The 461,373-nt window shown below is 42.2% G+C and carries 437 protein-coding genes, 1 tRNA gene, 4 pseudogenes, 3 riboswitches and 2 other annotated features (1 of these 447 running past the window's edge); of the genes and pseudogenes, 312 read left to right on the forward strand and 130 right to left on the reverse strand.

Annotated elements, in window-relative coordinates:
- The 6 genes in view from MKY93_RS00565 to MKY93_RS00590 are tightly spaced (at most 39 nt apart) and all read left to right on the forward strand, a layout consistent with a single transcriptional unit that may run on beyond the window.
- Positions 1 to 966, forward strand: partial view of a glycosyl hydrolase family 8 gene (locus MKY93_RS00565; RefSeq protein ID WP_340757826.1) — the 3' portion only. 108 nt of this gene lie to the left of the window's left edge; only the last 966 of its 1,074 coding nucleotides appear in the window; its start codon lies off the left edge, out of view; it ends in the stop codon at positions 964 to 966.
- Complete coding sequence (locus MKY93_RS00570; RefSeq protein ID WP_340757828.1) at positions 950 to 1,801, forward strand: diguanylate cyclase domain-containing protein; 852 nt, start codon at positions 950 to 952, stop codon at positions 1,799 to 1,801. Before MKY93_RS00565 ends, MKY93_RS00570 begins: the two co-directional genes overlap by 17 nt.
- The gene (locus MKY93_RS00575) at positions 1,776 to 3,503 is read left to right on the forward strand and encodes a DUF2334 domain-containing protein (RefSeq protein WP_340757830.1); all 1,728 of its coding nucleotides are present in this window, start codon (positions 1,776 to 1,778) and stop codon (positions 3,501 to 3,503) included. The genes MKY93_RS00570 and MKY93_RS00575 overlap by 26 nt, the downstream gene beginning before the upstream one ends.
- Positions 3,496 to 4,764, forward strand: a complete 1,269-nt coding sequence (locus tag MKY93_RS00580; protein WP_340757832.1) for a glycosyltransferase family 2 protein — start codon at positions 3,496 to 3,498, stop codon at positions 4,762 to 4,764. Before MKY93_RS00575 ends, MKY93_RS00580 begins: the two co-directional genes overlap by 8 nt.
- Positions 4,765 to 6,876, forward strand: a complete 2,112-nt coding sequence (locus MKY93_RS00585; RefSeq protein ID WP_340757834.1) for a cellulose biosynthesis cyclic di-GMP-binding regulatory protein BcsB — start codon at positions 4,765 to 4,767, stop codon at positions 6,874 to 6,876.
- Positions 6,877 to 6,915: 39 nt separating this feature from the next.
- Positions 6,916 to 9,960, forward strand: coding sequence for an ATP-binding protein (locus MKY93_RS00590; RefSeq protein ID WP_340757836.1), 3,045 nt, complete (start codon positions 6,916 to 6,918; stop codon positions 9,958 to 9,960).
- A 29-nt stretch (positions 9,961 to 9,989) separates the two neighbouring features.
- Here the strand turns inward: MKY93_RS00590 and MKY93_RS00595 are convergent, their stop codons facing one another.
- The 3 genes from MKY93_RS00595 to MKY93_RS00605 all read right to left on the reverse strand — a co-directional run bounded on the left by MKY93_RS00595 (position 9,990) and on the right by MKY93_RS00605 (position 14,645).
- Positions 9,990 to 11,123: a response regulator gene (locus tag MKY93_RS00595; protein WP_340757838.1), complete on the reverse strand. Its 1,134-nt coding sequence runs from the start codon at positions 11,121 to 11,123 to the stop codon at positions 9,990 to 9,992.
- A 485-nt stretch (positions 11,124 to 11,608) separates the two neighbouring features.
- On the reverse strand, positions 11,609 to 12,871 hold the full coding sequence (locus MKY93_RS00600) for a DUF5068 domain-containing protein (RefSeq protein WP_078817666.1): 1,263 nt from the start codon (positions 12,869 to 12,871) through the stop codon (positions 11,609 to 11,611).
- A 307-nt stretch (positions 12,872 to 13,178) separates the two neighbouring features.
- On the reverse strand, positions 13,179 to 14,645 hold the full coding sequence (locus MKY93_RS00605) for an MDR family MFS transporter (protein WP_340757841.1): 1,467 nt from the start codon (positions 14,643 to 14,645) through the stop codon (positions 13,179 to 13,181).
- 245 nt (positions 14,646 to 14,890) lie between these two features.
- Here MKY93_RS00605 and MKY93_RS00610 point away from each other — a divergent pair, with 245 nt between their 5' ends.
- Positions 14,891 to 15,493: an SAM-dependent methyltransferase gene (locus tag MKY93_RS00610; RefSeq protein ID WP_340757842.1), complete on the forward strand. Its 603-nt coding sequence runs from the start codon at positions 14,891 to 14,893 to the stop codon at positions 15,491 to 15,493.
- Positions 15,494 to 15,589: 96 nt separating this feature from the next.
- Here the strand turns inward: MKY93_RS00610 and MKY93_RS00615 are convergent, their stop codons facing one another.
- Positions 15,590 to 17,740, reverse strand: a complete 2,151-nt coding sequence (locus MKY93_RS00615) for a type IA DNA topoisomerase (protein WP_340757844.1) — start codon at positions 17,738 to 17,740, stop codon at positions 15,590 to 15,592.
- A gap of 216 nt (positions 17,741 to 17,956) precedes the next feature.
- Between MKY93_RS00615 and MKY93_RS00620 the strand changes: the two genes are divergently transcribed.
- Complete coding sequence (locus tag MKY93_RS00620; RefSeq protein WP_340757846.1) at positions 17,957 to 19,018, forward strand: flavin-containing monooxygenase; 1,062 nt, start codon at positions 17,957 to 17,959, stop codon at positions 19,016 to 19,018.
- A 306-nt stretch (positions 19,019 to 19,324) separates the two neighbouring features.
- Here MKY93_RS00620 and MKY93_RS00625 read toward each other — a convergent pair whose 3' ends face one another.
- The 5 genes from MKY93_RS00625 to MKY93_RS00645 form a co-directional block, all read right to left on the reverse strand.
- Positions 19,325 to 20,770, reverse strand: a complete 1,446-nt coding sequence (locus MKY93_RS00625) for a flavin monoamine oxidase family protein (protein ID WP_340760885.1) — start codon at positions 20,768 to 20,770, stop codon at positions 19,325 to 19,327.
- 276 nt (positions 20,771 to 21,046) lie between these two features.
- Complete coding sequence (locus MKY93_RS00630) at positions 21,047 to 21,634, reverse strand: LysE family transporter (protein ID WP_340757848.1); 588 nt, start codon at positions 21,632 to 21,634, stop codon at positions 21,047 to 21,049.
- 148 nt (positions 21,635 to 21,782) lie between these two features.
- Positions 21,783 to 22,688: a LysR family transcriptional regulator gene (locus MKY93_RS00635; RefSeq protein WP_340760886.1), complete on the reverse strand. Its 906-nt coding sequence runs from the start codon at positions 22,686 to 22,688 to the stop codon at positions 21,783 to 21,785.
- A gap of 539 nt (positions 22,689 to 23,227) precedes the next feature.
- Complete coding sequence (gene yiaA / locus MKY93_RS00640; protein ID WP_078817660.1) at positions 23,228 to 23,698, reverse strand: inner membrane protein YiaA; 471 nt, start codon at positions 23,696 to 23,698, stop codon at positions 23,228 to 23,230.
- Positions 23,699 to 23,963: 265 nt separating this feature from the next.
- Positions 23,964 to 24,545 carry a TetR/AcrR family transcriptional regulator gene (locus tag MKY93_RS00645; RefSeq protein WP_078817659.1) on the reverse strand — a complete coding sequence of 194 codons (582 nt, stop codon included), beginning with the start codon at positions 24,543 to 24,545 and terminating at the stop codon, positions 23,964 to 23,966.
- Between the two features lie 599 nt (positions 24,546 to 25,144).
- Between MKY93_RS00645 and MKY93_RS00650 the strand changes: the two genes are divergently transcribed.
- Together MKY93_RS00650 and MKY93_RS00655 are read left to right on the forward strand one after the other, a co-directional pair.
- The gene (locus MKY93_RS00650; protein WP_340757851.1) at positions 25,145 to 26,068 is read left to right on the forward strand and encodes a DsbA family protein; all 924 of its coding nucleotides are present in this window, start codon (positions 25,145 to 25,147) and stop codon (positions 26,066 to 26,068) included.
- A 16-nt stretch (positions 26,069 to 26,084) separates the two neighbouring features.
- On the forward strand, positions 26,085 to 26,393 hold the full coding sequence (locus tag MKY93_RS00655; RefSeq protein ID WP_221837640.1) for a monooxygenase: 309 nt from the start codon (positions 26,085 to 26,087) through the stop codon (positions 26,391 to 26,393).
- A 364-nt stretch (positions 26,394 to 26,757) separates the two neighbouring features.
- On the opposite strand, the gene MKY93_RS00660 is transcribed toward MKY93_RS00655, so the two are convergent.
- Positions 26,758 to 28,194 carry an S-layer homology domain-containing protein gene (locus MKY93_RS00660; RefSeq protein WP_340757855.1) on the reverse strand — a complete coding sequence of 479 codons (1,437 nt, stop codon included), beginning with the start codon at positions 28,192 to 28,194 and terminating at the stop codon, positions 26,758 to 26,760.
- 272 nt (positions 28,195 to 28,466) lie between these two features.
- Between MKY93_RS00660 and MKY93_RS00665 the strand changes: the two genes are divergently transcribed.
- From MKY93_RS00665 to MKY93_RS00705, 9 genes and pseudogenes are all read left to right on the forward strand, one after another.
- Positions 28,467 to 31,574: a hybrid sensor histidine kinase/response regulator gene (locus MKY93_RS00665; RefSeq protein ID WP_340757857.1), complete on the forward strand. Its 3,108-nt coding sequence runs from the start codon at positions 28,467 to 28,469 to the stop codon at positions 31,572 to 31,574.
- Between the two features lie 506 nt (positions 31,575 to 32,080).
- Positions 32,081 to 32,860: an ABC transporter ATP-binding protein gene (locus MKY93_RS00670; protein WP_445683471.1), complete on the forward strand. Its 780-nt coding sequence runs from the start codon at positions 32,081 to 32,083 to the stop codon at positions 32,858 to 32,860.
- Entirely contained in the window at positions 32,853 to 34,472 is a 1,620-nt protein-coding gene (locus MKY93_RS00675) for an ABC transporter permease subunit (protein WP_340760888.1), read from the forward strand. The genes MKY93_RS00670 and MKY93_RS00675 overlap by 8 nt, the downstream gene beginning before the upstream one ends.
- 14 nt (positions 34,473 to 34,486) lie before the next feature.
- On the forward strand, positions 34,487 to 35,479 hold the full coding sequence (locus tag MKY93_RS00680; protein ID WP_340757859.1) for an extracellular solute-binding protein: 993 nt from the start codon (positions 34,487 to 34,489) through the stop codon (positions 35,477 to 35,479).
- A gap of 19 nt (positions 35,480 to 35,498) precedes the next feature.
- Positions 35,499 to 36,593, forward strand: coding sequence for a 2-aminoethylphosphonate--pyruvate transaminase (gene phnW / locus MKY93_RS00685; protein WP_340757861.1), 1,095 nt, complete (start codon positions 35,499 to 35,501; stop codon positions 36,591 to 36,593).
- Positions 36,590 to 37,417, forward strand: coding sequence for a phosphonoacetaldehyde hydrolase (phnX, locus tag MKY93_RS00690; RefSeq protein ID WP_340757863.1), 828 nt, complete (start codon positions 36,590 to 36,592; stop codon positions 37,415 to 37,417). Before phnW ends, phnX begins: the two co-directional genes overlap by 4 nt.
- Before the next feature lie 804 nt (positions 37,418 to 38,221).
- Positions 38,222 to 38,554, forward strand: a complete 333-nt coding sequence (locus tag MKY93_RS00695) for a hypothetical protein (protein WP_340757866.1) — start codon at positions 38,222 to 38,224, stop codon at positions 38,552 to 38,554.
- A complete protein-coding gene (locus MKY93_RS00700; protein WP_340757868.1) occupies positions 38,538 to 39,176 on the forward strand; it encodes an O-methyltransferase in 639 nt (212 codons plus the stop codon). The genes MKY93_RS00695 and MKY93_RS00700 overlap by 17 nt, the downstream gene beginning before the upstream one ends.
- 155 nt (positions 39,177 to 39,331) lie before the next feature.
- Positions 39,332 to 39,638, forward strand: a pseudogene (locus MKY93_RS00705) (tRNA-binding protein).
- Positions 39,639 to 39,918: 280 nt separating this feature from the next.
- On the opposite strand, the gene madM reads toward MKY93_RS00705, so the two are convergent.
- Both madM and madL read right to left on the reverse strand, forming a co-directional pair.
- Entirely contained in the window at positions 39,919 to 40,683 is a 765-nt protein-coding gene (madM, locus tag MKY93_RS00710; RefSeq protein ID WP_078817653.1) for a malonate transporter subunit MadM, read from the reverse strand.
- A 1-nt stretch (position 40,684) separates the two neighbouring features.
- The gene (gene madL, locus MKY93_RS00715) at positions 40,685 to 41,095 is read right to left on the reverse strand and encodes a malonate transporter subunit MadL (RefSeq protein ID WP_078817652.1); all 411 of its coding nucleotides are present in this window, start codon (positions 41,093 to 41,095) and stop codon (positions 40,685 to 40,687) included.
- Positions 41,096 to 41,284: 189 nt separating this feature from the next.
- Between madL and MKY93_RS00720 the strand changes: the two genes are divergently transcribed.
- From MKY93_RS00720 to MKY93_RS00750, 7 genes are read left to right on the forward strand one after another with little or no spacing between them, the layout of a single operon-like run.
- A complete protein-coding gene (locus MKY93_RS00720; RefSeq protein ID WP_078817651.1) occupies positions 41,285 to 41,935 on the forward strand; it encodes a GntR family transcriptional regulator in 651 nt (216 codons plus the stop codon).
- Positions 41,936 to 41,944: 9 nt separating this feature from the next.
- Positions 41,945 to 42,871 carry an ACP S-malonyltransferase gene (locus MKY93_RS00725; protein ID WP_340757872.1) on the forward strand — a complete coding sequence of 309 codons (927 nt, stop codon included), beginning with the start codon at positions 41,945 to 41,947 and terminating at the stop codon, positions 42,869 to 42,871.
- 2 nt (positions 42,872 to 42,873) lie between these two features.
- The gene (mdcA, locus tag MKY93_RS00730) at positions 42,874 to 44,520 is read left to right on the forward strand and encodes a malonate decarboxylase subunit alpha (RefSeq protein ID WP_009766629.1); all 1,647 of its coding nucleotides are present in this window, start codon (positions 42,874 to 42,876) and stop codon (positions 44,518 to 44,520) included.
- Positions 44,521 to 44,533: 13 nt separating this feature from the next.
- Positions 44,534 to 45,403, forward strand: a complete 870-nt coding sequence (locus tag MKY93_RS00735; protein WP_078817650.1) for a triphosphoribosyl-dephospho-CoA synthase — start codon at positions 44,534 to 44,536, stop codon at positions 45,401 to 45,403.
- Positions 45,354 to 45,650 (forward strand): malonate decarboxylase subunit delta, encoded by a 297-nt coding sequence (locus MKY93_RS00740; RefSeq protein ID WP_078817649.1) that lies wholly within the window; start codon positions 45,354 to 45,356, stop codon positions 45,648 to 45,650. The genes MKY93_RS00735 and MKY93_RS00740 overlap by 50 nt, the downstream gene beginning before the upstream one ends.
- Positions 45,643 to 47,325, forward strand: a complete 1,683-nt coding sequence (locus MKY93_RS00745; RefSeq protein ID WP_340757879.1) for a biotin-independent malonate decarboxylase subunit beta — start codon at positions 45,643 to 45,645, stop codon at positions 47,323 to 47,325. The genes MKY93_RS00740 and MKY93_RS00745 overlap by 8 nt, the downstream gene beginning before the upstream one ends.
- Entirely contained in the window at positions 47,316 to 47,918 is a 603-nt protein-coding gene (locus MKY93_RS00750) for a malonate decarboxylase holo-ACP synthase (protein ID WP_340757881.1), read from the forward strand. Before MKY93_RS00745 ends, MKY93_RS00750 begins: the two co-directional genes overlap by 10 nt.
- 83 nt (positions 47,919 to 48,001) lie before the next feature.
- Here the strand turns inward: MKY93_RS00750 and MKY93_RS00755 are convergent, their stop codons facing one another.
- Positions 48,002 to 51,088 carry an efflux RND transporter permease subunit gene (locus MKY93_RS00755; protein ID WP_340757883.1) on the reverse strand — a complete coding sequence of 1,029 codons (3,087 nt, stop codon included), beginning with the start codon at positions 51,086 to 51,088 and terminating at the stop codon, positions 48,002 to 48,004.
- A gap of 100 nt (positions 51,089 to 51,188) precedes the next feature.
- On the opposite strand from MKY93_RS00755, the gene MKY93_RS00760 reads away from it, so the two are divergent.
- The 5 genes from MKY93_RS00760 to MKY93_RS00780 all read left to right on the forward strand — a co-directional run bounded on the left by MKY93_RS00760 (position 51,189) and on the right by MKY93_RS00780 (position 56,696).
- Positions 51,189 to 52,025 carry a TetR/AcrR family transcriptional regulator gene (locus tag MKY93_RS00760; RefSeq protein ID WP_340757885.1) on the forward strand — a complete coding sequence of 279 codons (837 nt, stop codon included), beginning with the start codon at positions 51,189 to 51,191 and terminating at the stop codon, positions 52,023 to 52,025.
- Between the two features lie 328 nt (positions 52,026 to 52,353).
- The gene (locus tag MKY93_RS00765) at positions 52,354 to 52,692 is read left to right on the forward strand and encodes a winged helix-turn-helix transcriptional regulator (RefSeq protein WP_009766622.1); all 339 of its coding nucleotides are present in this window, start codon (positions 52,354 to 52,356) and stop codon (positions 52,690 to 52,692) included.
- 151 nt (positions 52,693 to 52,843) lie between these two features.
- A complete protein-coding gene (locus MKY93_RS00770) occupies positions 52,844 to 53,488 on the forward strand; it encodes an FMN-dependent NADH-azoreductase (protein WP_040758692.1) in 645 nt (214 codons plus the stop codon).
- Positions 53,489 to 53,687: 199 nt separating this feature from the next.
- Positions 53,688 to 53,925: a binding site (T-box leader), on the forward strand.
- Positions 53,926 to 53,977: 52 nt separating this feature from the next.
- Positions 53,978 to 55,564, forward strand: a complete 1,587-nt coding sequence (locus tag MKY93_RS00775) for a 2-isopropylmalate synthase (protein ID WP_340757890.1) — start codon at positions 53,978 to 53,980, stop codon at positions 55,562 to 55,564.
- Positions 55,565 to 55,796: 232 nt separating this feature from the next.
- Positions 55,797 to 56,696, forward strand: coding sequence for a stalk domain-containing protein (locus MKY93_RS00780; RefSeq protein ID WP_340757892.1), 900 nt, complete (start codon positions 55,797 to 55,799; stop codon positions 56,694 to 56,696).
- A gap of 181 nt (positions 56,697 to 56,877) precedes the next feature.
- Here the strand turns inward: MKY93_RS00780 and MKY93_RS00785 are convergent, their stop codons facing one another.
- Entirely contained in the window at positions 56,878 to 58,242 is a 1,365-nt protein-coding gene (locus tag MKY93_RS00785) for a sigma-54 interaction domain-containing protein (protein WP_340757894.1), read from the reverse strand.
- Positions 58,243 to 58,490: 248 nt separating this feature from the next.
- Between MKY93_RS00785 and MKY93_RS00790 the strand changes: the two genes are divergently transcribed.
- The 6 genes from MKY93_RS00790 (at position 58,491) to MKY93_RS00815 (ending at position 65,212) form a co-directional block, all read left to right on the forward strand.
- On the forward strand, positions 58,491 to 59,525 hold the full coding sequence (locus MKY93_RS00790) for an NAD(P)/FAD-dependent oxidoreductase (protein ID WP_340757896.1): 1,035 nt from the start codon (positions 58,491 to 58,493) through the stop codon (positions 59,523 to 59,525).
- A 24-nt stretch (positions 59,526 to 59,549) separates the two neighbouring features.
- Complete coding sequence (locus MKY93_RS00795; protein WP_078817639.1) at positions 59,550 to 59,798, forward strand: ferredoxin; 249 nt, start codon at positions 59,550 to 59,552, stop codon at positions 59,796 to 59,798.
- Positions 59,799 to 59,841: 43 nt separating this feature from the next.
- On the forward strand, positions 59,842 to 60,936 hold the full coding sequence (locus tag MKY93_RS00800) for an aromatic ring-hydroxylating oxygenase subunit alpha (RefSeq protein ID WP_340757899.1): 1,095 nt from the start codon (positions 59,842 to 59,844) through the stop codon (positions 60,934 to 60,936).
- On the forward strand, positions 60,929 to 62,371 hold the full coding sequence (locus tag MKY93_RS00805; RefSeq protein WP_340757901.1) for an aldehyde dehydrogenase family protein: 1,443 nt from the start codon (positions 60,929 to 60,931) through the stop codon (positions 62,369 to 62,371). The genes MKY93_RS00800 and MKY93_RS00805 overlap by 8 nt, the downstream gene beginning before the upstream one ends.
- A 19-nt stretch (positions 62,372 to 62,390) precedes the next feature.
- Positions 62,391 to 63,473, forward strand: coding sequence for a tartrate dehydrogenase (locus tag MKY93_RS00810; protein ID WP_340757903.1), 1,083 nt, complete (start codon positions 62,391 to 62,393; stop codon positions 63,471 to 63,473).
- A 125-nt stretch (positions 63,474 to 63,598) separates the two neighbouring features.
- The gene (locus tag MKY93_RS00815; RefSeq protein WP_340757905.1) at positions 63,599 to 65,212 is read left to right on the forward strand and encodes a BCCT family transporter; all 1,614 of its coding nucleotides are present in this window, start codon (positions 63,599 to 63,601) and stop codon (positions 65,210 to 65,212) included.
- A 164-nt stretch (positions 65,213 to 65,376) separates the two neighbouring features.
- On the opposite strand, the gene yedF is transcribed toward MKY93_RS00815, so the two are convergent.
- From yedF to MKY93_RS00840, 5 genes are all read right to left on the reverse strand, one after another.
- Entirely contained in the window at positions 65,377 to 65,616 is a 240-nt protein-coding gene (gene yedF / locus MKY93_RS00820; protein ID WP_009766610.1) for a sulfurtransferase-like selenium metabolism protein YedF, read from the reverse strand.
- The gene (yedE, locus tag MKY93_RS00825; protein WP_340757907.1) at positions 65,606 to 66,814 is read right to left on the reverse strand and encodes a selenium metabolism membrane protein YedE/FdhT; all 1,209 of its coding nucleotides are present in this window, start codon (positions 66,812 to 66,814) and stop codon (positions 65,606 to 65,608) included. Before yedE ends, yedF begins: the two co-directional genes overlap by 11 nt.
- Positions 66,815 to 66,925: 111 nt before the next feature.
- Entirely contained in the window at positions 66,926 to 67,789 is an 864-nt protein-coding gene (locus MKY93_RS00830; protein WP_340757909.1) for a polysaccharide deacetylase family protein, read from the reverse strand.
- Positions 67,790 to 67,931: 142 nt separating this feature from the next.
- On the reverse strand, positions 67,932 to 68,804 hold the full coding sequence (locus MKY93_RS00835) for a DUF3298 and DUF4163 domain-containing protein (protein WP_340757911.1): 873 nt from the start codon (positions 68,802 to 68,804) through the stop codon (positions 67,932 to 67,934).
- Positions 68,801 to 69,298 (reverse strand): sigma-70 family RNA polymerase sigma factor, encoded by a 498-nt coding sequence (locus tag MKY93_RS00840; protein ID WP_340757913.1) that lies wholly within the window; start codon positions 69,296 to 69,298, stop codon positions 68,801 to 68,803. Before MKY93_RS00840 ends, MKY93_RS00835 begins: the two co-directional genes overlap by 4 nt.
- A gap of 212 nt (positions 69,299 to 69,510) precedes the next feature.
- On the opposite strand from MKY93_RS00840, the gene MKY93_RS00845 reads away from it, so the two are divergent.
- Entirely contained in the window at positions 69,511 to 70,404 is an 894-nt protein-coding gene (locus MKY93_RS00845) for a DMT family transporter (protein ID WP_340760889.1), read from the forward strand.
- Positions 70,405 to 70,467: 63 nt separating this feature from the next.
- On the opposite strand, the gene MKY93_RS00850 is transcribed toward MKY93_RS00845, so the two are convergent.
- The 3 genes from MKY93_RS00850 to MKY93_RS00860 form a co-directional block, all read right to left on the reverse strand.
- On the reverse strand, positions 70,468 to 71,070 hold the full coding sequence (locus MKY93_RS00850) for an alpha/beta hydrolase (RefSeq protein ID WP_221837688.1): 603 nt from the start codon (positions 71,068 to 71,070) through the stop codon (positions 70,468 to 70,470).
- A 73-nt stretch (positions 71,071 to 71,143) separates the two neighbouring features.
- Positions 71,144 to 72,082: a ring-cleaving dioxygenase gene (locus MKY93_RS00855; protein ID WP_340757916.1), complete on the reverse strand. Its 939-nt coding sequence runs from the start codon at positions 72,080 to 72,082 to the stop codon at positions 71,144 to 71,146.
- A gap of 64 nt (positions 72,083 to 72,146) precedes the next feature.
- Complete coding sequence (locus MKY93_RS00860) at positions 72,147 to 72,593, reverse strand: MarR family winged helix-turn-helix transcriptional regulator (protein ID WP_009766602.1); 447 nt, start codon at positions 72,591 to 72,593, stop codon at positions 72,147 to 72,149.
- Positions 72,594 to 72,806: 213 nt separating this feature from the next.
- Here MKY93_RS00860 and MKY93_RS00865 point away from each other — a divergent pair, with 213 nt between their 5' ends.
- A complete protein-coding gene (locus MKY93_RS00865) occupies positions 72,807 to 73,334 on the forward strand; it encodes a YceI family protein (protein WP_040758686.1) in 528 nt (175 codons plus the stop codon).
- A 313-nt stretch (positions 73,335 to 73,647) separates the two neighbouring features.
- Complete coding sequence (locus MKY93_RS00870; RefSeq protein WP_171805912.1) at positions 73,648 to 74,520, forward strand: YitT family protein; 873 nt, start codon at positions 73,648 to 73,650, stop codon at positions 74,518 to 74,520.
- 98 nt (positions 74,521 to 74,618) lie between these two features.
- On the opposite strand, the gene MKY93_RS00875 is transcribed toward MKY93_RS00870, so the two are convergent.
- From MKY93_RS00875 to MKY93_RS00885, 3 genes are all read right to left on the reverse strand, one after another.
- A complete protein-coding gene (locus tag MKY93_RS00875; protein WP_340757919.1) occupies positions 74,619 to 75,191 on the reverse strand; it encodes a nitroreductase family protein in 573 nt (190 codons plus the stop codon).
- A gap of 156 nt (positions 75,192 to 75,347) precedes the next feature.
- Positions 75,348 to 76,880 (reverse strand): AbgT family transporter, encoded by a 1,533-nt coding sequence (locus MKY93_RS00880; protein WP_009766598.1) that lies wholly within the window; start codon positions 76,878 to 76,880, stop codon positions 75,348 to 75,350.
- Positions 76,881 to 77,138: 258 nt separating this feature from the next.
- A complete protein-coding gene (locus MKY93_RS00885; protein ID WP_340757922.1) occupies positions 77,139 to 77,564 on the reverse strand; it encodes a hypothetical protein in 426 nt (141 codons plus the stop codon).
- A 151-nt stretch (positions 77,565 to 77,715) separates the two neighbouring features.
- Here MKY93_RS00885 and MKY93_RS00890 point away from each other — a divergent pair, with 151 nt between their 5' ends.
- The 4 genes from MKY93_RS00890 (at position 77,716) to proS (ending at position 83,012) form a co-directional block, all read left to right on the forward strand.
- Positions 77,716 to 78,990, forward strand: a complete 1,275-nt coding sequence (locus tag MKY93_RS00890; protein ID WP_340757924.1) for a sensor histidine kinase — start codon at positions 77,716 to 77,718, stop codon at positions 78,988 to 78,990.
- Entirely contained in the window at positions 78,987 to 79,874 is an 888-nt protein-coding gene (locus MKY93_RS00895) for a response regulator (RefSeq protein WP_009766590.1), read from the forward strand. The genes MKY93_RS00890 and MKY93_RS00895 overlap by 4 nt, the downstream gene beginning before the upstream one ends.
- 90 nt (positions 79,875 to 79,964) lie before the next feature.
- On the forward strand, positions 79,965 to 81,248 hold the full coding sequence (locus tag MKY93_RS00900; protein ID WP_009766589.1) for a cation:dicarboxylate symporter family transporter: 1,284 nt from the start codon (positions 79,965 to 79,967) through the stop codon (positions 81,246 to 81,248).
- 327 nt (positions 81,249 to 81,575) lie between these two features.
- Positions 81,576 to 83,012 (forward strand): proline--tRNA ligase, encoded by a 1,437-nt coding sequence (gene proS / locus MKY93_RS00905; protein WP_009766588.1) that lies wholly within the window; start codon positions 81,576 to 81,578, stop codon positions 83,010 to 83,012.
- Between the two features lie 292 nt (positions 83,013 to 83,304).
- On the opposite strand, the gene MKY93_RS00910 is transcribed toward proS, so the two are convergent.
- Positions 83,305 to 85,500 carry a DNA topoisomerase III gene (locus tag MKY93_RS00910; RefSeq protein ID WP_078817628.1) on the reverse strand — a complete coding sequence of 732 codons (2,196 nt, stop codon included), beginning with the start codon at positions 85,498 to 85,500 and terminating at the stop codon, positions 83,305 to 83,307.
- Positions 85,501 to 85,754: 254 nt separating this feature from the next.
- On the opposite strand from MKY93_RS00910, the gene MKY93_RS00915 reads away from it, so the two are divergent.
- Complete coding sequence (locus tag MKY93_RS00915; RefSeq protein WP_340757928.1) at positions 85,755 to 86,192, forward strand: GatB/YqeY domain-containing protein; 438 nt, start codon at positions 85,755 to 85,757, stop codon at positions 86,190 to 86,192.
- Positions 86,193 to 86,251: 59 nt separating this feature from the next.
- Here the strand turns inward: MKY93_RS00915 and MKY93_RS00920 are convergent, their stop codons facing one another.
- Positions 86,252 to 86,860, reverse strand: a complete 609-nt coding sequence (locus MKY93_RS00920) for a hypothetical protein (protein WP_009766585.1) — start codon at positions 86,858 to 86,860, stop codon at positions 86,252 to 86,254.
- A 261-nt stretch (positions 86,861 to 87,121) separates the two neighbouring features.
- On the opposite strand from MKY93_RS00920, the gene MKY93_RS00925 reads away from it, so the two are divergent.
- The 3 genes from MKY93_RS00925 to MKY93_RS00935 all read left to right on the forward strand — a co-directional run bounded on the left by MKY93_RS00925 (position 87,122) and on the right by MKY93_RS00935 (position 89,631).
- Complete coding sequence (locus tag MKY93_RS00925; RefSeq protein ID WP_040758683.1) at positions 87,122 to 87,688, forward strand: RNA polymerase sigma factor; 567 nt, start codon at positions 87,122 to 87,124, stop codon at positions 87,686 to 87,688.
- Entirely contained in the window at positions 87,666 to 89,279 is a 1,614-nt protein-coding gene (locus MKY93_RS00930; protein WP_009766583.1) for a DUF4179 domain-containing protein, read from the forward strand. The genes MKY93_RS00925 and MKY93_RS00930 overlap by 23 nt, the downstream gene beginning before the upstream one ends.
- 85 nt (positions 89,280 to 89,364) lie before the next feature.
- Complete coding sequence (locus MKY93_RS00935; protein WP_009766582.1) at positions 89,365 to 89,631, forward strand: hypothetical protein; 267 nt, start codon at positions 89,365 to 89,367, stop codon at positions 89,629 to 89,631.
- A gap of 308 nt (positions 89,632 to 89,939) precedes the next feature.
- Here the strand turns inward: MKY93_RS00935 and ccsB are convergent, their stop codons facing one another.
- Positions 89,940 to 91,112 (reverse strand): c-type cytochrome biogenesis protein CcsB, encoded by a 1,173-nt coding sequence (gene ccsB / locus MKY93_RS00940; protein WP_078817627.1) that lies wholly within the window; start codon positions 91,110 to 91,112, stop codon positions 89,940 to 89,942.
- A 169-nt stretch (positions 91,113 to 91,281) separates the two neighbouring features.
- Between ccsB and MKY93_RS00945 the strand changes: the two genes are divergently transcribed.
- The 6 genes from MKY93_RS00945 (at position 91,282) to MKY93_RS00970 (ending at position 99,015) form a co-directional block, all read left to right on the forward strand.
- Positions 91,282 to 92,580, forward strand: coding sequence for a sensor histidine kinase (locus MKY93_RS00945; RefSeq protein WP_078817626.1), 1,299 nt, complete (start codon positions 91,282 to 91,284; stop codon positions 92,578 to 92,580).
- Positions 92,561 to 93,292, forward strand: coding sequence for a LytR/AlgR family response regulator transcription factor (locus MKY93_RS00950; protein WP_078817625.1), 732 nt, complete (start codon positions 92,561 to 92,563; stop codon positions 93,290 to 93,292). Before MKY93_RS00945 ends, MKY93_RS00950 begins: the two co-directional genes overlap by 20 nt.
- A 293-nt stretch (positions 93,293 to 93,585) precedes the next feature.
- The gene (locus MKY93_RS00955; protein WP_245799492.1) at positions 93,586 to 94,815 is read left to right on the forward strand and encodes an acyl-CoA dehydrogenase family protein; all 1,230 of its coding nucleotides are present in this window, start codon (positions 93,586 to 93,588) and stop codon (positions 94,813 to 94,815) included.
- Between the two features lie 218 nt (positions 94,816 to 95,033).
- On the forward strand, positions 95,034 to 96,584 hold the full coding sequence (locus MKY93_RS00960) for a helix-turn-helix domain-containing protein (protein WP_340757929.1): 1,551 nt from the start codon (positions 95,034 to 95,036) through the stop codon (positions 96,582 to 96,584).
- 252 nt (positions 96,585 to 96,836) lie between these two features.
- Positions 96,837 to 97,496: a flavin reductase family protein gene (locus MKY93_RS00965; protein WP_009766575.1), complete on the forward strand. Its 660-nt coding sequence runs from the start codon at positions 96,837 to 96,839 to the stop codon at positions 97,494 to 97,496.
- A gap of 169 nt (positions 97,497 to 97,665) precedes the next feature.
- On the forward strand, positions 97,666 to 99,015 hold the full coding sequence (locus MKY93_RS00970) for a YjiH family protein (protein ID WP_009766574.1): 1,350 nt from the start codon (positions 97,666 to 97,668) through the stop codon (positions 99,013 to 99,015).
- A 168-nt stretch (positions 99,016 to 99,183) separates the two neighbouring features.
- On the opposite strand, the gene MKY93_RS00975 is transcribed toward MKY93_RS00970, so the two are convergent.
- The 3 genes from MKY93_RS00975 to MKY93_RS00985 all read right to left on the reverse strand — a co-directional run bounded on the left by MKY93_RS00975 (position 99,184) and on the right by MKY93_RS00985 (position 102,064).
- Positions 99,184 to 99,438, reverse strand: coding sequence for a KGG domain-containing protein (locus tag MKY93_RS00975; RefSeq protein WP_009766573.1), 255 nt, complete (start codon positions 99,436 to 99,438; stop codon positions 99,184 to 99,186).
- Between the two features lie 165 nt (positions 99,439 to 99,603).
- Positions 99,604 to 101,121 (reverse strand): ABC transporter permease/substrate-binding protein, encoded by a 1,518-nt coding sequence (locus tag MKY93_RS00980; protein ID WP_340757930.1) that lies wholly within the window; start codon positions 101,119 to 101,121, stop codon positions 99,604 to 99,606.
- Complete coding sequence (locus MKY93_RS00985; protein WP_340757931.1) at positions 101,114 to 102,064, reverse strand: ABC transporter ATP-binding protein; 951 nt, start codon at positions 102,062 to 102,064, stop codon at positions 101,114 to 101,116. The genes MKY93_RS00980 and MKY93_RS00985 overlap by 8 nt, the downstream gene beginning before the upstream one ends.
- A 171-nt stretch (positions 102,065 to 102,235) precedes the next feature.
- On the opposite strand from MKY93_RS00985, the gene MKY93_RS00990 reads away from it, so the two are divergent.
- The 8 genes from MKY93_RS00990 (at position 102,236) to MKY93_RS01025 (ending at position 108,982) form a co-directional block, all read left to right on the forward strand.
- A complete protein-coding gene (locus MKY93_RS00990; protein WP_009766570.1) occupies positions 102,236 to 103,267 on the forward strand; it encodes an ABC transporter permease in 1,032 nt (343 codons plus the stop codon).
- A 1-nt stretch (position 103,268) separates the two neighbouring features.
- Positions 103,269 to 103,946, forward strand: a complete 678-nt coding sequence (locus MKY93_RS00995; RefSeq protein WP_340757932.1) for an ABC transporter ATP-binding protein — start codon at positions 103,269 to 103,271, stop codon at positions 103,944 to 103,946.
- Positions 103,947 to 104,148: 202 nt separating this feature from the next.
- Positions 104,149 to 105,120, forward strand: coding sequence for a c-type cytochrome (locus MKY93_RS01000; protein ID WP_340757933.1), 972 nt, complete (start codon positions 104,149 to 104,151; stop codon positions 105,118 to 105,120).
- Positions 105,121 to 105,209: 89 nt separating this feature from the next.
- Complete coding sequence (locus MKY93_RS01005; RefSeq protein WP_078817622.1) at positions 105,210 to 105,839, forward strand: alpha/beta hydrolase; 630 nt, start codon at positions 105,210 to 105,212, stop codon at positions 105,837 to 105,839.
- 11 nt (positions 105,840 to 105,850) lie between these two features.
- On the forward strand, positions 105,851 to 106,738 hold the full coding sequence (locus tag MKY93_RS01010) for a hypothetical protein (RefSeq protein WP_221837713.1): 888 nt from the start codon (positions 105,851 to 105,853) through the stop codon (positions 106,736 to 106,738).
- Positions 106,731 to 107,291, forward strand: coding sequence for a hypothetical protein (locus tag MKY93_RS01015; protein WP_009766565.1), 561 nt, complete (start codon positions 106,731 to 106,733; stop codon positions 107,289 to 107,291). The genes MKY93_RS01010 and MKY93_RS01015 overlap by 8 nt, the downstream gene beginning before the upstream one ends.
- A 90-nt stretch (positions 107,292 to 107,381) precedes the next feature.
- On the forward strand, positions 107,382 to 107,951 hold the full coding sequence (locus MKY93_RS01020) for a sigma-70 family RNA polymerase sigma factor (protein WP_009766564.1): 570 nt from the start codon (positions 107,382 to 107,384) through the stop codon (positions 107,949 to 107,951).
- Entirely contained in the window at positions 107,948 to 108,982 is a 1,035-nt protein-coding gene (locus tag MKY93_RS01025) for a DUF4179 domain-containing protein (protein WP_009766563.1), read from the forward strand. The genes MKY93_RS01020 and MKY93_RS01025 overlap by 4 nt, the downstream gene beginning before the upstream one ends.
- Before the next feature lie 38 nt (positions 108,983 to 109,020).
- Here the strand turns inward: MKY93_RS01025 and MKY93_RS01030 are convergent, their stop codons facing one another.
- The 3 genes from MKY93_RS01030 to MKY93_RS01040 all read right to left on the reverse strand — a co-directional run bounded on the left by MKY93_RS01030 (position 109,021) and on the right by MKY93_RS01040 (position 110,673).
- A complete protein-coding gene (locus MKY93_RS01030) occupies positions 109,021 to 109,932 on the reverse strand; it encodes an EamA family transporter (RefSeq protein ID WP_009766562.1) in 912 nt (303 codons plus the stop codon).
- Between the two features lie 160 nt (positions 109,933 to 110,092).
- Positions 110,093 to 110,329, reverse strand: coding sequence for a hypothetical protein (locus tag MKY93_RS01035; protein WP_009766561.1), 237 nt, complete (start codon positions 110,327 to 110,329; stop codon positions 110,093 to 110,095).
- Positions 110,330 to 110,346: 17 nt separating this feature from the next.
- Positions 110,347 to 110,673, reverse strand: a complete 327-nt coding sequence (locus MKY93_RS01040; RefSeq protein WP_340757934.1) for a DUF3243 domain-containing protein — start codon at positions 110,671 to 110,673, stop codon at positions 110,347 to 110,349.
- A 136-nt stretch (positions 110,674 to 110,809) separates the two neighbouring features.
- Between MKY93_RS01040 and MKY93_RS01045 the strand changes: the two genes are divergently transcribed.
- On the forward strand, positions 110,810 to 111,283 hold the full coding sequence (locus MKY93_RS01045; protein ID WP_078817618.1) for a general stress protein: 474 nt from the start codon (positions 110,810 to 110,812) through the stop codon (positions 111,281 to 111,283).
- A 92-nt stretch (positions 111,284 to 111,375) separates the two neighbouring features.
- On the opposite strand, the gene MKY93_RS01050 is transcribed toward MKY93_RS01045, so the two are convergent.
- From MKY93_RS01050 to MKY93_RS01060, 3 genes are all read right to left on the reverse strand, one after another.
- A complete protein-coding gene (locus tag MKY93_RS01050) occupies positions 111,376 to 111,588 on the reverse strand; it encodes a CsbD family protein (protein WP_078817617.1) in 213 nt (70 codons plus the stop codon).
- Between the two features lie 64 nt (positions 111,589 to 111,652).
- On the reverse strand, positions 111,653 to 112,468 hold the full coding sequence (locus MKY93_RS01055) for a flagellin N-terminal helical domain-containing protein (RefSeq protein ID WP_009766557.1): 816 nt from the start codon (positions 112,466 to 112,468) through the stop codon (positions 111,653 to 111,655).
- Positions 112,469 to 112,656: 188 nt separating this feature from the next.
- Positions 112,657 to 112,779: a hypothetical protein gene (locus MKY93_RS01060; protein ID WP_281250657.1), complete on the reverse strand. Its 123-nt coding sequence runs from the start codon at positions 112,777 to 112,779 to the stop codon at positions 112,657 to 112,659.
- A gap of 165 nt (positions 112,780 to 112,944) precedes the next feature.
- Between MKY93_RS01060 and MKY93_RS01065 the strand changes: the two genes are divergently transcribed.
- Positions 112,945 to 114,144, forward strand: coding sequence for an MFS transporter (locus tag MKY93_RS01065; protein ID WP_340757935.1), 1,200 nt, complete (start codon positions 112,945 to 112,947; stop codon positions 114,142 to 114,144).
- Positions 114,145 to 114,197: 53 nt separating this feature from the next.
- On the opposite strand, the gene MKY93_RS01070 is transcribed toward MKY93_RS01065, so the two are convergent.
- The gene (locus tag MKY93_RS01070; protein ID WP_009766553.1) at positions 114,198 to 115,847 is read right to left on the reverse strand and encodes an SLC13 family permease; all 1,650 of its coding nucleotides are present in this window, start codon (positions 115,845 to 115,847) and stop codon (positions 114,198 to 114,200) included.
- A gap of 253 nt (positions 115,848 to 116,100) precedes the next feature.
- Between MKY93_RS01070 and MKY93_RS01075 the strand changes: the two genes are divergently transcribed.
- A complete protein-coding gene (locus tag MKY93_RS01075; RefSeq protein WP_340757936.1) occupies positions 116,101 to 117,180 on the forward strand; it encodes an AI-2E family transporter in 1,080 nt (359 codons plus the stop codon).
- Between the two features lie 128 nt (positions 117,181 to 117,308).
- Positions 117,309 to 117,587: a hypothetical protein gene (locus tag MKY93_RS01080; protein WP_040760340.1), complete on the forward strand. Its 279-nt coding sequence runs from the start codon at positions 117,309 to 117,311 to the stop codon at positions 117,585 to 117,587.
- A gap of 44 nt (positions 117,588 to 117,631) precedes the next feature.
- Here the strand turns inward: MKY93_RS01080 and MKY93_RS01085 are convergent, their stop codons facing one another.
- From MKY93_RS01085 to MKY93_RS01120, 8 genes are all read right to left on the reverse strand, one after another.
- A complete protein-coding gene (locus MKY93_RS01085; protein ID WP_340757937.1) occupies positions 117,632 to 118,339 on the reverse strand; it encodes a hypothetical protein in 708 nt (235 codons plus the stop codon).
- 102 nt (positions 118,340 to 118,441) lie between these two features.
- On the reverse strand, positions 118,442 to 119,197 hold the full coding sequence (locus MKY93_RS01090) for an IclR family transcriptional regulator (RefSeq protein WP_078817611.1): 756 nt from the start codon (positions 119,195 to 119,197) through the stop codon (positions 118,442 to 118,444).
- 52 nt (positions 119,198 to 119,249) lie between these two features.
- Complete coding sequence (locus MKY93_RS01095) at positions 119,250 to 120,518, reverse strand: M20 family metallopeptidase (protein ID WP_340757938.1); 1,269 nt, start codon at positions 120,516 to 120,518, stop codon at positions 119,250 to 119,252.
- Positions 120,518 to 121,465 carry a DUF1177 domain-containing protein gene (locus MKY93_RS01100; protein WP_009766543.1) on the reverse strand — a complete coding sequence of 316 codons (948 nt, stop codon included), beginning with the start codon at positions 121,463 to 121,465 and terminating at the stop codon, positions 120,518 to 120,520. Before MKY93_RS01100 ends, MKY93_RS01095 begins: the two co-directional genes overlap by 1 nt.
- 17 nt (positions 121,466 to 121,482) lie before the next feature.
- On the reverse strand, positions 121,483 to 122,451 hold the full coding sequence (locus MKY93_RS01105; RefSeq protein ID WP_009766542.1) for an ABC transporter ATP-binding protein: 969 nt from the start codon (positions 122,449 to 122,451) through the stop codon (positions 121,483 to 121,485).
- Positions 122,444 to 123,457 (reverse strand): ABC transporter ATP-binding protein, encoded by a 1,014-nt coding sequence (locus MKY93_RS01110; RefSeq protein WP_078817609.1) that lies wholly within the window; start codon positions 123,455 to 123,457, stop codon positions 122,444 to 122,446. Before MKY93_RS01110 ends, MKY93_RS01105 begins: the two co-directional genes overlap by 8 nt.
- 18 nt (positions 123,458 to 123,475) lie before the next feature.
- Positions 123,476 to 124,375: an ABC transporter permease gene (locus MKY93_RS01115; RefSeq protein ID WP_009766540.1), complete on the reverse strand. Its 900-nt coding sequence runs from the start codon at positions 124,373 to 124,375 to the stop codon at positions 123,476 to 123,478.
- Positions 124,375 to 125,340: an ABC transporter permease gene (locus tag MKY93_RS01120; RefSeq protein WP_340757939.1), complete on the reverse strand. Its 966-nt coding sequence runs from the start codon at positions 125,338 to 125,340 to the stop codon at positions 124,375 to 124,377. The genes MKY93_RS01115 and MKY93_RS01120 overlap by 1 nt, the downstream gene beginning before the upstream one ends.
- A 248-nt stretch (positions 125,341 to 125,588) precedes the next feature.
- Here MKY93_RS01120 and MKY93_RS01125 point away from each other — a divergent pair, with 248 nt between their 5' ends.
- The 9 genes from MKY93_RS01125 (at position 125,589) to MKY93_RS01165 (ending at position 135,607) form a co-directional block, all read left to right on the forward strand.
- Positions 125,589 to 127,196 (forward strand): ABC transporter substrate-binding protein, encoded by a 1,608-nt coding sequence (locus MKY93_RS01125; RefSeq protein ID WP_340757940.1) that lies wholly within the window; start codon positions 125,589 to 125,591, stop codon positions 127,194 to 127,196.
- Positions 127,197 to 127,274: 78 nt separating this feature from the next.
- The gene (locus tag MKY93_RS01130; protein WP_340757941.1) at positions 127,275 to 128,366 is read left to right on the forward strand and encodes an amidohydrolase family protein; all 1,092 of its coding nucleotides are present in this window, start codon (positions 127,275 to 127,277) and stop codon (positions 128,364 to 128,366) included.
- Positions 128,366 to 129,529 carry an amidohydrolase family protein gene (locus MKY93_RS01135; protein ID WP_340757942.1) on the forward strand — a complete coding sequence of 388 codons (1,164 nt, stop codon included), beginning with the start codon at positions 128,366 to 128,368 and terminating at the stop codon, positions 129,527 to 129,529. The genes MKY93_RS01130 and MKY93_RS01135 overlap by 1 nt, the downstream gene beginning before the upstream one ends.
- A complete protein-coding gene (locus tag MKY93_RS01140; RefSeq protein WP_040758662.1) occupies positions 129,526 to 130,191 on the forward strand; it encodes an AroM family protein in 666 nt (221 codons plus the stop codon). Before MKY93_RS01135 ends, MKY93_RS01140 begins: the two co-directional genes overlap by 4 nt.
- Before the next feature lie 42 nt (positions 130,192 to 130,233).
- Positions 130,234 to 131,148 carry an aminopeptidase gene (locus MKY93_RS01145; protein ID WP_246603045.1) on the forward strand — a complete coding sequence of 305 codons (915 nt, stop codon included), beginning with the start codon at positions 130,234 to 130,236 and terminating at the stop codon, positions 131,146 to 131,148.
- A gap of 483 nt (positions 131,149 to 131,631) precedes the next feature.
- Positions 131,632 to 132,450 carry an ABC transporter permease gene (locus tag MKY93_RS01150; RefSeq protein WP_009766533.1) on the forward strand — a complete coding sequence of 273 codons (819 nt, stop codon included), beginning with the start codon at positions 131,632 to 131,634 and terminating at the stop codon, positions 132,448 to 132,450.
- A 5-nt stretch (positions 132,451 to 132,455) separates the two neighbouring features.
- Positions 132,456 to 133,235 carry an ABC transporter ATP-binding protein gene (locus MKY93_RS01155; protein WP_340757943.1) on the forward strand — a complete coding sequence of 260 codons (780 nt, stop codon included), beginning with the start codon at positions 132,456 to 132,458 and terminating at the stop codon, positions 133,233 to 133,235.
- A gap of 32 nt (positions 133,236 to 133,267) precedes the next feature.
- Complete coding sequence (locus MKY93_RS01160; protein WP_009766531.1) at positions 133,268 to 134,338, forward strand: ABC transporter substrate-binding protein; 1,071 nt, start codon at positions 133,268 to 133,270, stop codon at positions 134,336 to 134,338.
- Between the two features lie 375 nt (positions 134,339 to 134,713).
- Entirely contained in the window at positions 134,714 to 135,607 is an 894-nt protein-coding gene (locus MKY93_RS01165) for a DMT family transporter (RefSeq protein ID WP_040758656.1), read from the forward strand.
- Between the two features lie 297 nt (positions 135,608 to 135,904).
- Here the strand turns inward: MKY93_RS01165 and MKY93_RS01170 are convergent, their stop codons facing one another.
- From MKY93_RS01170 to hutG, 4 genes are all read right to left on the reverse strand, one after another.
- Positions 135,905 to 136,852, reverse strand: coding sequence for a DMT family transporter (locus tag MKY93_RS01170; protein ID WP_009766529.1), 948 nt, complete (start codon positions 136,850 to 136,852; stop codon positions 135,905 to 135,907).
- A 4-nt stretch (positions 136,853 to 136,856) separates the two neighbouring features.
- On the reverse strand, positions 136,857 to 138,083 hold the full coding sequence (pepT, locus tag MKY93_RS01175; RefSeq protein ID WP_009766528.1) for a peptidase T: 1,227 nt from the start codon (positions 138,081 to 138,083) through the stop codon (positions 136,857 to 136,859).
- 111 nt (positions 138,084 to 138,194) lie between these two features.
- Positions 138,195 to 139,385 carry a sodium/glutamate symporter gene (gltS, locus tag MKY93_RS01180; RefSeq protein ID WP_009766527.1) on the reverse strand — a complete coding sequence of 397 codons (1,191 nt, stop codon included), beginning with the start codon at positions 139,383 to 139,385 and terminating at the stop codon, positions 138,195 to 138,197.
- Positions 139,382 to 140,341, reverse strand: coding sequence for a formimidoylglutamase (hutG, locus tag MKY93_RS01185; RefSeq protein ID WP_078817601.1), 960 nt, complete (start codon positions 140,339 to 140,341; stop codon positions 139,382 to 139,384). The genes gltS and hutG overlap by 4 nt, the downstream gene beginning before the upstream one ends.
- 218 nt (positions 140,342 to 140,559) lie before the next feature.
- Here hutG and MKY93_RS01190 point away from each other — a divergent pair, with 218 nt between their 5' ends.
- Positions 140,560 to 141,438, forward strand: a complete 879-nt coding sequence (locus MKY93_RS01190) for a DMT family transporter (protein ID WP_009766525.1) — start codon at positions 140,560 to 140,562, stop codon at positions 141,436 to 141,438.
- Between the two features lie 65 nt (positions 141,439 to 141,503).
- Here MKY93_RS01190 and MKY93_RS01195 read toward each other — a convergent pair whose 3' ends face one another.
- Positions 141,504 to 141,743 carry a DUF2187 family protein gene (locus MKY93_RS01195; protein WP_009766524.1) on the reverse strand — a complete coding sequence of 80 codons (240 nt, stop codon included), beginning with the start codon at positions 141,741 to 141,743 and terminating at the stop codon, positions 141,504 to 141,506.
- 193 nt (positions 141,744 to 141,936) lie between these two features.
- On the opposite strand from MKY93_RS01195, the gene MKY93_RS01200 reads away from it, so the two are divergent.
- From MKY93_RS01200 to MKY93_RS01230, 7 genes are all read left to right on the forward strand, one after another.
- Entirely contained in the window at positions 141,937 to 142,200 is a 264-nt protein-coding gene (locus tag MKY93_RS01200; RefSeq protein WP_009766523.1) for a metal-sensitive transcriptional regulator, read from the forward strand.
- A gap of 83 nt (positions 142,201 to 142,283) precedes the next feature.
- Positions 142,284 to 142,763, forward strand: a complete 480-nt coding sequence (locus tag MKY93_RS01205; RefSeq protein WP_009766522.1) for a DsrE/DsrF/DrsH-like family protein — start codon at positions 142,284 to 142,286, stop codon at positions 142,761 to 142,763.
- A gap of 47 nt (positions 142,764 to 142,810) precedes the next feature.
- On the forward strand, positions 142,811 to 143,386 hold the full coding sequence (locus MKY93_RS01210) for a sulfurtransferase TusA family protein (RefSeq protein WP_078817600.1): 576 nt from the start codon (positions 142,811 to 142,813) through the stop codon (positions 143,384 to 143,386).
- Entirely contained in the window at positions 143,386 to 144,507 is a 1,122-nt protein-coding gene (locus MKY93_RS01215; RefSeq protein WP_340757944.1) for an MBL fold metallo-hydrolase, read from the forward strand. The genes MKY93_RS01210 and MKY93_RS01215 overlap by 1 nt, the downstream gene beginning before the upstream one ends.
- Positions 144,508 to 144,930: 423 nt before the next feature.
- The gene (locus MKY93_RS01220; RefSeq protein ID WP_078817598.1) at positions 144,931 to 145,158 is read left to right on the forward strand and encodes a sulfurtransferase TusA family protein; all 228 of its coding nucleotides are present in this window, start codon (positions 144,931 to 144,933) and stop codon (positions 145,156 to 145,158) included.
- A gap of 60 nt (positions 145,159 to 145,218) precedes the next feature.
- On the forward strand, positions 145,219 to 145,995 hold the full coding sequence (locus MKY93_RS01225) for a sulfite exporter TauE/SafE family protein (RefSeq protein ID WP_009766518.1): 777 nt from the start codon (positions 145,219 to 145,221) through the stop codon (positions 145,993 to 145,995).
- Between the two features lie 96 nt (positions 145,996 to 146,091).
- Positions 146,092 to 146,198: riboswitch (SAM riboswitch) on the forward strand.
- A 236-nt stretch (positions 146,199 to 146,434) separates the two neighbouring features.
- A complete protein-coding gene (locus MKY93_RS01230; protein WP_340757945.1) occupies positions 146,435 to 147,727 on the forward strand; it encodes an O-acetylhomoserine aminocarboxypropyltransferase/cysteine synthase family protein in 1,293 nt (430 codons plus the stop codon).
- Between the two features lie 49 nt (positions 147,728 to 147,776).
- Here MKY93_RS01230 and MKY93_RS01235 read toward each other — a convergent pair whose 3' ends face one another.
- The 3 genes from MKY93_RS01235 to MKY93_RS01245 all read right to left on the reverse strand — a co-directional run bounded on the left by MKY93_RS01235 (position 147,777) and on the right by MKY93_RS01245 (position 151,151).
- A complete protein-coding gene (locus MKY93_RS01235; RefSeq protein WP_078817597.1) occupies positions 147,777 to 149,267 on the reverse strand; it encodes a glycine betaine uptake BCCT transporter in 1,491 nt (496 codons plus the stop codon).
- Between the two features lie 457 nt (positions 149,268 to 149,724).
- Complete coding sequence (locus tag MKY93_RS01240; protein ID WP_078817596.1) at positions 149,725 to 150,237, reverse strand: DUF1572 family protein; 513 nt, start codon at positions 150,235 to 150,237, stop codon at positions 149,725 to 149,727.
- A 107-nt stretch (positions 150,238 to 150,344) separates the two neighbouring features.
- Positions 150,345 to 151,151, reverse strand: coding sequence for an IclR family transcriptional regulator domain-containing protein (locus tag MKY93_RS01245; RefSeq protein WP_078817595.1), 807 nt, complete (start codon positions 151,149 to 151,151; stop codon positions 150,345 to 150,347).
- Positions 151,152 to 151,279: 128 nt separating this feature from the next.
- Here MKY93_RS01245 and MKY93_RS01250 point away from each other — a divergent pair, with 128 nt between their 5' ends.
- The 11 genes from MKY93_RS01250 to MKY93_RS01300 all read left to right on the forward strand — a co-directional run bounded on the left by MKY93_RS01250 (position 151,280) and on the right by MKY93_RS01300 (position 162,230).
- Positions 151,280 to 152,401, forward strand: coding sequence for a muconate/chloromuconate family cycloisomerase (locus MKY93_RS01250; protein ID WP_078817594.1), 1,122 nt, complete (start codon positions 151,280 to 151,282; stop codon positions 152,399 to 152,401).
- A gap of 3 nt (positions 152,402 to 152,404) precedes the next feature.
- Positions 152,405 to 152,872 carry a DUF3237 domain-containing protein gene (locus MKY93_RS01255; RefSeq protein ID WP_078817593.1) on the forward strand — a complete coding sequence of 156 codons (468 nt, stop codon included), beginning with the start codon at positions 152,405 to 152,407 and terminating at the stop codon, positions 152,870 to 152,872.
- A 21-nt stretch (positions 152,873 to 152,893) separates the two neighbouring features.
- The gene (locus MKY93_RS01260; protein WP_340757947.1) at positions 152,894 to 153,739 is read left to right on the forward strand and encodes an alpha/beta hydrolase; all 846 of its coding nucleotides are present in this window, start codon (positions 152,894 to 152,896) and stop codon (positions 153,737 to 153,739) included.
- Positions 153,736 to 154,425: a CoA transferase subunit A gene (locus MKY93_RS01265; RefSeq protein WP_078817591.1), complete on the forward strand. Its 690-nt coding sequence runs from the start codon at positions 153,736 to 153,738 to the stop codon at positions 154,423 to 154,425. Before MKY93_RS01260 ends, MKY93_RS01265 begins: the two co-directional genes overlap by 4 nt.
- The gene (locus MKY93_RS01270) at positions 154,416 to 155,075 is read left to right on the forward strand and encodes a 3-oxoacid CoA-transferase subunit B (protein ID WP_340760890.1); all 660 of its coding nucleotides are present in this window, start codon (positions 154,416 to 154,418) and stop codon (positions 155,073 to 155,075) included. Before MKY93_RS01265 ends, MKY93_RS01270 begins: the two co-directional genes overlap by 10 nt.
- The gene (locus tag MKY93_RS01275; protein ID WP_078817590.1) at positions 155,060 to 156,265 is read left to right on the forward strand and encodes an acetyl-CoA C-acyltransferase; all 1,206 of its coding nucleotides are present in this window, start codon (positions 155,060 to 155,062) and stop codon (positions 156,263 to 156,265) included. Before MKY93_RS01270 ends, MKY93_RS01275 begins: the two co-directional genes overlap by 16 nt.
- 501 nt (positions 156,266 to 156,766) lie before the next feature.
- Entirely contained in the window at positions 156,767 to 158,572 is a 1,806-nt protein-coding gene (locus tag MKY93_RS01280; RefSeq protein WP_340757950.1) for a XylR N-terminal domain-containing protein, read from the forward strand.
- 166 nt (positions 158,573 to 158,738) lie between these two features.
- Positions 158,739 to 160,310, forward strand: coding sequence for a 4-hydroxyphenylacetate 3-hydroxylase family protein (locus MKY93_RS01285; protein ID WP_340757952.1), 1,572 nt, complete (start codon positions 158,739 to 158,741; stop codon positions 160,308 to 160,310).
- Between the two features lie 17 nt (positions 160,311 to 160,327).
- On the forward strand, positions 160,328 to 161,113 hold the full coding sequence (locus MKY93_RS01290) for a dioxygenase family protein (protein WP_078817587.1): 786 nt from the start codon (positions 160,328 to 160,330) through the stop codon (positions 161,111 to 161,113).
- Between the two features lie 39 nt (positions 161,114 to 161,152).
- On the forward strand, positions 161,153 to 161,701 hold the full coding sequence (locus MKY93_RS01295; RefSeq protein ID WP_245799485.1) for an FAD synthetase family protein: 549 nt from the start codon (positions 161,153 to 161,155) through the stop codon (positions 161,699 to 161,701).
- 43 nt (positions 161,702 to 161,744) lie between these two features.
- Positions 161,745 to 162,230, forward strand: a complete 486-nt coding sequence (locus tag MKY93_RS01300; RefSeq protein WP_078817586.1) for a flavin reductase family protein — start codon at positions 161,745 to 161,747, stop codon at positions 162,228 to 162,230.
- 144 nt (positions 162,231 to 162,374) lie between these two features.
- Here MKY93_RS01300 and MKY93_RS01305 read toward each other — a convergent pair whose 3' ends face one another.
- Positions 162,375 to 162,860, reverse strand: a complete 486-nt coding sequence (locus MKY93_RS01305; protein ID WP_078817585.1) for a QueT transporter family protein — start codon at positions 162,858 to 162,860, stop codon at positions 162,375 to 162,377.
- Positions 162,861 to 163,017: 157 nt separating this feature from the next.
- Between MKY93_RS01305 and MKY93_RS01310 the strand changes: the two genes are divergently transcribed.
- On the forward strand, positions 163,018 to 163,200 hold the full coding sequence (locus MKY93_RS01310; protein WP_009766511.1) for a hypothetical protein: 183 nt from the start codon (positions 163,018 to 163,020) through the stop codon (positions 163,198 to 163,200).
- A 78-nt stretch (positions 163,201 to 163,278) separates the two neighbouring features.
- On the opposite strand, the gene MKY93_RS01315 is transcribed toward MKY93_RS01310, so the two are convergent.
- Both MKY93_RS01315 and MKY93_RS01320 read right to left on the reverse strand, forming a co-directional pair.
- Positions 163,279 to 163,740, reverse strand: a complete 462-nt coding sequence (locus MKY93_RS01315) for a GNAT family N-acetyltransferase (protein WP_340757962.1) — start codon at positions 163,738 to 163,740, stop codon at positions 163,279 to 163,281.
- A gap of 91 nt (positions 163,741 to 163,831) precedes the next feature.
- Positions 163,832 to 164,017 carry a hypothetical protein gene (locus MKY93_RS01320; protein ID WP_221837734.1) on the reverse strand — a complete coding sequence of 62 codons (186 nt, stop codon included), beginning with the start codon at positions 164,015 to 164,017 and terminating at the stop codon, positions 163,832 to 163,834.
- A gap of 213 nt (positions 164,018 to 164,230) precedes the next feature.
- Here MKY93_RS01320 and MKY93_RS01325 point away from each other — a divergent pair, with 213 nt between their 5' ends.
- From MKY93_RS01325 to MKY93_RS01375, 11 genes are all read left to right on the forward strand, one after another.
- A complete protein-coding gene (locus MKY93_RS01325; protein WP_078817583.1) occupies positions 164,231 to 164,920 on the forward strand; it encodes a response regulator transcription factor in 690 nt (229 codons plus the stop codon).
- Entirely contained in the window at positions 164,898 to 165,080 is a 183-nt protein-coding gene (locus tag MKY93_RS01330; protein WP_176132534.1) for a hypothetical protein, read from the forward strand. The genes MKY93_RS01325 and MKY93_RS01330 overlap by 23 nt, the downstream gene beginning before the upstream one ends.
- On the forward strand, positions 165,077 to 167,284 hold the full coding sequence (locus MKY93_RS01335) for a sensor histidine kinase (RefSeq protein WP_176132533.1): 2,208 nt from the start codon (positions 165,077 to 165,079) through the stop codon (positions 167,282 to 167,284). The genes MKY93_RS01330 and MKY93_RS01335 overlap by 4 nt, the downstream gene beginning before the upstream one ends.
- Before the next feature lie 155 nt (positions 167,285 to 167,439).
- Positions 167,440 to 167,790 (forward strand): hypothetical protein, encoded by a 351-nt coding sequence (locus MKY93_RS01340; protein WP_078817581.1) that lies wholly within the window; start codon positions 167,440 to 167,442, stop codon positions 167,788 to 167,790.
- Positions 167,791 to 167,859: 69 nt separating this feature from the next.
- Positions 167,860 to 168,321: a DinB family protein gene (locus MKY93_RS01345; protein WP_078817580.1), complete on the forward strand. Its 462-nt coding sequence runs from the start codon at positions 167,860 to 167,862 to the stop codon at positions 168,319 to 168,321.
- Positions 168,322 to 168,532: 211 nt separating this feature from the next.
- Entirely contained in the window at positions 168,533 to 168,883 is a 351-nt protein-coding gene (locus MKY93_RS01350; RefSeq protein WP_078817579.1) for a lmo0954 family membrane protein, read from the forward strand.
- A gap of 14 nt (positions 168,884 to 168,897) precedes the next feature.
- The gene (locus MKY93_RS01355) at positions 168,898 to 169,530 is read left to right on the forward strand and encodes a hypothetical protein (protein WP_078817578.1); all 633 of its coding nucleotides are present in this window, start codon (positions 168,898 to 168,900) and stop codon (positions 169,528 to 169,530) included.
- 50 nt (positions 169,531 to 169,580) lie between these two features.
- Positions 169,581 to 170,282: a cell wall-active antibiotics response protein LiaF gene (gene liaF, locus MKY93_RS01360; RefSeq protein ID WP_078817577.1), complete on the forward strand. Its 702-nt coding sequence runs from the start codon at positions 169,581 to 169,583 to the stop codon at positions 170,280 to 170,282.
- Entirely contained in the window at positions 170,279 to 171,325 is a 1,047-nt protein-coding gene (locus MKY93_RS01365; RefSeq protein ID WP_340757972.1) for a sensor histidine kinase, read from the forward strand. Before liaF ends, MKY93_RS01365 begins: the two co-directional genes overlap by 4 nt.
- Positions 171,300 to 171,932: a response regulator transcription factor gene (locus MKY93_RS01370; protein ID WP_078817575.1), complete on the forward strand. Its 633-nt coding sequence runs from the start codon at positions 171,300 to 171,302 to the stop codon at positions 171,930 to 171,932. Before MKY93_RS01365 ends, MKY93_RS01370 begins: the two co-directional genes overlap by 26 nt.
- A 277-nt stretch (positions 171,933 to 172,209) precedes the next feature.
- A complete protein-coding gene (locus MKY93_RS01375) occupies positions 172,210 to 173,040 on the forward strand; it encodes an undecaprenyl-diphosphate phosphatase (RefSeq protein ID WP_040758646.1) in 831 nt (276 codons plus the stop codon).
- A gap of 43 nt (positions 173,041 to 173,083) precedes the next feature.
- Here the strand turns inward: MKY93_RS01375 and MKY93_RS01380 are convergent, their stop codons facing one another.
- Positions 173,084 to 173,818, reverse strand: a complete 735-nt coding sequence (locus MKY93_RS01380; RefSeq protein WP_009766497.1) for an MBL fold metallo-hydrolase — start codon at positions 173,816 to 173,818, stop codon at positions 173,084 to 173,086.
- Between the two features lie 506 nt (positions 173,819 to 174,324).
- Here MKY93_RS01380 and MKY93_RS01385 point away from each other — a divergent pair.
- The 5 genes from MKY93_RS01385 to MKY93_RS01405 all read left to right on the forward strand — a co-directional run bounded on the left by MKY93_RS01385 (position 174,325) and on the right by MKY93_RS01405 (position 179,757).
- Entirely contained in the window at positions 174,325 to 175,521 is a 1,197-nt protein-coding gene (locus MKY93_RS01385; RefSeq protein ID WP_340757976.1) for a class I SAM-dependent rRNA methyltransferase, read from the forward strand.
- 96 nt (positions 175,522 to 175,617) lie between these two features.
- Complete coding sequence (locus MKY93_RS01390; protein WP_340757977.1) at positions 175,618 to 176,004, forward strand: hypothetical protein; 387 nt, start codon at positions 175,618 to 175,620, stop codon at positions 176,002 to 176,004.
- Positions 176,005 to 176,021: 17 nt separating this feature from the next.
- Positions 176,022 to 176,516 (forward strand): DUF1648 domain-containing protein, encoded by a 495-nt coding sequence (locus MKY93_RS01395; protein WP_176132532.1) that lies wholly within the window; start codon positions 176,022 to 176,024, stop codon positions 176,514 to 176,516.
- 59 nt (positions 176,517 to 176,575) lie between these two features.
- On the forward strand, positions 176,576 to 178,261 hold the full coding sequence (locus MKY93_RS01400; RefSeq protein WP_340757980.1) for a DUF2207 domain-containing protein: 1,686 nt from the start codon (positions 176,576 to 176,578) through the stop codon (positions 178,259 to 178,261).
- 83 nt (positions 178,262 to 178,344) lie between these two features.
- The gene (locus tag MKY93_RS01405; protein ID WP_340757982.1) at positions 178,345 to 179,757 is read left to right on the forward strand and encodes a cryptochrome/photolyase family protein; all 1,413 of its coding nucleotides are present in this window, start codon (positions 178,345 to 178,347) and stop codon (positions 179,755 to 179,757) included.
- Here MKY93_RS01405 and MKY93_RS01410 read toward each other — a convergent pair.
- Positions 179,754 to 180,635 (reverse strand): MerR family transcriptional regulator, encoded by an 882-nt coding sequence (locus tag MKY93_RS01410; protein ID WP_340757984.1) that lies wholly within the window; start codon positions 180,633 to 180,635, stop codon positions 179,754 to 179,756. The two genes, MKY93_RS01405 and MKY93_RS01410, sit on opposite strands and share 4 nt — an antisense overlap.
- A 125-nt stretch (positions 180,636 to 180,760) precedes the next feature.
- Between MKY93_RS01410 and MKY93_RS01415 the strand changes: the two genes are divergently transcribed.
- The 4 genes from MKY93_RS01415 to MKY93_RS01430 all read left to right on the forward strand — a co-directional run bounded on the left by MKY93_RS01415 (position 180,761) and on the right by MKY93_RS01430 (position 184,383).
- Positions 180,761 to 181,198 (forward strand): hypothetical protein, encoded by a 438-nt coding sequence (locus MKY93_RS01415; RefSeq protein WP_340757986.1) that lies wholly within the window; start codon positions 180,761 to 180,763, stop codon positions 181,196 to 181,198.
- 121 nt (positions 181,199 to 181,319) lie between these two features.
- Positions 181,320 to 182,612, forward strand: coding sequence for a globin-coupled sensor protein (locus MKY93_RS01420; protein WP_340757988.1), 1,293 nt, complete (start codon positions 181,320 to 181,322; stop codon positions 182,610 to 182,612).
- Positions 182,613 to 182,628: 16 nt separating this feature from the next.
- Positions 182,629 to 183,699, forward strand: a complete 1,071-nt coding sequence (locus MKY93_RS01425; RefSeq protein ID WP_340757991.1) for an ABC transporter permease — start codon at positions 182,629 to 182,631, stop codon at positions 183,697 to 183,699.
- Between the two features lie 3 nt (positions 183,700 to 183,702).
- Positions 183,703 to 184,383 (forward strand): ABC transporter ATP-binding protein, encoded by a 681-nt coding sequence (locus MKY93_RS01430; RefSeq protein ID WP_009766488.1) that lies wholly within the window; start codon positions 183,703 to 183,705, stop codon positions 184,381 to 184,383.
- Positions 184,384 to 184,452: 69 nt separating this feature from the next.
- Here MKY93_RS01430 and MKY93_RS01435 read toward each other — a convergent pair whose 3' ends face one another.
- The 8 genes from MKY93_RS01435 to MKY93_RS01470 all read right to left on the reverse strand — a co-directional run bounded on the left by MKY93_RS01435 (position 184,453) and on the right by MKY93_RS01470 (position 190,394).
- Positions 184,453 to 184,674, reverse strand: a complete 222-nt coding sequence (locus MKY93_RS01435; RefSeq protein WP_009766487.1) for a hypothetical protein — start codon at positions 184,672 to 184,674, stop codon at positions 184,453 to 184,455.
- Positions 184,675 to 184,700: 26 nt separating this feature from the next.
- On the reverse strand, positions 184,701 to 185,717 hold the full coding sequence (locus MKY93_RS01440) for a ThiF family adenylyltransferase (protein ID WP_340757994.1): 1,017 nt from the start codon (positions 185,715 to 185,717) through the stop codon (positions 184,701 to 184,703).
- Positions 185,714 to 186,487 (reverse strand): thiazole synthase, encoded by a 774-nt coding sequence (locus MKY93_RS01445; protein WP_340757996.1) that lies wholly within the window; start codon positions 186,485 to 186,487, stop codon positions 185,714 to 185,716. The genes MKY93_RS01440 and MKY93_RS01445 overlap by 4 nt, the downstream gene beginning before the upstream one ends.
- A complete protein-coding gene (thiS, locus tag MKY93_RS01450) occupies positions 186,484 to 186,690 on the reverse strand; it encodes a sulfur carrier protein ThiS (RefSeq protein WP_445683472.1) in 207 nt (68 codons plus the stop codon). Before thiS ends, MKY93_RS01445 begins: the two co-directional genes overlap by 4 nt.
- A 17-nt stretch (positions 186,691 to 186,707) precedes the next feature.
- Entirely contained in the window at positions 186,708 to 187,298 is a 591-nt protein-coding gene (locus MKY93_RS01455; RefSeq protein ID WP_340757998.1) for a thiamine phosphate synthase, read from the reverse strand.
- A gap of 79 nt (positions 187,299 to 187,377) precedes the next feature.
- Positions 187,378 to 187,486: riboswitch (TPP riboswitch) on the reverse strand.
- A gap of 93 nt (positions 187,487 to 187,579) precedes the next feature.
- Positions 187,580 to 188,278, reverse strand: coding sequence for a Crp/Fnr family transcriptional regulator (locus MKY93_RS01460; RefSeq protein ID WP_340758000.1), 699 nt, complete (start codon positions 188,276 to 188,278; stop codon positions 187,580 to 187,582).
- Positions 188,256 to 190,157 carry a heavy metal translocating P-type ATPase gene (locus tag MKY93_RS01465; protein ID WP_340758002.1) on the reverse strand — a complete coding sequence of 634 codons (1,902 nt, stop codon included), beginning with the start codon at positions 190,155 to 190,157 and terminating at the stop codon, positions 188,256 to 188,258. The genes MKY93_RS01460 and MKY93_RS01465 overlap by 23 nt, the downstream gene beginning before the upstream one ends.
- A gap of 15 nt (positions 190,158 to 190,172) precedes the next feature.
- Positions 190,173 to 190,394 carry a heavy-metal-associated domain-containing protein gene (locus tag MKY93_RS01470; RefSeq protein WP_221837770.1) on the reverse strand — a complete coding sequence of 74 codons (222 nt, stop codon included), beginning with the start codon at positions 190,392 to 190,394 and terminating at the stop codon, positions 190,173 to 190,175.
- A gap of 167 nt (positions 190,395 to 190,561) precedes the next feature.
- On the opposite strand from MKY93_RS01470, the gene MKY93_RS01475 reads away from it, so the two are divergent.
- The 5 genes from MKY93_RS01475 to MKY93_RS01495 all read left to right on the forward strand — a co-directional run bounded on the left by MKY93_RS01475 (position 190,562) and on the right by MKY93_RS01495 (position 194,924).
- Positions 190,562 to 191,242, forward strand: coding sequence for a phosphoribosylaminoimidazolesuccinocarboxamide synthase (locus MKY93_RS01475; protein ID WP_340758005.1), 681 nt, complete (start codon positions 190,562 to 190,564; stop codon positions 191,240 to 191,242).
- A gap of 623 nt (positions 191,243 to 191,865) precedes the next feature.
- Positions 191,866 to 192,390, forward strand: coding sequence for a diaminobutyrate acetyltransferase (gene ectA, locus MKY93_RS01480; RefSeq protein ID WP_009766478.1), 525 nt, complete (start codon positions 191,866 to 191,868; stop codon positions 192,388 to 192,390).
- 66 nt (positions 192,391 to 192,456) lie between these two features.
- A complete protein-coding gene (gene ectB, locus MKY93_RS01485; RefSeq protein ID WP_009766477.1) occupies positions 192,457 to 193,737 on the forward strand; it encodes a diaminobutyrate--2-oxoglutarate transaminase in 1,281 nt (426 codons plus the stop codon).
- 12 nt (positions 193,738 to 193,749) lie between these two features.
- The gene (locus MKY93_RS01490; protein WP_009766476.1) at positions 193,750 to 194,139 is read left to right on the forward strand and encodes an ectoine synthase; all 390 of its coding nucleotides are present in this window, start codon (positions 193,750 to 193,752) and stop codon (positions 194,137 to 194,139) included.
- Positions 194,140 to 194,336: 197 nt separating this feature from the next.
- Positions 194,337 to 194,924 (forward strand): superoxide dismutase family protein, encoded by a 588-nt coding sequence (locus MKY93_RS01495; RefSeq protein WP_245799484.1) that lies wholly within the window; start codon positions 194,337 to 194,339, stop codon positions 194,922 to 194,924.
- Between the two features lie 89 nt (positions 194,925 to 195,013).
- On the opposite strand, the gene MKY93_RS01500 is transcribed toward MKY93_RS01495, so the two are convergent.
- The 3 genes from MKY93_RS01500 to MKY93_RS01510 all read right to left on the reverse strand — a co-directional run bounded on the left by MKY93_RS01500 (position 195,014) and on the right by MKY93_RS01510 (position 196,954).
- A complete protein-coding gene (locus MKY93_RS01500) occupies positions 195,014 to 195,304 on the reverse strand; it encodes a DUF2653 family protein (RefSeq protein ID WP_009766474.1) in 291 nt (96 codons plus the stop codon).
- Complete coding sequence (locus MKY93_RS01505) at positions 195,289 to 195,729, reverse strand: hypothetical protein (protein ID WP_340758010.1); 441 nt, start codon at positions 195,727 to 195,729, stop codon at positions 195,289 to 195,291. The genes MKY93_RS01500 and MKY93_RS01505 overlap by 16 nt, the downstream gene beginning before the upstream one ends.
- A 97-nt stretch (positions 195,730 to 195,826) precedes the next feature.
- Entirely contained in the window at positions 195,827 to 196,954 is a 1,128-nt protein-coding gene (locus MKY93_RS01510) for a CAP domain-containing protein (RefSeq protein ID WP_340758012.1), read from the reverse strand.
- Positions 196,955 to 197,072: 118 nt separating this feature from the next.
- Between MKY93_RS01510 and MKY93_RS01515 the strand changes: the two genes are divergently transcribed.
- From MKY93_RS01515 to brnQ, 6 genes are all read left to right on the forward strand, one after another.
- Positions 197,073 to 197,198 (forward strand): hypothetical protein, encoded by a 126-nt coding sequence (locus tag MKY93_RS01515; protein ID WP_281250655.1) that lies wholly within the window; start codon positions 197,073 to 197,075, stop codon positions 197,196 to 197,198.
- A 31-nt stretch (positions 197,199 to 197,229) separates the two neighbouring features.
- Complete coding sequence (locus tag MKY93_RS01520; protein ID WP_078817558.1) at positions 197,230 to 197,691, forward strand: hypothetical protein; 462 nt, start codon at positions 197,230 to 197,232, stop codon at positions 197,689 to 197,691.
- Positions 197,692 to 197,712: 21 nt separating this feature from the next.
- Positions 197,713 to 197,886 (forward strand): hypothetical protein, encoded by a 174-nt coding sequence (locus MKY93_RS01525; RefSeq protein ID WP_340758016.1) that lies wholly within the window; start codon positions 197,713 to 197,715, stop codon positions 197,884 to 197,886.
- A 188-nt stretch (positions 197,887 to 198,074) separates the two neighbouring features.
- The gene (locus MKY93_RS01530; protein WP_078817557.1) at positions 198,075 to 198,281 is read left to right on the forward strand and encodes a helix-turn-helix transcriptional regulator; all 207 of its coding nucleotides are present in this window, start codon (positions 198,075 to 198,077) and stop codon (positions 198,279 to 198,281) included.
- On the forward strand, positions 198,278 to 198,667 hold the full coding sequence (locus MKY93_RS01535; RefSeq protein ID WP_009766467.1) for a hypothetical protein: 390 nt from the start codon (positions 198,278 to 198,280) through the stop codon (positions 198,665 to 198,667). The genes MKY93_RS01530 and MKY93_RS01535 overlap by 4 nt, the downstream gene beginning before the upstream one ends.
- 152 nt (positions 198,668 to 198,819) lie before the next feature.
- Positions 198,820 to 199,070: a binding site (T-box leader), on the forward strand.
- A 79-nt stretch (positions 199,071 to 199,149) separates the two neighbouring features.
- Positions 199,150 to 200,451 (forward strand): branched-chain amino acid transport system II carrier protein, encoded by a 1,302-nt coding sequence (gene brnQ, locus MKY93_RS01540; protein ID WP_340758020.1) that lies wholly within the window; start codon positions 199,150 to 199,152, stop codon positions 200,449 to 200,451.
- Between the two features lie 142 nt (positions 200,452 to 200,593).
- On the opposite strand, the gene MKY93_RS01545 is transcribed toward brnQ, so the two are convergent.
- From MKY93_RS01545 to MKY93_RS01565, 5 genes are all read right to left on the reverse strand, one after another.
- Complete coding sequence (locus MKY93_RS01545) at positions 200,594 to 201,499, reverse strand: PhzF family phenazine biosynthesis protein (RefSeq protein ID WP_340758022.1); 906 nt, start codon at positions 201,497 to 201,499, stop codon at positions 200,594 to 200,596.
- Between the two features lie 220 nt (positions 201,500 to 201,719).
- Entirely contained in the window at positions 201,720 to 203,867 is a 2,148-nt protein-coding gene (locus MKY93_RS01550; protein ID WP_340758024.1) for an MMPL family transporter, read from the reverse strand.
- Positions 203,868 to 204,033: 166 nt separating this feature from the next.
- Positions 204,034 to 204,234 (reverse strand): cold-shock protein, encoded by a 201-nt coding sequence (locus tag MKY93_RS01555; RefSeq protein ID WP_009766462.1) that lies wholly within the window; start codon positions 204,232 to 204,234, stop codon positions 204,034 to 204,036.
- A gap of 158 nt (positions 204,235 to 204,392) precedes the next feature.
- Positions 204,393 to 205,391 (reverse strand): inorganic phosphate transporter, encoded by a 999-nt coding sequence (locus MKY93_RS01560; protein ID WP_009766461.1) that lies wholly within the window; start codon positions 205,389 to 205,391, stop codon positions 204,393 to 204,395.
- Positions 205,392 to 205,404: 13 nt separating this feature from the next.
- Positions 205,405 to 206,025: a DUF47 domain-containing protein gene (locus MKY93_RS01565; protein WP_009766460.1), complete on the reverse strand. Its 621-nt coding sequence runs from the start codon at positions 206,023 to 206,025 to the stop codon at positions 205,405 to 205,407.
- A gap of 483 nt (positions 206,026 to 206,508) precedes the next feature.
- On the opposite strand from MKY93_RS01565, the gene MKY93_RS01570 reads away from it, so the two are divergent.
- Positions 206,509 to 207,207 (forward strand): ABC transporter ATP-binding protein, encoded by a 699-nt coding sequence (locus MKY93_RS01570; RefSeq protein ID WP_040759045.1) that lies wholly within the window; start codon positions 206,509 to 206,511, stop codon positions 207,205 to 207,207.
- The gene (locus MKY93_RS01575; protein ID WP_009766458.1) at positions 207,197 to 208,504 is read left to right on the forward strand and encodes an ABC transporter permease; all 1,308 of its coding nucleotides are present in this window, start codon (positions 207,197 to 207,199) and stop codon (positions 208,502 to 208,504) included. Before MKY93_RS01570 ends, MKY93_RS01575 begins: the two co-directional genes overlap by 11 nt.
- A gap of 239 nt (positions 208,505 to 208,743) precedes the next feature.
- On the opposite strand, the gene MKY93_RS01580 is transcribed toward MKY93_RS01575, so the two are convergent.
- Complete coding sequence (locus MKY93_RS01580; protein WP_340758049.1) at positions 208,744 to 209,967, reverse strand: dicarboxylate/amino acid:cation symporter; 1,224 nt, start codon at positions 209,965 to 209,967, stop codon at positions 208,744 to 208,746.
- 160 nt (positions 209,968 to 210,127) lie between these two features.
- Positions 210,128 to 211,375, reverse strand: coding sequence for a threonine synthase (locus MKY93_RS01585; RefSeq protein WP_340758050.1), 1,248 nt, complete (start codon positions 211,373 to 211,375; stop codon positions 210,128 to 210,130).
- Positions 211,376 to 211,858: 483 nt separating this feature from the next.
- On the opposite strand from MKY93_RS01585, the gene MKY93_RS01590 reads away from it, so the two are divergent.
- The 14 genes from MKY93_RS01590 to MKY93_RS01655 all read left to right on the forward strand — a co-directional run bounded on the left by MKY93_RS01590 (position 211,859) and on the right by MKY93_RS01655 (position 226,799).
- Complete coding sequence (locus MKY93_RS01590) at positions 211,859 to 213,274, forward strand: MBL fold metallo-hydrolase (protein ID WP_340758051.1); 1,416 nt, start codon at positions 211,859 to 211,861, stop codon at positions 213,272 to 213,274.
- Positions 213,275 to 213,369: 95 nt separating this feature from the next.
- Positions 213,370 to 214,572: a MalY/PatB family protein gene (locus MKY93_RS01595; protein ID WP_340758052.1), complete on the forward strand. Its 1,203-nt coding sequence runs from the start codon at positions 213,370 to 213,372 to the stop codon at positions 214,570 to 214,572.
- Complete coding sequence (locus MKY93_RS01600; RefSeq protein ID WP_078817550.1) at positions 214,572 to 215,966, forward strand: L-cystine transporter; 1,395 nt, start codon at positions 214,572 to 214,574, stop codon at positions 215,964 to 215,966. The genes MKY93_RS01595 and MKY93_RS01600 overlap by 1 nt, the downstream gene beginning before the upstream one ends.
- Positions 215,967 to 216,093: 127 nt before the next feature.
- The gene (locus MKY93_RS01605; RefSeq protein ID WP_340758053.1) at positions 216,094 to 216,987 is read left to right on the forward strand and encodes a LysR family transcriptional regulator; all 894 of its coding nucleotides are present in this window, start codon (positions 216,094 to 216,096) and stop codon (positions 216,985 to 216,987) included.
- Between the two features lie 350 nt (positions 216,988 to 217,337).
- Positions 217,338 to 218,114, forward strand: a complete 777-nt coding sequence (locus MKY93_RS01610) for a sulfite exporter TauE/SafE family protein (RefSeq protein ID WP_078817549.1) — start codon at positions 217,338 to 217,340, stop codon at positions 218,112 to 218,114.
- A gap of 580 nt (positions 218,115 to 218,694) precedes the next feature.
- Entirely contained in the window at positions 218,695 to 219,354 is a 660-nt protein-coding gene (locus tag MKY93_RS01615) for a hypothetical protein (protein ID WP_009766447.1), read from the forward strand.
- Positions 219,341 to 220,099, forward strand: a complete 759-nt coding sequence (locus MKY93_RS01620; protein WP_040758624.1) for a cytochrome c biogenesis CcdA family protein — start codon at positions 219,341 to 219,343, stop codon at positions 220,097 to 220,099. Before MKY93_RS01615 ends, MKY93_RS01620 begins: the two co-directional genes overlap by 14 nt.
- Positions 220,100 to 220,116: 17 nt before the next feature.
- A complete protein-coding gene (locus MKY93_RS01625; protein ID WP_009766445.1) occupies positions 220,117 to 220,686 on the forward strand; it encodes a peroxiredoxin family protein in 570 nt (189 codons plus the stop codon).
- A gap of 37 nt (positions 220,687 to 220,723) precedes the next feature.
- On the forward strand, positions 220,724 to 221,407 hold the full coding sequence (locus tag MKY93_RS01630; protein WP_009766444.1) for a response regulator transcription factor: 684 nt from the start codon (positions 220,724 to 220,726) through the stop codon (positions 221,405 to 221,407).
- Positions 221,400 to 222,482, forward strand: coding sequence for a sensor histidine kinase (locus MKY93_RS01635; protein ID WP_009766443.1), 1,083 nt, complete (start codon positions 221,400 to 221,402; stop codon positions 222,480 to 222,482). The genes MKY93_RS01630 and MKY93_RS01635 overlap by 8 nt, the downstream gene beginning before the upstream one ends.
- 334 nt (positions 222,483 to 222,816) lie before the next feature.
- The gene (locus MKY93_RS01640; RefSeq protein WP_009766442.1) at positions 222,817 to 224,034 is read left to right on the forward strand and encodes a multidrug effflux MFS transporter; all 1,218 of its coding nucleotides are present in this window, start codon (positions 222,817 to 222,819) and stop codon (positions 224,032 to 224,034) included.
- Positions 224,035 to 224,274: 240 nt separating this feature from the next.
- Positions 224,275 to 225,660 carry a class II fumarate hydratase gene (fumC, locus tag MKY93_RS01645; protein WP_340758054.1) on the forward strand — a complete coding sequence of 462 codons (1,386 nt, stop codon included), beginning with the start codon at positions 224,275 to 224,277 and terminating at the stop codon, positions 225,658 to 225,660.
- Positions 225,661 to 225,744: 84 nt separating this feature from the next.
- The gene (locus MKY93_RS01650; RefSeq protein WP_340758055.1) at positions 225,745 to 226,260 is read left to right on the forward strand and encodes a PCYCGC motif-containing (lipo)protein; all 516 of its coding nucleotides are present in this window, start codon (positions 225,745 to 225,747) and stop codon (positions 226,258 to 226,260) included.
- A 119-nt stretch (positions 226,261 to 226,379) separates the two neighbouring features.
- A complete protein-coding gene (locus MKY93_RS01655) occupies positions 226,380 to 226,799 on the forward strand; it encodes a hypothetical protein (protein WP_340758056.1) in 420 nt (139 codons plus the stop codon).
- 79 nt (positions 226,800 to 226,878) lie between these two features.
- On the opposite strand, the gene queC is transcribed toward MKY93_RS01655, so the two are convergent.
- Positions 226,879 to 227,532 carry a 7-cyano-7-deazaguanine synthase QueC gene (gene queC / locus MKY93_RS01660; RefSeq protein ID WP_340758057.1) on the reverse strand — a complete coding sequence of 218 codons (654 nt, stop codon included), beginning with the start codon at positions 227,530 to 227,532 and terminating at the stop codon, positions 226,879 to 226,881.
- Between the two features lie 161 nt (positions 227,533 to 227,693).
- Here queC and MKY93_RS01665 point away from each other — a divergent pair, with 161 nt between their 5' ends.
- Both MKY93_RS01665 and MKY93_RS01670 read left to right on the forward strand, forming a co-directional pair.
- Entirely contained in the window at positions 227,694 to 228,686 is a 993-nt protein-coding gene (locus tag MKY93_RS01665) for a GNAT family N-acetyltransferase (protein WP_340758058.1), read from the forward strand.
- Positions 228,683 to 229,360, forward strand: coding sequence for a Dph6-related ATP pyrophosphatase (locus tag MKY93_RS01670; protein ID WP_078817541.1), 678 nt, complete (start codon positions 228,683 to 228,685; stop codon positions 229,358 to 229,360). The genes MKY93_RS01665 and MKY93_RS01670 overlap by 4 nt, the downstream gene beginning before the upstream one ends.
- Positions 229,361 to 229,510: 150 nt before the next feature.
- Here MKY93_RS01670 and MKY93_RS01675 read toward each other — a convergent pair whose 3' ends face one another.
- Positions 229,511 to 230,296: an arylamine N-acetyltransferase family protein gene (locus tag MKY93_RS01675; RefSeq protein ID WP_221837171.1), complete on the reverse strand. Its 786-nt coding sequence runs from the start codon at positions 230,294 to 230,296 to the stop codon at positions 229,511 to 229,513.
- A gap of 290 nt (positions 230,297 to 230,586) precedes the next feature.
- Here MKY93_RS01675 and MKY93_RS01680 point away from each other — a divergent pair.
- The 3 genes and pseudogenes from MKY93_RS01680 to MKY93_RS01690 all read left to right on the forward strand — a co-directional run bounded on the left by MKY93_RS01680 (position 230,587) and on the right by MKY93_RS01690 (position 234,553).
- Positions 230,587 to 231,279: pseudogene (locus MKY93_RS01680) on the forward strand (acetate uptake transporter).
- Positions 231,280 to 231,453: 174 nt separating this feature from the next.
- Positions 231,454 to 232,902 (forward strand): bifunctional metallophosphatase/5'-nucleotidase, encoded by a 1,449-nt coding sequence (locus MKY93_RS01685; protein ID WP_340758059.1) that lies wholly within the window; start codon positions 231,454 to 231,456, stop codon positions 232,900 to 232,902.
- Between the two features lie 100 nt (positions 232,903 to 233,002).
- Entirely contained in the window at positions 233,003 to 234,553 is a 1,551-nt protein-coding gene (locus MKY93_RS01690; RefSeq protein WP_340758060.1) for an arylsulfotransferase family protein, read from the forward strand.
- A 110-nt stretch (positions 234,554 to 234,663) separates the two neighbouring features.
- On the opposite strand, the gene MKY93_RS01695 is transcribed toward MKY93_RS01690, so the two are convergent.
- From MKY93_RS01695 to MKY93_RS01710, 4 genes are all read right to left on the reverse strand, one after another.
- A complete protein-coding gene (locus MKY93_RS01695) occupies positions 234,664 to 236,715 on the reverse strand; it encodes a catalase (protein WP_040759037.1) in 2,052 nt (683 codons plus the stop codon).
- A 214-nt stretch (positions 236,716 to 236,929) separates the two neighbouring features.
- A complete protein-coding gene (locus MKY93_RS01700; RefSeq protein ID WP_078817537.1) occupies positions 236,930 to 237,715 on the reverse strand; it encodes a cytochrome c oxidase assembly protein in 786 nt (261 codons plus the stop codon).
- Positions 237,705 to 238,208 carry a DUF2243 domain-containing protein gene (locus MKY93_RS01705; protein ID WP_009766428.1) on the reverse strand — a complete coding sequence of 168 codons (504 nt, stop codon included), beginning with the start codon at positions 238,206 to 238,208 and terminating at the stop codon, positions 237,705 to 237,707. The genes MKY93_RS01700 and MKY93_RS01705 overlap by 11 nt, the downstream gene beginning before the upstream one ends.
- 420 nt (positions 238,209 to 238,628) lie before the next feature.
- Positions 238,629 to 239,759, reverse strand: coding sequence for a polysaccharide deacetylase family protein (locus MKY93_RS01710; protein WP_340758061.1), 1,131 nt, complete (start codon positions 239,757 to 239,759; stop codon positions 238,629 to 238,631).
- Between the two features lie 297 nt (positions 239,760 to 240,056).
- Between MKY93_RS01710 and MKY93_RS01715 the strand changes: the two genes are divergently transcribed.
- The 3 genes from MKY93_RS01715 to MKY93_RS01725 all read left to right on the forward strand — a co-directional run bounded on the left by MKY93_RS01715 (position 240,057) and on the right by MKY93_RS01725 (position 243,169).
- Positions 240,057 to 241,652: an acyl-CoA dehydrogenase family protein gene (locus MKY93_RS01715; RefSeq protein ID WP_340758062.1), complete on the forward strand. Its 1,596-nt coding sequence runs from the start codon at positions 240,057 to 240,059 to the stop codon at positions 241,650 to 241,652.
- 15 nt (positions 241,653 to 241,667) lie between these two features.
- Complete coding sequence (locus MKY93_RS01720) at positions 241,668 to 242,708, forward strand: class I adenylate-forming enzyme family protein (RefSeq protein WP_340758063.1); 1,041 nt, start codon at positions 241,668 to 241,670, stop codon at positions 242,706 to 242,708.
- 62 nt (positions 242,709 to 242,770) lie between these two features.
- Entirely contained in the window at positions 242,771 to 243,169 is a 399-nt protein-coding gene (locus tag MKY93_RS01725) for a class I adenylate-forming enzyme family protein (protein WP_340758064.1), read from the forward strand.
- A gap of 110 nt (positions 243,170 to 243,279) precedes the next feature.
- Here MKY93_RS01725 and MKY93_RS01730 read toward each other — a convergent pair whose 3' ends face one another.
- The 3 genes from MKY93_RS01730 to MKY93_RS01740 all read right to left on the reverse strand — a co-directional run bounded on the left by MKY93_RS01730 (position 243,280) and on the right by MKY93_RS01740 (position 245,860).
- Positions 243,280 to 243,840 carry a TetR/AcrR family transcriptional regulator gene (locus MKY93_RS01730; protein WP_340758065.1) on the reverse strand — a complete coding sequence of 187 codons (561 nt, stop codon included), beginning with the start codon at positions 243,838 to 243,840 and terminating at the stop codon, positions 243,280 to 243,282.
- 60 nt (positions 243,841 to 243,900) lie between these two features.
- Positions 243,901 to 244,323: a DUF1284 domain-containing protein gene (locus MKY93_RS01735; protein ID WP_078817534.1), complete on the reverse strand. Its 423-nt coding sequence runs from the start codon at positions 244,321 to 244,323 to the stop codon at positions 243,901 to 243,903.
- A gap of 403 nt (positions 244,324 to 244,726) precedes the next feature.
- Positions 244,727 to 245,860: a class II histone deacetylase gene (locus MKY93_RS01740; RefSeq protein WP_078817533.1), complete on the reverse strand. Its 1,134-nt coding sequence runs from the start codon at positions 245,858 to 245,860 to the stop codon at positions 244,727 to 244,729.
- Between the two features lie 167 nt (positions 245,861 to 246,027).
- Between MKY93_RS01740 and MKY93_RS01745 the strand changes: the two genes are divergently transcribed.
- Entirely contained in the window at positions 246,028 to 247,074 is a 1,047-nt protein-coding gene (locus MKY93_RS01745) for a helix-turn-helix domain-containing protein (protein WP_078817532.1), read from the forward strand.
- A 371-nt stretch (positions 247,075 to 247,445) separates the two neighbouring features.
- Positions 247,446 to 248,081 (forward strand): hypothetical protein, encoded by a 636-nt coding sequence (locus tag MKY93_RS01750; protein WP_078817531.1) that lies wholly within the window; start codon positions 247,446 to 247,448, stop codon positions 248,079 to 248,081.
- Positions 248,082 to 248,310: 229 nt separating this feature from the next.
- Here MKY93_RS01750 and MKY93_RS01755 read toward each other — a convergent pair whose 3' ends face one another.
- Positions 248,311 to 250,017 carry a sigma-54 interaction domain-containing protein gene (locus tag MKY93_RS01755; RefSeq protein ID WP_078817530.1) on the reverse strand — a complete coding sequence of 569 codons (1,707 nt, stop codon included), beginning with the start codon at positions 250,015 to 250,017 and terminating at the stop codon, positions 248,311 to 248,313.
- Positions 250,018 to 250,374: 357 nt separating this feature from the next.
- On the opposite strand from MKY93_RS01755, the gene hutU reads away from it, so the two are divergent.
- Genes hutU through hutH form a run of 6 tightly spaced genes read left to right on the forward strand, consistent with a single transcriptional unit; the run spans position 250,375 to position 258,994 of the window.
- Positions 250,375 to 252,099, forward strand: a complete 1,725-nt coding sequence (hutU, locus tag MKY93_RS01760; RefSeq protein WP_009766417.1) for a urocanate hydratase — start codon at positions 250,375 to 250,377, stop codon at positions 252,097 to 252,099.
- Between the two features lie 24 nt (positions 252,100 to 252,123).
- Positions 252,124 to 253,551, forward strand: coding sequence for a YjiH family protein (locus tag MKY93_RS01765; protein ID WP_340758066.1), 1,428 nt, complete (start codon positions 252,124 to 252,126; stop codon positions 253,549 to 253,551).
- A 51-nt stretch (positions 253,552 to 253,602) separates the two neighbouring features.
- Positions 253,603 to 254,865: an imidazolonepropionase gene (gene hutI, locus MKY93_RS01770; protein WP_340758067.1), complete on the forward strand. Its 1,263-nt coding sequence runs from the start codon at positions 253,603 to 253,605 to the stop codon at positions 254,863 to 254,865.
- 18 nt (positions 254,866 to 254,883) lie between these two features.
- A complete protein-coding gene (locus MKY93_RS01775; protein ID WP_221837249.1) occupies positions 254,884 to 256,047 on the forward strand; it encodes a M20/M25/M40 family metallo-hydrolase in 1,164 nt (387 codons plus the stop codon).
- Positions 256,048 to 256,104: 57 nt separating this feature from the next.
- Positions 256,105 to 257,451, forward strand: coding sequence for a Na+/H+ antiporter family protein (locus MKY93_RS01780; RefSeq protein ID WP_221837252.1), 1,347 nt, complete (start codon positions 256,105 to 256,107; stop codon positions 257,449 to 257,451).
- A gap of 37 nt (positions 257,452 to 257,488) precedes the next feature.
- Positions 257,489 to 258,994 (forward strand): histidine ammonia-lyase, encoded by a 1,506-nt coding sequence (gene hutH / locus MKY93_RS01785; RefSeq protein ID WP_040759027.1) that lies wholly within the window; start codon positions 257,489 to 257,491, stop codon positions 258,992 to 258,994.
- Positions 258,995 to 259,478: 484 nt separating this feature from the next.
- On the opposite strand, the gene MKY93_RS01790 is transcribed toward hutH, so the two are convergent.
- From MKY93_RS01790 to MKY93_RS01805, 4 genes are all read right to left on the reverse strand, one after another.
- Positions 259,479 to 260,729, reverse strand: a complete 1,251-nt coding sequence (locus tag MKY93_RS01790) for an Nramp family divalent metal transporter (protein WP_009766410.1) — start codon at positions 260,727 to 260,729, stop codon at positions 259,479 to 259,481.
- A gap of 49 nt (positions 260,730 to 260,778) precedes the next feature.
- Positions 260,779 to 261,414: a helix-turn-helix transcriptional regulator gene (locus tag MKY93_RS01795; RefSeq protein ID WP_009766409.1), complete on the reverse strand. Its 636-nt coding sequence runs from the start codon at positions 261,412 to 261,414 to the stop codon at positions 260,779 to 260,781.
- 120 nt (positions 261,415 to 261,534) lie between these two features.
- On the reverse strand, positions 261,535 to 262,488 hold the full coding sequence (locus MKY93_RS01800) for an agmatinase family protein (RefSeq protein ID WP_040758616.1): 954 nt from the start codon (positions 262,486 to 262,488) through the stop codon (positions 261,535 to 261,537).
- Between the two features lie 167 nt (positions 262,489 to 262,655).
- On the reverse strand, positions 262,656 to 263,522 hold the full coding sequence (locus MKY93_RS01805; protein ID WP_078817526.1) for a LysR family transcriptional regulator: 867 nt from the start codon (positions 263,520 to 263,522) through the stop codon (positions 262,656 to 262,658).
- A gap of 117 nt (positions 263,523 to 263,639) precedes the next feature.
- Here MKY93_RS01805 and MKY93_RS01810 point away from each other — a divergent pair, with 117 nt between their 5' ends.
- The 18 genes from MKY93_RS01810 to MKY93_RS01895 all read left to right on the forward strand — a co-directional run bounded on the left by MKY93_RS01810 (position 263,640) and on the right by MKY93_RS01895 (position 283,679).
- Entirely contained in the window at positions 263,640 to 264,863 is a 1,224-nt protein-coding gene (locus MKY93_RS01810; protein WP_445683500.1) for a trans-sulfuration enzyme family protein, read from the forward strand.
- Positions 264,856 to 265,611 (forward strand): L-2-amino-thiazoline-4-carboxylic acid hydrolase, encoded by a 756-nt coding sequence (locus MKY93_RS01815; protein WP_245799479.1) that lies wholly within the window; start codon positions 264,856 to 264,858, stop codon positions 265,609 to 265,611. The genes MKY93_RS01810 and MKY93_RS01815 overlap by 8 nt, the downstream gene beginning before the upstream one ends.
- Positions 265,608 to 266,837 carry a Zn-dependent hydrolase gene (locus tag MKY93_RS01820; protein ID WP_340758069.1) on the forward strand — a complete coding sequence of 410 codons (1,230 nt, stop codon included), beginning with the start codon at positions 265,608 to 265,610 and terminating at the stop codon, positions 266,835 to 266,837. The genes MKY93_RS01815 and MKY93_RS01820 overlap by 4 nt, the downstream gene beginning before the upstream one ends.
- Before the next feature lie 576 nt (positions 266,838 to 267,413).
- Complete coding sequence (gene pcaC / locus MKY93_RS01825; protein WP_009766391.1) at positions 267,414 to 267,803, forward strand: 4-carboxymuconolactone decarboxylase; 390 nt, start codon at positions 267,414 to 267,416, stop codon at positions 267,801 to 267,803.
- A gap of 137 nt (positions 267,804 to 267,940) precedes the next feature.
- Positions 267,941 to 269,686, forward strand: coding sequence for a methyl-accepting chemotaxis protein (locus tag MKY93_RS01830; protein ID WP_340758070.1), 1,746 nt, complete (start codon positions 267,941 to 267,943; stop codon positions 269,684 to 269,686).
- 539 nt (positions 269,687 to 270,225) lie between these two features.
- Positions 270,226 to 271,827: a BCCT family transporter gene (locus tag MKY93_RS01835; protein ID WP_040758597.1), complete on the forward strand. Its 1,602-nt coding sequence runs from the start codon at positions 270,226 to 270,228 to the stop codon at positions 271,825 to 271,827.
- 147 nt (positions 271,828 to 271,974) lie between these two features.
- Positions 271,975 to 272,661: a GntR family transcriptional regulator gene (locus MKY93_RS01840; RefSeq protein ID WP_245799478.1), complete on the forward strand. Its 687-nt coding sequence runs from the start codon at positions 271,975 to 271,977 to the stop codon at positions 272,659 to 272,661.
- Positions 272,662 to 272,674: 13 nt separating this feature from the next.
- Entirely contained in the window at positions 272,675 to 273,823 is a 1,149-nt protein-coding gene (locus MKY93_RS01845) for an LLM class flavin-dependent oxidoreductase (protein WP_340758071.1), read from the forward strand.
- 1 nt (position 273,824) lies between these two features.
- Positions 273,825 to 274,403, forward strand: coding sequence for an amino acid synthesis family protein (locus tag MKY93_RS01850; RefSeq protein ID WP_009766384.1), 579 nt, complete (start codon positions 273,825 to 273,827; stop codon positions 274,401 to 274,403).
- The gene (locus tag MKY93_RS01855) at positions 274,403 to 275,200 is read left to right on the forward strand and encodes an alpha/beta fold hydrolase (RefSeq protein ID WP_009766383.1); all 798 of its coding nucleotides are present in this window, start codon (positions 274,403 to 274,405) and stop codon (positions 275,198 to 275,200) included. Before MKY93_RS01850 ends, MKY93_RS01855 begins: the two co-directional genes overlap by 1 nt.
- A gap of 19 nt (positions 275,201 to 275,219) precedes the next feature.
- Entirely contained in the window at positions 275,220 to 276,701 is a 1,482-nt protein-coding gene (locus MKY93_RS01860; RefSeq protein WP_340758072.1) for an aldehyde dehydrogenase, read from the forward strand.
- Between the two features lie 46 nt (positions 276,702 to 276,747).
- On the forward strand, positions 276,748 to 277,077 hold the full coding sequence (locus tag MKY93_RS01865) for a hypothetical protein (RefSeq protein WP_009766381.1): 330 nt from the start codon (positions 276,748 to 276,750) through the stop codon (positions 277,075 to 277,077).
- The gene (locus tag MKY93_RS01870) at positions 277,078 to 278,526 is read left to right on the forward strand and encodes an aldehyde dehydrogenase family protein (protein WP_009766380.1); all 1,449 of its coding nucleotides are present in this window, start codon (positions 277,078 to 277,080) and stop codon (positions 278,524 to 278,526) included.
- Positions 278,527 to 278,536: 10 nt separating this feature from the next.
- A complete protein-coding gene (locus MKY93_RS01875) occupies positions 278,537 to 278,812 on the forward strand; it encodes a YciI family protein (RefSeq protein ID WP_009766379.1) in 276 nt (91 codons plus the stop codon).
- Between the two features lie 91 nt (positions 278,813 to 278,903).
- Positions 278,904 to 279,578 carry a cysteine hydrolase family protein gene (locus tag MKY93_RS01880; protein WP_078817520.1) on the forward strand — a complete coding sequence of 225 codons (675 nt, stop codon included), beginning with the start codon at positions 278,904 to 278,906 and terminating at the stop codon, positions 279,576 to 279,578.
- A gap of 164 nt (positions 279,579 to 279,742) precedes the next feature.
- Positions 279,743 to 281,194 (forward strand): cytosine permease, encoded by a 1,452-nt coding sequence (locus MKY93_RS01885; RefSeq protein ID WP_009766377.1) that lies wholly within the window; start codon positions 279,743 to 279,745, stop codon positions 281,192 to 281,194.
- A 39-nt stretch (positions 281,195 to 281,233) separates the two neighbouring features.
- Entirely contained in the window at positions 281,234 to 281,752 is a 519-nt protein-coding gene (locus MKY93_RS01890) for a flavin reductase family protein (RefSeq protein WP_009766376.1), read from the forward strand.
- Positions 281,753 to 282,080: 328 nt separating this feature from the next.
- Entirely contained in the window at positions 282,081 to 283,679 is a 1,599-nt protein-coding gene (locus MKY93_RS01895) for a BCCT family transporter (RefSeq protein WP_340758073.1), read from the forward strand.
- 184 nt (positions 283,680 to 283,863) lie between these two features.
- Here the strand turns inward: MKY93_RS01895 and MKY93_RS01900 are convergent, their stop codons facing one another.
- Together MKY93_RS01900 and MKY93_RS01905 are read right to left on the reverse strand one after the other, a co-directional pair.
- Entirely contained in the window at positions 283,864 to 285,192 is a 1,329-nt protein-coding gene (locus MKY93_RS01900) for a DUF4179 domain-containing protein (protein ID WP_340758074.1), read from the reverse strand.
- A complete protein-coding gene (locus MKY93_RS01905; protein ID WP_078817516.1) occupies positions 285,185 to 285,712 on the reverse strand; it encodes a sigma-70 family RNA polymerase sigma factor in 528 nt (175 codons plus the stop codon). Before MKY93_RS01905 ends, MKY93_RS01900 begins: the two co-directional genes overlap by 8 nt.
- A 273-nt stretch (positions 285,713 to 285,985) precedes the next feature.
- Here MKY93_RS01905 and MKY93_RS01910 point away from each other — a divergent pair, with 273 nt between their 5' ends.
- Positions 285,986 to 286,771, forward strand: a complete 786-nt coding sequence (locus tag MKY93_RS01910) for an SDR family oxidoreductase (protein WP_340758075.1) — start codon at positions 285,986 to 285,988, stop codon at positions 286,769 to 286,771.
- 92 nt (positions 286,772 to 286,863) lie between these two features.
- Positions 286,864 to 287,793 (forward strand): DMT family transporter, encoded by a 930-nt coding sequence (locus tag MKY93_RS01915; RefSeq protein ID WP_340758076.1) that lies wholly within the window; start codon positions 286,864 to 286,866, stop codon positions 287,791 to 287,793.
- Between the two features lie 156 nt (positions 287,794 to 287,949).
- On the opposite strand, the gene MKY93_RS01920 is transcribed toward MKY93_RS01915, so the two are convergent.
- Positions 287,950 to 288,108 carry a hypothetical protein gene (locus tag MKY93_RS01920; RefSeq protein ID WP_340758077.1) on the reverse strand — a complete coding sequence of 53 codons (159 nt, stop codon included), beginning with the start codon at positions 288,106 to 288,108 and terminating at the stop codon, positions 287,950 to 287,952.
- Positions 288,109 to 288,940: 832 nt separating this feature from the next.
- Between MKY93_RS01920 and MKY93_RS01925 the strand changes: the two genes are divergently transcribed.
- From MKY93_RS01925 to MKY93_RS01975, 11 genes are all read left to right on the forward strand, one after another.
- On the forward strand, positions 288,941 to 290,629 hold the full coding sequence (locus tag MKY93_RS01925; protein ID WP_340758078.1) for a sigma-54 interaction domain-containing protein: 1,689 nt from the start codon (positions 288,941 to 288,943) through the stop codon (positions 290,627 to 290,629).
- Positions 290,630 to 291,020: 391 nt separating this feature from the next.
- Positions 291,021 to 292,343: an MFS transporter gene (locus MKY93_RS01930; protein ID WP_221837935.1), complete on the forward strand. Its 1,323-nt coding sequence runs from the start codon at positions 291,021 to 291,023 to the stop codon at positions 292,341 to 292,343.
- On the forward strand, positions 292,344 to 293,735 hold the full coding sequence (locus MKY93_RS01935; RefSeq protein WP_221837933.1) for an amidase: 1,392 nt from the start codon (positions 292,344 to 292,346) through the stop codon (positions 293,733 to 293,735).
- Between the two features lie 1,136 nt (positions 293,736 to 294,871).
- On the forward strand, positions 294,872 to 295,936 hold the full coding sequence (locus tag MKY93_RS01940; RefSeq protein WP_078817493.1) for a sugar ABC transporter substrate-binding protein: 1,065 nt from the start codon (positions 294,872 to 294,874) through the stop codon (positions 295,934 to 295,936).
- A 63-nt stretch (positions 295,937 to 295,999) separates the two neighbouring features.
- Positions 296,000 to 297,487 (forward strand): sugar ABC transporter ATP-binding protein, encoded by a 1,488-nt coding sequence (locus MKY93_RS01945; protein ID WP_340758079.1) that lies wholly within the window; start codon positions 296,000 to 296,002, stop codon positions 297,485 to 297,487.
- Positions 297,488 to 297,491: 4 nt separating this feature from the next.
- Positions 297,492 to 298,496, forward strand: a complete 1,005-nt coding sequence (locus MKY93_RS01950; RefSeq protein WP_245799475.1) for an ABC transporter permease — start codon at positions 297,492 to 297,494, stop codon at positions 298,494 to 298,496.
- 16 nt (positions 298,497 to 298,512) lie between these two features.
- A complete protein-coding gene (mtnK, locus tag MKY93_RS01955; protein ID WP_221837929.1) occupies positions 298,513 to 299,727 on the forward strand; it encodes an S-methyl-5-thioribose kinase in 1,215 nt (404 codons plus the stop codon).
- A gap of 4 nt (positions 299,728 to 299,731) precedes the next feature.
- A complete protein-coding gene (gene mtnA / locus MKY93_RS01960; RefSeq protein ID WP_221837927.1) occupies positions 299,732 to 300,775 on the forward strand; it encodes an S-methyl-5-thioribose-1-phosphate isomerase in 1,044 nt (347 codons plus the stop codon).
- A gap of 34 nt (positions 300,776 to 300,809) precedes the next feature.
- Positions 300,810 to 301,601 carry a DeoR/GlpR family DNA-binding transcription regulator gene (locus MKY93_RS01965; RefSeq protein ID WP_078817489.1) on the forward strand — a complete coding sequence of 264 codons (792 nt, stop codon included), beginning with the start codon at positions 300,810 to 300,812 and terminating at the stop codon, positions 301,599 to 301,601.
- Between the two features lie 28 nt (positions 301,602 to 301,629).
- A complete protein-coding gene (locus tag MKY93_RS01970; RefSeq protein WP_078817488.1) occupies positions 301,630 to 302,274 on the forward strand; it encodes an L-fuculose-phosphate aldolase in 645 nt (214 codons plus the stop codon).
- Between the two features lie 566 nt (positions 302,275 to 302,840).
- Complete coding sequence (locus MKY93_RS01975; protein ID WP_078817487.1) at positions 302,841 to 303,329, forward strand: metallophosphoesterase family protein; 489 nt, start codon at positions 302,841 to 302,843, stop codon at positions 303,327 to 303,329.
- Positions 303,330 to 303,496: 167 nt separating this feature from the next.
- Here the strand turns inward: MKY93_RS01975 and MKY93_RS01980 are convergent, their stop codons facing one another.
- The 4 genes from MKY93_RS01980 to MKY93_RS01995 are packed head-to-tail and all read right to left on the reverse strand — an operon-like array spanning position 303,497 to position 305,254.
- Positions 303,497 to 303,760 carry an acyl-CoA thioesterase gene (locus MKY93_RS01980; RefSeq protein ID WP_340758080.1) on the reverse strand — a complete coding sequence of 88 codons (264 nt, stop codon included), beginning with the start codon at positions 303,758 to 303,760 and terminating at the stop codon, positions 303,497 to 303,499.
- Between the two features lie 12 nt (positions 303,761 to 303,772).
- Positions 303,773 to 303,949, reverse strand: coding sequence for an acyl-CoA thioesterase (locus tag MKY93_RS01985; RefSeq protein ID WP_340758081.1), 177 nt, complete (start codon positions 303,947 to 303,949; stop codon positions 303,773 to 303,775).
- Entirely contained in the window at positions 303,919 to 304,863 is a 945-nt protein-coding gene (locus MKY93_RS01990; protein ID WP_078817485.1) for an alpha/beta hydrolase, read from the reverse strand. Before MKY93_RS01990 ends, MKY93_RS01985 begins: the two co-directional genes overlap by 31 nt.
- Positions 304,864 to 304,888: 25 nt before the next feature.
- A complete protein-coding gene (locus MKY93_RS01995; RefSeq protein WP_217698588.1) occupies positions 304,889 to 305,254 on the reverse strand; it encodes a muconolactone Delta-isomerase family protein in 366 nt (121 codons plus the stop codon).
- Between the two features lie 222 nt (positions 305,255 to 305,476).
- Between MKY93_RS01995 and MKY93_RS02000 the strand changes: the two genes are divergently transcribed.
- The 5 genes from MKY93_RS02000 to MKY93_RS02020 all read left to right on the forward strand — a co-directional run bounded on the left by MKY93_RS02000 (position 305,477) and on the right by MKY93_RS02020 (position 312,392).
- Entirely contained in the window at positions 305,477 to 306,472 is a 996-nt protein-coding gene (locus tag MKY93_RS02000; RefSeq protein ID WP_078817484.1) for an NAD(P)H-dependent flavin oxidoreductase, read from the forward strand.
- A complete protein-coding gene (locus MKY93_RS02005) occupies positions 306,469 to 307,899 on the forward strand; it encodes a carotenoid oxygenase family protein (protein ID WP_221837924.1) in 1,431 nt (476 codons plus the stop codon). The genes MKY93_RS02000 and MKY93_RS02005 overlap by 4 nt, the downstream gene beginning before the upstream one ends.
- A gap of 47 nt (positions 307,900 to 307,946) precedes the next feature.
- Positions 307,947 to 309,680, forward strand: a complete 1,734-nt coding sequence (locus MKY93_RS02010) for a class I adenylate-forming enzyme family protein (protein ID WP_221837921.1) — start codon at positions 307,947 to 307,949, stop codon at positions 309,678 to 309,680.
- A 25-nt stretch (positions 309,681 to 309,705) separates the two neighbouring features.
- The gene (locus MKY93_RS02015) at positions 309,706 to 310,905 is read left to right on the forward strand and encodes an acetyl-CoA C-acyltransferase (protein ID WP_217698587.1); all 1,200 of its coding nucleotides are present in this window, start codon (positions 309,706 to 309,708) and stop codon (positions 310,903 to 310,905) included.
- Between the two features lie 77 nt (positions 310,906 to 310,982).
- Positions 310,983 to 312,392, forward strand: coding sequence for a sigma-54 interaction domain-containing protein (locus MKY93_RS02020; protein WP_078817480.1), 1,410 nt, complete (start codon positions 310,983 to 310,985; stop codon positions 312,390 to 312,392).
- Between the two features lie 327 nt (positions 312,393 to 312,719).
- Here MKY93_RS02020 and MKY93_RS02025 read toward each other — a convergent pair whose 3' ends face one another.
- Both MKY93_RS02025 and MKY93_RS02030 read right to left on the reverse strand, forming a co-directional pair.
- Complete coding sequence (locus MKY93_RS02025) at positions 312,720 to 313,619, reverse strand: hypothetical protein (RefSeq protein ID WP_139365974.1); 900 nt, start codon at positions 313,617 to 313,619, stop codon at positions 312,720 to 312,722.
- Positions 313,620 to 313,885: 266 nt separating this feature from the next.
- Positions 313,886 to 314,236, reverse strand: a complete 351-nt coding sequence (locus MKY93_RS02030) for a hypothetical protein (RefSeq protein ID WP_078817478.1) — start codon at positions 314,234 to 314,236, stop codon at positions 313,886 to 313,888.
- Between the two features lie 159 nt (positions 314,237 to 314,395).
- Between MKY93_RS02030 and MKY93_RS02035 the strand changes: the two genes are divergently transcribed.
- From MKY93_RS02035 to MKY93_RS02085, 11 genes are all read left to right on the forward strand, one after another.
- Entirely contained in the window at positions 314,396 to 315,169 is a 774-nt protein-coding gene (locus MKY93_RS02035) for a conserved phage C-terminal domain-containing protein (protein WP_340758082.1), read from the forward strand.
- Positions 315,166 to 316,446, forward strand: a complete 1,281-nt coding sequence (locus MKY93_RS02040) for a replicative DNA helicase (RefSeq protein WP_340758083.1) — start codon at positions 315,166 to 315,168, stop codon at positions 316,444 to 316,446. The genes MKY93_RS02035 and MKY93_RS02040 overlap by 4 nt, the downstream gene beginning before the upstream one ends.
- A complete protein-coding gene (locus MKY93_RS02045) occupies positions 316,443 to 316,619 on the forward strand; it encodes a hypothetical protein (protein ID WP_340758084.1) in 177 nt (58 codons plus the stop codon). Before MKY93_RS02040 ends, MKY93_RS02045 begins: the two co-directional genes overlap by 4 nt.
- On the forward strand, positions 316,606 to 316,908 hold the full coding sequence (locus MKY93_RS02050; RefSeq protein ID WP_340758085.1) for a hypothetical protein: 303 nt from the start codon (positions 316,606 to 316,608) through the stop codon (positions 316,906 to 316,908). Before MKY93_RS02045 ends, MKY93_RS02050 begins: the two co-directional genes overlap by 14 nt.
- A 114-nt stretch (positions 316,909 to 317,022) precedes the next feature.
- Positions 317,023 to 317,283 (forward strand): hypothetical protein, encoded by a 261-nt coding sequence (locus tag MKY93_RS02055; RefSeq protein ID WP_340758086.1) that lies wholly within the window; start codon positions 317,023 to 317,025, stop codon positions 317,281 to 317,283.
- Between the two features lie 402 nt (positions 317,284 to 317,685).
- Positions 317,686 to 317,832, forward strand: a complete 147-nt coding sequence (locus MKY93_RS02060; protein ID WP_340758087.1) for a hypothetical protein — start codon at positions 317,686 to 317,688, stop codon at positions 317,830 to 317,832.
- A gap of 705 nt (positions 317,833 to 318,537) precedes the next feature.
- The gene (locus MKY93_RS02065) at positions 318,538 to 319,137 is read left to right on the forward strand and encodes a recombinase family protein (RefSeq protein ID WP_445683473.1); all 600 of its coding nucleotides are present in this window, start codon (positions 318,538 to 318,540) and stop codon (positions 319,135 to 319,137) included.
- A gap of 117 nt (positions 319,138 to 319,254) precedes the next feature.
- Positions 319,255 to 320,370: a DNA cytosine methyltransferase gene (locus MKY93_RS02070; protein WP_340758089.1), complete on the forward strand. Its 1,116-nt coding sequence runs from the start codon at positions 319,255 to 319,257 to the stop codon at positions 320,368 to 320,370.
- Positions 320,371 to 320,385: 15 nt separating this feature from the next.
- A complete protein-coding gene (locus MKY93_RS02075) occupies positions 320,386 to 321,453 on the forward strand; it encodes a DNA cytosine methyltransferase (RefSeq protein ID WP_340758090.1) in 1,068 nt (355 codons plus the stop codon).
- A 104-nt stretch (positions 321,454 to 321,557) separates the two neighbouring features.
- Positions 321,558 to 323,231 carry an McrB family protein gene (locus MKY93_RS02080; protein ID WP_340758091.1) on the forward strand — a complete coding sequence of 558 codons (1,674 nt, stop codon included), beginning with the start codon at positions 321,558 to 321,560 and terminating at the stop codon, positions 323,229 to 323,231.
- Complete coding sequence (locus MKY93_RS02085) at positions 323,228 to 324,514, forward strand: McrC family protein (RefSeq protein WP_340758092.1); 1,287 nt, start codon at positions 323,228 to 323,230, stop codon at positions 324,512 to 324,514. Before MKY93_RS02080 ends, MKY93_RS02085 begins: the two co-directional genes overlap by 4 nt.
- 171 nt (positions 324,515 to 324,685) lie before the next feature.
- Here the strand turns inward: MKY93_RS02085 and MKY93_RS02090 are convergent, their stop codons facing one another.
- Complete coding sequence (locus tag MKY93_RS02090) at positions 324,686 to 325,012, reverse strand: hypothetical protein (protein WP_340758093.1); 327 nt, start codon at positions 325,010 to 325,012, stop codon at positions 324,686 to 324,688.
- A 364-nt stretch (positions 325,013 to 325,376) separates the two neighbouring features.
- Between MKY93_RS02090 and MKY93_RS02095 the strand changes: the two are divergent.
- Positions 325,377 to 326,672, forward strand: a pseudogene (locus MKY93_RS02095) (transposase).
- Between the two features lie 295 nt (positions 326,673 to 326,967).
- Here MKY93_RS02095 and MKY93_RS02100 read toward each other — a convergent pair.
- The gene (locus tag MKY93_RS02100; RefSeq protein ID WP_340758094.1) at positions 326,968 to 327,423 is read right to left on the reverse strand and encodes a staygreen family protein; all 456 of its coding nucleotides are present in this window, start codon (positions 327,421 to 327,423) and stop codon (positions 326,968 to 326,970) included.
- Positions 327,424 to 327,678: 255 nt separating this feature from the next.
- Complete coding sequence (locus MKY93_RS02105) at positions 327,679 to 328,293, reverse strand: TetR/AcrR family transcriptional regulator (protein ID WP_340758095.1); 615 nt, start codon at positions 328,291 to 328,293, stop codon at positions 327,679 to 327,681.
- 188 nt (positions 328,294 to 328,481) lie between these two features.
- On the opposite strand from MKY93_RS02105, the gene MKY93_RS02110 reads away from it, so the two are divergent.
- From MKY93_RS02110 to MKY93_RS02170, 13 genes are all read left to right on the forward strand, one after another.
- A complete protein-coding gene (locus MKY93_RS02110; protein WP_340758096.1) occupies positions 328,482 to 329,732 on the forward strand; it encodes a 3-isopropylmalate dehydratase large subunit in 1,251 nt (416 codons plus the stop codon).
- A 13-nt stretch (positions 329,733 to 329,745) separates the two neighbouring features.
- Complete coding sequence (locus tag MKY93_RS02115; RefSeq protein WP_340758097.1) at positions 329,746 to 330,255, forward strand: 3-isopropylmalate dehydratase; 510 nt, start codon at positions 329,746 to 329,748, stop codon at positions 330,253 to 330,255.
- Positions 330,256 to 330,323: 68 nt separating this feature from the next.
- Complete coding sequence (gene dctP, locus MKY93_RS02120) at positions 330,324 to 331,442, forward strand: TRAP transporter substrate-binding protein DctP (RefSeq protein ID WP_340758098.1); 1,119 nt, start codon at positions 330,324 to 330,326, stop codon at positions 331,440 to 331,442.
- A 46-nt stretch (positions 331,443 to 331,488) separates the two neighbouring features.
- Entirely contained in the window at positions 331,489 to 332,793 is a 1,305-nt protein-coding gene (locus MKY93_RS02125) for a TRAP transporter large permease (RefSeq protein ID WP_340758099.1), read from the forward strand.
- A gap of 73 nt (positions 332,794 to 332,866) precedes the next feature.
- A complete protein-coding gene (locus MKY93_RS02130; protein WP_340758100.1) occupies positions 332,867 to 333,430 on the forward strand; it encodes a TRAP transporter small permease in 564 nt (187 codons plus the stop codon).
- A gap of 18 nt (positions 333,431 to 333,448) precedes the next feature.
- Positions 333,449 to 334,342 carry an isocitrate lyase/PEP mutase family protein gene (locus MKY93_RS02135; RefSeq protein ID WP_340758101.1) on the forward strand — a complete coding sequence of 298 codons (894 nt, stop codon included), beginning with the start codon at positions 333,449 to 333,451 and terminating at the stop codon, positions 334,340 to 334,342.
- Between the two features lie 17 nt (positions 334,343 to 334,359).
- Positions 334,360 to 335,313: a phosphoglycerate dehydrogenase gene (locus tag MKY93_RS02140; protein ID WP_340758102.1), complete on the forward strand. Its 954-nt coding sequence runs from the start codon at positions 334,360 to 334,362 to the stop codon at positions 335,311 to 335,313.
- 34 nt (positions 335,314 to 335,347) lie between these two features.
- Entirely contained in the window at positions 335,348 to 336,079 is a 732-nt protein-coding gene (locus MKY93_RS02145; RefSeq protein ID WP_340758103.1) for an NADPH-dependent oxidoreductase, read from the forward strand.
- 95 nt (positions 336,080 to 336,174) lie between these two features.
- Complete coding sequence (locus tag MKY93_RS02150) at positions 336,175 to 337,383, forward strand: acyl-CoA dehydrogenase (RefSeq protein ID WP_340758104.1); 1,209 nt, start codon at positions 336,175 to 336,177, stop codon at positions 337,381 to 337,383.
- A gap of 15 nt (positions 337,384 to 337,398) precedes the next feature.
- Positions 337,399 to 338,169 (forward strand): SDR family oxidoreductase, encoded by a 771-nt coding sequence (locus tag MKY93_RS02155; RefSeq protein ID WP_340758105.1) that lies wholly within the window; start codon positions 337,399 to 337,401, stop codon positions 338,167 to 338,169.
- A gap of 81 nt (positions 338,170 to 338,250) precedes the next feature.
- On the forward strand, positions 338,251 to 339,309 hold the full coding sequence (locus MKY93_RS02160) for a phosphotransferase family protein (protein ID WP_340758106.1): 1,059 nt from the start codon (positions 338,251 to 338,253) through the stop codon (positions 339,307 to 339,309).
- 3 nt (positions 339,310 to 339,312) lie between these two features.
- Positions 339,313 to 340,038, forward strand: a complete 726-nt coding sequence (locus MKY93_RS02165; RefSeq protein ID WP_340758107.1) for a 2-phosphosulfolactate phosphatase — start codon at positions 339,313 to 339,315, stop codon at positions 340,036 to 340,038.
- A 27-nt stretch (positions 340,039 to 340,065) separates the two neighbouring features.
- Entirely contained in the window at positions 340,066 to 341,715 is a 1,650-nt protein-coding gene (locus MKY93_RS02170; RefSeq protein ID WP_340758108.1) for a long-chain-fatty-acid--CoA ligase, read from the forward strand.
- Positions 341,716 to 342,272: 557 nt separating this feature from the next.
- Here the strand turns inward: MKY93_RS02170 and MKY93_RS20385 are convergent.
- Positions 342,273 to 342,633, reverse strand: a pseudogene (locus MKY93_RS20385) (nucleoside triphosphate pyrophosphohydrolase).
- A 274-nt stretch (positions 342,634 to 342,907) separates the two neighbouring features.
- Here MKY93_RS20385 and MKY93_RS02180 point away from each other — a divergent pair.
- Positions 342,908 to 344,962, forward strand: coding sequence for a bifunctional diguanylate cyclase/phosphodiesterase (locus MKY93_RS02180; RefSeq protein ID WP_078817469.1), 2,055 nt, complete (start codon positions 342,908 to 342,910; stop codon positions 344,960 to 344,962).
- Between the two features lie 142 nt (positions 344,963 to 345,104).
- Positions 345,105 to 346,010 carry a chemotaxis protein gene (locus MKY93_RS02185; RefSeq protein ID WP_078817468.1) on the forward strand — a complete coding sequence of 302 codons (906 nt, stop codon included), beginning with the start codon at positions 345,105 to 345,107 and terminating at the stop codon, positions 346,008 to 346,010.
- A 41-nt stretch (positions 346,011 to 346,051) separates the two neighbouring features.
- Here MKY93_RS02185 and MKY93_RS02190 read toward each other — a convergent pair whose 3' ends face one another.
- The 4 genes from MKY93_RS02190 to MKY93_RS02205 form a co-directional block, all read right to left on the reverse strand.
- On the reverse strand, positions 346,052 to 346,447 hold the full coding sequence (locus MKY93_RS02190; protein WP_078817467.1) for a VOC family protein: 396 nt from the start codon (positions 346,445 to 346,447) through the stop codon (positions 346,052 to 346,054).
- A 183-nt stretch (positions 346,448 to 346,630) separates the two neighbouring features.
- Positions 346,631 to 347,386, reverse strand: coding sequence for an arylamine N-acetyltransferase family protein (locus MKY93_RS02195; protein ID WP_221837899.1), 756 nt, complete (start codon positions 347,384 to 347,386; stop codon positions 346,631 to 346,633).
- Between the two features lie 103 nt (positions 347,387 to 347,489).
- Positions 347,490 to 347,927 (reverse strand): DUF4181 domain-containing protein, encoded by a 438-nt coding sequence (locus MKY93_RS02200; RefSeq protein WP_221837896.1) that lies wholly within the window; start codon positions 347,925 to 347,927, stop codon positions 347,490 to 347,492.
- A 130-nt stretch (positions 347,928 to 348,057) separates the two neighbouring features.
- Positions 348,058 to 348,234: a hypothetical protein gene (locus MKY93_RS02205; RefSeq protein WP_176132523.1), complete on the reverse strand. Its 177-nt coding sequence runs from the start codon at positions 348,232 to 348,234 to the stop codon at positions 348,058 to 348,060.
- Positions 348,235 to 348,689: 455 nt separating this feature from the next.
- On the opposite strand from MKY93_RS02205, the gene MKY93_RS02210 reads away from it, so the two are divergent.
- The 5 genes from MKY93_RS02210 (at position 348,690) to MKY93_RS02230 (ending at position 355,468) form a co-directional block, all read left to right on the forward strand.
- Positions 348,690 to 349,832: a glycerate kinase gene (locus MKY93_RS02210; protein ID WP_340758110.1), complete on the forward strand. Its 1,143-nt coding sequence runs from the start codon at positions 348,690 to 348,692 to the stop codon at positions 349,830 to 349,832.
- A 103-nt stretch (positions 349,833 to 349,935) separates the two neighbouring features.
- On the forward strand, positions 349,936 to 351,363 hold the full coding sequence (locus tag MKY93_RS02215) for an alanine/glycine:cation symporter family protein (RefSeq protein ID WP_340758111.1): 1,428 nt from the start codon (positions 349,936 to 349,938) through the stop codon (positions 351,361 to 351,363).
- 118 nt (positions 351,364 to 351,481) lie between these two features.
- Positions 351,482 to 351,660: riboswitch (cobalamin riboswitch) on the forward strand.
- 144 nt (positions 351,661 to 351,804) lie between these two features.
- On the forward strand, positions 351,805 to 354,027 hold the full coding sequence (locus tag MKY93_RS02220; protein ID WP_340758112.1) for a ribonucleoside-diphosphate reductase subunit alpha: 2,223 nt from the start codon (positions 351,805 to 351,807) through the stop codon (positions 354,025 to 354,027).
- Positions 354,015 to 354,452, forward strand: a complete 438-nt coding sequence (locus MKY93_RS02225) for a flavodoxin (protein ID WP_139365972.1) — start codon at positions 354,015 to 354,017, stop codon at positions 354,450 to 354,452. The genes MKY93_RS02220 and MKY93_RS02225 overlap by 13 nt, the downstream gene beginning before the upstream one ends.
- Positions 354,431 to 355,468, forward strand: coding sequence for a ribonucleotide-diphosphate reductase subunit beta (locus MKY93_RS02230; RefSeq protein WP_078817460.1), 1,038 nt, complete (start codon positions 354,431 to 354,433; stop codon positions 355,466 to 355,468). The genes MKY93_RS02225 and MKY93_RS02230 overlap by 22 nt, the downstream gene beginning before the upstream one ends.
- Here MKY93_RS02230 and MKY93_RS02235 read toward each other — a convergent pair.
- A complete protein-coding gene (locus tag MKY93_RS02235) occupies positions 355,423 to 355,836 on the reverse strand; it encodes a hypothetical protein (protein ID WP_340758113.1) in 414 nt (137 codons plus the stop codon). The genes MKY93_RS02230 and MKY93_RS02235 overlap by 46 nt on opposite strands.
- Positions 355,776 to 357,296, reverse strand: coding sequence for a succinate CoA transferase (locus MKY93_RS02240; RefSeq protein WP_078817459.1), 1,521 nt, complete (start codon positions 357,294 to 357,296; stop codon positions 355,776 to 355,778). Before MKY93_RS02240 ends, MKY93_RS02235 begins: the two co-directional genes overlap by 61 nt.
- A gap of 396 nt (positions 357,297 to 357,692) precedes the next feature.
- Between MKY93_RS02240 and MKY93_RS02245 the strand changes: the two genes are divergently transcribed.
- The 14 genes from MKY93_RS02245 to MKY93_RS02310 all read left to right on the forward strand — a co-directional run bounded on the left by MKY93_RS02245 (position 357,693) and on the right by MKY93_RS02310 (position 374,267).
- Positions 357,693 to 358,793: an endospore germination permease gene (locus MKY93_RS02245; RefSeq protein WP_078817458.1), complete on the forward strand. Its 1,101-nt coding sequence runs from the start codon at positions 357,693 to 357,695 to the stop codon at positions 358,791 to 358,793.
- 20 nt (positions 358,794 to 358,813) lie between these two features.
- Positions 358,814 to 360,268: a spore germination protein gene (locus MKY93_RS02250; protein WP_078817457.1), complete on the forward strand. Its 1,455-nt coding sequence runs from the start codon at positions 358,814 to 358,816 to the stop codon at positions 360,266 to 360,268.
- A complete protein-coding gene (locus MKY93_RS02255; RefSeq protein ID WP_078817456.1) occupies positions 360,255 to 361,406 on the forward strand; it encodes a Ger(x)C family spore germination protein in 1,152 nt (383 codons plus the stop codon). The genes MKY93_RS02250 and MKY93_RS02255 overlap by 14 nt, the downstream gene beginning before the upstream one ends.
- Before the next feature lie 400 nt (positions 361,407 to 361,806).
- The gene (locus MKY93_RS02260; RefSeq protein WP_340758114.1) at positions 361,807 to 365,481 is read left to right on the forward strand and encodes a nitrate reductase subunit alpha; all 3,675 of its coding nucleotides are present in this window, start codon (positions 361,807 to 361,809) and stop codon (positions 365,479 to 365,481) included.
- Positions 365,471 to 367,081 carry a nitrate reductase subunit beta gene (narH, locus tag MKY93_RS02265; protein WP_340758115.1) on the forward strand — a complete coding sequence of 537 codons (1,611 nt, stop codon included), beginning with the start codon at positions 365,471 to 365,473 and terminating at the stop codon, positions 367,079 to 367,081. Before MKY93_RS02260 ends, narH begins: the two co-directional genes overlap by 11 nt.
- Complete coding sequence (gene narJ, locus MKY93_RS02270; protein WP_340758116.1) at positions 367,074 to 367,643, forward strand: nitrate reductase molybdenum cofactor assembly chaperone; 570 nt, start codon at positions 367,074 to 367,076, stop codon at positions 367,641 to 367,643. The genes narH and narJ overlap by 8 nt, the downstream gene beginning before the upstream one ends.
- A complete protein-coding gene (gene narI / locus MKY93_RS02275; RefSeq protein WP_340758117.1) occupies positions 367,636 to 368,331 on the forward strand; it encodes a respiratory nitrate reductase subunit gamma in 696 nt (231 codons plus the stop codon). Before narJ ends, narI begins: the two co-directional genes overlap by 8 nt.
- A gap of 30 nt (positions 368,332 to 368,361) precedes the next feature.
- Complete coding sequence (locus MKY93_RS02280) at positions 368,362 to 368,841, forward strand: GAF domain-containing protein (protein ID WP_340758118.1); 480 nt, start codon at positions 368,362 to 368,364, stop codon at positions 368,839 to 368,841.
- On the forward strand, positions 368,822 to 369,904 hold the full coding sequence (locus MKY93_RS02285) for a sensor histidine kinase (protein WP_340758119.1): 1,083 nt from the start codon (positions 368,822 to 368,824) through the stop codon (positions 369,902 to 369,904). The genes MKY93_RS02280 and MKY93_RS02285 overlap by 20 nt, the downstream gene beginning before the upstream one ends.
- Positions 369,885 to 370,535 (forward strand): response regulator transcription factor, encoded by a 651-nt coding sequence (locus tag MKY93_RS02290; protein ID WP_340758120.1) that lies wholly within the window; start codon positions 369,885 to 369,887, stop codon positions 370,533 to 370,535. Before MKY93_RS02285 ends, MKY93_RS02290 begins: the two co-directional genes overlap by 20 nt.
- Positions 370,536 to 370,551: 16 nt before the next feature.
- Positions 370,552 to 371,085: a hemerythrin domain-containing protein gene (locus tag MKY93_RS02295; RefSeq protein WP_340758121.1), complete on the forward strand. Its 534-nt coding sequence runs from the start codon at positions 370,552 to 370,554 to the stop codon at positions 371,083 to 371,085.
- A gap of 70 nt (positions 371,086 to 371,155) precedes the next feature.
- Positions 371,156 to 372,670 carry an MFS transporter gene (locus MKY93_RS02300; protein WP_340758122.1) on the forward strand — a complete coding sequence of 505 codons (1,515 nt, stop codon included), beginning with the start codon at positions 371,156 to 371,158 and terminating at the stop codon, positions 372,668 to 372,670.
- Positions 372,671 to 372,712: 42 nt separating this feature from the next.
- Complete coding sequence (locus MKY93_RS02305) at positions 372,713 to 373,732, forward strand: ThiF family adenylyltransferase (protein WP_340758123.1); 1,020 nt, start codon at positions 372,713 to 372,715, stop codon at positions 373,730 to 373,732.
- 13 nt (positions 373,733 to 373,745) lie between these two features.
- Positions 373,746 to 374,267: a MogA/MoaB family molybdenum cofactor biosynthesis protein gene (locus tag MKY93_RS02310; RefSeq protein ID WP_340758124.1), complete on the forward strand. Its 522-nt coding sequence runs from the start codon at positions 373,746 to 373,748 to the stop codon at positions 374,265 to 374,267.
- Between the two features lie 215 nt (positions 374,268 to 374,482).
- Here the strand turns inward: MKY93_RS02310 and moaC are convergent, their stop codons facing one another.
- The gene (gene moaC, locus MKY93_RS02315; RefSeq protein WP_340758125.1) at positions 374,483 to 374,974 is read right to left on the reverse strand and encodes a cyclic pyranopterin monophosphate synthase MoaC; all 492 of its coding nucleotides are present in this window, start codon (positions 374,972 to 374,974) and stop codon (positions 374,483 to 374,485) included.
- Positions 374,975 to 375,034: 60 nt separating this feature from the next.
- Here moaC and MKY93_RS02320 point away from each other — a divergent pair, with 60 nt between their 5' ends.
- The 7 genes from MKY93_RS02320 to MKY93_RS02350 are packed head-to-tail and all read left to right on the forward strand — an operon-like array spanning position 375,035 to position 379,997.
- Positions 375,035 to 376,291 (forward strand): molybdopterin molybdotransferase MoeA, encoded by a 1,257-nt coding sequence (locus MKY93_RS02320; protein ID WP_340758126.1) that lies wholly within the window; start codon positions 375,035 to 375,037, stop codon positions 376,289 to 376,291.
- Complete coding sequence (gene mobB / locus MKY93_RS02325) at positions 376,279 to 376,773, forward strand: molybdopterin-guanine dinucleotide biosynthesis protein B (protein WP_340758127.1); 495 nt, start codon at positions 376,279 to 376,281, stop codon at positions 376,771 to 376,773. Before MKY93_RS02320 ends, mobB begins: the two co-directional genes overlap by 13 nt.
- Positions 376,760 to 377,200: a molybdenum cofactor biosynthesis protein MoaE gene (locus MKY93_RS02330; protein ID WP_340758128.1), complete on the forward strand. Its 441-nt coding sequence runs from the start codon at positions 376,760 to 376,762 to the stop codon at positions 377,198 to 377,200. The genes mobB and MKY93_RS02330 overlap by 14 nt, the downstream gene beginning before the upstream one ends.
- Before the next feature lie 2 nt (positions 377,201 to 377,202).
- Entirely contained in the window at positions 377,203 to 377,436 is a 234-nt protein-coding gene (gene moaD, locus MKY93_RS02335) for a molybdopterin converting factor subunit 1 (RefSeq protein WP_340758129.1), read from the forward strand.
- Positions 377,433 to 378,005, forward strand: a complete 573-nt coding sequence (gene mobA, locus MKY93_RS02340; RefSeq protein WP_340758130.1) for a molybdenum cofactor guanylyltransferase — start codon at positions 377,433 to 377,435, stop codon at positions 378,003 to 378,005. Before moaD ends, mobA begins: the two co-directional genes overlap by 4 nt.
- Positions 378,002 to 379,021: a GTP 3',8-cyclase MoaA gene (gene moaA / locus MKY93_RS02345; RefSeq protein WP_340758131.1), complete on the forward strand. Its 1,020-nt coding sequence runs from the start codon at positions 378,002 to 378,004 to the stop codon at positions 379,019 to 379,021. Before mobA ends, moaA begins: the two co-directional genes overlap by 4 nt.
- 13 nt (positions 379,022 to 379,034) lie before the next feature.
- Complete coding sequence (locus MKY93_RS02350) at positions 379,035 to 379,997, forward strand: 2-hydroxyacid dehydrogenase (protein WP_340758132.1); 963 nt, start codon at positions 379,035 to 379,037, stop codon at positions 379,995 to 379,997.
- A gap of 50 nt (positions 379,998 to 380,047) precedes the next feature.
- On the opposite strand, the gene MKY93_RS02355 is transcribed toward MKY93_RS02350, so the two are convergent.
- Positions 380,048 to 380,932, reverse strand: coding sequence for a TetR/AcrR family transcriptional regulator (locus tag MKY93_RS02355; protein WP_078817441.1), 885 nt, complete (start codon positions 380,930 to 380,932; stop codon positions 380,048 to 380,050).
- A 175-nt stretch (positions 380,933 to 381,107) separates the two neighbouring features.
- On the opposite strand from MKY93_RS02355, the gene MKY93_RS02360 reads away from it, so the two are divergent.
- The 7 genes from MKY93_RS02360 to MKY93_RS02390 all read left to right on the forward strand — a co-directional run bounded on the left by MKY93_RS02360 (position 381,108) and on the right by MKY93_RS02390 (position 389,601).
- Positions 381,108 to 382,610, forward strand: coding sequence for an MDR family MFS transporter (locus MKY93_RS02360; protein ID WP_340758133.1), 1,503 nt, complete (start codon positions 381,108 to 381,110; stop codon positions 382,608 to 382,610).
- A gap of 70 nt (positions 382,611 to 382,680) precedes the next feature.
- Positions 382,681 to 384,540, forward strand: a complete 1,860-nt coding sequence (locus MKY93_RS02365) for a hypothetical protein (protein ID WP_340758134.1) — start codon at positions 382,681 to 382,683, stop codon at positions 384,538 to 384,540.
- A gap of 237 nt (positions 384,541 to 384,777) precedes the next feature.
- On the forward strand, positions 384,778 to 384,951 hold the full coding sequence (locus MKY93_RS02370) for a hypothetical protein (RefSeq protein ID WP_340758135.1): 174 nt from the start codon (positions 384,778 to 384,780) through the stop codon (positions 384,949 to 384,951).
- 220 nt (positions 384,952 to 385,171) lie between these two features.
- Positions 385,172 to 385,507: a hypothetical protein gene (locus MKY93_RS02375; RefSeq protein ID WP_340758136.1), complete on the forward strand. Its 336-nt coding sequence runs from the start codon at positions 385,172 to 385,174 to the stop codon at positions 385,505 to 385,507.
- A 232-nt stretch (positions 385,508 to 385,739) separates the two neighbouring features.
- On the forward strand, positions 385,740 to 387,215 hold the full coding sequence (locus tag MKY93_RS02380) for an aldehyde dehydrogenase family protein (RefSeq protein WP_078817436.1): 1,476 nt from the start codon (positions 385,740 to 385,742) through the stop codon (positions 387,213 to 387,215).
- Between the two features lie 24 nt (positions 387,216 to 387,239).
- The gene (locus MKY93_RS02385) at positions 387,240 to 388,382 is read left to right on the forward strand and encodes a saccharopine dehydrogenase family protein (RefSeq protein WP_009766312.1); all 1,143 of its coding nucleotides are present in this window, start codon (positions 387,240 to 387,242) and stop codon (positions 388,380 to 388,382) included.
- Between the two features lie 25 nt (positions 388,383 to 388,407).
- Positions 388,408 to 389,601: an acyl-CoA dehydrogenase family protein gene (locus MKY93_RS02390; protein ID WP_340758137.1), complete on the forward strand. Its 1,194-nt coding sequence runs from the start codon at positions 388,408 to 388,410 to the stop codon at positions 389,599 to 389,601.
- A 247-nt stretch (positions 389,602 to 389,848) separates the two neighbouring features.
- Here MKY93_RS02390 and MKY93_RS02395 read toward each other — a convergent pair whose 3' ends face one another.
- Positions 389,849 to 390,730: an SDR family oxidoreductase gene (locus tag MKY93_RS02395; protein WP_340758138.1), complete on the reverse strand. Its 882-nt coding sequence runs from the start codon at positions 390,728 to 390,730 to the stop codon at positions 389,849 to 389,851.
- A gap of 156 nt (positions 390,731 to 390,886) precedes the next feature.
- Between MKY93_RS02395 and MKY93_RS02400 the strand changes: the two genes are divergently transcribed.
- Positions 390,887 to 392,071 carry an aminotransferase class I/II-fold pyridoxal phosphate-dependent enzyme gene (locus MKY93_RS02400; RefSeq protein ID WP_221835199.1) on the forward strand — a complete coding sequence of 395 codons (1,185 nt, stop codon included), beginning with the start codon at positions 390,887 to 390,889 and terminating at the stop codon, positions 392,069 to 392,071.
- A gap of 275 nt (positions 392,072 to 392,346) precedes the next feature.
- Here the strand turns inward: MKY93_RS02400 and MKY93_RS02405 are convergent, their stop codons facing one another.
- The 3 genes from MKY93_RS02405 to MKY93_RS02415 all read right to left on the reverse strand — a co-directional run bounded on the left by MKY93_RS02405 (position 392,347) and on the right by MKY93_RS02415 (position 394,799).
- Entirely contained in the window at positions 392,347 to 393,072 is a 726-nt protein-coding gene (locus MKY93_RS02405) for a dihydropteridine reductase (RefSeq protein ID WP_078817433.1), read from the reverse strand.
- A gap of 1,052 nt (positions 393,073 to 394,124) precedes the next feature.
- Entirely contained in the window at positions 394,125 to 394,604 is a 480-nt protein-coding gene (locus tag MKY93_RS02410) for a hypothetical protein (RefSeq protein WP_078817431.1), read from the reverse strand.
- Positions 394,605 to 394,799, reverse strand: coding sequence for a helix-turn-helix transcriptional regulator (locus tag MKY93_RS02415; protein WP_078817430.1), 195 nt, complete (start codon positions 394,797 to 394,799; stop codon positions 394,605 to 394,607).
- Positions 394,800 to 395,183: 384 nt separating this feature from the next.
- On the opposite strand from MKY93_RS02415, the gene MKY93_RS02420 reads away from it, so the two are divergent.
- The 10 genes from MKY93_RS02420 to MKY93_RS02465 all read left to right on the forward strand — a co-directional run bounded on the left by MKY93_RS02420 (position 395,184) and on the right by MKY93_RS02465 (position 409,093).
- Entirely contained in the window at positions 395,184 to 395,678 is a 495-nt protein-coding gene (locus tag MKY93_RS02420) for an RNA polymerase sigma factor (RefSeq protein ID WP_078817429.1), read from the forward strand.
- The gene (locus tag MKY93_RS02425; RefSeq protein WP_078817428.1) at positions 395,675 to 396,220 is read left to right on the forward strand and encodes a zf-HC2 domain-containing protein; all 546 of its coding nucleotides are present in this window, start codon (positions 395,675 to 395,677) and stop codon (positions 396,218 to 396,220) included. The genes MKY93_RS02420 and MKY93_RS02425 overlap by 4 nt, the downstream gene beginning before the upstream one ends.
- A 2-nt stretch (positions 396,221 to 396,222) precedes the next feature.
- A complete protein-coding gene (locus tag MKY93_RS02430; protein ID WP_221835195.1) occupies positions 396,223 to 396,909 on the forward strand; it encodes a YfjL-like protein in 687 nt (228 codons plus the stop codon).
- A 901-nt stretch (positions 396,910 to 397,810) separates the two neighbouring features.
- The gene (locus MKY93_RS02435; protein WP_340758139.1) at positions 397,811 to 398,341 is read left to right on the forward strand and encodes a sigma-70 family RNA polymerase sigma factor; all 531 of its coding nucleotides are present in this window, start codon (positions 397,811 to 397,813) and stop codon (positions 398,339 to 398,341) included.
- Positions 398,334 to 398,969, forward strand: a complete 636-nt coding sequence (locus tag MKY93_RS02440; RefSeq protein ID WP_340758140.1) for a hypothetical protein — start codon at positions 398,334 to 398,336, stop codon at positions 398,967 to 398,969. Before MKY93_RS02435 ends, MKY93_RS02440 begins: the two co-directional genes overlap by 8 nt.
- Before the next feature lie 272 nt (positions 398,970 to 399,241).
- Positions 399,242 to 399,811: a TetR/AcrR family transcriptional regulator gene (locus tag MKY93_RS02445; RefSeq protein WP_078817424.1), complete on the forward strand. Its 570-nt coding sequence runs from the start codon at positions 399,242 to 399,244 to the stop codon at positions 399,809 to 399,811.
- Positions 399,812 to 399,887: 76 nt separating this feature from the next.
- Positions 399,888 to 402,098, forward strand: a complete 2,211-nt coding sequence (locus MKY93_RS02450; protein WP_340758141.1) for a YhgE/Pip domain-containing protein — start codon at positions 399,888 to 399,890, stop codon at positions 402,096 to 402,098.
- A 460-nt stretch (positions 402,099 to 402,558) separates the two neighbouring features.
- Positions 402,559 to 402,852 carry a hypothetical protein gene (locus tag MKY93_RS02455; RefSeq protein WP_221835193.1) on the forward strand — a complete coding sequence of 98 codons (294 nt, stop codon included), beginning with the start codon at positions 402,559 to 402,561 and terminating at the stop codon, positions 402,850 to 402,852.
- Between the two features lie 478 nt (positions 402,853 to 403,330).
- Positions 403,331 to 406,333: a DPP IV N-terminal domain-containing protein gene (locus tag MKY93_RS02460; RefSeq protein WP_340758142.1), complete on the forward strand. Its 3,003-nt coding sequence runs from the start codon at positions 403,331 to 403,333 to the stop codon at positions 406,331 to 406,333.
- A gap of 657 nt (positions 406,334 to 406,990) precedes the next feature.
- The gene (locus MKY93_RS02465) at positions 406,991 to 409,093 is read left to right on the forward strand and encodes a beta-propeller domain-containing protein (RefSeq protein WP_340758143.1); all 2,103 of its coding nucleotides are present in this window, start codon (positions 406,991 to 406,993) and stop codon (positions 409,091 to 409,093) included.
- A 122-nt stretch (positions 409,094 to 409,215) separates the two neighbouring features.
- On the opposite strand, the gene MKY93_RS02470 is transcribed toward MKY93_RS02465, so the two are convergent.
- A complete protein-coding gene (locus MKY93_RS02470) occupies positions 409,216 to 410,868 on the reverse strand; it encodes a sensor domain-containing protein (RefSeq protein WP_340758144.1) in 1,653 nt (550 codons plus the stop codon).
- 134 nt (positions 410,869 to 411,002) lie between these two features.
- Here MKY93_RS02470 and MKY93_RS02475 point away from each other — a divergent pair, with 134 nt between their 5' ends.
- From MKY93_RS02475 to MKY93_RS02485, 3 genes are all read left to right on the forward strand, one after another.
- A complete protein-coding gene (locus MKY93_RS02475; RefSeq protein ID WP_009766297.1) occupies positions 411,003 to 411,950 on the forward strand; it encodes a DMT family transporter in 948 nt (315 codons plus the stop codon).
- A gap of 81 nt (positions 411,951 to 412,031) precedes the next feature.
- Positions 412,032 to 413,750: an ABC transporter ATP-binding protein gene (locus MKY93_RS02480; protein WP_340758145.1), complete on the forward strand. Its 1,719-nt coding sequence runs from the start codon at positions 412,032 to 412,034 to the stop codon at positions 413,748 to 413,750.
- On the forward strand, positions 413,747 to 415,564 hold the full coding sequence (locus MKY93_RS02485) for an ABC transporter ATP-binding protein (RefSeq protein ID WP_009766295.1): 1,818 nt from the start codon (positions 413,747 to 413,749) through the stop codon (positions 415,562 to 415,564). Before MKY93_RS02480 ends, MKY93_RS02485 begins: the two co-directional genes overlap by 4 nt.
- Before the next feature lie 658 nt (positions 415,565 to 416,222).
- Here MKY93_RS02485 and MKY93_RS02490 read toward each other — a convergent pair.
- Together MKY93_RS02490 and MKY93_RS02495 are read right to left on the reverse strand one after the other, a co-directional pair.
- Positions 416,223 to 416,666 carry a YusW family protein gene (locus MKY93_RS02490; protein WP_340758146.1) on the reverse strand — a complete coding sequence of 148 codons (444 nt, stop codon included), beginning with the start codon at positions 416,664 to 416,666 and terminating at the stop codon, positions 416,223 to 416,225.
- Between the two features lie 124 nt (positions 416,667 to 416,790).
- On the reverse strand, positions 416,791 to 417,807 hold the full coding sequence (locus MKY93_RS02495; RefSeq protein WP_078817416.1) for a DUF2804 domain-containing protein: 1,017 nt from the start codon (positions 417,805 to 417,807) through the stop codon (positions 416,791 to 416,793).
- Between the two features lie 73 nt (positions 417,808 to 417,880).
- Between MKY93_RS02495 and MKY93_RS02500 the strand changes: the two genes are divergently transcribed.
- Positions 417,881 to 417,953 (forward strand) — tRNA-Ala (locus MKY93_RS02500).
- A gap of 137 nt (positions 417,954 to 418,090) precedes the next feature.
- Here the strand turns inward: MKY93_RS02500 and MKY93_RS02505 are convergent.
- Positions 418,091 to 419,263 (reverse strand): site-specific integrase, encoded by a 1,173-nt coding sequence (locus MKY93_RS02505; protein ID WP_340758147.1) that lies wholly within the window; start codon positions 419,261 to 419,263, stop codon positions 418,091 to 418,093.
- Between the two features lie 156 nt (positions 419,264 to 419,419).
- Positions 419,420 to 419,977: a helix-turn-helix domain-containing protein gene (locus tag MKY93_RS02510; RefSeq protein WP_340758148.1), complete on the reverse strand. Its 558-nt coding sequence runs from the start codon at positions 419,975 to 419,977 to the stop codon at positions 419,420 to 419,422.
- A gap of 133 nt (positions 419,978 to 420,110) precedes the next feature.
- Between MKY93_RS02510 and MKY93_RS02515 the strand changes: the two genes are divergently transcribed.
- The 26 genes from MKY93_RS02515 to MKY93_RS02635 all read left to right on the forward strand — a co-directional run bounded on the left by MKY93_RS02515 (position 420,111) and on the right by MKY93_RS02635 (position 437,973).
- The gene (locus tag MKY93_RS02515) at positions 420,111 to 420,374 is read left to right on the forward strand and encodes a helix-turn-helix domain-containing protein (RefSeq protein ID WP_340758149.1); all 264 of its coding nucleotides are present in this window, start codon (positions 420,111 to 420,113) and stop codon (positions 420,372 to 420,374) included.
- Positions 420,367 to 420,630, forward strand: a complete 264-nt coding sequence (locus MKY93_RS02520; protein ID WP_340758150.1) for a helix-turn-helix domain-containing protein — start codon at positions 420,367 to 420,369, stop codon at positions 420,628 to 420,630. The genes MKY93_RS02515 and MKY93_RS02520 overlap by 8 nt, the downstream gene beginning before the upstream one ends.
- 64 nt (positions 420,631 to 420,694) lie before the next feature.
- Positions 420,695 to 420,847, forward strand: coding sequence for a hypothetical protein (locus tag MKY93_RS02525; RefSeq protein ID WP_340758151.1), 153 nt, complete (start codon positions 420,695 to 420,697; stop codon positions 420,845 to 420,847).
- Between the two features lie 141 nt (positions 420,848 to 420,988).
- Positions 420,989 to 421,201 carry a hypothetical protein gene (locus MKY93_RS02530; protein ID WP_340758152.1) on the forward strand — a complete coding sequence of 71 codons (213 nt, stop codon included), beginning with the start codon at positions 420,989 to 420,991 and terminating at the stop codon, positions 421,199 to 421,201.
- The gene (locus MKY93_RS02535) at positions 421,201 to 421,563 is read left to right on the forward strand and encodes a hypothetical protein (protein WP_340758153.1); all 363 of its coding nucleotides are present in this window, start codon (positions 421,201 to 421,203) and stop codon (positions 421,561 to 421,563) included. Before MKY93_RS02530 ends, MKY93_RS02535 begins: the two co-directional genes overlap by 1 nt.
- A 222-nt stretch (positions 421,564 to 421,785) precedes the next feature.
- The gene (locus MKY93_RS02540; protein WP_340760892.1) at positions 421,786 to 422,616 is read left to right on the forward strand and encodes a bifunctional DNA primase/polymerase; all 831 of its coding nucleotides are present in this window, start codon (positions 421,786 to 421,788) and stop codon (positions 422,614 to 422,616) included.
- Positions 422,616 to 424,322 carry a DUF927 domain-containing protein gene (locus MKY93_RS02545; protein ID WP_340758154.1) on the forward strand — a complete coding sequence of 569 codons (1,707 nt, stop codon included), beginning with the start codon at positions 422,616 to 422,618 and terminating at the stop codon, positions 424,320 to 424,322. Before MKY93_RS02540 ends, MKY93_RS02545 begins: the two co-directional genes overlap by 1 nt.
- A 321-nt stretch (positions 424,323 to 424,643) precedes the next feature.
- The gene (locus MKY93_RS02550; protein ID WP_340758155.1) at positions 424,644 to 424,880 is read left to right on the forward strand and encodes a hypothetical protein; all 237 of its coding nucleotides are present in this window, start codon (positions 424,644 to 424,646) and stop codon (positions 424,878 to 424,880) included.
- Positions 424,877 to 425,203: a sigma factor-like helix-turn-helix DNA-binding protein gene (locus MKY93_RS02555; RefSeq protein ID WP_340758156.1), complete on the forward strand. Its 327-nt coding sequence runs from the start codon at positions 424,877 to 424,879 to the stop codon at positions 425,201 to 425,203. The genes MKY93_RS02550 and MKY93_RS02555 overlap by 4 nt, the downstream gene beginning before the upstream one ends.
- Entirely contained in the window at positions 425,204 to 425,563 is a 360-nt protein-coding gene (locus MKY93_RS02560; protein WP_340758157.1) for a hypothetical protein, read from the forward strand. It begins immediately after the preceding gene.
- A 28-nt stretch (positions 425,564 to 425,591) separates the two neighbouring features.
- Positions 425,592 to 426,284 carry a hypothetical protein gene (locus tag MKY93_RS02565; RefSeq protein ID WP_340758158.1) on the forward strand — a complete coding sequence of 231 codons (693 nt, stop codon included), beginning with the start codon at positions 425,592 to 425,594 and terminating at the stop codon, positions 426,282 to 426,284.
- A gap of 304 nt (positions 426,285 to 426,588) precedes the next feature.
- On the forward strand, positions 426,589 to 426,918 hold the full coding sequence (locus tag MKY93_RS02570; protein ID WP_340758159.1) for a hypothetical protein: 330 nt from the start codon (positions 426,589 to 426,591) through the stop codon (positions 426,916 to 426,918).
- 14 nt (positions 426,919 to 426,932) lie between these two features.
- Positions 426,933 to 427,547 carry a hypothetical protein gene (locus tag MKY93_RS02575; RefSeq protein WP_340758160.1) on the forward strand — a complete coding sequence of 205 codons (615 nt, stop codon included), beginning with the start codon at positions 426,933 to 426,935 and terminating at the stop codon, positions 427,545 to 427,547.
- A complete protein-coding gene (locus MKY93_RS02580) occupies positions 427,547 to 427,984 on the forward strand; it encodes a hypothetical protein (RefSeq protein WP_340758161.1) in 438 nt (145 codons plus the stop codon). Before MKY93_RS02575 ends, MKY93_RS02580 begins: the two co-directional genes overlap by 1 nt.
- A gap of 9 nt (positions 427,985 to 427,993) precedes the next feature.
- Positions 427,994 to 428,341: a phage tail assembly chaperone G gene (gene gpG, locus MKY93_RS02585; protein ID WP_340758162.1), complete on the forward strand. Its 348-nt coding sequence runs from the start codon at positions 427,994 to 427,996 to the stop codon at positions 428,339 to 428,341.
- Positions 428,342 to 428,354: 13 nt separating this feature from the next.
- On the forward strand, positions 428,355 to 428,444 hold the full coding sequence (locus MKY93_RS20390; protein ID WP_445683474.1) for a Com family DNA-binding transcriptional regulator: 90 nt from the start codon (positions 428,355 to 428,357) through the stop codon (positions 428,442 to 428,444).
- A 75-nt stretch (positions 428,445 to 428,519) separates the two neighbouring features.
- Positions 428,520 to 432,689: a peptidoglycan DD-metalloendopeptidase family protein gene (locus MKY93_RS02590; RefSeq protein WP_340758163.1), complete on the forward strand. Its 4,170-nt coding sequence runs from the start codon at positions 428,520 to 428,522 to the stop codon at positions 432,687 to 432,689.
- Positions 432,690 to 432,747: 58 nt separating this feature from the next.
- Entirely contained in the window at positions 432,748 to 432,948 is a 201-nt protein-coding gene (locus MKY93_RS02595; protein ID WP_340758164.1) for a helix-turn-helix transcriptional regulator, read from the forward strand.
- 26 nt (positions 432,949 to 432,974) lie between these two features.
- On the forward strand, positions 432,975 to 433,298 hold the full coding sequence (locus MKY93_RS02600) for a DUF771 domain-containing protein (RefSeq protein WP_340758165.1): 324 nt from the start codon (positions 432,975 to 432,977) through the stop codon (positions 433,296 to 433,298).
- A gap of 80 nt (positions 433,299 to 433,378) precedes the next feature.
- The gene (locus MKY93_RS02605; protein WP_340758166.1) at positions 433,379 to 433,537 is read left to right on the forward strand and encodes a hypothetical protein; all 159 of its coding nucleotides are present in this window, start codon (positions 433,379 to 433,381) and stop codon (positions 433,535 to 433,537) included.
- Entirely contained in the window at positions 433,534 to 433,803 is a 270-nt protein-coding gene (locus MKY93_RS02610) for a hypothetical protein (protein WP_340758167.1), read from the forward strand. The genes MKY93_RS02605 and MKY93_RS02610 overlap by 4 nt, the downstream gene beginning before the upstream one ends.
- A 689-nt stretch (positions 433,804 to 434,492) precedes the next feature.
- On the forward strand, positions 434,493 to 435,317 hold the full coding sequence (locus MKY93_RS02615) for a transporter substrate-binding domain-containing protein (protein ID WP_078817415.1): 825 nt from the start codon (positions 434,493 to 434,495) through the stop codon (positions 435,315 to 435,317).
- A gap of 1 nt (position 435,318) precedes the next feature.
- The gene (locus MKY93_RS02620) at positions 435,319 to 435,984 is read left to right on the forward strand and encodes an amino acid ABC transporter permease (RefSeq protein ID WP_340758168.1); all 666 of its coding nucleotides are present in this window, start codon (positions 435,319 to 435,321) and stop codon (positions 435,982 to 435,984) included.
- Positions 435,985 to 436,012: 28 nt separating this feature from the next.
- Entirely contained in the window at positions 436,013 to 436,741 is a 729-nt protein-coding gene (locus MKY93_RS02625; RefSeq protein WP_340758169.1) for an amino acid ABC transporter ATP-binding protein, read from the forward strand.
- A gap of 45 nt (positions 436,742 to 436,786) precedes the next feature.
- Positions 436,787 to 437,272 (forward strand): amidase domain-containing protein, encoded by a 486-nt coding sequence (locus tag MKY93_RS02630; RefSeq protein WP_078817412.1) that lies wholly within the window; start codon positions 436,787 to 436,789, stop codon positions 437,270 to 437,272.
- A gap of 107 nt (positions 437,273 to 437,379) precedes the next feature.
- On the forward strand, positions 437,380 to 437,973 hold the full coding sequence (locus MKY93_RS02635; RefSeq protein WP_340758170.1) for a nitroreductase family protein: 594 nt from the start codon (positions 437,380 to 437,382) through the stop codon (positions 437,971 to 437,973).
- 501 nt (positions 437,974 to 438,474) lie between these two features.
- Here the strand turns inward: MKY93_RS02635 and MKY93_RS02640 are convergent.
- Positions 438,475 to 439,857 carry a dipeptidase gene (locus MKY93_RS02640; RefSeq protein ID WP_340758171.1) on the reverse strand — a complete coding sequence of 461 codons (1,383 nt, stop codon included), beginning with the start codon at positions 439,855 to 439,857 and terminating at the stop codon, positions 438,475 to 438,477.
- A gap of 214 nt (positions 439,858 to 440,071) precedes the next feature.
- On the opposite strand from MKY93_RS02640, the gene MKY93_RS02645 reads away from it, so the two are divergent.
- Both MKY93_RS02645 and MKY93_RS02650 read left to right on the forward strand, forming a co-directional pair.
- A complete protein-coding gene (locus tag MKY93_RS02645; protein WP_340758172.1) occupies positions 440,072 to 441,358 on the forward strand; it encodes a hemolysin family protein in 1,287 nt (428 codons plus the stop codon).
- A gap of 111 nt (positions 441,359 to 441,469) precedes the next feature.
- Positions 441,470 to 442,015 (forward strand): RNA polymerase sigma factor, encoded by a 546-nt coding sequence (locus tag MKY93_RS02650; RefSeq protein ID WP_040758544.1) that lies wholly within the window; start codon positions 441,470 to 441,472, stop codon positions 442,013 to 442,015.
- Between the two features lie 173 nt (positions 442,016 to 442,188).
- On the opposite strand, the gene MKY93_RS02655 is transcribed toward MKY93_RS02650, so the two are convergent.
- Positions 442,189 to 442,377 carry an SE1832 family protein gene (locus MKY93_RS02655; protein WP_009766281.1) on the reverse strand — a complete coding sequence of 63 codons (189 nt, stop codon included), beginning with the start codon at positions 442,375 to 442,377 and terminating at the stop codon, positions 442,189 to 442,191.
- An 11-nt stretch (positions 442,378 to 442,388) separates the two neighbouring features.
- Positions 442,389 to 443,447 (reverse strand): CMP-N-acetylneuraminic acid synthetase, encoded by a 1,059-nt coding sequence (locus tag MKY93_RS02660; protein ID WP_009766280.1) that lies wholly within the window; start codon positions 443,445 to 443,447, stop codon positions 442,389 to 442,391.
- A 109-nt stretch (positions 443,448 to 443,556) separates the two neighbouring features.
- On the opposite strand from MKY93_RS02660, the gene MKY93_RS02665 reads away from it, so the two are divergent.
- The 5 genes from MKY93_RS02665 to MKY93_RS02685 all read left to right on the forward strand — a co-directional run bounded on the left by MKY93_RS02665 (position 443,557) and on the right by MKY93_RS02685 (position 449,208).
- Entirely contained in the window at positions 443,557 to 445,494 is a 1,938-nt protein-coding gene (locus MKY93_RS02665) for a cation:proton antiporter (protein WP_078817409.1), read from the forward strand.
- Positions 445,495 to 446,028: 534 nt separating this feature from the next.
- On the forward strand, positions 446,029 to 446,616 hold the full coding sequence (locus tag MKY93_RS02670; RefSeq protein ID WP_340758173.1) for a hypothetical protein: 588 nt from the start codon (positions 446,029 to 446,031) through the stop codon (positions 446,614 to 446,616).
- Between the two features lie 226 nt (positions 446,617 to 446,842).
- Entirely contained in the window at positions 446,843 to 447,334 is a 492-nt protein-coding gene (gene ybaK, locus MKY93_RS02675) for a Cys-tRNA(Pro) deacylase (protein ID WP_078817408.1), read from the forward strand.
- Positions 447,335 to 447,406: 72 nt separating this feature from the next.
- Positions 447,407 to 448,054: a YczE/YyaS/YitT family protein gene (locus MKY93_RS02680; RefSeq protein WP_040758537.1), complete on the forward strand. Its 648-nt coding sequence runs from the start codon at positions 447,407 to 447,409 to the stop codon at positions 448,052 to 448,054.
- A gap of 92 nt (positions 448,055 to 448,146) precedes the next feature.
- Positions 448,147 to 449,208 carry a hypothetical protein gene (locus tag MKY93_RS02685; RefSeq protein WP_340758174.1) on the forward strand — a complete coding sequence of 354 codons (1,062 nt, stop codon included), beginning with the start codon at positions 448,147 to 448,149 and terminating at the stop codon, positions 449,206 to 449,208.
- A gap of 208 nt (positions 449,209 to 449,416) precedes the next feature.
- Here the strand turns inward: MKY93_RS02685 and bshB2 are convergent, their stop codons facing one another.
- Both bshB2 and MKY93_RS02695 read right to left on the reverse strand, forming a co-directional pair.
- Positions 449,417 to 450,091: a bacillithiol biosynthesis deacetylase BshB2 gene (gene bshB2 / locus MKY93_RS02690; RefSeq protein WP_078817407.1), complete on the reverse strand. Its 675-nt coding sequence runs from the start codon at positions 450,089 to 450,091 to the stop codon at positions 449,417 to 449,419.
- Positions 450,092 to 450,104: 13 nt separating this feature from the next.
- On the reverse strand, positions 450,105 to 450,455 hold the full coding sequence (locus MKY93_RS02695; RefSeq protein ID WP_040758534.1) for a YojF family protein: 351 nt from the start codon (positions 450,453 to 450,455) through the stop codon (positions 450,105 to 450,107).
- An 849-nt stretch (positions 450,456 to 451,304) separates the two neighbouring features.
- Here MKY93_RS02695 and MKY93_RS02700 point away from each other — a divergent pair.
- From MKY93_RS02700 to MKY93_RS02720, 5 genes are all read left to right on the forward strand, one after another.
- The gene (locus tag MKY93_RS02700) at positions 451,305 to 452,060 is read left to right on the forward strand and encodes a DUF4230 domain-containing protein (protein WP_340758175.1); all 756 of its coding nucleotides are present in this window, start codon (positions 451,305 to 451,307) and stop codon (positions 452,058 to 452,060) included.
- Positions 452,060 to 452,758, forward strand: coding sequence for a uracil-DNA glycosylase (locus tag MKY93_RS02705; RefSeq protein ID WP_340758176.1), 699 nt, complete (start codon positions 452,060 to 452,062; stop codon positions 452,756 to 452,758). The genes MKY93_RS02700 and MKY93_RS02705 overlap by 1 nt, the downstream gene beginning before the upstream one ends.
- A 15-nt stretch (positions 452,759 to 452,773) precedes the next feature.
- Positions 452,774 to 452,950, forward strand: a complete 177-nt coding sequence (locus MKY93_RS02710; RefSeq protein ID WP_078817404.1) for a uracil-DNA glycosylase — start codon at positions 452,774 to 452,776, stop codon at positions 452,948 to 452,950.
- Positions 452,947 to 453,219 (forward strand): YwdI family protein, encoded by a 273-nt coding sequence (locus MKY93_RS02715; protein WP_340758177.1) that lies wholly within the window; start codon positions 452,947 to 452,949, stop codon positions 453,217 to 453,219. Before MKY93_RS02710 ends, MKY93_RS02715 begins: the two co-directional genes overlap by 4 nt.
- Positions 453,220 to 453,281: 62 nt before the next feature.
- The gene (locus tag MKY93_RS02720; protein ID WP_340758178.1) at positions 453,282 to 453,662 is read left to right on the forward strand and encodes a DUF423 domain-containing protein; all 381 of its coding nucleotides are present in this window, start codon (positions 453,282 to 453,284) and stop codon (positions 453,660 to 453,662) included.
- 66 nt (positions 453,663 to 453,728) lie between these two features.
- On the opposite strand, the gene gerQ is transcribed toward MKY93_RS02720, so the two are convergent.
- The 3 genes from gerQ to hemQ all read right to left on the reverse strand — a co-directional run bounded on the left by gerQ (position 453,729) and on the right by hemQ (position 455,527).
- Positions 453,729 to 454,076: a spore coat protein GerQ gene (gene gerQ, locus MKY93_RS02725; RefSeq protein ID WP_078817401.1), complete on the reverse strand. Its 348-nt coding sequence runs from the start codon at positions 454,074 to 454,076 to the stop codon at positions 453,729 to 453,731.
- A gap of 15 nt (positions 454,077 to 454,091) precedes the next feature.
- Positions 454,092 to 454,460 carry a cell wall hydrolase gene (locus MKY93_RS02730; protein ID WP_445683501.1) on the reverse strand — a complete coding sequence of 123 codons (369 nt, stop codon included), beginning with the start codon at positions 454,458 to 454,460 and terminating at the stop codon, positions 454,092 to 454,094.
- A gap of 314 nt (positions 454,461 to 454,774) precedes the next feature.
- Positions 454,775 to 455,527 (reverse strand): hydrogen peroxide-dependent heme synthase, encoded by a 753-nt coding sequence (gene hemQ / locus MKY93_RS02735; RefSeq protein WP_078817399.1) that lies wholly within the window; start codon positions 455,525 to 455,527, stop codon positions 454,775 to 454,777.
- 216 nt (positions 455,528 to 455,743) lie between these two features.
- Between hemQ and pta the strand changes: the two genes are divergently transcribed.
- Together pta and MKY93_RS02745 are read left to right on the forward strand one after the other, a co-directional pair.
- Positions 455,744 to 456,715 (forward strand): phosphate acetyltransferase, encoded by a 972-nt coding sequence (pta, locus tag MKY93_RS02740; protein WP_340758180.1) that lies wholly within the window; start codon positions 455,744 to 455,746, stop codon positions 456,713 to 456,715.
- A gap of 67 nt (positions 456,716 to 456,782) precedes the next feature.
- Positions 456,783 to 457,619 carry a lipoate--protein ligase family protein gene (locus MKY93_RS02745; RefSeq protein WP_340758181.1) on the forward strand — a complete coding sequence of 279 codons (837 nt, stop codon included), beginning with the start codon at positions 456,783 to 456,785 and terminating at the stop codon, positions 457,617 to 457,619.
- A 21-nt stretch (positions 457,620 to 457,640) separates the two neighbouring features.
- Here MKY93_RS02745 and MKY93_RS02750 read toward each other — a convergent pair whose 3' ends face one another.
- On the reverse strand, positions 457,641 to 458,279 hold the full coding sequence (locus tag MKY93_RS02750) for an RsfA family transcriptional regulator (protein ID WP_221835175.1): 639 nt from the start codon (positions 458,277 to 458,279) through the stop codon (positions 457,641 to 457,643).
- Positions 458,280 to 458,790: 511 nt separating this feature from the next.
- Between MKY93_RS02750 and MKY93_RS02755 the strand changes: the two genes are divergently transcribed.
- The 3 genes from MKY93_RS02755 to MKY93_RS02765 all read left to right on the forward strand — a co-directional run bounded on the left by MKY93_RS02755 (position 458,791) and on the right by MKY93_RS02765 (position 461,180).
- Complete coding sequence (locus MKY93_RS02755) at positions 458,791 to 458,949, forward strand: hypothetical protein (RefSeq protein WP_340758182.1); 159 nt, start codon at positions 458,791 to 458,793, stop codon at positions 458,947 to 458,949.
- 414 nt (positions 458,950 to 459,363) lie between these two features.
- Positions 459,364 to 460,656, forward strand: coding sequence for an HD domain-containing protein (locus MKY93_RS02760; RefSeq protein ID WP_340758183.1), 1,293 nt, complete (start codon positions 459,364 to 459,366; stop codon positions 460,654 to 460,656).
- 17 nt (positions 460,657 to 460,673) lie between these two features.
- Positions 460,674 to 461,180, forward strand: a complete 507-nt coding sequence (locus tag MKY93_RS02765; RefSeq protein WP_340758184.1) for a YwgA family protein — start codon at positions 460,674 to 460,676, stop codon at positions 461,178 to 461,180.
- The last annotated feature ends 193 nt before the right edge of the window (positions 461,181 to 461,373 follow it).

Here is a 461,373-nt window from a genome sequence, read left to right on the forward strand (position 1 = left end):
GCAGCTGAACAATTTATCCAAAAGTATTTAGTAAAAGAAGATGGGCGCATACAGACCGACTTACTGGATCAGAAGGATATCTATTTGTCAGAAACAGTTGGTCTTTGGATGGACTATTTGTTAGAGAAAAACGATAATACACAGTTCCGCGATACAGTAGATACACTTAAAAAGTACTTTTTAACGAAACACTATCTAGTTGCTTGGGAGTTGCGTGGTAATGAAAAAGCGCCAGCCAACGCGTTTATTGATGACTTACGAATAATGGCGGCATTGTACAGAGCGGGTGAGAAGTGGAATCATCCTGTTTATACGAAACTAGCTGAGAATATGGAAGCTTCTCTTCTTCGTTACCAGACTCGTAATGGGTGGTTTGTAGATCATATTGACTTGGAGAGTAAGTACCAAGGGGATACGATCACCCTCAGCTATATCATTCCAGATGGTTTTGAGCAGATGCAGTCATTGCCGGAAGAATGGAAGAGCCAAACAAAGCAATTGCTTGTTGGTGCTCCGGCAAGTTCTCGCGGTTTTTACCCAAAATCCTATAATACGCTGTCCGATAAATTCTCATTTGATACGGAAGTCAATTTAATTGACCAGTTTTACGTTGGCTATCATCGTGCCCAATGGAATGGGGATGTGGAGCCTCTTCTGAAATTTGCTAAATCAGCGTTCGCTAAGGAAGGAAAATTATATGGTCGATATAGTTTGAACAGTGGGGAGCCAGTCGTCGCATTCGAAGCAGCTGCTGTTTATGCACTTGCCATCCTTATGTGCTTGGAGTTGGGAGAGCATGATTTTGCAAGACAACTATATCATTCTATGAAAGAAATGCAGCAGTTGGATGAAGGATTGCCTTACTATGGGGGATACACCGATGTTTATTCCGAAGATACCCATACGTTTGACAACTTATTGGCACTACTTGCCGAAAGGAAAGGAATCGATGAAACCATTTTTTAATGTAGAAACGAAAACACTGATGTTCATTTCTTTATTAGTAATTTGCTTGCAAGGTGCAGTATTCGTTTTGATTCAACAACATACACAGGGTATATTGCTCGGGGTTCTGTTGTCATTGTTGACCGTGCTGACCTTATTGGCAGGGTCGCTGGTTGGGCTGCTTTGTAGTTTGGGCATTATATTTCTGGTCGGTTCGTTCTTGCTTTATCTTTCATTCAGTTCGACTGCCGCCTTGATTCTACCATTGCCGCTTTTACTGGTGTATGGATTTGTTTTATTGTTTGCAGTTCTGACGGCTGGAAAACTGCAGGAATCTATCGTCAATCAAGGCCGTTTGAACCGAAAGCTGCAAGAAGAGATCAATCAGTTGGTTGCCGTAGATGTGTCTACCGGCTTTGATAACAGGAACCGACTGATGTTGGAACTGGAGTTGGAAATGAAGCGAGTTCAACGTTACGGCGGTAGTTTTACCCTTGTGTTGATTCAAATGGAGTACTATAAAGATTTTCAAAAGCTGTATGGAGAGGAGGAGAGACTTCATCTTCTCTCGTCGATTGCCAATAAAGTGCGGCAAGCAGTCCGAATAACCGATCGTAAGTTTCGCTATTCCGCTGATCGACTCGCCCTTTTACTAACACAAACGGATGATACGTCAATTGAGGTAGTTTATGACAAATTGGCACAGTCGCTGAAAGATCATCAACTATTGAATCAAAAGTTTGTGACATTGGCATTCCGTACGGCCTATAGCGTTTACGGAAAACAAACGGAATTATTGGATTGCGAGGACTTCATTTCACAAATGGAAAGTGAGATGGTTGCGCGTGAATTATAAACTGTTAGTCCAAGTATTGATCCTATTCTCCGCGTACATTTTTCCCCCTTTCTATACAACAGCTGCAACTAGTGAGGAAGAAAAGAATGATATTGCGCTTATTTATATGACGGCGGATGGTGAACTCAACGAGCATGTCTATTTCATAGAAGCAACATTGGCGGGGTTCTCGGAAGCAATCGATCTATATTCAGTGAAAGACGTTATGCCCAATTCATTGCAGGCATATAACCACCTGGTTTTCGTAGGAGATGAGGAAGGAAGGTTGCCGGAAGTTGCTTTAAAGGAAATGGAGATGTTTCCTGGTCAACTTCTTGTTTTTGGATGGAACGCAGATCAATTGGAACGATTTTGGGAATGGGGCTTTTTGGGAGAGGACTCCATACGGAGCGTTGACGGACATTCATTGAAGGAGATTAAGTCCGTGGTCCATGCAATTCCTCCTGGGGATTGCGAAATTTTATCGGAGGGTAGAACAGTAGACAAAAACCTTCCGCTAATTATCAAAAGCGGAAATACAGCATACGTGGCTACGACTGCTTTTGGAACGGAAGAGAAACTTGCTCTTTCTCGCTCGCTATATGTGCTTTTGGATGTGCCAGCGTCTGTCCCGCACCCGGCATATATTCGTTTGGAAGATATTTCGCCATTTTCGGATCCCAAGCTTGTTCGGGAAACGGGGAATTATTTAGCCGACCGCAATATCCCGTTTTTTATGGCTGTTATTCCAGTATACGTCAACAGTGAGACGGGAGAACAAATGCCGCTTTCATCCAATAAAGAATTAGTGGAGGTTTTGCTTGACTTGCAGTCTAAGGGAGGGATGGTTATTGCGCATGGTTATACGCATTCTTACCGTTTTGATGAGACGGGAGAGGGATTTGAGTTTTGGGATGTGCAACTGAACCAGCCGATCACAACCGAAAAGACTGACGAGTTACCCACGCCTATTCTCTCACGTGATGCATTTTCATCCGACAGGGATTATCAGGAGTATCAAAGTGAATTACTGGAAGTTGAAACAAAGTATGTGCAACGTAAGCATACCAAGTCAATTGAAGATTTAACAGAATTAGGGCTCTATCCCATTGCGTTTGAAGCACCCCACTACACGATGAGCTCAAACGGATACGAAGTGACATCTGACTACTATTCATCTCTCTTTGGGCAGATTCAATTGAGCGACTTAAATTGGAGTGTTATGGATGCCCCTTTATTTATATCAAAACCCGCTATTTTATCGGGTATGACACTATATCCAGAAACGATAGGATACATCGACCCTGCACTTCCTGATCCATTTCAAGAAATGGAGAATTCGGTAACCAAACTGCAGGAGGTTCCGGGTTCTGTGATCGGTGGATTTTATCACCCATACTTGGGAGTGGAGTATCTGGCTGAGGTCATTCGGTTAATGGAATCGGTGCCCAATATGGAGTGGCTAGACTATTCCACTACGAATCAACACGTTACAAGTGAACGTGTGACTATTATACAAAATGCAAAAGGTATAGAAGTGCAATCAACGATTACGGAATTTGGTCAGTTGTTTGAAAATGTTAAAGAAAATCCGTTTCAATCCATGCTTTGGCTAATAGTTTTCATTGTGACAGGGTTTCTCACCGTCTTTTTTACCTATGTAGTGAATCTACGTTTTCGCTTGAAAAAACGTTTGTTTAAGGAGAGACCGAATAGTGGCTAATATATTATTTTACAGCGCACTCAGTTTGATTTGGCTCATGTTGCTGTACCACATGTTTTTAATGCAGGGGGGGTATCGGCATTTTAAGACGTACGAACGGGTGATTACCAAGTGGGAGAGAAAGATGGACCATTTACCGACCGTTAGCGTGTTCATACCCGCACATAATGAAGAAATGGTTATCAGCCAAACATTGAAAGCGATGGCACGCCTTCACTACCCAAAAGATAAGCTGGACATTATCGTAATTAATGACAATTCATCAGATCAAACGGGAGAAATTGCACAAGGGTTTGCTGAAAAACACCCTTTTATTCGAGTGATTGAAACATCTCCACCTAATCGTGGGATTGGAAAGTCCTCAGCGTTAAATGAAGCACTTGCCCAATCGGATGGAGAAATCATTGTCGTATATGATGCAGACAACACACCTGAACGAATGGCGGTTTGGCACTTGGTGATGGGGCTTCTTAACGATCCGCTTGCGGGCGCGATGGTCGGTAAGTTTCGCGTCAGTAATGCGGAACGCACATGGTTGACCCGCTTTATCAATATCGAGACAATCTGTTTTCAGTGGATGGCACAAGCAGGACGCTGGAATTGGTTCAAAGTTGCGACGATCCCGGGAACTAATTTTGCGATTCATAGGCATATCATGGAACAGCTTGGCGGCTGGGATGTGAAAGCTCTTGCCGAAGATACGGAATTAACAGTCCGAGTCTATGATCTAGGTTACTATATCAGGTTCTTTCCAGCAGCGATTACGTGGGAACAGGAACCCGAGACACTTGGCGTTTGGTGGAAACAACGAACGAGATGGGCACGTGGCAATCAATATGTAGTCATTAAGTTTCTGACTCAGTTTTTTAAATTGAAGCGAAAGCGGATTATCTTTGATTTGTTTTACTTCTTTTTTACCTATTTTCTATTTTTCTTTGGTGTAATCATCTCAAACATGCTTTTCGTTGTGAACTTATTTTATGATCTTCATTTGCAGATCGGCAATGTAGCATTGATTCTTTGGGGTTTAGCTTTCCTGTTGTTTGTGGCGGAAGTTGCGATTGCGCTAAGTATTGAACGAACAGAGATGACTCGCAAAAATTTTCTATATATTCTTCTCATGTATTTTACGTATTCACAAATGTGGATTCTCCTTGTCATGTATTCACTATTTTTAGAGATCAAACGAGTGTTATTAGGGCAAGAGGTAACTTGGTATAAAACGGAACGCTTTTCAGAAAAGAAAGTGGAGGGAAACTAAATGAGAAGCCTTTTCATAACAGCTTTTACATTATTGGGAATCATGGGATGGCAGACCGTAAGTGCGGATGCACAAACAACCAGACAGCTTCATGTAACGGAAATCGAGCTGGATACGAATAAAAACATATCAAATAACCAGCCAATCACCAATCAGCCTATTGAACTTAATGGCCCTGAACAGGAAACATCCTTCTATTACGAACTTCAGGAAGATCAAAAGAGGACTGACCAGGCACTTGTTTTGAATTTGAGCCATTCAGAGTTGCTGATTGCACCTTCCTCCGTCTCTGTGCGTATAGATGGGAAAACATTGCTTTCTAAATCGTTGACAGGTGAAAAAATGACAAAAAAACTCGTCATACCTTTAGAGGATGAGGCATTAAAAAAAGGTTTTCATGAAGTGACTGTTTCTTATTACGGAGTGGTTAAAGAAGGAATATGTGTAGAGCAGGGAACTACAGGAAACTGGATGACCATCCATATCGATTCATATTTTAAGCTAGAGCGAGAATTATTGGAGAAACGTTCATTAAAGAATTATCCCGATGCCTTTACTGGATCGGAAAAAAATCCAATTACCATTATCCTTCCTGAGAATGCCTCAACGGCTACTCTCAATAGTGGTTTGAAGGTAGGAGCTTTTTTATCTAAAGTAGGAAATGAAGATAAATCAGTTCGCATATTGAGAGAGTCTGAAGTCAGGAAAATAACGAATAATGTCTTGTTTTTAGGAAGTGAAGATGAATTTATAAGCTCCTTTATGAAGGATTTGTTCCAACAGACAAAGTTCCCGCTAACGGATGAAGCAACTATGTTTTCATTTGAGATCTTAACAGATGGAAAGCATGAAGTGAATGCACTTTTTGCGATCGCTAAGTCTCCAGAAGAACTGGAGAATAGAGTATCTGTTCTAACTGAACCTCGTTTAATAGAACAATTATCCGGCGAACAATTAGTATTATCTACAATCCCAACGTTACCAGTGGCACAGGATACGCAGATTGTCTCTTTAAAACATTTTGGTCTATCCAATATGACACTGGACAGTCTGAACCGGGAAAGTCAGCAATTTTTTTACCATCTGCCATATACGTTGGATAAAGAACAGTCACCGATATTGGAGTTACACTTAAAACATACGGCCCTTGCTCCTGATAAGAAGGAGGAGATAGCAACAGAGGAATTGCTTGAGGGAGATATTGAATTAATTGCATGGATCAACAAGGTGCCGCACTCCATTAATATTCAACAGTTAAAAGAGGAGCGCAATGGAGTATATACGGTCCAACTACCGATTGACCACAATACGCTTAAAGACAACCGGACAATCAGTCTACAATTCACTACGAGTGGTTTATTGACAAAGAATCCTTGTATCACGACGGATCAAAGTCGTTGGCTCTATATTGAAGAAGACAGTTTCTTCATACTTCCGAAGGCGGAGAAACAGAAAAAGCATTCAATAGCGGAATTTCCATTCCCATTCGTTGATCAAGGAGAAGATATATTAATTGTTTTACCTTCATCTGAGAGCGTTGATGACAATGAATTGCTGTATTTATACGAAAAACTTCACGTCAATGCACATTCCATGAATTGGCAGCTAGTGCTTGCGGATGAAGTTTCAGAAGATAGCCTAAAAAAACATCAGTTGCTTTTTATTGGAGGGCCAAATGTTCAACCGGCCCTTCAGAAACAGGTTTCGGAGTTGTTAGTATCACATGAAAAAGGGAAACCTGATTTGGCTTCTGCTGGCTTTTTACCTGAAACCGCCGAAACAGTCAATTGGATTCAACCAAGCGTATGGAGTGAAAAGAAACATACAATGATGGTTTGGGAAAATGTCGATGGAGGAGCGTCCATTGATCGGAAAGTAATTGAATTTCTAAGCACAACGGAAGAGTTTGCAACGATGGTCGTTAAGTCGGAAAATGGTAAAATGTATACCAATGCATCCACCATTCAATTAGAATCACCTAGCTCAGAAGTAAAGAGCGATCGGGTGGAAGAACAGTTATCCGGCGTGTGGATTGGAGGACTTGTGGCACTTCTGATTATTTCCTTATCGGGTATTATTTATATCATCCGAAAGAGGCGCCTCAATATATAAAGAGAGGAATTAGTCGAGATCATGTCGAAATAACTCTTTATGAAACCAAAAAAATTACTTTTATTCATTATAACACTCTTGCTGATTCTCACTTCTTTCCGATTGGTGTGGATCGAGTCGAATTATAGCGAAAATACACCGAAGGCAAAAAATGGAGTATTGGATTTGAGAGGGACTCCAGCCCTTTCTGAAGGAATGCTTCCATTGAACGGGGAATGGGAGTTTTACAAAGAGGAGTTTCTTGAGCCGGGCGAACATCCGGAAAATCAACCAATAGAAATTGAAGTTCCAGGTAACTGGAAGAATCACCTCTCAGATAATAACGACCCATTTGGCTATGGAACCTATCGCTTAATGATTCAATTAGATGCAGAGGAAGCTGACACTTATCGACTTTATACAAAAGATCTCGTGTCGGCTTCCCGTTTTTTTATAAACGGTAAAGAAGAAGCGACTCTTGGAAGAACCGCCATAAATAAGCAGGAGGAAGTACCGGATTACCGTCCGCGCACACTGCAGCTTAATGTTCACGTAGAAGAATTAGAAATTCTTATTCATGTCTCGAACTTTCACTCAATGCGTAAAGGAGGCATAATCCAGCCAATGGAGCTGGGGGAATGGTCAGCAACGGAGCAGTCTGTGTTTCAGGACTATGTTTGGCAAATCGTTATAGCGGCTATAGTTTTGTTGCACAGTATCTATTCTTTACTGACCTATCTTTTATTTTCCAGAAAGAAAGAAATGTTATTCTTAGCTCTGGCTCTTTTATCAATGGGTCTATCGATTACTATAGATGATGACAAGTTGCTGCTTTATTTTTTCCCGAACATCTCATTTGATTGGTGGAAAAAAATTATTTATCTTGCATACACAAGCAGTGCCTACTTTTCAGTACTTTTCATCAAGTCGTTAGTGAAGGCAGAAGGCAAACCATTTGGTAAGTGGGCAACCTATTACTTTCATTTTGTGAATACTCTATATATTCTTTTTGTCATTATTACATTGTTGCCTGTAGAAATATATATGTATATAGTTTACACATTTATCATGCTGATTCCGCTACCGCTACCTGTTCTAATTTATCGTTCAACACTGCCTAAGAAAGATGATTTTTTATACTTTATACTCGCAGTAGTCAGCATATTATCTAGTCTTATATGGGGTTCCTATAAAAGTCGAATTGCCCCTGATCTACCGTATTATCCGTTTGATATGCTAATTGGCATTTTGCTATTTGGTTTGTTTGGGTTTAAAAGATTTTTCATGGAAACCGAAAAAAGCCAAAGATTGACGATGTCTTTGCAGAAAGAGGTCCAGCAAAAAGACAACTTTTTGGCAAACACCTCTCATGAGCTGCGGAACCCCCTCCATGGAATATTGAATATTTCACAGACAATTTACGATAGTGGCAAGGGCACAATGACAAAAGACACGAAACGGAATCTGGAAACTCTTATGTCGGTGGGTCGTCGGATGTCCATGATCTTGAATGATTTGTTAGATAGAGAACAGTTGCAAGGAGAAAAAATTCGTCTAGATCAGCAGGCAATTCGTTTGGCGCCTGTTATAACCAATGTCTTTGATACGTTGAAGTTTATGAAGGAAGGAAAATCAATTACATTAGAACATACAATTAATGATAACTTTCCACTGGTGAGAGCAGATGAAAATCGCTTATTTCAAGTTCTTTTTAATTTAGTACACAATGCAATGAAATTTTCTGATCACGGCCGTATCAGGATTTCGGCGGAAGTATATCAAGAGATGGCAGTGATTCATGTCAAGGATGAGGGTATTGGTATAGACCAAGAAATCGCAAACACGATATTTTCACCTTACACACAGGACGAACGAGGCATTATGTTTACAGGTGGTGGAGGAATTGGACTTGGATTGAGCATTTGCCGTCAACTTATTGAGTTGCATGGAGGGACTATACAAGTAGAATCTGAAGAAGGAAGAGGTTCTACCTTCACCTTTACATTACCTATTGCTGCTGTACAAGATGATGGCGAAAGTATACCGCTGATTGAACTGGCTGAAGCGGAGTCGTCTGGCTATGCTGACTTTTTGGACAGAACATTGTACAGCACAGCCGAACGAATACTAGTTGTGGACGATGATCCGATGAACTTAACGATTATCAAGCGAATGCTCGTGGCGGAAGGATATGAGGTCGTTGCTTGTACGACTGGTAAAGAGGCTTTGTGGCAGTTGGATGCTGGCAATTGGGATCTCATCATATCGGATGTCATGATGCCGTATATGTCGGGCTACGAGTTGACGCGTAGTATACGAGAAAGGTTTTCAGTAGCAGAACTACCTATTTTATTATTAACCGCCCGAACACAGCTGATCGACATTCAGATGGGATTTGAAGCTGGCGCAAATGACTACGTCAGGAAACCGGTTGAAAAACTGGAACTGATGACGCGTGTACGAGCACTTACCACGTTGAACAATACAATAGCCGAACGAGTACAAATGGAAGCGGCCTGGCTACAAGCACAAATCCAGCCGCATTTCCTTTTCAATACACTCAATACGATAAGTGCATTAAGTGAAATTGACCCAGAGAAAATGATCAAGCTACTAGAAGAATTCGGAAACTATTTACAGGGGAGTTTCACGGCGCAAAATTTAGAGCAGACAGTTCCGTTAGAAAAAGAATTAGCACTCGTTGAATCTTATATTTTCATTGAACAGCAACGTTTTGGCGAACGTTTGAATGTTGAAATGAATATCGACTCAGTATATGGGGCGCAAGTTCCGCCGTTGTCGATTCAAACCTTGGTTGAAAACGCAATAGAACATGGCGTATTGAAACGTCCGGAAGGCGGTACCGTTCATATTGAAGTTATGGAAAATGGTGATTTCGTGGATATTGCCATTTCTGACAACGGGCTTGGAATGAAGGCAGAGGAGATAGAGGCTATCTTCGAGGATTCTAGTAATAAAAGACAAGGGGTCGGTCTACCAAATACGAATAAACGGTTGCGTCAGTTGGGCAATCAGGGCTTGGCCATCGAGAGTACTCCGCAAGTGGGCACTATTGTCCGATTTTCCATGCCTAAACAAAAATAGGGAGAAATTACTGCCGGTTTCCTCCCATTCTACAATTGATCACTAAAAAGAACTTGTTTATACAAAGCATCTGTGGAGTGGTTGGGCGAAATGCCCAGCTCCTCCATAACACGTGCTTTAAAATCATGATAGACTTTTATAGCTTCTGTTCGATTCCCGCTCTGTATATAGTGTTCTAGAAGCTTTTGCAAGACTTGCTCTGAGTATGGATCTAGCTGAAATAATCGTGTGAGATGGAATAGTTTGTTCTTTGCCTCTCCGATTAAGTCATAGTAATCAATAGTGCGTTCAATTAGCTGATACAACGACTGACGCATGTTCATGGAATGAATATGCGACCATTCGTAGCCTTCCTGCTCCATATAATCGCCTTTGTACTGATTTATAGCTTCTTCAAAAAGCTGAACATTATCGGGGGTTATTTCAGAATGCTTAATGAGCAAATGTTCGATATTGATTGCATCACACTGGAAATTTGAGAGGTCCAAACAATAACTTTGATTGGCAAAAGTGATGACTTTTGGATGTCCAATAGTTGCAAGTGTTTTTCGCAGATGAGAAAGGGCAGTATGCAATTGAATTTTAGCCTTGTCATATTCCGTATCCGGCCAGAGAATATCGATCAAAACATCTCGGTTGATAAATGTACGATGATGTGTGATAAAGAAAGCAAATAACTCTTTTACTTTAGCCGTTTTCCACTTCACCGGCTGGCCATTAGAATACACTGTAAACTCAGCGAAACATTGGATTTTCAACTCTTCATACGGAACCAGACCTGGCTGCTGAGCGGGTGTAGCCAGAAGATGCTGTCGTAAACGCAAAATGGTTTTTTGCAATCTTTCGTCCGTTAAAGGCTTTAAAATATAGTCAATCGAATTCAACTCAAACGCCTCTATCGCATAATCTCTATAAGCAGAAACGAAAACGATGCAAACAGATGGATGAACGGATAAAATATGCTCAGCTAAATCAATTCCGTTGATTCCTGGCATTTCAATGTCTAAAAATGCAACGTTAAATGAGAGCTGTTGCAGACCTTCCAGTATAAGAAGCGGGTTAGCGAATGTTTTAATGACCTCAAGATCTTCGAAAGTACGAAGCTTGTGCGAAAACAACTGCAATGCTAATGGTTCGTCATCGACTAGGATTGCCCGAATCATCCTTACTCCCCCTTTTAGGACATAACCAATGTATCCATTGTATTCTATTTCTTGTAAAATTTACAGAGCTGAAAAAGAAAGCTCGAAAATTTCATTTACTAATAAATAGTGCCGGTAATATTTATTAATGAGTAATCTTTTGAGAAACGGGATTTGTAGCAGTTCAAAATAAATTGTATGCTATGCGATAGTGATACTTATGAAACTGTGATTAAACAACAAAGTGACGATCTTCTACTAGTGTATGTAGAGGAAATGTATCTGTCATCTACAGTGCTCATCAAAAAAATTATCAATGTACAGATGGAAAGATGTTCTGTTCGTGAATGAAGTTTACAAGAGGAATTTAAAAGAGCCGTGAACCCAGTATATCGAAGCTCGTAGTATGGAAGAAAACTGGTCGACCATTAAACTAGTTTAAGACGATTAGAAGAAATAAAAAACGACATCCAATAGGTCAAAACCTATCGGACATCGCTTTTTTATTACTTCATAGGCAAGTCGAATGTGACCGACTTTTCTTTAAATAACCTTTTGGCATTGCTGTCAGATAACGGACCGAATTGAATCTTCAGTTCCTTCAATAAATCGAACTCGTCTTTACGGAAAAGGAAGACGGCCAAAATTTCTTCCTTTTCACCAGGCTGCAAGTCACCATAGAGAGTAGGTTCTAGCATACCTTCTGATAACATGGTACCTCGGTTTTGGTCTAAAATTAACCGTTTTTGAATCAATGATTTCGTGATGGCTTCTCCGCTATCGTTCTTCACTTGGAACTTTGCCGTTAATGCAACGAGCGGGCCATCGCCGAAATTGCGGAATCGCTCAGCATGAGCTGTTGTCGGCTTAATATTGGCAAATTGTATGCCGTCAAGTGTAATGGTAACTTTATCAATTTTCTGTGTTTCATTCATATCTTCCTTTGCGAAGAACAAGTCTTTATCTGCAATGGTGTCCGTTACCATTTTATCGGCGTAAAGATCAGAACTTTTCGATGCTTTTTCTGCTCCATCTTCGTTGAATGGAATTTTAAAAATGGCTTCCTTACCGATTCGCTTGTCAAAATCATCTTCCAGCAAGGGAATATCAACAGTGAACGTTGGGGCTACCAAGCGCTCATACTGATCCTTTGTCATGGTGTACGCTTGCATTCCAGTATATTTTCCAGGAGCGTATTGACGAACGGTATTATCTTCATTACCTTTTAGCCAATCATCCCGATCCACAAGGCTGCTTCGCATATATAAGTTTTCAGTACCATCATCGGAAAGCATCATCGTACTTGCATTGTAAAATACATCTTCATCCAAATTGTTTTCGAATCCTAGTTTATATGTAATAACATATCCTTCGTCTTCATCATCAAAATTATGCTTGGCCGATTCATTCATGTTCGTGACATGGGCAATTTGGTACTCTTCAATGGCGAGTGACACTTTTTCCGAATATGCGTGTTTCAGATTGGGATCGGTATTCGTGTAAACGATTTCTACGTCGCCGCCCGTCTCTTCTTCCAGATACGGATTTATGTTTTCTGCGGATTCGCTGTCACCGCGTTCATCAGATTCTTTGTTTTTTTCTGTTTCAGCTGTTTCGCTATCATTATTTTGATTGCCTTTTACTTCAGTTTCATTTTCAGGTAGTTCAGTAGCGGATACTTCGTCTTCTTTTTCTTGCGCTTTTCCACAAGCACCGAGGATGAGAACTGCCGCCAAGATGCTGCCGATTACACTTCGTTTCATATTCATATTATTGGGCCCCCTTCATTTACGAGTCATCTACCATATTATTGTAGCAGGTTATATATTGGTAAAAAGAAGCATTTTTAGAAATAGTCCTTAAGGTTTCATATAAAGGTAATTAATACAGGTAGTCCTAAAAAAGCGACAATAAAAAAACTCTCTTCACCTAGTGAACAGGCGAAAAGAGGGAGGAGATAGTATAAACGGTATCTATCATTGAAAATCAATCAGTTATTATAAGAAGTATCTTGTACATATTCAAACTCCTTTTGGGTTATTTAAATCCTTTCAAATCTCTAAATAACCAAAGTAGTCATGGTTTTGAAATCTCTTGATCCTCTCTTGGCGTCGCGCGATACACAATAAACGATAAAATCAGTGCTACGATCGACATCGCAAACGCAATAAAGTAGACCAATTCCACGCCCGCTACGAGTGCAAGATTCATTGTTGCAGGATCTTTCGGTGTTTTAGACTGCTGCAACACATGTAATTGGCGAGCATTCATTATACTAATGAAGACGGATACGCCAATCGCTCCTGCAACCGGCTGTAGTGTCGACATGACAGCTGTACCGTGTGGATAAAGCCGCTTCGGCAATTGATTCAGTCCATTCGTTTCGGCAGGCATCATAATGGCGGAAACCGATAGCATGATCAAGATATAGCCAACGACGACTATCCATACTGGGGTATCTACTGTCAATTGGCTCATCATGAACATCGTACCGCTCAATACCAGTGTCGCTGGAATCATCAGCACACGAGGACCAAATTTATCGAATAGAGAGCCCATGAATGGAGACATAATCCCATTTAAAATACTACCTGGCAAAAGCACCAATCCAGCCGTCGCAGCTGTAAGCGCAAGAGGACCCTGCATATAAATTGGCAAAATAATTTCTGACGCGAACATAGCCATGATGATAATTAAAAACATGAACACGGCATGTGTAAACATTGGGTAACGAAATACTCGCAAGTCCATTATCGGCTCTTTTAGCTTTAATTGCCTCCACGCAAAAAGGAAGATTCCGATGACTCCAATCCCGATGAATAGCCAAACACTTGGAGTTTGAAATCCATTCGCACTCTCTCCAACGGAACTAAATCCATATACTATTGAACCAAATCCGATAGTTGAAAGGATTAACGAAGTAAAATCAATTTTTGGCTTGGTTACTTCAGAGACATTAATTAAATATCTATACGCAAAGGCAATTGAAAATAATGCAAATGGAATGACAATGATGAACAAATAACGCCAGCCTAAATATTCAACAATCACGCCTGATAATGTAGGTCCAATTGCAGGCGCAAACATAATGACAAGTCCGATGAGCCCCATTATTTTTCCCCGGCGTTCTGGTGGGTAAATCAATAAAAATACATTGAAAATGATGGGCATTAATAGTCCTGTACCGACCGCTTGAATCAATCGTCCTGTTAATAGTACAGGGAAGTTAGGGGCACTTGCACAGATGATCGTGCCGATTGTAAATACTGTCATTGTTCCCAGAAACAATTGACGCGTTGTGAACCACTGCAAGAGCAGGGCAGAAATCGGGATGACAATCGCCATGACGAGCAGGAAGCCTGTCGCCATCCATTGCACTGTTGCCAACTTAATCGAAAACTCATCCATTAGTGTAATGAGCGCAATATTCAATAACGTTTCGTTCAAAATAGCAAAAAAAGCGCCAATAATTAGCGATAACATGAGCGGCAATACTTTCACATTTGGATTATCCGCTAAGTACTCATATTGTTTGTTTTCCATTACACAACCTCTTTCATTATTACTAAAGCATTATAATTATAATCGACTACCCGGTGAGTGCAAGTTTTACGGATCATTATACGTATATAGCAGAACCGTTTGTTCCAACTCAAGTGTTTTTTCAAGGATATTCTAATGAATGTCTGCTTGCATTATACATGAAAAGACCCTTTTTCTATGGTACGTTGGGATTACTACTTTTCAAATGAGTACTTGAGTGAAAATATGGAAGGAGAGAGCGAATAATGAACCATTGGAATACACGTTTTCAATCCGAGAATTACGTTTACGGCAAGGAACCAAATGTTTTTTTGAAGGAATTTCAAAAGAAAATAGAAGTTTCAGGTGATGCACTGACCATAGCAGAAGGAGAAGGGCGCAATGCTGTTTACTTAGCAGAGCAGGGAATGAACGTTACTACATGGGATTATGCCGAATCGGGTCTTATAAAAACCAGGAAACTTGCAGAAGAACGGGATGTCAAGATCTCGACAGAGCTGGTTGATTTAAACGAAGCAAGCTGGGAGAAAGACAAATGGGATGAAATCGTGTGCATTTTTGGTCATTTTCCGACAGAGCTTAGGCAAAAAACTCTTCAAAGTGTAAAAGAAGCCATAAAGCCAGGCGGTTATTTTCTGACGGAGGTTTATTCAAAATATCAGCTCCCTTATAAAAGTGGCGGACCACAAGATATCAATTTTTTATATAAACCCGAAGAATTTTTGGAACTCTTCGAGGAATGGCACATTGTTCACTTTTTCATGGGAGAGGTTTCGCGCCACGAAGGAGAGCTTCACAATGGATTATCCCATGTTATTCAATTTGTTGGTCAAAAACCGAAGGAGTAAAAGAATTACATCCAAGAAATATACTATGTGTAAGTCATTTCATTCTATCTGAATTCAATTGATATCCCCCACTTATATAAGTGGGGGATGAATCTGTTATTTTTCCTGCCTTATGTTAAAATCCAAACTCAACTTCCCATCTATTAATGCGAGCGCTGCATTAAATGTGCTACCATTTTGAGCGGTAAAACCTTTGATCACATTGGTTTTCCCTTTCGTACATAGCAGTTTCACTTGACTTGGGGTCAGTTTTTTCTTGAGAAATAAACCGGGGAATGTTTGCTTACAACCATTTTTATAATTACTGCAGCCATAGAAGCTTTTGCGAGCTACGATCGTTCCTTGTTTGCATGTTGGACAAGGGGCGATCTCTTGCGGCGTGTAAGAAGATCTCGATTTTTTAGTGGAAGCCGGCAGTGTCACCGTGACCGTTTGGTCTTCCAGTTGTTCCGGGACTTCATTCAACAGCTTTTGAATGAACTTGGCGATTGTATCTAAGAAATGTTGTGCCGATCCTTCACCCGTCCCAATTTTACGCAAATAACTTTCCCATTTCGCTGTCATGGAAGGACTGGCAAGTAAGTTTCCTTCAATTGCTTGGCAGAGTACGCGTCCTTTATCGGTTATCGATACTACGTTCTTCGAAACGCTGATATAGCCATGTTTCTTGATCGTTTCGATGATGTTACTTCGGGTCGCTTCCGTACCGAGTCCTTCTACTTCCTTCAAAATTTCCGTTTCCTCTTTATCCTCAATTAATTTTCCGCATGTTTTCATCATGGCAATTAACTGGCCCTCTGTGTAAGGTTTTGGTGGCTGTGTTTTGCCTTCCTTAATAGCAATCTCACTGGTAACCGGTTCGTTAAGTTGAAGCGGCGGTAAAGCTTTCTCTTCCTTTTTCTCTTCCTTTGAGGTGCCGAAAAGTGCCTTCCAGCCAAGGTCACGTTCTGTTTTCCCGACTGTGAAAAATGGCAATCCGTTAACATTCGTCGTTACTTTCGTTTCGGTATACAAATAATCCGTATGAAACATAGCGAGCGTCGTGCGAACCACTTCTTCATAGAGATTACGCTCAATTCCCGATAATTTAGCAAGAGCCGCTTCAGTAGGAATCTTTTTTGTCGGGATGATGGCGTAATGTTCCTGAACCTTTGAGCTGTCCACATAGCGTTTTTTAGGTGTCAGAGACGCCGTGAATGGATGGTGAATGAGCTGTTGATATGCATTGACTTGGTCGCGCAAATAGGCAAATTCATTCGGTGTAATATGCCGTGTATCGGTACGCGGATAGGAGACAAGTTTCTTTTCATACAGTGTCTGCATCGTTTTCAGTACATTGGCAGGGCTCGTCTTCCAACGTCGATTAGCCGTCGCCTGCAAAGTAGACAATGAATGAAGCTGTGGCGGCGGCATCCGTTTGTCTGTATTTATAACAGACGTGACAACACCAGGAGTATCTAGCTGAATTTGATGTTTCGCTAACAGTTCTTGCACAATTTCGCGCATTGGTTCTTTTACCTTTGCCTTGCCTTTATACTTGCCATGTTCAGACGTGAAAAGTGCTTCCACTTCAAAGAAGGGTTCTGATACAAACGTTTCGATTTCCTGTTGTCGCTGATAGATTAAGTATACCGTCGGGGACTGAACGCGGCCGATCGGAAAGACTTCTTGAATACCTTTTGCCTTTAATAAAAGTGTGTACAACCGAGAACCGTTCATACCGACAAGCCAGTCACTGATCTGTCGTGCTTTAGCCTCTTCATAGAGCAGCAAATCTTGCCGATTGTCCCGCAAGTTCGCAAAACCTTTTCGTACTTCATCTACTTCCAAGGAATTGATCCAAAGTCGCTTAATCGTTTGATTGCGTGCGCCAGTCATGTTGTAAATGGAATAAAAGATGTTGGATCCTTCACGGTCCACATCACAAGCATTAATGACGACGTCGGTCGCGCGCATCAATCTCTTCACCGCTTGAAATTGTTCATACTTTCCCTTCGCAATTTGAAATTCATAACGTTCCGGTAGTATCGGCAAACTCCCAAGCGTCCAGCGATTCCAGCGATTGTCGTACGCTTTTGGTTCTTTTAATTCGACGAGGTGCCCGATGCCCCATGTGATGATTGCGCCTTGCGGAAAAAGCTGACTTTGCGCTAGTTCGATATGTGTTTTTTGTCGACTTTTTACATTAAAGGCTTCTGCATAGGCTTTTGCCTGGGATGGTTTTTCGGCTAAAATGACTGGTTTCATAGAAACACCTCTTTCACGTATGAGATGAAACGTTAGTTCTTATAGTTGTATTATCGCATAAATGAGTCAGGTCATCTAATATTTGGCTAGAAGCTGAAATTAATATTTAAAGAAATAATCATAACTAATTGATTGCTAAAATAATATATAATAAACTTAGTTCAAATGATCGTTTGAATGAAAGGGGCTTGGAAAATAAAATTAGGGGTGGAATAAATGGAGCGTTATGACGTAATTATAGTTGGGGCAGGACAAGCGGGGATTGCTATGGGTTATTATTTGAAGCAAGAAGGGCTTTCCTTCTTATTGATAGATTCTAAAGAAAGAATTGGAGACACATGGAGACAAAGGTACGATTCATTAGTTTTATTTACTACAAGAAAATATAGCTCCTTACCAGAAATGCAAATGGACGGCCCACCGGAAGGATTTCCAACAAAAGACGAAATTGCAGATTACCTAGAGCAATACGTCAGTCGTTACGATTTGCCAGTGCATCTTAATACGAAAGTTACAACTATAAAAAAAGAGCGTGGAGTGTTTTATATAGAAACGAGTCGAGGAATTTTAGAAGCTAAACAAGTTGTAATTGCCTCAGGTGCATTCCAGAAACCTTTTGTTCCGCAAGTTGCAGTTAATAAGACGGGAGGACCATTCCAAATTCATTCTTCTCTTTATCGTTCGCCTAAGCAACTATTGAAAGGCTCAGTACTGGTTGTTGGTGGTGGTAATTCGGGAGCACAAATTGCGGTTGAGTTAGCCCATGAGAATCCTGTAACTTTGGCTGTAAGCCGTCCATTTAAATTTTTACCTCTTCACTTTTTAGGGAAAAGTATATTTTATTGGCTGGATCTAATAGGGTTATTGCATGCTGGTATCAATACCAAAAGAGGAAAGTGGTTCAGCAAACAACATGACCCTATCTTTGGAAGTGAATTAAAGGCTTTGATGAAAGAAGGACGAGTCTGCGTCAAGCCTAGGGTAGTCAAAGTGGAAGGCAATGAAGTCTCGTTTGAAGATCATAGTGTCCAAAACTTCGAAAATATCATATGGTCAACCGGGTTTATTCCATTTTATGATTGGATTCAAATAGATGGTGCTATCTCAGAAAATAGAAAACCTGTCCATAAAAGAGGTATAAGTCCGATAAGAGGTCTATATTTCATAGGATTACCTTGGCAACATCAACGCGGATCAGCGTTGATCTGTGGGGTTAGCCAAGATGCAAAGTACTTAGTTTCTCATATTGCAGAATTTGTGAAAGAGAATACACTCTAAAACGATACAGAATTCAATAAAACCAAGAAAATTTAAAGTACAGAATTAAAAATCTGACATAATAAGATGACAGGCTCCATAACGGCATCTCTTTAAAAATATAATGGAAACATTTGTTCTTTTATTATCGCATAGATTGGTGAGGTTTTCTAATTTGGATTAATACGGAAGAGAAAGTAGACACAAGTCAGATAATAATTCAGAGTGTTGGCTTTACATTTTCCATATCTGCAGTGAAATAATAATAGATTAAAAGACCGAGTGTATCAACACTCAGTCACGAGGATACTGATTTATCTGGGCTTTCTACAATGTCGTCAATTCATTGACTTCATTGACTTCCTTAGCTACCCGTATTCCCGATTCAATTGCCCCTTGTATCCAACCATGTTGAGTAGAGGCATGTTCACCGGCAAAGTGGACCCTTCCTTCCGGAGATGAGATATAGGGAGATAACTCTTTTATTTGTTCGGGTTTAAACATCGTAAAGGCCCCGCCAGAATACGGATTTCGTGTCCAACTAAAACTTGCACCTGTTACAAACTCATGATAGACCCGTTCACCATGAATTGCAGCTAAATTTTTCAGTGTATATTCCAAACGATCTTGGGAGTTCAAACTATCCCAAACGAGAGCATCATCCCCCCAGGTATAGCTGGCTAATATGATGCCAGATCCAGAAGTGCCAAGTCTTGTGCTCGGATATTGCGTGTAAGCAATGGGGAGATCCGTAACCGTTTGACCTCCAAATATCCCTTCTTTTTCCCAAAACCTATTTTTGAATTGAATCCCGCTTTTTGTTGAGCCTACGTAATGCAGTTCGCGTATGGCTTTCCATTTGTTTTCTGAAAAAGAGTTCCTTGGTTCAATCTCAACAAATTGTAGAACCGAAAAAGGAATGGTCACGATGGCCAGGTCACCGGTTATTTGAAATGGCCTTGAGATTTTTGTATGAGTAGCATCAATTGTAACTTGATTGTTGGATTGAGTGATTTTGGTTACTTTTAATCCGAACATGATGTCGTCTTTTAATTGTGGAACGAATGCTTTTGGAAGTTGATCATTTCCACCGGTAATCTCGAAAAATTTAATATTCGGGGTAAACAGAACCATGAATTCACGCAGTAGTTCAAGAAAAGAGAGTTCTGGGAATCCTTCTAACGAAAGAGTTACTTTTATCATTTCGATTGCGCCTGAAGTCAATCTAGTTCCAAATGGATTATGCCTTAAGTACGCATCCATCGAATATTTATCGAATTCCTGGATGATCCACGGCCAATACAACTGTGGGTTTTGATTTATTAAATCAATGACCGGTTTTATTGCGAATTGGATTAATTCGACAGCCGTTTTCCCTCTTTCATGTGGCGCAACTGGAAAGCCGAAAATTGCAGGATATTGTTCGTAAACCTTTAATCGGCTTTTAATGTTTTTTACAAATAGGATATCATCAGGAGTGCTGTTGATAAATGGATTAAGCGGGAGATTAAACTTTTTTATATATTCTAATGTCAGGAGGTGGGTGTTGGGAATTCTCATGGCACCTGCTTCAAAATACAATTCATCTGTAAAATCTGATTGTATTGTGTAGATACGTCCGCCAACCCGATCAGAAGCTTCAAGGATTGTGACACGATGTCCAGCTTCTTTAAGTAAAGAAGCTGCAACCAAACCAGCCATCCCTGCACCGATCAAAATGATTTTCTTAGGGTTTTGTGTTTTCTTTAGTCCCTCTTTAATAATTGAAATCATTTGCTGGGAAGGTATTTGCGGGAATACGTAATTGTATGTTTGCAAGACATTCCTCCTTCTCATCCAAAGTTTTACGTACAATGCTCTGCGATGGGACACTGCCATTTTATTTAAATAAAACTTCGGTGAACACATCTCTTTGTCGATATAGACTGAACACACTTTGTACAATAATTTGAAATACATTTAATAGCTCGGAGTGTTTGGTTGATAGGAGCTGTATAATAAATATGTAAAGATTGGCGGAGGTATGCTAGCTAGATGTTTTCCTGTACTTCACTGTAATAAAAGTCCAACTGCACATTGCAATAGTAATAACGCCAATATAATATTTATTACTCGGAAATATTTGAAATATGTCTTTTGGAATAATGCTCCAAAAAGTATCCAAGTCAAGGTAGCAATTGTACCTATTGTAGCAATGATTAAAACAAAAAATAAAAGCCACCCAAATGACGAGTAATATGGAACAACATATCCTGTTAGAGAAGTTATACCAAATAAGAATATTTTCACATTAACAATTTGCAAAACAAAACCAGTCAAAAATGAAGGTTTTTTCCCAGCAGTTTTATTGTCAGGCTTACTAATGGAAATTTGGTATGCTAGCCATAAAATATAAATAGCACCTGCATATTTAAGGACAAACATTATCGGGTTTATTAAGTTCTCCAATCCAAAGATAAATACTGCGCATATTGTTTGTACAAAAAGATAACCGATAAAGATGCCGATGAATAAAGGTTTCCCCCTTTTCCATCCATAGTTAGTCATCGTATTTAATGCTAGGATATTACCAGGTCCTGGCGTGAAGGCATTTATTAGAACGTAAATAACAAATGAAGATAATGCTTGAACTCCCATATCTTAATTCACTCTACTTTCCATTATTCTACTTATTTCTTTAATTGAATATAGTATAATGAAAAGTTTCGATATAATATAATACCAAAAATATATAGCTTGATATAGATAATAACTATACCAAGCTGAGAGTTAACTTCACTTTCAGTTATAAATCCTGCGCAATCTTTTGTAATGCATCCAAATATATTTCACCAAGCTTCGTTAGTGTGACATCTCTATGCTTTATTGTTCCAACCCGTATGACCTCATCTACATTAAGAGGAACTGCAATAATTTCATTACCATGAAGAAATTTAGGGAAAACTCCAGAAGAAATGGTATAACCATTAAGACCGATCATGAAATTAACGATAGCTGCTCTGTCGCTTACTTTGATGCTTTTCTTTACACTTCGTGTACTTAAAATTTCTTCCGAAAAGTAAAATGAATTATGTTCTCCTTGTTCAAAAGAAAGGCATGGATAATCATCTAATTCATCCAAATCAATAGATTCTTTGTCGGATAATGGATGATTTTCACTAATAAATACATGGGGTTTTGTAGTAAATAGTTCAGAAAAAGTTATATTTCTTTCTCTTAACAATTTTAATATTACGGATTCATTGTAATTACTTAAATAGATAATCCCTAACTCACTTCGTAAATTCTTTACATCTTCAATTATTTCATATGTCTTCGTTTCACGAAGTGTAAACTCATATTCAGAAGCCCCAAACTCCTTTACAAGTTCCACAAAAGCATTCGCTGAAAAAGTATAATGCTGTGTTGAAATACAAAAATGTTGCTTGGCTGGTTTCTCGCCCATATATTTTTCTTCAAGCATGCTATACTGCTGTAATACCTGCCTAGCATAACCAAGAATCTTGGCTCCTTCATTAGAAATCGTAACCCCTCTATTCGTTCTAATGAATATGGTGATTTTTATTTCTTTCTCTAATTCCTTAATTGCATTCGATAAACTCGGTTGGGAGATGAATAAACTTTTTGCTGCCTCATTCATAGATCCCTTACTTGCTACCTCCACTGCATACTTTAATTGTTGTAAAGTCAGACTGAACGCCACCTTTTTAAAGACCCGAATAAATTCATAATCAAACGTTCGGGTGTTCTTCTTATACATATCCATTGCCCGCCTAAGGAAATAATTCGTGACTCATTATTAGCAAGCATCTTTTTATTCTCTTCTATTCCGTTTGAAAAGTCTAACGTAAATATAGCCTTCGATCCTTACTAAACAAGGCTTTTCATAATGTCTTGGAAGTTATACTGTAGCTTTGATCCTTGTCATTCACATAATAAGATGACAGGTGTCATAACGGCACATCTTTCAATAAAAAGATACATTAGTTCTTATTATGTAGGAACCATGAATGAAATACCACTGTTTTTCCATTGCGATTTTTCGAGAAAGTATATTGGGTGGGGGAGAGGAAATGAAAGTGAATCGGGTATTAATGGTTAGTGGAATAGTGTCTAAATTATATGGGTGATTAGTGCCTTTTTAACAAGCATACCCCCATTCTAGATTTAGAATGAGGGTGAAATAGTATTGTTTAATCAGTCGAAATCATCAAATTAACGGTAAGTGACTCAGTCTATTTCTCTTGCTTTCTGTGAATCTCTAACGTTCTTCTGAACTGTTATCGCAGCAAATATACTAAGAACAAAAGCCATACCATAAAACCCTTTTTCGCTTAAAACAATACTTCCTGCATTGTATAAACCGATGGCCATTAATAAAATAGCTATAATAAGTGCAAACCAGCTAATACCATAATAAATATTCGTAACTGGTATACCTTCTTCTTTATCTCTTACTGCTTTCTGTAAAGATACAGATGAATAGAGTCCAAATATTAAAATTGCAAAATAATATCCTTTTTCGTTCAGTTCCATAACAGCATTATACAAACCTAAGAGGTAAGCTGATACTCCTATTAGTAGCGCTGCTAAAGAAGCTCCTTTGAAAGCTGAAGTGGGTTCCCCGTCTTTTCTTTCTACTTTCCTTTTCGGATCAATACTTTTTTCCTTATCAAATAAATTTTCATTATCCGTAGTCATTGAATGTTCCCCCTTCTCTTTAGACAATCATATCCAAACGAATATAAATCGGCAACTTTTTTTGTAATATTCCATCTCTTCTTTAAATTATGCGGTCAACGTCACAAGGGTTAATGAAGGCTGAAAGTATCAACTGCTTGATGACTTGATATCGCGCATATTTTATTTTGCAAATTGAATACATAGGGTTCAGGCGATATTAGTGTAAACGATAATCATTGCAATAACAGCTATTATTGCCTTTGCGATGAATTCCAAATTGTGTTCATTCTTTTGTTTCGTTAGTAGATCCAACATCAATTCTGGAAATTATATAAGGAATGGCGGGTTTAATAAACTCTTCCGGCTTTACCCCCACACTATTTCTTCTCCATTCTACAGAAGCCCCATAAAGCCCCCAGCTTAACATGACAGCAGTAATCTTTAGGGCCTGCATATCTCCGGTTAGACCTTGTTTTAGCAATACTTTATAAAAAATGATTTCAAGTTGTTCTCTAATAATACGGGCAATGGTATCTTCGTATCCGCGATGGCACCGATTGGATAATGACATTTGAAAATTTGTGACCGCCTTGAAAATATTAACTAGCATTTCTTCATTTAGTTCAATGTTTTGGTAGTGATTACAATCGAGGTTAATTAACAATACTTCCGATAATGCCTTATCCAATAAGTCATATATATCTTCAAAATGATAATAGAACGTGGCACGGTTAATCATAGCCTCGGCTGTAATATCCTTAACGGTAATATCCTTAAATTCCTTCTCACTTGAAAGTTCAATGAAAGAATCCATGATTAATTTGCGTGTGCGTAGAACTCGTGGATCCGTCTTCGATCCGGTCATTGTTATCCCTCCTACTTTTTAGACAATTTATTAAATGTGTTGTATAAACGACAAATCCAATGAATTATTGGTGTTGATTTAGATCATTAGGGCTTAGAATTTAAATGTAAGAAAAATATTATATCGTGCCCTTGAAGAATAAAGAAATATAAGATATTCAAATAAACCATATTAGGGGGGATGAATGCAATTGGCATTGTCACTTTGGAGCACGGTAGATGCAGAATAAATATAACAGAGCGATTACGGATACTATCAATTAGTTATATGTTGAACGGAACAATAGGAACGTCAAAATTGTAATTCATGGTTATACTCTTGGGGTGATAGCAGCTAGCTACTTGCGGTTAATTCTAACTGTATCAAAAGTTGCAACAGTAAGCACTCAACCGGAACTAAATCTTTTCACTGGCTTTTGAGGAAATGATCCCCTTTAAGCTAGCACCATTTCATGAAGAAACGGTTTAAATAATGTTAAATGAAGTTCTAACTTGGTCGGCTGCATAGAAAAAGATTAGAAAGTAAATACAGTGAATGGTTCACGCAAGGTCAAAGATTTTGTTGCCTTTTCTCAATTATTCAAAAGGGAGGAAAACGAATTGAAAAATAATATGATTTGTGATTTAGAAACAGGTGTATGTGGAGTGACTGGGGAAGAAGAAATAGAAGTGATTGATTTCAATCAAGTAAAAAAATCGGTTAATTTCTATTATGTCACGGACCCCATTTGTTCTCATTGTTGGGCCATTGAACCTGAGCTTCGTCGTTTTGTAGAGCAATACGGGGATTATTTTAACTTTCATACGGTTATGGGCGGTTTGCTGGAGAGATGGCATGACGGGCCGATCGATCCTGCAAACGGTATATATAAGCCTGCCGATGTTGCAGGGCACTGGAGAGAAGTTGGAGAACACCCAAGGATGCCAATTGACGGTACTTTAATGATTGATAATCCAGTCCAGTCCTCTTACCCGCCTTCTCGTGTATTCAAGATGATCCAAAAATACCATGATGATAAGTTAGCATATGAATATTTGCGACGTACGAGAGAAGCCCTTTTCTTATTCAACCAAAATATTTCAGATATTTCCGTGTTGATTGAAATTGTAAATAAACTTGGTCTAGATGGGGAAGCTATTGTTAATGAAGCTGAACAACCAATCGGACAAAAGTTATTAAACGAAGATTTTGGTCTGACTAGAAGCCTGGGTGCCAGAGGTTTTCCTACAATTATCATGGTCAATGAGGAAAATAAAGGTGTAAAAATTGTAGGTGGTCGTCCGTTTGAATCCTATGTTAACGGATTGAAACAAGTACTAAATACGGAAGAACTGGAACCTAAAAAACAGTCACCTCTTTCTAGTTTGCTTGGGAAGGAAAAACTTCTGCTTTCTAAAGAAATTGAAGCGATGTACGATGTTGAACGACCAGACGTTCACTCTTTTATTGAAAAAGAACTTTCGCCTGATCAATATCAAGCAAAGGAAATTCTAGGGGAATCCTATTTTACAACTACTAAATAAACAAAGGAGAGTAATTATGGCATACGTTTTACAAGTGGATTTTAAAATGAATGGCCCATTCGGGGATGAAATGGCGGAGGCCCTTACCGATTTAGCCAAAAGCATCAATGAAGAAGACGGGGTCATGTGGAAAATCTGGACGGAGAATCCGGAGATGAAAGAAGCCGGTGGAATTTACATGTTTGAAACAAGAGAAACTGCTGAAAAGTATTTAGATATGCACTCCAAACGATTAACTGGCTTTGGAGTTACGGACATCAACGCAAAAATATTTGCTGTTAATTCGAAATTAACTGAGGTTACTAAAGGGCCGATAAATAACTAGAAGTCTTTATGTAAAAATTTCGGAAGATGCTTATTAGACAAATGAAACCCTCAGTGAAACGTATATGTAGGTAGAACCGTCATAATAAAATCGACTTCCTTTTAGGCAGTCGATTTTATTACGTGCTACGAAAAAGTAGGGGGTTGTATTGTTACAAAAAATTGAATCGAATGATCACGTAAAGTAGTTCAGAGGTCCATTACAAATAAATATAAACCATATAATGTTTGTGGGAATAAAGCTGTGAATATTGTATTTGGCCGGTAGCTATCATTTGTACCAAAAAAGTTAACCGTCCATTCCTTTGATGAGGATTCTCTTTAATTTAATATCTGTTGGACTTGCTTACCGACTCTTTACTCCATTACATATCCGTAATGTACCCATCCGACCAGATCGAAACATTCCATATAGAACCGATTCTCTTAACATCTACCTGAAAGCCTGATTGATGGTAAAACTCTGTACGTATAGGCTTCTCATATTCAACCACAATCGTACCTTCCTTCTTACCAATCAGATGTGCAGTGAACAAGTTAGTGCTGGTATCTCTTTTGATTTCTACAATTTGCTCATAGCCTTTCGTAACAATATTGTGCTTCCCTATATCATATGCCGTCCCTTGCTCATACCTTGCAGAAAGTTTTTCTCTTAACGAATTCACTTCATAATAAAAATGTGTTTTCTTCAATTTCGCTTCAATTCCGTAACGTGTTTCTTTGCCGTCAGCGAAATGCACAGTGGCAATATACTGGCCGGGCTTGTCGATATCAAAGCAGATATTTACATAATCACACGATTTAAACGTTACATCATCAGTCAGCTTCTTTCCGTCCATCGTCGAAAGTGAAATAATTTGGACATCTTGCTTTTCGGGAATTTCAAGCTTTACTGCGGTCGGCAGAAAATCGTTCGTCTCTTTCATCGTCAATTTCAACTCGCCATTCTCTTTTTTTACATGTACATAATATTTTTTGTAATTCTCTGCTTCAAAGAAATGCTTGTCCGATACGGTGAATGTGCCTGAACCTTCTTTTTTCGGAATCAATTGAATTTTATCGTCTCGGTAACCTTTCTTCCCTTCTACGTAAATTATATCGAATAGCCCTGGGTTCACTTCTGTTTCTGTCGTAAAGAAACGATTCCAGCCAAAATCATCCGCTCCGAGCGTCACCATATTCGTCGGTTTCGCCTCTTCCGTCGCTTTCATCATTTTGGCTGCTTGTCCTCTCGTGATGGAGAGATTTGGACTAAATGTATTGGAAGCCGTTCCCGTCGTAATGCCGAGGTGGTAGATGATTAGAATATTCTTGTAATGCGACGAATTGCCATTCCAACCGATATCTTTGAAAGGATTCTCTCCGGACTGACGTGGCAAGTCAAACGCCTTGACCAAAATTGAAGCCATCTGTCCTCGCTTGATCGGATCATTCGGTCCGTAACGCCCGTCCGGATAACCATCAATAATACCTTCTTGCGCCATTGCGGCAATCGCCTTGTAATAGCCATTCACCGTTGAAACATCCTTAAATTCAGGATTTTTGACATTTTTCGTATCCAATTTGATCATCTTCGCAATGATTGCGGCCGCCTGTCCTCTCGTAATAGAATTCCCCGGCTTGAATGTGCCATCCGGATAGCCTCCGATTATATTGCGTTCCGCCAGATCATTGATTGCTTCTGCAAAGTGCTTTGTTGGCGGTACGTCTTCAAATAATTGTTTGCTTGCTGCGTTGCCGGATAATGGCAAGCTACATGCAAGCAACAATGCACCGAATATGGTGATAAATCTTTTCTTCATTTGGTTTCTTCCTTTCTATATTTATTTATGAATCTTTGATGATAGGTGAGCAACCTACAGACGTAGATAATCATAGAAGGTTTCAAAATATATTAATGTCCTCTAAAATAAGTTTTTGTGTGAGAAACACAACCCTACTACGTCGTGGTCTAGATTTGTATAGGGATTCCTCTATTTACATAATATGATACTGTGGTGTATTATCCGAGTAGTCCTAATATGAGCAAACGTCAAAAAAGGAGGGGGAGCGGAGGATTTCCGTGAATACATAAATGAAAAAAAGACATGTGATAATGATGATCGGTTTACTGCTTGTTTTATCAGGTTCTCGTATTCTATGGATGGATACATTTCGCAACCTCTCAGATACACAAATAAAAAATGGTCAATTGGATTTACGTGATTGGCATGCACAAGAGGGCGAAGTTTTGCTTCTTGACGGAGAGTGGGAGTTTTATCCATCACAATTGATGAAGGATCCGGAGCGGATGACGAATGCAAGTGATGGACCGAAGAAACTTGTTCAAGTCCCTGGTAGGTGGAATGAGGATTTTCAAGATGGGAAATCGACTCCATATGGATATGGCTCCTACCGCTTGCTTCTCTATGTGAATAAAAGTGAGGTGCTTAATTATAGTATATATGTGCCTAGCGTTCGCAGCTCTTCGCAAGTCTTCGTCAATGGACGGCTTTTGGCTGGATCGGGACAAATCGGAAAAACAAAAGACGAATACATAGCAAAAAATTTGCCATATTTATCAACCTTTACTGCAGATGAAAACGGTGTGATCGACATTGTCATTCAAGCAGCGAATTTCAAAGATGTTCGTCGCAGCGGCATTATCCGGTCAGTTAAATTTGGTTCCGAAGCAGCAATATCTAAAGAAAGAAATTTGTCCCTATCCTTGCAAGTGTTGGCTTCAGTCATATTCTTTCTACATTCTATCTATGCCCTTGTGCTATATTTCTTGGGAAATCGAGAGAAAAAACTACTCTATTTTTCTTTGCTCTTATTTTGCATAACGTTAATGAACTTAATAAGCAATGATGAAAAATTATTTCACTTATTATTTGACGTTGGATATGAGTGGGATTTCCGTCTGGCGAATATCCTCATTCCGGTCGCTGGTCTTGCGTTGGTTCAGTGCATGGATCATCGCAGTCTTCCATACTGGCGGCTGATGAACCCAGTGTACTCGGTTATTGCTATGGGAACAGCCATCGTTACGCTGTTTTTATCTTCGAGTCAAATTATAATGTTGTTTCCAGTTTATTATCTGTTGGCGGGATTTGCTGTTGCTGTCTCCCTGATAACTATTTTCAAGAAAATATATAGAAATTTCACAGGGAATGTTTTATTGTTACTTTCCTTACTAATAGTTGCCCACCATTTTGCTTGGATGATCTTTTGGAGAGAAACCGGCGTAAGTGTTGTTCATTATCCATTCGACTTGATTTTGTCAATTGGTTGTTTTACATCAATTTGGTTTAAGGATTATTTTACAATGCATGCAGAAACGGCGAAGCTCGCAGTTCAATTACAAAAAGTGAATGAGCATAAGGATCAATTTTTGACGAACACCTCTCATGAGTTTAAAAATCCTCTTCATGGGATCATTAATATGTCTCAATCTGTATTAATGAGAGAAAGGAATTTATTAAAGACTAAAAGTGTCCATGAGCTTGAAACAATTTTAACAGTCGGTCGGCGAATGTCATTATTATTAAATGATTTACTTGATTTAGCCAGCCTTAGAGAAGGCCATCCACGCCTCCATACAAAATCGATAGCGATTCAGCCAATCGTAAGTGGAGTGATAGATATGCTGCAATTTCTCGTTGAAGTTAAGCCAATTCACATTATCAATGAAATCTCAGAAGATTTTCCTTCGGTCATTGCAGACGAAAACCGGGTCATTCAAATCATCTACAACTTACTTCATAATGCGATCAAATACACAGATGAGGGCGAAATCTACATTCGATCGAAAGTAAAGGGTGAAAGGGCGCTTATTATGATATCTGACACCGGAATGGGGATAGATGAGGATTTTCTACGACACTTGTTCCGTCCCTATGAGCAAGCGGTCGACGCAGCAATGACGGAAGGGGGAATCGGACTAGGTTTAAATATAAGTAAACAGTTGGTTGAGCTTCATGGTGGACAGTTAGAAGTATCCTCAACGCCAGGAAAAGGATCAACTTTTACGTTTTCGCTGGAGTTGGACCCATTGGATCAATACAGCAAAACCGAAAACGCTTCATCAATGGAAGCCCAGCACGCCGTATTGTACGAAATGCCCTCTAATTATTTGAAGGAGACCTCGTTTGATTTGACGGATACTGAAATCTCAGCCGCAACATATCAAATGGCGTTAGTGGAGGGTAGGGCAGGGCGGTTGCCTATATTGATCGTGGACGATGACCCCATCAACCTACAGGTACTTCAATCGATTTTGTCAGTTGACCAATATGATGTCACAACTGCGACAAGCGGCAAAGAAGCTCTTGATCAATTAAACAAAAAGGAATACAACTTAGTTATTACGGATGTTATGATGCCGCGGATGTCCGGCTATGAGTTAACCAATATGATTCGTAAAAGGTTTTCACTCACAGAACTTCCAATCTTACTGCTTACAGCAAGGAGCGACTTGAAGGATATACAAGCAGGGTTTTTGGCGGGCGCGAACGACTATGTAACGAAACCTGTTGAAATGTTGGAATTACGAGCCAGAGTCCGGGCGCTTGCGGAGATAAAAGAAGTCGCACGCGAACAATTGCAATTAGAGGCTGCATGGTTACAATCTCAAATCCAACCTCACTTTTTATTCAACACATTAAATTCCGTTATCGCACTGAGTGAAATTGACTTGAATAAGATGAAAGAGTTGCTAATGGAACTAAGCGAATTCTTAAGAAGTAAATACCAATTCCAACACATAGATGAATTGATACCCATACAAGAGGAATTAAATATTGTACGATCATATCTGAATATCGAACAGGTACGTTTCGGAGATCGATTGAATGTTGTGTGGGAGATGGATGGATGTAAGGATCTTAAAATACCCTTCCTGTCAATCCAACCCTTAGTTGAAAATGCAGTCAGACACGGAGTTATGAAGCGTATCAGTGGGGGAACAATCACAATTTATTGCACACTCTATGAGGATTACGTTGAGATTTCAATTAAAGATGACGGCATTGGAATGGATGGAGCCCAGTTGCACAGCTTATTAGAAAGAAAGAAAGGCAGTCAGACAAGTATAGGTTTAATTAATACAAACCAACGTCTAACAAGACAGTTCGGCACAGGGCTTCAAATCAAAAGCACTCCAAATCAAGGAACAGTCGTATCCTTTCAGGTGAGAAGATAGTGTTCAAATGTTTTCGAGAATCACACCTTAGCCGATGATGTAAGGTGGTTCTAGACTATATAGGCAGTATCATTGCCTACAGACGAATAGATTGGCAAAGCACTTGCAGAAATACATGAATGAAAGGAAATCATTAGCGGCTTGTAAATTCTCCAGTTTTCGATTACTAAATATAAGTGAAAAGGGATAGAGGGGCAGGATGGATATCTGCTCTCTCTATCCTTTTATTTTCATAATTTCAAAATTGTAATGATAAACAGTTGAGGATTTAAATGTAATAACATAATTAGCATTTTTTATATAAGAACTATTAATAGATTTGAAAATCGATCGCTAACGAACATCACATGGCAAGAGCCATTATGGAACATGATAAAATAACTGGTTTTATTACAATTTGAGTTGACGGAATAGTTCGTCGTATTAAGAACGCACAAGTAAAATTTTCTATTGATTTACACACCCTTTACATAAATCATCATGGAAATTAACATTCGGTTGCTACAATGAAATTACTTTGGGAGGTGATCCGTTTGCTAGAAATGCAAAACATAGGCAAAAAATATGATCAAAAAGTAGTTTTAGAAAATATAGATCTTATAATTAAAACTGGAGAAATTGTCTCACTACTTGGACCAAGCGGCAGTGGAAAAACTACATTATTGAATATTATTTTGGGTTTGACTCAAATGGACCAAGGAAAAATCATTTTTAACGGAAAGGATATGAGCACGGTACCGATGAAGAAACGAGGCTTTAATATTGTCTTCCAGGACTATGCCCTTTTTCCTCATTTAAATGCCTATGAAAATATTATATACGGTTTAAAAAATAAGAAAGAACTGGTTACGAAGAAGGAGCTTCAGGAGTACATTGATTTTTTAGATTTGAATCCTCACTTGAATAAGAAGATAGGCGAGCTGTCGGGTGGTCAGAAGCAAAGAGTTGCTCTTGCCCGAACGTTAGTGACAAAGCCGGAAGTATTATTGTTGGATGAACCATTAAGTGCGTTAGATGGTGTGATTAAGGAATCCATAAAAGAACGAATTAAGTCTATTGCGAAGGAATTCGATCTAACCACAATTATTGTCACACATGATCCCGAAGAAGCATTAACCTTATCGGATAAAATTCTCATTATTAATCAAGGGAATATTTCGCAGTTTGGCACACCATTTGAAATAATTAACCGGCCAAGTAATGAATTTGTGAAGAATTTTATTCTGAAACAATTGGAGATTAAAAGGCAAAATATTTATAACTTGTTCAGTGAAAAGTATGCTTAAAGTAAAGCTGGAAATCCGTGCTATTTACACAATCATAGTATGCTTATTTGCAATTTTTCTCATCTTGCCTTTGGTCGTCCTATTTATCCGTTCCTTTGAAACGAGTCAAGGATTTACGATCTCAAATTACCATTCCATTCTAACCAACAATGACTTGATGGTATCCATTTGGAACAGCATAAAAATATCCAGCCTGACTGCTGTCATTACAACAATTTTAGCATTTTTGTTATCCTATACGATTAATTTTACGAGGGTTACTCGTCCTCTAAAGGGCGCTATTCAGATTGGAATCCTGATTCCGATGCTGCTCCCTACTATTACATATGGATTTGCGATTATGTATTCTTTTGGAAACCAAGGATTGCTGACAAAGCTCTTTGGTCGAAGTTTTTTTGAGATTTATGGATTTAACGGTTTGTTGATAGGTTATTGTCTGTATACATTACCGCCAGCATTTCTGCTGATTAATAACTCTTTTAAGTATATTGATAAGAAATTTATCATTGTTTCAAAGTTGATGGGCGATAGAGCACTGCGAAGTTTTATGAATACGATTATTCGTCCATTATGGGGAACTCTGGGGGGAGCATTTGTGCTTTCTTTCATCTTGAGTTTTACAGACTTCGGCATACCGGCTTCTATAGGAGGGTCTTATTCTGTTGTAGCAACGCAACTGTACCAAGTGATGCTTGGTTCTATTCCAGATTTCAATAATGGAGCAGCAATTGCCGTATTCATGCTAATTCCGGCAGTGTTTGCAGTATTCCTATTACAATACCTTGAAAAGTTCAATTTTCATTATGACAAACTTAGTGAGGTTGAGTTGCTTCGAAACAGAGGCAGGGACGTCGTATTAGGAATTCTTTCAACCAGTGTTTTACTAAGCATGTTCGCCATCTTTGCCATCATGTTCGTCGCACCATTGGTCAATAGTTATCCTTATGATCTAACTTTTACGTTTAAGCATTTCATAGATGTCTTCCAATCTAGTGATTTAGTGAATGTGTATAAAAACTCGGTAATTTTTGCGCTCCTAACCGCATTATTCGGCACATTAACCGCTTTTTGCGCAGCACTCTTAAATGTGCGCACACCTATTAAAGGAAAAGCGGCATTAGATATATTTTCAATGATTACAAACACCGTGCCGGGTATGGTTTTAGGGATTTCCTATTTACTTCTTTTTAATAATAGCAGTTTAAAAGGGACATTTGCCATTATCGTCTTATGTACTATTATTCACTACTTTACCACGCCGTATTTAATGGCAAAGAATTCACTTTCTAAAATGAATTTGTCATGGGAAATGACTGGAGAATTATTGGGAGATAGCTGGTTTAAAACAATTCGCCGAGTGGTTATTCCAAACTCATTTTCCACTGTATTGGAGATGTTTAGCTACTATTTCATGAATGCAATGGTAACAATAAGCGGCATTATTTTCTTAGTGACGGCTACAACTTCGGTAGTTGCAAGCAAAATTAAGGAATTGCAGCACTTCGCTAAGTTTAATGAAGTTTTTGTTTTATCTATACTCATCTTTTTTACAAATCTATTCGTTAAGTTACTTTGTGATTATTTTCAGAAAAGGCGACTTAAACACAATTAAAGTGAGGGGGAAATATGTTGAGGAAGGGACATCTCTTAACGTTAGTAATAATCAGTTCAATCTTGTTATTAGTCGGATGCATTGCAAAAGGCGCAACTTCGGACGGATCTGAAAAAGTTGTTATTTTGACAAATGGCGATGAAGAAGCCGTAACGTCTATGGAAGTAGCATTAAAAAATGCAGGATACGAAGGGCAATATGTATTCCAATCTTTAGGTACGTCTGAATTAGGAGGAAAGCTGATAGCTGAGGGGAAGCAGATAGAAGCCGATATTATCACGATGAGTTCTTACTTTATCGACAGTGCTCAAGATAAACATACGATGTTCGCAGATTTGACATTTGCCACGAATGCTTTAGAAACGTATCCATCGTACTATACGCCCGTGCTGGCAAATAAAGGTTCTATTTTTGTGAATACGCAAGTTCTTAAGGACAAAGGTTTACCTGCGCCATCTTCTATTGAAGATTTGACGAAACCAGAATTCAAAGGCCTTGTTTCCATTCCTAATATAATGGATTCCTCAACGGGCTGGCTATTAGTACAAGCGATTATTTCTCAATACGGTGAAGAGGAAGGAAAAACAATTCTTCAAGATTTAATTGCAAATGTGGGTCCGCATCTTGAAAGTTCTGGCTCGGGGCCTATAAAGAAAGTAATAGCTGGAGAGGTGGCAGCAGGTTTTGGTCTCCGTCACCAAGCAGTCATCGCAAATGAACAAGGCGCACCAATTGATTTCATTGACCCTACTGAGGGGAATTTCACACTTACCGAATCAATTGCAGTTGTAGAAAAAGACGATGCACGGACAGAACTTTCGATGAAAATGGCAGAAGTCATTATTAATGATGGCAGAGAAGGGATATTACAAGACTATCCAGTGGCTCTTTATGATGGTGAAGTGATTAGTGACGATCATCAGCCTGCCCATACAAAGAAGTTTGGAGACACATTGACGGTTGAACTATTGAAGCAACACCAAGACTATTTTAATTCTGCAAAATAAAGATAGGGGAGTAATAGATATGAACCATTACAAGCTTTTAACGCCTGGCCCACTGACAACATCAAGTACGGTAAAAGAGGAAATGCTTTTTGACCGTTGTACTTGGGATCATGATTATAAAGCAATCACACAAAAAATAAGACGTCAGCTTCTTGACCTGGCACATGCCAATGAGGAAGAGTATACCGTTGTCCTTATGCAGGGAAGCGGCACATTCGCAGTGGAATCCGTCATGAATACAGCTATGTCGAATTCGGATAAGGCATTAATTATCACAAATGGCGCATATGGAGAAAGAATTGTAAAAATGGCCAAATACATAGGCCTGAACTACACGGAGTATTGTGTACCTTATAACGAGCACCCAGATGAAAATGAAATCAGCCGAATTTTACAAAATGACCAAATTATCACACATATAGTGATGGTACATTGTGAAACGACTACGGGTATTTTGAACCCAATAGAAATGGTTTCGAACCTATCAAAAAAGTTTGGCAAAACGGTAATTGTAGATGCCATGAGTAGCTTTGGCGGTATGGAAATAGATCTGCCGTCACTTGGAATTGACTATTTAATAAGCAGTGCTAATAAATGTATTCAAGGAGTGCCAGGATTCGGCTTTGTCATTGCTAAACTGGACAAATTATTGGCATGTGAAGAAAATTCCCGGAGTTTATCTTTAGATTTATATGATCAATGGAAAGAAATGCACGAAGACGGAAAATGGCGTTACACTTCACCGACACATGTTGTAGCTGCATTCTCTAAAGCGATTGATGAACTGATAGAGGAGGGTGGGATCAGCGCTAGACAGCAACGCTATGAGACTAATAATCAACTGCTAAGAGTGGAACTGGAAAAAGCGGGTATTCACGCCTATATTACAGCAGAAAAACAATCACCGATCATTACTACATTTTTATTCCCAAATGATCAGTTCAGTTTTAACGAATTTTATTCATATATGAAAGAAAGAGGATTTGTTATTTATCCAGGCAAACTGACAGAGGTAGATACATTCCGAATTGGAAATATCGGTGAAATTTATGAAGAAGATATTGCCGCACTATGCATGATTATAGAAGAATATATGGGAGTGTTGTCAAATTGAGAAAGGTAGAAGGAATCATCTTCGATTGGGCTGGAACAACGGTGGACTTTGGTTGTTTTGCACCCGTAAATGTATTTATAGATATTTTTAAAAATGCGGGCATTGAAGTAACAATGGCTGAAGCAAGAGAACCAATGGGGATGCTGAAAATTGACCATATCCGCGCCATGCTGTCCATGCCTCGGATTTCCGCATTGTGGAGAGAAAAATACGGAAGATCATTTAATGAACAAGACGTAGAGCGTTTATATGGCGAATTTGAATCCGCACTCATGTCATCCTTAATTGAGTATACAGACCCTCTTCCAGAGGTATTGGAAACTGTAGAAGTATTGAGGAGTCAAGGTTTGAAAATTGGTTCGACAACAGGATACACCGAAACGATGATGGAGGTAGTAGTCCCGAATGCTTTAAAAAAAGGATATAAGCCAGACTTTTATATTACACCAGACGGAACAAACTCATTAGGAAGACCGTATCCTTATATGATTTACAGAAACATGGAAGCATTAAAATTGTCAGCATCATGGAAAGTGGTAAAAGTCGGGGACACAGTTTCAGATATACGTGAAGCAGTAAATGCGGGTGTTTGGTCGGTAGGTGTCGTTATTGGCAGCTCAGAAATGGGACTCAGTTTAGATGAATACCATGCACTTTCCGAAGTAGAACAGGCCGAGGTCATCACGAAAACGCAAGAAATATTTCTCCGTAATGGTGCGGACTTCACAATTAATTCAATGAGTGAACTGCCTCTATTAATTGAGAAAATCGATCTTCTCATTTCGGAAGATAAGTTGCCTTCTAAATGGCTGTCAATGAAGTAATTATACAATCCTCAAAGTGGATATAGGTTGTAAAAAAACAATTGTGTTTAGTTAAACTCTCATGTTTCATGGGGTAAAACAAAAAATGATTAGTAATAAGAGAGCAGGCCGTTAAACGGTTTAGCTCTTTTATTGATCTGATGATTATGTGTCTCTTACTTGGCAGAGTTGGCGAGAACGCTTCGTCTTGGTTTCCTCAATTCAACTAAATGTCCAACTTCCCATGTATGAACTTACGGAGCAATGCAAGTCACGTGGGGCTATTTAACTATTCTTCAAATGGTCAAGCGGCTATACTTAGTGGAGCGGTGACGTTTCGGGAGAACGATTAAAACAGTTCAATGTTGTATGATTCAAAAAGAGATTTTCAATAAACGGAAAAATCACGCTACAGTTTTATACAATAAATTTCGAAGTACAATACAGATAGTGGATGAAAGTATTTTAGATGCCCCAAAAAGGATAGAGAAGCAGGAGCGATATCTGCTTTCCTATCCTTTTATTATGCTAAATAATAAATCTTGAAAATATGGAGATAAAGTGTGGACTACTAAATTAGACTGGAAAGGGGTGACGGGTGATAGCTACTTTTCGAGTGTTTAAAAATTGAATTGATTTGTCAGCATACAAGGTCTTGAAATAGTACAATTCTCGCTAGTCGCTGTGCGTATAACAGAGTGGATTTAGTGTCAGCATTACCTAAGCATTGTAAGCAGTGATTGAAGAACAGATCGTTGTATACAAATGTATACAAATAGTGGTATTATAGATTGTATACAGTTGCATACAGTGGAGGGGTTACTAATGAGAGAAGAACACACAAGAAGAGAAGGGCGTCATCACGGTAGACGCCATGGTAGGGAAGAGGGGACGCGCGGTCCCAAAACATTTCGTCGTGGAAGGGCTCTTACTTTTTTAGAGCGCATGCATCTGAAGCGTGCAACGATCAAACAGCAACTTGAGCAGCCTGAGTTTCATTCCATTCATCCTGTTTTAGTCGGAGAACTAAAAGCTATTGATATGGTCATTAATGAGTTTGTTCAACTCTTTGAAATCAATGAGGATGAGATGACGGATAGCAAACCATCCGAAGATACGATTGAGAAAGGGATTGAGTTAAATGAGGAAAATCAATGATTATATCGATACAGTATTTACGAAACAAGATGCATTGTTAGAGGAAGTGATTGCTTCGATTGGAGAAAACGGCATGCCCGCTATATCGGTGTCACCTTCTTCAGGAAAACTACTGACCATGCTGGTAACAATTTCAGGTGCAAAAAATATCTTGGAAATTGGCGCGCTTGGTGGCTACAGTGGGATTTGTCTTGCGAGAGGGTTTGGGAACGAAGGAACTTTGACATCCCTAGAATTAGAAGAGCGGTATGCAAAGTTAGCGGCAAACAATTTAGCAAATGCAGGCTTTGGTGATCAAGTGTTGTACCGAACGGGACCTGCCTTGGACAGCCTTGCGCAATTAGAGGAAGAAGAACAGCAATTTGATTTTTTCTTTATTGATGCGGATAAAGAAAACTATGCAAATTATCTAGAAGCTTGCATTCAGCTTGCAGAGCCAGGGGCGTTAATTGTACTCGATAATGTACTGGCTAGAGGAAGTGTGGCGGATCCGGAAGTGCAACCAAAACGCTATACTTCATTCATGCAATCATTCAATGAAACAGTAGCAAATCATCCACAATTGGAATCACTGCTGATTCCGCTTGGTGATGGGATGACGGTTGCAGAAGTGAAGAAGTAAGAATAGCGTACCGGGTTCTCGTTGTATGAGAACCTATTTTTTGTATGAGCAGCAGCACTATGTTTGCAAATTAGTTTACTTTAAAGTGGTTTTTTAAATATTTGAAACAGATCTGATGCGAGAGGTTGATTAATTTGGCGACAATAGACGACTAATTGAAATTGGATATACGAGTGGGGACCGTAGTAGAAGCAGAACCATTTGACAAAGCACGGGTCCCAGCGATCAAGATGCGAATCAATTTTGGTGAATTTGGCATGAAATACTCTTCAGCGCAAATTACAAAGAGATATGTCCCAGAACAACTGATTGGACAACAAGTAATGGCAGTGGTCGATTTCCTGGGGAGACGAATTGCGGGTTTTAAATCGGAAGTTTGGTTATTGGTGGTATTCCAGAAGAGGTTGATGTTGTTCTGTTAAAACCAGCAAAGTGGTTGAAAACGGGACGCCAATTGCCTAACCACCTTTAAAAGAATAGATTTAGTCGTTGTTGATTGTGATTTAACTTTAACTTTCAATTTACTATACGAATAATTCATTTTATGATCTACAATTATTAATGAAAACAACTATATTCGTATACTATGAAATTTGGTATTATAATAAATTTGCAGGAATAAAGCCCTTCACTATACCTGTTGGTAGTGAGGGGCGGTATATTCATTATTATAAAACTTTCTTTGTCAGTTAGTAGATTGAATTCTCATCATTATTTTACTAAAATAAAAAATAACATATTATTACCATACTAAACCTGTTAGAATATAAAGTAGGGTTGGGCATAATAAGCATCCCAAACCTGTATAGAAGGTAGCTGTGACGGCTCCATACGGCACCAATCGTACATCCGTCGCAGCTAACCCACCTGTTACACCAGAAGTTGTTCCCATCAATCCTCCATATACCATTGCAGATAACGGATTATCAAGTCCAATATATTTTGCGACAAATGGCGTTCCTACCATAACTAAAACCGACTTGATCAAACCAGCGGCAATACTGATAGCAATTACTTCAGAACTGGCATTTAACGCAGCTCCTGTTATGGGTCCGACAATATAAGTAACTGCACCTGCTCCAATTGTAGTTAAGCTTACTGCATCGTTATAGCCAAATAGTAAAGCGATCAATACGCCTACAACAAATGAAAGCCCCACTCCGATGAATAAAGAAGAAACACCTCGTGCACCTGCTTTTTTAATTTCGTCGAAGTTTGCTCCAAATGATGTAGCAACAATTGCAAAATCCCGAAGCATGCTTCCTCCTAGCAAACCAATCCCCGCAAACAAGGAGACATCCGCCAGTCCTTTAGTTCCTTCAGTATAAACACCTCCGAAGTAAGCTAAAACCAAACCTAGTACAATAGCAATTGCAGATCCGTGTACGATACCCCTTGTAAGTTTTCCTGAAATAAGATACGCAACATACATGGTAACACCGACAATGACAAAGCCAGTAATCAACCCGTTTCCTTCAAGTACATTTGTAATCGCTTCCAAAAACATGTTACTTCACCTCCTGTGTCTTCAGTGGATGGCTTTGATTGAACTCTACCGCTGATTCCCTTGCCTTCTTCCCGCTAAGTAAAGGGACAACTGTCCAACTAATAACTACTGCTGCCACCCCTGCGATAATAGCCAAGGGACCTCCCGTTAAAGCGCCAAGTACATTTTGGCTCGCTGCCATTGCGATGACAATTGGGATGTACATAGCATTCCAAAAAGCGAGACCCGATTGAGCTGGCATGCTTAACATTCCTTTTTTCTGTAGCTTATCTACAACGACAATGAGTAAAAGCATTGCAATTCCTACTCCGCCAACGTTTGAATCTACGCCCATAATCGTTCCGATAATCTCACCGAAGAACATCCCAACTACAAAACAGCCTGCCAGTATTGCCACACCGTAAATCGCCATTTAAACACTCCATTTCTTTTTTATTTAGTCGACTGTATTCTAGACTTAAGAATAAGCAAAGTCTCAAAGATAATCAAGCTAAATATTAAATATTTTAGAATATTCATAGTTTTGTATTGAAAATGGTTGGTAAAGTGTTTAGTATGTTTAGTATACAGTCGACTAAAATTCATAATCTGAGGTGAAGGGATGGAGTATTTCGAAAAGTCTTTAGACAATGCTTTATCAAAAAAGGTGGCAAATCAATTATTAGAGCAAGTGTTGAGCAGCGAGCTAAAGCCTGGAGATCAGGTTGTAGAAAATAATTACGCAGAACAGTTTAACATCAGCAGATCGCCGGTAAGGGAAGCTATTTACTTGCTCACTATGGAAGGGATTATTGAACGTGTCCCTAGGAAAGGCGCTTTTATCAAGGGGTACACGATTGATGAGATGAAGGACTTGCTCGATGTTCGAAATTCTATAGAAATGCTGGCTGTCGAGCGTTTGATAAAACCGAGTGAAGAGAAAAAGTTATTAGAAGAGATGAGATTAGTCGTTCATAAAATGATGAAGGTAGAAAACTATACGGAATATACACATTTGAATTACCAATTTCACTATCTCATATTGAAACTGAGTAAAAGTAAGGTTTTGATTGATATGTACAGTAAGATATCTCTGCCTCTACTGCGGATACAAATTATTCATTTCTCTAGCAATAAAGTGATTGAGAAGTCGGTAAAGGAACATAAGGAGATCTATAGTTGCTTAGTGAAAGATGATATTAGCCAATTGAAAACAATTTTGCGCAAACATACTGAAGATGTAATATACAGCGTAAAAAGCAAATTGTTATAGGTGATTGAAATGAAAAGTGCATGGTTATTCCCTGGTCAAGGCTCACAATACCCTTACTTTTTGAATGAACTTCCTCAGCATTCCATCATAAGCGATACATTGGAAACTGCATCGGAAATAATTAAAGAACCTATAGAAATGTTACAAACAGAAGAAGCGTTGATTAGTACAAGAAATGTGCAACTTACAATGTTAACTGCAAGCGTTGCAACGGCGCGATATTTCTTGAGCCTTGGAGTAAGCCCTCAATTCGTTGCTGGTCACTCTGTCGGGGCTTTTGCTGCCGCAGTCATAGCAAATGTCTTAAGTTTTGAGGAAGCCTTATTGCTTGTGAAAAAACGTGGTGAACTAATGGAGGAACTTCAAGACGAGAACTATGGAATGGCGGTAATTGTTGGTCAGTCAGAAAATAGATTAGAAGAGATTGTTAGCGGTTTATATACAGATGAATATCCGGTTTATGTATCCAATCGAAATTCTCCGACGCAACTAACTTTATCAGGTCATAAACGAGCAATACAAAAAGTTATTGATGAAGTAGACGGGAAGGGAGCCAGTTCAGCTAAAATGCTGAAAGTTACAACGCCATCTCACTCTCCTTTGTTTCTCCCCGTCCAGACTGTTTTAAAAGAAGAATTAGATTCTCTTGAACTTGGACGTCCTTCGATTCCTTTTATTGCAAACCGCAATGCCAGAGTATTACGGAGGTCAAAGGATATTGCACAAGATTTAGCGGAAAGTATCGCACTGCCTGTTCGTTGGCATGATGCCACAACAGTTTTATATGAATATGGCGTGCGTCAATTTATTGAGATGCCACCGGGAGACGTTTTGAAAAGGTTGGCTTCGAGTGCATTTCCTGAAATTCATAGTTATGCCGTCAGTAAAAATGGTATAGACGATTGTCTGTATGTAGAAAAAAATAAAGGAGTGTAGATATGGTTATTATTCAACAACGATCTTGGAAGCAAAAGCTTGAACAAAAACAACGAAGAGTTGAAAGTGTAAGTCATTTAGTCAATGGATCGATTATTCCTACAGAGAAAATTGTGGATGCGCTGGAGTTGCTGATTAAACCCGGGGACCGTGTTGTACTTGAAGGGAATAATCAGAAGCAAGCCTCATTTTTATCCCAGTCTTTGGTTCTTGTAGACCCAGAGAAGGTTCATGATCTTCATATGATTATGTCGAGTGTATCGAGACCCGAACATTTAGATCTATTTGATGAAGGAATCGCTAAGCGAATCGATCTGAGCTATGCAGGTCCGCAAAGTATGAGGATTGCCCAAATGATTGAAGATGGCCGCTTAGTACTGGGGGATCTCCATACATATATCGAACTCTATGGACGATTATTTGTTGATTTAACTCCCAATGTCGTGTTAGTTGCAGCAGACAAAGCGGATAGACATGGAAATTTATATACTGGTCCTAATACGGAAGAAACACCTACAATTGTTGAGGCTGCAGCTTTTAGCGATGGAATTGTAATCGCACAGGTAAATGAAATTGTAGATGAATTACCGCGGGTCGACATCCCAAATTCATGGGTGGATTTCATTGTTGAGGCAGATCATCCATATGAATTGGAGCCATTGTTTACGCGAGATCCGCGCCATATTACCGATATTCAAATTTTACAAGCGATGATGTGTATCCGCGGAATTTATGAAAAGCATAGTGTGCAATCATTAAATCATGGGATCGGTTTCAATACTGCAGCAATTGAGCTGTTACTGCCTTCTTACGGAGAAAAGCTCGGCCTTAAGGGAAAGATCTGCAAAAACTGGGTTTTGAACCCGCATCCAACACTTATCCCAGCCATAGAATCTGGTTGGGCAGAAAGTATTTACTGCTTCGGTGGAGAGTTGGGAATGGAAAAGTATGTAGAAGCAAGAAGGGATGTTTTCTTTACGGGTAAGGACGGAAGTATGCGCTCGAACCGGACATTGGCACAATTAGCGGGACAGTATGCTGCAGATCTCTTTATTGGATCAACTTTGCAAATGGATGCGTATGGAAATTCCTCAACTGTGACAAAGGGGCGTGTTGCCGGCTATGGCGGTGCACCGAATATGGGGCATAACCCGGGAGGCCGCCGTCATTCTACAGAGGCTTGGTATAACATGATGACTTCAACAGACGAGCTTGCAAGAGGAAAAAAACTAGTTGTACAGGTTGCTGAGACATATCAGGATGCGAATACACCTGTATTTGTAGAACGTTTGGATGCCGTTGATGTAAAAAAACAAGCCAATTTAGCTGTTGCCCCCGTTATGATTTATGCGGAAGATATTACGCACGTTGTGACGGAAGAAGGGATTGCTTATTTATACAAAACGGATAGCCCGGCTGAACGAAGGGAAATGATTGCTTCGATTGCAGGAGTGACGCCACTTGGCATGGAGCATGATGTAAAGCAAACACAACAGTTACGTGACCGAGGGCTTGTTGCTTTACCTGAAGATTTAAATATTCAGAGGGGAGAAGCGAACCGTTCATTATTAGCGGCGAAGAATATCGATGAACTGGTCCAATGGTCGGGCGGTCTATATGAGCCTCCTGCGAAATTTAAAAGCTGGTAAGGAGAGGATTGAAGTGCGCCAAAAGATATGTAAGGAAATAGCGGATGAAGCTGTGGCAGCACTGCTTGAAGAGGTAGAGTTAACACCTAAACCAGGTCTGGTTGATATGCGTAATAATGGCTCACATCTAGACTTGAATATTCCAATGATGCGAGAATCTGCAATCTGTTTGCACGATACATTTTATAAGATGGCTGATCTTCATTATGATAAATCGCCGACAGTCCTTTTGCGTGAGCAATTTGGTGCAATTGGGCGTATAGGTGAAAAGAGGATGTATGCGGTTACAAATGGAGTCAACACACATAAAGGGGCTATTTGGTCAATCGGATTGCTGTGTACTGCGATAGCCCGTCGAAAAGGGGACATTTCATTTCCGCAAGTACTAGATGATGCTGCGGAGCTTGCTAAACTAACGGATCGGTTGATTCCCGTTCAACAAACGAATGGGGGAAACGTGAAGAAAAAGTATGGAATGCCCGGCGCAAGGGAGGAAGCTCAATCAGGCTTTCCGCATATTAAGAACTTTAGCTATCCTACTTATAAGAAGATGCGTGAAACGCGTACATCCACAGTGGCGAAACTGCTGACCTTGCTGGCACTGGTATCGAATTTGAACGATACTTGCTTAGCTCACAGGGGAGGATTGGAAGCATTAGACTATGCGCAGAAGGAAGCTGGTAAAGCAATTCAAAACTTCTCCGATGAAGCACTGTTTCGTCTAGACGATGAGTTTATAAAGCGATGGATCTCGCCTGGCGGTTCGGCGGATTTATTGGCAGCAACATTTTTTATTTCAAATTGGATCTCGAAAAATCAAAGGAGTGTGCGATATGGAGAAGTTGACTTATACATTTCCGGCAAATCGACCCATTCAACGTAAGACACATGTTGGAGTCGTAGGGTCAGGTGATTTGGAAATTTTGCTGGAACCAACCAAAGGCGAAGAAACGGTTGTTGAAATTCGTACTGGAATTACTGGTTATTCGGATACTTGGAAAAGAGTAATCGAACGTTTTATGGCCCAACAACAAATTCTTGCTTCTATAACAATTAATGATTTCGGAGCTACTCCCGGTGTAGTTTCAATTCGGTTAGCTCAAGCTGCGGAGGTGAGTATGAATGGTTAGTACATTGCCTGTTAGTCTTGTAGAAAGCAAAGCGAGAGAACGAGCGCAAGCCATATTGGATGAAGGGTCGGCAAGAGAATTGTTAGGACCGTTTGATCGATTTGAATCCCCGCACTTGGAAGCACAGAACATAGTACCTCAGAGTGATGACGGCATGGTTATCATGAAAGGGACAATTCAAGGGAGACATACATTAATTATTTCAATTGAGGGTAGTTTTCAGGGGGGAGGGATCGGTGAAGTTTCGGGTGCTAAATTTGCAGGAGCATTGGAAAAGGCGCTTGAGGACTGCCAAAATGGTAACTTAATTTATCCGATTATCATTTATGACACAGGCGGAGTTCGGCTGCAAGAAGCAAACTATGGATTGTTATCTATAGCTGAAATCAGCTCTGCTATAGTGGCTTTGAAAGAGTACGTTCCAGTGGTTGGCATTATTCCAGGTAAAATTGGTTCATTTGGCGGCATGTCTCTGACTGCAGGATTATGTTCTGCCCTTGTGATGACAAGAGAAGGCCGATTGGGAATGAACGGACCCGAAGTAGTAGAGCAAGAAGCGGGAATTCAAGAACTGAATTCAAAAAATAAGCAATTCATTTGGGAAATGATTGGCGGTAAAGGTCGCTTGAAGAGTGGATTGGTGGATCGGGTTGTGGAGGACGATGTACCCAACTATATAGAAGCAATTGAATCTGTATGGAGTAACCCGACATTCGCCAATCGAACGTTGCAGTATGAAGAATTCTTAAGTATGTTGCATGAACTTTCTTTAGATGGAAAAATAGATCCTTCAGTATCCAGAACTCTATTGCAAAATCGTACCAAGGTTATTGAAATAAAGTATGACACGAGCAATGGAAAAACAGCAAGTCGAGGACGTACTTGGTTCAACGTTCTTACGGATCATGCGCCATCTATTTCACCGACACCAACAGTATTGGTTGCTGATAAAGAGCAGGATGGAAAAAAGTTTCGATATATTGCTGTCGTTCCGGACGAAGGAAATAAATTTTATCGAGCAAGACATGGTGAATTTGGATTAGTGGAAGCTTGGACAGTCGCAAAGTATGTGCGCGAAGCCGTTGAAGAAGATGCTGGTTCTAAGGAAAAAAGAGTTATCGTACCAATAGTCGATGTACCGGGGCAAGCATTTGGTTACCATGAAGAACTATTCGGTATTTATTTAGCATGTTCTGCTAGTGTAGAGGCATATGCCACTGCCCGTCAGCAGGGTCACCCTATCGTAACGTTGGTTGTAGGCAAAGCAATTTCCGGAGCATTTCTATCACATGGTATGCAAGGTAATCGTATCCTTGCATTTGATGATGATCAAGTTCAAGTACATGTCATGTCGAAAAAGTCTGCTGCTTTAGTGACGATGCGCACGGTTGAAGAATTAGAAGAGTTTGCAAAAACTGTTCCATCTATGGCATATGATGTTCATTCTTTTAAATCGCTAGGTGCGATTCATGAATTGCTTCAAGGTATTAATGCCGATCTACCGTCCAATGAGCAATTGCAGCAGGTAAAGGAATCCATCCAATCAGCTACTAATGATATATTGCAATCCACTGACCGTTCATTGCGTATCCGTCTTCAATCGCCAGAGGCTGTTAAGAAAGGCCGCAAAGCTTCAATTGCTGTACGGAATGCTATAAATTCACAATGGAAGTAAAAGTGCACGACATCGTATATTTGGAATCTGCCCTTGCGATTGAAAGCAGAGAATCTATACCTGATTGGGTGTTAACAGAAAAAACGGCAAAAAACATAGCGGTTGTCCGACGTATGAAAACACTCGAAAATATTGTTCCCATTGGATTCAGGGGGAATGATCGCACCAAGCGATTTGCTGCCCTGACACCTTTAGATAATATACAAAAAGTAATAACACCAGAACAGGCGACTTTTGGACAAATACCAAAAAGTCATGAACAGACAATTGTACATCTCAGACAAATATGCCGCGGTATCCGTTGGGGAATTGGAGGAAGTGTAGGTTTTACGATGGCTACAGGAATTCATGCTTGTACGGAAGAGAGTGATATCGATGTCATTCTTTACAAAGAGAGAATGGAATCGCTTCAACCGCTCCAACGCTTGTATGAACAAATTCAACAATTGAATCATCAGGTAGATGTACAGGTCGAAGTTGCTAATTTTGGGGCTTGCCTCTTGAATGAACTTGTCACATCAACTACTGTCTTATTGCGTACAGGTACCGGTGTTTTTTTGGTACAAAGGGATAATTTGTTTCGCAGCAATTAAGCTACTCCTACTGTGATATGGTAACAGTCATTTTGTTAAAAAAAGCCCTACAAGGAAACACAATTCCTTGTAGGGCTTTTCAGTTAGTCTTCTTCTATTTCCATACGGTTTTTCTTGAAGAGCTTAGATAATATCTCATAAACGATTGGCACAACAATTAAGGTTAACAAAGTTGAACTGATTAACCCACCGATTACTGTGATCCCAAGTCCTTTGGATATCAAACCGCCGCCACCGCCGGATCCAATTGCCAACGGAATGAGCGCACCGATTGTAGCGATTGCGGTCATTAAAATTGGACGTAGACGCGTTGCGCCCGCTTCAAGAACTGCTTCGCGCATTTTCATGCCAGTACGTTCCATACGGATAATCCGGTCCACCAGGACGATCGCGTTCGTTACAACGATACCAATTAACATCAATAGCCCCATCATGACAGAGATAGAGATGGTTTCGCCAGCAATTAATAAACCGACAAATGAACCAATTACTGCAAATGGTAACGAGAAGAGAATGGCAAACGGTGCAACCCCTTCACGGAATGTAACAACCAAGATGAAGTACACGATGGCAATAGCCGCTAGCATCGCCACAATTAGTTGTGTAAACGTTTCTGTCATATCTGCAGCAACACCTGCTACATCGACTGTTACACCTTTCGGTAAATCTAATTTATCAATTGCCTTATCGACTTCTGATGTAGCTTTTGAAATATCATCATCCAGAATTTTTCCTGAAACTGTTGCGTAGTATTCCCCTTGGCTTCGGGCAAGTTCATTGAGCGTTGTTCCTTGCTCAACTTCTACAAGTTCTGAAAGTTTCATTGTTGTACCAAGTGCCGTTGGTACTTCTGTTTCTAATAAATCATCAATCGATTTTGGTTGAACAGCCTCTTCCTGTTGTACAATCACTTTTAATGAATTTCCTTCTTTTTCAATTGTCGTTAAGACATCTTGAGTTCTTGTTGGGTTTAACATCATGACAATTTGCCCTGTCGTTAGCCCGTACTGAAGCAATTCATCTTGCTCTACCTTGAGTTTGTACTCAACGTACGCGTCTTTTGCACTTGAAGAAACATCTTCTAAACGGTTGTTATCATTCATAACGTCTTCTACCATTTTTACGGCTTCATTTAGTTTGTCTAAATTTTCACTGTAGAAAGTGTAGCTGACTTCATTTGTAGACGCGCCCATCGAAGTGAAATCTTGGCTCTTCCACTCTCCAGTTTGGCCAATGTCGAATACATAGTCTTCGATTTCTGAGCGAGCTTCAGGGAAGTTCTTCATGTCTGGATCAAAGATGAGGAACATTAGTGCACCATTCGAACCTCCGCCCATCATTGCAGACATTGGGTCTCCCGCATCCGTGACAGATAACTGGACAATATCAATATCGTCACGCTTTAATAACTCTTGTTCTACAACTTCAATATTCGCCAACGTATCTTCCATTAACTCGCCTGTCTCGGGTGTATACGTTAGGTACATCGTTTTCTCTTCTTCACTACCCATAAAGCTAAACCCAATTAATGGTGTCAACGCCACACTTCCAGCTAACAATACAATTGAGATGATAGAAGTGATGACTTTATGATTTAGCGTCCAGCTAAGGATGCCTTTATACCAATTGGCTAGTTTTCCAGCTTCCTTATGGTTACTTTCTGTTTTTTCACCATATAGCTTTTTCCTAAATAGGAAATGAGATAACGCAGGAACAATTGTAATGGCAACAATTAACGAGGCACCGAGTGCAAATGTCATCGTTAATGCGAATGGCATGAACAACTCACCAACCATCCCACCTACAAAAATAAGTGGTGCAAATACCGCAACTGTTACAAGAGTTGAGGACATAATTGGTTTGAACATTTCAATCGTCGCTTCACGTACAAGTGCGCGTCCTGATAACTTCTCTGTTTTCAAATGCAAGCGCCGATATATATTTTCCACGACGACAATTGAGTCATCAATTACCCGACCGATCGCCACGGTAATTGCGCCGAGCGTCATAATATTTAACGTAATATCCATCCAATTTAATAGCAGTAAAGCCATGAAAATTGATACCGGAATAGATACAATTGAAATAATCGTTGATTTAAAATCGCGTAGGAAGAGCAGGATGATTAATATTGCAATTGCTCCACCAAATAACGCCTTCTCAATCATTGTTGAAACAGATTTTTCAATTGGCTCTCCTTGATCGAGTGATACGTCGACGACAAGACCGTCAATTGACTTCTCTTCTTCTTTGATTAATTTTTTTACGGCATTGACAACATCCACCGTGTTGGCTTGTTGCCCTTTCAGAATTTGAATGGCAATGGCATCTTCGCCATTTGTTCTTGAAACGGATTCTACTTTACCGACAACTTCAATTGTCGCAATGTCACCAAGCGTCACAAAAGGTGATGGATTACTTTCGGATGGTGTTACAGGAATCAGCATACCCTTTAATTCAGTTGCTGTCATGAACTTGCCGTCTACCGCAACAGCCTGCTCACCTTCATTAAATTCATAAAGACCTAATGACACCGCCAAGTCACTCGCTTGGATCATTTCTTTCACTGTATCTGGCGTAATATCCAGTTCTGCCATCTTTTTATCATCGTACGTAAGTTGTACTTCTTCAATATGTTGGCCTGTAATCGTTGCAGATGCCACGCCATCGATTTTGTTGATCTTTGGAAGTAAAATATCTTCAACAGTAGATGTTAGATCCACAATATCTTCAGTCGTACTACTTACACTTAATGCAACGACTGGCATCATATTCATGCTAAGTGCTGTAATCGTTGGTTTTTCGGCCTCTTCAGGCAAGGACACTTCATCTAATGCAGCGTCTAATGCGCGTTTAGCCTCATCCATGTCTATGCCGTACTCGTATTCTACTTGAATATTGGATACATTCGAATAAGAATTTGAATAAACGGATTTCACATGCTCGAGATTTTCGACTGCTTTTTCTAACGGCATGGAAACGTCTTCCATGACTTGCTCAGGGGTGGCTCCTGGATAGACATCCATAACCATTAAAAATGGAATTGATATATCCGGAAGTGTCTCTGTTTTCATCTTTGTACCTGAATAGATACCCGATGCAACAATGATGATTGTTAGCAACCAAACTGCTAATTTATTCTTTAGGACGAAATTGACTAAACCTTTCACTCTTACACCTTCCCTTATTTGACTAACCTCATTCAATTTCCTATACTAATGACTAATAAGTCACATGTCAACGAAAAACCTTAGGAGCGATCAGATACTCATGACAAAAAAACAGCTGATTATGGAGAAGGCAATAGAATTATTTGCAGAAAAAGGCTTTGAAGCAACATCAGTGCAACAAATAACCGATGAATGTGGTATTTCAAAAGGTGCATTCTATCTAACGTTTAAATCTAAAGACGAATTGATTTTGGCATTGATTGATTACTTTATGATGCAGTTCACCTCAGATATTGACTATGTGGTCAAAAACACAAAAAATAAAGAAGACCTTTTATATAAATTTTATTACACTATTTTCAATTCCTTTAGTAAACACGCTGATTTTGCCAAGATTCTTATTAAAGAACAAATACGATCATTTAATGAGGAATTTCTTCAAAAGAGCCATATCTACGACCAAGCAATGGATAAAATAATTTTATCGATGGTTGAAAGGCTATATGGTGATGAGATCCATCAGACAAAGCATGACGTAATGTACTGTGTTAAAGGCTTTATGAAAACATACGCAGAGTTGTTTTTATTTCACAATTTACCGTTGGATTTAGATTTACTAGCCCGGTCGCTTGTGGAAAAAACAAATGTACTGGCAAGAAATATTACAATCCCGTTCATTTCAACTGAGCTGGTTCAACTGCTTCACCAATCAAAGGGAAAAGAAGCAACGAAGGATCAAATCCTTGAACTCATTGAACAAAATATAAATGAAATTGAAGAATCTATTGAAAAAGAGTCATTAATCCTCCTCAAGCAACAGTTAATCGAACCAGCGTTAAGCCCTGCGATTGTAAAAGGTTTACTTGAAAATATCCGAAATCACCCCCAGTGTAAATGGACCTCTTATTTGCTTCGGGGTTATTTTGAAGCACTCTAAAGGAAACAGCTAATCCATCCACCTGGCGTACTCTTTGGGATTTCCCCTTCAGTCAGGGATGCGTACTGAAAGGGAAACCCCTTACTTTTTGTTCGGTAGGGCAATGGTTTTTGCTTTGTACGTAGCTAGTTACATGATATTCGCTCTTGAAAAGATGAATACCAGTAGTCAAACAGCAACAGTGGGTAAATATAATAAATTTCCAGGTTTATCAACCCTTTCAAAACCATTTCTATAATGTTAATATAAATTTTTGGATGCGTTATTGGAAGTACATGATTACAAGTCATGTAGTGTATAAAAAGATACTACTAGAGGGTGATAATAGATGGCAGTGCAACCGGAGCTATGTCGAGTAGAAGATGCGCTTGGCATCTTGGTAGGAAAGTGGAAGCCGATCATATTATTGGTTCTACTGCATGAAGGTACGCATAGATTCAGTGAGCTTAAAAGAAGGGTGCCAGGAATCACACAGAAAATGTTAACCACTCAGCTTCGTGAACTAGAGGAAGAGGATATTATCAGTCGAAAAGTCTACCCCCAAGTGCCGCCGAAGGTAGAGTATTCCATGACGGACTATGGAAAGAGTTTAGAACCTATTTTAACAGCGATGCATGAATGGGGTACTGCACATACATTACGTAAAATGCAAAAAGTCCAAGATTAATTGAGTGACATCGTAAAAAAATAACTTTATTATTAGTAGTATACTTTTTGATACTATGCCACTTTTAAGTGCGTACTTATGTAAAAGTGGTTACCAAATTATAATAAAGATATACAGCAAGAGAAATAGATACAAGGGGAGAGTTTTGAGTATGAACATTTTAGTAGTAAAAGCAAACAATCGTCCCGCTACAGAAGCGGTTTCAAGTAAAATGTACGAAACATTTATGGCTGAATTAGAGGGTAAAGACGTCAACGTTATAACTTACGACGTTTTTGAAGAAGACACGCCTTATTTTGGACAAGAAATCTTTAATGCTTTCGGTAAAGTGCAAAACGGTGGAGAATTAACAAAAATTGAATCACGCCTTTTAGCTGCAAAACAAAAGGCAATGGATGCAGTCTCAGCTGCTGACGTAATTGTGTTTGCATTCCCACTTTGGAATCTAACAATCCCGGCTAAATTACAGACATTCATCGATTATGTGTATGCTGCTGGTTTTACATTTAAATACGATGCTGAAGGTAACCTGGTCAGCTTAATGACAGAGAAAAAGGCAATCTTCCTAAACGCTCGTGGCGGTATTTACTCAGCTCCTGAAGCGGCTCCAATGGAGATGGCTGTTAACTATATGCGCAATGTCGTCGGTGGTGTCTTCGGTATGCAAATCATTGATGAAGTGATTATAGAAGGCCACAACGCAATGCCTGATAAAGCGGGAGAAATCATTGCTTCAGGCATGGAAGAAGTAAAAGCTTCTGCTAATCGTTTACTCGAACTGACTGTTCACGCGTAATTTAAAAATGTAACAAGTTTTCACCGGAGTTACTAATACAGCATTTATTTGCAAACTCTTACCATCCGTCAAGTGCGGGTGGTTTTTTTATTGGTGCGAGGAGCTGAAATTGGTTGAACGAATAAATACTTTTAAAATAGTTATCAGAAAACTGTTGACAATCTGAAATATCCGTCGTATCATTGCTTTCAATAACACATTGCAGACCAAGAATGGAACTAGTAGAAGTGTTTGTGTCTTTTTAGAGAGCTGATGGTTGGTGAAAATCAGCAGGCGCACATTTTGAACTCATCCAGGAGTTACTCCCTGAACGTTTGATAGTAAGGGATGTCGGTTTCCTCCGTTATCGGGATAGACAGTGATGGCTGTCGATAAGTGGATTTGTCTATACGACAGGTCAATTAGAGTGGTACCGCGAGTATAACCTCGTCTCTATATTTCGATATAGAGGCGGGGTTTTTTATTTTACTAAAAAAGGAGTGCAGAGAAATGAGTAGAAAAATTTGGGTATTTGATACAACGTTACGTGATGGCGAGCAGGTGCCGGGAGCTAAACTGAATCTTTATGAAAAAGTAGAGATCGCACAGCAGCTCAAGAAATTAGGTGTCGATATTATTGAAGCTGGATTTCCTGCATCCTCTCAAGGTGATTTTGACGCGGTCCAAGCAGTTGCCCAGAAAGTAGGTAACACAAGCGATATAATGATTACCGCATTGGCGCGTGCAGTTCAAGCAGATATCGATTCGGTTTACAACGCGGTAAAATATGCTGAAAACCCTATGATTCATATGGTGCTTGGTACGTCTGACATCCACGTGGAGAAGAAATTCAATAAATCCAAAGATCAAATCCTGCAAATTGGCGTGGATGCAGTAAAATACGCAAAAAGCCTATTGCCGGAAGTACAATATTCAACGGAGGATGCTTCACGCTCCGAGTTTGAATATTTATGGAAAACCATCGAAGCTGTCATGAAGGCGGGGGCTACCATGATTAACGTGCCCGACACGGTGGGCTTTGCTGAACCTGAGGAATTCGGTGCAATGATTTACAAATTAAATGATCGAATGAAAAATTTGAATCCTAACGTTTTACTGAGCGTTCACTGCCATAATGACTTAGGTATGGCAACGGCCAATACTTTGGCAGCTGTCAAAAACGGCGCGGATAAAGTAGAGTGTACGATTAATGGAATTGGCGAGCGCGCTGGCAATGCAGCGTTGGAAGAAGTGGTCATGGCACTAAAAACAAGGAATGCTGTCTATAACGTAAATACACGTATTAACACAAAAGAAATTATCAATACATCGCGTCTAGTATCCAGCTTTATGGGATTGGATGTGCAAGTGAACAAAGCGATTACAGGAGACAATGCCTTTGCTCATTCTTCTGGTATTCATCAGGACGGTTTACTGAAATCAAGAGACGCCTATGAGATCGTTCATCCCGAAGATGTTGGCCTAGATGATATGGAGCTGATTTTAACAGCGCGGTCCGGACGACATGCTGTGAAAAATGCACTTGAAAATCTTGGATTTGCCCAGTTGGCGCCAAAGGATTTTGAAGGGATTTTCGAAGGTTTCCTAGCATTGGCTGATGCGAAGAAAGAAGTGTATGATCATGATCTATATGTAATCGTCGAAAATTATTATGAACAGCATGAAAAGGCGAATGTGACCAATTACAGCGACCATTTCTTTGAATATGAAGACTTACAAGTCGTCAGCAATTCAAGTTTTCCTTCTGCAAGCGTGAAGATTCGTAAAGGCGGAAAAGTCTTCATGTCCAGTGCAGTCGGTTCTGGCCCAATTGACGCTCTTTATTCCGCGATAGCCGATATAACGAAAATTAACGTCAAGTTGGTGGAGTACGATATCAGCAGTGTTTCGCGAGGGAAAGACGCACTGGGTAAAGTGAAAATTACGATTGAACATGAAGGGGAAACATATATCGCAAAAGCAGCAGATACAGATATACTAAAAGCGAGCGCATTGGCTTACATGAATGCCATTAACAGTGTGATTGTTACCAGTATAAAGGAAGCACCTGTGCAACCAGCCGCCGTAAATAGTTAATTTTCTCGGGGGTGTAATGGAGTCAATGCACGCAGCGGGTCTATTCTCAAAAGTCGTGGGCGGCAGTTCCAACAGATGTCTTTATAACAAGTTCTCAAACCGTTCTACGTCGGTTGAGAACTTGTTTTTATTCGTAATATAAATTAGGATCAGCTACAAGACTTTTATTCTTGTAACTTTATCCATTCTCATACGACTACTCTTATGAAAACATAAAAGGAGTTGGTTTTTTATGAAGATGAAGAAAGCTGTGCCATTCGCGATGTCTGCACTGCTTGTAGGTGGAGCACTTACACCCGCTGCAGTTTTTGCAAATGAGGGAGGCAATTCAGAAGAGATGCAAGTAAAACCGTCATTTGTACAAGTTGAAGGGACGATTGAAAGTGTTGAGGTGGGAGAGCAGTCAACTCTTTATTCAATTAAAGATGGTGAAGAGACGAATGTCTTGGCTGTTATGAAAGAAACGCTAGTCTTCGATAACACCGGCAAACAGGTAGAATTAAAAAAAGGGGATAAGATTGTTGCGTACACGAATGCAGACAAACCGATGATTATGATTTATCCACCACAGTACAGTCCCGATGTTGTTATTGTGGATACGGAAAAGACAGGTTTCGTAGCGGTTGAGGCATTTGATGAAGACTTGTTAAGTAAACATCTATCATTGAAATTAAATGTGGATGAAAAGACGGTTCTTTCTAGTGTTTCAGGCAAAGAAGTAACTGCCGCTGATCTACCAGAAAAGGATTTGCTGGTTTTCTATACGATGACCACTAGAAGCATCCCTGCCCAGACTACACCAGAAAAAGTAGTGGTTCTTGACGGCAATGCAGATGATTCAGATTCCGAAAAGAATTCTATTATCGAGGAAATGATTGCTGCCGACCACCACATGGTAAATGGGGTGAAGATGGTACCGCTTCGGGCACTTGCTGTGGAACTTGGATATAAGGTCGAGTCCACGGGCAAAGGGGCTATCATATCCAAAGATGCTCGTTCTTACACGATTACCCGAGGTGAAAAGGCGTATGGCTACAACAAATCACTTCGTCAATTTGACGTAGCACCTGATTTGCTTGAACGTTGGAAGACCTATGTACCTGTTGAGCTTATTGAAGATATGATGCAATGATGTTGTGCTCGCGAAGTAAGCGCAGTTACGAGTTTTGATAGAAGTTAAGAAGGAGCTGTTCAGGGAAGTCATTAAAATATGACTTTCTATGAACAGCTTTTTTATTCATATGTTAATTGTACATAGAGTGCCTTCAATCGGGAAACACGCTTAGGATTCTTAACGCTTCAATTCTTTATAGTCACTTTTCACCCTGACAATATTCACGAATTAGTCGCGAGGCTTTGGACTGGCTAATTTGAAGATCTGTTGCTACTCCTCTGGAAGATCCAAATTTCTGATAGGATCTTCTGACCATCGTTCCCGCCACGTTATCCAATGCTTTTTCTAATGAATTTGAGTAGACCAATTCAGGGATATCTTTGATCTTCTCTAGAATCACTTCTGGCAGATCTTCCACTTCGATGACTGCTTCGCTTGTAATTACCAGTCGTTCCATCAGATTTTCTAGCTGGCGTACATTACCTGGCCATGAATAATGGAAGAGTACTGTTAAACACTCTTCAGAAATTATTTTGTTTGAATTGTATTTTTCATTGAACTTACTTAAAAAACTGTATGCTAACGGTACGATATCTTCTTTTCGTTCGTGCAAGGGCGGCATATGGATATCGATAACGTTGAGCCGGTAATATAAATCTTCTCGGAAAGTTTTGTTTTCGACCATTTTGAGTAGATCTTGATTTGTTGCGGCAATAATACGGACATTAACCGTTTTACTCACATTGCTTCCGACCGGTATAAACTTCTTATCCTGAATGACTTGAAGCACTTTTGCTTGCAAAGGCAAGGCCAATTCTCCGATTTCATCCAAAAATATCGTCCCATTATCAGCTGCCTCGAACAAACCAATTTTACCTTCCTTATTAGCTCCTGTGAACGAGCCCGCTGTATATCCGAACAGCTCCGATTCCAGCAATTCCTCTGGGATTGCTGCACAATTCACATTTAAAAAAGGACCGTCTTTTCTTTTACTCAATTTATGCAGATGATAGGCAATAACGCCTTTGCCGGTGCCGGACTGGCCGTGAACCAATACAGTCGAGTCTGTAGGAGCGACTTTTTCACAAAAACTTAAGATTTTACGTACTTTTTGATTGTTCGTGATAACGGAATTTGTGAATTCTGATTTTACATTATCCTGTAAATGTTTTTCCTCCGTCTTTGTTAGACGTGTAAAATCCTTGATTTCAGTTGCAGTGAACACCATATATTCAATCTCATTTTGATCATTCAATATAGGGAAACCCCTGGTCAGCAGCTCAGCGCCGATATTTGTTTGCTGCCGAATCGATACGGGCTCTTTTTTCTCCAGCACGGGCGGAACAGCGGAAGGCGTCCAGTAGCCTTCGTTAAAAAAATCGTCATTATATCTTCCTACTACATCATCTTTCCTAACTCCATAATGCTTCTCACAGATCCGATTGACATAGACAATCCTTGTATCCTTGTCCAATACAAAGATTTCATCTGATGAGTAATCCAGTATTCTCAGTAGTGATTCCAGAGATAAATTCATTTTCGGTTGTTCTGTATTATCGGCCATACGGTGTCACCTTCCTAAACATTTTGTGAGTCAGTTTTGGAAAAAACGCTATTCTTTTGAGCGGATTTTGACTCAATTGTATCAGTGTTTTTTAAAAAATACGACAGAAAACTTATTACTATGCCAATTTTAAAAGTTGGCACAATACTTGCAATAGTATTGTGTAACGTGGAAAAAAACAAGGGTAATCCCTAGTTGCCTCGTAACATATCACACTATCCAAATGAATGGCTACAAGGAGGTACAACATGAATAGAACAGCTGAAATTTCCGACATCACAATTATTGGCGGCGGTCCGGTCGGCTTATTCACAGCATTTTACGCGGGACTTCGCCAAACGTCCGTTAAGATCATTGAAAGCTTGCCCCAACTTGGAGGTCAGCTTGCCGCTCTTTATCCCGAAAAGTATATCTATGACATTGCGGGATTCCCTAAGGTTAGAGCCCAAGAGCTAGTAGACAATCTAATAGAACAGATGAATCAATTTGAAACTACTGTCTGTTTAGGAGAAACGGTGATGCAAGTTGAGAAAGAAGCAGATGGCGTATTCAAATTAACTACGAATAAAGAAATCCACTATTCTCGAACGATTATTATAACTGCTGGAAATGGAGCCTTCCAAGCACGCAAAATGGAGATCGAAAGCGAAGAGAAGTTTCAAGAAAAAAATATTCATTATTTTGTTCAAAATATGAATCAGTTCGAAGGAAAAAAGGTCGCATTATTCGGCGGCGGAGATTCAGCAGTGGATTGGGCACTCATGCTTGAACCAATTGCTGAAAAAGCATCAATCATTCATCGCCGCGACAAATTCCGGGCCCATGAGCATAGCGTGGAACTTTTGAAGCAATCGAAAGTAGAGCGGTTGACTCCATACGTTCCGGTTGAATTGTTAGGTGAAGAGAAAATTGAAAAAGTGCTCCTCAAACATTCAAAAACAGAAGAGCTTTTAGAGCTGGAGGTTGATGATGTACTGGTCAATTACGGTTTTGTCTCTTCTCTCGGACCCATTAAAGACTGGAGTCTTGAAATAGAAAAAAACTCTGTTGTAGTGAACTCGAAAATGGAAACGAATATCGAAGGAATTTACGCAGTTGGAGATATTTGCACATATGAAGGCAAAGTGAAACTGATTGCTTCAGGTTTTGGAGAGGCACCGGTTGCAGTCAGCAGTGCCAAAGTATTTATAGATCCAACAGCGAAAATGCAGCCGCTGCACAGCACGAGTGTCATGGGAGATAAAGAAGAAGCTTCGAAGAAAGTGAAAGTCGGGGCGAACTGATTATTAAAAGTAGGAGGCGGAGATATGGCTCAATTTACGATGGTGGAGCGAAGCACGTGCATCGCTTGCGGAGCGTGTAACCCTGTTGCACCTGATTTATTTGATTACACAGCTGATGGTTTTGCCTATGCGCTGCTAGATGACAATGAAGGGACTACTGAAGTCCCTGAGGATTTGATCGAGGATCTGGAAGATGCATTTGAAGGATGTCCGACGAACTCAATCAAAATGTCCGACACACCGTTTTCTTGTCAGAAAGTAGAAGCTAGTTAATTTAACTGAAAAAATGAAATAGAAACCTAAAGGAGAATGAGAAATGGCTTATAACAAAGTACAGAATGCAACAGATAGAAAATTTGAGAAAACGATGCCTTATAATTTATTCACAGATCCGAGTGTGTTAGGGAAAGAAAAGGAGCTCATTTTCGCAAAAAGCTGGCAATTGGTCGGCCATGTGAGCCAAGTGGAAAAGAAAGGTGCATTTTTCACTGCTGAGATCGGCGATGACCCAATTATCATAATCCGAGGAACAGATGAAGTTCTTCGTGCGTTTTATAATGTGTGTCCGCACAGAGCGACAAAACTTGAGAAAAGTGATTCAGGCAAAAAGAAGATTTTACAATGCTCGTATCATGGTTGGACATTCAAAACAGATGGCGCCTTAAACAAAGCACCGAATTTCCGCAGTGAAGAGGATGCTGCTTGTGTACAAGATGCTTGCCTGCGTTCCGTTCGAATGGAAGTCATTGAATCTTTGATTTTCGTTAACTTGGATGATAATGCAAAGCCGTTGGCTGAGTCTTATGGTGACTTCTTCGATCGACTGGGGAAATTTGAGTTTCTGAAAAATTTACAATTTACTCACCGTAAGTCTCGTCATATCAAAGCGAACTGGAAGGCATTTATTGAAAACTATCTAGAATGTGACCATTGCCACGTGGCACACCCAAGCTTCATTGATACACTTGATATGGATGATTACCAAATCATCACGTGTGAGAATTATTCGATTCAAGGTTCCATGGTGAAACCCGACAAGCAATACGGGGAAGTGAATCTGGATGAGGCAGAAATGCAAGGCGGATCGTTTTTCTGGTTGTGGCCGAACTTGATGCTTACAATTTATCCGGGGCCAGCTAACATGGCAACAATTCAATTGGTACCGATCGATCATGAAAATACTGAAATCGTTTACACATACTATTTCAGCGAAGATAGCCTAGAAAAACTAACGCAAGAAGAGAAAGACCTGATGACATTCGCGGAGCAAGTTCGCTTCGAAGATATCGAATTGGTTGAGCTAGAGCAACTCGGCTTCAAATCACGTGCGTTTGAAAAAGGCCGCTACTCTCAATCTGAACAAGCAATCGTACAATTTCATGAAATGGTTCTGGAGGCGCTCAATGAATAAATTACTTGATAAGTCAACTGCTAAACAACTAATGATTAATGGAGAATACGTGGAAGCACCAACCTATGTACCTCTTTTCTCTCCTTATTCCGATGAAAAAATCGCCGATATCGCCATGGCGGATCAGGCATTGACGGAAAAAGCGATTGAAGCTGCGTACAATGCACGAAAGGTGATTGGCAATATGCCCGCATTCCAACGGGCAGAAATCTTAGAAAACGCTGCAAGAATCCTTGCGGAAAGAGCAGAGGAAGCAGCAACTATTATTTCAAATGAATCATCCAAGCCAATCATGTTTTCAAGAGGCGAGGTCTCAAGAACAATCGAGACTTATAAGTTCGCTGCAGAAGAAGCGAAGCGTATCCATGGTGAAACTATTCCTTTTGATGCTGCTTCGGGTGGTGTAGGACGGATTGGATATACGCTGCGTGAACCAATCGGTGTGGTCGGTGCCATTACACCTTTTAATTTCCCGATGAACTTGGTGGCTCATAAAGTAGGACCGGCAATTGCTGCTGGAAACCCAATCGTTCTGAAGCCGGCTTCGCAAACCCCATTGTCTGCACTTTTCATTGCGGAAGTGTTTAAAGATGCAGGTCTACCTGCGGGCGTGTTGAATGTTGTTACTGGACCAGGCAGTGTGATTGGTGATGTTCTCGTCAAAGATGAACGCATAAAATTGATCACCTTTACGGGGAGCCCGAGTGTCGGCATTGGTATCAGCAATAAAGCGGGCTTGAAGAAAACGACTCTTGAATTGGGATCCAATTCAGCTTTGATTATTGATAAGGATATCGACATTGATTCGATTATCGAACGTTGTGTTATGGGGGCTTTCTCAAATCAAGGTCAAGTATGCATCTCAACGCAACGTATTTACGTCCATCAAGATCATTATGAAGAATTTACATCTAAATTTGCGGCTGCTGCAAAGCAATTGAAGCTGGGCGATCCGCTGGCGGAGGATACGTACATCTCTTCTTTGATCTCAAAGAAAGAATTGGAACGTACACTTGACTGGATTGAGGAAACAAAGAAAAGTGATGCAGAAATTCTTGCCGGTGGTTATGCACAAAACGGAGTTCTTGCGCCGACGATCATCGTCAATGCCGATCATGCGCTGAAAGTTTCTTGCCAGGAAGTATTTGCGCCGATCGTTGTTGTTAATAAAGTCGATTCAGTAGAGGTGGCAGTTGAGCTGGTCAATGACTCTCGTTTCGGTCTGCAAGCCGGTATTTATACAAATAATGTACAGCATGCTTTATATGCTTCGAAAAACTTGGAAGTAGGCGGTGTCATCATCAACGACGTACCCACATACCGGGTGGATCAAATGCCTTATGGCGGTGTCAAGGAAAGCGGAACAGGGCGCGAGGGACTAAAATATGCCATTGAAGAGATGACAGAAATGAAACTCGTTGTCTGGAATCAATGATGAAAGTGATGGATGCAGAATGAAAACTTATAACATAGCAGTTATCGCCGGAGACGGCATCGGACCGGAAGTCATTGATGAGGGGATTAAAGTGTTGAAAAAGGTTGCGGAACTGGACGGCGGTTTCGCATTCGATTTCACATACTTCCCCTGGGGCTGTGAGTACTATACGCAGACCGGACGCATGATGGCGGAAGACGGAATCGAACAGTTGAAGAAATTCGACGCCATTTACTTGGGAGCTGTCGGATTCCCGGGCGTTCCGGATCATATTTCTTTATGGGATCTGCTGCTGATCATCCGTAAGAGTTTCGATCAGTACGTCAATATCCGTCCGGTGACATTATTGGACGGCGCGCATTGCCCGCTGAAAAATGTGGAGCGCAAAGATATTGATATGCTGTTTATCCGGGAAAATACGGAAGGTGAATATTCGGGGGCGGGAGACTGGCTGTTTAAAGGTCAGGAGCATGAAGTGGTTCTGCAAAATGGTGTATTCTCCCGCAAAGGTACAGAACGAATCATTCGCTATGCGTTTGAGACAGCTAAAAAACAAGGCCGCAGCCTGACAAGTATCAGTAAAGCAAATGCCCTGAATTATTCGATGGTCTTCTGGGATCAGGTATTCGAGGAAGTGAGTGCAGATTATCCGGAAGTGAAAACAGCTTCTTATTTAGTGGACGCTGCGGCTATGCTGATGATTACAGATCCGAAACGATTTGAAGTAGTGGTGACTTCGAATTTATTCGGCGATATCTTAACGGATGTCGGTGCGGCGATTGCAGGGGGAATCGGTTTGGCTGCCGGCGCGAATATCAATCCGGAAGGCACATTCCCTTCGATGTTTGAACCGGTACACGGTTCAGCGCCGGATATTGCAGGAAGAGGAATTGGTAATCCTTTAGCGACAATCTGGTCTGCAAGTCAAATGCTTGATCATTTTGGTTATGAAGCATACGGCAAAAAGGTAGTAGACGCCATCGAGCAATTATTGGTGGAGGATGAAGTTCTCACGCCTGATATGAAAGGCAGCGCCTCTACTTCCGAAGTTGGCGACCGGATTGCAGACATCATAGGAAACTTGCAGTCAGTAAAAGCTTAAATTCAATTTAATCGGTGTTATTCAAATAACACCGATTAAAATATAACAAATGCCCGCTCGTTTGGCTGTGTGTGGGGATTCTCGGCACATCCACACAAGTGGGTCTTTGAAATAGGAGCGGTAATATGAGAGATAAAAAAACTGTGTTTTATTCTTCATTGGCTGTTAGCTTAGTTTTAATAAGTATCGGTATATTTGCACCGAAGCAGCTAGAGCACTTCTCCAATTCCTCACTTAGTTTCATCTATAATAATCTAGGTTGGTTCATTTTGGGAAGCGTTTTCATTTTTTTTGCTTTTTGTATTTATATCGGGATATCCAAATTCGGTCATATCCGGTTGGGAGATGATGACGACCGACCAGAATATAGGACGGCCACTTGGATCGGTATGCTATTTAGTGCTTCCATAGGAATCAGCCTTGTCTTCTGGGGAGTTGCAGAACCGGTTTCCTACTACATAAGCCCTCCATTTGGAACGGGTTATTCGGAAGAATCTGCAAAGACAGCAATGCAATTCGTTTTCCTGCATTGGGGTGTTTCGGCATGGGCCTGCTATGCAGTGGTCGGCGTATCATTAGCGTTTTTCCAGTTCCGGAAAAAGCTGCCCGCCTCTTTGAGTTCTGTCTTTTACCCGTTGGTCGGCGATAAAATTCGAGGAACTTTCGGCAAGAGCATCGACGTCATCGTCATCCTGTCCATTGTCATTGGGATTGCGACTTCGCTCGGCTTCGGGACATTGCAAGTCAATAGCGGCATGAATTATCTCTGGAACGTGCCGATCGGCATTTCCACACAAGCTATCATCATCATAGTCGTCAGCATTATTTATGTGGCATCGACAGTCTCGGGTCTTCAAGGGGCGATGAAGCATCTATCAAACCTGAATATGTTCCTGGCGTTCGCTTTATTGGGGTTGGTGTTTTTCTTTGGTCCGACACAGATGGTTTTGAAAATCCTCTTCCAAGGAATAGGTGATTATGCGCAGAACTTCATCGGCATGTCTTTCCGTACGGAGCCATATGGAGACGGTTCGTGGATTTCAAGTTGGACGTTGTTCTATTTCGGCTGGTGGATCGCATGGGCTCCGTTGGTCGGCAGCTTTGTAGCCAGGATTTCGAAAGGCAGAACGATAAAGCAATTCATGTTTGGTGCAATTTTCATCCCAGTATTGGGATCTTTCACTTGGTTTTCGGTCATGGGCGGCTCGGCGATTACGTTCATCCAGAATGCGGGCGCAACAGCACTAGCAACTGCGGTGGAATCCGACGTCACTTCGGCACTGTTTAAATTTTTCGAATATCTGCCGATGAGCGTATTTTTGAGTATTTTAGCCATGGTGCTAGTCATTGTTTTCTTTATCACTTCCGCAAACTCTGCAGTATTTGTACTTGGTATGATCAGTGAAAATGGCAATCCGAATCCATCACATCTGACGAAGATCGTATGGGGAGTGATCATTGCAGCTATCTCTGTCGTATTAATCATGACAGGCGGCTTAGCAGGGCTGCAATCGGCTCTCGTTGCCACAGCCATTCCAATCGCAGTCTTGATGCTTTTCATGTGCTACTCTACATTTATCGGGTTAAGAGAAGAAGCTGCAATCATTTCTGGGAGAGAAGCGAAGGAGAAGGCGGAACTTACTAAACCGGAAAAGCCGGAAGAGATGAAGAAAGAACCGGCCATCTTAGCAAAAGTGGATGAGACACGGGAAAAGGAAATGGTAGTCATGAACAAATGATTTGCTTTATCAAAAAGCAATGGGTGAGCCAGTACCGTTGTAAGCGGTGACACCGATTGGTAAAGTAAGAGATTAAATGAAAAGGGCTGTTCCGAGAATTCGTTACCAGGACAGCCCTACGTTAAAAAAGAAAAGGCAGTGTCTTCCGGGGACACTGCCTTTTCTCATGCGTAAATATAAAATAGATATTCTTGTCCATTTTTAATGGGATCCTGAGCAAATGTATATCCGTGCGCCAATGCTTCTTCCGGAACATTCCGGAAAGAACCTGGGCAATCGGTGATGACTTGTAAAAGCTCACCTTTGTTCATTCCCTCCAGTGCCTCCAGCGTATAGATGACTGGGTAAGGGCAAGATTCTCCGCGTAGGTCGAGTGTGAAATCGGCTTCTTTGTCATTTTGCATGTATGTCCGCTCCTCTTTTTATAGTTAGCTTGTAGTGATAGCGTTTTTCCCGATATTTCGTTAAGGCATACAGTATACCTAGCATAACAAGCGTTACGGCAATAGCACCGATTGGACCGATTGAATCCAACAGGTTGATCCTGGCACCGCTTTTAACCAATACATCATACACACCAAGATGATCCCATGCGTAGGCAAGGAAGGTTGCGCCAATAATATTGCCGGCAAAAACGGGAAGGAAAAGGACTTGGCCTTCCATCAACCTGTACATCATTCCGGTTTCACAGCCAGAGGCCATCACTATGCCGAGACCGAATAACACACCGCCAACAAACGTGCTAAGAGCGGCGATTTGAGTGATTGGCGTCAAGTCATATACAGAAATCACAATGACAGTTAGTACAGAGCTGACAGCCATTCCGACGATAATTGCTTTTGCCATAACGCTGCGTCCAACGAGAAATAAATCGCGGAAAGCTGAAGTGAAGCAAATTTGCCCACGTTCTATAAGAATACCAAAAGCGAGACCGAATAGTGCACCTAAGCCTAGCAATTTTTGCCCAGTGGCGAAGAAGTAAGTTACCAGACCAATGTAAAGGACTGCAATTGTACCGCCAACATAAGGTTGGATGACACGCTTGTTGACTGTAGAAGGTTTCGCGGCACCACGGGTTAGGGAAGGACGGCCTTTCCACCAGCGCATTTTAGTTAACTTTGCCCCGAAAAAGGTTCCGACTCCTGTTGCGACAATAAAAATCCAGGAGTGTAAGGAAAACTGAGGGACACCTGTAAAGAATGCAGCCAAGTTGCAGCCGAGTGCCAAACGCGCTCCGAATCCCGCAATAATACCCCCGACAAGTCCTTGAACGTAGCGGCGCTTCTGTTGTGGGAGGCGAATTTTAAAACTATTACTTAATAACACCATGATTAGAGCGCCAATGAACATTCCCCAGACAATCCAACCATCGGGGCGGCTCCACGTTGTTCCTTTCAAGTGCACCATGTCGAAATACTGCCAGCCGGAAATATCCACTCCAAAAAGTTTCAGGAGATCTCCCCCCAACCGAGTGAATTCACCGGTCACTGCCCAAACAGTTGAAGTCAGACCAAAATATAAAGCACTGAGAATCCCGGCAATCAATAGGACTACATAGGGGTTCCAATAACGTTGTAATGTCGTTTGAATCATTGTTTTCATGTCTTTTTGCTCCTCATAGAAAGACCTTTTTCTAGTTTAGTCTTAATTGAGGAGAAATCAAGAGAAATTATAATCCAATAGTTAAGTCGGACAAAAAAACTCTTAAAAGATTTACAGTCGTATGTCATTCAGAAAGTTGAGAACGAAATGATCAGACTCATCGTAAATAGCAAATTGGTATCCTTGTTCTTTATAAAATTTAATAACTTCAGGAAGTGCAGCCAAAGTTTGAGTCTTTTCATGCATCAAGACAATTTCTTTTTCATCCTTTGTACCAAGTTTAATATTTTCTATTATTTGATTTGGGTTGTCTTTTAATTTCCAGTCTTGAGAATCAATTGTCCAATCCCACACTTTTATTTCAGCATCAACAAGTTGTTGGCGAATTTGTTCATTTTTCAACCCGGGCGCCGAACCATAAGGGGGGCGAACTAAGTGCGGGGATTCACCAGTAATATCCCGGATCAATTCTAATGTTTCTCGCATCTCAGGTACAAATTGGTTCTCTTTATATAATTTTTTAAAATCATGCGTCATGCTATGCGCACCGATATAATGTCTTTCTTTTACTGCGCGTTTTACACTTTCTTGTAAGTATTCTTTCTTCAGATTTTTTCCTTGCATGAAAAACGTTGCTTTCACATCATGCTCTTGTAAGACGTTCAGAAATTCGTCTGTCAGTTTGCTGGGGCCATCGTCAAAAGTGAGATACACTACCTTTCCTGTGGGCTTTTCAACTGCACTAGTTTCTTCTTTAGATTGCTCTTCCTCTTTAGGCTTTTGCTCCTCTTGAACGAGGGGAGCTTCCACGTCTTCTGTTACTTCGGGTTCGATAGGTTTTTTGGGAGCAGAAAATGATTTCCCTACAAAAAAACCGGTAAAAAAAATAGGGATGAGCAGTATGAGAAGCAAGATGAAAAATCGCTTTTTATTTCCCTTTCTTTTTTCGGCATATGTATCTTGTGACACATTCATTGTTATTCAATCCTCCTGGGGCTGTCTTTCTCTTCTGACTTTATATTGAATGAGGGAGTACCTTATTTAAAGAGTTAAAAAATCATTATGTACAGCGGCATAGCAGACAATGCACCGTCCGCTACGCCGCCGTGTAAAGCGCTTAGTTAATATATGTGTCACTGACCAATAAGTTTCCGAGGATCGATGAAGGAATTTCGAACGTCACGACGCCCATGAAACCGGGTGCGACTTCGTAATCGTCAAATGAAATCACAAGTTTATGATCAGCAGTAATATAGAAGTTTTGATCTGGTTGAATTGACTCAAAGCCCGATTCTGATTCATCGGCTAAGAAGTAAGTGATTTCTTCATCTTCTGCCATTTGCCTTTTCATTTCGCTTGCGATATATGAACTAATAACATCAATGTACGCATTATCTTTAAAAAGGCTTGGCAGCGTGATGACGATGTTTTTCTGCTTATCGATTGTGTCATATTTCATAGTTGTCGAAGAAGAGCCGATTGTGTTTTCGACATAGCGGGCAATCGAAAGGAGCTGGTCGGTATCGGTTTTCACCTCATAACCGGTGCTGATCCCCATATGACCATTGCCTGCTTTTTTCATCTCCTCGACTTCCTTTTCGAATTGTTTGTAGAGTTCCTTGTTTTCTTCAATATATTTTTTGTTCAATGAAGTTTGCAGACCTTCGTTTTCCAAACCATTAATTGCGGGTGCAGAAAGGTCAGCTTGATAGGCGTCTTCATCCAGCGTTAAGTTTTGAACGGTGAAAACTTCAACAATCGATCCTAAAACAGGAACGTTTACCATTGCCTGCGCAAAAGTCGAACTTACATTGATACTACCGACAAATAAAGCTGCCGCTGCTGCCGCTCCAATCGACCATTGTTTAAGAAAAGAGCGCTTCTTTTGTGGTGCTTTTGCCTGTCGAATTGACTCTTTCACAACATTCTCCAATTCATTTGGAATCTCTATTTCCTCATAGTCTTTTTTTAACTTATTCATATCTTTCATACTTTAAAATCCTCCCCGACTTTAATGCGTAATTTGTTTAATATCCGATACAACCTTGATTTAATCGTATTGATGTTATCGTTCATTACTGTTGCGATTTCATCGATTTTTAAATCCTCAAAAAAGCGAAGAATAATAAGAGTTTTGTCATATGGGGCTAACTGATCGATGGCATCACGCAAATCCATGTCGATCATTTCATCTTCTGTTTGAGGTAAATGCGTACTGAGAATATCATCATCCATTACGGTCATCCGTTGATGTTTTCTGATGAAATCAATTGAAGTATTGACGAGAATTCGATAAAACCACGTTTTTAAGTAAGTAATTTCTTCGAGACGATCAATTGAGTTTAATGCTTTAAATATAGATTCCTGTACAATATCGAGGGCATTTTCTTTATTCCTGACATAGCTGTAAGCAAGTCGATAATGCGCTTCTCGATTTTCCACTATGAAGTTTTCTACTAGCTCGAATTTTTCTTTTTTTGTCATGACAAAAGATCCACCTTCTTCAGTTTTCAACACGTCGCGAACACGTCATAATCATTTGACGGACGATGTTCTAAAAAAGTTTTGATGATTTTCAATTAGTAGAGGGAATGGAACCCACAGTACATCACGTCTCTTGTTTGGATCATTACGTTAGTTGGATGAATAAACTGTTAGGAAGTAGACTGAATATTGCATGTGGAGAGGATGGAACAGTGAGTAGGCTGTTTACGAAGTCAACTGCGGCTTTATTGTTCTTAGTGCTCATTTGGGGTGTTAGCTGGCCGATCTATAAATCGTCCGTAGCCTACGCACCGCCTCTATTATTTTCGGGTATGCGTGCTCTGCTGGGGGGATGCTTGGTTGCACTTTTTATTTTTAGAATGCGGAAAAAATTAAAGTGGCGGAAAAATTGGCCTAAATATTGTATTTCTGCATTTTTCAATACGATTCTCTTTTTTGGTTTGCATACAATGGGTCTCAACCATTTACCTGGTGGACTTTTTTCGGTGTTGGTCTATTTCCAGCCGGTACTCTTAGGGATATTTGCTTGGATATGGTTAGGAGAAAATATGAGTTTTATTAAAGTGATGGGTCTCGTAACTGGATTCATTGGAATCATTGTCGTAAGTTTGGATGGTTTAACTACCCACATATCGGTTGTTGGAGTGGTACTCGGCTTACTGACTGCTCTTTTCTGGGCACTTGGGGTGATTTACGTCAAGAAAGTTAGTCATGAAGTTGATGCTTATTGGATGGTAGCTATGCAGTTTGCAATAGGCGGTATGGTTCTTCTTATTGCGGGCTCCTTTACAGAAAGTTGGTCTGCAATTGAGTGGAATGGTATGTATTTATTCGGCCTTATATTCGGAGGAACAGTGGGAATTCCCGTGGCCTACGTAGTTTATTATAGTCTAATTAATGCAGGAGAAGCGAGTAAAGTTGGTGTTTTCACTTTTCTTGTCCCGGTTATATCGGTATTCATTAGTACGTTTTTTTTAGGAGAGCCACTTACTTACAAGCTCGTTGCGGGGTTAGTATTAGTCGTAATCAGCATTTACTTTGTGAATTATCGAAAACCATTAAATAAAAAGCAATCTTTACCTTAAAATTAACGTAAGGTACCTATTATATTTGTTTCTTACATAGGTACCTTAACGCGTTATGGGTGATTACAATTCTACATACCATCTTCGAGCTGCTTCTACTTCTTCAGCGGTCAACTGATGGCCATTTTGCTCCCAATGAAGTGTGACGTTGGCATTTGCCTGTTGCAATAAGGATTGTAAATCTTCTGACTCAGATGGAGGACAGATGGGGTCATTTGTTCCAGCTGCAAGAAATACAGATGTACCGGCCAAATTGGGCGAAGCAATACCTCTTCTAGGCACCATCGGATGATGAAGGATTGCACCTTTTAATGCGTCTGAGTAGTGGAACAATAAGCTTGCTGCGATATTTGCTCCATTAGAATAACCAATCGCCATAATATTATTTCTGTCAAATCCGTATTTCTCGGCAGCCTCATCTAGAAATTGATTCAATTCTTTCGTGCGGAATATCAAATCTTCTTCATCAAATACTCCTTCGGCCAGTCTTCTGAAGAAGCGGGGCATCCCGTTTTCTAGTACATTTCCCCGGACACTTAAAATAGAGGCTTCGTCATCAATTCGTGCGGCAATCGGCAATAGATCTAATTCGTTTCCTCCTGTTCCATGTAGTAATAGAAGTACTGGTTTATCCGGGTTTTTCCCTTGGGTAAATAGATGTTTCATAGTAAGTCTCCTTCCAAAACCGAATTTCCAATTAGGATTGGATTCATTTAAAACTTTGTTGTTTCCAAGATTATTATGATAGCTCTCTTACCTGAATAGGAATCAAACGTTGCTCCAGCTGTTCTCTAAGCTTTTCATACTGCATAGGTAGCATTAACTTTTCGCCCATTGTCCCTCTTGATTCATCAAGAGCAAATCCAGGAGGATCTGTAGCAATTTCAAATAAAATTTCTCCATGTTCTCTAAAGTAAATGGCATTAAAGTAATTTCGGTCCTGCACAGCAGTGACACCATAGCCTTTGGCTGCGACATATTTTTGCCATTCTATTTGCTCAGCATCATCTTGGGCCCTCCAGGCGATATGGTGAACGGTCCCGACACCCGTTTGGCCTTTTTCTGTCGGTATGGATTTTAAGTCGATAATATTGCCGATATCAGCAGAAGAACGGAATCGGATTAAGTCTCCTTCTTCTCCGAGAAGTTCTAGTCCCATTAAATTTTCTAATAGTTCAGCTGTTTGGTTGGGGTGAGAAGAAAATAGCGTAGCTCCACCAAATCCTTTGATTGATACATCCGGACTGATACCACCAAACACCCAAGTATTAACTTTACCTTCTTCTCGTTCAACGATTTCCAAGTGTAAACCATGCGGATCATCAAATTTCAAACACTGTTCACCGAAGCGCTCAACAGGATGAAAAGGTATTTGAAAATCCTCTAATCGTTTCTTCCAAAAAGCAAGTGCTCCTTTGGGAACAGCATAAGAAGTAACCCCCACTTGACCGTCTCCAACAATTCCTTGACGAGCTCCTATCCATGGGAAGAATGTAATGATAGTTCCTGGGCTCCCGCCCTCATCTCCAAAATAGAGGTGGTAGGTGCCCGGGTCATCAAAATTCACCGTTTGCTTCACTAAACGCAAACCTAGAACGCCAGCATAAAAGTCTATGTTTTCTTGCGGATGACCAACAATTGCCGTAATATGATGAATTCCACTTGTTTCTAGTTTCATTGAAATTTACTCCTATAGTATCAGTTGAATTGATTGAGGTTAATTCAAGTTAATTAGGTAGAATTTATAGTTTCTCTGCGTAATACCCTAGTTTTTTGAGCTGTTGAATCATCATTTCTTTTTCACTTGTATTTAAACCTGCAAAAATTTCTTTAATATCTTGTTTATGTTTAGGGAATACCTCATTCATTAACTCATTACCGGCTTCTGTGATCGCTGCATAGGTGACACGCCGATCTTTAGGGCATGGTTTTCTTTCGAGATATTTTTTCTTTTCGAGCTTATCTACTACGTACGTAATACTGCTGCTCGCTATCAATACTTTTTCACCTATTTTTTGTATTGGTTGCTCGCCTTTGTTATAGATCAACTCAAGAACCGCAAATTCAGTTGGGTTTAAACCTAAATTTTTAATATCTTCTTCCGCACGCTTTTTTATGGAATTCAAAGCACGAGTTAATACGACAAATAGTTTAAGGGATAATTCTTCTTCATTCTGAATCTCACTCATGTAGCTCACACCTTTTCAATATCTTGAATTCGAGACAATTATAGTATTGATTCATGTTCTTTGTCAATACTATAGGTCTACCCGGCGCAATGCATAAAGCATCGCAATTACACTGAAACGTAATCGCTTGACGAGAAAGCATTGCTCATCTATACTTGTAATTAATATATCTCAAATACGAGATAAACAAATTCAAGGTAGGGGACAATGATAATGACAAATTGGATAGTAGACAATTCACATTCACACATTGGTTTTTCAGTAAAGCACATGATGGTTTCAAAAGTAAAAGGCACATTTGAAGACTACACTGCAACTGTAGAAGCGGAAGACATGACGGATTTGTCAACAGCAAATATATCGTTTGTAATTCAAACTGCATCTATCAATACAAAATCAGAGGACCGAGACAATCACTTACGTGGAGAAGACTTTTTTGACGCAGAGCAATATCCGACGATTACATTCCAATCAAAAAACATTGAAAAAGATGGCGATGATTATAAAATAACGGGTGACCTAACCATTAAGGATGTAACAAAACATGTAACATTTGATGTTTCATTTAACGGAAAAGGAAAAAATCCATGGGGCGTAGACGTCTATGGGTTCGAAGGCGAAATGAAATTGAACCGTGAAGAATTTGGTTTAACATGGAATGCTGCGCTTGAAACCGGTGGTGTCCTTGTAGGTAAAGACATTAAAATTGATCTCGAATTACAAGTGAATCCAGCTCAATAATTAAATAATAGGAAAAAGCACAAGTTCGAACTCATGAACTTGTGCTTTTTCCTATTCACTTTGATTCGCAGGGAAGCGGAGTACAGGATTAGGTAACAGGATAAAATAATGTGTGTATTCCAAGATAAAATGTGGTAAATTAAACGTCTGTTTCCTCATACTCAGTTAATCTAGCCGTTCAAAACCTGGAAGCAATTATGCCTCGACATAATTGATCAGGAAATGGTTCATCCGAAAACGAATGACTGTAACGAAAAAGGGTATAATATTAAGAAATATGGTTATGAACGCTATTATTGAAAGAAGTGATCACATGAATTCAGTCACAAAACAAAAGAACAATAAACTTAGGATGGTTTTCCAAGGAGTACTAGTTATTATCGGGTCCTTAATAACAGCGTATGGACTTGAATCGGTGTTAATCCCAAACAATGTATCGGATGGTGGGATAACGGGCTTGAGTATTGTTGGTTCGCAGCTGTTTGGGTTTCCTCTAGGCCTTTTGATTGCCTTACTGAATATCCCATTCGTATATTTAGGGTACAAACAGATCGGTAAAAGTTTTGCTATATATTCGGTGATCGGCATTGGTTCATTGGCGATCAGCACTAGTCTGATGCACCATATACCAACGATTGTTCAAGGGGACACTCTGTTAGTGACCGTGGTAGGTGGTGTGATCATAGGTGTAGGGATGGGACTTGCCTTGCGTAATGGCGGCGCATTAGATGGGATTGATATGTTAGCCGTACTTCTTTCCCGAAAGTTACCGTTCGGGACAAGCGATCTGATCCTGTTTTTGAATGTTTTTGTTTTTATCGTGGTTTCGACGGTATTTGGGCTTACAGGAGCTATTTTATCTGCGCTTGCTTATTTCATTGCTTCCAAAGTAATCCATATTATTGAAGAAGGCTTAAGTGGATCAAAAACCTTCAATATTATTACAGACCAGCCTGAATTAATGGTAGAGACAATTCGTGAACGTTTGGGACGCAGTGCAACATACCAGCTTATTCAAGGCAGTTATAGCAATAAAGAATACAAGGAAATCACTTGCGTCATCAATCGTTTGGAAGATAGTAAAATGAAAGAGATCATTCGGGAAATTGACAAGAATGCTTTTGTTACCGTATATGACGTTGCGGAAGTTAAGGGCGGCAGTTTTACCAAGAGTGACATTCATTAAAGTGTCTGCCTAAAAAAGTTATTTGTACTGTGGTCCGGCATAGCAATAAATCAAAGCGATTACCACTCCTGTCAATTAGGGAGCGGCAATCGCTATGTTTAATTATCTATAATCGTTAATAGTTCTCGAATATCTGTACGATCTTGTGGTTCCGGTATATGTTTTGGATAGCCAATCATCAGTGTAGCGACGACTTTCTCGCCAGGTTTTACGCCGATGCCTTCCCTGAATACTGGATCGTATATCCAATCATTTGATCGCCAAATCATCCCAATGCCACGTTTCCAAGCTGCAAGTTGAAAATTTTGAATCATTGTGGAGACTGCTCCATAATCCTCATCCCATCTTCTTTGTCGCGGATCTTCCGGCATGATCACAACGAGATGAAGGGGAATATTTCGGAAATAATCAGCTTTCCGATTTACTCTTTCGGGTACTTCGCCGTCTGTGTTTGGCTGGGAATCTATATAGGCTTGTACAAACTGCTCTTTTCCGTTACTTGTATATAATTGAAATCGCCAAGGTTCCGTCAGCTTATGATTCGGTGCCCATTTGGCGACATTGAGTAATTCAATGAGTTCCTCCACATCCACTGGATCGGTTTTAAACGCCTTAATAGACCTTCTGCCAATTATGGACTTTTCTACTTCGTTTTTTGCTGCGTAACTCATGATAGAAAACTCCTCTCCTATAATACTAATACATGCAAATGAAAATCATTATCAACTACTATCATACCATGTGTAAGGAGAGTGATAAACACAAAACGCTTACGGTTGATGGGTATAGAAAAAACCACTGAACGTAATGTTCAGTGGTGAGTCATATTAATTCCCATAATAAATCGGAGAGCCAGGCCCTAAGTCGATTCCGAGAAGCATCCAAACGATGAGAGTTAAACTCCAGAAAGCCAAGAAGAACATAGAATAAGGGAACATAACAGAGACTAGTGTTCCGATCCCCATTTTCTTATCATACTTCTGTGCAAATGCGATAATAATCGCAAAGTATGTCATCAAAGGAGAAATAATATTGGTTGATGAATCTGCCACCCGATACGCCATCTGTGTTAATTCGGGTGAATAACCGAGCTGCATCATAATCGGCACAAATACCGGTGCCATCATAGCCCATTTTGCAGATGCACTGCCGATAAACAAGTTGATGAAAGCAGCAATGAGAATGAATAACAGCAGCAATGGAATACCTTTTAAGTTGATGCTATCAAGGAAATTAGCTCCATACACGCCTAAAACCAATCCCATATTCGATTCAGAGAAAAATGCGACAAATTGACTCGCAGTGAAAGACAATACGATGAACATACCCATTGCAGACATCGTCGTTGACATCATTGCAGCCACGTCTTTATCATCGCGAATTAATTTTGTTACTTTTCCATAGACCAAACCTGGCACGAAGAATAGGAATGCGATAATTGGAACGAGTGACTTCATGAATGGCGATTTAATAATCGGCATATCGCCTTCATCGCCACGTAATGGAGCACCTGGGAATAGAACGAGTAATGCAACTAGAATTCCAGCAACAATTACAGAAATACCAGCCCATACTAAACCCTTCTTCTCAATAGCAGTTAGCTTCTCTACTTTCTCACGATATTCACCATTATATTCGCCAAGTCGTGGTTCGACAATTTTCTCTGTCACCCAAGCACCAACAACTGTCAGCACTAATACCGAAAAGGCAATGAAATAATAATTCATGGCAATGTTCATACCGTCCGCATACTCGGGGTTAATGATTGCTGCAGACATAATCGTCAATTCACCAAGAAGCGCGTCCGTACCAGACAGTAGTAAGTTCGCACTGAACCCGCCCGAAACTCCAGCGAAGGCAGCGGCCAGACCCGCTAATGGGTGTCTGCCAAGTGCCGCAAATAAAACAGCTCCAAGTGGCGGCAATACAACATAACCTGCATCGGAAGCTACGCTAGACATAACGCCAGCAAAAACCAATCCGAGTGTAATCAAGCGTTTCGGAACAGACATCACAAATCCACGCAGCAATGCACTGATCAACCCAGAACCTTCTGCAACTCCAATCCCTAGCATCGTAATTAGCACGACGCCGAGCGGAGCAAAACCAATGAAATTGTCCGTCATATTCGTAATGATGTAATGAATTCCTTCCCCGCTAAGCAGGTTATGGACTTCGATCATTTCCCCTTCTTTTCCTGGATGGGCGGCACTGATGCCGAAAGAAGAAACAACTGCAGACAAGACGATAACTAAAAGAGCGAGCAACGCAAACAACGTTACCGGATGGGGCAATCGGTTACCAGTTTTCTCGATCATATCTAAAAACTTTTGGAAAAAGCCTCTTTTTTCCGTATTCATGAAGATCTCCTTCCGTCTATAAATTACTATTCATTATTTAAAAAAATAAATAATTTTTTAAACTTAGTACAGTATATATAAGATAGCTCCCCAAATAAATACTTTAGTGAAATAATTAAATTGGAAAAAGGTTTCGACTGTTATGACGAGGGAGAATAGTTAAAATAGATTTTTAGAAAATGGCCTTTTTATGTATATAGATATTAAAATGCCCACCTTCTACTTGACGGAGGTGGGTTGTTTTTCATCTATTGTCATCTATTCTGCGTCAATAAAAATTCCTTTAAGGCGAGGGTCTCCATCGTCATTTTTGCCATCATAAGTTCCGTAGACAGTGACCGTCGTGCCTTCTGGAATTTCTGTACGATCGCTCAACCGAATGTCGTCAACCCATACTACTTCATTGAAAGAATCATCGGTTTTGCTTTTTAATTCAAATGTTCCTTGTTCGAATCTCAAAACGATTCCAGTAAATTTCACTTTTGAATTAATAGGAACTTTGTCTTGAGAAAGGGAAAGATAATCTTGTTCAGTGGTTCCCGCCTTAAGCCCTTTTTCCATACCCATATTGGTTTGTTTATCGGCAGCAGGAGTTTCTTGTGTCTCTGGAGTATCAGGTGTTTCTTCATTGCTACAGGCTGCTAACAGCACTGCGGTCATCATGAAAATGATTAGCTTTTTCAATCTAAATCGCCTCCTTATGTAATCATAAGTAAATTGAAAGGAAAAGAAAACAGTTTACTGTAATAACCATGATAGTTTCTGCTCTAACTGCACAAATGTTTTTGAATTGTTATACTACATACATCAGAATTTTTTAATTAGGAGTATGGGGATGAACTCAAAATCGACGTGGCGCCAAATATTACATTCTGAAGCTGCACGCATTGCCGTCATTGCGATCATTACGGCGCTTACTGGTGAATTGAAAGTGCTGCCGTTCGCGGATGAGACGTTCCGTTTTGCGCTGGGCGGGATTGTGTTCTTTTTGCTGATTCTTATTTATCCGCCAGCTTCCATGCTGCGGACTGGGTTTATTACAGCGGTTACGGTTGTGCTTTTTCGGGTAGCTGAAGAGACGTGGCTTGGCGTTGCGCTAATTGATAGTTTGCAGATGCATGTTCCGGTTTTTCTGTTTTACTTTATAGTAGCGGTTGGCTGGCATTTTGCCGATTTGGAGAAGTACAAGTCTTTGCCATTGCAGCTAGGGGCATTGGCTTTATTATTCGAAGTGATCGGCAATACGTCGGAGCATGCACTTCGGAATTGGTGGATGGATGATTCACTGTTAAATATGAAAGAGTGGGGTATCCTTGTGGGAGTAGCGTTGCTGCGTAGTTTCTTTACGGTCGGACTGTATAGTTCAGTAGCTTTATCGAAAGAAAAACAACGTATGGAGGAAATGCTCGGCGTAGGGGCGGAGTTATATGCAGAAGCGCTCTATTTACAGAAGTCGATGAATCATATTGAGCAAATTACAGCTTCCAGCCACGATTTGTATCGCAAGTTGAAGAAAGAGGATAAACGAGAGCTCAGCACACAGGCGCTTCAGATTGCCCAAGAGATCCATGAGGTGAAAAAGGATTCACAACGGATTTTGGCGGGGCTTTCGAAATGGGCAAGCCGACAAGAAGTGGCGGCCTTTTATCTATCAGATCTACTTGAATTGGTCGTATCGGCAAATGAAAAGTATAGTGAATTGATAGGCAAAGACTGTGTCATTGAAAAATCAATCGCCACTGACTTTCAGACGGACCAGCATGTACCACTTCTGGCGGTCCTTAATAATTTGACTTCCAATTCTGTAGAGGCGACGGAGCGGAAGGGTATTGTGAAAATTAGTGTCGACAGTGACGCAGAATGGGTCTGTTTTTATGTGCAAGATACAGGCAGAGGGGTTCCAGCAGAGCATGAAGAAGTGATTTTTGAGCCGGGATACACGACGAAATTCAATGAACAGGGAGTGGCGGCAACGGGTATCGGATTGTCGCATGTGACGGCAATCGTCGATGCGATGCAAGGCGAAATTCAAATGCAGCGTCTGGATGTCGGCACATTATTTGAAGTGAAAATTCCCATGCAATCCATTAAGAAGGAGATACAGGTATGAGATATTTTATCGTAGATGATGACAAAGCGAGCCGCTTGATGCTGAAGAATATCCTGGAAGGGCAGGAACTCGGTATGGTCATTGGTGAGGCGGATAGCGGTGTGAAAGCCATCCCTCAAATATTGTCGCTGACTCCGGATTTGGTGCTGATTGATTTGTTGATGCCGGATTTGGATGGTATTGAGACGATCCAACAGCTGAAATCGCAAGGATTTAATGGACAATTCATTATGTTGAGTCAAGTAGTCAGTAAAGAGATGGTGGGAGAAGCCTATCAAGTCGGGGTGGAGTTTTTCATTCATAAGCCGATCAACCAAATAGAAGTACAAAGCGTATTGCGACGAACGGCGGAACAACTGCGTTTGAAAAATTCCCTAACCACAATTCGTGAATCGCTCGCTCTGATTGGAACGTTGGATCAGCCAAAAGTGAAACGTACAATAAAGGAAATTGTGCTAGCTAAACTTCATGACATGGGGATAATCGGGGAAAGCGGCAGCCGGGACATTGTGACAATTGTAGAAGTGCTCGCAGAACAAAATGCCGCTCAATTGCCGCCATTGAAAGAGCTTTACGAGGCGGCATTACATAAGATGGGTGTCCAAGCGAAGGAAATACCAAAGGAAAGCAAAGCGATGGAGCAGAGGATTCGCCGATCCATCTTGACTGCGATGGATCATTTAGCTTCGCTCGGAGCAGTAGATTATACGATTTCGGAGTTTGAGTATTACGCGCCACGATTCTTTGATTTTCAGGAAATTACTCAACGGATGAAACAAATTCAAGAGGAAAGCTTTGGGATGAAGGCAGTCAAGGTCAATAGTAAGAAGTTTCTTCAAGTTTTATATATCGAGACGATGGAAGAACAAAAAAAGAATTTGTAGGATGGTGTAGAATTTTGTAGGATTCTTTTATGATAATCCTAAGTTACTTCGAGAAAGCGTTTTCAGGAGTAAGCTAAAGGAGGATTATCTATGAAAAAGAAATTTAAATTATCTTTAGCCTATCAAATATTAATCGGGCTTGTTCTCGGTATTGCAGTCGGTGCCATTTTTTATGGTAATCCTAAAGTGGAAACGTATTTGCAGCCGATAGGCACGATGTTTATTAATATGATCAAAATGATTGTAGTTCCAATTATTATTTCTACATTGGTTATAGGAGTGGCAGGCACAGGAGATATTAAGAAACTAGGGAAATTAGGCGGTAAGACGCTTCTATATTTTGAAATTGTCACAACGATTGCGATCATAGTCGGTTTAATGTCTGCTAATATTTTCAAACCAGGCGAAGGAATCGATATGTCTTCTCTTGAAAAAGGAGATATCTCGCAATATGTTGAAACGACGGAAGAAGTGCAGAATGGCGGTTTCATGGATGTCTTGGTTGGTATCGTACCGAGTAATATCGTGGAATCCATGGCAAACGCTGATATGCTTCCAATTATTTTCTTCTCTGTTTTATTTGGGCTAGGCGTTGCAGCGATCGGTGAACGCGGAAAGCCGGTGCTTGAGGTGTTCCAAGGAGTCGCGGATGCGATGTTCTGGGTAACAAATATGATCATGAAGTTTGCACCATTCGGGGTATTTGCGCTAATTGGCGTAACCGTTTCCAAATTCGGTTTGGAATCGCTCATCCCAATGGGCAAGCTGATGATCTTGGTATATGCAACGATGGTATTCTTCATTATTGTCGTACTTGGCGGAATTGCGAAGTTGGTCGGAATCAATATTTTCCATCTGATGAAAGTATTGAAAGACGAATTGATTTTAGCTTATTCTACTTCTAGTTCTGAAACAGTACTGCCAAAAGTGATGGAGAAGATGCAGAAGTTCGGTTGTCCGAAAGATATTGTTTCTTTCGTAGTGCCGACAGGCTATTCGTTCAACTTGGACGGTTCCACACTGTATCAGGCTTTGGCTGCGATGTTTATTGCGCAAATGTATGGTATTCAGTTGAGTATTACGGAACAGATCACCTTGGTATTAGTGTTGATGATTACGTCTAAAGGGATTGCGGGCGTACCAGGTGTTTCATTCGTCGTACTTTTGGCGACACTTGGAACGGTAGGTATTCCACTTGAAGGTCTAGCGTTCATCGCGGGGATCGACCGTTTGTTGGATATGGCACGTACGGTGGTCAACGTTGTTGGAAACGCACTTGCGACAGTTGTTATGTCGAAGTGGGAAGGCCGTTTTGGTACGGAAAGTGTAAAGGAAGAGCAAGAACCACAAATGGTGTTAGCGGAAGAAAGATGATTTGATGAATTTGAAGCTGTCCTCTTGATGGGGGACAGTTTTTTTGTGTTTATGCTCGGGCTGCAGGGCTCTATGAGCGAGTGTAGGGTGTTTATGATCGTGGACAGAGAGGATATGATCGCTTGGCGGAGGTGTATGAGCAGTTGTAGGGTTTCTATGATCATCTGCGAAGGTTTATGAGTGCCTGTAAGAAATAGGATTGATTTCCTACACACTGCTTATTACTTGTTGTGGGGATTCAATTGTAGGAATGATGGATTTGTTATATGATTAGCAATATGGAAGCTGAACAAGAGCGCTTTTTTTCATTAAGGAGGAAATTAGGTAATGAGCAATCAGCAAAATGATTTTACGAAATGGTATATTGACACAATCCAGAAAGCGGATTTGATGGATTATACGCCGGTGCGTGGCTGTATCGCATTTAAACCAGACGGTTTTGAAATATGGGAGCATATTAAAGATGAAATGGATCGCCGTTTCAAAGAGACGGGACACCGTAATGCGTATTTCCCAATGCTGATCCCAGAATCCTTTTTCCAGAAAGAAAAGGATCATATCGAAGGATTTTCTCCAGAACTGCCATGGGTGACGGAAGCAGCAGGAGAACAGTTGGAAGAACGTTTAGCGTTGCGCCCGACCTCTGAGACGATGATCGGTCATTTGTATTCAGACTGGGTAAAGAGTTATCGTGATTTGCCGTTATTGATCAACCAATGGGCGAACGTATTCCGTTGGGAGAAAAAGACATTGCCGTTCATTCGGACGTCAGAATTTTTATGGCAAGAAGGACATACAGCTCACGTCGATGAAGAGGAAGCGCGTACCGAAACGATGCAAATGCTTGAGATCTATAAGGAAGTCGTGGAAGGCTTGCTAGCGATTCCTGTATATGATGGCCAAAAGACGCCTTCTGAACGATTTGCCGGTGCTGTGGATACGTTCTCCATCGAAGCGATGATGAAGGATGGCAAAGCAGTTCAAGCCGGAACTTCACATTACTTAGGAACAAAATTTGCGGAAGCATTCGATATCAAATATTTAACAAAAGAGAATAAGCATGAGTTTGTCCATACGACATCTTGGGGAACTTCCACTCGCTTGATTGGATCGGTTATCATGGTGCACGGTGATGAGCAAGGTTTGGTATTGCCTCCACGTATTGCGCCGACTCAAGTGGTGCTCATTCCGGTCGGACCGTGGAAGAAGAACCCGGCAATCATGGAAAAACTGGATGAAATTTTTGCCGAGCTGAAGGCAAAAGGTATCCGTGTACGTTTGGATGATTCCGATCAGTCTCCGGGCTTTAAGTTCAATGAATGGGAATTAAAAGGTGTTCCAGTTCGACTGGAGCTTGGACCGCGTGACCTAGAGAATAATCAAGCCTTGATGAAAGCGCGTGACGGAGAAGAAAAAGTGGCGGTGGACTTGGCGCAAGCAGTGGCGAGCATTGAGAAAGAACTGGAAACGATGCAAACTCGCTTGCTCGAAAAAGCACGTGCATTCCGCGAAGAACATTCTCACACGCATATTGACACACTGGATGAATTGAAGAAGCATATTGAAGAAAGTGCTGCGAAGGAAGAGATTCCAGGATGGATTCTTGCCGGTTGGTGTGGAGACGATGCATGCGAAGAACATGTGAAAGACGAAACGAAATTTACGACGCGTAATATTCCGTTCAATCCGCCTGCGGAGAAGTCCACTTGCATTAATTGCGGTAAAGAAGCGAAACATACTGTTTGGTTTGCAAGAGCTTACTAAGTTAAATAGAATGTGAAAAAAGGCTGCCCTAAAAAGTCATGAAAATGACTTTCTATGGACAGCCTTTCTATTTTCATCTACATATACCCACTCGCGCTCATAAAATGGCGGAATGCGATCATTAATCCGCACAAGCGCTCATATCCAACTGCTAACCGCTCATAAAATCTTCGTATGCGATCATAAGCACACCAGTACCGCTCATAAACAGGCGCCAAGCGCTCATAAGGTCCGAATTTCTCTTTTTCGCGGTCAAGTTGTCTTATTGGATAAATCCCTCCTTTGTTATTAATCAGTCATCCAACTTCAACCCTTTTAATGCATCTGCGAACGGATTATTAACTGGTTCGTCATCGTTGTTCTTCTTTAAATATTTCTGGACATCGCGTTTATTCACTTTGCCTTTGGATTCCTTTTCGCGGCGAGCTTTGAAGGAAGATAGTTTTTCGCGATAGCCACATTTGCACGTGAAGATTTGGCCTTCTCCTTCTCCGCGCAGCTCCATCTTTTTCTTACATTGCGGACATCGCGCATTGGTGACGCGGGAAACGTTTTTGCGGTGACCGCATTCACGATCCTGACAAACAAGCATTTTTCCATGTTTGCCGTTCACTTCGAGCATCGGCTTGCCGCAGTCCGGGCACGATTTAGTAGAAATATTATCATGCTTGAATTTCGCATCGCTCGCTTTGATCTCTGAGACAATTTCTTTCGTATAACCTTTCATTTCATTAATGAACGATTCTTTTTTCAATTGTCCTTTTGCAATTTTTTCTAACTTTAACTCCCATTCTGCAGTCAAGGCAGGGGATTTCAACTCGTCTGGCACTAACTCGAGCAATTGTTTTCCTTTATTGGTCACGTGGATGTCTTTGCCGCGCTTTTCAATCAGGAAGGAATTGAATAATTTATCGATGATATCCGCACGTGTTGCCACTGTCCCGAGTCCGCCTGTGGATTTCAATGTTTCTGCAAGCTTTTTATCTTGAGCTCCCGCGATATATTTCGCAGGGTTTTCCATCGCAGATAAAAGTGTTGCTTCATTGAAACGGGCAGGGGGCTTCGTCTGACCGGATGTCTCTTTGACGAATTGGATGCTCAGCGAATCTCCTTTTGAGAGCTTTGGTAAGAGCTGTTCTTTCGTGTCTTGCTCTGCTTCTTCCTCATCAAATTGATTGTTATAGACTTCTTTCCAGCCGGGTACTAAAATCGTTTTTCCTCGTGCGGTGAAGCGTTCATCTGCAATTTTTGCGTGGATGGTCAGTTGTTCATATTCATGTGCAGGGAACAGAACGGCCATGAACCGTTTCACGACTAAGTCATAGATTTTCCGCTCTTTGTCGGACAACTTATCACGCAGGACGATTTCTTCAGTTGGAATGATCGCGTGGTGATCGGACACTTTGCTGTCGTCGACAAAAGATTTATTCGCTTTGATCGGTTTCTTCAAGATTTTATTTGCAAGTGAACGATATTCACCGATACCGCAGGATTTCAAACGCTCCGGCAGAGTCGCGACGATATCGCTCGATAGGAATCGTGAATCGGTCCGCGGATACGTCAGCAGTTTATGTTGTTCGTAGAGCTTTTGCATGATGTTCAACGTTTCTTTGGCAGAGTAACCGAATAGTTTATTGGCATCGCGCTGCAGTTCTGTCAGATCGTAGAGACCTGGAGAAAACGACTTTTTTGCTTTTTTATCAACATTTTCGATAATCGCTTGTTTGCCATCTACTTTTTTGACGATAGTGGACAGTTTTTCGCGGTCGAATGAACGTGTATCATTAGTTTTCGCGTCTTGCCATGTCAATTTTAATTTAGAGTCGGTCTGTGCTTCGATGCCGTAGTAAGTTTTTGGGCGAAATGTGTTAATCTCTTCTTCGCGCTGTGCAATGATTGCAACGACAGGAGTTTGAACGCGACCGCAGTTTAATTGGGCATTGAACTTTGTCGTCAGTGCGCGAGTCGCGTTCAAGCCGATATACCAGTCCGCCTCAGAACGAGCGACTGCCGCTTCGTAAAGGTTTTCATACGCTTTACCGGGTTTCAGCTGAGCAAACCCATCCTTGATTGCTTTATCGGTAACGGATGAAATCCAAAGTCGTTTGATCGGTTTATTGACTTTCGCTTTCTCGATAATCCAGCGAGCGACCAGCTCTCCTTCACGTCCGGCATCTGTCCCGATGATGATATCGGATACGTCAGAGCGAAGCAACTGGGACTTTACGGCGTTATATTGCTTGCCTGTTTGCTTAATGACCGTCAATTTCAAGTGATCGGGCATCATCGGCAAGTCTTCCAGTTTCCATGTCTTATACTTCGTATCATAATTCTCAGGGTCTGCGAGTGTCACTAAATGGCCGAGTGCCCATGTGACGATATATTTATCGCCCTCTAAATAGCCGTTCCCTTTTTTATTGCAGTTGAGCACGCGGGCAATATCGCGTGCAACGGAAGGCTTTTCCGCCAATACTACACTTTTTTTCATATAATTGAACTCCTTTGTATACGTACATGTCAAAAAACTCCCACGGTAGATAAGGTTACAAAGGCCTTATGCTATCAAAAGGAGTTGCTTAGTAAAAAGTGTAAACTAGTATAGAGGTTTCGTCAATTCTTCGGAGCCTTGTTCAAAGGTGAGATGAGCAGATGAAGGAGAAATCTTATATGAGATAAAAAAGACGACTGAGAGCATGATTATTTTGTATACTAGTAGTAATACTTTAGAAATGAGGGATTAGGATGTCGCAGTTAAAAGATCGTTTGATGGCAGATATAAAAACGGCAATGAAGGAAAAGGATCAGATGAAAAAAGGTGTGATCAATTTATTGCGTGCGGGTCTGCAAAATGAGGAGCTGGAATTAAAGCGTGAATTGACGGAAGAAGAGGAAATCAAGATCGTCCAGCGTGAACTCAAGCAAACGAAACAATCCCTTGAAGAAGCACAAAAAGCCAATCGTGAAGATATTGTGGAAGCAGAAAAAGCAAAAGTAGTAACCGTCGAATCCTATTTACCGAAGCAGATGAATGTGGATGAAGTGAAGGAACTGATCGGCACACTCGGTATTGCGAAAGACACGCCGATGGGGCAAGCGATCGGGACAGTGATGAAAGAAGTTGCCGGACGTGCGGAAGGTAAGACAGTTTCCCAGGCTGTAAAAGAATACTTGCAGAACTAAGGAACCTCTTTATACGAGACTACCTAGACGATGAGTTGACTTGTCGTCTAGGTATTTTTTTATTTCTTAAATGAAGCCTTCAATAAATACACTACGTCATATTCTTTTGCCTTCAATTCCTCCAAATACCCTTCCTTTTGTTCATAGAAATCTACAGATAAAGAGCTGGTTCCAACGCCCTCAGTTGTACTCGTGTGGATGATGCTGGCTAGAAGCATTTCTTCTGACAACGGCAAGCTTTCTTGTGGATTGGTACCCCAAAGCATTGCCAGGTTTTCTCCATTTGGCATCGTATCTTGAGTTTGTATTCCACTAAATCCATCTGTATCACCAACGTTTGTGAAAAAAAGTACTTGCTGGTCCGCTGTATGTACTACAGTGAACACAATGCCGCCGCTTGTTAATTTACCTGGCAGGGAGGTAGAAAATTGGCTAACCGGTTCGGCTGTTTTCTTCCCTTTTTCATATTTCTCCAACCAGATAGAGACGTCTTTGTACTTTTGGTCAGCGGTATAATCAAATACGAATGCTTGGTTAGATGTGGTCCCGAGTATTTGCTTTTCACGGTCTGTTAATTCAGGGATTGTCAGTTGATTCGTATCAGTGTTTGCACAAGCACCAAGAACTAGTAGGCAACTAAGGCACATCAAACCTACCCATTTTTTCATCGTCTAGTAACCTCCTTATTTTAGTTATATTTTTATAGTGTAGCAGTTTACTGAACTTTCCGTTACGTTTCTAAAATATATTTTCGTAGAAGTGAGATGTTTTCTGACTTCGTCTCGTTATACTGAATGAAATAGAAAAACGAGACGTGCGCATGGTCGTTTTATCTGTCTCTAAATAAAGCCTCCGGCGGATGTCAGGGATTTTGAAATTCAAAATCCCGACGCAATTACGCCGAGGTGTAATTGATTAAGGAGGCCGCTATGGAAGAGGATCTGCAGTGGGTGCGTGAAGTATTGGCTGGAAATAAGCAAGCTTATGCCCATATTATCAATAAATATAAAAATCCGTTATACGCGACAATTTTAAGAATGACGAGAAACCCGCAGGATGCACAGGACTTCGTGCAGGATGCATTTTTGAAAGTATATCATCAGTTGGGTAAATATAAAGAAACGGGATCGTTTTCCAGTTGGCTGTATCGAGTGGCGATCAATCATTGTATGGATGAGTTCCGTAAAAAACGGTACCACTCGACGCAAGTGGAACTCGGGGAAGAACAAGTAATAGACAGCAATCACCCGGAAGTCGTGTTTTTGAAAAAAGAGAAACATCGACAACTGGAACGTCTGCTTGCGACACTTCCAGAAGATGAGCGATTGATCATGCTATTGCGATATGCGAATGAGTTAAGTTATGACGAAATCAGTGAGCTGACAGATGTTCCGTTGTCTACTGTTCGCAATAAACTTCACCGCGCAAAGAAAAAAATGAGGGATACGGTGAAACGAGAAGGAGGATATTTTCATGAACTGTCCAACGATAGATGAATTATCTAAATATGTGGATGATTTATTAACGGAAAAGGAATCGGATCGGGTACAGGTGCATGTGGAAAACTGTTCACATTGTCAAGAAGTTGTAGCGGCGTTTTTGGAAGAGCAGAGATTTGTCGTGGAAACGCTCCAAAACCCTGAATTGCCGGATGATTTTGCGGATAACGTATTGGAACAGCTGGAACCGTATGAGCAAAAAACGTTCAGACGGAAAGCGCCTTGGAAAAAGGTGATGTTATCCGCTGCGGGTGTAGTGTTGGCTGTAGGTTTAAGCGCTGCGCTGAGTCCGAGTTTTGCTCAATTGATTGGAGGCTTCTTTTCAACTGAACAAGCGGATGAAGGGCTTCGTTTGGCAATGGAAGAGGGGCTAGCCGAACGAGTGGATCTGGCGGTAGAAGACCAAGGGGTTACATTGAAAGTGGAAGATGTAATGGCGGATTCCTCTCGGATTACTCTATCGTACCAAGTGTTGAAAAATGGAAAGACGAAAAACACGTATCTTGAGGAGGGGGACTCTGCAAATCGTGTCATCGCGCTCGATAGTAATGGAAATGAGATAGGTCAGCTTGGTTACAGTTGGTGGGATGGAGGCGATTATGGTGTATATGAATTTTCATTGCGTGATCAGGAGGAACTGGACCAGTTGACTGTCCGATTTGATATAGTTGAACTGAATGGAGTAAGAGGGAGTTGGAAGTTGGATGTTCCGATTGATCTGAAAGAGAAACGGCAATTGACCAAAACACTTGCATTGGAAGATGCCTCCATTACGACGAATGGTGTAAAAGTTGATTTGCAAAAAGCTCAAAAGGCACCTTCATCTACAGAGTTGTTTTATGAAACATCCTTTTCAGAAGAAGAACTCACGAGGGTTGAAAAGGCGAGAAATGATTTTGTGCTTCGATTCGGAGCGGAAAATGTAGAAGATCTTGTCTATCAGTACGAGACGGCGATCGCGTATCATTTGGAAGATGAGAGTGGAACAGCATTATATTCCTGGAATACGTGGACAGAAGAAAAAGGGCATGCTGTGGACACAGGTATGCTGCAAGGCACCAGCGAAAGATTGGGGACACTGGGACACCTAAAGTGGGTGAATTCATTTGTTCCGAAAAAAGAACAGCCTAATGTAGCGTTTGTGCTGGATGGCGTGTATAAAACGGAGCCGGTTGATTTCTCTGTTAAAATTCGGCCGAATGAGTTACGAAAGAAGCCATTTTCATTTGAGTTTGAGGGCAACCATTTGACTGTCGTCAAGGCGAAAAATGAAACAAACTTTTATTTACGTAAATCGCTGATGCCAATTGCGAAAGAAGAGACTTTTGTTATTGAGATGGAAGGCGGGAAAGAAGTGGGAGCCAGTGAGTTAGGCGGCTGGTTGATTACAGATGATAAAGGGAATGTTTACTCGTCGGGATTAAGTGGTTCTATATTGGATGAAAAAGACGAAAATGGAGACTTTAAGGTCGGGATGCAATTGACTCTGCCTAAATTGAAAGAAGTACCTGAGGAATTGATCTTGCACCTTTTCTCCGTAAAACGTTATGAGCCAGTGGTAGAACCGTGGAAAGTGCCTTTATATTAAAAAAATAGCCAGCTTGCTCCAATATCTTTTGGAGTGGGCTGGCTTTTTCTAAACAGAAGAAGTTAATTTTTTCTTTTTGATAAAGATGGGAGCAGAAATCAAGAGTACTATCGGTGCGAAACCGATATATGAAATAGGTGGGTTTCCGGCCAGACAATATAGAGAAACTGGCAACATGATGATTAAACAGGCGATTACAGTAGTCCAAGTTCGTTTGAAGATGAGAACCAGCAGAGCGATTGGCGATAGTAAGATTGAAGCCCAGATTATTAGCCCAACCAAGATACTTAGCAATGTACTCACTCCTTTGAAGTTGTATGATTTTCCTCAATTATACAGGTTATTAGGTTAGAATGGTGCGGTATGTAGCTGATTTGGTTCAGAGTGGCTTGAATAAGGTGCGGTCTGGAGGAGTTTTGGCTCGGTTCAGTTATACATTAGTGCGGTGTAAAGATACTTTGGTGCGAAATTTCTGCTTTTCTTGATTGACCACGTGAGAAAAGGGTGTCACTGAAGGATGTTTTATAAATTCAGAACAACTTCAATGCAGTGATCTATATCACTCTTCTAACATAAATTTTAAGCAGGAAAAAGTCGTCCGAAGTCGGTTGAAATGACTGTCAAAGACGACCTTTTACAGTTGATTTATCTGCTTGAACTTCAAGCATAAGAATGTAATCCGGCAATTACGAGATTGACGAATACTTGGTTGAATACAATTAGGCCAAAACCAATGATCGACATCCAGGCAGTTCGCTTACCTTCCCAACCTTGAGATGTTCGTAGATGTAAAAAAGCTGCATAAAACAACCAAGTAACGAGCGCCCAGACTTCTTTTGGATCCCATCCCCAAAAGCGCCCCCATGCCAGATGTGCCCAAATCATCGCAAATAATAAACCTCCTAGCGAGAACAAGGGGAAGCCTACAACGACAGCTCGGTACGATATTTCATCCATAACCGTAGAATTCACTTTCTTTGTTAATGGTTTTAGTAATTGTATTATTTTCTTTCTCGTTAGCATGCGAATTATCAGGTATAGAGCAGTGCCTATCAAAAATGCCCATAGAATGGTGTTGCTCTTTTTCGCATCCAGCATGTTGGAAATTTCTATGACTCCGATTGATTGTCCGCTATCTACAAGAACGGCATCTTGATTTACGATAAGCGCAGGCATAATATATGCAGCGTTCTCTACTTCCTGTTCTCTATTTTCAAACTGAATGAGTTTTTCTTCCGAGGTGAACGAAAAAAACATTGAACTCGAAATAAATCCTATTAACACGACTAGACAATACATAACGAATTCCAAGCTTCTCGTATGAACTGTCTGCGTCTCGACATCCAGAGTACGCAACAAGTAAATAATACCTGTTGCAAACGCTATTGAGAGGATTGCGCTAGAAAAAGCGACAGTAATCACATGTATAGATAACCAATTACTCTGGAGAGCGGGGATTAGAGGTGAAGCATCTCTCGTGAAAACTCCGCCAAATCCCATGATAATCAACGAGAACGGAATTGAAAATAATACAACCACAATTTGTTTGTATAGCTGGTAGAGTAGTAATGCGCTTGCTAGGAGCATGATGCCGAAGAATGTCATAAACTCGTACATATTGCTAACTGGTGCGTGACCGATTGCAAGCCATCTAAGCGCAAAATAAGTCAGTTGCAGTAATAAGGCTGCGATCGTTAAACTCATGCCTAGTCGTTTCGTCCGCTTGTTTTTTGTGGTAACCGAAAGCGCAACGGGAACGATAGCGACTAGTAAGAAGATGAACGCCACACACAGCGATTGATTGCTTATTGTCATTAGACTTTCCGTATTCATATAGTAACCTCCCGTATACCGTAACGTACTAATGAAAATAACTCAGGTACGATCAAACCTCATTATAGTCATGGTAGAATGGTTTCGGGCGATTTTATCATGATCGTCTACAAATACATCTTGAACGTAACTACTAAAGACATAAACAGCAAAATATAGAGGTGATAAAATGACAACTTTGTTTTTCCTCTTTGGTTTATTCAATTTCTTTATCATATATGGGTCTCTGTTTTATATTATGAATTTACAATTAACGATAAAGCGATTGATTTTATGCTTGGTTGTTAACACATTTGTCACCGTTTTGGCCGCTATCTATCCACAGTCACTTTGGCTTTCAATGGTTGTCAGTGTCGTTTTAATTGGCGGACTATTTTTCTTGTTTTCTAGACAGCAAATGGTCTTTTTTCATTTACTCTTTATCCATCTTTGCAGCATTCTAGCAGAATATACTGCTCTATTTTTAGTGTATACCTTTCATTTATCGCTAGTCACTCATATTGGGTTAATCGTGGTGCAAATTGCTGCGATTGTTGTGGTGTACAAAAAGTTTTTAACTCACTACGAACATCGAATTATTCTATCTAAGAGTTCTCAATTGGTATTATTACTCGTTGCGGTTAGTACCAGCATAGTCTTTTATGTTTTGGTGTTTTTGCCTGCAGAAAAAGACGATATCCAAATTTCTGCAACGAATTTAGTAATTCTGCTTTTTTATTTTGTGATTATGATAAGCCTTACCAGAATTGTTTTACATACGATGGTGAAAGATCAAGACATAAACGAAAAGCTAATAGAGCAGCAACAGTTCACTCAATACATGAAATCACTTGAACAAGTGAATCGAGACATGCAGATTTTCCGACACGACCACGCAAATATACTGCTTTCATTGCGTGGCTATATTGAAAATGAAGATGTAACAGGGCTAAGAAAATATTTTGAGGAACAAATTATAAAAGCAGAGCAACGAACCTTGTTTAAAAATCAATTGTTTAGCCAGCTCGACCGTTTACAGATAATTGAATTAAAAGGACTGATTTCCACCAAATTATTGCTTGCTGATGAATCGTCGATACCTATTTCTGTAGAGGTTCCAGATGTGATTGAAGATATATCTATGAATCGTCTTCATCTGTCGCGAGTTTTGGGAATTCTCTTGGATAATGCAATCGAGGCATCGACCGCTTTAGACTCTCCTCAAATTAACTTGGCTTTTCTATCCGTGAATAACCAGGTCGTCATCGTGATCGAGAATAGACTGTCAGATAGCGAGATGAATATTCAACAAATATTTGCAGAGTGGTATTCAACGAAAGGGGAAGATAGAGGAATGGGCTTGTCTTCCGCTAGGAAAATCTTATCCGATTATCCGAATATTACTTGGAATACGCGTGTTGAAAACCAATGGTTTATTCATGAAATTATGATCGCAGGGAGGGATATGAGTGCGGGTTATCATATGTGAAGACAATCCAGTTCAGAAAGAGTTTATCTACAAAGAAATTATGAACTATGCAAGTTTTCACGAACCAAGTATTGAAGTGGTCTTGTGTACAAGCACGCCGGACGACGTACTAACTTATCTTGATCATTATCAGGCTGACTGTTACTTTCTGGATATTGAGTTGGATCATCATCTGGATGGGATGGACTTGGCCGTAACTATTCGGAAAAAAGATCCGTTAGCCACTATTATTTTTATTACAACTCATGCGGATCGTTTGAAACTTACATTTACTTATAAATTGGCAGCACTTGATTTCATTGTGAAAGATACACCCAATCAAATCGCCTCACAAGTTAAAGAAGCATTAGAGAGCGCATTTGTAAAATACACGCAACTTGGTGAAGTGGACTCATCAGAAGTTATTCAAATAAAAATTGGGGAGCGCATTAAAAATATAAGGCTTCAGGATATTTATTATTTCGAAACCTCTACGATTCCACATAAGATTACCGTATATGAGAAGAATGGATATTATGAGTTTTACGGCAGATTAAAAGATTTTGAAGAAGCGAGCACTTCTTTTTATCGGTGTCATAAGAGCCTTCTGATTAATCTGCAACATGTAAATGAATTGGATAAAAAGAAACGTACAGTTACGATGACAAATGGTGCTATCTGTGACATTTCGTTTCGAGCATCCGGGGAATTGCAAAGAAGAATAAGAGACTAGTGCTGATTGTGATGTGAATATTAATTTATTTGTTAAACTGACCAACCATAGAGCTATCCGAGAAGTCATTTTTATCTCGGATGGTTCTTTTTTTATTGGAAAACTATAAAATTAATAAATTGATCGTATTTATAATACGGACGCTGAGTATACAGTTTAAGTTAACATTAACAGATAATTATTTAAACATTGAATCTTTACTATTACGTAAAATATGATAAAGTAAAAAGAGTAGAGCTAGCTTTTCGAATAACTAAATAGCAAGTTAATGAAAAATTGGAGTGAACATTTTGGTGAAAATTAGTGTAATGGAAAAAGAAAAACAACAACAGGGAATCATGGAAATACCACAATGGTGGACATGTCCAGAAGGGCATGAAGAGTTACAGAAAGCAGCACATGTACTAGGAGAAAAAGAACTGTTGCCCCGTGCGCTCGTTTCAGATCAAGAGAGAAAGTATCCACGCGAAAGTTTACGTGAGGTTGCGAAAGCTGGCTATTCAGCAGTTACCATACCGGTTGAGGCGGGTGGTCTTGAAGATGGATTCACAGCATTTGCAGTACTTTCGGAAGTTTTTGCACAGTATTGCCCATCCACTACGATGTGTTGGGTGATGCACATGACAACTGCTCATACAATCTACGAGGCTGGAACTGAAGAACAGCGTCAGCGTTTGTTACCGCGCTTGCAGGCTGGACATGTCGGAGGATTGGCGTTTAGTGAAAAAGCAACTGGTGGACACTTCTGGAACGTTGGCAGTGAGGCGAAACGGAATGAAAGCGGTTACTCGTTGGATGCAGAAAAATCTTTCGTGACGAGCGGGGGAGAAGCGGACTTTTATTTGGTTGCGACTACTTCTCCTGAAACAAACGATCCGGATAATCTGATGTTTTTATTAGTCGAAAACGATCAAAAAGGTGTGGAAGCTTTCCCATTTGATGCAATGGGTTTACGTGGAAATGCTAGCGGGCCGATGAACTTTAAGGAAGTTCAAGTCTCTCTTGAGAACCGTATTGGTGGCGAAGGCGGTATGGGTTATTTCAACGACAACACGATCGATCCTTTATTCTTACTAGGTTCAGCGGCGTGCTGGGTAGGGATCGCTCAAGGCGCATTGAATATGGCCATCAACGGAGCAAAGCGTACCGTTCACGCGGATACAGGTTCTTCCGTGGCTGATTATCAAGTAATTCGTCATGAGCTGGCTAAGGCGCAAATCAAGATCGATAGTGCGCGCAGCATGTTGTATCGAACAGCGGAGGCAATGGATCGCTGTCAGAAGGAAGGCCGAGAGTTATCAGAATGCTTATATCCATTATGGCAGCTGAAGACACATGCAGCAGATATGGTCATTGACGTGACAAATGCAGCGTTGCAAGTGTCTGGCGGTCGGGGTTATATGACGGGACAAGTGGAAAAATTTGTGCGGGATGGACGCGCGGGTGCAATTATGGGCCCAACTAATGAAGTATTGCGTGAGTGGGTCGGACGTACGTTAATTGAAGTTCCTTGGCTGGATTGAAGTTAGAATCTTATAGCATTCTATAACCCTATTTATGCAAGCCAGAAGACAGTATCGCGCAAGTATAACTTAAGCATAATTAAAAACAGGCAAAGGCAGTGTGTTCACTGCTTTTGCCTGTTTTATGATCCACCATTAATCTGTACAAACTATCAATTTACATTAAATAAAGGGTAAAATACAGAGTAAAATTACTAAGAATCAGTAGGAGGCAATGGATGAAAATTCTTATAGCGGAAAGAGATGAACTTGAACGAAAAGGGATCAGATGGGTTTTATTATCAAACCAGATTTTAATAACGCAATTAAAAGAAACGGACAATGAAGAAGAGTGTCTTGATATTCTTTTCGATTGGAAGCCGGATATTTTAATTGTAGAACTTGAGATGCTTACCCATTCACGAAAACAATTAACAAATTTACTGAGGGAATTGGAGATAAAGACAATTGTCCATACGCATCATAAAACATTTGAAGCAGCTGAGCAGTCATTAAATATGAAGGCGGAGGCTTTGTTTATAAAGCCCTATGATACAAACGAATGGTTACATACGATGAAAAATACAGTAATTAATTCACATAAAAAAACTAGTGAAGACAAAGAAAACTTTATCCATCATGGATGGGCATACGACCTTTTATTTGGAAGAGTATTCAACGACTCACTCATTTTGGACCAAGTCCGAACTTGGGGCTATCAACAAATTCCCACACTGGTTGTAGCCCTTAGCCTTGATAAGTCAAATCAAGGAGAAGTGGATCTGACTAAGTTAGTCCATTTTATCAATAGTGAATTTCAATCTTACCGCCCTTTTGTGCTAATCGTTGAAGATCATCTCGTCTTGTTATTTAGTGGAGAATATTTGGCTTCTGATCAAGAGCCAATTCATTCGTTAAGACGAATATTAGTGTACTTTTGCCAAAAAGCGAAAAGTGAAAGAGGTCTTTCCTTTTCTGCAAGTATAGGGAGATGGTATAACAACCCGAAGATGGTACACCAATCGTATTGGGAAGCAAAACGTGCCCTGTTACGCCGATTCTACTTTGGAGGGAATCACGTATTTCCTCCGATTGAAAACTTAGTTTTAACCGAAATAGATCCCTTTCTTTCCCCTGAGGAAAGCGATGAATTTATGAAGCACTTGCGGAATATTGATCGTGAGATGCTGAAAAATTGGCTTAATGATCAGGTAAATAACTATTCAATAACAGAAGAAAGTTTCCCGGATTCTGAAAATGTCCGTATTCGATTAACAAATATTCTATCTCATATAAGACGCTTCATGTTAGAAAAAGTATATCTGCTTGAAGAAGAACATCTTTATAAAAAATTATTTAACAATATATTATCAGGCGAAGTATTATTTGACATTATTCATAATATACTATCGTTTTGTTACCGATTATGCGATCAAGTCGAAAAAGAAGAAACTTCCTATAATTCTATTCTAATAAAAAAGGCTATTCAATATATCAACGAAAATTATGCTACTTCAATTACTCTTGAAGATATTTCGGCTTTTGTAAACCGAAATAGCCAGTATTTCAGTTCGATGTTTAGAAAACAGATGGGCTGTACATTTACAGATTATTTACAAAGGAAACGTATTAAAGAGGCCCAAGTGCTTCTTATGGGAACTACGATGACGGTTTCTGAAATAGCCGAACAAGTAGGATTTACAGACCCGGGCTATTTTAGTAGGGTCTTTAAAAAAGTCATAGGCTATTCTCCGAGCTTTTGGAGGACACATAATAATCCTACTATCTAAAATCTGTCCATATAAACTGGATAGATTTTTCTTTTTGTCGTCTAATTATTTTATATTTTCCTAAAGTTATATATATTGTCCATAGCGTGGTAGGTTGCAAAAAGAGTAGGATTAATCTAACGAACAAAGAAAGCGCTTTCTGTTAGGTTGTTAGTGATTAAAGGAGGTGGTCCAGCTACAGGATTGTTGCAATAAGAAGCTTGTGAACTCAATTTATTCCATAAATATCATATACACTTAGGAGGAAAATACATGAATTATTCACCAAAGAAAGGCGAACATCACGGTTTGCCATATGACCCTTTTAAAAGTAGTGCTATACCGCGCCCGATCGGATGGCTTTCAACTCAATCAAAAGATGGAGTAGACAATCTGGCGCCTTACAGTCAATATCAAAATCTTACGTGGGACCCGCCGATGGTTATGTTTGCGGCTAATCAGTCGATATTAGGCGGAAGAAAAGATACCGTCCGGAATGCTGAGGAAACGGGCTGGTTTGTTTGGAACATGGCTACCTGGGATTTACGTGAAGCAGTGAATATTTCCGCAAAGGCTTCTACAGATGACGTTGACGAATTTGAAGCAGCAGGAGTAGCAAAGGAAAGTTGTATTGAAGCACCTGGTGCACGTGTGGCCGGATCACCGGTCCAATTTGAATGTGAGTATGTACAGACGATTAGAATACCAACTGGTAATGAAGTCTCCACAGTAGATCTTGTTATCGGACGAGTAGCCCACGTGCATATCGCTGATGACATCATTCTTCCAAATGGAAAACTGGATATCTTGAAAATAAAACCGATCGCACGTCTAGGATACTATGATTATACTGTGATCAATGAAATATTTGAAATGAAGGCACCAGCTGCCTCAGCAGAGGAGTTAGCCGGTTTAGAGGGGAAAAATGTATAAAACGAACAGTATATTCTATTGAATTTTGAGATCAGAGACATAAGGCTATGTTGAGTAAAAACTGCACATACCTTGTGTCTTTTATATCTTGAACTTGCCAATAATATTTTTTTGCCAAGAGAATTTCGAAATTTTAAAAAGCTGTTTACAAAAAAGGAGGTAACATACTGTGCCAAATCTTCAAACAACAAATGTAGAAGAGAATCCTAAGCTTCAAGAACAAACCATGAGTAATGTGCCCAATATCTTAAAGTTTGTCGGCTTTAGTTTGATTGGAATATTTATTTTTTTCGCTCCAATCAAAGTTGATGGAACATCATCCATTCCTCTTGATCACATAGTTACATGGATCAACACAACTTTTCCATCTCTTACTCCGATATACGCTTTACTTGTTATATTAGGAGGAGTGATCTATCCATTTGCAACAAAAACGTGGAATAAAAGCACATTTAATTTAGTTTTTACATTACTGAAGATAATAGGTTTAGCAGTAGGAATTATCATCTATTCAAAACGAGGTCCTGATTGGTTAATGAATGAACATGTAGGACCGTTCCTATTTGATTCACTAGTAGTCCCTGTCGGTATAATGGTTCCGTTGGGCGGGGTTTTTTTAGCTTTATTACTGGGTTATGGACTTTTTGAGTTTGTTGGAGTTCTTTTTCAACGGGTTATGAGACCGATATGGAAAACTCCGGGACGTTCTGCTGTAAGCGCTATGGCATCCTTCGTTGCAAGCTTTGCTGTAGGTTTATTAATTACAAATCGAGAGTTTAAAGAAGGTAAGTATACAATAAAGCAAGCTGTTATCATTGCAACTGGGTTTTCAACTGTAACTGTTTCTTTCATGATTATTGTTGCTAAAACATTGGATCTTATGAGTGTTTGGAATTTGTATTTTTTTGTGACGGCCTTTGTAACATTTTTCGTGACGGCTATTACCGTAAGGATTTGGCCGATCAGTAAGTTACCAGATGAATATTATAACGGTATGACAGGGGAACCGGAAACACTTATCACGGGTAACTATCTACAGAATGCTTGGAAACAAGCAATGGAAGCTTCTAATAATGCACCAAATTTCGGAAAGAACCTTTGGGTGAATTTACGTGATGGTATGGTCATGACGATGAATATGTTACCGACTATCTTATCTATTGGCTTAATCGGAATACTATTGGCAGAGTATACACCCATTTTTGATTTTCTAGGATATATTTTCTATCCATTTACTGCTTTAGTGCAATTGCCGGATGCATTCCTAGTTGCTAAAGCGGCTGCCATTGGTGTCACCGAAATGTTTCTACCGGCATTATTAGTCGTTGAGGCGGCAATCGTATCAAAATTTGTCGTTGCTGTCGTCTGTGTATCATCCATTATATTTTTCTCGGCGAGTATCCCTAGTATTTTGTCTACAGAGATTCCAATCAGTATTCCGAAGCTTCTTGTTATTTGGGTACAACGTACAATTTTAAGTATTCTTGTTGCTACACCACTGGCCTATCTTTTATTATGAGATAGACATAAAGGACATAGTGCCCTCACTACTTTTTACAAGGTTTACTGTACATTAATAAAAAACGAGGCTGTCCTGAAAGTCATTTCTGACCTCCGGGACAGCCTCGTGCTTATGTGAAGTAAAATGCAAGAGGGGGAATCCTGTCATTACATCACGTAGCATCCATTAGGAATTATTGTTTTTGTTTGAGTTATTGTTGTTTTGTCTAGCGCGAGCTTCTCCGCCTTTTTGGCCGATTTCCTCGTAGAATTCTTTGTCATGGTTTCGAGCAGTGGCTTCTCCGCCCTTGCGTCCGATTTCTTCATAGAACTCATGGCCATGATTTTTAGCTGTTGTTTCTCCGCCTTTTTGACCTGCTTCTTCAAGGGACATTTTGCTACGGTTGTTTTGGTTCTCCTGGTTGTTGTTACGTTTTGCCATAATGAAAATCTCTCCTCGTTTTTTAGTATTGTTCGTTACATCCTCTGTATAGCCCGCTCACATGATTTTAAACTTTTTAACTTTGAATCGATCACTAGGAATGGCTTGCTAGGTAACTGAAACAACCTGGGATCTCTGAGCTGGTTGAGGATCAAAAAAATAAAATTAATTTAGTAAATTGTTCTCCTGCAAGAAGGTTTCCGCCACTTCCTTTGCACTTATCTCTTCTACGTTCACCTGATAATTCATCTCACGCATTTCGTCATCAGTCACGAGACCCGCGAGTGAATCGAGTACCTTCTGCAATTCAGGATATTGTTCGAGCGTCTCTTTCCGTAACAGGGGAGCTCCTTGGTAAGGAGGGAATAACTCTTTGTCATCTTCCAGTACCGTTAAATCATATTCTCGAAGCTCACTATCCGTAGAGTAAGCGTCCATCAAATTAATTTCTCCTGCTTCTATCGCTTGATAGCGCAATTTCGGCTCCATTTTTTGGACGGAAGGGAATGTCAGACCGTAGAGCTTTTGGATGCCTAAGTAGCCATCTTCTCGGTCATTGAATTCTAAAGTGAATCCAGCTTTTACGGCTTGTTCAACAGCAGCGAGATCTGATAGGGTCTCTAGATTATATTGCCGCTGGAAAGTTTTTGAAACGGCAAGCGTATACGTATTGTTATAAGACATAGGTGATAATAATACTAGGTCAAATTGATCTTCCAATCCCTTTTTCGCTTGCCGATACACTTCCTCGCGATCATTACTGGCCGCTTCCTCTTTCAAGAACTCAGATAAGGCTGTACCTGTGAATTCAGGATAGAGATCGATGCTTCCCGACTGTAAAGCATTGAAGACGAATGAAGTTTTCCCAAGTCCGGGTTTTAATTCGACTGTCAGTTCGGTCTGATCCTCGATGAGCAGTTTGTACATATTAATGAGAATCTCAGGCTCAGCACCAAGTTTTGCACCTATTACGAGTTGGTTTTTAGAACTTCCACCAATCAAAGGTGCAGCGACCATTAGGATTGCCGCTACGGTAAATGCCGCAAAGGCGATGATGGCTTTTTTGAATGAAAGGCCTTCAAATATCTTCAGTAAATAATCGAAAAATAATGCCAGCAGAGCAGCGGGGATTGCACCAAGCACAATAAGCGAAGGATTATTCCGATCAATCCCAAGCAGGATCAAATCACCGAGACCGCCTGCTCCAATCAACGCCGCAAGTGTTGCCGTTCCGACAATCAGTACCATGGAAGTACGTATCCCCGCCATCATTACAGGCATAGCAAGAGGCAACTCGACTTTCATCAAGCGTTTCCATGTATTCATACCCATTGCAGTGGCCGCTTCCTTCAATGAAGGATCGACTTCCTTAATACCCGTGTATGTATTACGTAAAATCGGTAGCAAGGCATAGGCAACCAATGCAATGATTGCCGGTACTTTCCCGATACCAAATAAGGGGATGAGAAGACCAAGCAAGGCAAGTGAAGGTATTGTCTGCAGTACGGCACTTGCTCCGATGACCGTTTCCGCTATTTTTCGTTGATTGGTTAAATAGATACCGATAGGAATAGCGATTACTACCGCAAACAATAAGGAAATCAATGAGATTTGAATATGTTCCAAAAGAGCTTCCAGCAATTGACCGCGCCGATCTTGGAATACTTCCATGAAATTATTCATTCGGCACCGTCCCTTCAAGTGATTGTTCCGCTAAAAAGCGGAGGATGCCTTCTCTCGTGATAAAACCGACAATCTGTCCTTCCTTCTCAATCGCTATTCGTTCATTAGAAGCTAATGATTGCACCAGAGACCCCCACTCGCTATCGAAGGGCAGATTGGAGTGAGCAGAAAAACCATCTGGAACTGGCTCCAAATTTTCCACAATAGAAAACTTCCTTGCTACAGCCGTCGCAGTAAATTCTTGGACAAATGGAGAAGCGGGACGCGTTAGTATTTCTTGCGGAGTAGCCACCTGTTCGATTTTTCCATCATTCATAATGCACACACGATCACCCAATTTAAAAGCTTCCTGCAAGTCATGCGTCACAAAAACAATAGTCTTTTGAATAGTGCGCTGTAGATCCAAGATATCATCTTGTAACTTAACGCGACTGATTGGATCAAGAGCGCTAAATGGCTCGTCCATTAATAAAATGTCTGGATCTGCAGCCAATGCTCGTATCACACCTACTCGCTGTTGCTGGCCTCCTGACAGTTCTTGTGGCTGGCGATCACGGTAGATGTGAGGGTCAAGTCCGACCATTTTCAGTAATTCTGTCACTCGCTGCTGTACTTGCTCTTTTTTCCATCTTTTTAACTCGGGAACGATTGCAATATTTTCCTCTATGGTCATATGCGGAAAGAGCGCGATCTGTTGTAAAACATAGCCGATTTGCCAGCGAAGTTCGTGGATCGGGTAGTCGCTGATTCGTTTGTCATCGAGCCAAATTGTTCCCTTTGTGAGCGGGATCAAGCGATTGATCATCTTAAGGGTCGTTGTTTTTCCGCAGCCGCTTGGACCAACCAGAACAAGAAACTCTCCCCGCTCGATCTGCAGATTGAGAGAATCTACTACTAAACGCTCGCCATCATAAGTTTTCGAAACATTTTCAAATCGAATCATCTGTATCACTCCTTCAATATTTCGATTTTCACATAATGAAATGTGAATAGGAAATTATATCCCTTACCATTCGCTGTTTTTCAACTTAACGAATTGTAATGTCCAGTTCATCCTCCGTTCATCTTCGCTGGGTAAGATAAGAGCATAAAGAAAAACACGGAGGCGGTATCCATGAAGATTGCATGGAAAGAAATGAAGAAGAGTAAAGCAAAGTTTTTAATCTTAGGGTCGATTATATTCCTAGTAAGCTTCCTGACTTTTATTATTTCGGGACTTGCCAATGGATTGTCACAAGACAACGCAGCGTTGATCAAAGATTTACCGGCGGGACAATTTTATTTAGATGAAGATGCCAATCAAACGTATAACCTATCTAAAATAGATGAAGACGTACAGAAGAAGACATTGGCAGACAACCCGGATGCAACGGCTTTCTCAATCCAAATGGGATTTGTCAATGATGCGGAAGATAAACAGCACAGCGTCGCATTCGTCACTTCTACAGATTCCGATCTGTTCCAAAACGTTAGAGAAGGCGAGATCATTCTCGATCGTACGCTTGAAGATGAAGGAATCAAAGTTGGCGATGTCTTGACCAACAACCAATTTAGCGGCGAGTTCGTCGTCAAGGGATTTGTTGATCAGCAGAAATATAGCCACGCACCTGTTGCGTTCATTCAAATGAAAAATTACCAAGAAATCTACCGCGTGATGGAAATGCAGGCAATCTTCATTCCAGGTAAAGACGCACCAACAATCAGCGGGGTGGAGTCTTTTTCTAATAAAGAATTCTTAAACGCGATTCCAAGTTATAGTGCGGAACAGATGTCATTGAACATGATCGTTTGGTTTCTCGTCATCATCAGCGGAATGCTATTTGCGATTTTCTTCTATATGATGAACGTCCAAAAGATCGGATTGTACGGTATTTTGAAAGCGATTGGTATGAAAACATTATCGTTGTTCAGGATGATCTGGTACCAGATGATTGTTATTACCGTAGTTGCATTAGCGCTTTCCATTGCGCTCAGCCAAGGGTTCAGCATCGTTGCTCCTGAAGGAATGCCGTTCCACTTGACTCTGGATACTGTCTTTATGTTGTCTGGAGTATTTTTAGTTGTTGGTTTCATTGGAGCAACGATTTCAGGTTTCCAAATCAAAAAAATCGAACCGCTTCAAGCGATTCAACAAGGAGAGATGTAAAATGTCTGCTTTTACTATTGATGAAGTGAAAAAGACGTTTACGAATGGTGAGATTGAAGAGGAAATATTGAAAGGTGTCAATTTGACATTGAAAGAAGGAGAAATTACCGCTTTGGTCGGTCCTTCTGGTTCGGGCAAATCTACAATCTTGACGATCGCAGCCGGTTTGCAAAGTGCATCTGGCGGAGAAATCATCTTTGAAGGAAAAGATATGACGAAAATGAGCCAAGAGGAAATTCGGCATATACGTGCCACCGATTTCGGCTTCGTCTTCCAGTCCTCTCACCTAGTACCTTTCTTAACGGTAGAAGAACAGTTGCAATTAATGCTCGAAGTGTCTGAGACGAAAACGAGCAAAAAAGAACAGTCAAAAGCTATAGAGGAGATATTGAAACTAGTGGATATGGAACACCGTAAAGACGCATATCCTTCTTCCTTATCTGGAGGAGAGCGGCAACGGGTGGCGATTGCGCGTGCAATCATTCACCGTCCGAAAATCCTATTTGCGGATGAACCGACAGCAAGTTTAGATACGAAGCGTTCAAAAGACGTCATGGAACTGTTGCAGGAATTGACACGTACACTGCATTTAACTACGTTGATGGTTACACATGACGAAGAGATGTTACCTTATGCAGATCGCATTATCACGATGAGAGATGGATATATTGTGGAGTAAACAGATGGCGGTATTTTACCGCCATCTGTTTTAATGTGTGCGTATATAAGTTCCGCGACCTGATATAAAAAGAATGTAGAATCTGTTCCATTTTTTGTCGAATTTCAGTTAGATAACGTATAGATCTATATTTCCATTTATGGTAAATTAGAAGTGTAGTATACTGATAATATAGAAAATATGGGTACAAGGAGGGGTTCACATGAAACGAACAACAACGCTCACCTTAGGTTTTATTGTCGTAGTTTGTCTGGTCGTTATTGCTCTTATGGCCAATCAACTCCGAAGCAACAAGGATCAAGCGGCAGAATCTCCTGAAACAGAAGCTCCAACTGAAAAAGTGGCTGGTATTCAGCACAATCCGCCTTCAATGGAAGATGTACCAGACGGACCAGAAGGGGAGGCACTTAAACGTGGTCACCTGTTATTCGATGATACATCCAATGTATTACGTTCAGAGGCCGCTTCCGTAGAAGATGGAATTGCACGTGTTAATGAATTATCCTGTACTAGCTGTCATGCCGGTGCGGGAACAGATGAAGGAGTTTCTTCCATGGTTGGTATGTCCGCAGTTTATCCAATGTATATTGGCAGATCTGGACAGATGGTCACATTGGAAGAACGAATTAACGGCTGTATGGTGAGAAGTATGGATGGACAAAAATTTGCGGCGGATGATGAAGATTTAGACGCGATGGTTGCATACTTAACGTATATTTCTGAAGGTATTCCGGTAGGAGCCGAGTTAGAGTGGCGCCACCAAAACACAATTGATGATTTGCCGACTCCGGACGTGGACAACGGTGAGAAATTGTACCAGCAATCATGTATTGCGTGTCACGGAGAATCGGGAGAAGGAACAGGTTCGAATACAGGACCGAAATTATGGGGTGACGGTTCATTTAACGACGGAGCAGGGATTGCCCGTATGACGAAAATGGCAGGTTATGTTCAGAAAAACATGCCAGTGGGTCAAGAAAATACATTATCTGATCAGGAAGCTAGCGATTTAGCAGCATACATTTTGTCACAGGATCGTCCCGAGTGGGGAAATCATGACAAAGATTGGCCGGATGGCGGGCGTCCCAATGATATCATGACAAAAGAACGCCGAGACCAAGTGAAAGATGGAACGATCAACTGGGATGAAGTGTTAGCGAAACCTGAAAAGTAATCGAGTGAAGACGTCTGCTGCTTACCGTGGCAGGCGTTTTTTTGTATGGTAAACTATAGAAACAAAGAAGAGAAAAGGGGAGAAGGAATATGCAATCACCATTTACGTTTACGCATACAGCACCAGCAACGGATATAGGGAAACAACCAGCAATATTTTTACTTCACGGCATGGGAAGTCATGAAGGAGATTTGCTGCAACTCGTCGGTGAATTTAAGGAAAGCCATCATATCTTCAGCTTGCGCGGACCAATCGTGCATGCTCCGGGATATGCATTCTTTACAATTGAAGAAGAAGGCAAACCGGATCGCGAAGTGTTTGATAAAGTATTAGTTTACATTCAATCGTTTATTCGCGAGGCGATTACGGAGTTCGATTTGGATCCTGAACATCTGACAGTTGTAGGATTCAGTCAAGGAGCAGTGCTTTCGCAGGCGCTTGGTTTGACCATGGTACCTACTCTTAAAGGAGTGGCCGCATTAAGCGGTTACGTACCAGATTTCGTCAAGAATGAATATGCGAAGCAGCCGGTTGAAAGTCTACAAATCTTCATTTCACACGGTGATTATGACTATGTTATCCCATCCCAATGGGGAGCGGAAAGCAAGGAGTATTTTGAGTCATTAGGGGCAACTGTGACGTTCAAGACGTATAGCGACGGTCATGGTGTGGTACCGGAGAATCAACGTGATTTGGTGACGTTTTTGAAAACGTTGTAAGGAGTGAGTGGATGAAGATTAGACCATTCTGGGTCATTCTAGTGCTCACAGGAATATTGTGGGTTGCCAACCTTGCTTATGCACAGTCTCAAAAGCTCGATCAGCCAATCTTTGTCGATCATTATGTAGATATGTGGTGGGAAGAGTCTCCTTTTTTGCAGTTTTATTATCTGGCAAATAAAGAAGATCGTTCAATTGTACAATCTGTAGAACTTGGGGATTGGCTGGGCAGTCCTGAATGGGGAATAGACAGCGAAATTGCGGAAGTGGATCAATTTGGCCGCTATTCCCTCCGTAGAGTGACGGTTCAATTCAATCATTTACCGGAAATTCAAGAGCAGCAAATATTCCATGAGGTGACTGTCCATTTTTCAGAAAGCCCTTCAACAGTAGCGCAGATCGGGAGAATTGTAGTGCATCCTCCTTCGGATGGGACGTCACCGTTTAATGATAACACTCATTCGAGCGGAGATTATGACAAATCTCAGTTGATACCTGGAGAAGTAGTGACAGTTGAATCAATACATACTTCATTTGATGATCTGCTTCAAAATCAATTTCTTATGAAGGCTTATTCACCGAAACTTAGGTTGTTGTCAAAACCGCTTGCGGATGGAATGAGGGATTTCAAAGAGAAATACTGGCAGGAAGCTCCAGGCGTTGATGTGCGAACTGTAGAGTTTCCGTTTGAACTCCAACAAGGAGAGCCGTTGATTGTATCCAGTACTGCCGATCTCAAATTCAGAGCCGTAATGGATATCGATATTGAGATAATAGGAGAGACAGCGACAAAGGAGCCTTTTAAGGAGAAAGTCGGCTATATCTCGTATCCGCAGTTTACGAAACAAGAGATTCAGCAACTGATCGAGAAGAGAACGAAGGCGGTGCCGAATGAATAAAGCACTGCGCCTGATATTCTGGGGCTATCTGTTCATCTTTTTCCGCATCCAGATCGGCATCGATTTGCTGGCCGATCCAATTGGCTACTACCTCATTTATTCGGGTGGCCGGCTGATGACGAAACATTTTCATGTAGCAAAGAAGGTGGAAATTGTTGCCTTTATAGGGATGCTGATCTCCTTGCCGGGTGTCTTTGTGAATTTATCTGAAGCGATTGATGTAGGATGGATGTCTTACACTCAAGGTCTGTTCGTCTGGAAAGTGATTGTGGTCTATTATTTACTCGGTACATGGAAGTCGGCGATTCAAGGGCAAGGGTATACACTGTTGCGTGATCGGTTGAAACAGGTCTACCTATTGTATATGGGTGTTCATTTTGCCATGATGCTGTATATGGCGTTTTCCTTCAATATAGGCGGCGGTTCCTGGTCATCTGTATTTTTAACTATTAGTTTTTCCGTCATTGCGATGGATATTGCGCTGCTCGTGTTGATTGCAGCATTACGTAAAGTGGATTGGAAAGATCCTATGGAAATTAAGTCCTCACGATAGAATGTGAGGACTTTTTTTATTAGGCGTGAGAATAATAGACGAGCTCATTCGTTGTAGTAAATAAGAACAGATAATCAAGGAGACGTGCAGATGAAATCTACAGAGAAAAATTTTATCAGGCGGTTGAAACGGAAGAAAGAAGACGCCATTGAGTATGTGGTAGATACCTATTTGCCCATCGTTAAAGCAGTAGTGTATAAAGTGCTTGGTCCGCTGCAGACAGATGCAGATATCGATGAGTGTATCAGTGATGTATTTCTGTCGGTATGGGAGAATGGCGATCAGTTTGAAGGAGGGCCTGCAGATTTCAAGAAGTGGATTTGCATGGTGGCGAAGTATAAAGCGATTGATCAGTATCGTCGGGTGGGGAAAAAAAGAAATCGAGAACAGGGGATGGATAATATGCCATTCGTCAGTGAAACCAATATCACCGGTATTGTCCTCGCGAAAGAAGAGCAGGAAGAGCTGTTGGTCGCGATGAGCAAGCTGAATGATATGGATCGGGATATTTTCACAATGAAGTATTTCCTCGATATGTCGAATGGCGAGATTGCAGAATCTCTTTGTGTGACGAAGGCAGCTGTTGACAATCGACTGTATCGGGGAAAGAAACAACTTTCGGTTCTGATAAAAGGTGAATGGGAGGAAGAGTACATATGAAAACAATTTATAAGCGACTGAACGAATTGAATGTAGACGAGGAAATGGAGCCGATAGAAATTTCGGATGACGAAAAAGAGGCGATGAAGCAGCTTGTGAGAAAGAAAATCCATCGAAAGAGACGGATCCCGAAACTCTGGCGCAATGTGGCGGCAGCGGCTGTTATAACAATGGCTTCCATTACGACGATTGGAATTGGATTCCCGACGCTTGCCAGTCAGATTCCAATTGTGAATAATATTTTTAGTTATTTCAATGACGAAGAGGATGGATTTTATACTGAATATGAAGAGTTTGCGACTGGCATTGGTCAAGTTCAGACGAGTAATGGCATAACGATGGCAGTGGACCATGCTGTTTATGACGGCAAGACAATAACACTTACGTATTCAGTAGAAACCGAAAAGGAATTAGGGAAGAATACAGGAGTGAATGCACCTGTAGAGGTGAAATATGAAACAGGTGCTACCGGGACTTCCTCTTCATTAAAAAAAATAGGCGATACCCAATATGTCGGAATGATTACATCAACCCCATTCTTTGATTCCAAACAAGACGTTGTCACGGTCAAATGGCGACCAAGAAGTATCGTAAACGAAGAGACAATGAAAGAAATAAAAGGCGAATGGAATTTTGATTTCATATTGAGGGAAGTGAAAGGAGAAGTCCAGTCAGTCGCAGATTCGACTTCTAAAGATGGAATTAAAGTGACAATAAATGAAATCCGTTCGACAGATATTTCCACTGTTATTGAATACAGCCAAAAAGTCGATCGCTCTGTAAGTGAGATGTGGGAATGGGTCACTGCAGAATTATTTGTTATGGATAATTTAGGGAACGAGTATAAAGTGAATGGCAATGGCGGTCATAGTGAAAACGAGCAGGACTTCTATTGGAGTGCTACGATGGGGAAAATTAATGAGCAAGCGACATCCCTGTTTTTCACGCCTGAAGTGATTTTGAGCGAAGGAAGCGGGCAAGGTCATGAAACATTGACGTTAGATCCGATTGAAGTGAAATTGGAGAAATAAAAGAGAGATATGTCCACGTTCGCGGACATGTCTCGCTTTTATTGCAGATGTTTTAACTGCTGTCTTCTATGCAATGAAAAACGCTGCAGCATCGCGGGTAAGGTCATCCCGAACAGCACGAGCAAAATTCCGAGAAATTGCAGTAGGGTCAGTCGTTCACCAAGCAATAACATGGAGGCGATAATTGCAACTGGCAACTCCATGGCACTCAAAATAGAGGACATGCCAGCGCCGACTTTTGGAACACCAATGGAAAATAAAAAAATCGGAAGAACAATGCCGAAAACGCCCAAAATAGCTCCATACAGCCAAAGACCTTCACTCAATTTTCCATTCCAAATGATTTCAGGAGACTGGAAGAACGTAATTGCAATGGCAGCGTAAAATGACATGAGAAACAATCGTGTTACGACGCCCATTCCAGGTACCGGCTTTTGATTGGCAGTAACGAATGCAGCAAAACTAAATGCTGCAGCCAGTCCCCACGCCCAGCCTTGCCATGGAATTCCACTGACATCTACATCAATAAGCCCGGCTGCTAAAATCGTACCTCCAAATAAAAATATCAGCGATACTACTTCTGTTTTCTTAGGAAGTCGTCTAGCTGCTACGCACTCGTATAACATTCCAATCCACGTGAATTGAAACAGCAGCACGACTGCCAATGAAGCAGGCATATACTCGACAGATTTCCCATACACTGTTCCTGTTATAGCTGTGAATAATCCTGCAATCAAGACAGGAAAACTGCCTCGAAGCTTTGGCATACTTCGTTTAGCGAATAAAAAAATAATAAGAGCTAATAGAAATCCCGTATAGTATTGTGCCGTCACAGCTTCCGAAGCTGTAAAGCCATCGTGGATTGCCAGTTTGATAATTGTCGACAAAATGCCGTAGCAACTTGCACCAATAACGATGAATAGCGGATACATCCATGGTTTCATATGCATTTAACCTCCGTTCCTATCGAACATTAGTATATCATGGAAACTTTAAATCGGATTATAGAAATCGAGCGTACATTTCCCGGGAAATATCGACAATTTGGGTGAGTAAATGAGGAAAAGCTACACAGTGTGAGGGTTCACTGTGCAGCTTTTGATTGGGAAATTACATTGGAGCGCCGTAATCGGAGGAACGGCTTCCGCCACTATAGCGGGGGGAGTGGTTTATTTTTTCTTTCATCTGAGCTTTCCGCTGATCAGGCAAAGAAATTGAATCGACTGTTTGCATATCTTCATGCAAATCGAACAGACTAACTGTATTGGTATTTAAATTTTCAGGATGTGTTTGAATTAATCGATAGACGTCTGGATTTTTTGGAGCAGGATTTTCTTGAACACCCATTGCTTATCGCTCTCCTTTTATGCTTGACGAACCATCTTCAGCAACATATGTGCTAAAGAATGTTGTTCTTCTTTGGAGCCTGAATCCCATAATTCCTGTAATAAATATTGCTCTCGGTTTCGAGGTTCTTCATGACGTGATAAGTAGTTCGCAATAAATTCGGTCGTTTTTGCGAGTTGTTCATCATTCAAGCCTAAGTTTTCGCCTTTTTCTACTTTTTCCGCCAAAAACCCTTTGAAATGGTTGAAGTTTTGAAGGATTTGTTCCTTCTTATCTTCCTTCATATTCGAAAATTCGGACTCCACTTTGTTTTTCATTTCCACTGTTTCAACACTCCTTTCCATTTGATACAAGTAGCGTGTGTAAGAGACGAAAAACTATACGTGGCGGATTGGTGAATGCCATCCAGCTCAATTAAGGTGTAAAAGAAGTAGGCAATGGGTAGAAGTAAAATATAATGTACGTAAAGGAGGTGCGAGAATGGCGAGTAAACAATATGCAGGTACATTCCATTCGGTAGATAATGTTCTTTACAAAATAACAGAACTTGAGGCGCAAGGGTACAAGAAGCGTCAGATGTGTGCCGTATCCAACGTCCGGGACGATCTGAAAATATTGGAAGATGATTCTGAAATAGAATTGGTTGGAATTGAGGAAGGTTCGCTTTGGGATCATACGCGGAAATTGTTCAATAGCAAGGATGAAATGTTGACCATTTTTATTAAAATGGGATTCTCGAAGCAAGAAGCCAAGACCTTTTACAGTGATCTGAAGGAAGGTGGAATTGCATTATTTGTGGATAAATTGACTGATAAAGAAAGAGCGGATTCCATTGATCCACATGACAGTTCGTCCCAACAAACAATTAGTGGTGAGAGTTTGGAAGGTGAACCCGATCAAGAGCTGGTTAATCCAATCCCCAATAGTCCCCGAATCAATACTGATCAGTTATAGAAAAGTAGGATCTTCCATTGCCGTGGGGATCCTTTCTTTTTTAAACGTAAAAAAACCTGCTGTTAGACAGCAGGCTCCTACTAATTTGAGTTTTATAAACGATCACGGCGCGCTTCTGAATCACTGAAGTGTTCTTTTGCTTCACCGATTTTCTGTTGGGCTTCACCTTTTGCTTTGTCTACTTTACCTTCTACCTTCATTTTCGTGTCATTCATAACATCGCCGGCAACGTCTTTCATGCTGCCTTTAATTTTATTTCCGGCACCTTTTAATTTATCTTCTATGCCATGATCTTTGTTCTCCATGAAATCTCCTCCGTTTCTGTAGTTGGTATATAAATACCCGTTTTGAAAAAGAGAAAACATCTACTTATTGTCGTAGAAGCTGCAATACAGATTGTGCTTGCTGCATATGAAGTGATAGTACGTATTGTCCTGCCTGCAATAAAATATTTGCTTTTGTTAAAGCCATCATTTCTTTTGCGATATCCGCGTCCCGAATTCGTGACTCGGCGGCAGTTAAGTTTTCTTCCATAGTCTGGGCATTGCTGTAGGCGTGTTCCAAACGATTTATATAAGCTCCCATACGCGAACGCTCAGAAGATACTTTAGAAATGGCTCCGTCCAATAAGCCCAGTGCTTTATCTGCATCCTCACGTGTTTCAATCGAAGCGCCATCAATACCTAAACTCGTAGCCCCCATGTCTCCAATTGAGAAATCAATGGACTGGCCTGCATTCGGTCCTACTTGTGTCTTAAATGAATCTCTGGAACCGTCAAGCAAAGGCATTGTGTTAAATTCGGTGTCTTTTGAAATGCGCTGGACCTCTTTTTTCAACTCTTCGAATTCCAAGGACAATTGTTTTCGATCATTATCCGTCAATGTGTCACTAGCTGCTTGGACACTCAATTCCCGCATTCTTTGCAGTATATCATGCGTTTCGTTCAATGAACCTTCGGCAGTCTGGAACATCGAAATGGAATCTTGAATATTTCGCTGCGCCATTTGAAGACCGCGGATCTGACCACGCATTCTCTCGGAAATCGCCAATCCTGCTGGATCATCCGCTGCTCGGTTGATTCGCATTCCAGACGATAAACGCTCCATCGATCGCATTGCTTGTTGGTTATGGATATTCATATTGTGCAAGATATTCAAACCTAATGCATTCCACTGACCTAGCATGTCATTGCCTCCCCTGGTAATATTCTGTATCTTTATTATCGGCTAGTGGTAAAAATACTGAATAGTCGTATAGCAAGTATAAAAGGGGACACTTTAATACCCAAGAAACTCTATAAAATATTAGCCCGAAAAAAAACCGGAGACCTCTAGAGGTTTCCGGTTTTGGTGTGTCCAACAAATGTCTGGCATTACTGAGAATCTTTCATTCCTGCAAAGTTGTTGAATTGCTCCATGAGTTTTTCTCGTGACTGCTTGTTCCGCATTAGAAAAAGAGCGCCAAGTCCTAAAGCTGTCATCGCCATTTTATTCATTCGTCTTCCACCTCCAATAGGTAAGGTGGCATTCTTTGAGAAAATTATACGTATTTCCACTAAAACACATTTTGATATTCAGCCTAATTTTCAGAAGCACATGTTAAATGCTCTTTATAATGCTATAATTTTATTATTCGAAATTTAATGACGGGAAGTGGCATCATGAGTTTACCTACTAAATCTACGATTCGAGAAGCTCGTTTTTGGCGAATTATTATCGGGCTTGGTATAGCTTCGGTGTTTATTTTCGCTGCCATGTATGCCATGCAGCCGCTTCTTCCTATTTTAACTAAACAATTCGGCGTATCCGTAGCTACGGCAAGTTTAACCATGTCCATCAATACAATCGGCTTGATAATCGGACTTATAATTCTAGGATTCTATTCGGATCGGCTAGGGAGATCAGTTTTTGTTAAGACGTCGATCTTGCTGACAGCTCTTTTATTTATTCCAATGTTTTTAACTCATTCGTTTGCAGTAATTTTGGCGTTGCGTTTCCTTCAGGGTTTTGTAATGGCTGGCGTATTGGCAGCCGCGCTAGCCTATATCAATGAAGAGATTCATGGGCGTGTAGTCAGCATGGCGACCGCTCTCTACATATCATTCAACAGCACTGGCGGGATGTTCGGCCGCTTCGTGACAGGATATATAGCAGAGCGCTGGTCATGGGAATTGTCCTTGCAATTATTAGGGATAATTGGTGTGGTGGTCTTTTTCATGTTGCTATTTGTACTGCCGAAGTCAACTAATTTTCAGCCGAGTACTGAGACAATACGAAAGGATATGGAGGGATTTGGTTTTCATTTGAAAAATCCTGCATTATTGATCGTATTTGGGCTTGGCATCGTCTTGCAGCTATGTTTTACAGGGATGTGGACGTTTCTTCCCTTCCATTTGACGGCTTCACCGTTTTTATTAACGCTAGATGAAATCTCTTATATTTATTTTGCTTATGCTTTCGGAATTATTGGTGCACCTTTAGCTGGGGTACTGGCAGCGAAGTATGGGTTAAGAAAGGTGCGGCTGATCGCAATTGTTTTGCTAATGGCAGGTTGTCTTATTACCATCCCGATGAAGCTTCCTTTGATTGTGATTGGTTATTGCGTCATCTGTCTAGGGTTTTTCTCTGCGCATTCCTTGACTGCAGCTTCTGTTAGTAAAGAAGCGACACATCATAAAGGGAGCGCGTCCAGTCTTTATCTGGTTTCCTATTATGTTGGCATGGCGGCAGGAAGTACGCTAACTAGTCCGCTTTGGGAGGTGGCTGGTTGGACAGGGCTTGCTTTGTTCTCAGCGAGTGTGCCTATTGTGTATGTATTGTTAATTCGGCTGCGTCAACGGAAGTTAGGCGTGGCGCATTGAAAAATGTAGAAAAACAGGTTCCGGAGATGTCTCCAGTACCTGTTTTTTAAATGTTAACCTTTAAAAACTTCGGGTATCGTATTCAAGTCGATTCCCCATAATAGTGGAAGTAGGAAGTAAATACAGAGTGTCACAAGTACAATGCCTAGTAAATTGAGCACAAAACCTGCTTTGGCCATATCGGGTATCCGTAAATAGCCAGAACCGAAGACAACAGCATTTGGCGGGGTGGCAACAGGCAGCATGAAAGCACAAGATGCTGCTACACCCGCTGCGATCATTAGAGCGTATGGGTGGAAGCCTAATGCCAATGCCAATGAAGCCATGATTGGGTACATCATTGAAGCGGTGGCAGTGTTCGATGTGATTTCTGTCAAGAAGATGACAAGCCCCGTGACAATGAGAATGATGACGATCAATGGGACTCCCTTCAGCCCAATCAACTGGGTTCCGATCCATTCGGACAGACCGCTGCTTACGAAGCCGGCTGCAATTGCCAGCCCGCCTCCGAATAAAAGCAAAATGCCCCACGGAAGTTTGACAGCTGTATTCCAATCCAAAAGATGATCTCCTTTTTTATTGAAAGAAGGAATGATAAACAGAATCATCGCAAAGACTATTGCAATCAGGCCATCACTTAGCCCATCTATAAATTTAGATAATAGGAAAGAGCGAGTAATCCACGAAAATGCTGCTAGGACGAAGACAATAAATACTAGAATCTCTTCAATAGAAGGACGACCTAACCTTTTCTTTTCCTGGTCAATTACTTCACGACCGCCTGGCAATGTCTTCACAGGAGATTTGTAGACAATCTTTACTAAGTACCACCATGTCAGAAAAATGAAGACCCATGCAAATGGCACGCCAAATAGCATCCACTTTCCAAATGATAGCTCAATTCCGTAAATTTTATTTATGGCTCCGGCTAATAACGTGTTCGGCGGTGTCCCGATTAGTGTTGCAATACCGCCCAATGAAGCGGAGTATGCAATCCCAAGCATCAGTGCTTTGCCGAATCCAAAGTTTTCTTTGGACGTGTCGATAGACGGATTATCTTTTAACGCAACCGTGACTTGTGTGATGATGGCAAGTCCAATCGGAACCATCATCATAGCGGTAGCCGTGTTGGATATCCACATGGAGAGAAAACCAGTGGCTACCATGAAACCTAAAACAATTCGGTCCATATTCGTTCCGATGGCAGAAATTATAGTTAGGGCAATCCGCCGATGTAAATTCCATTTTTCAAGTGCAAGTGCGATCATAAAACCGCCCATGAATAAGAAGATGGTTTCATCACCGTAAGACGAAGCAGCCTCTTTCATTTCGAGCCCGCCTGTCAGAGGAAACAGTACGAGCGGCAACAGGGAAGCCACCGGAATCGGTATTGCTTCAGTAATCCACCAAACTGCAATCCAAACTGTGCTAGCTAAGATGGCGACGCCTGCACTTGATAAATCGGCAGGTTTAAAGAAGAGCAAGATCAAACAAAATAATAATGGGCCAAGGATGAGGCCGAACAGTTGTGTAGCGGAATAGCTGCGCGAATCTCTGCCGCCGCCCTCGTTTTTGACACCGATAGGTTTTCCACCGCCACCGCCTTTTACCATCTCTGAAGAATCTGGTGCCGTAAAAAAGCGGAATACGTCTTTGACTTGATCATGTAATGACCAAAGACGATTCCAAGTCTGTTGTAACATAAGATCCCTTCTTTTCTAAGTTGTATACCTTGGTAAAGTGACATTATTTCCAAGACAAACCTATTTTACCGATGATAGGCTGAAGGAACAAGAGGGATTTTGATTCTTTCATATTTTAAAATAATTTAAATTGGTATTTAACGAAAGATTTACTAGCCTCTGCCTAACTAATTACGAGATAAATTTCGACAGGAGCAACTCAACCACGTATACTAAAACTAACTGTATAATTGAATTAAAAAGAGGTGAGGATTTGACGAAAAAAGTATGGTTTCAGGTAGGTGTTGGCATTCTGCTGGTACTTCTGATCACCAAATATTTTTTAGAAGTGAATTATATTTTCAGGCCAGTCGGTATTATCTTGCAGACCATCATGCTACCGCTGATTTTCGGTGGACTGCTATATTACATAACAGAACCGATTCAACGTTTGCTTGAAAAACGCGGATTGCCTAGATGGGGCAGTATTATATCGGTCATTCTCGTTCTCGTGGCTGCTATCTGGATTTTAGTTGCGCTTATAGGACCGATCGTGACGAAACAGGTAAATAATCTAGTGGACAATGGACCTGCCCTTACTCGGCAGTTAGATCAATTGAAGAATGAAGTGATCAACCAAAAGGATAATTTACCGGATGGATTACAGGATTCGCTAAATTCAGCGGTCAACTCCATCCAGTCTTTTGCAGTGAAATTTGGTAAGTGGTTTGTTCAATTCATCCAGTCTTTCGTGCAGGCAGTCGCCTTACTGCTGCTTGTTCCGTTCTTCTTTTTCTTCATGCTGAAAGATCACGAAAAGTTTGCGCCGAGGGTCTATAATCTGTTTTCCGGCCAGCGTCGCGAATGGGTGAAAAAGACACTGGGGGATATTGACAATGTACTGCGTTCTTACATACAGGGACAATTGTTAATCAGTGCGATTCTCGCAACGATCATATTAATTGGTTATATGATTATTGGATTGGAATATGCGTTGCTATTAGCCATCCTCGCTCTTTTCATGAACTTAATCCCGTTCATCGGTCCGTGGATTGCTGTCGCACCCGCTTTATTGATCGCTTATTTACAGGAGCCGAAACTTGTCATTTGGGTGGCATTAGTGACATTAATCGCTCAACAGACAGATAGTAATCTCATCACGCCGAATGTTATGGGGAAATCGCTTGATATTCATCCGCTCACCGTTATTACGGTTTTATTGGTGGCGGGAAGTCTCGCTGGTTTCCTTGGAATCTTGGTAGCGGTTCCTGCTTATGCAGTCGGAAAAGTGATTGTACAAAATATTTATGAACGGCGAAAAGAAATTCGCCGAGCGGCTACTAAGGAAGTGTAGTTGCGGAGCCTCCTGGTCTTATGGCTGGGAGGTTTTTTTATTGGGTTTGAGTGGCAAATTGTGTGACGAAAAAAATGGATAAACGGAGTCTTTTCGCACATTCTAATTAAAAAGAAAGGATGAATGCCATGTTAACAGAGTTCCCTGTAATTCATACGAATATATGGGACGCGGTTTGGGCAGTACCTGTCGTTTTGGTAGTCGTCCTCTTGGCTAAGTGGATATTTCGTTTGCCTCCCAGCTGGTTGTCGACTTTGGCTACCGCATTAGCATTGGGCTTGTCAGTGTTTATCAGTCATCCGGGTAATTTATCAGCTGGGATTTTCATGGGATTTTTCTATGGTGGAGCTGCGATGGGTACCATTTATTCTGTGAAGCAGTCCTTTCGTGCATATCGACAGAATTGAAAAACAGGCTGCCGCATAGGTGCGAGAGCCTGTTCTTGTTCGACTTATTTTAGTGGGCAGAATCCGCATTGCATCAAACCGGGGACATCTTTTGAAAAACAGCAAGTCTTGCGCACGGTTGTGTTCAATAAAACGGACGGTTCGTAGCCGTTCAAATAGCTGGCGAATCTGGAATGAGTGGAAATACCTGTCCATAGTGAGTCATCTTTTAGTGTCTCTACATCTTCTCGTGCTTCGATTTGTGTGGAAGGATCTGAAAGCAGGACATGGTATTGCCATAACCAAAATCCGAAAATATTTTCCCATGACGTTAATGGTGAAATTGGGACAGCTGTCCGAAGAGATAGGATAATTGCATGCGCCATTTCCAAAATGCTTCTAATTCTCGTTTGTCGATCTTCTTTCTCTACCGTCTGCCAATCGGGTGCATCTATAAATGTACTGATAGTCCGATTGCCGAACTCTACCACTGCACCGAAGCGTAAATTATCTGGTGGTCCTTTCCACATCTCATCGTAGGCAGCTAAGTTGTACAACTGCATAGCAAAAAACATTCCGATCCTACGCATGAAAAATGAAGCTGCAATGACGTCATTTGGACTTTGGCTCACCGTCTTCATCACTTGAATTAAATCCGAAGCCTTCGAAGGATCTTGTAGATCAGTCAAGGTGAATACCGGATGCTCAGGCTCGTTTATATAGATGCTATAACTATTCAATTCTCTGATTTGGTTTGCTGTAAGAGTATTCATACATTTAGTATAAGCAAATGATTTTGTAGAGGCAACTTGTTGGTGTTCTATTCACAGTAAAAAAGACAGAGTACCAGCAGGGGAGTGCTGATACTCTGTCTTTTAGAGAGTCAAATTATATTTTTTCATATTCCATTGCACTGTATCCCTTGTTTGTTGAAGTAAAGGTATAAATTCGGATTGCTGTGTTTTATTAATACGATAGGAAGGACCCGCTACGGTAAGAGAACCAAGAATATCACCATCAATGATCAAGGGAACAGCCATTGCGACAACGTCAGGGGTGTACTCGTTATGGCTAATTGCATATCCATTTTTTCGTATCTGTTGAAGATCTCTTCGTAAATCATCTGGATTGGTCATGGTATTTTCTGTGTACTTGATCAATTCACCTTGAAGTATATCTTCAATTTTATTTTCTGGAAGATGTGCAAGAATGGAGCGATACGAGGCACCAACATATAGGGGAGCCCGACTTCCAGCAGTGACAGGGAATTTCACTTTATTTTCAGGTTCGATGACTGTCAACATTAACGTTTCATTTCCATCTAAGACCGTAAAAAATACAGATTCGCCTGTCTGATCACATAACTTTTGTAAATGTGGATTGATCATCTCTTGGACATTCAAATTTTCATAGAAAATGGTGCCCAATTCCCAAACAGCGGAACCAAGTTTATACTGTTTGGTGATTGGGTCTTTAGACACAAATCCATTTCTCTCTAGAGTCTCTAATATTCGATAGACATTGGTATGGTTAAGTCCCATTTCAGCCGCCAATTCTCTACCGCCCCAGACGGTCTTTTCACGCGTAAACATCTTCAGAATGGCTAACGCCGAGTTGACTGTTTTAAGCATAGTTGACTCCTTTTGATATATTATTAACTATTTTCCATATAAGTGAATAATACTAATTATTATGAAGGAAATCAATGGCGGCGGCTGCATATACCTTTGCACAACGTACAATATCTTCTACTTGTACTTTTTCATTATATCCATGAATGCTAGGCAAATAAGCAGGTCCATATTGCAAGACAGGAATGTTATGATCACGGAAATGTCTCGCATCACTGCTTGCCCACTGCATAACACCGTAAGCCTCTTTTCCTTTTATAGCGCTAATATTGTCCACAATTGCACGACATACCGGATTTTCTGCAGGTGTATAATTGGCTTCGCTCTTAAAACCGAATAGTCTAATAGAGTAGCGAATATTTAAACTATCTAATTCTTGCTTTAAGTAGTCAGATACTTGCGCATGTGTCACGCCGAATGGTAATCGGCAGTCAACTTGTACTTTACAGCTTTCAGGTATGACATTGGATTTCGTACCACCGTTGATTGTGCCTACGTTTACTGTAATTCTTTCTAGAACTGGTTGATACTTAATTCTATCTTTTTCTACCTCTTCCATATAGCGTTTTGAAACTTCAATTAAGGGCTGTATTTCTTTCGGAATATGTATATCTAACTCCCATAATCCCTGTATTTTTTCAATAGCCTTGATTGCATCTGTTATTGCATTGTTACCTGCGAGTGGAGAAAGACTGCCATGTCCGGGTTCACCGAAAACTTCAAGTTCGAACCAGTAAGATCCCTTTTGACCGATAGTAGGATTTAAAGGGGAGGAGGGTTCCGCGATAAGAGCGCCATCTCCAGTGACTAACTTTCTTTCAAGTAACCAAGGTACACCATATTCTCCTCCTGTTTCTTCGTCAGGAACAATAGCGAGTGTTAATTTTCCCGGCAGCTCGATATTCAATCGTTTGAACAAACCAAAAACGAAAATCAATCCTGCTAATCCTGCTTTCATATCACTGGCGCCACGACCCAACATCCATCCATCCTTGATCTCCCCAGAGAATGGATTGAAATCCCATTTCGAAAGATCACCAGCCGGGACTACATCAGTATGTCCGCAATAGACCAGTTCCTTGCCGTCGCCGGCACCTTGAGAAGCTAATAGGTTATACATCTTGTCAGCAGACTCATGCCAGTCTAACTCAACATTGGATTCTTTCAAGTAATCTGCAATGAATTGACTTATTTCAGTGGAATCTCCAGGGGGATTTTCACTGGGGATTTGAATTAATGAACTGCATAGTTGCAGCAGCTCATTTTTATTCTTTTCCACTTCATCAATTACGAATTGTTTTAAGGCTTCCAAATTAGTCATTAAGCATTTACCTCGTTTCCTTTAGTTTGCAAATGGGTCATTTTTCCGTAAAGGGCTTCAAGATGCTCAAATTCTTTCTCGTCAAAAAATGAACATTTTCCTTCGCCATAATACTTTGCAACTTCAATGGCATAGCGGACAGCTTGTTCTACATCTGTTGGGTGTGTTGCTCCTGTTGAACAGCCTGCCACAGCGGTTTGAGTTGTTAGTGCAACTCCTACTACTGGACTTGTGGTAGCAACTGCTGGTTGTAAGATGCTGTTTACATGGTATACGCCGTTGCCGTATGGTGTAATATCTTGTGTTGTAATTGGTAGTGTGACGGGTAAAATACCAGCAGATTGAGTATATAAATGTAAAAGGTCATTACTGACTTTTAAGATATAGCCTTCTTTCACAGTGGGAGTGATTGCAAATCCTTTATGATTCGTAATCATATTTCCTTTTGTTGTGTCGATTGAAAGAATTGCATCCATTTCTTTTGTTACTTCATGCTGGTTCATCTCTAAAATGTCTACTGGCGATCCCATAAATGGAACCGGGTCATGTGGAGAAGTTGGAGCTACGGGACAAATATGAGTCGTTAAAATAACATCTCCTTGTAAACGATCCCCTTTATTACTCATATCTAATAATTTTGCTGCTGTCGACATACTGGCAAGCGCCCCATCTCCATCTGATACAAAGCCAGTCATTTCAGGACGAGCGCCAATACCACCTAAGCGTCCGATAATACCTAGTGTTTTCGCTGAACCACCGTTTGTTTTACCGTTTACACCGGGAATGGTCACCTTAATGAAGTCAGTAGATCCTTTTTCTCCAAATACAGTTTGAACAGAAACAGTGGCAGACGGCGAAATTTTTTGTAAATAGCTTTTCACCTCTTCGCCTGAAACAGAATGATCATCCATAACCTCTAATAGTTCTACTACGTGTTTTAATGACATTTATTATTCCTCCATTTTTAATATAGGTGACAAGAAACTTTGTTGCCTTCATTTAATTCTTGTAGTTCAGGCCGTGTATTTTTACAGATATCCATTACAAAAGGGCAGCGTTTGTGAAAATGGCAGCCTGTAGGTGGATTTACAGGACTTGGAACATCCCCTTTTAAAATAATCCTTTCTCGTTGCTCAAAGGGATTCTCTTTTGGAATAGCAGAAAGAAGCGCCTTTGTATAAGGATGTTTAGGATCCTCATAAATTTCTTGGAATGTACCAGTTTCTACGACTTTACCTAGATACATAACCGCAATTCTGTCACACATGTAACGAACAACATTCAAATCGTGCGAGATAAATATATAGGTTAAATTGAATTCTTTTTGAAGGCTTTTCAGCAAGTTAATAACCTGTGCCTGAACGGATACGTCAAGTGCTGAAACAGGCTCATCACAGATAATGACATCAGGATTTAAGGTCAACGCTCTAGCAATGTTGATCCGTTGCTTTTGACCACCCGAAAATTCATGCGGATATCTGCTGGCATGATAACTACTTAAACCTACAATTTCCAATAGTTCATGCACACGTTTTCTGCGACTTTCTTTCGTACCAATCTTATGAATAACTAACGGTTCAGCAATTAATGATTCAATAGTTTTACGTGGATCTAATGAAGCGTCGGGATTTTGGAATACCATCTGAATGGATTTACGGGCGCTGCGAATTTCTTTAATGCCAAGAGAAGCCAAGTCTTTTCCTTTAAACTCGACAGATCCCGAAGTCGGACTGATGAGCTGATTAATCAATCGTGCCAGTGTCGACTTTCCGCAGCCTGATTCACCTACGATTCCGAGAGTTTCTCCTTTGAATACATCGAAACTTACCCCATCTACAGCTTTGACGCTTTGTGTAGATTTTTTAAAAGGCATTGGATCCAAAATAGGGAAGTGTTTCTTTAAATTTGTCGCTTTAATAATTGTCTCAGTCAACGAACATTCCCTCCTTCTTCTCCAATCGACTTGTTTCATGTTGAAAATGGCAGGCAGCAAAGTGTCCTGGCTCTACTTCGATATATTCAGGTTTTTTCGTGTGACAAACTTCCTCACTGTAAGGGCAACGATCTACAAACGGACAGCCAAGTACGGGTTTCCGCAAATCTGGCGGACTCCCTGGAATCGCCGGTAATTTTTCATTGTGCTGAACGTCTGTTGTGATTTGTGATTCAAGCAGTCCCCACGTATAAGGGTGTAATGGATTCTTGAAAATAGTTTCTACTGATCCAGATTCCACCGTAGTTCCGGCGTACATTACAATGATGTTGTCACACATTTCCCAGACAACACCTAGATCATGTGTGATCATGATGATGGCTGTATCGTTTGTCTGTTGCAGATCTTTCATCAGCTCTAATATTTGCGCTTGTACCGTCACATCAAGTGCTGTTGTTGGTTCATCAGCAATCAATAACTTGGGATTACAGGATAAAGCAATTGCTATCATAGCCCGCTGACGCATGCCGCCAGAAAATTCATGCGGGTACATATCAATGCGTTTCTCAGGTTCAGGTATGCCAACCGTTTTCAACATCGCAATGGCTTCCAGTCGGGCTTCTTTCTTAGATATTTTTTTATGCTGTCGAATAGCTTCAATAATTTGATTTCCTACTGTGAAAACAGGATTCAAGCTAGTCATCGGATCTTGGAAAATCATAGCGATTTCATTTCCACGAATAGATCTCATTTCTTTTTTGGACAATGTTAATAAATCGATACCGTTAAATAGAATTTTACCATTGCTGATCTTGCCTGGAGGTGAGGGAATGAGTTGCATCAAAGCAGTAGCTGTTACACTTTTGCCTGAACCTGATTCCCCTACAATTCCTAACGTCTCTTTTTTCTTCAATGTCAGATTCACACCGTTAACGGCTTTGACAGTAGAAGAGGAAGAGCGGAATTCCACATCTAAGTCTTCTATGGATAGCAAATTTTCCGACATTTTAATTCCTCCTATCAGTTACACTCGCATCTTTGGATCAAGAGCATCCCTTAAGCCGTCACCAAATAAGTTAATACCTAAAACTGTAATCAGAATGGCGAGTCCTGAGAATGTAGCCATTTGCGGGTTTAATACTAAGAAGTCTTTGCCGTCTTTCAAGATACTTCCCCATGAAGCAGTAGGGGGTTGAACGCCGAGACCCAGGAAACTTAGCGCAGCCTCTGAAATGATGGCGCCTGCCACACTCATAGTTCCATAAACGATAAGCGGTGCTAAACAGTTTGGCAGCACATGCTGAAATAAAATTCGTGAATGGGTAGCTCCAAGAGAATGTGTGACTTCGATATATTCTTCTTCTTTCACACTAAGTACTTGTCCCCGAACGATTCTTGCAAAGCCGGGGATATTTGCAATACCAATCGCGATAATTACATTCACAAGTCCTTGACCGAGTACAGTCATTAGTGTAATTGCTAGAAGAATGAATGGGAATGCGAACAGTCCATCCATTGTACGCATAATGATGGAATCGAGTTTTCCGCCAAAATAACCGGAAATCAAACCTAGAAATGTACCTAAAATAGCACCAAATAAAACAGCTGATACTCCAACGATTAATGAAATTCTAGCTCCATATACTAGACGACTAAATAAATCACGTCCGTAATTGTCTGTCCCTAAAAAATGTCCGTCAGCTCCTATCGGTTTCAAAGAGTTCCCAACATTCATTTCGTTCGGTGGATGCGTAGCAATGAAAGGTGCAAAGATAGCTACAAGAATCATTAGTATGGTAACAGCCAAGCCAATCGCAGCTAATTTGTTTTTCAATAACTTTTTTAAGAATACTTTTTCGTTAACAGGTAAATTTCCTTCTTCTATAGCAATAGTTTCAGGAGTATTCGGTTGGACATTCATCATTACTGTCCTCCTCCTTTGCTAGATTCATAATTGACTCTTGGATTTACAACTTTATATAGGATATCGACGAGTAAGTTCACTAATACGAAAATAATAGCAATGAATAGAACGGTCCCCTGAACTACGACGAAATCACGTTTGTCGATTGCATCGACGATAAGTCGGCCCATGCCCGGCCAGCTGAAAATTGTTTCTGTTAGAACAGCACCACCTAAAAGCATGGAGATTTGCATACCTAGGACGGTCAAAATAGGTGTTAAGGCATTTTTTAATACGTGTTTTGAAATAACCCAAAACTCGGCAACGCCTTTTGCACGTGCAGTCTTAATGTACTCTTGTGAAATAACTTCCAACATGCTCGATCGGGTGATTCTGGCGAAGGTTGCCATAGGAATCGTAGCAAGAGTAATACTCGGGAGTATGAGGTGCTTTATATATGAAAGTAAACCATCGTCGAGTGTCCCCATTCCTGTTGCGGGGAACCACCCCAAGTTCACACTGAAGAATAGAACCAGCATAACTCCTAGCCAAAATATTGGCATCGAAACCCCAAGTAATGAGACAAGCATGACGCCATAGTCTAGCGCGGAGTTTTGACGTGCAGCTGAGATCATGCCAGCAGGAATCCCGATGAGTAACGCAATGACCAATGCAGCTAAAGCTAGAATCACGGTATTCGGAAAACGTTCCATTATTAATTGGGCAACAGGTTGGTTATAACTTAAGGAAGTTCCAAAGTCACCTTGTAATAAACCCAAAAGGTAATCAAGGAACTGTTTATAAAGCGGTTGATCCAGTCCTAGTTGTGTAGTTAATTTTTCAATATCTTCTACGCTTGCTGTTGGTCCTAACATTACAGCAGCGGGATTACCGGGGATCAGTCGTGTAATGATGAATACAATTACTGCTACTACAAAAACTGTAGGAAGTAAGTCGAATAATCGTTTGATTATATAATTCCCCATGCGCCTTCACCTCTGTTTCTTAAATTTGAACCACTGGTTCACAATGTGAATATTCGTAATTCTAGCATTGTTAGAATTGAAAGTAAATAGTAAATTTTCTGTTCCTGTAATTGTGTTGTTAAGTTTATGAAGGATCAGAATATTTGAAATTACCTCTTTACACGAAAAGATCTCTGTGATAGATTATTAACTATCTTAATCGGTGAATCATTGGTTCACAATATGAAACAGAGGGAAGTGGGAGAGAGATGAGGAGAAGAGTACTAGGATTATTTTTACTCAGCATGGCTTTATTGTTAGTACTGGGTGCTTGTTCGGGAAAGAATTCTTCGACAGACGGAGAGTCATCGAACAGTGGAGATTCAAATAGTGGAGAACCGCAAGATGGTGGGGTGTTACAGATTGGTTTATCCGCTAATCCACAAACCTTAGATCCTGTAAAATATACGGGTGTGTATGAATCTCAAGTTATGAGATCTGTGGCTGATACTCTTGTAGTTTACAGTAAAAATTTATCAGAAATTAAACCTTCACTTGCAACAAGCTGGGAAATCTCAGACGACTTGTTAGTGTATACGTTCCAGTTGCGTGATGATGTCTATTTTCAACCTGGTGAATATCAAGATGGACGTCAAATGACAGCAGAGGACGTCAAATATAGTTTAGAAAGATCCGCAAATGAGTCGGTTATGAATCGTTTGCGCGGAGTGACAAAAGTAGAAGTAACAGGTGAAAATGAAGTAGAAGTACATTTAGAAAAAGCCAACGCTGCTTTATTGGCAGTATTGACAGATGCAGGGAATGTCATTGTTCCGAAAGAGGAAGTAGAAGGATGGGGCGATAACTTTGGTGCAAACCTAGTCGGAACCGGCCCATTCAAAATTACAGATTGGCAGAAAGATCAACAGCTTACACTAGAGCGTTTTGATAAATATTGGGGTGAGAAGCCTCACGTGGATTCTGTGAAGATGAAAGTAATTGCGGACACGAATATGATGACAAATGCTTTGCGTTCCGGCGATATTGATATCGCGATGGATGTTAAAGGACAAAATCGTGCATTAGTTGAACAAGATGAGAATCTTGAGTTGCTTACACAACAAGCTTTATCAATTACGTACTTAGACTTAAATAACAAGAAAGGTCCGACTGCCGATCCGAAAGTACGGGAAGCCATCTATAAAGCTACGAATGTTGATGAGTTAGTAGAAGGGGTAAACCAATGGGGAGGAGCTACACGCTCTTATCTGCCTCTACCCCCAGGCTCATGGGGCTACGATAAAGAGTTGGAAGAACTCGTGCCAACTTATGACCCAGAAAAAGCCAAAGACTTACTTGCTGAAGCAGGTTATCCAGATGGATTTAAAACAGAAATTTATGTAGCAGAAGCACGTGTCCCATATGCGACAATCTTCCAGAACCAAATGAAAGAAAACTTGAATGTGGATGTGGAGATTAAAGTAGTAGAATGGGGAACTTACAGTGATACAGTGTCCAAAGGAAATGCGCCAATGTCAATTGGAGGTTGGTCATGGTATCCAGATCCATACTTCTTCTTATACCAATTATTCCATACGGATCAGTTGAATGCATTGGGTAATGGTAAAGGTTATGAAAATCCTGAAGTAGATAAATTATTGAACAGCGCACTTTCTGATACAGCAGATCAAGATGAGCGTGCCAAGTTGTATCAAGAAGCATTGAAAATCATCTTAAAAGATGTACCTCGACTTGAAATTGATGTTCAAGAATCAACTGCTGGGGTTAATAAAAAAGTACAAGGGTTTGATGTGTCACCAGATAACTCTATTCAAATTGTGCATCCGAACGGCGCCAATGTTTGGTTGAAGCAATAAAATATGAAGCAAAGGAAAAAGTAGAGTACTCGTAGCTCTGCTTTTTTCCTTTGATATATGAAAAGTGAGGCGATAACGTTGAAAGTTTTGATTCGTAATGGGTTTGTATTTGACACTAATCATAAGGCTTTTTTAAAAAAAGATATTTTGCTTGAAGACCATTGGATTCGTGAAGTGACAGATGAATTAAAAGATCAAACAGTCGAAATATCGATTGATGTGAATGGAATGTATGTAACACCTGGATTGATAGACACATGTTCTTCTATTGGTTTAAAGGAATCAGGGATTGGCAAGGAAGGTAATGATAGTTATGAATCGTATGCCGGGAAAGGAATGATCTTCCACGTTCGCGATGGGATTTACCCTTTCGATACTTCGTTTAAAGATGCACTGGAAGCCGGAGTAACTGCAAATCATATTATGTCGGGCCCGGAAAGTGTTGTTGGTGCGGTAACGGCTGTTATCCATTCTACTGGAAGTACGTTTGAGGAAATGTGCATTACAGAAGGTGGAGGTATATCATTTTCAATGGGTGATGTGCCTAAGCAGGCTTATTTTGATGTCACCGGAAAGCCGCTGACTCGAATGGGAATTGCTGCGGAGATGCGAAGAATGATGCATATGCTTATTCAATCTTCAGACCTGAAGGATAAACGAATATTTATCCGTTGCCATCGAGCAGACGACATAGAGACAGCACTGCGAATTGCGCAAGAAGTGGGTGTATCTATCACGCTCGTCCATGCTACAGAATATCCCCTGATAGATGAACGTTGGTCTAGTCAAGTTCAAGAAATTATTGCAGGGCCTGCTTTTCAACCTATAGAACGTAACGAATTAATGAAACTTCACCCATCGATGTATCGGGTCTTACATGAACAACAGAAAAAATTTGTCTTTGCATCAGATCATCCAAAAAGCGGTGCCTCCAACTTGAAGTTGGAAGCGTCACTAGCCATTCGGGAAGGCGTACCTGAGAATGAAGCGCTTTATGCCTTAACAAAAGGAGCAGCCGAACTTTTATCTATTGATCATATAACGGGAACGATTGAAACTGGAAAGTTTGGTGATCTAGTAATCTGGGATCAGCACCCAATGAATATAACGGCTACGGTACTGAAAACGTTTATAAAAGGTACTGAAGTTTATAGTAAAGGAGATTGCTAATGCTTACAGTTTTACGTAACGGTACAGTATACACAATGAACCAATCAAATGAAGTTTTGCGGAATGCCGATATTTGGGTATGTGAAGGGGAGATTACAAAGATAGGCAAGAACACAGATTTACCTTCGGATGCACAAGTCATAGATTGTACAGGTCAATTCATTACGCCAGGATTAATCGACGCGCATACGCATGTTGGATTATGGGCAGAAGTTACGGAAAGACAAAATGATGCCAATGAATATTCAAGTCCATGGACCCCTTTAATGAATGCAAAGGATGGAATTGATCCACGACACTTTTCATTTGAACAGGCTGTAATGGGTGGAGTTACAACTGTCCAAACCGGTGCGGGAAGTGCTAATCCAATCGGCGGTGTATGGAGTATATTAAAAACAGCAGGTGCTTCTTTTGATGACAGGATACTCATAGAAAGAAGTGGATTAAAAGGAGCATTAGGAGAAAACCCTAAAAATGTGTTTGGTAATCAATATAAAACGATGCCGATGACCCGAATGGCAGTGGCTCACTTGATACGCAAAGGCTTTAACCAGGTGCTACAGCTAAAAGATAGTGAAAGAGACCAGCTATCTAAGGATAACTCAGCGTTAGCGCCGTTTATGGAAGTATTGGAACGAAAAATGCCCCTTCGGTTACATTGTCATCGGGCCGATGATATAGCAACTGCTATTCGGATTGCAAAAGAGTACAATGTCAAATTATCACTTGAACATTGTACGGAAGGTATGCTGATGCTTGATACCATCAAGGCGAGTGGTGCTACCGTAACACTAGGTCCTTATATGACCCCGGCAACAAAGTATGAAAATCGTTTTTCTACAGCAAAGAGCCCGAAACATTTCCATGAAACAGGGATCCCTTTTGCTATAATGACAGACCATCCATTTATCCCAATACAGTATCTCTATTATTGTGTCGTAGAGGCAGTAAAAAATGGATTGGATGAGTTGGCGGGGCTTGAAAGTATTACATGTGCAGCAGCTGCTATTATGGGAATAGCCGATAAGGTAGGTTCTGTAGAAAAAGGAAAAGATGCCGACTTTGCAATTTGGTCTCACAAACCCTTCGAGACAAAAGCGAATGTTCTTGCAACTTATATAGAAGGTAAAGAAGTATATCGCCATGAGGGGATGATACGTTGAAAACATTATGTGTCTTAACGATTGGTCAAAGTCCGCGAGAGGATATGCATGAAACCTTCAAAAAATATATTCCGCATGTGAATATAGTGGAACGTGGAATTTTGGATTCGTATAAACCTGATGAAATTGAGACACTAGTCTCTTCACAGCCGGGACAGACGCTTGTTTCTCGATTGCGCGATGGTTCAAAAGTACGGCTGGAAAAGAAATTTGTAGATCAGGAACTGGGTAAATTGGTGGCTGCTTGTCAGGACGATCATATTGATGCTATTTTAGTTGCTTGTACTGGGAAGTTTGAGTTATTTACTTCGACAAAGCCCATTTTGTACCCCGATTATATAGTAAGTCAAATCGTAAAAGGTTTGTTCCGCGAAAAGGAGATTGGCGTGGTTGTCCCCCTGTCCGAACAACGAACCGAAATTTTAGACAAGTGGAATGAAGCTGAAATAGATTGTATGCTTGATTCTTGCACACCGTACCAAGTAGAGTGGACGGAATTTCAGAAAGTAGCAGAGCGTATGGATGAGTGGCCTATACAAGCTATCATCCTTGATTGTATGGGGTACGATGACAAAATGAAACAGTATATGTCCCGGTACACTGAAAAACCAATACTACCATCGAGAAATTTAGTGTTTGCTGCGGTTGCTGAAATGTTTTAGTATAGTTACAAAAATTGATAAACACATGAAAGGATGTTGAACATGTCTCAGTTTGCAACGATTGTAAAAGGCCTAATGAGCACAAACTTTTCATTAGATAAATCAGCGTCTATTCTGGTATTGACAGATCGAAGTACTGAAAATGTTGGTCGTAAGTTTGAAGGTGCATTAAGAGCGGATGAATGGAACACGGATCTGTACGTAATGGAAGATCGAACTAAATCAGGCGAGGAGCCACCTAGTGAAGCCGCGAATCGTATGTTGAATTTTGATATGGTCTTTTGTCTTACCAAGCATTCCTTGACACATACTGTTGCACGTAAACAGGCGAATGCCAAGGACATTAGTGTAATTACAATGCCGGGAATCACAGAAGATATGTTTTTAAATGGTGCTTTGCGTGCGGATTACGGAAGAGTAGAGCGGGAAACAAAGGAAATGACAGGGAAACTGAATGCTCATCAACAAGTGACTATTTATACTGGCGAAAATCATAAATTAACCATACCAATAGGAAAGAGACAAGGAATCGCGAGTACTGGAGTGTTTAAAGAAAAAGGAATGTCTGGAAACTTACCGTCTGGGGAGGCATATATCGCTCCATTAGAGGAGAAATCCGAAGGAACTATTGAAATCAATGGCTCCATTGCTGGAATTGGTTTGGTTCAAGAACCCATTGTCCTAACGATAAAAAAAGGTCGATTAATAGACGCAACTGGGGGAGATGGAGAAAAACTGCTAGCTTTATTAGGCCGAGAAAATGGAAGGCTGCTGTGCGAACTAGGTATTGGAACAAACCACGCCGCGCGCATAACCGGAAAAATTTTGGAGGATGAAAAAGCCTACCAGACTGTACATATCGCTTTTGGTTCTAACCACACATTTGGTGGAACCATAGAATCAAATGTTCATATCGACTGTGTAACAAAACATCCTCGGCTTGAGTGGGATAAATAATTTATCTTGATTAAATGATGTTAAGGCAGTTTTATTGCCTTAACATCATTACTGAAATTTAAATACGGCTATATCAAGTCGATCCCCAATCAACTACAATTACTCACTGAATTTCTTAAGCAAGTATTCCAGCCCGTCACCGTCATAATAATTATCATCGCTTATGATTTACTCAACCTCCAACTGAACATCATTCATAACCGCAATTTTCCAATCACTGTCCAGGAACAGTGATTCCCACCATAATGGCTTCGCCTCTTACTTTTTAGAGTGTATAAAAATATATTGTTTCTCACTAGCTTATTTTAGAAATCGTTTAACTTTTTGTTTTTTCCTCTCCCTCTCCCTAATTCCTAGAATGACAACTGGCTCTTAGTCTTTTTTAAACTTGAAGACTGTCATTATGACTGCATTACACTTTACCTAAGCCCAACCATATCACTAGGCGATCACATACTATAGACAGTGAAGAGGTGGTGAAGAGTGGAGAAGCAACAACTAATCCGTGATGAATCATTTGAGGTGGAGCAACGGGAGTGGAAGGTGAGGCAGCGCAAGGAACGAGGGAAGCAATTGCTGACAATTGTCTCACCTATATTTCTCTTGTTGCTATGGGAAGTATTATCAAGGACCGGAATACTGGACATTCGATTTTTCCCTCCACCAAGCACAATTGTTCAAACATTTTATGACATGATCGTCAGCGGAACGATGGCCCAGCATGTAGGCGTGTCGCTGTACCGGATTTTCATCGGATTTTTGGCAGGCGTGATCCCGGGTATCATCATCGGTTTGCTGATGGGCCTGTATTCCCCAATACGGCACTTTGTCCAGCCAATTGTCATGGCACTCATGCCGATTCCAACACTGGCATTGCTTCCGATTATCATTATTTTATTTGGTATCGGAGATTTATCGAAAGTCGTAACAATTGCGGGGAGTGTATTTTTCCCAGTAGTGATCAACACGGCGGCTGGTGTGCTGAACATTGATAAAATTTATTTGGATGTCGCGAATAATTACCAAACGAGCCGGCGAGATTTCTTTTTCAAAATTGCTCTTCCCGGATCGCTGCCAGTTATGCTCGAGGGAATCCAAATGGGGCAGGCGATTGCACTACTGACGATTGTGGCAGCAGAAATGATGGGGGCCACTTCGGGAATCGGTTATTTGATCTGGACTTCCTATAAGGCCTTTCTATTGCCCGAGATGTATGTCGGTCTGATCCTTATCTCCTTTTTTGGCTATTTATTTTCGCTCATCTTGCGCGCCCTTCAAAATAAGTTATTGCCATGGAGGTGAATGAAATGGAGGGGAAGCCTAAAATTACCGTGGAAGGACTCATGAAGGCTTTTTACAAGAAACAAGGAAGTGTTATTGCGCTCGAGAATATTTCGCTGACCGTGGAAGAAGGTGAGTTTGTTTGCCTTGTTGGTCCTAGTGGTTGTGGTAAGACTACACTTCTGCGTATATTAGCCGGACTGGAACAACCGAGTGTGGGAAGTTTTACGATTGCGACGGAACGAGATGATCGGCCGTTGCAATCGATGGTCTTTCAGGAACGAGGTATCATTCCTTGGTTGACGGTTCGTGAAAATGTTGCCTTCGGACTAAAAATGCGCAAATTACCGAAAGCATTCATTGAGGAGCGAACGAACTTTTATTTGAAGAAAACGGGTTTGGAGCGGTTTGCTTCTTTATATCCCAAAGAACTGTCAGGAGGTATGAAGCAGCGGGTGAGTATTGCGCGAGCCTTTGCGAATGATCCCGAGATCTTATTGATGGATGAACCGTTTGGCGCGCTTGATGAACAAAATCGATTCATTTTGCAGGAAGAGTTGCTGAGTATTTGGGCAGAAACGAGGAAAACGGTACTATTTATTACGCATAGTATCGATGAGGCGCTCTTGCTCAGTGATCGCATTTTATTGATGGGGGCGCAACCGGGCAAGATCATTGATGAAATCATTATCGATAAGCCGCGGCCTAGAAAGATTGAAGACATTCGGAAAGATCCTGAAATGGCAGCAAAGTTTATTGAGATCTGGCATCACTTACAGGAAGAAGTATTGAAATCCAGGGAATAAACGATAAAAGGAGAGATGGTGTGGGGAAGTGGATGAAGAAGGCGGGTTGGATCAGTATCCTATCAGCGGTTTTGATCGTCGGGGCATGCTCGCCAAAAGAAGTTGAAAAGCCGGCGTCAGACGATGGTAAGCCGAAGTCTGGTGATTTGACGCCGCTTGAGAAACCAGCAAAAGTTTTCATAGCGGAAGACGGAGCGGCTTCAGGGGCGGGCTTCTATATCGCGAAGGAAAAAGGATACTTTGAAGACTATAATATTTCCGTTGAGTTTGCTGACTTTGCCAATAGTGATGACATGCTGCCAGCGTTGGCTGCAGGAGAAGTAGATATTGCAGGCGGTGTATCCACAGCGTCCTTCTTCAATGCGATTGCACAAGGGATCGACGTCCGGATCATTGCGGATAAAGGACATAATATGCCTGGAAAGTCGTACTTCAGCTTTGTTATCGGCAATCATATGGTAGATGAAATTAAAGAATATAGTGATTTCAAAGGCAAGAAGATCGCGGTTTCTTCGCGTAATTCAATAGACGGATATATTTATCAAGAGATGCTGAAGCATGCGGGCTTGACGGAAGAGGATGTAGAGTATGTGCACATAGCAGATTTCGGCGCTATGCTTGGGGCAATCGACTCGGGAACGATTGATGCTGCGCTTAATATTGAGCCGCTCATCGCACAAGGAATTCACCAAGGCTTTCATGTACGTTTTGGGGATGCGACCGATTATGCGCCAGAGTCACAGATTGCAATGGTTTTGGCTTCTCCACAGTTCATGGAGAAAGAGGAGTTGTCGCTGCGTTTCATGGCTGCCTATCTGAAAGGGGTCCGTGACTATAATGATGCCTTCTTTAAAGAGAAAGGGAAAGAAGAAATCATCGATATTATGGTGAAGCATACGGCGCTGAAGGATCCTGAGTTATGGGAGCGAGTATTTGTGACAGGGCTGGATCCAAACGGCAAGATGTTTGTGGATGATATTAAGAAACAGTATGAGACATACAAAGCGAATGGTGCGATCCGTGGGGAAATCGATTTCGACAAGTCTGTAGATCCATCGCTAGTGGAACGGGCGATTAAAGAAATTGGTGTGTATGAGGAATAAGATAAGTGGAGCTGTCCGAGAAGTCATTTTCACCTGACTTTTCGGGCAGTTTTTGTTTCCAGTGATTGCGGGAAGAGGAAATGTGCGGTGCGCAGATGGTTTGGTGTGTTCTGTAGACGGTTTGGAGCGGTGCGTCTTGTTTAATGTTCGGAACTAGTGGTTTTTGGTTCGGTGCAACAATGCTTTCGTTCGGTCTGTCGGCATATTGGTGCGTTCCTCTGGCTTGCTTAAACATGTTAGAAAGTACCATTGCTGACTTTTAAGAAAGCTTTATTTTATAAAGATTACACTTCTTGAAATTTGAAAATATTCTATAATAGCCACAAAAAACATGCTAAACTGAAAAGACTGACAATCAGAAGAATGGTGGATGAAATGAAAAGATACATAGGAGAAATCGGACTGACAATTACCGCAATCATCTGGGGCAGCGGGTTTGTCATGAGTGCGTTGGCGCTCGACTACTACACCCCATATCAAATTTTGGCGGTACGGTTTACGATCGGAGCAATTTTATTGGCTTTGGTGTTCCATAAGCGCTTGCGTAAAGTAGAGAGAAACGTTTTATGGAAGGGTGCCGTGCTCGGCTTTTTATTGTACGCAGCCTTTGCGCTTCAGACAGTTGGATTGCAATTCACGACACCTTCAAAAAATGCTTTTTTGACAGGTGTCAATGTAGTAATCGTGCCATTTATCGCCTTCATTTTATATAAACGGAGGCTTGATACGTTTGAATTGTTCGGCGCGGTTTTAGCGCTGCTCGGTGTAGCGGTATTATCACTGCAGTGGTCTGCCGGTGTGAATTTCGGAGACGTGCTGACACTCGGATGTGCTGTGCTGTTTGCCTTCCATATTTTCTACACAGCGAAGTTTGTGCGGACAGTGGATCCGATATTGCTGACGCTTTTGCAGATGGCGTTCGCAGCAGTGATTGGTTGTTTGACTGTCATTGGATTAGGCGAAACGTCATTTTCGATGGTTTCATCGGGAATTGGAGCTGTAGTCTATTTGGCTGTATTTTCAACGACCATAGCGTTTTTAATGCAGACGATCGCACAAAAGCATTTATCGGAGACGAAGGCAGCAATTATTTTATCTACCGAATCGGTGTGGGGGATGGCCTTCTCCGTAGCTCTGGCATATGAAGTCCTGACCTTCCGCATGTTCCTAGGTGCATTGCTCATATTTGTAGCCATTTTATTATCTGAAACAAAGCCGCAGTTTTTTAGGAAGCGTAATGTACAGCACGTAAACGAGCGGAAAATATAAAAAAGGGCAGAACTGTCTAGCAAGTCAGCGCAATGTGACTTCTGTGACAGCTCTGCTTTTATCTTTATTCAGCAGAAGTCTTCACCTCTTTAGGCGGTGTGATGAATGCAGTTTTATTTCCTGTTCAGCGGGTATTCTAACGCCTGCTGAACAATAGAAATACGCAGGCTAAGATCGCCACATCCTGTGGCAATGCCTGCATGACCTACTTCCTGTAGGCCTAAGCCTCCGGCGGATGTCACAGATTTTGAAAGGAGTGAATCGAGCACGATCGATTCAAAATCTAGACGCAATTGATTATTTTGCGGCTAATGCCGTCTGATAACTATGCAAGGACATACCACCAATGATGACCAGTACGCCGACCAATGAAAGCGCACCTGGCAAGGGCAAGCTGAGAAGTACCATTTCACCAAGCATCGCGAAGATCAATTCGACGGATTGTGTAGCTTCGACGGCCGCGAGCTTGCCCTGATCATGCTGTACCATATCGGTAGCCATGAAAAAGAGAGAGGTCGCGATGACACCTGAGCTGACGGCGACGATCACTGACTGCACAACTTGGCTGGTGGAAGGAAGCCCTACGGTTGCCCATGCATAGAGTGCCATGACAAGCCAAATCGGCAGTGTCATCAACGTCATCGCCAGAACACGCTGGAACATATCAAGCCGGCCGCCGAGCAAATCCATCATTTTCCGATTGCCGAGCGGGTAGGCGAAAGCGGCCATTACTAACGGTAACGTACCGAGCAAAATAATTTTGGTCGATACACTGTTCGCGTGTGGAATTTGAATTAACACTACGCCGACTAGTATAATCAATGAAATAATTAAGGAAGCCTTTGGAATCCTATGACGGATTGTTCGGAGATCACCAGTTTCGGTTTTCGCTTGAAAGGTGAAAAACGGAGCCAGCAAAACACCTGCCACAATGGTCATTTGCCATGTCCCCGCTACTAACCAGCCCGGACTATACCCTGCTGAAAACGTCAGTGGGCCGTAAAAAAGAACAAACGCAACAAAACTCCAAATAAAAAAAGGTCGAGGAGCGGCAGTCATTTCGCGTTTCATTCCAGATAATCCGCCACGCATCGCCACAATGACGAAAAGAAACGGCACCATGAAGAAATAGCGCAGAGCAGCACTCCATAACCAACTGCCGCCATCGAGTTCCATGGATCGATTCAAGACAAACGTCACAGCAAAAAAGAGTGCGGATAAAACTCCGATGCCAATCGCTTTCATCTGATTAACCGCGCTGTTCTTGTAGTTTCAAAGCTTCGATGATGACTTGAGTGGCTTTTACCATCGTGTCTGCCGAAATGAATTCATACTTGCCGTGATAATTCTCCCCGCCTGTGAAAACGTTCGGAGTGGGCATGCCCATATACGATAATTGAGATCCGTCCGTGCCGCCGCGGATTGGTTCGATTTTTGGCTCGATTTCCAAATTGCGATAGGCATCTGCCATTATGTCGACAATCTCGATAACGGGCTCAATCTTTTCGCGCATATTAAAGTATTGGTCAGTCAATGAAAGCTCTACTGCATGTTTCCCATATTTCTCTTGAAGACGGGCCGCAGTATCTTGAACCAGCTGTTTTCGAGCCTCGAACGCATCCCGATCAAAGTCGCGGATAATATACTGATAGGTCGTCTTTTCCACAGTGCCCTCTGCTTCCATTAGATGAATGAACCCTTCATAATTCGCTGTTTCTTGTGGGATTTCATTCTCAGGCATTGCTTCTTGGAACTCTGCAGCGATCAATAGGGAGTTGACCATTTTTCCTTTGGCGGTGCCGGGATGTACGTTGGTCCCATGGAATGTCAGCAAAGCCCCCGCAGCGTTGAAGCTTTCATACTGCAGTTCTCCGAGCGGACCGCCGTCCATCGTATAGGCGAACTCTGCGCCGAATCGCTCGACATCGAATTTATGCGGGCCACGTCCAATTTCTTCGTCCGGCGTGAAACCGACACGCACTTTACCATGTTTGATTTCAGGATGCTCCACTAAGTATTGCATAGCAGTCATGATCTCTGATATACCTGCTTTGTCGTCTGCACCAAGCAAAGTCGAGCCGTCGGTTGTGATGAGCGTATGCCCGAGGTAGTTTTTCAACTCAGGAAAGGCTTCTACGGTCATGATGGTAGCTTTATTTAACTGGATGTCTTTGCCGTCATAGCGATCGATGCACTGTGGGCGTACATCCTTGCCTGTATAATCTGTCGCAGTGTCGACGTGCGCCAAAAATCCGACTGTTGGGAGTTCTTTTTCCGTATTGGCCGGTAAAGTGGCGAATAAATAGCCGTTTTCATCCAATGATATCTCTTCTAAACCGATCTCCGCCAGTTCTTTTTCAAGCATATGCAATAAATCCCACTGTCCTGCCGTAGACGGTGTCGAATTAGAATCGGCATCAGACTGCGTATCAATTTTTGCATAGCGAATTAAACGTTCAATCAATTGTTCTTTCAATAGACAAACTCCTCTCTAAATTGCGAATGCTTTCATTTTAACAGAAGGTCTAGTCAAATACGTAGGAAATGAAACAAAAAGAACCGGACAACTCGTCCGGTTCTTCTGACATTAACTAAATATATTAATCGTCGTGATAATGATAGGCATCGATACGACGTCAATCAAGAATGCGCCGACAATAGGCACGATCAAGAACGCTTTACGTGAAGGACCGTATCGTCCTGTGACCGCTGCCATGTTGGCCATGGCATTAGGCGTCGCTCCCAGACTATGTCCTGCAAAACCAGCGATCATGACTGCAGCATCGTAATCTTTTCCGAGTAAACGGAACAAAACAAAAATCGCAAATAGTACAACGAAGAGTACTTGTACGAAGACGATAACCAGCAATGGCAAAGCCAAACCAGCGACTTCCCATAGTTTGATGCTCATCAATGCCATAGACAAGAAGATACCAAGAGATACATCACCGATCAAGTTGATGCTTGTCATATGAACCGCATCTTCCTTGAAGCGATCGACTATATTACGTACAATTACTGCGACAAACATTGCACCGACGTAGCCAGGCATAACAAAGCCAGTTAAACTGGAAAATAAATCACCAATAAATGTTCCACCTGCGATACAAGCTGTGATCAGCAACACTTGCGTCAAGAAATTATCCGTATTGATCGGTGCTTCATGCGCTTCTACCGAATAGGCGGCTTCATGCTCGACTTCTGTAGATTTCAAGTTGTGTTTATTGATTAAGTATTTGACGATTGGCCCGCCGACGAGACCGCCAGCGACAAGACCAAACGTAGCGGCCGCAATCCCGATGGACAGAGCGGAGTCAATACCGAGACTTTCCAGTGTTTGTCCATAAGCTGTTGCACCACCGTGGCCGCCTTCCATCGAGACAGCGCCTGCCATCATACCGATTAGCGGATGCAGATTAAATAAATAGGCCATTGATACACCGATGACGTTTTGCACCAAAGCTAAAAAACCACATGCGATCCAATAGACGATGAGTAATTTCCCACCAAGACGAATCAGGCTGAAACTTGCACCTAAACCGACTGTCGTGAAAAACGTTAACATGAATAAATTTTGCAAAGAAGTATCCAATTGGAAGCTCAAAAGGTCAGTTGTCTTCAAAATAGTCGCAAAAACGGCAAAAAGCAACCCGCCTACGACAGGGGCGGGTATGCAGAATTTTTGGAGAACTCCGATTTTACGTACTAGGAGAGTTCCGATTGTTAGAAGTGCTAAGGCTAAAAATAGTGTCGTAATTTGATTTAACTCAATCGTCATGTAATTCTTCCTCTCAGCAATGCAACGATTGCTTCATTAGTTAAGTAGGCACCCAGTTTGACTGTTTGGTTTTGATGGTCAAGTGCTGGATTGATCTCTGAGATGTCGAATGAAAGGGTTTTCTTATGAGACGCTATGGTTTGGATAAACGTCCGTACGATGAGAGGATCCAATCCAAATGGAGAAGGAGCACTCACCCCGGGAGCATAGGCCGAATTCAATACATCAGAACACAATGTTAACAAAACATAGTCCTGCTTTTCAATGAAAAAGCTGATTTTCTGTAAGATTTCGTCCATAATACCCGATGTGATTTCTTGTTCTGTCACATATGACACGCCTTGTGCGTCAGCTTCGTCAAATAATATATCTGTATTTCCAAACTCCTGAATGCCGAGCACCAAGTATTCAACGTTTTCATCCGTGTCAAGCATTTGTTTGAACATCGTTCCCGAGGATGGCTGCTCGTCATAGCTGCGCAAGTCGAAATGCGCGTCGATATTAACGACGCCTAGTTTCGCATCAGGACCGATAAATTCCCGAACGCCTAGGTAGTGTCCGTATGCGGTTTCATGGCCGCCCCCTAAAATGACAGGGCACGCATTTTTCTCCAAGCTGTCTCGAACGGCGGCACCTAATTCAGCTTGTGCCTGTTCGAGTTGATTACCTTCACAAACTATTGTACCCACATCCATCAGCTGGCATTCAGCAGGCATGCGCCATGGGAGTTTTGCCAATTCACTACGCAAGGCATTTGGCCCTTCTGCAGCTCCAAGTCTGCCATTGTTGCGTCGTACGCCTTCTTCTGAAGAGAAGCCGATCAGCGTGCATGTCTTATTGTTGACTCTTTCTTGAGGAGCGGAAAGTTGTATCACTTGATGCATACGAAATGCGGCTCTGTTCGTCTCGCTGTCAGTTCGACCTGACCAGAATTTTTCATTAGTTTGAATTAACAATATACTTCATCCTTTCGGGCGTGTTACTCTTATTATAGTGGTCTGCATTTATAAATTCTAATACATCTTTTTCATGAATTCATGCTTTAAGGCTATAGGTGAGAAAAGAATGAATGAAAATTAAGCAATCACCGTATTGGAATGCTGCTCGGCCGTATTATAGAAGTCGTTGCAAAAAGACGTCCTATCTATAAAGCGGATGGAAAGGAATTGACTCTATGAATAAATTTTTGTTTGGCTTTTTAGTGGTTGTTACGACTGCGTTGATGGGATCTTCTTTTGCGATCGGCAAAATTGGGTTGGAGTATTCCTCACCTTTACTATTGGTGGCCTTGCGCTTTTCCATTGCGGGAATCATTATGGCAATAATCGTAAAAATACTAAAAAAACCGCATCCCAAAACGTTTGGAGAGTGGAAGTGGCTGGTGCTGATTGGTTCGTTACAGACGGCTGCTGTGATGGGGTGTATTTTTATTGCGTTACGGACAATCACTTCCGGTGAAACTTCTATCTTGACGTTCACCAATCCGCTTCTAGTTGTGGTGATCGGTACGCTTGTACTGCGAATTCATTATCGGCTGCAGCAATGGCTTGGCGTAATTTGCGGGTTATTTGGTGTGTTTATTACGATGGGCGGACATTTGGATCTGAAGGTAGGTACAGTGCTTGGCTTCTTATCGGCTGTGGCGTGGGCGTGTGCTACACTCATTGTCAAAGTGCATGGCTACCGTTTTGATACCTGGGTGATGACGGCATATCAAATGCTTTTTGGGGGACTCATCTTATTTGTCGCTAGCTTTTTATTGGAAGAGCCATTTTTCGAAGTGAATGCTTTATCATTAGTGATTTTAGGATGGCTGGCGATTGCTGCCTCCATTGTCCAGTTCTCGATCTGGTTTTATTTATTGCAGACCGGCAATCCTGAGCGGACGAGCGCGTTTTTGTTTCTTGCACCGTTTTTCGGTACATTGACGGGCTGGTTATTGTTGGACGAGAAGTTGTCGTTTTCATTGATCGTCGGTGGATTGCTAATCTGTCTAGGGATTTTTCTTGTAAACTGGAGGAGTAAGCGAGAATTGGGCAAGTTGCCGACTTAAGGGGCTGTGGGTTTATGGATAAAAAATAGCCTTGCATAGTAAAGATGCAAGGCATGAAAAATAGATTACTCTACCGTATAATTTTTGTGTGCAACAACAGTCATATTGGAAGCAGCGCCAATTTGTTCCGCGTCTGCCTCAGAAATTTTGACGATGACGGAGTTTTCGAGAATCTTGTGTATCGTTCCGGAAACTTCATGTTGATTGCGGTTAAAAGATATGACTTCATCTACATATCGCGAGGCCACAAAATCAGAAATCGGACGATCTTTACGAGGAAATGCCAATCGAATCAACTCCTTCATTAGTGAGGGTCTCATCTGTCGAAGACTTGTCTCTGACAAATGGAATAAAACGTACAATAGCCTACTAGAACTAGTATAACACATCGCGCAAAAAATTTCAGAATAGTAGAAACCTGTCGATTGATAAAGCATTTGGTTGACAGTATACCACTCAGGGTATAATCTATACATAATGCGAAGGAAGGTGAGACATATGGAGTACGATGATAAAGTGAAAAATCGGTTGAAACGTATAGAAGGTCAAATTAAAGGCGTGTTGCGTATGATGGAAGAAGGTAAGGATTGCAAAGAAGTCATTACCCAATTATCGGCCAGCCGTTCTGCGATCGATCGCACAATAGGTGTTATCGTGAGCTCTAATTTGATTACCTGTATGCAAAATCTAGAAGAAATGGATGATCGTTCCCACGAATCGATTATTAATGAAGCGGTGGATTTGCTTGTAAAGAGTCGCTGATAAAATAAGCTTGACTCTTTTTTTTATAAATTGTAATATACCCCTATAGGTATATAAAGTTTTGAAAAGAAAGGGATGAGAACATGACAGAACAAAAGAAAACAACAATCGTGCTGTTTAGCGGCGATTATGATAAAGCGATGGCTGCTTATATTATCGCGAATGGAGCGGCTGCATACGATCATGAAGTCACGATCTTCCATACATTTTGGGGATTGAATGCATTGCGAAAAGATGAGCCAATTCAAAGTAAAAAAGGGTTTCTTGAGAAGATGTTTGGTAAAATGATGCCGCGTGGCGCCGATAAAATGGGTCTTTCCCAAATGAATTTCGCTGGGATGGGTCCAAAAATGATTAAACATGTGATGAAGAAGCACCAAGCTATGCCATTACCTGAGCTGATTGACCTGGCCATAGAACAAGACATTAAATTGATCGCCTGCACGATGACGATGGATTTGCTTGGTCTCAGTCAGAAAGAATTATTGGAAGATGTGGATTATGGTGGTGTAGCCGCTTATTTAGGTGAAGCACAAGATGGCCAGGTAAATTTATTTATTTAATAAATTTTTTCAAATTAATATACCCCATGGTGTATAGGAGGAATACTATGATACAAACAGACAGAATGTTGGACGCGAAAGGTCTAGCTTGTCCGATGCCGATCGTCAGGACGAGAAAAGCGATGAAAGACATGTTAGAAGGGCAAGTGCTTGAAGTGCAGTCCACCGATCCGGGCACAGTTGCTGATCTGCAGGCATGGGCGAAAAGTGCAGGGCATCACTATGTGGGAAATGTACAGGAAGCGGATGTCTGGCATCACTACGTAAGAAAAGCAGACAATGGCGAACTGCAGGAGAAAAAGTACCCGGTTACGATTATGAATGAGCAGCTTGCGGATAAATTGCGAGAGCCGAATACTGTTCTCTTGGATGTGAGGGAGCCTACTGAGTACGCCTTCAGCCATATACCCGGCGCCCTATCCGTCCCGCTTGGACAACTGGAAGAGAAAGCTGCGTATTTCGATAAGAATCAAAATATATTTGTAATTTGCCGTACAGGAAACCGAAGCGACATGGCTTGCCAGACGCTTTCGGAAGCTGGTTTTGAGTTTGTTACAAACGTGGTTCCCGGCATGTCGGGATGGAATGGAGATACAGAAAATACAACAGGGGGTACGAAATAATGAGAGCCATTCAAGCAAGTGAAGTCGCTAAAAAAGTGATTCGTGAAGAACCGTTATTTATTCTCGATGTACGTAATGAAGATGCGTTTAAGGATTGGAAGATTGATGGGAAGCAAGTACGCCATATGAACGTCCCTTATTTTGAATTGTTGGATGGTATTGAAGAAATTGAGGATTCACTTCCGAAAGATCAGGAAATACTTGTAGTGTGTGCGAAAGAAGGATCTTCCATCATGGTGGCGGACATGCTCGATGAGGAAGGGTATTCCGTTGCGTATTTGCAAGGCGGAATGAAAGCTTGGAGCGAGCATTTAGAGCCGGTGAAAGTTGGAGATTTGAAGTCTGGAGGAGAGCTTTATCAATTCGTAAGAATCGGTAAGGGCTGCCTGTCCTACATGGTCACTTCCGATGGAGAAGCGGCAGTCGTGGATGCTACGCGCATGACGAATGTATTTTCGGAATTTGCTGATCAGCTTGGAGTTAAAATTACACATGTCTTGGACACCCATTTGCATGCAGACCATATTTCCGGTGGTCGCAAGTTGGCGGAAGCAGCGGGTGCAACATACTGGTTGCCGCCGAAAGACGCAGAAGAAGTGACATTCAATTTCGCAGCATTGGAAGAGGAGGCTTCTATCCAGATCGGTAAAACGAAAATTGATATCCAGCCGCTATATTCACCTGGACATACAATTGGTTCTACTTCATTTATTGTGGATGACAGCTATTTGATGACAGGGGATATTTTATTCATCGATTCGATTGGCCGTCCTGATTTGGCAGGGTTGGCAGGGGATTGGGTAGGTGATTTACGTGAATCATTATACAGCCGTTACCAAGAGTTATCCGAAGAACTGATCGTACTTCCAGCGCATTTCATGATTATGGATGAGCTGAATGACGACGGTAGTGTTGCAGAGAAGCTAGGCGTGTTATATGAACGAAATCATGGCTTGAATATCGAGGATGAGGAGCAATTCAGGGAATTGGTGACAGGCAATCTACCGCCACAGCCAAATGCGTATCAAGAAATCCGCCAGACAAATATGGGCAAGGTCCAACCGGATGAAGAAACACAACGCGAAATGGAAATCGGACCGAATCGCTGTGCGGTGAGATAAGGTGTTGTAATCGAACCCACTTCGGCGCTTGCGGATGGCTCCCGCAATGTGCCGTTCTGGAAGAACGCCTGCCTGTCACATCGCTCCGTATACCCGCTTGTGAGGCGCCTACTTTTTTTGAGTGGGGGTTAACCGATGTGTTTTTCTAGCAAGACCATTTCAGACTAGACATCAGACTCGGAATTGCCTACTTTAAACACAACATAATGATACCTACCCATTCCAGCGAAGCCGCAACTGCGGGGTCGGCCGTTGCCATGAGACTGCTAGCATGAACTTCGCTAGCTGGCTCGTGGCGTAAGGCAATTCCCTAGCGGCACAGCGGTGCCAGTGAACTTTACTCTGCCAATGGAAGTCGAGCGACGGGACAACAAACTGTAATTTTATTTTCAATTAAAAACGATTCAAAAGGAGAAGATACAAATGAACACGACAAAATTTTTAGATGCTAAAGGATTGGCTTGCCCAATGCCGATCGTACGGACAAAAAAAGCGATGAAAGAACTAGAAGCAGGGGATATCCTTGAAATTCATGCAACGGACAAAGGATCTGTAGCAGATTTGACAGCTTGGGCCGCATCAGGAAATCACAAGGTAGTGGACCAGCAACAAGAGTCCGATGTCTTTAAATTTTGGATTCAAAAAGGATAAACTAAGCAAAGAGGGTGTTCCATTGCCCTCTTTCATTAGGAAGGAGGGAGAGAGAACATCATGAGTTTTACATTTATCATCACCATCTTCCTCATTGGATTTGTCGGCTCATTCCTTTCCGGCATGATGGGAATTGGCGGTGCCATCGTCAAATATCCAATGTTACTTTTCATTCCTGCATTACTTGGTTTTGAAGCTTTTTCATCGCATGACGTCTCGGGTATTACGGCAGTTGAAGTATTCTTTGCTTCTCTCTCAGGTGTCTTTGCTTATCGCAAGAGCAATCTAATCTTGAAGCCACTTGTGTTGTATATGGGAATCAGCGTATTGATCGGCAGTGTAATCGGAGGGGCAGGTTCCAGTCTGCTGTCGGAAGCAACCGTTAACATTGTATATGGTGTATTGGCCGTGCTGGCAGCCGTGATGATGTTCATTCCGCAAAAAGGTCTTGATAACATCCCCGTGGAAGAAATTGCGTTCAATAAATGGATAGCCACAGGAACTGCATTGCTAGTTGGGTTGGCTGCAGGAATTGTAGGGGCAGGAGGGGCGTTTATCCTCGTACCGATCATGCTTGTTGTATTAAAAATTCCTACACGGGTCACGATAGCCACTTCGCTAGCAATCACTTTATTGTCTTCAATCGGTTCGGCGTCAGGAAAACTCTTCACAGGGCAAGTTCCCTATGAACCGGCGCTTGTCATGATTATTGCGAGCGTGCTGGCGGCCCCGCTTGGAGTGAAGGTAAGTCGCAAAGTCAATACGAAAGTGTTGCAAGGAATTCTCGCTGTATTGATCATGGGCTCTGCAGTGAAAATTTGGTGGGATATTTTTTAGAAATCACAATGATTTCTAAACATTCTACTAATAACCCTTGCATTTAGTTGGTATTGGCTTTATACTATTTTTCAAGATGGAAAACGAATAGACAAACTCTTATCAAGAGCGGCGGAGGGATTAGGCCCTATGATGCCCGGCAACCGGCTAGTTATGCAAAGGTGCTACTTCCTACAAACTGTTGACAGTTTGGAAGATAAGAGAGGTATGAGCGAAAGCAAAGCCCTCTTCTTATTTTTAGGAAGAGGGTTTCTTTGTATACTCACTAGGCTCATTGTCTAGCTGCAGAGGGCAGCTGCTCGGGACGTTTCGGTCTTTTCGAAAAAGGGGGAGAGCACCCTTTTACGATAAGCCCTCCAACGTCTGTCACGACAAAACGCCCTCTTCTGCTTTTCAGTATTCCATCAGGTAGACTAATAAATTCGGAGGGGAAATAGTTATGACTAAATTTCAGCCAGAAACTGTTTTATTGCACGGAGGACAGCAGCCAGATCCTGTAACCGGTTCACGTGCTGTGCCGATTCATCGTACGACTTCATATGTTTTCAGAGATACAGAGCATGCACAGAATTTATTTGCTTTGCAAGAAGCAGGCAATATCTATACACGTATTACTAACCCGACTGTCGCAGTTTTTGAGGAGCGTGTGGCGCAGATCGAAGGTGGATCTGCAGCAGTAGGGCTATCATCCGGAATGGCGGCAATCGCATTTTCGATCCTGAACATTGCGGGCGCGGGAGATGAAATTGTGGCGGCCAGCAATCTGTATGGCGGCACGTACAATTTATTCGCTGTGACACTGCCGCGCTATGGCATCACGGTGAAGTTCGTGGATGCATCTGATCCGAAAAACTTTGAAGCGGCAATTACAGATAAGACGAAGGCGTTATTCGCAGAGACGATCGGTAATCCGAGCCTGCAAGTCCTTGATGTAGAAGCGGTAGCGAAAGTCGCGCATGACAACGGTATTCCATTGTTGGTGGATAACACGTTCCCGTCTCCATATGGCTCCAATCCGATTGAGTTCGGAGCAGACGTAGTCATTCACTCCGCAACGAAATGGATTGGCGGGCACGGCACGACGATTGGAGGCGTGGTGGTCGATGCAGGGAAATTTGATTGGACTCAAGGAAAATTCCCAGGGTTCACAGAACCGGATGAATCGTATCATGGGTTGAGATATGGCATCGATACGGCAGGGGCTGCATTCGCAACGAAGCTGCGCGTTCAATTATTGCGTGATTTCGGACCTTGCTTGGCGCCGGACAGTGCATTTAATTTATTGCAGGGGCTTGAGACGCTTCATTTGCGTGTGCCTCGCCATAATGAAAACGCACAGAAAGTCGCAGCATTCTTGAAGGGACATCCGGCAGTGGACTGGGTGACGTATACGGGTCTTGAAGAACACCCGACGTATGAGTTGGCGCAAAAACACTTGAAGCACGGCTATGGTTCCATTATTGTTTTCGGCATTAAAGGTGGCCGGGATGCAGGTCGTAAAGTGATTGATAATGTGGAAATCTGGTCGCATGTAGCAAATGTTGGCGACGCGAAGTCGTTGATCATTCATCCGGCATCTACTACGCACCAGCAGTTATCTGCAGAAGATCTGAAGAATTCGGGTGTGACTGAAGAGTTGATTCGCCTGTCTGTCGGGTTGGAATCAGCAGATGATATTATTGCAGATTTAAAACAAGCGATTGAGAAAGCGGTCGAAAAGGCTATTCATTAATTAATAGATAAAAGCAAAAAAGTCACCGAGTCCGGTGACTTTTTTGTATTTACCGACGTTTCACTTTCCTTCGTTCTTCTTTCAATGACATGAACAACGAAGTGACCATCATGATCAAGATAACGGAAAACGGCAGGGCGGCGATGATAACTACATTTTGCAGCGCATCCAATCCACCGACAAACAATAAAATAACAGCGATCGAGGACTGAATCACTCCCCATACCACCTTTAAATTATTGGGTGGTGTCAGCGATCCGTAAGACGACTGCATACCGAGTACGAAGGTAGCTGAATCTGCAGAAGTGATGAAAAATGAAATGATAAGCAAAATGGCGATCATGGATATTATAGAAGACCACGGCATGCCGCTGAACATCTCAAAAATTGTCAGCTCAGTTGCAGTGGAAGCTAAATCAATAATCCCAGCCTTTTGTGTTTCAATTGCTGTAGTACCAAATGCAGAAAACCAGATCATACTTAACACGGTTGGTACGACGAGTAAACCGATCATAAACTCCCGGATCGTTCTCCCTTTCGAAACCCGGGCAATGAACATACCGACAAATGGCGACCAAGCGATCCACCAAGCCCAATAAAATATTGTCCAATCATTAAGCCATGCACGATTCCCAACATCAAGAGGGGCAGTACGGAAACTCATGCGAACAAGATGCTCTAAATACCCACCGATCGAGTCGGTGAACATATCGAAAATAAGCAATGTGGGTCCTAAAGCAATGACGAAAAATAATAATGCAATAGCAAGGACCATATTGGCATTTGATAAGATTTTGATCCCCTTGCCGAGCCCGCTCCATGCAGACACCAAGAACAAAATCGTTACAATGATGATAATGATGAGTTGCGATAGGAAACTGACAGGAATACCAAAAAGGTAATGCAGCCCCGCATTGACTTGGACAGCGCCAAGACCGAGAGATGTGGCAACGCCAAACACTGTAGCAAAGATAGCAAATACGTCAATGACAATACCGAGGGGCCCATTGACGCGGTCACCGAAAATGGGTTTCAAAGTAGCCGAAATCAATCCCGGTTGGCCTTTACGGAATTGGAAATAGGCCAGTGCAAGAGCTGTCATCCCATAGACAGCCCAAGCATGGAAGCCCCAATGGAAAAATGCTTGGCGCATGGCTTCTTTATAAGCCTCCGCTGTTTCAGGCCCCGCAGTAGCAGGATTGACTGCATAATGCGATAGGGGCTCAGCAGCCCCGTAAAAGACAAGTCCGATTCCCATACCGGCGGAAAAAAGCATAGCCAGCCATGATATTAAAGAGAATTGGGGACGATCGCTGTCTTTTCCTAAACGGATTCTGCCGATGGGGCTAAAGATCAGATAGACCGAAATGAAAAACAGCATGGATACCGTCAACAAATAGTACCAGCCAAAGGAAGAGGCAATCCAATTTTTAACGTCGGAGGTCATCCTCTCGAAGTGGTCCGGCGCAATCACTCCATAACCGACGGCTATTATGACGGCAACCAAGGTGATATAAAATGTTAGCGAGATTTTTTTCATAATTCCTCCTAAAACTAATGTAGTGTAGTGAAGAGGTTGATTGTGGAAAGAATGTTTTAAACGATAAGGCAAGATTGCTTATATACACTTAGTTGTACCCAATAATCGTCGATACAAACTTTGGTACGATCAGATAAATTAGCATTTTTGGAAGGGTAAAAGTGGAAGAAGATGAGACGGCCTATTCGGCATCCGTCTCACTTGATAAGTAGTATCACGCCAGTTTTAAAAGTATCACTTTTTGTGAATGGTGTGCATATGCGGAATCCTTATTGCAGTGATAACAAACCTGTTAATTATAATGTATAACCCAGTCAATAGAATCGGAGGATGGAGCAGGTTGTTTAATTCTTAGGCATATATGTATACTGTAGCCGGACAAAATGTTTACAAATACAAAAAAAGGAAACTTGGCTCTTTCATAACTATATGATATAGAGGATCTGCTCACAATCTATCATTCGAAGTATTCTTCTGATTGTCTTTTAGGAATACTAAGGTTTACCCAAGTATTATTTTTTAATTGTTTGCCTATATATACGATTTGCCCTATGTGGGAAGCATAATGGGTCAATTGTCTTTCTAACGCTTCGAGCACGATAGTGCGTTTACCACGAATATATACATCCCTTAACAAATGTTCACCTTCTAGTTCTTCTAATGTTTCAAAAAGAATACTCCAACCCTTTTCCCAAACTGCGATCATTTCATGTTTGGTTAGAGAATCCTCTTCGAATTCACTATCTCGTTTCCTATTGGGTTTTTCACCATCTGTGGTTAAAAAATTTGTAGACCTAGATATCATGTTTCCGCTTATATGTTTTGCTAAGACAGCAATACTATTTGAAGCCTCGTTTAAAGTCCAATGAATATCATCCTCTGTCAATTGATCTATTGTATCATCCCCAAGGCGTTTAATGCCATTAAACCTTTCTTTGATGACATTCAGATAAACATTTTCTAAGTTCATGGATAATCCTCCTTGATTTATATTGTTCTACGCCTTGTTAATTAGTTGCTTCAGTAGAAAAGGATTCCACTTCCATATGTGTTCCGGCAACTGTATGTTAGTGCATGTTATAAATTCATGGGGTGCGGAGACCTGGCCAAGTCTTCGCTGATTTTCTGAGCCGTCTGCAATAAAAGAGGAATCAATTTCTCTTTTATTTCCTTTCTGCTATTTCTTCCAGTGTGTGTCGATATATTAATGGCGGCAATAACCTCGCCATTTCGATTTGTAATTGGAGCAGCCACTGAGCTCAATCCCTCTTCGAATTGTTGTTCTGCCAGCGACCAGCCGTTCTTTCGGATTTGTTCCAGTTGTTTTATTAATTGTTTCTTGTCGGTGATAGTGTGATTTGTATAGCTGGATAATATAGCCTGTTCAAAATACTCTTCCAACTCCTCGGATGGTAAGTGCGCTAGCAGAACTTGCCCCATTGATGTGGCGAATGCGGGCAAACGGGAGCCGACGCCTAACGACATGGTCATTATTCGCTTTGTATGAATGCGTGCTACATATACTATCTCGTCATGGTCTAATACAGAAATAGAAGTAGATTCACCTGTTTGTTTGACAAGTTCATCCATAGGGTCGTGTGCAATTTCCCATATGTTTTTTGATGAAAGATATGCATAACCCAAGGAAAGTACCTTAGCTGTCAGTGCATATCGTCCATTGTCGGACGTTAGATAGCCTAGACTTTCGAGCGTTAAGAATATACGACGAATGGCGGGTCGACTTAAATTGGTAATGGCTGCGGCTTCACTGACCGTTAATGTTGAATGCTCAGTAGAAAACGATTGGATGACGGATAGCCCTCGCTCCAACGATTGTATAAAGTCAGCACTTTTGATTAAATTATTAGAATATTTGCTTGACATTGATTGTATCCTCCTTGTTATAATAGTGTTGTACGATATATGTATATTTGTACGTCAATCGTACAATGATTTTTTTAATAAAGCAAGAAAAAATAGAAAGTTTAATAAAACGATAAGGGGAATCAGTCATGGAACATTCAATTAGGAAAATCAGCACGATAATTGTAGACGTACCGATCAAGAGGCCTCACCAATTTGCGACTGAAATAGTCTCGACTAAGAGCATGTTGCTTGTGAACGTGGAACTGGCTAATGGTCTAGTCGGCGTTGGTGAAGGTACGACGCCTGGAATCTGGTGGAATGGAGAAAGTGTTGAAACGATGAAGGTAGTCATTGATCAATATTTCAGTCCCTTATTAGAAGGAAAAGACCCGAGGTATACAGAGCAAATCCTTGAACTGATGGACATTCACGTGAGGGCCAATCCATTTGCTAAAGCAACCGTAGAAATGGCGCTTTATGATGCAGTAGGTAAGGTATATGAAGTGCCGGCTTATCAACTGTTAGGAGGGTTATACCAAGAGTCTATTGAGGTGAAATGGGCACTTGCCACGGGGGATGCTAATGGAGACATCGAAGAAGGAAAAGAACTGATAGAGAACAATAGGTACAAAGATTTTAAAATAAAAGCCGGGAAATACAAGACTGCTGAAGATGCTGAACGTGCAATCCAAATAGCAAACGGTCTGCGTGGTATTTCAAGTATAGGCATTGATCCGAACGGCAGATGGGATCGTTTGACAGCCATTCGTTATATGGATCGTCTGAATGATGCGGACATTGACTTTTTGGAACAGCCATTATCTCCATTGGATATTGAAGGGGCGTCCGAACTTTCCGCTATGAGAAAGGTGCCTGTAATGGCAGATGAAGGCTTAGCGACAGTGCAAGATGCCATGCGATTGATTTCTGCTAAAGCTGCTGATATTTTTTCATTGAAAATTCATAAATCCGGTGGAATGCGGAACACGATAAAGATTGCTGCCATTGCCGAAGCGGCAGGTATTCCTTGTTTCGGAGGGACATCATTGGAAAGCTCTATAGGGACTTCGGCGTGCCTTCATGCTTATGGTACTATTCGTAACTTGCAATATGGCAGTGAACTATTTGGACCTCAGTGGCTTGCAGATGATTTAGTGAAAAATCCTTTAGTTTGCGCAGAAGGAAAAGTACAAGTACCAACTGGACCGGGATTAGGCGTGGAATTAGATGAAGAGAAGGTAGAAAAATATAGAAGGAAGAGTGAGTAAACAATGAAATACTTTGATGCACCCTCATTGTCATTCTTATGTAATTTGGAATTAACCGTTGAAAAAGCACACTTGCCAGGTGTGACGCCAGTCGGTAACAGAAGAATTATCCGAGTCGAAGGTGGGTGTTTCTCGGGTGAGCAACTTAATGGGAGAGTGATACCTGGGGGTGATGATTGGATAACTGTCAGAGAAGACGGAACCATTATTCAAGATGTTCGCATTTTGTTAGAGACTGATGACAAAGAACTCATTTTACTGACATACCGGGGAATACGGACGGGTAGTAAAGAGGTACTTGCAAGGCTTGATAACAATGAAAAGGTAGATCGTGAGGAATATTATTTTCGGACAAATCCAATCTTTGAAACTGCTTCTAAAAAGTATGATTGGTTAAACAAGAAGATTTTTGTTTCGATAGGTGAAAGATTGCCGACTGGAGTTAGATACTCCGTGTATCAAGTTGATTAAGAGGAAGGAAGGTGTCCGATAATGGCAGAAATACATCATCTGACTGATCATAAAAAGTTAATGTTTCATGAATCAGACGGCACAGCAGGAACTATCATCGCAGTCCATGGGCTGACTGGCAATCATAAGACATTCTTACATTATGAACAGGGACTGGAAGAGAGCTATCGCTTCATTAGTTATGATTTGAGGGGGCGCGGGGATAGCAGTCCAGCAGAAAATCAAACATCGATTTTTGAGCATACAAAAGATTTGCTACTGTTTATAAAACAAAAAGGAATAGAAAATCCTATCTTGATGGGGTATTCAATGGGTGCTTATATTTGTGCTCTCGCTGCAAGTGAAATTCAAACGAAAGGACTTATCTTACTAGATGGTGCAGGCATAACTGAAGAAAAACAAAGAGATTTAATTGTCCCGTCTCTAAGTCGCTTACAGAAAAAGTATGCTACAAAAAATGATTATGTCACACAAACGAAGACGATTTATGAGGGCTTACACGTTGAATGGGATGCGATTGTCGAAGAGATTACAAACTACGAGGTACACCAGACTGCTAACGGATGGCAGCATAAATCGGATGCACTAGTGATGGAGAAAGACTTTAATAGTTTCTATGCATTTAAACCTAAAGAAGTGTTTCTGAAAATAAATTGTCCAATCCTGCTTGTGATCGCTTTGGGTCCGTTAGGTCAAAAACCACCCCTTTTTACGAAGGAAACGTACGAACAAACGATTGAATATGCGAAAGATATTCAAACGATTGAAGTCCACGCGAATCATTATACGTTGATGTTCGAAAAGCAGCCGTATATTGAAAGTAAGATTTTGGAGTTATTAAACAGAATAGAGAAGGTGACTCAATGAAGTCGATAAAAGAGACTTCTATTCGGGAAGCGGTTCAGCATATAAAGTCGGATCATACGCTTATGGTAGGGGGATTCGGATTAGTGGGAAGCCCGCTATCCATTATTTATGATCTAATCGATTATGATGTAAACAATTTGACTGTGATTAGTAATAATGTTGGTGAGCAAGGAGAAGGGTTAGGAAGATTGCTTCAACAAGGTAAGATTAAAAAGGCAATCGGCTCTTACTTTACTAGTAACCGAGATGTTGCTAAGTATTACAATCAAGGGAAGCTTGCATTGGAATTGCTTCCACAAGGAACTTTAGCAGAGGCCATACGTGCTGGCGGCGCAGGGATTGGCGGTTTTTACACGAAAACGGCAGTGGGGACCGACCTGGCAAAAAACAAAGAGACGAAGATGATTAAAGGCGAGCAGTATTTATTTCAAGAAGGACTCAAGGCGGATGTGGCAATTATTCGTGCTTGGAAGGCAGATACATTAGGAAATCTCGTTTACTATAAAACTGCTAGAAACTTTAATCCCGACATGGCAACTGCTGCGTCGTTTGTAATTGCGGAAGTAGATGAAATTGTAGAAGTTGGAGAACTCCCTCCGGAAGATATCGTAACGCCGCATTTATACGTAGATGTCATTGTCACGAGTAAATGGGTGTTAACGAAGGAAGGAGTGAAATCGAGATGAGAGAATTGATTGCCAAGAGAGCGGCCGTAGAACTGACTTCACACTCTGTTATCAACTTGGGGATCGGTATCCCTACATTAGTTGCGGATTATATTACGGATCCCACCATTACTTTGCATACTGAAAATGGCATGCTCGGTGTGACGGCGGTAGAGCCTGAAAAAATTGACCCTTTAATCGTCAATGCGGGTAAGCAGCCGGTTGGGGAAGGGGGAGGTGCTTCTTACTTTAGTAGCGCGCAATCGTTTGCGATGATCCGCGGCGGGCATGTCAATACTGCTATATTGGGTGCGCTACAAATTGATGAAAAAGGAAGAATTGCCAACTGGGCAATCCCTGGAAAAGATATAATTGGCGTCGGCGGAGCAATGGATTTATTGGAAGGGGCACAAAGGATTATCATTACGACGAGCCATACGGCAAATGATGGCACTCCGAAAATCGTGGAGAGCTGTACGTTTCCAATTACCTCTAAACGCGTAGCAGATATGATCATTACAGAATTAGCTGTATTTAAATGGAATGGAGATATATATGAGTTAATTGAATTGGTAGGAGATGCTACTCTAGAAGAAGTCCAAAATAAAACAGAGGCGAGGTTTAAGATCAGCGAGGGGATAAAGGGGGAATCATTTTGTTCAGAGAAGTAGTTATAGTGGACGCTGTGCGGACTCCGATTGGCAGATACAACGGACAATTAAAAAATGTACGTCCGGACGATCTGGGAGCAATTGTCATTAAAGCATTAATGGAGAGGAATCCTGAACTTCCTGTCGATACAATTGACGATGTCATTTTAGGAAATGCCAACGGAGCAGGTGAAGAAAATCGAAATGTGGCCAGAATGTCTTCACTGTTGGCAGGACTGCCTCAGGAAGTGAGTGGGACTACGGTCAATCGTTTGTGTGGGTCAAGTTTGGATGCAGTCAGTATTGGTGCGAGAGCTATTTTATCAGGAGAATGTGATGTGATCATTGCAGGTGGTACAGAAAGTATGTCACGGGCACCTTTTGTCATGGCGAAACCCGAGCGTGCTTTTCCGCGAGGAGATCAGACATTGGCAGACACAACGATTGGGTGGCGGTTCATCAATCCGAAGATGCAACAATTGTATGGAGTGGACTCTATGCCGCAAACAGCAGAAAATGTAGCTAGACGATATGAAATATCACGTGAGGAACAAGATGCCTTCGCCGTGAGAAGTCAACATTTGGCGGGCGAAGCGCTAGCAGCTAACAAGTTTCAAACCGAAATTGTGCCTGTTGTTTACAAGGATCGAAAAGGGATTGAACATAGTATAGATATCGACGAACATCCTCGACCTGATACAACAATTGAAAAATTGAATTCGCTTTCTCCATTATTTGAAGGGGGAACGGTAACTGCAGGAAATGCAACGGGGGTCAATGACGGAGCTTCAGCTATGCTCCTCATGGAAGCGGAACGGGCCAAAAGTTTGGGTCTCCAGCCGTTAGTGAAATTTATCGGTTCGGCTGCAGCCGGTTTAGAACCTTCCGTCATGGGACTTGGTCCGATTTATTCTACAAGAAAACTTATGAAGAAGTATAGATTGAACACCGATGATTTTGATTTAATGGAAATCAATGAAGCCTTTGCTTCCCAATCTATCGCATGTATTCAGGAATTGGGATTTGAGATGGATAAGGTAAACGTTAATGGAGGAGCGATTGCCTTAGGACATCCCTTAGGTGCAAGTGGGTCACGGATTTTGACTACTTTAATTTATGAAATGAAACGACGGCATTCAAAACGAGGTCTTGCGACGATGTGTATTGGGGTTGGGCAAGGAATATCGGTTGCTGTTGAAAATATAGAATAAAAACAGTCTCCTACATGGTAATTTTACAAAGTGGGAGACTGTTTTGACGCCACGACAAGTTATTTGTTGGCATCATTTTGATAGAAACTATTAACTGATTGTCCGCATAGTAACAGTATTCGAAATTTATGAGCTTGCTATAACACTGTTTGTAGTATAGTAACTTACAAGTCAAACCATTCTCTGATATAAATGTTCTTTTTGCACTGTGAAATCGTCTTGCGGTTAGTCTAGGATGTGTAGCAAAATATGTTTACGATAGGAGTTGTCCTATCAAATGAGATTTGGCTTTATTACCTCTGTAATCTGAGACGAGATACTTTATTTGAAAGAGGTTCCAACGGACGTATACGCTACCCGGAAAACCTGAAATTGATAACGCTTTCTATCTTGATTCCTGAACTCATCGTCATTTCGATACCCGACCAGCTGAAAAGAATTGCTGACTACATGTTTATAAAATCCTGTGAAGAATGATCACATTAGAGAGGAAGTGTAAGAATGGTAATGAAGGCAAATCACTTATTATTGCAAAATGTACTTGATGTCAACCCACGAACAGGAGTTATCCAACTGCACGACAAACGTATGATGCTGATGTCGGTTGAGGCATTAGGAATTTTACGGTCAGACTTGATCACGACACTAGGTTACGAAAGAGCAAAAGGGTTTTTAATGAGATATGGATGGTCATGTGGATATAAAGCCGCCGAAACGTTAGAATCCCAGTACGAGTGGAAGTCTTTAAAAGAACTTATATTTGCCGGACCTGCCATGCACACGCTTGAAGGAGTAGTAACAGTTGAACCTGATTACCTTGAAATTTGTGAAAATCATTTGGAGTTTGGTGGCTATTGGAGAAATTCGTACGAAGCAGACGAGCATATTGAAAAGCATGGGATTGAGCAAGGGGCCTCCTGCTGGACGCTGGTTGGTTACGCAAGCGGGTACCTTACAAAAATATTTGGTAAACAAATTATTGCCCATGAGAAATATTGCCGGGCTAATGGAGACGCCTATTGCTATTTTGTCGCACAAACCGTGGAAAAATGTGATGAAAAACATTTACAAGACTTACGTTACTATCAAACAGAGTCTTTGCAAGGGGTACTAGAAGATGTGTATGTAGAAATGCAACAATTGAATGAAGATATTATGGAGTCAGAGAAAATTCAAAATGAGTTGACGGAGCTCTTTCTGGAAGACAAAGATCTGAATGAAATTACCCAAGTAATCGGAAAAAAATTAGAATGTAGCATAGTGGTGGAGCATGCGTCTGAGATTTATTCATCCTATTATGAAACAGGAGAGGATGAGAAGCGTATTACCAAATGGTTCGAGGATGAGCAGATGGAAATGGACCGAGTAGTGGAAGTCTTCAATGTTAAAAGCAATAAAAAGAATTTGGGTAGAATGATTGTACTTGACAAACAGAAACTTTCTCATAAAAAACAACTGATCATTAATCGGGCCCTTATGGTGTTAACTATTCAAATGTTTCATTACCGTAAACTTATGGAGTCGAAATGGAAACAGAAAGCTACTTTTTTTGATGATATTATTCAAAATAAACTGTTAGACCCATCCACAATGCAACGGCAGGCCGCTATGTTTGGTTTCACAAAGAATCAAGTGAAAAGAGTCATTGCTATGAAAGTTGAACCTTTTGAGAAAACGGAGGAGGTACTCAGTTATCTGATACAAAAACATGTAGGACAAGACCCGTTTTTAAAAGATGGCCGTGTAATTATGATTGTCAGTTTGAATGAACAGAATTGTGTAGAAAGATACGCTACCCGATTGATTCAGGAATTGCATAAATCGTTTCCTAGAGTGAAGGTACATTTAGGATCCGGACGTGCAATAAAATCGATTGATCTGATGAGAGACAGCTATTTGGATGCTACGAGAATTTGTGATTTTATCTATTTGACGCATCCCATGGAAAGCAAACAAGCAGACTACAAAGAGTTGGAACCAATTATGATTTTGTTGCAAGGTGCGGATCAAAAAGAAATGATTCGTTATTATACGGAGACACTGGGAGAAATTATAGACTATGACTCAGAAGGCCAAGGAAACTTGCTGTTTACTTTGAAAGCATTCTTAGATAATAACGGAAATTTACAACAAACAGCCGATCAGCTTCATCTATCGATAGCAGGGCTACGTTATAGGATTGAACGGATTGAGGCATTAAGCGGAATTGACTTGAAGACTGGGGCTGGAAGGTTTAAGGGCCAGTTGGCCACCCAAATCTATTACGCTTTGCAAATTATCAGTAAACACAACGGATCATTCAATTGATTCGTTTTTTTATTTTGTATGAGTTTTATTTTTTGGATATCTGCTGCCATACTGCAAAAAGTGCTAGTGAAAGGGCTTACATTACAACTTATTTACAGTTACAAATATTCAGAATATAAATTAGTATTATAAGTAGAAAGAGATTACATTTGAAGGAGGCATATACATGACAAGCAAGCAACAAGAAGCTGTGAAGAAACCAATGACTGGAGAAGAGTATTTGGAAAGCCTACGGGACGGTAGGGAGATTTGGCTGCACGGCGAGAAGGTAGAAGACGTTACCACTCATCCGGCCTTTAGAAATAGTGCACGCTCTATCGCCAGATTATATGACGCCTTACATGATCCGGAACATAAAGATATATTGACTCGGGAAACAGACACAGGAAACGGTGGCTATACACAAAGATTTTTCCGACCAGACAAAACAGCTGAAGACTTATTCAAAACAAGAGATGCTATCGCGGAGTGGTCTAGACTGACTTACGGACAAATGGGAAGATCACCAGACTACAAAGCATCGTTCTTGGCAACGCTAGGTGCCAATCCTGAATATTATGGGAAATATGAAGCAAATGCTAGACGTTGGTATAAGGAAGCACAGGAAAATAACTATTATTTCAACCATGCGATAATTAATCCTCCAGTAGATCGGGATAAGCCAATTGATGAAGTAAAAGATGTTTTTATTCGTTGTGTAGGAGAGACTGAAGAGGGGATTCTAGTAAGCGGTGCCAAAATGGTAGCTACAGGATCAGCATTGACAAATTATAACTTCATTGCGCATTATGGTGCCTTGCCTATTCCAACGGAGGAATATGCACTAGTTTTTGTTGCCGATATGGCTACTCCTGGAATCAAGTTAATCAGTAGACCTTCTTACGAATTAAACGCAGCAGTGACAGGGAGTCCCTTCGACTATCCGCTCAGTAGTCGGTTTGATGAGAATGACACGGTTATTGTATTTGATAATGCGTTGATTCCTTGGGAGAACCTTCTTGTATATAAGGATGTTGAAAAAGCAAATAGTTTCTTTGCCGAAAGTGGTTTCTTGCATCGCTTCACCTTCCACGGTGTCACTCGTTTAGCAGTAAAGCTCGACTTCATTTCAGGGCTACTCATGAAAGCATTAAGGGCAAACGGTACGGATAAGTTCCGCGGCGTACAAGCGAATATTGGAGAAGTCCTTGCCTATCGAAATATGTTCTGGGCGATGAGTGATGCCATGGCTTTAAATCCAAATGAAGGACCAAATGGAACAGTCCTTCCAAACATTGACTATGGTTTATCGTACCGGGTCTTCATGTCTGAGGGTTGGCCACGTGTCAAAGACATTATTGAAACGGTTGTGGCCGGAAGTTTGATTGTACAGCCATCAAGTGCAAATGATTTTAAAAACCCTGAATTACGTCCATATATAGATAAACTTTATCGTGGTTCAAATAATATAGAAGCAATTGAAAAAATCAAGGTTATTAAACTACTTTGGGACGCTATCGGAACGGAATTTGGTGGGCGGCATGAGCTGTACGAGCGGAATTATTCAGGAAACAATGAAAACATTCGCTTGGAGAACCTAGTGATGGCGCAACAGAAGGGCCAAGCAACTGCTTATGAGAAATTTGCACAGGAATGTATGGATGACTACGATTTGGATGGTTGGGTAAACCCAACGTGGATTAATCCGGATGATGTTAATGTGACGTTGAAAAATAAAATCAAAACTACTAAAAATTAAAAATGGGGGTAGTGATTATGCAAACTGAAACTTTAAAGAAAAACGAAAGAGTAGAAGAGGTTTTCAACCTATTTATTAAACATATCCAAGGATTTCTGCAAGAAGCAAAACTAAATCACGAAGAATATACAAACTTTGTAGATTGGGCAGATCGACTAGGGCGTAAAGGAGAGCTACCTTTATTCGCGGATGTATTTTTGGAGACCCACGTGTTACGTGCGATGTATACCGATAAGCCAGGAACTCAGCCATCTTTACTCGGACCCTATTTCGTCGAGAATTCTCCAAAAGTCGAAGCGAAAGACGGGGATGCTTATATCTTGACACAACGACCAGACGAAAAAGGAGAGATCATGTATTTCAAAGGAAATGTAAGTAGTACAAACGGAAAACCGCTGGCAAACACAAAAGTGGAAATGTGGCAAAATGATGCGTCAGGAAAATATTCTTCATTTGATTCGGACGCACCAAAATATAATTTCAGGGGACACTTCTTTACTGACAATAATGGCGATTTTGAAGTGCGTTCTATCGTGCCGCTTCCTTACTCCATTCCTACAGATGGGCCAACGGGAGAGTTCCTAGACTATACGGAGCAACACCCAATGCGTCCTGCACACTTACACCTCATGTTTGAAGCAGAAGGACACGAAACACTTATAACTCAAGTGTTCTTTGAAGGAGATGAGTGGCTGGAGACGGACGTAGCTGACGGTGTTCGTTTAGATCTTATGACAACTCTGCGAGATGAAAACGGAGTGAAAAAAGCGGAATTAGATTTCGTAATGCGTGAAGAGAACTAAATCCAAATATGTTCTTTTGTAAATACAACCAGAAATGAGGTGCTTCCCATTAAAGTATATCGAGATGGCGAACTAGAATTACCACAATCAATCATGACAATCGGTGCATTTGACGGGCTGCACCTTGGACATCAAGCACTAATTAATCGGGCAAAGTCGAGAGCGGAAATATATGGAGTACCATTCGTTGTATATACATTTGATCCACCGCCCAAAGTGTATTTTCAAAATCAATCACTTTTAACTCCTTTTGCGGAAAAAGAGAAGTTTTTACGGAATATGGGTGTGGATTATACCATAGTAGCTTCTTTCGATGAGCATTATGCTTCTCGAAGTGTCGGCGAATTTTTGGTTGAACTGAGGAAAATACATCCGCAAGAAATATGGGTAGGTCCGAATTTTTATTTTGGAAAAGGCAAAAGCGGAACAACACAGGACTTAAATATGATTAGCAAGACATTCGAACAACCAGTTGTTCGATGTTCCAAAGGAGAAGTTATTTCGTCTACAAGGATTCGCAAATTGTTTCAAGGTAACGAGGCAGACCAGGCCTATTGCTTGCTTGGAAGACAGTTAACGAATGAATAGGTCTGACATAGAATGCTTTGCAACTAGTTGGGGGGTTATATAAATGGATAGTCGAGAGTATCGAAATTGTATGGGTCGCTTTGCTACGGGGGTAACCGTGGTAACATGTAAAACTGACAACCAGCATCATGGCATTACGGCAAACTCATTTACATCCGTCTCATTGGATCCGCCTTTAGTTTTGGTCTCCGTGGACAGAAAGGCAAAAGCGGCGCAACATTTACATACAAAACCATTTACGGTAAATATTTTAGCAAGCCATCAAGAAGATGTCGCCATGCATTTTGCGGGGCGTCCAAAAGAACAGGAGCCCTTTAGTTGGACGGAAGGTGAACATTCCGTAAGATTTGAGGAGTCGCTTGCGTTTATTGAATGTACACCATGGGCTGAATATGATGGTGGGGACCATATTATATTCGTAGGTAAAGTGGAGAACTTCGAGTATCAAGATAAGGATGCATTAATATACTACTCAGGAAAGTTCACTTCTCTAGTTAGCCAGGCTTCGTTGGAGAATGTATCCAAATGATCTAAAAAGCTTCGTTCTATTTAAAGAACGAAGCTTTTTCTTGTGTTCAACATAGCGGTAATGGAGTTAACGAGGGCTCTGAGTCTTGTAGACATGAGCAGTTAGGTTTGTGCAAGGAGTGTATTCGTTAGTTTGAAAATGAGGTTAAATCAATTTTCCGAATTGCAACCGTTTATTGAGAGCCTGCATAATCGGAATTCCAATTATCATGACTGCACATTCTCCAATCGCCACGTATAACCAAGTTAAAAGAAATGGAAGATGAAGCACGATGTTTAATTCCCAAGCGATTAAAAACATGGTGGTCGTGAAGATAAAGGTGTTGAAAATCATTCGTGCCAATAAATTGGTCGTGAAGCGAGAGAAGAGAATTGTCAGCGATAATGCGAGTACAGATTGACCAACACCAAAAACCAGATCGATCGGTCCGAGTTCTGACAGTAATAAGTTGGAGACGAAAACTCCGACTACGACCCCAAAAATATAGCGTGGATTAAAGACCACGAGATGATTGAAGATCTCCGAAACACGGAATTGGACATTCGTAAAGCCGAATGGAAGAATGGCCAACGTAACGGCTGTATAAAGAGCAGCAATAATTCCACTGATCGCAAGTGTTTTAACATTCATTCAGAATACCCCTTTAAGTGAAGATAAGAAAACCTTATACAGTATACCTGACAAGTGGCACTTTTTTCTAGGCGGACGGTCTATTACCGTTCTTCACTTAGTTTTGAAGGTCTGCGTGGTATACTAAAGTAACTAAAGAGAAGAGGAGGAATTTTTCATGCAATACTCGCAAACTAAAATGGTAAAGCTCGTAAAACAGAGCCCAGAGTTAAACCGACAGTTGAAGGCCATCATGAAAGAGCATGAACTAGAGAAAAGTTTCGCCTTGAAAGCTTTGTATCATGCGGAAGTGAAAGACGGAGGAACGTATCAGAGGGATTATCAGGAAATACGGGATTAAAAATTTCAGGTTGTCTGGCAGTTCATTGGGAAATGACTTCTGGACAACCTTTTTTTGTGCGTGATAATTATTGCGTTTCTAAAAAAGATTTTTCTTAAATACATAACTGACACGATCATAGTCCATTTTATTCTCATAAAAACGATGCGCGTCGTGCCGTTGCAGTCCTGATGAAAGAGCAATATTTGCGTAGTCATTGTCTCGCGCCCATTCGTGAATGTAGGTTAGCAGCGCTTCACCATCGGCAGACCGTTTTGTCTCATCGGTTACTAGATCGCAAACCCAAACAAATCTTCCGTAATATAGTGTGATCATCGGTTTGAAACCGGTGACTGCAACAAGTTCTTCTTGGTCGTATAGTGCATACATGCGATACTGATCTTTTTCGCGTGCTTCTGCTGTTAATTTGAGATATTCCTGTTCATCCAAGTGGCCTCGCAGTTGTTTCATGACAGGGAAGGCCTGTAAAATTTCAGTTTCTGACTGGAGTTCTTTTATGGTTAGTGTGCTCAATGAACTCACCTTCTTTACTAGTTTCATTTACTATTCCACATAGTGTGTTGATTTTCCTTCTGCTGCTTATGTAAATGACAAACACCCATTTATAAAGCGATGGGTGCTTGTCCAAGGTTTATGGGTTGGTAGTGTAATCGTCACCTGTCTGTAGGCGCTTCTTATCCTTTTGGGAATTGGCATTGTTTTTCTTTGCTGCGTCATTTTGTCCAATCACATCAAGGTCATCCGGACTCAGGTCATAACCATAGCCGTACTCTTCCCTCATCTTGTCGTTTTGTTTACGCTTATCTTTATTCGGCATTGTCGTTCACCTCCATTATAGAAGTGTGGTCTTTTCTATAGGGATTATACGATGGCTATGAGTGGACTGAGGGATTTAGGACCGTTAAAACAGATTAATGAGTAGCTGTATATTCTACTTATGGAAACCTTAAGATTTTCTTCATATTTATCCTGCTTCTTTGTTAAGAGTTGGGTGGTAGAATTGAGTTATTAGTGAGATGGGGTGAAGGAAGTGGCGGAATTTACAGTGTTGGTTGCCGATGATGATAAGGAAATTCGAGAAGGTATTGAAATTTATTTGAAAAATGAGGGCTATAATGTGCTAAAAGCGGAGGATGGTCGCCAGGCGCTAGAGCTGCTCGCCTCTAATGAAGTGCATTTACTTATTTTAGATATTATGATGCCGAATATGGATGGCATTACGGCGACGTTCAAGATTCGGGAAGCGCGGAATATCCCGATCATCATGTTGAGTGCGAAGGCGGAGGACTCCGATAAAATTCATGGTTTGTCAGTCGGTGCCGATGACTATGTCACGAAGCCGTTTCATCCGCTTGAACTAATGGCGCGTGTAAAGTCACAACTTAGGCGTTATGTGCAACTTGGGACATATGATGTGCAAAAAATGATTGAAGTCGACGGACTCGTCCTGAATGAAGAGGCGAAGGAGCTGTCGGTGGATGGGACACCGGTTCGGCTCACACCGATCGAATATAAGATTACGGAGCTGTTAATGAAGCACCCAGGACGCGTGTTTTCAATTAATGAAATTTACGAACGTGTGTGGAACGAAGAAGCGTATAACGCGGAAAATATCGTCGCGGTGCATATCCGGAAAATCCGGGAGAAAATAGAAGCGGATCCGAAAAATCCTCGGTATGTGAAGGTGGTGTGGGGCGTTGGATACAAGATCGAAAAATAAAAGTGGAGTAGGCTTGTCACTCGTTGCCATTGCCCTCGCAGTCATCAGTTTAGTCTATTGTGCGTCATTTGCGGTTGATTTCTTCGTAAATGGATGGGAACGCCTAGGAGTGGCTGTCGATTACTTCGGACGAATTGTAAGAGGAGGAACGATCCAATGAATAGAAAAATACAGTTAGGCATTTGGTCGGCGCTCGTTACGCTTGTCCTGATCTCATTACCGTCCATTTTTCATTATGCGCAGCAACTGGTGGGGAAGTCGGTTATCGACCAAGAGAACTTTTCTTGGCAGATGGAACGGACATATGAAAACTTAAGTGCTACTGTGCTGAATCCGATAGACCTTGAAAAAGCATCGCAAGAGATTCCTGTTACTAAGGAGGAAATTGAAGAGTATCGCAATTTGTACGGAACACTGTCGGAGCAATTGAGTAATATTCAAGAGCAATACGCCGAACGAATTGCGAATGCGAAGGCAGAAAATAATGAGACGTTATTGCTGGCTTTAGTGAAAGAGCGGGATACAAAGCTAGAGGACATCCAGCAGAACTTTGAAAGCGATGAGCATGTAGAAGATAAAATTCTCAAACAGAAAGCTCGGCAATTGGCGCTGTATGAGGAAGAAAAGAGAAATAGGCGTACAAATAATCTACCGATATCCTATGATCTTGTGAATATCGATACAGGAGAGCGTTTCAAAAAAGGCAATATAGGTGCAGCAGCTGCCTATAAAAAGAAGTTTAATGAAGCGAACGGCTATTTAAAAGCAGAATCATTCATGGATGATGTCAATAATAATGGTTTCTCCTGGTACGAAGGCGATGCTGCTGTGAACATTTCACATGACGATTTTAATAGTATCAGTAATAAACCTCAATTTTTCGAAGGTACCGTAATTGTTCCAAAAGAGGCGTTAGCGTCAGGCGGCTTGTATGAAGAAAGCCAAGCTTTTACACGTGGGAAATACAGCATGTATGCGTTTTGGGTAGTTGGCATTCTGGCGCTGGTCGCTTTGTTGACTGTGGTGCGATTCCGACGAGAGTGGGTGCTGTTCTCACGGTTTACTCCTGTCTATGCTCGCTTGCGGATAGACTTCAAAGCTGCTATTTTGCTGCTCACTGTACTTGTGCTCGGTACCTATATCCAATCTGAAATCTATCGTAGCTTGAATCAGTTCACTTACTTTACACTCGGGACAGCCGGTAATATGATTGTAAGTTTTCTGTTATTCGGTGTATTATTTACAGCACTTCTAGCATTCCAAGTAGTCCATTTAATTGAGCAATTGCGTCAGCCGGGCTATGCGGAACAGGCGTGGCGTGAAAGTTATACAGCTAGTTTTCTACAAAACGTAGTCGGGATGTTCAGTAATCGGACGGTTGGCATCCAGCTATTCATTTTGCTAATTGGATTCTTTTTAGCAGGTGTCGGTTTTGTCGGACTCTTTTTGGGTGGATTTACTTTCCTGATTTATGTGGCGTGTGTCTTCTTTCTTGGTCTTCCTGTATTGTTTTTATTCGCCAGCAGAGGGGCGTATTTAAACCGAATTTTATCTGCAACAGATGCGATGGCGGCAGGATATTACACAGAAGCGATTCCGGTCAAAGGAAGGTCTCCGCTGGCAAAACATGCGGCGAATTTGAACAATTTGCGTGAAGGTGTGCGGGTTTCCATCAATGAACAGGCGAAGAGTGAACGTTTGAAAACGGAACTGATCACGAATGTCAGCCACGATTTGCGGACACCGCTGACTTCTATTATTACGTATACAGATTTGTTGAAGGATGAAACGTTATCTGCTGAGGAGCGGGCGAAGTATGTTGCGATTTTGGATCAGAAATCACAGCGGTTGAAAACGCTGATCGAGGATTTGTTCGAAGTATCGAAGATGGCAAGCGGTAATTTGGAGATAACAAAGCAGCGCGTGGACTTGAATCAGTTGATGCATCAGGCGTTGGCAGAGCATGCGGAAGACTTTGCGGAATCGAATTTGGATGTTCGGATTACGTTGCCGGAAGTGCCGATCTTCGTTATGGTCGATGGGCAGAAATGGTGGCGCGTGCTAGACAATTTGCTTATCAATGCGCTGAAATATTCACTGCCGGGAACGAGAGTGTATGTGAATCTTCAAAAAGTCGGCACCCAAGCACGAATTACGGTGAAAAATATTGCGAAATATGAAATTGGCGACAACACCGATGAATTATTCGAACGATTCAAGCGTGGCGATGAATCAAGACAGACGGAAGGTTCAGGTCTTGGGTTGGCAATCGCCCAATCGATTGTCGAGTTACATGGCGGCAAGATGGATGTCGAAGTCGACGGTGATTTATTCAAGGTGACGGTTGAAATTGCGGCTGGGTAAATGGATTCAGGGAAAGACAGGCGGAAATTCCTGTTTTTCTCTGAATTTTTAGTTTAGTGAAGGAGAAAGTTTAGTTTTTGACGAATAGGGGTATATGTAGGATGTGCAGTCTCTATATCGAATGCACAGATGGCATGAAAGGGAGGAATGGTAATATGACAATCGTTGACGGTAAATATCCTAACAAGAAAGATTTAGAGCCGAAAGTAAAAGATGAAATTCATAATGGCAAGAGGGTGTCAGCTACAGACGAACTTCCGTTAGCAGATCCAGCCGATTCAGATTCCACTGCGGTATTCCGAGAAAATGCACAAGACGATACAGGTAAACATCAACCATCCGCTTACAGTCAAAATAAATCGCCGAGCCAAAATTATCATGACCTGAAGCCGGGCGAACAATTTCCTTTTGGTGATCAGGAAGAATTTAACCGAAAATATAACCATGAAGCGCATAATCAATGGAACGAACATAAAACAATCAACAAAACGAACGATCAGTCTTAACATCAGCCCGCTGACATGCGCGGCTGTTTTTAAATTGATATAATAGAGAAAAGTGAAAGGGTGGATGAAATGGGAGCAATTCAACAAGCAGGTCTAGCAAGAGGATACACATTAGGTTTGCTGAGGAAAGCAAATGAGGGTGCATGGGACACTCATCCCGACGGGTTTTCCAATACGATTCGTTGGAATGCGGGGCACATCTATGTATCTGCAGAGCACTTTTTAAGTCAGGCATTGAATGAATATGAACCGAGCCATTCCGAGTGGTTTCCGTTTTTTGCTACAGGCAGCAGTCCATCGACTTGGCAAGGCACTCCGCCGTCTGCCGATGAATTAATCACGGCGTTGAAAGAACAAGGACAACGGATTTCACAAGTAGGAGAGAGCAAATTGGGTCATGTGCTCGAGACACCAATCTCTCTCGGTGATCTGCTGACGATGAAAACAGTTGATGATGTCATCCGATTTAATACATGGCATGAAGGAATTCACGCCGGATTAATTGATGGATTAGTACGAGCAAGCCGATGAATGCAGACAGTCAGAGAATGTTCTGACTGTTTTTTTGTGCGGAAAAATGAAAATGGATGAGTGAACCGCGCCGAACTGATCTTCTACGCTATCAAATCAGGTCTTACCTCCCCCTCAGCCTTAAGTCTGAGCAAGAAATCCGCTATGGGACCCTCGGTGAGATGAGGAATTCATTATAAACTAGAGTTACAAATGAAGGGAGGACGTAAACATGAAAAAATTTGGACTAGTGGTGCTCGGCATCATAGCAGGCATAACGTTGGTGGCGAATCTTGGACCAATGATCGCACTTGCCATATCAGGGGTGATTGCTTTTTTCAGTTTTCATTACTGGAGAAAGAGTCAATCGACGTTTGCAAAAGTGTTTTGGATGATCGTGTTGGTTTGCAGTTTGATCAGCTCGGTTTCGAATATACCGGCATTCATTGGAATCATCGCGTTGATCGGGATGTATTATGTGTGGCGGAAGTGGAATGAGCGGGATAAGAATCCGGACATTATCACTGAATCGGATGATCCGTTTAAAAACTTTGAACGTCAATGGGATGAACTTACTAAGTAAAGGAGAGATGGACAATGAACGCATTCTGGCATCGTCTAAAATATACAGTACAGGAAGATTTGAATAGTTTGATGGAAAAAAAGAATGGGAAAGAAAACCCGCTTGAACAATTGAATCAATACTTTTTGGAAGCACAACAGCAAACGGCAGAAATCGGTAAGCTGCTCGAACGGCAAGGTCGTTTGAAAGAAGAACTGGAAAATGAACGGCAAGATGCAGATTTGATGGCTATGAAGCGTCGCCGTCAGCTGGAATTGGCAGAAGCGACGGGTGAAGAGGAACTGATTTCATTCGCAAAATCTGAAGTTGAAGCGTATGAAGGACGTGTGGCGCGGTTGTCTGCAAGTATTCAGGAGGCGACGCAAGAGCTGCTTTCATTAGAGAGAAAGTTCGAAGAGATGAAGCATCGAGTAAAAGATATGCGTGTTCGTCAGTTGCAATTAATGGGCAAAGAGAATGTGAAGCGGGCAGATGAGAAGATGAATCGTTTTGTCACGCCAGAAAATATATTTTCATCGCTTGATGATTTGCATACGTATATTGAAAATCTTGGAGGAACGACACGTACGACACAGTCTGCTTCTTCAATGGAACAGCGTTTGGATTCATTAGAAAAAAACAACGCAAAATCGCAGGAAATTGTGTAAACTAGAGGAGGAAGCATTGGGCTTCCTCCATCGAGAAGGGGGAGAATGAAATGAATAGCGAAAGCTCCAATAAAGTTGCGATATTCGTGCTCGGTTTTCTGGCGCTTGTGTTCGTGGAAGCAGTGTTCTTTTCAAACGGTAACTTCATCTTCCTCCTTCTCGGTGGAGGATTTATCTACTATGGTTATCGAAAAAGAGAAAAGTGGACAGCGATCACCGGTCTATTTTTTATAGCAATCGCATTATTGACATTGTGGAGTTTGCGAATGTTAATTCTGGGTGTCGTGCTGTATGTGCTGTGGAAGATGTGGAAAGGCACGCCTTCTAATGAAATTTTCGGGTCACTTCGCACGCCAAGGGACGGCGCGTCGGATAGTTTATGGAAAAATCGCTTATTTTCTGTCCAATCCACTCCGTTTTCGACGTATGAGTGGGAAGATGTGCATATGCAAGGATTCTTCGGGAATATTCATGTCGATGTGACGGATACGGTGTTGCCGAAAGGAGCTTCTTTCATTTCCATCCGTCAAAGTGTCGGTAAAATAACGATTGAGCTGCCGTATGATATCCCGGTGCGTATCCATTACGCCACTCTTTACGGCGAGGCATGTGTACTCGGGCAAGCACCGAAGCGTTTGCTGAATGAAGCGTTGCAAGTAAAGGATGGTTATGAAACGAAACAGCCGAATGATCCAGAGCTGATTATTTCCCTATTTACATGGATTGGCGATGTGGAGGTGCGCAGGAAATGAAAGCAATGATAGGTCGTACAATTTCCCTGACACTGCTTTTTAGCGGACTCGTCGCTGTTTTCTTCTATGTATTCATCAATTTGTCGTTAGAGGAGTATGGAGAGTTGCTGCTCACGACAGAAGCGGCGGATATGCCGTTAGTTGCGTGGCTGCTGATGACCATTTTCGTGGTCAGTTTAGTCATTGCGGGGTGGATGACTTCCAATAGCCGCGCAAAAGAGAATTTCATCACGAAGAAGCTGGAGAATCTTTACTCGAAGCAGGAGTTCGTTCCTTCGAAAAAGATGAACAAACAAACCAATCATTCAATTGGGCAATTGTATGACGTTCTTGACGCACAGCGCAACAGCCTGCGGCGCATTACGGATGAACGGGTCGAGGCGCAGGATAAGATCATTCAAGAACGAATTGTCCAAGAGCGGCAACGGCTGGCGAGAGAGCTTCATGATTCGGTCTCTCAGCAGTTATTTGCTGCTTCTATGTTACTGTCCGCCATTACGGAGCAAGCGGAAGAAGGCTCACAAATTGAAAAACCATTGTTGCAAGTAGAGAAAATTGTACAGCAGGCCCAGCTCGAAATGCGCGCTTTACTGCTGCATTTACGCCCGGCTGCCTTGCACAATCAGACGCTCGCAAAAGGTTTGGAAGAATTATTACATGAATTGAAGGAAAAAGTGACGTTTGATATTCGTTACCGTTTGGAAGATATGGAGCTCTCAAAAGGAGCAGAGGATCATTTATTCCGAATTGCGCAGGAAACCCTGTCGAATACGCTAAGACATGCAAAGGCGACGGAAGTAGAAGTGTTATTGATTCAACGAGATCATCTGGCCATTTTACGTGTGCAGGATAACGGGGTCGGATTTAAGCAAGACGATGGAAAGGGCGGTTCGTATGGACTACAAAATGTCCAAGAGCGAGCAATTGAAATCGGTGGCAGCTGCAAGATTGTTTCAGTGCCGTCTCAAGGAACGATTGTGGAAGTGAAATTGCCAATTCAGAAAGGGGAGATGGCAGATGATTCGAGTATTGCTAGTGGATGATCATGAAATGGTGCGCATCGGAGTATCGACCTACTTGCAAATGCAGCCTGACATAGAAGTGATCGGGGAAGCCGAAAATGGTCAAGAGGCAGTAGAAAAGGCACTGGAGTTGCGTCCGGATATCATTTTGATGGATATGGTCATGCCTGTGATGAACGGAGCCGAAGCAACTGCCGCCATCATTGCGAAGTGGCCGGAAGCAAAAGTGATTATCGTCACGAGCTTTCTTGACGATGATAAATTGTATCCAGCCCTCGAAGCAGGGGCTGTCAGCTATATATTGAAGACGTCTAATGCAAAGCGTGTGGCGGATGCAATTAGGGAAACGATGCAAGGGCAAACTGTGTTGGAACCGGAAGTGACATCAAAGATGATGAACAAGATGCGCAGCGGTCAAACTCACGAATTGCACGAGGAGTTGACAGATCGCGAGCTGGAAGTTTTATTATTGCTGGCGAAGGGCAGATCCAATCAGGAAATCGCCGATGAATTGTTCATTGCACTGAAAACAGTCAAGACGCATGTCAGCAATATTCTATCAAAGCTCGAAGTTCAAGACCGTACACAAGCGGTCATTTATGCGTTTCAGAAGAAATTAGTAGACTGATTCGTACTAGTTTTGAGCAGGGAAGCATATGAATGAATAAAATGAGATGTGGATAACCATCAAAGGATAAGCTGAGTAATCAGAAATTACGAACTTTTCCACAATCTATCCACCAGTTAATGTGTATAACTACATTTGGACAGATTAAAGAAGAAAAGTATTCACATGTGGATAATTAATTGAATGAAACTTATCCACTGATTCAGGCGTCATGGTAGTGTTATATTTAATAGAAAATAGAATAGGTGAAGGGCGGCCTTCACGGAAAGAGAGTCAAATGGAATTATTCGATTTAATTAAAGCGTTAATTTTAGGATTTGTAGAAGGAATGACGGAGTTTGCACCGGTCTCCTCGACAGGCCATCTTATCATTGTCGATGATATGTGGCTGAAGACGGAAGAGTTTTTGGGGAAATACCCGGCGATTACATTTAAGATCGTTATTCAGCTTGGTTCGATTTTGGCTGTTGTCGTCGTGTTTTGGAAACGATTATTTAGTCTTGTAGGTTTGTACAATGTGGAGAACGGCGTCAAGATGAGTGAACGTTTCAACTTGCTTCATGTCATTGTCGGGATGTTGCCGGCTGTTATTCTTGGGTTTGCATTCAAGGACTTGATTGATGATTATTTATTCGGAGTCGAAACGGTCATTATTGCTTTAGTGGCGGGTGCGTTGTTAATGATTGCGGCGGATCGGTTCGGACCAAAACACCCGCGCGTACAGACGTTGGATCAAATTACATACAAACAGGCATTCACTGTCGGACTCGTTCAATGTCTTTCGTTATGGCCAGGGTTTTCACGTTCAGGCGCGACGATTTCCGGAGGCGTTTTATTCGGGATGAATCACCGGACTGCGGCAGATTTCACGTTCATCATGGCGGTGCCGATCATGGCAGGTGCAAGTTTAGTGTCGGTGCTGAAAAACTGGGAGTATATGTCGATGGATCATATTTGGTTTTATGTTGTTGGATTTTTGAGCGCATTCATCTTCTCGCTCATCTCGATCCGTTTCTTCCTGAAACTAATTTCCCGAATTAAATTGGTACCGTTCGCGATTTATCGAATCGTCTTAGCTATTATTTTAGCGGTGATTGTGTTTTTATAAGAGAGAAAACGACCTTTGCGCTGTGCAAGGTCGTTTTTTTACGTCATAGGCTATAAAATTTTCCGACTTCCGCAATTTCTGCTATCCCGGCGAATGTAGTTTGAGCTGCTTGTAAAATATCCTGCAGGTCACCGTGATGCGGCAAATGAGTGAGTACAAGTTGTCCGGCGTTTGCTTCACTCGCGAGTTTTCCTGCCTGACTGCCGGCTAGATGGCCCGGCGATTTGCCGATATGCTCTTCATATAGATTGGCTTCGCTAATCAGCAGATCGGTATTTTTTGCGAATGAGACGAGTTGATCTGCCCATTCTGTATCTGCCGTAAAAACTACGGACTTGTCTGCAACAGTAAATTTCATTGCGAGGCAATACACTGGATGAACGGTTGGACAAAATGAAACAGTAAAAGGTCCGATTTGTACGGAATGCTCCTCCGAAATTTCAATGCCGTGCGTTTGCTCTTTATACGTTAGCTTGGCAAATTGTTCTTCGTCTTTAGCATGTCCGTAAATCGGCAAGGCGGGAGACGGGTGTCCTAAATAATACTGAATTAAACGACTGTACTGCAAACTGCCGATATCCGCGATGTGATCGGCATGATAATGGCTGATGACTACTGCATCAAGCTGGTCAAGCGCTATGTAGTTCTGAAGTGAGGCCAACACGCCGCTGCCGCAATCTACCAAGCAATGAAAATCATCATGCTCGAGAAGAAAGGAAGATGTGGCGCTATTTGCTTTTGGGTAGCCGCCCCAAATGCCGAGAGGGATAATATTCATGGGAATTCCTCCTGTTCGTCTGGTTGATCTCTATAAGTGTATCCTTTGTTGTATTTGGATTGCAATTGAGACTGAGAAATAGTGGAATTGTTTAATGGTTTTTTAACATATATTGTAGGATCATAAGTCAAAGCTTTCATAGTGGTGGAAATGTGCGGTTCGCAGTCAGTTTGGAGCGTTTGAGAGGAGAATTGGCTCGTTACGATAAGACTATGGTGCGGAGCGTCAATGGATTGGTTCGGTTAGGTAGCCCTTTGGCGCGGTTTGAGAGTGTTTTGGTTCGTCCGTGTGTTTCTATTGATTGAGTGGATGAGAAACGTCTGTCGTAGCCACACGGCGCCTTTCACATTTGCTTCATCCAGGGTCTCGGGTCATAAATCAGCCTGGTCATGAGGCAAAAAGCGTCTCAAGTCCAGTCCGTCTTATGCCTGTCGCCTCTATGCGCCACCTTTCACTTTTGCTTCATCCATGCGATAATAAGGAAAATACATTCTAAGGATGAAGATATGAGTAAATTAGTTGAAATACAGTTAAATGCACAAGGGACAGTGGCTTTAAAGAAGGGTTATCCGTTGATTTTGAAAGATGCTGTGATGACGAGTGAAGTTCATGCGGAGGAAGGCAGTTTGCTGCGATTGACGGACCGTTATCATAAATTTTTGGCGAAGGGTTATTATGGTAAGCAAAATAAAGGTATCGGCTGGGTGCTGACGGATAATGAAAATGAAGAGATCGATTTTGATTTCTTTGACAAAAAAATAACTACAGCATTTGAACGTCGTGTATCGTATATGGAAGATCCCGACACTACTGCGTTTCGTTTATTCAATGGAGAAGGCGATGGAATCGGCGGGCTGACGATCGATTATTTTGATGGCTACTATATGGTCAGCTGGTATAGCGAAGGAATTTACGCGTTTCGTCACCACGTTTACAATGTGCTCGACAAACGAGCGGAATACAAGGCGGTTTATGAGAAGAAGCGCTTTGATTCGAAAGGTCAGTATGTGGAGCAGGATGATTTTGTTAAGGGAACACCAGGTGATTTTCCGATTATTATCAAGGAGAATGGCATGCAGTTTGCAATTGACTTAAATGACGGTGCGATGACTGGGATTTTCCTTGATCAGCGAGATGTCAGGGAAGCGATTCGTGATGAGTATGCGGAAGGTCGGGAAGTATTGAATACTTTCTCATATACTGGTGCTTTTTCAGTGGCAGCGGCTTTAGGCGGTGCGACCAAAACGACGAGTGTGGATTTGGCTAAGCGAAGTGTAGCAAAAACGATTGAACAGTTCAGCGTCAACGGTATCGATTATGAACAACAGGACATCAAAGTGATGGATGTCTTCGACTATTTTCGTTATGCCAAGCGTCATGACATGAAGTTCGGTCTCGTCGTGCTTGATCCGCCTAGCTTTGCGCGATCAAAGAAGTATACGTTCAGTACAGCGAAGGACTATCCGATGCTCATGAAGGAAGCGATCGCGGTAACGGAGAAGAATGGCATCATCGTAGCATCCACGAACAATGCGAGCTTCAGCATGAAAAAATTCAAAGGCTTCATTGACCAAGCATTTAAAGAGACGAATATGCGCTATAAAGTACTGGAAGAGTCTTCATTACCGAAGGATTTCCGTACCCCGCGTGACTATCCTGAGTTCAATTACCTGAAAGTCGTTATTGTGCAGAAATTGAAGTGATTCGTTAGATGGAACCGTCACAAAACCGTCGGATGACAATGACAATATTTCCTAGTACGCTTGTGGTAACAAGTTGTGAAACGGGAGGTAAATTAGATGAAACAGTTGCTTGCGTTACTGTTCTCAATGGGTGTGCTAATCGTTGCGGGTTGCTCCAATGTCTACAGTCAAGAAGACGGTTATCGGATGGCGGTCATAAATCAGGGTTTTCCTGTACCGAAAAATGCCTATGAAGTGAAGCCGGAAGATTGTACCGATGAAATTTCAAAAGCAGCGAAATACAAGTTGCAGGGAATAGGCGATCAGGATGGCAATCCACCCGCTCATTATCTGGAAACTATTGAAGAATGGGGCTGGACAGAGCTGGTCGATGAGCGCAGAGGAACGATTCATTTCTATGAGAAAAACGGCAAAATTATGTCATTGAATATTCATCAGGATGTATTCGATGTCTTTGAAATGACGAGCAATCCGGAGTCATAAGCGAGGGAGGTGACGGTGTGGAGACAGAAAAACCGAAATTGAACATACCGAAACCAGGTTTTGCGAAGGCCTTCGATGTGCTGACTGTCGCGTTATTCGCAGCGTGTCTAGTCTATTTACTTTTGCATTGGAATCGCCTGCCCGACCAAATTCCGGCCCATTTCGGCGCAAATGGAGAAGTGGATCGATGGGGTTCTAAATTCGAGCTATTCATCTTGCCAGCTATTGCCATCTTTTTGTGGATCGGTCTGTGGGTTTTGGAAAAATACCCGCATTTGTACAACTACATTAATTTGCGCCCTGATAATGTTGAAATACAGTACCGCTACGGCATGGTTTTTATGAATGTCACGAAAAACATGTCCACGCTTTTGATGGTGTTTATCATGTGGCAATTGACTGACATCGCATTGGAACGAACCGAGTCCCTGAACATGCCCATTTTCATCGGCATATTGGCTGTCTTGTTCATTTCGATTGGGTATTATTTTTATCGAATGATGAAGCTATAGGTAATCTATGAAACCTACTCGCACCTCTTACCGTATACAAATGGTAAGAGGTGATTTTAATGAAATGGAAACTTCTACTTGTTGCTTTGCTCACATTCATTCTATTCCCCGCGCCAGCAGAAGCAGTCGACTTTACAATACCGAATGTGCAAATCAACGCCCAATTGCAACCGGACGGCACTGTGCTGGTAAATGAGCAACACACCTATGAATTCGATTCGAAATTTAACGGAATCATCCGTGAAATCAAACCGATAACCGGCGCTTCTATCGTACAGTTTGAAGCCTATGAAAATGGCAATAGACTAAAAGTCGAGAAAAAGAATGATGAATATCGAGCCCACCGTAAAGGGAAGAAAGAAACGATTGACTTTGAATTGCGCTACCAAATTAAAGATGGAATGAAAAAATACGAAGATGGGGCGGAATTTTACTGGCCGTTCTTCGATGACCGCAATGAAACAGACTACGGCAACATGACGATCAACGTTACGCCTCCTGACCGTGCAAATAATGCAAGTTTTCTGGGCTATCATAGCGCGGAAAACAAGGGATCTCTTCAAGAAGACGGCAGTGTGGTATTTGCTCTCGGTGAAGTAGACTCGGGAGAAAACGGTGATATTCGTGTCGTCTACGAACCTTCTTTATTTCCAGGGATGAAGGCGATGGATGGAAAAATCCGGCCGGATGTCGAAGCAGATCGAAAGCTTCAGGAAATCGAACGAGCAAAATACGCTGCCAACAGAGAACGGACAAAGACATTTGGAGGCATCACGTTAGGAGCGGGGCTTCTAATTGTCGTATTGATCAGTGCGGTGGTCAGATCTAGAAAAAACAGATATGTTAAGGACGCTCAAGCGCAAATCAGTTCCCATGGCTTTTTCGTTCCTGCTTATGACATGAGCTTGCCAGCCACTCTATTCTTCAAAAAAGGCGCGGCAACTGTCGAATTAATGTCAGCGGCGCTATTAGATTTGGTCCGCAAAGGCTATGTGCGTCAATTGTCAGACGAAAAGTTTGAGTTAGTGGACGCCAACGTGGACCATGATCATGAGCAACAACTGATTCAGCTTTTGTTCTTTCAAGTGGGCAGTAATGAGCGTTTCACATTGTCACAGTTGAAAGCTTACACGAAAGACGAGAAAAATTATGATACATTCCAAAATTCGTTTACGATGTGGCAGCAATTACTGAAGCATGAAATGAAGCAATATGACTTGAAAGAATCGAGCGCAAGGCTACGTTGGATCCTCGCCCTACTAGGCTTGGCAGGCGTTACACTCGCTATCTTTTTCGGCGCGTATGATCTGTATATTCTGATGTTCACGGCGATTATCCTCGCCTTGTATACCCTGGTATTCATTTTATTCTATAGTCCTCACAACTTTGCAGGTATTCTCATGCTTATGGAATGGATGCAAGTAGAGAATTGGATGAATGATATGAACACGGAAAAATGGGAAGCGCTATCCACCGATGATAGGTTTCGCGTCCTCGTCTATGGAGTCGGTATAAAACATCCTGAGCTTGAATCCTATTATGAAGAGTTTGCAAGTATTCAAAAACGCCTCAACCAAAATCAGTATGCAGATAACGGCATTGGAGGCAGCTTAGTCTACAATCCTGTATTCTTGTCGGGATCATTCAATCAGGCTTCTTCTAACGTATCTTCCAACGCACCAAGCAGTTCAAGCAGCGGGGGCGGTGGAACGGGTGGCGGCGGAGGAGGGTCAGGAGCTTTTTAAGACCTAAAGCAGAAGGTGGCGTTTAGGCACGACAGGTGTTGGAGATCCTGTCATCAACAGCCGAATGAAGAAGGAGAGGAAACATGGGGAAAACAATCGTCTGGTTCCGGAAAGATCTGCGCCTGCATGACCATCCAGCATTAGTAGAGGCGGCAGCCCATGGAGAAGTGGTGCCGGTTTTCATTTTGCCGGAATCACGTCAAGAGGCATCGGACTGGTGGCTGCATCATAGTTTATTGGAACTGCAAAAGAAATTTGCGGAACGTCAAATACAATTGATTGTACGTAAAGGGTCTCCTGTTGGACAGCTGCTTGCCGTTCAACGAGACAGCGGAGCGGAAGGTATCGTTTTCAATGAACTTTACGATCCGGCGAGCCGCCGGCAGGAACGGGATGTGCTGTCTGCTTTCTTGGATTTAGAAGTGCAGGTCCGTTCCCATCAAGGGACGTTGCTAGTACCGCCGACGTTGATTCTCAATAAAACAGGTGAACCGTATAAAGTTTTCACGCCCTTCTGGAAACGTCTGCGTCAAGAACGAGTGGAGCAATCATTGCCAGTTCCCAACATGCTGGCATCTTCCACGTTGCTTGCTTCTTTGCCTGATAGTAAGTGGGATTTGTTGCCTGGACCGTCTTGGCATGAAAAGTTTATATACTACTGGCGTCCTGGAGAAGCAGCCGCTATTGAATGCTGGAAAACGTTCAGCGGGCAAGGATTGAGTTCCTATAAAGAGGGAAGGGACATCCCTGCAAAGCCTCATGTGTCCCGGTTATCTCCCTATTTGGCTGCCGGCAATATCAGTGTCCGCTCGTTATGGCATGCGGCTCTTCATCAGGCAGAATTTATCGGAGATGATCAGACGGAAGCATTTTTACGGCAGTTGGCATGGCGAGATTTCGCTCACTACCAGTTGCTTTACTTTCCGAAGATGCTTGAACGGCCCATACGTCCTGAATTTGAACGCTTTCCTTGGAATGAGGCGGTTGAACACCTGGCCGCCTGGAAAACGGGACGGACCGGCTATCCTTTAGTGGATGCAGGCATGCGGGAACTTTGGGAAACAGGCTATATCCATAATCGTGTGCGGATGGTCGCCGCTTCATTTCTGGTCAAACATCTACTGGTGGATTGGCGGGAAGGACAAGCTTGGTTCGAGCAGACACTGGTGGATTGGGATGCGGCCAATAATGCGATGGGATGGCAATGGGTGGCAGGAAGCGGCTGTGATGCTTCGCCATATTTCCGAATTTTTAATCCGACAGTACAAGGCGAAAAGTTCGACGGGGCGGCTGGGTACGTGAAAAAATGGCTGCCTGAGTTGGAGAGTATGCCGGAGAAATTTGTGTTCCGGCCGGCAGAAGCCCCTGCGGATGTCCTGTCAACGGCAGGTGTAAGGTTGGGAGGCAACTATCCTCTGCCGATTGTCGACCATCAAGCCGCCCGCGCCCGTGCATTGGAGGCATATGATTTATGCAGGAAGCCTGCCGGTTCTTAAACTTCATCGATGGATTCGATGAGATGTATATGGGTCAGTTTTAGTTGATCGGATAAAAGAAGGGATCCGTGTCCCCCTAAATAAAACTTGATATCGGGACAGCTTCCTGCGAACCGATCCAGTTCTGCAATAAAACCCGGATGTGTTTCAAAAGGCAAAGTGGTGGAAGCGGACAGCAATACTTTGTCAGGACGAATTTTTTCCACAAATGACTGAATGGCTCCGAGAGCAGGCGAGGCGCCGATCATGACGGTCCTCCAGCCGCGGAGCATTAATTGCAGCAAGATAATATGGACAGGAATTTCGTGTAATTCAAATGGCAGACAAGCACCCAGCAGTATAGGAGAGCCTTCTCGGTATTGGAAGTTGCGTCGTACCTGAACAAGCTGATCTCGTACAACCAGACTGGATAGGGCTTCCTGATATTCGCTCCACGTACCGCTTTCCCAGTTATCGCCGACTTTCTTCAAAAAAGGAATGACGATTTGTTGCAGATATAGCTCCAATCCTAATCGGTGGTAAGCCGTTTGCAATAAAAGATTTAATTCCAATTCATCGCAGTTTGTGCCGTGATGCAGGAGTTCGCGCAAAATGGTGTCCTGGTATGTGTCCTCAGGTTCGGATTCCTGGGCGGAAGTCCGTTTAGATTTTGCCATTTTTGCCGCTTGAGAAAGAGCGAATCCTTCTTCTGAGTAGCGTTTCATCAGCAAAAAGAGCTGAACGTCTTCTTCGCGGTAGACACGGTAGCCGTTCGCCAGCCGCTGCGGCACCACGACTTCATAGCGCTCTTCCCATTTCCTCAGGACTTGCCTCGACAAGCCCGTTCGATCCGCGACCTGTTTAATTGTATAGGTAGGTTTTTCAGATAAGGGCTTCACAGCAAACAACCTTTCTTCAACTAGTGATTATCTACGCACCGTACATTTCTCTCCTTATAACATTATACATAGATTTGACGTGGTGAGTCAAACCTGCTAGTTTTACTGCATAGGAAGGTGTCTAAATGAACAGTAGAATAGTTATGGAAGCGACATGGATCGGCTTTCTATCCGGTATGGTAATGGCACTTTTTCTGGGAATGATGCAGAACGTCACGGGTCATCAGGTATATACACTTCTCTTGAATGTTGATTATATACCAATAATGAAAGAGTATCATTTCCCTGAATCAATTGAAGTGCTTTTCCACTTGATTGTTTCTGTTATATTGTGCATCATTTTGGCAATCATCTATTCAAAAAGCGAGAGGATTCCCAAGAAACGCATAATTTACTTTTCTCTTATCGTAAATGTGGTGATAGGTCTTCTATTGTATCCTACTACATCCTTTTCTGAACGTACACCAAGCATAACGAGTATATCCGCATGGTTTTGGTGGACGGCTGCACATGTGATTTTCGGTGTATTAGTGGGTATATTATTAAGAAGCCGCATAAAGTAAATAGAAACTTACTCTGATCTCTAGCATTTTTCTCCAGATCTATGTATACTAAGTTTTAACAAACATTATACAAAGATTGAACAGCGTATAGATGCGTTTAAGAAAAAGGAGAGTCAGCCCCATGTGGATCACGAAAAAACATCAACCGCTTTCAATAGTACCGTCTATTTCCACCATCCCTATTAAACTGCAAGTATCCACCAGAGAAGTTCAGCTGCAGTTGGATGCTATTAAGTTGAAAGAGCGTGATCTGCAGCTATTGCGGGCCTTGAAGGAACCAATGCAAAACCGGGTGCATGATATTGTCAATGCGTTCTATGAAAGTGTAACGGCTGTCCCGCATTTATCCGACACGATTCAGGAGCACAGCAACAGGGATTATTTAAGCAAGACATTGGCAACGCATTTAGGCGGCTTATTTGATGGAGTCATTGATGAAGCGTATCTGGCCAATCGGAATAAAGTCGCGCAGTCTCATTTGCGTATCGGGTTGGAACCGAAGTGGTACGTTGCAGCGTTCCAGAACTTGCATGCGACGATGCTGGACATATTGTTTTCATTGGAATTGGAACGAAGTGAAGAGCAGGAAATGATTGTGGCTTTAAGTAAAGTTTTGAATTTCGAGAAGCAGCTCGTATTGGAAGCATTTGAGAAAAGTACGAATGAAGCGATGCGCATGCAGCAACAGGAAATCAAAGCGGAGGTGAAGAAGCATATTGGCAGTATCGCGTTGGAAATTGAGAAGAAATCCGAGTCTACGTATTCGGTCGTGCAAGATTTAGTGGAGCGATCTGCAGAACTTGACAGTAAAATAAAGGAAAGTATAATTCGCTCTGAAATGTCAGCGGTTCATGCGCAGTCAGGAGTTGAGCAGATGGGGCAGCTCGTCTATACATCGGAAACGATTGTCAAAGAAACGAAAGGAATGGCGGTGCTGATTGACGAACTGAATCAAGCCTCCATGCAAATTGAGGAAGTTGTACGATTGGTGAAAACCATAGCGGATCAAACCAATTTATTGGCCCTCAACTCGGCGATTGAAGCAGCACGTGCGGGAGTTCACGGAAAAGGGTTCGCCGTGGTGGCGGATGAAGTGCGAAATTTAGCCGACCAGACCAAGCGATCCACTGATACGATTGCTCAACTCGTAGCGGAATCAAAGTTGAAAACGCTGGCTGTACATCAGGCGATCGAGAATGTGACAAAATTCGCGGATATGGGGATGAAAGAGACAGAGTCATCCAAAGAGACTTTGCAGAATATTACGGGTACCGTCCATTTGACGATTCAAGATATCAACCATTTTTCCGATCATATGAAAAGCCTGCGCGAAGTCATCACATCGATCGGCGGCGTGTCAAAAGAGGTAGTCTCGACATCTTATGAATTGGAAGAAGCAATAGACGTTTTATAAAGGAAGTGAAAAGCAGATGTTTTTAGCATGGAGCGAAATCAAACGAAATAAATTGAGATTTTTATTGATCACTTCAATTTTATTGCTCGTATCCTTTTTAGTGTTTTTCTTATCAGGGCTCGCCGCAGGGCTGGCGAATATGAATAGGGAAGCAGTTGATAAATGGCATGCGCAAGCAGTTGTACTGACCGAAGAATCGGATAAAAGTCTTTATCAATCTTCATTGGATAAGGGAGAAGCTGACGGACTGGGTGCGAAGGAAACAGCAGTCATCGGTCAGATGGGCTCCATTGCGGATAATGGCAAGGTGAAGAAAAATGTCGTTCTATTTGGGATCGAGCCGGAAGGTTTCATTATGCCGAAAGTGAGCGAAGGGGAGGTAGCGTTTTCCGTAGAAAACGGCGTCATTGCGTCGGATGTATTGAAAGACGAGGGCTTTGCGATCGGCGACACGCTTGAATTGTCATCGTCCGATACGAAGCTTGAGATTATCGGATTCACCGATCAGGCACGTTTCAACGCAGCACCTGTACTGTATATCGACTTAGATGATTTACAGCATCTCAAGTTTGGAGATGCTGCAGAGATAAATGCCGATTTAGTCAACGCAATCGTTGTGAAAGACACCAATTGGAGCAAATTAAAAGTGCCAGAAGACTTGGAAATCATAGAAGTAGAAAATTTTATTAAAAATTTACCGGGCTATACCGAGCAGAACATGACGTTGACGTACATGATCTACTTCCTGTTCATCATCTCTGCTGCGATTGTGGCGATTTTCCTCTATGTGCTAACAGTGCAGAAGATCAGCATGTTCGGATTGATGAAAGCTCAAGGTATTTCGAGTGGCTATTTAGCGAAATCTGTTGTCGCGCAGACTTTTATACTGGCGACAATCGGTGTCGTGGTCGGATTCGGATTGACATGGCTTGCGGGAAGTTTCTTGCCGAGTGCGGTCCCTGTCCAATTTGATTTGCAGACGATGATCATTTACGGACTCATTTTGATCACAGTAGCGATCTTAGGTGCAGTCATATCGGTCTGGACGATCATTCGGATTGATCCGCTTGAAGCGATAGGAGGGTAAACGATGGTACTGGAACTACGAAATGCGAAAAAGACGTTTGGCGAAGGGAATACATTGGTCGAAGCGTTGAAAGAGACCAATTTCAAAGTGGAACGAGGCGAGTTGGTCGCGGTCATCGGGCCCTCCGGTTCTGGAAAAAGTACATTCCTGACTATAGCAGGCGGGCTGCAGGCACCAAGTGAGGGCCAAGTGATCATCAATGGCAATGAATTGTCGAAACTCAATGAAAAACAGCGCTCCAAAATTCGTCTGCAGGAAATTGGCTTCATTTTGCAGGCATCCAATTTGGTGCCGTTCCTGTCAGTCGATGAGCAACTTGAATTGCTGAATAAAGTGAAGAAAGGCAATATGCCAAATGATGAACGGCAACAGCTGTATAAAGACTTGGGTATTACGAAGTTGCGTAAGAGTTATCCTTCTGATTTGTCGGGCGGGGAACGGCAACGTGTTGCAATCGCCAAGGCGTTGTTCAGTAATCCAGCGATTATTTTAGCCGATGAGCCGACCGCTTCACTCGACTCAGATCGAGCATTCGAAGTGATGGAACTGCTGCAACACGAAACAAAATCGAAGCAGACAGCAACCATTGTCGTGACGCATGATATCCGGCTCATTAAGTATTTTGATAAAGTTTATCGAATGACAGACGGTGTGCTGGAATTGGATATGACCGCTTATGAATAACCGGAAATGCTCATAAACTATATTGCACCAATAAAAAAAGCTATGCATCCAGCACGGATGCATAGTTTTTTAGCGTTCGGCTTTATTCTCACGGTGGTATTCAGAAATTTGCACGACTCTTACATTGCTAGTGTCCAGTTCATGATATATTTCGCGGCTGTCAAAAAAAGCAACATACTGCCCGCGCTCGTCGTGGACTAGACTTTTTGCTTCTTCAAAGGAATCCAAATGAACAAATCGTCGAATGTAATGATCTTCGTCAAAAAAGTACGTAATTTTGAACTCTTTCATTTACCTGGCTCCTCTTTTTTTACTCGTCATCCCAATAAACCTGCCGCAATCTTCCGGGCTTCTGTGATATCTTTCGTGCCGTGGATTAGCATGCGGCCATCGCGAAATAAAACTAGTCGGTGGTCATTGTATTCACAAGATACCAAATAGGGATTATGCAATAAATTCGAGACCGTCTCGCGTATCGAGTCAGCAAATGGAGCGAGTTCCACTTGCCGGTTCTTAGGCCAAGTCAGCTGCACAGTGTCGCGTCCGCATAGCACGGCTGTTCGAACGACTTCGGAAGCTGATAAAAACGGATAGCTTGGCTGTGCTGAACAACTTGGACAACTAGATTTCTTCATGCTTTTGACTTCCATCGATGCACGTTCATCTGTCCATAAATCCGTGGATTCCAAGCGTGGATCCAATTCCGCTCCTGTTACATACTTCAGCAGCTGTGCAACTTGGCGTGCAGCAGTCGTCACGACAATCGGGCTGATTACGCCGACCGTGTCACAAGTCAAGGACTGTGGGGGTAACGCTTCGAGCAGACAATGCAAGCAAGGCTGTTCCTCGGCAACTCCGATAGGAAACGTCAATCCATAGCTCCCCACACAAGCGCCCATAAAAAAAGGAATATTTAATTGTAGACAAGCGTCATTTGCGAGTAATCGCGTTTCAATATTATCTGTGCCATCGAGCACCATGTCATGGTCTTCAAATAACTCCAGCACATTTTCTGGCGTCACATCTGCTACGACTCCTCGGATTTTCACATCACTGTTGATCTGGCGCAGTCGTCTTTCCGCAGCGGCGGCTTTCGGTAATTGCTCGACAACGTCTTGCTCAGCGTACAACTGCTGACGATGCAAATTGGACCATTCCAAAATATCGCGATCTACAATTGTTAATTCACCAACACCTGCTCGTACAAGCATTTCGGCTCCGGATGAACCAAGTGCCCCGGCACCGAGGACGAACACCTTGGCCCCCCGTATCCGCAGCTGGCCGTCCACTCCGATGGGTGCAAACAGCTCTTGGCGTGAATATTTGCTCATCAATTTGGCACAAGCCCCTCTAGCGGGCTGCTCGCGACGCCATAGTCTCTTACCGGCATGCGTCCTGCTTGATAGCCAAGATGTCCCGCTTCAATCGCTAATTTCATCGCTTCTGCCATTTTAACAGGGTCTGCAGCTTCGGAAACCGCTGTATTCAATAGCACGCCGTCCGCTCCAAGCTCCATTGCGTATGCCGCGTCTTTCGGTGAACCAATGCCCGCATCCACAATGACCGGTACATTTGATTGCTCGATAATTAGAGAAAGATTCAACGGATTCAAAATTCCATGACCTGAACCAATCGGTGCGGCGCCCGGCATGATGGCATGAACGCCTAATTCACAAAGTTTCCGTGCCAGCACCACATCATCCGACGTATAAGGCAGCACGATGAAACCTTCTTTAAGCAGCATTTCAGATGCACGCAACGTTTCCACTGGATCAGGCAACAAAGAACGGCTGCAGCCAATGATCTCAACCTTTACCATATCACATAATCCCGATGCTTTCGCCAGCTTAGCGATATGCACCGCTTCCTCCGCTGTGCTTGCGCCTGCTGTATTTGGCAATAATGTATAGTGCTCTAAATCCAGTTGCTCCAGGAAATTGGGCTGAGACTCTTCGAAAATGTTCATCCGTCTCACCGCAAATGTTAAGATTTCTGTCTCTGATACCGCAACTGCCTTTTTTTGAGTCTCAAATGAAGGATACTTCCCTGTGCCTAACAATAAACGTGAAGAAAACCTTTTATCTGCTATTTGTAACATCCTCATCCGCCTCCAACAAAATGTATGATTTCAATTTGATCTCTGTCCATAATTGGTGCATCGTAACTGTCCTTCTGCAGAATTTCCTTGTTCTTTTCGACGATCAAAATTCTGTCGCCAAGCTTCAAATGCTCCAGTAACTGCTGAACTGTTTCCACCTCAGGTACAACCGAATACGACTTACCGTTCAAATCAATTGTTTTGCTCAATGAACACCGCTCCTTTGCTATGAATCTCTTGCACGTGCATAATCTCTAACTGCGCTCACTGCGTCATGACTGCTGATGGGGGACAAGATTGCTGCACCTCTTACGCCGTGTCTTTTAAAAACCGGAAGATGAACTGGCCGGATTCCGCCAATTGCATAAACGGGAATCGTGCACGATGATGCAATCTTAAAAAGCTCATCCGTACCCCGCGGTGCCAAGCCATTTTTGGATGATGTCGGATAAATATGTCCATACAATAGCCAGTCTGCTCCCGCAGCTTGTGCTTCCCGTGCCTCTTCCAATGAATGGACGGAGGAACCTAATCTCAGCGACGGAAAAGCGGTACGTGCTTCCTTCACCGACATTCCATAGCCTGTCAGCTGACAGGGGACGGACAGCGAGTTCGCGAGGCCGGGCCGTGCGTGTACAATTAATTTATCCAATGGAAACCCTCTAGTAGAGAGACGTGAAACCAATTCGATCAGCTGTTCATCCGTCTTCGACTTTTCACGTAAGATAAATTCATCAATATAAGGCTCCGTCTTCAGCAACTTGAGCAGCAGTTCATCAACAGAATGACAATCATCCGTGACACCGACCAATTTCATTTCCAGTTCACCTCCAAATGAAAAAACCACTTCCCGAATCGGAAAGTGGTTGGATGTGTCGGCATGTATGAGAGTACGCCAAAACGACTTGCCACTTCCCTCCGCAGGTACGAACCTGTTCAGGTGATAAGGGTTTCAGAGTCGCACTCTTTTCTCAGTCCTTGTGAAGGATTCCCCTAATGGTCAAAAGATTATGATATTCACTTACAGCATAGCACTTACCAGATTGAAAGAAAAGAGGGATGTCAAATTTTCATCTCTTGCTTAATTTTATATAGCCATTATATGAGTAATAAAGAATCTAAATCGAAAATCTCTACAATCTTAGAACCGGTCTGGCGAATCCAGCCCCGTTCTTCGAATACGCTTAATTTACGACTGATTGTTTCGGGTGTCGTGCCAAGATGGGAAGCTAGATCTTTTCGGCTCATCGGCAGTCGGATGGTCAATTGTTGCTGTTCCTCTGATAGATCCGCCAAATACAACGCAAGTCGAGTTTCAGCAGATTCCATGGCGATTCGGGCGGCTCGCAGCTCTGTATCCGCGAGTCGGGAAGAGAATTCCGTAAGCATCCTCAATGAAATTGCAGGGTGAGATTGCAAAAGTTGCTGCATCTCGTCCCGTTGGATGATACACAGTTCAACGGCTTCCAAAGTTTCCGCATATACGTCATGAGGCTTTGCGTCGAACAAGGAAAGCTCGCCTGTGAATTCTCCTGGTTTCAGGATACGGACGAGTTGTTCCTTGCCATTCTCCGATAGACGATAGACCTTGACTCGTCCTTTATGCAATATATATAAACCTTCTGAGCGATCACCGCTATGGTAAATCATTTCACCGCGAGGGTAGCTTATGCTGCGTGCAAGCGCGACGATTTGATCCATTTGCTGCTTATCCAAGTGATTGAAAAGAGGGACGAGCGAAACGCAGGAACGGTGAAGATCGTTCGTGCTTAGGTCACAATGTGATCCTTGGTTCATCCGATATCACCTCACTTTGTTTTTGATTCGATGGCTTGTCGTTAGTATAACGTATTAATCGAATGGCGTTCAGGATCACCAGAAGTACGCTCACTTCATGGACGAGCATACCGGAAGCGAGGAATACTTTGCCGAGTAATACACCGAGCAACAGAAGGAATACGGTACCGACCGCAAAGAATGTATTCTGCTTCATGTTCTGTACAGTTGCTTTCGCTAAAGCATAGGCATGGGAGAATTGATCGAGCCGATCTGCCATCAAGACGATGTCCGCTGTCTCCATTGAAATATCTGTTCCGCCTTCTCCCATGGCGAGCCCAATATCCGCCGTTGCTATGGCGGGTGCATCGTTGATTCCGTCGCCTGCCATAGCAACTCGGTGACCTTGTTCTTTCAAACGCTGAACTGCCGCCACTTTATCTTCAGGCAATAATTCCGCATAGATTTCGTCAAGGCCAAGGTGTTCGCCAACTAGTTGGGCTGTATGTCGATTGTCGCCTGTCAGCATGATCATTTGCTTGATGCCATTTTTCCGCAATTTGGCCAACGCTTCGGCAGCTTCCGGACGAATTTGATCGGCGACAGAGGTGATTCCTGTTATTTCCCGGGAAATACTGACGAAAATTGCCGTATTTCCAGCTTTCTCACGTTGTGATGCATAGTCTTCCATTTCAGAAGGAATCGGGATCTTTTGGTCTTCCATTAGTTTGCGATTGCCAACTGCGAGATGCTTTCCTTCTACTGTAGCCATTATTCCATTTCCTTTAACCACTTCAGCGTCTTCCGGTTGATTGGACAAATGAATCGCACGTTTCTTCGCTTCTTTAACGATAGTCCGGCCTAGATGGTGTTCTGAAATCATTTCGGCTTCGGCTGTGAGACGCAGTAACTCTTCTTTCTCTATACCTAATCCGTAGACATCAGTTACTTCAGGTCGCCCTCTTGTCAATGTACCTGTTTTATCAAAGACGATCGTATCAATTTTCGCTAGCTGTTCCATTACCTCACCGCCTTTTATCAAGACACCGTTTCGGGCTCCGTTGCCAATTCCTGCAACGATCGAAACCGGTGCGGAAATGACGAGGGCTCCAGGGCAAGCGATGACGAGGAAAGTTAACGTCATTTCGATGTTCCGTGTTAAAAGATAAACGAGCACGGACAAGAGCACAATGGAAGGCGTATAGATAGTAGCAAAACGCTCGAGAAACTTTTCGGTTTTCGATTTGGATTCCTGCGCTTCTTCCACTAATTCAATAATGCGGGCGAAAGTCGTATCATTACCAACTCTTACGGCAATCACTTCTACATAACCATGTTCCACTAGTGTACCGCTGAATACTTGATCATCCAGCATTTTGCTGGCGGGAACCGATTCACCTGTGATAGCTGCTTCATTTAGTGTGGCGTTCCCCGAAATAATTGGACCATCCACAGGAACTTTTTCTCCTGATCGAACGATGACCTGATCGCCGATTTCAACATTGTCTACTGAAACGGTCAATATTTCACCATCACGCATGACGCGTGCTTCTAGTGGAGCTAAGTCGGTAAGAGCTTTCAGGGAAGAGCGAGTCTTTTCCATTGTTCGTATTTCCAGCATCGCCCCGAATAAAAATAGAAACGTGACGACCGCAGATTCTACATATTCTCCAATGAATAATGCACCGACAACCGCAATCGTGACAAGTAATTCTATGCTGAACGCTTTCATCCGGATAGCTTTAAAAGCCTTGATCGTGATTGGAGTCCCGGCTATCAAAGTAGAAGTAACCAACGTGATTTGGCGTGCATCATGCCACCCGGCGATATGCATGATGATCGCGGCTGCTAAGAGAATAGCAGAGATGGCAGTGACGCGTACCGTTTGTTTGGCATTCATGTGAGTTCCTCCTTTTTAAGCAACTTTTAGGTTGAGTACTGGATAACCAAGCTTTTCGATGAGTTCTTGCAAGTCATTCGCAGCTACGATGGCTTCGTCAAACTCAACGCGTACTTTGTTTGAGTGGAATAATACTTTTACTTTTTGAACCCCATTTGCTCGGGCTAAGGCACCTTCAATTTTCTTGACACATGACGGACAGCTGAATGGCTCCATTTGAAATACTGCTTTTTTCATTGTTCTCATCCTTTTCGTTTGTATTTGTTAACTTAAGTATAGAGGGGATTTGTATTTTGCACCTTGACCTCCATCAAGTTTTCTGTAATCTATCCTTTTTCTTCAGAGCAAAGTGCATTATACTTAAAAAGTAGAACAATAATTACGAAATGAGGAGAATCGTTCGTATGAAACTAACTTATTCTGGTAAAACGAAAGATGTTTATCAATTGGAAGACGGTCATGTGCTATTAAAATTCAAGGATGATGTGACAGGGGAAGATGGTGTATTCGATCCTGGCGCCAATACAGTCGGATTAACGATAGAAGGTGCAGGGAAATCGGGTCTTCGCATGACGCAGTATTTTTTCGAAAAATTGGCGGAGCAGCAAGTGCCGACACATTATATCGATGCAGATTTAGATAAAGTAACAATGACGGTCAAGCCTGCAACAGTCTTCGGCAGCGGTCTGGAAGTAATTTGCCGATTTCGCGCAGTCGGAAGTTTCTTGCGGAGATATGGTAAGTATTGTAAAGAAGGACAGGCACTCGATGCCTTCGTGGAAGTAACATTAAAAGACGATGAACGACAAGATCCGCCGATTTCGAAAGACGCATTGGCCCAGCTAGGAATCCTAACGCGTGATGAATACGATATCTTGGAAGAGTTGACGAAAAAAATCTCTGAACTGGTCAAGTTTGAAATGACACAAAAAGGTTTGGATCTCTATGATATTAAGCTGGAATTTGGACGTGATTCTGAAGGAAACATCATGTTGATCGACGAAATTTCAGGTGGGAATATGCGCGTTTATCAAGGGGATAAGTATGTAGAACCAATGGAGTTGGAAACGATTTTATTTTCATAACATGAAGCCGGAAACGAAAAAAGTTTCCGGCTTTTTTAATTCGTGCTGAGGCTATACGCTGTTTGACTTGATGACGCTTTACTTTTTCATTAAACAAATAAAATGATATATATACTGTTGACAACGTTTTCATAGTTTCCTATAATAGCAACCAGTGTCAGAGGAGACACATTGTTTGCTTCTTCACCGACGTTTTTGTACACAAGAACCGTGGTTGGATGAATGCGTATGGCAGTAAATTCAAGATAATGAAAGTGTCTTTCATATCAGCGAATAATTGATAATATTAGCTGTTTTTCATGAACAAAAGCTCCCTGCTTTTGTAAAGGCGCTCTTTTTTGCTCTTCATACCGCAAGGCAGAAAGTTAGCACCCAAGTAGCCAGCACCAATCTCCATTTGGCTTTTCTACGTTAGTATCCTTGCTAAATCCACAAGATTCCTTAGAGAGAATCTGCCGAGTACTCGTGCTCGGTCATTAAAAAAACCTCACGATAATGACGATTCAATGACTTTAGTTTGATGTGACCACGTTGTCGGGTAAGAAGTAAACATGCATCCAGAGAGTTTCAGAGAATGAACATTTGTCTATTATGACAAATGACTAGACTTGGAGGAAAAATGTTTGCAGAAACCTCACATGTATTCGATTGCAGGGTACGATCCGAATGATCCTTACATCTTTCGCACCCCCACTCTAGATGACGGTAAGTCAATTTGGAAACTTGTCAAAGATACCCAAGTCCTAGATTTGAATTCTTCGTACAGTTATTTACTGTGGGCAGATCAATTCAGCGACACCAGTATCTTAGTGGAAGATCACGGGAAAATAGTAGGCTTTATATCGGGTTTCATTCAGCCGAAAGCGCAAGATACGTTATTTATCTGGCAAGTAGCGGTCGACGAATCAGCACGCGGCCAACGTTTGGCTTCCCGCATGCTGCAAGCCATTTTGCAGAGCCAATCATGTCGGAATATTCGGTACTTGGAAGCCACTGTAACGCCATCTAACATTCCGTCAACTAAGCTTTTCAAAGGTTTGGCACGTGATTTACAGACTGAGTGCACAATCACCGATGGCTACACGGAAGATCAATTTCCAAGGGAAGGACACGAAGCAGAAGAGTTGTTTCGCATTGGGCCATTCTGATGAAGGGGTCGACTGTCGTAACTTGACACGGAAAATACAGAAATACAACGGAGGAATTAATTAACAATGGTACTGACAAAAAGTCAGAAGGTAATGGAAGTCTTTGAAAATCATGAGTCGCAAGTGAGAAGTTACAGCAGAAGTTTCCCGACAGTATTCGAACGAGCAAAAGGCTATAAGATGTGGGACACGGAAGGCAAGGAATATATCGATTTCTTTGCCGGCGCCGGTGCTTTGAACTACGGCCATAACAACGACAAAATGAAGGAAAAGTTGATCGAGTACATCCAAGACGACGGAATTGCACATAGTCTGGATATGGGGACGACGGTCCGAAAAGAATTTCTTGAACGATTTAACGAAGTGATCTTGAAGCCGAGAAACATGGACTATAAAGTGATGTTTCCTGGACCTACTGGGACGAATACAGTGGAAAGCGCATTGAAGATCGCCCGCAAAGTGACAGGACGCCAAAATATCATCAGCTTTACGAATGGCTTTCACGGCATGACGCTTGGTGCATTGTCTGTTACAGGCAATTCATATAACCGCGGCGGGGCTGGAGTACCGTTGAACAATACGACATCCATGCCATTCGATACGTTTTTGGAGGAAGGTCAATCATTAAATTTCCTTAAAAAGTATTTAGCTGACGCGAGCAGTGGTTTAGATTTACCGGCTGCAATGATTTTGGAAACGGTCCAAGGAGAAGGCGGCATCAATCCTGCAAGCTTCGAGTGGTTGCGCGAAATTGAACGTCTCTGCCGCAATTACGATATCTTACTGATCGTTGACGATGTGCAAGCGGGGTGCGGCCGAACTGGTACGTTCTTCAGCTTTGAACCAGCCGGCGTCAAACCGGATATTGTCTGCCTGTCCAAATCCATCGGCGGCTATGGCCTGCCGTTAGCCTTGACACTAATCAAACCTCAATACGATATGTTTGGTCCAGCTGAGCATAACGGAACATTCCGCGGCAACAACTTGGCGATTTTGGCAGCGACAGAAGCGCTGTCGTATTGGGAAACAGATGAATTCGCTAAATCGGTACAAGAAAAATCCAAGCTCATCACAAAGCGTATGGAGACGATTGTCGAAGAGTATCCGCAGCTAAAAGCAACGACGCGCGGCCGCGGTTTCATGCAGGGAATCGTCTGTGGTGAGGGCAAGGAAGATTATGCAGATAAGATTTGTGCAAAAGCTTTTGAAAAGGGCCTGATTATCGAGACATCCGGGCCTGAAGGGGAAGTCGTCAAATTCCTCGGTTCATTGATCATCGATGAAAAGGGAATCCAACAAGGTTTTGATATTTTAGAAGAAGCGATTGAAGATGTCGTTAAGAATTAAGGGGGATTTATAGTGATTGTACGTACATTGGATGAAATTATTGGCAGTGAAAACGAAACAAAAGCAAAAACGTGGGCAAGCCGTCGTTTTTTGCTACAGAAAGACAATATGGGCTTTTCATTCCACGAAACGATTATTTATGCTGGTACAGAAACACATATCCATTATCAAAACCACTTGGAAGCAGTCTACTGCGTGGCGGGAGATGGAGAGATAGAAACGACAGCGGATGGGAAGGTTTATCCGATTAAAAATGGCACGATGTATGCACTGAATGAAAATGATGAGCATTACTTGAGGGGCGGTCAGGAAGACATGCGTTTGATCTGCGTTTTCAACCCGCCGCTCGTTGGAACGGAGACACATGATGAGAATGGCGTGTATCCGTTGTTGACAGACTGAGATGAAGCTTCAAAGCAGGGGATCGACCTTGCTTTGAAGTTTTTTGTTTTCATTAGAGTGATGAGAATACTATGGACCATGCCAACCAGCGTCTGCAACGCACCAAACCCATATTCATTGATAATATACCAGTACATTGAATAGTTCGCAGTGAATTGGCAAGAATGGTGAATAGCATGAACAAGGAGGCAACAACTATGTGGAAGTTATCGGGTGCAGTAGTGGCTGCTGTTTTGTTGACAGCTGGCTGTAGTTGGACTAAGGAAAAAGTTCAGGTGAGCGGAGATGAGGCTACCGTGAATCAAGGGGATACGTCAGAGCCTCAAATCATCACGCCAATCATCAACACGGATGGCGAGGAGATTGGGGAGGCGAAATTGACAGCGGATAACGGTGGCGTGTCCATCGAGGTGAAAGCATCTGGCCTGACGCCGGGGGAGCATGGTATCCACATTCACGAGCATGGTGTTTGTACGGCGCCTGACTTTAAAGCGTCAGCTGGCGGACACTTCAATCCGACCGGCAAGGAGCATGGCTTCGACAATCCAAAAGGGTATCATCTTGGAGATTTACGTAATCTAGAGGTCGACGAAAAAGGTGAGGTCTATGCCCAGATGGCAACCGATCAAGTGACTCTTGAAAAAGGGCAGGAGAATTCATTGCTTGATAATGACGGAACAGCGCTTGTCATCCATGAAGGTGCGGACGATTATAAGACAGATCCAGCAGGAGATTCCGGGAAACCGATTGCTTGTGCAGAAATCACGATGAATCAGTTAAAATAATTTAAGGTAACGGCTTCTCTTGAGTGACGGGGAGCCGTTTATTTTTATGCAATAAAAAAGACGCTCCGCATAAAAGGAGCGCCTACAACTTATCGAACAATCGCAATGATGCCTTCGTCGTCATCCAGCTTTAACTGAATGCCGGCTGCCATCGGATCCATGTCGAGATACTGTTCAACCCAAAGACGAAGTGCTTCCACGAGTCGCGTCGTATTCAACTGATGTACGTTGCCGTTGAGCTCTGCTTCTGCCGAGAAACCTTCGTCGTCATCGTAAGCCAACTCCACTTCCACGTCGTCAGGCATCGCACGTGCTTCTTTCGCGATCAATACACAAACGGCATTTGCCACGTCTTGTTCATAAATTATCTGTTGTTCCATTGATTCATTTCCTCATTTCGCTTACGTTCCTTCTCTTTGAAGATCGCGAAAATCTTTCGTACCATGAAGATGATGAAGACAATCGCTAGAACATTAATCATCAATCCGAGGATTGAACCGAGCATACCCATATTCGCAAATAAGCTACCGAATAAAAGACCAGCCAATCCGCCGAGCATTAAGCCTTTCATCAAGCCGCCGCCCGTACCAGGTTTTTTGCTGGCAGCTGCTTTGTTGTTGCTTTGGTTCGTATTATCTTGTTTCTTTTCAGCTTTATTCGGTTGCACGCGATTCGGTGTGCTGAAGCTTTTCTTTCCGGATTTATAGCCACGTGCCTCCGCTGTGATCTCGTCTTGGAAAACGATGTTCCCGATCGGCGACAAAATTAACGTCGCGGCCAAGAAAAGTGCTGCAAGTTTTTTCAATTCGTATTCTCCTTTAATGCTTAGTCAGGACTCCCTAAAGTTCGTAGGCCTTCCTTCTATTTTAATAGATAATGCTGCGTAATGAAAGGAAACCCACTCATTTAGCGAAGAAATTTTCCGTATAATATGGCTGTTCCTTGTCATTGAAATCCACGCCGATCCCTAAAAACTGATAGTCGCGAATCAATATATTATCCCGGTGCCCTTTTGAGTTCATCAGTCCCTCATGTGCAAAGATGCTGCTTGATTGGCCATACGCAAGGTTCTCCCCAGCACTGACGAACTTCACCCCCTCTTTTTTCATCCGATCGAATGGGGATTCGCCGTGTAAATTTTCATGGCTGAAATAATCATGCACAGCCATGTCCATACTATGTTTACGTGCAGCCACAGCTGCCTTGTCGTCCCACGTAAGGATCGAGCGGCCGTGACGCACTCTCGCCGCATTCGTTAAGTCGAAGAGCTGGATTTCAAAACCTTTACGCATGGCATCGTTCTGCGGTGCATACAAAGCGGTTTTCCGTTGCTCTAGTTGGTCCGAGATGAGCTGGACGGCCGTTACTGTATTGTTTTGATGCAAATCATAAAAGACGTATATATAGACGCCATCCGAATGGAAAATATCCATTCCTTCATCATCTTGCAGCTTATAGATATTCGTGCCTTTGCGAATTTCGGTGATCGGCTCTCCATTAACAGCACGGACATCCGCTTTCGCTGCACCGTATTCGATTCCTAATGATGAAGAAATCAACCGGTCATTTGTATAGACCGCATTCACACGCCGCTTTATGTCATAAGACAGCATGACAAAGTTCTGATAATCCTGATGAAAGGTCAGCCATTCGGTACCGTATTCATTGACCGACTTGCGCATTGGTTCACCGAGCTTTGATTTCACTTCGGCTTCCGGCATGCCAATTTCGATATTGTGTATGGATATCAAACTTTGCGTCGGTGTTTCAAGCGCTGGTTGAGCAACTTCATCAGGAACCCGTGATTCTGCGGTTTTATTTGAAATGAACGAGACAACTTTTGCAATCGATTGTTTTGTATAATCAAGCACAGATCCAATCAATTCTTCATCGAGCACCGTTTCCACACGTGCGTCCAGCGGGTCTAGAAACGATAAGTCCACGTATTTGGATACAGGGCCTTCCCATAACGGCTTGGCCGCGTATAAAATTACGATGAGAAATAGTAACTGAAAAAGGCGTTTAAACATGTGACACCCACTCCTCTCATCCATTGTACTCTTTTTCTATCGTGGCAATACAGCGGAAACTATCGAATTGTTGAAATTTATCCGCCAGGAAAGTCGGAAAAAGGGTATACTAAAAAGAATGGAAAGTCTGGAAGGGGTGGATGGCATGTTCGGCGGTGTAAGCAGTGTACCTTCCTGGTTTTATATAGTCGCATTTGCAGTCGTGTTATTACTAGTCCTGTTTATCGAATGGAAAACGAGATAACGATAGAATTTAAGAAGAAAGAAGGAAAAGCATGTTAACATTTGAAGAGAAACAACAGATTATAGAGGGATTTCCCGAACTTGTGAAAAAAGAAGTATCAATGAAGCGTTTAAACTATCATTATGAAGAGTCACTTTTTGATAAAACGGTCGTCGTGCAACATTTGCACCCGAACGGAAATGGCTTCGTCTACGTGGCGGATGTCAAAGGATATGAGCCGGATGAACGCGGCCTCGTCAATATCCGGGAGTTTTCTGCGGATGAATTGCGGACAGTAATCCAAGCAGCGATCGAAGGGCTGGCTACAGAAGCGGTCGAAGAAGAAATGCTTGAGGAAGTTTGGCAAAATGCAGCAGGACAGACATTGACACTTCTCGAAGAAGATGACTTTTTCAACGTCTATCATGGCTATAACTTGGAAGAGGGCTTTGGTGATTACGCGGAAGCGGCCGGCTATCTGAAAGAAGAAGGTTTTTCAGTCAAAACGAAATGAAGGCACTAGGAGTGAAATCAAATGAAAGGTAAAACAGTTGCAATCGGTCTAATTATTTTTGTTATTGTGGTAGTGGGGGCTGTGTATTTTATGGTACAAGCAACCTTCAAAAACAATCCAACACAAAAAAATCATCAATCGGTCGAAAACCAGTCGTATATAGAACCAGGAACATTTGGCTGGCAATTAAAATAAAAAGACAGCAGTACTCGGTGATCAACCGAGTACTGCTGTTTTTTTGTTGGAACCTTGTGTGGAATTCATGAATTTAATTTTCCTTTACGAAGCATGAGGTGTAAAAGATGTTTGACAGATTATACATCTTATTTTATACTGGTGTCAAATAAGTTTTACACCAACTAGAAATTAAGGGTGCTGTTTTTATGGAAAATAAAATAAAAGAATATCGTGAAAAAAAGGGGATTTCTCAAGGAGGTTTAGCAGATCTATGTAATGTGAGCAGGCAAACGATTAATGCAATTGAGAATAACAAATATGATCCCAGCTTACAATTAGCTTTTAATCTTGCGAAGACTTTAGGTGTTACAGTCGATGATTTATTTTTGAGTGAAGGGGAGATTGAAAAATGAAAACTCGAAAATTAGGCGCCATTATAATTGGAACTGCTACTTTGATTGTGGTCGGCTATTCCATTTTTAAATTTATTACCGAGAGAGAGTTTGGGTTCAATGAAGTGATAACAATCGGGGCGTTGTTGATGATGTTTTTCTCTGCAATTACTTGGGGGAATAAAGAAGAGAAAGACGGAATATTGCCAGAGGAAGAGCTTGGGCAAATGATTATGGAGAAAAGTTCAAAAGTAAGTTATTTTGTTCTAGTATTCTTTATTTTGATAGCCGTGGCTGCCGATAAAATGGTAAATGGTACAGTGAATATTTTTCTATTAGGTATTTTAGGTTTAGCGATGGTGATCTTGCCGTTTGTTGAATTTTTGATCGCCAAAAAATACCAATGAGTCTGTTAATTTATGGATAACTTCATTTGATTCTCATAGTTTTGTATTTAAATGCTTATCCATATAAAAAAATTTTTGTTTTACTAAAATTGCAAATATATTAAAATGTATTGACTTTTCTAATCACTCTTTGCTAAGTTATTATGTATACATAATAATCAGTGACGAGAAAGAGTAAGAGAAGAACCCTGTTCTCCAGAGAGTCGGCGTTTGGTGAAAGTCGATGGGCAGATCTTATCCGAAAATCATCTCCGAGATGCAAAGTTGAAAATAGTAAACTTTGACGGTTTTCCACCGTTAAATGGAGCGCGTATGATAGTACGCTGACTGAGAGTCGGATTGTTTCTTTTTAATGAAACGTGCGGAATATGGGTGGTATCGCGAGCATAAACTCGTCCCTATTTAGGGGCGGGTTTTTTTATGTGAAAAATAGAGGAGCGGTGCATCATGATAAACAAAGACAACATACGAGGTGGATTAAGTTGAGTAGGAAGAATGTGTTTTTTGCTGGGTTTATGCTTTTTTCTTTATTTTTCGGGGCGGGAAATCTTATCTTTCCGCCACTCCTTGGTTTAGAATCGGGGAGCAATTTTGGACCAGCGATTGCCGGTTTTCTCATCACGGGAGTCCTGCTTCCATTCATGGCGATCATGGCAATTGCCTTGTCTGATAACGGATTACTATCGATGGGAAGCCGAGTACATGGTATGTTTGGCATGGCTTTTGCAATTATTATCTATATGTCAATTGGGGCTTTTTATGGTATACCAAGAGCTTCCAACGTAGCGTACGAGCTGGGTTTCAAACAAGTCTTTCATGCCCAAGGATGGTTCCCGCTGCTTGTGTTCTCCTTGTTATTTTTTGTATTGACTTATTTTATCAGCTTGAATCCTAAGAAAATCGTTGATCGGATCGGTCAGCTCTTAACACCTATTTTATTGCTAGTTTTAGGTGTGTTAGTTGTTCAGGCTTTTGTTAAATTCGATAACATCGCCTCTTCAGCAGAAGGGGATTATGTATCAACTCCGTTTGTTAAAGGATTCTTGGAAGGCTATTTTACAATGGACGCAGTCGCAGCTTTGGCATTCGGAATTGTTGTGATCAATGCCTTGAAAGATAAAGGTGCGAAATCCAAGTCGGAACTGGTTAAAGGTGCATTTGGAGCTGCTTTCATAGCTGGACTTGGATTGGCCATTGTTTATTTCTCCCTAGGATGGATCGGCAGAGTGATACCGAAGAATAACAGTTTTAAAAATGGGGCAGAAATCTTAACCGAAGCTGCAAACTTATTATTCCCGAGCGGCGGTGGTCTTCTATTTGGTTTAATTGTAATATTGGCATGCCTGACAACTTGTGTCGGTCTGATTAACGCTTGTTCGAGATTTTTCAACGAAATATATCCAAAGCTAAGTTACCAGGCATATGTCGCTATATTCGTATTGACCGGCTTGGTCGTGTCTAATTTAGGATTGAACTTAATTCTTGAATTGGCAACGCCTTTATTGGTGTTTATTTATCCGATTGCCATAGTTTTGGTCATACTTTCTTTATTCCAGCATTTTGCGGGCGGAGGCAAGACGATGTACCGGCTTTCAGTGATCGTGACCTCAATTTATGCGTTATACCAAGTATTGATCAGTCTCGGTTTTAAACTTGACGTCTTAACTAGTTTGCTGGGAGTAGCCCCATTCTTTGAACGAGGGCTGGGCTGGGTCTTGCCTGCGTTTGTTGCTGCCTTGGTTGGATATGTAATGGATAAGTCCGGCCGGCAAGTTCGCGAATGAAATGAAAGAACCGATTGGAGTAGGAGGGCCCTTGTTTATCCTTCCACAGGTTTATATTGTGGATTTTTAAGTATAGATGAAGCCTGCTGTCTCAATGTAATGCAAGATAGCAGGCTTTTATAAATTACACGTGTGCCCTACTTTATTTATCTTCTAAATAAACATCAAATTCTTTAACATACACTGCGTTTCCTGTTATTTCAATATCGTAGGACTCATTGTTTTTCGTAACATTCACCATGACCCTGCCGTCTTTTTCAATTTCATGACCTTGTTCTACTATAATATTTAGGGATTCTTCAAATCTGTCGCTTTTTATGTATTTGGCAAAAAATGCACCCATTACCCCCGAAGCAGTGCCTGTTACTGCGTCCTCCACAGTACCTGAAAACGGCGAGGAGAAATGTCGAGCATGCATATCAGCATCAGAGTCATATGCTTCCGTACAAAATGGATGAACAGAGGATTTTGGTATTTCTTTTAAGATAGCAGGAAAAACATTATTATTTGGTTTCATTCGTTTAAATGCCTCAAGATGTTTTATTGGAATTAATAGCGTCCAATTACCTGTGCTGCCATATAGGATAGGTAAGTCTCCATCGATATCTGATTCATTTAATCCTATTGAACTAGCTAAATCTTCTCTGGAACCGTTGAATTCATTAAATAGGGGAGAGGCTTGTTTCATTGTTATAAAAGTTTCACCTTCCGTAGATGATTTAACGTTTATTGGTAAAATTCCTGCCTTTGTTTCAATTGTAAAATTCGTTTTTTCATCTAATAAACCTTTTGATATTAATGAATAAACAGTTGCCATTGTCGCGTGACCACATAAGTTCATTTCGTGTCCGGGTGTAAAAAAACGTATTCTAAAGTCAGCAACTTCCGATTTAACCGGAAATGCTGTCTCATTAAACCCCACTTTGAAAGCAATTTCTTGCATTTGAGCATCCGTCAATTCATCCCCGTTTAATACTACTCCCGCAGGATTCCCTTTATTAGGCTCCTTACTAAACGCATCGTAATGATAAACCTTTATAGATTTCACAACACATTCCTCCATTAGTAATATTAAAATTCTTTATTTTTTGCCATTACTACTTTTTAAATTATTCTTCTCTTGTTTACAATGATTGTTATCGGCTAAGGTATGTCTTGGATTAGTATTCAATCCCATGTGATAAAATTAGCGAATAGCACCTTATGAAGAAGGGAGAAAGGCCATCTTTAACCTTCCTCCCTAGTTATTTTCTGATTACCCAATTAGTTTACTTGCCTGCATGTCGGTTCTGACCGTGGGAACGATATAATCCTTTGCCAAACGGCAACCACCAATTCCATTTGCCGAACAGCTTCATTAGACTCGGTACGAGCAACAATCGGATGATTGTCGCATCGATCGCTACTGCAATGGCGATTCCGAGACCGATCTGTTTCACTGGCATGACATCCGTAAAGGCGAAAGCTCCAGTCAAAACGATCATGATGAGTGCAGCTGACGTAATGACTTTACTCGTTGTTGCGAGTCCTTCTACAGTCGATTTATCGTTATCAAATGAATAAGAGAACTCTTCCTGCATCCGCGAAATTAAGAATACTTCATAGTCCATGCTCAACCCAAACACTAAGCTAAAGACGATGACCGGAATAATGAGCGCGACCGTTCCAGGGTGCAAGCCGAAATGGCCGTACTGGAAAATATACACGAGTATTCCGAACGTAGCGGACAACCCTAGAATATTCATCAAAATCGCTTTGATAGGGATGATTAAGGAACGGAAAGCGAACATCAAGATGAAGAATGTTGAAACTACAATGATGAGCAACACATAGACGATATGATCTGCGATTTCATCGAAGATCTCCTGATTGAAACGAGGCTCACCGCCAATCAATAAGTTCCAGTGCGTATCTTTAGCGGACCAGTTCCGAACCCAATCTTGTGCTTCATTGGAACTGCCGGAAGCATTCAGCGTAACAGGAACGAGCAATCTGTTGCCGTCTATAAAACTTTTCATGACAGGATTCAGCTGTTCGTCCATCCCCGGTGCCATCATCGACTGCTCCCATTGATCGGGGGTTTCGATGCCGCTTACCGTGAAAATCGTTGAAACATCTTGGACTAGAGGGTCTTCCGTCACTTGTTCTTCGAGTTTCTTCAAGTCAGCCAGTCCGTCTGAATTCTCCCAGCCGCCAGAACGCTCAGCCAACAAGAAAACTGTACTTTCATTATCTAAGCCAAATGTTTCTTGTATCTGTTCAAACGCCAGGCGTGTATTGAATGATTCCGGCAACGAATCAATCTGCGGAATCGTAAGCTCCATATTGCGCACAGGAATTAACGCGATCGCCAATAGAACAAAGGCGACAATTGCAATCGACACAGGTCGTTTAATCACTGCATTCGCAAATTTGCGCCAACCGTTTGCTTCTTCACCGCGATCCTTCAGCAATCGTCCTTTATGGATACGATCACCAAGCATCAATAGTACAGAAGGTAATAAAGTGAGCGAAGCAACGACCGCCATGCCGACAACGATCATCCCGCCAAGAGCGATATTTTCAAAGATATCGACTTTAATGAGCAACATTGCACCAAGTCCGATGAACACACAGACGGCAGAGAAGATAATCGAACGTCCTGCGGTCCGAATCGTCATGATCAAGGAATCGGAAAAGCTCCGCTTCTTCAACTCTTCCCGATAACGGCTAATGAACAATAAAGCAAAATCAATACTGAGCGCGAGACCGAGCATCGGCACGATATTCAGCACAAAAATAGACAAATCGACTTGATTGCCAAGTAGTGCGAGCACACCAAGCGAAGAAACGACCGTTCCGATCCCAACCAATAAAGGAACGACAGAAGCAACGACCGTCCCGAATGCAAACAGCAAGACGATAATGGCAATCGGCAATCCAATGGCCTCGGCAGTCATTAAGTCACGCTGACTTGCTTTGTTGATATCGTGTTCAAACGCGCCTCCGCCGGTTAACGTAATTCCTTTTTCGCCTTCGAATGATTCTCGAATATCGTCCACCACTTGCGGCATATCTTCGGGTTCTTTCTTAAATTGCAGCATCGCGTAGGAAAGCCCTTCTGAATACTGATCCTTTTCGTCCAAAGGAGAGACAATTTCAGATTTAATGTCAAGTGTGTCCAGCTTTGAAAGAGTGGATTTGATATCTTCATCGGACTTTTCGTCAAAAACTAAAAACAACGTCTCCGCAGGCAACCCAAAGTCCTCTGAGACAATCTTCATAACTTTTTCATGTTCACCGTCTACTCTGAAACCATCACCCGCGAGTAAACCGGGCAGTTGGATGGCGAAGTAGGTCATTACGCCAAACAGTAAAACCCAAAAGGCGAGAATCCATTTATAGGACTTCGTCACGAACTTTGCAAAGCTATGCACGATAATTCCTCCTATCTGTTCAAACCAATCTATGTAATGATCGATACGAGCCGAGATTGTAAGTTCAATGACTATCATAACGAAGAACTGCATGAAAGTCTTGCGTGATTAGTTGGAGAAACACAAAAAAACCACTCCCTAAAAGGAAGTGGTTTGTGAAGTTAAATTAGTTTTTAGTAACGTTAGTTGCTTGAAGTCCGCGTTGTCCTTGTTCGATTTCGAAAGACACGTCTTGACCTTCTTCAAGAGTTTTGAACCCGTCGCCTTGGATAGCGGAGAAGTGTACGAATACATCGTCGCCATCTTCACGTTCGATGAAGCCATAACCTTTTTCTGCGTTAAACCATTTTACTTTACCTTGTTCCATGTTTGTTTCCTCCTCGTGTACAGTTGTGTACACATTGTATTACTATCCTTGCTCAATTCTTGAAAACGGTCGAGATGAAATCGTAGACCAACGTCGAACAAAAATAATTCTTCTTTATCATAACAGGAAATATCAGACATTGCAAGTTAAAAGTTTACTTATAAGAAAAGCGCTAATGTTTTATAAACAATGGCCGCGACGACTGCGGAGATCGGCATGGTGATGACCCATGTCAAAACGATTGTTTGGGCGACTCCCCATTTTACACCTTTCAAGCGCTGTGCAGACCCAACCCCCATGATGGATGAGGAGATGACGTGCGTCGTGCTGACAGGCAGGTGAAGGAGTGTAGCTCCAAAAATGATCGCAGCTGAGTTCAAATCTGCCGCAATTCCGTGAATCGGCCGGATTTTCATGATTTTACCGCCGACCGTCTTGATAATTTTATAGCCGCCAATAGATGTTCCGATTCCCATCGAAGTGGCCGCAGCAATCCGTACCCAGAGCTGGATGTCATCTGATGTTTGCAGTTCGGCCGCAATGAGTGCCATCGTGATGATCCCCATCGCTTTTTGCGCATCATTCGTACCGTGCGTGAACGATTGGATCGCGGCGGTCCCGATTTGCATATAGCGAATTCGTTTATTTGCTTTGAATAAATTACGGTTCTTCAACAAAGCCCGCAGTATCGTCATGACGATAAAACCACCGACTAATGCAATGACCGGGGAAAGAATGAGCGCTTGGATAATCTTGATGAATCCACTGTAGTTCAGAATACCAAAGCCGGCTGCTGCAATGGCGGCGCCTGCAATGGAGCCTATCAAGGCATGGGAAGAACTGGAGGGTATTCCGAAATACCAAGTCACCAAGTTCCAGATGATGGCGGAAACGAGAGCCGCCAGAATGACAAGGGAACCATTTTCCAATAAAAAGGGGTCTACGATATCTTTCGTAATGGTTTTGGCTACTCCTGTAAAAGTCAGTGCCCCGACAAAGTTCATTGCTGCCGCCATCAAGATCGCAGTCCGTGGTTTCAATGCACGGGTAGAGACAGAAGTAGCAATGGCATTTGCTGTATCGTGAAAACCATTGATGAAGTCGAATGCTAAAGCAAATACAACAACGAGAATGGTTAATATGAGAATCATATCCATTAACTATTACTCCTCACGCGTTTCGCATTATGATCGTTTCAATAGTGTTCGCTACATCTTGGCAATAATCTGCGACTTCTTCGAGCAATTCGTACAGATCCTTCAATTGAATAATTCGGATAGGGTCTTTTTCTCGAATGAATAATTGTTTGATGGACGTCCGAAGCACGTCATCACACACGCGTTCATATTCTTTGATCTGCACGGCATGCGTCCGCATTTCGACGAGCTTCTTCTTCGTCAGAAGTTCCATCGCTTTGACGATTTCGTCTGTGCTTTTGACAATATTGCTCATGAACTTCTGCATGTATTCATCAATTTCAATAAGTGAAAACATCTCCAGATTACCGAGGAAATGCTCAATTCCATCCAAAATATCATCCATTTTTATCGCTAGCTGCAAGATATCTTCTCTTTCGATCGGAGTCATGAATGATGTATTGAGCTTGGTGATCAGCTCATGGATCAGTGTGTCACCAGCAGTCTCATAGGCTTTCATTTGAATGCTGACTTCTTTCAGATCAGCTATTGTTTCGACTTTGAAGTCATCCGCATAGTGCAACGATTCTTGTACGTGTTTTGCAATATCCAATAAAGCAGTGAAGAACGGATCGGGTTTTCGTGGACTTAACATGTATTTTCCTCCATCTATTGTTGGAATCGATTGTGTAACTAAATTTAGCGAGGGACTCTAGCTTGTGAAAGTGGTGAAAGGAATTTCAGGTTAAATACACCTTAGCGCATTTGATTTACTCATCATACCAAAATATTTGTATAAAAAATAGCGAATCGTGTAGAATTTTGGCATTTATATTTATTCAGCAGAAGAGCCTTACTTCTATAGGTGGGTGGTGAGATGAATATGATCCAATTCCCTGTTCTGTGGGTGTTCAAACGCTCGCTGAACAATAGAAGTACACAGGCTAAGATCACCACATCTTGTGGCAAAGGTTAACTGACCTGCTTCACGCGGGCCTAAGCACAATTAAAAATCTGTACGCAATTACGCCGAAGCGTAATTGATGCAGAACTTCAGAAAATCTTAAGAAACATCCTTATGGTTCCTTAAGAAGCTATTTATATACTAGAAGCAGTACAGTTATGGGAGGAAAGAATGTTGATTACAGTACAAGATATAAACCATTCATTTTTAATCGGTAGAAAAGGCAAGGAAAGCAATGTGCCAGTGCTGAAAAATATTTCATTTTCGGTGAAACAAGGTGAAATTGTCTCGATTGTCGGACGAAGCGGCTCAGGCAAATCGACGCTGCTTCATATATTGGCAGGTTTTTTAAAGCCGGACAGCGGAGAAATAGTAGTGAAGGATACGGTTACTTCTGTGTTTAATGAACAGCAAAGTGCACAGTTTCGACTTGAAAATTACGGCTTCATTTTTCAAAATTTCCAGCTCATGCCTGGTTTAACGGCATTCGAGAATGTTGAATTACCGCTGAAATTAAAGGGAATGAACCGTCATCAGCGTAAAGACAAAGTTCAGCAGTTAATGAAGCATGTTGGACTGCAATCCGTACAAGATCATTATCCGAATGAGTTGTCGGGAGGTCAGCAACAGCGTGTCAGTATTGCTCGAGCATTGATTACCGATCCGCCGATCATTTTTGCTGATGAACCAACAGGCAGTTTGGATTCCGAGACAGAGCAGGAAGTTTTGGAGCTCATCCAAACACTTAACGACACGCGTGATATCACGTTTGTCATCATTACACACGATGATGAAGTGGCTCAAAGAGCGGATCGCATGTATCGGATGCATGACGGGATTTTGACGGAAGAAGGTGTTCCGAATGCAGTTTAAAGATCAGATTGATTTCATTCGCCAACATATTAAGAAAAATAAATTGCGCGTTTTCATGACTGTCCTTGCCGCTACGATGGGTACTGCTTTTCTTATCGTTCTGGCATCTGTCGGCTTCGGGATTCATGATACAATGCGTAGTCTTATGTTGGAAAATCGCTTGGTTACGCAGATTGAAGTGTATTCCGATGACCTAGGAGCAGAGGAAGCAGAAGAAATGAAAGGGATCGACCATGTTAAAGCAGTTGTGATGCATCAGGGAGCGAATGCAATGCAGCAAGCATCGCTCGGGAAGTATACAACGCATGGAAATTTACTAGTTACGGACTTCAAGGAAGAGGCGAAAGTTGGGTTCGCCTTAGCGGAAGGGCGGCTACCGGAAAGTACCTACGAGGTTGTAGTAGGGAATGGATTCGCTGAAAGTTTAATAGACGAATCAGCTGCTGAAAAGCTAGCTGAAGCACTTCCTGAAGGGTCAGAGGAAGAGCCGGAAATCCCTTCGTATAAAGGAGAGTTGATCGGAAAGACGTTTACATATCAACTAGGAGATTACGGTACGGGCGAACTATATGATGATAAAACCGAGTTGACAATTGTTGGTGTCGCCAAAAAACCATCGAAGGACTGGTTAGTGGACAATAAAATTTATGCAGATGCTGCATTGATTCCAGAGCTTGAAAAAATCTATAAGCAAGATAAGAAGGAAGAGGTGACAGATCCACTATTCTCCAGCATGCTGTATGTCTACGCGGATGTTTTGGAAAACGTAAAGTCTGTCACGAGTGAACTGAAGGACCAAGGCTATAATGTCTATTCCATTTCAGAAGAACTGGACCAAATCGATGTGTTTTTCCTTGCGTTAAAAGCAGGTCTCGTTTTCGTCGGTACAATTGCCATATTGATTTCATCAATCGGGATATTCAACACAATGACGATGGCGGTGACGGAACGGACGCGGGAAATCGGCGTTATGAAGGCGATCGGTGCCCAGCCGAAACTCATCCAGCGACTCTTTTTGATGGAAAGTGCTTGGATCGGTGTTGTCGGGACTGTACTGGCGATCATCATTTCCTATGCCGTCAGCTTGGTTTCAAACTGGCTATTGCCAATTATTGTAGGAGCGGCTATCGGTGAAGAAGATTTTGCTGAACTAAATGTCACATTCTCAGTGATCCCATGGCAGCTCGTCGTCATAGCGTCAGCCATCAGCCTAACGGTGGCAATCGTCTCGGGCTGGAGACCAGCGAGAAAGGCTACGAGGATTGATGTGATTGATGCGTTGCGAAGAGAATTGTGAAGCGAAAAGTATGGTAGGGGAGGGAATGTGCGGTGCGCGGCCGGTTTGGTTCGTATGCCGGGACGTTTGGTTCGGTTCGGCTTGCTGAAGGTGCGGTCTTGGAGGGTATTAGTTCGGTCTAACGGTGTTTTGGCTCGGTGTGATGAGACTTTGGTGCGTTCCTTCGCTTTACCAGCTTGGTAACACGGGAAAAGGGCTGTACCTGGAAGTTCAGGACAGCCCTTGAATTCAAGATGATTTTATTTTGAAACTTCCAGCTCATTTTCTTGTGGCTCGTTCACGTCATCCGACCATAACCCATCCTCAGTGGCGGCAACGACGACGGAAGCGGAGGCATCGCCTAGAATGTTCACAGTTGTCCGGAACATATCAAGAATCCGATCAATTCCAGCAATCAGGGCGATTCCCTCTAATGGAATGTTGACGGAGCTTAGTACCATGGCAAGCATGATGACACCGGCGCCTGGAACTCCTGCTGCACCGATTGATGCTAACACAGCAGTCAGTACAACCATCAGAAGCTGCATTAACGACAATTCCAATCCATAGAATTGGGCGATGAAAACGACTGCCACCCCTTGGTAGATAGCTGTTCCGTCCATATTGATCGTAGCTCCGAGCGGAAGGACGAAGCTGCTGATTTTCTTTGGCACGCCTAAATTATCTTGAGTATTTTTTATCGTCACAGGCAATGTTCCGGCACTGCTGCATGTACTGAAAGCCACAATAGAAGCAGGAGCCATTCCTTTGAAAAATTTCATCGGGCTCATCTTGGCGAACTTTTTTACTGCCATCGAATAAACAAATAGAACATGTATAAAGCATGCAATGGCAACAGCTAGAATGACTTTTAATAATGGCATTAAAACACTTAATCCATATTCACCGACTACTGGTGCAACTAATCCTAAAATCCCGATTGGCGCGAACCACATGACGATGCCGGTAATTTTATACATGATTTCAGCAAAGCCTTCAAAAAATTGATAGACGGGCTTTGCTTTTTTTCCTACTAGCGTGATGGCCAGGCCGACGAAGATTGCAAAAAATATAATCTGTAAAATGTTGCCTGAAGAAAGAGCAGTAAAAGAATTCTCCGGTATGATGTTTAGTAAAGTAGCAATTACTCCATCTGTTTCATTCACTTGCGCAGCTGCTTCAGGAACGCTGATATTTACCCCTTTGCCAGGCGAAATGAGGTAGGCGAATGCTAATCCGATGGCAACCGCTATGGCGCTGGTCACTAAATAATAAGAGACGGTTTTAACTCCTATTCTTCCTAACTGCTTTGGATCTCCCGTACTTGCAACACCGACAACTAAAGAAGCGAGGATAAGCGGAGCAATGATGAATTTAATTAATCGTAGAAATAAGTCCCCGAGTGGTTTTATTACCTCAATGGACGGACCGAAGATAACCCCTAAAATAATTGCAATCCCAAAAGCAATGAAAATCTGCGCCATTAAATTCCCTTTTAACCTCACATTTCTCTCTCCTTTTCAAGTAGTTGTGAGCGCTTTCGAAACTGATTGTCGCTTGCTTACTGGTTCCAATTAACTTGGCTTTCTTTAACGTTGACGGATTGATAAAAATCGCTTTCTTATAGCAATCAAGTCATTTAGCTCACCTCCCTTCTCGGAATGTATTATTAGAGACATTCTTAGTCAGAGATTCACCAGGCTCCATAACGGGTGTTTCAAAACTAGACGTGTCGGGATATTTTAATCCAGCTCCTGTATTTAAAGCGATGACCACTTCATTCGCTTTAATCCAATTCTTTTCACGTAATCTGCGTGCGGCTGAAAATGTGGAAGCTCCTTCCGGACAAATAAAAGTCCCTTCCATACGCGCAATTTTTCGTTGTTCTTCTAAAATGGTTTCATCGTCGATCGCGATTGCGCATCCATTTGTTTCATACAGCGATTGAAGCACTAAAAAGTCCCCTAAAGCTTTAGGAACATTCACTCCAAAAGCAATTGTTTCGGAATCAACCCAGAACTCTGATTCCATTTTGTTTTCTTTCCAGACTTTCACTATCGGAGCGCATCCCTCAGCTTGAACGGCTACCAATCTGGGCAACTTATCTTCAGCAATCCAACCGAGGGTTTGAAGTTCTTTTAACGCTTTATAAATTCCAATTAATCCAACACCGCCGCCGGTAGGGTATAGAATTACATCTGGTACTTTCCAGCCCAGCTGTTCTGCGATTTCATAGCCCATTGTCTTCTTTCCTTCGATTCTATACGGTTCTTTCAGGGTGGAAACATCGAATAACGCATACTCCTTCACTGTTTGAGAAATTATTTTCCCTGCATCGCTAATTAATCCATTCACTAAATGAAGATCCGCCCCGGCGATTGCACATTCATTTCTTGTGATTTTTGGTGCATCTATCGGCATGACGATGGTTGAATTAATTCCTCCTCTGGCGGCATAAAGTGCCCACGAGGCTCCCGCATTTCCGTTGGTCGGCATCGCTAACTCTTGGATGCCTAATTCTTTCGCCATTGATACTCCTACTGCAGCTCCGCGAGCCTTAAAGGTTCCAGTGGGAATAATGCCTTCATCTTTCATAAGCAGGTTTGAGATGTCCATATCTGCACCAATCTGTTTCATCGGCAGAAGGGGGGTCATTCCTTCACCAAGAGTGACAACATTTTCTTTGTTTTGTACAGGCAGCAACTCATGGTAGCGCCATAAATCAGTATTCCTCGTAAGTAAATCTGTCGGTTTTAATACCTTGCCTATCTCTTTCAAATCATAATCCACTAGTAATGGGGAACCGCATTCACATAGCTGGTGTTTTCCTCCTGCGCTGAAACGTTTTTGACATTTAGGGCAATGAAGATGCGAAATATAGCTGAATTTCATCTGAAATCTCTCCTCCTGAAAGGCTAGTTCTTTCTTTTACGGTGACTAAAATAGTTTACGTATTGTTCCATCTTATGTTGGGAGGCTTTACAACATGCCGAACCTTGACACCCAGTAAAACCGAGGTGAATTTTGTCGTTTTCTGGCTGTGTGGCTACGGATAGAAGATCTCTCCTGTCAGAAGAGAATTCCTTCGTCGGATCCCAATTTATTGGGTTGTTTTTTAATCTTAATACCGACAGTGGAAGGATACTTACCTCTGCCTAAAACTAGGCTACAACCATGTTTCACAACGACTCTACTTTTTAATTTATACCTTATAAAATAATTAGATTGTTCAAAAAACTTGAAATGCGCTATGCTAGAAAAAGTTAATTGAATACTTAAAACAGCTTGGAAGGAGAGGGGAAGGAACAGCCTTCTTAATTCATTTAACAGCCTCTGTTGAAAACGCTTTCAAAACAAATAGTTGGAGGGATTAATATGTTTTTTCGTTCATTTTTTGATGAGAGTTTAGCTCAAATGTCGTATTTGGTTGGTTGTCAGCAGACAGGAGAAGCCATTGTAATTGACCCGGCTCGTAGCATTGAACCCTATTTAGGGATGGCGAGGAAGAAGGGACTGAAAATAATTGCAGCAGCTGAAACTCACATTCATGCAGACTTCGTTTCTGGGTCTCGGGAGATTGCGCAACATTGTGATGCCACTTTGTACGTTTCGGATGAAGGCGACGAACAGTGGAAATACAATCAGCTGGAAGATATTGATTATGTCTTGTTGAAAGATGGCAGCACATTTATGATAGGTCAAATTGAATTCACTGTGATGCATACTGCCGGACATACACCAGAAAGTATTTCATTTGTTTTGACGGATAAGGGCGGTGGTTCTTCCCAACCCATGGGCATTTTCACAGGTGATTTCGTATTTGTCGGAGATATTGGCAGGCCTGATTTATTGGAGAAGGCTGTTGGAGTGATTGGTTCTGCGGAGCTTGGAGCAAGCCAGATGTTCCAATCGCTGCAGAAGTTTAAGCAATTGCCTGATTATCTGCAAGTTTGGCCGGGGCATGGTGCAGGAAGTGCTTGTGGTAAAGCACTTGGAGCAGTTCCTATGTCTACAGTTGGTTATGAGAAATTAAACAATTGGGCTTTACGGGAAGAAGATCAAGAAAACTTTATCAAGACTTTATTAACGGGGCAATCTACTCCTCCTAACTATTTTGCAATGATGAAAAAGTTGAACAAGATGGGACCGCCGCTAGTCAGTGAAGGGAAGACTAATAGAATCCGCACTGTAAAGGAATTGGAAGGTCATGATGCGAATGCAGTTTTAGTAGACACAAGAAGAGCTGCAGAATTTGCAAAAGGTCATTTGGAAGGGACAATCAACATCCCATTTAATCAATCTTTTACAAATTGGGCAGGAGAGTTAATTGACTACAATTCAGAAATCATACTAATCGCAGAGGAAAGCAAACTGAATGCGATCAAGGAGAGTTTATCTTCAATAGGTTTAGATCGCATTGTCGGTTTCATTGAACCGTTTGACGTTCTGGCTGATGACAAACAGTTGGAAAGTTACGGAGAAGTAGATGTCAAACAAGTACAGGAATACTTGCTCGATGATCAGTATCATCTGGTTGATGTTCGCAATGAATCAGAGTGGACGGAAGGCAGAATTGAAGGGGCCGAACACATGCCCCTTAATTTGCTAACAAAGCAGCTCGATGATTTGCCAAAAGGAAAGACGTATCTTGTACATTGTAAGTCTGGTGCCCGATCTGCAATAGCCTCAAGCTTGCTGCAGGCTCATGGCTATAAAGACGTGATGAATGTAAAAGGCGGCTATTTAGCTTGGTTGAAGGAAAGTAATAAACAGGCTCCAGTAATAAAGTAATCAAACAGGCCAATTGTTCATTTGGTTCTAACGGCTCTTTATAGAAAACGGGTAGCAACTGTCAGTAATGAAATTACAAATTGGAGGTCGTTATAGTGAAGTATAACTTTGATGAAGTCATCAGTCGGTACAATACGGATTCGGTCAAATGGGACCACACAGAGAAGTTATTTGGTGATAAGGATATTCTTCCAATGTGGATAGCGGATATGGATTTTGTATCCCCAAAACCTGTTGTTGAGGCATTGAAAGCGAGAGCTGAACATGGAGTGTTTGGCTATACATCGAGGTCTAATGATTACTTCCAGGCATTTATAGACTGGGTGCAAAAACGTCATAATTGGGACATTCAGAAACGATGGATCCGCTGTACGCCGGGGATTATGCCAGCGCTAAGTATTGCGATTCAATCCTTCACAAATGAAGGAGATAAAGTTATTATACAAACCCCTGTTTATACGCCGTTCATGGAAGTAATCGAAAAAAATAATCGTGATATCGTATTAAATCCACTTAAGTATGAAAATGAAAGATATGAGATGGATTATGAAAACTTAGAAGAAGTCGTAGAGAACGAAGATGTTAAGATGATTATCTTATGTAACCCTCATAATCCGGCTGGTCGGGTTTGGTCTAAAGACGAATTGACGAGACTGGGGGAAATATGCTTAAAAAATAATATGCTAGTCATTTCTGATGAAGCCCATTTTGATATTGTTTATAAAGGTCATACCCATACGCCTTTTGCTAGCATTTCAGACGAGTTCGCGGACCATTCCATAACGTGCACGGCTCCAAGTAAAACGTTCAATCTTGCAGGTGTTCAAATGGCTAATATTATTATTCCAAATAAAGAGTTACGGGATTCGTTTACGAAAATTATTGACATAATGTATTTAGGATTATCCAATACTTTTGGTGTGACTGCAGCTGAAAACGCTTATAAATACGGAGAAGAGTGGTTAGATCAATTTTTGGATTACTTGGAAGGCAATCTTACCTTTTTAACAACATTTATTGAAACGAATTTAAAGGAAATTAAAGTGATCCCGCCTGAGGGGACATATCTTGCTTGGTTAGACTGCAGAGCTCTTGGATTGGATGCAAAAGAGCTTGAGGACTTCTTCCGTAAAAACGCCAAGGTGGCATTTGATGAAGGTTATACATTTGGTTTAGGAGGCGAAGGTTTTACAAGAGTTAACATGGCTTGTCCAAGGCATGTTTTAGAAGACGGCTTGCGAAGAGTAGAAAGGGCTGTGAAAGAAAATTTAGCTAAGAATGCAGAGGAGGTACGTTAATGGAAGCATTCCACATTTCTTTGATCATCACGATATTTGTGCTCCTTTGTGCTGCATTGTTCTACATGCAAAAGAAATTTGTATCGTTTTCTAAACGTGTCATGCTAGCGTTAGTTGTTGGGATTATCTATGGACTAGCCATACAGTTTATCTATGGCCAAACATCATTTATTATCTCTGAATCTGCCGAATGGATCAATATCGTTGGAAACGGATTTATATCATTGTTAAGAATGCTTGTGATTCCATTAGTTTTCTTTGCGATTTTATCCGCCTTTACTAAATCCAAATTGGCCAATGATTTTGGTAAAATTGGCGGGTTAGTGATTGGGATGCTTGCTGGAACAGTAGCAATTGCGGCTGCAGTTGGAATATTCTCCGCTGGCATATTCGGTTTAGAAGGAATGGAAATTACACAAGGAGAAGCAGAATCTGTAGCGATAGAAAGTCATGGGCAAAAGTTAGATGATTTAAATGCGATGTCAGTACCTGAAAAGGTTGTATCGATGCTGCCGATGAACATTTTTTATGACCTGACAGAAGCCCGTTCTACATCAGTCATCTCAGTCGTTATTTTTGCATCTATCCTCGGGATGGCATTCATGGGTGTAAAGAGAAAAGAACCCAAACAAGCAGAGATGTTCGCGTCAATTGTCGAAGCGATTTTTACAGTTGTGATGCGAGTTGTGACACTTGTTTTGCGTTTGACGCCATACGGGATTTTAGCATTAATGACAAATAAAGCTGCCACCAGTGATTTAGTCGCCTTTTGGAATCTAGGGAAGTTTATTTTAGCCTCATATTTTGCGATAGCTGTTATGTTTTTAATTCACTTGTTGCTCATTAGATTGGTAGGTTTGAATCCATTAACGTATATTAAAAAAATCATGCCGGTTCTTGTATTCGCATTTTCATCTCGGTCTAGTGCGGGGACATTGCCTATTAATGTTAGTACACAAAAGAAGAGTTTGGGAGTTTCTGAAGGGATCGCGGATATATCGGGCGCATTTGGAATAACGATCGGACAAAATGGATGTGCGGGAATCTACCCTGCAATGCTTGCGATTATGGTCGCTCCCACAGTAGGAATTGATCCATTTACACCGTCATTTATACTCATGTTACTTGTCACTGTAGTGATTGGGTCATTCGGCATTGCAGGCGTCGGTGGCGGAGCGACATTTGCCGGTCTGATTGTCTTATCAACGATGAACTTGCCTGTTGCGATTGTAGGACTACTTATTTCAATAGAGCCGCTCATAGACATGGCGCGTACGGCGCTAAATGTCAGCGGAACTATGACGACAGGGGTAATAACGAGTAAAATCACAAAACAATTAGATGAAGAAGTATATAACAGTAAAGAGGAAAAAGCTGTACCTGAAGTCGTTTAAAAAATTCTGAAAGTTACATACCTGTTGCATTCCTAACCACGCAACAGGTGCTTTCCTATGGGGTAAACCAGCATGTTATGATAAGAAGGGACACGTCATGGACGGAAAAGGTTAGGGAGTGACACTAATGAAGAAAGAAAGTTTAATAATGTTTTGCCGTGTGATTGAGGAAGGAAGTATTAGTCAGGCAGCCCGGACTAGCTTCATCTCACAACCGGCTGTAACCAGTCAAATTCGTCAATTGGAAAAGCATTATGGAGTTGCGCTGTTTGACAGAAAAGCTGGAAAACTAAAGCTTACTGAAGCCGGTTCAACTTTATATCCATATGCAAAAGAGATTATCGATAACTATAAACGCTCTGAAGAGGCTGTAAAATCTATTGCCAATAAAGATGCAGGCACGTTAAATATAGGGGCAAGTTTAACAATTGGTGAATACCTGCTTCCCAGAATACTAGGGGACTTCCAAAAAGAACATAAAAATCTTAAGTTTAAATTAACCATTAGAAATACACCCAGCACCATATCCAGTTTGGAAAGTCGGGATATTGACATTGCGTTAGTAGAAGGAGCCTTTCTACATGATGAAGATTTTAAAATAGAAAAATTTGCGGAAGATCAACTGATTTTGATTGTCTCCAATGATCATAGATGGAGCGATAGAGATGAAATAGAAATAGAGGAATTGATTGAGGAAAAGATGATCTGGAGAGAAGAAAATGCAGGTATCAGAAAGATTGTAGAAAGAGTATTAGAAGAAAACAATACATTGGATAAAGTTAGAAGTTATATGGAACTGAGTAGCACGCAATCCATCAAAAGTGCCGTAGAAGCGGGCTTAGGCATTGGTATTATTCCGAAGTTATCTGTCTTGAGAGAGCTTGAATTAGGGGTTTTGAAACAAGTTTCGATTTCTGGCATTGATCTAATTAGGGATTTATGGTTAGTAGAATTACCGTCCCGGTTTCCTAAAAGAAGCATGGACGCCTTTATTGCCTATTTAAAGAAGGTAACAATGTAATCGTATCGAAAGCGTTCAAAAGCGTACGATGAGAGCACTAAACCCTTTTCGGTAGCAAAAATAATCATGCCTGCTTAGAAGTAGCAGCTAACTTCTTTAACGAAATCCGCAATAAACATAACCTTATAAAGCTGTCAAAAAAAATATGGCTTTCAATGACTATATGTATAGCGCCGATTTATTATTTACTGAATAAAATTGCTGCTTATAAGATTTGTCAGCTCATTGGTTATACAGCAATTATATGCTAGAAAAAATGGCCCTTCATTGTTAATTATACGGAATGGGCTATTTTATTTGGGACCTAACCTCAATATGAATATTAACTTGCTACCAGGAGGGGAACACGGATGGATTTTTTATTTATTATAACCATTTTTTTAATTGGTTTTATAGGTTCATATATTTCAGGGATGTTAGGTATAGGTGGTTCAATCATAAAGTACCCTATGTTGCTTTATATCCCTCCGTTATTTGGATTAGTCTCTTTTAGCGCCCATGAAGTCTCGGGAATAAGTGCTATACAGGTATTCTTTGCGACGATTGGTGGTGTTTGGGCTTACCGAAAAGGCGGATACTTAAATAAAAAGCTAATTATCAATATGGGTTCAAGTATTTTAATTGGAAGCTTTATTGGAGGATACGGCTCCAAACTAATGTCCGAAGGGGGAATAAACTTTACCTACGGCATCCTTGCTTTGATTGCCGCTGTTATGATGTTCATCCCTAAAAAAGGGATTGATGATATTCCCTTGAACGAAGTGACATTTAATAAATGGGTTGCCGGAGCCCTCGCCTTAATTGTGGGTATCGGAGCGGGAATCGTTGGGGCAGCTGGCGCATTCTTATTAGTGCCCATTATGCTGGTCGTATTAAAGATTCCCACACGAATGACTATTGCCTCTTCACTTGCCATAACATTCATTTCTTCTATTGGCTCAACCGTTGGAAAAATCACCACCGGGCAGGTAGATTACTATCCGGCATTCATTATGATTGTAGCAAGTTTAATTGCTTCTCCTTTAGGAGCAATGGCAGGAAAAAGAGTTAATACCAAAGTGTTACAGGTCATTTTGGCAGTACTGATACTCGCTACGGCATTGAAAATTTGGATGGATATCTTATAAATGCAGAAGGGACAGACACTGACAAAAATCACAATATTCCGATTTCATTGCGTTTTGTGCAGGTGTCTGTCCCTGTTCCCCATCATTCTCTGGGCTACACGACGGTGGCAGCTTCAGAAAGTGTTCTTAGAGATTATTCTAAGTCATCAATGAAACCTTCAGTCTCTTTTAACGGCTTGTCTTACGATGAATCCTCCCCAACAACTCCCAAAAAATAGTTCTTCGTCAACACGTTGATTGGAAGAAGTATTTTCAGCAATAAACCCTTTAATTAAATTGTAGAAAATAAAATTTCTAATTACCCTCTTCGGTTGAATTATTTCCATCCTCTCACCACTGCCCAATTGTATTCAGTAATTGTTTTAAGCACTAATTATTATTAATCCTCTGCCAATATAATTTTCTTAACCCTTCAATTACCTCAAAGTTTACGAGGAAGGGTCAGATAACGTTACAACTCAAACGCTGTTCTGAACTGTTTTTTATTTAAAGCAGATTCCTTTTACCGAATAAACTTGCTTTCGTCAAATTTTCATAATCGGCTTGTATGATGAGGTTGGAGAGGAAATGGGGGACTTGAATGGCATCGACAAGTAAATTGATTTCCATATCTATTCTGGTCATCAGTGTAGCTGGCGGTATCTTGCTCTTTTATTTGATGAGTGAACTACCGAAGGAACAGCGAAAGAAGATGATTGGTGAAATGGTTTCGCAGCTAGTCAATTTTGTTCTATTTATGTGGGCTGGAAAAGTTCTTTTGAATTTTTCCGTTTTTATTAAGGATCCAATGGCGATATTGGCATACCCAGGTGATTCGGGCGCTTTCTATGCAGCTGTGTTATTCAGTGGGTTGCTCTTGACGTATAAGGTAAAGCGAGGACAACTGGAAGGCCTGGCAGTTGGAAAGGCTTTTGTTCATCTGCTTTTATTGGCGGCGTTTTTATATGAGTTTATTCAATACGCCTGGAACGATCAGATCTATTCATTGGGAAGCCTTATAATATTAGCAATTTTGCTGGGAGGGTTTACCTATTTGAATGGACGGATGGCAACGGGAAAGTTACTTGGGCTTTTATTGACAGTTTGGGCATGCGGGATGAGCGTGCTGATGGTGTTACAGCCTTACATAACGGTGTTCGGTTATATGATCAAACCGTGGTTCCTCCTCCTCTTTTTCGTGGCCAATCTGCTTTTGCTATTAAAACATTACAGGAAGGATGGACGATATGGGTGGAATTGAAACAGATACGGTATTGATTGTAGGGATGTTACTAGCAGTAGGAGCGGGGGCACTTTCTTTCTTGTCTCCTTGTGTGCTGCCTATTTTCCCGGCATATCTTTCCTATATTACGGGAATCAGCGTGAAAGAACTTCAGGGAAACCAAACGATAAAAATCCGTCGAAAATTAATTAGTCATTCCCTTGTATTTTTACTGGGTGTATCGCTTGTCTTCATCAGCCTGGGGGCCGGTGCTTCATTTTTCGGCCAGTGGATTTCAGAACTATTAAGAGGGGACTCCGGCTTATTTATCCAACGAATTGCCGGTATTTTCATTATAGTCATGGGGCTGTTTATAGGCGGATGGGTCAATATTACAGGATTGATGAAGGAACGTCGCATTCAATCTTCGAGGAGACCGACCGGCTATATCGGGACATTTTTCATCGGACTCGGGTTTGCAGCCGGCTGGACGCCTTGTATTGGTCCGATTTTCGGTTCTATTTTGATGCTGGCTGCGAGTAACCCGAGTCAGGGAATTTTCTACACGATTATGTATGTTATCGGTTTTGCGCTACCTTTCCTTATCTTGACATTTTTCCTTGGCTCGACAAAGTGGATTGTCCGCCGCAGCGAGATCATCATGAAAGTGGGAGCAGTCATCATGATCTTGATGGGTATCGTATTGTTTTTTGGCTTAATGCCATTAATTACAGGGTGGTTACTTGATTTAGTGGATGGCACGTGGTTATCAAACCTGGGATGAATAGGGAGGAATCATGAGTGAAGAAGAGCATGGTGTTACTAGCTGTTGTAATGGTCTTGGTCGGTTGGGCCGTTTATGACTTTTCCTTTTCAAAAAAGGAAACAGCAAAGGGCCGACCGCTTCAGGCAGAGGTTTCTAGTCCAGTAGATTCCAATGAAATCGGAATTCAGCGTGGCCAATTGGCACCTGACTTTGAATTGAAGACATTGGAAGGGGAGACAGTCCAATTATCAGATTATAAAGGACAGCGGGTTTTATTGAATTTTTGGGCGACTTGGTGTCCGCCCTGCAGAGCTGAGATGCCTGATATGCAAAAGTTGTATACGAAAAGTAACTTGGATGTTGAAATATTGGCAGTCAATCTAACATCTACAGAAAACAATGAAGAAGTGGTCGCTCCATTTGTGGAGGAATATGGGCTGACATTTCCTGTCTTAATGGACAGAAGCTCAGAAGTGAGCAATCTATATAGCGTCTATGCGTATCCTACAACGTACATGATTGATTCGGCTGGCCGAATCCAATTCGTTGCACTTGGGGCAATAAATTATGATTTGATGGTACAAGAAGTGGAGAAGATGAAATAAGGACTTAACGATTGTACAATAACGAGGAGGTGATCAGGTGAAGCAGACAATATTGGTAGTTGAAGATGATCAGCTAATCCGTGAATTAATTTGCATCTATTTGAAAAAAGACGGATACGATGTAATTGCGGCGATCGATGGCGAAGAAGCGAAAGAACTTTTCCTAACGCATCATCCTTGTTTGATTGTACTAGATCTGATGCTGCCAAAATGCAGTGGGGAAGAATTCTGTAAGTGGGTGAAAGACCAAGAGGTAAATGAAGTTTCTATTATTATGCTCTCTGCGAAAGTCCATACGAATGATAAAATTAACGGATTGCGAATGGGTGCCGATGATTATATGACAAAACCGTTTGATCCGGATGAACTCCTTGCACATGTGGAGGCGGTCTTGCGAAGAACCGGTCAGTTCTGCCAAAAGATTGCTTACGATGGGCTATGCATCAAACCTAGAAAGGGAGAAGTGCTGCTTTTCGATCAAAAAATAAATTTGACGAAACACGAATTTAATTTATTATTTCATTTCATGGAAAATCCGAATATCGTTTTGACACGGGAGGACCTCCTTCACCAATTGTATCCGTATGGCGATAAGGTTGTGTTGGATCGGACCATCGATGCTCATGTAAAGAAACTAAGAGAAAAAATCGAAGAGGTTCCTTCTTCCCCTAAACGCATTCTAACGGTACGGGGAATGGGATATAAATTTGCGCATGATTAAGTTAGTCAGGACATTGCTGCCGAAACAGCTCCTCTGGCGGCTGACTTTTTTGAATGTCTTCGCAATCTCGCTTTTCATCATCCTGAGCAGTTTCGCTATTTATAATACAGCCTGTGTGCTGGTGGATGGGATGGGAACGATGGATGAACAACGGCAAAATCATTTTAATGCCACCCTGTTACAATATTTATGGATATTCAGCATATCCACCATTTTAATGGGAAGCCTCATTCATTTTTATTTAACATGGAAGTTGATCCGTCCATTAGAAGAACTGATTGAATCGACTAAAGACATGAAAAAAGGACGTTATCCCGATATGATCCAAACAAAATCCAGAGGAGAAATAGGGGAATTAATCATCCATTTTAATGAATTGGTGCAACAATTGAAAAACAATCAGCAATCTCGCCAGAAGCTTGTAACGGATCTTTCCCATGAATTCCGAACCCCTTTGTCGAATTTAACGAGCTATCTTATTGCTTTACGTAATGGTGTGATTGTAGGAGATAGAGAATTATTCGATGCACTTAGCGGTGAATCGAAACGTCTAACTACGATGGTGGAGCAGCTGGAGCAATTAAAGGAATGGGATTACGTTGCGAAACAAACGTTCACAGAAAAAGAACGGGTAGATATGCGATTGCTGATAGAACAATCCATTGAAATGTTTCATTGGACGTTAGAGGAAAAAGGTATCCCCGTAATAGTTGAAGCCGATGTTGGAATGGTAAATGTATACAACGGTGGCATCCCACAAGTTCTCAGCAACATCATCGATAACGCCATTCGCTATTATGAAGGGAAAGAGCCCATCATAATACATGGTGAATCTAATAAGGAAGGTTATCGGGTTTCAATCAGCAGTGAAGGTCAAGAGATTACAGAGGCAGAAAGAACTAAAGTGTTTGAAAGGTTTTATCAAGGTGACGCACCGCGAAGTCATAGGACAGGTGGAACAGGACTTGGTCTGGCGATTTCTAAAGAGATCATCGAGCATCATAATGGTCGGGTTGGATTAAATTCCATAAAGAACCACTATCATACTTTTTGGTTCACAATACCGCTTGAATAGTCAGTTTCTATGTAAGTATTTACAAAAGTAATGCATCAATTGTGCTTCCGGCTGTTTACCATTTTCAAAATTTGATGTTTACTGCTCATGCTGAATTTGTGATATGTCTTTGCTATTCGGAATACGATATAAGCAGTTTATGCAATGAAGGCGGGACACTCCTAAAGTTGTGCAATACGGAAAGGGCATCTCAATTATTGAGTTGCTCTTTTTTTACTGAATTCGGCTTGTTGTGTTCCAAAATGAAATACGTGTGGTTATTGACTTTGACAGATCAGCAATTGTTCTGCATGCTATACTTAGAGAATTCTAATGAAGAAAAGGGTTTTGTATAATGAACAAACAATTACAGAAAAGAATACCGTTGCCGACGTTTTGGCTCGTGTTGCTGCTCGGCTCATTGACAGCATTCGGCCCGTTGTCGATGGACATGTATTTACCCGGACTGCCGATCGTGGCAGAAGATTTGCAAGCTTCCACATCACTTGCTCAATTAAGTTTGACTGCGTGTTTGATAGGCTTAGGAGCAGGTCAGCTCGTATTCGGACCAATGAGTGATATTTATGGAAGACGAAAGCCGCTTGTCGTCACATTGATCATCTATGCAGCAGCTTCGATCTTGTGTGCATTCAGCACGAACATCTGGACATTTGTCTTGCTGCGTTTCATTCAAGGGATGACGGGAGCAGCAGGGATTGTTATAGCTCGTGCATGTGCGCGAGATTTATACACAGGTAAGGAATTGACGAAGTTTATGGCACTCTTGTCCATCGTCAATGGAGTTGCTCCGATCATGGCTCCAATAGCGGGCGGCGCCGTGTTGAGCTTTGCATCATGGCAAGTCGTGTTTTTCATCCTAGGCGGGATTGGACTGCTGATGTTTTTAGCCACATCGCTTTTCCTGCCGGATACTTTGCCGGTCGAACAGCGCTCTGAAGGCGGGATGTTAGCCGTCGTCAAGACATTCGGCGGTTTATTAAAAGATAAGTGGTTTATGGGAATTGCGCTAACACAAGGCTTTGTTATGTCGAGCATGTTTGCGTATATCGCCGGATCGCCATTCGTGCTACAGAACATCTACGGCGTATCCGCACAGCAATTTTCTTTGTTTTTTGCTTTGAACGGCATCGGCATCATCATCGCAGCCCAAGTGACAGGGCGTTTGGCAGGCCGTATCCATGAAGTGAAGTTCCTAATGACGGGGGTATTGATCTCATTTTCAGGCAGCGTCCTTTTGTTGTTGGTTGTCTGGAATGAATGGCCGCTCTTCATGATGGGAACTGCCCTGTTCATCGTCGTCTCAAGCGTTGGAATGGTCTCAACGTCTGCATTTTCACTCGCCATGCAAAGCCAAGGGAAATCAGCAGGCAGCGCGGCCGCATTCCTCGGACTCGTGCCCTTCATCGGCGGAGCTATCGTCTCCCCATTAGTAGGTCTGGCTGGAGACTTCTCTGCTTGGCCAATGGGCATCGTCATTTTAGCCTGCAGCAGCAGTGCGTTGCTCGTATTTATGACAGTAGTGAAGAAAGCTTTTCGCGATCTGGCTATATAGTTAATGAACGGTTTTTTAAGTTTTCGGAAGCGTCACTAGTTGATTGGGGCGGAAGACGGCCGACTCCTGGGGGATCAGCGGCTTAAGCCACGCCCCCCGGAAAGCGTGCCGTCTGGAGTCCCAATCAACGGTGCCAGGACAAGATACACCCGCCCAACGCTTTTTAATTCAAATTTCCGAAAAAATAAGGCATGATAGAGAGAGAGTCTGATTACTATTTTTCGAGAGGCGGATGGAAAGATGGAATATCGTATTGAACATGACACATTTGGTGAAATTAAAGTACCTGCGGAGAAATTATGGGGTGCGCAAACACAGCGCAGTAAGCAAAACTTCAAAATCGGCGGCGAACGGATCCCGCTGGGCGTCATCCAAGCATTTGCCCATCTGAAGAAATCAACAGCTATCGCAAGCCATTCATTCGGCAATTTATCCGAAGCGAAAATGAAAGCCATCAAAACAGCAGCGGAAGAAGTCATCGAAGGAAAATGGGACGACCACTTCCCGTTAGTCGTTTGGCAAACAGGAAGCGGCACACAATCCAATATGAATATGAATGAAGTATTGGCCAACCGTGGCAATCAACTGCTCGAGGAGTGGGGAGAAGAAGACCGCCTGCACCCGAATGACGACGTCAATAAATCACAAAGTTCCAACGATACATTCCCGACGGCACTACATGTGGCGGGCGTTATCGCAGTGGAGCGTGAAGTACTTCCAGCAATCGATAAATTAAAAGAGACATTCGAAAAGAAATCCGAAGACTTCAAGGACATCATTAAAATTGGCCGGACGCACCTGCAAGATGCGACGCCGCTTACACTTGGACAGGAAATCAGCGGATGGCACCGGATGCTTGAGAAAACACGCAGCATGCTAGAAACGAGCGTGCAGTCAATGAAGGAACTTGCGATCGGCGGTACGGCAGTCGGTACAGGACTTAATGCGCCAGCTGGATTCGGTGAAAAAGTAGCAGAGGAAATTTCAAAATCTGTCGGTATTGATTTCACTTCAGCTGAAAATAAATTCCACGCACTGACAAGCTATGATGAAGTCGTCTACACACATGGTGCATTGAAAGCTCTGGCTGCTGACTTAATGAAGGTAGCGAATGACGTGCGTTGGTTAGCTAGCGGTCCGCGTTCAGGCATCGGCGAAATTACGATTCCGGAAAACGAACCAGGCAGCTCAATCATGCCAGGTAAAGTGAACCCGACGCAAAGTGAAGCATTGACGATGGTCGTCGCACAAGTGATGGGGAACGACGCGACAATCGGCTTTGCGGCTAGCCAAGGGAACTTTGAATTAAACGTCTTTAAGCCAGTTATCATCTATAACTTCCTCCAATCTGCAAAGTTATTGGCAGACGGAATGATCAGCTTCAATGATAATTGTGCAGTCGGTATCGAACCGAATCGCGAAGAAATCGATAACAAAGTGAAGAATTCATTGATGCTCGTTACGGCGTTGAACCCGTACATTGGCTATGAAAATGCGGCAAAAATTGCGAAGAAAGCTCATAAAGAAGGTACGACGCTGAAAGAAGCTGCACTTTCCACAGGTCTATTGACTGAAGAACAATTTAACGAATATGTAGATCCGAGCAAAATGACGGGCAATCAATAATTGTCACGAAATTGTACTCCTGTTAATAGTACAAACCTTGTATACTGAAGGCATCACGTCTGTACAAAGGAGTTCGAACTTTACATGAAGAAACTACTCGCAGGATTGGCTGCATTGACATTGGCACTCGCTGCTTGCGGAAACGGTGCGACGGAAAAGCCGGCAGAATCGGATCCTCAAGATGCGAGAGCTGAAGTCGGGCATGTAGAACAACTCGCTAACGGCGACTTACAGGAAATCACTGCCTCAGCGGATGTACTGCCATCCTTCTTGGACGACAAGCCGGAAGATATGCGCATGGTCTATCAAGTCGCTGGTAAGGCGACAGATGTTCTAGAGTATATGCCATGCTACTGCGGTTGCGGCGATAGTGCTGGTCACAAAAGCAATATGAATTGTTTCCTTGACGAAGTACGAGAAGACGGATCAGTTGTTTGGGATGACCATGGTACACGCTGCCTAGTGTGTCTTGAAATCGCAGTGAAATCTGTTCAAATGCAACAGGACGGTAAATCAATGAAAGAAATCCGTGACGCAATTGATGCTGAATACGGAAACGGAGACTATGCGAAGCCTACAAACACACCGATGCCAGCGTAATAACGACTTCCTTTATTCGGATAAGGATTTTGTGCTGCAGATGAACTTCAGAAATTATGAAGTTTGTCTGCAGTCTTTTTTTGGGGAAACCAAAGTCGCGGTAGAAAGGGAATTTTATAATGAAATACATACTGAAAGATCGCTATTTTGAATTTAGTGAAACAGCCGTGACACATGAAGTGTTTAAAATCGGAGAACCGGAAGGAACGCTTTTTGAAGTTGAATTTAAATTGACGTTCTCTTATGGCTTTTTGGATTACGCACACAACTTTGTTTGGTTAAATGAGGATATTGAAACGCTGATTGAGCAAATCAATAAAATTGGCGGAGAGAACTCAGGAACTCTTGGCACGTTCTCTCCTGGAGTCTCGTTTTCTTATGAAGCATGTGAGCATGAAAAGGGCTTATATGAACTCTCTGTCTTCATGGATACAGGATATATTAACTCCTACATGGGTACAGAATCCAAACTGGGAATCACCCTTACAGCGTCGATGGATGAAATACGAGGTTGGATTGCGGCTATCATTGAGAAATAGAGGAGGGATCGTTGTGATCCTTCCTCTATTTACTAGTTTCAGAAAGTTTTTATTTTGTATGCTTAATAAATTCCAGCTATCAAGCCTCACGTCGCTCTAAATACTCCTCCAATCCCTGACTCCGCAGTTTGCATGCGGGACAAGTTCCGCAACCCGCAGCAGGGATACCGTTATAGCAAGTAAGCGTGCGCTGCTGAATGAAGTCGAATGCGCCGAGTTGATCGGATAATTCCCAGACACTTGCTTTATCGAGCCACATCAACGGTGTATGCATGACGAACTTTGCATCCATTGCTAAGTTCAACGTTACGTTCAATGACTTGACGAACGTATCGCGGCAATCCGGATAGCCGCTGAAATCCGTCTCACTGACGCCTGTGACAAGATGGCTTGCCCCGATTGCTTGAGCGTAGACCGCTGCGAAAGAGAAAAATAGGTGATTACGTCCGGGAACGAAAGTGGACGGCAATTCACCGACTTCTTCTGTAATCTTGATAGTGTCCCGCGTCAGCGCATTCGCGGACAATTGATTGATCAAAGTCATGTCCAATACTTTGAATGAAACACCAAGCTCTTCCGCAATGTTGCGGGCGCATTCGATTTCTGCATGATGGCGCTGGCCATAATCAAATGTCACAGTCGTCACTTCTTTGAATTGTTTCAATGCCCAAAATAGGCAAGTGGTACTGTCTTGGCCGCCGCTGAAGACGACGACTGCTTTTTCTTGTTTCATATGTATTCACTCCGTTAGTAGTTTTTTAGAGAGGGATTTCACGAACCTCTTTAATCGCTTCCATCATACCATAGCCGCACCTCCAAACCGGTCCATTCGTTTCATATGAAAGTAAAAAGGGTATGGTATAATTTAGTCAAATTAGGCAGGAGGGGATTCAGTTGATTCGTTTTGTAGAGTTTGAAGAGCAGTACATATCGCAGATGGCGTCATTACTCGCCGCTAGACATCGAGACGAACGTCAGCGGTTCTCATTTTTGCATGAACGTTTTGAAGATGTAAATGAGGCGGAGAAACGATTGCGCGAAGAAATGAGTAAGCCATATATGGGTGGGATTGTGACGTTGCGTGATGACAATGTGATCGGCTATTTGTTATTCGAATATCGGCAGGATGCCATGCGCGGACGTACAATTTACGTCGGCTATCCTTCATTTGTCATTCATGAAGATGAGCATCCACGACTGGCACGCTTGCTGTATACGGAAGCAGGGGCGGAGTGGGTACGTAATGGCTATTTTGAACACGTACTGGATGTCCCGGTCGGCAATGACGAATTAATTCTTGAGATGCTGGAGCAATCATTTCATTTCGAACAACGTTTTGCTGCCCTGTCATTGGAACGATACCGCGCTCAGCCGGGAGAAAACAGCTTGGTAGCGATGAAGGAATTGGTGGGAGACGAACAATCCGCCCTGCGTACGATGGCATCTTGGAATAGCATGCATCAGGCAAAAGCGCCGGCATGGCAGCCGATAACGCAGGAAGCACTTGATCAGGAGCGCGAGACTTTCGAAGCGTATGAAGGAAAAGAAGGGACACGTAGCTGGGTTGCGGAACAGGATGGAGTTCCGGTTGCTTTTCATTTATATACTCCAGCAGATGCACGGCATGCGATGACCACACCGAGTCAGGCGGCGGTACTTGTCCAGGCCGCTACGAACATCGAGCTGCGCGGACAAGGCATCGGCAAGTCGATCGCCAATCACAGCTTCACTCAAATGAAGAAAGCAGGCTATGAATACATTATGACGGATTGGTATACGGCAAACCATTTGGCATCATATTTCTGGCCGAAGCTCGGATTCCGATCGTATATGATCCGCATGGCACGAACAGTGGACGCACGTATTGCGTGGGCGGACGGCCAATGACCGGCGTGAAGTTCGTTGCATCTTGGAGTGGCGGCAAGGACTCTGCGCTTGCCGTTCATCGAGCCGTAAAAGCAGGAAATATTCCAGCAATGTCCTGGACAATGTTCGATAAAGAACAAAACCAATCCAAATCCCATGCATTACCGTTAGAAATCATTCAAGCGCAAGCCAAGCAGCTCGGAGTACCCCTGATGATCCGAAAAGCAGATTGGGCGGGCTATGAGACACAATTTCTCGATGCTATGCGGGTTTGTAAGGCACATGGCATCCCGCAGGCTGTGTTTGGCGACATTGATTTAGAAGATCATCTATCCTGGGTGCAATCGATGTGTGCAAAAGCTGGCATTGATGCGGTTCATCCGTTGTGGGAAGAACCTCGGCGCAAACTGTTAGAGGAATTCATTCGTGAAGGATTCGAGGCATATATCGTAGTCGTCAATACGAAGCTGATGCCAGCCGAATTCCTTGGCAGACGCTTCACGATTGAATTAATGGATGAACTTGAAGCACTTGGCATCGATAGCTGCGGCGAATCGGGAGAGTTCCATACCGTTGTTGTCGATGGACCTATTTTCAAGGAGCGGATTCCATTGAAGATGGGGGAGACTGTTGAGAAAGATGGCTATGTGTTTTCAATGTGTAAATTAGATGAAAAACTTCCACAAGCTGAATAGGCAATTGTGGAAGTTTTTTGTTTATGGACTTGGCTGGGGCAAAGGAAGAATGTGCGGTCCGGATGGACTTTGGATCGGTTGATCGATACTTTGGTGCGGTGCAATGTCACTTTGGTTCGTTACAGCGAGATTTTGGAGTGTTTCCCGATTTCACGATAGTTCCACTGCCGCATCATACACTCCAGGCGCTGCATGGAGCTTCACCTGTTCCAGTAAATCAGACCGCTGATCAAAACGGATCGTCTTTGTGCGTCCGTCCATCCACTTGCGCGAAAAGCGTTCTTTATTGATTGAGAAAGTGCCATCTTCCACTGTCTTAGCGACCAGCATTGTCTTATTGAATGGGGAATCGGGATGAGTATGGATCAATTCTTTAACCCGATTCAGATCCTCCCAGCCGACGATGTCCGGTTCAAAAGCGCAATGCTTTGTCCAGCCTTCTTCAGACCGTCGTTCGCATAACATGGACCCTTTCTCCGTTTTCTGCGAACGTAGGCGATAGCTTCCTGACGGGGAAGTGATTGTTCTGCCATCTAACGCGAGCGGCGCCAACGCCAAATTATTTCCCGACCCGCTGTCAATCAGGTATAGGTTCTCTTTATATTCGAATAAATTGATCGTATGTGTGCGGTCCAAGCCCCATTCTTGTCCTGTCCATACTGTGGCGGCTGCGAGAGATACGTTAAAACTCAATTTACGCAAGACGATATGCAGTAAGCCGTTTAGTTCGTAGCAAAGACCTCCGCGTTCTGCATTCACCATCTTATCCAATAAAAACTGCTCCGTGATTGGCTCTTCATTCTTCAATAGGACATCCAAATTTTCGAATTCAAACAGCTGGGCGAATAATCGTTGGACACAGCTTATTTGCTGAATCGGGTTTTCTGATTGACTGTATCCTAGCTGTTCCAATCGTTCAATAATTCGTTGTGGCATGAGTGAATCTTCCTTTCTACACTTTTATTCGGTTGTTTGATTGAGGCTAGTATAGCAGATAAAAAGACTTTCCCAAACTTCTAAATGGCAGATCGAAAGTGGTTAGAAGGGATCGGTTGATTTAAGCGAAATTCTCATCGAGTTTAGAATTGCTATGGAATTAATCTCATTCTGCAGTTCCTATATATTGTGTAATCCATATAATTATCGGAAAAGTATACTGATAACTGGTTGAACAAACAGTAATAAGTGATTTTATATCCAGGGTTTGTTTATTTAATCAGGGGGTCATGAGTATGTATAAAACAGAACAAGTGAATGTCTTTACGGCAGATCCATCCGCAATCGGGCTATTTGGATTGGCGATGGTCACGCTCGTAGCTTCTTCGCAAAAATTATGACTCACTACAGATGTTTCGTTTGTTATCCCTTGGGCAATATTGTTAGGTGGATTTGCGCAACTAATTGCCTGCATTAACGACTCGAAACTGAATAACACATTTGGTGCGACCGCTTTTGGCGCATACAGATTGTTTTGGCTGGCCGTCGCCTCCTCGTGGATGATTGAAAGAGGTATATTCGGGGAAACGCTGGCTGCAGGTGTAGACCCCAAACAATTGGGTTTTGCGTTCGTCGGTTATCTGATTTTTATGCTATTCATGACGATTGGAGCGATGGAAACGCATAAGGTCATATTCTTCATATTTTTCTGCATCAACTTTCTATTTATCGGGCTGGCTCTCGACAGTTATGGAGTTTTGGGTGCATTCCCACAACAATAAGCCGCTTATTCGGAACTGAGCATTTCATTATTATTATTTTATGAAGCTGCCGCTGCGGTCTTGAATGAACATATCGAAAGAGAGTTTCTACCGGTGGGTAAGCCGTTCGGGCTCTTTAAGAAAGCGGATGAAGCAGCAGTCAAACCTGCACATTCTACTCCAGTAAGCAGCGATTTAAAAGTTGAAAATACATTCAGCTGAATGATAAAGGTTCAGTTAAAACATTAGATGAGTAAATTAATCAAACCGAATGAGGCGTTTACTTTCTATGTAGGCGTCTTTTTTTGTTTGAGACTGTGAATGTGAGAATAAGTGTAACCCCTCTCCTAACCGGGAAAAGTAAAAGGACAGAACCTGTTTAGGAGGTCTATCGGTATGCAAGATAAGAAAAAGTTGACTCTATTACAAATCAATGACGTACATGGGTATTTGGAAGAGCATTGGGAACATTTTTATGAAGGGAATGAATCGGTCTATACACAAGTCGGTGGGTATGCTCGAATGGCAGGCTATATTCGTCAAGTTCATAAGGAACGCAATGGTTCGGTATTGCTGTTCGATGGTGGCGATACGTTTCATGGGACGCATCCTGTAGTGGATACGAAAGGGCAGATTCTATTGCCGATTTTGCGGGAGATGGGCATAGATGCGATGACAGGACATTGGGATTTTGCGTATGGTCCTGATTACTTACAGGAGTTGGTTGCTTCGTTGGGATATCCAATGCTCGCCATTAATTGCTATGACAAAAAGACAAACAGATTGGCATTCCCTCCTTTTCTAGTGAAAGAAGTAAATGACCTGAAAATAGGCGTGATTGGAATTGCGGCAACGATTGTCGATAAAGTGATGCCGCCAAATTTTAGTGAAGGTGTTTATTTTACGCTGGGGAACGAGGAACTGCCTGACTATATCCAGAAGTTGAAAAAGGAACAGAATGTGGATTTGATTGTTGTGCTTTCGCATTTGGGATTGCCCCAAGATATTCAATTGGCAGAAGAAGTGGACGGTATCCAAGTGTTGCTGAGCGCGCATACACATAATCGGCTGTATGAACCGGTCACCGTCAATGATACGATTATTATTCAATCGGGATGTCACGGTTCATTTGTCGGACGGCTGGATCTCGTAGTAAAGAACAAACAAATTGTAGAGCACGATCATCAACTGGTCTTGATGGATGAACAAATACCGGAAGACAAAGCCGTGAAAAAAATAGTGGATGAAGGAATGAGGCCGTATCGCAATCAGTTAGATGAAGTAATCGGTGCGACAGAAACTGGGTTGCACCGTCACGCCATTTTGGAAAGCACAATGGACAATTTCCTGCTGAAAGGATTGCTTGACTATACGAAAGCTGAAGTGGCATTTTCTAACGGCTGGAGATATGGCGCTCCTATTCCGCCAGGCGAACTGACGATGAATGATATATGGAACATCATTCCTGTAAATCCGCCCATATCAACCGTTACATTGAAGGGAAAAGAGATATGGGAGTTGATGGAGAAAAGTCTTGAAGTGACGTTTTCGAGAAATCCGTACCATCAAATGGGCGGCTATGTAAAGAGAGTCCTCGGTCTGAATCTTTACGCTAAATTGGAAAACCCAAGCGGTCAGCGAATGCAAAGTTTATTTGTTGGCAATGAACCTGTCGCAATGGATCGGCTGTACAATGTAGCTTTTATCACGATGCAAGGTGTGCCGCATTCTTACGGAAAGGATCGCAGGAATTTGGAAATTCATGCGGTAGACGCGTTGAAGGAATATGTGATAAAGAATCGGACGATTGAAGCATCATTGCGTGGGACAGTGACATTGATATAAGTGGAAAAGTATTTAATTATCCTTGCAACCTGACCGACTAATGGTTACATGCATTGCATATACATTAGCAAGCTCCTATTAAACTAATCAGGTGATGTAGATGACAATGCGAAGGAATCAATTCGAATCAAAGCACTTTTTTGAGGACGACAAGCACATAACGGATTCGCAAGTATGGCATTTCGTCTCAGCGCCACATTTGCAGCCGATGAAGGTAACCGTGAATGTGCATGAGCCAGGGACAGAACAGGGCTACCTATTCGTGGCCCCGTATACGATGTATGGAGAAAATATGGTGGGGCAGACGGGTGCATTGATCCTGGATGAAGCAGGTAACCCGGTCTGGTTCAAATCGGATACTCCCGACAAACAGAATAGGAATTTCAGGATGCAAGTCTATCATGGGCTACCAGTCCTAACGACATGGCATGGAACGATTTCTGGTACGGAATCTGCCAATCCTCGTCTTCCTATCGGCGACCCGCTGCCTGGCGCGGTCTTCCAGATCTTCAATCAGCATTACCAGTTGATAGAGACAGTAGAGGCGCAAAATGGATACACTGCGGATGTGCATGAGTTTACCATTACCGAACGAAATACAGCCTTGTTTACCGCAGTGAAGCAAGTACCTGCCGATTTGACTGTTTATGGAGGACCGGCGAAAGGCTATATTGATAATTTTGCAATACAGGAAGTTGATTTGTCTACAGGTGAGCTGCTGTATGAATGGGATGTGCTTGCGCATGTCGACCCGGCAAATTCGATGGTTCCTGTTACTGCTGCAGCAGAAAGCAAGGGAATTTGGGATTGTTTCCATGTGAATTCGGTGGAGGAAGGGCCGGATCATACTCTGCTGATCAGTATGCGGAATATGTCTGCTATTTATCATATCGATAAGGTAACAGGAGAGATTATCTGGCAGCTTGGCGGAAAACAGAGTGATTTTACCTTCGAGCAGGGCGCAGAGTTCTCGTGGCAGCATCATGCAAGATACCGAAAGGAGAACCGAATCAGCCTCTTTGATAATGCGTGCTGTGCCACACCGGACTCACCGCCTGCTGGTGCGTCGCGTGGCTTGATTTTACAGCTTGATGAGCAGCACATGACAGCAAAGGTGGACCGGACCTATTTTCATGATCCTCCTATTCATGCATCCAATCAGGGGAATATGCAACAACTGCCCAACGGCAACCAGTTGATCGGCTGGGGACAGGGACCTTATGTTTCTGAATTCAAATATGCCGGCAATACGGAGGGGAATCCGGCTTTGCATATGATTTACGATATGCATTTTCCAGGCGATAATTTTACGTACAGAGCATTTAAAAATGAATGGGTTGGACTGCCGCTTGAACCACCTGATATGAGGGTGGGGGTGTATGGGAAACAAATTGCGATTATTTATATGTCGTGGAATGGTGCTACAGAAGTGGAGGCCTGGAAGGTGCTGGCTGGTTGGAACCCCTATGCAATGGCGGTTGTAGCTTTTAAGGAACGAAACGGATTTGAGACAACTGTGAAATTAGATGGTGTTTGTCCGTATTTTCAAGTCTGTGCATTAGATGATGTTGGTGCTGTGATTGGCAAGTCGCGGATGGTTTGTGCACCGATTTCTTGGGTTAATTTAGGCTGCAAGTCTTCATGGAGCTAAGAACTACTTCGAAAACCGCAATAAAGAAACCTTAGAAACGAGAAATTACTTTCCCGATTCCAAGGTTTTTCGTGATGCTCGGCTGCTTCATGTCATGGGTTTTCGTATACTTATGTTCGATCCCAGAAACGTTTTTGAGCGATGGCTGCGACAAATTGATTGGCGAAATCTGGGTTATCAGTTGCTGATACGACGCCGATTCCGTTGTTGTGTTCGGTCTGTGCAATATAGGAATCCTTGCCGCTAGAAACTCCGATTGGCTTCAGGTGCATATATTGCATGCGCACAAAATCGAAAATAATCTGATCGAATTTCAGTTGGTTTTGGGATTTTCCGCCTGCGATATAGATTGCATCAAACAGGGACGGGTGAACGGTTAGGAATGTTTTAGTAGGCTCAAGAACTGTACCGTCTTCACCAGTGACTGAACCAAGTTTTTCAGCAATGATTTCCACCATAACACCATTTTCTTTAAGGGTGTCAAGCGTCTCTTTAACCTCTTTTCCGTTAAACCCTTCACCGATCAGCACGCCGACCTTCTGCGTCATTGCAGAATGAGGAGAGTTCAGCTGACTAAGTGATGCATAGCTTTTGTCTACATCTACGTGTTTGTTTTTTGGACGCTCGACCCCAATATTATCCGCAATCATACCCGCCATCTCGGTATCGACATTGGCCCACATCTCTACATTCATCTCACGTACTTCCTTGCTCTTTACGCTTCCTAAGTGGAAACTGAATGACTCGATCAGGTCCAATCTCTCAGGCTCAGACAAGCTGTTCCAAAAGATTCTGGCTTGTGTATAATAATCCTCGAATGAATCGCTTGGATGTTCCCGCGTCACATGTCCTTCCACTGTTTTTGGATAGTTTTCATAGCCACCTTGTTCAGGCGGTGTTTCAGCTGGCGTATTTCCAGCCAATGAATTGCTGTGCATATGGACGTTGTCGGTATCGATCGGATGCTTCTGATAGCCGTCACGGAAGTTGTTGGCGACATCCGCAATCGGGCGGTTCACCGGCAGTTCCTCATAATTTGGAGAGTTCTGACGATACAGTTCAGTATCCCGATAGGCGAATGAACGGCCTTGCAAGACAGGATCATTCGAGAACTCAATACCTGGAACCAGATTAGACGGGTTAAATGCGGATTGTTCTTCTTCCGCAAAGAAATTGTCCATGAGACGGTTCAGCGTCATCTTTCCGATTATTTTCAGTGGAACTTCTTCCTCGGGCCAAAGTTTGGTGTCATCCAAAATATCGAAATCATACTTGAATTCATCTTCTTCAGCGATCAGCTGCACGCCAAGTTCGTATTCTGGATAGGACCCGCTTTCAATTGCCTCGATAATATCACGACGATGGAAGTCTGCGTCTACTCCGCCGATCATGTTTGCTTCATCGAGTTTCAAGGAATGCACACCTAACTTCGGTTTCCAAATAAACCGAACGAACGTCGAGATCCCTTTTTCATTGACGAAACGGAATGTGTTGATTGGATAAGCCTCCATCATTCTCCAGCTTCTAGGACGGCCACGCATTGACATCAGCCACATGACCATATGCGCAGATTCAGGATTACTCACTACATAATCCCAAAAATTATCATGCCCAACGGTTGCTTGTGGAATATGTGTTTTTGGTTCAGGTTTTGCCGCGTGTGATACATCCATGAATTTCATTGGATCGCTTAGGATGAAGACAGGGAATTGCAATGAAAGCTGATCATAGTTTCCTTCTTCCGTATAAAACTTGATCGCTATACCCCGGATATCAACTGCCGTGTCCTTCGATCCCCGGTTCCCTACGAAATTGGAAAAGCGGACGAAAAGAGGTGTTTTCTTCCCTGGTTCTTGCAAGAATTTCGCCACTGTGTAGTCTTTCATCGACTCATACAGTTCAAAGTCTCCGTAAACTCCGAACCCGCGTGCGTGCACAACTTTTTCGGGAATCCGTTCACGGTTGAAATGAGATTGTTTTTTATAGAAATGAAAGTCTTGCATTAGAAGCGGCCCCCGCTTACCGGCACGCAACGACTTTTGATCGTCTGAAACTTTCATTCCGCTTTCCTCGGTCATTTGCTTATCGGGTCCGGTATTTGTTTGGCGGAATTGTTCCAGTTGTTCGTCTTTACTGTCTTTATTCTTATGGTTCTGATCCATCTCTTCATCATCCTTCTCTTTTAATTTTTTGAGTGCAATCAAGCGTCAAAAAGTTATGAGACTAGCAAGAATTCATCCCGCTAGATATCCCTTTGACTACACATCTTCCCCGAAAGAGACTTTATTAAACTGTAGTAGTTTACAGTTAATAAGTGAATCCGCAAAAAAACAGACACTGCTGCATAGGTGCAGGTGCCTGTTTTCTAAAACTTTGTTACGCGGTGACCGAAACTGCTCGTGTTCGGGGACGTGTAGCCTGAAACCATTTTTTGAATAAAAGAATAATGATGACGAGATCAACAGCATCTCCTCCGTAATACATAAGCATGGCCCCTGTGCGTGCTTGATCAAGAGGTACGCCTTCTGGAGGGTAAGCATAAATGTATTTGGACAAGATCCCGTGTCCTGCAAGAGCAACAATAAAGACTAGAGTCCGGTAAATGTAGCTGAAACGATGGAAAACCGGGTCGATGTACAGTAAGGAAATGGTGAATAAATAGCCCGCCACAAATACATGGATATGAACGAGAACATGTAGCCAGAGTTGGTGGTGCATAGTCATATACAAGTCGGTAGTATACAACAGCCAAAGTCCGCCGATGTTGAGGAAGGTAGCGGTAACAGGGTGAGTATAAAATTTTGAGAGTCGGCTTTTCAGCAAGCGGCACAGCTGCCTTGCATGATGGACTGAGAGCACGCGCAACAACAGTGTCATCGGAGCCGCAAGAGCCAGTAGAAGGGGACCGAGCATTCCAAGGAATAAATGGCCCATCATATGCACAGTGAAGTTCCCGTGGGAAGCTTCGGCAATTGGTCCAATCACGGCGCTCGCCGAGAGTAAAACACCAAAAAACCAGAACATAGTACGAATCCATGGCCATTGGCGCCGAGATGCGTGCCGATTGTTCTTGAAAACTCCTGCAAGATAAAGCACGATAGCCAACACTGCTGGAATGCCAAATAAGACATCGGTAAAAGGGAACGGAAAATCATGCAACATGAAGTTCCCCACTTCCTGCCATCCGCTCATCCTGTCTTGCCGACCTTAATAGCCAAACTCCCGCCAAAATCATGAGTACAGCGCTAATATTCCAAACCAAGTCATACGGGACGATATCGACATTGTAGCGTATTTGGTGAATTCGCATGACTTTATGTTGTATCGTGCCGTCGTATAGCTGAAAGGCCCCACCACCAAGCAGTTTTCCTCCCCAAAACATTTTATGCCATAATGCATCTCGCCTCCGTAAATCGGCGACCAAATATAAGCCGCCGACTGTTGCAAACCAGCTGAACGCGTGAAACAATCCATCTGAAACCAAACCGACTGCGATCGTCGATTTATCATAAAACTTATGCCAATGCAGCAACTGATGAAAAAGAGTCTCGTCCAAGAAAGCTACAAAGCCGAGCCCAAACAATATGCCTGCCCATAAGTTCTTACTAGCGAACTTCGAACGATTCGTCCAGTTGGTTACTTTCTTTATAGTCATATAAGAGTCGCCGCCTTTATGGTGTTTATACTTAATTATTACCAAAAGAATAGGCGGTTAAACCAAGTTTGGAGAGTTTTGGGAATAAATTGGTGGAGGACACGAAGGGATTTCACTTATCTCAAAAGGGCTGTTAAATGCAAAGAAAGATAAAGGAATCTATAAAATGAAGTTTAATCCGATTACTGAAATGTAATAATCAGGGGCTATATGTTATTGTTCAGCAGACTATTATGGAAGCAGCTGCAAATTCTACCGACAGAATATTGGAAGTTTATAGTAATCGTTATTGTGATTGCAGCAATTTCTGCTAAGCTTCCATGTCATGATAAAGCCTCTTCTTGAATAAACTACCAGGCCCCCAAATCTGTAAAGTTTGGGGGCCTGGTAATACATATATACATAAGGACTTAGCGTTTATCACAAACGTTTATCGGCATAAAAGTTGTTCACCGTATGATGTGCAGGATCATATGGCTTCAAGACATAACCTTGCGCTTGAAGCCATTCAATGATCTCGGGAAGGACTTTTGTGGTTTGGCTGCGGTCATGCATGAGAATCACGATGTTCCGATTACCTGTTGCATAGGCTTTCTTCACGCTTGTTTGAATATTTTTCACGATGCGTCCCGCCTGTTGGTTCGTATATTTCCAATCCTCCGAATCAACGTTCCAGTCCCATAGTTTATAATCGTAGCGGATGAGCTCATTTCGCATAGCTGCAGTCACATACGGCTTGCTGCCATAAGGAACACGCACCAACTTGGTATCGTTTCCAGTGATTTGCTCAATCAGCCTAAGCCCTTTATTCATCTCATCCATGAAACTTTTTGTAGTCTGATAGACCTTATTGGCGTCATGCGTCATACTGTGTGAGCCGATATAATGACCGGCTGCTGCTGTCTCTTTGACAATTTTTCGTTGATCCTTCATTTGATTTCCAATGAAGAAAAAGGTTCCTTTGACGTTATACTTTTTCAAGATGGCGGTATTGGCAGATGTGAATCGATTCGGTCCATCGTCAAATGTGAGATAGACATTCGCTTTGCCACTGGCTTCCGGCTTTGCTTGCATGTGCATCTTGTTGACGGATTCGAAATTTACATGCGGCATATGTTTGTAATCATCGCGATAAATCCGCAGTGTCTTAAATTTAGGGAAGTAATGTGTTTTGAAGCCCAGTTCGTCCGCGATGTATGTGACCGTAATATACAATTTTCCATTCAGCTCAACAATCGGTGAACTGGTCTGGAGAATGCCGTCTTTCCTCGTTTCCTTAGTTGCATAGTCATACGTATAGTCGACGCCTCTTTTACGTACATGCATGACGCCGTCTTCAATTTCCAAAGGCAGATAAAGGAACTTTGCGATTTCACCTAAAGGGACACGGGTATTGTTGCCGATAACAGATACGTCATCAATTGGTAATATCCTGTCATGCAACCCGATATAACGTTTATCAGGTGTAACAGCCGCTTCTGCAGAAATAGATTCGAGAATTAGAAGCGAGGCGAATAATACTCCGAGCAATCCCCAGATTCTTTTTTTCATTTTCATCCCTCATTTCGTATAGAGTAGGTCGTAATCGTAATTTAGTATCTTTCGACAAATCTATGAAATCTCCTATACTCATCGCAACATACAATAGTCTAAATTTTTAGCGAAAACAATTAAGTTATTTACTTTGGAGAAATCGGTGCCAACCTCTCCGGAAACCTTCCGGCACAAGTAGTTGGTTAGATAACTTTTTCGTATCTTCATTAAAAACTATTATTCTAAAAACATGGGTAAACGCTGTTTACTTTCGAAATTTAGATGGTAGAATATTCTGTAATAGGAGGTATTACTATGTTTTGCGTAAAGAAGAATCCCCAATATACATTTGACTCGTTCTTGGCTGTAAAGGATACATTGGATGATTTGGACAATCCTTTTTTAGTGGAGGTGTTGTCGAATTTGTCTAAAGAAGATTGGGGGGAGATGCATCGCAGACTTCAACCATTCGCAAACAAACTTTCCACTTCGTGGCGAGCGACGGTCAATGAAATTGCCAGACCCGAAAATCATCCGAAGTTGCGTCAATATGATGCATACAATCGCCGAATTGATCGCATTGTTCGTCCGGCGGAAGCGCTTAAACTCACAGAAGAAGTATTTGGTGAAGGGCTATTTTCAATGAAACAACTTACTTACGAAGGAATTATGAAACGCTATCTCCTACATGGGAATGGTGAAGCAGGAATTACATGTCCTGTAGCATGTACGGATGGTCTGATTGAATTGATTGAAGCATTTTATGAAGAAGTTCCAAATGAGGTCAAAGAGATTCACACACATGCAAAAGAAGGGATCGATGGGAACTTCGCTATTGGCGCGCAATTCATGTCGGAGATCCAAGGAGGTTCGAACATTCCTGCCAATCTACTAGAGGCGGTACCGATGGATACGCATTATCTATTGTATGGCAATAAATTTTTCTGTTCCGCTGTGCATGCTGATTATTCGGTAGTAACGGCAAAAATAGAAGGTACGGAGAATATTGCCGTATTTGTTGTGCCCTCCTATTTGCCAGGAGACAAAGAGAAAGAACTACGGAATGGCTACCGCATTAATCGATTAAAATGGAAATTGGGCACAAGTGAGCTTCCTTCCGGAGAAATTGATTATGAAGGGGCGGTAGCATACCGAATTGGACCTGAAGACCGTGGGGTTGCTTTAGCGGTCGGCATCGTTCTGACGCGTTCTCGCTTGGACATCGGCTTTGCCAGTGCAGCATTTGTCATGCGTGCAGCTAGAGAGGCGAAGCTTTATGCGCGCTTCCGCCATGTGTTCGACCGGACGATTGATGGTTTTCCGATGGCAGCTGCACAACTGGAAGAACTCGAAGGGGCAGCAAAGCGAATGACGGCTACAGCGTTTCATCTGTATAAGATGTTTTTGGAGCAAGATGACTACGATGAGCTGCAGCAGTTTGCTTTGCGGGAATTGATTTTACTGCAGAAAATATATGCTGCCAAAGAAGCTGTCGATCATTTACGGTTGGCAATATCCCTTTTCGGCGGGCATGGTGCAATAGAAGATTTTTCAGCCATACCGAGATTGTTTCGGGATAGTCTTGTCAATGAACTATGGGAAGGACCGCGAAATGTATTGCTGACACAAATTTATCGGGATCTTTTCCGGCTGCGTAAAACCGTACCGATTGAGACGGTTTTAGAAACCATGTTTCCGCATCTATCTCTAATAGATGTGACACAATATACTTCGCGCATCGAGGCGATCATGGGGATTAATATTATGGAAGCTCCGACCCCATTCAATAAGATGGCTGCGATGAATTGGGAATCGTTATGGGAGGAACTGTTTTTGTCATTTCAACAAGCTGTGACGAAACCTTTTGAAGAGCAACCGATTTTAAGAGAGGAAATACTGAATAACTTATAGAGGGGTGTTCGGGAGATGGAGATGAATATTGGAAGCGTATTGCGCAGTAGAGCAATAATGATGGGGGAGAAGGTCGGCTTTATACATGGCGATACCAAGATTACTTTTGAAGAGATGAATGAGCGGGCGAATTCGTTTTCCGAGTATCTGCGGGAAATAGGTTTGAGCAAAGGAGACGCCATGGCCATACTATGTAAAAATAATGAACAGGCAATTGCCGCGTTTTTTGGTGCCGCAAAGATCGGAGTTATTTCAGTCATGGTGAATTGGCGCCTAGGGAAAGAGGAGTTGCAATATATTCTTTCGCATAGTGAAGCAAAATTAATTGTCTACGATGAAGTGTTCCAGACAACTATTGAAGATCTGAAGAAAATGATCCCGGCATCCCATTATATTTCCAGTAGCACATCACCATCCTTATCTTCCGTTTGGGGACAAAAGACGAGAGAGCCTATATATGAAACAACCGGAAATGATCCAATCCTCATCATGTATACATCCGGGACAACAGGCAAACCAAAAGGGGCAATATTGTCGCATAATAATCTCTTAGCCACGTCCATAGGCTTGTCCCATACGATTGATTGGCGGGAGAGTGATAAGTTCCTGATGGTAGCTCCATTTTTCCATATCGGAGGCTTGGCACCGTTAATCACGAATGTCCATACAGGTGCTGCCATGATTCTGATGGAAGATTTCAATCCGACAGCAGCTTGGAAACTAATTGAATCAGAACGGATCACAACGATGATGACTGTGCCCGCCATGTTGACATTTCTTCTGAAAACGTACCCAACAGTCTCCGCCGATATTTCTTCATTGCGTAACATCACTTGTGGGGCATCGGCTGTTCCAGCTCCTCTCATTTTGCAGTTTAGGGAGATGGGGATTCCGGTTCAGCAAGTCTATGGAATTACGGAATATGCAGGTGCTGTAACGTTCTGGAAGGAAACGCAACATCCTGATAAATATGATTCCATGGGTAAACCGGTTATGCATGGGACGCTGCGAATTGCGGATACAGACTCCAAAGAGACATTGCCGAAGGGTGAATAGGAGAAATTATTATCGGCGGACCACAAGTATTTGTCGGATACTATAAAAATGAAGAAGCGTATATGAGTACAGTGATTGACGGAGAATTCCACACAGGAGATATTGGCTATATTGATGAACAAGGGTTTCTCTATGTCGTGGACCGACTGAAAGATTTGATTATCAGCGGCGGTGAAAATATTTACTCATCAGAACTTGAGCAAACATTAGCCCAGCATCCAGCCGTCGCGGACGTGGCGGTCATAGGTGTGGTGAATGAACAATGGGGCGAAGTACCAAAAGCCTTCATCGTGAAAGCTAAAGACGTAAAGGTATCAGTGGAAGATATAATAGAATTTAGTAAGGAAAAGTTAGCATCCTACAAAGCTGTGAAAGAGGTAGTGTTTGTAGATCAATTGCCACGCAACGCGGTCGGGAAGATCCTAAAGCAAAGATTGAAGGAAATGGTCTCTATTCAATAAGTGTAATAGGAAAAATGAAGGGGCTTTCTTTATACAAAAACAAGAGCCGCTCGAAAAGTCGGATGAAAACAACTTTTTGAGCGGCTCTTACGTCTAGCGATTAAAATAGTTTAGTTAGTTGGCTGCAAATGGCTTATATATAGTTTGGACAGAGATTTTATACGGTGCAACGCTTGTTCGGTTGTAAGTGTTGAATAATTCTTGTAGGTAATAAGCAGTCCATTCAATGTGGAAAAAAGCAACTGGGCTTCTCGTCTGGTATCGACTGGAAAGAGGGGCTTAAGTGCTGACTCGAAAAGCTTCATTAATCCCGCGATTTCGTTGTGAATCGGAATCGTAGGTCTTCTTTCGTTCGCTTCTAACATAAAGTACACCATCATTTGGAACAATACCTCGTCCTTAAACATATAGCAGATATACTGTTCTACTAGTTCAGAGAGCTGATGGAAAGGCGTTAGCTTCCCGATTAATTTCTGCCCTTCCACTTTTATCGCTTCCATGTAAAGATGTTGTTGGTCATCAAAATATTTATAAATCAGTGCAGGCGAAACTTCCGCGTACTTGGCTATGTCTCGCATACTGACATCTGTAAAGGGCTTTTTGCTAAATAAGTGAACTGCTGCATCTATCATACGTTGTTGGTTGGCTTTCTTCTTCTCTTCACGTGTCATTGGCTTCTCCTTAAGATGTAATATGTCCATCATACAGAGAAGTAGGAGTGGAGTCTAACCTCACATTTTATCGACTTTCTTTAATCCTTTTGACTCGATAACCCGCTCGACACCTTCCTCACAATACCCAAATGAACGCCAAGAGCATGTTTCGCAAATAGTAGCGATATCGGACGGCAGAATCTCCACACGAATACGCCGCTCCACTTCCCGCCAAGGCAGCACATCACTGAATGTCAGTCTGAGCCGTTTTAAGATTTCTGAATCTCTCACGTAAATTCCTTTGTCCTCGCAATGATAGGGCTGTCCTTCAGGAAACTTAGCACATAAATCGTCGGGACCTTTGATAATTTGGATCAATGTGTCGGGCTGGGTACGTAAGGTGATCTGGATCTTCGTCATATTTTCCGCGTATTCTTCCGAGTAGCCCATCCCGCGATAGCCCAATAAACAAAAAATATGATGGCCGCGTAATTTTATCATTTGATATCGCCTCTTTGTGTGAAAGTGTCCATCCTTTTGTAACTGTATAATTATTTAAGCATATCTAAGGAAAGAATGAAATCTACAGAGGTGGGTATTGTTCATCTTATAGATAGTAGTATTTTGCGAGGAGCGATAAATTATTGACTTTGGTAACGAGTTTTTTTCAATTTCGTCAAGAGCACCAGCTTCTTTGAGCGCAATTAAAATTTTCCTTTAGATTGGAAGTATAAGTTGAGGATATCGGTTGGTAAAATGAAGTGTATTCCGCAAACAATTAAGTACAATATATAGATTAAGATTATATAAAAGCATAACAAATAGCCTCCTAATCAGTATGATCAGAAGGCTTTTGTCGCTACATAATGTTATACAAAAATGTTTTGTTTTTCGGTATTATCACTTATAAACTGTTACCTACCTTCTCAGCACTAAAGTTCCAAAACTTCGATTGTTGATCGATCACTGCTTGAACTGCCTGTTCTTCGTGTGGAAACAATGTTTCCACCGGAACACCAAAGCCTTCCATGAATGGATCATCAACTTCAGTTTTTATTTCGCTCATCGCTTCCACGATGGCTAATGAGCAAAATGGAACGTATGCTGCACTGTAGCCACCTTCATGACATAGCACTAAGCGACCATCACAATGTTTCTCTGCTAACTTTTTCATGAACTCTGCAAATCTATAAAATCCGTTAGCGGTTACCATCATTCTAGCTAGTGGGTCAAAGAAGCTAGGGTCTTGTCCTGCAGATACTATAATTAATTCTGGTTTAAATTGGTCTACAATAGGTCCTACAATTTTCTCAAATGCATGCATATATCCTGCATTTCCCGTACCGGCTGGTAATGGAATATTCACATTATATCCTTCGCCTTTACCTTGCCCGCAATGTTCTATATAACCTCTTTCAGCGGGAAACAAGCGATCTTGGTGGATGGATATAAATAACGTACTTTCATCATCATAAAACGCTTGCTCTGTGCCATTCCCATGGTGTACATCCCAATCAAGTACCAATATTCGCTCCAAATTATATTTTTTCTTAGCATGTTTCGCAGCGATGGCTACATTATTGAACAAGCAGAATCCCATACCTTCTTGTGCTTCTGCATGGTGACCTGGAGGTCTTGTCAAAGCATACACATTTTGAACGTCACCGTCCATAACAGCATCCACTGCAGTCATTGCGCCGCCTGCCGATAATAGGGCGATTTCATATGAACCTCTACCCACAATAGCGATTTGTCCTGCATCCCCACCGTTTGCAGCACTTAACTGTTTCACTTTATCTACATAACTAGGCAGATGAAATAGCTCAATGTCATCTCTGGTGGCCGAACGCGGGGCAATGGATTTCAGTTGAGGAGTCAATCCGCTAATATCCATTAGATTTTTAAACCGTCTCTTCGTTTCTGGATCTTCCCCGTATGTGTGACTCTGAACCCATCCTCCTGATGCTAAGTGCAAAGCTCCAGAACCGTTATCATGCCAAAAATAACTCTCATCATAAATAAATCCTGTTTTTTTCATTTGACTTCCCCCTTGTATTTTGAATAATATTAGTACTGGAACTAGTATTTCAAATTTTCGGACAAGTGTAAATTACACTAAAGGATAACTTCGCCATTGAATCTGTTGAAACAAAATATTTATTGAAGTATCGGCTACGAAAAACATAGAGATATGGAGGAATTGCTATGAATTTCTCAACAAAGGAGTATCAAAATATTTTACAATTTATTAATAGTTCTCTTTGTGACTCTCATAAAATTCAAGCTCTGCTTTCTAGTATGTTTCAGTTTAATCATTCGCTGCTATGGCGTGCCGATACGGCAGGAAATATGTATAATTTAGAGTTTTTCAACTTTGATGACCAATTAATTTTAGATTATAAAGAAGTCCACAATGCGAATGATGTAATGCACCCCAAAAAACTGGTATCAAAGCTGACAAGTAACAAAGAAACGGTGTATCGGATGGAAGAGATAACTATTCCAACTGACCTCGCGAAGTCTATGTATTATCAATTTATCAAGACGCATAGAATCATTGATCAGATGGTAGTCTATTTTGTCAATGGCACATTTATCTATGGTGGTATCGGTTTTATTAGATTCAAAGGGGAAATGCCGTTCACGCAAAAAGATAAGGAAATACTGCAAACCTTGTCCATACATCTACAGTATTTAGTGAAGAATATAATGATGACGAAGGAAATAGAAGCAAAAAGTCTCTATATAAATAAGGAAAAAGATTATAAACTCGGTATCATTCAGGCTAGCCATGATCAGGGCATTTCATTTTATAATAAAGTTGCACAATATATTATTAAGGATATAGACCCAACTTCGACAGTTGAAGAATTCTTTTATAATTCAATTCATCCAAGGATTCCTGACGGTTTAAATGAAAGCGAAAGTCCGTATTACTTCCATATTAACAATAGGAAAATAAAAGTGATGGTCCAAGAAAAAGAGAGTGCATTGTTGTGCGCATATACGATTTATTTGTATGACCAGGGAGATGAAGAAGAGAGATCTGCTGCTCATCCCCAAAAAGAATTATCAAATAGGGAATTGGAAATTTATCATCTAGTTTTAAAAGGATATACAAATGAACAGATTGCTAAACAACTATGGATTACGATAAACACAGTGAAAAAGCATCTGAGAAATATGTATACAAAGTACAATGTTACGAATAGAACGAGCCTGATATATAAATTGGAGGGTATAGTGGATTGAAATGCATAAAGGCTTGAAAATTGCCTGTTTAAATTCAAGAGGAGTCACTTTCCTTTTCAGAGGTCAAAGACATAGTCGTTGCATCAAGATTTAAGCGCTCCTATCATCATTGGAAATGAAATCGATGATGATAGGAGCGCTCTTTATTTAACAAGTTGTAGTTTTGTATATGATGAGAGCTTGAGGTATGCGCCTCAAGTTGAATTTAAGAGGAGGTGATGATAGGGAACTTTGCAAGATAAAGCATTTGCTTTTATTTTGTACAGACATATTTTTTAAAATCTCTAATATGCTATTATAGTCAGAAGTAACGTTATATGGAAAGCCACCACTATGTATTTAATTTTTAAAGAAAGGCAGGGGAAATTCATATGGACTTCATCCTTACATATCATTGGCAAGTGTTTATTGCAATTGAGATAGTATCTGTAATCTCGTTGTTGTTATTTGGTCTATTTCGCTATTTTTTCAGCAAACACAAATTCAGTATAATCTTTATTATTTCCTTCATTGCGTTATTGCTTATCGAGGCTTTGCTTGGATTGTATGTATATTTTCATACAGGTGAAATTTCGACATTTTTGATCGTCATCATGGTATTCCTTGCATACGCCTTCACGTTTGGAATAGCGGATTTTATCCGTTTGGATCGATGGATGAGGAAAACTGTCGGAAAGCTTCGTGGCGTTGAACTGTTGACAGAAAAAGACTACAGGATCATGAAACGAAATAAAAATCCTAAATATTTAGCGAAGAAATATCGGATTACATCGCTCATTCATTTAGGCATCTTCATTATTGGGCAGTCTATATTCTGGTCTATGGGCACGAATAGTTTTGATGAAATGAAAGGGTACTTAATGGATCTCTCTTGGGTGGAGGTAGGGGATGCACAACATTCACCTTATCCAAATGATATGCTGTATGGAATTGGGGTTATCTGGGGTATTGCGTTCATTGTTGATTTTATTTACTCGTGGTCCTATACATTGTTTCCAAAAAAATAAGTGCAATTTTTATACCAATCTAAAGAATTCATCTTAACTGCTTCTGTCGAAATAGTATGATATGTGCCTGTGCAAGAAACTAATGCGTTTGTTTAAACGTTCATGGTTGTTTCACGAACAGGCATATTTAGAAATTATCCTAATAAAAAAGCGTTGAAGCTAACGTTTTGGCTGTAATTTCTTTTTGTTATAATCCTTAGTGAGAGGTAATGAGTCTGAGTACGATTATTTATGGTTTCTCTAATTGGTGTTTCTTAATATGATATTGCAGGCTTTGACGAGTAATACCCAGTTTACGGGCAGCCGCCGAAACATTCCATTCAGTTTGTTCGAGGGCAGACTGTATAAATTGTTTTTTTGACTGATTCAGTGCACTTTTAATTGGACGGCTTGCTTTTGATTCGTTTTCTCCTTCAAGCGCCTTTTGTTCAACTAAAATCTTACCACGTATATAGGACGGCAGATGATGGACCTCGATAGCTTTTGAGTCATCTGTAACTCGAATAACGATATTTTGAATTAAATGCTCTAACTCTCTAATATTGCCCGGCCATGGATAGCGAAGTAATGCTTCTCGTAAAATGGGTGAGATTGGCGGAGCATTTATACCCATTTTGGATTGGAAAGTGTCAAAGAAATAATGAATGAAAAATAAGATATCTTCTGGCCGATCACGCAAAGGCGGTATGAAGAGACTGGTATTCGCAATACGATAAAATAAGTCAAGTCGCATTCGGTCTTCTTCTATCATCTTTTCCGGATCTTCATTAGACGCACTAATAACAGTGCAACGAACGGGCTTTACGTCATTAGATCCTACCCTTCGTACCAACCGTTCTTGTAACACGCGCATAAGTTTTGATTGCAATGTCATTGGCATGGAGTTGATTTCATCCATGAATAATGTTCCATCCTCCGCGTATTCAAATAATCCTACTTGATCTGTTGCGCCTGTGAATGCTCCTTTGACAGTGCCGAATAATGTACTTTCCAATAAGTTTTCTGGGATAGCAGCACAGTTAACAGCGACAAAGGGTTTGTCCCTGCGAGGGCTATGATTATGCATGCTTTGTGCAAACAGCTCTTTTCCGGTCCCCGTTTCACCTACGATAAGCGTGTCTGTATTATGAACGGACACAGCTTGCGCTTCTCTCAATAATTCCTTCAATACAGTACTTTTTCCTTTAATATCTTCAAAAGTGAAAACCGTTCCATTGTTCGCGAAAGTCTTTTCTTCCAGTTGCTGGCTAACACTTCGCTTCAGTTCAATCGTTTGATACAGTTGATCCTTTAATTTCGATTCATTTGTACTGATAGAAAAAACACCAATGGTATCCCCATCTTTTTTTATGGGATATGTACTATAGCTAACGTATTTTGGGACACCCCCTACTTTCGAGTGTGCGCGATAACGAGAAAATATAGGTTTACCTGTATCGAATACGTGGCGGTGCTCAGAGAATTGAGGATTATAGTTATAGGCATCCCATAAAGGCTTTCCTATTATCTCCTGTGCTTGTAAATCTTCCATTTTTTCTTGCGCTTTGTTATAAAGAGTAATTTCACCATCTCCATTACTCATCATCACTCCTTCATCGATTGTTTCAATTACTTTTTCCAAACAATACAGACGTGCTTCATTATTATCCAATTGGAAAGCAAATTCTTTAATACATAACACGGTCAACTGTTCAGGCTCCACAATTTGCTTAACAGAGACTTGGATTGGCTGCCCTTGAAGTTCTGTATAGAATTCTTCCTTATCAATAAATCGTAAATCATCCCGTCTGAATAACTTTTTAATATCGGTAGTGAGATCTATTGGAAAGGTTAGATTCTCTTGTAAATCGAACCATAGAATATTGTTCGTATGATCAAGAACAATAACCCCATCAACAAAACTTCGTACCAATGAACCTATTGTTTTAGCAAACATATAAAACAACCCCTCCTTTGTGTAGAACAATTTTTATTGTATCACAGAAATATCTGAAAAGTCTGCATCTGCATGCAAAATATATCTGCATATTTGGAAAGTGCCTCTAATAGTGGATTCTCAAGAAAATACTAGGGGGAAAAGCAGGTGCAAAGAGAAAATATATCTGCAGGTGAGAATTGAAAGTGATTGATGGTCATAGTAAAGGTTTTATCCTGTTTTACTAGACTTTAACCTTGATACAATCAGCTTTTGATTAAATAATAAAAAGTTATTTTTGATATTTTAGAAGTTGGCACGGTACTTGCAATATATAAAAGTGAGAAACAGAAACTATCAATCTAGGAGGAATTCATTATGACAACTAAACCAGAAATCTTATATTCGGTAAAAGCACAAAGAGGGCCTGAACTACGCTGTAAAGGATGGAGACAAGAAACAATCCTTCGAATGTTAGAAAATAATATGGAAAATGCGGAAAAGCCGGAGGAGTTAGTCATCTATGGAGGGATCGGAAAAGCTGCGCGTAACTGGGAGTCCTACCATGCCATCGTACAATCTTTAAAAGATCTAGAAGACGATGAAACATTAGTTGTTCAATCAGGTATGCCGGTAGCGGTGTTCAAGACTCATAAATATGCCCCAACGGTCGTCATGGCAACAACAAATATTATGAAAGCTGACTGGCCTACATTCTATGATTTACAAGATAAAAACTTAACAATTTATGCAAATTATACAGCAGCACCTTGGGAATATATTGGAACACAAGGAGTTATTCAAGGTACTTTTGAAACATTATCAGCTATTGCCCGCCTGCATTACAATGATTCTCTTGTCGGCAAAATCTTGCTGACGGCGGGGGCAGGCGGTATGGGAGGCAACCAGACTCGCGCAATGACGATGCACGGAGGCGTTTGTATCCTTGTGGATTCCAACGTAGATATTATCAATCGTCGTATTGAAAAAGGCTTTATCGATGAATTAGCGCCATCATTGGATGCTGCAGTCAAGAAAGCGAAAGAATATGCTGCTGCAGGTAAACCGTTGGGAATCGCAGTAGTCGGTAATGCTGCAGATGTATTTGAAGAAGTACTGAAGAGTGACTTCCGTCCAGATATTGCTACATCCATGACTCCGGGACATGACCCAATTTCATACTTGCCTGCAGGGTTAACAGTGGAAGAAGCTGAACAACTGCGCGACACAGATCGTACCCTGTATTTGGAAAAGGGGCGCGAAACGATGATTCGTGAATTGAAAGCATTGATTCAGTTCATGGACGAAGGGGTTCACGCATTTGAATATGGAACAAGCCATCGTAAAGAATGTATCGACGCAGGAATGGATGAAAAGGAAGCGAAACGCTTACCGGGTTTTGTAGCAGAATATATTCGCCCGTTGTTCTGTGAAGGTCGTGGACCATTCCGTTGGGTGTGTATGTCGGGAGAAGCGGAAGATCTTCGTAAAATTGATGACATGATTCTTGAGAAATTTGCAGATGACTACTTGGTGACGCGCTGGATCAAGCTGGCGAAAGAGCACATTCCGATTGAGGCATTACCTGCACGAATTTGTTACATGGGCTTTGGACAACGTAAAAAGTTTGCACTAGAAGTTAATGATATGATTCGCCGCGGTGAGTTGGCCGGACCAGTTGCGTTCTCTCGTGACAATTTGGATTCAGGCTCAATCGTTAACCCGACATTCGAATCTGAAAATATGAAAGATGGCAGTGACTTGATCTCAGACTGGCCAATGTTGAATGGTTTATTAAATGCCGTTGGTATGTGTGATTTGATCGCAATCCAAGCGAACTACTCAATGGGTGAAGCAGTTCATACAGGTGTAACAATGGTAGCAGATGGAACAGCTGAATCCGATATGCGTTTAGAAGTTGCAATGACTGTAGATTCCGGAATTGGAGTCGTGCGTCACGCACAGGCTGGATATGAGATTGCCCGTGATGTAGCGAACGGGCAAGGAAATCTAACGGATGAGAGTATCCAAATTCCATTATGGTGGGAGCGCAAGGCTACATTCGGACCAAAAGATCTGGAAAAAACTAACGCTAAAGCATAAGTAACAGGATTATTAGAGAAGTGGGTGGGGGACGTCAAGCACCTGTTTGACTTCCTCCCTTCTTGTTTGTCGCCAAAACAACAAGGGCAGGTGAAGTCGATGAACGATGTAAAACAAGATTTCGACAGAGTGGACAGTGCGTCTGCTGAAAGAGAAGGGAATATTTATTCTGTACGAAATATCTTCAGCTTTTTCTTCTTCAGTTTAATCGGCGTTTTCATGTTCTTTATTCCTATTGAAGTTAACGGGAAAAATTCCATTCCTTTAGATCATTTAGTTACTTGGATCAGGAATACCGCACCGACCGCTGTATCGTATTACATCTTGTTGATTATGTTTTTAGGAGCTGCCTTTCCATTTTACTCAGGTAGCTGGAGGAAAACAAAAATTGAAATAGCATTATCATGCTTAAAGGTACTAGGCGCCATCTCAGCAGCTATGGTTCTATTTGAATTTGGACCAAAGTGGTTGTTGGCAGAGGACATGGGACCATATTACTTTTCGATAGTTCTCACGCCAATCGGGGTTTTGGTACCAATTGGTTCGATCTTTTTGGCGCTTCTTGTGGGGTATGGATTATTGGAGTTTATCGGTATTCTGATGCAACCAGTTATGAGACCGATATGGAAGACGCCGGGACGTTCCGCGATTGATGCCGTTGCTTCGTTTGTTGGCAGCTATTCTATTGGTCTTTTAATCACTAATCGTATTTATAAAGAAGGGAAATATTCTAGACGTGAAGCAACAATTATTGCGACCGGATTTTCTACTGTATCTGCTACATTTATGGTAGTCGTAGCAAAGACACTGGACTTAATGGAAATTTGGAACTTGTATTTTTGGCTTACATTCCTTGTCACATTTTTAGTAACGGGTATTACAGTAAGGATGTGGCCGATTAACAAAATTCAAGACGATTATTATACGGGTGAAGGTCAGCCTGAGAAAGTGATCAGTGAAAAGAGAATCCAACATGCGTGGCATCAGTCGATGGTAACAGCACAAAATGCACCAAGCCTTCTTAGCAATGTCTTATCTACTTTGAAGGACGGCGTGTTAATGGCGATGAGTATCCTGCCATCTGTCATGGCTATAGGGCTTCTTGGTTTAATTTTGGCCAATCATACTCCGGTGTTTGATTATTTAGCTTATTTGTTTTTACCTTTAACGTGGATTTTACAGATTCCTGAACCGTTTTTAGCTGCTAAAGCTGCCATGATCAATTTGGTGGATATGTTTTTACCCTCATTGATGGTTGTAGAAGCTAGTTTGCATACTAGATTTATCGTCGCTTCAATTTCTATTTCAACAATTTTATTTTTCTCGGCACTAATTCCGTGCATATTATCTACGGATATTCCAATTAAAATGCGTGAGATTGTGGTTCTTTGGTTTATTCGAACGGTCTTATCACTAATTATTGTGACGCCGTTAGCATTTCTGTTTTTGTGAAAACGTTTACAATTTTAGAGTTATTGTATTGTCTAAATGGAGGTTTTTATGATGAATCAACTGCAAGGAAAAACCAAGGTCGACCTGGTCATTCGCCATGCTGCTGAGGCATTGACTTGTAAAGGTGAGGGGATGACTGAGCTCGGCGTCATTAAAGATGCTTGGATTGCGGTGAAGGACGGTCGCATTGCAGGCGTTGGCACGGAAAGGGAGGGAAGCGATTCAATTGATCTGGATAATGCATTTCAACTTGACGCGTCTGGAAAAGTTGTGGCACCTGGATTTGTAGATTCCCATACGCATCTCGTATTCAACGGTACACGAGTGGAAGAGTACGCCGCAAAGTTAGCTGGAGACGATAAAAAGAAATTAGAAGGACTAGGTATTACAACAGGACCGAATCGTACGATTGAATTAACACGGCATGCATCGGAAGAGGAGTTGTTTCAACAATCCAAAAAACGGATGATGAACATGCTTAATTACGGCATGACGACAATCGAGAGCAAGAGCGGCTATGGATTGACGACAGAAAGTGAAATTAAAATCTTAGAAGTGGGACGCCGACTTGATAGAGAAACCCCAGTGGATGTTTACAATACATTTTTAGGTGCGCATGGCTTTCCTGAGAGTGTAACAAAAGAAGAATATCTCCGTATTATTATCGAAGAAATGATTCCGGAGGTCGGTGAACGCAAGCTCGCAGAATTTTGTGATGCCTGGTGCGATGATGGATATTTCACGGCAGAAGAGTCTGAACAGATATTGGAGGCTGGATTGAAATATGGCATGAAGCCGAAGCTTCATGCGGACGCATACTCCTATATTGGCGGGTCTGACCTGGCGGTAAAAATGAATATGGTATCCGTTGATCATCTGAATTATACCCCAGTAGAAGTAATGGAGAAATTGGCGGAATCAAAGGTTACGGGTGTATTAATGCCTGCTCTAGATTTTGCCGTGGGACATAAGAAACCTTTCGATGCTAGAAAGATGCTGGACTTGGGGATGAATATCGCTCTAGCGACGGATTTATGTCCCGCCTGCTATACAGAATCCATGCAATTCGTTATCAATCTAGCATGTAAACTTTACAAATTCACCGTCGAAGAGGCTATTAAAGCAGCCACATACGGTGGGGCTTGTGCCCTGGACTTAGATGATCGTGGTGTAATTGCAGAAGGGAAGGTAGCAGATCTTCAAATTTGGTCTATTCCTTCTTATGTCCATATTGCATACGAACTCGGTACGAATATAGTGGAAACTGTTTTGAAAGATGGGGAAGTTGTAGTCGATCATGCAGAAATACAGTAAGAAAAGGAGAATGTTAGGATGACAAATAAACAAGTGAAGAACAATGCAGCAGACTGTGTTAATGAAAAACGGTTGTTGGATTTATTTTTAGAGCTGGCGAAAATTGATGGTCCGAGTGGAAAAGAACAGAAAGTGGCTGACTATCTAAAAGAAGCTCTACCTGAACTTGGATTCACTCTTCAATTTGACGAAGCGCATAAAAACTTCGATGGAGAGGTAGGGAACTTGATTGCTTACAAAGAAGGAACGGATTCATCTGTACCTCCATTGTTTTTCTCCACTCACATGGATACAGTACTCCCCACTAAAGATTTAAAGCCGGTCATCAAAGATGGTGTAATCTATTCGGACGGCACGACGATTCTCGGAGCAGATGACCGCGCTGCATTAGCTGCTTATATTGAAGGGGTTCGTGCAGTAATTGAAAGCGGTATTCCGCATGGACCGATCGAGCTTGTCTTAACGGTCAATGAACAACCTGGTCTCGTGGGTGCGCGTTATTTAGATTACAGCAGACCCAAAAGTACATTTGGCTATATATTTGACAGCAGTGGCGATGTAGGGCAAACCATTTTGAAAGGACCTTATAGCAGCAGGATCTGGATGAAAATAAAAGGCAATGCCGCGCATATTGCGCTGAATTCAGAGGAAGGTAATAACGCATTTATTTTAGCGGCAGCAGGTTTATTGGACATCAACCTAGGTGAAATTGATGAAGAAACATTGGCAAACATTGGTATTATCGAAGGCGGAGAACTTACGTCTATTATTCCAGGAGAGGTAACAGTTGCAGGTGAAGTGCGCAGCTTTTCTAAAGAAAAACTGGATAAACAGTTAAAGCATATGGAAGATGCGATGCGAAAGGCCGTGGAGGCCAGAGGTGGTTCAGTGGAAGTAACAATTGAGAAAAAGTACAGCGGCTTCTCGATTCCTGAAGATCATATATTAACTCAAACTGTTTTGAATGCATCGGAGAATATTAAAGTAAAGCCGTACTTGACTGAAACACTTGGCGGCGCAGATACTAATGTGCTCAATGAAAATGGCCTAATTTGCTTAACATTAGGAAATGGCTTCCATAACATTCACTCGTTCCGAGAGTGTATTAGTGAAGAAAATTTAACAAACACAGGGCGTCTGACAGCAGCATTAATTCAGCAATGGTATGAAAGCCAGAAATAAATTAGATAGATAAATTGGAAATATCCTCATTTAATCCAAATTAGATAATCAGGGGGAATGAACGTGTTAACGAATCCCGTATTTATTTCTGTAGTAGTATTAACCGTTTTAAGTCTGGCAAGAGTACATGTGATTTTCGCCATTTTAATGGCGGCTATCACGGCAGGACTCCTTTCCAATTTGTCATTATCGGATACTCTTTCTACCTTCCTTGGTGGAATGGGTGGTCAGTCTGAGACTGCGTTAAGTTATATTCTCCTAGGGATTTTTGCAGCAATGATTGCGCATTCAAACATTACCAAAATGCTGATCGATAAATTATTGTCTGTTAAAAAGATGAATAAATATATGTTATTGCTGATGGTTGCCGGTTTGACCTGTCTATCGGGAAACCTAATTCCAGTGCACATTGCGTTCATACCTATCCTAATTCCGCCGTTGCTAATTTTCTTCAACTATTTACGCTTAGACAGACGAGCTGTCGCTTGTGCTCTGACATTCGGTTTGAAGATGCCTTACATTTTGATTCCGGCAGGCTATGGACTGATATTCCATGGCATTATTGTGCAGGAAGTTAGCAGTAACGGCATGCCTGTCACATTATCACAAGTACCTCTAGCAATGGCAATCCCGGCACTTGGTATGTTCGTAGGATTGTTTATCGCAATTTTTTTCACGTATCGTAAACCGCGAGATTATGAAACGGAGGAAGAACGTGCTAGCCATGCAGAGATATTTGCATCTTCTGTTCAATTAGCGGCTGGTACGGAACGTGTCAAACAGAAGTTCGAGGTACGTGACGTACTGACGCTCGTTGCAATTGTTGGGGCTCTGGTAGTTCAAATTCAAGTGCAATCATTAGTACTCGGTGCGCTTGTTGGAATTATTGTAATGTTTGCTGCAAGGGTTGTCACATTGGGTGAAGGAGAAGTAGTCGTTCAGGAAGGCGTAAAACTTATGGGTGCTATTGCCTTCGTTATGCTTCTCGCCTCTGGTTATGCAACGGTTTTAAAAGATACAGGCTCAGTAACTAATTTGGTGACAGCTGTTGAAGGGTATTTCAGCTATGGAAAAGTGGCTGGTGCTGCATTACTATTATTAATAGGACTATTAGTAACAATGGGAATAGGAACATCTTTCGGAACAGTTCCCATTCTGGCCGCTGTATTCGTCCCGATATGTATGGTAATGGGATTCAGCCCCCTTGCTACAATTGCATTGATTGGTACAGCGGGAGCATTAGGAGACGCTGGTTCACCGGCTTCAGATAGTACGCTTGGACCGACTTCAGGATTGAATGCAGATGGTAAACATCATCACATTTGGGACACTTGTGTACCTACATTCCTTCATTATAATATCCCTTTATTTATTTTCGGGATATTGGCGGCAGCAATTTTATAATATAAGAGGATAAGAGGTGGTTTAGTTGAGTAAAGAAATGGTAGTCCATTTAGATGGGGAGTCATTAGATCGTCAGCTGATCGAACGCATTGTTTTTGACGAAGTAGAAGTCGATATTTCGGATTATGCTTTAAAGCGTGTGCGGGAAAGCCGCGAACGTATTGAGAAACAATTAAGAGATGGAAAGGTTATCTATGGTGTCAATACAGGTTTCGGGAAACTGAGTGATATTCAAATTGAAGAAGATGATATTGCGAAATTACAGCTGAATCTGTTGCGTGCGGATGCTGTTGGAGTGGGTGAACCCTTATCTAAGCCAATCGTACGTGCCATGATGATTTTAAGAGCAAATGCTTTAGCGAAAGGATTCTCCGGAATCAAGGAAGATACACTTCAATTATTAGTTCAGATGATCAATAAAGGCGTTCATCCAGTCGTGCCGTGTAAGGGTTCAGTAGGTGCAAGTGGTGACTTGGCCCCACTAGCGCACGTAGCTATCGTTTTAATTGGAGAAGGTCGTGCAGAGTATGAGGGTGAAATTCTGACCGGCGGAGAAGCGTTGCGGCTTGCCGGATTAGAACCTGTTACTTTACAGGCTAAAGAGGGACTAGCTTTGATCAATGGGACTCAAGCTATGACTGCAGTAGGCGTAATCGGATTTAATGAAGCTGAACGCATTGGCTATGCTGCGGACATGTCAGCTAGTTTGACAATGGAGGCACTTCAGGGAATTATAACAGCATTTGACAGCGAGCTATTGGCAGTACGTCCGCATAAAGAATTGGAAGTGGTTGCCTCCCGTATTCGTAACTGGTTGGAGGGAAGTCAACGTGTGACTAGCCAAGGACAGATTCGCATGCAAGATGCGTATTCCATACGCTGTATCCCGCAAGTACATGGTGCATCTTGGCAAGCATTGCAGTATGTAGAGGATCGATTAAGCGTGGAAATGAATTCCGCGACAGATAACCCTATAATCCTTGAAAATGGAGAAATCATTTCTGGTGGCCATTTCCATGGACAGCCGATTGCTTTGGCAATGGATTTCATGAAGGTTGGAGCTGCAGAACTCGCTAATATTTCAGAGCGTCGGATTGAGCGTCTGGTTAATCCACAATTGAGTGGATTGTCCCCATTCCTTGCCACGGATCCAGGATTGGAATGTGGCTTGATGGTCGCCCAATATGCAGCGGCAGCATTAGTTTCAGAGAACAAAGTACTTGCACATCCGGCAAGCGTGGATTCCATTCCGACATCCGCTAACCAAGAAGATCATGTCAGTATGGGAACGATTGGTTCGAGACAAGCACGTGAAATCATTCATAATAGTGCACGTGTCATTGCGATTGAATTAATTTGTGCATCCCAAGCGATTCATTTAGAGCAAGCGGAGAATGAACTGGCTCCTGCAACGAGTGCTTATTTGGAGAAGGTTCGTAAAATTTGCCCACCGTTGCTAGCGGATCGCGATATCTCTGAACAGATCGAAGAATTAGCGCAGTTCCTATTACGTGATGATACGTTAACACAGCAAAAGTTATAAGAACGTTGTATTACCTTTACTCAATCTTTGGTTTGACGATATGCAGAATCTTCAACTGAAGAACTCATAATTACTCTCCCTATAAAAATAAATTATAAAAGGTTGTCGGAAAAGTCGTTTTAAATGACTTTTTGCGACAACCTCTTTTTATTTTCATACTCCGTTCGCATCAATTATGCAATATGCATAGTTGTTTGCATGCAAGTAATTTCTGCAAGGGGGTGATGTAGACACTCTCTTTTTTAGCCGGTCCGATTATGCTATTTAAAAATTTAAAAGCAGATAATATTTAGACCCTGAAAGTGTCAGTGGTAAATGATGTAGAAGAAAGTCTGAATTTAAATTGGATTAGGATAGAAAAGCAATAGTTTTTTGGTATTGCAGATTTCCGGTACTTATCCTATCTTGCAATGAAAAGAAATTACTTCTCGAGTAGTCCTATACACGGACTTACTTTTTAAAAACTCTGATTTCTCTAAACAACTTATAGATATGTTTGAATTGCATCCAGTAGGCTATACCCACCCAAGAAAGTAGCGATCAAGATAACTACGGCACCTATAATATTAAGCAAGACGGAATTTCGCTTGTCTCCCAATAGTTTCTTATTATTCATAATGACGAACAAAAAGATTGCTACTACAGGAAGCAAGATACCATTCAAGGCTTGCGCCATGAGCAAGACATCCATCGGACTGAAACCGATTGCGGAAGTAATGATACCGATAATGATAACGCTCGCGAATACCATTTTGAACTTTTTGTTTTTCATTCCGTTTTCCCATTTCATAACGCTGCTGATCGCGACTGCCGCACCGAGAGGACTCGCAATTGCGGATGAAAACCCTGCGGCAAAAATCCCGATGGCAATGAAGACTTTAGCCCAAGAGCCGAATAATGGCTCCAATTGGTAGGAAAGGTCGGCTACACTGTTGACTTCCATTCCGTACATCGTTGTACCGGCTGTAATCAATACAGCTGCAGTAATCAAACCGCCTACACAGATTGAAATAATCGTATCCCATCTAGCCTCTTTTAAATCGCTCGCCTGTGTCCAGCGTTCCTGTACCATCGAAGAGTGGATGAAGAAATTGTATGGAACAACTGTCGTTCCAACCAGTGCGATGATCATGATGATGGAACCGGCAGGCATAGAAGGAACAAATGCCCCTGAAAATACTGCGCCAAGATCAGGCTTCACAACAATCATTGTTGTGATAAATGTCAGACTCATAATGACGACTAAGGTAATCATCAATTTTTCTATCAACTTATAACTGCCTGATAGTCCTAAGAACAAAATAGCCACGCCTATGAAAGGGCTTACAACATTAGCTGGAATAGATGTCAGGGTAGAGATTCCTAGCGAAGTACCCATCAAATCCCCAGAAATGTATGCGGCGCACCCTACGCCGATTGAAATGATGACCAGCCAAATCGATGCGAATTTCAGCAGCGGCTGTTTGAATTGATCGTGTATTGCTTCCCCGAGTCCCTTTTGGGTAATCACACCGAGACGTGCAGACATCTCTTGCAGAACAATGGTTGCGATGATGGAAAATACAACTGCCCATAAAATCGCATATCCAAATCCTGCTCCCGCCCTTGTTGCGGTTGTGACTGTACCGGGTCCGATGAATGAAGCTGTAATAATGGCTCCAGGCCCCATCGCTTTGATTTTAGCCAACAAGCCCTTTTTCTTAACTAGATTTGCAGATACCATATCAGCTGTCATTTCTTTTTCCCCCTAATTCTTAACACACTATAAGTGAAGGAAAATATACTTATTTTTCCTCAAGTGAGTTGTAAATCGTTTGTTTTGATACCCCTATTAATTCAGCAATCCGATCAGTCGATCCTTGTATGAGGAACATACCCTTGCTTTCCAAGTGGCGGACGAACTTAATTCGGTCTTTTCGTTTTAGATTATCAATGTCAATTCCAAGCTCCACAATCGTGCTTTTAGTAATTTGGTCAAATACTTCATCGATATGGGTAGCATAGGACTCATCAAATTGTTGGTCCGAATTGTTCGTCTCTGGAAGGATCATTTCTCCTAATACTTGATGTAATCGGTTCATCTCCGTAATGTCCAAGTTGATGCCTAAGAATCCGATGACTTCACCGCTCAGGTTTCGTATAAATACGATAGACGTCTTGATGATCTTACCTCTTGTTGTATTCGTTATGATGCCATTGAAGTCCTTAATGTCTTCAGGTTTCTTCTTCAGTTCCTTTAAAATAAATTCAGTAGTAGGAGCACCAAGGCTCCTTCCAGTGACATCGCCTTTTAAATAAATTAAAGAAGACTCCACATCTGTTATGTCGTGTATGACAATTTCACAATTGACATTGAAGACTCCATAGATTGCATCTGCCATTCGTATATATGCGTCAAAAAAATGATTGTTTTCTCTCATGGTAAATGAACACTCCTCAGTATAAATATCCTTTCTAGTTTCCTATAGATAAGGTGAAAAATCGAGCACTATTACTAAATATAGATATATTTACCTGAGGAGAATATGAAATTCCTTTAATTACTGCTTGATATTCTGCTGATTGTGCAGAATGTTTCCTGCAAGTGCATACAAAATGAGAGTGGAAGCAAAGTGAGCAGATAGTTGATTAGGATCTTGCTGCGGATAAATTTCCACGAAATCCATTCCAATCACGCCTAATTTACAAATCTCGTGCACTAATGTCAGTAGTTCATATGAAGTCAATCCATTTCCATCTACTGGTCCGCCTGGATTAAATGCAAAATCCAATACATCACTACAGATGGTCAGGTATACACAGTCGACATCCTTGGAAGCCATTGCATGAATTTCTTTTGCAAGTTCCTTTAAATCTTTATGCCCTCGGATATCATTGACAGTCAATGTCACCGCACCCGCAGCTTTTGCATTGCGTCCGCTTTGAGGTTCGTTACGCGGACCGTGAATTCCTGTGTGGATGATGCTCTCATTGCGTACGCCTTCCTGTTCGTAAAGTCGGGCGAATGGACTGCAGCGTGCATACTGATCGCCATTGTGTGAAGGCAAGTTGTCATAATGTGCATCTAAATGAATGATACCGACCTTTTTTCCTGTCTCTGTTATGGAGCGGACAATCGGAAACGTGATGCCATGATCTCCACCTAAGCCAACGACGAATTTACCAGACTTCCACAGATCAGAAGTGAAGGAGGTAATTCGTTTCATTGTCTCATCGACATCTGCAGGCACAACATCAACATCTCCTACATCACCGAGTGTGACGTGTTCGAAAACGTCCATATCATTGATTTCTGGTAGATAACCAGAATATCTTGCAGAACATAAACGCATAACTTTTGGTCCTAGTTCACAACCCGTATAGTCGCCCCACGTCACAGCGCCTTCCCAAGGAACTCCATACACCAATACATCTATATCCGAAAAGTCTTTTGTGGCCGAGATATTTTTTGCTCCTAACATACAAGGAGTATTTCCGTAAATTGTTTCAACCATTATTGCAACCACCTTTACTTTTTTTAAACTGTTTTTAATTATATTAAACTCATGTTTAAGAATTGTCAAATACTTTTAAAAAAAATAAAAACAAGATTTTTAAATCGGAACAAAAAATGAGTGAATAAAAAGGAGATCGATTTTCATCGAAACTCCTTTGTGTATTATCAATATATCCAATTTTGAATACACTGAATTAACTTTTTAGCACCTGGAGATACATGTTTAAAAGAAGTGGCGGCAATGCCAATAGAACGTGAATAATTTCCCTCCAATGGAATTGCGCGAATGTTTTCAGGTAAGCGATATAATATCATTGACGGCAAAATACTGATGCCAAGACCATTTTGCACCATAGAGATGATAGCTTGATCTTCTTCGATTTCATATTGAATAGGTGGAGTAATTTTATACTTTTTAAAGATTCTACTGACATCATTGTCAATAGTGGATTTAGGCATTATGAAACCTTCGTTTCGAAGTTGCTCATAATGAATCAGTTCATTGTGAAAGAGTGGATGTGTATCTGGGACAATGCAAAGCAACGGGTCTGTTATGATAGGGATTGTATCAAACGAGCTTGCAGTGGGGAGGGATAAAAAACCGAAGTCAATTTTTCCTTCTGAAATCCACTCTGTAATGTCATCATAATTTCCTTCATATAGCTTAATCTTAATCAGTGGAAAATCTTCCGAGAACTTTTTAAGAATGAGGGGAATCCATTGAATCGATACGCTTGGAAAAGTGCCGATTCGAACAATACCTGTCTCAATGCCATTAAATTCTGATGCCTTCTGAAGCATTTGCTCATTTAGCTTTAACATACCTTGCATATATACGAGCATTTCACTGCCGTTTTCTGTTAGGCTTGTGCCCGATCGATTTCTAATTAACAATGTAAATCCAAAGTCGGCTTCTAGACTTGCGATAGCATGACTTACGGCAGACTGTGTAAGTTTAAGTGTTTTTGCTGCTTTTGATAAACTTCCTAATTCCACGACAGTCCTGAAAATCTCGAATTTTATTAATGACATAACTCTCACCTTTCTCACACATGAATATAATTAATATATAACATTATAAACATTCATTTGACTTATGTAAAAAATGAAAATTATAATAGAGAGAATAATAAAATGATTGGGGATATTATAATGACTAGACAATGGGGAATTAGCACGGAGCTCATCCACGATCAACATACAACAGAAAGAAAAATAGGTGCTGTCGCTCAGCCGATTGTACCAGCTGTTGCTTACTCATTCGAAAATCATAAGATGGCGTCTGATACGGTATCTGGAAAAGAAGATGGTATTTATTATGGCAGGTATGGCAATTGTACATTGCGTGCATTTGAAGAAAAAATGGCGGCACTCGAAAATGGGGAAGCAGCCCTTGGTCTAGGTTCGGGAATGGCGGCCATATCATCCACGCTGTTTGGTGTATTACAAAACGGGGATCATCTGATTGTCACAAAAGATGTTTATGGAGGTACATATCACTTTTTAACGACATTGGCACCGCGATGTGGGATATCGTTCAGTTTAGTGGATTGTACGGATATCGATTGTATCGTGAAGGCAATTCAGCCAAATACAAAAGCAGTCTATATTGAAACGCCATCCAATCCATTGCTTACGATTTTGGATATTAAAGCAATTGCGCAAGTGACTAAACAATATGATCTTCCGCTCATCGTAGACAATACGTTCATGTCGCCATGTTTGCAAAAACCGTTGGAATTAGGCGCGGACATCGTAATTCATAGTGCAACAAAATACTTGAATGGTCACGGAGATGTTTTGGCCGGCGTAATTGTTGCAGATGCAAAATTTATTCATTTTATACGCCAACAAATTATGGGCGATCTTGGACAAGTATTAAGTGCGTGGGATGCATTTTTGATTTTAAGGGGGCTGAAAACACTTGGGTTAAGAATGGAACGTCATTGTAGTAATGCCCACAAGATCGCGACATTCCTGGAAAATCATCCAATAGTGGAAAAGGTATATTATCCAGGATTGAAATCCCATCCGCAATATGAAATCGCTGATCGGCAAATGAAGGGGATGGGCGGCATCGTGTCGTTTGAAATGAAAGGCGGAAGTGCGACGGCGACGGCTTTTATAGATGCTTTGAAATTGTCGATGATATCCTTTAGTCTCGGTGATCCGGAAACGCTCGTTCAGCACCCGGCGACGATGACGCATTCATCGTTGCCTGAAACGGAACGGCTTGCTGCTGGTATTACAGATGGTCTCATCCGACTATCAGCAGGGCTTGAAGATATTGAAGACATCGTTGCTGATTTGGAGCAGGCTTTTGATAAGGTAAATGAATTAAGTAAACGAAACGGAGTGGGTACACATGCGTGAAGTAAAAGATTTGGAACCAGTATCAATGTATACAATCACGGCTAAGTTAATGAATCATACAGTGGATATTGTCACGGACAGGTTTGGAGAAGAAGGAAAACGTATGATGCAGGCAGGCGTTCAAAATGTAGTGGATGAACAACAAGCCGAAGGAAATGGACAGTTAACCGGGCAGGCGCTATTTTCATTTGATAAGCTATTTGACGATGAAAAAATCAAAGAAACATTCCAGTCCTACAATAAAGCGCAACAGTCAGCGGGGCAAGAACCCCATACAATGTTTGCGGTAATGGCAAAATTATTTGCGCATATCGCAAAGTCCGTAGTGGAACGATTCGGCAAAGAAGAAGGGGAACGGGCGATGATGGATAGTGTCGGTGCTTTCGGCGAAGAACGCGGTCGCGATATTGCCCGTCGTGCTGCTGCTGTCGGGAAGCCAAATACGATGGATAATTATTTATCTAATTATGACATGGGTCGCAGTGAACTGTTTGAGTATGAAACCCTTTTTCATCCAACCGAAATTGAACAGACTTTTACAAAATGTGCGTTTGCAGAGCAATGGAAAAAAGACGGGATGGAGGACTACGGAATCCTATACTGCCATATGATCGACCCTTCGATTGCTAGGGGATTTAATCCGAACTTTGAAGTGATACATGATCAATATGTTTTAAAAGAAGGTGTCTGTCACTTTCAGTTCCAAATGAAAGATGAAGAGAAAAGTGATAGAGGGTTTTCCAAATGATTAATAAAGAACGTCTCTGGGCTCGATTAACGGGACTAAGTGGCATTGGAAAGCAAGAAAGTGGAGGCGTCACTCGCTTTTCTTTTACGAGAGAAGAACGCGAAGCAAAAGCGTTGGTCTCTTCATACATGACAGAAGCAGGCATGACAGTTAGAGAAGATGCTGTAGGAAACTTGATCGGTAAGAAAGAAGGTCGGCAAAAAAATGCGCCAGCTGTTCTGATGGGTTCCCATATCGACACAGTTCTGAACGGCGGTATGTTTGACGGGGCTCTAGGTGTGATTGCAGGCATCGAAGTAGTTCATGCGATGAGCGAAAGAGATATACAACCTGACCATCCGATTGAAGTGATTGCTTTTACGGATGAAGAAGGAAGTCGTTTTGGTTTCGGTATGATCGGCAGCCGGGCGATTGCTGGTACGTTGACTGACAAGGACCTTGAGCAACGTGATGAAAATGGGATAACGATTGCAGAAGCGATGGAGGAATCGGGTCTTGATCCTAAACTGGTGGCAGACGCCGCGAAAGATCCAGCTGACGTAAAAGCATATGTGGAACTGCATATCGAGCAGGGGCGAGTGCTTGAGAATCATGGTCTCGCGGCAGGGACCGTTTCCGGGATCGCGGGCCCGCTTTGGATGAAATGGACGATTACTGGAGAAGCTGGACACGCGGGTGCAACACCGATGAATATGCGGAAAGATCCCTTAATGGCTGCTTCAGAAATCATGCAGTTTATAGAAGGAGAAGCAAAAAAGTACCCGAATCTTGTAGCGACAATTGGACGAATTGCCGTGAAGCCAGGCGGTGTTAATGTAATTCCTTCCGAAGCGACTTTTACGCTTGATCTTCGGGATATCGATGAAGAAATAAGACAGCAGGCTGAGGAAAAGATGGTTGCTCACGCGCAACAAGTTTGCCGCGACCGAGGAGTAGAGATCGAATTTGAAACGTTGCAAAGGGTCACACCGGTTCCATGCTCTGCAGTCATTCGGCAGACGATACAAGCAGCTTGCCTAAAACTGGGCTTGAAATCTTTCGAGCTTCCAAGTGGTGCGGGACATGATGGGATGCAATTTAAAGATTTTTGTCCAATTGGAATGATTTTTGTTCGTTCTGAAAATGGTATTAGCCATAATCCTGAGGAATGGAGTTCTAAGGAAGATTGCGGGAAAGGGACGGAAGTTTTGTATGAGACGGTTTTGTCACTTGTAAGCGAAGTATGAAAAAAAGAGATGTCTAATGTGTTGACGTTTTTGCAAGTAGGATAGATATTGTAGTGTGAATTTTTGAATAGCGCAGGCAATACGAATTCATGTCGTGTTGCCTTTTTTGGTACTTATATTTAGTTATGCGGGTAGTATTAGTGTGATTTTAAGGAGAACCAGATCCCCTCTAAATTCAAAAATATTTTGGGTGCTACCTCTTGATATGGCGAACAAAGTAGAGTCGCAAATCGTGACGCTTAAGGAAATTGGATGATTTCCTTCCGGCTATAGCGTAAATAAACTCTAACCCCCTGTATCAGTACATAACTAATCTAGGCATAGTTATGTACAAAAAGGACAAGATGACCGGGTTAGATAGTTGAGAAGTATATTGACAATTCGGAAATTAGGTTATATTGTGTAATACAAGTTCTTGTATGGTACATGCAAGATAATCTTTATTTTAATTAGTCAATGAAAGTGTATGGGCTTCATCTAAAGAGCTAGTTACTATTGAAAAGTATCTGAAATATTTTTAGCTTTTTGAGTATGAATTCTAAGGTGAAATTTAATTTTTAGAAAGGTGTGCTGAAAATGGGGAGAGAACTATTTGAAAAGGGCTTGAAAGTAAGAAAAGAAGTGTTGGGGGAGGAGTATGTCAATAAGTCAATAGAGTCTGCTACAGATTTTAATAAAGAACTGCAACAACTGGTAACGGAGTATTGTTGGGGAGAGGTTTGGACGCGGGAAGGCTTGCCTAGAAAGACCAGAAGCATTATTAATATTGCAATGTTAACGGCACTTAATAGACCTCATGAATTAAGACTTCATATAAAAGGTGCATTAAATAATGGCGTTACTGAAGAAGAGATTAAGGAAGTGTTGTTGCAGACAGCAATTTATTGTGGAGTTCCTGCTGCGATCGATAGTTTTAGAAATGCAAAGGAAATTATTGAAGAGTATAAGAGTGGAAAAGAAGTTTGAGGGTTTTTAAACAAACCCATAGATGCTCTACACAGTAAAATAGGCTGTAAAGAAAAAAGAGCTGTTACAATGGACCATTAATTGTCAAACAGCTCTTTTTTAGATTTAATTTAGTTCATAAAGGAGGGAATATTCTAATGTTTCATCTGAATCTAAGAAGAAAAATAATGTTGGTTTCTTTTCTGTTCTTATGTATACCTGCACTTTTGATCGGGATCGTAAGCTATCAATTGTCTTTGAACAGCCTGAACGAGTCAGGAAAATTAATGTTAAAAAACAGTGTAAAGCAAGCAATTGAAACAATAAAAATGATGGATCAAGAAGTGAAGCAAGGGAATATCAGCTTGGAAGATGCACAAGAATATGTAAAAGTATCTGTTTTAGGAGAGAAGTCAGCTGACGGTACCCGCCCTATTAATAAAAACATAGACCTCGGTGAGAATGGTTATTTTTATATTATTGATGAGCAAGGGAACCAAATTGCGGATCCATACCTGGAAGGTACGAACACTTGGGACTATCAAGACAGCGATGGAGATTACTTCTTTCAAAATATGATTAAGAATGTCCAAGCCGATGGGTCAACCTATATGGACACATTGTGGGAGCTGCCGGACAGTCCTGGTCAAATGGCGTTGAATGTCAGTTATGCGGAGTTGGAACCGACTTGGGGTTGGATTTTGAGTACGAACAGTTTCTATCAGGATTTTAATAAAAGGGCAAAGGCGATCATGACCGCACTTGCCATTACACTTGCTTTATCTCTAGCGGTTGGGGCAGTCATTATTTATTTTTTCTCACGCAGCATTTCCAATCCTTTGATGGCATTATCAAGTCAAGTCAAACAAGTAGCGCAAGGAAATCTCGCAGTAGATGTTCTGGAAGTGAAAAATAAGGACGAAATAGGGATACTCGTCCAAGGTTTCCAGCAAATGATACACAACGTTCGCCAATTGATTACAAAAATTACAATTACGTCGGATGAAGTTGCAGCGTCCGCAGAACAATTAACGGCGAATGCAGAGCAAAATACAGAAGCAACTGAACATATTGTTGCAGCAATCCAGGAAGTAGATCTTGGGGCAGAAAAACAGACAGAAGGCGCGGATGTAATCGAACAGATGATGACCAGGATGGATACAGGACTGCAAGAGATTGCGACCGATTGCTTGGGCGTTTCAGGAGTGGCTCAAACCTCATCGGCGGAGGCAGAAGAAGGAAATAAGCTTTTGCAACAGTTGATAGGTCAAATGAATATGATCCGCACGACGGCCGCAGAGTCTAGTTCATCGATTGAAAAATTAAAAGTTCACTCTGAGAAAATCGGTACGATCGTAGAAGTCATAGGAAATATCGCCAAGCAGACAAATTTACTAGCTTTGAATGCGGCGATTGAAGCAGCGAGGGCTGGTGAACATGGAAATGGATTCGCTGTTGTTGCCAATGAAGTCCGGGTCCTGGCAGATCAATCTACAGAATCTGTGCAGCATGTTACAAACTTAGTCATGGAAATTCAGAATGAAACAGATAACTCAGTTGTAGGCATGAATGGAGTAAATGTAGAAGTGGGCAGCGGGATCAAAATCGTTAATGAGACCGAACGAAGGTTTGAGTCCATTTTGAATTCGTTAAACCAAGTTGCCGGCCAAATTCAAGGCGTAGCAACCACAACGCAACAAATGTCGGGAAACAGCGGGCGAATCACGGTCTCAGTTAAAGAGTTGAATCAAATCGCTAGGGATTCCTCCAACCATTCCCGTAGTGTAGCAGCGTCGAGTGAAGAGCAACTTGCCTCTATGGAGGAAATTGCTGCTTCAGCTTTTTCATTGTCCCGTATATCAGAGGAACTCCAAACATTAATTGGGGAGTTCAAAGTAAAATGATTAATGGGCAGGTGAGGAGCTCGGCGTCCTGATTTTTGGACGAATCTTTGTAACAGTTTTCAAAGTATTGAATGATCAGTGAAAGATATTGGGCGCTTATATTTTAATTAGACGAAATGGTAAAACAACGCGATGCAAGATTTGTACGCGTTGTTTTTCGTATACAGATAGTTATTGAATATAAAGTAAAATGGAACTGAGCCGTAAAAACGTTTAATTTGATCAACTGATCTTATGTGGATAAACAATGAAATATGACTTTAATCTATTATTTAAATAGTCCGTTGGTAATATGTTTTTAATAGTGTATAAAAAGTAGGTTTGGACGGGTAAGAAAATCTGGATAGTATATTGACAATTTTGAAAGTAGGATATATTCTGTAATACAAGTTCTTGTATGGTACATGCAAAGGGAGCGGAAATTATGTTTGTATGTAAACGCTATCAAACATTTAGGGGAGGAGAGAGACTCAAGAGCTAAGGTTTCTTTGCATTCATATTGTGTACATGTTAATAGATTGAACATTAGGAGGGGAATTATGACGAAAAACTATTGGCAGTTTATTCGTGAAAAGGTTGATTGGCCTGTGTTCTTATTTAGTGGAGGCATACTGTTAGCATTCGTATTATTTTCATTCTTTAAAGTGGATGCAGTCAGTAATTTTGTGAATAAAGGATTTGATTTATCCATTCGCTACTTTGGGGCTTACTGGCAATTTCTTATGATGGCTACCTTTGTTGTTGGAGCGGTATTAGCAGTATCAAAGTACGGCAAAGTCCGTCTTGGTGACGCAAAAAAACCCGAAATGTCTTATTTTAAATGGGTAGCTGTAATCCTGACGACTGGTCTTGGTGCAGGGGGAGTCTTTTGGGCAGCAGCTGAGCCTATGTATTATTTTCTGGATGTGCCTCCCATGCATAAAGGAATTGTAGGAGGTACCGAGGAAGCAATAGGACCCGCTTTAGCTCAGAGTTATATGTCATGGGGATTTACTGCATGGTCTGTTTACGGCGCAATAAGTGCGATTATTTTGATTTATGCGCACAAGCATAAAGGAATGCCGCTGAAGCCTAGAACTCTGTTATATCCGATATTGAAAGAAAAAGTGTTAACGAGTAAATGGGGTGCGGCTGCCGATGTGTTTTGTATTATAGGGGCTGCAGCAGGTACGATCGGCCCAATAGGTTTTCTGGGGTTACAAGTCAGCTATGGGGTAAGTTCGATTTTCGGCATACCTGATACGTTTATAACACAGCTTTCTGTGATCGTTATTTTGACAGGAGTAGTACTCGTATCCACGCTCACAGGTATTGAAAAAGGGATTCAATTTTTAAGTAAGCTAAATGTGAATATGGTTGCGGTGATTGCCGTCTTTTTATTGTTACTGGGTCCTGGTTTATTCATTATCAATTCATTCATGTCTTCCTATGGGACGTATATTAGTGAATTTGTAAATATAAGCACATTCCGTGGCGATGAAGCGTGGCTTGGCGGTTGGATGCTGTTTTTCTTTGGATGGTTTATAGGTTTTGGTCCATTGGTGGCATTATTCGTGGCGAGAATATCGAACGGCAGAAAAATTCGTGAAATTTTTGTAGTAGTTGCTGTCATAGCACCGGTCGTTACAAACTTTTGGTTTACTGTACTTGGTGGAACAGGTATCTTCTATGAGCTGAAAAACTTAGGTTCTGTCAGCGGACCTTTAGAAGAGGGTGGATTGCCAAGTGCGATCATCGCTATAGCAGGACAAATGCCGTTAGGAAGCATAATGCCATCTGTTTTCTTGATCTTGACGACGTTATTCGTTGTGACGACTGTAGATTCCATGTCTTATTCCATCTCAATGGCTGTGACGGGAGACGGAAACCCACCGAAAGTTGTCCGCGTGTTTTGGGCTGTTATTATGTCCACTATCGCTACAATTCTCATTAAAATTGGCGGTGGAGGAATCGGGGCATTACAATCCTTTGTTGTAATAGCAGCAGTTCCGGTATCGATCCTTTTACTTCCAGTTGTATGGTATGCACCGAAAGTTGCTAGAGTGCTGGCGATTGAACAAGGGATTGTCAAAGAGGAGCAAGATATGGTCATGATCAAAGAAGTTGCAGCTGATCGGGAAACAGAATTAAAAAGCCAATAAGATATATTACAATAATCTAAATACTCGTTGACATTTGAAAAGTTAGATAATATACTCATCTCATAGCTTGTATGGTACATGGTAGGTTACTAATTCGATATGAAGAAGTTATTACCGTGGACATGATTCATACAAAGAGAGGTGATTGTGATTACACAGAAAATACAAACGGTCAGTATAACGGCACAAGTTACCAATGCAATACGAGAGGCAGTTACCTCAGGAGAATACGAACCCGGAAAGCAATTGTCAGAAGCAGCGTTATCTCAGTATTACGAAGTGAGCAGGACTCCGATTAGAGAAGCGCTGAAACAATTGGAAAGAGAAGGGCTTGTCGAAATCATTCCCCGTGTAGGCACTTGTGTAAGAAAGCCGACTGAACAAGAGCTTGATGAGCTTTTCACAGTAAAGGAAGCGTTAGAAGGATTTGCAGCAGGACTCTTGGCGGAAAGCCAGGACCCGGTAGCGATCAAAGAACTTGAAGAAGCCGTCAATTTAATGGAAGTTGCCGCCCGGAAAAATGATACGAATCTATACGTGGAAGCGAATGAACAGTTTCACGCGGCGATTCTGGCAGGAGCGAACAATTCCAAATTAAGCTATTTACTTAACTTGATGCTGAATCAAATTCCATACCAACGCTACGTCCATATAAGTATCAACGATCCAGAACGTTTAGTTAGATCGCTTAAAGAGCACCAAGTGATACTAGAAGTGATTTTGAAAGGCAAACGTGATGAAGCTGAAGGCACGATGAGACGTCATGTCGAAGCAAGTGCTAAAGGATTGAAAGCAGGGATTGCCAAAAAGATGAGTGCGAGCTCAGTTAATTAGGAGGAGAAACATTATGAAATTTGGAGTATTTGCAAACCTATCAGGCCCAGGACGCCATGACGAATATTATAAAGTGTTGGACGAGGCTCGTGAGCAAGCGATTTATTTTGATGAAAACGGTTACGATTCAGTTTGGTATACGGAACACCATTTCGGCCATGAGGGGAACGAGTTAATCTCTAACCCCTTGATGATGGGTGCAGATATTGCAGCTCGCACAAAAAACATTCGAATTGGTCAAGCAGCAAACGTAGCGACGTTCTGGCATCCTTTACGTTTGGCAGAAGATATTGCGATGCTTGATCAGTTGAGTAAAGGCCGAGTTGAGGTAGGATTGGCCCGTGGTTTGTACGGTCGGGAAGCAGCCAACTTGAATCCTTTATCCGATCCGAAAAATAACGATCAAAACCGAGCGGTATTCGAAGAAACACTGGAAGTCATGAAAAAAGCATGGTCTAACCGTTTCTTCTCCCATAAAGGCGAGTACTTCAATTTCCCGGCAGACGGGTTGTCATGGAAACATCCGATGAGCCCGCCTTCTCCAGAATTCATGGATATGGAAAAAGGGGAAATCAGCAAAATCTCGCTTATGCCGAACACTTATGAAAATCGCATGCCGAACATTTGGCAAACAATTGACTCACCTCGTTCAATTGAAATCGCTGCTCAAACAGGAATTAACGGGATCTTCTGGATGCCGACTGTAAAAGAGCTGAAGCAACGTTTTGAGCTATATCGTGATAAAGCTTCTGAAGCAAGAGGTGTTGAAGTACCACTTGGCCAAGGAATTGCACTTGTGCGTGATGTCTATGTCGCAGAAACAATGGAAGAAGCCCGTGCGGATTTCGAAGAGGCTGTACTAAATACGTACCGCTGGATCTGCCATTGGAGAGGCCTCAGCAACTTGCTTGATCCGGGTGAAGTGTTGAAAGAAGGACAGGAACTTGATTTTGATTTCTTGTTCCATAGAAATATGTTGGTTGGAACGCCGGAATACGTAGCAGGTAAGATTCAGGAACTCCAAGATGAATTGAACTTGGAAACCTTGCTGCTATGGACAAATCACAGCACATTGCCGCATGAAAAAATCATGAAGAGCATGAAGCTATTTACGGAAGAAGTTATGCCAAAATTCGCAAAAACAAAATTGGAGGTAAATTAATATGTTAGAAGTTCGTAAAGTATATACAGCTATCGAAGAAACTCGTATGGAAGGTGGCAAACAATTAGACCAGCCGATCAAAATGATCACAACGATGTTGGTTATGAAGAATCCTTGGGTTGAAAGAGGATATGTAGAAGATTTAATGCCGGAAATTAATGAGTATGCTCCTGAAATTGGAGAGATTCTAGTGAAGGAATTATTTAAGCATATTGATTCTGCCGATGATGTTGAAGCTTTCGGTAAAGCTGCAGTAGTGGGTGTTGACGGTGAAATGGAACATGCTTCTGCTTTCATCCATACATTGAAGTTCGGTAATAAGTTCCGCGACGCTGTCGAAGGAAAAAGCATCTTGCCGTTTACGAACAAACGCGGCGGTGCAGGGACTGCTGTACTTATTCCCATGGTACACAAAAACGAAGACTCTAAACGTTCTCACTTCCTGACTTTCGAAGCGACGATTCCAGATGCACCACGTGCAAATGAAATTGTAGTTGCAATCAGTGTTTCGACAGCTGGCCGTCCATTCCCAAGAACCGGTGACCGCCACCAAGACATGGTTGAGATGGGTCTTGCCTAATGTCAAACATTTCGTATGATCAAGAAACCACTTTATATAAAGAAAAAGGAGTGGGAGAACCGTTAATCTTTATTCACGGTGTCGGACTGGATCATGCAATGTGGCAACAACAAGTGAATCGTTTGTCTGCAAATTACCGCGTAATTACGTATGACATGTTGGGACACGGGGGATCATCGCATCCTCCTGGTCCTTATTCACTTTCACAGTTTGTCGAGCAATTGTCCACGCTTGTGAATAAGCTGAAGCTTCCGAAAGTTAATATAGTAGGATTCTCCATGGGAGCAATGGTTGCACAGTCATTTGCCGCCAAATTTCCGGAGAAAATTAGAACCTTGACCATTATGAATTCGGTCGCCAACAGAACGTCCGAGCAGAGAAAAGCGATTGCTGCGAGAGTTGAAGAAGTGAAGAAATTAGGGCCGCAAGTCACAATCGAGCCTGCGATTCAGCGCTGGTTCAACCAAAAGTTTCAGGAAAAGAATCAGGAGATTGTCAATGAAGTGAGACACCGCCTCGAAACAAATAATGCAGATGGGTATATAGCTGCCTATACGTTATTTGCGACAGCGGATGAAGAGGTTTGGCAACAGTTGAAGGACATTACAGTTCCTTCACTCATCATAACAGGCGAATATGACGTGGGTTCGACACCGGAAATGTCGCAGCAAATACATGAAAAACTATTGAATTCTGAGTTGTTGGTTGTTCCGGATACAAGACATATGTTACCTGTCGAGAAGCCGGAAATCGTAAATCAGGCGATTCATTCATTTATCCAAAAGCATGTCAATTGAATGAAAGGAGTGTGCCGGGATGTCATTGAAAAAATATAAAATGTATATTAACGGTGAGTGGGTAGAATCGGAAAGCGGTGAATACTTCCCCAGCTATAATCCAGCAACGGGTGAAGCTTGGTGTGAAGTCGCCAAAGGTACGGAAGAAGATGTGAATCGAGCAGTGCAAGCAGCACATGAAGCTTTTCAAAATTCGGAATGGGCTGAGATGACCTACACAGAACGCGGTAAACTCGTGCATAAATTGGGAGAGCTGATTTCTCAAAATATTGAGAAGCTAGCGGAGTTCGAAACGAGGGATAATGGAAAATTACTTCGGGAAATGCGCGGTCAGCTCACTTATTTACCCGAATTTTTCTATTACTACGCAGGGTTGGCGGATAAAATCCACGGCCAAACCATGCCAATAGACAAGAAGGATATTTTCGCCTTCACGACAAGAGAGCCACTAGGCGTAGTTGCGGCAATCACACCATGGAATTCGCCGCTATACCTAACTACGATTAAATTAGCCCCAGCTTTAGTGGCAGGGAACACGATTGTCATTAAGCCATCTGAAATGACATCCGCTTCACTTCTTGAACTGATGAAGTATGTTGAAGAAGCAGGATTTCCAAAAGGCGTTGTCAATGTAGTCACCGGTTTTGGAATGCCGGTCGGCAATACGTTGACAGCTCATCCGCTCGTAAGAAGAGTAGCCTTTACAGGCGGGAACGAATCAGCACGTCATGTCGTTCGGAATACAGCGGAAAACTTCGCTCAAGTATCCTTGGAACTTGGCGGGAAATCACCGAATATCGTCTTTGAAGATGCCGATCCTGAAAGCGCTGCGATGGGTATCATTGCAGGGATATTCGGAGCATCCGGACAAAGTTGTGTAGCGGGATCCCGTGCGTTGCTCCACGTGGACATTTACGATCAAGTGCTTGAAAAGCTAGTGGAACGCGTTGAACAAATTAAAATAGGGGACCCCCTCCTAGATGATACTGAAATGGGACCACTTGCAACGGAAGCGCAACTAGAACGAGTGAAAGAATATGTGGGTATCGGCCAGGCGGAAGGCGGCAAAATCGTTATCGGCGGGAAAACCCCAGAGAATACCGACGCAGGTTGGTATTTTGAACCAACAATCATAGAGTTGATTAACCACGACGCACGTATTGCCCAAGAAGAGATTTTCGGACCTGTGTTGAGCATCATCCCATTCAAAGATGAGGAAGAAGCGATTGCTTTGGCCAATGGTACGGAATACGCCCTAGCCACAGGAATTTGGACTCGAGACGTCGCAAGAGCACACCGTGTAGCAAAAGCCGTTCACGCTGGTATCATATGGGTGAATACATACAGAAGTATTTCGCCACTTATGCCAATCGGAGGTTCGGGATTAAGCGGGCACGGAAGAGAAAGCGGTTTCGATGCAATTTATGAATATACACAAAGCAAAGCGGTTTGGATCAACACATCAAGCGAGCCTATGCCAGATCCATTCATCATGCGCTAAGCCGAAGCGGGCAATTAATATATATAGAGAGAGAGGAGAAACCGATATGCATATTGAAAAAGCGATTCATTTGCCGGATATAGCATTCGTACGTCTCTGCAATGATCGATTTGGAGTGAATAAAGGTCTCTACAACACAATAGACACGTTTTTCTATGATAGAGGATTTGAAGAAATTTTAGAAAGGCGTAAAAATGTGTTGGTCTTCCTTGAATATATTAAAAGAACAAGCGGAACGAAAGAGCAGCGTGTGAAATTCGGAAGTGGCGGGTTAAGCTTGAAAATCGAAGAATATTTAAAAGAAGAAAATAAGATCATTCAAATCATGAAGTATCAATCCAATATAGCCACCACCAGCAGAAAGAGGGTAAACTAGATGGCTAATAAATCACTAGCGAGCTTACAAACGAAACACTTACTTATTAATGGTGAATGGGTGGAAACAGAAGAGTATACTGAATTGCGTTCTCCGTATTCAGATGAGGTAATTGCCCATATTGCTAAAGCAACAAAAACAGAAGCTGATCAAGCGATCGAAGCAGCCTTACAAACACGTAAAGTGATGGCGAAAATGCCTGCTTATCAACGAGCGGAAATTTTGGAAAACTTAGTTTCCTTATTGCAGGAGCGTTCTGAAGAAGCGGCTGAGATCATTGCTTTGGAAGCAGCAAAACCAATTGCAACTGCAAGAGGTGAAGTAATCCGAACAATTGAGACGTATAAATTTGCAGCAGAAGAAGCGAAACGTATTCATGGAGAAACTCTTCCACTGGATGCGGCTCGGGGCGGAGTGAATCGCCTGGCCTACACCGTGCGAGAGCCGCTAGGAGTAATCGGTGCCATCACACCTTTTAATTTTCCGATGAACTTGGTGGCACATAAAGTCGGTCCTGCTATCGCAACTGGAAACACAATTGTTTTGAAACCGGCTGCACAAACACCATTATCCTCTTATTTTATAGCGGAACTTTTATTGGAGGCAGGATTGCCAGCGGGCGCGATTAATGTCATCACAGGAGACGGCAGAGAAGTTGGAGATCAAATCGTAACAGATAATCGAGTGAAAATGATCACATTTACAGGCAGTCCGGCGGTTGGTATCGGAATAAAAAGCAGGGCAGGATTGAAGAGAGTGACTCTTGAGCTAGGTTCAAATGCAGCTGTGATTATTGACAGTGGCGTAGACCTTGATAAAGTCGTTTCTCGCTGTGTGTCAGGTGCATTCTCTAACCAAGGACAGGTTTGTATCTCACTTCAACGCGCTTACGTTCACGAAAACCTATATGATGAATTCGTTTCGAAAATCGTGAAAGAAACAAAAAAACTCGTTATTGGTGATCCGTTACATGAAGAAACTGATGTATCCGCTTTGATTTCTTCAAAAGACGTGGAACGGACATTGAGTTGGATTGAAGAAGCAAAAAGACAAGGCGCAAAAGTGGCAACGGGCGGAGAAGCACAGGGGAATATCCTACTGCCAACAATCTTGACTGAAGCGGAACCGAATCAAAAGGTTTCCTGTAATGAAGTGTTTGCTCCAATCTTAGTCGTAGACAAAGTGAAATCAGTAGATGAAGCAATCGAGAAAGTAAACGATTCGCGTTTTGGACTTCAGGCAGGAATTTATACAAATGATATAAGCACGGCACTATATGCAGCGGATGAGTTGTATGTAGGCGGCGTCATGATCAATGACATTCCAACTTTCCGAGTGGATAACATGCCTTATGGCGGCGTCAAGGAAAGCGGGAATGGAAGAGAAGGATTGAAATATGCGGTTGAAGAAATGACGGAAATGAAATTAGTCGTCTGGAATCGTAATTAGGAGGCAATGTATGGCTTACTACGCGGCATTTTTGCATATGATTCAGCCTGAAAAAAATGAGGAAGTCCGTCCGCGTCATATTAAGTACTTGGATGAGCTGGATGAACAAGGGAAGATCTTTGCCCGTGGCCCTTTTGCCGATCAATCAGGCGGATTAGTTATTTATCAAGCGAATTCTTATGAGGAAGCACTGAAGTTGGCGGAGGCCGACCCTCATGTAGTGGAGAAAGTCCGACGGCTTGAGCTTAAAGAATGGAAACCCATTATCAGTGAGGTTTTAAAGTGACACTGTCTTTGTTGAACAAAGAAAAAGAGATAGGTTTTCCTTATTTACTTGCATGGTACATGGTAACGATTAACAGGAAGGAGGCCGTAAATTGGATGGACAGAATACAGCATTGCTTTTGATAGACCTCCAAAATGAGGGCGGTACGTCTGCTGTTCCTGGAATGGATCGAATCATCAAAAAGACAGCAGATTTAATCAAAGTATGCAGACAAAAGAAAATTCCTATTATTTATACGCGCCATATTAATAGAGGGGATGGGATTGGGCTTGCGAACCGAGAACCTGTCGACCAGAATGGAGAGCCTCTTTATTACCACACTGACTCCAACTCGATAGAAATTATCAGTGATTTGAGAAATCAACCTGGTGATATCATTGTAGATAAATATCGATACAGTGGTTTTCATGAATCCAGCTTAGACTTAATGTTGAGAAGCTTGAACATAAAGAACCTAATTGTCGGTGGAGTTCTAACCGATGTCTGTGTCCTTTCGACTGTAATGGACGCTTACTATCGTGATTATCAGATCGACCTGGTGAAAGATATTTGTGGAACTACTACAGATGGAGCGCATATGGCAGCGGTTTGTATGATGGCTAATTGGGTCTATGATATTTCTATATTTGATGCCGATCAAATGTGCAATAAATTATCGGGAGAATCGTATCATGTTTGGAAATCCAATGAGCCGGATGAATTACAATTTACACCTGATAATTTGAGAGAAGTGTATGACAAGTTAACAGTAAGCTGTACTGTATAATCAATTACTTTTGGCATTATGGTGTCCGTATTTTTTCGAGCCATTTAAATTCAGCCAGAGTTTAAACCTTCATTAAGTTCGATAAAACCATAAAAGCACCCCATTACTTATAGAAGTGCAGGACTTTAACCTTTCAGTTAAATTGTTAAAAAAGGAGGAAGAAAATGAAGTCTATCGAAAAAGTAGAAGCGGAAGTAGGCGTAACGATAGAGGTAGATGCTAAAACACCACTGAACAACCAACTAGATGCTACTACTGAAGAACATTACGCGACTGAAGAAGTCCCTATGAGTCAAAGGAATATTGGTTTTTTCGACATGGTGGCGATTTGGGTTGGAGCTAACTCAAACAACGCATCCTGGTATGTAGGAGGAACAGTAGCTGGGATGGCGTTTGCGGGTGCAATTGGGGTTACATTGATTTCTAATCCAATCGCTTATCTAATATTGGCACTGGTAGGTTACATGGGTTTTAAAGTAGGAACCTCTACTATGGCATTAACTAGACCAGCATTCGGAATTAAAGGAAGTCTTCTCCCTACAGTTTTAAACACAATTGTTTTCCTAGGATGGGCAGTAGTTAATACATTTATTGCCGTTATTTCAATGAGTTTTATTTTAAAAGATTTATTTGGATGGGCGGCATACGGGGAACCAGGCAGCAAGGGACCGATGATACTTGGGATTGTATTCATGAGTTTACTGAACTTGCTGGCCGTATCATTAGGACGGAATTCCATTAAGATTGTTGAAAGAATTGGAATCGTATTGGTTCTCATATTGGGTGTCTGGATAACAGTTGTCGTCTTGAATACGCATCCGCTATCAGCCATCCTGGATTGGAAAGCACCACCAGAATCTGTTGTGCCGGTTGGAAAAGCTGTGGATATCATGGCTGCGTTTAGTTTGGCTTGGGTGCTCGGGATTGCTGAGTTCACAAGATATACGCGGACAGCGAGAACAGCGACTGTCGCTCCACTTGTAGGGGCATACGTTTCACTTCTGTGGTTTGCTTTTATCGGAATTATCGCTACGATTGGTGCAGCGCTTTCTACCGGGGTGTACAATCCGGATAATTCAGACCCCAGTTCCATCGTAACGAATTTGGGACTTGGATCGTTTGCATTGATCCTCATTGTAGTAGCGTGTGTGACGACTAACGTTGTAAACTTGATGGCGGCAGGAATCTCCATCACGAATGTGACGAAAAAGGTAAAGCCTTTGCATTCCATTTGGATGGTGACCGTCCTAGCAGGATTCTTAATGCTCGTACCACTGTATCTAGCTAGTTTCTTGGATACGTTCATGGGCTTCTTGGATTATATCGGTATGGTTTTAAGTGCATTGCTTGGAATATTGGTAGCTGACTATTTCATAGTGAAGAAGCGCTCATATGATGTACGGGAATTCGAGAAAGTTGGGGGCGCCTACTGGTTTTACAAAGGCGTCAATCTTAAAGCCGTGGCAGTTTGGGCTTTGGGTGTTGTATTTTTCTTATCGGTTAGTAACTCGGGGCTCCTTAATAATTCAGTAGGGGCGGTATATCCAACAATTCTATTTACGGCAGTACTTTATAGTCTCATATCATTGAAAGGCAAGCAGCCAAAATTAACATAAGAGAATCCAGTAAAAACCAAAATGGAAAAGGAGAGATAGATGATGGGAAATATTGAAAAACAAGATCTTTTTAAACAAATCATGGGGAACTATCCTACAGGAGTTACAATCCTGACTACAACCAATGAAGATGGAACACCAGTAGGTTTGACAGTTAACTCGTTTGCTTCCGTATCGTTGGATCCGCTTATGGTACTGTGGTCAATCGATCATAAAGTATCTTCTTTGGAAGCGTTCACAAAAGGCGGGAAGTTTGCAGTTCACGTTTTGGCTGGCGAGCAGCAAGAGCTATGCAAAACATTCGCTAGCAAAGTTGAAGATCGTTTCGCTGATTGCAAATGGGAGCTTTCCGAAAATGGGTTGCCTATCATTGACGGTGCTTTCGGAGTGTTTGAATGCAAGACGTTCCAAACGGTTGAAGCGGGCGATCACACTATTTTAATTGGCGAAGTGATAGATTTACAGGCTGATACAACGAAAGAACCGATGCTGTATCACCGCAGATGTTTCGGCTCGGTTCCTCCTGTATTTTACGAGCCAATTAACTCTCCTTCTTGATAATAGATAAGAGTAAGAAGCCAAGACTTTTTTTGAAAAGTTTCTTGGCTTTTTATGTCTCAGGATACCTGCCTCCACACCGAGTCTTCAATTATTCAGACAATCGGAACACTTTGCTAAATTGGAAATACAAGATAATGCATTGACAGTTCCACAAGTACGATATATTCTGTACTATAAGTTTTTGAATAGTACAGGCAACACGAATTAAAGTCGTGTTGCTTTTTTTTTTGAGATTGGTGTTGAAAAGTATGAGGAAAGGTGGAAACAAGGTTTACTCAGCATAACATTATAAATTTGTAACAAATCGAAATTTTGGAGGAGAATTATGACGAAAGACTATTGGAAGAATATTCGTCAAAAGATAGATTGGCCTGTGTTTCTATGCAGTGGAGGCGTACTGGTAGCATTTGTGCTGTTTTCATTTTTTAAAGTGGATGCGGTCAGTAATTTTGTGAATAAAGGATTTGATTTGTCGATTCATTACTTTGGCGCGTACTGGCAGTTTCTCATGATGGCCACCTTTGTGGTGGGGGCGGTAATAGCAGGGTCCAAGTATGGTAAGGTCCGCCTGGGCGATGCCAAGAAGCCTGAAATGACTTATTTTAAATGGGTAGCCGTAATCTTAACGACGGGACTTGGAGCGGGCGGTGTCTTCTGGGCAGCGGCAGAGCCGATGTATTATTTTCTGGACGTGCCCCCGATGCATAAAGGTATAGCGGGTAGCACCGATGAAGCGATCGGGCCTGCTTTGGCTCAAAGCTATATGTCATGGGGCTTTACTGCATGGTCTGTCTATGGTGCTATCAGTTCGATCATTTTGATTTACGCGCATAAACATAAAGGGATGCCGTTGAAGCCCAGAACTCTGTTATATCCGATATTGAAAGAAAGGATTTTAACGAGCAAATGGGGTACGGCAACGGATGTGTTTTGTATTATCGGCGCCGCAGCAGGCACAATTGGTCCGATTGGATTTCTTGGGTTACAAGTCAGCTATGGGCTCAGTTCAATTTTCGGAATACCGGATACGTTTAGTACACAGCTTTCTGTGATCGTTATTTTGACAGGAGTCGTACTTGTATCCACGCTTACAGGTATTGAAAAAGGGATCCAATTTTTAAGTAAGCTGAATGTGAATCTAGTTGTAGTGATTGCCGCCTTCTTGCTTTTATTTGGTCCTGGTCTATTCATCATCAACTCGTTCATGTCTTCCTATGGTACGTATATTAGCGAATTCATAAATATAAGCACATTCCGTGGCGATGAAGCATGGCTTGGCGGTTGGTTGCTCTTTTTCTTCGGATGGTTTATTGGTTTTGGCCCGTTGGTGGCATTATTCGTGGCAAGAATATCGAACGGAAGAAAAATTCGTGAGATATTTGTAGTGGTTGCGGTAATCGCGCCGATCATTACAAACTTCTGGTTCACGGTACTTGGCGGAACAGGTATTTTCTATGAATTAAATAACGCAGGTTCTGTCAGTGGTCCGTTAGAAGAAGGCGGATTGCCGAGCGCGATCATCGCCATCGCAGAGCAAATGCCTTTGGGAGCCATCATGCCTTCTGTTTTCTTGATCTTGACAACGTTATTCGTTGTGACGACCGTAGATTCCATGTCATATTCCATTTCAATGGCTGTGACTGGTGACGGAAATCCCCCTAAAATTATTCGTGTGTTCTGGGCTGTTGTTATGGCTACCATTGCAACGATTCTAATCAAAATAGGGGGTGGAGGCATCGGAGCATTGCAGTCGTTTGTCGTTATCGCTGCAATTCCGGTATCAATCCTTTTACTTCCCGTGGTGTGGTACGCGCCGAAAGTTGCGAAAGTGTTGGCTATTGAACAAGGGATTGTTAAGGAAGAGAAAGAGATTGTCGAGGCAGATGCAATAGATAGTGAAATGGAAGTAAAGAGTCAGTTGTGAAATGTACCAAATCGCTCACTATTTAAATAGAAGAAACAAGAAAAGAAACAACGCGAATCGATAGGAGATTCGCGTTGTTTTTTATATCTTTATAGAGTTCCAGTTGAATTCAGAATGGTATTTACTTTCTATTGCCGTGGTGACACGGGTACCCAACATGTTCCGCATCGTGAAAAAATGCTAATTAATCAAGGGGTATGGCAACCTCCAAATCTTTCAACACTTTTAAATAAGGCATTTCAAAAGTAACCAATGTCAATGGCTCATTCGGTTTGACTTTCTGGAACTCTTGGACGTAAGTGTTGGATTGAATACGCTCAGGATATCCTTGTGTATTGTTGGCTAAGTTATTTCCTTTTGCATCCTCCAACCAAAGTGTGTTGTATTGGAAATGTCCATCGTAAGGAAAATCACTTGCTGTTTCGAAAGTGAGCAGGGTTTGATTTTTTTCGTATTGAATATCTTTAATGATGATCGATCCCATGTCACCTTGGTCAATGGACATAGGCAATTGATCCGGCTGTAGAACATTTTCCACTTTTTCGGGTGCTCCCGTGTCAACAGGCACTAGAAACGGGCTTACGGTCAAAGTCTCGGAGTCTTCTTGCAATGGCTCGTATCGGACTTCCATGTTCATGACGTGTTTGCCATTTTCCATTAATCCTGTACCGCGACTGTCTAACATGGTCAAGGCATCGCCTTTGTCATTCAGTAGATTGAATTGAAGGAGATGATCATCAATCATTTGTAGGCTCATTTCGTCAGGCGAAGTGAGTGTAAGCGATAGTTTAATACCCGCGGCGCCTATTTTCACATTGTTTATACTAATCGTTTGGTCTTGATAAGTTACGGTTTGATTGGATTCGATCGTTCGTGCGTCTTCTTTTGCCTTTGACACAGGTATTTTGAAATTCCATGCTCCCTGTACATCGCCTATTTCATTTAGTCCTATTTGGAGATCAAATGAATCGGGCAGCTCGCCGACAGGGGCTATATCGATGACGCCTGCATATTGCGTGTCGGATAAAGGTTTTCCAGTTCTGCCATCACCAAAATTGATTTCTTTCCCATTCACCTTCAGTTGCAGCTCTCCCAATCTTCCGCGCTCGCCGGTGAATTCTTGAACATATCCCACCGATAGACGAGTACCGTCATAATAGACATCTTGGATGGTCAAACCAATCCCTTGGTCTGTAACGGTTTGCCCGATGCCTTCCGAGAGACCCCGCTTGCTGGCAATAACTAATCCCATATCGCCCGCTACTTCAAACACGGAATCCAACACAGGGACAGACGATAAAACTTTAGCCATGGTAGGAGAGACGAAGGCGGAACTGATTGTCAGAAACGTTGTGGCTGCAACGGCTGCCAGCATTGGGTAAAACTTTCGTCGAGTGGTCTTTCCGTTAGTTTTCGCTTGTTTGACGCCAGCGTGGATGGCTTGATTCAGCTTGTCATGGGGAACTTCAATTTTATCGATCGCTTTTTTAATATCATGCAGTTGTTTATTCATTGATGCATACCTCCTTAAAAGTAGTTCTCAATTTATTGATGGCCCGGTGTAAATTGGTCTTTACGGTGCCTTCCGGGCATTCCAAAATCTTGGCAATTTGTTTGACAGACAAGTCTTGATAAAAACGCAGCAGTACAGCCGTTTTGTATTTTTCCTCCAGTTGATCGATCGCGTTCAGTAAGTCCAATTTGTCTTCTGAAAAGGCAGTTTGATGTGATTCAATTCTTTCCAACGACTCTTGTTCGATGGGGATCACTTTGTTATTTTTTCGAATAAAGTCTAGCGAGCTATTGATCAAAATTCTCGTCAGCCAAGTGGAAAAGTAAGCAGGTTCTTTCAAGCTGGAGATCGAGGTATACGCCTTATAAATCGTTTCCTGCACAATATCGAGCGCATCTGTCTCATTTTTCACATACGTAAACGCAATTCGGTACAACTTTTCTTTCTCTTGGTCAATTAATGTCAAGAATGCTTGATCATTCCCTTTTTGCGCTTTTTTCAGCAACTTTGAATAATTCATAGTGGCACTCCTTTCGTCCGGACATTGGTTAGACTGTTTGCGAGCTGGTTTCGTTTCAAGTGAATTGAGGTAGTGGGCTTTAAATCATGATGAAGGGTAACTGTACAAGGAACAACCTTGTTTGATTTATTCTATAGTTTTTTAAAAACGATTATTGTACTTTCATTTTTCTCATCAGGCAGTTCATGACCTTTGAGAAATTGACAGTTTAGGAAACTCAAGTTTACACTGAGGAAGATTGAATATTTACTAAACTATAGGAGGTATGACAATATGGATTTACAATTGGCGGGTAAACATGCCCTCATATCTGCTTCTAGTCAAGGACTTGGCAGAGCTGTTGCGGAAGAGTTATTGAATGAAGGCGCAAACGTCATGATAACCGGGAGAGATGCGGAGAAACTGCGGAAAGTTACAGAGGAATTAAGATTACTAGATAAAGGGAATGTCGACTATCATGCATGTGATATTACCAACTACGAAGAGATTAAGGCGCTCGTTGCATACAGCCGAAAAGTATTTGGAAAGATTGATATCTTAATTAACAACGCTGGCGGACCGCCCGCTGGAACGTTTGCTGATTTCGACGACGAGGCGTGGCAGTCTGCGTTCGAACTAACCTTGCTGAGCTATATCCGTTTTATACGAGAAGTTGTTCCGGACATGAAAGAGAACGGAGGGCGGATTATCAGCCTGGCTTCCAGTTCTGTCAAACAGCCGATACCTGGTTTGATTTTATCAAATGTTTTCCGGACAGGTGTTGTCGGCCTGTCCAAAACATTGGCTACAGAGCTGGCTCCTTATAATATTTTGGTGAATGTTGTGGGTCCGGGTCTCATTCTTACAGATCGATTGGAGCATATTAGAGAATCAAATGCGCAGAAAAAAGGTGTTTCAATAGAAGATTTTGAGAAAGAGCAGCTTGAATCCATACCGTTAGGGCGTTATGGAGATCCGAAAGAATTTGCGAAGGTCGTGGCGTTCTTGGCTTCAGATGCAAATTCCTATTTAACGGGGAGCACATTGTTAGTGGATGGTGGTATGGTGAACGTAGTCTAACGGTTTGCAACCGCCTATCCTTAACTAGTGCAGCAACTTGTTCGATATACTGGTTCTATATGCCAAATACAGGATAGGGAAGGCTGTTTGCCGTGAAAAATAGTCAGATTTATATAGTGTTAATTGGAGTTATGTTGTTATGGGGAGTCAATGTCTCGGCGTTAAAAGTGCTTGTCGATCACTTTGCTCCGATTACCATTACCGCTGTTCGAATATTCACCGCCGCCTCCATGGTATTCATTATCTTGTTTTTCATGAAGAAAATCCGGCTGCCGCAAAGGGAAGAGTGGGGGCTGGTAATTGGCGGAGCTTTTACGAGTGTTGTAGCCCATCATTACTTTCTATCTGATGGGCTGGCCAAGACGAGTGCTGCGAATGGTGGTTTAATCTTAGGATTAGGACCACTGTTAACAGCTGTTTTATCTGTCATCATATTAAAGGAAAAGCTGACGATTTGGCGCTTATCAGGTTTTTTGTTGGGTGGTATTGGGGTCGGCTTTACCGTGCTTGCCGGCAGCGGAGGGCTGGGTCAGGTTTCGATAGGAGATATGGAAATTCTGTTGGCCATCCTTTCACAGGTATTCAGTTTTATTATTATAAAAAAAGCCTCTGAAAAGATGGATGCTAGACTGCTGACCGGTTATATGTTGCTAATTGGTTCCTTGTTTCTGCTGCTGATTGCTCTTTGGAAGGAGCCGAATGGTATCACGAGTTTGTGCACTGGCTCTGTTTCGATATGGTTGATTTTTCTCTTTTCTGCCCTATTTGCAACTGCTATCGGTCATATGGTCTATAACTCAATGATTCAAAAGATTGGTGCAGCCGGTGCTTCGATTTTTCTGAACTTAAACACGTTCTTCTCGTTGATTGGTGCAGGTTTATTTTTAGGTGAAAAGCTGTTGCCTGCTCATTTTATTGGTCTTATTTTTATTGTTCTCGGTGTTTCGCTTGGTTCAGGAGCGTTGGAATATTATGTGCGGAGCATGAGGAAAATGGGGACTGAAGACAAGGGCGTCGAATGAGTCGTAGTTAATAGGAGATGCAAGAGTATTTCTATTACTTTAACGGTTCGTGAGGTACAAAAAACGGAAGTGAGACAGAGGATATTCGGGCTTTTTCATGCATTGACGTCTTGTAAGAACGGGAATTCACCTATAGTAGACTGAGTAGCTTTAAAATTACAGTGCCAAGTATGTAAATGCCTTTGTCTTTGCAATTGTATTACGCTCTTCAGGAAACTTTTTAAATAAGTTGTTGTAATCTTCGTCATATTTGTCGAGTATTTCTCCGAGTAGCCCATCTCTCGATAGCACAACAAACAAAAAATATGCTGACACTTAATTTACATCACTTAAGTCCGCCTCTCTGATTAAAAAACTTTAATGGTAGTTATTCATTCATTAAATCATACACATGGAATGAACGAAATTTAGAGGGATTGTAAAATGTTAATACAAGGAGGGGGGCAAAAATTATGGCTTCCACTCCTGTTTTATTTTCTTAAGAATTAGCATTTTTTTATTATAAATTTATTCTTATTTCCCCACCGTCACCGCACTAAAATTCAATACTTAGACTGCTGATCGATCACTACATTAGCATGCTGATACGTATGGAACATGTATAATCTAGAGTCCAACTAATGACATTATGAAGAATAACTATCAACTAATCTGTGTCACTTATGCAAAAAACAAATGCGATTATTAGAACTGTCATTTTTGTTCGCAAACTGGCACTAAATTTTAGCGGTGCATGTGACCTTCTTTTGCATGTTATCGGTACCATCAATTGGAATTTGTGAGAGTGATAGAGGGGAGAACTTTATATAAATTGAAATTAAATCTAAACTATATGCATTTCAACAAGTATCTATCCGTACAGACCTGCTAGTAATTTCATGTATAAATACCTGTTTAAAGCTATGATATGATGGAAGAAATGTTAGTACAGGAGAGATTGTGGTTTATTCAATAGAATTATGGGCGGTTCTTCTAGTATATCGCTTTTCTCCCCGGTTTTTTACTTACATAAAATCTGATTACAACCCGGCTGTTTTATTGGACTTTAACATATATTTTTGCATACGCATCAGGGCTTACTTAAACAGGAGGTAGAAATAAAAGTGAGTGTCAAATGCTCAGTAGAAATGAAGGGAGAATGAGGCAGATGGAATACAAAGATTCGTTAAAAGTCGGGATGATCAAATATGATGATAGGTTAATTGCAGAAGGAATGGGATTGCTTTTTGAAACTGCTCCAATTGGCCTTGTGGTTTTGGACGACAAGGGCTGTGTCAAGTCGCTAAATCTTTATGCTAGGGAAAAGTTTAAGAGTGCAGCTATATCTGAAGGGTCATATATAATGGATTACATAGAAACTGTTTCCGCATCCGAGACATTTAAAATGATTAGGTGCAACATAGATGGAGAGACGTTGATTGGAAAAATAGAGAAGTACGAAAACGGGGATTATCTGCTTCTGCAAACGGAAGAAGAATTGGATCAACTTTTACTTGGAATAGATACGTATCGAAATCTGCTGCTCGATTTCAAGGCAATCTTTGACCACTCGTATGACGTAATTTATGTATCGGATGGACAAGGTCAGACTTTACGGGTGAGCGCAGCTAGTGAGCGGCTATGGGGTTATAAGGAAAGCGAACTTGTCGGGAAGACGGTATATCAGCTTGAGGCAGAAGGAGTGTTTACACCGTCTGTTACTCGTGAAGTTCTGGAGCGCGAGGAAAAGGTTTCGCTTGTTCAAACAACTAAGATGGGTCGACGACTCCTCGTAGTTGGTACGCCAATAAAGGATTCTAATGGGAACATACTTCGTGTGGTGAACGCTTCGAGAGATGTAACGGAGTTAAAGGAACTGAAAGGCGAAATTGATTTGCTGAAACAGATGATGGAAGGGTACCGACAAGAGATCGAGCAACTCCGTGAGAATGAAGCATTGGAACGACGATTCATCGCCAGGAGTGCTGGAATGAGACAGGTAGTTCAATTTGCGCAGCGGGTTGCGAAAGCGGACTCACCAATTCTCCTGCTTGGCGAATCGGGAGTCGGCAAAGAAGGAATTGCTACGCTGATTCACAAATGGAGTAACCGCAGCAGTGGTCCATTGCTGGTCACCAGCTGTGAAACAGTCTCTGCTGAAATGTTGGAAAAGGAACTGCTTGGGGCAGAGGACCGTCTTGGGTTGATAGAAATGGCAAACTCAGGGACTTTATTCTTGGAACAAGTCGACAAAATGCCTATGTCTATTCAGGCTAAACTAGTGCGTGCACTGCAACGAGGAATTTTGGAAGAAAAAAAGGTGGATGTTAGAATCATTGCTACGGCGAGTGAGGATTTGAAGGTTAAGCTTGAGGAAGGCAAATTCAGGGAAGACTTTTATTACTATTTGAATGTCGTGCCGATTGAGGTGCCGTCACTTCGGGAGCGCCGCGAGGACATCATTCCACTTATCATCCACTTCTTGAAGGAATTAAACGAGCTCTATAAGGACGATAGAAAGATTAACCCTAATGTGCTTAAAACACTCGAAAAATATGATTGGCCTGGAAATGTCCAAGAGCTGCGGAATATTACCGAGAGGCTTTATGTTACATCCGAGGGTCAAGAGATAGGACCGGAAGCATTGCCAAGCTCGCTCGATCTGATCAATAGAAACGAACAGGCGGTCCAAGTTTATGAAATCATGCCATTAAAAAGTGCAGTAGAATTGGTGGAGCAACAACTCTTGGAACTGGCAGGAAAGAAATATGCTTCTACTACTCAAATTGCAAGAGCTTTGCAGATTGACCAATCCACAGTGAGCCGGAAGCTGAAACGTTACTTTAAAGAAGAGTAATGCAGAAATGCAAAGTGGTTATGCAACAATGCATAGGTTCCGAATGTATATGTATATAAGTGCCGTAAAGGCGATAATCAACCGTTGTGGGAAAAAGATCCCTAACGGTTGTTTTTTATTAAAAACGTACATCTAAAGGATGTGTTCCGATGATCCCACTTCTTGTATACCCAAAGTTGCCCTTCTTGTTACCTCTTTTTACTTACTCATTTAAGATGGGAGAACACCATTCAAACGCCTTGTATATATGGCGGAATGCATAGAATAATCACTAAAATTGAATTGTTCGATAAATATTTGGGTGTTATAACTAAGAAAGTAGTAAAAAAACTATTACTTATCAATCAAGTCATGCAAGCGTTTACTAAAGAATGAGGAATGGGGGATTAAAATGCTGAAAAAGAATTATCGCTATCAGATCATGTTAATGATGGTCATTATGGTAATCATTAATTACATTGACCGTGGAGCTATTTCGTATGCTCAGGCAGACATCATTAAAGAATATGGATTCGACCCGATTTCCTGGGGGGCAGTACTTGGCTACTTCGGATTTGGTTACTTATTTGGTTCACTTTTCGGAGGAATCCTAGCGGATCGCAAGGGACCTAAATTTGTATGGATTTTGGTCGGGATAGGTTGGTCCGTCTTTGTCGTTACAACCGCATTCGCCGGTGATATTGGTCTGATTCTGTTTGGAGGATCTGCGCTTACTGGATTTGCTGTAGTCCGGATATTGTTCGGTTTTGCAGAAGGTCCCACGTTCTCAACGATCAATAAGACGAATGCCAACTGGGCTACTCCAAAAGAACGCGGGTTTGCAGTTTCTTTAGGACTTCTCGGTACACCGCTTGGTGCAATGTTGACAGCACCGGTCGCGGTGGGACTGTTGTACTTTACAAGTTGGAAAGTAATGTTCATCTTGCTGGGTGCACTCGGGATTATCTGGGTTTTCTTTTGGTCACGAATGTTTACGGACTTGCCGGAACAAAACCCGAAAGTCTCAAAAGAAGAACTTGAGAAAATCCGTTCTGTTGAAGACTTGTTGCCGAACGAAAAAGTTGTCAACCCGCAAGATGACTCAATCCGGTGGTATCATTTCTTCAAAAATCCCACTCTTGTCTTTAATGCATTCGGTTATTTCGCGTTCCAATACATTAACTTCCTTCTCTTAACCTGGACGCCGAAATATTTGCAGGACGAGTTCGGTTTCCAATTATCGTCGCTATGGTATTTGGGCATGATTCCTTGGATTGGAGCGTGTTTTACCGTGCTGCTCGGAGGAAAAATTTCCGATTACCTGCGGATGAAGACGGGCAGTCTCAGAATTGCACGTTCTGGACTGGCAGTCGTATCGCTCCTGCTTACTGCTATTTGTTTTATGCTGATTCCAACGGCAAATTCAATTACCGGCGTGATGGTCTTGATGAGTATCGGTAATGCATTTAACTCACTACCTAACTCGGTCTACTGGTCTGTCATCATTGACACAGAGCCAAGCCGTGCTGGTACATTTGGCGGGATTACACACTTCATAACAAACACGGCAACAATTATTGCGCCGATACTTACTGGTTTCCTTGTTGTCAGCCATGGCTATTCTGCAATGTTCACGGCAGCTGCAGTTGCAGCGGCAATCGGGATGTTCTGCATGATTTTTGTAAAACCTGGTCAACGACAACAAAAAGTAAAGCTAAAAGGGGGGATGGCATAAATGACACTAACGTCCTTTTTTCAGCAAATCAAAGCAGGGGAAGTTTCATCTGTTGAACTTGTTGAAGCTAGTTTGGATAAAATTGCGGAGAGAGATCCTGCATGCAATGCATTCATCACTGTCGCAGCAAAAGAGGCCCGGCAAGCTGCGGTAAAGTTGGATGAAGAAGCGGAGAAGAAAAACTTTAAAGGTCAATTGCACGGTATCCCCATAGCGATAAAAGACATGATTAACACTCATGGAATCCGGACGACGATGGGATCGAAAGTATACGAAAATCATTATCCTGAAATGAATGCTGAAGTTGTGAATAGGTTAGAAGAGGCTGGAGCAGTAATCATAGGGAAAACAAATACACATGAATTTGCTTATGGACCAACCGGAGATCGCTCCTTCTTTGGTACATGCCATAACCCTTACAACCCTCAGAAAATTACGGGTGGGTCGAGTAGTGGTTCGGGAGCAGCAGTCGGGGCGGGCATGGTTGCAGGAGCTATCGGAACTGATACAGGTGGATCAGTTCGAATTCCGGCTTCTGCATGTGGCGTGGTCGGTATGAAACCGACATTTGGGTTGGTCAGTAAAGTCGGGGCCTTTCCACTAGCCTATACACTTGACCATATAGGTCCGATGACTAATACCATACGAGATAATGCGCTATTATTGAATGTGATGGCTGGATATGATTTTAAGGATCCTCATTCTGTTCAAAGAGACGTACAAGATTATTCCGAACGGATTAGCAAAGACGTTAGCGGATTGAAGATTGGAATTCCTGACTGGTATTTTGAGCGGATTGAAGAAGAAGTAAGCGATGCAGTGGAAAGTTGCATAAAGTTATATGAACAAATAGGTATACAAGTCAAGCTTGTCAACATGCCGGTTATGCGGGATATCGCCACTGCCCAAATAGTGACGATCCAAGCAGAAGCAACTGCAGTGCACCAAGAAACGATGCAAAACCATAAAGATGAGTTGGATCGAGAGGTCTATGATCGTCTGATTGCAAGTCAATCTGTCAGAGGTTATGAGTATGTTCAATCCCAAATAAAGCGTAGTTCTTTAATTAAGGAATATAATTTGGTATTTAATGAAGTGGATGCGCTGCTAACTCCTACACTTCCTATCCTGCCTACAGATATTGGACAAAGAGAAGTTCGGATTGGGACAGAAACTGAATCTGTTCGCAGTGCACTTCTTCGGTTGACTTCACCTACCAATTACACCGGAAATCCGTCTTTGTCATTGCCATGTGGTCTATCTGAAAGCGGTCTTCCAATTGGCGTTCAATTGATTGGAAAGCATTGGAGTGAGGGGTTGCTGTATCAGTTGGGATATGCTCTAGAGCAGGCAATCGGCTTTACAGAGCGCGTTAACAAATATAACAATTGATCTAAAGATTATGATAGTTGAGAGGAGGAGCCTTTAGGGTTCCTTCTTTTTTATTTTATGAGGAAAGCCGAGCGAATGGGAGGATTTTTAAAGACTAATGAGAAATCACTGGCATTACATTAAACTTAAAAACTCGACGGTCAAATTTGGATCCTTTCTATTTACTATTTTGCAAAAAACTTTGTTTAGGGACATGGTAACTTTTAATATTGTTCACTTTGTCGGATGTATTTCTCACATCCACGTGTTTCTTGAAATCTGAGGGATCAAGAGAAGTGCTATCAATAGCAGGGTGAGGATCCATTAAGGTACTAGTTCCTTAATGGATTAAAGTGTGTTTAGGGGGCTAATATCTTAAATAATATAGAAATTCTCATAAACCCATTCTCAAATTGAAAGAGCATGCCTAATTTTCATCTTGATCTCCTAATAAGCTGTTTTTTTTATACAATATCATCTATCAAGCAGCTTGGATCCGTCCAATCCACATCCCCCCTTTAAACTCCATACCACTCACCCACTACAAAAGAAGGTCGATTAAAACTTGTCTTGTAAAGGTGTTTCAACCAACAGTTATCATTGATGAAGTTTTAGAATACTTCAAGTATCGCACGGTATCCTACTCGAACAAAAAAACGATCGTTTGTTTATTTCTGGTATACAACGAACAGATTTTTTTCTTGTTCACCATCATTTTCGGGATGTTTTGATGATTGATGCAAACACTTTCCTACTTCTTGATGATTACGGTAGACAGGCAGAGCCGGTTCACTCAGTTCTTCATCCGAGTTTTTCTTCTTTAAAGATCTTGTTCTGATAGGTTAGTAAGGTCATCAGATTTAAAATGTCATTAGATGTTAATAAAATAACATAAAATAACACATAAAATCATTCGTTAAACTGTTTTAATGTGAAGTTAGTTGAGATGACTTGAAAGAAATCATAAATAGCAAAATTTAAGAATATAATATGAATAAAATATTATTGTTTTAGCACTGTGACGGCTAAAATAGTAAAATATAAACTCAATTACTTGAAAGGTTTAAAAATATGTTGACGAGTGTTAAAAGGTGTTATATAGTGTTATATAGTGTTAATAATAATTTGAAAGCGATTTCATAGGGGGAGGAAAGAGGATGAAGAAATTTTTTTTATTTACTGTTATAGCTTTAATGTTGGCGCTGGTTGGGTGTGGTAATTCAGAGCCTACAAGTGAACCAAAGGAAAAGATTGAGGGTGTGCCTGAGGAAATTCAAAATGATGTGAAGATAGCTGTTATACGAAATCTTCCATCTGATGATCATACAAAACAATTTTTAGATGGCGCACGCTCAGAAGGTGAGAGTTTTGGATTTAAAGTAGATACTTTTATCTCTGACGGTGATGATGCAAAATTCCAAGATTTAGTGAAACAAGCTATTCAAAAAAAGTATGATGGTTTGATAATTTCGCATGGGAAAGAGGCATATTCAAAGGACTTAATTCAAATGGCATTAGATGCAGACATTAAGGTAGTTACATTTGATACTGTGGCAGATAACGATGGGATTACATCAACTGTTCAGGACGATCATGAACTTGCTCGTTTGAGTCTAGATGAAATTGCAAAGCTTTCCGAAGATGGTAAGCCTGTAAGAGTAATCAAACTATGGTTGGGTGGAATTCCTCCACTGGATTCCCGTGAAGAAGTCTATCAGCAATATGAAAAAGACGGCAAACTAGAAACGTTAGAAACAATCGGACCTGCAAATATGCAAAATGTTCAAGGAGATGTTTCGGCAAGCGTAAGTTCCATCCTTGGAAAGTACAAAGAGGGATCCGTAGATGCTATTTGGGGATCATGGGATGAGTTGGCAAAAGGCGGGTTTAACGCATTAAAGGATAATAAGCGTTCTGATATAGATTTGATTTCAATTGATATTTCCAATCAAGATATTAATTTAATGCTAGAAGACGGAAGCACATGGTTATCTACTGCTGCAGTGGACCCACAACTAATCGGAATTATGAACATGAGATTGCTATCCAAAAAGATTGCTGGCGAGGAAACACCTTCGGATTACAAATTGGAACCTAGATTAATTAAACAGGAAGATTTAACAGACTCTACTAATATGACAAACCTTGGCGATGTTATTGAGGGTTGGGGTACATCGGATGATTTCAATGAAGAGTGGATGAAAAAGTTACGTGATAGGTAAATGAAAGGGCGCTCATGCGCTCTTTATTTAAATTAGAAAGTCGGTGATTAAATGAAGTTGGAAATGGAAAAAATTTTCATTGAGTTTCCAGGTGTAAAGGCATTAAAAGGCGTGGACTTTGCGATGAAATCTGGATCGATTCACGCATTAATTGGTGCGAATGGTGCGGGGAAATCGACTTTAATGAAAGTGTTATCGGGTGCCTATGACCATTACGAGGGTGAAATTTTACTAGACGGGAAAGCGGTTGAAATCCGAAATCCGAAGCAGGCTAAGATGCTGGGTATTGATATCGTTTTCCAAGAAGTTGATACAGCGCTTATACCGTATTTGACTGTGGGCGAAAATATCATGCTTGATTCACTAGCAAATGATATGGGTGGCAAACACTTTGTTAATTGGAAACAAACACATAAAAGAGCAAAAGAGGTATTGGAAGAACTGCATATCAATCTACCGACAAGACGGCTTGTTTCTAGATTAACACTGGCAGAAAAGCAGATGGTATTGATTGCGCGATCACTTGTACAAAAACCTAAGTTTTTAATTTTAGATGAACCGACTGCTCCATTAAGTACGGCTGAAACGAAAGAACTGTTCAGAGTTATTCGTAATTTATGTAGTATGCATGGGGTAGGAATTATTTTTATTTCACATCGCTTACCTGAATTGTTTGAGATTTGTGAAGATATAACAGTTATGAAAGATGGAGAATTTGTATCTTGTCGACCTATTAAAAGCACGTCTATCAAAGAAGTAGTTGACGATATGCTAGGCGGCAATATGGTAGATGATTATGTAAAGAAAAAGTCGGTGATAGGAGAAGAAGTATTATCAATCCGTAACTTGACGGATAAAGAAGGTACTCTTGACAACGCAAGTTTTTCCGTTAAGTCAGGCGAAATTGTTGGAATTGCAGGATTGGTTGGTGCAGGAAAAACGGAGTTATGCAAAACGATATTTGGCGATAATACAATTGATAGTGGAGAAATAATGGTAAACGGTAAATTAGTTAAGCCAAGCTCACCCTATCATGCCGTTAAAGAGGGATTTGCTTTAGTGCCGGAGGAGAGACGAAAAGAGGGGGTCTTGGTAGAAGAACCGGTTTTTAGTAATTTATCTGCACCTAGTCTGCATAATTTCACGTCATTAGGATTCCTGAATACAAAGAAAGAGAAGGTTGCTGCAGTGAAGATGATAAAAGACTTGGGGATTAAAACGCCTTCTGAGAATCAAAAAGTAGCTTTATTATCTGGTGGAAATCAACAAAAGGTAGCTGTAGGTAAATGGCTACAATCAAATGCGCACGTCTATATGTTCGATGAACCTACAAAGGGCGTTGATGTTGGCGCGAAATCAGAGATATTTCAATTAATAGAAGGCTTAGCTGAAAGAGGAAAAGCGATTATGTATGCCTCCAGTGAAATAGTAGAGATATTGGCGATAACGGACAGGGTCTATATTATGTATGACAACCGAATTGTTAAAGAGGTAGTAACAAGCGAAACAAATGAGGAAGAAATTATGTATTATTCAACTGGGGGAGAATAAACTTATGAAAAATACGATGGTCAAACAAAAACAAAATAAGTCTTCCTTAAATTTATTAGAAGCATTAAATAAGTGGGGAACCATAGTTGCGATCGTCGCGATTATTATATTCTTTACTTTTATGTTGCCGGACCTATTTTTGACAAGCTCAAATGTCGTGAATATATTTCGAAGTATTTCCATTGTAACTATTATTGCAATTGGACTAACAGTTTCACTGTCTGTTAATGGATTTGATTTATCGATTGGTTCTTCAGCAACGTTATCAAGTTCTTTAATTATCTCATTCTTTATTTGGTTCAATATGCCTTTAGGTATCGCTTTACCGTTAGCGATCTTAATTACTTTATCCGTAGCGGCAGTAAATGCATTTTTAATTGTTAAAGTGAAAATTCCTGACCTTTTTGCTACTTTATCTACAATGTTTATTTTTGAAGGAGTGGCTATGACTTATACGGGAGGGGGATCCATTAGTCAAGGAATGCCACGATTAGATGGATCGCCAACAGTAGGAACATTGCCAAAGATGTTTACGTACTTAGGTCAAACGCCTTGGATCATTATCATTATGGTTTTGGTTGTTGCACTTGTACATATATTTTTGAATCATACAAAGCATGGTCGTTATATGTACATGATAGGTGGTAATCCTGAGGCAGCGCGTTTATCGGGGATCCCGGTTAAACGTTACCGTACTTTAGCCTATATTATATCTACTACTTTTGCGGCACTTGGCGGGATTATACTTGCTTCGTATATAGGATCAGCACAAATAAATGCGGGATCAGGTTACTTGATGCCTGCAGTTGCCGCCGCGTTTATCGGGTCCTCATTTGCTGGAAAAGGTAAGCCAAATGCAATCGGTACATTTTTCGGAGCAGTCCTTGTAGGGGTTTTAGAAAATGGATTAGTCATGATGTCTGTGCCGTATTACTCGCTAAACATAGTAAAAGGATTAGTACTAGCCCTTGCACTGGCATCTACCTATTATAATCAGAAAAAGTTTTAAGACGGGAGAGAGCAAGATGTCGAAATTTGATGAATACTTTTTAATGCAAGAGTCGGACGTTGCCGAATATGTGAAAGAAAAAATTACTTTTTTTGATAAAAAAGCTCTTTTGGAAGTGAAGGAGATTGGTGATGGGAATCTAAACTATGTGTATCGTATAAAGGAGACCGAAACCAATAAATCAATCATCATCAAACAGGCTGGTACTGTAGCAAGGATTTCTGAAGATATTCATTTATCGACAAATAGAATTAAGATTGAATTTGAAGTATTAAGTATGTATCGGAAATATGCACCGGAATTTGGACCTGACCTATATGGGTATGATGCAGTTATGAATTGTTTTGCGATGGAGGATTTATCTGAGTTCCGTATTTTACGCGATGGATTAATTCATTATCAAATCTATCCACATCTGGCAGATCATATGTCTACATTTATTGTAGATACGTTATTGCCTACTACAGATGTATTTATGGAGCATAAAGAAAAGAAAGAGCAAGTAAAGACCTTTATAAATCCTGAGCTATGTGAAATCTCAGAGGAACTGGTTTATACAGAGCCTTTTACGGACCATAATAAACGCAATGAATTATTCGGCCCGATACAAGCCTGGATAAGCCAACAAATCTATGAGGATCAATTATTGCGTACAGAGGCAGCAAAATTGAAATTTGCATTTATGAATAATGCTCAAGCTTTGATACACGGCGACCTGCATACAGGCTCAATTTTTGTAACACCAGATCAAACAAAGGTAATAGATCCTGAATTTGCATTTTATGGACCAATTGGGTATGACGTCGGCAATCTGATAGCCAACTTAGTATTTGCTCACGTCAGAGCAGTAGTTGCGGGGGAAGAAGCGTATGTTGAATGGAGCAAGCGAACAATAGCTAGTTTCATTGATCAGTTCCAGAAGAAATTTATTGTAAAATGGAATGACGGTGCAATAGATAGATTGGCCAAAGAAGGTGGGTTTAAAAACCATTATCTCCATACAGTAATGGAGGATACGGCCGGCATTTGTGGGTTGGAAATTATTCGTCGTATTGTTGGGTTGGCAAAAGTGAAGGATATTGTGGGTATAGAGGAACCCGAAGCGAGAGAAAAGGCAGAAAAGATTTGTGTACTCTTTGCAAAAGATTGCATTATGAAACGAGCGTCTTTGCTAACGGGCGATCAATATTTAGAGCTTTTACAAGATAAAATAGAAAAAATTATGAGGTGACAATATGTCAAAGCAAGTTACTACTATTGAATGGAAAGAAGATAAATTATTTTTATTGGACCAAACAGTCCTACCCAATGTGGTTGCATATCAAAGCTTTGATTCAATTCAAGGTGTTTGGGATGCCATACAAGATATGATTGTTCGAGGAGCACCTGCTATCGGAGTAGCAGCTGCTTATGGAATGTATTTAGGGGCGGAGTCAATTGAAACATCGGCAATGTCTGAGTTTCAAAAAGAATACAAGAAATTAGGAGATTATCTTGCTACTTCACGCCCAACAGCGGTAAATTTGTCGTGGGCAATTGATCGAATGATAGACTTTGCGCAAAAAAACGATCAATTAACCGTTGGAAAATTGAAAGAGCAATTACTTGAAGAAGCAAAGTTAATTCATAAAGAAGATGAAGAAATTAACTATAAAATTGGTGAAAATATGCTAAGTTTATTATCAAATGGGTGTGGACTGCTGACCCATTGTAATGCAGGTGCATTAGCTACCACGAAGTATGGTACTGCTACAGCCGCAATGTATTTAGCACAAGAAAAGAATTGGGATTTTAAAGTATATTCAGATGAGACCAGACCACGTTTGCAAGGCTCGAATTTAACGGCATTTGAATTGCACCAAGCAGGTATAGATGTTACCGTAATTACCGATAGTATGGCAGCGGTGATAATGAGTAAAGGCGAAATAGATGCTATAATTGTGGGTGCTGATCGAGTTGCTGCGAACGGAGATGTGGCAAATAAGATCGGTACATTGAATTTATCCATACTGGCAAAAAACTTTAATATCCCAATGTATATAGCGGTACCAACACCTACAATTGATATGCAAACAAAAACAGGTGCTGAAATTCCGATTGAAGAACGAGATTCACATGAAGTAATTAAAGGGTTTGGTGAGTTTACGGCACCTAAAGATGTTAAAGTGTTTAACCCGGCATTTGATGTTACACCTCATGAAAATATAACAGCTATAGTTACGGAAAAAGGCATAGTCCGTGCTCCCTTTGAAGAGAATTTAAAGAAACTATTTGAATAAAATACAAGTATCAATAGATGGAAAGTGAGTAATTATGGTTATCTTACCTGAAGAACGTAGAGAAAAAATAATTGACATACTAAAAACCAAAGATTACGCTGAAATCCAGTATTTGAGCGAGACATTTAAAGTATCAGAAATGACGATCCGACGTGATATTGACAAGCTAGAGAAAGAGAACCGAGTTACCCGTGTATACGGTGGTGTGCGTTTAAAGGTATTAAGTGATCGTGAATGGGAGAGCCCTATTGAAATCCGGAAAAGTACAAATTCACTGGCTAAAAAACTGATTTCGAAAGAGGCTATGAAATATATTAATGACGGTGACGTGATTGCATTTGACGCTAGCACTACAGCATTAGAATTGAGTCGGTTTATTAAGTTCGAACGTAAAGTAACAGTTGTTACGAACAATTTAAATATAGCTATTGAGTTAGCAGAGGATCCTGAAATACCCGTCATATTATTAGGTGGTTTTGTCCGCCGTACTTCACTTTCCGTTATTGGTTCAGGGATGTCTAAGTACCTAGATTCAATCAACATCGATAAAGCTTTTATATCATGTAAGTCTTTTAACTATTCAGATGGGGTAACGGACTTTCTGATGGATGAAGGAGAAGCGAAACAAGCAATAATAAAACGATCGACTGACATTTTTCTGTTGGCAGATCAATCAAAAATAAACACAATTGCTTTCTTTAAGATTTGTGATGCTGAACAAATTGATTATTTAATTACAGACCGTTCACAAGAGCATACACATGAACAATCAGAGTGCTTGAAACAGTATAAAGAATCCGGTGTTCATGTAATTGTTGCAAAGTAATCGCACGAACAATTAAAGGAGGAAATAGATGTTATTAGAACAAGAAAGAATGAAAATAGTTGAGTTCTGTAATAAATTAATTACACAGGGGTTAACAAAGGGCACAGGAGGGAATATTAGTGTCTTTAATCGCGATAAAAATTTGATGGCTATAAGTCCGAGTGGTATTGAGTATCAGAAATTAACACCAGAAGATATTGTGGTATTGGACTTAAAACACAATATAATAGATGGAAAAAATAAGCCCTCCAGTGAGCTGAGCATGCATTCTATTTTTTATAGGGAACGCAAAGACATAAATGCAGTAGTGCATACACATTCTACCTTTGCCAAAACTTTAGCTTCCTTACGATGGGAATTACCTGCGGTGTCATATTTAGTAGCTTATGCCGGTAGAAATGTTAGGTGCGCCGAATATGCAAGTTTTGGCACGGATGAATTAGCTGAAAATGCATTTGCTGCAATGCAGGATCGAAAAGCAGTATTCTTGGCGAACCACGGTATGCTGGCAGGGGCAATAGATTTGGAAAATGCTTTTAATATAGCAGAAGAAATTGAGTTTTGTGCTGAGATCTACTATCGTGCCAAGCAATTAGGGGAGCCGATATTGTTATCTGATGAAGAAATGGATCAAATGTTAGAAAGGTTCAAGTCGTATGGTCAAAAAGCGTAACTACTAACTAAAAACATGATATAATTATACGCTTTTAACGTATGTTGGATAAACAGTCGTCTGTGATGGTTTTGAATCATATAGACGGACTGTTTATTTATTTGACCAAGACGAATGTACATGCCTTCAATTTATATGTTGTCACTTTCTTCAATAAAAGGGCTGCCATATTCATAACGAATTCTTTCTTACTTGCTTGCTGGATCTGATAATATGAATTGGCACTGTATTGGATTGGTACAATTTAAGATCAGTTTCATGTGCAGACCTTTCATAAGTTGTAAGTCCTTTTAATTTGGCTAGAAAATCGCAAGTAATAACGCCGAACAACAAATATAATCCGTAAATAATAAAGCCGCCAAATATCTATTGATAGTCTGACATAAAGAGCATTTGCGTAATGGAAGAATTGGAAATGACATTGATAGATTCATAAAGTAAAGTGTGGTTAAAATAGTAATACTTGAGAGTTCCAAAATGTAAATGACTTTGTGTCCAATAGCATTAAGGCATTGCTCGGATAATCTTCGGGAAGTTCACTACTTAATGTTCAGGAGGCTGAAAAAATGAAAGTGGTGATTTTATCGGATACCCATATGCCGAAAAAAGGCAGCGTGCTTCCTGAGAGATTCCTAAATGAGTTGGATCAGGCGGACCATATTATCCATGCCGGTGATTGGTCGACGCTGGAGGTTTATGACATCCTATCGGCGTATGCCCCCGTTACTGGAGTGCAGGGGAATGTGGAGGATGAACACATCAGGGAGAAGATGCCTGAAAGAGAGGTCATTACGCTAGAAGGTTTTAGAATTGGTATCGTTCACGGTCATGGAAGCGGAAAAACAACGGACAGGCGTGCGTTTGATGCTTTTGTGGATGAGCCTGTCGACGTCATAATCTTTGGCCATTCCCACATTCCTTTGCTCCGTTATTTTAAGAAGTGTCTGCTGATTAATCCGGGATCTTTGATGGATAAACGAACGAATCCTTATTATTCATTCGCGGTGATGAATCTTGGGGAAGGGATCGAAGTGCGGCATGTGTTTTTCTCATGAATACCCCTCGGCTAGATAATTTTGATTGTGAATACTTCTTCAATGATAGGCAAATTTTCTTATGAATGTGGTTTTGTATGCTTATTCCTAAAAAAGAACCACCATGCCTCCCTTGCAAAGAGGCATGGTGGATTCTGTTAAAGTTGTTCTAGCGATAAGAGATCATACTAAATTTGCGGTGTTTTTTCGTTATCACGGATTCGTTGTTTCACCCATTCAGGAATGACTATCGATTTTTTTGTTTTACTATCTACGATTATGAGATTGGTCCAATTCGATGCGATAACTTCCCCCGTTGATTTTCGTTGAATGACGCTTTCTATTGTAAATGATTTTGTGCCGAAGCGGGATGTGCGTACTTTAATCACTAGTTCCTCACGCGCATACGCTTGACTGTGGAATCGGCAATAAATATCCCCAACGACGAACATTAAGTTTTCTTCTTAGAACCCTAAATGCTCGAGATAATCCGCACGACCCTGTTCGAAATACAAACTATAGCTTGTATTATTGACATGTGCATATAAGTCTGTTTCACACACACGGACTTTTGTATACGTTTCATAACCAAAGGTTTCCAACCATTCTTCTAAATTTGGCTTGATATAGTCTGCACCCATTTGTTTGCCTCCTTAGTTAAATGCTTGGTAAACCAAAGTGTAGCCTCCCGCTGTGCTCGTTCGAATGTTTCCCCGTCATATAAATCAAAGTGCCCCTTTGGTAGTTTCACCAACTGTTTCGGTTCAGAAATTTTTTCATTAAACACATCGATAGCCGGTTGTGGTGGTGTTACCCCATCTTCCATGGCTACTATCATTAATAGCGGTGTAGGCGAAATCAGGTCGGCGTTGGATGCGGGGAAGTACTCCATGTACTTTTCCATTGATTCAAGTGTCAGACGGTTTTTCCAATTGGATGTACATTTTTTTGCTTTATTCGTAAACCAATCGTACGCTTCGGGATGGGTTTGTGCACAGTTTTGCCCATCTTGACTGACGACTTTAATATATTCAATAGGTGCACCTTCATATCGTGCTTGCCGATAATGCATCAATTTTTGGGTATAGGAAGCTAAATTGTCCTTACCCATCTTTTTCTCCATGCCAATACGACCGCGAATCGTCGGAACTTGTGAGACGATTGCTTTTACACGGCGATCAATAGCACCCACTTGTAGTACATGACCACCGCTATAGGAGCTTCCCCAAATACCAATCCGTTCAGAATCGACAAAGCTTTGAGACGCCATCCATGAAATAGCGTTACGATAATCTTCAATTTGCATCATCGGATCCATGTGCTGGCGATTTTCTCCTTCACTTTCACCGAAATTCCGATAATCAAAGACGAGGACCGCGAATCCTGATTCTGCAAACCTCTTTGCATACGCGGGTAAAAAAACCTCTTTAACTAAACTAAATCCATGAGCCATAACTACGGCTGGAAAGGTGATGTTTTCATCTTCCGACGGTCGATATAAAAGCCCGCTGCAAGTAATTCCTTCACTTTTAAACATGATTTTTTCTACTATCATTCCAGTCAACTCTTTTCCTAGATCATTATTTTTTCCAACGTTTTGTTACATCTTCTCCAAAATTTAAATAAGGACGAACGGGTGTCATTTCTTCTACTGTTATATAATCAGCCAATGGCAGCTGAGCTGTGAATACTCGATCTAACTCATCGTGTGAATCTGCATCGTAAATTAAAATGACTTCTTTGCTGCCTGCTACTTTATAGGCACTGACAATTTTGCCGGCCTGGAGTGCTTTACTCCCGACGGCAATTTCTTTCTCCCACAGAGCCCATAACTCCTCCGTTGATAATTCTTTTTGCTGCACGGAGACACGAATATAAAATAACATTTCCAATTCCACCTTTCTATATTCAATTCCTTCCTCCCCTACTACATATGCAAGTTTCATACCATATTCAATATCCTTGCTTGGCGCGGGAAATATGGGAATGGCTTAATTTTCTGATTACTATCCTACTCACTTTTATGTCTTTTGATTACTTTTGGAATCGAATATCCTTGCTAACAGTGATTCTGATACATCGTTTTAATTGGCATGATACTTGCAATATAGACTGGCACACTAGTGAAAGTGTAATTTCGAAAGAGTCTTTATTTGGAGGGGATATAAATGGGGAAAAAAGAAGATGTGTTGAAAGCACTATCAGACCAAATGGTATTGCCAGTCATCGCGGCACCAATGTTTCTAGTATCTAATCCCGAGCTAGTCACGGCATGTTGCAGGAATGGGGTCATTGGTTCTTTTCCTGCACCGAACGCCAGAACGATTGAACAATTAGAAGAGTGGATGATTCAAATTACCACTTCATTAGAAGAGCATGCAAAGTCAGGTCAAAAAACGGCTCCTTGGGCACTTAATATGGTTACCCATCGTACGTATAGTCGCCTGAAGGAAGAAGTGGAATTGATTTTACGCTATCAGCCGAAAATCGTGATTACGGCGTTAGGCAGTCCAACTACAGTCATTGAAGCTGTGCATAGTTATGGCGGGCTTGTATTTGCTGACGTGAATTCGGTAAAATTTGCCAAAAAGTCTGCTCGGACAGGGGTTGATGGGCTGATCCTCGTGAGTTCGGGCGCTGGAGGACATACAGGGAATATGAACAGCTTTGCATTCGTGGAAGCGGTTCGGCAATTCTTTGATGGCCTAATTATATTGGCGGGCGGGATTTCTACAGGAAACGGAATTCTTGCTGCCCAATCACTTGGTGCAGATTTAGCTTATATGGGAACCTCATTCATTTCCACATCAGAAAGTATGGCGCAAGTGGAATATAAAGAAATGGTCGTAGATGCGGAATTCGATGATATCGTCATGACGGATGCATTTACAGGCGTTCATGCAAATATGCTTCGTCCCAGTATTGAAAAAGCGGGACTCGATCCGAAAAAGTTAAAGCCGAAAACGACGATTAATTTCAGTGATCCTCAAGCCGGTACAAAAGCATGGAAAAATATTTGGTCAGCAGGACACGGCGTAGAATCGGTAACAAACATTCAACCGGCTGCAGACATTATTTCGGGGCTTGTAGAACAATATGAAAAAGCGCAAATGCGTTTAAGTCAAATAAACTATTGGAACATGCACAAGGAGGAAATCAAATGACTAAAATGCAAACTGAAATAAATCCCTATTTACAAGATCCTTTATATTCACCTACAGAAGAAGAGCTTTTCGTCGAAGAACTGCCGGTCATTGAAGGAGAAATTCCTTCTGATTTCAGCGGTGTGTATGTTCGCAACGGTCCGAATCCAAAGTATGAACCAACAGGCCGTCATCATTGGTTTGACGGAGACGGTATGCTGCACGCAGTCTATTTTAAAGATGGGAAAGTCAGTTACAGAAACCGATATGTTCATACAAAAGGCTATGAGTATGAAGACAAAACAAAGCAATCTGAATGGGTTGGTCTCAGAGATAATATAGCGGGAAATCCCAAATTTGAACCATTGAAAAACACATCCAATACAGATGTTGTCTACCACAATAATAATCTCTTAAGTCTTTGGTATAAGTCGGGGGAACCTTATCGAATAGATGCAAAAACGCTGGAAACGATAGGTGTGGAAAACTTTAATGACCAATTAAAAGTACATGTTTCCGCACATTCCAAAGTAGATGAGAATACAGGAGAATTCATTTTCTTCGATTATGGAAATTCATATCCTTATATGATGTACGGAGTGGTTTCGGCAGACGGAAAGGATGTGCATAGCGTACCAATCGATTTACCTGGTCCGCGTAACCCGCACGATATGTGGATAACTGAGAAGTATTCAATTCTAATGGATTTGCCACTCTTTGCGAATACGGAAGCATTGAAAAAGGGGCGCTATAAAGTGGAATTTCATCAGAATATCCCAAGCCGTTTCGGTGTGATTCCACGTCATGGGAATTCCAATGAAATTCGCTGGTTTGAGGCAGATCCTTGCTATATCTACCATTCTATCAACGCATGGGAAGATGGCGATGAAATTGTACTTGTCGGCTGTCGTGTTGATCAGCCTGAGCCGCCCAAACGCTCTACTGAGAGTGACATTGAAAGAATGATGCAGTTCTTACAATTGAATGCAAAGCTCCATTACTGGCGCTTAAATCTCAAGACAGGTGCTGTAAAAGAAGGCGAATTGGATGATTTGAATACGGAATTCCCTGCCATCAATCTGCACTATATGGGGCGCAAAGGTCGTTATTCTTACAACGTGCATATCGATTCTTCCCATACATTAAAATTTACGGGATTAGTGAAGTACGACACATGGACCGGCCAATCCCAAAAGTATCTGTTTGATGAGCATTTTTTTGGTTCCGAAGCTGCGTTTGCGCCTAAGAAACAGGCCCAGTCGGAGGATGAAGGCTATGTGGTTTGTTATACACATAATGAGGTTACGAATAAATCCGAGCTGGTAATTTTAGATGCTCAGCAGTTTGATTTGGGTCCGGTTGCCAGAATTGCACTGCCGCACCGTGTGCCGATGGGTTTCCATGCGACTTGGATTTCAGGGGAGAATTTCTTCGGTTCCGAAGCGTAAACCGTACAATGAATGCATCAAGCTTTTAAAAATGAGGGGGCGGGAATATGATATTGGCAGATCAAAAAAAGATTGATGAGTATACAGCAAAAGGATTTTGGGGAACGGAAACATTATATGAATTATTTTTGAGGAACGTCAAAAACAAACCGGAATCCCTAGCCGCAGCCGATCCATTAAATAGGGAAGCCATCTGCTCAGGAGTTCCGCAGCAGTACACGTATGAAGAATTGTTGGAACGAGTTGAAACCCTATCGATTTACTTGCTGAAGAACGGTATTCGAAAAGACGACATTATTGGAATTCAGCTGCCAAACACGGTTGAAATGCTCCTGACATATTTAGCAATCCTTCGAATCGGTGCCATCGCGACACCCTTTCCTGTTCAGTATAGGAAACATGAATACAGAACACTTTTAAATTTTACAGAAGCAAAAGCCATAATTACTATGACGAATATTTTAAAGCATCATGCCGCCCAGGACTTTGTAGAGGTAAAACCAGAAGTTTCTTCATTGGAACATATTTTTGCTTGGGGAGACAATGTGCCGGAAGGTGTAATCTCTTTAAATAATCTCAACATGTCTGAAAAAGATCGTCAAAAAGCAGAAGAAATCTGTACTGCTACAAAAAACACAGCGAATGATGTGTTTACAATTTGCTGGACATCCGGGACTGAAGGAACACCTAAAGGCGTCCCGCGTACACATAATGAGTGGATCATCTCTTCGTATGCGTCTGTCGATGCGGCAGCATTTACAGAAGAAGAGGTTTTACTGAATACATTCCCGATGGTTAACATGGCAGGGATTGCGGGTATGTTCGTCCCTTGGTTACTTACAAACTGCACTTTGATCATGCACCATCCTTTCGATCTTCCGACATTTTTGCGCCAAATTGCTTCAGCCCGTGCTACCTATACATTGGCCCCGCCGGCTTTGCTGAATGCAATGCTGAATAATGAAGGAATCCTAAAAAATGCAGACTTTTCATCGCTGCGGGCAATCGGATCCGGTTCTACTCCGCTATCTCCCTGGATGGTAAAAGGGTGGCAAGATAAATTTGATATCTCCATCATTAATTATTTCGGTTCAAATGAAGGGGCGACATTTATAAGTGATCCGCGTGATATTCCCGATCCGGAACAGCGTGCCAATTACTTTCCGCGTCTAGGAGTAAAAGGGCTGGAATGGACGACCAGAATTGCTCATTACTTCGAAAGCAAGCTGGTAGATGTGAAAACTGGATCCGTCATAACGGAAAGTGGTATACCTGGTGAAATGCGTATTAAAGGGGCCAGCGTATTTCCAGGCTATTGGGGACAAGAAGATGCCCAAAATGAATTTTTTGATGAAGAAGGTTACTTCCGCACAGGTGATCTATTTGAAATCATTGAAAAAGAAGGAGAGCAGAAATTTTATCGCTTTGTCGGCAGAACAAAGGAAATCATCATCCGTGGCGGTGTCAATATCAGCCCTGCAGAAGTAGAATATTTACTTCAAACACATCCCAAGGTGGCGGAAGTTTCGATTGTCGGTCTTCCTGATAAACGTATGGGTGAAAAAGCCTGCGCTTGTATCGTTTTAAAAGATCCTGGTAGTTTGCTGACAATAGAAGAAATAATACAGTACTTCAAAGATCATGATTATGCGATATATAAAATACCTGAATACGTGTACTTTCTCGACGAGCTGCCTCGTAATCCTGTCGGCAAAATACTGAAGTATCATTTGAAACAGCAGGTCCTAAATTCACCAGAAGACGTAAAATTAGAGGTATGACCGGTAAAAGGAGTGAGAAGGTATCATGGATGCATACATTTATGAAGCAATCCGCACACCCAGAGGAGCAGGTAAAGTATCCGGTTCTTTAGCATCTGTCCAGCCAATACAGCTTATTTCCGCTTTGTTACATGCACTGGAGGAACGACATTCATTCAATAAAGCGTTGATTGAGGATTTTGTTCTCGGATGTGTGACACAGGTAAAAGATCAAGGAGGGAATTTGGCCAAAATCGCTGCAATCTATGCAGGGCTCCCGGAAACAGTGAGTGGTGTAACAATTAACCGCTTTTGTGCATCAGGTTTAGATGCTGTCGGTTTAGCAGCCGCAAAAGTACAGGTGGGATTTGAAAATGTTGTGTTGGCAGGAGGTGTGGAGTCCGTTTCCCGGGTACCCATGTTTTCCGATAAAGGTGCATGGTATGCAGATCGGGAGGTCAGTAAAAAAACTGGATTCGTACAAATGGGTGTTTCCGCTGACGTTATCGCGGCGTTAGAAGGGTTTTCAAGAAGGGAATTGGACGAATATGCAGTGGAATCCCAAAAACGTGCAGCATATGCCAGAGACAACGGTTATTTAGCCTCGTCGATCATTCCGATTTATGATGAGAATCGTAATCTTTTACTCGACAAAGATGAATTAATTCGAGAAAACAGCACAGTAGAAAGTTTGGCTGCACTCACGCCTTCCTTCATTAAATATGGGGTAGGTGAAGCGGAGGATAAAATTTACGAGGCATTTCCTACTCTCGGGAAAATTGAGCATCTGCATCATCCGGGAAATTCTCCTTCGTTAGCGGATGGGGCGTCGTTAGTAGTCATCGGTAATAAACAATCTGCAAAGGCATTGAACGTGAAGCCGCGTGCAAAAATTCTTGGCATCGCAAATACTTCGGCTAGTCCGTATTTGCTGACAGGCGGTCAAGCAGCCTGCAAAAAAGTGCTTGATCAGACCAATTTGAATTTTAATGATATCGATTTAATTGAGTATAATGAGGCGTTTGCAGCGACGGTCTTAAAATTTATCCAAGATGAAAAAATCGATCCTTCAAAGGTAAATGTCAATGGCGGCGCTATCTCAATGGGCCATGCACTTGGGGGTACGGGTGGCATGTTGATTGCTACGATTTTAGACGAATTGGAAAGAACCGAAAAAAAACGTGGACTGGTTGCCATTAGCGGCGGCGGTGGTGTGGGGACGGCGCTTATCCTCGAACGTATATAAAATATAGAAAAGCAGAATATCTCTTCGGAGAATTCTGCTTTTCTGTTTTAATTATTAGACTTTTGAGATAATATAGAATGAAAGCTTTGATTCGAAAGCAACTCAATCGAATTAAATGGGGTGAAATGGTGGCAGACATTTATAAACAAGCATTTCAAAATAGCTTTGATGGTATATGTGTGTTTAATCCACAAGGCGAGGGCCTTGAAATTAATAAAGCTGCACAGCGCATCACTGGTTTTTCAGCAGAGGAGTTTATTGGAGAAACAGCCAAGCAAGCACTCCAAAAAGGATATATCTCAAAATCTATCACAGAGATCATAATTAAAACAAAAAAAACTGTCACCGAAGTGATTAGCGTACGTGGTGTCGAAATTTTAGCAACAGGAAATCCTGTAATGGATGAAAACGGTCATCTGAAATATATCATCTTAAATGTACGTGATATTTCTGAGTTGAACAATTTGAAACTAGATGTATTGCTTTCGATTGCGTTGCGCCGCAAAAATGAACAACTTACGAGTCCGCTACTCTCCAATTCTGCTGCTTTGATTCATACGGAAAATGTCATTGCCGCTAGCCCTAAAATGAAAAAAGTTATTCAATTGGCAGCCAGAGTGGCAAAAGTGGATTCTTCGATCCTGATTTTAGGGGATTCAGGTGTAGGCAAAGAAGTTGTGGTCAAATTCATTCATGAAAACAGCTCCAGAGCAAGCCATCCATTCATTAAAATCAATTGTTCGGCGATTCCCCGCGACTTACTGGAATCTGAGTTGTTTGGATACGAAAAAGGAGCTTTTACAGGTGCCAATCAGCAGGGGAAAGCCGGCCTTTTTGAAGTGGCAAACGGTGGCACATTGTTTTTGGATGAAATCGGTGATATGCCGATGGATTTACAAGTTAAGCTATTACGGGTTCTGCAAGAATTTGAAATTCGGCGTATAGGTGGAACAAAAGATATTAAAATTGATGTTCGCATTGTATCTGCCACAAATAAAAATCTTGAAGAACTCATTGAAAAAGAAGCATTTCGGGAAGATTTATACTATCGCCTAAATATTATCCCGATTCATATTGCGCCTTTGCGTGAACGCCCGGAAGATATACAGCAGCTAGCTCATTTATTTCTAAACCGCACAAATCGAAAATACGGGCTTGAACGACATTTTCAGCCGGGTTTGGTGGAATTGCTTCATCAATATGATTGGCCAGGAAATATTCGAGAAATGGAGAATATGATTGAGCGGCTTGTCGTCACGGCGGAACATGACGAAATCAGCTGGAGTAGCTTGCCTTTTATTGCCGATCATCCCAATCTAAGTGAACATTATTCTTTGAAAGCGACTTTAGAGGAAATTGAGAAAAAGATTATTTTGGAAAAACTACAGACATACCGAACTACGCGAAAATTGGCTCAGGTGCTGGGCATTAGCCAATCCGCAGTTGTGAAGAAAATAAAAAAGTATGGGATTTCATATGAAGATTGAATTTTTGGCGGGTCAACGTCTTAGTAATAATCTTGAATTTAATAGCCAATAGGAACTGATTGACTTATCGGACGGAGCATCGTTTCTAATGAATTTCCACGTGGACGCGGATGGTGTCCATTGCATCCTTAGTATGTTGTATTAGGCCAGGATACAATTGAAACAATCAGATTGACAACTGTTTGAAATAGATTTGCTTTGCTATAATAAAACCATTCTTTTATCTGCAATTGGCTTCAATTAAATAGTTAATTGGCGCGCGAAGCAATTAGTGAACGATTCCAAATTGAGTCAAAGTCGTTTCGCGCGCCATCGATACGCTGCACCCTACTGAAGCAGTTCATTACGGATTGCCAAAACCTCATCCTCAGAAAGCCCCGCCAAATCCGCAATTTCTTCAAGGGACAAATCCTTTTTCAACATATTTTGGACAAGACGCAAACGCTCTTCGATTCTGCCTTCCGTCTTACCTTCCACTCGTTCCATTTCAAAAGCATTTGCGATTGTGGGCGACGCGTTCTCCTTATTATAAAGTTCCATCAGCTTTTTCTCCTCTCCTAAGATGGGATACATAACTTCCGAAAGTTTTTGTTCCAGGTCCTTTGGCAATTTCAACAGGTAGTCAATGAAGTGAAACACGGCTTGAACTGCTGTACGCGGGTATTTCTCATTTCGAACGATTTCGCGCATAAGTTTCATTTTGAATTGGTAGCGCTGCAGCTCTTTGTCATTCGTTGAATGCAGGTACTTTGCGGCCAATACGACCTTACTGAACAGCTTGTCGGACTGCTGCAGTTCCTCAACGGGATAGTCGAGGAGTTTACGATTAGTATACGCATAATGCAGCGTCGTGCCAAAATATTGGTATCGGAAATCGACTGGGGCTTTGCTTTCGTGTGGAGATGTCATAATGGCGAGTGCAATGATCTTTTCGCGATAACGGTCATAGATCCGGTAGAAGTACTGAAACATGCGGGCAGAAAAGTCCGCATGATCGGTGCCTTGGACTTCCACATGGATGAGAATCCATTGTTCCCTACCTTCTTTCAATTGCACTTTCACAATCTGATCGGCTACCCCGCGACCTTTTTTCTTATCATTGACTAATTGAAAAAGCTCTTGCTGAAGAAAGTCAGGTGCTTTTGAAAAATCGATATGCGCATGCAGATTCGGTTCGAAAAACAGCAGGAAGTCTTCAAATAGATCACCGATCACTTTCTTCCACAAACCATCTTGATCAACAGCATACGTTGCAGAATGTTCCCTAATGTGTGTAATGCCGATATCTGCTCACCCCTCCAATATAAACCAACTATTCAGTTAATTGTAACACAACAAGAACATACGTTCAATAAAAAGACAAAACAAACCTGTGTGACAGGCCATCACAAAGACTCGCCTATGCCCGTTACCTTAAAAATACATTCGTTCTGCACGCAACGATTAAATTTGCAGCCGGAAGGACTCAGCCGTCCTCCCGGCTCCTTTTCGGCTTAATCTGCATCCACATCATTCCATGCTCCTGCCGGCAGAATCACATAGATATTGGCCCCGGGGCCTTGCGTTTCTGGTTCGATAAATGCTACCCGCCGGATCATCTCCAGTTTAATCAGCTTTCGGATTGTCCGCCGAATGGTGGAATTGGATACGTCCAATTCGTCTTCCATCTGCTTTTGCGTCAATTGTGCCACCAAAAATGGACCGGAATGTGAATGGATCAATTCGAATACCGTCCGGTCCGTGCGGTTCGTCTTGTGCCGTTTCCCTTTCAGATGCCGGCGGACGGCCGAATCCAACTCCTGCCGACTCGTGAATGTAGTATGGCCTGCTAAATGATTCGCCAACTCATCACTCCTTTTGCCCTTTATATAGCCGGGGGACCAAAAAGGGATACACGGAGAACAATTCTGACCTCACCTGTATCCTTTTCGCGAAATGTCCCTATATAGCTTGCAGAAGGGCAATGAAGTCCTTTTCAAAAATTAACAGGGAGGAATGTCGCGATGAATTTACTGATCAACGAATCGCCATTATTGATCTTGCCATCGCTTGTAAAGCAAGTGGGTTTGAATGAAGCGGTCTTTCTGCAACAATTGCATTTCCGGTCACTTGTCTCACCCAATGTCTTTGAAGGTGAAAAGTGGGTGTATAAAACGTATGAGGACTGGGGGAAAGAGTTTGAATTCTGGTCGCGCACTACCATCCGGCGCATGATCGGCAACCTGGAGACGAAAGGTTATTTGATTTCCACCTCCAAACACAACAAGATAAAAGCCGACCAGACGAAATGGTACCGCGTCGATTATTCCACTATCGATTTTGTCGCTGTCCAAGACCCGAATCACAACCCGAAACAGGCAACTGCAACTGCCCATGACGAGCAGAAGGAGCTGCCCGAGTTGAGCAGACCAATAAGTAAAGAACTTAAGAACTCTAAAAAAGAGATTGTCGGGATTCACCACGACGAGATTGTGACGATCATTGAATACCTCAACCTGAAAACCGATAAAAAGTTCAAGACCAACGCATCAGCCACCAGAAGACTTCTCAATGCCCGAATGAATGAAGGCTATTCTGTGGATGACATCAAACGGGTAATCGACTTGAAAACAACACAATGGCTGCCGGACAGGAAATTCCGTAACTACTTGCGGCCTTCCACCTTGTTCAATTCAAGCAACTTTGAGAACTATATGAATGAAGGCGAGCCGGTGAAAAGCCAGGCACAGCCATTCAAGCCTTTCGAGCTGGATTTCACTAAGGGGAGGAATAAATGAGTCATGTGTTAGCTGAGAAGAGTCTGCTTGGCAGCATGATGAAGGAGAACCACTTGATCTTGGACAGCGACTTTCAGGCAGAGTTTTTCGAGTCCTATATCCACCAGAGGATTTACAGCGCGATGCGTGAACTGGCCAGTGCGAATCGGGCGGCTGACTACATCACCCTCCTGACGATCCGGGAACCGGCGAGTCTCGGCGGAGCGAATTATCTGGTGGAACTCAAAAGCTTCGCCCATCCTGCCCGCTTCGATGAATACAAGGAAATCATCATCGGCAAATGGAAAGAAGCCGAGAAAACGAGACTGCTGCAGCTGGCGCAACAAGATAACTGGTCCCTTTCCGAAATCCAGCACTCATTCGATGCCCTGCAGGATGAGAACACGGCGGGTGTGGAGACTTCCTTGAGGAATGAGTTGGTCGCGCAATATGAACGGCCATTTAAGCCGATGGATGAAAATACCGGTACGGGAACAGGGCTTGCTGCTTTGGACCGGGTTCTGAACGGCTTTCAAGACAGTGAATTCATCATCGTGGCGGCCAGACCCTCGATGGGGAAAACAGATACTCTGAACCACTTCGCATTGAGTGCAGGCTGGGCAGGTCATCTGCCGATCATCTTTTCGCTCGAGATGAGCAGGAAGTCCATGATTGACCGATTAATTGCCGCAACGGCAGGCTATAGCAGATTACGTATGCGAGATCCTTACCGGCATTTCACCGATAAGCAAAAGGAAGATTGGAGCGTCGCCATGAGCAGGCTGGATGACTCGAACATCCATATCGACGACAGAAGCGCCTTGAAAGTAAGCCAAATTAAAGCTGCAGCAAGGAAAATCATCAAAGGGAACCCGGACAAACGCCCGATCATTTTCATCGACTATTTACAGATCATCCGGCCTGACGGGAATCCAATCAACCAAAACCAGATCATCGGCCAAATCAGTGCCGACCTGAAGAACATGGCCAAGGAATTCAACTGCCCCGTGGTCGTATTGTCGCAACTGTCGAGGGCAGTGGAACATCGCCCGGACAAGTGTCCGCTCATGAGTGATCTGCGGGACTCGGGGAACATCGAACAGGATGCCGATGTGGTCGCATTCCTCTATAGGGAAGACTATTACCAGAAGGAAACCATGCCGTCAGATGAGCTCGAAATCGACGTCGTCAAGCACCGGAACGGTCCGACCGGCAGAATTTCCGTGACGTACATTAAAGAGACCGGCAAGCTAAGTGACATCGAACGATCTGCCCGGAGAGGGAGTGGAACAGGATGAAAATCACAGTCGGGGAATTTTTTGAATTCGCAATTGAAATGGACATGAGCCTCGTATCGCATGCAATCTATTGGGCGCTGACAAACGGCAAAGTGGATGTAAACGACAATATGGAAAAACTAAAAAAAGGTGCAATCCGACGAAGCGGAAATCTTCCGGTTGCACAAAACTAATCTATTGGGCACCGGACGCATCAAACTGTATGCCGTCAAAACCCAAACGAAAGACTGGTTCGCCTTTTACTTCGCAGAACAGGCATTAGACGTATTCCGGCTGCATCGAGAAAAATTCCGCGAAACCAACGTGCACCTCCTGCCAGCCGACCGCCTCCTGTGCGGAGTGATGGCTTCCGCCGAGACCGGAAAAGAGGAGTTCCTGTTCGAACGGAAGAAACGCATGGCCGAATTCCCCGCTTATGTCGGGCATGCGAGGGCGGGGGAGATGGTGATGTTTCAGGTATAGGGGGATGAGATGTGTTTCTTGATGTACTATGCCCTCACTCAATTCTAAATTGTTCGTTAATTATATATATAATGAAGTTAAGGATTGGCAAAGACAAAGCATGGGTTGTATACTATGACAAAACAGAATATGGAACAAGTCCTCCATGAGATAGATCTGACATTTCCTGAAGGGAGTAAATTGACAATGACGTTAGCTGATATTTTGCGAGAAGAAGGACTAAAAGAGGGTCTGTCACAAGGTGTGGAAAAAGGAAAGGTTGAGACACTTTCTGAAATCGCAAATATGTTGTTGTTTAGAAAGTTTGGTGAGGTTCCAAAAGATATCAAAGAACATATTTCTAATGCCGATCCAGTGGCATTACAACTTTTATAGGCAGATATATTAAACTTAAAAGACGTAGAAGAAGTCAGAAGATACTTTCAGTAACCGCTATTCATGCAAAAGCCTTACGTACAGTTAATCATGTAACTGAGCCTCATTTGCAAAACGGCGACCTGTTCGCAAAGAAGTTTTAACCCAAAATAGTAATCACCCTGCTAATTTTCTAAATAAGCGAGGGGTGGTTATTTTTTTTGTGTTATGTTGACTTGTTTTTTTCTAAGATAAACAATCAACTATTCTGAGAAACCGAATAGTTGAAATCGAGGGGGAAAAAGGGAGTAGAGCGTGAAGTCTCGTTTTATAATGTTGGAATGATATTCACCATCGCCTACTTTGCGAAATATTGGCTTCCGTCGAGACAGGAAAAGAGGAGTTCCTGTTCGAACGGAAAAAATGCATGGGCGAATTTCCCACTTATGTCGGGCATGCGAGGGAGAGGGGGGTGTTTCAGGTGGGGAAGAAGTGGATGGAATGAAAGCGATTATTGGTCTTTATGTCGATTTAGTCGATTTAGATGAAGAATACCTGGTCCTCATATGATTTTGAAGTGTTTCAGAGACGTGGGTGATAGGGGTTTCATGATTGCATCTTTTTTGTAAAGCGTGACAGATCAGCATGAAATTAAGTCGTTACATTTTTTGGAATCTACAGAGCATTGGCAGGTCGAATGATAAAGATTAAAAATACCAAAAGATTTAAAGGATTTGTTTGAAAATCTGCGGCAGCGTGCAATTAGTATCAGTGTAATGGCAATGATGAAGAGCATTTTCAATCTGACGAGTTAATTCAGTTGTGTCTTGCCGAGCTGATCTATGAGACGTTTTTATGAATGTGTATTAGGAGTACACTGTATCGTTCGATTTTGAGGAGTCTCATTAATAAAAAAAAAGAAATGGAATTTATTAGCAAATACCGGGTGGCTGCTTGTTTTTTAATAGGCAATGAGAAAGAAAAAATCTCCATCCTATCCTATCTGTTCTATTTTCTCTAATTGACTTTGCTAGTATAATGGATTCGCTTCAAGTGGTATATATTCTGGAATAGCGTTCGGATTGTGGGGCAATAAGTGTTGCTTGTTTATTTCTACATTGAATTTATAAATATTTCGAGAATGTATATTCTTCATACAAAGAATTTAGAAAATGTTCAGACAGAGTAGACTCTGTTCAAACATCCCGGAATATAGTATTATGGGTATAAGCTATTATTCGCGAAAATTTGTTCGTTAACTAAGAGGTGATAAATTTGATTTTTGGATATGTGAGGGGAATTTCAGAAACTCAGAGCCTTGAAAGACAAATAGAAGAATTACGGAGTTTTGGTTGTGATTTTATATTTGAAGAGAAACAGACTGATTTAACTTGCGATAAGCCAGTTTATAAAGAAATGCGCTCGAAATTATGTTCAGGAGATATTTTAGTTGTCTATGACTTAAGTGGACTAGGAAAAAAGTTTAGGGAAATTAGAGATGAATGGAAAGCACTTATAGAGGAAAATATCGAAATTATTGTTCTCAAAATGCCGATTTTAGATACAAGAAAAGAGGGAGGAGAAAGAACAGTCGCCGATCTTGTACTCTCACTTCTTTCTTGGGTAGTAGAGGAAGAAGGAGAGAGAGTAAGAATAGCTCAAAAGAAAGGCATTGAAATAGCAAAAAGGCAAGGAAAGTTCATGGGCGGAAAAAGAAGATACCATGAGAATGCGACTGGCGAGGAAAAAATCATTTACGACGAAGTAGTGAGATGTTTAAAAGATAATATTAGCATTATGAATATACATCGAAATACAGGATTGTCTAGGAACACCATCTATATAATAAAAGAAGAAATAGAAAAACTGAAATGAGTTAACAAATACATTTCTCAAGTTCCTTGAATAAATTAATCATATGGTTTGTATTAGCAAGCTATCCATAGTTGTACATAAAAGAGGGATTGAGGTTTCAATAAAATATAATTTGAATTGGAAGATCAAAAAGTGACGAAAAAAACATACAACGTTATAGATTTATTTAGTGGCTGTGGGGGTTTTTCTTTTGGTTTTGAGCAAGCGGGGTATAAAATACTTTTAGGGGTTGACATTTGGCAGGAAGCATTGAAAACATTTAAAAAAAATCATAAGGACTCTAAGGTTTTAGAAGCCGATCTATCTTTACTACCAACAGAGAAAATTTTAAATAAGTGCAATGTATCCAAGCAAGATATTGATGTAATCATCGGAGGACCTCCTTGTCAAGGCTTCTCTCTATCAGGATTTCGTCAAGAAGATGATCCAAGGAATCAGCTTTATAAATCGTTTGTTAGGGTCGTAAAGGACATTCAACCAAAGGCATTTGTAATGGAAAATGTTCCTGGGTTAGTGAAATTATTTAAAGGAAAAGCAAAAGATGAAATTATTAGTCACTTTGAAAGTATAGGCTATAATGTTACTTACAAAATCTTAATGGCTTCTGAATATGGGGTGCCCCAAAATAGGAAAAGAGTTTTCTTCGTAGGTCTTAAAAAGGGGATTTTCGATTTTCCGGATGATGTTTTCCAATTCCCTGAACCAACCAATGGAGCTGGTAGACTTCCTTTGCTTACATGTAAGAATGCTTTAAGCGATCTGCCTCTATTGGAGAATGGGGAAGAAGTTATTGAATATATCTCCAGTCCTCAAAATGACTATCAAAAATTAATGAGAGGCAAAAGCACATCAATTCACAATCATATTCCTACCATTCATAAAAAACAAACTGTCGACATTATTTCATTAGTTCCTGATGGGGGTAACTATAAGGATTTACCGAAAGAGCTACAAGAAACAAGAAAAGTTAATATTGCCTGGACTCGGATGAATAGCAATAAACCAAGTTTTACGATAGATACAGGGCATAACCATCATTTTCACTATATTGCTAATCGTGTGCCCACAGTGCGCGAGTCTGCCAGAATTCAATCTTTTCCGGATGAATTTATTTTTGAGGGCTCTAAGACTAATCAACTCAAACAAGTCGGAAATGCGGTTCCGCCATTGTTAGGGCGTGTAATAGCGGAAAAGTTAAAAGATACCTTGAACATGATTGATAAAAAAAATTAAGAAAGGGGCTTGAAAATGCTTAAAGTGGTTTCCTTGTTTGCAGGATGTGGTGGAGCGGATGTCGGCTTGTTGGGTGGGTTTAAATATATTGGACAAAACTATGCTCGACTCCCATATGAGATAGTGTATGCGAACGATATTGATAAAAAAGCTATAAATACTTATGAGAAAAATTTTGGATCTTATGGTCACCGAGTTGAGAATGGTGACATTCTTAATATTAAAGAAGAGATGATCCCTGCACATGATTTACTAATAGGTGGATTTCCTTGCCAATCTTTTAGTACCGTCAACCCAACCAAAGATCCGTTCGATGACCGAGCGAATTTATATAAAGAAATGATAAGGGTTTTAAAATATCACAAACCTAGGTTTTTTATAGCGGAAAATGTAAAAGGGTTCATGACTCTTCATAAGGGAGAGATTTATAAACGTGTTTGTAATGAGTTTGAAAAGGCTGGTTATAATCTTTCTTCCAAACTTCTTAACTCTGCAGACTTTGGGATACCGCAAAAAAGAGAAAGAGTTTTCATTGTTGGAGTCAGAGACGATTTAAAACAAGGTTACGAGTTTCCGTTAGAAACACATGATGTTAACGGCGAGAATAATAAAAAACCATGGGTTCCATTAAAAGAAGTAATAGACAGTTTAGTTCCGAATGATCCAAAGTATTATTTCTCGGAAAGAGCCGTTCAAGGGATGAAGAATGCTAAGAAAAATATGAAAAGAGGATTGTGGCAAGATTTAAATGCTCCATGTCTTACTATCACCAGCCACTTGGCGAAAGTGAGTTTGAATTCGCGAGACCCTGTTTTATTAGTGGATCCTGAAAAAGAGTTATATAGACGTTTTACACCAAGAGAAGCGGCAAGGATACAATCGTTCCCTGACTCTTTCCAACTAGTCGGTTCCCAAGGTGACGCTTATCGCCAAATTGGTAATGCGATACCGCCGGTATTGTTTTGGCACTTATCACGAGCTCTGTATAAACAATTCAGCCAATGCTTTGCGGAGTTGAAAGATACAGACAATACCATAATAAATGAAGACAATCAATTGGAAATGTTGTTAAATGGGGTGTAGATATATATCTACACCTTTTTTTGTGAGATACTATTAAATAGTACGTCATGTTAAGTTTTATATTACAATAAGCTAAACATATTATTTAACAAGGAGTGAACGAGTTGACAGAGTTCAAATGGACAAATGCCGCTTATAACACGATGACAGCAGCGGCGATAAACCAACTTTCTATATTGTATAATATGAGAGGACAGGAATATACAGAGGATTTTAAAAGGAGAGCTGATAACGAAAGACGTGTTTTACTTGGGCAACAAGCACAAGAAACAGGGAAGCTCAGTAGCGTCGAGACATACATAACTGCATTTGAGCAACAAGGGTGGACTCAAAGAATAACAGGGGAAACTAGTATTACATTCGACTTTACTCCAGCAGGGGAACAAGCGATATTACTTTTAACTAAAGTACCAGACCATCTTAAGTTTTTCCCATATTTTATAGCCGAGATCATAGCTAGATATAAGCAGGATAATCCAGCCCAGGGGAGAAAAAATCCAGGCAGTACAGACATATTTCCTTACTGGACATTCTATAAAATCATCCGTGAATGTAATGATTATCTAAGTGAAGATGAATTTCGTAGGTTTTTGGTTAAGATGGAAAACCGCAATCAAATTACTCAGACAATAGAAGATATTCATAAATATAGAGATGACTTGGATAACCATATACAATTACAAGAGATTGATCAGAAATATGGGGGAGCTAATAATGAGACTAAGGCAAGACCTCTATATTTTATGCATCGTGCAGGCGAAGGTTTAGGGAAAGTAGGCAACTTTAATTATGGAATCATTGAGACGGATGGTAGATGTCCCCTGGGAACTACGAAGTATATATTAAATGAATCATATTGTGAATTCGTAGACTACATATTGGATAATGAACCTCCTGGTTTGCCAAATGATTTGTCGCGAAATGACTGGTTCAGTTACTATGGAGCTCCAATTGTTAGTTCGTTGGATAGCGAAGTAGAGGACGACGATATAATTTGGATTAATATTAATCGATTAGTCGAGAAAGGTTCGTCAGGCATAATATTAAGCGGACCGCCTGGAACCAGTAAAACATGGTATGCAAAACAATTAGCTTTAAAATTAACTGATGGTGATGAAAGTCATATTGAATCTATTCAATTTCATCCTTCATACAGTTACGAGGACTTTGTAGAGGGTTTTGTACCAAGTACCTCTACCCATGAAGCTAATTTCATTGTGAAAAAGAAGATTTTTACTCAAATGTGTGATAAGGCCTCCTTAAACCCTAATCACAGGTATGTATTAATAATTGATGAGTTTAACCGAGGGGATATAAGTAAAATTCTGGGTGAATTAATGACGTACTTAGAGACTGAGTATCGTGGTATTCCTTTTCGTTTACCTTATAGCGAAGAGGAAATAATAATACCCCGAAATTTGATTCTAATCGGTACGATGAATCCTTATGATAAATCAGTTACTGAATTCGATATAGCGTTGACTAGGAGATTTGATGTATACGAAATGCTTCCTGATAGCAATTTGTTAAGAAAAATACTAACGAGGAATAAAATGGAAGAACAATTGCAAGAAGATTTAGTGAAATTTTTTATTGAAATTCAAGATATATTTGAGGTGGGTCTTGGTCACGCCTTTTTTAAAAATAGCAAGGATAAGAAGGATCTCAATGACGTTTGGAAATATCAGTTAGAACCTCTATTTAAAAAAGAATTTAAATATGAAGATGATATAATGGAAAAAATTATTAATATTTACCCATGGAGTGAAGAGGATTGAGGGTCCTTGATATAATAGAGAATCAAAGTATTATAATCGATGAAAAAGTTGTATTAAGGGACGAGTATTTTGATATTATTGCTAATAATGTGGATAAAAAATTTTATTCTGTAGCATACAAACCAGTAGGTCTGGAGATTACAGCAAGTAATTATATAGGAACAGTGCCTATCAATAAAAGTCTGGCTTTAAATATAAAACCTAAGATTGGTATCAAAAATTTCTTTTATATTCTTCTTAAATCAGAAAGAGAATTAAATATGTTAGAAGATTTTATGCGAAAATATAATAAAATGGAAAATAATACCAACCTCATTGATTTATTGACAATAGCCTTTTTGAAAAAAATGCAAAAAATTGAACGAGAAGGTATATACAGAGATTATGTTCGAAAGGAGCGTAATTCAAGTACTACTAAGGGAAAAATATTATTCAAAGAGCATATAACGTTAAATGTTTTTAAGAATATTGATTACAGAGTAGTTCACTCCTTTCAGGAGTTGGATAGGGATATATTGTCAAACCAGGTTATCAAATTAACAGTTGAGCATTTAATTAGATACTATCGTTTGTTTGGTAAAGAGAAGAAGTATTTAAGAAAGCTACTATACTTAAGAGAGGTTTTTTCTCGTGTTTCTTACGTTAGTCACATAATAGATTTTTCCCAGCAAGACATTAAGCGTCTTATTAATGATATTCCTCAAATTCGTTCTTATTATGTAGACGTTCTAGAAACATGCTTTTTGATAATGAAAAGAGCCACTTTTCAATTTGAAAAAGGGATTGATAGCAAAGGTTTAAACTTGCCGTCCATTTATATCAATACTGAAGATGTATTTGAAAGATTTTTATTAAATGCATTGGTTGATTTAGAAGACGATCAAAATGTCTCTTTCTATAAGGGAAAAAAATATCTGTTTTCTGACGTTTCCATTCCTAGAATTGAGCCTGATATTGTAATCGAAGAAAACAAGGTCGTCACTTGTATAGCCGATGCAAAATATAAAGGCGATAAACCTAAAAGAGAAGATATTTTTCAAATGATAAGCTATTTAGTGTCATATAATTGTGAAGTGGGTGTGTTCATCTTACCTAAGCATAATAACGCTACTGCGGAGTATCTAGGAACTATTGATGAGAAGTGCTTATACGTATATCGGGTAAATTTGAATCATTTAGACGAAAAAGATATTAAGGAAGAGGAACTAAAATTGCATGCATTCCTTAAGAAGAATCTCCATGATAAAAAAGATTTTTGTGAAAAGCAAAAAGGAAATATTTGAGTCAATAAGATTGTTATAGTAGGGTTCTAAGAGGAAGAATGAAAAGATGGATTTTACGGAAGTCTACAATTTATTTTGCTCACTTTGAAAAAGGTAATCTACATCCTTATACCAACGAATTTCCTGGAATGTGTTCCGTGAGATTCGTTGGTGATTGGATCTCATCGCCATTCAGTGAAATTGCGCAGGCGTCATATCCACTTGGTTGACCAATAATAAATAATCTAAGGCTGAAAAATTGGCGAAATTGATTGCAAATGACCTTGCCTCTGAAATTCCTGAGAACTGGAAGGACTCTAGTTCTAGTGTGGGAATATATATTCCGTTTGAATCTTTGACTATTAAGTGAATCCCAAGAATGGTTCCAATGACAGTATGGCCTGAGTAACCCTTGCTTGTGGTGAATAGGATGCCAAATCGGTCGTCGAATGAAGGGAAAATCGTATGGAGTATCTCATTATCTTTGAAAGCCGTATGCAAATGCACTTTTTTTTCCATGTTCGTATAACCTCTTTTCTATAATTTAGGGATGACTCAAATTCGAATTTTCTGTTTTTTATCCCACTATACTTATAACGCTTTAACTAGCGGATGTCAAAATATAGTTCAAATGCTCAAATGGATATGGTAATCTCATAGGGTTCACGCATTTTTAGAAAAGAAGTATATTTCACATAAAAAAGAATCGTCGAAAGTCTTATCAGTATAATCATTCTTTCTTTCATTTTCTATATGAATGAATTTCATAATTCTGATCCCTTGTCTCCCAAGGGGTTGAAGGCATCAAAAAAGAAGTACCTCTCTAAATCTTGTATAATGGTAGTCGACGAAACATCCCATAAAGATCGGAGGAGTACTCCCTATGACCATTATACGAAAGGGGAGCCTATTTGGCATCCAAGAATTATACGTGATGGAACCTACCCGAAAATATAAAGAGATCATGGCTGCCATCTTCTTTGAAATTAATAAGAAATCCAGATTCGGTGCCACGACCGAATTAAATTATGGAGCCATGCTAGTTAGTGTATTCGCGCGTTATATCGAACGAATTCCGACCATCAAGGACCTGGTAAAGCGATTGAAACACGACTTATCTTTCAAACTAGATTGCGGATTTAAGGTCTTAGATGCTGTTCCTTCCGAGGCTTCATACAGCCGTATGCTGATTACGTTACGTAAAACAAAATTCTTGGAAAACGTTCAGGAAACCACCATTCTGGACGCCATTGCTGCGACGCATTTTGAGGCGCGTGACAAAGCACCGAGTAAACATGGAAAAACCAAAAACAGAACCGAAAAAGCGGGGTCGTAAAAAGAAAGAAGAGCGGGAACAATGGTTGGCTAAAGAAGCTGAACGAAAAGCAAACCTGCCGATGTACGAAAAGAAAATCGAAGACCAGCTAGGTGTTCCACTTCACGAGTTATGGGCCGAGATTCCACAAGAGCCCTACTGGGGAGTCAAGGAAAACAGTGAAGGACAGCACGAGTATTGCTTCGGCTACAAAGGGCATTTGGCAGTGGGTGCATTCAGCCAATATATCTTGCAGTCCCTGTTCTCCTCTGGTAACTTGAACTACGGAAAAGCCGCAATTCCGCTGTTATAAGGAATTGAAGAACGGCTCCCACTTCCTCATTTGATGTATCACACGATGGATGCCAGCTACGATTTTGAAATTATTTACGAACAGGTGCATCGTATGAGACAACAATCTATCATTGCTTATAATAAGCGTAACGAACAATAGTGCCTTGGTTTTGATGAACATTTTGCGCTCACTTGTTTCAGAGAACATTCCTATCGTTATGATAGTTATGATGCGCAATATGAAACACTGAAATACACTCGCCCCAAGGAGTACCTGGAGTGCCCAATGGCAAATGAAGGTATCTGTTAGAAGGTGTACAAAGTCAAAATCACCACTGATTTACGAGGAAATGGAGCACCAGCCCGCGGTTCTTGTTCATGGAAAAACTATAGAATCTACGTAGAACGGGTCAACGCCTATTTAAAAGAGTTTTCCAAATGAATAATGTTCGCTATCGCACAGGTAAACGTGCAAATCTTCATTTTGACTTATTAGTCCTAATTTACAACGCTTCTAAACTCGCTGCCGATCGGATCAACACAAGGTTACAACTGCTTCAAGCCGCATGATTTTTGTTTTTTGAAATACAATTTGCCAATTCGGCCCTTGTTTGTATTTTTAATAAGAGCAATTATGAAATTGACTCAAGTAGTTGAACAATCAGTTTACATAGATGAAAAATTTTATATCAAGTTTATCAATGAATAGTCTAATTTTATCTCAATAAAAACCGTACATAGTCACATCCCGGTGGGCGGTGCCATAAGTAAGGTTTAAAAAAAAATTAAAAAAGCTAGTCAAGACGTTTCAATAAATCTTGCCTAGCTTACCTATTTTGTATGAAATGTTAAAACGCTAAACGTATTACATCGACAAACTACTGTAAGTCCCCCAATTCTCTTGCCTAGCCAATTGAGGGTGAGTGGATATAAAGCTAACGATGATATGAGCAGTATCAAGGTTCGGGTATTGGTTGAATAGGAATCTATCGCCATATCGAATAGCTGATAGTGCAAGTGGTAACTCACGTTTAAATATTTCATTCCGTTTTGCGGATACATTTTCATTGTGTTCTCCCTGATCTACATATAAATATACATAGAAAAATAAGCATTTCCTATTCATAATCCACTCACCTAAGACCTCATCTCTCATCTGAGTATTAACTTTATCCCAAGCATACTCATTTCCAATCGTTAAAAATAGATCTCCAGTCTCATCTGAATGAGTCAGTGTGTAACGTCTTGGAATGATAGGGTGCATTGTAGTAATACCATGCCTATATTGAACGAATAGCTTTTCTGGGTTGAACTTGCTCAAGCACTCAACTCCATTTGTTTTATTATCAATATGCAGATATAAGACTATTAACTAGTTAAACGTCATACGTATTAAGTTTTTAGCGTCCTATGTTTCAATGTTGGATGGTCAAATCGCACTTAAACTTATTATGGCGAACCACCCCATACGTAAATGAAGTTTTTCTTATATCAATTGGTACGGTATAATGTAAGTCCTCATTCATTCTTAAAAAGCTTTCCTCTCAAAATACCAATGCAACCAATTTTGTTTATATTACTTCGTTAGTACCTTTTCAATAAGCGTATTCAGTGATTTACTTCCAAAATCACTTAGTAAAATCGTCGGATTCTTAAGTAAACAGTATTCCAGAAATAGCCCCTTATAGAATACTACAATAATTTCTGCGTAGAATTGCCCATCTTCTTCATTATTAAATTCCTGAGATTCTATTCCTTCTTCGATAATAAGTTTTACAATCCTATATAATTTTCGATTTTCATTATTGATAAATATTTTATCGTCAGGTGAAGATAGCTGGTTGATTAATACAGCTGATAGAAAGTCGAAGCCCATATCATCACAAAAGTAAAAGCCCGATAGTAAAATAGTTTGCAGTTTTTCAGTGAAAGATACTTCAGCTTCTTTTAATTCCTCATACTTTTCCTCATATACTTCATCGATTAACTGATAATGCTCCAGGATGACGTCATGTTTTGATTTGAAATGTGTATAGAATGACCCTTTAGAAACACCGGCTGAATTTGTGATTTCTTCGATGTGAACATTCTCAATCCCCTTTTCTTTAAATAAACTTAAGGCACTTTCAAATAATTTTCTTTTGGTATTTTTAGCTTTCGTTTCGCGGCTTATTGGTATTTTGCTACTCATATGTTTTCCTCCTAATAAATTAAGTCTTGCAAAATGTTCTGACTAATTGTATTATTCAATAAAGCAACTGACTCAGGTCATTGACCTGATTAATTTATCTGACTATTTAATCTCATAATAGCATTTGTGAAGTGTAAAAGACATAGAAAGATAGTTTTCTAGTAAATTTGAAGAAGGGAAGTGTAGTCTTGGGCCAAACAATAGCAGAAAAAGTATTTTCTAAAAACTACAATAAAAAAGTTGAAGTAGGGGAAGAAAGATTGTTTTCTCCAGATATTATAACAGCATATGATTATCCCGGATATATAGATAAATATGAAAAGCAGTTGGAAGAGCTGAATATTCACAAAGTGAAAAATCCCGAGAAGTTCTTATTGTTCATTGATCACTTTTATCCAGCAGGAACACCGAAAGAACAGGAGATACATCAAATCACCAGAAGATTTTCTAAGAAATATGGATTTAAGTTATATGAGGGTGCAGGAATAGGACATCAAGTAATTTCTGAAAAGGGCTATATTAAACCGGGAGAGTTTGTTGTGCATTTTGACGGTCACATCAGTACGATTGGCGCACTTGGTGCCATTGGGATTGGTATCAGAAACAGCATGATAGAGGCTTTTGCGACGGAACAGGTTTCACTTGTTGTCCCACCGACAGTACGAATCAATTTGACTGGAAAGCTACTGAAAGGCGTGACTTCCAGAGATGTTTTTCATTCCATTATTAAACAGATTGGACCAGCCGGCTGTCGTTTAAGCGTAATTGAGTACGGAGGGCCAGGTCTCAAATCATTGGAAATGGATGAACGATTCACTTTATGTAATTTAGCTATGTTTCTAGGTGGTGTATCCGCCGTCATGGAGACAGACGAGGTGACACATGACTATCTGGAGACACACAATGTGAAAGATTATGATGATATGTACCCCGACAACGATGCGGAATACTTGCGGGAATATACGATTCAATTGGAGGAAGTAGAGCCTATAATTGTAATACCTCCAACACCGGCAAATACAGTACCAATTTCAGAAGTGTTGGGATTAACTATTGACCATGGATATATTGGATCCTGTGCAAGCGGCCGAATTAAAGACTTTCAGCAGGCTTTGGAAATTCTGGATGGACGTCATGTGGCTGAAAGTTTCCGTTTAAACGCAGTACCAACGACAACCAATATTCAGTTGCAAATGAGTGAGTTGGGGCTTACACAAAGACTCATTAAAGCGGGAGCCCTAGTTCAAGTGTCCTCATGCGATTTTTGCATTGGACAAATGGGAGCGCTTTCAGACGGCGAACGCTCGGTCTCAACAGGAACTCTAAATGTTCCAGGACGTATGGGTAGCAATAAGGCTGAAATCTATACAGCAAGTCCGTACACAATCGCTGCAACCGCCATCAATGGAAAAATAACGGATCCAAGGACCATGATGTAGGAGGGGAATGTATATGATGGAAAATCTGGATGGCAGAGTTTGCTGGGTATTTGATGAACCGAATTTCGATATCGATTTAATTGTAGGCGTTACGAATATGAAAATACAGGATATCGAAAAATTAAAAGAGGTATGTATGAGTAATTATGATAAGGATTTTACTAATCAAGTTCAGGAGGGAGACGTGATTATAGGGGGGGAGAACTTCGGATATGGACATCCGCACTATCCATCATGCCGGGCTTTACGGGCATTAGGGGTTAAAGGGATTATTGCAGAATCGTTTTCGCCGGGATTCTATCGGGGAGAATCTACCAATGGGTTTCCACTAATTGAATGTAAAGGGATAGCAAAGGTGGCAGATCGATGGGATCACATTATTTATGACTGGGACACGGAAGAACTGACGTTGGTAAATAAGGGGATTACGTTAAAAAGTGAAAAAGTACCTGAAAAGACCAAGGATTTGATTAAGTATGGGGACATCATAAGCTACTTGCAAAATAGAAGATTGACTTCCTGATTGATGATGAACTTTATTGAAATTCATCTAACGATCCAAAACTAAATATAAAACTGGAGGGGAAACAAATGAAGAAGACTTTTTTGGTTATGATCGGTTTTGCATTGTTACTGTTAACGGCTTGTGGAGGAGATACCGAGAAGGCAGAGGCGGGAAGTTCAAGCGATGAGAAGACGTTTAAACTTCGGGTTACATCAGCATTAAGTGCAAATCATGGACTTTGGGTAGGATTCTATGAGCCGTGGATGAAAAAGGTAGAAGAAGAGTCTGATGGCAGAGTGACATTTGAAACGTTTACTTCAGAAGAACTTGTAAAGGCGACGAATGAAGTAGACGCGCTCAAACAAGGAACTGTAAATATCGCAGCTCCATTGCTTCCGATTTACGAACCTTCGACATTCCCGCTGTCTGAAGTTACTATGCTTCCTTTGACTAAATCAAGTCCGATAATCGGCAGCTTAGCCTTTAAGGAATTGATCAACAGTGATGTGGAATTAAAAGATGGAAAAACATTTGCGGAGTTGGAATATGGAAGCCAGTCATTAAAAGTGCTTCCGGCAACCATTTCTGAGGAATATTCAATCTCTACAACAGGCTTGAAATTCGATAGTGTGAAGGATGTGCAGAAAGCAAAATTACGTACGCCATCCCGTATCCATGAAATCTATGCAAAAAAGATAGGTGCGAATTCAGTTACGATGCCGACGTTTGATCTCTATGATGCAATGAGCAGAGGTGCTGTTGATGGAAGCTTCCTTTTCATTTCGGACTGGACAGGTTATGGCTTTGAAGAGTTATTCAAGTATACGGTAGACGACGTGAACTTGGGGCACTTTAGTTCCCTGTTGGCTATGACAGATAAGCAGTGGAATGAATTTCCTGAAGACATTCAAAAGATCATGATTGATGCATCCGATGAGCTTGTTGGGAAAGGTGCGGAATTATGGGTGGATCGCAGTGACGAAATCATTACGAATTCTAAAGAAACTGGAGGCGAGTTTGTAAGTGTAGAAGACTTGGACCCGAAGGTGAAAGACTTACTGATTAAGGGAATGGAAGAAACTTGGTTTGATTTTATTGATCTACTGAATAAACAAGGCGACCCGGGCACAGAAATCGCTAAACTTTGGAGAGATATCGTAATTGAGCAAGGCGGAGATGTGCCGGAAGTGATTAAGAATCTGTAAATGTATTGGTAACAGAGAAGTTTAACTAGGTTAGGAGCGAATAGTTATGCATGATTTGGGATTGTTGACCATTATTATTGTAGGTTTTATCATTCTCATGATTGCTGGATTCCATATTCATACGATATTACTGACGATTGGCATTTTAGGTTTAATATACGTCGACGGATTCAGTATCATTTCGGGTTTCCTTAGTCATGACCCATTTACTCAAATCTCCAGCTACACGCTGACGACTATTCCGCTTTTCATCATTATGGCGCAGTTCATATTGAAAGCGGGTGTCGTTGAGGACGCGTTTGCTATGATATACAATGTGTCCCGCGGAAGACCCGCTGTATTAGGCTCGTTGACAATCTTAATCGGGGGGTTGCTCGGAGCTGTTTCCGGTTCGGGTGCTGCTACATCTGCCTCTTTAGGGCAAGTGGCAGTTCCTGAACTTACCAAATACGGATATAAACCAGCCCTGGCTGGTGCCATCTCAGCAGCAAGTGGATCGTTGTCTGGAATTATCCCTCCAAGTATTATATTGATCCTTTTCGGTGTAATTACAGAAACGCCGATTAGTCACTTATTTGTGGGTGCAATTATTCCTGGGGCACTTATGATGCTAACTTTGATTGTTTGTTTGCTTTTAATGTTTAAAGATCAGCGAAGAGAAGAAGAGCGAGTTTCTACAGGTACAAGGGAAGTTGGCTTGAAAAGATCCATTATCATTGTAATGGTAGGGTTATTTATTTTCACAGTTGTTTTCGGCGGTATCTACTCAGGTATTGTAACCCCTACAGAAGCCGGTGCAATCGGAGCTTTGGCGGGATTACTTACCGCGTTAGTAATGGGAAAGGTAGATATGCATTTCATCAAGTCTTCTGTAAGCGAGACAGCGAAAATCACAGGCATGATCATCTTAATTTTAATAGGTGCGAATATATTTAGCCGCTTTGTATCGCTTTCGTTACTTCCAAGAAAAATTACGCTATTACTAGAACCATTGCTGGCGCATCCGGTATTGATCCTATGTCTATTGTCAGTACTTTTCTTTCTTCTATTCATGTTCATTGAGGGGGCAGCAGTTATTCTCATGACGTTACCGGTAATATTACCGATTATCGAAGCGGCAGGGATTGATGTACTTTGGTTTGGTGTGTTTATTGCAGTTGTAAGTACATTAGGATTGATCACACCGCCAGTAGGATTAAGTGTATATGCCGTTTCATCCACAAGCGGGATCTCGTCAGAAGCGATATTTAAATATGGAATTATGATAGCCGTTTTCCTGACTGTTATAGTGTGCGGATTAATGATCATGTTCCCTGGTTTAGTTACATGGTTGCCTTCGACAGTCAAGTAAAGAAGTCGTTTTAATCAATTGCTTCCATATGGAAGTCCTATGATTTTATTACTGAATATGAAGGATGATCCTAATGAACAAGCTAACGAACGCATATAGGGTTTTTGGATACTTCAAAAAAGCGGGAATTTTTCTTTCTGGAGTCGCGTTGTTTGGAATGATTTTCTTAATCACTGCGGATGTAATCTCGAGGAATATTACATCTAAATCCATTGAAGGCAGTTATGAAATCGTTCAGAACTATCTCATGAGCCTGGCATCCTTTACTGTTATTCTCTATGCATATTCATCCGGTGTGATGCCGCGGATATCTATGGTCGTGGAAAGAATGCCTCGAATTGTGCAGAAAATGTTATTGCTGGTAATGCTGATAGTCGAGCTGGCCCTCGCTTTATTGTTTACGTACTATACGTTTACTTACTCTCTAACAGGAGTTGCGGAAGGATTCGCTTTCCCGGCAGGAGGAGTTTTATTCCCTATTTATCCATTTCTTTTTCTGGTCCCAATTGGTTTCATCGGGATTGCGATCGAAATATTATTTGTTTTAATGAAAAATTCTCTTTCCAAAGAACTTTGGATTACATTTACCAAAAGGCAAAGCAGTGAAGAGGCAATGGATGAAACCTATGTTTCTTAATTTTAGGAGGGCCATTACATGATAAAAGAAAAGAAGTTATACACGTTAAAAGAATTGATGAAAACCAAAGAATTGATTATAACTGCCGGTGTTGGAGATGCACTGAGTGCGAGAATAGCAAATGACGTAGAAGGAATCGATGCATTATTATCCAGTGGCTTCGCAATTTCCGCACAACTTTTAGCGTTACCCGATATCGAAATGTATACGAGGACAGAAAATCTGGATACAGTGAGACGGATGACGTATGTATCGAACAAGCCGCTCGTTGCAGATGTAGATACCGGATATGGAAATGCCGTCAATGTGATTAAAACCGTTCATGATTTCGAGCTGGCCGGTGCGGAGGCAATGATCTTCGAAGACCAAATCAGCCCTAAACGCTGCCCGATTTGTGTGGATGAAACGAATAATATCTTACCTGTCGAAGAAGCTGCTGGAAAAATAAGAGCTGCAGCCGAACATAAATTGAAGCATGAGACATTGATTATTGCTAGAACAGATGCGACAGATCTTGAAGAAGCGATTAAGCGGGCGAAACTTTATCGTCAAGCAGGCGCAGATCTGGTGCAACCCATCTCAAAAGCTTTCCGTACTAAAGAGGAAGTAAAAAGATTTGTAGATGAGGTGAATTGTCCTGTATCTCTCGTAATTGTAGGATGGCTGGAAGAGCTTTCTATGGAAGAAATCCAGTGGATTGGACCGAAAATTGCTCACTTCGCCTTAGTGTCAGTTACCGCATCATATAGAGCGGTAGAAAGTGCTTTCAATGAAATTGGCTCTATGGGTGCGATCAAAGGGATGCAAACACCTCGTATTCCACATGGAGAGCTAGTGAAAAAAATGGGTATGGACAGGGTTGGTCAGCTGGAAGAAAGGTACTTGCCAAGTGAAGATGTAATAACAAAATAACGAGGTGGTGTTCATCTATGGCAACTTATAAAGTCGTAAGCAGCTCCCCAACATTCGGTAAAATAACTAGCGAGCCTATTAACCACCTTCAAGAAAATGATTGTGAAGTAATGATTCTGAACCCTGATGTAGTAAATAATAGAGAGAAGTTTGCTGAAAGTCTGAAAGATGCGGATGCTTTGGTAGTCGGCATAGAAAAGGTGGATGAGCAACTACTGGCAAATGCTCAGAACTTAAAAGTGATTGCCAAGCACGGAATCGGTATTGATAACATTGATCTTGAAGTGACAAATAGTAAAGGGATTGTCGTGAAAAATGTTCCGAATGCAAGTACAGATGCAGTAGCGGACTATACAATAGGTCTGCTGATCTCAGCTGCCAGACACATACCCCGAACAGTACAGGAAGTAAGAAACAATGAGTGGAATAAAAGACCGGGGCTTGGTTTTTCAGGGAAAATATTGGGCGTCATAGGGACCGGTAGAATTGGGCAAGCAGTCATTCAGAGGGCTGTAGGGTTCGGTATGAAAATTATTGCATATGACAAATTTACGAATCAGGAAAGTGCAGCAACACTGGGGTTTGAATATAAGGAGCTGGAAGAAATCTATCGCCAGTCGGACTACATTGCCATCCATACGGACTTAAATATTGAAACCAGACACTTACTGGACTTTTCGGCATTTGAAAAAATGAAACCTAACGCAATTATTGTAAATACAGCCAGGGGAGGAATAATTAACGAGGAAGATTTATTGATGGCCCTTGATGAAAAAATGATTGCCGGCGCTGCACTGGATGTTTTTGAAGATGAACCTGATTTCAATAAGGAATTATTGAAACATGAACGATTTCTAGCTTCCAGTCACACAGCTGCTTACACGTATGATTCATTGGAATTCATGGGAATGGAAACAGCAAAAAATGTACTTCAAGAGCTGTCGGAATCCAAGGCGTCCACTCATTCTTAATCGTTATCAAAAGGAAAAGTCAGGGGGAATGTAAGTGGTTATTGAATTAATGAAATCACATGCATCCGTCAGAAAATATAAAGAGGTTTCTCTAAGCAAGGAAGAAATACACGAGATTGTCAGTGCCGGGCAGGCTGCTGCAAGTTCTCATTTCGTCCAAGCATATGCTGTGATCCATGTTACAGATGTGGAGAAGAGAACTAAACTGGCGGAGTTAGCGAAAAATCCTCAACAGATCAATGGGGCGGGCGCTGTCTTTGTCATTTGTATGGATTATGCCAGGCTGAAAAAGGCCGCTAATCTTTTAGGCCGTGATATACAATTTTCATTGGCTGAGAATACTATTGTGGGTGTAACGGATGCAGGTTTATTTGCTCAGAATATGGCAATTGCTGCAGAGTCGTTAGGGTTAGGGATTTGCTACATTGGAGGAGTGCGGAATGCGCCGTATGAAATTAGCGAGCTGCTCGAATTACCTTTCGGTGTTGTCCCGCTGTATGGAATGACCGTAGGGGTGGCGGATGAAGCAAATGAAGTTAAGCCAAGGCTTCCTGTAGATGCGGTCATACATGAGAACGCGTACGATCTGGAAAAGTATGACCAACTGCTGCCGTTATATGACGAACAGCTAAAAGCCTACTATCAAAGCCGCAGGACCAATCAGAAAGACGGTGATTGGTCCGAATCCATGACGCAATTTCTTGAAAATCCGAGAAGCGAAAATCTGCGCAATTTTCTGACGGGAAAGGGATACAAACATGACTGAATTCATCATGAAACCTTAAGTAGTGAGTCACGATCATAGAATGAAAAATAAGAGTTACATACTGGTTGGTCAGTATGTTGAAGGGGGTATATCAGGTGAACTTTTCGTATTCAGACCGTGTCATTCAATTACAAAAAGAAGTATCAGATTTTATGGAGGAATATATTTATCCAAATGAAGCGATATTCAAAGAACAGCTGGATTCCCAGGAAAACCGTTGGAATGAGGTGCCTCTGGTCATAGAAGAGTTAAAAGAAAAGGCGAAACAAAAGGGATTATGGAACCTATTCCAACCGGATGGACAATACGGAGCCGGATTAACGAATTTAGAATACGCACCACTTTGTGAAATCATGGGCAGATCGTTTCTCGCACCTGAAATATTTAATTGTAATGCACCAGATACGGGAAATATGGAAGTATTGTCGCGATATGGTACAGAGAAGCAAAAACAGGACTGGTTGATGCCTTTACTTGAAGGAAAGATTCGATCAGCCTTTGCAATGACAGAAAAAGATGTAGCTTCAAGTGATGCGACAAATATAGAATGCAGTATTATCCGTGATGGGAAAGATTATGTAATCAACGGGAAAAAGTGGTGGACATCAGGCGCCGGAGATCCCCGTTGCAAGATAATGATTGTCATGGGAAAAAGTGACCCCAATGCACCGAAATACGAACAGCAGTCCATGATTCTAGTTCCGATGGAAACAGAGGGCGTCACGGTTGAACGCATGTTGCCGGTATTTGGCTATGACGATGCTCCGCATGGACATGCGGAAATTACTTTCAACAATGTACGGGTGCCTGCAGACAATATACTGTGGGAAGAAGGAAAAGGTTTTGCGATTGCACAAGGCCGTTTGGGACCAGGAAGAATCCATCATTGTATGCGGCTGATCGGGGCGGCTGAACGTGCTTTGGAGCTCATGTGCAAACGTGTGCAAGAACGAGAAACATTTGGAAAGAAAATTGCGGAGCACGGAGTTGTGCAGCAATGGATTGCGGAATCCCGAATGGAGATTGAACAAGCTAGACTGCTTACGTTAAAAGCTGCTTATATGATGGATACAGTTGGTAACAAAGTGGCTAAAACTGAGATTGCAATGATTAAAGTAATTGCACCAAATATGGCGACAAAAATAATGGATCGCGCCATCCAAGCATTTGGCGGGTCGGGTGTCAGTGAAGATACACCACTGGCCTATATGTACGCAAGTGCGCGTACACTTCGGATCGCGGATGGACCTGATGAAGTTCATTCAAGACAGATAGCCAGATTGGAATTGAAAAAATATAAGTGACAGGAGTTGAAGAGCATGAGGTTAATGGACTTGTTTTCATTAAAAGGGAAGACCGCAATCGTAACGGGGGGCGGGCGCGGTCTTGGCGCGCAAATTGCAGAAGGATTTGCTGAAGCAGGTGCGAATGTTGTCATTTGTTCACGTAATGGACCGGCTTGTGAAGAAATGAGTGACAAATTAAAGCAAATGGGTGTGGAGTCGCTGGCGTTAAGCTGTGATGTAACAAATCCTGAAGAGGTAAAGTGTGTGGTTGAAACGACAAAACAGCAATTTGGTCGGATTGATATCCTTGTAAATAACAGTGGAGCAAGTTGGGCGGCTCCTACTGAGGATATGCCGCTGGAAGCATGGGAAAAGGTTATGAACGTTAACGTAACAGGAACATTTTTAATGTCACAAGAAGTCGGTAAAGTGATGATTGAGCAAAAAGGCGGGAAAATAATTAATATCGCTTCGATTGCAGGTTTTGGCGGGACTGATCCATTCATGCAAACCATCGGCTATAACACCAGTAAAGGTGCAGTGATCACGATGACAAAGGATCTGGCCGTGAAGTGGGGGAAACATCAAATCTATGTGAACGCCATTGCCCCTGGATTCTTCCCTACGAAAATGTCCAAAGTGCTCATTGAACATGGTCAGCAGACGATTATGGATGGAACGCCGCTTGGCAGACTTGGCAGTAATACAGATTTAAAAGGGCCGGCACTATTCCTGGCTTCGAGCGCATCAGATTATGTAACGGGAGATGTGTTGACTGTCGACGGTGGAGCCACCGCATTCTAAATATTCTTCCCTCTAGTAATGAACGCAGGCAGCAAGCCCTTTGACAGACTGAATGGCTAGTACCGGAAGGAGGATGACCGAATGAGTGACACGATTGAAGTGAGACAGGGAGAAGAAGTGGATACAGTTGTGCTGCACCGGTTTATTAAGGAGCAATTGCACGATACACCCGACGGGGAATTAACGATTCGCCAATTTGGTGCAGGGCATTCCAATTTAACCTATCTATTGCAAGTCGGTGATTGGGAAGCAGTATTGAGAAGGCCTCCTTTGGGAACTGTTGCGTCGAAAGCTCATGACATGGAACGGGAATACACGATTTTACACACATTGAATCAGGTGTTCGAGCAGGCTCCAAAACCTTATATTTTCTCAGCAGATGAGCAGATTGTCGGTCGTCCTTTTTTTATCATGGAACGACGTAAAGGAATAGTTTTGGACTCAGAGTTCCCTTCCGAAGTGACATATACCGCAGAGCTTGGCAGGAAAATCTCTCAAATTATGGTGGATCAACTTGTTGCATTACATCGAATTGATTATAAAAAAACCAAACTGATTGAAATGGTAAAACCCGAGGGTTTTTTGAAGAGACAGGTATCGGGCTGGATCGGCCGTTTTGAGAAAGCAAAAACGAGCGAAATTCAAGGAATGGATGAGTTGAGAGTTTATTTAATGAACCATATACCAGAGTCCCAATCGCCTACAATTATACATTATGATTATAAATTGAATAATGCTATGTTTTCGGAAGACTTTTCAGAAATGACGGGCTTATTTGATTGGGAAATGACTACAGTTGGCGATCCGCTTGCTGATTTGGGTGTAGCGATGAGTTATTGGATTCAAGAAGACGATCCCGAAATCCTGAAAAATGGACTTGGAGATCCCCCTGTTACTGTGTTGGAGGGGTTTTATACACGCGGAGAGTTCATTCAGGCTTACGCTGAAAAAAGCGGCAGGGATATAAGCTCAATCCATTATTATTTGACATTCGCTTATTTTAAGCTTGCGGCTATTTGCCAGCAAATTTACTATCGATATGAAAAAGGTCAGACAAATGATGAGCGATTTGCCAATTTCAATATATTTGTTGAATATTTAATTCAATATGCAGTAGAAAGCTCAAAAAAAGTGGGGTAGATCATGAAAGTTCATTTGTTGTTGACTAAAGAAGAAATAAACATTGAAAAGATCATGTCTGATAAAACAGTTGTAATTTTTGATATACTACTCGCCACCTCAACGATTGCTGCTAGTCTTTCACGTAATGCTAAATCAGTAATACCTGCTATTAATGAAGAAGAAGCGCGAAAATTGGTATGTAATTACGAAGAGACAGCGGTTTTAGCGGGTGAGTTTAACGGAAACACCATAGAAGGGTTTCTGGATCCTTTCCCCACAGTGCTTATTGAACAGGTAGAAGGTAAAGACGTTGTGCTATCCACTACAAATGGGACGGTAGCCATCCGAAAGGCAGCCGGTGCGAAGAAAGTCTGGGCGGCGTCATTGCTTAATGCGGACATGGTCGTTGAAAAAGTAATAGAAAATTACGAAGGCGAAACCGTCCTATTGGTTTGTTCAGGATCAGCTGGCCAATTTTCACTAGAAGACTTTTATGGTGCAGGCTTTTTTATTTCTTGTTTGCACACAAAGTACAGCGGGCCGCTTCAGTTAACAGATAGTGCATTTGCAGCGAAGTTGTTTTATGAGAGCAATAAGGAAGATAGTAAGTGGATCCTGGCAAGCTCACGTGTTGGTGCAACTCTCCAAAAAATGGGCTATTTGAGTGAAGTGGAATATGTCAGCCAAAAAAACATCATTCAGGTTGCCCCTTACGTGAAGGATGGAATTGTATTACCCTGCAGATAACTACATTACTCGTCAAGGAGGGGTTCGATGAAAACTGAAGCCCATTTAGAATTTTGGCCACCCAGGATATCCAAGACTTTGACTCTTCCCAAAACTACGATCTTTGATAATTTAGCAATCACTTCAAAGAAGTATCCAGATAAAACAGCTATAGAATTTTATGGAGGGACACGAACCTATCGACAGATAATGGATGAATCTGAGCAGTTCGCGGGATACCTGGAAACGAAAGGCGGAATCAAGCCGGGGGATCGAGTGCTATTGTTCATGCAAAACTCCCCACAGTTTTTAATCAGTTTGTTCGCCATATTACGCGTTCGTGGAGTCGTTATCCCTGTAAATCCGATGAGTACAACTGAAGATCTTGACTTTTTTCTGGAAGATGGAGAGATTTCTGTCGCTTTCATTGGACAGGAGTTATATCAGAAAATAGAATCGCTTATCGGCACGACCACTTTACAGACAGTCGTCGCAGCAACGTATAGCGAATATATAAAGGAGTCCAATGAACTTGGAGATCTGCCTGCAGAAGTGAAGGAAAGAAGAAAAGAATTAACCAAGGCGACATCTTGGAATGAAGTGTTAAAGGAAAAGATCACACCTTCCACATATGAAGGGAAAAGCTGTGACATGGCGATGATTCCTTATACATCGGGAACGACAGGGGTGCCTAAGGGATGCGTTCACACGAATGAGACGATCCAAGCGAATGTCACCGGTGCGTATCACTGGATGTCGATGAGTCCCGATATGGTAACATTGGTCAGTTTACCGCTATTCCATGTGACAGGACTCACTCATAGTGCGTTAAGTCCGATTCTATCAGGCAGTTTAATGGTTATACTAACAAGATGGGATCGTGAATACGCAGCAAAAGCGATAGAAAAATTTAACGTTAGTCACTGGATTAATATAAGTACCATGCTTATCGACTTTTTGGCAAATCCTAACCTGGCTAACTATGATACTTCTTCTCTTGAAATAGTAGGTGGCGGAGGAGCTACGTTACCGGAAGCAGTTGGTGAAAAGTTAAAGCAATGGGTTGGATTGCAGTATGTGGAGGGGTATGGGTTAACCGAGATGATGTCCCACACACATTTTAATCCAACACATCGGCCTAAAATGCAGTGTATGGGTATACCGTCATTTGGTGTAGATGCAAGGGTTATCGATCCGATGACTGGGGAAGAAGTCCAGGTTGGTGAGGAAGGCGAATTGGTTGTGAATGCTCCACAGATGTTTAAAGAATATTACCGGCAAGCCGAAGAAACAAAGGCAAGTCAGGTCAAGATTGATGGCAAGAGATTTTTCAGAACAGGCGATATTGTTAAAGTGGACAAAGAGGGATATTATTTTCTTGTTGATCGCGTGAAGAGAATGATCAATGCTGCCGGGTACAAAGTTTGGCCTACGGAAGTAGAATCTATTCTGTACAGACATGAGGCGGTTCAGCAGGCGTGTGTAGTTCGTCACCCAGATGAACTTCGTGGAGAAACTGTAAAGGCGCTCATTATTTTAGAAGATAAATATAAAGGGCAAATATCACCTGAAGAAATTATTGAATGGTCCAAAAATCAGACGGCAAGTTATAAATATCCGCGCATTATTGAATTCAGAGATAGTTTTCCAACGACCAGCAGTGGTAAAATCTTATGGAGAGAATTGCAAACTCAATAGAAAATATTTTTCTTCCAATAGCATCGGGAATTGTAAGTTTTTAAAGATTGTTCTACATGCGCAACAATTGCTCGATAAATACCTTAGATGCAGGTCTCATGTAACACTTGTTGCTGGTTTCTTTAGCATGGCTGAACGCATTGCAGTTTAATTTGTGGATTTCTACTTATGTATTGCTTATTCAGCACTGCACAAGATTTTTTTAAAAATGTCACGTGCCGTGCTTCACTTTACTATTACAATTCATCAAATAATAAGAAACTCTCTAAAAATCTTTGCAAAGATTTTTTGGGGGTTTCTTTTTTATTAAGAGACAGGCGATACTCAAAGTATTCATTTGGGGGAGTGGTCAGCTACAAAAGTGTTGAAAGGAACTTCACGTCTATTTCATCTTTTTCTGGTTCCTCTCCAGATGTTCGCTTACAGCCAGATTCTGTAGTTGAAAAATAGTCACTAACAGTATATTGATTTCAGCACTGCTTCTCATGACATATCTTAATTCAGGGAGTTCCTTATGGAAGCCGGATCTCATCAGGAGTGCGGTCATCCAGTAAATCCTATCGGTTTTCCATATTCAGTCTTTTTAAATCATCAAGTGAATTCCGAGTCACTAAACAAAATTTAGTCATCCTAATTTCTACTAAATAAAATCGTTCCTGCACCCACCACGTTTAGAGGCTTTCTCAGCACGGACTGCCTCCAATCCTTCGGCCAACACACCCTAAAAAATTACTGCTGCCAGAATTAATTTTGGCATACCCGCTAATTCTTTAACAGCTTCCTATTAATTTAACACATCTTGCGGTTCACTTCTGTGATATAAGGAGTTTCTTCCAATATATACGTCTCACACGTCTTGCCATCCTGTTCAATAATCTGCGGAATCAAATCGCGCACCAATTTATTATAGACCGGCATTTTATCGTCTCCTATTCCTTTACTATTTCCTATATTCTACTATATCCGAGATGGAATTTGTCTGGGGGGATACGATCTGTCCACCATAAAAGCCACAATTCTACCAATCTCGCCACTTTTCAACACAAACCCCTCTAAAAGTCGTTGACTAGAATAGGAATATAGTAAATAATAAATACTAACTAGATTTATAGACATTATACGAGAATGAGCATTTAGAATCACCAAGAAGTGAAATTTCCCCTTTTGTCATAGGCTAAGGAGGCGAGGCAATATGTTTACTCCACCAGACTACCAACAATATGTTGAAATCCCGAGCACCTATTCAATCGGTATACTTTTATTGTCTCTACTTGTCATAGGCTTCACATCCTACACCACGTTGTCGCTTTATGACCGGATGCAGAAACCGAGCTTCTTTAAGCGAGAAATCTGGCTTATCCTGGCTTCGTTGGCCATGGGTTTTGGGATTTGGGCAACTCATTTTGTATCGATGAACTCCTTATCGCTCCCGCTGGATATGCATGTCAATTACATGACCAGTTTTCTATCCATGTTGCCGGCCATCATTGCTTCTTTCCTGGCATTCCAACTTATTCAAGGCCCCATGAAACCTAATTGGAAATATACGATTGCGGCTGTGCTGTTTGCAGAAGGCATGACGGCCATGCATGTGCTGGGTATGCAATCAATGGAAGTCGAGGCTGTGGTCCAACATGACTGGCAACTGCTTCTGGTGGCGAACGTGATTGTCGGCCTGTTTTCTTACATCACCTTCCGGCTCATCGGTAATCCGAAAAACACGACTGCTGGAAAATGGATTGCCATACTATGTTTGACGTTGGCACCAGCCGCCATGCATTATTTAGGTTTGCTCGGGACTCGCTATTATATAAAAAACGGGCAGCCATTCATGGATCAAGCAGTCAATCATATGCTTTTATTGAATTCGGTTATTGGCGTGGGTGTCGGTGTATTGCTGGTCGTCATGTTATTGACAACCTATATTGACGGCTATTTGGACTATTGGCTGAAGTATTTTGATGTATTGACGAAGCTGCCCAATCGACGGAATTGGGAACGTGAACTGACGGATGATGTAGCGGCAGGAGATGTGGCGGTCTGGAATTTCCCTGATTTGCAGCGTGTCAATCAGTTATATAGTTATGAGGCTGGCGACAAGATCTTGCAGCAAATCGGCGAACTATTGTCGAAATGGAAGCCAAAGTTCGCGCAATTATATCGGGTAAGTGGAAATCGATATTTATTCTGCGTCAATCAATCCGGACGTTCGGCGGATTTCTATAAAAATCTGGTCATTCTTCAACGAGAGATTGACCAATTGCTGCCGATCAAACGACAGGAGATGCGCTATACGTGTGCATTAGCGAAAGCGGATCAGCGGAAAACGAAAAAGCAATTGTACCAAGAAGCGCTGATGGTCGTCGATCAAGCGACTCTTTCTCGTGAGTGGGGCTTGGTTACGTTTGACCCGGCTATTTATGGAACGTCCTATGAGCAAGAAGTGTTGCGGGATATTTCGAAAGCGATGGAGGAAGAGCATCTTCATCTTGTGTATCAGCCGAAAGTGAAGGGCGCCACTACTGAATTTGTCGGAGTAGAAGCTCTGCTGCGATGGGATCACCCTGAACTCGGACCGATATCGCCCGCTGTATTCGTACCATTTTTAGAATCAGATGGACGGATGGGGGAAGTGACCGACTGGATCATCCATAAAGTTTGCAGGCAGATTCACGACTGGGACGCGCAAGGTGTGCATATTCCACAAGTCGCCATCAATATTCCGGGCGAATACGTAACGGAGCCGCATTTATTGGACGTGTTATGGAAAGAGACGGACGCATTCCGTATCGAGCCAAGCCGGATTGAGCTGGAAATCACGGAGACGAGTACGGCGAAATCGATCACGCTTGCCATGACCGCATTGAAGAGGTTTAAGCGCTATGGTTTCGCGGTAGCGCTGGATGATTTCGGTACGGGTGTCTCCTCGCTGTCCTATCTGCAGCAATTGCCGATCACGACATTGAAAATCGATAAGTCGTTCACGGATGTAGTTCCTGCGTCGCCAAAAGAATGCGCCGTGCTCAATGCCATCCTGAACATCGGGCAATCCATGGATCTGAAAATCGTCATCGAGGGAGTAGAAACCTTAGAGCAAGTGGAGTTCTTGCTTGATCTTCAGCCGGACTTGATTTTCCAAGGGTATTACTTCGCGAGACCGATGGCTGTCGACCAGTTGGTGAAGTGGGTTGATAAATCGGATGAGCGCCAACGAGTAATGCAACTCGGTAAGCAGCCTTCAAAATAAAAGGGGCTACTATATTTCTTCGTATTGTCATAGATTGATAGGTGATCCATATGGTATAGTAGTCCTATGGCACCAAAATGAATACGATACTGTGAATTTTTGATAAATAGATAGACCAAATCGTCTGAGAGGGTGGAAGAAGTTGGCGAACGATTCAGGGATTTTATTGGAAAGTGGTACAAATGAGCTGGAGATTGTCGGGTTTGAAATGGGAGGCAACCGTTACGGTATCAACGTTATCAAAGTGAAAGAGATTATTATGCCGTTGCCGATCACCCCGATTCCGCACGCGCATTTTGCGGTGGAGGGAATTGTCCAGTTACGCGGCGAAGTGTTGCCAGTCGTCAACATGGAAAAGATTTTAGGGATGGCTCCTTCAAGCAATCCTTCAGATGAAAAATATATCGTCGCTTCGTTTAATAAACAGACCGTAGTTTTCCAAGTACACAATGTGACACAGATTCATCGGATTTCATGGGATCAGATCGAGAAACCTTCAGGCATCTATGCAGCCGAGAATTCCCAAGTCATCGGTGTCATCAAGTTAGACGGCGAAATGCTGTTATTGCTGGATTTCGAAAAGATTATTCTCGATATTAATCCGGACGCGGGCATAAATGTGGACCAGGTGAAGAAATTAGGCAAACGAGAGCGATCTGACAAGCGTCTTTTGATTGCAGAAGATTCACCTCTGTTGCGTAAATTATTGAATGATACGTTGCAAGAAGCAGGCTATGGCAACTTGGACTTTTATGAGAACGGTAAAGATGCTTTCGATTATTTGGAAAGCATTGTGGAACAAGGGATCGACGTGAAAAAAGAAGTCCAGCTCGTCATCACGGATATCGAGATGCCGCAAATGGACGGCCATCACTTTACGAGACGAATTCGCGAGAATCCGAAGCTTGCTGGATTGCCGGTCATCATCTTCTCTTCGCTAATCACGGACGATCTTAAGCATAAAGGATTGAGCGTCGGGGCGGACGATCAAGTGAGCAAGCCGGAAATTGCCGAGCTTGTATTGAAAATCGATAAGTATATATTGTAAGAAAAGGAGACTCCAGTTGATTCTGGAGCCTCCTTTATTTATTACGGAAGATTTAATTGCCAGGAAATACCGTACCGATCATTTAGCCAGCCAAACTTCTTGCTGAAACCATAGTCATCCAGCGGCATAAGAGCTTGTCCATCCTGGATCAGTTTCCCGTAAAGATCGTCCAGCTCCTTTTCCGAAGTGCAAGTGAGGTAGATTGAAAACGAAGGAGTGAAGGAGAATTCATGTTTTAAATTACTGTCGATGCACATAAATTCCTGCCCCTTCAAAGAAAAGGTCGCATGCATCACCGTTCCTTCATCCCCGGCTTCATTCGCTCCGTAGCGGGTGATGCTTGTAATTGCCGAGTCCTCAATAAGTGATGTGTAATAATTCATTGCTTCTTCTGCATTGCCATCTTGGAACATTAAAAATGGTGTAACTTTCTCCATATAAATCAATCCTTCCTCTGTTTTCTTAAGTTTCTAACATGCTACTGCCGGCTTCTTTTCGATTGTCCAATACATAATAAGCTGCATTTCTTTGTAGTGGACTGATGCTGAAACATGTTCTTTCATTGGTAGGGGAATGCGACCAACCATTTTGGGGACATGTCAGCCTAATGAAAGAGTATATCATGATTCCTTAAGATGAATACCGAAGTATCGTTCCAGAACAGCAGCCCTTTCGCTGTTGTGAACGGTTGTCTCTTGTTTTTCCCCATTGTGAGTGACGACTAAAGTATCCCCTGAAAGTGTAATCCGGCCATCCGAAGTGGCAATCGTGATGAGTTCTTTGTTCGTAAAATGGGAATCGGGGGAGGTTTGATTAAAATGGCATGCCTCTTCAAAGTCCATTAACTTTTTAGGAGTTATGTCAAAGCGAAGCAACGTATTCCATTCAGCATCGTTACCTTTTCTTTGCAGGTCAAAAATACTCTCTTCTATCTTTTCTGCACGGTATACCCCGCTGACGTCTTCTTGCGGTTCGCCTGTTAAGGGGAGTGGCATTCTAGTAGAGTCGCCAAATCCTACATCGACTAAATAAGGCTGATCTAGTTGGACAATCTGGGCGGCATGACTTTCTTCTTTTGCCCAAGTGCCTTTGGGGGTTCTCACGGTTCCAGCTATCAAATGATTGTTGAAGCCAAGCCCTTGCAGTAACCAGTTGAATAGCCCATTTAATTCATAACAAAAACCGCCGCGCTGATTCAGTACAATTTTGTTGTAATACGTTTCTACGTCTAAGGGAATCGGAACATTGTGCATCACATCTAAATTTTCAAAGGGAATATGCAGCATATGTTGCATCTGAAGTTGGGAAAGCGTTTCAATACTTATCCCTTTTATGTCCTTTAGACCGATTCGTTGCAAATATTGACTAATTTCCATATCGAGATGCTCCTTTACGTAAATTATTTAATTTACTGTCTGTTATGGTAAAACCTTTTAAGAAAATTGGCTTCAATAGTACTGTATGTGTATATTTTTAAGTCTACCCAAACAAGCCGAAAAAATCAGTCAAATACATTGAAAGTAAGAGCATTGCAAGAAGAACTAATTGAGAAGTTGTTAAAATGTAAGCATTTTTATTTTCTGCATACTTCCATTCCATAATAGCTGTAACGATTTCAGTTATGAAAATTAATGCAAACAGTAAAATGTAAGGTTCTAAAAACAAGATTGGATCCGATGGCAGTCTTGATACATTGACGATGCTTCCGACTATGATAGCAACAATAAAGACAATTCGAATGGTCCAATCAATCTTTTTATGCAATGCATTCATATGGTTATCTGAAAATAACTTCTTCCTTTTAACTTTAAGGATTTTTCTCATAATGGCATTAAACGAAAAAAACAGCAGCCAAACAACGAATAAAAAAAGGAAGAACGTTGGCCAAAAAGATGATCCCACCCCGAAATAAATCATATTTATCTCATCACACCTTAGTTATTTATTTAAAAAGGTATCTATACGCAAGATAATTGTATATTGCAATCTGGAACTGATAGGGATTGTGCTTATCCGTTTATCAAGTCCGGCAGGTGAATAAAACTTCTCAATTATTACCGCTTCCTTTGTTGATCTTGCTGGAAAACACAGTCATCAAAACAATAAAAACAGGCAATAGACTCCACAAAAAGAATCCCCATTGATGTGTAATTAAGGATAATGCTAAAAAGAAAGCAAGAACTATAATTGAAATATACACGGAACGTTTTTGGTAGTTATTCATCCTGCACACTCCTTTTTCAAGTTATCTAAATACCTTGTATTCCTACACGTGTTATTCCACACAAGGAATTATTATGTTGGCCTCATCAAGCTATTTATCTCTGTTTTCTTTCCGTGCTTCCGTTCCCATCAGTATTTTTAATACGTCCTTTTATGTTTGACAGGATGACTCCAATCAAAGCGAACAAGTTTAAACAAAAGGATAGTAAATAATATGTACTTGTTGACCCTTCTAGAAGATAGGACCCATATCGCAAAGTATTGATCACTAAGATAACCAATAGTAGAACAAACATTTTACTATTCATTGTTCATTCTCCTTTCTGAAAGTTCACCTAGCTTACCTCTCGTACTTGCCGTTGATTATATCGTACTCTCAGAAAAATTGAAAATATCAGTTTCGAAATGTCTGTTCTTTGTAAATCTGCTACACTACCAATAAAAGGGGGTGAGACGATGAAAGTAATCATTGCGCCTGATGCATTCAAAGGAAGTTTGACAGCCGAGGAAGCTGCAGAAGCGATGCAGACAGGTGTCAAAAAGGTATTTCCACAAGCGGAGACAGTGTGTTTGCCTGTCGCAGATGGCGGGGAAGGCACATTGTCGGCTCTTATATCTGCAACGGGAGGCGTGTATAAAACATTTACTGTACGCAACCCCCTCGGGCATTTAGTAGAAGCGCAACTTGGAGTACTCGGTGATGGGGAGACGGCAGTGGTGGAACTTGCGCAAGCTTCTGGGCTGATGTTACTTGGGCCTGGTGAATTGAATCCGATGGAGGCTTCGACATTTGGCACGGGAGAATTGATTCGCCATGCGCTTGATGAAGGGCATCGCAAGTTGATCATCGGTTTAGGAGGAAGTGCGACGAATGATGGAGGAACCGGTTTGTTGGAAGCGCTAGGTGTCAGGTTTTTTGATGCGCAGGGGAAGTTGCTGCAGATGAACGGCTCTTCGCTTTCCCTCATCGATAAAGTAGATGCGTCGCAGATGGATAAGCGTTTGGTAACGACGGATATTCGGATTGCATCGGATGTGGAAAACCCTTTCGTCGGTGAAAATGGTGCTTCGTACATTTTTGGACCGCAAAAAGGAGCAGATACAAAAGCGGTGAAGTTGCTGGATGAAGGATTGCTTCATTTTGCGAATAAAACAGCCAAACTTACTGGTATGCGTCTCCATAAACTGAAGGGTGCAGGAGCTGCGGGAGGTAGTGCAGGCGCTTTGCTGGCTTATTGCGGGGCGCGATTGGAAAGCGGGATTGAAGTAGTGTTGGAGGCCATTGAATTCGCAAAGCATATACAATCTGCTGATTTCATTTTGACGGGCGAGGGCAAGACGGATCGCCAGACGCTGGATGGCAAGGCATTGCTGGGAGTTGCGAAGTCAGCGAAAGTTTGCGGAGTTCCTGTCTTCGTCATTTCAGGGGCGATTGAAAAAGGTACGTGCGGGGAATTGAGTGAGTGGTTCTCTGAACTGCGTGCTTTAGACGACGGCAGCAAGACGCTGGTTGAGTTGATGGCGAATGCATCCGGGCTGCTCTGCAGGGAGACTGCCCATTTGATGTCAGAAATAAAAAACAGCGATTTATTCTTGTGATATAGTATACTGATAAAATCCGGTTTCGTCAGTGCGAGATTATTTGCTTTGCGATGCGTATTCGGATAGTTAGCAGGGTATAGATAAACAAGGAGGTGGTCAGATGTTTCAAAATGCTTTGGACTGGCTGGTAGGACCGGCGAATAACTTTATTTGGACGTATATCTTAATAGGACTTTTACTCGCAGCTGGGGTATATTTTACGATTCGCACGAAATTTGTACAAGTGCGTTTGTTCCGTGAAATGTTTCGTTTGATCGTGGAAAAGAAGGAAGGGAATGACGGAGTTTCACCTTTCCAGGCGTTCACCATCAGTGCGGCTTCGCGTGTCGGGACTGGTAACGTGGCAGGGGTCGCCCTTGCAATTGGAATTGGTGGACCCGGCGCGGTGTTTTGGATGTGGATTATTGCGATCATTGGAATGGCGACCGCATTCATCGAGAGTACGCTCGCGCAAGTGTATAAAGTAAAAGATGGTGAGACGTTCCGCGGTGGACCAGCGTATTATATGCAGAAAGCGCTCGGAAAGCGGAATCTAGGAATCGCTTTTGCTATTTTGTTGACACTATGTTTCGGTTTCATTTTCAACGCAGTACAATCCAATACGATCAGCCAATCCTTCATGAATGTTTTCGGTATTCCAGATTGGGGTGTCGGTCTCGGATTGGTAGTACTTACAGCCATCATCATCTTCGGCGGTGTCCAGCGCATTGTCAAAGTGACGCAGACGATTGTTCCCGTGATGGCAGTATTCTACATTCTGGTTGCGTTGTTTATCGTTGTCATGAATATTACGCAGGTTCCTGCCATGTTCATGTTGATTGTTGAACATGCATTTGGCATCAAGGAAATTGCGGGCGGTGGAATTGGGATGGCGATCATGCAAGGGGTTCGCCGAGGACTATTCTCCAATGAAGCCGGTATGGGTAGTGTGCCGAATGCTGCTGCGACAGCCAATGTTTCGCACCCGGCAAAACAAGGGCTCGTACAGAGTCTTGGTGTATTTTTCGATACGATTATAATTTGTTCGGCTACGGCATTCATCATCTTGCTTGGCGGACTATATCAGTCTGGTGAAACGGATGGAATTTTGCTGACGCAGGCATCGATGGCAGTGCATGTCGGGGCATGGGCTCCGTATTTCATTGCGGTCGCGATCATGTTCTTCGCATTCAGTTCTGTCATCGGTAATTATTATTACGGTGAGACGAATATCGAGTTCATTAATGCAAATAAAGGATGGAAATTACTATATCAGATCTTAGTTCTCGTTATGGTATTCTTCGGCGCGGTAGCAAAAGTACAAATCGTATGGGATATGGCCGATCTCTTCATGGGTGTAATGGCAATTCTGAATCTGATCGTCATCCTACTTCTCGGAAAAGTGGCTTTTCAAGTCCTCGACGACTTCACTGCTCAAAGACGCCAAGGGAAAAATCCAGTATTCAAAGCCGAAAGCATTCCTGGCCTAAAAGGCGCGGAATGTTGGGAGGAAACCCCTACGGATCCAGAAGATCGATTGCGTGGGTGAGTTCCGCTGAAACAATAAAGTCGTAGTTCAGAAGTCCAATTCTGAACTGCGAACTTTTTTAGTTCTTTACAGTTTACACACAACATGTTAGGGTATAACTTGTACATAAGACACTATATATAGTATTTTGATGAATCGGTACCTATAACGGTTTAAAAGGGAATCCGCTAAAAACGGAGCTGCCCCCGCAACTGATGGTATTGACGACTGTCCGTAATTATCCACTGCCTTAGGCGGGAAGGATGGACAGAAGAGAGACATGCCAGCCAGGAGACCTGCCATTCATCATGCGATACATTCTTCGGGGTTGGAGAGTGGAAGCGAAACGCAGAGGTTCTTGTTTGCCTGTCGTTTTCCGCTTACTACCATCCGTCACATGATGACTCCCGATTGATCGGGAGTCTTTTTTTGTTTTTTATTATTTTTGAGGGAGCGGATATTATGGCTATTATTCATGAAACAATCGGTCTTGATTTATTGATGGAAAATCTACAGGAAGAGTTCGGGGAACAGGAAGTTGAGCCATTAGTCGAAGCGAGCCGGCGTTATCAAGAGCTGCATCCGGAAAGTTCAGCAACGGATTGGACGAATGCGATGGTCTTGGAATCACTGAGCAGAATCGATGAAGCGAATACCTACTGGACGTTCGTAGCCGCGCGGATTTATCTATATGATGTGTATGCCAAGCAAAAAGCGCTGCGTGGCGCAGATGTTTATACCGACTTTGCGAAAAATGTAGAACGCTTGGTGGAGCAAGGACTCTATACGCCGATGTTGACGGAGAAGTACAGCCGTGAAGAACTCGACGAAATCGGCCGTTTACTGGAGCCGACCCGCGACCTTTTATTTACTTATATCGGATTAAAAACATTGGTGGATCGCTATGTCACAGTGAACTTCTCCAAGCAAACGGTAGAGCTGCCGCAAGAACGCTGGCTCGTCATCGCGATGACATTGATGCAGGATGAAACGGAAGAGCGCATCCATAAAATTGGGGAAGCATACTGGGCGATGAGCAATCTTTACATGACGGTTGCAACTCCGACTCTGTCGAATGCAGGGAAGATGCACGGTCAGTTATCGAGCTGTTTCATCGACACAGTGGATGACTCCTTGCAGGGCATTTACAACAGCAATACGGATATTGCGAACTTATCGAAATTCGGCGGCGGGATTGGCGTCTATATGGGGAAAGTCCGTTCACGCGGTGCATCTATCCGAGGATTTGAAGGTGCTTCAAGCGGTGTGCTGCCATGGATCAAGCAGTTGAATAACACGGCAGTCAGCGTCGATCAGCTCGGTCAAAGACAGGGTGCGGTAGCGGTGTACTTGGATGTGTGGCATAAAGATATCTTTACATTCCTCGATTTGAAGCTGAATAACGGTGACGATCGTTTGCGTGCACATGATATTTTCACAGGCGTTTGCTTGCCGGATCTGTTCATGGAGAAAGTGGAATCGCGCGAAAACTGGCATTTATTCGACCCGCATGAAGTACGGACGAAGATGGGCTATTCATTGGAAGACTTTTATGATGAGACAAAAGGAGCCGGCTCGTTCCGTGAGAAGTATGAGGAATGTGTCAATAATCCGGAGTTATCACGCGAAACGGTATCTGCGATTGAAATCATGAAACGTGTATTGCGCAGCCAACTGGAAACAGGCACACCATTCATGTTTTACCGCGATGAAGTGAACCGGATGAACCCGAATAAACATGAGGGAATTATTTATTCTAGTAATTTGTGTACAGAAATTTTGCAAAATATGTCGGCTACCACATTCGAATCGGTTTCATTGGAAGACGATATGGTCGTTACACGCAAAAAGCCGGGCGATTTCGTTGTTTGTAATCTATCTTCCATTAACTTAGGAAAAGCGGTGATGGCGGACGTGCTCGATCGCCTGATTACGATCCAAGTGCGAATGCTCGATAATGTCATCGATCAAAATAAAATTCCGGTGGTACAGGCACAACGTACGAATGCGCGTTACCGTGGTATCGGACTTGGTACATTTGGCTGGCATCATTTATTGGCATTGAAAAATATGCAGTGGGAATCCGACGAGGCTGTGGAGTATGCAGATGAACTTTACGAAAAAATTGCATATCTGACGATCAAAGCGTCGATGGAACTGTCGAAGGAAAAAGGCGCATATCCATTGTTTGAAGGCTCCGATTGGCAGACAGGGGGGTACTTCGAGCAACGCGAATACGACTCGAACAAATGGCGGGAGCTACGTATGGACGTAGCAATCAACGGAATGCGCAATGGCTATTTGATGGCTGTCGCGCCGAATAGTTCTACATCTGTTATAGCGGGCTCTACTGCTTCGATCGACCCGGTTTTCAAGCCGTTCTATCACGAAGAGAAAAAAGACTATAAATTGCCGGTCATCGCACCCGATTTGGACCATAACACGTATGATATCTACCGCCGTTCCGCGTATATCGTCGATCAGCGCTGGTCAATTAAACAAAACGCCGCACGCCAGCAACATATCGATCAGTCGATTTCATTCAATATTTACGTACCGAATTCCATTCGGGCATCTGTCCTGCTTGATTTGCACATGCAAGCATGGAAATCCGGTATGAAAACAACGTATTATATGCGCTCAACAGCTTCTGAAATCGAGGAGTGCGAGTGGTGTCATTCCTGATTGCGTACACTTCCTGGAGCGGCAATACGGAGGAAGTGGCGGAGTTGATAGCGGATAAGATAAGCCGTGAAGGAATCGAAGTCGACACCCATCGGATAGGCATCGGGGTCCTTCCGGATGTAAATAAATATGAAGCATTCTGCATTGGTTCCTTTACATGGGAAAAAGGTTCAACGCCGGATGAAGTGAAGGACTTTGTGGCGGCTATCGGCTTCAAGCCAGTGCCTGTCTACGTCTTCGGCACAGGGGATACGCAATTTGGTGGAGATGAGTTGTTTTGCAAAGCGGCAGAAAAGTTAGCGCGCTTCTATCATTCACCATTTGAACCGTTAAAGATCGAACAAAGCCCGCGTGGCACGCAAGAAAAATTGGTAACGAATTGGACGAAAGGAGTGCTCGACCATTGGCGACACTTACAAGAGTAAAAGTATTGAATCCAGCAAATCCGAACAAAGCGACGGCTATTTTTGGTGGGGAAGCAAGCGGCATTTTGAACTGGAATGACTTGGCGCATCCACATTTCTATACATTGCGTCAGCGTATCCGTTCTCTTTTTTGGACGGCGAATGAAGTGGATATGACACAAGACGTAAAGCAATTCCCGCGCCTTTCGATAGAAGAGCAATCTGCCTTCTTGAAAATTATCGGCCTGCTCGCAACATTGGATGGCCCACAAACAGTTGTGGCGATGAAGATCGCGGACTTTGCGACGGATCCTTCCGTCAAGTCGATTATGGCGACAATTGCGGACCAGGAAAGTGAACATAACCATAGTTATGCATACGTCCTTTCTTCCGTCACCAATCTAGACAAGCAAATGGCTTCATTTGAAATGGGGCGTACGGATGAAGTGTTGATGAAACGTAATGAACGGATTGTGGAAGTCTATAATGAGTTAGCTGAGAATCCGACAATCGAAACAGTTTTGAAGGCAATGGTTTATACAACATTGCTTGAAGGTTTATTCTTCTACAGTGGGTTTGCATTTTTCTATAATTTAGCACGTCACCAGAAAATGGTCGGGACATCTACTATGATTTCGTATATCAATAGAGATGAACTGCAACACGGGAAAGCAATCAGCGATATTTTCCGCGCAGCGCTTGCGGAAAATCCTGAATACAATACGGATGAATTCACAGATTGGATCTATGATCAATTCCGTCATTCCGTCGAGCAAGAAGTTATTTGGAGCCGCTATGTACTAGGCGAAATCGAAGGTCTCGACATGGAGGAAATGGAAGGCTACATCAAATATCGTGCCAATAAAATGCTGCGCATGCTTGGATTGAGTGAAATCTATCCCGAGTTCACGGACAATCCGATGAAATGGATTCGCGCATATGTCGATAACTTCGATGATACGAAGACAGATTTCTTCGAACAAACAAGCCGTCAGTATGTGAAGACGAGTGATTTGAATGGCTTTGATGATTTGTAAGAAGTGAAAAGGGAAGGGAAGCGCCAATCGCGCTTCCCTTTTTCCGTACATGATTGCCGGCAAGCAAGCAAAAGTTTTGCCGTACCGAGCCAACCCCGCGCCGTACCGAGCCAACCCCGCGCCGTACCGAGCCAACCCCGCGCCGTACCGAGCCAATCCCGCGCTGTACCGAACCAACCCCGCGCTGTACCGAGCCAACCCCGCGCCGTACCGCACCAAACCCACACCACACCGAACCAATCCAACCCCCAGACAATCAAAAAAAACGAGCGGATTAAAAATCCGCTCGCTGTGCTAAAAAAGAAATTTATTTCTGAACAGGTGCTTCTTTGTGCATCGTTTTGTTCTTCGCAAGATTTACGTGCCAAGACAATGCTTCTTCCAAGATGTGTGGTGTTTGTCCGCCAACTTGGTCTTTTGCTCGGTTGAAGTAATCACGCAACTCATCCTTGAAGTCAGGGTGCGCACAGTGCTCGATCAATGCTTCCGCTTTTTGTCTTGGAGCCAGGCCGCGAAGATCCGCGTAGCCTTGTTCCGTAACAATTACGTCTACATCGTGCTCTGTGTGGTCTACGTGAGAACAGAAAGGTACGATGGATGAAACATCGCCGCCTTTTGCATATGACTTCGTTACGAAGATTGCGATTCGTGCGTTACGCGCGAAATCTCCGGAACCGCCGATACCGTTCATCATGCGTGTACCGCTGACGTGTGTAGAGTTAACGTTTCCGTAGATGTCCAGCTCAAGCGCCGTGTTGAAGGAAATGATGCCCAAACGACGGATAACTTCCGGGTGGTTGGATACTTCCTGCGGACGGAATACAAGCTTGTCACGGTATTTACCGATATCTTCTTGCAAGCTGTCCAAACGCTTCTTAGAAAGCGTTAATGAAGTCGCAGAAGCAAACTTTACAACGCCGTCGTCGATCAAGTCGAAAATCGCATCTTGAAGGACTTCAGAATATACTTCGATGTCTTTAAACTCAGAAGTTCTCATGCCGTCAAGAACTGCATTTGCTACTGAGCCGACACCAGATTGAAGAGGCATCAACGTTTCGTCCATGCGTCCTTTTTTAATCTCATCACGGAAGAAGTCGAGCAAGTTATTTGCGATTTCCTGTGTCTCTTCGTCTGGAGGAACGATAGGGGAAGGAATATCGCCTTTCTCTGTAATAACAATCCCGCGTACTTTTTCAGGATCAACTTTGATACCAGGCGTACCGATTTTGTCAGTTACACTGTATACAGGAATTTCTTTTCTTTCGCCTTGTTTTGCAGGTATGAAAATGTCATGCAAACCTTCATATTCAGCCGGTACATTGACGTTTAGTTCGATGATGACATGTTTTGCGTTCTCAACAAAAATTGGTGAGTTGCCTACCGATCCAGTTGGGATGATTTGTCCATCTTCCGTAATAGCAGCCGCTTCGATGATTGCGTAGTCGATTGGGCCGATTACGCCTTGGCGTACCCACTCAGCTGTATGGGAAAGGTGCTGGTCGATGTAGAAAGACTCACCGGAGTTGATTTTTCCGCGCATTGCTGGGTTGCCTTGATAAGGAATACGTAAGTTGATCATGTCTTCTTCTGCCATCAACTCATCGACGTTTGGCCCGAGAGAAGCTCCAGTGAAAACGTTTACTTTCAACTTTTCTTTTTTACCTCTTTCCGCTAATGCCAATGGAACCGCTTTCGCATCTCCAGACAAAGTGAATCCACTTAAACCTAGAGACATCCCATCCTCAATCCAAGATGCTGCTTCTTCTGCTGTTACGATTTTGTCTTTTAGTGCTTCACAACGAAGAACTTTGTTTAATTCGTTTGCCACGGTATCATCCACCTAACCTTTCATTTTAACTATAATTCTATCAGTAATCTAAATAAAATCAACATAATATTAAGAGAACTATAGTGAATGATCTTCCAAAAATAACAGGTTGAACAGAAATAGAGTCCAAGCGTGGAATACGTGTGTGTAGCTTTAAAAGAGGTTTTGCACCCTTCATTACTCAATTTCGAAGTCTGTGTTGAAAGAGATTTACCTTTTTTCATCTCCACTTACTTTCCGCATTACAATGGAGGATACATAGTAACGGATCAATATCACTTTTTTACCGCAACCGCCGATGGTATTTCCGCGAATAATTCAGGACATACTTGCTTATAATCCCTCTTATTCATGTCAATGATAAACGGTATTAACATATGACAGAGGGTTTTTACTATGAAACATACGGGTTCAATCAGTATGCTGCACATAATATTTCTAGCGATGACAGTTATCGGTTTGAAAAATCACGTCACAATTATTCCGGCGATTTTAAATGTCGCCAGTAGGGATGGATGGATATCTGTACTGTCAGCAACATTGGTTTTATTACCATGGATCGTACTGCTCTTATATATTCATAAAAAAACAAATATGGAGCCGATGAAAGTTTGGCTAAGACAGAAAGTCGGCAAAGTCGGTTCATCTGTTTTCGGGTTTTTGCTCGCCATTAGTCTTTTGGTGCATGCCTCATTCACGACAAGTGAAATGCTGCAATGGATCAAGTACACATTTTTGAATGATACGCCATCCTTCGCTCTACTGATTTTTTTTACGATTCTTAGCGTCTTGCTGATCACAACGTCCATTCAGACGATTGTCATGATAAATGTATTTGTTTTGGTGGGTGTTGTTGCTTTTGGTTTTTTTGCTGCTTTTACGAATTTGCAAGTAAAAGATTATGTATTGCTGCAGCCATTTTTTGAACACGGATTTGATCCTGTACTGAAAGCGATGGTGTACCCTGCTTCCGGACTGATCGAACTTATGTTACTCCTCTTTCTCCAACATAAAATAAAAGATCGGATTCACTTTAGACATTATCTGATCATGTTCTTTATTTTGACGGGACTGACGCTGGGACCATTAGTCGGTGCGATTACGGAGTTCGGGCCCAGTGAGGCAAATGAACAACGTTTTCCGGCTTATGAAGAATGGGGACTCGTGCAAATCGGGCGCTATATCGAACACCTTGACTTTTTCTCGATTTATCAATGGATTACAGGTGCGTTTATACGAGTTGGATTCATGTTATACATCATCGTCGACTTATTTAATCTGAATGGGAATAAGAAAATGATCTGGATATATATTGCACCGGCATTCTTCTTTATCAGCTTAGCGTTATTGCAGATGAGTGGAAGTACATTCGATGAGATCAAAGGAAAATACATGTTGCCGATTACCTTTATTGTGTATTTTGCTTTTTCGCTGTTTCTCGCGTCGGTTGCCTTTTTTTCAGGTAGATCATCAAAGAGATTGAAGCATGAGATGTAAGCTGGAAAGGGTGAAAAAGTATGCAACCTGCCGATACGAACGATTATTCGGAAACATTGAAACAATTATTTCATAAATCTGCCGATGTCCAGTTTCAGGTCTATACGTTTAATCAGCGTAATGTGCTGTTTATTACCTGTGAAGCAATGATCGATCAACACTTATTAAATGACGTAATTGTTGAACGCATTCAGCTTTTCTTCAATGCACTTGAAGAGTTGTCCTTTGAAGAGGCAGTGTCAAGTCATTTACACATTCCGGCATTAAAAAAAGTAGAAGACACGGATGAGATGATAACTGACGTATACGCCGGAAATGTTCTTCTTTATTTTGAAGACTATAATGTCATTTACTCGAGTTCTATTTCCAAAAAGCCAAACCGTAATACGGAAGAAACGAGCACAGAAGTAGTTGTGAAAGGACCGAGGGACGGATTTATTGAAAATATTTCCACCAACATTGCCTTAATTCGGAAACGGCTGCCTACAAATTCACTGTGCGTTGAAAAGTTCGAAGTAGGAAGAAGGACAAAAACAGCGGTTGCTGTCCTTTATTTTGACGATATTGCAGATAAAGAAATTCTTAAAGGCATAAAGGAAAAAATAAATAAGATTGATATTGATATCCTCTTTAGCGGGAATATCCTAATGGAGCACTTGGATAAAAAGTCTTATTTATTCCCGAAGCATGACTATACCGGAAGACCGGATTTTGCCATTCAACACCTGGCAAGAGGAAGATTCGTTATCCTCATCGACGGTGTCGCCTATGGGGTGATTATTCCGGTGAATGTATTTCTACTCTTTAAAACGGGTGAGGATAATGAGAATTCAGTTGTTTATACCTCACTTGGGCGATTACTAAGGTTGGTCGGTCTTTTTATAGGTGCGTTCCTTCCCGCGTTCTGGCTGGCCTTGACGACGTTCCATCAAAACCAGCTGCCCTCACAATTGTTAGCAACAGTAGTGCAATCGCGTACGGGGCTTCCATTGCCATCAGGCCTTGAAATGATCCTCATGCTTTTTATATTCGATTTATTTCGTGAGTTCGGTTCACGGGCTCCTGCTGCAATCGGCGGAACAATATCAGTTGTCGGTGGCTTAATAATCGGTGACGCGGCCATCCGGGCGGGGGTTACAAGTCCGGCAATGATTGTCGTCATAGCAAGCTCAATCATTGCATCCTACACCTTAGTGAACCAAACACTGGTTACGACCGTGAGTATATTAAGATATTTTTGCATCCTATTAACATCTTTTTTTGGGCTGGTCGGGCTTTTACTCTCGTTTCACTTTATTGTTCTTCATGTAGCCAATATGAGAGTGTTTGGCGTTCCGTATTTGTCTATTGCGGGAGATTTAAGTTGGTCTAAGATTATCAAAACATTATTTCGACCCCCGGGTAAATACTACACAGAGCGCCCGCAAGATTTAAATCCCAAAGATAAAACGAGGATGAAACATGAGAAGAAATAAGTGGATTGTTCTTAGTTTACTACTAGTTGCTTTGCTTTCTGGTTGTTGGAATCGAAATGAACCAGAACGGATGCTTTATGTGTATGGTCTCGGTATTGATTATAAAGATGGTGAGTATAATGTATACGTCCAAATTATTGATTTTAAAAGAGTGGCAAAATTAGAACAACCGAATACGGATCCTAACCAATCAGAAACAGGCTTTGCCACTGGTAAAACAATAGCCGAAGCAATCTTCAATGTATACAATTCAGCGGATCAAAGGATTTATTGGGGTCAGCTCACTTACGTCGTCCTCTCTGAAGAAGCGTTGAAAAATGGCGCCATGCAAAGTGCTATTGACACTTTTCTTCGTTATAGAGAGACAAGATATCAAGTTTTGCTGTACGGCACGGCTGATTCCGTAAAAGATGTATTGTTAACAGTTCCTATTGTAAATACGGCCATTACATTGTCAAGATTAGGGGATCCTAAGAATACGTATGACCAATCGTCGTCTGTCGAACCAGTTGATATACGCAGAATGATTATCGGATTAAATGAACCGGGTCACGAAATGGTTATTCCATATATGGAGGTTTCCGAAAACTGGGAAACGGTAACAGGCAAGGATCAAATAGCACAGCTTGCAGGGGGTGGGTTAATTACCCCGAAAGAATTTAAAGGATTCCTGGATATAGAAAAAATATCTGGATTGAGGTGGATGAATGAGAAGACGCAAAGAGGAGAAGTCACGTTTTCGTTAAACTCGGGAGAAGATTTCATGACAGCTGTGTTACAGAAGATAAAAGTGAAAGTAACGCCTGTTGTCGAAGGCGATTCCGTGAAATTCGACATTGACGTTCGCATGATAGGAGAAGTAAGCGCCATTCCTATAAAAATAAAGAAGGATGAAATCAGAAAAAAAGCAGAACAAGAAATAAAAAAGCAAATCGAAGAAACCTACAAGGAAGCATTAAAATTAGATGTCGATATTTATCGATTGTCCGAATATTTATATCGGAAGGATGTCAAGGCGTGGAAACGACTTCAAGATAAAGGGAAAGTTGAGTTATCAGACGATTCAATACGCACACTGAATGTTAAAATAACCGAACTTAATTCGGATAGAAAAACATTTACTGAAAAAATTAGGTAGCGCAAAGATATGCTCCCAACACTTCGCTTATGCTCGAAAAAGCCGTCCAACGTTACGGCTTTTTCTGCGGGTAGTGCTGAACATGGAGAGATTATAGTTATATGAGTCTCAGAATGATTCGGCAGCTGATAGAGTCAGAGCTTTCCCTAATCGAAAATTGTGAAGTTTAACTTTCCCATGGGGAAATAGGGGAATCCCTAATGGTGAACGTCCAGAAAGCGCGTATAATTAAGGAATATAAAGAGAACTTGATGGAAATAGTTTGATAGTTACGTTAGGTGGAAACTTAATTAGGGAATACCCTTACCAAAATTCGGATTAATTAATTTATTTTGGGGTAAAAAGTTAAGTATGACTGTGTTCTTTATTGCGACATTCTGAGAAGGAGTGGAAATGTTCGATGAAAAAGAGATTTGGACTGAATTATTTTAAACCTGTCGAAAGTTATTCTGGGAATTGGTCAGTATTGGAGGAAAAGAACCGTGATTGGGAAAATATGTACCGTCAGCGCTGGTCGCATGACAAAGTAGTGCGTACAACGCACGGCGTGAACTGTACAGGGTCCTGCAGCTGGAAAGTGTTTGTCAAGAACGGCATCATCACCTGGGAAAACCAGCAGATCGATTATCCTTCCTGTGGTCCGGATATGCCGGAATTTGAACCGCGCGGCTGTCCCCGAGGCGCATCATTCTCTTGGTATGAGTACAGCCCGCTTCGGGTGAAGTACCCCTATATTCGCGGGAAATTATGGCGTATGTGGAATGAAGCGCTACAGGAAACGAAAGATCCGGTGAAGGCTTGGACGGCTATTGTTGAGGATCCGGTGAAGTCAAATGAATATAAGAAAGCACGCGGTAAAGGCGGGCATGTCCGGATCCATTGGCGTGATGCGACGATGCTGATCGCGGCGCAGCTCATTTATACTGTGCAGAAGTACGGCCCAGACCGTGTAGCAGGGTTTACCCCTATCCCGGCCATGTCGATGGTCAGCTATGCATCCGGCGCGCGTTTCATTTCATTATTAGGCGGAGAAATGCTGAGTTTCTATGACTGGTATGCGGATCTGCCGCCATCCTCCCCACAGATTTGGGGCGAGCAGACGGATGTTCCTGAATCGAGTGACTGGTTCAATGCAGGCTACATCATCATGTGGGGCTCGAACGTACCGTTAACTCGTACGCCAGACGCACATTTCATGACAGAAGTCCGCTATAAAGGAACGAAAGTGGTTTCAGTGGCACCAGACTATGCGGAAAATGTAACGCACGCAGATGATTGGATCGCAGCAAATCCAGGTACGGATGCGGCAGTTGCGCAGGCAATGACACACGTCATATTGGATGAATTCTATCAGAAACGTAAAGAACCGACTTTCTTAAATTATGCGAAGCAATATACGGATATGCCGTTCTTGATTCTATTGGAGCCTCATGAGGATTCCTATAAAGCCGGAAGATTCTTGCGTGCCAGCGATTTGGGTCAGCAATCTGAGCATGCAGAATGGAAACCGATGCTATTCGATGAAGCGAAAGATGAAATTATTGTACCGAACGGAACGATGGGGCAGCGCTGGGAGAAGGAAGTAAAGTGGAACTTGCAGCTTGAAAATGAAGACGGGACGTACGTGGAACCGGCACTGTCTGTCGAAAAACATGGAGCGGAGTGGCAGAAGATCCATTTCCCTTATTTCGATCAGAAAGGTAACGGTACATTCAAACGACCGATCCCTGCAATGAAAGTCCAGTTTGCAGACGGAACGGAACGCTTGGTGGCGACAACGTATGACGTCATGTTAAGCCAATACGGCGTCAATCGAATCGGCAGCGAGCTCGAAGCGACTGGGTATGATGATGTTACTTCTATATATACCCCAGCTTGGCAGGAATCAATCACGAACGTCAAACCTGAACTGGTCACGCAAATCGCGATGGAATTTGCACAAAACGCGATCGATACGGGCGGTCGTTCGATGATCATCATGGGAGCGGGGATCAATCACTGGTTCAACAGTGATACGATTTACCGGGCGATCTTGAACTTGGTTACGCTGACGGCATCTCAAGGCGTCAACGGCGGTGGCTGGGCGCATTATGTCGGTCAGGAGAAATGCCGTCCGATCGAGGGATGGAGCACGATTGCGTTTGCGAAAGACTGGCAAGGTCCTCCGCGTCTGCAAAATGCGACGTCATTCTTTTATTTCGCAACCGATCAATGGAAGTACGAAGAAGCAGGTGCCGATACGCTCATGTCGCCTCTCGGAGGAGAAGCGCGTTACAAACACCCGGCGGACTATAATGTACTTGCGGCGCGTCTTGGCTGGCTGCCATCCTATCCGCAGTTTAACAAAAACAGCTTAATGCTCGTCGAAGAAGCGGCGAAACAAGGTAAGACGGAAACGAAAGAAATTGTTGACCATGTTGTTGATCAGCTGAAGTCAGGAGAGCTGCAATTTGCGGCAGAAGACCCGGGTGCACCGGAAAACTTCCCGCGCTCGCTGTTCGTCTGGCGTTCCAATCTCATCTCGAGTTCAGCTAAAGGTCAAGAATATTTCATGAAACATCTACTCGGCGCTTCCAGCGGTTTACTGGCTAGTCCGAATGAAGACATGAAACCGGAAGAGATGGTTTGGCGAGATGAAGTGGAAGGTAAATTGGATTTAATGGTCGCGTTGGATTTCCGGATGACGGCAACACCGCTATACGCCGATCTCGTCTTACCGGCAGCGACTTGGTATGAAAAAGTAGATTTATCGTCTACGGATATGCACCCATTCGTCCACCCGTTTAATCCGGCGGTCAATCCGCTATGGGAATCTCGCTCAGATTGGGATATTTACCGGACGATCGCTGAAACGTTCTCGGAATTAGCGAAAATTCATTTGCCGGGTGTCTATAAGGATCTCGTTACTTCACCATTGGCACATGATTCGGTTCAAGAGATATCCCAGCCATTTGGTGAAGTGCACGACTGGAGTAAAGGAGAAATTGAAGCCATTCCGGGCAAAACAATGCCAGGCATGACCATCGTAGAACGTGACTTCACGAAAATCTATGACAAGTACGTCACGCTCGGACCTTTATTATCCACAGGGAAAACCGGGGCGCACGGTGTCAGTTTCTCCGTGGCAGAAGAGTACGAACTGATGAAAGGCATCAACGGTATATACGAAGACGACACGATCAAAGACGGGCTTCCGAAACTTTATACAGCGAAACATGCAGCAGAAGCCATGCTGACATTGTCTTCAGCAACGAACGGACGGGTCTCGCAACGGGCGTTCGAAGCGGCAGAGCAAGATACGGGCGTCGAGCTGAAGGATATTTCAGCAGACCGGGCAGCCGAGCGCTTCACATTTGCCAACATTACCGCACAGCCTCGTGAAGTCATTCCGACGCCGGTATTTAGCGGGTCGAATAAATTGGGACGTCGCTACTCGCCGTTCACGACGAATATCGAACGGTTGGTTCCGTTCCGGACATTGACCGGCAGACAGCACTTCTATGTGGACCATGAATTCTTTCTCGGATTTGGGGAAGCGTTGCCTGTCTACAAACCGACATTGCCGCCTTTCGTCTTTGCGGATCGGGACGCGGAAATCACTGGAGGTCAGGATGCACTCGTATTGCGTTACTTGACGCCGCACGGTAAGTGGAACATTCACTCCACGTATCAAGACAATCAACATATGCTGACATTGTTCCGCGGGGGTCCGACAGTCTGGCTATCGAATCTAGACGCTGAAGAACACGGCATCGACGATAACGATTGGCTGGAAGTCTATAACCGAAACGGGGTCGTCAACGCACGTGCGGTCGTCAGTCACCGGATGCCGAAAGGGACGATGTTCATGTATCACGCTCAAGACAAGCATATTCAGATGCCGGGCTCGGAAATTACCGAGCAGCGCGGGGGAAGCCATAATGCACCTACGCGTATTCACATGAAGCCGACTCAAATGGTGGGCGGCTATGCTCAGCTCAGTTATGGATTCAACTATTACGGACCTATCGGAAATCAGCGAGATGTGTACGTTGCGGTCCGCAAGATGAAGGAGGTCAACTGGCTTGAAAATTAAAGCGCAGGTTGCAATGGTGATGAACTTAGACAAGTGTATCGGGTGTCATACGTGCAGTGTGACGTGCAAGACGACTTGGACGAATCGTGAAGGTGCCGAGTATATGTGGTTCAATAACGTTGAAACGAAACCGGGCATCGGTTATCCGAAACGTTGGGAAGACCAAGAACTCTATAAGGGCGGCTGGCAATTGCGAAAGGGCAAGCTGGAACTGAAATCGGGTTCCAAGCTGTCCAAGATCGCACTCGGTAAAATTTTCTACAATCCGGATATGCCGGAAATGAAAGATTATTATGAGCCATGGACGTATGATTACGAAAAGTTGACGGCTGCGCCGGATCAAAAGCATACGCCGGTCGCTCGTGCGAAATCTGTCGTTACAGGCGAATATATGGATCCTGAGTGGGGCCCGAACTGGGAAGATCAGTTGGCTGGTGCGCATATTACAGGACCGACTGATCCGAATATCGAGAAAATTGAAGAAGAAATCAAGTTCAATTTCGAGCAAGCGTTCATGATGTATTTGCCTAGACTATGCGAACACTGCCTGAACCCGAGCTGTGTGGCATCTTGTCCTTCCGGCGCGATGTATAAACGTGATGAAGACGGCATCGTGCTAGTCGACCAGGAAGCTTGCCGAGGCTGGCGTTACTGCATGACCGGTTGTCCATATAAGAAAGTGTATTTCAACTGGAAAACGAATAAAGCCGAAAAATGTACATTCTGTTTCCCGCGTGTGGAATCGGGATTGCCGACGGTTTGTTCTGAAACATGCACAGGGCGTATTCGTTACCTTGGCGTCTTGCTATATGATGCGGACCGCGTACAGGAAGCGGCAGCTACGCCCGATCCGAAAGATTTGTATCAGGCACAGTGTGATTTATTCCTAGACCCGAACGATCCTGAGGTTATCGAGCAGGCAATCAAAGATGGAATTACAGAAGACTGGATCCAGGCAGCGCAAAATTCACCTGTCTATAAATTGGCGATCGAATATAAGCTGGCTTTCCCATTGCACCCGGAATACCGGACGTTGCCGATGGTGTGGTATGTTCCGCCGCTTAGCCCGATCATGAACTATTTTGAAGGAAAAGACTCCATTAAAAATCCGGATATGATCTTCCCGGCTATTGAAGAAATGCGTATTCCGCTCCAATACTTGGCGAATATGCTGACAGCGGGAGATGTAGAAACGGTAAAAGGGGGCTTGCAGCGTATGGCAATGATGCGTTCATACATGCGTGCGATTTCCTCCGGCAAGGAGTTCGATGAGACGAAGCTTGAGCGTGTCGGCTTAACGGCAAAACAGACGAAGCAAATGTATCGTTTGCTTGCGATTGCCAAATACGAAGATCGTTTCGTCATCCCGACTTCCCATAAAGAGGGGCAGATGAACGTCTACCGTTCGCAAGGTTCCGCCGGATATGACAGCATGGGCACATACGGTGAGCAAGTGCCGAATCAAAGCCCGTACTCCTATTCTGTGATGGGGGCGGACGGTGCATGTGACGGCTGTGGGCCTGCGTCTCCAGGGGCTCCGGTGAAGACAGGCAAGGAAATATACGAGGAGAATTTCTATGGGGGGATCTGGCGTGATTAATCTCGACCTCTTATATGAAAAGAAAACGATTTTCGGTTTCTTCTCCAATCAACTGAATTACCCCGAAAAACTAACGTTTCATCCGAATATGTGGGAAGAATTTGTGACACCTGACGCAGCGGGTTACGAAGACTTACAAACGTATTGGGAAGCCATGAAGACGTATAGTTTGGATGAAATTGAGGAGATGTACACATACACATTCGATTTCCAAAAGGATGCCACGCTCTTTATGACGTTTGTGAAATTCGAGGATTCCAAAGAGCGGGGACAAATGTTGGCAAAATTGAAAGTGCTGTATGAAATGTTCGGTTTGAGTATGCCGGACGAAGAACTGTCTGATTTACTTCCGTTGATGTGCGAATTTATCTACGCAGCCGAATGGAAGGGTGATCCGCGAGCGCAGCAAAGCTTTTCCATGCTGCTTGCGGTCATCGAAGACGGAACTTACTTCTTGATGAAGGCGCTAGAAAAGTATGAAAGCCCTTATTTCTATTTGATACGGGCGCTGCGTGAAACATGTAAATCGTGTATTCAACGGGAGGTTTCTGCCAATGACTAGTCAATTTCTATGGGTCATTTTTCCTTATATCTGTATGGCAGTATTTATCGTAGGTCATATTTTCCGTTACCGGAACGATCAATTTGGCTGGACGGCGAAGTCGAGTGAGTTTATCGAGAAGAAGCAATTGATGATTGGAAGTTTGTTATTCCATATCGGTATTTTCCCAGTTATTTTGGGTCACGTTGCAGGTCTTGGAATTCCGAAAGAATGGACGCGAGCGATGGGAATCAGTGATCATATGTACCATATCGGTGCTGTGTGGGGCGGTGGATTTTTCGGCGTAGTGACACTGGTAGGGATGATTATCCTGACATCCCGCCGTTTCACGAAATCGAACGTCCGAAAGCTTTCTTCTACTTCTGACTTGATCGTCAATTCGTTATTGTTGTTCATTGTCTTCATCGGTGTCTACAGCTCACTGATCACCAATACGATGACGCCAGGGTTTGATTATCGTGACACGATTTCCGTATGGTTCAGATCGTTGCTTATTTTCCAGCCGGAAGCCGCTTATATGGCAGCTGTGCCGATTGCGTTCAAGTTGCATGTCTTAACAGGGTTCCTCATTTTCGCGATGTGGCCGTTTACACGTCTGGTGCACGTCTGGAGTGTGCCGTTGAATTATGTAGGCAGAAGTTATATTCTATATAGAAAACATCAGCCGACGAAAAACACACCGCGGTGAGCGGATGATGAGAAATAGGAGATCATGTCTATGAAAGGACAACAGAGCTTTAATTTCCAGTCAGCCATCGAACAACTCAGAGAGACATTTCAGCTTGACTTCGTCGGGTTGGCGCTTGTGGATATCAATAAGAATCGTCATGAATTGAAATGGCGGTATGTCAGCGGAAACTTGAGTGCGCGTTATCGAAGAATTGTTCTTCAATCGGGAAGAGGAGTTGCGGGACTCGTTTTCAAGACGGGTAAACCGATTATGATCGAGAACGTTGAGGCGCAATTGGATCCGCAAGATCTATACAACCACCCGATTGTTCTATTCGAAAAACTCAAAAGCTTCGGAGCGATGCCATTATTCCAGGGTGATCATGTGCAAGGTGTGCTGCTCACCGGGTATCGCAGATCGAACAAACTGACAGAAGAAACATTTGAACAGTTCAAACAAGCAATCGGGACGCAATTCGGACCGTTTCACCTTAAGGAGAGAATGAAAGATGACGTTATCGAACAGTGAAAACCTAACAAACTTGCTGCAAAAGCTATATGATTGCACAACGGAAGCTATGTTCTTCTTTGCAGCTGATGGTCAAATCCTGTCGATGAACGAGGCGGCCAAGCAAATTATCGAACCTGGAATCTATGAGAAGATGCTGGAAGGGGATGCACGTTCCATCTGCCTGACGTGTCGCGGCTATACGAGTGAAGATGAGCAAATGACGTGTGTCTCTTGTTTCATGTCCAATCCGCAAGAAACGCTGACATCATTTCAACTGTATCTTGAGACGAAAGATTTGGGCGTGTTGCCTTATAGTGCAACATATCAAGTAATAGACAAAGAGCAACAGATCTCTGTATTGATGTTGCGGAACTTGACCCAACAAACGCAGACGCAGGAACTACTGCACCAAAAGTTACGCATGCAGCAAGTAATTCTGGCACAAGAAAACGAACGCAAACGAATTTCCAGAGAGCTGCATGACGGCGTGGCCCAAGAAATGTTGAGTACCCTTGTGGATCTGCGCGTCTTGAAATACATGGATGTGAATGACAATGCGCTTGAAAAACTGCGGCAGACGGAAGGATCCCTGATGCGATTATTAGATGAAATCCGCCATCTGTCTGTCGAGTTGCGGCCGGCTGTCCTGGATGACTTTGGCTTGGAGGCCGCGTTTAGGACGCATATTAAAGGCTTGGAAAGGAATTATGGGCTGTATGTTCATCTAGACTCAGACTTGAAGAAAAATCGTTATGAAGGTGAGGTCGAAACGGTTGTATATCGAATTGGCCAAGAAGCGATTTTGAATGCAATGAAGTACGCGGAAGTGGAAGATGTGTACTTGAGTCTGAAAGAAACAAAAGGGATTTTACAGTTACAAGTGTTTGACAAAGGTGTGGGTTTCGACGTCAATAACTTTACGCCGCAGGGCACGGGTCTTGGCCTTTATGGGATGAAAGAACGTGTAGAGCTCGTTGGCGGAGACTTGACGATTGTATCCGGTGCTCAAACAGGAACAAAAGTCCAAGTGGAGATTCCGGTGAAGAAGGAGAGAGCAACGAATGAAAATCATTATCGCTGATGATCACGCAGTCGTCCGCACAGGATTCATGCATATCCTGAATTACCAAGATGACATGGAAGTCGTAGCGACGGCAGCAGATGGATTGGAAGCATATGAATTGGTTGCCAAGCATCGGCCAGACATCATTTTGCTTGATTTGAGTATGCCGCCGGGACAAAGCGGTCTGATTGCAACAGGCAAAATACACGAGGACTTTCCTGAAATAAAGATCGTGATCTTAACGATGTACGATGATGAAGAGTATATGTTTCACGTCCTGAAAAATGGGGCATCAGGCTATATTTTAAAAAATGCGCCCGATGAAGAGTTGATCAGCGCACTTCGCGAAGTATACGACGGTGGAACCTATGTGCATCCGTCCATGGCGACATCGCTGGTACGGGAGTTTGTGCAAAAAGACAGGAAACTGATTGACGAAGATGATCCGTTCAAGATTTTATCCAAACGGGAAATCGAAATCCTGCCACTCGTGGCGAAAGGTTACGGCAATAAGGAAATTGCAGAAATGCTTTATATTTCAGTGAAGACAGTGGAAGCGCACAAGGCAAAGATGATGGATAAACTTCATTTGAAGAATCGTCCCGAACTGGTCGAATATGCGCTGCGAAAGAAGTTTTTGAATTTCTGATAGGAGGTGAAGGAAGATGGTCAATCCAGGGTTTACGTATTCGCTGCCGGTTTTGCGTGTGCTGGAAAATGAACATCGTTTCTTATCGCATTTGATGAACGAATGGCATGCGATTGTGCTGGATTTCGAAAAGAGAATTTATTCCCGCGAGGAAGGGCTGGATGCGCTCAAGCAATTGCGCAAGTTGGTCATAGAATTCATTGATCCGTTGAAAAACCATACGGAAAAAGAAGAGGGTTACCTGTTTCCGATGCTTTCGAAGTATGTCGGCAGTGAGCAAGGTCCGATTCAGGCGGTTCAAGAGGAGCATGAGGAAATCGATGCATATATCGGTCATTTCCTTCACCATACAAGAGGAGATTTGTCTCAGTTCACACTTGAGATGATGGAAGATGTGGTGAAAGATGCAGGCGAGGCATTTGAGGTCATCATGATTCATTTCGTCAAGGAAGAAAATGTGGTGTTCCCGATGGTGGTGTCTGTGTTGCGGGCGAAAGAGCAAGATGAGCTTTTTGAGCAAATGTATACATCGATCTTGCCTGAGTCTTGAGCAAGTAGAACGAGAGAGTGAAAGAATGTTGTGGTTGTTTCGTAATTAACTTCAGATTGGATGGATTCCTATGACACAAAAGATCCAACTGCCGCTTCAGACGGCGAATCTAGTTGTCGGTTTCATGGTTTGGGTGCTCATTTCCTCACTATTGCCGTTCATTAGTGAAGATATCAATATCCCACCTGAACGTGTAGCCATCATCACAGCAATCCCGGTAGTGCTCGGTTCGATTTTACGGATACCGCTCGGCTATTATGCCAATGTGTATGGAGCACGTGTTATGTTTTTCGTCAGTTTTATCGTGTTATTATTTCCTGTCTACTACATAAGTGAGACATCAACGGTGACAGGGTTATTGATTGGCGGTACTTTGCTTGGGGTAGGCGGAGCGATTTTCTCTGTAGGGGTTACATCGCTGCCGAAATATTATCCTAAGGAAAAACATGGTTTGGTTAACGGTATATACGGGATGGGAAATATCGGAACGGCGATCACTACGTTTTCCGCACCTGTACTCGCTATGAAGTTTGGCTGGTCGTTGACTGTTAAAATGTATCTCGTCTTGCTGCTTGTGTTCATCGCGTTGAACTTTTTCTTCGGTGACCGCAAGGAAGTGAAGGTGAAAGCCCCGATCGTTGAGCAAATCAAAGGTGTTTATAAAAATGAAAAGCTTTGGTTTTTCTCGCTATTCTATTTTATCACGTTCGGTTCATTTGTAGCGTTTACCGTGTTTTTGCCGAACTTTCTCGTCAATTACTTTGGGCTAGAGAAAGTGGATGCAGGACTCCGGACAGCAGGCTTCATTGTTGTTGCTACGTTACTGCGGCCGGTCGGTGGTTGGTTGGGTGACAAGTTTCAGCCGCTATTCTTATTGATGGGCTGCTTTGCCGGTCTGACGGCGGCTTCCATTGTGCTGGCATTTTCACCTGACATTGCGCTCTATACAGTGGGCAGTATACTGATCGCGGCTGCAGCGGGGATCGGAAATGGTGTTATCTTTAAATTGGTTCCGCTTTATTTCAGTAAGCAAGCCGGAACGGTCAATGGGATTGTCTCGATGATGGGTGGTCTCGGCGGGTTTTTCCCTCCATTGTTATTAGCGACAATCTTCTCGATGACAGGTTCGTATTCGATTGGCTTCATGGCATTTTCCCAAGTGTCACTCGCCAGTCTCGTATTGGTCGTTTGGCTTTATTACATGGATCGCATGAGTCTGTCGAAAGAAGTATTTGATTCGACGAAGCAAGGGATTCTCGTGACGAATCAGACAGGGGCGATTGTATCGGTCAATCCAGCATTTACGGAACTAACGGGGTATAGTGAAGAGGAAGTGCTCGGCAAAAGTCCGAACGTCTTAAGTTCCGGTCGGCACGACAGAGCATACTACGATGAAATGTGGCGTCAGATCGAAGAAGAAGGCGTTTGGCATGGTGAGATTTGGAACAAGAAGAAAAACGGCGAAGAGTATTTGGAGTTCCTTTCCATCAGCGCCGTGAGAGATGGAACAGGGGACGTGGTCCGGTATGTCGGATCGTTCAGCGATATCAGTCCTGTTGCAGGCGAGGGCAATCGGTTTAGCTAACCGATGCCCTTGCTTCTTGTCGAATGAAAGGAAGTAGATGAAGTGGAGAATCGGTATTCAAGACAAACATTATTTCAGCCAATCGGGCAATCCGGGCAGCGCCAGTTAACGGAGGCTCATGCAGTCATTATCGGTTGCGGTGCACTCGGTTCGGCAATTTCCGAGACGCTTGTGCGAGCGGGGGTCGGCAAAGTAACGTTGGCTGACCGAGATTATGTGGAAGCATCCAATTTACAGCGGCAACAATTGTTCACAGAAGCCGATGCGAAAGGCAGCGTGCCGAAAGTGGTGGCGGCAGAACGGCGATTGCGATTGATCCGCGAAGATGTAGAAATCCGGACGGTGCTCGATCATGTGGATGGTCCGATTTTGGAAGAGATCTCCCAAGATGCTGACTTGCTGCTCGATGCGACGGATAATTTCGAAACACGTCTGCTGATCAATGATGCGGCTTGGAAACTGAATATTCCATGGATCTATGGCGCGGTTGTCGGCAGTTCCGGCAGCGCGTTTCCTTTCATTCCGGGCAAGACCCCTTGTTTTCGCTGTTTGCTTCCGGCGCTGCCTGCAGTCAATGAAACATGCGATACAGTGGGAGTCATCGCGCCGGCTGTCCAGATTTCGGCCGCTCATCAAAGTGCGGAAGCGTTGAAATGGCTGACAGGAAATGCGTCTGCCATGCGAACGAAACTTCTACATTTTGATGTGTGGAATAATACATCCGTCGAAGCAGGAATTAGTCGGATGAAGAACCCCGATTGTGAAACGTGTGGAAGTCATCCGACATACCCTGCGCTACATGAGCAATCCGGCACGCAATACGCGGTGCTTTGCGGACGCGATACTGTGCAGATTATCCCGGATGCCGGCCGCGAATTGACAGTGGCGGACGGAGTGCGGGTCGCCCGGCAATTGGGGATGGAATACCGTGAAACCCCATTTTTTGTGGAGTTCCATGCGGAGGATTATCGCTGTATTTTATTCGGCAATGGTCGGTTACTTATACATGGACTGAAGGATATGCGGACAGGACGAAAATTGTATCATTCATTATTCGGTTAAGGAGGAGCAGAATATGGAAGAGTCTCATTTACCAAAGCAAGCGCGCATGAAGTCCATTGCGGTCGCTGTATTGACGATTAGTGATACGAGGACAGAAGCGGATGATAAGAGCGGGAAAATCATTCGGGAGAAGTTGGAGGGTGCAGGGCATCAGGTGAAGGAATATGGCATCTGTTTGGACGAAGGAGAGCATATTGTGCAGCAACTAACGGATTGGCTGGCAGATTCCTCGATTCAGGCGATGATTTTCACAGGCGGGACAGGCATTGGAGCACGTGATATTACGGTGGAGATGGTAACTCCTTATTTTACGAAGCCTTTGGATGGATTTGGCGAACTGTTTCGCTTTTTGAGCTATACCGAAGATGTCGGTTCGAAAGCATTGTTGAGTCGTGCGGCGGCAGGGGCGATTGGTTTGCAAGTAGTGTTCTTGCTTCCAGGCTCCTCGAAAGCAGTAGCGCTTGCAATGGACAAGTTGATTTTACCGGAGTTGCCGCATATTGCACATGAGTTGACGAAGCATTTGGAGGGTTGAGTGAGGTGGATTGGTTGTATGAGCGCGGGTTCGAGGTTTATGATCGAGTCTAGATTGTTTATGAGCGGTAGTGAGGTTGTTATGAGCGCCTAGCGTAGGTTTATGATCTTCCGGTGAGATTTATGAGCGGTTGGCAGTTGTTTATGATCGCGGGCTGACAGATTTGCCGTTCATTTGCCGCTCCATATCCCAGCCAATAAAAAAACGCGCGACATTCAGTCTGCGCGTTGGTAGTCTCCGTTTTTGCCGCCAGTTTTGTTTTGCAGCATGGTCGGCCCGATGACCATCTCTTTGCTAGCAGCCTTGCACATGTCGTAAATGGTGAGGGCAGCGGCGGAAGCGGCGGTTAAAGCTTCCATTTCAACACCGGTCACGCCTTTCGTTTTGACTTCAGCTTGGATATGAACTTCGTAATGGGCGTTTTCCTCGTCGATTTCCCAATCAAAACGGACATCAACGCCGGTTAACGGCAGCGGATGGCACATCGGAATGATCGTTGCCGTATTTTTGGCAGCCATGATCGCCGCTACTTGAGCGACTGCGAAGACATCTCCTTTTTTATTCGTGCCGTGCGTGATCTGTTCATGGATTGACTCGTTGACGATGATCGAAGACGTCGCGATGGCGGTACGCAAAGTGATATCTTTGCCTGATACGTCAACCATCTTGGCGCGTCCTTGTTCGTTAAAGTGAGTAAGTTCGGACATGTTGACCATCCTTTCATTTCATTGTACTCGTTAGTATATCAAAAGAAAGAGGAGATGTAAGTGGTAGAAATTCGAAAACCTATTCAAGTAGCAGAAGCTGTTGAGCGCGTCATGTCACATGTGCGTAAGTTGGGAACAGAATCGCTTCCTTTAGAAGATACATACGGCAGAGTGCTCGCGGAACCGATCATTGCGAAGCATGATGTCCCTCCTTTTGACCGTTCGCCGTATGATGGTTTTGCAATTCGCTCAGCGGATTCAGCAGGCGCTTCAGGGGATGATCGTAAATCATTCCAAGTAATCGGTGAAATCGGGGCGGGCCATGTGGCGGAGCGAGCGATTGGAGAAGGAGAATCCTACCGCATCATGACTGGAGCGCTGATTCCAAAACAGGCAGACGCGGTCGTGATGCTTGAGCAAACAGTGGAAAATGAAAAGGGCTTCACATTGCGAAAGCCGTTTGAAGCAGGCGAGAATATTTCACGTCAAGGAGAAGACGCGAAGAAAGGCGAGCGATTAATCGAAGCGGGAACAGTCATTCATCCCGGAACAATTGCACTGCTTGCGACGTTTGGATATTCACAAGTACGTGTCGCGAAGCAGCCGATTGCCGGCGTGTTGTCGACTGGGACAGAGTTGCTCGACGTAGCGGATGACTTGGTGCCAGGGAAAATTCGGAATTCGAATGGTCCGATGATTCGTGCGCAATTGACGCGAATGGGTATCGAGTCGAAATCATACGGTATGATGGAAGATGACTTGGATGCGTGTACGGAGATTGTGGAACGGGCGCTTCGGGAGACGGATTTCCTTATCACAACAGGCGGGGTGTCGGTCGGGGATTACGATTATTTGCCGACGATATACGAGCGGCTTGGAGCGGAAGTGCTTTTCAATAAAGTGGCTATGCGTCCGGGAAGTGTGACGACAGTGGCGGTGCTTGGCGATAAGTTGTTGTTTGGGCTTTCGGGTAATCCGTCCGCATGCTTTACCGGTTTCGAATTGTTTGCGCGACCTGCCATCCTTTCAATGATGGACTGCATTACACCGTTTATGCCGCGGATCCAGGCGAAACTCGGAGATGATTTCAAAAAAGCGAATCCTTTCACTCGTTTTGTCCGGGCATCTTGGAGCATGACATCTGAAGGAATTGTCGCAACGCCTGCCGGTTTCAACAAATCAAGCGCGGTATCTTCCATTGCACGAGGAAACTGCATCATCGTCTTGCCGAGCGGGACACGCGGCTTCGAAAGAGGGATGACCGTGGACGTCCTATTACTTGGAGCGGAACAAGGCGCGGAGCGGTGGGAACTGTGAAAACATTGCATGTCGTAGGCTATAAGAACAGCGGCAAAACGACGTTGGTTTCCCATTGGATTACCGTGCTTCAGCGTCTTGGGATGAAGGTCGCCGTCTTGAAACACCATGGTCACGGCGGTGCGCCTGAGCTGCCTCCCGCTCATACCGATACGGCACAATTTCTGAAAACAGGAGCCATCACGACCGTAGTGGCGGGCGGGGGTATGATACAATTGATTCAACAGAAAGAACATTCGTTTCAAGAGCTTAAGGCACTGGCATCTTCCGCGGATCCGGATGTTTTGCTGATAGAAGGATATAAGAAGGAAGTCGGAGATAAAGTAGTGCTCATTCGTCGGGACGCAGATTGGGCGGAGTTGAAATCACTCTCTGGAATCATCAAAGCGGCAAACTCGGAGGAAATCTTCGCAGACAGGATGGCACTGGATAACTGGTTGCAAGAATGGATTCAGGAGGCGACGACAGATGAAACAATTTGAATTAGTGGATACACCAATCGATCCTCAAAAATACAGCGAGTTCGTCTTGCATCCGGCAGCTGGCGCAGTGACCGTCTTCACAGGGCATGTGCGCGAATGGACGCATGGTGTTCGGACATTATATCTCGCGTATGAAGCATATATTCCGATGGCGGAAAAGAAACTCGCAGAAATCGGTGCGGAGATGGAAGAGAAATGGCCGGGTGTCCGAGTGGCGATGGCTCATCGGATCGGCGAACTGAAAATATCGGATATTGCCGTTGTGATTGCTGTCTCATCTCCACATAGAAAGGCTGCGTATGAAGCGAATGAATACGCGATCGAGCGAATCAAGGAAGTCGTACCCATTTGGAAGAAGGAAATCTGGGAAGATGGCGAAGAATGGATCGGTGCGCAAAAGAAATATCCAGAGAAAGGGAGCAGGTAACAATGATTACAGTTCATTACTTTGCAAGGCTGCGGGAGTTGACGGGTAAAGGAGAGGAATCATTGGATCGTGCTCCTTTGACGGTGGAAGAGTTATTGGACTGGGCGGAAGCGACGTATCCTGGTTTCGGCAAAGACACGATTCATGTGGCGGTGAATGAAGAATATGCACGGAAAGAGGATGTCATCCAAGCCGGAGATGTCTGTGCGTTCATCCCGCCGGTGAGCGGTGGATGAAGCGAACGGCCGGGATTTTATTGGCAGGCGGGCAGTCACGTCGATTTGGTTCCCCAAAGGCATTTGCGGAATTTGAAGGGGCACCATTTTATCACTATTCATTACAGGTAATGAGGCCTTTTTGTGAAGAAGTGGTCGTAGTTACACGTCCTGAGTTTGTCGATAACTTTCCGAAAGATCTTTGCGTGACGACGGATCTCACACAATTTGCCGGAATGGGGCCGTTGGCGGGAATATTGTCTGGCATGGAGGCGGTCGAGGCTGATTGTTATATCGTTTTACCGTGCGATATGCCATTTATGCAGCAACATGTAATCGAACGTTTAGTGGACGGGCATCACGGAGATGTCTCGGCAGTGACAGTTGATGGAAAACGCCACCCGCTCGTGTCGATTTGGCAAGCGTCTGTGAAACCGACGGTCCGTCAGGCTTTACTTGAGGACAACCGGCGCGTGATGCATGTGCAAGCGCAGGTTAACGGGCAATGGATTGAAGGAAGTTCATTGACGGATTCGCCCGGACTCGTGTTTAAAAATGTCAATACGCCATGTGAAATAGAAAGGAGATGAGGAAGATGGATGCCATCGTAGATCAGCTAGGAAGACCGATCAGAGATTTGCGGATTTCCGTGACGGATCGCTGTAATTTTCGCTGCACGTATTGCATGCCGAAAGAAATCTTTGGTGACGATTTTCAGTTTTTAGCGAAGGATGAGTTGCTGTCATTTGAAGAATTGGAACGTCTGGCAAGGATTTTTGCTAAACTGGGCGTGAAAAAACTTCGGCTGACCGGCGGGGAACCGTTGATGCGCCGTAATTTACCTGAATTGATTCGAAAGCTGCATGACATCAAAGGAATTGAAGACATCGGGTTGACGACGAATGCGGTGTTGCTCGGGCAATATGCGCAGCCGCTATACGATGCAGGCTTGCGGCGCTTGAACATTAGCTTGGATGCGCTTGATGCAGAACTGTTTGGTCAGATCAATGGTCGTGGCATTTCTCCGGATCTCATTCTCAAAAATATTAAAAAGGCACAAGACATCGACTTTACGATCAAAGTGAATATGGTCGTCCAAAAGGGAGTCAATGAAAGCCAAATTCTCCCGATGGCATCGTATTTCAAGAATATGGGGATCACATTACGCTATATTGAGTTTATGGATGTCGGCAATGACAATGGCTGGAGTTTCGGTAAAGTGGTTACTAAAAAGGAAATCTATGAGATGCTTGCCGCGGTTTATGACATGGAGCCTGCGGAAGAAGAGTATTACGGCGAGGTGGCGAAACGCTATCGCTACACGGATACAGGAGCGGAAGTCGGCTTCATCACATCGGTTTCGGAATCATTTTGTTCTACTTGTACGCGCTCGCGCCTGTCTTCAGAAGGTAAGTTGTATACATGTTTATTCGCATCCGAAGGCTTTGACATTCGAAAGTTGATTCGCTCAGGCAAGACGGATGAGGAGTTGCTGGATGAAATTGCAGCGGTTTGGAGAAAGAGAACTGATCGATATTCGGACGAACGATCAGAGCAGACCGTGAAAAACCGCAAGAAAATTGATATGAACTATATCGGTGGCTGAAGGAGCGATTTCTATGAAACCTACATTGTACATTTGTCGTGAAATGCCGGAAGAACTCATCGCACCGCTTCGTGAGTTATACGAAGTGGAGATGTGGCAATCCACGAGTGAGGCGGTGCCGCGCGATGTGCTGTTGCAAAAAATCGCGACCGCAAATGCGTTATGGACAGTTATTTCCGATCAAATTAATGAAGAATTGCTGGAGGCTGCTTCACATCTAAAAATCATTGTGAACATGGCAGTCGGCTACAATAATATTGACGTGGAAGCGGCTAAAGCGCGAGGTATTATCGTGACGAATACACCGGATGTTCTAACGGAAACAACTGCGGATTTGGCATTTGCTTTATTGATGGCAACCGCTCGCGATCTGATCGAAGCGGAAAATGCATTGCGTGAAGGCAGATGGACATCATGGGAGCCGCTTGGTTTTACAGGTGTGGATATCTACGGTTCGACGCTTGGCATCATCGGCATGGGACGGATCGGTGAAGCAGTCATGCGCCGTGCGAAAGGTTTTGATATGAAGGTGCTGTACCATAACCGCAGCAGGAAACAGGAGACGGAAGAAATGTACGGCTGTCAGTACGCCGAGCTTCCCGAGTTGCTTGCACAATCTGATTTCGTGCTCATCTTAGTGCCGTACAGCGAGGAGACAAAAGGGTTGATTGGAGCAAAAGAACTGGCTCAAATGAAAGAGACAGCGATTCTGATCAACGTCGCACGTGGCGGGATCGTCGATGAAGAGGCATTGTTCCAAGCGTTGCATACGAAAAAAATCCATGCAGCCGGATTGGATGTCTTCGAGACGGAACCTGTCCCCCTAGATCATCCATTGCTGACGCTTCCGAATGTGACGGTGCTGCCGCATATCGGAAGTGCGACTGTCCAAACACGTTTGGCTATGATGAAACTCAATGTACAAGCACTGCAGGCATGGGCCAAAGGCGAAGAACCGAACAATCGAGTAACTTAAGTTAACTACATGAAGAAGCGCGGATAATCCATTAGGATTATCCGCGCTTTTTATCCATCCGTTTTATCAATAAACAACCATATCGCAGCGGATAGCTCAATTGTACGATGTTGCAGGTCGGTGCCTTCATAGGCCTGGCGGAAAGAGCGTACGACCGATTCTAGCAAATACATCCGGGGGGATTCACTCGTCATTTCTTCAAAAAGAAACTGTGCATAGAGCTTTCCGGTATTTTCGTCGGCGGGCAGTTGTCCGATGAAATCCCGCAGTTCCCCGACGAGCACTTCTTGCGTCATCGGATGAAATTCCGCATGCGCCAGAATCCTCTCCACTAGATCTTGCGGCAAAAAATGCGCATTCTTTTTAACGACATCTGGAACGATGGCTTCCATGCGTTGCATGACATAATCCACTAGCTGTTTCGTATCTAGGTGTTCAGTCGTTGAACCCTTCCAGATATGCAGCGAATGTTGCACGCAGCCAAAAAATAAAGAAGCACAATCGTACGAATAAGGCTTCACTTCTTCTCCATATATATTCACCAAACGCTTGGCGATCCAAGCCAATTCCCTGAAGTGCATCTGTTTGACGAACTGCCGCAGTTCATCATCAGGCGAATGGACAATCGTTTCAAATAAAGGAAGCAAATTCTGCTCCCGATTCATCGTCAGGCGAATTTGGATCTGATCGGATAAAAGCTGGGGATCGGTCAAGTCTTTCCCGATGGCGAGTTCATTCCTCCGTAAATAGGATAGGTGGTACGCATCTCTCAAAATAGCCATCAAACATTCATTTTTCGAAGAGAAATAGTTATAGAAAGTCCCTTTTGAAATAGAGGCTTCATCCAATATGTCCTGAATGGATGTAGATTGAAAACCTTTCTCTGTAAACAGTTGTTTAGCAGTTTGCAGTACATGTTTTTTTCGATCATTCACTCTTAATCACCTATGTCTTTTAACTTGAATTATACTTTGGGTACAACTAGTATAGTAAACAATAAACCCTTTGTTATCAACTTTTTTAGACTTTCAATTTTTTTAGTTGAAATAAATGGACTATCGGTATAAAATGAATCCTTGATATAATTTTTATGAAGTTTAGGAGGATACTATGGAAGAATCATTAGATATTAAAAAAATGCATGAAAAACCTCCATATGGGGTTATTGCCATACTGTTCATTGGTGCTTTTGTCGCCGTATTGAACAATACATTGCTCAATATTGCTCTACCTGTCATCATGGATGAATTTTCGGTGCGCCCATCGGATGTCCAGTGGTTGACGACGGGTTATATGCTGGTCAACGGGATCATGATTCCAGCCAGTGCGTTTTTTATACAGAAATTCACGAATAAAAAAATCTTCCTCACAGCGATGATACTCTTTACGTTAGGGACCTTTCTGGCAATCGTCGCGCCTACGTTCGGCTTACTGATCGTGGCACGTATGGTGCAGGCATCGGGATCTGCTTTGATGATGCCTTTACTGATGAATGTGATGTTGACAGCGTTCCCGATCGAGAAAAGGGGAGCTGCACTCGGCATGTTCGGTTTGGTTATGTTCACGGCTCCAGCGATAGGGCCGACGCTGTCCGGATGGATTGTGGAGAACTACTCATGGCGGACACTGTTTGAAATTGTCTTGCCGTTCGCAATTTTGACGATCGTCCTTGCGGTGTTCAAATTGAAAAACATTACGCCGAATAGTGATGTCAAATTAGACTTCTTGTCACTCTTGCTTTCAAGTATCGGTTTTGGGGGTCTGTTATACGGCTTCAGTTCTGCAGCCGATAAGGGCTGGGGAGCACTTGAAGTATACGGTACGATCGCAATTGGAACCATCGCCCTTATCATTTTCGTTGTGAAGCAACTGAAAATGGAAGAGCCGATGTTGGATTTCCGTATTTATAAGCATCCGATGTTTGCCTTGGCATCCGCAGTTTCCATCGTTCTATCAATTGCGATGTTCTCCGGGATGATTCTGACGCCTCTTTATGTGCAGAAAGTCCGGGAAATCTCTCCATTCCATGCGGGGTTGCTCATGTTGCCGGGTGCGGTGGTTATGGGGCTCATGTCGCCGATTACAGGAAAGCTGTTTGATAAGTACGGACCGCGTGCACTTGCGTATACCGGTTTAACCATATCTGTCGTCACGACCTATTTCCTGAGTCGTCTGCAGCTTGATACTGGATATTACTATTTGATGATGTTATACACGATCCGGATGTTCGGCATGTCGATGGTCATGATGCCAATTATGACGAACGGTATGAATTCATTGCCAATGAAATCCAATCCGCACGGAACAGCGATGAACAATACATTGCAGCAAGTATCGGGTGCTATCGGTTCAGCATTGTTGCTGACCATCATGACTAATCGCTTGGAGCAGTCGGCTACCAATCAGGCGAAAGAATTGATGGCTTCCGGTGTTGACATCTCAGCAATGAAAGGGGAGATTGAACGAACTGCGATGCTCGACGGAGTCAATCATGCCTTCTTCATCTCTACCCTCATTACGCTTGGGGCCTTAATATTGGCGCTTTTCATTAAACGAGTGGTTCCGCCAAAATTTGAACCTTCTGCAGATGCTGTCGAAGAATTTAAGAAGTAAAAGAAGGGGTTTCGCATGTCGTGGGCATGCGGGGCTTCTTTTTTTTATGTTATAGTAAAAAGAAAAGGTTGTGTTCGATGTGATAGGAAATAAAGAGAAATGCCCGTGCGGAAGTGAAAAGATCGTACAGGACTGCTGCGGCAGAACCGATGGGCCGGGCAAGAATCAAATTCAAGAAGAATTGAAGACTGTTCTGAACAACTACTATGAAACTTCCTTGTCACCTGCAGAAGTTCAAGAGCTGGAAGGCCTGTTAGCGAAATGGGGCCAGCACCTTGGTGAGTGGATGGAAGAAAAAGAGTTGGTGACGAACGTCAGTGATTATTATTTCTTCATCGTCCGAAAAGACCTCTGGCGCCGTCATATCGTGAAGGCACTGAATCGGACGCAGAACAAAGCAGTGCGCACTATACTGAAAAGTTGGCAAAACGCCTTCATTACTTTTGCTGAAGTGACTTCGTCCGACGAACATGTCTACCGAATGAAAGAGATTCTTGGAGACGGTGAATATTTATTGGCAAGAGAACCGGGAGAGCCGGAAGATGTGCGGGCTGTGTTGGCGATCGTGCTGGAAGAATGGCGCAATGACGAACGCTGGGTCATGCCAATTTCTGCGATTGCGGTCAATAAGCATATGAGTGAAGAATTAATAACGAAAGTGCAGAAGCTTGCAGAGGTCAGCGATGAAAAAAACAGCTTTGATTTCTTCAAAAACTATCTTATAGATATTTACGAAGTCGTCTGTCAGTTGGATGCACAGACAATGATGGAAGTAGTTGAGCAGAATTTCACACCGTTGCAGCGTGAAGTGATCGAGGTACTGGATGCGAAGCTCGAGAATGAGGAATTACATCCAGGCGCCTATGAGATGCTGCTTTCATTGATGGCCTATTACTTTACGGAAAAACAACCGAAATTCCGTAAGCCTGAAGTGCTTGCAGCGGCGGCATTTCAGCTCGCAATAGAGGTAAGCATGATGGCAAAAACGTATACGCAGGCAGAAGTAGGAAAATTGTTTGGTGTTTCTGTCTCTTCATTTAGAAAACATACGGATGTCTTGCTGGAGAAAATCGGTGAATTGGAAACGATGATGCAGGAAGGCAATACTTCGGCGACTTATTATGTCGGCATCGATCCACGCCCGATTGAGCAGACGAATTGGCATGTACATATGCTGTCCACAAAGCATGAATTCGCTACGATGGAAGAAGCGCAAGCCCATATCCAAGAAGCGATCCAGCACCCGTTCGAACCGGAAAATCGTCAGCAGGAAGCACAGATGCTCTGCTATATGGCATACGCCGCAGAGACTGCGGAACAGCGCTACGATTTCGCGCAGCAAGCATATGGTGCTGACCCGACGAACGTCGATGCATTATTGCTGCAAGCTCAAATGACCGATTCCAATGAAGAGCAGGAGAAATTCTTGAAGCAAGCCGTTTTCTCTGGCGAAAAGCAATTTGATGACCGTGCCGAAGACGCCTGGGCGTTCGCGACGAACCGTCCATACTTGCGTGCTTTACTGAGCTACGGTGTCTGGCTTTATGATAGAGAACGTTACATGGAGTCGAGCGAACTGTTTTTACGTATATTGACACTTGATCTCTACGATCACCAAGGTGTACGCTATCTGGCGATTTCATCCTTAATTTATCAGAATGAAATTGGACAAGCCGAACAAGTCCTGAAAGCGGGCGCGGAAATTTCTGAAGGCGACGCAGCTTATCTATATCTGGCGTGGCTGATCGAGATGGAAAAATCTCAAGGGAATTCGGAACAGAGTGCAGAGCTATTCAAGCTTGCTGAACAAGCCAACCCATACGTAGGTGCGCTGATCCATACGTCAGCTGATAAAATAAACTATCCAAGAAGCGCCGACCTTAAACCCGGCACTCCGGATGAAGCACAATATATTTGGTACTTGATGTAAGTAAATTCAGCCGCTACGGCAAGTCATTCATCGGACTTGCTGTAGCGGCTTTTTTTGTTTCGTTGCTCGACTTTTTAAAGTGACCGAGCTAAGTACAGGGTTTGTACATTGACACCGCTGACCCCGCAGTTGCGGCTTCGCTATTCCGGTAGAGATAAATGAGTGTTGTGTTTATCGCGAAAGAATGCAGCATTTGTTTAGGAGCAGGAACTGTTTTATGAAAGTAGCATTACTCCGTTGCTTCGCTCACTAAACGAAGGCGCCTTACAAGCGGTAGGCGTAGCGATGAGACAGACAGGTGATCTTCCTGACTGGCTCATTGCCGGAGCCATCCGCCAGCGCCGAAGTGGGTTCAATGAGGTTGCTTATTTTGGTGTCTCGTTGCTCGACTCTTTAAAGTGTCCGAGCTAGGTACAGGGTTTGTACATTGCACTGCTTCGCCGCTGGGGGATTGCCTCCCGCCAAGAGCCATCCGCCAGCGCCGAAATGGGTTCAGTGACGTCACTCTTTTGTTGTCCCGTTGCTCGACTTTTTAAAGTGTCCGAGCTAGGTGCAGGGTTTGTACATTGACACCGCTTCGCCGCTGGGGGATTGCCTTACGCCATAAGCCAACTAGCAAAGAGCGCGCTAGTTGTCTCATGACAACGGCCGACCCCGCAGTTGCGGCTACGCTGGTGTGGTCAACGTAATCGATGTGGTGTTTAAACTAGAAATATCTAGTATGCATTTTTTGTTAAAGCTAGCTTGCGTAGAGAATGAGCTCCTTTGCTTCCATTCGCTAAACGAAGGCGCCTTACAAGCGGTAGGCGGAGCAATGAGACAGACAGGCGATCTTCCTGACTGGCTCATTGCGGGAGCCATCCGCCAGCGCCGAAGTCAGTTCAGTGACGTCACTCTATTTCTTGATTCGATGCCCAAGCTACTATCTTATATAGTAATCCAAACTAGCTTTTGCAAAGAAAGATAGCCTATTGGCCGCGCTCACTAAACGAAGCCGCCAGCGCCGAAGTGAGTTCAATGACTACACCCAAGCTATCCCAAGCAAGGATTCGGAACAGAAAACAACATGCCACCCCAGATTATTAAGAGGACAAAAGCTCGGAATACCCTACACATTAAAGGAATAGGATAGTATATTGTCGAACAATTCATATAAGGACAATAACGAAAATCACGCAAATTAGAAAGGAGCAAGACGAATGAAACTGACAAACTATGTGGACGGTGTGTGGCAAAAGGAAGCCGCTAACTACACCGCTGTACTGAACCCAGCAAACGGAGAAGAACTCGCACAAGTCCCGTTATCCTCAGCGCGAGACGTGGAAAAAGCCGTAGCGGCTGCTAAGGAAGCACAAAAGAAATGGGCGCTCGTCCCGGCACCGAAACGTGCAGACTACCTCTATGAAATCGGCCGAATCATGAAAGAGAAAAAAGAACATCTCGCACAAGTGCTGACAAAAGAAATGGGCAAAGTGATCGAGGAAGCGCGTGGCGAAGTCCAAGAAGGAATCGACATGGCCTATTATATGGCAGGCGAGGGACGCAGACTCTTCGGGGAAACAGTCCCGTCCGAACTGCAGGATAAATTCGCCATGAGCGTCCGCGCACCGATCGGTGTAGTCGGATTAATCACGCCTTGGAATTTCCCGATCGCCATCGCCACATGGAAGTCCTTTCCGGCAATCGTCGCCGGCAATGCATTCATTTGGAAGCCTGCAACCGAGACGCCTTTGATGGCATATGAGATGGCATTGATTTTTCAAGAAGTCGGTTTGCCGCATGGTGTAGCGAATATCGTTTTCGGATCCGGAGCTGATGTCGGAACGGCGATGATCGAACATCCTGATGTGCGGGTTATTTCCTTCACGGGTTCAACGGAAACCGGTCGTCATGTCGCGGAACTCGGCGGTCGCCATCTGAAGAAGGTTTCATTGGAAATGGGCGGCAAGAATGCGGTCATTGTCATGGATGATGCGGATCTGGATCTGGCTGTCGAAGGGATTTTATGGAGTGCATTCGGAACAGCAGGCCAGCGCTGTACTGCATGCAGCCGTGTCATCGTACATGAAGACGTCAAAGAAGAACTGCAGCAACGCCTCGCTGAAAGCATGCAGGGGTTGACAATGGGAGATGGACTGGATGAATCGGTGAAGGTCGGCCCAGTCATCAATGTGAAAGCGCTGGAGAAAATCGAGAGTTACATCGAAATCGGCAAGCAGGAAGGTGCAAAATTAGTGGCGGGCGGAAAAGTTTTAAATGAAGGCGAATATGCCAAAGGACATTATTTCGAACCGACGTTATTTTCAGATGTTGCGTGGGATAGCCTTTTGGCACAAGAAGAGATTTTCGGTCCGGTCGTTTCTCTTATCGCAGTCAGTAGCTTGGATGAAGCAATTGAAGTGAATAATAGCGTTGCGTACGGATTATCAAGCTCAATTTTCTCTCAGGACGTCAATAAAGTGTTTCAAGCACAACGAGATCTAGATACGGGAATTGTTTACATTAACGCAGGAACGACAGGCGCGGAGATTCATTTGCCGTTCGGCGGGACGAAAGGGACAGGAAACGGCCATCGTGATTCAGGCGTAGCGGCGCTTGACGTCTTTACGGAGTGGAAGAGTATTTACATCGACTACAGCGGCAAGCTGCAGCGTGCTCAAATCGACACGGAATGAACTACAGAGAGAAGGGATGAGCAGATGAAAGTTGTCGTATTAGGTGCAGGATTGATGGGTAAAGAAGTCGTACGAGATTTAGTAAAGCAGGACGAAGTGAAGAAAGTCTATTTGGCGGACCGGGCAATTCGGCAGGCAGAGGACTTTGCGGAGCAACTGATGTCCGACAAACTCGATATTTTATTACTTGATGCACGTAATGATGTTCAGCTGAGCGATGTCATCGGGCTCGGAGACATTGTGGTCAATGCATTATTTTACACATTCAATGAAAAAGTGGCCCGCTGTGCAGTGGAACGTGACGTGCATGTCGTCGATCTTGGCGGACATATCGGCGGTGCGACGGAGAAGGTGCTGGCCCTTCATGAGCAAGCGGCCGCTAAAGGCGTGACGCTCATTCCAGATCTTGGCGTGGCGCCGGGAATGATTAATATATTAACAGGATACGGCGCTTCGAAACTTGATGAAACGGAAACGATTAAACTTTATGTAGGCGGTGTGCCTGTGAATCCGAAACCGCCGCTGGATTACAATGTCGTATTTTCATTGGAAGGGTTATTCGACCATTATACCGATCCGTCCCGTGTCATCCGGCAAGGCAGTATTAAGGAATTACCTTCTTTATCAGAAGTGGAAGCACTGGAATTCGATCGCTATGGCATGATGGAAGCGTTCCATACGTCTGGCGGTACATCCACTTTACTAGAGTCATTTCCTGCCGTGCAGACGCTCGAATACAAGACAATCCGCTATCCGGGACATGCGGAAAAGGCCAGGTTGCTCGTGGATCTTGGATTACTATCAAGAGAATCCACGATCCAAGTGGACGGCAGACCGCTGCGTGTGCGTGATGTCATGATGGCGCATCTGACCCCGCAATTGCGTCTTGGAGATAAGTCGGACGCCGTACTGTTGCGTGTGCACGTGAGCGGAACGAAGGATGGCCAACCAAAAACAATTACGTTCAATATGATCACAGAAAAAGATTCATCAACAAATGAAACCGCAATGGCTCGTGCGACTGCCAACACAATTTCCGTAGTGGCGCAGATGATCGGAAACGGCATCATCACGAAAAGGGGTGCCCTTCCGCCAGAGCAGATTGTGCCGGGAGCATTATACATTGAAGAAATGAAAAAGCGCGGAGTAGTCATCGAGGAAAACTAGATTCATTGTAAAGGAGGACATGAAGATGGACTTTACATTTACAGATGAACAGAAAATGCTAAGGCAGACAGCGAGGCAGTTCGTGGATGCTGAAATTATGCCGAATATCGCAAAATGGGATGCACAGGGTGGGTTTGATCCGACGATTTGGAAACGTCTTGCCGACCTAGGATTTATGGGTGTTTGTGTTCCCGAAAAATATGGCGGCAGCGGGATGGACTATAATTCCTTGGCGATTTTATGTGAGGAACTGGAACGCGGTGATACGGCTTTTCGTACAGCTGTTTCCGTGCATATCGGTTTAAATTCTATGACACTTATGCAATGGGGAACGGAAGAACAGAAACAAAAATATTTAGTTCCACAGGCGGAAGGTGAGAAAATCGGCGCGTTCGGATTAACGGAACCAGGTGCTGGATCAGATGTGGCGGCGATTCAGACAACTGCGGTTCGTGATGGAGACGACTATGTATTGAATGGACAGAAAACGTGGATTTCGCTCTGTGATTCGGCAGACCATTTCCTCGTTTTTGCCTATACTGATAAGTCTAAAAAACACCATGGCATCAGCGCTTTCATTGTCGAGCGGACAATGCCGGGATTTTCATCGAAAGCAATTAAAGGGAAATACGGAATCCGTGCAGGAAATACGGGCGAACTATTTTTTGAAGATGTTCGAATTCCTGCAATGAATTTGGTAGGTGAAGAAGGAGAAGGTTTCAAGATTGCGATGGCCGCTCTTGATAATGGCCGATTCACTGTAGCAGCAGGGTCTGTCGGCTTATTGAGTGCTTGTCTCGAAGCAAGCATCAAGTACTCGAAGACCCGCGTAACATTCGGCAAGAAAATCGGTGATCATCAACTCGTCCAGCAGATGCTTGCGAAGATGGAGGCCGGCTACCAAATGAGCCGTCTTCTCGTCTATCGTGCAGGCGAATTGAAGAACAAAGGAATCCGAAACACGCGCGAAACATCCCTCGCAAAATGGCAAGCATGTGATTTTGCCAATCAAGCCGCAGATGACGCAGTCCAAATCCACGGTGCGTATGGCTATTCGGATGAATATCCGGTCGCTCGCTATTTGCGGAATTCGAAAGCGCCGGTTATTTATGAAGGCACTCGGGAAATTCATACAATCATGCAGGCGGAATATGTCCTTGGCGAACGCAGCGATAAAAAATTAAATCGCATGTTGCCAAAGTGGCCATTTGAGGGATAATAGCAAAAAGGCTGCCCGGAAAGTCATGGGGAAAAGACTTTCCGGGCAGTCCCTGTTCATGCTATTACTATATTTGTGCAGTCCGCGCTCATAAAACCACTAGATGCGCTCATATTCTACTTCAGTGCGATCATACTAGCATGGATCTCGATCATACAGATACTCCGCTCGCTCATAACAGCCTCAAATGAGCTCATAAAGTACTATTTCATTTCCAGATAACTTGAATGAACTGCACCAAAAGCCATTAAGAACCAACAAAATCTCCACCATCAACATGAATCGTCTGGCCGGTCATATAGCTGGAATCCTGCGAAGCCAAAAATACATAGGCGGGCGCATTTTCAGCGGGCTGACCGCGTCGTTTCATAGGCGTGTCCGCTCCGTGTTCCGCTACTTTCTTCGCATCGAATGTCGCGGGGATGAGCGGCGTCCAAATCGGCCCGGGTGCCACGGTATTGACTCGAATGCCTTGCTCTGACAAGCTGAGTGCCAATGAACGCGTAAAGCTTGTAATGGCACCTTTTGTTGCGGAATAATCGATCAAACCAGGCGATCCATTATAGGCCGTGATCGAAGATGTATTAATGATACAATCGCCTTTCTTCATATGCCCGACCGCGATTTTTGATAGATAAAACAGACCGAAGAAATTCGTTTCGAATGTCTCTTTCAGCTGATCACTCGAAATGTCTTCAATGGAGTTTTGAGGAAACTGTTTTCCTGCATTGTTGACCAAGACATTCAATTTGCCGAAGTCCTGGATAACTTGCTGAATCAGCTGCTGGCAATTCTCTTCTTTGCTTATGTCAATCTGATATTTCTTCGCCTTACCTCCATAGTGCTCAATCAATTCGACGGTTTTATCCGCATCCTCATCTTCCTGATCGGCTAAGTAGGCAATTGCCACGTCCGCACCTTCTTTTGCGAATGCAACTGCCACGGCACGTCCGATCCCGCTATCCCCGCCAGTGACCAGGGCCGTTTTTCCTTTCAATTTATCGGCACCTTTGAAGTTCGGATCATCATAAATCGGAGCAGGGTGCATCTCTTCTTCTACACCAGGCTGCTCGGATTGGGTCTGTCCAGGTACTTGTTCGTCTATTTTTTCGTATTTATCTTTCGCCATATTGCATCCTCCTCAATAGAATTTCACTACCAGTAGTATTCCCGAATTGTAATCGGACAAACATGCCGTACTGGCAATAAAATTTTTCCAAGCAACAACTCTGCATGGTACAATGAGGAAATCAACTATTCTATAACAGCTAAGGAGTGCGTCTTTATGAATTTTAAAACTTCCAAAAAAATGTCGATTTTCCCGCCTACGATTTTCGGTGAACTGAAGGCAGCGGCGGCAGCGAAGAAAGCGACGGGAGAGAATGTCATCGATCTGAGCCTAGGCAGTCCTGACCTTCCACCGGACGAGCGCGTACGCCGAGCGCTGTCCGAGCAGAGCGCCTTGGTATCGTCGTACGGCTATACACTTGGAGGAACAAAGAGATTCCATGAAGCTGTCGCAAATTACTATAAACGAAGAACGGGAGTCCTTATCGATCCTGAAACAGAAATACTGCAGACAATGGGCTCACAGGAAGGTCTCGTTCATCTGCCGCTTGCATTTTGTGATGAAGGGGACTATGTCTTGACAACGAACCCTGCGTACGTTGCCTATGACGCAGGCATCAAATTAGCGGGGGCCGTGCCCTATTACATGCCGTTACTAGCAGAAAACGACTTCTTGCCTGATTTGAATGAAATCCCGGAAGAAGTCGCGAAAAAAGCAAAACTCCTCATCCTGAACTTACCAGGTAATCCGGTACCCGCAATGCCGAGTGAAGAGTTCTTCAAAGAAGTCGTAGCGTTCGCGAAGAAACATGAAATTATCGTCTTGCATGATGCAGCGTATTCGGAATACTATTTCACGGGTGAACGGCCTGCAAGCTTCCTGACTACACCAGGCGCAAAAGAAGTAGGAATGGAAATCAACTCTCTATCGAAAAGCTTCAGTCTGGCAGGTGCACGGATTGCATATTTCATCGGGAATGCAGAGATGATTAAAGTCCTACGAGAACTGAAGTCGAATCTCGACTATGGTACGTTTGGACCGATCCAAGAAGCCGCGGCCGTCGCACTCGACCACGGCGAAGAAATCACCGATCGTTTGCGCGCGGAATTCTCCAAACGCCATCACACCTTAATGGAAGGCCTTGCGAAACTCGGCTGGGAAACTACTCCATCTGCCGGCGGTATGTTCGTCTGGGCGAAATACCCGTTTGAAATGGATGATAAGCAATTCGTTTTCGAAGCCATCAAACAAGCAGGAGTCGTCATGGTGCCAGGAAGTATTTTTGGCACGGCGGGGGAAGGCTATGTACGAATTGCGCTAGTGCAGAAAGTGGAATTGATTGAGCAGGCAATTGAACAGCTCGCGAAAATGGTGACTGTTGAAAGCGTAAAAGTAGATTAAATACCACGTTACAAACGGAGAACTAGCCTTAGTTATCTCTAGGCATAACTATGAGGATTTATTTATAGAAGACATTATTCATAAACGAAAAACGCCAATCCGACTAGGAAAGGCGTTTTCAAACTTTAATTTATTCACCAGCAGATACGTGTCCTGAAATCCAGTGTCAACCGATAATGCTTCTGCCTAAGAGAAGCAGCAACCTTTCCTAAAATCCTTTATCAAAAGTGTTGCCCGTTAATGGTACATCTATTTAGTACTTACCGAGAATATGTTTATCTCGCTTTAATTGGCAAATCAAATGATAAAAAATCGGGCAGTTGTTGTTCACGCTTGTCGAGCATAATCTGTTCCGGCTTGATGCCTTGTTCACGCAGTACTTCGATGTTCTGCAAGAGGAATTCATCGCTGCCGACTACATAGAAGAGTCCATCCTTGTCGGCGGCAAGATTTTTCACTTCTTCATAGTAGTCTTTACGATTATCGACGAACTGTGATGTGAACTTCTTGTCAGGTGCAGATTCAAAAATAGTAGTGAATAAGAAATCTTTTGATGAATCGATGTTCAAGGAATGCATTAGATTGACGTGTTGAGCACTATTGAAATACTCAAGTACAAGCGGTCTGAAAGTTGCCAGTCCAACACCTGATGACAGCAGGTAAACATTTTTGTCTTCTCTTTTAAGCGGTACATTCGAATGTGTTTTAAATATTGCAACCTCATCACCGACTCCAAGATTTCTTAAAGTCATTTTAAACTCAGAGCACTTTTCTCTGATGCGTGTGGTGATACCGATTGAATTTTCGTTCGGTAAAGTAGAGATTGACATGTGTCGAATCAGGCTGCGGTTTGGTTTATCTCCGGCATTAAAACCTTCCAATGCGAAGTGGGTGTGGGAACCTTCTTCCCATGTAAAGCCTTCCGGGCAGTCGAGCAAGTACGTTTTAACCTCAGGCGTTTCTTCAATGATCCGGTTTATTTTAGTCCAGTATATTTGCATTAGATAGTCTCCTTATTCAATTATATATGTTGCTAACATCCAATATACCATAAGTGATAATGATTCTCAATTAAACGGATTGTTATTTCAGTTAATCAGTTGCAGGTAACTATTATGTTTGTTCAAACTTCATGATAGTTTAAACAACCATAAAAGTATTAATATTCGTGTTTGTTTGATGTGCAGGCACGGCGCGAAATATTCGCCTGGTTCAAGAAGCGCCGGTCATTGCACTCGATTACGGAGAAGAATGCATCAATTATCTATGCGCTGTGCTTTCCAAAAAAATCCTACTTTAATGGAGGCCTCGTGAAATTTGGCTAAGAAACTACGCCGACTGCTGGCGGCATGTTTTTCTGGGTAAATTATCCATTGGCGATAAGCGACAAACAATTCTTTTTGAAGCAAAAAAACAAGCAGGCGTTGTCATGGTTTCAGGAAGTATTTTTTGTACGGCGGGGGAAGGAAGAATGGAAGGGTACTCTGTAATATTAAAGATAAGTAATGGTATATGGTGACTTATCTCATCATGGCTTGTTTATAATGTTACACACATTATAAAAATGCGTATTACTAAAAGTAAATTTTAGTAATACGCATTTTTATTTTGGCTAACATTTCCGTATAGTTTTATTAAAAGGTTAAACATTTTACACTTACGAAGAAAAGCATTAGATTAGAACTAACGTTCTATATTGTAGGGGTTAATAATTGTATTGGTATGAGTATTGTCCGAAACATGTTGAAAGTAAATATCCGCTATTAGTATTTAAAGATGACCAGCCCTTTCTGCCTTTGACAGATTATGACCAAGATTGTTTAGGGCGAGTTGATAAGAGTTTTGCAACATCTTATTTAAAGTGCATATTAGAAAGAGGAATTGGTGAATAGGTTAATTGCAGTTGAAAAATCCGTTATAGAAAACCAAGAGCGATGGGTAACTAATCAATTTGATCAGTTCAAGTAGATGAGTAATGAGTTGAAAAATAGCCTCGTTAAATTATTTAACAAGGCTATTTTAACTATCTTGTTCTACAATCGCGCCCGATTGCTTAATCCTCTAATTCATTATTTTTCTTAGCAGAACGCTTTAAAGAAACCAAATCGAAAAGGAAATATAAAAGAGTGAAAACTATTGGAAGAGCAATCATGTCTATTCTTTCATAGTAGTTAGTTGGAATCCCTTTAACGATTACGAAAATAATGAAAAATAGAACACCGACTAACAAAGCACGCTTGCCAGCAACACGACGTTCCTCCTTATAGCCTCGCTTGTTCGATACTTCTGTATGTTCTATTCCTGAAAATATATAACGAAAATACGTATATCCTACCATAAGCATTGGAAACATCATAAGAATAAAAGTTACTTCTGTTGAGTCCAAATTCCACTTTAACCAGTAATTGTTTAAAGCAGATCCCAACATCAATAGCCCACCCATTAGGAATGCTGCTTCGGCCATAAAATATAAAACCCTTAATCGTTTGTATTCATCTTCTGGTAAAAATACATTTAAAAATGAAAGTATCACTTAATCACCTTCCCAAAATAAATCATCTAATGTTTTATTTAATGCTTTGGAAATTGCGATACACAAGTTCAAACTGGGATTGTACTCTCCTTTTTCAATCAATCCAATTGTTTGCCTTGTTGCATTTACTTGTTTCGCAAGTTGCGCCTGGGTTAAACCTGTTTCTACTCTTGCCAATTTCATTTTACTTACCATATGCTCACCTACATAATGAAATATATATCTAACATTCTGTTAAGTTTACCTTACATTAATTTTTGCTGAAATGCAAGATAAATATTGCGTGAAATTAAAAAAGCCGACTTCTTATAAAAGAAATCGTCCCCTACCTTTGTGAATAACCACCCTACAATAATTTAACCCAGATCACAAAATGGCCCAATTGTTGAAAGGGCGCAAATCCTTCTTCAAGAATTGCGCCTGATTGTTTGTGATGGGTTTTCTGTGTCCCCAAACCTTTAAAACGCCAGTTAAGAGAAGTCTATGGAATGATAGATAAAAGATAAATTTAAAAAAATTTGTAACGAAATAGTTGGTTGAGGTATTAATACTATGAACAACAAGAAAGTGAGGGCAGTTATGAATAAGCTAGAGGAAGAATATGAAGAGATCCATCCGAAAATCTATGCGTTTTTTTATTCCAAAACAGGAAATCGGATGACTGCTGAAGATCTTTGCCACGATACCTTTTATGAATCATGTAAAAATATTGTCTCTTATAATGGACATTCCACCTTGTCGACTTGGGTGTTCTCGATTGCGATTAATTTATTAAAAAAGTATTACCGAAAAAACAAGTATCAGCAAAGCTTAATGCAAAAACTTGCAACTCTTCCAGAGATTGAAGTTCATTCACTGGAAGAGTTGGCAGAAATTAATGAAGACACAAAAATACTCTTACATCATATCTCGAAACTGGATGACGCCTCAAGGGAAATCATATTGCTGCGCATTTACGGAGAACTGAGTTTTGCAGAAATTGGCGTCTTGGTCGGCAAATCAGAGAACTATACACGTGTGACTTTTCATCGGTTGAAATTAAAGATCCAAAAATTAATGGAGGTGACTTTATGAACAAAGAATGTACAATTGTGCAAGACCTTTTGCCGTTACACGAAGAAGACTTATTGCAAGCGGAGACAAAACAATTTATCGAGGAGCATTTGAAAAGTTGCCAAGAATGCCGCCATATCGCAGAGCAATCACAAATTCCCCTGCCTGCGGAAGTAAATCCCGTCGGTGCTTCTAAAAAAATGATTCGGAATATAACCGTGAAATTGACGACAATACAGATTTTCTTTGTAGCAATTGCCTTTATATTGGCGATGAGCACGGCCATTATGAATAATAGTGGCTTTATCCTAACCTATACCACTTTGGGTGCGGTATCGTTTCTGTTTTACCGATCGGTCCTCATTACGGTCCTGCTTGCGGGGGTACCGAATTTCATATGGAATTGCTTGTTATATATGACGGATTGGTTCGGCGAATTTTATGCTGAAAGTTTTTCGGAAGCTCTTCAAATAGCACTGACCAGCTTAATTGTCCACCTGCTATTTACTTTTATCGGAATCATTATCGGCTTTAGCATTCTTAAAACAAGAGAGGAAATTTAATTATGAAAAAGAAAATAATATACAGTGTAATTGCAATTACATTAATTGCGGTCATAGTGTTCGCTTACATGCAATTCAGCGGAAATACAATTGACAAACACAAGGCAAAGGAGAGTCTGGAAAAGTTTTTAGAACAAACTTATCCGGACTTGGACTACGAAATCAAGCGGTCCGTAGGGTATGGATGGACTGATGGTACTTATCGTTTTAAAGTAGTGGAAAAGGAAACAGCAGGAGTTGAAACCACTTATACGTTCTATGTCTCTGCTTTCGAACCGTATGAAGTTTTTAGTGATACGATCCATGAATCCAACATAGACAAAGAGGCATCCGAAAAGCTAAGCGCAGAGGCAGAGAAGTATCTTCTAACGCTCCTCCGGAAAAAAGTTCCGCAAATCGATTCGGTAGACACGGATGTAGAAGTATACGACAAAGCTGTTATGGAATGGACGCCGAAGTTGAAAACACCCAAGCCGATTCTTATCATGTTGGAAATTGAAAAAGGCGATTTGACGAAAGAACAAATGCTACAACAGAGCAAGAAAATACAGAAGCAATTGAATAGTAAATCCATCGATTATTCTTTAGCTGAGGTAGGGTATATTAGCGTCATCAATGGTGAAAAAACTTATAATTGTTACGTTAGTTTTACACCAGAACAGGAATTAACCATAAAAGATGTAAATTAAACGGTAAGGAATAAAAACATTTAGTCAATAAAAGTTTGAAAACACTATAAGCATGTCCAGTGATCTGATAGAGTTGATCCCATTATCGGCTTTTACAATTTGTCTTAAGAAGAGTAAACGCACAAAGTGAATTTTAACACTATCTTTTGGTTTGTAGTGCTTTTTTTCGGCCATAACTTACCCGACGGATTCCCCAGCTAATTATCAAAAGCTGGGAACTTTATTTAAATATAGTAGGGGGGAATAAACCGGCATCAATAGTTTATACATATCAATTATAAACCGAGGGGCTGTCCAGTCTCTCAAATAAAGCGGACAGAGCTGCATAAGAAGTGAATTTGTAATGTGCTATATTGGAATTGCTTCAACTAAAAGATGAGATCTTTCCGAAATCGAGGAACGATTGCAGAAAATTTTAGGATGAAAATAATCAAACTTTTTCAAGGAGATCTTTACTTCTTCATTCGATTCCTCGACATAACCCTTCAGTTTTAGAAACCCAAAACTGCTTGACCTTTAACGAAATTGTGAGACCATATTTCATTTGAATCAGGAACATTTCGCATCAATAATCTGGCTCGTTTGTTGAAGAGCTATCAATATCATATTACCATATTTACCCGTTTATTAGGCATCAAAAAATGCTACGTGCTAGATGTTTCTACTACACGTTATGGTCCGATACGACATAAAAGAGATCGTCAATGACGATCTCCTGTTGTTCGATTAATCTAGCTTATATAATGTTGTACATTATATGAAGGATGCTGATGTATCAAGAGAAACATGTTAACTCTTTACTTTTAATAAAACCGTTTACTGCTCTTCTTTTTTAATTGTAAACAAAGATGGGTCAAACCAATCCCGACAATCGTCTAATGAATGAAGGGGGACGAAATACATGATTAATGATGACGGAGAACTCGACAAAAGAGCGTTGCTGGACTCATTCATCCGCGAGTACGGTGATGATCTGAAACGCATAGCCTACCTGTACTTGAACGACTTGGCGGAAAGTGAAGACGTTGTCCAAGAAGTTTTGATCAAAAGCTATCATCAGCTCGATCAATTCCGTCATGACTGTACTTATAAAACATGGCTCATCCGAATGACCATCAACCAATGCAAAGACTTCACCAAACGCTGGAGCTTCCGTAATATTTTCTACCGGCAAGAACTGGATGAAGTCCATGATCAAAACCTAACGGAAAACCTATACATAGAACAGGAATCGTCCTATGAAATGAGTCAGCAACTTGCGAAACTGCCAGCTAAATACAAAGAAGTCCTCATTCTATTTTATTACGAAGAATTGACGATGAAGGAAATTAGCGAAGTACTGCAGATCAACCACAACACCGTAAAATCACGATTGCTAAGGGGAAAAAAAGCCTTGAAAGACAAACTCGAAAGGGGTGATTGGATTGGATGAATTCGACCGTAAAATCTCAAGAGAAATGAAGCAAAGAGTACAAGGGATTTCATTGACGGATCAAGGAAAAGAACAAGTGCAAAGGGAGATTAGCCGTCCGTCCGCCAAAACCAGAAAAAGAAGCTACTTCACCTGGACCGTAGCCGTTGCAGCCGCCGCATTGTTTTTGTTTCTGGCAATACCGTTGTTGCAGCAATCAATATCAGAACAAGACTCTGGATCTCCACTGCCAGACGATTTCTATGATGGGATGGAAAAATTGGAACTCAATGTGCTAGAGGAAAAGAAACTAGATGACGGCACTACTGAATATATGATCGAGGTAAACAATGGTACGAAGCGAAATATCCGACAGGCTGTCGTATCCATCAGCTTCGATATAAAATTAGAAAACGGTATAGCAGGAAATCCGTTTAAGCAATCTTGGGGAATCCCGCAAGACATAGAAGCAGGACAAAAAATTACGATACCGATGATTACGGACGCCGGCATATTTAAAGAAGTTCATGTCAATACTAACTCCGCCACCCTCGATTTGGTGGGTTACTTGGATGAATTAAAACCAGAAAATATCTTTAGTGCACATCAATCAAACAGTTCTATTGATGGCGAAGGAAACGTTGAATAAAAGTGAACAAGACTAATGAATTGCCAATGACTGCTTTTTGGAATAATCTCAGCTGACAAGTTGCTGTCCTGACACCGATTCTCATTTTGGTCAACGCCAGGCTGTTGGAAAAGTAAGCCCAGTTTTTTGAAATTCAATCATTAATCAAAAGGTATTTAACAATGTTACAAAAAAACTTTTCAAACCCCTTGCATCTTCTCGCAATCCAGTGTAATATAATGACCTAGTGACCATAAACGTTTTACGGTCAATGAGCGAGGCGAGGTGAAGAAGTGGATCGCAGACAGGAAATCTTACTTGCAGCAGAAAAATCATTCTCACTATTCGGCTACAAAGCCACCACCATGGACCAAGTCGCAAAAATTGCCAATGTCGGAAAAGGAACCATCTATACATTCTTCTCGAACAAAGAAGAACTGTTCCAAGCCATCGTCAGGCAAATGGTTGAAGAAATGCGGCGAGTGTCCGAAGAAAGTACAATAGCAGGCGCTTCATTTGAAGTAAATGCCCATGCGCGGCTCATGCAACTGCTAAAATTCAGAGAAACTCATCAGCTGTACGTTAAGCTGATTGAAGAAGAAAAAGAATTGCGGACACCGATGGTCAGCGAAGTACTGGCATCTATAGAGGAAGAAATCATCGAATTCGTCCGACAGAAAATTGAGCGAGGAATTTCAAAAGGAGAGCTCAAGCCGTGTAACAGCGAACTGGTCGCTTACTTGTTATTCAAATCCTATCTGGCACTCGTCGTGGATTGGTCGAAAACCCATGATCGACAGCTGTCAGAAGAAGAAATCGCACAGTTATTAAGCGATACGATTTTTTCAAGTCTCTTAGTTTGAGACTTTTATTTTTACAACGTAATGACCGTTTGAGCTTTATAGTCAATTGGTCCAAAGTGAAATTGGAGGAAAAGTAATGAAGAAAAGTATGACATTTGCTGAATGGAAGCAATTATTGCGCACACGCAAAATGATTGTGCCGATGATTGCAATCTTATTTATTCCTGTATTGTATGCAGGGATGTTCCTATGGGCATTTTGGGATCCGTATGACCACATGGACCAATTGCCGGTTGCGGTCGTCAATTTGGACGAGGGCGCTGAAATGGATGGAGAACAGCTCGAAATAGGGAAGGAACTAACGGATAAGTTAGTGGACAGTAAGGAGTTCAACTTTCAAAGCGTGACAAAAGAACGTGCGGAGAAAGGGTTAAAAGGACAGGATTATTACATTACGATTGAAATCCCTGAAAACTTCTCTGAACACGCAACCACTTTATTAGAAGAAGAACCGCAGAAATTAAATCTACTTTATAAACCGAATGAAGGCTTCAACTTCTTATCTGCCCAAATCGGTGAAACAGCGATGGACCGCATCAAAGCGGAAGTAAATGAGCAAGTAGCTTCGACGTACGCAGAAAAGCTTTTCGATTCCATCAATGAAATGGGCGAAGGTTTTGGCGAAGCAGCAGACGGCGCAGGAGAATTACATGACGGTGCAAAGAAATTGGCAGACGGTACAGACGACCTCAAAGGCTATCTTGAGCAACTCGCGTCAAGCAGTATTGCACTGTCCGATGGTTCGACTAAATTAGCGCAAGGTGCAAATACAGCCGCAAAAGGTGCGAATGATCTTTCAAAAGGTCTGGGCACATTATCAGCGGGGGCGAGTGACCTGCAAACCGGCGCAAACGAAGCGGCAGCAGGCGCTTCGAGCTTAAAAGCGGGTATTGGAGAATATACGGCGGGCGTTGATAAATTGGCTGCTAGCTATTCGCAAATCGGAGCAAAAGAGAAGGAATTTGCAGGCAGTATTGGTACTCTAGCCGATAAATCAGGCAGCCTGAAAAATGCTTCCGATCAGTTAGCGGCAGGTTCTCAAAGTGTTCATGCGGGAATCAATCAGTTATCGGACCAACTAGGACCAATTTTAGCTCAACTGCCGGATGAACAAAAAGCAGCTTTGCAGGCAGCACTAGGTGAGTTAAAGCAAGGAAGTGCTCAAGTTGCGGGTGGAATAGGCGAGTTATCAGCAGGAGCAGCTGGCCTTCAGCAAGGTGCTTCACAATTAAACGGTGCAGCTGGTCAATTACAAGGTGCACATGCGGAAGCACTTGCTGGATTGAAAAAGCTTCAAGGCAATTCTGCGAAGTTAGTGGAAGGTTCAAATGCTCTGGCTAACGGCAACAGTCAATTGGCAGCAGGATCTAAGCAGTTGGTTGGCGGCGTGCAAAGCGCAGCAGCAGGTTCTAAAGAATTAGCCAATGGTTTGAATGAATTGACAACAGGTGCAGGAACGATGCAGCAAGGAACAGGCACGCTCGTCTCCAAATCCAAAGACTTGGCAGAAGGTTCCGGAAAACTCGCTTCAGGTGCTACGGAACTAAACGAAGGAACAGCAACATTACAAGAAAAACTAGCTGAAGCCAATGAAACAGCGGGTGAAGTGAATCCGACAGACAAGACATACAATATGGCGGCTTCACCTGTTGATGTGGAACAGCAAAGCATTAACAAAGTACCAAATTACGGAACAGGTTTCGCACCATACTTCCTTTCATTAGGATTGTTTGTAGGTGCATTGCTTGTGTCGATCGTCTTCCCATTAGTGGAACCAGCGACTCCGCCGACAGGTGCATTAGGTTGGTTTACGAGTAAAGTGTCCGTCTTGGCGATCGTCGGATTGATTCAAGCGTTACTCGCAGTCGCTGTCGTTAAATATTGGCTCGGTATGGAAGCGGTCAATACGCCGATGTTCATATTGACTGCAATCATCACAAGTTACACATTCATAGCTCTCGTCCAAGTACTCGTTTCCATCATGTCGGATGCAGGACGTTTCGTAGCGATCTTAATCTTGATTTTGCAATTGACAACGAGCGCTGGAACATTCCCATTAGAATTAATTCCAGAGCCACTAAAAATCTTCAACACATTATTGCCGATGACATATTCTGTCCAGGCATTTAAAGCGACGATCTCCACTGGAGACATGGCGCATTTATGGGCAAACAACGGCGTTCTGATCGGCTTCATGGTCGTGTGCCTAGCATTGACATTTGGCTATTTCGCACTCGTCTTCAAGAAGCGTTATTCAGGAAAAGCAGCAACAACAGTAGAAGCGTAAGAGAGTTTGCATTGTCCTAAAGGGATTGTCCAGGAAGTCATGAAACATGACTTCCTGGGCAGTCCTTTTTTATTTTGCTTCAAATTAAGTTAAGGATGTCCTATTGGAATTACTGTGAAAGGTTCGTTCCTTTGTAAGAACTTGAGTAGTTGGATGAATATGATAGTATTGGTGTAATATATTGGTAGATTCGGCAATCGGGCCAGCTTGTTTAACGGAATTTTTAGTATCCCGGATTATACAGGAGGTGGAAAATAGTATTAACTAGTCGAACTATCGGGATATTGATTTCGAGAAATTTAATCTTATAGAGGTGTTCAGAAAACAAAAGAGGTGGCTGGGAGGTAAGCGGGATTTACATGATGTGGAAAGCAAAGAGCCTGAGGTTCCGGTTGATGATGTATGCTAATAATAAATTTAATACTTGATGAAACTTATTAAACATTGAAAGAGGTTAAAGATGATTATTAAAATAATAATGAAATTTATACTTAAGATTATTGGTTTTTTGTTAGTAATTTTGGGACAAGGTTTAATATTACTCACAACAATTTCAGGCTGTTTAATGAATCTTATTACTGGATTTTTATTTCTTATGGCAATCATACTTAGTTTTTCAGATTTGACGGTGGGTCAAAAAATCTTTTTCTGGGTTATAGCTATAATTTCCGGTGCCATTTCAACTAACATTTATACAATACCTGAACGACTGGTAAGTACAGGCACACATTTAATTAATTTTGATTTTAATTAAATGGTCTAAAAGCTAAAAATTACTGGTCAATAAAAATATCTAAAGCGCTTTATAGTTATTTTGGTGACGACAATTTTTTAAACTGAGAATATCTATGCATTACAAAATTTAGACATGACTCTGACAATTTAATAATGTACAAAGAGAGCAGTCTTCTGATCGAAAAATCGGTCGGAAGGCTTCTTTTTTGTAAAAAGAGTTTGGCTACCAAGTCTTTACGCAATTCGGAAGCACTTCTGATTTATTTCGAGACCTAGTGCCTACCCTTAAAGTAGTATAACGCTTAAAGATGGCAAGTGAGGGGGGCTCTTAACCCTATGTCACTCGAGTTTTTTATTAATCCAATATGTGGTAAGTAGTGCCTAGATTAAAAAATAGGGAACAATACTTTTTGAAAATTTGTTAAAGTGTACACAATTCGAAAAAGGAGGTTGCTTTAAGTATAGGAAAACCAATAATTAGGAGGGGGTTCTTTTTTATGAGGAAGTGGACAAGATACTTTATTTTATCTGTATTAATTACTGCATTAACATTCAGTCAAATTCACATGGGAGTTGCGGCAGAGGAGACAAATAACTCCAAGAATAAAACAATTAGAGTCAAGGAAGGGACGAATATGAGTGTTGCAGTCTCCCCTGACGGCAAAAGTCTAGTGATCGAATTGCAGGGTGGGTTATGGTCGCTTTCCGGGAAAGGCGGGGAAGCGAAGAGAATATCAGATAACTTTGACGACCCATCTGTACCTGACTGGTCACCGGATGGAAGTAAAATCGCTTATCAATCATATAGAAGCGGCAACTATCACATTTGGACAATGAATCCGGATGGTTCAGAAAAAGAGCAGCTGACGACAGGCATTTATGACCATCGGGAACCAAGCTACTCTCCGGACGGTTCGCGTGTAGCCTTTTCAGCAGACCGTGACGGTAGCTACGATATTTGGGTATTGGATTTAAAAACAGAGGAACTTACTCAATGGACCGATAGCCCGGAAGAAGAATTCTATCCTACGTGGTCACCGGATGGAAAAGAAATTGCCTTTGTTGTCGGCGGAGATAGTAACGGGAAGCGCATTGATGTGGTGAATGAAAATAACGAACGCCGCACGATTACAACAGTGGAAGATGGGAAAGTTTTATCTCCATCTTGGTCGCCAAATGGAAAAGATATAGCTTATGTATTGCAAGTAGACAGTAGAAGTGAACTGATCATTGACGGTGAAAATGTAACTGGAGGGGAGGATGTATTCCCGTTCCCGGTGAAATGGACCTCGGGCGACGAGATGATCTATACAGCGGACGGAAAAATTAAACAGCGCAATTTAAATGAACAAGAAAGCCGATCCATCCCTTTTGAAGCAGAGATTCCAATTGATCAGCCGGAATACAATCATAAAAAGTACGACTTTGATTCTAAGAAGCCGATGCCTGTTACGGGGATTGTTGACCCGGAGTTATCTCCAGATGGAAAGACGATCGCCTTTGTAGCATTAAATGATCTCTGGTTACTCGAAGTTGGCAAGAACAAGCCTAAGCAATTAACTAATGATTCATACTTCGAAGCAAATCCAGCTTGGTCACCAGACGGTACGAAGCTAGCCTATTCTTCTGATAAAGCCGGATCGGAGGATATATACATTTTGGACGTGAAGACCGGTAACGAACAAAGGCTAACATCGGAAGCCGGGGCAGAAGTGGCTGCATCATGGTCACCGGATGGAAAGAAAATCGCGTTCCAAGATCAAGAGGGTGCAACCTATATTATCACTATCGAAACTGGCGAGATTGAACAAATTCTTAAACCTATGTGGGAGCCGGGGCATCCAACGTGGGGACCGGAAGGAAAAACGATTGCGATTGCAGCTTTAAAGCAATTTTCTAATAGATTCAGAGAAGGGCTGAGTCAAATTTTGACGGTAGACCTGGAAACAGGGGAACAGACATATGTAGATCCTGCAAAATCTAAATCGTTGAGTAACCGTTCGAATTCAGGTCCCGTTTGGTCACCGGACGGAAAGCATATGGCCTTTATTATTGAAAGCACGCTTTGGGTCATGCCGGTAGATCAAAAGGGTAATCCAATGGGACAAGCCCGAAAAATAACCGAAGAAGTAGCTGAGTCACCTAGCTGGAGCGGAGATTCGAAAACGTTGTTATACGTGTCGAATGGCGAATTACGGACCATTCAAATGAATGGTGACGCTCCAAAGAAAGTACCGTTCAAAATGACTTGGAAAGCTGACCAGCCGAATGGCATTACAGTGATCCATGCAGGCAAGTTATGGGACGGTGAAAGCAAAGAACTCAAGCACAATATGGACATCATTGTACAAGGAAACCGCATCAAAGAAATTAAACCTCATGAAAAACCTCACCACGGCAACAACTTCATCGATGCAAGTGATCAAACAGTCATTCCAGGGTTATGGGATGCCCATGTCCATCAGGCACTTGAATCGGCCTTTCTAGGATCAAGACAAGGAAGACAATTATTATCCTTTGGTATTACGAGCACCGTCTCAATGGGAGAACCGGCCTATTTAGCACTTGAAGACAGGGAAGCAAACGCTTCAGGAGCACGTGTCGCTCCACGGTTCTTTGCATCAGGAGAACCAATTGATGGTTCACGTGTTTACTATAATTTTATGAGACCGACTACCAGTGAAGATCAATTAATCAATCTGGAGCTTAAGAGGGCGGAAGAATTGAATTATGATATCCTAAAAACGTATGTGAGAATGCCGTTTAATTATCAAACGATCGCGATTAATTACGGACATGAACTGGGAATTCCTACTTTCTCACATTATTTCTATCCATCCATTGGCTTCGGTCAGGACGGAACATCTCATGTTTCAGCAACGCAACGTTTAGGTTTTTCCCGTTCACAAAGCTTCACGAAACTTTCATATGAAGATGTCACCAAACTGGCTGCGGAATCGGGAATGGCTGTTACTTCAACTCTTTTCTCATCAAAAACGTTACTTGAATTCGATCCAGCTTTACTTTCAGATCCTAGAGTTAAAACATTGTATACACCATATCAATACGAAGCAATCACCAAACATTACAGTAATGCTACAACGACTGACCAGACCGTAACTAGAACCGGATTAGAGAGAGAGGTATCCTTGCTGAAAGACATCATGGATGCTGGAGGAACGATACTGGGCGGAACGGATATGCCGCTAGATAATGTTGCGGTGAGTCTTCATTTAAACATTCGCGCCATGGTTCGTTATGGCATGACTCCTTATGAGGCATTGCGGACAGTAACATACCTCCCTGCGAAGAGGTTCGGAGCGGAAGATGACCTCGGAACGATTGAATCAGGGAAATTAGCAGATTTAGTTTTCGTAGATGGAGACCCTCTTCAAAATATTGATGATGTTGCTAATGTTCAAATGGTCATGAAAAACGGGAAAGTGTATTTGATGGATAACCTTTTGGAGCCGTATAAGAATACAGATGAAACGAATTAATATGTTTTAATTATGATGGACGGCAATTATCCGATTTCAGCGGATAATTGCCGTTTTTGTTAAAACCCAATCCTACACCGAACCCACTTCGGCGCTTGCGGATGACTCCCGCGATGAAGCCAGTCAGGAAGGGCGCCTTTCTGTCTCATCACTCCGCCTACCGCTTGTAAGGCGCCTACGTTTAGTAAGTGAAAGCACTATGAATATCTATTTGCACTTTGGATTCTGACTAATAAGTTGGCTGCTGTAGTATCTTCTATATTTAAACACTACTCTCACTAATTTGTACGTACAAGCGAAGCCGCAACTGCGAGGTCGGCCGAAGCCATGAGTAAGCTAGCGCCCTTTGCTAGTTGGCTCATGGCGGGAGGCAATCCCCCAGCGGCGCAGCGGTGATAGTGTACAACCCCGCACCCTTTCTTGGACACACTGAAATTCGAGCAACGTGACAACAAAAGTGTAACGACATTGAAGTCACTTCGGCATTTGCGAATACCACTTACCACACTTATTTTCTATACCACACTAGCGATGGTGCCGCTACGGCATCCGTGATGAAGAATATTTACAAGGTACTTCACTCCGTCTTATTTCCACTCGATCTGTAACCAAATCAGAAAAATTCAGTCTACTCCAATAACAACAAGTGGAGAGAGGATGAATAAAATGAACAAGAGCAGATGGATTGTGACGCTTATAGCTATCGGAGGAGTCGGCGTGCTCATACTGGCAAGTTTCTTTTTCTGGCCGAAAGTGAACATCACATCCGCCCAATCAGTACTTGCCGACCAGCCGATGACGGTGTATTTCACAGCACCGGTCAAACCAAGTGTAGAGACATCGGAGTTTTACGTGACCGACCGTAATGGGGAAAAAGTGTCCGCTGAGCTGTCTTACGGAAGCGGGAGGACCACTTTGAAAGTGGAAGAGCTGCAGCCTGGAGACTATGAACTGCACGTGCCGAATAACAGTTTCAGAGGATGGAAAAGAACAATGGACTCCACGTTTTCATTCGCTGTGATCGAGTCCGTCCTGCCTGTCGGATCCATTAAAGAGATTGAAACATTCTTTAGGCAAGCAGAGCAACAAACTAACAATTTTATGCAAAGTGATGACCAAGTGGAGTCTTCTTCGGAAGACAAGGCGTCTAGCCAAGGTGGTGCTGCTTATTCTCAAACGAATCAGCAAGTTGAGGGTGTGGATGAAGCGGATCTTGTGAAAACGGATGGTAAATTCATTTACGATATCACGAACTACGAGCAGTTGATCATTACCGATATCCGTAAACCGAGGAAGCTAGTGAATGCCAGCATCACGGGCTTTGACGGGACATTTTATCCAAGAGAACTATATGTAGACGACAATCTTCTCGTAGTCATCGGCAGCAAGCAGCACGATCAACCTGTTACCGCTGATGAAGCGAAACGGATGATGCCGACACAAGAGTTATCCGTGATTCGGGTGTACGATGTGACGGACCGAAAGCAGCCGAAGCTAATTCGTGAAACAGGAGCGGAAGGCTATATCATCGGGACACGAAAAATTGGCCGGCATGTGTATATGGTGACGAATAATCGTCCGATGTATTTGATTCAGAACGATTTGCCTGAGGGCGAAGAGTTGTTGCCAAAGGTGTTTGACTCCGCGGACGACCATTCGGTGCAGCCAATGAAGATCGATCAAGTCTCCATTTTGCCAGGTGCAATGGAACCGTCGTATTCTGTTATCACAGCACTCGATATTCATTCGGGTGACAAGAGTGGTGTCGAGACGAAGGCCTATCTTGGCAGCGGCGAACAACTCTATATGTCGAAGGATCATGTCTATTTGATAGCCACTCTCTATGGAAACCAAGCTACACAAGGAAACAGCGAAGTCTTCAAATTTAGGCTGAATGGGACGGCCATCAATTTCTTGCAGGCAGCGCAAATGAGAGGCACCATCTTGAACCAGTTTTCCATGGATGAATATAACGGATACTTTCGAGCGGTCACAACGGAAGGCAATCTCTGGGATGAGAAAAACATCGCGAAAAACCATTTATTCATCTTAGATAACCAAATGAAGCAAGTTGGATCTGTTGAAAATCTTGCGAAAAATGAAAGGATTTATTCGGCACGGTTCATGGGGGATAAAGCCTATATGGTGACATTCCGTGAAACAGATCCTTTATTTGTGATGGACGTTGAAGACCCGCAGAACCCTGAAGTGCTCGGTGAATTAAAGATCCCCGGATTCAGCAACTATTTACATCCATTGGACGAAAGGCATTTGCTTGGGTTCGGTTACGAAACAGTAGCCAAGAAAAATCCTCAAGGTGGCGAGCCGATCATTCAAACACAAGGTATGAAGATTTCATTGTTTGATGTCACGGACTTCGCGAATCCGAAAGAAAAGGCAACTGAAATCATTGGCGGTCAAGGTACGTATTCACCTGTCCAACATGATCATCACGCTTTGTTTTTACATCCGGCAAGGAATTTGTACGGATTTCCGGTTACGATCTATCGGGAAGTCAAAGGTGAAAATTTCTTGAATTCTGAAAAGGCTGGGGCGATGATTTACGAAATATCGGCAGACAAAGGAATTATTGAAAAAGCCGACCTGACGGAAAAATTTTCAAACGATTATTTGGATTGGGAAAAAGAGGTTCAGCGCCTGCTTTACAGCGGAGACACCGTTTACACGATTGCTGCAAATGAAATAAAAAGCTATTTATTGGATGATTTTACGTTGTTAGATGAATTGGAAAAGGAATGAAAAGGTTGTCTTTTCGCAATTCGTCCATTAAGCTTTAAGTAGCAGTACCAATTAAAATTTGCACGAAAAAAATGGAGCCCTTTCTTTATGAAAGGAGCTCCATCTCATTTGGTCAAAAACAGTTATTTGATTTCAATCTGCTCTGCAGGTACCGGCTTTCCTATAAAATGACCTTGGACCGCGTCGATGCCCATTTCTTTCAGCAATTCGAATTGCTGTTCATTGCGCACGCCTTCTGCGATCGTATACAAATTCATTGTCTTAGAGAATTGAATCATACCTTCGATCAATTGTTGTGTTTTCGAATTGCTTAGTAAAGTGTCGATGAACACGCGATCAAATTTAATGCTTGTGATCGGCAAGTGCTGTAAATAGCGTAGAGACGCATAGCCTGAGCCGAAATCATCAAGCGTAAATTGCAGACCGAGGCTTTGGAGTTCCGACATTTGGGTAATCACAGATTGTTCTTCTTCTGCCTTAAGCGCGAACTTCTCCGTGAACTCTAAAGAGACTTTATTTGCCGGACAGCCTGTTTCATTTAAGATAGAGAGTAGACGGTTTTTCCACTGTGGATTTAGGGATTCTCGAATGGAAGAGTTGATCGAGATGTTCATTTCTGTGCCGGCGCGATGCCATTTCGTCGCAAATGTCATCGCTTCTTCTGCCACAAATGCACCAACTTCTTCGATCAAACCATTCTCTTCCGCAATAGGAATTAACTCGTCCGGACTGATGACACCCAGCTCTTCATCTTCCCAACGGACTAACGCTTCATAGCAATTAATGCTGTTGCTTTTGATATCGATTTGGGGCTGATAGGCGACTTGTAACGTATTACGGTCCAATGCAGTGTACATTTTTCGATCGATTTCTAAACGACGATTCAGAATTTTATGGGATTCAGCAGACAACGAAGCAATTCGTCCTCCGCCTTGGCTGATGACATCATCGGCAGCAGTTATGGCCACTTTGTATAGCTGCATATACGTTTGTTGATCTTCCGGATACCGAACGATACCGCCGCTAACCGAAAGCGTCTGTGCATTGTGACTCAAGTAAATCGGTTGTTGTTTCAAGAAGTCATACAAACCTTGTATGTACCAATCACCGAAAGCGGTCAGCACGACAAAACTATTCGTATCAATGCGTGCCACTGGGCTGTCTTGGAAATATCGCTTCAGACGGTTGGTGAACTCTTGAATTAGCTCTGTCTCAAATTCTGGGGATTGCTGCTCTTTCATAGAGAAATAATGGTCGATCGTCAAATAAACGAATGAGAAATGCTGGCCTAGTTTAATCGATTCATTCACAACTTGCTCTAGTTTATGCCGGCTCATTAGACCGGTCTCTATATCAATAAACGCGATTTCACTTAATTTTTCTTGCAGACGGATATCTTCTGTAATATCCAGCTCTACGAAGAGGGTGGATTGCAGCTCTCCGTCTTCTGACATGGTAGGGACGGCGAGCGTGTTAACATAAAATGGTTCGCCTCCGCGAGTCATTTTTTCCACTTTTCCGGACCATGACTTTCCGGATAACAGACAATCCCAAATCGAGTTGACGGTTTGTTGGTTCTTCGGATCATCTGAGAACATTTGCCAAATGGATTTCCCGATAATTCGTTTAGGTGTCCAGCCACTGATCGTCAGATAGTTTTGGTTTGCATAGGTTATTAGTCCCTCACTGTCTGTATGAGTGACTAACTGAAATTTATCGAGACTATTGACTAATGAGGTTTGTTCTTTAGTTTCCGGGAAGTTAATTGTATTCATTAGTGAATGCTCCTTTCCGATTCTACTATATAACTATTATAGTATAAAAATCATCTATGTCTATATAGTATGTATGAACTTTATACTATAAATTATGATGGATAGTTGATTTCTTTCATTAGGGGGAATGGTTTATGATGCGATTGAAAGGGATAATGATGATTATTGTCGGTTCCATGTTGTGGGGGGCTACAGGCCCCATGATGGAATGGATTTTGCATAATAGTGATATTTCCGTTTCCATGCTGCTGATTCTGCGTTTGATGATTGCCGGCGCTGCTCTCCTCTTCTTATTGAAAGCTAAAGGGGTGCAAGTGGGACGGCCAATGAGGCAAAAGCTTTGGTTACGCAAAATGGTCATGTTCGGTGTCTTTGGCATGCTGGGTGTTCAGTTCGGCTTCGTCCAGACAATTGCGCATAGTGACGCGGTCGTGGCCACGCTTTTTCAATTCGTCGCGCCGGTCTACATCATCATTTTACTCTCCGCTGCACAGAGGTCCTTTCCTCCTGCGGGCCAAGTGATCGGCATGGTTGTAGCTTTATTCGGTTTATATCTACTGCTGACGAATGGCTCGTTTTCCAGTATTACATTGAATACGGAAGCGATTATTTGGGGAGTAGTAGTTGGATTTGCCTTTACGTTCTATACATTGTATCCAGTCGTTTTAATGGCTGAATGGGGTGTATTGCTGGTCGTGGGCTGGGGGATGTTCATCGGCGGGGTAGTGTTGTTTATCATCAATCTCCCGTCCTTTTTAATGAATCTTTCCTTGCTGTTAGATGGTCCGATGATGGGAATGTTGCTACTTGTCACCATCATGGGAACGCTCGCCTTCATCCTGTTTTTACAAAGCATGACGTTCATCACTCCTGTAGAGACAAGTGTACTGTCTTGTTTCGAACCGCTCACAGCAATGGTAGTCTCGGTCCTTTGGCTCGGCCAAATGATGGGAGGGTGGCAAATAAGCGGCGCCATAATCATGTTGCTCGGTGTAGTTTGGTTATCCATAGGCGGTGACAGTAAGAAAAAAACTGTGCCGCCGCCAGAGCCGGTAGTGCCGTATGAGCCGTATGATATGTAGCGTCTTCATCTGTACACCCCGCGATTGAATATGACATAATAAAATAAATGAAATACAGTTGGGGAGTAAGAGGTGGAACAGATGAAGACGGTTTTTCGTTTTGCGTTACCTTATAAATGGCCTATGATGATCGCTATATTCCTAATGCTTTTGGAATTGGCAGTCGAACTGATCCAACCTTTGCTGATCGGTAAAATTATAGATGAAGGCATCATGCAGGAAGACCTCGGCGCTGTCGGACTTTGGGGAGCTGTCATGATGGGCCTTGCCTTCGTTGCGCTCTTTTCAGGAGTCGTCAACTCCTATTTCGCTTCACATGCGGCGCAGAGCTTTGGGTTTGACTTGCGTCAGGCGTTATTTAAAAGAGTGCAGACAATGTCGCTCACTGCTTTTTTACGCTTTCCGACATCCAGCCTTATCACCCGACTGACGAGCGATGTGACACTTGTGCAAAATGCATTGTTCATGGGGCTACGCATCATGGCGAGGGCTCCTCTGATGGTGTTCGGAAGTCTTGCCATGGCGTTCGTTGTCAATCCGAAGTTAGCCATTTTCTTATTGGCAGGAGCGCCATTTTTAGCGATTTTTCTGGTCATCATGGCCCGCAAAGGAGTGCGGCTCTTTGGAATAGTCCAACGTCGTCTTGATTCGGTCAATCGATTGGTACAAGAAAACTTGCAGGCAGTTCGGCTGATTAAAGCCTATTTGCGTGGCGCATTCGAAACGAGTCGTTTTTCAAAAGCTGCTGGAGACTTGAAGAAAGACAGTGTCCATGCAATGCGCTTAATGGAATTGATTTTGCCTGTATTGTTATTTATTATGAATGCCAGTTTCATGGCGGTGCTTTGGTTCGGAGCGGATGAAGTAAGAAATTCCGGAATGCCTGTAGGAGACGTTGTGGCGATTGTCAACTATGCGATGCGCATGACGAGTGCATTTTCCATGTTCTCCTTTTTGATTGTGATCTTTTCGCGCGCTAAAGCATCTTCTGAGAGAATGGAAGAATTGTTGACGACGGACGATCAGCTGGAGGTGCTTGAAGCCACGGATAATTCATACGAAGGTGCTTCCGCAGTACGTTTTGAACAGGTTTCATTCCGCTATCCCGATACGAATGAATATGTACTGCAAGATATATCTTTTGAAGTGAGACCAGGTGAAAAGCTTGTGATTATGGGCGCGACAGGTTCCGGTAAATCTACACTGTTGCAGTTGATACCGCGGATGTTCCAGGCGACAAATGGTACTATTTTGGTCGGCGGCAAGAAAATAGGGGAGTGGCAGCTTGATGCGTTGCGGAAGATGATTGGCTATGTACCTCAGCAATCTATGTTGTTTACCGGGACAATCATTGACAATCTAGCGTGGGGTAAGCAAGGAGCTAGTCTGGAGGAAGTGGAGGAAGCTGCGAAGAAAGCACAAATCCACCAATCGATCATGCGGTTTACCGATGGTTATCACACACGAGTCGGGCAGAAAGGCGTCAATTTATCCGGAGGTCAGAAACAGCGTCTGTCAATTGCTCGTGCGTTGATTCGGAAACCATCGATTTTGATTTTAGACGATAGCACCAGTGCGTTGGATGTGAAAACGGAAGCGGTGTTGTGGGAAGCTCTCACGGAGGAAGATACGACGATGTTCATTGTTACGCAAAAGATTCAGACCGCACAAATTGCAGATTCGGTGTTATTGCTTTCAGATGGAAAAATCGTCGGTCATGGGACGCATGATGAACTGCTGAATTCTTCCTCTTTCTACCGGAAAATCGTGCAGTCGCAACAGGCGGAAGGGGTGGAATGATGGTGAAACCTTTTACCAAGCCATTTGGCTATGAACCGATTATCGGTAAGGATGATTTAAGTAAATCCAGTCGTAAAAAAGTTCAGAAGGCAGGCGATTGGAAATCGGTACTGTTGCGTATTTGGCGATTAATCGATCAACAACGCGGTCTGCTCATCGCCGTATTGTTTCTTGTTTTCGCCAGTTCTGCTCTAGCTTTGGTCGGTCCCTTGATGATCGGGAATATTATTGATCACTACATCATTCCGAAGAAAGTGGATGGTTTGGGGATGCAAATCGGCTGGCTGCTTGCTGTTTATGCCGGTTTTTCCGTTGCGACATACTTGCAGAACTACTGGATGGTCGGTATTGCCCAACAAACGGTTTATCGGATGCGGACTCACTTATTCGGTCAGCTGCAGAAGTTGCCCATTCGCTTTTTCGATAAACGACAGCACGGCGAATTGATGAGTCGTGTGACCAATGATATCGAAAGTGTCAGTCAGACCTTGAACTCTTCGCTTATCCAAGTGTTTTCGAGCGTATTGACATTGGTCGGTACGGTGTCCATTATGCTCTATTTAAGTCCGTTATTGACGTTGCTGACAATGATTATTGTGCCGTTGATGTTTCTTGCGATGCGCTGGATCACAAGAAGGACGGGTATTTTATTCAAAGAGCAGCAGCGGGCGATTGGTGAGTTGAATGGAATGATCGAAGAAACTGTATCAGGTCAACGTGTAGTCAAAGCATTTTCTCGAGAGCAGAATGTCATTGACGAATTCGCTGAAAAAAGTGAGCGTTTAAAATTGGCTGGGTTTTGGGCTCAGACGTATTCGGGATTCATTCCGAAAGTGATGAACACGCTGAATAATATGTCGTTTGCCATCGTGGCCGGTGTGGGCGGCTTGCTTGCGGTGACAGGGTACGGTGGTGTAACGGTAGGGACAATTGTTATTTTCAGCGAATACGCGAGACAGTTCACAAGACCTCTCAATGATTTAGCCAATCAATTCAATACCGTGTTATCTGCAGTCGCAGGAGCGGAACGTGTCTTTGCAATTATGGACGAGCCAGTAGAGAAGGATGAGGTCGCTGAACAAACTTACACGCTTCAAGGAGATGTTGAGTTCCGCGACGTAACATTTGGCTACGATGAGGAAGTGATTCTCAATTCGATTAACTTTCACGTCAAACCAGGCGAAACGGCCGCTTTTGTCGGAGCAACCGGAGCTGGCAAAACGACGATCATGCAGTTGCTTTCTCGATTTTATGAAGTGGATGGCGGACAGATCTTGCTGGATGGCGTGCCGATCGATCAGCTGCCGCGGCAATCTGTGCGCAGTCAGATGGCATTCGTTTTACAAGATCCATTTTTATTCGAAGCAACTGTGCGGGAGAATATTCGCTATGGACAGTTGGATGCAACCGATGAAGAAGTGGAAGAAGCCGCAAAGCAGGCGAATGCGCATGCGTTCATCAGCAATTTGCCTAAAGGCTATGATACGGTGTTGACTGCAGGAGGAGAAGAAATTTCCCAAGGTCAGAAACAACTGCTTTCCATTGCCCGCGCGTTGGTGGCAGATCCAAAGTTATTACTATTGGATGAAGCCACCAGCAGTATCGATACTGTGACAGAACTAGCGATACAAGAGGCGCTGGAACGCTTGACTACAGGTCGGACAAGCTTCATCATTGCTCATCGCTTGAACACGATCCGTAAAGCAGACAAGATCTATGTGTTGGCGGACGGAGAAATCATGGAATCAGGCAGCCATGCGGAGTTACTCGAACGCAAAGGAATGTTCTACGACATGCTGAAAAATATAGATTGAACACAAAAAGCCATCTGTTCGCTGTTATATCAGGGATAAATGATGTGAGTTCTTATCCAAAAGTTGTGAAGGGTATAGGCACCGTTGATCTACGTTCCAGGCGGACGCTTTCCGCGGGGCGCGCGGTGAGCCTCCTCGTCGCTACTGCTCCTGCGGGGTCTCACCTGTCGCGCTAATCCCGCAGGAGTCGCCGCCTTCCACTACGATCAACTAGCGTATTTCCCTGAAGTTAGTGAGTCGATTACTTAATATTAATAGTTGTAAATACATGAACCAACGTCCAAGTATATGCGCAGATTTTTTCAATCCAAAGAAACGAAAACTCATACTACATACAGTGAGTTCGCTATGTATAACAGTTCACATTATAGGGATTGAAGCGAAAGACGGGCGAAAAGCAAGGATTTTGCTCCCAACGCTTTGCTTATGCTCGCAAAAGCCGTTCTCCGTGACGGCTTTTCCTGAGGGATTTAGCTCGAATGATGAGACCCCGGACTGAGCGAAGCGAAGGAAGCGGCTTATCCACGTCCCACGGAAAGCGTCTCGTCTGTAGCGCAAGCCAATGTACTACTCATGGTTTTTGGATTCCAACTTATTATTTTGATGTTTATCCATAAATTAAGCCATCGATCCAATGAAGGATCGATGGCTTTTTGTGTTATTTCTTCTCTTCAATGTCTAGCGATTTATTATCTGTATACTTCACGTCTAGTTCGAACTCATCATAATCATCAAGTCCGTACCATTTCAAAATTCTCTCGATTGCTTCTTCTTTTGTCGTATCACTGTCTAGCAGAACTTCCATAAACATTTTGTGCATACTGTCAATTGCATCGTTGCCTTCTTTGTTCACTTTTTGAAACTCATTGATGTATTCTGCATCGGAAGGTTTGACGTCTTCATAATCGACTTCAATCTTCTTGCCGTCTTTCTTGATCGACAAATCGAAGTCTGTGAAACCGTAACCGTCCCCTGTGTTAATGGAACTGCCTTTATCTTCATCTTCGTAACCGATTGTCGGATCGTCATTATTAGGTGCCTCTTTTTTCGAAGAACAGCCTCCCAAAATTAAAACTGAAGAAAAACCCACAATTGATACCATTCGTAAAAATGACATGAGCGCCACCCTTTCAAAGTTCATAGTACTTATATTATGACCTGAAAAGGCTGGAGCTAAACCACAAATTCAAGGTATGAAGAGAATGGAGTATGCCTAAATACCTGGATTATCGATCTGTGCGCTGTAGAATGGAACCGAGCATTTGTCTGATCGGCAATATTTGATCATTCGGCAGACGAATCTTTCCGTGATAATAACCAACCATTTGATTAACTGACATCTTGCGAATACAATAACGATCAAGTGTATGTTGCTGGAAGAATGGTTTGAATGTTAAGTTGACATCATTTGAAAATTTTGATTGAATACGCCAAGGATTTAAGGGGTTTTCAATATTTCTTTCAAATAATACATCTTCGTGGATCTTATACATTGTACCTTCCACAAACACTGCATTTTCTGTTAAGCCTGTGCCGTCTGTCCAGCCTCCGCCTAGATTCAAGCCCACTCGTTTTCCACCTGTCCGTTGGGATGCCATCGCCCAGCTCCAATCCGTCATACTGCTCCAAACACCTCGGCCATAATCATGGACCGCGAAGCTGTAATAGGGATTGAAATCGTATCGTCGATCGCCAATTTTTACAAAGCCACCGGTAGGTAAAATGGCGTGTTTGGAAGTGAAATGGAAAATGTCGCGACTTTTTGGAATGACGACATTCAATGATTCATCTTTTTCAGGATGGATGATGTGCAGATCTGCATGCAACGTTTCGTTGTCGAAGTCAGGAATAGTGACAGACAGATGCGTTTCACCTTGCATGTGGACGAACTGAACAGTAAGTTGGTCATGAATGAACTTGATGCTGTTCAAAGGTTCTTCGGGCATTTTGACACGTCTACCCAGTGGCAAGGTCAGATACTTTTCATAGAATCGCTGGGTTTCGTAATCTAGTATGTAAATTTGACAAATAGCTTTATGGTCCAGATGAACAATTGACGTAGAAAATAATAAATCTTCTCCATAAATACACCAATAATTCCACCTTTTCTTTTTCATAAACTGCCCTTTGAGATTACTGATTACTAAAGGACTTCGGGCAAATCCAATTGACTCAGGATTGAGAAGACCCTTTGAATCGCATAATACCACGGATTCGGTCAGTTCTCTTTCTGCATGCTGCATCTGTCCTACCACCTTTCTTGCCTATTGTCTTTTCATCGAACACTTGCTATACTCTATATTGTATCAGAAACGAGGGGCATTAGCTCAGCTGGGAGAGCGTCGCGCTGGCAGTGCGAAGGTCAGGGGTTCGAGCCCCCTATGCTCCATTTTAGAAATTCAATGAGTTTCAAACAAAGTCAAAACCCTTGATATATAAGGGTTTTTTCTTTTTCCTAAAATCAATGAATTTCATCGGACCGTATTCAAACGTAGTCAAAGCCGTAGTCAAAATGCAGGCATGCATCTACATTTTGATATAGTCGGCGAACTTCAATATTGCTTCTTCTTTTGCTTCATTTGTGACGTGTGTGTAGATGTTCATCGTCGTTTGAACGTCAGTGTGTCCTAAACGATCCTGTACCTCTTTAATGCTTGCACCGGCTTCAAATAACAATGAACAATGTGTATGGCGTAAACCATGTGTCGTGATTGTGCCTAATTCATATTTATCTTGGACATGCACAATCCATTTACGTGTTTTTGTTGGCTGCAAGTATTCGTTGTGCTCGTTGCTAAACATAAGCTGCTTGGACTGCAATGTATTAAAGCCGAGTTTTAAATAATCTTGCTTCTGCTTTTTCTTCCACTCTTTCAAGATGGCGACTGTGTTGTCATCCATTTTGATTGTACGGGCTTCACCTGTCTTTGTGGACTTAACATACAACTTGTTATCCTTCCCCCGTGAAAGCGCCTTGTTGATACGCAACTCCTTTGTGGTGAAGTTCAGGTCAATCCAGTTAAGGGCTAACGCTTCGCCTTTACGCATACCGCTGAAAGCAAGTAAACGGAATAGGGCATATGCTTTGTAGTTACTTTCCTGTTCTAAGCAAGATAGGAACTTGATAAGCTGCTCACGGGTATAGAAGTTCTCCGCTTCATCTTCATTAGTTACAACTACCTTCTTGGAAGCAGCGGCAGGCATATCTACATAGGTGAATGGATTTGTTTCTATATAGCCGCGTTTAATCGCAAAATCTATAACTCGTGCGGCATACGATTTTACCTTGCGGAAACTTTTTAATTTTGCCGCCCATTCATCCACATGTTTTTGACATATATCTACGTTGATTTTGTCTATTTTATAAGCAGCCATTGCAGGCAAAATATGATTTTTAAAGAGTTCTTTTGTTTTAACAAATGTACTTTCCTCAACAGTCTTTTCGTACTGAACAATCCACAAGTCATACACATCTCGGTAAGTTTCAGCCGTTACTTTTCTAAAAGTTCCGTTGTCTATCGCCAGTCGTAAGCGAGATAGGGCCAACTGGGCTTCTTTTTGTGTTTTAAAGCCTCTTCTAGTGGTCCTTTGTTCTTTTCCAGTCAGTGGATTAACACCTACATAGATTTGAAACATGTAACGTTTTTCACCGTTTTTTAGTTTGTAGCTTTCAATTGTTGATTTCTTTTTCTTAGCCATTATAATTCTCTCCCTGTTTGTCCGGGCAAGGGCAATTAAGGGAAAAAGTCTGGATTTAAATATAAATATGGAATTCTAATTAAAAATCTTCATTGAATTTTTTATGACATAGGCACGGTATGCCTATTTACTGCCGCGTTTATAGATGTATGCCATTTAATCATCGCCCTTATAATGGAATCGCCTTTTTAAAAACTCTTTGAACTCTTTTGTTTCCCCTTCAATAAAGTCTAATAGTTCGTCTTGTTCAACATAATCATGTTTACCGTAATTTCTATATTTAATTAGTTGAACAATAATTACTGTTAGAGTTTTAAGTTCCTCTTCATTAGAGGTGCGGAGAAAAATTAATGCGTTTGCAAGGTATTGAGTTACTGCATACTCGAGTTCGCTTTCAGATAGTTCTTTTAGTTTTGTTTTCACATATTTAGTAGTACCGGCATTTCCGGCTTTAATCTTACTTGCAACAGGTTTGAATTGTTCCTTTAATTCGCTATCGTCCAAGTCGTTTAAAGTCTTTTTACCAGTCGTAAGGTAAAGCATTGAAACGTTTAGTTTTTCAGCTAGCGCTTCGAGTGTTTTGGAACTTGGGTTTTTTCTGTTGTTTTCTATATCGCTTAGATAAGATCGGGAAATACCCATCTTTTCAGCCAGTTCTTGTTGTGTGAGCTTTTTTTCAGTTCGTATCCTCTTTACATTTTCACCTATTGACATACCCTATCCCTCCTATAAGCTAAGGATAGCAAAAAATGACGCCGATAGGAAACATTTTCTTGACACTAATTTTTAAGTTATGCTATACTTCAATTAAGGAGTGACGCCGATAGTGTACAAAGGAGGGTTAGAAATGAATATAAGAGCGATTTACCCGGTTAGATTAAGGGAAGAGCGTAAAAAAAGAGGATGGACACAAAAAAAGGCAGCGGAAAAAATCGGCATCTCGAGAAGTTACTTCTCAGACATTGAAAATGGTAGAACGTTACCTAGTGGCGAAATTCTTTTTAATATCAATGATGAGTTTCAAATTTTTTTAATCATCTGTGACGCCGATAGAGTTCGAAATGAAAGCGGAAGGAAAGTAACTAATACGGAGGTGAAAGTAAATGGTTAGTATCTTTTCCCAAGAAGTCCAACAAGAAATGAGAAATGAGATTGTGGAATCGGTTATGAAGACTCTAAGCGTTCTCATTCAGGAAAATAGTAAGCGTTACCTGAGGCTAGCTGAGGCAAGTAAATATGCTTCTATTTCTCACAACACTTTAACAAAGTGGATTGAGGTTTATAAGTTGCCGGTCTGTTGTATTGATGGTGTACGAATTATTGATACCCAAGATTTAGATGCAATGATTGCGAAATATAAAATATAAAACCCGGGCAAGGGCAATTAGGTAGATTTTTAGTTCCTAAAAAAATGTGAAAGAGGTGAAGCTGGTGGACCACGTGATTGAGGATATGAAGGAATGGAAACGTGCTTTTGAACACGATAACGACGGCCACAGGGACGAAGACACCCTTCACTGTATAAAGAAGGCGATTGATGAATTAGAAAAGTATTATACACACCATGACAATGAAAGGTTATAAGGTGGTGATCTAATGAAGGATATCCTAAACGCACTTACCGGCACGGAATCAGAAAATGCAAACGTGTTAGCAATCAACATTTTCTACGTGGCAATTGTCATCATTACATTTATTGTAGCGATTAAGTAGGAGGGAAACGATATGGAGACTATGCAGATCACACTGTATAAAAGTTCAATCGAAGAACTGGAAGAATACAAAGCATTGCTAAAAGAGGAAGCTGAATTGGTGGGGCTTGAAAGTGAATGTTATGACGTTGAGCTGGATCATCTTGCGAGGTTCGCAATTCTTCAGGCTTTGGAGTTGATGAAAGAAAAAAATCGTGAATTGAAGAGAAAAAAGGAGGGCTCATGATGGACAAGACAAACCAAACAGCAGAAGAACTTGCATTTGAGATTACCTATAGTCTTGGTTACTTAGGTTGTTTACTCGAAGATCTAGAACACGCTAGAAATGTTTTAGGTAGGATGGCGCTAGACGCGAAAGACAAGTATGCCGGTGATAAGCAAATGTATTTTTTGTGGGATAACAACGACGCTTTGCAAACAGTAGATAATTTAATGTTTCGTTTGCTAAAAGAAGTTAATCACGAATACAAGAAAATTGACGAAATGCAAACCCTATTAGGTGATTTGATAAAGGTCGGGGAATTGAATGAAAAAAAGTCTGTCATTGTTGCGAAAAATGACGAATCAGAGCAAATAAAAAAAGCCTAATTCCGTTGCACCGGACGAGGCTTGGGATATAAACTCTTATTTAATTTTATAACAAATCGGCAGGTGATGCAAATATCACTGTTAGGTAAGTAGCTAAGCAGGAGGGAATTGTGACGCTAACCAACAATACACCTAACTTTTATGCACAAAGGACTGAATCTTATGACACTAATTGTACCAAAGAATACAGGTGAAATCAATGTACGATCACACAATAAACAGATGCTTAGAGCCGCGCTGGCTTATGCAGATCTTCTAAACTGGCATGTGTTCCCTGTCCATAGCCTAAGAGGGGCAGGGAAATGCACCTGTCAGAACATGAACTGTAAACAGATAGCTAAACACCCCATCCCGCGCAATGGTTTGAAAGCAGCTACCAATGATCTTGAAATTATTAATCAATGGTGGGGAACGGATTACCCAGGGGCAAATATTGCAATTCGTACAGGCAGAGAGTCAGGAATTTTCGTTTTAGATGTAGATGTTCATAAGGTGGATGGACGTGAGACTCTTGAACAGTTGACTGAACAACATGAACCGTTGCCTGATACTGTCGAATCGATTACCGGGTCAGGGGGCAGTCATTACTTATTTAAATATCAAGAAGGTATAGGCAATAAGGTGAACTTTCAACCTGGCCTAGATATACGAGGAGATGGTGGCTACATAATAGCTTCTCCATCTATTCATGAAACAGGTACACGATATGAGTGGGAACTTTCAAGTAGACCATTGGAAGTCCTAATAGCTGATGCACCTCGGTGGCTAACAGACCTAATAAAGCAGCCGACCCAGGTAAATGACGGTAAAACGATTGCGCAACCATCCTCACACTGGCAAAAGCTTATGCAAGGTCTGGCAGAAGGCGAGGGACGCAACCCTGCAGCCACTTCCATTGTTGGCCATCTTCTATCAAGGAAAGTAGATTTATTATTAGTTTACGAGATGATGCATTTATGGAACGAACGAAATAATCCCCCGATGGATCGTGAAGAATTAGATACAGTTATTGCGAGTATTGCTAAAAAAGAATTTGAAAGGAGGGGGAGATAATGACAAAACCACCTGTTGAAATAATTAATCTTGCTGAAAGGCAGAAAGAAAAATTACAAAAACCTGAAATTCAAACTGTAGATCACCCCTCCGGTTTTAGCGTACGAATACCAGAAGGTTTTGAGGTCAAAGAAGGTAGGCTTTATATTATCGTTTCAGAAGGCAAAGGTGAAAATAAAATTACATTTCCAGTTCACTTAATTAGAACGTTTCCGATCATCACACGATCACTTACTAATATAGAACGGTCTGAATTTTACTACGAACTATGTTGGCAAAATGAAGGAAGATTATACAAAGAAGTAGTACCTGCTTTGACCATATCAACTGCTGTCGAACTCAAGAAGATTTCTAATATGTCATTAGCGGTGAATGATAACAATGCTAAGAACCTGATTAATTTCTTCGATAAGTTCTTGTTGCTAAATAATGTACCATCTACGGAAATGGTTGAACGGCTTGGCCATGTAGAAAAATCATTCGTCCATCCTTTACATACGGACGGTTTGGAGATTCTTCCTGGTGACATAGGCGAGAAACAAATATTTGAAGCGTTCCAGTCGTCCGGCAGTAGTAAGGAATGGATTGAAACAGTATTGAAATTGGTTGAACCACATCCGAAAGCGTTATTAATGCTCATATCTTCATTTACATCAGTTATCTTAAAGGATTTGAAATTAGGACCATTCATTATTGATCTATCCGGTCCTACGTCTAAAGGTAAAACGACCTTATTGAAGGCAGCGGCGAGTGTGTGGGGTACTGAGCATCTTGTTTCTGAATGGAATGGTACAGCAGTCTCTTTCGAACGTAAATCAGCCTTCTTGAACAGCTTTCCTTTAATTCTGGATGACAGTATGAAGGCGGATGAACGGCAGTTACAAAGATTTATATACAACTTTAGCGGCGGTCGATCTAAAGGGCGCGGAAGTGTGTCAGGTAGTCAGAAAGAATTTTCATGGAATAACCTAATGCTTTCTACTGGTGAAACGTCACTCGTTGATTATGCCGAAAGAGCCGGGGGAGCTGCAGCGCGAGTATTACCGATAAAAGGATTGCCGTTTAAAGATCCGGATCATATATTTTTCAGTGAACTTTATACGGCAATAGAAACTAATCACGGAACCGTAGGGATGGAATTTCTTGAACACTGGCAAAAGAACGTGAAAGAGTTGCTCCCTTTGTATTATCAGCATAATGAAATGTTCCAAAAGAAAAGTAATGGGAATGAAGTTGTTTCTAGGATAGCCCGACATTATTCAGCTATTTATTTTACAGCGGGTCTACTGATGAAGTTTTTCAATGCACCACTGGATCTTGGTTGGCTGGAAGTATTATTTGATGAAATTATGGAAGAAAACAAATCAGTGGACAAGCCCATGCAAATGTTAGAAGCGTTATTGACTGATCTAGACGCTTCCAGAGAATGCATTTCAGGAAAGTATGAATCAAAGATGGAGATGAAAGCAATCTATAAAGACGGAACGCTTTATCTATTGCCAGCCTACCTGAAGGAGTTCTTAGGAGTTGAAATGAACGCAATCAGAAACGAGTGGTTGCGAAGAGGAATTACTTTAGGGACTGATCGTGATGGTAAGAAAACTGATACTCGACAACTTAAACATTTGCGAAAAAAATACAGACCTGTTCCTTTTAATCCTGAAGTTATAGAAAAAATAGGTTTTGACTTTGAAGAAGAAGAATAATTCCAAAAGGTACCCAAAGTACACAATGCTAAGTCGTTAAAATTCTATTTGGGTACCTAGATAAACAGCTTCATATCAATGTTTTTATTATATAAGTACCCAAAGTACCCAAAGTACCCAATTATTTAATAGGTTCATGACAGTGATTTCATTTACATCTGTTAATAAATATATATCCTACAATCTTAGAAATATAGGGTACTTTGGGTACCGGACAGGTTGAGGTATTGGTATGAAAAGGTTTAGAAGGTACCCAGCGAGTACCCAAAGTACCAAAATAACACCTAAAGGTACCCAAATACGATAAAAGGAGTCGAGAAAATGACAAAACAAAACATCGTAACACTAAAAGAAACGACTTACGCAAAACCAACTGAATTGTATTCTGTGGTAGAAAAATGTGTGATCTGCAAAAAGCGACACATTCACTCCGCTAATGAAGGGAGTCGAGTCGCTCACTGTATCGATCTGCCGTATATCGCTTCTTATAATCTTGTGGTAGATCGAGAGAATCCAGAGAATATCCGATTAGCTGAAAAGTATGGTGTCCAGCTATGAGATGGCTAACTGATTTGTGGGAGCTTGAAAAAGAAATATCCAATTTAGAAATGCGACTTAAACAATTGAAGTTGGAAATGCCAGGGCATGAAGCTATTCAGGCACTAGAAGGAATCATTGAATTCAAGAAAGAGACTAGAACAGGAACAATAGAATTGGTAAGCACCTTTAGCACTCTTCAAAACAAAATAATGAAGTTGAAATATATTGATGGCCTGACTTTAGATAAAGTTGCTCAACAATTAGGCTACAGTAGCAACCGCGTTAAACAAATTCATGCCGAATTAATAAAAACCATCAAGTCAAATAGAGAGGTGGGATAAGTGAATTTATGGATAGGCGATTACTTTAAGTTACGAAATGAAATTCATTATTTAGAGTTTAAATTAACGGATGACCAGCTCGCCAATGAAGACCGTAAGGAAACACAGGCACAGTTAGATAAACTTTTGATGCGTGAAGGTGAATTCAAGGTTATTTTAAATTCATTCGAGGATCTTGATAGTCAGATTTTGAAGATGAAGTATATAGAAGGGATGACGTTAGAAGCAGTCGCTAAAGTTTTAGGATACAGCGCTAATTATATTTACACTGAACACTCAAAGATTATGAAAGTTATTAAGAAGTTTGAACTCATCCACTCTAACTTGGAACAATTCAAAAAGAACTTTTCAATAAGATAGAGCAAAGAAGTGAAATGAGGTGTGCAGCGTGAACCACTCAACCCTTTCAGAATCATTCGGTGAACAAATAAAAGAATTGACAGCTGGAACTATTTACGAAGTGGAGCCAGATGAAGTTGATTCTCCTGATAAAGCAATGGACCAAGAAGAGGCAGGGATCAGGAGCGTTATGTACTCACTGTGGATGTCTGCACAATCGAAGAAGTTGGCCGAACGAATGGAGCGCAGACAGACCGAACACTTCGAGCAGCTGTATGAGTTCAGCTATGGCGTGCCTATGTACGATACAGACCAGCCAGTCATGAAGGGTACAGAGAACCTAGCATTGATGATACTGGACGAGAAGAAGGCCTACATCAAGCGTATAGAAAATCTGTATGGAGAACATAAACTCTTCCTATCTATCATGGACAGTCTGGACAAGCCGTCTAGTAAGTTACTCAGCAGATTCTTTCTACACAATGAGAAGGTAGACTATGTGTCCTTACGCCGGGTCTTGAAGAGGAATCTCAAACGCATCGAACAGTTCTTTGTCAAAGAAGAACAACGATTAGAAGATGAAGCAGAGCGATTAGAAGATGAATACCAAGCAGAGCGGGGCCGTATTCCTTTCATGAAAGGGCGATTGAAAGTATATATGACGAACGATGAAATACAGCGATACAAGGACAATGAGGCGAGCAAGCGAAGAGAATTGTGGGATCGGCTAAGTTTCTTCTGACATAATGCGTTCCCTATCCAGATTATCGGACGGGAAGGCAGCGGCTGGATTGCATTGTGTGTGGATGTAAAGGCCGAAGTGAAATAGATGCCCCCCAGGAATAATTTTAGTCTATTTCTTTTTCCCCGGGACCGGTGAGGGTAGTGTTCTGTCCAGATTTTATTAAAAATGTTCTCGCGTAGGGGGTGGGGGTGCTGAAAGTCAACAGTCTCATATATTTATAGCAATTACTGTACGTGAAATTTGGGGTCACTCTAATAAAAAGGCGGTGAAAAGTGTGTTCGACAAAATAGATTTAAAGATGATGGCAGAACAAGAGATACAGAAAAACAATTTAAATGGCTTAGTGAAAGCAGTAAGGGAAGGCAAAATTGATATGCAGGTGGCTAAAAAATTATTACTGCAGCACGGTACTCCAAACAGCGAAATTGATGAAGCGTTTGCAAATTTCAAGCAGAACAGCAAACCTAAAAGCAATGCTGGAGCCATCAAGTTCATTGATAGGGTGACAAAGGCTGTAGAAAGTAATTTATCTAAAAGCAGAGAAAAACGTATAGCAGAAGAACGAAAAGATATGGAGATCCAAGCAAGAAGAAACGATTATCTGAAAAAATACTATGAGAAATTATATTAAAGGGAGAGAATGGCATGACAATAAATACGGATGATTATTATATTGAATCAAAAAAGGCGATCCAGGCAACGTTGGAGCGTGAAGATATGTTACTTAAAAAGATGCAGCCAGAACACGAATTAACAATTCTACAATCAGAAAAGAAGGAAGTTCGAACGCCGGAAGAATTTGAAGCGATCAATGAGAGAATTGAAGAATTGAAAAGGAAAATTAGATTCAATCAGCTAAGCGAACCGGCAATACCTGCTGAATTTCGTGAGGCGATTAAACGAAATGTACATGTGGAAGGGTTGGCCACTTCCGAAAAACTGAATGAATTGAAAGGGCAGCTAAAAGAGAAAATCGAATTGCTGGAAAACGAAATTCTTCCGTTAGTTGAATCAATTCGAGATCTAGAGAAGATGAGCTTGATCCCTGAACAAATTGGTATGTTATTAACTGCAGAAATTGGATATATGGAACCGATGACAGTAAGCGCCCGTTCTAAACTTTATCATCCTAACGGGGACCGAATCAAAGCGGGGAACGCGGTGAAATTATTAAATGGAACACTACTGGAGTTGAAGGGTATTAGTGTTCCGGTGGAAACAAATAAATTTATCGCATTCTTGAAAAGGGGGAAAAAATAATGTATGAATTTCAAAAGAAAATTTACAGATTGGAACAACCGGTAAACACTTTTTACTATCCATATCAATTAGAAATTATATCTGACAATATGATAATGTCGGTTGCTTTATATAACAAAAAGGGTGGCCCTATTCTTACAACGAAGGATAAAATCGATAAACTTCTGGATATTAATAAAATGCCATTCAATGGAAAACGTTCTTTTGATAAAACTTTCGAAAATGAACCGGAAGAAGTATTGAAAGAATTTGTGATAGAAGGCGCAATTAGAAGTATGGCGCATTATGGCGTGAGAGGTATTAAGCATACGCATATCGAAAAAGACATTCCTTGGATTTCTTTAGAAAGAGGGAAAGATTTCAATATAATTGTAGGTGCCCGTGTGGAGATAGAACAAGAAAATAAACCAACATTTGATGACATCGAAGTGTTATGAGGTGAATTCATGAAACGTATGAAATTAGAACTTCAAATAGACGGAAAGAAAAAAGTCTTCCGTCCGAAAAATAGTATAACGATTGATGTAGTGAATCGTTCCCTGGAGTTGGAACAAGTACTATTAAAAAGCAGTGATCCATTCGAAAAAATACAAGCGTGTATTCCTTATATTTGCGCCGTGTTCGGACATAAGTTTACAGCGCAGGATTTGGAAAGGAATATCGAATTCACGGATATACTGCCACTGACCAAAGAAGTGATTTTTTATGTTACGGCTTATGCAAAATTACAGCTGCCGACGGAAGACCCGAAAGGCCAGGTGGTGCCGTTTGACCTCCACAGGAAAAGAAATTAAAGAGATCCGTTGCATGAAGTGTAATCGGTTGTTAGGAAAACTGAAAGGAACTGTGGAAATCAAATGCCCGAAATGCGGGGCGTTCAATTCTTTCAGTAATTAAATATCAGAGGATCAATAGAATCCCTAATTAGAGACTCAAGAAGTCCATTCCGTTTTTATATCGGAGTGGACTTTTTTGTACAAAAAAATAAAAAAGGTTGGTGAGAAAATGGCAGAAAGGATAGAGGGCCTGACGATTGGTCTTTCATTAGACACTATGAAGGTAGACACAGGACTAGCGAGTTTGAAATCCAAAATGTCCCTGCTAGGCAGTGAAATGAAAGTCAATATGTCCGCGTTTGATCGTGGGGAGAAATCCTTAAAAAAGTATGGCACGCAGTTAGAAGGTTTAAATAAAAGAGTGGAAGCACAAAAAATTTCTACTGAAGCCGCTAGAAAAACGTATGAAAAAATGGTGACTGCTCATGGAGAGGGATCTGTGGAAGCCGAAAAGGCAGCTACTCACTATAACAATCAAGCTGCCGCATTGAATAATTTAGAGCGCCATGTCGGAAGCGTTACAGCTGAAATGAAAGAGTTTCAACGACAACAAGAAATACAAGGCACTACATTATTTAAGGTGGGCGATCAGTTAACGAATTTCGGTACTGGACTGAAATCCATTTCTGATAAAGCCGGAAAGATTGGTAGTAGTTTAACCAAGAAAATTACACTGCCTGCTGTCGGTGCGGCATCTGCTTTAGGCGGTATTGCGCTAGTTAAAGGATTTGGTCGACTAGTTGGCATTGATACCGCACGCGCCAAGCTAAAAGGCCTTGGACACGATGCAACTGGCGTTGAAAATATTATGAAATCTGCCCTCGAATCAGTTAAGGGTACATCATACGGTATGGACGAAGCGGCAACCACAGCCGCAAACGCTGTAGCAGCTGGTATTGAGCCAGGGAAAGAATTGACGAAGTATCTATCACTGACAGGAGATGCAGCCGCTATTGCTGGTGCAGGACTGGGAGAAATGGGATCTATTCTAAACAAGGTTCAAACATCTAACAAGGCATATAATGGCGAGTTACAACAATTGTCTGATAGAGGTTTACCTATCTATCAATGGCTAGCAAAAGAGGCTGGCGTTGCCGAAGATGCGGTATTCGATCTTGCGAAAAGCGGAAAAGTGTCCTCTGAAATGCTCATGAATGCCATTGAAAAGAATATTGGCGGAGCGGCTAAGAAGATGGGTGAAGAGTCGTTCACAGCTGGTCTATCAAACATGTGGGCTGCAGTCGGTCGTATAGGTGCATCGTTTTTAGATGCTGGAGGAAAGGGTGGGGGCTTCTTTTCGCAAATGAAGCCAATGATTGCAAATTTCACGGATCGTATTGATGATATTGGAGTAACGGCGGAAAGAGTTGGTGTAAAAGCCGGCGAAATGTTTACTGGATTTATAGATAAAATGAAATCACTGAAGGCCTCTTATGATAATTTATCCCCATCCATGCAAAGCCTTTTGAAAAATACCGTACTTATCGGATCTGCTTTCGCTATCGGGATCGGACCACTGATTTTAGGATTGAGTAAAGTAGGCGGGTTAGTAGCTAATGTTTCTCTAGTGGTTGGACCATTATTAACAAAGATGGCTTCAATGGGCGGTCTGCTTGGTACGCTGAAAGTCGGTTTTGCCGCACTTACTGGCCCTGTGGGCCTTACGGTAGCCGCAATTGCCGGATTGACAGTAGCCGGGATAGGTTTGTACAATCATCTGAAAAAAGATGCCATACCAGAAGTCGATCGATTCGGTAAAGGTGTCAGTAAGTCAACAAAAGAAGCACTCACAGGTTTCTTCGATTTGTCGGATGGCGCCAGTGAACAATTAAGCAAGATGACCATTAAAGGTAAATCTGTTACGCAAGAAATGGCTGATAGCATATCCGGTAAGTTCAGCAAAATGAACAAACAAATCCTGGACAATATGAAAAAACAGCACGGCGAGCAAATCAAAGAAATGGAATCTTTCTTTTTAAATAGTAGCGCTTTGTCTAATGAACGTGAAGAAGAAATTCTTCGCAAACAAAAAACGCGGAATCAACAGCGAGAGGTTGAACAAAAGTATGCAGAGGAACGAATTCAGCAGATTTTGCAAAACGCTGCAGATCAAAAGCGTCAGCTGACAGAAAGCGAACAGCAACAGATCAATGCGATTCAACAGAAAATGAATGAAACAGCGGTTGTCTATCTGACAGATAACGAACGCGAACAGAAAGTTATCCTGGAGAGAATGCGTGCCACTGCTTCCGATCTATCTGCCAAACAAGCGGCGGCAGTAGTAAAAGAATCGGCTACAGCACGTGACAAAGTAATTGCTGATGCTGACAAGAAATTTAATGACGTGGTTGCGTTTGCTACTAAAGAGCGTGATGAAACAGGTAGTATCAGTGCTAAAGAGGCTCAAGACATTATTAATGAAGCAAAAAAGCAACGTGATGAATCTGTCAAACACGCGCAAAATAAGCATAAAGATGTTGTGACGGAAGCTCAAAAACAAGCGAAAGAACACGTCAAAGAAGTCAACTGGGAAACTGGAGAAATCCTATCCAAGTGGGAAGTTATGAAAAAAGGTGTCACGGATAAAACTACTGAATTAGGTAAAAACGTCAAGGATAAGTTTTCGGACATGTGGAAGACAGCAAAAGAAAAGACTTCCGATGGCGTCAAGACGGTAAAAGATGGTTGGACAGACATGAAGAATAATGTCACAAATAAAGCAGAGGAAATGAGAAAGAACGCCTCTGATAAATATGAGTCTCTCCGTAAATCTTTTAGTGACAAATCACAACAACTAAAGACGGATACCAAGCAAAAGTTTCAAGATGTAAAGGGCTCAATTACTTCCACACTTACTAAAACACGTGAAAAAGCAGATGAGATTTTTGGCAAGATCGTCAGCGGGGCCACTGCATTGCCAGGGAAAATGAAAGACGGCATTGTTAAAATGGCTGGTCTTGCCGTAGATGGTATTAAAAATGTTGGTCAGAAGATGGCAAATGCGTTTGGCGCTGTTGTCAACGGCTTGATCGGCGGACTAAACTCTATCACCAAATCTTTAGGAGTCGGCGGGAATATTCCTAAATGGAATGTACCGAAATTTGCATACGGTACAGACTCTCACAAAGGTGGTCTAATGGTTGTCGGGGATAAATTCGGTCGTGAATTAGTGGAGCTGCCTACCGGTGAAACTTTCTTGAGTCCTGACACCGACACGCTAGTAAACGCTCCAAAAGGCACGCGTGTTATCCCTAACAAAATTACAGAGCAATACCTGAAAGGTGACATTCCCCACTTTGCAAAAGGCGCAGGCGTGATGGATTGGGTGAAGGACAAAGCAAGTAGTCTCACTTCCGCTCTCTCCAACGTGTGGAATTATGCTAAGAATCCAATGAAGCTGATCGATGCTATGGGTCTCGGTAAAATCACAGGGTTTGCAGGCGGTATGGCATCGATGGCAAAAGGTGCATTCGGATTTGTGAAGAATAAAGCATCCGAATACCTGAAAAATATGTTTAAAAAAGCAGAAGAATTGAAAGGTGACGGTTTCGGCTCACCATTCAAATTAACTTCTCGTTATGGTTGGCGTACTCATCCAATTACAGGCGTGCGTACATTCCACCGCGGTGATGACTACGGTGCTCCATCCGGCACACCAATACCTAACCAAGTAGCAGGAACAGTTGTAAATTCCGGATATATGGAAGGTCGCGGCAATTACGTACGCGTTAAATCTGGCATCATGGAGCGTATCTATCAGCATAACTCACGTAACTCAGTAAGAGTTGGTCAGACTGTTTCAAAAGGTCAAACGGTAGGTTTAGTCGGATCCACTGGATGGTCAACAGGTCCACACTTGCACTATGAGGTGTTTAAGAATGGCGTGAATATTGATCCTAATGGATATGCCACAGGCGGATATATTAGTAAGCCTACCCTCTCTATGTTGGCCGAAGAAGGTCACGGGGAATTCGTTATCCCTACTGATCCGAAGCGCCGACCGGATGCCATGAAATTGTTGGCATTGGCTGCTAAAGCTATTACAGGTGGTGGGGGTAATAATGCAATCCGTCCTGGAGGTTTAGGCAGCAGTAGTGCGGGAGTGTTTGGCGATATGCTTAATACGCTTATCCAGCAAAATCAGATGATGGCAGAACAGAATTCATTGCTTATGAAGTTGCTACAAAAGAGTACAGATGTATTCCTGGATGGCAAACTCGTAGGTGAAGGCATCTATGATACTGTGGATGCTATGAATTATGATAGAACTTCCACAGCTGCATACATGAAAGGAGTTAGATTATAAGAGGGGCTTCGGCTCCTCTTTTTTTGTGTTAAGATTTATAAAAAAAGGAGGGAAAAGTATGGATTATAGAAACTTACGACGAGTTCGTGGAGTGAAATCATTATGCGAATACTTAACTTCAATAAACTGTCCGATGTCAGAGTCTACAATTTACAGGTTGATCAGGACGAAGCGAATTCCTCATATCAGGCCATCAAAACAAATATTGATTTTCGATTTAGATGCAATAGATCGATGGTTGTCCATTGAGGAAGTATGATCAGAATTTAAATAGGAGGCTTGACCATGCAACAGTTGAAGGTAGAATTAACAATTCCTATACCTGCTGAATCTGTGATAATTTCTAAGGTTGAGCTAGAAGAGTTAAAAAAGAATCGATTACAAGGTGTGTATTGGAATATGCAAGATTTAGAAAAACGCACAAATAAAAAACAAGCGTGGTTAAAAGAAAATATCCTTTACGTTCCTAAGTTCAAAGTATTACTTGATGTGGAAAACGGTGGATTTGTCTACTATCCTAATAAGAGGGGAGAAAAATGGAGCTTCTTAGCCAGCGAAATGGCAAATTTCCTCGACAAAAACTTCTACCTAATATTTGGCGATAAGTAATTATATCGATGTTTAGTATAGTCGGATGTAAAAGAGAAGGTTTAATTTAAGACTGTGAGTAGAGGGAAATGATTTGTAGCATGAATAAATCAAAATACAACGTCGAAACGGAACGTCTTGGAATCAGCGAAGAGACATTGGAGTCAATGAAAAAAATTTTTACAAAAACTTTCCTCCCCCTTTTACTAGAAAAACGACAAAAAGAAGAAGCTGAAAAAGAAAGTGAGGACCTTAAATGATCCCCGCAAGAGTGGAAATTGAACTTGATAAACAAGCTATTAAGGAATACATCCACAAACAACTAGATCAAGAAATCAGAGAAACTTTGTGGTTTGTGGATGTAGACAAGCTTTGTCAATTGACGTGCATGTCCAAAAGATATTTGGAGCAAGAGATTCTATCTGATGTTCGAATGAGGGCAATTGAAAGGCGTAAGGAAAGAAAGCGTTGGTATCCAGCTAAACAGGCACAAGAAGTGATCGAAGAAATTACATTAGATTGGTGAACAAAAACGCTTGGCGGCGTAGTTTACATTTGGATTAAAGGGTAGCGAAAGAAAAGATAAGTCTACATTTTTTGTCCGTTGTTTCATCGGAAATATAGCGGTTAATAATGTTTAACAGTACAAATTTGCGTCAAATAAAAAAACACCTCTTTACCAGAGATGTTGAACGTCACTATTTAATTGCCCTTGCCCTTTTTAATTACCAAAGCAATGATAATCATTGAAACGTATTCATAACTTTTTTTTAATCAACCGTAGTCAAACCCGTATTCAATGGACGATAAAAAATCCTATAAACCCTTGTAAAGACTGCTATTAAGGCACTTCTTGAAAAGTTTGGTTCGAGCCCCCTATGCTCCATATATAGAATAGCAGATGGCAGTTCTTGAAGAATTTCTTCGGGAACTGCCATTTTTTAATGATAAATAAATTCTGTTCTTACCCGATAAATCCTCAAAAATTAGAGAATTTATGATTATTTTATAATAGCTATTGTATATTTATTCATCGTGTTGTATATTAAGTATACCAAAAGACATCGGTAGCAGGCTATAACCAATTGAGTTAAAAAAATATTCATTGCACTATGAATATACTATTCAAACAGCTGTAGACAGCTCTCTGCCAATAACTTATAATTATTTTAATTTAGAAGATTGACATCACTTTAAAGGAAGAAGGGAAAACGAATGAAAAAGACAGTTTCGGCACTTTTACTCATTCTCGTATTAATTATTGCAGGCTGTAGTAATAATGACGGAGGTGGAGCAGGCACAACAGAGAAATCCACCTTAAAGAACATCCAGGACAAGAAGAAACTGGTGGTCGGGATCGCACCGGGTTATTTCCCTTTTGAGATGAAGAGCACAGAGGGCGGTTATGTAGGGTATGACATCGACTTGGCAAATGCAGTTGGTGAATGGTTGAAAGTTGACGTGGAGTTCAAACAATTCGTATTTGACGGCTTAGTACCAGCGCTCCAAACCGGAGAAGTAGATATGGTCATCGCAGGGATGACGATTCGAGGAGACCGTGCACTGGCGGTCGGTATGTCGGATCCTTACTACAAAACAGGTCAGGCGATCATGGTTCCAGCTGCCAATAAAGATGTTAAGTCTTGGGAAGAGCTGGACGTAAAAGGAAAGAAAATTGCAGTGGGCGTAGGAACAACAGGTGCGTTACTGGCGAAATCTCAATTCAAAAATGCTGAAGTCGTGGACTTTGAAGATTTCCCTTTAGCTGCTACAGCAATGGGTTCAGGACAAGCTGACGCAGTCGTTTACGATGAGCCGGCTATCGCGGTATGGCGCTTGGAGCATGAAGGACAAGTACATCAGGTAGAAGGTTTGCTTTCTGCTGAAAATCTTGGGATTGCTGTGAAGAAAAATGATTTTGAAACATTGCAATGGTTGAATTCATTTTTGCATGGCTACATCGATAGTCCGGAAGAATTGGAATCCAGAACGCGCTGGTTTGAAGAAAGTGACTGGCTGACGAAGGTTACGGAAGATTAATATGGGAAGCTATGATTATGACTTCAGTGTCATCTCTCAAAACAAGGATATTTTTATTGAAGGGACATTAAAGACGCTTGAAATTTCAGCGATTGCTTTACTCCTTGCTATTCCGATCGGTATTATATTCGGAATGGGCAGGATCTCCAGAAATAAATATATCCGTCTAATTTCTTCAGCTTATGTAGAAGTCATGCGTGGCGTGCCGCTGTTAGTTTTACTGATTTGGATTTTCTTTGTATTAGGCCAATTTTTGAAGTTAGGCTCCTACTGGGGGGCCATCATCGGTTTGGCAATTTTTACAGGAGCCTTCATTGCGGAAATCGTTCGTTCCGGAATTCAAGGTGTGCCGAAAGGTCAAATGGAAGCGGCCCGTTCTTCGGGTATGAGTTATTGGCAGGCTATGCGGCTCATCGTTTTGCCACAGGCATTCCGTCGAGTTCTTCCACCGCTTGCTTCACAATTTATCATGCTCATTAAAGACTCTTCACTAATTTCTGTAATTGGTGCAACGGAATTGACGTTGAATGCGAAAAACCTGGTCTCTACCACATTCCGTTCAATCGAAGTATGGACATTCGTTGGTTTTGTCTATTTTGCTATGACATTTACACTGTCCATGATTATCCGTGTTATTGAAAAACGACTTTTGTCGAGGGAAAATTGATGATTGCCGATGTGAAGGAGTGCCGTAAATGATTGCTGTAAAAAATGTCAATAAAACATTTGGTACGAATCAAGTGCTGACTGATGTTACGTTGGAAGTGCCTAAATCCCATGTAGTGGCGATTATCGGTCCGAGTGGTGCAGGCAAATCCACGTTGATTCGTACAATTAATGCGTTAGAACCAATCGATAATGGAGAAATCATTGTAGATGGGATCTCCATCCATGATAAAAAAGTAGATATTAATAAAGCGCGATCGGAAATTGGGTTTGTGTTTCAAAGCTTTAATCTCTATCCATTCCTGACAGCACTTCAAAATGTGACGTTAGCTCCAATAAACGTCAAGGGGCTGAGTAAAGGAGAGGCGGAGAAGAGAGGGAAAGAACTTCTGACTTCATTAGGCTTGGGTGACAAATTTGATGCGTACCCAAATAGACTGTCTGGCGGGCAGCAACAGAGAGTAGCGATTGCTCGAGCGTTAGCAATGGAACCTCGGGTGATGTTGTTTGATGAACCGACATCTGCACTGGATCCTGAAATGGTTACGGAAGTGCTGGATGCAATTCGTAAGCTGGCAGAAGATGGGATGACGATGGTGGTGGTGACCCATGAAATGGGATTCGCGAAAGAGATCTGTGATGAAATCATTTTCATGGCAGAAGGAAAAGTCGTGGAACAAGCATCACCTGACAAGTTTTTCTCAAACCCTAACACAGAGCGTGCCCGGAACTTTTTGTCTAAAGTATTAAATCATTAATGAGCTGCCCTTTCTTGTCATATAGTTTGGCAAGGAGGGGTTTTTTTGTATGATCGATTAGCGGCTGTCCGATATGCAGATAAATGGTGGAATAGCAGAAATCCTGCTTTTCCGATCGTGGAGGATGATTGCACGAATTATATATCGCAGTGTTTATTGGCAGGCGGTGCACCGATGCATGGCTATCCGAACCGTGAAAAAGGATGGTGGATGCGCAATGGGACGTGGAGTTTCAGTTTCACCGTCGCCCATTCATTGCGCTGGTATTTAGCCACTTCTAAAAAAGGATTGACAGCTACGCAAGTCGGTTCGGCGGAAGAGCTCGGACTCGGTGACGTCATCGCCTATGACTTCCAGGGCGATGGGCGATTTGATCATTCGACCATCGTCACAGCTAAAGATGGCAGGATACCGCTTGTCAATGCCCATACTTATAATGCATATCACCGAACGTGGGATTATAAAGATTCGTATGCCTATTCGCCCAATGCCACGTATATTTTCTTCAAAATTAACGACAACTTTTCTTGAGTCACGGTCGTTGAATCGAAGTGTTTTCGCTTAGCCTCTAGTAACAACCTATATAGTTGGGGTATACTTGTAGCTAAATACTTTACTTACAAAGGAGAAGGTTGAGTTTGAATGAACAAGCATTATCGGTAAGAGAAGCCATTATCTCAAGGCGTTCGATCAAAAGCTTTAACGGACAGCCAATCGAACCTGAAATTATACCAGAAATTATAGAAGATGCCGTTTGGGCACCGAACCATGGAAACCGGAATCCTTGGCGCTTAGTTGTAGCAGCAGGCGAGCAATATGAGCAAATTCTGGACGTGTTGAAAGAATTCGGCGTGGCGAACTGGAAGCAGCTTTCGGATGAAGACTTAGAAAAGCAAATGAAAAAGTTTACGTCTGCCAGTGCAGCCGTTTTTGTTATCGTGCCTGAAGACGCTCGTCAAAAAGAGCGTCTAGAGGATTACGCGGCAGCTAGCATGTTGATTCAAAACATTCAATTGCTGGCATGGGATAAGGGAATCGGGACATGCTGGAAGACACCAGGCTTCCTGGACAACCCGAAATTCCGTGAACGCTTAGGTATACACCCCGGTGAACGAATCATCAGCATGCTCCAATTCGGCTATTTCGACGCAGCTCCCAAAGCCAACCCGCGCAAGCCTGTCGAAGAAATCATCACGTATTTCGGCGACAGTGAAGAAGATTCAGTGGAATAAACAAAAACAGGCTGCCCTTTTATTCAAGGACAGCCTGTTTTGACTTGTAGGAAAAATACGGAAATAGTTGGTCTGAATAGCGCTAGAGAGAAAAATAAAGCAAAATAATATGCTTGTTGTCCGGGGATTTCCGCTCCAGATGGGACGCTTTCCGCGGGGCGTGCGGTGAGCCGCTTCCTTCGCCTCGCTTAGTCCAGGGTCTCACCTGTCACGCTAATCCTGCTGGAGTCGCCCATCTTCCGCTTCAATCCGTATAGAGTGAGCTGTAAAACATAGTGAGTTCACTATACATAATGTCTTATCGCTTTATTAGAAAGAAAAAAGTTTACACCTTCACTAGTACTATTTTTTGTAATTACAAATAACCCCATACTAATGCTAAGAAAATACGCAATTTGATCGTAGTGGAAGGCGGCGCCCCCCGGAAAGCGTCCGCCTGGAATGTAGATCAACGGTGCCGTAACCGCCTGCCAATTCTTTTATCTACAGTACAGTGTTACTTCAAAGTCCAAGCTTTTCAACTTCTCCATAGTAGCTGCTGATCACACGCAAGCCCTTGTCGAAGTTTTCCAAATGAAAATGTTCATTCGGTGCGTGGAAGTTTTCTGTATCGAGACCGAAGCCCATCAAAACGACAGGCAAGTTAAGAATTTCATCAAAAGCAGCTACGATCGGAATGGAACCGCCGCCACGGGTATAAACAGTCGGTACACCATACACTTGTTCATAAGCTCTTCCTGCTGCTTGAATTACCTCGTGGTCATAAGGCGTCAAATAAGGTTTTCCTTTATCGAAATCGGTCACCGTCACCGTACAACCGACAGGCTCATGTTTTTTGATATGCGCGCGCAACTTATCGACAATATCATCAGGATCTTGATCGGGTACTAATCGGCAAGTGATTTTTGCCCCTGCCTCCGACGGCAGAACCGTTTTGATTCCTTCCCCTGAAAATCCACCGAATACGCCATTGATTTCTAATGTAGGACGAGCCCATGTACGCTCCGTATAAGAATAGCCGGGTTCGCCGGTAAGCTCCTTTACGCCGACTTCCTTTTTAATCGCTTCCTTATCGAAGTCCAAAGCTGCCCAGGCAGAACGCTCTTCGTCTGTCAGATCTCGAACTTGATCATAAAAACCATCAATCGCAATCGTACCTTCTTTGTCTCGGAACGAAGCCAAGATTTCAACTAAGGCGTGAATTGGATTTTGTACACCTCCGCCGTACAATCCTGAATGAAGATCTCCTTTAGGACCTTTCACATCGACTTGTACGCCGGCTAAGCCGCGCAGTCCGTAGCAGATGGCAGGTTGTCCGGGTCCGTACATTCCTGTGTCAGAAATGACGATCAAGTCAGCAGCCAGCTTTTCCTGATTTTCCCGAATATACGCTTCGAGGCTAGGGCTTCCGATTTCTTCTTCGCCTTCAATGATGAGCTTGACGTTAACAGGAAGTTTTCCGTCCAATTTCATCAGGGCCTCGATCGCTTTCACATGCATAAACACTTGCCCTTTGTCATCACTCGCACCGCGTGCATACAATTTATTATCACGGATGGATGGCTCAAACGGTGGTGTTTCCCATAAATGAAGGGGATCGACAGGTTGTACATCATAGTGACCATAGATTAGAATAGTTGGCTGATTCTCCGCATGCAGCCAGTCGGCATAGACGACAGGCTGCCCGGTTGTTTCCTCAATTGACACATTCTCAAGACCTGTGTCTTTAAAAGCGCTTGCCAACCATTCAGCAGCCTTTTGCATATCCGGTTGATGTACCGATAAAGCACTGATGCTTGGAATTTCCAAAAATGCTTTCAGTTCTTCCATGTGACGCTCACGGTTTTCTGTGAAATAGTGATCCAATGTTTGTAATGTACTCATGTGAAGCCCTCATTTCTGTACGTATTTTCTATTCCACAGTATAGCAGAATTTTATGAACGATAAGGTTTAGACGCTTAGTAAGAAGGGAAACGATGTGTAAAAGTGGGTGTGCAGGTCTGTTTCGAATTAACGGATCGTTTTGACTTTGTGCTATACTATTGAAATAAGAAGTTGTGAAATTTAGGGAATATCATATTTTATTAACTAAGCTTAATGAAGAAGATGCTGGGGGAGACGCAATTGTTTATTGCATTAGGACTTTGTTTGTTTTTGTCCTTCTTTTTATCGGGAAGTGAAACCGCTTTGACTGCTGTGAATCGCATGAAGATTCAGCTGCGTGCAGATCAAGGGGATAAGAAATCAATTAAATTACGGCAATTAATTTCAAAGCCGGATCGGATGATTACGGCCATATTAATCGGCAATAATATCGCGAACATTTTGATGCCCACAATCGTAACGATGATCGCAATTGATAAAGGCTTGAGTGTTGGGATCATGACGGGAATACTGACGGTGGTTCTGATTATATTCGGTGAAGTGCTGCCGAAAACGATCGCTGCTACTTTCGCGGATCGAATCGCTTATGTCGTTGCACCGCCCATTACATTTCTCGTTAAATTACTCATTCCATTGACTGCAATACTGGCCCTGTTTACCAATTTCTTCGTTCGACTGATTTCTAAAGGGGCTGTAACAGAAGCGACGCTTACGAAGGAAGACGTACGTTCTATGGTAGATATCGCATCTACTGAAGGAACGTTCGGTCAGGATGAATCGATTCGTTTGAAAGGTGTTCTGGACTTTCGTGAAAAAGATGTGATGGATGTGATGGAAACCCATCGGACGGATGTCATTTCTTTATCGATGGATTCCACATATGAAGACGTTCGAGATGTTGTACTGCAGTATTTTTATACACGCTATCCGGTATATGAGGAAAGTATCGACAAGGTTGTCGGTATTTTTTATTCGAAAATGTTGATTGAATGGTCGATGTATCCCGAGAAGAAGTTCTCAGAAATGATTGACCATGAACCTTTATTTGTCGTGCAGACAGCGAGTGTGGAATTGGTATTCAAACGCATGCTGACACAGAAAAAGCATATGGCCATCGTGCTGGATGAATACGGCGGAACACTGGGGATCGTCACGCAGGAAGATATTATTGAAGAGATGATTGGACAGGATATAGAAGATGAAACGGACGTTGAAGAAGAGTCAATGGTCTTTGAAAAGGATGAAAACTGTCTGGTGTGCCAAGGACGTCTCGGGATTGAAGATGTGATCGAGTTGCTTGATGTGGAGTTGCCGACCGACCATGAAACGATTGGTGGTTTTGTATTTTCGGAAATTGGACATATCCCCGAAAAAGGCGAGCAGTTCACTTTCGACTCTTTAGTATTTGAGATTGAAGAGATGGACAGGACGCGTATTCTGCGTTTGCGGATCACGAAACGCGAGGAACCAAAAGAACAAGAAGAGTTAATCGGAATTTAAACGTTATAAAGCAACCTTACAGAAATGTAAGGTTGCTGAAAGAGAAAGCAATAGTTAGTAAGGTAGATGTCTGACATAATAAAGGTACCAGTTCAAACGGAGGTACTTATTATGAATACTGACTTAAACGCATTATATGAAGAATATGGACGATACTTATATCATTTATGTCTTAAATTGACTCGAAATAAAGAAGAAGCAGAAGATCTCATGCAAGATGTTTGGGTGAAAGTGGTTCGATACAGTGGTGAAATGAACGAAGTCAATCGCATGAAAGCTTGGTTGACAACGATTTGTATGAATACATTCCGAGATCGCTACCGAAAAAATGTACGACACAGCCAGTACGTGATGAACCAGCCTGATACATTAGACGTTCCGCTTCTAGATTTGGTTCCCAGTGATGCAAAAACTCCTGTGGAATTGATTGAACAAAATGATATTCAAATGTTGGTTCAGCAGAAGATCGGACAGCTGGACGGTATCTACCGTAAGACTATCGAGTATTTCTACGTCAATCAATATTCATTAGTCGAAATTGCCGGTATCATGAAAGTGTCCATCGGCACGGTGAAGTCACGTTTGTTCCGTGCGAAGAAGTATTTGAAGGAACTATTAGTGCAGGACCAAGCAGCAACGGAATATGTTATGGCTTAAAGCTCACTTTTTGTGGGCTTTTTTTTGCTGAAAAAGTACGTGTATGAGCGCGCGCAGTGGTTTTATGAGCGTGTTATGATCGCTTGAAGAGGGAGTATGAGCGCAAATGGACTATTCATGATTGTCGGCAACGAAAAAGGCTGTTCAGAAAGTTTGAACAGCCCCTTGGTGTTTTATTCTGTTGCTTCAGCCAGCTGCTTGTTCAACTCAGCTAAACGGTCTTCCATGCCGGCTAGTCGGCGTTCAGCGTTTTCGATCATCTTGCTGTGACCTGTGGATTCTAGTTTTTCGATATCGCCTTGCAAACCGATGTAGTCCATTTTGAGTTGTGCAATCTCTTGTTCGATTTGGTTTTTAGTCAATGGGAAAACTCCTATCTGCCATTTTCCCTTAGTGTAACATATCCGGATCTTGTCCGTTTTGGAAACTCCAATAAATAGCGGATGGCCTCCACGATTTTCTCCTCGCCATTGCCTACATTCAACTGAAGTTGACGCTTCACAGCTCGTTCTCTCCGTGCCTCATGCAATAACGGCTCCATGATGGCATTCAGCAAATTTGACTGTGTCACCTTACGACCGAGCCCGAGATGGATGAAGCCGTGGCTCTCTGTAGGGAAGCCCAGGTTTGATTCGAACTCGTTTTGGGCAAGGACAATACAAGGTACACCGATTGTTGCGACTTCATAAGGGGTATAGCAGGCATCGCATAAAATCATATCTGCCTGCGAATAAATTTCTGCCCGATTGTCAGGTGACCGAAGTACTTTCGTATTTCTGCGGCTGAGAGCCATCATTTGAATTTCACTGACGTCATGAGTATAATTTGAGCCAATTAAAACAGAGACGTGCAGAGGGATTTGTAATTGCTTAATATGTCTCAACGCGCGATAGGTCAGGTTACCAGGATCTTCGTCTCCAAATGAAATGACGAGATGCGGTGAAGAGGCGAAAGGCTTTTCCTTCAATCCTGCCTGGTGGTGCGGCTTGAGTGAAGCGTCTGCTGCAAACATTTCATGGCCGACGATGTAATGGTCTGGGAGCGGCTCATGTGTTTCTGCATATAATGTTTGGATGACTAAATCTGCAAGATGTCCTCCTTCGCCAAAATCATCGAAGTGCAGCAGACTAGGGACTAAATCTTGAAGCTTGGACACTTCTTCTTTATGGCTAACACCGCTGTCTCGAATTAAAAGGTCGGGTTGCAGATGGGTTATAAGCTGAATGAGGGAAGAAGGCCCTTCCACTGGATAACAAGCAAAATCACCTTCAGGAACTGCTGTTTCTCGATCATGCAGAAAGAAGACTTCTGCTTCAGTTTTCAAGATGCTTGCCAACGAGGCTGCACGTCGGAGAGGATAACTTCCTTTTCCGTCTGTTATAGAGAGATACATCGCAATTTTTTTTTTGACTTGTTGTTCGATTGGAACCACCCTTTCTGAACCTGCTACGTTCCTCTTAGCCTATGAAAATGGAAAAGAGTTTATTACAATGGGGAACGGTGGAATTTACTTGCTAGATAAGGAAGGAGGAGACCCTTGCATGTTTAATTCATTGTTGATGGATTTAATGTTTGTCGTATTGATTGGTGTAGGGTCCCAGTGGGTGGCATGGCGTACAAGGATGCCTGCAATTGTAGTTATGGCGATTGCCGGTTTGCTGGTCGGACCGATTTTCGGATGGATCAATCCCCAGCAATCGATGGGTGACTTGTATGGACCGATCATTACATTTGCAGTTGCTATTATTTTATTTGAAGGCAGTTTGAATCTGGACTTTAAGGAAATTAAAGGGTTTGGGCGGCCGGTTGCGCGAATCGTAACGATTGGCGCATTCATTGCCTGGATTGCAGGCTCATTGGCAGCGCATTATATCGCGGGACTTTCGTGGGAAGTGGCCTTCATTATCGGTGGTTTGTTCATCGTCACGGGTCCTACTGTCATTTTGCCTTTACTCAGGCAGGCTCGGTTGAAACCGCGTCCTGCAGCGATTTTGAAATGGGAAGGTATTGTAGTAGATCCATTTGGTGCGTTACTCGCTGTTTTCGCATTTGAAACTATAAAATTTATCAATGATGAAGTGACAGCAAAAGCGATGATGCTCTTCGTCGGAGCTTCACTATTTTCGGTCTTCCTTGGATGGGGAACGAGCCGCTTGTTAGGATCAGCGTTTGAAAAAGGCAGGATTCCAGAATATTTAAAAGCACCGATTTTATTCGGCCTCGTGCTGTTTGTCTTTGTGCTTTCTGATGAAATTATGCACGAGACGGGCTTGCTGGCTGTAACAGCAATGGGGATGACGATGGCGAATATGCGACTGACGACCTTGCAGGATATCCGGCATTTCAAAGAGAATATCTCCGTATTGCTCATCTCCGGAATTTTCGTCATGTTGACCGCCTCCCTTGATCCGCATATTTTAATTGAAATTTTGAATCCGAAGATCGTGCTTTATGTACTGGCAATGTTATTTATTGTCCGACCACTATCGATTTGGTTGTCAACGATCGGTACGGATCTAACGAATCGGGAGCGGACGCTGATCGGTTGGATTGCTCCTAGAGGAATTGTCGCCTTAACGGTGTCCGGTTATTTTGCGACCATTTTGCTGGATAACGGCTACGAGGATGCCGAACTACTGACGGCGTTGACATTCGCGCTCGTATTTTCTACTGTTGTCGTGCACGGTTTTTCAATTGGCTGGTTAGCCAAGAAGTTGAACTTGACGACACCGGAAGAATCTGGCGTTGTGCTCATCGGAAGTTCTCGTTTCGTAGCGGAACTTGCCAAGAACATTCAGGAGGCGGAACACCAAGTGCTGGTTGTCGAAGATTCTTGGGGCGGCTTGTCCAATGCCCGAAAAATCGGTCTCCCGACCTATATGGGAGATATTTTATCGGAGCATACCGGCTACCATTTGGACTTGACGCCGTATCGGTATATATTGGCGATGACTAAAGTGGACGTCTACAATTCTCATGTATGCGCAGACTTCACTCCAGATCTCGGGCGTGACTTACTGTTCCAAACGTCCACGCATAAACGCAGTGCAGGACAGCAGTTCAATTTAACGACCGGCCAGTTTCTGTTCACACCCAATTTATCGATCAACGAATTAGAAGAGCGCATGACCTCAGGCTTTGTTTTCCGTAAAACGTTATTAACGAATCAATACAGTTACACGCAGTACTTGCGGGAGAGGGATGACCAATCCATTTTACTGTATATCATGCGGGCTGATGGTGAGCTAGAGTTTTACACTGCAGAGAAAGAGTTGCAAGCACAAACTGGAGATACCATCGTCACGTTATCCACACCGAATAAAACGATCGAACGGACGATTGATCGTCTTGAAGGAAAAGACGGCAAATCCAACGTAAAAAAAGAGATGGTTGAAACTAAGTTTTCAGAAGAACCGACGAATGAAAAACCTGCTATCCCAGGAGAAGCTCCGCCAAAAATCAGCAAGACTGCGGAGTGATGCTTCCTTGGTAGAATGTTAAAAAGTACGCCTAACTGAACTGCACCCCAATTGTTAGACACAATCTAACAATTGGAGGTGCAGTTTTTTAATGACTAAATTTACAGCCGATATCAAATTAATGATCATTCAAAGATATGCTTTCAACACTATGCTTTTGATCGTAAAAGCTGTTCTACGTTACGGCTTTTCCTGCGGGATTAGCTCACCGCGAGCCCCGTGGAAAGCGTTCACCTGCAACGGAAATCAACGGATTTAACGTTTTACTTTGATCGTAAGTTATTTATTTCGATATATATAGCAGGTTTGTCTTTCCATTTATAAGGGTATCTACCCGAAATGAAAACTGCAAAGACTAGTAATTTTAACCTGTTCGATGAGGATGATTCAGAATAAAAAAGACTATGTCAAGTCAGTATGAAATAATTGATAATTAAGAATGCGTTCTTTAGGTGGATTGGTTAATTAAATGACTTTGCGTAAAATAGTAAGTAAAAATCCTGAACGAAAATTTTTTAAACGGAGGTGAATGCTATGAATGCTGTAATGGGATTTGCAAGCGCTGCCGAACAACTGCAACGATACGATGCAGTCCGCAGAAGGAATGCTGAAAATGCCTATGAACGGCAATCCGAGTTTCGCGAACACACAAATAAAACAAAAGAAGATCTAGAAGCGCTGTTACGCGGAGTACAAGAACCTGTAGAACAAGCGTCGGAAGAAAAATCGAGATTCCAAAAACTTGATGCCGGCCAAGTAAAGAATATTGCCATCCCGCTTGGAAACAATTTAGAAGAAACAATTGACCTATGGCGTGATGTTCGAAGAGAAGCATATTCTGTGCCAGAACCTACGACAGCAGATTACCAACTCGGCAGTAAGGCTTCAGCAAAAATTGCCCAGGCAGAACTGCAACTGGCCTTGCACAACCGTGCTAAAACTATTCGCGACCAAATGTCAGCCTCGAATGCTGTGTTTACGCTTTTAGAAGTCATGACCGACACAGGAGCGGATCACATCCAAAAACGTTACGACAACGCATTCTCCGCCTACAGTCTCCAAAACCAGGCGAAAATCAACCACTACCAAATTGAATCGCCAGCCATGAATATCAGTGTTTGATTGGAAAAACCGGTTGTGTCATTGTTATTGAAAAGCTATGTCTAAACTGGAGCCTATTTTGCTAAAACTTAGTGAAATGGGCTTTTTGGATTTACAGCGTCTCTAGTTGATTGGGGTCGAAGGTGGGCGAATCCAGTGGGCTCATCCCAAGCCTCACAGAAAGCGCCCATCTGGAACAGAAATCAACGGTGTTAAAGCTGATTTATGCGAAAAAGGAGACGAGAACTTGGCAAAGAAAAACAAATCTATCAAAACCAATGCAATCCGCATTATTGAAAGTGAACAGATTCAATATGAAACTCGCAGCTATGAAATAGCAGACGGTCACAACGACGGACTTTCCGTAGCGAGTAAAACCAACGAACCTGCGGAACACGTCTACAAAACACTTGTCGCCATGGCTAGCAAAACAGACTTGCTCGTATTCATCATTCCAGTATCCGACGAACTTGACTTAAAAAAAGCCGCAAAAGCAGCCGGCTTCAAAAAAATAGACATGCTGCCGATGAAAGAGCTAACGAAGGAAACAGGCTACGTAAAAGGGGGCTGCTCACCAGTCGGCATGAAAAAGGAATTCCCGACATTTATTGACCAGCAGGCACAAATCCTTGACTACCTGTATGTCAGCGCCGGTAAAGTCGGCTTGCAGATGAAACTTACTCCGAGTGACTTAGCGCAAGTGACAAGGGCCCAGTTTGTGAATGTGGTCAAAGATTGAAGTAACATATCGGGGCTTTTCTGTTACAATAGATAGAGAGAGATTGTAACAACTAAGGAAAGAAGAATGTATATGCGCAATTTATTAGCTTGGAGATGGATTTTCTTCATCGGTGGAATGATGATCATGTCTCTTGGTATATCACTTACAATAAAAGGACAGCGTCTCGGAATCGGTCCTTGGGATGTTTTGCATGTTGGGCTGTTCCAAAATATTGGTTTGACGATCGGTTCTTGGAGTATCATCACAGGATTTATAATTGTTACGGTTACCTCATTGGTTCTTAGACAGTGGCCTAGATGGGGAACTTGGTTAAATATGATGATGATTGGGTTATTTATCGACTTTTTCAATTGGCTATTGCCCGATCTGACGTCACTGACTGCGCAAATCATTAGTTTTGTGCTAGGTGTATTGGTTCTGTCATATGGCGTAGGGATCTATGTCTCTCCAAATCTTGGAGCGGGACCGCGGGACAGTTTAATGTTATTATTCGTCGAGAAATTTGGCTGGAGTCTTCGATTGGTGCGTTCAGGAATCGAAGCGACAGTGACATTGGTCGGCTTTTTACTTGGTGGTCCGGTTGGGGTCGGTACGTTGCTGGTCGTGCTGTTTTGCGGACAGCTTATACAAATCGCCCTGCCACAGTGCCGTGAGATATTATTGAAGATAACAGATCAAGAGGACGAAAAAGTATTATGGCATTACAAGGGAGCATAAGCGGAGACGCTGTGCTTTTTTTTTATGCTTAAACATAGAATGAAAGGACGAAAGAAAGGATGGTTAGCATATACGGGCATATTACAGAATACATGGGAACGGCGTATACAGGAGAAGGCATCGTGCATAAATACGGGGAGCTTATGGAGGAATCCAGGAAGACCATTTTCCTGAAATGTCTGCCTACCCACTCCTTATCCCAAGCATTGAATGATTTAGCTATCTATTTTGTTAAAAGAGGCCATGCCGTAGATCGTTTCATGAATCCGGGACATGTGGATAAAACGGATGCGATCTTTGTAAAAGAATTAAGTTTATTAATCTTGCAAGCATCTCATCCAATTTCATTTGAACCGGTGGATTTAGGCGGGCGTCATAAAGTATTCTGCTTTTATGATGTCTACCATCAAGAACACCTTTTCCAACAGCACGGTGAAGTGGGCAATTTGCTGAAAGAGGGAAAAAGCAGCTTTGAAAAGTCTTTGGTTGCACTGAGAGAAGCAAAAGCGATCCATGATGAGTGGGAAGTGGCCAATATTCAACGAATGGATTGGGAACGCCTCACAGAAATAACGGAAGAATTGAAGGATGAAATTTTCGGAACGATTGAACTGGCAAAAGAAGCGCATATATCCCATCGTATCGTGGGCTCATTATCCGCTGGCAAGGCGCACGATTTCATACCGTCGATTACGAAGCGAATGCGGCGTCGATTGCTGATCAAAGGTTTACCAGGTACAGGGAAGTCGACGATGATGCGCGCGCTTGGCGAAGAGGCAGAAAAAAGGGGAATAGATGTGCTCTACGGCTGGTGTGGTCTTGATCCGGCGAGTATCGATCTGGTCCTATTCCCTGAGCTGTCCATTTGTCTTTTCGATGCAACAAAACCGCATGCCTATGATGCTGAAAGTCCTCGCGACGAATTAGTGGATATTGTTTCGTTATGCGCGGAGGATGAGAAGATTGAGAAAGAAATTGAAGATATCCGCTATCGTTATCAAGAGAAGATCGCAGACGCTGGAGGCTATATGCAAACAGCCATGAAAGCACAGAACAGCGCCAGAGTACAGATGGACCGTACGTTAAACATTGAAGAGTTTGAGGGGAAATTAAAAAGTCTTTATGCGCTGATTAAAGCGATGGATGGGAATTAACATATTCCATGAAAGTAACGCACCAAATATTTATACCACCGCACCAATCGAGCAGATTAGCGAGCGAAATGAATCTCCGAACGCACCAAAATTGCCCCATGCCGAACCAAAAACGACAGGCACCGAACCAATCCACGATACTACCGCGCCAATGCTACTTCTGTAATCCATCTCATTGCAAAAAAACCGCAGAACTTCTGCGGTTTTTTTAGTCGAATTTATACGTATAAAAGGCTTCGTTGTGAAGCCAATCGAGTGCTTCTTCATCATCTTCAGCCCAACGCTTTTCCATATCGGGAAGCATCCAAATAGTTTGGGAAGCATGCGCTCGCAAAGTAGCGATTTTCTTTTCCCGCATATCAGCAGTATGGTGAATTACGTCTGGTTCACCGATTTTCTCGACCGTATCATTGTCGAACGCCTTGACATATAACGTAGGGCGCTTCGCTTCAGGAATCCGCCTCACAGCATCCACGACAGCCAGACCTGTAGCATTGTGATCCGGATGCACAGCTAATTGAGGGTGGAATGTGATAACGAGAGAAGGGTTTAATTCCTCAATCAAATCGGTCATCATCTTGATCAGTTTTTCAGGATCCTCGAATTCAACCGTTTTGTCACGTAATCCCATCATCCGCAAATCCGTCAGTCCCATAGCCGCACAAGCATCCAATAATTCTTGCTTGCGGACTTGCGGCAGCGTTTCGCGGTTGGCAAATGGAGGGTTCCCTAAATTCCGCCCCATTTCACCGAGTGTCAGACAGGCATATGTAACAGGCACGCCCATCTCAATATATTTTGAAATCGTTCCCGACACGCCAAACGCTTCATCGTCAGGGTGAGGGAAAATGACCAATACATGTCGTTCTTTCTGCAACATCAAAAAATCTCCCTTCTTAATAAGCAAATGGCGTTTCGCTAATCTCAAGCGCAACGGCAAGTTTGCCGTCAGGTCCCAGACCCGCCATCAATAAACGATCATGCTCATCCATCGTATAATGTGTGATACCTTGTGCGTAAATCCAGCCACTCGGCAATTTTAGTCCGATGCGGTGAGGGGAGTCGCCCGCAACTTTTCCAAGTTCGTAGCGAATCACGATATTGCGGATAAAGGCCCCCGCATTAAAAAAACCTTCTTGAAAATGAGAAGCATACGATCCATTTGTCGTCTCCAAATGAATGTATACGTCCTTATTAGCAAAGGAGTCCAGTAACTCCTGCAAATGATTTACTTCAACAGTTTGCATACCCATCCTCCTATGTAGCGCGGTCATTCACGAACTGCAGACAAATGACTGCACAAATTATGTGCAATGATTTGTCTGCAGTCCATCTAGTATCAGTATATAGAAAGTCTCGTTTGAATGCGATTAGATGGCTCACAAAAAATCCGAGTGCAATTTTCCTAAACTTATTTAAATGAAGCCTATCGCTAAACCTCCCGATTACATGAAATTCCATAGAATTACATTAGCAGCCAATGAAACTTATTACCTTGTGAAACGTACAAATAGTTGTAGATTTATCAGGTATTTTGTCTGCTAGTGAGATGCTCTATCAGGCGTGTTGATTAGCCAATTTATAAGCTATTCACTTCGCATTCAGCCAACTAATTCGTGTGCTGTTTGGAAAAAAGGAAGAAATAATGAGGAGAAAGGTGTAGTCCTCGGGATTTGCCCTCCAGTCGGGGACGTGTTCTGGAGGGCGCGCGGTGAGTCCGCCGTCGCAAGCTCCCTGGCGGTCTCACCTGTCACGCTGATCCTCCCAGAGTCGCCCCGCCTTCCAGGAAAATCCCCAACTTTTTGTTCTGGAAGGCGATGATTATTGTCTGGGAATTAGAGAGTGAAAAGGAGTTCATTCGTAAAAAAGAAGAATTCCAGCACTTAAAAAGCACCAGTTGTTTTAACGAATTTTAAACGGAAATCAAATTGGCTGATATACGCAAATCCCCACGGATACACCACTGCCACGCTCACTAGATGATAACTCGCGAGTTGCATTTCAATGTACAGGCCACAAAAAAATCATGTGAAATATTGGTTAATCAACACGCCTGATGTCCAATCTCACTTTATTATAAAGAAAGGTCGTGAACCATGAGCAAGCATGATTCATCTGGGCGACAGAAAAAAGAAATCGAACTGGCGGAAGCTCAATCAGCCGTCACGGTCGATGAAATAAAGAAGCCTAAACGCAAGCGCAAAACAGGATTCTGGAAACTGGTACTAACTCTATGGTCCTCTTGGAGAAAAACCTACCTCTCCCTCATCCTACTGCTCGTTGCCGCTATCATTATCCTGCCGATCGCAGGCTTCTATCTAATAAAACTTGGCTCCACTTTTACCGAACAAAAAGGCGCTTTCGTCGAACAGGTACAAGAACTGCAAGAACTGACGACAGCCGAAGCTTACACGAAAGTATTGGTAGAACGTACAGACAATGAATTATTCGGCCTAAGCATCGGCGTCAACTTACCGGGCACAAAAAGAAATCTACTGGTCGTCATCCCCGGATCTGTGAAAGCAGGGATTGACCTCAGTGGCATAACTGAAAATAATTTGAAAATAGATGAAAACGAGAAGACAGCTCGTTTAACTGTACCGGCAGCTGAATTTCTTGGAGGAGCAGAAATCTTCTTCGACCAAGTAGAAGTTTATTCGGTAGCAGGATTATTTCGCGGAAAAGCGGATATAGAAGAAGGATACGAACTTGCTAACGAGGCGAAGAACTTGATCCTGGAAGAAGCATCTGAACAAGGCGTCCTACAGACGGCTGAGCGCAATGCTGAGAAAACATTGAAAGATATGTTTTCATTCGCGGGTTATGAGTTGGAGATTGAATTTGAGGAGTGATGCAGATGCAACCTAAATTCCACAATGATTGGGATACGGTGCTGAAGGATGAGTTTAATAAGCCGTATTATCAAACGCTACGGAAATTTTTGCAATCGGAATATGCTACACATGTTATTTATCCGCAAATGCAAGATATGTGGACCGCTTTTGAGTTAACGTCCTATCATGACGTTCGCGTCGTCATATTGGGGCAAGATCCTTATCATGGTCCGAATCAAGCACAAGGGTTGAGTTTCTCTGTCCAGCTTGGCGTTAAGGTTCCACCTAGTCTTCGCAACATTTTCAAGGAGTTGTCAACGGATATCGGTGTTCCTATCCCTGACAGCGGCACGTTGACAGGTTGGGCTAAACAAGGTGTACTTTTGTTAAATACAGCATTGACGGTGCGTGAAGGCGCAGCTGCTTCTCATCGCGGGAAGGGGTGGGAACTGTTTACAGATGAAGTGATCCGTAAATTGTCTCTGCGCAGGGAACCGATTGTCTTCATTTTATGGGGTCGACATGCACAAGAAAAAAAGGCTTTGATTAACCGCAGGCGGCATGCGATCATTGAATCCGTACATCCAAGCCCATTCAGCGCAGCACGCGGATTTTTCGGCAGCCGGCCGTTTTCTCAGGCGAATGACTATTTGCGGAAATGGGGGGACCAGCCGATTGATTGGTCCAAAACATCAGCAGAACAGTTAAACAGATAGAAAGGAAGTGGTATAATGGCGGTCAACTGCTTTGAGTGTCAATATTTCTACACGACATGGGACCCAGCGAATCCGAGAGGTTGTAAAGCATATGGATTCAAGACCAAAATGTTGCCATCTATCGTTGTCAAGCGCTCGTCAGGTATGGAGTGCTTGAAGTTTGAACCGAAAAAGGGAGCGAGATTCCGATGATTTCATCTGACCAACTGCTGAAGGAAATGGAGCAGCAAGTCCGTTTGGCTAAACATGCGGCAAATGAACAAACGCGCAGGGAAGCGGTCTATGCTGTGCGGGCATTATGTAATGTACTGCTGAGCGACAATGCATCAGCTGTTAACACACCCACTATTCCTGTAGCATCTTTTGATAGCGCGCCTTCAACAACCAAGATGATTTCCACATTACAAGAACAACCACTGCGTGAAGAAGACGCAAATGGGGAGTCGTTGTTTGATTTTTGAATGAATATGGTAGAATATAGTATAGTACGTTATTGACAAGTTGCGAGAAAGAAGGAATTATCATGCCATTTTTTATTATAGCAGGGGCCATCAATGCCGCCATCGCAGTGGCATTCGGGGCGTTTGGTGCCCATGCTTTGAAAGATCGTCTATCTGAACATTATTTGGCCGTTTGGGAAACTGCGGTTCAGTATCAAATGTTTCATGCCATCGGATTGCTGGCAGTGGGCATTTTGATGAGCAGCACATTGCTTGGACCATCAACCCAATTAACATGGGCTGGTTATTTACTGCTTGCAGGTATTATCATTTTTTCAGGCAGTCTTTACGCGCTTAGCTTATCGGGAGTCGGTATTTTAGGTGCAATCACGCCAATTGGCGGCGTGGCGTTCATAGTTGGCTGGATCATGCTGATTTTAGCTGCAATTAAGTTTGGAAACTGAAGTTTTTCTTCAATATGAAAACAACCGCTCATTGCATATGCAATGAGCGGTTGTTTTCACATGGACTTACGGTGTTTGATCAAAGTAATTCAATTCCTCATCGAATTCTGCATAATCAAAGTAGATCATTGGGAATAAGTAACGGCGTCCCGTGTTCGTCTCACTGAGGATCACGTGATCTCGTCCGGCCGCCTCGACCAATCCGTTGACGGCTATTGTATTCTCGCCAGCATTTACGGCATTCTCGAATGAAAAATGAAAGACACCAGGTTTCCCTCTGTTTAACCTCAAAATATTTTCGATGTACGATTCCTCTCTGAATGGAGGCGTGTTTGGTCTGCCGCTTGGGATGGTCACTTGTGGCGGCATCATTTGTTGTTGACCATAGCCGGGATTCCAATAATATTGAACCATTTCAACATCCTTTCTCTAAATGAGTGGGCAGTCTTGTTCCGTCGGGGAGTAGAAACAGTGCGATTTGAAGCGACCGGTATTCCACTGGTTGTACCATTGGGCTGGGCAGTCTCCGGTTGGCATGAAAAACCACAGGGAGCGTTGGGCTGGGTGGAAACGTTCTCCATCGATCGTGCGTTTCGCTAGTTTGCGATCACGTTCCCGCGCACGCTGATAAAAATAACTTTTCGTAGTGGCCTCGAACCCTCCAGGTCGTTGGTATACCATATCATCGAGCGAACGAATGCCTTTAAAATCCAGACAATTGGCACGCACACGATTGACACCAACGTTTCCAACCATGAGCATCCCCAATTCACCTTCGCCTTCCGCTTCCGCACGCATTAAACGAGCGAGCAAATCGATTCCTTTTGCATTTGTCGCGATGACAGCCAAAGCAAAACCCCCTTGCTTGTATCCTATGTACGGAAGAAGCTAGGCATGACAAAAAAATTGGACGGGGATTTCTAGTGTATTGGGTAATGCTCGATTCCAGTCGACAGAAAGGGGTTAGTCATCAGACGCGAGAGGGACAAACAGCTTTATGAGCGGCTTGGTGCGGCTTTATGATCGTGGACAGACAAGTGAGGTAATAAAAGAACAAAAGCTGCCCAGGGCATCATTTTGCAATGATGTTCCGGACAGCCCTGAATGCTCTCTTATTTCACTTCAAAAAATGCAGCTCGTTTGTCATCTTCTAGAATCGTACCGATAAAGAATGAACCAAACACGCCGTAACGCGCGCTCACTTCGTCAAAACGCATTTCATAGACTAGTTTCTTGAATTGCAGCACGTCATCGGAGAATAGTGTGACGCCCCATTCGTAATCGTCAAAACCGACAGAACCGGAAATGATTTGCTTCACTTTTCCAGCGTAGCCGCGACCGATCATGCCATGGCTGCGCATTAAGCTTTTGCGATCATCCATATTGAGCATGTACCAGTTATCGTCGCCTTCGCGTTTCTTATCCATCGGGTAGAAACATACATATTGACTGCGTGGCAGTTCAGGATACAAACGGCCGCGCACATATGGATTTTGATACGGGTCTTCATCTGATTCGCCAGCTAGGTAATTTGATAACTCTACAACTGATACGTAAGAGTAAGCCGGGATTGTGTAATCTGCAATCGTTAGTTTATTGAATTCTGCTTCAAGCTGCTGTAATTCATCCATTGTCGGACGTAATGTCATGAGCATGAAATCGGCTTTTTGCCCAACGACTGTATAAAACGCGTGACTGCCTGTTTTCGCTTCATCTGCCTGTTGCAGACGCTCCAAATAGGCTAAGAATTCATTGACTGCTGCTTGACGTTCTTCTTTTGAAATTAACTTCCAAGAAGCCCAGTCCATTGTTCGAAAATCATGTAGTACATACCAACCGTCTAATGTAATTGCTGCTTCATTCACTTGAATTCAGTCTCCTTTAACTACAAAATGTTTTCTCATTCAAGTGTAGCATAAACAGACTTTAGACAGTAAGAATTAAGATGGTGGTAACTCCGAAGGTATGACAAAATTGTGCCTGCACACAAAAATGTCTGAAATTTTCGTAAGTAGTAGTGAATTCTACAATTAATTCAGGTATGATGAATAGGAAAATATAACAGAAAGTGGGGCTTACACATGGCAGATCTTTTTGATGGAATTCGAGAGCGATTGGAAGGAAAGGGAAAGACAATTGTATTGCCGGAAGGGGAAGACGTTAGGATACTTGAAGCAGCTGTACATCTTCAACAAGAAGGTATCGTGAAACCGTTATTACTGGGCGATGAAGAGGCGGTCGGGAAAGCAGCAGAAGAAGGCGGTTTCGACATTAGCGAAATAGAGCAAATCAATCCTGCAAGCGCTTCCTATTTTGATGAGCTGGTCGAAAAGTTCATGGAGCGCCGCGGCGGGAAAGCAACGCTTGAGCAAGCACGTGAGCAAGTGAAGGATGTAAACTATTTTGGAACTATGTTAATCTATACAGGACGTGTAGACGGCTTAGTGAGTGGTGCAGCCCATTCGACAGCGGATACGGTACGCCCGGCTTTGCAAATCATTAAAACGAAACCTGGTATAACGAAGACAAGCGGCGCGTTCATTATGATGAAGGAAGAACAGCGTTTAATTTTCGCAGATTGTGCAATCACAGTGAATCCTTCAGCGAATGAATTGGCTGAAATTGCAGTGGAAAGTACAAAAACCGCAAAAGCATTCGGTATCGATCCACGAGTTGCGATGCTATCCTTCTCGACAAAAGGTTCTGCCGTGACGGAAGAAACTGAAAAAGTGGTTGAAGCGGCGAAGATTGCACAAGAAATGGCACCTGAATTGCTGATTGACGGTGAATTCCAATTTGACGCGGCTTATGTTCCAAGTGTGGCGGCGAAGAAAGCACCGGAATCCGTTATTAAAGGCGATGCGAATGTCTTTATCTTCCCGACATTGGATGCGGGAAATATCGGATATAAGTTGACGGAACGTTTAGGTGGATATGAAGCGATCGGACCGATATTGCAAGGCTTGAATGGGCCTGTAAATGATCTGTCACGCGGCTGTTCTGCGGAAGATGTTTACAAATTATCACTTATTACAGCAGCGCAAAGCTTATAAACCGCAAAAGCCAAGATTGTGAAACGTCTACATACATATTAGATGAACAACAGTGGGAGAACTGGACATGTCACAATATAAAAATTTATTGAATCAATCTGCTTGGCGTTTCATTGACGAATCCATCACGGCGCGCAGTAGATCTGCGCTGGAATCTTTTGCGATGGATGATGCATTGTGCCAATTGGTAGGCCAGCAGAAAAGTGTGCCAGTCGTTCGGACATGGGTGCATGATCGAACGATTGTGTTAGGCATACAAGATCATCGCATGCCTTTTATTCAGCAAGCAATTGAAGGAATTGAACAGAATGGGTACCAAGCGATCGTACGTAATTCTGGCGGTCTGGCAGTGGTACTCGACGAAGGTGTACTGAATGTTTCATTGATTTTTTCTGAGGAAAAGTCCGCAATCGATATTCCGGTAGGCTATGAGGCAATGCTTGCTTTTGTAAAACTACTGTTCCCTGAATTAGGCGAGCAGATTAAAGCCTATGAAATTGTCGGTTCGTATTGTCCTGGCTCTTATGACTTGAGTGTCGATGGTAAGAAGTTCGCCGGTATCTCGCAGCGGCGTTTGCGCTCAGGTGTGGCTGTGCAAGTGTACCTGTGCATAGAAGGAAGCGGAGCAGAACGGGCGAAGGTGATCCGGGAACTCTATGAAACCGGATTGCAAGGGCAGCCGACAAAATTCAGTTATCCTGATATCCAGCCGGATGTGATGGCGTCTCTATCGGAAATTCTCGGTACTCAGTTGACGGTTAATGAAGTAGTCATTCGTCTGCAATTGTTGTTGAGATCCTTGACCGATGATGTACAGCATGGCGGATTAACGGATGAAGAACTCGATTTGTACGGTTTTTATTTGCAGCGCGTTTGGGATCGGAATAAAAAAATGTTGTCTTGAAACAGAAAAAAGAGCTACCAATCAATGACTGATTGGTGGCTCTTTTGATGACACTAGATTGCCATTAGGCTCCATCGTGAAGATTGGCGCCACATGCTCGTTTTCTTCGTTGAGCGCAATGAGTCTGCGCGCACGATTCATGATTTGGACGAATTGTTCGTAATCGTCTTTTAATGTACGATTCTCTTTTTTCAATCCTTCCAATTCTGCTTCCATTGCTTTTAACTGTTCTGTCGCAGTTTTTGCCGTCTGTTTCCAGCGAAGTGCGTCTGTGTCGGCACCGCCGTTATGATGCATGCGAATCAAATACGCGATTACAGTATCAAGCGATAAAGCGGAAAGCGGAACTTGAATTTTTTCTTGGCCTTCTGCTCCTGCTTCTGAGCTGTACATTTGCTGGTTGCGTCTTTTAAAATCTGTACCTAGCACACGCAGCGTCTGTTTTCTCTCTTTCTTCGCTTCTGCCAACTCACCCTCGTATTCTCTTCGCACAACCGCATTCCATCTAAAGCCACATGCCGCTGCCGTCCTGTTTAGTGCGTCCCCAACTTCCTCGAACGCGCTCAATTGCGTACTTCCTTCTCTTACATGTCTAAGCACCGTCTCTGCCAACAGCTCGTCATCTTGCTCCAACCATGCATCTTGTCTAACTTTCACCATCTCCATGCCTCCTGTCTTGTACTCTCTTTCTACTGCCATTATGGACAGACAACGAAACATTTATTCAGAGACTCACAAAATTCTATGAAATTTGTATTGTGCAAAAGCGGAAAGCGCCGTTTTGAGAGGGTTTTGGGTCGTTGCTCGACTTGTTTTGGACTTCGTATATAGAAAGGGTTGCACATTGTCACCGCTTCGCCGCTGGGGGATTGCCTCCCGCCATAAGCCAGCTAGCGAAAGGTGTGCTAGCTGTCTTACGGCTACGGCCGACCCCGCAGTTGCGGCTCCGCTGGTGTGGTAGGGAAAAATGAGTGTGGTGTTTTAAAAGGAAAAAATGATTTCTGCAAGCGTTGAAGTAAGTTTAGCAACATCATTTAGTTATAGTCTGTCTCGTCGCTCGAACTTTTAATATATCCAAGACAGATAAAGGGTTGCACATTGTCACCGCTTCGCCGCTGGGGGGATTGCCTCCCGCCATAAGCCAGCTAGCGAAGGGCGTGCTAGCTGTCTTATGGCTACGGCCGACCCCACAGTTGCGGCTCCGCTGGCGCGGTTGGGATATATGAGTGTGGTATTTAAAATAGAAAAAATCGGCATTCGTAAGTACGGAATTGTGTACAATGACAACACTTTATTGATTGTCTCGAAGCCTGTGCGAGTAACTACTTAGTAGTCAGAGCTAGCTTTTGTAAAAACAGATTACCTATTCCTTCTACTCATCAAACGAAGGCGCCTTACAAGCGGTAGGCGGAGCGATGAGACAGGCAGGCGACCTTCCTGACTGGCTTATGGCGGGAGCCATCCGCCAGCGCCGAAGTGTGTTCAGTGACATTACTTTATTTTCGACTTAGTATCTGGTAAGTCTCACAAAATGGTTTTGCTAGAAGGTATATCACCTGCTTACAATCACCATTCGCCAGCGCCGCAGTATATTCAGTAACGTCACTCCTGCCAGCCACACACCAATCTTTTACACGTCGTAGGAACACAACGCACAGAAATTGATCTAAAATCCGCCATTGAGTCTATGTCACCTTTCGTCGTTTTTTGCTATACTGGAAAGAATGAAGGATGAGGTGACGACATGGCGTACGAAAATGAAAAACTGCCGGAAGAGAAAGTCTTCAAAGATCCGGTGCATCGCTACATACACGTTCGTGACCGCGTAATCTGGGACGTCATCAACACGCGTGAATTCCAACGGCTGCGCAGAATCCGCCAACTCGGCACGACTTATTTGGTGTTCCATGGCGCAGAACACAGCCGCTTCCAGCACTCGCTGGGGGTCTATGAAATCGTTCGCCGCATCATCGACGACGGCTTCAGCGGACGCGCTGAATGGAATGAAGAACAACGACTCGTCACCCTATGTGCGGCCCTTTTGCATGATCTAGGACACGGTCCGTTTTCTCATGCATTCGAAAAAGTGTTCAATTTGGACCACGAACACTTCACACAGGAAATTTTATTGGGTCAGACAGAGGTACACGAAGTGCTGAGCCGGGTATCACCTGACTTTCCGCAAAAAGTAGCGGACGTCATCAACAAAACCTATCCCGATAAACTTGTCGTCAGCTTGATATCCAGCCAGATCGACGCGGATCGGATGGACTATCTGCAGCGCGACGCTTATTATACAGGCGTTTCCTACGGTCATTTCGATATGGAGCGCATTTTACGTGTCATGCGGCCGACAGAGGAACAGGTCGTCATTAAAGAGAGTGGCATGCATGCAGTGGAGGATTACATCATGAGCCGCTATCAAATGTACTGGCAAGTGTATTTCCATCCGGTTTCCCGCAGTGCCGAAGTCATTTTGATGAAAATTTTGCATCGTGCGAGATATTTGCACGAAACAGGGTATGCATTTACTCAAGAGCCCACACATTTCATTTCGTTCTTCGAGAAGGAATTTAAGTTGAAACAATACATAGCACTCGACGAAAGTGTGTTATTGACGTATTTCCAGCTATGGATGGAAGAGGAAGATCCGATACTCTCGGACTTGTGTGATCGCTTTGTCAATCGGCGTCTGTTTCAATATGCCGAATTCGATCCGGCTTCACAATATATGAAAATCGGCGAACTTATGAAATTATTCCAACAAGCGGGACTTGATCCGGAGTATTATTTAGTGACGGATTCTTCATCCGATTTACCTTACGATTTTTACCGGCCTGGCGAAGAGAATGAGCGCGTGCCGATTTATTTGCAAATGAAAAATGGAGATTTGCGGGAACTGTCACGGATGTCCGATGTCGTCGATGCGATTTCAGGTAAACGAAGGACAGACCATAAGATTTACTATCCCGAAGACATTTTGATGGATGGGTCGAATTTATTGCATGAGAAGATTATGGAAGTGTTACGAGGTTAAGAGAGGGGTTGCGCGAGTTGCTGCAAGAGCATGCAAAAATCGTTCAGTTTGTGTCGTTGGCGAATGAAGTGAATGGCCGCAAGAAAATGCAGAAGATGATTTATATCCTGAAGAAGATGGATTTCCCGTTTGCGGAAAAGTACGAGCTCCATATGTACGGACCGTATTCGGAGGAGTTGACGCTGCGTGTAGAGGAATTATGTGAAATGGGTTTCCTGGCAGAGCGTTTTGAAGACAAGGGGTCATACAAGCAATATTGCTATCAAGTGACAGATGAAGGGTCAAAGTTCCTTGGCACGGCAGAGGAACCGAGAGTGCAGTTACCTGTCTGTATCGAACGATTGAATGGTAAGTCTTCTCGTTTTCTTGAATTGGTTTCGACGTTGTTGTTTTTCGATCAGTTGGACAAAGAAGAGCAAATCGCTAAAGTACGTATCGTGAAAAATAAATTGAATTTTACAGATCAAGAAATGGATCAAGCTTTCGCGTTTATTGAAGAATTGCAAGCTTGTTCTGCGAGCTGAATATTTGAATAAAAACCGGATTCTGCTTCCTTAGACAAAAAGTATGCGAACACTCAATTACACAATAGGCATTGTACTTGAAGAACTCTGAGTATGGACTTTGGAATCACTGAATTCAGGAAACTACATTAGTTGATCGTAGTGGAAGGCAACCTAAATACGCCGCATCCTGCGGCAACGGCTGCATGACTCA

Origin of the sequence: Sporosarcina sp. FSL W7-1283 (assembly GCF_038003105.1) — a bacterium.
GTDB classification, from domain to species: domain Bacteria; phylum Bacillota; class Bacilli; order Bacillales_A; family Planococcaceae; genus Sporosarcina; species Sporosarcina newyorkensis.

What these genes read in the sequence shown, in the direction of transcription:
- MKY93_RS01745 (WP_078817532.1), top strand. Translation starts at nt 246,028, where the DNA reads ATGAATTTCTCAACAAAGGAGTATCAAAATATTTTACAATTTATTAAT.
- MKY93_RS01020 (WP_009766564.1), top strand. Translation starts at nt 107,382, where the DNA reads ATGAAATCTACAGAGAAAAATTTTATCAGGCGGTTGAAACGGAAGAAA.
- MKY93_RS02610 (WP_340758167.1), top strand. Translation starts at nt 433,534, where the DNA reads ATGATCCCCGCAAGAGTGGAAATTGAACTTGATAAACAAGCTATTAAG.
- MKY93_RS00980 (WP_340757930.1), bottom strand. Translation starts at nt 101,121, where the DNA reads ATGAATAATTTCATGGAAGTATTCCAAGATCGGCGCGGTCAATTGCTG.
- MKY93_RS02135 (WP_340758101.1), top strand. Translation starts at nt 333,449, where the DNA reads ATGATAAAAGAAAAGAAGTTATACACGTTAAAAGAATTGATGAAAACC.
- MKY93_RS02060 (WP_340758087.1), top strand. Translation starts at nt 317,686, where the DNA reads ATGCATGGGCGAATTTCCCACTTATGTCGGGCATGCGAGGGAGAGGGG.
- MKY93_RS00620 (WP_340757846.1), top strand. Translation starts at nt 17,957, where the DNA reads ATGGAGCGTTATGACGTAATTATAGTTGGGGCAGGACAAGCGGGGATT.
- MKY93_RS00700 (WP_340757868.1), top strand. Translation starts at nt 38,538, where the DNA reads ATGAGGAAAATCAATGATTATATCGATACAGTATTTACGAAACAAGAT.
- MKY93_RS01235 (WP_078817597.1), bottom strand. Translation starts at nt 149,267, where the DNA reads ATGAAAAAAATCTCGCTAACATTTTATATCACCTTGGTTGCCGTCATA.
- yiaA (WP_078817660.1), bottom strand. Translation starts at nt 23,698, where the DNA reads ATGACTACGGATAATGAAAATTTATTTGATAAGGAAAAAAGTATTGAT.
- MKY93_RS01700 (WP_078817537.1), bottom strand. Translation starts at nt 237,715, where the DNA reads ATGTTGCATGATTTTCCGTTCCCTTTTACCGATGTCTTATTTGGCATT.
- MKY93_RS02510 (WP_340758148.1), bottom strand. Translation starts at nt 419,977, where the DNA reads ATGTCAATAGGTGAAAATGTAAAGAGGATACGAACTGAAAAAAAGCTC.
- MKY93_RS02075 (WP_340758090.1), top strand. Translation starts at nt 320,386, where the DNA reads ATGCTTAAAGTGGTTTCCTTGTTTGCAGGATGTGGTGGAGCGGATGTC.
- MKY93_RS01995 (WP_217698588.1), bottom strand. Translation starts at nt 305,254, where the DNA reads ATGAAACTTGCATATGTAGTAGGGGAGGAAGGAATTGAATATAGAAAG.
- queC (WP_340758057.1), bottom strand. Translation starts at nt 227,532, where the DNA reads ATGAAACAAGAAAAAGCAGTCGTCGTCTTCAGCGGCGGCCAAGACAGT.
- MKY93_RS01685 (WP_340758059.1), top strand. Translation starts at nt 231,454, where the DNA reads ATGCAAGATAAGAAAAAGTTGACTCTATTACAAATCAATGACGTACAT.
- MKY93_RS00655 (WP_221837640.1), top strand. Translation starts at nt 26,085, where the DNA reads ATGGCATACGTTTTACAAGTGGATTTTAAAATGAATGGCCCATTCGGG.
- MKY93_RS02190 (WP_078817467.1), bottom strand. Translation starts at nt 346,447, where the DNA reads ATGGAGAAAGTTACACCATTTTTAATGTTCCAAGATGGCAATGCAGAA.
- MKY93_RS02090 (WP_340758093.1), bottom strand. Translation starts at nt 325,012, where the DNA reads ATGGAAAAAAAAGTGCATTTGCATACGGCTTTCAAAGATAATGAGATA.
- ectB (WP_009766477.1), top strand. Translation starts at nt 192,457, where the DNA reads ATGGTACTGACAAAAAGTCAGAAGGTAATGGAAGTCTTTGAAAATCAT.
- MKY93_RS01165 (WP_040758656.1), top strand. Translation starts at nt 134,714, where the DNA reads ATGAAAAGATACATAGGAGAAATCGGACTGACAATTACCGCAATCATC.
- MKY93_RS01155 (WP_340757943.1), top strand. Translation starts at nt 132,456, where the DNA reads ATGGAGGGGAAGCCTAAAATTACCGTGGAAGGACTCATGAAGGCTTTT.
- MKY93_RS00785 (WP_340757894.1), bottom strand. Translation starts at nt 58,242, where the DNA reads ATGGCCGATAATACAGAACAACCGAAAATGAATTTATCTCTGGAATCA.
- moaD (WP_340758129.1), top strand. Translation starts at nt 377,203, where the DNA reads ATGATTACAGTTCATTACTTTGCAAGGCTGCGGGAGTTGACGGGTAAA.
- MKY93_RS02020 (WP_078817480.1), top strand. Translation starts at nt 310,983, where the DNA reads ATGAAAGCTTTGATTCGAAAGCAACTCAATCGAATTAAATGGGGTGAA.
- MKY93_RS00745 (WP_340757879.1), top strand. Translation starts at nt 45,643, where the DNA reads ATGGTTAGTACATTGCCTGTTAGTCTTGTAGAAAGCAAAGCGAGAGAA.
- proS (WP_009766588.1), top strand. Translation starts at nt 81,576, where the DNA reads ATGAGCAATCAGCAAAATGATTTTACGAAATGGTATATTGACACAATC.
- MKY93_RS01735 (WP_078817534.1), bottom strand. Translation starts at nt 244,323, where the DNA reads ATGATAAAATTACGCGGCCATCATATTTTTTGTTTATTGGGCTATCGC.
- MKY93_RS02475 (WP_009766297.1), top strand. Translation starts at nt 411,003, where the DNA reads ATGATGCGATTGAAAGGGATAATGATGATTATTGTCGGTTCCATGTTG.
- MKY93_RS00840 (WP_340757913.1), bottom strand. Translation starts at nt 69,298, where the DNA reads ATGACAAAAAAAGAAAAATTCGAGCTAGTAGAAAACTTCATAGTGGAA.
- MKY93_RS00750 (WP_340757881.1), top strand. Translation starts at nt 47,316, where the DNA reads ATGGAAGTAAAAGTGCACGACATCGTATATTTGGAATCTGCCCTTGCG.
- MKY93_RS01405 (WP_340757982.1), top strand. Translation starts at nt 178,345, where the DNA reads ATGGGGAAAACAATCGTCTGGTTCCGGAAAGATCTGCGCCTGCATGAC.
- MKY93_RS01945 (WP_340758079.1), top strand. Translation starts at nt 296,000, where the DNA reads ATGGAAAAAATTTTCATTGAGTTTCCAGGTGTAAAGGCATTAAAAGGC.
- MKY93_RS00665 (WP_340757857.1), top strand. Translation starts at nt 28,467, where the DNA reads ATGAAAAAAAGACATGTGATAATGATGATCGGTTTACTGCTTGTTTTA.
- MKY93_RS01560 (WP_009766461.1), bottom strand. Translation starts at nt 205,391, where the DNA reads ATGGATATGATTCTCATATTAACCATTCTCGTTGTTGTATTTGCTTTA.
- MKY93_RS00915 (WP_340757928.1), top strand. Translation starts at nt 85,755, where the DNA reads ATGTCGCAGTTAAAAGATCGTTTGATGGCAGATATAAAAACGGCAATG.
- MKY93_RS01830 (WP_340758070.1), top strand. Translation starts at nt 267,941, where the DNA reads ATGTTTCATCTGAATCTAAGAAGAAAAATAATGTTGGTTTCTTTTCTG.
- MKY93_RS01780 (WP_221837252.1), top strand. Translation starts at nt 256,105, where the DNA reads ATGAACGTGTTAACGAATCCCGTATTTATTTCTGTAGTAGTATTAACC.
- MKY93_RS02115 (WP_340758097.1), top strand. Translation starts at nt 329,746, where the DNA reads ATGATGGAAAATCTGGATGGCAGAGTTTGCTGGGTATTTGATGAACCG.
- MKY93_RS02155 (WP_340758105.1), top strand. Translation starts at nt 337,399, where the DNA reads ATGAGGTTAATGGACTTGTTTTCATTAAAAGGGAAGACCGCAATCGTA.
- MKY93_RS02390 (WP_340758137.1), top strand. Translation starts at nt 388,408, where the DNA reads ATGGACTTTACATTTACAGATGAACAGAAAATGCTAAGGCAGACAGCG.
- MKY93_RS01890 (WP_009766376.1), top strand. Translation starts at nt 281,234, where the DNA reads ATGATGGGAAATATTGAAAAACAAGATCTTTTTAAACAAATCATGGGG.
- MKY93_RS01240 (WP_078817596.1), bottom strand. Translation starts at nt 150,237, where the DNA reads ATGAACTTAGAAAATGTTTATCTGAATGTCATCAAAGAAAGGTTTAAT.
- MKY93_RS01195 (WP_009766524.1), bottom strand. Translation starts at nt 141,743, where the DNA reads ATGAAGGAGTTGATTCGATTGGCATTTCCTCGTAAAGATCGTCCGATT.
- MKY93_RS02210 (WP_340758110.1), top strand. Translation starts at nt 348,690, where the DNA reads ATGAAAGTAATCATTGCGCCTGATGCATTCAAAGGAAGTTTGACAGCC.
- MKY93_RS01650 (WP_340758055.1), top strand. Translation starts at nt 225,745, where the DNA reads ATGAAGAAACTACTCGCAGGATTGGCTGCATTGACATTGGCACTCGCT.
- MKY93_RS01775 (WP_221837249.1), top strand. Translation starts at nt 254,884, where the DNA reads ATGACAAATAAACAAGTGAAGAACAATGCAGCAGACTGTGTTAATGAA.
- MKY93_RS01935 (WP_221837933.1), top strand. Translation starts at nt 292,344, where the DNA reads ATGACACTAACGTCCTTTTTTCAGCAAATCAAAGCAGGGGAAGTTTCA.
- MKY93_RS01865 (WP_009766381.1), top strand. Translation starts at nt 276,748, where the DNA reads ATGCATATTGAAAAAGCGATTCATTTGCCGGATATAGCATTCGTACGT.
- MKY93_RS02105 (WP_340758095.1), bottom strand. Translation starts at nt 328,293, where the DNA reads ATGAGTAGCAAAATACCAATAAGCCGCGAAACGAAAGCTAAAAATACC.
- MKY93_RS00930 (WP_009766583.1), top strand. Translation starts at nt 87,666, where the DNA reads ATGAACTGTCCAACGATAGATGAATTATCTAAATATGTGGATGATTTA.
- MKY93_RS00900 (WP_009766589.1), top strand. Translation starts at nt 79,965, where the DNA reads ATGAAAAAGAAATTTAAATTATCTTTAGCCTATCAAATATTAATCGGG.
- MKY93_RS02645 (WP_340758172.1), top strand. Translation starts at nt 440,072, where the DNA reads ATGAAGAAGATGCTGGGGGAGACGCAATTGTTTATTGCATTAGGACTT.
- ccsB (WP_078817627.1), bottom strand. Translation starts at nt 91,112, where the DNA reads ATGAATACGGAAAGTCTAATGACAATAAGCAATCAATCGCTGTGTGTG.
- MKY93_RS01335 (WP_176132533.1), top strand. Translation starts at nt 165,077, where the DNA reads ATGAATAGAAAAATACAGTTAGGCATTTGGTCGGCGCTCGTTACGCTT.
- MKY93_RS01435 (WP_009766487.1), bottom strand. Translation starts at nt 184,674, where the DNA reads ATGAAAGAGTTCAAAATTACGTACTTTTTTGACGAAGATCATTACATT.
- MKY93_RS01100 (WP_009766543.1), bottom strand. Translation starts at nt 121,465, where the DNA reads ATGTCATTAAAACACGTAGTAGAACTATTAGAGGTTATGGATGATCAT.
- moaC (WP_340758125.1), bottom strand. Translation starts at nt 374,974, where the DNA reads ATGTCCGAACTTACTCACTTTAACGAACAAGGACGCGCCAAGATGGTT.
- MKY93_RS00920 (WP_009766585.1), bottom strand. Translation starts at nt 86,860, where the DNA reads ATGAAAAAATGGGTAGGTTTGATGTGCCTTAGTTGCCTACTAGTTCTT.
- MKY93_RS00675 (WP_340760888.1), top strand. Translation starts at nt 32,853, where the DNA reads ATGCTTAAAGTAAAGCTGGAAATCCGTGCTATTTACACAATCATAGTA.
- MKY93_RS02495 (WP_078817416.1), bottom strand. Translation starts at nt 417,807, where the DNA reads ATGCAGCATGCAGAAAGAGAACTGACCGAATCCGTGGTATTATGCGAT.
- MKY93_RS00765 (WP_009766622.1), top strand. Translation starts at nt 52,354, where the DNA reads ATGGCAGTGCAACCGGAGCTATGTCGAGTAGAAGATGCGCTTGGCATC.
- MKY93_RS02180 (WP_078817469.1), top strand. Translation starts at nt 342,908, where the DNA reads ATGTTTACTCCACCAGACTACCAACAATATGTTGAAATCCCGAGCACC.
- MKY93_RS01225 (WP_009766518.1), top strand. Translation starts at nt 145,219, where the DNA reads ATGAGTTTTACATTTATCATCACCATCTTCCTCATTGGATTTGTCGGC.
- MKY93_RS01265 (WP_078817591.1), top strand. Translation starts at nt 153,736, where the DNA reads ATGAAGTCGATAAAAGAGACTTCTATTCGGGAAGCGGTTCAGCATATA.
- MKY93_RS02530 (WP_340758152.1), top strand. Translation starts at nt 420,989, where the DNA reads ATGGAGACTATGCAGATCACACTGTATAAAAGTTCAATCGAAGAACTG.
- MKY93_RS00790 (WP_340757896.1), top strand. Translation starts at nt 58,491, where the DNA reads ATGAATAGAACAGCTGAAATTTCCGACATCACAATTATTGGCGGCGGT.
- MKY93_RS00865 (WP_040758686.1), top strand. Translation starts at nt 72,807, where the DNA reads ATGACAAATTGGATAGTAGACAATTCACATTCACACATTGGTTTTTCA.
- MKY93_RS01315 (WP_340757962.1), bottom strand. Translation starts at nt 163,740, where the DNA reads ATGAAACTAGTAAAGAAGGTGAGTTCATTGAGCACACTAACCATAAAA.
- MKY93_RS01930 (WP_221837935.1), top strand. Translation starts at nt 291,021, where the DNA reads ATGCTGAAAAAGAATTATCGCTATCAGATCATGTTAATGATGGTCATT.
- MKY93_RS00985 (WP_340757931.1), bottom strand. Translation starts at nt 102,064, where the DNA reads ATGATTCGATTTGAAAATGTTTCGAAAACTTATGATGGCGAGCGTTTA.
- MKY93_RS00800 (WP_340757899.1), top strand. Translation starts at nt 59,842, where the DNA reads ATGGCTTATAACAAAGTACAGAATGCAACAGATAGAAAATTTGAGAAA.
- MKY93_RS00830 (WP_340757909.1), bottom strand. Translation starts at nt 67,789, where the DNA reads ATGAATGTGTCACAAGATACATATGCCGAAAAAAGAAAGGGAAATAAA.
- MKY93_RS00740 (WP_078817649.1), top strand. Translation starts at nt 45,354, where the DNA reads ATGGAGAAGTTGACTTATACATTTCCGGCAAATCGACCCATTCAACGT.
- MKY93_RS01305 (WP_078817585.1), bottom strand. Translation starts at nt 162,860, where the DNA reads ATGAATGTTAAAACACTTGCGATCAGTGGAATTATTGCTGCTCTTTAT.
- MKY93_RS01975 (WP_078817487.1), top strand. Translation starts at nt 302,841, where the DNA reads ATGAAAGTGGTGATTTTATCGGATACCCATATGCCGAAAAAAGGCAGC.
- MKY93_RS01400 (WP_340757980.1), top strand. Translation starts at nt 176,576, where the DNA reads ATGAAATGGAAACTTCTACTTGTTGCTTTGCTCACATTCATTCTATTC.
- MKY93_RS01900 (WP_340758074.1), bottom strand. Translation starts at nt 285,192, where the DNA reads ATGAATAAACAACTGCATGATATTAAAAAAGCGATCGATAAAATTGAA.
- MKY93_RS02195 (WP_221837899.1), bottom strand. Translation starts at nt 347,386, where the DNA reads ATGGAAATTAGTCAATATTTGCAACGAATCGGTCTAAAGGACATAAAA.
- MKY93_RS01610 (WP_078817549.1), top strand. Translation starts at nt 217,338, where the DNA reads ATGGATTTTTTATTTATTATAACCATTTTTTTAATTGGTTTTATAGGT.
- phnW (WP_340757861.1), top strand. Translation starts at nt 35,499, where the DNA reads ATGAACCATTACAAGCTTTTAACGCCTGGCCCACTGACAACATCAAGT.
- MKY93_RS00660 (WP_340757855.1), bottom strand. Translation starts at nt 28,194, where the DNA reads ATGAAGAAAAGATTTATCACCATATTCGGTGCATTGTTGCTTGCATGT.
- MKY93_RS01255 (WP_078817593.1), top strand. Translation starts at nt 152,405, where the DNA reads ATGAAATACTTTGATGCACCCTCATTGTCATTCTTATGTAATTTGGAA.
- MKY93_RS01025 (WP_009766563.1), top strand. Translation starts at nt 107,948, where the DNA reads ATGAAAACAATTTATAAGCGACTGAACGAATTGAATGTAGACGAGGAA.
- MKY93_RS00570 (WP_340757828.1), top strand. Translation starts at nt 950, where the DNA reads ATGAAACCATTTTTTAATGTAGAAACGAAAACACTGATGTTCATTTCT.
- MKY93_RS00850 (WP_221837688.1), bottom strand. Translation starts at nt 71,070, where the DNA reads ATGAAACATCTATTTACCCAAGGGAAAAACCCGGATAAACCAGTACTT.
- mobA (WP_340758130.1), top strand. Translation starts at nt 377,433, where the DNA reads ATGAAGCGAACGGCCGGGATTTTATTGGCAGGCGGGCAGTCACGTCGA.
- MKY93_RS01985 (WP_340758081.1), bottom strand. Translation starts at nt 303,949, where the DNA reads ATGGGTGCAGACTATATCAAGCCAAATTTAGAAGAATGGTTGGAAACC.
- MKY93_RS01710 (WP_340758061.1), bottom strand. Translation starts at nt 239,759, where the DNA reads ATGAAAAAAAGAATCTGGGGATTGCTCGGAGTATTATTCGCCTCGCTT.
- MKY93_RS00680 (WP_340757859.1), top strand. Translation starts at nt 34,487, where the DNA reads ATGTTGAGGAAGGGACATCTCTTAACGTTAGTAATAATCAGTTCAATC.
- MKY93_RS00945 (WP_078817626.1), top strand. Translation starts at nt 91,282, where the DNA reads ATGACAACTTTGTTTTTCCTCTTTGGTTTATTCAATTTCTTTATCATA.
- MKY93_RS00630 (WP_340757848.1), bottom strand. Translation starts at nt 21,634, where the DNA reads ATGGGAGTTCAAGCATTATCTTCATTTGTTATTTACGTTCTAATAAAT.
- MKY93_RS01070 (WP_009766553.1), bottom strand. Translation starts at nt 115,847, where the DNA reads ATGTTACAACAGACTTGGAATCGTCTTTGGTCATTACATGATCAAGTC.
- MKY93_RS01795 (WP_009766409.1), bottom strand. Translation starts at nt 261,414, where the DNA reads ATGAGAGAAAACAATCATTTTTTTGACGCATATATACGAATGGCAGAT.
- MKY93_RS02330 (WP_340758128.1), top strand. Translation starts at nt 376,760, where the DNA reads ATGAAACAATTTGAATTAGTGGATACACCAATCGATCCTCAAAAATAC.
- MKY93_RS01015 (WP_009766565.1), top strand. Translation starts at nt 106,731, where the DNA reads ATGAATAAAGCACTGCGCCTGATATTCTGGGGCTATCTGTTCATCTTT.
- MKY93_RS02595 (WP_340758164.1), top strand. Translation starts at nt 432,748, where the DNA reads ATGGATTATAGAAACTTACGACGAGTTCGTGGAGTGAAATCATTATGC.
- MKY93_RS01300 (WP_078817586.1), top strand. Translation starts at nt 161,745, where the DNA reads ATGGATAGTCGAGAGTATCGAAATTGTATGGGTCGCTTTGCTACGGGG.
- MKY93_RS00835 (WP_340757911.1), bottom strand. Translation starts at nt 68,804, where the DNA reads ATGAAAGATATGAATAAGTTAAAAAAAGACTATGAGGAAATAGAGATT.
- MKY93_RS01095 (WP_340757938.1), bottom strand. Translation starts at nt 120,518, where the DNA reads ATGACTAATTTGGAAGCCTTAAAACAATTCGTAATTGATGAAGTGGAA.
- MKY93_RS01885 (WP_009766377.1), top strand. Translation starts at nt 279,743, where the DNA reads ATGAAGTCTATCGAAAAAGTAGAAGCGGAAGTAGGCGTAACGATAGAG.
- MKY93_RS02650 (WP_040758544.1), top strand. Translation starts at nt 441,470, where the DNA reads ATGAATACTGACTTAAACGCATTATATGAAGAATATGGACGATACTTA.
- MKY93_RS01210 (WP_078817600.1), top strand. Translation starts at nt 142,811, where the DNA reads ATGATACAAACAGACAGAATGTTGGACGCGAAAGGTCTAGCTTGTCCG.
- MKY93_RS01080 (WP_040760340.1), top strand. Translation starts at nt 117,309, where the DNA reads ATGTTAACAGAGTTCCCTGTAATTCATACGAATATATGGGACGCGGTT.
- MKY93_RS02755 (WP_340758182.1), top strand. Translation starts at nt 458,791, where the DNA reads ATGGCTACGGCCGACCCCACAGTTGCGGCTCCGCTGGCGCGGTTGGGA.
- MKY93_RS00780 (WP_340757892.1), top strand. Translation starts at nt 55,797, where the DNA reads ATGAAGATGAAGAAAGCTGTGCCATTCGCGATGTCTGCACTGCTTGTA.
- MKY93_RS01445 (WP_340757996.1), bottom strand. Translation starts at nt 186,487, where the DNA reads ATGAGGATGTTACAAATAGCAGATAAAAGGTTTTCTTCACGTTTATTG.
- MKY93_RS02380 (WP_078817436.1), top strand. Translation starts at nt 385,740, where the DNA reads ATGAAACTGACAAACTATGTGGACGGTGTGTGGCAAAAGGAAGCCGCT.
- MKY93_RS01370 (WP_078817575.1), top strand. Translation starts at nt 171,300, where the DNA reads ATGATTCGAGTATTGCTAGTGGATGATCATGAAATGGTGCGCATCGGA.
- MKY93_RS02680 (WP_040758537.1), top strand. Translation starts at nt 447,407, where the DNA reads ATGCGCAATTTATTAGCTTGGAGATGGATTTTCTTCATCGGTGGAATG.
- MKY93_RS01860 (WP_340758072.1), top strand. Translation starts at nt 275,220, where the DNA reads ATGTCATTGAAAAAATATAAAATGTATATTAACGGTGAGTGGGTAGAA.
- MKY93_RS00595 (WP_340757838.1), bottom strand. Translation starts at nt 11,123, where the DNA reads ATGATTCGGGCAATCCTAGTCGATGACGAACCATTAGCATTGCAGTTG.
- MKY93_RS00600 (WP_078817666.1), bottom strand. Translation starts at nt 12,871, where the DNA reads ATGAATATGAAACGAAGTGTAATCGGCAGCATCTTGGCGGCAGTTCTC.
- MKY93_RS01200 (WP_009766523.1), top strand. Translation starts at nt 141,937, where the DNA reads ATGGAGTACGATGATAAAGTGAAAAATCGGTTGAAACGTATAGAAGGT.
- MKY93_RS00645 (WP_078817659.1), bottom strand. Translation starts at nt 24,545, where the DNA reads ATGACCGGATCGAAGACGGATCCACGAGTTCTACGCACACGCAAATTA.
- MKY93_RS02300 (WP_340758122.1), top strand. Translation starts at nt 371,156, where the DNA reads ATGACACAAAAGATCCAACTGCCGCTTCAGACGGCGAATCTAGTTGTC.
- MKY93_RS01495 (WP_245799484.1), top strand. Translation starts at nt 194,337, where the DNA reads ATGTGGAAGTTATCGGGTGCAGTAGTGGCTGCTGTTTTGTTGACAGCT.
- MKY93_RS01310 (WP_009766511.1), top strand. Translation starts at nt 163,018, where the DNA reads ATGCAATACTCGCAAACTAAAATGGTAAAGCTCGTAAAACAGAGCCCA.
- MKY93_RS02405 (WP_078817433.1), bottom strand. Translation starts at nt 393,072, where the DNA reads ATGCAAATATACTGGACTAAAATAAACCGGATCATTGAAGAAACGCCT.
- MKY93_RS02005 (WP_221837924.1), top strand. Translation starts at nt 306,469, where the DNA reads ATGACTAAAATGCAAACTGAAATAAATCCCTATTTACAAGATCCTTTA.
- MKY93_RS00775 (WP_340757890.1), top strand. Translation starts at nt 53,978, where the DNA reads ATGAGTAGAAAAATTTGGGTATTTGATACAACGTTACGTGATGGCGAG.
- MKY93_RS01455 (WP_340757998.1), bottom strand. Translation starts at nt 187,298, where the DNA reads ATGAAATTGGTCGGTGTCACGGATGATTGTCATTCTGTTGATGAACTG.
- MKY93_RS02520 (WP_340758150.1), top strand. Translation starts at nt 420,367, where the DNA reads ATGGTTAGTATCTTTTCCCAAGAAGTCCAACAAGAAATGAGAAATGAG.
- MKY93_RS01040 (WP_340757934.1), bottom strand. Translation starts at nt 110,673, where the DNA reads ATGGAAAGGAGTGTTGAAACAGTGGAAATGAAAAACAAAGTGGAGTCC.
- MKY93_RS01675 (WP_221837171.1), bottom strand. Translation starts at nt 230,296, where the DNA reads ATGCCACAACGAATTATTGAACGATTGGAACAGCTAGGATACAGTCAA.
- MKY93_RS01870 (WP_009766380.1), top strand. Translation starts at nt 277,078, where the DNA reads ATGGCTAATAAATCACTAGCGAGCTTACAAACGAAACACTTACTTATT.
- MKY93_RS00610 (WP_340757842.1), top strand. Translation starts at nt 14,891, where the DNA reads ATGAACCATTGGAATACACGTTTTCAATCCGAGAATTACGTTTACGGC.
- MKY93_RS01050 (WP_078817617.1), bottom strand. Translation starts at nt 111,588, where the DNA reads ATGGAGAACAAAGATCATGGCATAGAAGATAAATTAAAAGGTGCCGGA.
- MKY93_RS02490 (WP_340758146.1), bottom strand. Translation starts at nt 416,666, where the DNA reads ATGGTATCAATTGTGGGTTTTTCTTCAGTTTTAATTTTGGGAGGCTGT.
- MKY93_RS01120 (WP_340757939.1), bottom strand. Translation starts at nt 125,340, where the DNA reads ATGGGGAATTATATAATCAAACGATTATTCGACTTACTTCCTACAGTT.
- MKY93_RS01790 (WP_009766410.1), bottom strand. Translation starts at nt 260,729, where the DNA reads ATGACAGCTGATATGGTATCTGCAAATCTAGTTAAGAAAAAGGGCTTG.
- MKY93_RS00895 (WP_009766590.1), top strand. Translation starts at nt 78,987, where the DNA reads ATGAGATATTTTATCGTAGATGATGACAAAGCGAGCCGCTTGATGCTG.
- MKY93_RS01170 (WP_009766529.1), bottom strand. Translation starts at nt 136,852, where the DNA reads ATGAAAGCGATTGGCATCGGAGTTTTATCCGCACTCTTTTTTGCTGTG.
- MKY93_RS02620 (WP_340758168.1), top strand. Translation starts at nt 435,319, where the DNA reads ATGGGAAGCTATGATTATGACTTCAGTGTCATCTCTCAAAACAAGGAT.
- MKY93_RS01465 (WP_340758002.1), bottom strand. Translation starts at nt 190,157, where the DNA reads ATGAATGCCAAACAAACGGTACGCGTCACTGCCATCTCTGCTATTCTC.
- MKY93_RS01805 (WP_078817526.1), bottom strand. Translation starts at nt 263,522, where the DNA reads ATGTCATTAATAAAATTCGAGATTTTCAGGACTGTCGTGGAATTAGGA.
- MKY93_RS00935 (WP_009766582.1), top strand. Translation starts at nt 89,365, where the DNA reads ATGGGAGCAGAAATCAAGAGTACTATCGGTGCGAAACCGATATATGAA.
- yedE (WP_340757907.1), bottom strand. Translation starts at nt 66,814, where the DNA reads ATGAAAACAATGATTCAAACGACATTACAACGTTATTGGAACCCCTAT.
- MKY93_RS01430 (WP_009766488.1), top strand. Translation starts at nt 183,703, where the DNA reads ATGGTACTGGAACTACGAAATGCGAAAAAGACGTTTGGCGAAGGGAAT.
- MKY93_RS01345 (WP_078817580.1), top strand. Translation starts at nt 167,860, where the DNA reads ATGGGAGCAATTCAACAAGCAGGTCTAGCAAGAGGATACACATTAGGT.
- pcaC (WP_009766391.1), top strand. Translation starts at nt 267,414, where the DNA reads ATGGGGAGAGAACTATTTGAAAAGGGCTTGAAAGTAAGAAAAGAAGTG.
- MKY93_RS00585 (WP_340757834.1), top strand. Translation starts at nt 4,765, where the DNA reads ATGAGAAGCCTTTTCATAACAGCTTTTACATTATTGGGAATCATGGGA.
- MKY93_RS01160 (WP_009766531.1), top strand. Translation starts at nt 133,268, where the DNA reads ATGAAGAAGGCGGGTTGGATCAGTATCCTATCAGCGGTTTTGATCGTC.
- MKY93_RS02295 (WP_340758121.1), top strand. Translation starts at nt 370,552, where the DNA reads ATGGTCAATCCAGGGTTTACGTATTCGCTGCCGGTTTTGCGTGTGCTG.
- MKY93_RS02400 (WP_221835199.1), top strand. Translation starts at nt 390,887, where the DNA reads ATGAATTTTAAAACTTCCAAAAAAATGTCGATTTTCCCGCCTACGATT.
- MKY93_RS01385 (WP_340757976.1), top strand. Translation starts at nt 174,325, where the DNA reads ATGAGTAAATTAGTTGAAATACAGTTAAATGCACAAGGGACAGTGGCT.
- MKY93_RS02545 (WP_340758154.1), top strand. Translation starts at nt 422,616, where the DNA reads ATGACAAAACCACCTGTTGAAATAATTAATCTTGCTGAAAGGCAGAAA.
- MKY93_RS02550 (WP_340758155.1), top strand. Translation starts at nt 424,644, where the DNA reads ATGACAAAACAAAACATCGTAACACTAAAAGAAACGACTTACGCAAAA.
- MKY93_RS01135 (WP_340757942.1), top strand. Translation starts at nt 128,366, where the DNA reads ATGCTTACAGTTTTACGTAACGGTACAGTATACACAATGAACCAATCA.
- MKY93_RS01575 (WP_009766458.1), top strand. Translation starts at nt 207,197, where the DNA reads ATGCAGTTTAAAGATCAGATTGATTTCATTCGCCAACATATTAAGAAA.
- MKY93_RS02385 (WP_009766312.1), top strand. Translation starts at nt 387,240, where the DNA reads ATGAAAGTTGTCGTATTAGGTGCAGGATTGATGGGTAAAGAAGTCGTA.
- MKY93_RS01250 (WP_078817594.1), top strand. Translation starts at nt 151,280, where the DNA reads ATGGAACATTCAATTAGGAAAATCAGCACGATAATTGTAGACGTACCG.
- MKY93_RS01010 (WP_221837713.1), top strand. Translation starts at nt 105,851, where the DNA reads ATGAAGATTAGACCATTCTGGGTCATTCTAGTGCTCACAGGAATATTG.
- MKY93_RS02435 (WP_340758139.1), top strand. Translation starts at nt 397,811, where the DNA reads ATGATTAATGATGACGGAGAACTCGACAAAAGAGCGTTGCTGGACTCA.
- MKY93_RS00720 (WP_078817651.1), top strand. Translation starts at nt 41,285, where the DNA reads ATGGAGTATTTCGAAAAGTCTTTAGACAATGCTTTATCAAAAAAGGTG.
- MKY93_RS00625 (WP_340760885.1), bottom strand. Translation starts at nt 20,770, where the DNA reads ATGATTTCAATTATTAAAGAGGGACTAAAGAAAACACAAAACCCTAAG.
- MKY93_RS00760 (WP_340757885.1), top strand. Translation starts at nt 51,189, where the DNA reads ATGACAAAAAAACAGCTGATTATGGAGAAGGCAATAGAATTATTTGCA.
- MKY93_RS01990 (WP_078817485.1), bottom strand. Translation starts at nt 304,863, where the DNA reads ATGATAGTAGAAAAAATCATGTTTAAAAGTGAAGGAATTACTTGCAGC.
- MKY93_RS02665 (WP_078817409.1), top strand. Translation starts at nt 443,557, where the DNA reads ATGTTTAATTCATTGTTGATGGATTTAATGTTTGTCGTATTGATTGGT.
- MKY93_RS01755 (WP_078817530.1), bottom strand. Translation starts at nt 250,017, where the DNA reads ATGTTTGCTAAAACAATAGGTTCATTGGTACGAAGTTTTGTTGATGGG.
- MKY93_RS02745 (WP_340758181.1), top strand. Translation starts at nt 456,783, where the DNA reads ATGTCACAATATAAAAATTTATTGAATCAATCTGCTTGGCGTTTCATT.
- MKY93_RS02485 (WP_009766295.1), top strand. Translation starts at nt 413,747, where the DNA reads ATGATGGTGAAACCTTTTACCAAGCCATTTGGCTATGAACCGATTATC.
- MKY93_RS00810 (WP_340757903.1), top strand. Translation starts at nt 62,391, where the DNA reads ATGAAAACTTATAACATAGCAGTTATCGCCGGAGACGGCATCGGACCG.
- MKY93_RS01815 (WP_245799479.1), top strand. Translation starts at nt 264,856, where the DNA reads ATGCGTGAAGTAAAAGATTTGGAACCAGTATCAATGTATACAATCACG.
- MKY93_RS01215 (WP_340757944.1), top strand. Translation starts at nt 143,386, where the DNA reads ATGAGAGCCATTCAAGCAAGTGAAGTCGCTAAAAAAGTGATTCGTGAA.
- MKY93_RS01585 (WP_340758050.1), bottom strand. Translation starts at nt 211,375, where the DNA reads ATGAAATTCAGCTATATTTCGCATCTTCATTGCCCTAAATGTCAAAAA.
- MKY93_RS00870 (WP_171805912.1), top strand. Translation starts at nt 73,648, where the DNA reads ATGAATTCAGTCACAAAACAAAAGAACAATAAACTTAGGATGGTTTTC.
- MKY93_RS02760 (WP_340758183.1), top strand. Translation starts at nt 459,364, where the DNA reads ATGGCGTACGAAAATGAAAAACTGCCGGAAGAGAAAGTCTTCAAAGAT.
- MKY93_RS00725 (WP_340757872.1), top strand. Translation starts at nt 41,945, where the DNA reads ATGAAAAGTGCATGGTTATTCCCTGGTCAAGGCTCACAATACCCTTAC.
- MKY93_RS01380 (WP_009766497.1), bottom strand. Translation starts at nt 173,818, where the DNA reads ATGAATATTATCCCTCTCGGCATTTGGGGCGGCTACCCAAAAGCAAAT.
- MKY93_RS00925 (WP_040758683.1), top strand. Translation starts at nt 87,122, where the DNA reads ATGGAAGAGGATCTGCAGTGGGTGCGTGAAGTATTGGCTGGAAATAAG.
- MKY93_RS02015 (WP_217698587.1), top strand. Translation starts at nt 309,706, where the DNA reads ATGGATGCATACATTTATGAAGCAATCCGCACACCCAGAGGAGCAGGT.
- MKY93_RS01065 (WP_340757935.1), top strand. Translation starts at nt 112,945, where the DNA reads ATGAGTTTACCTACTAAATCTACGATTCGAGAAGCTCGTTTTTGGCGA.
- MKY93_RS02670 (WP_340758173.1), top strand. Translation starts at nt 446,029, where the DNA reads ATGAATGCTGTAATGGGATTTGCAAGCGCTGCCGAACAACTGCAACGA.
- MKY93_RS02705 (WP_340758176.1), top strand. Translation starts at nt 452,060, where the DNA reads ATGCAGATGCAACCTAAATTCCACAATGATTGGGATACGGTGCTGAAG.
- gpG (WP_340758162.1), top strand. Translation starts at nt 427,994, where the DNA reads ATGAAACGTATGAAATTAGAACTTCAAATAGACGGAAAGAAAAAAGTC.
- madM (WP_078817653.1), bottom strand. Translation starts at nt 40,683, where the DNA reads ATGTTTTTGGAAGCGATTACAAATGTACTTGAAGGAAACGGGTTGATT.
- MKY93_RS01115 (WP_009766540.1), bottom strand. Translation starts at nt 124,375, where the DNA reads ATGATGAATGTCCAACCGAATACTCCTGAAACTATTGCTATAGAAGAA.
- MKY93_RS02715 (WP_340758177.1), top strand. Translation starts at nt 452,947, where the DNA reads ATGATTTCATCTGACCAACTGCTGAAGGAAATGGAGCAGCAAGTCCGT.
- MKY93_RS00615 (WP_340757844.1), bottom strand. Translation starts at nt 17,740, where the DNA reads ATGAAACCAGTCATTTTAGCCGAAAAACCATCCCAGGCAAAAGCCTAT.
- MKY93_RS02250 (WP_078817457.1), top strand. Translation starts at nt 358,814, where the DNA reads ATGCAACCTGCCGATACGAACGATTATTCGGAAACATTGAAACAATTA.
- MKY93_RS01055 (WP_009766557.1), bottom strand. Translation starts at nt 112,468, where the DNA reads ATGCTAGGTCAGTGGAATGCATTAGGTTTGAATATCTTGCACAATATG.
- MKY93_RS01230 (WP_340757945.1), top strand. Translation starts at nt 146,435, where the DNA reads ATGACTAAATTTCAGCCAGAAACTGTTTTATTGCACGGAGGACAGCAG.
- MKY93_RS02455 (WP_221835193.1), top strand. Translation starts at nt 402,559, where the DNA reads ATGATTATTAAAATAATAATGAAATTTATACTTAAGATTATTGGTTTT.
- MKY93_RS02420 (WP_078817429.1), top strand. Translation starts at nt 395,184, where the DNA reads ATGAATAAGCTAGAGGAAGAATATGAAGAGATCCATCCGAAAATCTAT.
- MKY93_RS01740 (WP_078817533.1), bottom strand. Translation starts at nt 245,860, where the DNA reads ATGAAAAAAACAGGATTTATTTATGATGAGAGTTATTTTTGGCATGAT.
- MKY93_RS01605 (WP_340758053.1), top strand. Translation starts at nt 216,094, where the DNA reads ATGAAGAAAGAAAGTTTAATAATGTTTTGCCGTGTGATTGAGGAAGGA.
- MKY93_RS02480 (WP_340758145.1), top strand. Translation starts at nt 412,032, where the DNA reads ATGAAGACGGTTTTTCGTTTTGCGTTACCTTATAAATGGCCTATGATG.
- MKY93_RS02730 (WP_445683501.1), bottom strand. Translation starts at nt 454,460, where the DNA reads ATGCGTGCGGAAGCGGAAGGCGAAGGTGAATTGGGGATGCTCATGGTT.
- MKY93_RS02260 (WP_340758114.1), top strand. Translation starts at nt 361,807, where the DNA reads ATGAAAAAGAGATTTGGACTGAATTATTTTAAACCTGTCGAAAGTTAT.
- MKY93_RS02615 (WP_078817415.1), top strand. Translation starts at nt 434,493, where the DNA reads ATGAAAAAGACAGTTTCGGCACTTTTACTCATTCTCGTATTAATTATT.
- MKY93_RS01820 (WP_340758069.1), top strand. Translation starts at nt 265,608, where the DNA reads ATGATTAATAAAGAACGTCTCTGGGCTCGATTAACGGGACTAAGTGGC.
- MKY93_RS01555 (WP_009766462.1), bottom strand. Translation starts at nt 204,234, where the DNA reads ATGGAACAAGGTAAAGTAAAATGGTTTAACGCAGAAAAAGGTTATGGC.
- MKY93_RS02720 (WP_340758178.1), top strand. Translation starts at nt 453,282, where the DNA reads ATGCCATTTTTTATTATAGCAGGGGCCATCAATGCCGCCATCGCAGTG.
- MKY93_RS01750 (WP_078817531.1), top strand. Translation starts at nt 247,446, where the DNA reads ATGGACTTCATCCTTACATATCATTGGCAAGTGTTTATTGCAATTGAG.
- hutI (WP_340758067.1), top strand. Translation starts at nt 253,603, where the DNA reads ATGAATCAACTGCAAGGAAAAACCAAGGTCGACCTGGTCATTCGCCAT.
- MKY93_RS01110 (WP_078817609.1), bottom strand. Translation starts at nt 123,457, where the DNA reads ATGTCGGAAAATTTGCTATCCATAGAAGACTTAGATGTGGAATTCCGC.
- MKY93_RS02350 (WP_340758132.1), top strand. Translation starts at nt 379,035, where the DNA reads ATGAAACCTACATTGTACATTTGTCGTGAAATGCCGGAAGAACTCATC.
- MKY93_RS02460 (WP_340758142.1), top strand. Translation starts at nt 403,331, where the DNA reads ATGAGGAAGTGGACAAGATACTTTATTTTATCTGTATTAATTACTGCA.
- MKY93_RS02140 (WP_340758102.1), top strand. Translation starts at nt 334,360, where the DNA reads ATGGCAACTTATAAAGTCGTAAGCAGCTCCCCAACATTCGGTAAAATA.
- MKY93_RS01500 (WP_009766474.1), bottom strand. Translation starts at nt 195,304, where the DNA reads ATGGAACAACAGATAATTTATGAACAAGACGTGGCAAATGCCGTTTGT.
- MKY93_RS01390 (WP_340757977.1), top strand. Translation starts at nt 175,618, where the DNA reads ATGAAACAGTTGCTTGCGTTACTGTTCTCAATGGGTGTGCTAATCGTT.
- MKY93_RS01190 (WP_009766525.1), top strand. Translation starts at nt 140,560, where the DNA reads ATGAATAAATTTTTGTTTGGCTTTTTAGTGGTTGTTACGACTGCGTTG.
- MKY93_RS02205 (WP_176132523.1), bottom strand. Translation starts at nt 348,234, where the DNA reads ATGAATAACTACCAAAAACGTTCCGTGTATATTTCAATTATAGTTCTT.
- MKY93_RS01855 (WP_009766383.1), top strand. Translation starts at nt 274,403, where the DNA reads ATGTCAAACATTTCGTATGATCAAGAAACCACTTTATATAAAGAAAAA.
- MKY93_RS01580 (WP_340758049.1), bottom strand. Translation starts at nt 209,967, where the DNA reads ATGGCGCAGATTTTCATTGCTTTTGGGATTGCAATTATTTTAGGGGTT.
- MKY93_RS02515 (WP_340758149.1), top strand. Translation starts at nt 420,111, where the DNA reads ATGAATATAAGAGCGATTTACCCGGTTAGATTAAGGGAAGAGCGTAAA.
- MKY93_RS00995 (WP_340757932.1), top strand. Translation starts at nt 103,269, where the DNA reads ATGTCTGCTTTTACTATTGATGAAGTGAAAAAGACGTTTACGAATGGT.
- MKY93_RS00975 (WP_009766573.1), bottom strand. Translation starts at nt 99,438, where the DNA reads ATGGCAAAACGTAACAACAACCAGGAGAACCAAAACAACCGTAGCAAA.
- MKY93_RS01965 (WP_078817489.1), top strand. Translation starts at nt 300,810, where the DNA reads ATGGTTATCTTACCTGAAGAACGTAGAGAAAAAATAATTGACATACTA.
- MKY93_RS01005 (WP_078817622.1), top strand. Translation starts at nt 105,210, where the DNA reads ATGCAATCACCATTTACGTTTACGCATACAGCACCAGCAACGGATATA.
- MKY93_RS02580 (WP_340758161.1), top strand. Translation starts at nt 427,547, where the DNA reads ATGTATGAATTTCAAAAGAAAATTTACAGATTGGAACAACCGGTAAAC.
- MKY93_RS02425 (WP_078817428.1), top strand. Translation starts at nt 395,675, where the DNA reads ATGAACAAAGAATGTACAATTGTGCAAGACCTTTTGCCGTTACACGAA.
- MKY93_RS00695 (WP_340757866.1), top strand. Translation starts at nt 38,222, where the DNA reads ATGAGAGAAGAACACACAAGAAGAGAAGGGCGTCATCACGGTAGACGC.
- MKY93_RS01980 (WP_340758080.1), bottom strand. Translation starts at nt 303,760, where the DNA reads ATGTTCGTCGTTGGGGATATTTATTGCCGATTCCACAGTCAAGCGTAT.
- MKY93_RS01940 (WP_078817493.1), top strand. Translation starts at nt 294,872, where the DNA reads ATGAAGAAATTTTTTTTATTTACTGTTATAGCTTTAATGTTGGCGCTG.
- MKY93_RS02125 (WP_340758099.1), top strand. Translation starts at nt 331,489, where the DNA reads ATGCATGATTTGGGATTGTTGACCATTATTATTGTAGGTTTTATCATT.
- MKY93_RS01850 (WP_009766384.1), top strand. Translation starts at nt 273,825, where the DNA reads ATGTTAGAAGTTCGTAAAGTATATACAGCTATCGAAGAAACTCGTATG.
- MKY93_RS01085 (WP_340757937.1), bottom strand. Translation starts at nt 118,339, where the DNA reads ATGAATACTCTTACAGCAAACCAAATCAGAGAATTGAATAGTTATAGC.
- MKY93_RS01635 (WP_009766443.1), top strand. Translation starts at nt 221,400, where the DNA reads ATGATTAAGTTAGTCAGGACATTGCTGCCGAAACAGCTCCTCTGGCGG.
- MKY93_RS02700 (WP_340758175.1), top strand. Translation starts at nt 451,305, where the DNA reads ATGAGCAAGCATGATTCATCTGGGCGACAGAAAAAAGAAATCGAACTG.
- MKY93_RS01530 (WP_078817557.1), top strand. Translation starts at nt 198,075, where the DNA reads ATGGAAAATAAAATAAAAGAATATCGTGAAAAAAAGGGGATTTCTCAA.
- MKY93_RS01525 (WP_340758016.1), top strand. Translation starts at nt 197,713, where the DNA reads ATGAAAGGTAAAACAGTTGCAATCGGTCTAATTATTTTTGTTATTGTG.
- hutH (WP_040759027.1), top strand. Translation starts at nt 257,489, where the DNA reads ATGGTAGTCCATTTAGATGGGGAGTCATTAGATCGTCAGCTGATCGAA.
- MKY93_RS00880 (WP_009766598.1), bottom strand. Translation starts at nt 76,880, where the DNA reads ATGAATACGGAAAAAAGAGGCTTTTTCCAAAAGTTTTTAGATATGATC.
- MKY93_RS01470 (WP_221837770.1), bottom strand. Translation starts at nt 190,394, where the DNA reads ATGAAAAAAGCAGTATTTCAAATGGAGCCATTCAGCTGTCCGTCATGT.
- MKY93_RS01590 (WP_340758051.1), top strand. Translation starts at nt 211,859, where the DNA reads ATGTTTTTTCGTTCATTTTTTGATGAGAGTTTAGCTCAAATGTCGTAT.
- MKY93_RS01730 (WP_340758065.1), bottom strand. Translation starts at nt 243,840, where the DNA reads ATGACACGTGAAGAGAAGAAGAAAGCCAACCAACAACGTATGATAGAT.
- MKY93_RS02575 (WP_340758160.1), top strand. Translation starts at nt 426,933, where the DNA reads ATGACAATAAATACGGATGATTATTATATTGAATCAAAAAAGGCGATC.
- MKY93_RS01600 (WP_078817550.1), top strand. Translation starts at nt 214,572, where the DNA reads ATGGAAGCATTCCACATTTCTTTGATCATCACGATATTTGTGCTCCTT.
- MKY93_RS01145 (WP_246603045.1), top strand. Translation starts at nt 130,234, where the DNA reads ATGTCTCAGTTTGCAACGATTGTAAAAGGCCTAATGAGCACAAACTTT.
- MKY93_RS02160 (WP_340758106.1), top strand. Translation starts at nt 338,251, where the DNA reads ATGAGTGACACGATTGAAGTGAGACAGGGAGAAGAAGTGGATACAGTT.
- MKY93_RS01690 (WP_340758060.1), top strand. Translation starts at nt 233,003, where the DNA reads ATGACAATGCGAAGGAATCAATTCGAATCAAAGCACTTTTTTGAGGAC.
- MKY93_RS02750 (WP_221835175.1), bottom strand. Translation starts at nt 458,279, where the DNA reads ATGGTGAAAGTTAGACAAGATGCATGGTTGGAGCAAGATGACGAGCTG.
- liaF (WP_078817577.1), top strand. Translation starts at nt 169,581, where the DNA reads ATGAATAGCGAAAGCTCCAATAAAGTTGCGATATTCGTGCTCGGTTTT.
- MKY93_RS01205 (WP_009766522.1), top strand. Translation starts at nt 142,284, where the DNA reads ATGACAGAACAAAAGAAAACAACAATCGTGCTGTTTAGCGGCGATTAT.
- MKY93_RS01030 (WP_009766562.1), bottom strand. Translation starts at nt 109,932, where the DNA reads ATGCATATGAAACCATGGATGTATCCGCTATTCATCGTTATTGGTGCA.
- MKY93_RS02035 (WP_340758082.1), top strand. Translation starts at nt 314,396, where the DNA reads ATGAATTTACTGATCAACGAATCGCCATTATTGATCTTGCCATCGCTT.
- MKY93_RS00770 (WP_040758692.1), top strand. Translation starts at nt 52,844, where the DNA reads ATGAACATTTTAGTAGTAAAAGCAAACAATCGTCCCGCTACAGAAGCG.
- MKY93_RS01125 (WP_340757940.1), top strand. Translation starts at nt 125,589, where the DNA reads ATGAGGAGAAGAGTACTAGGATTATTTTTACTCAGCATGGCTTTATTG.
- MKY93_RS01905 (WP_078817516.1), bottom strand. Translation starts at nt 285,712, where the DNA reads ATGAATTATTCAAAGTTGCTGAAAAAAGCGCAAAAAGGGAATGATCAA.
- gerQ (WP_078817401.1), bottom strand. Translation starts at nt 454,076, where the DNA reads ATGGTTCAATATTATTGGAATCCCGGCTATGGTCAACAACAAATGATG.
- MKY93_RS01375 (WP_040758646.1), top strand. Translation starts at nt 172,210, where the DNA reads ATGGAATTATTCGATTTAATTAAAGCGTTAATTTTAGGATTTGTAGAA.
- MKY93_RS01895 (WP_340758073.1), top strand. Translation starts at nt 282,081, where the DNA reads ATGACGAAAGACTATTGGAAGAATATTCGTCAAAAGATAGATTGGCCT.
- MKY93_RS01715 (WP_340758062.1), top strand. Translation starts at nt 240,057, where the DNA reads ATGTTTTGCGTAAAGAAGAATCCCCAATATACATTTGACTCGTTCTTG.
- MKY93_RS02470 (WP_340758144.1), bottom strand. Translation starts at nt 410,868, where the DNA reads ATGAATACAATTAACTTCCCGGAAACTAAAGAACAAACCTCATTAGTC.
- MKY93_RS02695 (WP_040758534.1), bottom strand. Translation starts at nt 450,455, where the DNA reads ATGCAAACTGTTGAAGTAAATCATTTGCAGGAGTTACTGGACTCCTTT.
- MKY93_RS00910 (WP_078817628.1), bottom strand. Translation starts at nt 85,500, where the DNA reads ATGAAAAAAAGTGTAGTATTGGCGGAAAAGCCTTCCGTTGCACGCGAT.
- MKY93_RS01090 (WP_078817611.1), bottom strand. Translation starts at nt 119,197, where the DNA reads ATGCTTAAAACAGTCAACTCGGCGTTAGCCATTCTGAAGATGTTTACG.
- yedF (WP_009766610.1), bottom strand. Translation starts at nt 65,616, where the DNA reads ATGCAAAATGACAAAGAAGCCGATTTCACACTCGACCTACGCGGAGAA.
- MKY93_RS02170 (WP_340758108.1), top strand. Translation starts at nt 340,066, where the DNA reads ATGAAAACTGAAGCCCATTTAGAATTTTGGCCACCCAGGATATCCAAG.
- MKY93_RS01720 (WP_340758063.1), top strand. Translation starts at nt 241,668, where the DNA reads ATGGAGATGAATATTGGAAGCGTATTGCGCAGTAGAGCAATAATGATG.
- MKY93_RS02310 (WP_340758124.1), top strand. Translation starts at nt 373,746, where the DNA reads ATGGAAGAGTCTCATTTACCAAAGCAAGCGCGCATGAAGTCCATTGCG.
- MKY93_RS20390 (WP_445683474.1), top strand. Translation starts at nt 428,355, where the DNA reads ATGAAGTGTAATCGGTTGTTAGGAAAACTGAAAGGAACTGTGGAAATC.
- MKY93_RS01340 (WP_078817581.1), top strand. Translation starts at nt 167,440, where the DNA reads ATGACAATCGTTGACGGTAAATATCCTAACAAGAAAGATTTAGAGCCG.
- MKY93_RS01565 (WP_009766460.1), bottom strand. Translation starts at nt 206,025, where the DNA reads ATGTTAAGTCCACGAAAACCCGATCCGTTCTTCACTGCTTTATTGGAT.
- MKY93_RS02710 (WP_078817404.1), top strand. Translation starts at nt 452,774, where the DNA reads ATGGCGGTCAACTGCTTTGAGTGTCAATATTTCTACACGACATGGGAC.
- MKY93_RS02465 (WP_340758143.1), top strand. Translation starts at nt 406,991, where the DNA reads ATGAATAAAATGAACAAGAGCAGATGGATTGTGACGCTTATAGCTATC.
- MKY93_RS01060 (WP_281250657.1), bottom strand. Translation starts at nt 112,779, where the DNA reads ATGAATAAAATGGCGATGACAGCTTTAGGACTTGGCGCTCTTTTTCTA.
- MKY93_RS01520 (WP_078817558.1), top strand. Translation starts at nt 197,230, where the DNA reads ATGTTAACATTTGAAGAGAAACAACAGATTATAGAGGGATTTCCCGAA.
- MKY93_RS02165 (WP_340758107.1), top strand. Translation starts at nt 339,313, where the DNA reads ATGAAAGTTCATTTGTTGTTGACTAAAGAAGAAATAAACATTGAAAAG.
- MKY93_RS02360 (WP_340758133.1), top strand. Translation starts at nt 381,108, where the DNA reads ATGGAAGAATCATTAGATATTAAAAAAATGCATGAAAAACCTCCATAT.
- MKY93_RS01355 (WP_078817578.1), top strand. Translation starts at nt 168,898, where the DNA reads ATGAACGCATTCTGGCATCGTCTAAAATATACAGTACAGGAAGATTTG.
- MKY93_RS01725 (WP_340758064.1), top strand. Translation starts at nt 242,771, where the DNA reads ATGAGTACAGTGATTGACGGAGAATTCCACACAGGAGATATTGGCTAT.
- moaA (WP_340758131.1), top strand. Translation starts at nt 378,002, where the DNA reads ATGAGGAAGATGGATGCCATCGTAGATCAGCTAGGAAGACCGATCAGA.
- MKY93_RS01415 (WP_340757986.1), top strand. Translation starts at nt 180,761, where the DNA reads ATGAACAGTAGAATAGTTATGGAAGCGACATGGATCGGCTTTCTATCC.
- MKY93_RS01705 (WP_009766428.1), bottom strand. Translation starts at nt 238,208, where the DNA reads ATGACTATAAAGAAAGTAACCAACTGGACGAATCGTTCGAAGTTCGCT.
- MKY93_RS02220 (WP_340758112.1), top strand. Translation starts at nt 351,805, where the DNA reads ATGGCTATTATTCATGAAACAATCGGTCTTGATTTATTGATGGAAAAT.
- MKY93_RS00590 (WP_340757836.1), top strand. Translation starts at nt 6,916, where the DNA reads ATGAAACCAAAAAAATTACTTTTATTCATTATAACACTCTTGCTGATT.
- MKY93_RS02450 (WP_340758141.1), top strand. Translation starts at nt 399,888, where the DNA reads ATGAAGAAAAGTATGACATTTGCTGAATGGAAGCAATTATTGCGCACA.
- MKY93_RS02415 (WP_078817430.1), bottom strand. Translation starts at nt 394,799, where the DNA reads ATGGTAAGTAAAATGAAATTGGCAAGAGTAGAAACAGGTTTAACCCAG.
- MKY93_RS02285 (WP_340758119.1), top strand. Translation starts at nt 368,822, where the DNA reads ATGACGTTATCGAACAGTGAAAACCTAACAAACTTGCTGCAAAAGCTA.
- MKY93_RS02535 (WP_340758153.1), top strand. Translation starts at nt 421,201, where the DNA reads ATGGACAAGACAAACCAAACAGCAGAAGAACTTGCATTTGAGATTACC.
- MKY93_RS01350 (WP_078817579.1), top strand. Translation starts at nt 168,533, where the DNA reads ATGAAAAAATTTGGACTAGTGGTGCTCGGCATCATAGCAGGCATAACG.
- MKY93_RS02215 (WP_340758111.1), top strand. Translation starts at nt 349,936, where the DNA reads ATGTTTCAAAATGCTTTGGACTGGCTGGTAGGACCGGCGAATAACTTT.
- MKY93_RS01475 (WP_340758005.1), top strand. Translation starts at nt 190,562, where the DNA reads ATGAAACTAACTTATTCTGGTAAAACGAAAGATGTTTATCAATTGGAA.
- pta (WP_340758180.1), top strand. Translation starts at nt 455,744, where the DNA reads ATGGCAGATCTTTTTGATGGAATTCGAGAGCGATTGGAAGGAAAGGGA.
- mdcA (WP_009766629.1), top strand. Translation starts at nt 42,874, where the DNA reads ATGGTTATTATTCAACAACGATCTTGGAAGCAAAAGCTTGAACAAAAA.
- MKY93_RS01640 (WP_009766442.1), top strand. Translation starts at nt 222,817, where the DNA reads ATGAACAAACAATTACAGAAAAGAATACCGTTGCCGACGTTTTGGCTC.
- MKY93_RS00815 (WP_340757905.1), top strand. Translation starts at nt 63,599, where the DNA reads ATGAGAGATAAAAAAACTGTGTTTTATTCTTCATTGGCTGTTAGCTTA.
- MKY93_RS01220 (WP_078817598.1), top strand. Translation starts at nt 144,931, where the DNA reads ATGAACACGACAAAATTTTTAGATGCTAAAGGATTGGCTTGCCCAATG.
- MKY93_RS01425 (WP_340757991.1), top strand. Translation starts at nt 182,629, where the DNA reads ATGTTTTTAGCATGGAGCGAAATCAAACGAAATAAATTGAGATTTTTA.
- MKY93_RS02280 (WP_340758118.1), top strand. Translation starts at nt 368,362, where the DNA reads ATGAAAGGACAACAGAGCTTTAATTTCCAGTCAGCCATCGAACAACTC.
- MKY93_RS01910 (WP_340758075.1), top strand. Translation starts at nt 285,986, where the DNA reads ATGGATTTACAATTGGCGGGTAAACATGCCCTCATATCTGCTTCTAGT.
- MKY93_RS02605 (WP_340758166.1), top strand. Translation starts at nt 433,379, where the DNA reads ATGAATAAATCAAAATACAACGTCGAAACGGAACGTCTTGGAATCAGC.
- MKY93_RS01695 (WP_040759037.1), bottom strand. Translation starts at nt 236,715, where the DNA reads ATGGATCAGAACCATAAGAATAAAGACAGTAAAGACGAACAACTGGAA.
- MKY93_RS01420 (WP_340757988.1), top strand. Translation starts at nt 181,320, where the DNA reads ATGTGGATCACGAAAAAACATCAACCGCTTTCAATAGTACCGTCTATT.
- hutU (WP_009766417.1), top strand. Translation starts at nt 250,375, where the DNA reads ATGACAACTAAACCAGAAATCTTATATTCGGTAAAAGCACAAAGAGGG.
- MKY93_RS01970 (WP_078817488.1), top strand. Translation starts at nt 301,630, where the DNA reads ATGTTATTAGAACAAGAAAGAATGAAAATAGTTGAGTTCTGTAATAAA.
- MKY93_RS02010 (WP_221837921.1), top strand. Translation starts at nt 307,947, where the DNA reads ATGATATTGGCAGATCAAAAAAAGATTGATGAGTATACAGCAAAAGGA.
- MKY93_RS02640 (WP_340758171.1), bottom strand. Translation starts at nt 439,857, where the DNA reads ATGAGTACATTACAAACATTGGATCACTATTTCACAGAAAACCGTGAG.
- fumC (WP_340758054.1), top strand. Translation starts at nt 224,275, where the DNA reads ATGGAATATCGTATTGAACATGACACATTTGGTGAAATTAAAGTACCT.
- MKY93_RS02045 (WP_340758084.1), top strand. Translation starts at nt 316,443, where the DNA reads ATGAAAATCACAGTCGGGGAATTTTTTGAATTCGCAATTGAAATGGAC.
- MKY93_RS01950 (WP_245799475.1), top strand. Translation starts at nt 297,492, where the DNA reads ATGAAAAATACGATGGTCAAACAAAAACAAAATAAGTCTTCCTTAAAT.
- MKY93_RS02040 (WP_340758083.1), top strand. Translation starts at nt 315,166, where the DNA reads ATGAGTCATGTGTTAGCTGAGAAGAGTCTGCTTGGCAGCATGATGAAG.
- MKY93_RS01925 (WP_340758078.1), top strand. Translation starts at nt 288,941, where the DNA reads ATGGAATACAAAGATTCGTTAAAAGTCGGGATGATCAAATATGATGAT.
- madL (WP_078817652.1), bottom strand. Translation starts at nt 41,095, where the DNA reads ATGGCGATTTACGGTGTGGCAATACTGGCAGGCTGTTTTGTAGTTGGG.
- MKY93_RS01290 (WP_078817587.1), top strand. Translation starts at nt 160,328, where the DNA reads ATGCAAACTGAAACTTTAAAGAAAAACGAAAGAGTAGAAGAGGTTTTC.
- MKY93_RS01280 (WP_340757950.1), top strand. Translation starts at nt 156,767, where the DNA reads ATGGTAATGAAGGCAAATCACTTATTATTGCAAAATGTACTTGATGTC.
- MKY93_RS01320 (WP_221837734.1), bottom strand. Translation starts at nt 164,017, where the DNA reads ATGCCGAATAAAGATAAGCGTAAACAAAACGACAAGATGAGGGAAGAG.
- MKY93_RS01460 (WP_340758000.1), bottom strand. Translation starts at nt 188,278, where the DNA reads ATGAACCAAGGATCACATTGTGACCTAAGCACGAACGATCTTCACCGT.
- MKY93_RS02000 (WP_078817484.1), top strand. Translation starts at nt 305,477, where the DNA reads ATGGGGAAAAAAGAAGATGTGTTGAAAGCACTATCAGACCAAATGGTA.
- MKY93_RS01615 (WP_009766447.1), top strand. Translation starts at nt 218,695, where the DNA reads ATGGCATCGACAAGTAAATTGATTTCCATATCTATTCTGGTCATCAGT.
- MKY93_RS02255 (WP_078817456.1), top strand. Translation starts at nt 360,255, where the DNA reads ATGAGAAGAAATAAGTGGATTGTTCTTAGTTTACTACTAGTTGCTTTG.
- MKY93_RS02540 (WP_340760892.1), top strand. Translation starts at nt 421,786, where the DNA reads ATGCTTAGAGCCGCGCTGGCTTATGCAGATCTTCTAAACTGGCATGTG.
- MKY93_RS01535 (WP_009766467.1), top strand. Translation starts at nt 198,278, where the DNA reads ATGAAAACTCGAAAATTAGGCGCCATTATAATTGGAACTGCTACTTTG.
- gltS (WP_009766527.1), bottom strand. Translation starts at nt 139,385, where the DNA reads ATGACGATTGAGTTAAATCAAATTACGACACTATTTTTAGCCTTAGCA.
- MKY93_RS02290 (WP_340758120.1), top strand. Translation starts at nt 369,885, where the DNA reads ATGAAAATCATTATCGCTGATGATCACGCAGTCGTCCGCACAGGATTC.
- MKY93_RS02625 (WP_340758169.1), top strand. Translation starts at nt 436,013, where the DNA reads ATGATTGCTGTAAAAAATGTCAATAAAACATTTGGTACGAATCAAGTG.
- MKY93_RS01845 (WP_340758071.1), top strand. Translation starts at nt 272,675, where the DNA reads ATGAAATTTGGAGTATTTGCAAACCTATCAGGCCCAGGACGCCATGAC.
- MKY93_RS02245 (WP_078817458.1), top strand. Translation starts at nt 357,693, where the DNA reads ATGAAACATACGGGTTCAATCAGTATGCTGCACATAATATTTCTAGCG.
- MKY93_RS01045 (WP_078817618.1), top strand. Translation starts at nt 110,810, where the DNA reads ATGGCGAGTAAACAATATGCAGGTACATTCCATTCGGTAGATAATGTT.
- MKY93_RS01620 (WP_040758624.1), top strand. Translation starts at nt 219,341, where the DNA reads ATGGGTGGAATTGAAACAGATACGGTATTGATTGTAGGGATGTTACTA.
- MKY93_RS01285 (WP_340757952.1), top strand. Translation starts at nt 158,739, where the DNA reads ATGACAAGCAAGCAACAAGAAGCTGTGAAGAAACCAATGACTGGAGAA.
- MKY93_RS00990 (WP_009766570.1), top strand. Translation starts at nt 102,236, where the DNA reads ATGAAGATTGCATGGAAAGAAATGAAGAAGAGTAAAGCAAAGTTTTTA.
- mtnA (WP_221837927.1), top strand. Translation starts at nt 299,732, where the DNA reads ATGTCAAAGCAAGTTACTACTATTGAATGGAAAGAAGATAAATTATTT.
- MKY93_RS01000 (WP_340757933.1), top strand. Translation starts at nt 104,149, where the DNA reads ATGAAACGAACAACAACGCTCACCTTAGGTTTTATTGTCGTAGTTTGT.
- MKY93_RS00860 (WP_009766602.1), bottom strand. Translation starts at nt 72,593, where the DNA reads ATGAGTGAGATTCAGAATGAAGAAGAATTATCCCTTAAACTATTTGTC.
- MKY93_RS00875 (WP_340757919.1), bottom strand. Translation starts at nt 75,191, where the DNA reads ATGAGTTACGCAGCAAAAAACGAAGTAGAAAAGTCCATAATTGGCAGA.
- MKY93_RS02430 (WP_221835195.1), top strand. Translation starts at nt 396,223, where the DNA reads ATGAAAAAGAAAATAATATACAGTGTAATTGCAATTACATTAATTGCG.
- MKY93_RS00965 (WP_009766575.1), top strand. Translation starts at nt 96,837, where the DNA reads ATGAATTATTCACCAAAGAAAGGCGAACATCACGGTTTGCCATATGAC.
- MKY93_RS01245 (WP_078817595.1), bottom strand. Translation starts at nt 151,151, where the DNA reads ATGTCAAGCAAATATTCTAATAATTTAATCAAAAGTGCTGACTTTATA.
- MKY93_RS00855 (WP_340757916.1), bottom strand. Translation starts at nt 72,082, where the DNA reads ATGAAACTAGAAACAAGTGGAATTCATCATATTACGGCAATTGTTGGT.
- MKY93_RS01835 (WP_040758597.1), top strand. Translation starts at nt 270,226, where the DNA reads ATGACGAAAAACTATTGGCAGTTTATTCGTGAAAAGGTTGATTGGCCT.
- MKY93_RS02600 (WP_340758165.1), top strand. Translation starts at nt 432,975, where the DNA reads ATGCAACAGTTGAAGGTAGAATTAACAATTCCTATACCTGCTGAATCT.
- MKY93_RS00795 (WP_078817639.1), top strand. Translation starts at nt 59,550, where the DNA reads ATGGCTCAATTTACGATGGTGGAGCGAAGCACGTGCATCGCTTGCGGA.
- narI (WP_340758117.1), top strand. Translation starts at nt 367,636, where the DNA reads ATGACTAGTCAATTTCTATGGGTCATTTTTCCTTATATCTGTATGGCA.
- MKY93_RS01035 (WP_009766561.1), bottom strand. Translation starts at nt 110,329, where the DNA reads ATGGGTGTTCAAGAAAATCCTGCTCCAAAAAATCCAGACGTCTATCGA.
- mtnK (WP_221837929.1), top strand. Translation starts at nt 298,513, where the DNA reads ATGTCGAAATTTGATGAATACTTTTTAATGCAAGAGTCGGACGTTGCC.
- MKY93_RS00805 (WP_340757901.1), top strand. Translation starts at nt 60,929, where the DNA reads ATGAATAAATTACTTGATAAGTCAACTGCTAAACAACTAATGATTAAT.
- MKY93_RS00890 (WP_340757924.1), top strand. Translation starts at nt 77,716, where the DNA reads ATGAACTCAAAATCGACGTGGCGCCAAATATTACATTCTGAAGCTGCA.
- MKY93_RS02555 (WP_340758156.1), top strand. Translation starts at nt 424,877, where the DNA reads ATGAGATGGCTAACTGATTTGTGGGAGCTTGAAAAAGAAATATCCAAT.
- MKY93_RS00960 (WP_340757929.1), top strand. Translation starts at nt 95,034, where the DNA reads ATGAAAATTCTTATAGCGGAAAGAGATGAACTTGAACGAAAAGGGATC.
- MKY93_RS02200 (WP_221837896.1), bottom strand. Translation starts at nt 347,927, where the DNA reads ATGATTTATTTCGGGGTGGGATCATCTTTTTGGCCAACGTTCTTCCTT.
- MKY93_RS02395 (WP_340758138.1), bottom strand. Translation starts at nt 390,730, where the DNA reads ATGGCGAAAGATAAATACGAAAAAATAGACGAACAAGTACCTGGACAG.
- MKY93_RS01670 (WP_078817541.1), top strand. Translation starts at nt 228,683, where the DNA reads ATGACCGGCGTGAAGTTCGTTGCATCTTGGAGTGGCGGCAAGGACTCT.
- MKY93_RS02570 (WP_340758159.1), top strand. Translation starts at nt 426,589, where the DNA reads ATGGCAGAACAAGAGATACAGAAAAACAATTTAAATGGCTTAGTGAAA.
- MKY93_RS00605 (WP_340757841.1), bottom strand. Translation starts at nt 14,645, where the DNA reads ATGGAAAACAAACAATATGAGTACTTAGCGGATAATCCAAATGTGAAA.
- MKY93_RS01655 (WP_340758056.1), top strand. Translation starts at nt 226,380, where the DNA reads ATGAAATACATACTGAAAGATCGCTATTTTGAATTTAGTGAAACAGCC.
- MKY93_RS01800 (WP_040758616.1), bottom strand. Translation starts at nt 262,488, where the DNA reads ATGGTTGAAACAATTTACGGAAATACTCCTTGTATGTTAGGAGCAAAA.
- dctP (WP_340758098.1), top strand. Translation starts at nt 330,324, where the DNA reads ATGAAGAAGACTTTTTTGGTTATGATCGGTTTTGCATTGTTACTGTTA.
- MKY93_RS00670 (WP_445683471.1), top strand. Translation starts at nt 32,081, where the DNA reads ATGAAATTACTTTGGGAGGTGATCCGTTTGCTAGAAATGCAAAACATA.
- MKY93_RS01260 (WP_340757947.1), top strand. Translation starts at nt 152,894, where the DNA reads ATGGCAGAAATACATCATCTGACTGATCATAAAAAGTTAATGTTTCAT.
- MKY93_RS01875 (WP_009766379.1), top strand. Translation starts at nt 278,537, where the DNA reads ATGGCTTACTACGCGGCATTTTTGCATATGATTCAGCCTGAAAAAAAT.
- MKY93_RS01515 (WP_281250655.1), top strand. Translation starts at nt 197,073, where the DNA reads ATGGAAAGTCTGGAAGGGGTGGATGGCATGTTCGGCGGTGTAAGCAGT.
- MKY93_RS01510 (WP_340758012.1), bottom strand. Translation starts at nt 196,954, where the DNA reads ATGTTTAAACGCCTTTTTCAGTTACTATTTCTCATCGTAATTTTATAC.
- MKY93_RS02130 (WP_340758100.1), top strand. Translation starts at nt 332,867, where the DNA reads ATGAACAAGCTAACGAACGCATATAGGGTTTTTGGATACTTCAAAAAA.
- MKY93_RS02685 (WP_340758174.1), top strand. Translation starts at nt 448,147, where the DNA reads ATGGGAACGGCGTATACAGGAGAAGGCATCGTGCATAAATACGGGGAG.
- MKY93_RS02055 (WP_340758086.1), top strand. Translation starts at nt 317,023, where the DNA reads ATGACAAAACAGAATATGGAACAAGTCCTCCATGAGATAGATCTGACA.
- MKY93_RS02505 (WP_340758147.1), bottom strand. Translation starts at nt 419,263, where the DNA reads ATGGCTAAGAAAAAGAAATCAACAATTGAAAGCTACAAACTAAAAAAC.
- MKY93_RS01365 (WP_340757972.1), top strand. Translation starts at nt 170,279, where the DNA reads ATGAAAGCAATGATAGGTCGTACAATTTCCCTGACACTGCTTTTTAGC.